We start from the raw sequence: 454,517 nt of genomic DNA, 5'->3' as shown, positions 1-454,517 counted from the left end.
GCTGCGCGAGACGGAGAAGCGGCACCAGAACGTCGGCTTCTTCTGCAACATCTCCGCCGCCACCCTGAACGACGGCACCTTCATGCGGGAATTCGTGCAGTTCATGGGCCAGCATTCCAACCTGGTGCAGAAGATCGTGTTCGAACTGAGCCAGGCCGACCTGATGCAGGGCGACGTCTTCGCCACCGGCTTCCTGGACGGGCTGCGCAGCCTGGGCTTCCGTTTCTCCATGGATCAGGTGGACCGCTTCGACGTGGACTGGGACCAGTTGGCGGCGCATGAGATCCGCTTCGTCAAGCTGGACGCCGCCCGCCTGCTGGACCCCGACGGCCGCTTCGCCAACCCGGACAAGGTGACGCTGCTGAAGCGCCAGCTGGACCGCAACAACATCGACCTGATCGTGGAGAAGATCGAGACGGACCAGCAACTGCTGGACCTGTTGGACCTCTACATCGATTTCGGCCAGGGCTATCTGTTCGGCGAACCCCGCCTGGCCCGCCGCCCCGCCCCGCAATGACGCTGCTTGAGACCCCCATGCCTATCCCGACCATCCCGCATTACCAGGGCCTGTCGCAGCTGGCCGACCGCTACGACGGCTTCATCCTGGACCTGTGGGGGGTGGTGCATGACGGCATCCAGCCCTATCCCGGCGTGCCGGAATGCCTGACGACGCTGCGTGCCGCCGGCAAGCGCGTCTGCCTGCTGTCCAACGCGCCGCGCCGGGTGGATGCCGCCGCCGCGCGCCTGGTGGAAATGGGCCTGACGCCCGATCATTACGACGCGCTGCTGACCTCGGGCGAGGCGACGCACGACGCGCTGCGCGATCCTCCGGACGCCTGGCACGCCGCCTTGGGGCCGAAACTGCTGCACATCGGGCCCGACCGCGACGCCGGCGTCTACCGAGATTTGCCCGGCCGGGTGCGGGTGGAAACGCCGAATGAGGCCGACTTCGTACTGAACACCGGCATCGTGGATTTTGATGAGACCCTGGCGGATTACGAGCCCATTCTGGCCGCCTGCGCCGCGCGCGGCCTGCCCATGCTGTGCGCCAATCCGGATCTGGTGGTGCATGTCGGCCCGCAGCTGGTGATCTGCGCCGGTGAGTTGGCCCGCCGCTATGAGGAACTGGGCGGCGACGTGCGCCAGCACGGCAAGCCCTATCCGGGCGTCTACGCCCGCTGCTTCGATCTGCTGGGTAGCATCCATCCCAGCCGCATCCTGGCGGTGGGTGACAGCCTGCGCACCGACATGGCCGGCGCCAACGCCGCCGGCATCGACGGCCTGCTGATCGCCGGCGGCATCCACCGCGAGGAATTGGGCGTGGCCGATCCGCTGACGGACATGCCCGACCTGGGCCGTCTGGCCGAATTGACCGCCCAGGCGGGCCTGCGGGTGGCGGGCGTCATGAACCGGTTGGGTTGGTAATCGCCACCAGCTCTACTGGAAGTCATGTAACGGGCGGGTTAAAAGTGTAACGGTTCGGCAAACACTGCGGACAGGACGGCTCAGGTGGCTAATAGTCGGGGGAATTCTACGATGTCGCGCAGGGTACGCCCCATGGAAACCAGTATCGCGTCGCCCCGTCCCCGCCTGACGCCCGGCATTCCGGCCGGCGGGGTCATTGCCCTTGTCATCGCCGTCGGGTCCCTGGGTTTCCTGCTGGTGGGCGGGCATATGGACCGGTCGCATTCGGTCCACATGGTCAAGGCGAAGTCCCGCATGTCGGACGCGATGCCGCCCATGCCCCCGATGCCGCCCATGCCCCCCGACGCGCCGGCGGCCCCGTCGCCCCTGGCGGAACCGTCACCGGTGAGCCCCATCAGCCGGTCCGACGCCGACCAGATTCGCCGCGACGTGGAAGAGGCGATGCGGTCGGTGGACATCGGCAAGATCAAGAGCGAGGCCATGGCCGCCGCCGAGGCCGCCCGATCGGCGGCCCGCGATGCCCGCGCCATCAGCAACGCCACGCAGGAATTCCCGGCCCAGGCGACCTTGAGCCTGTCGGGCCTCAACGGGTCCACCGTCATCCATCCGTCGACCAGCGTCACCAGCATGACGGTCACCAGCAACGGTGGTGCCGTGCGTGCGTCCGCCGACGATGGCGTGCTGCGTGTGTCGGGCGGCGGCAAGGCCGTGGACCTGTCCATCACCGTGCCCGCCAACACCAACCTGACGGTGACCGGCGTCAGCGGCGACCTGACGGTGGAAGGCCCGCTGGACGGCGACGTGACCATGGACGTGCGCAAGGCCGACATTTCGCTGAAAAAGGTCAAGTCGCTGCAGGTCAACGTCACCGAAAGCGCCGACATCAGCGTGGATGAAGTGGCCGAGACGCTGAAGTTCATCGTGGCCGGCCGTGCCGACCTGCATGTGGGCCGGGTGTCGGACGCTGAATTCCGGGTGATGGGCCAGGCCGACATCTCGCTGGGTGCCGTCAACAAGGCCCTGCGTCTGGCCGTCTATGGCAGCGGCGACATTTCCGCCGACCGGGTGGACGGCGTGGTGGAGGCGGTGATCAACGGCAAGGGCGATGTCCACATCGCCGACGGCAGCGCCAGCGCCATGAAGGTGGCGGTGCTGGGTCGGGGTGACTTCACCTTCGACGGCACCGCCAAGGACCCCAGCCTGTTCATGGGCGGCAGCGGCACCATCACCCTGGCCCACCACACCGGCACGCCGCGCATCGGCAAGTCGGGCGGGGGCGATATCGTCCTGGGCGACCAGAGCGCGCCTTAGAGCCTGGCCCATAAATAAGTGGAGTGATATCAGTCACTTGTGATTCGTTCTGTTTGCGAAGACGAGAATGGATCCCAAGATTATGTGGACTGATACCACCCGTCGTCAGTATCGGCGGGATCATCTGAAGTATGCAAGCGATCTGACGAACGAAGAATGGGACGTCCTGTGCCCGGCGCTTCCTGTCGCGTACCGGCGGGGCCGTCCGCGTGAGGTGGAGCTACGGTCGGTGGTGGAGGCGATTTTCTACGTGCTGGAGGGCGGATGCGCGTGGCGGATGCTGCCGGACAGCTTTCCGCCGCGGACAACGGTACAGCGTTACTTCTACACTTGGCGGAACGACGGGACGTGGAAGCGGGTGAACCATCTGCTGCTGATGCGTGCGCGGGAAAGGATGGGCCGCGAGGCCAGCCCCAGCGCCGGGGTGATCGACAGCCAATCGGCCAAGACCACGGAGGCCGGTGGCGTGCGTGGGTATGACGCAGGCAAGAAGGTGAAAGGCCGCAAACGCCATATCATCACGGATACCAATGGGTTACTGGTTGGTGCGGTTGTTCATGGCGCCGATATCCAGGACCGCGATGGCGCTCCTTCGGTACTGGCTTCGATCCGCGCCGCGTTCCCGTGGCTGCGGCATGTCTTCGCCGATGGCGGCTACGCGGGCGACAAGTTGGAGACCGCCCTGGCCACCATGGGTAATTGGACCCTGGAGATCATCAAGCGATCCGACACCGCCCAGGGCTTCGTCGTCCTGCCCAAGCGCTGGGTGGTGGAACGGACCTTCGCCTGGTTGGGCCGGAATCGCCGCCTCGCCAAGGACTTCGAACGGGGAACCGACACCGCAACGGCTTGGATCTTCACTGCCAGCGTCAAGCTCCTCACCAGGAGATTGGCAAGGACATAAAACTACCTATCCGATTCCGGGCCGGACTCTTAGAGCAGGATGCGATCAGGTGATTCCACCTGATCGCGTTCCGCTCTAAGTCCCCAAGCACTCCAATTGCGCACGGCCCTCGCCCGGGCCTACAGTACCCCCATCGGCGAAATGAACGGCCCACCCCCTCACCTTTCGAGGGGGCGGACCCGTGCGGCGGGGTGGGGCAAGGGTGAAGCTGGGTGCCGCGACACGGATTTGCCTGGGATACGCCCTGCTGGGCATCACCTGGATCCTGACGTCCGACTTCGTGTTGGACGTTTTCCCGCCCTTGTTCAGTGGCCATCCGGTGGGTCCCTGGGTAGGGCCGGCCAAGGGCGTGGCCTTCGTCATCGTCACGGCCCTGCTGCTGCACCGCATGCTGACGCGCACCTTCAGGGCGGACGCGGAGAAGGCCCAGGCCCTGGTTGTCAGCGAGGCGCGTTATGCCACCCTGGCGGAGATGTCGCCCGTCGGCATCTTCCAGGCCGACGGCGCCGGCACCGTCACCTTCCATAATGACAAGATGCGTGAGTTGGCCGGCGTTCCCACCCCCATGGAACGGGGATGGGTCCATGCCGAGGACCGCGACCGGGTACGGGCATGCTGGGAAGCCGCCATCGCCACCGGCGGCTTCTTTTCAGAAGAATTCAGGATGGCGCGCCCCGACGGCCGGCTGGCTTGGGTGCTGTGCCAGGCGGCCCCGATAGCCGCCGGTCCCGCCGGCTATGTCGGTGTCCTGATTGACCTGACCGACCGCCAAGTCGCCCTGGAAGAGGTGCGGCTGGGCAAGGAACGCTATGAACTGGCGGTGACCGGATCGGCGGTTGGCATCGTGGACTGGCGCCTGGCCGACGACGATCTGCACCTGTCGGATCAGGCGCGGGCGCTGCTGCGCCTGCCATTGAACGAACGCGCCACCGGCCATGCGCTGCTGCGCCTGCTACCCGCCGACGAGCGCCGGCGGGTGTTCAGCGCGACACGCGACCACCTGGACACCCGGGCGCCCTTCGACCTGGAACTGCGCCTGCGCTGCGCCGACGGCGTCACCCGCTGGTTCCACGCCCGGGGCCAGGTGGTGCAGGACGCCCAGGGCCGGCCGCGGCGCGCCCTGGGGTCCCTGGTCGATATCAGCGTGCGCAAGGAAACGGAAAGCCAGCTGGCCCGCGCCCGCCAGGACGCGGAGATGGCCAGCCTCAGCAAGACCGCCTTCCTGGCCAGCATGAGCCATGAGTTGCGCACGCCGCTGAACGCCATCATCGGCTTCAGCGAATTGATCACCCAGCAGACCTACGGCGCCGTGGGCGACCCGCGCTATGCCGAGTATGCCGAGGACATCCGGGTCAGCGGCCTGCACCTGCTGGATCTGGTGAACGACATCCTGGACGTGGCGCGCATGGAGGCCGGCCGGTTCGAGCTGGAGGACAAGGTGGTGGACATCGCGGCGGAGATCGCGATCGCCGTGCGCCAGATCCAGGCCGGCAACCTGCAGCGCCATCTGGAGGTCACCGTGGCCCCGGGGGCCGGAGGCCTGCACGCCATGGTGGACCCCACCGCCCTGCGCCAGGTGCTGCTGAACCTGCTGGGCAACGCCGCCAAGTTCACACCCGACGGCGGCCGGGTCACGGTGGCCGCCACCATCCGGGCGGACGGCCTGGCCCTGTCGGTCACCGACACCGGCCCCGGCATCTCCCGCCATGTGCTGGAGAATCTGGGCCAGCCTTTCCTGCAGGCCGAACCGTCGCTGCGCCGCCGCCACGGCGGCAGCGGCCTGGGCCTGTTCATCGTGCGCCGCCTGATGGAATTGCACGGCGGGATGCTGATGGTGGATTGCCCGCCCGGCGGCGGCACCTGCGTCACCGTGGTGTTCCCGCCCGACCGCCAAGTGCCGCCTGGACCGGCGCTGGCGATGCTTCCATGATGGGGCGCCATGACCAAACCGCCCAAACCACTGGCCCCACCGACCGCGCCCGCCGAGACGCCCCGAACCTTGGACCAGGTGCTGGCCGAAGGTGCCCGCAAGGGCGATCACGGCTACGGTCGTTTCCGCGCCCAGGCGGACAAGGCGGCGGCCGATGCCGACAAGGGCGACGACCGCGCCTACCGCCTGTTGGCCGAGGCCATCCGCGGCCTGCTGCGTGACCGCTGATCCCCCATATCCTGGCACCCATGCGGGGCCCCATGCCCCTGGGCCCTATCACCGCCGCCCCCGCCGCCCTATCTGATATCCCATGACCCAGAACGCCGCACAGCCATCCGCCGTCCCGCCCCAGCCAGAGGCGCGCCCCACCCGGCCCGAGATGGGCGAGGGCAAGGCGCTGGCCATGCTGATGCCCTATATCTGGCCCCAGGGCGACTGGGGCACGCGCGGGCGGGTGATCATCTCCATGGCTCTGCTGCTGGGGGCCAAGGCCGCCAGCGTCACCATCCCGGTGTTCTACAAGCATGCGGTCGACCAATTGGGCGCCGGCATCGCCGCCCACGCCGCCGTGATCCCGGTGCTGGCCATCCTGTCCTACGGCCTGGCGCGCGTGCTGTCGCTGGCGTTCGGCGAATTGCGCGACAGCGTGTTCGAGCGGGTGGCCCAGCGCGCCATGCGCAAGGCGGCGCTGAGCGTCTTCCGCCACCTGCACGGCCTGTCGCTGCGCTTCCACCTGGAACGGCAGACGGGTGGCCTGTCGCGGTCCATCGAGCGCGGCACCAAGGCGATCGAGACCCTGCTGTCCACCGCCCTGTTCAACATCCTGCCCACGCTGCTGGAGATCCTGCTGGTCACCGGCATCCTGTGGAAGCTGTTCAATGTCTGGTTCGCCCTGGTCACCTTCGTGGCGGTGGCGGGCTATATCGCCTTCACCATCCTGATTTCCAACTGGCGCACCCGCATCCGCCGCCAGATGGTGGAAAGCGACACCAAGGCCAGCGCGCGGGCCATCGACACCCTGCTGAACTACGAGACCGTCAAGTATTTCGGCAATGAGGAGCATGAGGCCCACCGCTACGACAAGGCGCTACAGGTCTATGAGAAGGCGGCGGTGCGCACCCAGACCTCGCTGTCCGTCCTGAATGTGGGGCAGAGCTTCATCATCGCCCTGGGCCTGGTGGTGGTGATGTGGATGGCCGCCAGCGGCATTGAGGCCGGGCGCCTGAGCCTGGGCGACTTCGTCCTGGTGAACACCTATCTGCTGCAACTGTACCAGCCGCTGAACATCTTCGGTTTCGTCTATCGCGGGGTGAAGGAAGCCCTGATCGATATGGAGAAGATGTTCGTCCTGCTGGATGTGGACCGCGAGGTGGCGGACAAGCCGGGCGCCCAGGCGCTGACCGTCAGCGGCGGCGAGGTGCGGTTCGAGAACGTGTCCTTCGGCTACGATGCCCGCCGCCCCATCCTGAAGGGCGTCAGCTTCACCGTGCCCGCCGGGCGCACCGTCGCCATCGTGGGCCCCAGCGGCGCCGGCAAGTCCACCCTGTCGCGCCTGCTGTTCCGCTTCTACGACGCCAACGACGGCCGCATCCTGATCGACGGCCAGAACATCACGGACGTGACGCAGGCCAGCCTGCGCGCCGCCATCGGCATCGTCCCGCAGGACACCGTGCTGTTCAACGACACCATCCGCTACAACGTCGCCTACGGCCGCACCGGCGCCACCCAGGAAGAGGTGCAGCACGCGGCCGTCCTGGCCCACATCGACGGCTTCGTCGCGGGCTTGCCCGATGGCTGGAAGACCACGGTGGGCGAGCGCGGGCTGAAGCTGTCGGGCGGCGAAAAGCAGCGCGTGGCCATCGCCCGCACCATCCTGAAGAACCCGCCCATCCTGATGTTCGACGAGGCGACCAGCGCGCTGGACACCCACACCGAACGCGAGATCCAGCGCAATCTGCGTGAGGTCAGCCGCGGCCGCACCACCCTGGTGATCGCCCACCGCCTGTCCACCGTGGTGGACGCCGACGAGATCATCGTGCTGGAGGAAGGCCGGGTGCGCGAACGCGGCCGCCACGCCGACCTGCTGGCCCTGGGCGGCGCCTACGCCGCCCTGTGGGCGCGCCAGCAGACGGCGGATCCGGTGGCGGAGGGCGCAGCGACATTAAGTGCTGCCCAAGTGGATGCTATCTGAGATAGCGCCGATGCGTTACACTGCACAAACCACGTAACACAAGAGGCGATTCATGACTGAAACGACCTTCACCTTTCGTGTGGACGAGGCGCTGAAGGCCGAGTTCGCCGAGGCTGCCAAGGCCAATGATCGCACGGGCGCGCAGTTACTACGCGACTATATGCGCGCTTTCGTACGGCAGCGGACCGATGCGGCCGGTTATGATGCTTGGTTTCGCGCCCAGGTTCAGATTGGTATCGATGCAGCCAATGCTGGCGATGTGATATCCGCCGAAGAAATGGAAGCGGAGGCAGCAACCTGGCGCGCTGAAACCCGCCGCAAACTGGCCGGCCAGGCGTCGTGAAACTTGTTTGGACGCGCCCGGCAAGGATCGACCGTAAGGAGATTTACGAATACATCGCGCAGGAAAATGTGATCGCCGCGCAGAATCTTGATGAGACATTCGCGAAGAAAGCGGCGTCCTTGCCCAATCATCCGGACATGGGCCGGCCTGGTCGCATCGTTGGTACGCGCGAACTGGTCGTCCACCGGAATTATGTCCTGATTTATGCCGTAACGGGCGACACCGTGGGGATATTGCGACTCTTGCACACGGCCCGCCAGTGGCCTCCAAAGCTATAGCCACCCTCGACATCGGGAATCGCCCGGACCAAAGTTCTGGGCTATGGAGCAACCATAAGGATATTCGCCTGAGGCTGGTTTCCCCCATGAACGCCGATACCCCGCTTCTTCCCGAGTCGCCCGCCGATGCCACCGGCCTGGCCGCCCCCTTGCTGGCCGGCGACCGGCGGGCCCTGGCGCGGGCCATCACCCTGGTGGAATCGACGCGCGCCGATCACCGCGCCCGGGCCGATGCCCTGCTGGCCCGGCTGCTGCCCCACAGCGGGCGGTCGGTGCGGGTGGGCATCACCGGCGTGCCGGGCGTGGGCAAGTCCACCTTCATCGAGGCCTTCGGCCTGCATGTCATCGGGCGCGGCCACAAGGTGGCGGTGCTGGCCATCGACCCGTCCAGCCAGCGCACCGGCGGGTCCATCCTGGGCGACAAGACCCGCATGGAACAGCTGTCGCGGGAGCCCGAGGCCTTCATCCGCCCCTCGCCCGCCGGCAGCACCCTGGGCGGCGTCGCCCGGCGCACGCGGGAAGCCATGCTGTTATGCGAAGCCGCCGGCTTCGATGTCATCGTGGTGGAGACGGTGGGCGTGGGGCAGTCGGAAACGGCGGTGGCCGACATGGTCGACCTGTTCCTGCTGCTGCTGCTGCCGGCCGGCGGCGATGAGCTTCAGGGCCTGAAGAAGGGCATCGTGGAACTGGCCGACCTGGTGGTGGTGAACAAGGCCGATGGCGATCTGATCGCCCAGGCCCGCCACACCGTGGCCGAATACCGGCACGCCCTGTCCCTGCTGCGGCCAAGCGTGCCCGACTGGCGCGTGCCGGTACTGAGCTGCTCCGCCCTCACCAGCCAGGGGGTGGAGGGGGTGTGGGACACCATCGGCCAGTTCCGCGACGGCCAGACGGCCACCAGCGGCGGGCTGGACCGCCGCCGGGCGGAACAGGCGCAATCCTGGATGTGGAGCGAGATTCGTGAAAGCCTGATGGCCGCCTTCATGGCCGACCCCGCCGTGCGCGCCGACCTGGCGGCGGCGGAGGCGGCGGTGACGGCCGGGACGCAAACGCCCGCCATGGCGGCGCACGCCCTGCTGGCGCGATTCCGCGGCAGCGGTTCTTGACCAACAGCGGGGGATCCTCGAGCGGAATGACGATGCGTCCCTGGCTGACAACCGCCCTGCTCCTCTCCCTCGGTATCGGGCACCCGGCTCTGGCGGAGGACTGCACGCTGGCCGGCCTGCATTGGCTGGAGGGCACGTGGCGCAACGCCACCATCGATTCGGCCGGCGAGGAACGCTGGGTCGTCCTGCCCGGTGGCAACCTGGCGGGCAGCGCCTGGGAAACCGGCAAGGAAGGCGTGCCCCATTTCATCGAGGCGTTGAGCCTGTCGACGCAGGGCGCCCAAGTCATCCTGCGCCTGCGCCATTTCGACGGCACGCTGGCCCGCGCCTGGGAGGACAAGACCACCCCCGTGGTCTTCGTGGCCACGGAGTGTGTCCTGGGACGGGTGCGCTTCACCGGCCAGGGCGCTCAGGCGGGCGAGGCCATCACCTATTCCCGCGAGAAGGACAGGCTGAGCTTCGTCGGTGACTTCATCCACAAGGGCAAGCCCCATCGCATCGACCTGGAGATGGTGCGGGCGGGGGATTGACACGTCCCTCCCTGGATGTCGCCCAGCGACAATAGCCCGATCCTTTGTTCAAGATGAGACGGGCGCCATTTGACTCGAAGGTCCGGCGCCTTCATCAATAGCGGCCCCGTCAGTCGCTTACCTGTTCTGTGCCCGATTCTACATCCGGCCATGGCAGGGATGCCGACCATTGGCCCCTGAATTCCCCCGGGGTGCCCTTGACTCTCCGCCGTCCCTTCGGTTATATCGCCGCTTCCCTCCGGAGCGATGTGCGCCGGGGTCGTTATTCTTGTTATTCCGTGAAGGTGTTCCTATGGCCCGCAAGTGCGATGTGACCGGCAAGGGTTTGCAGTTCGGCAACAACGTTAGCCATGCCAACAACAAGACCCGCCGGCGTTTCCTGCCCAACCTCCAGGAGACCTCGCTGCTGAGCGACGCGCTGGGCACCATGGTTCGTCTGCGCCTGTCCACCAAGGGCATCCGCACGATCGAGCACAAGGGCGGCCTGGACAGCGCCCTGCTGGACATGCGTGACAGCGAGCTGTCGCTGGATGCGCGCCGCGTGAAGCGCCGCATCGCCAAGGTGCTGGCCAACAAGGCCGCCGCCTAAGCACCGCACGCCTTCCGGGAATGGGGCGGCCCCAGACGGGTGCCGCCCTGATCCTCGGTCGATAGGTTCATTGACGGTGTCATTCCCTTGGGCGTTCTCGGGCCGGCCCCTTGTGCCGCCCACGCCTCATCGACATCGCCCGTGCCGGCTGCTTGACCCCGCGGGTTGGGGCCTCTGATCCATGACGCTCTCCCCCGCAGCCCTGGTCGAATTTCTGAACGGTGTCCCGCCGGCGGTTTTGCTGGTCGGTCAGATGCTGTTCTGTTTCAGCGCCATTTTGGCGCTCGCCCGGCTGTTCGGACAGTCCGGCCTCTATATCTACATCATCGTTGCCATCGTCGGCGCCAACGTCGAGGTGTTGAAGGCGGTCCAGTTCCCCTTCTATGAACACCCCGTGGCCATGGGCACGATCCTGTTCAGCTCCACCTACCTCGCGACCGACATCCTGACCGAGCATTACGGCCGGGACGCGGCCCGGCGCGGCATCTATCTCAGCTTCTCCGGCTATCTGCTGTTCACGCTGATGATGCTGATCACCCTGGGTTTCCGCCCCATGAATGCGGCGGAGGCGGGGGACGACATGGCCTGGGCGCTGTCGACCCAGGAGCATCTGGCCGCCATGTTCCTGCCGGCCCCGGCGCTGTTCGCCGCCGGCATGGGGTCTTACCTCACCAGCCAATTGTGCGATGTCTGGATTTACCAGAAGATCCGGGGGGTTACGGGCGCCAAGCACCTATGGCTGCGCAACAACGGGTCGACCATGGTCTCGGCCCTGGTGGACAATACCGTGTTCAGCGTGCTGGCCTGGCGTGTCTTCGCTGACAACCCGGTCGATTGGCATGCCCTGGTGTTCACCTACATCCTGGGCACCTACCTGATGCGGGTGGCGGCCAGCCTGCTGGACACGCCCTTCATGTATCTGTCGCGCCGCGCCCTGGCGCCGCATCTGGCGGCGAAATCTCCCGCCTGATCCTTTTTCTTTATTCCCGAGTCGCCCCCATGCCCGACGCCGCGTCCGACGCCATGCCCAGCAGCACCTATCCCGGGTTCTCGTTCGAGATCACCCACAAGGCCCCGGACAGCCGGGCGCGCCTGGGACGGCTGACGACGCCGCACGGCACCATCTCCACCCCCAATTTCATCTTCTGCGGCACCAAGGCGTCCATCAAGGGTGTCACGCCGGAGCAGATGCGGGCGGAGAAGACGGACATCATCCTGTCCAACACCTATCACCTGATGATCCAGCCGGGTGCGGACATCGTCGCCAAGATGGGCGGCCTGCACCGCTTCATGGGCTGGGACGGCCCCATGCTGACCGATTCGGGCGGTTTCCAGATTTTCTCCATGGGCCATGGTTCGGTCGCGGATGAGATCAAGGGCCGGCGCACCCAGACGCGTGAGACCACCCTGCTGAAGATCAGCGAGAAGGGCGCCACCTTCCGCAGCTACATGAACGGCGAGAAGCTGTTCCTGAGCCCCGAATCGTCCATCGACATCCAGCGCAAGCTGGGCGCCGACCTGATCGTGCAGTTCGACGAGTGCACGCCCTTCCACGTCGACCGCGCCTATACCGCCAAGTCCATGGCGCTGAGCCACCGCTGGGGCGACCGCAGCTTGAAGGAATTCGCCCGCGGCGGGGGCCTCAGCTACAACGGCCTGCCCCAGGCGCTCTACGGCATCATCCAGGGCGGCGTGTATGAGGATTTGCGCAAGGAGAGCGCGACATACACCAAGGACCGCCCCTTCTTCGGCACCGCCGTGGGCGGCAGCCTGGGCGCCAACACGGCGCAGATGGATGAGGTGGTGGCCATGACCATGCCCCACACCCATCCCGACCGGCCCGTCCACCTGCTGGGCATCGGCGGCATCCGCGACATCTTCGCCGGCGTGATCCAGGGCATCGACACCTTCGACTGCGTCAGCCCCACCCGCATCGCCCGCCACGGCTGGGCGCTCGCGCCCAAGGCGAAGGGGGAGCGGCTGAACATGCGCAACTCCCGCTTCCGCGACGATCCCGGCCCCATCGATCCGGCCTGCGACTGCTACGCCTGCCGCACCTTCAGCCGCGCCTACATCCACCATCTGCTGAAGGCGGGCGAACTGCTGGTCATGCAACTGCTGTCCATCCACAACGTCGCCACCATGAACCGCCTGCTGCGCGACGTGCGCGAGGGTATCGCCACCGGCACCCTGGCCGAGGCCCGCAAACGCTGGGTGCTGGAACCGGGCGAGGACGCGGCGGCGCAGGGCGGCAACGCCTAAACCCCGAATTGACCGGGTACCCGCCAGCGCATACGGTGCCGAGCCCCGACTCGGCATACCGTGCGGAGGCGGGCCTTTTTTCCATTCGATTTGACGTGAGTGACCGCGATGGCGACGGAACAGGAACTGGCACGCGAGGCGAAGGCTTGGCCGTTTGAGGAGGCGCGCAAACTGGTCGCGCGCTACGGCGACAAGGCCCCGCCCAAAGGCTATGTCCTGTTCGAGACCGGCTACGGCCCCTCGGGCCTGCCGCACATCGGCACCTTCGGCGAGGTCGCCCGCACCACCATGGTGCGCCAGGCCTTCCAGCGCCTGGCGCCCGGCGTGCCCACCCGCCTGTTCGCCTTTTCCGACGACATGGACGGCCTGCGCAAGGTGCCGGACAACATCCCCAACCGGGAGATGGTGGCGGAGCACCTGGGCAAGCCCCTGACCAAGGTGCCGGACCCCTTCGGCACGCATGAAAGCTTCGGCCACCACAACAACGCGCGCCTGCGCGCCTTCCTGGACGGCTTCGGCTTCGAGTACGAATTCCAGAGCAGCACCGACTGGTACACCTCCGGCCGCTTCGATCCCGCCTTGCTGGCCGTGCTGCGCCACTATGACGAGATCATGGGCGTGATGCTGCCGACCCTGGGCGAGGAGCGCCGGGCCACATACAGCCCCTTCCTGCCCGTCAGCCCCAGCAGCGGCCGCGTGCTGCAGGTGCCGATGCTGGAGATCAACCCGGATGCCGGCACCGTGGTGTTCGAGGATGAGGACGGGAAGAAGATCGAGACGCCGGTCACCGGCGGGCATGTGAAGCTGCAGTGGAAGCCCGACTGGGGCATGCGCTGGTTCGCCCTGGGCGTGGACTATGAGATGGCGGGCAAGGATCTGATCCCGTCCGTCGAACTCGCCAGCAAGATCTGCCGCATCCTGGGCGGCACCCCGCCCGAGGGCTTCAATTACGAGCTGTTCCTGGACGACAAGGGCCAGAAGATCAGCAAGTCCAAGGGCAACGGCCTGACGATGGAGGAGTGGCTGCGCTACGCCCCGCCGGAAAGCCTGGCGCTCTACATGTTCCAGAAGCCGCGCGCCGCCAAGAAGCTGTTCTTCGACGTCATCCCGCGCGCGGTCGATGATTACCTGACCTTCGTCGACAAGCTGAAGGCGGAAGACCCGGCCAAGGCGCTGGAGAACCCGGCCTGGCACATCCACAACGGCCAGGTGCCGGAGTGGGCGACGGCCGCCGACCGGCTGAAGACCAACCTGTCCTTCGGCATCCTGCTGAACCTGGCGGGTGCCGCCAATGCCGAGAACGCGGACGTGATGTGGGGCTTCATCAGCCGCTACGCCCCCGCCGCCACGCCCGCCAACAGCCCCTTCCTGGACCGGCTGGTGGGTTACGCCGTCGCCTATTACCAGGACCGGGTGAAGCCGACCAAGGTCTACCGCGCGCCCACCGACGTGGAGCGTGCCGCCCTGGTGGATTTGCGGGCCGCGCTGGACCGCCTGCCCGCCGATGCCGAGGCCCTGCAGAACGAGGTCTACGAGATCGGCAAGCGCCATCCCTTCCCCGAACTGCGCGCCTGGTTCCTGGCCCTGTACGAGGTGCTGCTGGGCCAGAGCACGGGCCCCCGCATGGGCAGCTTCATCGCCCTTTACGGCGTGGAAGAGACCAAGGCCCTGATCGACCAGGCCCTGGGCGACGGCATCAAGTAAGACGGGTAAAGCAGTCGGGCGGGAATGGACAAACGCCGTTCCCGCCCGCATATTTTCGCCATGACCCAACGCATCGACATCCAGGACAGCACCGCCGAACGCCTGGCCCAGTTGCAGACGCTGACCGGTCAGGACATCGATACGGTCCTGGACGCGGCCTTGGCAGCCCGGCTGGAACAGTTGGAGATGGAGGCGTTCCGCGCCGCCGTCAAACTCGGCGCGGACGAGGCGGACGCGGGCCTTTTCTCCACCAGGACTGTGGAAGAGATTGTGGCAAACGGCATCGCACTGGCCAAACAGCGGCAACACGGCTGATCGTTCGGGATATCTTCGCGCCGGCTCTTTTGACGCGCGGTCCGTCGCGTCCAGCAACCCGCCCGTTTATGGTAAGGATCGTTTCCCGCCCGCCGTGGGCGGAACTGACCGATCGCCTTCACCATAAGGGAACACCAATCCCCATGATCCGTTTCGACTTCCGCAGCGACACCGTCACCCGGCCCTCTCCCGCCATGCGCCAGGCCATGGCGAATGCCGAGGTGGGCGACGACGTGTTCGGCGACGATCCGACGGTGAAGAGGCTGGAAGCACGGACGGCGGACCTGCTGGGCAAGGAAGCAGGGCTTTTCCTGCCGTCGGGCACGCAATCCAACCTGGCGGCCCTGATGGCGCATTGCGGCCGGGGCGATGAATACATCGTGGGCCAGATGGCCCATTGCTATCGCTGGGAGGCGGGCGGGGCCGCCGTGCTGGGCAGCATCCAGCCGCAGCCCATCGCCCACCAGGCCGACGGCACCCTGGCGCTGGCCGACATCGATGCGGCCATCAAGCCGGACGATCCGCACTTCGCCCGCACCCGCCTGCTGGCACTGGAGAACACGCTGGGCGGCCGGGCCCTGCCCCTGTCCTACATGCGCGACGCCACCGACCTGGCCCGCCGCCGCGGCCTGGCCACCCATCTGGACGGTGCCCGTGTGTTCAACGCCGCCACCGCGCTGGGCGTGCCGGCGGCGGAGGTCGCGACCGGCTTCGACAGCGTGTCCGTCTGCCTATCCAAGGGCCTGGGCGCCCCCATCGGCAGCGTGCTGGTGGGGCCGGCCGACCTGATCCAGCGGGCCCGCCGCATCCGCAAGATGCTGGGCGGCGGCCTGCGCCAGGTGGGCATCCTGGCGGCCGCCGGCCTGTACGCGCTGGAGCATAACGTGGCCCGCCTGGCCGACGACCATGCCAACGCGCGCCGCCTGGCCGAGGGGCTGTCTGCCTTCCCCGCCCTGACCGTCACGCCGCCCGACACCAACATCCTGTTCGTCGCCGTGACGGCGGATGTGGCCGAGGCCTTCAACGCCCACCTGAAGGACAATGGCGTCGCCGTCACCAGCACCTATGGTATGCAGCGCTGGGTCACCCACCTGGACGTGGACGCCGCGGCGGTGGAGCAGGCCTTGGCCATTGTGGGCACCTTCTTCCGCTAAGTCCCCTTATCCGTTGAACGGTTGAAGCGCGGCGGCGGCCAACGCTACTCTGCCCGCCGGACCCGCGATGGGCGCGGGACCTTGAGGTGCATTAAGAAGCGGGGGCTGGCGTTGGACTTACCGTCGTTCGTGGCGTCGTGGCAGGAATACAGCAAGTTCGTCATCGCGCTGTTCGCCATCCTGACGCCCTTCGCCGCCATTCCCATCTTCCTGGGGCTGACCGAGGGCCGCAGCCAGCGCGAGCGCAACGCCATCGCGCGCCAGGCGGTGATGACGGTGGCCACCGTCCTGATCGTCTCCGCCTTGGTGGGCGACCTGGTGCTGCGCCTGCTGGGCACCAGCCTGGACAGCTTCCGCGTCGGCGGCGGCCTGGTGCTGCTGCTGATCTCCCTCTCCATGCTGAACGCCAACGTGTCGGCCATGAAACAGACGGAGGGTGAGGCCAGCGAGGCCGAGCAGCGCAGCGCCATCGGCGTGGTGCCCCTGGGCCTGCCCCTGCTGGCCGGCCCGGGCGCCATCTCCGCCGTCATCATCCAGATGCAGAAGGGCCATGGCGCCGTCCATGGCGGCCTGATCATCGCCTGTATCGTCTTCGTCTGCCTGCTGCTATGGGGCGCCCTGCACCTGGCCGTTCCCATCGGCAACCGCCTGGGCCAGATCGGCCTGAACATCATGAGCCGTCTGTTCGGCCTGCTGCTGGCCGCCGTGGCGGTGGAAACCATCACCACCGGCCTGCGCGCCCTGTTTCCGGGTTTGGCCGGGGGTATGTGAGCGTTCAAATGTCCCTCAGGCGCCGGGCGCCAGCATCCGCCGGCTTGGGGCTTCCTCGTTTTGCAGTCCACTTCGTTCCCCGCAAACTCCGGCGGCTGCGGTCGCAGCCTACAGCGGCATGAGCAGAAGTCTCATGCCGCTGGTATGAGACTTCCCCGGGGCGGATCGAATGGCGCACACTCGCGGCCAGGAGGGAGAGAACGCGCCATGATCGAGCCTGATGAGGTTCCCCGCACCGCCCGGGGCACCAACCTGTACATCGACGACATCAATCTGCAGCGCCTGCTGGAACGCCGCGCACCGGATGAGTTGGGGCGACAGGAAGACCGGCTGGCCGATTTCGGCGCCTGGGCCGGCGGGCCGCTGGACGAACAAGCGGAATACACCGACCGCCACGCCAACCCGCACTTCCTGCCCCAGCCCTACGGTCCCAACGGGCCGGAACCGGGCCGCATCGTCTTCAACCCCCGTTACCTGGATTGCCATGCGGAGGCCTATCGCCGGGGTGCGGTGGGCCTGCCCTATCAGAAGGGGTCCTCCGGTCGGCACCTGGCCTGTTTCACCATGGGCTACCTGCTGAGCCAGGCGGACGTGTCCATCCATTGCCCGGTGACCATGACCGGCGCCGTGGCGCACGTGCTGGACACCATCGCGCCGACGGCGTTGCGCGACCGCTTCCTGCCCAACCTCACCCGCATGGACGGCAAGGCCCTGTCCGGCGGCACCTGGGCCACCGAACTGCACGGCGGGTCGGACGTGGGCGCCACCACCACCCGTGCCGTCAAGACCGACGCGGCCTGGGCCCTGCACGGCCTGAAATGGTTCACCAGCAACGCCGGATCCGGCCTGGCGCTGGCCACCGCCCGCCCGGACGGTGCTGCGGAGGGAAGCAAGGGCCTTGGGTGCTATCTGGTGCCCAGCCACCTGGACGATGGCCAGGCCAACGCCTACGCCATCCGCCGCCTGAAGGAAAAGGTAGGTACCCGCGGCCTGGCCACGGCGGAACTGGACTTGAATGGTGCCCTGGCGTTCGAGGTGGCGGGGCCGGGCGACGGGCTGAAGGTGATGATGGCGGCGCTGGAATACAGCCGCATCCACAACGCCGTGGCGTCGGCCGGCCTGCTGCGCCGCGCCTTCGTGGAATCGCTGGGCTGGTCGGCCCACCGCCCCGCCTTCGGCCAGCCGGTGGTCAACTACCCCATGGTGCAGGACCAGTTGCTGGACATGCAGATGGAGGTGGAGGCGGCGGTGGCCCTGTCCTTCGAATCGGTGTTCGCCTTCGATGCCCTGGCCACCGGGGAAAGCGAGGGCGAGCAGGGCGGCGACTGGTTGCGCCTGGTCACGGCGCTCGCCAAGTACCGCACCGCCGACCAGGCCGTGCGCGCCTGCCGCACCGCCGTCGAGATGGTGGGCGGCAACGGCTATACCGAGGAATTCCCCACCGCGCGGCTGTACCGCGATTGCCTGGTGACCGCGGTGTGGGAAGGGCCGGCCAACATCCAGGCGCTGGAACTGCTGCGCCTGGTGGCGGGCAAGCGGCCGGGCGACCAGATCTTCCTGGCCCGCGTGGGGGCTGCCCTGTCCGACCTGCCGCCCCGCGCGGGCGACACCGCCGCCATCCTGGAAGGCGCCCTGGAGGAATGCCGGGCCGCCCTTTCCCATTTGCGCCGCAATCCGGAACAGGCGCCGCGCCACGGCCGCCGCCTGCTGGACCTGCTGTCCGACACCCTGGCGGCGGCGTTGCTGTGTGAGGAGGCGGTGGCCGACCTGAAGCTGGGCGACGCCCGCAAGCTGCTGGTCGCCAACCGCTTCACCCACCGCGTGCTGGCCCACCACAACCCCATCGCCACGGAGATGGAGCCGGCGCTGGCGGCGTTCGAGGATGTGATCCTGTATCAGCCCATCGACTGAACGAGAGCCTCCTCTTCCTACTCCTGCGACTTCAGCTTCTTCAGCAGGTCGCCGATGGCGTCAGACTTGCCGCTGGTGTCGGTGTTGTCGTCATCGTCGTCTTCCTTCTGCACCGCCTCGGGCTTGACCTGGCCGGTGGTGTCGACAGCGGGTACGCCAGCGGACGGGAGCGAGGGCGCACCGTCCAGGGGCACGGTTTCCACCGTGGCCATGGGCGGCACGGCCGGGCCGTCGGGCGCCTGGTTCTGCTGGACGGCCGGCTGCAGGGGGATGAGGTCGCGCGACGGGAGGCCCTGTTCCAGGTCGGTCATGATGGCCTTCCACAGCTTCGCCGGCAGGGTGCCGCCGGTGATGCGCTTCATCTCATCGCCATCGTCATTGCCCAGCCAGACGCCGGTGACGTAGTCGGCGGTGAAACCCATGAACCAGGCGTCGCGATAGTCCTGGGTCGTGCCGGTCTTGCCGGCGATGGGCCGGTCGGGCAACTGGGCCGAACGCCCGGTGCCGATCTGCACCACGCCCATCATCATCCGCACCAGGTTGGCGTCGTCGCCGGCGGCGATGGCGTAGCCGGCCCCCGTGCCCTTGCGCTGGTACAGCAGGTTCTCGTCCGCGTCGCGGATTTCGGTGATGCCATAGGGGAAGACGGCGCGGCCGCCGTTGGCGATGGCGGTGTAGGCACCCGTCAGTTCCAAGGGCGTCACCTCGCTGGTGCCCAGCGCCAGCGACAGGTCGCGGCGCAGGGGGGCGGTGATGCCCAGGCGGCGGGCCACGGCGATGGCATGGTCGATGCCGACACTTTCCAGCAAGCGGATGGTGGCGGTGTTGACGGAATGGGCCAACGCCGTGCGCAACGGGATTTCGCCCATGTAGCCGGGCTCGAAGTTCTTCGGTTCCCACTTCCCGCGCTTGTAGGGGGCGTCCAGGATGGTGTCGTCGGGCATGCGGCCCGCCTCCAGCGCCGCCAGGTAGACGAAAGGCTTGAACGACGATCCCGGCTGCCGCATGGCCTGGGTGGCGCGATTGAACTGGCTTTCGTCGTAGTCGCGGCCGCCCACCATGGCCTTCACGGCACCATCCGGCGCCATGATGACGACGGCGGCCTGATGCACGTTGGCGGCGGCACCAGGACCGTTCAGGATCTCCGCCACGTGGCTGGTGGCGGCCCGCTGCATCTTGGCATCATAGGTGGTGTGGACCACCAGGTCGCCGTGGTTGGGCCCGATGAAGGCGTTGACCTGGTCGGCCACCCAGGCGGCGAAGTAACGACTGTCGCCCTCCACGGCCGGGTTGCCGCGCGGCTGCGCCGGCTGATTCACTACCGCCTTGGCCTGTTCCACCGTGATGTAGCCGGCGTCCACCATGGTGGCCAGGACCACGGCCATGCGCTGTTCGGTGCGTTCGTTGTTGGCGCTGGGCGAGTATTTCGACGGCGCCTTCAGCAGGCCGGCGATGATCGCCGCCTCCCGCAAGTTCACGTCCGCCGCCGACTTGTTGAAATATGTCCGCGCCGCCGCGTCCACGCCGTAGGTGCCGGAGCCCAGGTACACCCGGTTCAGGTAGGCGCCCAGGATCTGGTCCTTGCTGTAGCGATGCTCCAGCATCAGGGCCAGCATGGCCTCCTGCACCTTGCGGCGCATGTTCTTGGCCGGCGACAGGAACAGGTTACGGGCCAGCTGCTGGGTGATGGTGGAGGCGCCCTGGCGCATGTGGCCGGTGCGGTAATCGGTCCAGGCCGCCCGCGCGATACCGATCGGATCGATACCGAAATGGCCGTAGAAGCGCCGATCCTCCACCGCCAGGACGGCGTGGACCAGGTCGGGCGAAACCTCAGACACCTCCAGCGTTTCGCCGCGCATGTCGCCGAAGCGCGCCAGCTTGCTGCCGTCATCAGCCAGCACGGTGACGGCGGGGCGGCGCTGGAACTGCGCCACCTGGCTGATTTCCGGCAGGTCGTAGGCGAAGTAGGCGACGAAAGCCGCCAGGAAGATCAGCCCCCAGATGGACAGGACGATCAGCGCCCGCGCCCACCACGGCAGGCGCCGCCGGGCGGCCGGGCGGCCCTTGGGCGAACGCCGCTTGGGCGGCGGCGGACGACGGCGCGGCGGCTGGCCGCCGGCATCGCCGCCATCCATGTCGTCATCCTCTTCCCGCACGCGGGGCCGGGCCGCGACCTTGGGCGGCGCCTTGACCGAAACGGGCTTGCGCTTGGGCGCCGGCTGGCTGCCCACGGGGCGGAAGGCACGCAGCGAGGTGTCGTTATCGTCGTGGCTCAACGGCGGCGGCTCGAAGTAAGGCGCGTCAAGGGCGCCGTAAGACCAAGGAAAGCGAAAAACAGGGCCTGTCTAGGCGACGGGGAACGACACCTGAAGCGCCGGCTGGTCAATCCTGCCCCCCAAGGGCCTATGACCTTCACCGGTGAGTCGAAGTCCCCGTCCATTCTTAACGTCAGCGTTAGAAGGCAAAATGGGCGTTTTCAGGGCGGCGTTTCGTCGCGCCGATTTTCTCACGTCCGCGTCCCACCCGGCCCGTCCCAGCCGGGCCATCTCACTCCGCCGCGGCCCGGCGGTCCAGCAGGTCGTACTTGCGAAGATATCCCCGGAACTGGTGGTAGTTCAGGCCCAGATCGGCGGCGGCGCGTTTCTGGTGGAACTGGTTGCGTTCCAGCGCCGCGCGCAACAGCGCCTTCTCGAAATCCGCCACATGTTCCAGGAAGTTGCAGGGACCGCTGGGCAGCGCCGGGCCCGCGGCGGGTGCCGGGGCCGGCGATGGGGCGGCGACTGCCTCCTCCCGCCCGTCATCCCCGCCGGCGGGCCCGGCCCGGCGATCCCCCGGCATGGCCGTGGGCCGGAAGGGCGACTCGAAGGGGTCGAACACCACCTCGTCAATGGCGCGCTCCGCCCCCTGGGCCCGATAGACCGCGCGCTCCACCACGTTCTTCAGTTCACGGATGTTGCCGGGCCAGGCATAGGCCAGCATCTCCGCCATCGCCCTGGGCGCGAATCCCGGAAAGAAGGGCCGGCCCAGTTCGCGCGCCATGGCGATGCCGAAATGGTCCACCAGCATGGGGATGTCATCGGTGCGCGCCCGCAGGGGCGGGATGGTCACCACGTCGAAGGACAGGCGGTCCAGCAGGTCGGCGCGGAACCTTCCGGCAGCGGCCATCCGCGGCAGGTCGGCGTTGGTGGCGCCCACCACGCGCACATCCACCGCCACCGTCTGGGTGCCGCCCACGCGTTCGAACTCCCCATACTCGATGACGCGCAGGATCTTCTCCTGCACGGCGGGAGAACTGGTGGCGATCTCATCCAGGAACAGGGTGCCGCCGTCGGCCAGTTCGAACCGGCCGACATGGCGTTTGGCCGCCCCGGTGAAGGCGCCCTGCTCATGCCCGAACAGCTCCGTCTCCAGCAGGGTTTCGGACAGGGCCGCGCAGTTCAGCTTGATGAAGGGCTTGTCCCAGCGGGCCGACAGGTAATGCAGGCGGGCCGCCACCAGTTCCTTGCCGGTGCCGCGTTCGCCGATGACCAGCGTGGGGCGGTTCAACGGGGCCGCCCGCGACACGTGTTCCATCAGATGCAGGAAGGACGCAGCCTGGCCGACCAGGGACGGCGGGGTAGCGGAAGACGCCATCGGTGATTCGCTTCATGGAAGAAAGGGGGACTGTCTGGCGGATGATCGCATCGATTGGCGAAATTCGCCACATAATCGTCGAAACGGATAACTCAACCACCATCGCCTAGTGGCGGCACAACTCATGTTTCGTTATATATCAATACCTTATATTGTTTTCCCAAACTGGCACGCCCCTTGCTGATGTAGGGACACACGATCGAATGCAAGGGCTTCATCGAAGGGGAATGCAGCGATGACCGACCACACGATCCATGACCAGTCCGGCGACGCCGGTTTTTTCGCCAGCCGGGCCCAGAGCCATCTGGCCATGTTGGCGGCGGATTTCCGCGCCGTGCCGGTGGAAGCTTGGATCATCCTTGCGGTCGCCACCGTGTTGAGCAACCTTTTCATCGCCCTCGCCTGAAGGAGACCTGACTCATGGGCATCTTTTCGCGCCTCAGCGACATCATCAATTCCAACCTGAACGCCATCCTGGATCGCGCCGAGGAGCCGGAGAAGATCATCCGCCTTGTCATCCAGGAGATGGAAGACACGCTGGTCGAGGTCCGTTCCGCCGCGGTGAAGACCGTGGCGGAGAAGAAAGAGATCGAACGCCGCCTGGTCGAGCTTCGCCGTGAGGCGGAGGAATGGCAGCGCAAGGCCGAGCTGGCCCTGTCCAAGGACCGTGAGGACCTGGCCAAGGGCGCCCTGATGGCCCGCGCCAAGATCACCGAGTCCGCCGACAGCCTGACCACCGACCTCGCCCGCCTGGACGAGGTGCTGGCCAAGACCAACGACGACGTCGGCCAGCTGCAGGCCAAGCTGCAGGACGCCAAGACCCGCGAGCGCACCATCATCGCCCGCCAGAAGACCGCCACGGCGCGTCTGAAGGTGAAGACCCAGTTGCACGACGGCCGCATCACCGACGCGTTTTCGCGTTTCGAGCAGATCGAGCGTAACCTGGATGTCCTCGAGGGCAAGTCCGAGGTCCTGGATTTGGGCCGCAAGCGCAGCCTGGCGGATGAAATCGCCGAGCTGGAGAGCAACGACAAGGTCGAATCCGAGCTGCAGGCCCTGAAGGCCAAGCTGGCGACCAAGAACCAGGGGTAATCAGTCCATGGATTTGGATGGTCTCGTCGCAGTCCCAATCATCTTCATGGTCATTGTGGCGCCTGTTTGGATCATCGCCCACTATGTGACCAAATGGCGTGTGGCCAAGACCCTGTCCGTGGATGACGAGCGCATGCTGTCGGACCTGTGGCACAGCGCCACCGAAATGGACAGCCGCATCCAGCAGCTTGAGAAGATCCTGGATGCGGAGGCCCCTGGCTGGAGGGCACGGCAATGACTGGTAGACGTCCCAACCCGCCGCCCTTCCCGGGGCGGCGGCCGGGGGAAACGGGTTCCGGCAAGCGGGACTGGTCCGGCGGCGACCGCTGGACCAATCCCACCGCCGGCGGCCCCGGCGATGGCGGCAGCCCGTTCGGCAGCCCCAACCCCCACCGACTGTTCCGCAACCCGCAGGCGGGCAAGCTGGCCGGCGTCTGCGCCGGTGTCGCGGATTACTTCAGCGTCGATGCCTGGCTGGTGCGCCTGGGCGTCATCCTGGGCCTGGTGTTCTTCTTCCCGGCCACGGTGATCGCCTACATCGTCCTGGCGTTCGTGCTGAAACCGCAACCCAACGGCCTGTACACCAGCCGCGAGGAAGAGGTGTTCTGGCGCTCCGTCACCACCCGGCCGGATCAGACCCTGGCCGGCCTACGCGCCAAGTTCCGTGACCTGGATCGCGAGATCGGCAGCATGGAGACCGCCGTCGCGTCGCGTGAATTCGACCTGCGGCGGCAGTTCAAGGATCTGGAAAAATAACTTAAGCTTGCGGGCCGCGTTCCCGTATCGATCACGCGGCCCTGACAACGGGGGCGTGCATGCAGGAAGTTATTTTGCCCATCCTGGTCTTCTCCATCCCGATAGTCTTGATCGTGATGCGGAACCTGACCAGGTGGCGGGTTCTGGACCAGGAGATCCTGCGCCAGCAGGCGGAATTCTCCCGCCGTTTCGGCGCCTTCGACCAGCTGGAGGATCGCGTCGCCCGGATGGAGCGGCACGTGACCAGCCCCGAATTCGACCTTAACCGCAAGCTCCGCCAATTGGCCGGGGAATGACCGGGAACCGAACCATGCAAGAAATCATCCTGCCCATCATGGTCTTCTCCATCCCCATCATCGCCATCGTGATGCGCAACCTCACCAAATGGCGGGAGATGCAGGCACAGTCCATGAACCTGAACGGCAGTGCCGCCGGCGACCTGCTGCACCGCGCCGACCGCCTGGAACAGCGGGTGCAGCAGCTGGAACGCCTGCTGGACGCGGAATCCCCCGGCTGGCGGGCTAGGGCTTAGTTTTACGCGCCCTCAATCGCCGGGCGCCGGCATCCGCCGGCTGGGCTTCCTCGATTTCCAGTCCACTTCGTTCCCCGGAAATCTGCGGCGGCCCCGGTCGGGACCTAGGAAATTGGCACTTCAAATAAAACGGGCCGCCCATCTTGCGAGGGGTGGCCCATTCTTTTCAGTGCTGCGTCCGGATCAGAGCCCGGGGCCGACCTTGAACTCGGCTTCGGTCTTCTGCTTGATCTCGTCCACGGTAACGCCCGGCGCCACCTCGACCAGGGTCAGGCCGGAACCGCCTTCCTTGTCGACCGCGAAGACGCCCAGGTCGGTGACGATCATGTCCACCACCTTGGTGCCGGTCAGCGGCAGGGTGCAGGCCTTCAGGATCTTCGGTTCCAGGGCGCCGGTCTTCTTGTCGACGGCGCAGTGTTCCATCACCACCACCACCTTCTTCACACCGGCCACCAGGTCCATGGCGCCGCCCATGCCCTTGACCATCTTGCCCGGGATCATCCAGTTGGCGAGATCGCCGTTGGCCGCCACCTGCATGGCGCCCAGCACGGACAGGTCGATATGGCCGCCGCGGATCATGCCGAAGCTGTCGGCGGAGCTGAAGAAGCTGCTGTCCGGCAGTTCGGTGATGGTCTGCTTGCCGGCGTTGATCAGGTCCGGATCCTCTTCCCCCTCGTAGGGGAAGGGGCCCATGCCCAGCATGCCGTTCTCGCTCTGCAGCGTCACGTGCACGCCGTCGGGGATGTAGTTGGCCACCAGGGTCGGGATGCCGATGCCCAAATTGACGTAGAAACCGTCGCGCAGCTCCTTGGCGGCGCGGGCGGCGATGTCCTCACGGGTCCAAGCCATCGTGGTGTTCTCCCTTACGCGCGCGGCCGGGTGGTGCGCTGTTCGATGCGCTTTTCGAACTTGGCGCCCTTGACGATGCGCTGGACGAAGATGCCGGGGGTGTGGATGTGATCGGGGTCGAAACTGCCCGGTTCCACCAGATCCTCGACCTCCGCCACCGTCACCTTGCCGGCGGTGGCCATCATCGGATTGAAGTTCCGCGCCGTCTTGCGATAGACGAGGTTGCCGGCGGTGTCGCCCTTCCACGCCTTGACGATGGACAGGTCGGCGACGATGCCGCGTTCCATGACGTAGGTCTCGCCATCGAACTCGCGCAGTTCCTTGCCCTCGGCCACCAGCGTGCCCACGCCCGTCTTGGTGAAGAAGGCGGGGATGCCCGCACCACCGGCGCGGATGCGTTCCGCCAGCGTGCCCTGGGGGTTGAATTCCAGCTCAAGCTCGCCCGACAGGTACTGCTGGGCGAACAGCTTGTTCTCACCCACGTAGCTGCTGACCATCTTCTTGATCTGCTTGGTTTCCAGCAGCAGGCCCAGGCCGAAGCCGTCCACGCCCGCGTTGTTGGAAACGACCGTCAGCCCGGTCACGCCTGAGAGGCGGATCGCTTCGATCAGGTTTTCCGGGATGCCGCACAGGCCGAAGCCGCCGGCCATGACGGTGATGTCGTTGCGCAACAGCCCGGCCAGGGCGGTTACCGCGTCGGGGTAGACCTTCTTGCTCATCGTGTTTCCGGACGGCCCCCTAGATGTTTTGGATTCAGGTACCCGCCGGCACTGCCTGACCGACGCACCTGTAGACTTGCTTACGGCGGCTTGGGTGACGAGTCAACGCGGCCTCCCCGCCTATGCCGGCAGGCCTGATCCCTGCCGGGTGCAGGCTTGCAGCATTCGCCCCGACGCGCTAGATGCTGGATGGTCTGCCGGTACGCCCGGTTTTCCGTCAAATGGGCGCCCGATCCCCGTGCTGGACCTTATCCTCACCACCGCCGTCGCCCTATTCGTCACCATCGATCCGGTGGGGCTGGGCCCCATGTTCGTGGGCCTGACGGCCGGCATGGACCAGCGTTTCCGCCGCCGCATGGCCATCAAGGGTGTCGCCATCGCGGCGTTGATCCTGTTCTTCTTCGCGTTTGCCGGCGACCTGCTGTTGCGGGCGCTGGGCATCGGTTTCGCCGCCTTCCGCATCGCCGGCGGCGTGCTGCTGATGCTGGTGGCCATCGATATGGTGTTCGCCCGCGAGAGCGGCGTGCGCACCGCCACGGCGGATGAGCGGGAGGAGGCGCGCCACCGTGCCGACATCTCCGTCTTTCCGCTGGCCATCCCGCTGATTAGCGGCCCCGGCACCATGACCACCATCGTGCTGTTCATGGGCCGCGCCCACGGCGACCCCGCCCAACAGGCCATCGTGCTGGGCGTGCTGGCCGGCATCCTGGCCCTGACCCTGGCCGTGCTGCTGTTCGCCGGCCAGGTCAGCCGGGTCCTGGGCGTCACCGGCATCACGGTGCTGAACCGTGTGCTGGGCATTTTGCTGTCGGCCCTGGCCTGCCAGTTCGTGATCGATGGGCTATTGGCCAGCGGAATATTCCACGGGAATTGATCACGGTTGCCCCGCTGCATGCGTTTTGTCAGAATGCATGCATTCCCAGCAAGGCGGGAGATTTACCACCATGCCTTCCATCACCGTCAGAAACGTGCCGGATGAGGTCCATCGCGCGCTGCGTGTGCGCGCGGCTCAACATGGGCGTAGCGCCGAGGCGGAAATTCGCGACATTCTGGAACGGGCCGTGAAGCCGGAGCAGCGCCTTCGGTTGGGGGACGCCCTGTCAGCGCTGGGGCGGGATGCCGGCCTGACCAACGAAGACCTGGCCGTCTTCGATGACATAAGGGAAAAGACACCGGCTGAGCCGATAACGTTCGAATGATCGTCTTGGACACAAACGTCGTTTCGGAGGCGATGAAGCCGGCCCCTGATCCAGCTGTGCTCACTTGGTTGAACAACCAGGCAGCGGAGACGCTCTACCTGAGCACCGTGACATTGGCCGAGCTATCGTTCGGCATCAAGAATCTACCAGAGGGGCGCCGGAAGGACGCGCTGGCTCACGCCGCCGACCGCCTGCTGCCCCTGTTCGACGGCAGGGTTTTACCCTTCGATGCGCAGGCAGCGCACCACTATGCGACATTGGCCGTCGTGGCCAAACAGCGCGGCCTCGGTTTCCCGATGCCGGACAGCTATATCGCCGCCATCGCGGATTCCCGCGGCTTCATCGTGGCCTCACGCGATACCCGCCCTTACGAAGCAAGCGGCGTGGCAGTGATAAATCCCTGGGCAAAGGGAAACCCTTGAACGCGTTCAGCCGCAGCCCCCGCCACCCGACCCGCAGCTGGGGCCATGGCGGTGGGCGGCCTGGTCGCGGTTGAGGCCCTGGGCCTCCAGCGCCGCCAGGTAGCCGGCCCAGCGCTCGTCATATTCCAGGCCCAGCTCGTACAGGTACTTCCAGGAGAAGATGCCGGTGTCGTGGCCGTCGTCGAAGATCAGGCGCACGGCGTAATTGCCGATGGGCTCCAGCTCCGCGATGGCGATGGTGCGCTTGCCGGGCACGGTCTGCTTCTGGTCGGGACTGTGGCCCTGGACCTCGGCGGACGGGCTTTCCACCCGCAAATATTCCGCCGGCAGGGTGGCGCGGGCACCGTCATCGAAGGTGATGACAAGATCACGCTCCGCCCGCCTGTAGCGGATTTCCGTGGGCCAGTGCCGGGTGCCGAAGGCGTCGGTGGCGAAGTTTTCCTGGGTCATGGCCTGAACCTCAATCGTCAATCATCGAGCGGCCGGGCCTCGTCCACCAGCATGATGGGGATGCCGTCGCGGATGGGATAGGCCAGGCGGGCCTGCGGGCTGACCAGTTCCTGGCGGGCGGCGTCATAGCTGAGCGGCCCCTTGGTCAGCGGGCAGACCAGGATCTCCAGCAGCTTGGGATCGACCTTGGCGGTATCGGACATGTTCGGGACCTTCGAAAACAGGAAACTCAGGGGCGCGCCCTTAGTGACGCAAGGGGCCGCCCGCCGCCGATTCATGCACCGCCATGCGGATCAGCGCCAGCAGCATCGACGCGCGGGCGGTGAAATCCTCAGCCTCCAGCAGGCCTTGCTTCTCGGCGGGCGTGAAGGGGCACAGCATGGCCAGGGTGGAGACCAGCTGTTCGTCCGGCGCGCCCTCCAGCGCCTGCCAGTTCACCTGCAGGTCGCGGCGGGCGAAATAGGGCTTCAGCCGGTCGAACAGGCCGGTGCGGTCGAAACCACCTTCCGCCGGTGCCGTGTAGTCGTCGGCGAAGGGCGACCAATCGGCCACGACGCGGCGATAGCCGCGCATGGTCGAAACCTCTTCCCGGACGCGGAAGCGGCAGAGACCGGTCAGCGTGATCAGGTAGCGGCCGTCGTCGGTCTCGGCGAAGGCGGTCAGGCGGCCACAGCAGCCGACCCCGGCCAGTGGCGGTTCCGCCGCGGCCGTGCCCGTTCCGCCGCCCTCCGCCCCCGGTTCAACCGGCTGGATCATGCCGATCAGCCGGTCGCCGCCCAGGCTGTCCTGCACCATGGCCAGGTAGCGCGGCTCAAAGATGTTGAGCGGCAGGCGGGCGCGGGGCAGCAGCAAGGCCCCCGTCAGGGGGAAGACGGGGATGCTGGTCGGCAGTTTTTCGAAGGTGGGGGCGAAGGGGTTCAAGGCCGGTCGCCGATCACGAGAACAGGATGGAGGAAAGCTTGCGGCGACCGGCCACCGCCAGCGGGTCCTTGAAGCCCAGGGCCTCGAAGAACTTCACCAGCTGCTTGCGCGCCGCCTGCTCGTTCCACTCACGATCCCGCTTCACGATGTCCAACAGATGGTCCACCGCCTTTTCCTGCTGGCCGCCGGCATAGAGCGCCAGCGCCAGGTCATAGCGCGCCTGGTGATCCTCGGGATTGGCGGCGACGGCCCGCTCCAGATCGCCCAGAGGGCCCATCTCGGCCGCCTGCTTGGCGAGATCGATCTGGGTGCGCAGGGCCACCAGTTCCGGCGCCTTGGCCAGGGCCGGCGGCGCCTGGGCCAGCATCTCCTCCGCCGTGTCCTGCTGGCCCGCCGACAGCAGGCAGCGGATCAGGCCGGCATAGGCCTGGGCGTTCTCCGGATCCTCGCCCAGCACCTCGTTATAGAGGGCGGCGGCCGTCTGGGCGTCGCCGGCGTCCAGCAGCTGGGCCGCCTCTTCCAGCACGGCGGCGATATCGGCGCCACCGGGAACGCCACCGGCCATCTGCACCAGGCGCTCGATGAACTGCTTCACCTGGCTTTCCGGCAGGGCGCCGGTGAAGCCGTCCACCGGCCGGCCCTGGAAGAAGGCGTAGACGGCCGGGATGGACTGGATGCGCAGCTGGCCGGCGATGGCCGGGTTCTGGTCGGTGTCGATCTTGACCAGCTTCACCGCCCCCTTGGCGGCCAGCACGGCCTTTTCGATGATGGGGCCCAGCGTCTTGCAGGGGCCGCACCACGGCGCCCAGAAGTCCACCAGCACCGGCACCTCGCGTGAGGCCTCGACGACGTCGGCCATGAAGGTCCGGTCGCTGCCTTCCTTGATCAGGCTGGCCTTGTCCACGGGGGTGTTGCCGCCGGCGGGGGCACTGGTCGGGAACTGCATGGGATTTCTTTCCTTCTGGACATCGACTGGCTGGACGTCGGCTGGCTGGATATCGGGGGCAATGCGGGGCCCCGGCATAGGACACTGACATGATCGCGCGGGCACCCGGCCGCAAGGGGTGGCCCTGAACCGGAACCGGCGAATGACCGGTCCCTTATAGCCGTCCCCGCGCGGGGAAAAAAGCCGCCCGATTTTTATCGGAAAAAAGCACTTGCATTCGATCGACGCCTGCATATTATCCGCGCTCACCGCCGGGGGGCACTGATCGCCACAAACGATCACGCCGAACGACGGGACGGAGCGCGGGCGTAGCTCAGGGGTAGAGCACAACCTTGCCAAGGTTGGGGTCGAGGGTTCGAATCCCTTCGCCCGCTCCAGTCTCCCAGCCGGAAGGCCGGGGGACAAGCGATGAAAAGGCCGGGCCGCCAGGTTCGGCCTTTCGCTTTTAGGTGAAGCCTTCCTTCGGGCAAGGTTTGAGAGTTTGGTACGCGGGCGTAGCTCAGGGGTAGAGCACAACCTTGCCAAGGTTGGGGTCGAGGGTTCGAATCCCTTCGCCCGCTCCAGTCTCTCAAGGAAACGGATCCTCTTAAAAAGTTGAGCACGAAAAACGGCCCCATCGGGCCGCTTTCGCCATGAGCGCAGCTCAGGCCGGCAACAGCCCGGCCGCGCGATAGCCGTCGACCAGCGCGTCGAAAACCGCGATATCCGCCCGGCTTCGGGCCAGCAGTTGCGCGCCGGCGACGGCGGCGAAGATGGCCCGGGCCCGCGCCTGGCTTTCCCCTGCGGCAACAATGTCCGCCGCCGTCAGCACCCGGGCCAGCCAGGCCACATTGACGTCGGCGAAGGCCTGCACCTCTTTCTGCACTGCCGGCGGCAGGTCGTCATATTCCGCCGACATGAAACTGCACAGGCACAGCCGGTTTCCGTTGGCCAGCGACCTGCGGAATATATCCGGGTATTGGCGCAGGCAGGCCAGGGCATCGCCCGTTTCCGCCAGCATGGCGTCAAGGGCAGCGGCCGCATCCTCCCAGTAACGCTTGGCGACGGCGGCCCCCAGGTCGGCCTTGCCGGGGAAGTGGTAATAGATGCTGGCGGCCTTGATGCCCACCTCCTCCGCCAGGTCGCGGAAATTCAGGCCGCCATAGCCACGGGCCTGCGCCGTCCGTCGCGCCGCCGCCAGGATGGCTTCCTTGGCATTGACCGTCATCACGCTTCCTCCTCACCGTCACCAACCTGCCAATTGGTAGATAAGCCTTGACGGCCGGAAATTGAAGCTTTATCTGATTGTCTACCATTTGGCAGGTAGGCAACGTGCCCCGCCGAATGGGAAACGGATTCTCCAAAGGAAGCGATGATGAAGATTTACGACTGGCCCACCGGCCCGTACCCGGCCCGCGTGCGCATCGCCCTGGCCGAAAAGGACCTGCAATCCCGCATCCGGTTCGTGACGGTCGACCTCTGGAAGGGGGAACACAAAAAGCCGGATTTCCTGGCCAAGAATTACGCCGGCACGCTGCCGGTGCTGGAACTGGACGACGGGACGCTCATCGCCGAGTGCACGGCCATCACCCAGTACCTGGACACGCTGGACGGCGCGCCGACCCTGACCGGTACGACCCCACGCGCGCAGGGCATGATCCACATGATGAACAAGCGCGCGGAACTGGAACTGCTGGACGCCCTCAGCGTCTATTTCCACCACGCCACGCCGGGCCTGGGGCCGGATGTGGAGGTCTATCAGAACGCCGAATGGGGCCTGCGCCAGCGTGATAAGGCCCTGCGCGGCATGCGTTATTTCGACGGCATCCTGAAGACCCGGCCCTTCGTCGCCGGCGACACCTTCTCCATGGCCGACATCACCGTCATCGGCGGCCTGATCTTCGCTGGCCTGGTGAACCTGCCGGTGCCGGCAGAGTGCGAGGCCCTGCTGGCCTGGCATGCCCGCGTGCGGGAACGCCCCAGCGTCCGGCACCAACTGTCGTTGTCAGCGCCAACTCCGACGTCCGCCTTAAAATAGTGACCCTGCGGTAAGGCCGGGCGCCCGGCCTTACACCTGCCCGGAATGCATATAAAACAAACCGACTAGATGGTTTGTTTTATGATGGAGGCCTGCTACAGTGCCGGCGGCAAGACACCCCAGCGCAAGGAGCAGGCCCCATGTCCCCCCAATTCATCCGTCCCCTCATCCGCCCTTTGGGCGCGGCGGCGCTGCTGGCACTGGCGGCCGGCTTGTCAGGCTGCGGCCTGGTGGCCCTGCCGGCGCGGACCGCCAGCGCCGTGGTCAAGGCGGTGCCGCTGGCCGGCCGACGTCGCGGCCAAGCCGCTGGATGCCGCCGCCGACGCCATCGACTGATGCCCGTGGCCCCAATTCCAGGCACCGAGGGCGAAGGCATGCTTCCAGCGAAAGAAACCCGGCCGGACGTTTGCGAATGCTGCGGCGTGCGGTTGTCCCCACCGGAGGCGGCATGGCGCCGGAAGGCGGCCCACCGGCACCGCTGCCCCCAGTGCGATGCGGCGATGGCGACGGTGTCCCTGGTCGACATCCTGCTGGCCACGGCGTTCGCCGCCGCCATCGTCATGATGGTCACCGCCGCCTCCTTCGGCCCCGCCGACCTGGCGATCAGGACGACGGGGGCGTTCAGAACAAGCGGCGCCAGTGCAGCACCACCAGCGACACCAGGATGGTGAAGACCATGACGCCGCAGACCCACATGAAACCGGCGTCATGGCCGCTCCACGGCAGGCCGCCCACGTTCATGCCGAAGATGCCGGTGATCAGGTTCACCGGCAGCAGGATGGTGGTGACGATGGACAGGACATAAAGGTTGCGGTTCGTCGCCTCGCTGAAGCGGTTGGACAGTTCGTCCTGCAGCAGGCGGGCGCGTTCCTGCACCAGGTCCAGATCCTGGCCGACGCCGTCCAGCCGGTCGATGCCCTGGCGCAGGCGCGCCCTTTCCTCACCCCCGCACCAGCCGGGCAGGCGGCCCAGCGCCACGTTCAGGGCGGTGCGCTGCGGCCCCAGGTGACGGCGCAGGCGGGCCGACGTGCGACGGATGCGGCCCAGGGTGCCGCCCTCATCCTCCAGCCGGTCGGCCAGCAGCGCGTCCTCCACATCGTCCACGGCATCGGCCAGTTCGCTGACCTCCGCCGCCACCGTGTCGGTCAGGTGGAACAGCAGGTGGGCCACCAGGTCGATGGCGCCGGACGGCGCCAATCCCTGGGACACCGCGCGGCGCAACTGGTCCACCGCCATCAGCGGCTGGCGCCGCGCGGTGACGACCAGGCGGGCATCCATGTACAGCCGCAATTGGCCCAGCCCACCGGCCGGGTCGTCGAAGCGGTGATGCAAATCGGCCAGCACGCCGGTCAGCCCTTCACCCGCCGGTTCCAGGCGGAAATGGCTATCCTGGCCCAGCAAGGCCTGGCGGGCGCCGCGCGGCAGGCTGGGCATGGCCTCTATCCACTGCCGCGCCCGCACGTCCACCAGATTGAAGTGCAGCCAGACCAGGCCGTCCGGTTCGGCCAGCGCGTCATTGATCCCGGGCCAGGACACGGGCATCACCGCCCCGCCCCGGATCAGGAAGCCGCAGATCAGGCCGTGTTCCTCACTGATGTCCGCCGCCGTGCGCATGTCGTCCCCCGCCAACCCATGGGGGCGACCCGCCGCCCCAGGGATTGAGATGCGGCGTCAGGGCAACGCGCGTCAATGCCTTGATATATTACGGCTTTATGACAGGTGCTGTAGGCTGCGACCGCAGCCGCCGGAGCTTTCTGGGGAGCGTAGCGGACTGGAAAGTGAGGAAGCCCAAGCCGACGGATGTCGGCGCCCGGCGACTGAGGGGCGGCAGTTGAGCGGTCACGATCAAATGCCGCACGTATTAAGACAGTTGCGCAGCAACGATCATGGGGTCGGCCTTCAACTGAACGGCGTCGCGCTTGGGCGGGGCGCCGAACAGGCGGGCATATTCGCGGCTGAACTGCGACGGGCTTTCGTAGCCCACCTGATAGGCCGCCCCGGCCACGGTCGCGGCTTCCGCCACCATCAGGCGCCGCGCCTCCAGCAGGCGCAGCTGCTTCTGGAACTGAAGCGGCGTCATGGCCGTCAGGGTCTTGAAATGCTGGTGGAAAGACGACGCGCTCATATGCGCGGCCTGCGCCAGGTCGCCGACACGGACCGGGCGCGCCAGATCATCCCGTAATAGGCGGATGGCCTGGGCGATGCGCTGGGCCGCCCCGGTGGGCAGGGCCAGGGCCGCCATGGCGCCGCCGTTGGGGCCGGTCAGCAGCCAATAGCAAATCTCCCGCGTCAGGGCCGGGTACAGCACGGGGATGGCGGCCGGCGTGTCCAACAGGCGCATCAGGCGCAGCATGCAGTCGGCCAGCGCGCCGTCGCAGGATTGGACGAACAGGCTGGGGGGACCGGCGGCGGTGGGCGGGGCGGCGGGCGGCCGGTCCAACTGCCCCATCACCGCGCGCAGGGTGGCGACGTCCAGTTCCAGCACCATGCCCATATAGGGGATCTCGGCACTGGCGCGCGACACACGCCCGCTCATGGGCAGTTCCAGGCTGACCACCAGGGCCTGCATCTCGCCGTACTCGAATATCTGGTCGCCCAGCATGGCCTGCTTGGCGCCCTGCACCGACAGGCACAGGGAAGCGCGGAAGATGCGGGAATGGGGCAGCGACTGGGTGCTGCTGCGCAGCAGGCCCAGACCGTCGATGGGGGTGCCGAAGATGCCGTCACCCGGACGCTGGGCGTCCATGTACCGGCGCAGCACGCCCTTCAGTTCCGATGACATGGGATCGGCCCCAGCTTTTGGAAATCAGGCGCCAACCATAAGCCCATAACCGTGGCCGGGCCGCCCCGAAAGCGCGGCGTTTGGAGGATCAGGCAGATAATTCGAGGCTTCCGGCATTCAAGCCCCCGCGGCCCGGCCGTAGAGTCCGGCCCGTTACCAATGCCTGGAGGGCCCGGCCATGAGCCAAGAGATCACAGACTTTTCAATGCCCAAGATCACCCTGATCACCGGCGGCAGCCGGGGCCTGGGCCGCAACACCGCCCTGAACGTGGCCCGGCGCGGCGGCGATGTCATCCTGACCTACCACACGAATAAGGCAGAGGCGGATGCGGTGGTCGCGGCCATCGGCGAGATGGGCCGCAAGGCCGTGGCCCTGCCCCTGGACTGCGGCGCCATCGCCACCTTCCCCGCCTTCGTCCAGGCGGCGCGCGAAACGCTGGCCCAGACCTGGGGCGACGGCCACATCGACGCCTTGGTCAACAACGCCGGCACCGGGCTGGTCAAGCCGATCGCGGAGATGACGGAGGCGCTGTTCGACCAGCTGTGCGACGTGCACTTCAAGGGCGTCTATTTCCTGACCCAGGCCCTGTTGCCGCTGATCCGCGACGGCGGGCGCATCGTCAACATCTCCAGCGGCCTGACCCGCGTCAGTTTCCCCGGATCGTCGGCCTATGCCGCCATGAAGGGGGCGGTGGAGGTGATGACCCGCTATATGGCGCGGGAATTCGCCGGCCGCGGCATCACCGCCAACACCGTGGCCCCGGGGGCCGTGGTGACCGACTTCAACGGCGCCCACCTGCGCAACAATGAGAACCTGCGCCAGGTGGTCGCCAGCTTCACGGCGTTGGGCCGCGTGGGCGAGCCCGACGACATCGGCCCCATGGTCGCCACCCTGCTGAGCGGCGCCAACCGCTGGGTCACCGGCCAGCGCATCGAGGCGTCGGGCGGCATGGTGCTGTAGGTTCGGGCGCCATTGAAGGCGCACCGATCAGAACGGCTTGGTGATCACCAGCGCCACGATGCCCACGGCGATCAGCACGATCAACGGCAGCAGGATGCGGGCCCGGGCGCGGGCCTTGGCCACGTCCTGCGTGCCGGCCGCCAGGCGGCGCAGGTTGGCCGATTGCATGCCGTGGATGCCCGACAGGATCAGCACCAGCACCAGCTTGGCGTGCAGCCAGCCGGCGGCGAACCAGCCGGCCGTGATGGCCAGCGTCAGCCCCAGGCCCCACACCAGGATCAGGGCCGGGCCGGTGACCCAGCGGTGCCAGCCGCGCACGGCCCGCCACAGCTTGGGGCCGGCCGTGTCCGGCCCGGCATGGGCCAGCATGATGCCCGCCGCCAGCAGGCCGATGACGAAGACCGTCGCGGCGGCGGCGTGCAGGGAGACCAGGGCGAGATAGGGCATCGGTCGATCCTTCAGGGTTCCCAGCGGGGCGGGTGGCCGATATGGGCCTTCAACGCGTCGATGAAGGCCTTCAGCTTGGCCGACGGCTGCGGCAGGGCGCGCAGCAGATGGATGCCGGCGACCCGTGTGTTCCAGAGTTCGCCCATGGGGAGCAAGCGGGTCAATTGTCCCACCCGTACATCCGGCCCCGCCACCCAGCTGGGCAACAGGGCGATGCCCAGCCCGGCCAGGGCCGCCAGACGCAGGGCCTCGAAATCATCGCACTTGAAGACATCGGCCCCGATGGCCGGTGGGTGGCCCAGCACATCGGCCCAGCCCAGCAGGTCGGCGCCGTGCAGCTTGTCCAGCAGGCGATGGTCGTGCAGGTCCTCGACACTCTCCGGCACGCCATGGCGGTCGAGATAGCCGGGGCTGGCCACCAGCAAGCGCCGCTGGTCCGCCAGACGGGTGGCGATCAGCGTGCTGTCGGCCAGGTCGCCGATGCGGATGACGGCGTCCAGCCGGTCCAGCACCGGGTCGGCCAGCCGTTCGGTCAGGTCCAGTTCCACCGTCAGGCGCGGATGCGCCGCCATCAGCCCTTCCAGGACGGGGATGACGTACCGCTTGCCGAAGGTGGGAAAGCAGGCGATGCGCAGCAGGCCCGCCACGGCGCCATCCATGGCCGAGACCTCGGCATGGGTGTCGGCCAGATCATCCAGCAGGCGTTGCGCCCGTTCGAACAGCCGTTGCCCCGCGTCGGTCAGCGACAGGGCGCGGGTGGAGCGGACCAGCAGGCGGACGCCCAGGTCGTCCTCCAGCCCGTCCACCTGCCGCACGACGGAGGATGGGGTGACGGAGCGGCGCCGGGCGGCGGCGGAAAAACTGCCCAGCCGCACCACCTCCACAAACACCGCCAGATGTTCGGCGAACTTCGGATCCCGCATCCAGCCCTCATCTTTGCATAAGGCGCACAGGCCTTTCGACCAGCCGCTTCCTTATCGGCGACCAAACTTGCCGTCATTCTTCCCTTCGACAGCCACCGGCCGCAAGGGCCGGTATGAGAAGTGGAGAAGATCGTGGCACAAGACGCAAAGATAGGGCCGATGCAGGCCATCCGGTTTCGATGATTTCGGCGATGCCGATGTCCTGTACCTGGCCGACGCGCCGGCACCGGCCCTGCGCCCCACCGACCTGCTGGTGGCGGTGAAGGCGGCGGGCGTGAACCGGGCCGACCTGACCCAGCGCCGCGGCGGCTACGGCCGGCCCGATTTCGGCGACAGTCCCGTCATGGGGCTGGAGATCGCGGGCGAGGTCATCGCCGTCGGGGCGGAAAGCCAGGGTTATGCCGTGGGTGACCGGGTGATGGGCATCGTCGGCGGCGGCGCCTATGCCACCCTGGCCCGCATCGACCACCGCATGGCCATGCCCATCCCGGCCGGCCTGGACTATGTCGAGGCCGCCGCCATCGCGGAGGTGTTCGTGACGGCGCATGAGGCCCTGGTCCACCTGGCGCAGTTGCAGCCGGGGGAAACGGCGCTGATCCACGCCGCGTCCGGCGGGGTGGGATCGGCGGCGGTGCAACTGGCCCATGCCGCCGGCGCCCGCGTTATCGCCACCACCGACCCGGCCAAGGCGGCTGGCGTGCGCGCCCTGGGCGCCGACATCACCATCGACTACAAGGCCCGCGACTTCGCCGAGGCGGTGGATGAGGCGACGCAAGGGCGGGGCGTGGATGTCATCGTCGATTTCATCGGCGCGCCCTATCTGGAGCGCAACATCCGGTCCCTGGATTACGGCGGCCGGCTGGTGCAGGTCGGCATCATGGGCGGGGCGGAGGGGGCGACCCTGCCGCTGGAGACCTTGCTGTACCGCCATCTGCGCATCATCGGCACGGTGATGAAGTCCCGCCCGCAGGCGGTGAAGCACGCCATGACCCGGCGCTTCGCCGAGCGCTGGCTGCCGGCCTTCGGCGACGGCACCCTCCGCCCGGTGATCGACAGCACCTGGCCGCTGGCCCGGGCCGCCGACGCCCATCGCCGCATGGAAAGCGGCCTGGGTTTCGGCAAGATCATCCTGACCATGGCGTGAACACGAAAACGGGGGCGGGCAACCGCCCACCCCACGCTTTCGACCGGTTTTGTTTACGCTTAGACCTGGGCCATGCCGCCGTCGGCGAACAGCTCGGCACCGGCCACGAAGCTGCTGTCGTCCGACGCCAGGAACAGCACGGCCTTGGCGATCTCATCCGGGTCGGCGACGCGGCCCAGCGGCACCTGACTGGCCAGGTAGTCCACCAGGCCCTGCTGCTGGGCGGCGTCGGGACCGGCCAGTTCCACCAGGCCGGGGGTCTTCACCGGGCCGGGGCTGATGACGTTGACGCGGATGCCGCGGTCCTTCAGGTCCAGGGTCCAGCTGCGGGCCAGGTTGCGCACCGCCGCCTTGGAAGCGCTGTAGATGCTGAACGCCGCCGTGCCCATGATGCCGGTGGTGGACCCGGTCAGGATGACGCTGGCGCCGTCCACCAGCAGGGGCAGGGCCTTCTGCACCGTGAACACCACCGCCTTCACGTTGCGGCCGAAGATGTCGTCGAACTGTTCCTCGGTGATGCTGCCCAGCGGCAGCATGTCGCCACCGCCGGCATTGGCGAACAGCACGTCGATGCGGCCGGCCTCGGCCTTCACCCGTTCGTAGAGGCGGTTCAGGTCGGCGGCCTTGGCGCTGTCGGCCTGGACGCCGGTGGCGTTGGGGCCGATGGCGGCGACGGCGGCCTCAAGCTCCGGCAGACGGCGGCCGGTGACGAACACCCGGGCGCCCTCGGCGGCGAAACGTTTGGCGGTGGCCAGACCGATGCCGCTGGTGCCACCGGTGACGACCGCGACCTTGCCTTCCAACTTGCGAGCCATTTTCTCTTCTCCATCAATCGCTTGTTTGTGATGCCCCGGTGTGGGGCGGCTGATGAAGAGAAGGTAGCGCCGGACGTTGATCACCAAAATAGCAATGACTGAAAACTATCGTTCCATATTTGACGTGCATGACTGGTGGTGAGGGTTGACGCGTGCCCACGCGTTCCGATCTTGGGGTAGGACAACGGAACGGAGGTATCCCATGATCCCGAAGGTGGATTTCCCGGTGGCCAAGGTGCGGCGCTATCTGGAGCCCGGCCCCATCGTGCTGGTGTCGTCGGCCCACAAGGGACGGACCAACATCATGACCATGGGCTGGCACACGGTGATGGAGTTCAGCCCGTCCCTGGTCGGCTGCGTCATCGCCGCCGGCAACCACAGCCACGCCCTGGTACGTGACAGCAGCGAATGCGTCATCAACCTGCCGACCACCGCCCTGACCGACACCGTGGTCGGCATCGGCAACACCAGCGGGGCGGAGATCGACAAGTTCGACCATTTCGGCCTGACGCCGGTGAAAGCGTCCCACGTGGCCGCGCCCCTGATCGCCGAATGCCACGCCAGCTTCGAATGCCGCCTGGCCGACGATGGCCTGGTCGACCGCTACGGCTTCTTCATATTCGAGGTGGTGAAGGCGCATGTGGCCACCCACCCGGAACATCCCGAAACCCTGCACTACACCGGCGACGGCGTGTTCATGGTGGCGGGCAAGACCATCAGCCGGCGCCATCTGTTCCGGCCGGGCATGCTGGATTGAAACCAGCGGCATGAAACTTCGATTCATGCCGTTGTCGGCCGCGACTGCGGCCGCCGGAGGTTTCCGGGGAGCGGCGCGGACTGGAAATCGAGGACAAGCCTAGCCGGCGGATGCCGGCGCCCGGCGCCTGAGGGGATAAGCATGTGATATCAGCCCTCGGAAAGTCGCTCTACAGACCGGCGTCGCGGGGCGTTAGGGTCCGCGCCTTCCCAACCGGACCCGCCAAATGTCGCCCCGCCTGTACCTGATGTTCCCCTTCCTGGCCGTGCTGATCTGGACCGGCAACAACCTGGTGACCAAGCTGTCGGCCGGGACGCTGCCGCCCAGCGTCATCGCCTTCGACCGCTGGCTGCTGGCCTTCGTGCTGCTGACGCCGTTCTGCCTGCGCGGTGCCTGGGCGCGCCGCGCCGTCATCCGCCAGCATGTGGGACAGATCGCCGTGCTGGGCCTGCTGGGCATGGCCATGTACCAGGGTCTGGCCTATTTCGCCGCGACCTACACCAGCGCCACCAACATCGGCATCTTCGTGGCCCTGGTCCCGCTGGTGACCATGGTGATCAGCAGCCTGTGGCTGCGCGAGGCGCCGGGGCCGATGGCCATCGCCGGCGGCCTGATCTCGCTGGCCGGCATCCTGTGCGTGCTGGCCCAGGGGGACGCCACCCGGCTGCTGTCCCAGGGCGTGGGCCGGGGCGACGCCCTGATGCTGGGCGCCTGCATCGCCTATGCCGCCTATGGCGTCTGCCTGCGGCGCTGGCCCCTGCCCCTGCCGGTGTGGACCTCGCTGTATGCCCAGGTGATGGCGGCGCTGGTCTTCCTGTTGCCGGGGTACCTGCTGGCGCCGCCCACGCCGGCCACCATGGCCGGCGCCATGCTGATCCTGTACGCGGGCATCCCGGCCTCCATCCTGGCGCCGGTGTTCTGGATGCAGGGGGTGAAGCACCTGGGCCCCGGCCGCACCGCCATCTTCATGAACCTGGTGCCGGTGATGACGGCCGCGCTGGCCGCCATCCTGCTGGGCGAGGTGATGCACCCCTATCACCTGCTGGGCGGCGGCCTGACGGTGCTGGGCATCGTGCTGACCCAGCGCCGGCCGGCACCGAAGCCGGCCGTGGCTTAGTATTTACGCTTTCCCTCAATCGCCGGGCGCGGCCATCCGGCCGCTTGGCTCATCCTCGCATTCCAGTCCGCTACGCTCCCCGGAATGCTCCGGCGGCCCCAGTCGGGGCCTACAGTGGCATGAGCCAAGTCTCACGCCACTGGTCCCAACAGTCCTTTTACCGCCCGGTATAAAGCTTGATGAGGGCGGAAACGTTCTGCGCGCCGAAGCCGTCCTCGCGGGCGCGGTTCAGGGTGGCCAGGGTGGCGTCCGCCAGGGGCGTGTCGGCGTGGGCCGCGTCCGCCTTGGCGGTGGCATAGCGCAAATCCTTGGCCATCAGGTCGATGGGGAAGCGCACCTCGAAATCGCCGGCCAGCATCTGGCGGGCGTAGTTGGCCGCGGCGGGACTGGCCACCGGCAGGGTGGCCATGATGTCCAGCGCCTGGCCCGGTTCCAGCCCGGTCTTGCCCAGGAAGCCCAGCATCTCCGCCCATACCGCCAACTGGCTGGCCAGCAGGGTGTTGACCGCCAGCTTCAGCACCGCCCCCCGTCCCACCGGGCCCAGATGGTGGACGGCGGACGCCAGGGGCGCCAGCACCGGCCGCGCCGACGCGAAGGCCGCATCCTCGCCCCCCGCCAGGATGATCAACTGGCCGCTTTGCGCCTGCGGCAGGGAGCCCACCACCGGCGCCTCCACGAAGGCCCCGCCCTTGGCGGTCACGGCGGCGGCCAGCCGGACCGCCCAGTCGGGCGACACGGTGCTGCACTCCACCGCCAGGGCGCCCGCCTTCAACCCGGCCAGGGCACCGGTTTCGGCATTCAGCCACACGGCGTCGGATGCCCGGTCGTCCGCCACCATGGCGATGACGAATTCGGCCCCGTCAGCCGCCGCGCGCGGCGTGGGGGCCGAGGCCGCACCTTGGTCCACCAGGCCCGCCACGGGGCCGGGCGACCGGTTCCACACCGTGACGGCGTGCCCGGCCTTCACCAGGTTGGCGGCCATGCGCGACCCCATGGCGCCCAGGCCCAGGAAAGCGATCTTGCTCATCTCTTCAGCTCCATAAGCACGGTCTTTAAGGCCCCCTCAAACGCCGGGCACCAGCGTCCGCTAGCTTGGCTTGTCCTCAATTTCCAGTCCGCCTGCGGCTCCCCAGAAATCTCCGGCGGCCCCAGTCGGGACCTACAGCGGCATGAGTCCACTCATGCCGCTGGCATCACCAGCGAACGGTGTTGCCCTGGTAATCCAGGTAGCGCAGGCCGGGCTTGCCCGACTGCGCGGTGATGACGTCGACCACGCGGGGAATGCTGTCGGAAACACCCAGCGACGCCTCGGGCCCGCCCATGTCGGTGCGCACCCAGCCGGGCGCGATCAGCACCAGGGCGTGGCCGCTGCCGGCGGTGCGCGCCGCGTAGGACCGCATCAGGGTGTTCACCGCCGCCTTGCTGGCGCGATAGACCTCCCACCCGCCGTATTCATTGTCGGCCACGCTACCCAGGCCGGACGACATGATGCCGATGGTGCCGCGCGGCGCCACCAGGGGGCCCAGCGCCTCGACACAGCGCATGGGCGCCAGCGCGTTGGTCAGCATGACGCGGGTGAACTCCTCCACCGTCACCTGGCCGATGGTCTCCTCCGGGTTGTTGGTGACCCCGGCGTTGACGAACAGCAGATGGAAGGTGCGGCCGGCCAGACGCTGGCGCAATGCCGCGATCTGGTCGTCATGGACGATGTCCACCGTCTCAACCGTCAGGCGGCCGTCGGAGCGTGCCGCCGCCTGGTGCAGGGCGCCGGGCTTCGAATCCGGGCGAACGGTGGCGACCACCTGCCAGCCGCGCGCCAGGTACTCCTCGGCCAAGGCCAGGCCCAATCCGCGCGAGGCGCCGATGATAAGGGCGGTGGGGGTGGTTTGCGACATGGGGGCCTCCGGCGGTGGAACCATCAAGGATGGTTAACGATGCCCCCATGCCGCCGCCGGGTCCACTGCCCCGATGTCACGGCTTATGTGAGGCCGAGGCACCATCGGCGTACTTGACGTATTTTTACCCGGGTATTATATCCGCACAATATCACCCGGATGAAAAGGACATGCCATGCAGGGCCAGGACAGGAAGGCGGCCGTCGCCGCCTATAAGGAACGCGACGGCCAGCCCGGCATCTACGCCCTGCGCTGTTCGGCCTTGCCCGGCACCGTCTGGGTGGGGCCGACGCCGACGCTGGACACCATCCGGAACCGGGTGTGGTTCAGCCTGCGCCACGGCGGCCACACCCACCGGGACCTGCAAGCCGCCTGGAACGCCCACGGGGCCGAGGCCTTCACCTTCGAGGTGCTGGAACGGCTGGAACCGGAGGAAAGCGCCTACCTGGCCCGCGCCCAGTTGAAGGAACGCGCTGCGCACTGGCGGGCGGCGCTGAAGGCGGAAGCTCTTTAGCAGGGTGCGGAAAAAGGCTTGTGCGTGGCGAGCGACGGGAAAATTCGGTCAGATTAGGAAAAGCCGAGGCGAGATAGCCGCGCTATCTAACGAGGGTTTGACGCGAGATGACCGAAAGTTTCCCGAGCGCAGCAGCACAATGATTTTTCCGCACCCTGTTAGGCGGCATGAGCCTCTCTCATGCCGCTAAGCCGCGACCGCGGCCGCCGGAGCGTTTTGGGAAGCGTCAGCGGACTGAAACACGAGGATAAGCCCAAGCCGGCGGATGCCGGCGCCCGGCGCTTGAGGGAACGACTAAACAGCCCGTTTTGGAATGTCGAGACCGCGCTGCACCGCCGGCCGCGCCAGGCCGCGTTCCAGCCAGGCGGGCACGTGCGTCAGGCTGGCGTAGTCCACCAGCTCACCGGCGCCGTAGAAACCGACGAAGTTGCGCACCCAGCCCAGCAGGGAAATGTCGGCGATGGTGTAATCCTCGCCCATGATCCATGGCCGGTCGGCCAGGCGCCCCTCCAGCACGCCCAGCAGGCGCTTTGATTCGTCCGCATAGCGCTTCAGGGGCCGCTTGTCCTCGTAATCCTTGCCGGCGAATTTGTGGAAGAAGCCCACCTGGCCGAACATGGGGCCGACGGCCGCCATCTGGAAGAACACCCACTGCAGCGTCTCATAGCGCGCGGTGGCGCCGGCCGGGATGAACTTGCCCGTCTTTTCCGCCAGATAGACCAGGATGGCGCCCGATTCGAACAGGGCGATGGGGGCGCCCTCCGGCCCGTTGGGGTCGATGATGGCCGGGATCTTGCCGTTGGGGTTCAGCGACAGGAAGTCCGGCGTCCAGGTCTCGTTCTGGCCGATGGCGATGGCGTGCGGCTCATAGGCCAGGCCGGTCTCCTCCAGCATGATGGAGGCCTTCACGCCGTTGGGCGTGGGCGCGGAATACAGCTGGATGCGGTCCGGATGCTGGGCCGGCCAGCGGGCGGTGATGGGGAAGGCGGACAGGTCGGTCATCGGGGCAGGCCCTCTCGATAAGTCGGGGCCGGGATTCAACGCGCATTCGGCCGGCACTTCAACCGCGCGACCGTTGAGAAAAGCGAAAGAAAAGGGCGGACCGTCGCCGGCCCGCCCTTCCCGTCAGTCACACCGTCGAGTGGATGCTTACTTGGCCCCCACGATCTCCACCACCTTGGCATCGGCCTCGGTCCAGCCCTTGGCGCCCGTGTGGCTGAGGCTGTGGCCGGTATCGCTCCACACCAGGTCGGTGACCTGGCCGCCGCCCTGCTCATAGGCGTAGGTGGTGCCGTCATCCTGGAACAGGGTGAAGCGGGCGTCCGCCCCCGGATAGACCTTCACCTTAGCAATGGTCTGCTTCTGGTGGGTGTTCTCGATGGGCGAGCCCAGCGGCAGGATGGAACCGGCCTTCACGAACACCGGGATCTGGTCGATGGGTGCCGCCACCGTCACGGTCTGGCCGCCGGTATAGCGCTTGTCCGTCCAGTAGTCGTACCAGTCGCTGCCGGCCGGCAGGTAGACTTGACGGCTGGTCGCCCCCTGCTCCGTCACCGGGGCCACCAGCAGGGCGGGACCGAACATGTATTCGTCCCGCATATCGGTCACGGCCGGATCATTGGGGAAGTCCAGCGGCAGGGCCCGCAGGAAGGGCGCGCCCGTCCGGTAGGTCTTGTAACCCAGGGAGTAGATATAGGGGATCAGCTGGTAACGCAGCTTGACGAACTTCTCCAGGATGGCCTGGGCATCCGGACCATAGGACCAGATTTCGTTGGCCGGGCGGCTGCCGTGGGTGCGCAGGATGGGCAGGAAGGTCGCGTACTCGAACCAGCGGGTATACAGCTCCGGGTAATCATCATAGCCGCCCACCACCGGGCGGGCCGCGGTGGGATCGATCAGCGGCGCCTTGGCCGGCACGTGCTCCTCCGGCAGGTACTGCCAGCCGCCGGTGTCGTTGCTCCAGTAGGTGATGCCGCTGGCCGCGAAGTCCAGCCCGGTGGGCACCTGGCGTTTCAGCGCGTCCCAGGTGGGGGTGATGTCGGACGACCAGACGATGGCGCCGTTGCGCTGCACGCCCAGATAGGCGTCGCGCGACAGGATGACGGCGCGCTTGCCCTTCACGTCGCGGCGGAAGCCGTCGTACAGGGCGCCGGTGTGGTACAGCGGATAGACGTTGTAGAACTTCGTGCCCGGGCCGATGTGCAGGTAGCTGCCGTTGGGCGGCAAATCCGGCTCCGTCTCATCCGCCCACAGGCTGTCGAAGCCCTGGGACAGGATGTTGTCGCGGATGGTGTTCCAGTACCACTTGGCGGCGTCGGGGTTGGTGGTGTCGATGTCCGACCCCGCCTTATCGTAGGGCAGCCCGTCGGTGGGCGTGCCATCGGCCTGGTGGATGAACCAGTTGTTCTTCTTCAGCAGGTCGTAATAACGGCCGTCGGGCGTGAAGCGCGGCCACACGCTGATCATGGTCTCAAAGCCCATGTCGTGCAGCTGCTTGTTCATGGCCTTGGGATCGGGCCACAGCGAGGGCACGAAATCGAACTGGCCCATGATGGTGTAGTAGAACCAGTCCACCACCAGCACGTCGGCCGGGATGTGGCGGTCGCGGTAGCCCTTGGCCACGTCCAGCACCTCCTGCTGTGAGCGGTAGCGCTGCTTGGACTGGATGTAGCCGTAGGCCGACTTAGGAAGCAGCGGCGTGGGGCCGGTCAGCTGGCGATAGCCCGCGTAGATCTCATCGGCATTCTTGCCGGCGATGACGAAGAAGGAGACGCGGTCGCCCACCTCGGACGTCCAGCGGGTAACCTCGTTGAAGCCGGGCTCGATCGTCGTCTTGGACGGGTTGTCCCACAGCAGGCCGTAGCCGTAGTTGGTGACCATGAAAGGCACGCAGGTGCTCTGCCCGCCCGGCGCGTTGTAGTCGTTCCAGCAGCGCACGACGTGGCCGCGATGGTCCAGGAAACCTTCCTGGTTCTGGCCCAGGCCGTAATAATGCTCATCCGCCGGCGAGGCGAAGACGCCGTTCACGGTATAGAACTGCTCATCCGTCGGCCGGCGGTCGTGCAGCAGCTGGCTGTTGCCGTCCTTGAAGTTGGGCATGCCCATGGACCAGCCGGTGAAGTCCAGGATGGTCTTGCCCGCGGCGTCCTTGAAGACCACGCGGGCGCCGTTGGTGGTGCCGCCGAAATAGCGACTGATATCCACGGCCGTCTGCTGCGGCGCCACGGCGTGCGGCGGCGGGTGCCAGCCGACGATGGTGGCCGACATCTGGCCGGAGGACAGCACGGTGTCGCCGCGGTCGTCCGTTGTCCGGGTCCAGCCGGTGGCGTTGGCGCCGGGGATGATGCCGGGGCCGGGGGCGGCCAGCGCCGCGTCCTTCTTCAGGCTGAGGGTGACGCGGATGATGTTGGGACCGTAGGGCTCCACCACCAGGGTCTGTTCCTGGGTCTTGTTGGACTGGTCGACCACCAGTGGGGTGGTGAGCGTGTCGGCGCGGGCGGCACCGGTGACGGCAAAGGTGGCGGCGACGGCCAAGGTGGTGGAAAGCAAGGCGGCGCGTAGCCCCCTCATGCGCGGCCCGGTCGGGCGCATGGCGCGCGTCTTCATGGTGATCCCCCTGGAAGTTCTTATTTAGGCAAATGATAGCGGTACCATCCGGCATGCGCCGGACGTGGTCAACCGGAATGTCCTGCCCATGGGACGATCCGTCCCGGCCCGGCCCCTATCGCCGGCGCCCGTCTTCCCTTACCTGTAAGGGCAGGACGGAAGGATAACGTACCCATGACCGCCTTGAAGACCCTGAAGCGCCTGCACCCAGCATATCGCGACGACATCGCCGACCTGGTGACGCGCCGCCCGCTGCCCGGCCCGGCCGTGCCGCAGATCAGCCCCTTCCTGTTCCTGAACCATCACGGGCCGCAGGTCTATCCGGCCCACAACCGTGGCCTGCCCTTCGGCCCCCACCCGCACCGGGGGTTCGAGACGGTGACCTTCATCCTGGAAGGCGAGTTGACCCACAAGGACAGCGCCGGCCATGAAAGCGTTATCAAGGCCGGCGGCGTGCAGTGGATGACGGCGGGGCGGGGGGTCGTGCATTCCGAGCTGTCGCCCGACGCCTTCCGCCGCAGCGGCGGCCCGCTGGAGATCCTGCAGCTGTGGGTCAACCTGCCCGCCCGCCTGAAGTTCGCGGAGCCGCGCTACACCGGTTTGCAGCGCGACCAGATCCCGGCCCTGCCCACGCCCGACGGCCGGGGCACGGTCAATCTGATCGCCGGGTCCTGGGGCGGCATCGACGGCCCCGTCCCCACCCTGACGGGCATCTTCATGTCCTGGGTCACGTTGGCGGCCGGCGGCACGGTGCGCTTTGACGACGTCGCCGGCCGCAACGTCTTCCTCTATGTGGTGCGCGGCACCGTGGCGGTGGGGGGTGGCGAGGCACCGGCCCATCACCTGATGGAACTGGACCTGGCCGGTGGCGCGGTAGAGATCACGGCCGAGACCGACGCCGTGCTGCTGTTCGGCCATGGCGATCCCATCGCCGAACCGGTGGTGGCCCACGGCCCCTTCGTCATGAACACGAAGCAGGAGATCATGGACGCCATCCGCGATTACCAGGCCGGCCTGTTCGACGGCACGCTCTGACGCCAAGCTCTTGATTCGACAAGGCCTCCGGCTCCAGAACACGAGTCGGCATGGGATAGGCGTGCCCTCCCGCCGCCGGCGGCCGGAAGCCATGCGGACAGCCGGACGCATTTGCGCTCACTTGGCGGCACATCTGAGCAAACAATGCTGTCCCTACCCCGAAGGAGGGGGGTGGCCTATTGCCCAGCCGTGCCAAAGCGCGCTAAGGAAGATTTAAGAAAAGCCGCCTAGGATCAGGCGCAAGAACCGATATGCCAGGCCCCGGCACCGCCAGAAAAAACCAAGGTGCTAGGCCGAATTTCCCCGTCAGTTTTCAGTACCACCGTCACGTTCCCTTAACGCCCCATCCAGGACCCCGCCCGGATCATGTCCCGCAACGCCGCCCCCATGACCCCAACCAGCCGCCGCGCCCTGTTGCGCGGCCTGCTGGGCGGTGCCGTGGTGGCCCTGGCGGCGACCTCTCTGCCGCACGCCGCCCTGGCCGGTGAAGGCGGCGGCGGGCAGAAGTCGGAAGACCCCGAGGTCCTGCGCAAGATCAAGATGAGCCCCATGCTGCTACCGGGGCGGGACCGTTATTCCTATGTGCGCCTGCAGGTGATGCTGGTGGTGCGCATGAGCAAGAAGCTGAATGAGGAAGTGGACACGGTCACCAACCTGAAGCCGCGCATCAACGGCGAACTGACCGAATCCTTCAGCGTCGACCGCCTGACCAACACCAACCTGGGCATCGACGACATCAAGGCCCTGAAGGGCCGCATCATGGACGTGGCCAACGAGGCCTGCGGCGGCCCCTATGTCGACGAAGTCCTGATCATGAGCCTGCTGGTCGGCTGACCCGCCCGCCCATCATTTCCCCAGGGCTGTGCAACCCCGCCAAACCTGCTATAAACCCGCCCGGCGTCTCCGTAGCTCAGCAGGATAGAGCACAGGATTCCTAATCCTGGGGCCGTGGGTTCGAATCCCGCCGGGGACACCATTCCTCGCCGAACGCTCTCCCAAATGCTTGAAAACACTGTGTTCTGAAGCCCCCCGTGTATGCTGCTCCGGCGGACACTACACAGGGACGCTACACAGTTGTCGCGGATAACAAAGCTTTCCCATATCAGCGTGGTCAACGGTCGCTTCATCTTCCGGAAACGAATCCCGGACTATCTGCGTCCGCTAACCGCCGAGATGTTCGGGGTGTGCAGGGAATTTACAGTCAGTCTCGGATCGAACCCCAAACAGGCGCAGTTGGCCTACCCGGTGGTTATGTTCACGGTCCTCGCCAAACTTCAGCGGGTGCAAATCGAACATGAGCGTCAGTCCAATGCGTCGTCCCCCCTTGAAGCCGAGACAGTAATTCCCCAATGGCTGCCCCCCAATCTCGCTTCGGGATTCCTAGCTCTCGAAAAGTGGCACACCCAGAGTGTCTTGGCTGCGTTGCCGGAACCTGCCGCTGAGAAAAACACGCCCCAACCATTACGATCCTCAAAACCACGCCCAAGCAGCAAAGCACAGTCACGGTGTGCTCACACAATCAACCAGACTGACCACGATGGCGTAAGCGAGTTGACGCCATTTTCAGGTCTTACTACGTACTATTTGACCAAGAGGAAAACGAAGTCTGAAGATGTAGAAACCGTTAAACGACGCTTCCTAGAAAGTCTCGGAGAAGATATGCCCATAGGGACAATCACCAAGAAAGATGTCGTTCGTTTTAGAAATCTTCTTGAGAAAATTCCTGCACGCGTTACTGGAAATGACCGCCATCTCTCCTTGCCGGAATTAGCAAAGAAATATGATAAACTCACCTAACAATACTCATAAATCTTCTATTCTCGCCGGAATTGAAGATAATTTCGGTGATAAATGCCCAAAACTTCAGGCCGACGCCTCTATAGAAAAACATCTGAATATCGTGAAAGCCATCTTCTCGCTCGCATTTAACGAAGATGCGATACAGACCAACCCAGCACAAAGAGTTACGGTGACGAAGCGCAATATAGGAATTGAGCGTATTCCTTGGGATCAGGCAGATATTGCCAAACTGTTTAGCTGTGACATATTTCAAGGCGCGCTATCGCCCAAAGGTACTTTCCATTTGACTGCGAATTCCGATTTTTGGATGCCGATCATCGCAATCCTCTCGGGAATGCGGTGCGAAGAAATTGGGCAAATGATACCGGACGACATACAGAGAATTGACGACATATCTGTCTTCAATGTTTCAGAAATCGATAACGCAGGACGCACCATCAAGAGAATTAAAACGAGAAATTCCCGCAGGATCGTCCCAATACATCCAATTCTTATTGAAATAGGGTTGCTGTCATATGTCGATGCCATTAACGCGGCTGGCCATTGCCGGCTTTTTCCTGATCTAAAGCCCTTCACAGCGAAGAATGGGTCAATCAAATTCACCAAATACTATAGCGGTCGGCACTTTCCGAACCTGCGTCAGCGCCTTGAATTAACTGACCCTCGCAAGCCGTTCCACGCGTTTCGACACACAATCAAAGCGGCATGGAAACGCGCGGGAGTGCCTTTGGTTATCCAACACGAGTTGCTCGGACATGCCACTGAAGGCGGAGCAGCAGCAGCCTACGCTAGGGAGGAAAGGACTTCCCTTTCAGTGAGAGCGGAAGTCATTCGTTCGACCGTAATACCCGGCCTACCACACATCCCGAAGCCGACCTCATACGGCGTGGTCGCGTTGCCACGCGACCAATTCCCTGTGTAGTGTCCGCCGGAGCAGCATACACGGGGGGCTTCAGAACACAGTGTTTTCAAGCATTTGGGAGAGCGTTCGGCGAGGAATGGTGTCCCCGGCGGGATGTGACCAGACCGGAAGAAACCCGCAGGTTTCCTCGGTTTCTGTGGGGTATGTGCTGCGTGTTTGTGTAGTGCCGACCGGACGCGATCTTGGAACGGAGAACGTCCCCACGCACTGCAAATCCAGCATTGTGGCCACGACTCGGGTGGGCTGCTGATCGGGTAAACAGCGCCACCACCAACCGTCAACCGACCGTCTGACTGACCTGTAGCCAACGATTGGGTTGGCTGGCGTCTCTGAGGACCGGGGCTGGTCTTCGACCGGCCACGCTGCTCAGCTTCGGCGCCTTCCAAAGCATCATTCTGCCCGTGTTGGTCAGTCCCATGGCGCTGTGCTGCCGTCCGGTCGAAGGATGGTTTGTGCCTGCCGGCAGAGGGACGGTCACGACCGACGGTTGTCCGGACGAGTTCCTAATATGTGTACCAACAAGGGGACGGGGACGGTACAGGACGGTCACAGACGACGATTGGGATCACGATCACCCAACCATCGACACTACGCTCAATCTGACCATTGGAACGACGTTGAGCCGACCATCATCCAAGAGAGATTGTGGGCAACCGTGTAGGCGCGCGATGTGTCATGGGGTGGCCCTACATGGGTGAACTGGTCCGTGACAGGTGATCGTCCGGTTCCATCTTCCTCATGATGGCAGACCTGTCCCACCGCATTCCTGAGGGTATTGATGGGGGAGATGCAGGCTGACCGTGATGGAACCCGTCTGGCATCGGTTCTGGGGGGCTGTGGATGGCCTGTAGGCCTTGGCCTGCGGGGGTGTTCGCCGTGAGTAGCCTACCGTCGTCTATGGCCTTCTGGCGGGGTTTTAGCAGCAGGCAATGGGCGGGATGTGTGGCGGGTTGAGGGTGCTGGTGTGGGTGACCGTAGGCTGTGATCGTTAGGGTACCGTGGGATTGGCCGTGGCGGATGGGGTGCGTTGGTCAATGGCGCAACGAAGTGGGTGGGCTGGGGATGCTTTTGATTTGCGCCCACCACTCCCCCCAGATTGTTGGCGTAACTTACTTCTTGCCGGATGACGGCTTCAACCTCGGAGAGAAAGTACCCGATCCTAAAGGATCGCACTGTGTACGAAGAAAGTGCATCAATTTTCCAGTTCATTTGAATCTATGATGATTGGAGAAAGTTCGGCACCTTCATCGTGGTAAATTTTATTACCGAACTCATCGACAATATCGATAGACAGTACTATGCCATCAGTGCTGGCTGCCATGGCCTCCACAGTAAAGCGCCCACCCAGCGGTATTTTTGCCGCCTCATCGAACCAATTCGCTATTTCATACGTAGAGTATACTTTCGACCCGCCAGATTTTGTAATTTTCAACCTGCCGCTGATATCGTTATTTCCCGCAATAAAACATGTTCTAACATTATATTCTATACTGCCCAACCTACATCTCAATATCGCAGTGTATTGTTTGCCGATCTTTTTTTCGAGCGATCTTGGCGGTTGGTTTTGACTACTTGCGCCTAATTCACTATTGTCGGGGAGTGCTTTGGTAGATCTGTTCACAGACGGTTGGCTAATTTTGTTGGGAAACTCAAAATCTGGATGATTGGCAAGATATATCGTCGCTGCGCGAATCAATATCGAAAATGATAACAGAGTAATTGCAACGATATGCCTTCTCTCATTGAAGAAATTTAAGAAAGTTTCATTATTATACCCCATCGTAGCATGCGGATTTTTGACTGGATTGGGTCCATATTTATTGTCGCCGGCGACACCGGGAAGGAATCCAAGCTCAACTGCTAGATATATTGGACCAATTATAGGCACTATACCCCATAGCAGCCACCAACCGGAGCGTCCACGATCATGTAGGCGCTTTACTGAGGCTGTAGTTAAGGCCAATTGAATAATAATGGCCCAGAAAACTGAGAAAATTCCTATTTGATTATAGGCGATAAAATCCAGTCCTGCAAAAAATAAACTAAACAAAGGCACGCACAGTCCATACTTCACCCAATATTCTTTGCGTGAAATTCGGCCATGAAACGTAAACCATTCCGTTACGTCGATGAAATACCTATCACCTTCAACGGCACCATTCTTCTCAGTCGCGATTGCCGCACTGCTTCGCAAAGCCATCGTAGGTGCAGCCGGTGGCGGCAGGGGAGGAGGAGGGGGAGGTGGTGGTACCAACAGCCTCGTAATGGGTGATTCTGACAGCTTCACCCATCCAACAGTGGCATCGTAAAATACGAATGTAGTGGGCTTCACTTTGCCAGCGGCGATTTCTTTCAGGAAATTTGACTCGGAGAACGGTCCAACTCTCTCTGAACCATCCGCATAATACCAAGTGGGGAATCCCGTAGTTGACACCATTTATCCCTCAGAATTTTCCAACCGCAATTTTTCTGCCGACAGAATATGTAAATCCTTAATTAATGTTATTCCGATTGTCTATAATGGCCTAACATATGAATATTGTACTTCTCCGCTATCATTAATAGATATGGCAATCGTAAATCCCGATTTTACCTGACGCTTGCTTATTGTGACGAGTATGTTTTCGGAGTTTTTGCCGTGATTGCACACTAAGACGGCAACACCACTGACTGTGTCAGAGTTTTTTAGAGAACAATATACTGTCGAATTCCCTATACTTATAGTTTTCTTTGATATGAGATCAATTGATGCAATAGTTCCGTCGTCTCCTCTCCAGACACCACTCACATCGTTCAGAATATCATCTGCCGAATCAAAATTTTGGAATACTGCAATAGCCAATATTATAGAAACTAGAAAAACGGAAGCAACAGATTGTGTTGGTGTTAAAATTTTAGGGAACCAATCCCAGAGATTTTCTTTATATTTTATGAATCTATAGTAATCTATATTAACATAAAAGCAACAGTACATGGGTATAACGATTAATAAAAAGTATTCAAACTTACCAGTTAAGGGAACTCCAGATATAGACTCAATAAATTGTTGGATACTTTGAATTATAATCCATATAGAAATAATAAATGCCGCTTTGTGATACATCTTTAGTTTAATGTAATAAAGAGGACCGAACATAAATCCCCAAAAAGACGCAACGCTAAAATTTTTTATATTGCTATTCCACTTTCCTTCTCTGTTAATGGTTGGTTTCCCAGCACCATCCCTTGGCATCTTTTCAACTGAATCAAATTTCTTTTTCCAATAATTGCTTATGATCGGCTCATTAATTTCATCAGACGCTTTAATATTTTCCCGATCTTCCTTGCTGGACGAAATAGGAGGTGGAGAAACTCTACTCCGAATGGTGGTAATCATAGCAGCAATTGGCGAATCGGAAAGCTTGATCCATCCCGCAGCGCCATGGTACCAGATGAGAGTCTCATCTTGTATTTTATCGTCAAGAATCTCACGAACAAAATCTGCTTCGGAGAAGGGGCCAAATCGTTCTTGACCGATGCAATAATACCATTTCGTATCAGGTTTATTTTGCACTTTAGTGCCTCACACGCAAATTTCTGGACGTTACATTTATTCTAATCTGTCGATTTCTTCATAATATAACCTCAAGCGATATTGCCGGCGCATGACATTTGTGCATGACGAGGTGAAGTTCGTCTCTTGCGTAATATTTTATACATATTGCCTCCTTTTATACCCATTATACCCATTATACCAAATGGGGCTTGATCACAACCAATTGACGGCTTCGCCACCCGGATGGCGTATACCGCGAAAATATCCGGTGTATCGGGGCGAAGCCGGTGAGATGGCCATCCGGAAGATGGTGCCGGTATGCTCATGCGGAAATTAGCAAATAAATCGCGCCCATTTAGGTATACCTCAGCGAAACTACGCCCCAACTGGTTTCATAAATCCATATTGACCATTTAAAACGAACCAATCATTATGAAACTACCAAAACGAACTGCTGGTGGCTTTTGATGCTGGTCCGACTTTACCTTCGCGCTTCCACGAACGATCAAGATGCGACCCGCGCACAGCCCCAGCTTGAAGCATTTTGCATTGAGCGCGGCTTGACCATCGCCGCCCGTTACATCGAAAATGAAAGCGGCGCCAAACTGGACCGGCCGGAATTATTCCGTTTGTTAACTGACAGCCTACCCGGCGACCTGATTCTGATAGAGGCTGCCGATAGGCTTTCCCGCCTGAACGACGGCGACTGGCGGCGCCTGCGGACGGAACTAGATGTGCGACAGGTGCGGGTAGTGGCGCTGGATCTGCCCACGTCGTGGATGTTGGCAGCCCCGGCCGATGAATTCACAGCGCGGATGTTCGCCGCCATGAATTCGATGATGCTGGACGTGCTGGCTGCCGTCGCCCGTAAAGATTATGAGGACCGCCGGCGGCGTCAAGCTCAGGGTATCGCCAAGGCGAAAGCCCACGGGAAATATCAGGGCCGACCGGAAGACACGGCTCGCAACGATGGAATCGCGGAGATGCTGAAAGCTGGAATTTCGTGGTCCAAGATTCAGGCCGCGACGGGATGCAGTCGCGCGACAATCTCGCGGGTTCGTCAGCGGGATGAAAACGCTGCATAAGACGTCGTGGAAAGGCCATGACGGGAATACCTTGAACGCATCCTGCCCCTGTATCCCGTGCAGCATCGCCGCTTTATAGCCCGGCATGCTCTTGTGTCCATTAGGTCGGATCAGGCTGCGCCGCCGACCGGGACCATCTATTGGAGACGTGGCCGGCGGCGCCGTGGCTCGCCGGCCAGTTCCCAGCATCATGCCTTAACGAGGGGATGGGCTGTCACTTTCGGCGATTGCCGAGCGAGAACCTTTGCCACTGAGAATCGCGGGACACCATCCACTGGGCCAGTTCATCGACAACAGGAGGGGGCAGCCACTCGCGTGTACCGTTTTCCGAGCTATGGTGTTGCGTGAAGCAAGCTTTCGCGGGGTATGTGGCCAACCTTCGGAGTGATCGGCGTAGTCCGGCTTCGCTCTTTGCCCTAACACAAGCAATATTGATAGCCCGTTTGTCGGTCCATCTCTTGGACAATTCAGTTTTCAGTAAATTATCTGGATATCCATCAAGATAAACGATCATATGCCAATGAAATTTCCAAGATATCTTATTAAATTCTTTATCGTAAACCGGCTGAACTTCGCGAGCGCCCCAAATCCTAATTTGGCTATCCAGTGGATTTCCATCTTCATCATAAATAAAGCATGATTTTCTGATCTTTCCGACAATATGTCTTAGAGCTTGGTGCTCTTTTTCTGCCAGTTGCCGGGCACCATCTTCTAACGATTCAGTCTCGCAAACGTTGATGGTCACCCAACGCAAAGAATCAATAGGAAGTAGATGAACCCCTTGCTTTTTGAGCGTGTCTCGAAAGTACCGCTTTCCTCTTCGCTCTGAACAATAAGGACAACAAGACAATGTACATGGTTTCTGTTTGGAGCATTTGTCAATTTTATTGCATAAATCAAAATCTGTAAGGGAGAACCTAACGATCTTTTTAATCCCCTCCTTCGTATTTGACGATGTTTCCCTCCAAATACGTTCCAAGAGGGAGGCCCTGAGTGCATACAACCTATCTGACATAAAATAATTGCCCTGATAAAATAATATTACCTATAAAACGAGCGGACAACAGATATAGATTGGCTGAACACTAAGAGATTTTAGAAGCCATATCCGTTGATTGCGTCCGAAATCGGACGTCAAGCACTTTATATCAGAAATCGATAGCCGATTGCAAAATCTACGTGCACGATCCGATCATTTTATTTTGTGGTGGCAGAACAATCCTCAGCGGTTCAGTTCCACGCGACAGTACCGCCAACTGAACGCGGGTGGAGATTGCCCATGGTTGCCGGATCAATTCCAAGCTGGGATCGGGGCAATCCCATGTTTCGGGCCAAATTTTCTTCAGGGAATCCATGACCTCAGCCCGAAGGATGTTCCGATGCTGCACGTGCAACAGGACGAACCAACCCTCCGAAGCCGGCACCAGCATGCCGGTTGCCATGACCGCCCGCCAGACCCGGCGTCGTCGCCCGGCTCGATCCCGAAGATCCCTCAATCGTCGTCGGAATATGCGCGTGGTTGCCTGAACCCCGCCGCTGGACGGTTTCAGCGGAACGATGAACACCGACACAGGGTCGCCATTCTGCCTGACCCACGATGCCAGTCCCGTATACCAGCGTGCCAATTTTGCTCTCCCGCACCATGGGCAAGCTGAGTTCCGACACGACCAATGGCGATAGTCTGATGTACGGCTAGCCCGGGCACTTGAACAACGCGCTAACCGACCAGCAACGTAGTTTTCGCCAATCAGAAGAAGGCCTTTCACCGTCTCGTCGGAAATCGTCCGCAAAAGTTGCATTTCAACGCGGGTAGTCATGGCTGACTTTCTCGCGTGGTCAATTCTTTCATCCTATCAGCGTGCCGGTGCTGCTCAGCCGATTTCTGGTTTTGGATTTTCACATCCTTCTTGGCCTTTTGTCTGGCCCGGGCGGGTGTAAGCGGGGGAATGCTCCCGCTGCTGCCGACAGGCTTGGCTTCCGTCAGGTCATCGCCTTGGATAATTTCAGCCCACCTCATCACTGCACCACCGGCGCCGGGCGCCGCTTGTAGAAGTGCTCGCCCTGCAACGCCGCGTCATTGACGATTGCCAGTCGCGTCAGCGTAAATTGATCCGCAACACGAATGGTTAGATTGCCGGTGCCAGTAACCCATTCGTATTCACCTTCTTTGCAATAGAACTTTGTCGCACGACGCATCGATCCGAAGATTTCATCAATTGTCCTAATGGTCTTCGGTGATCGCTTTGGAATTTTCACATCCAAAGCATACGGAAATTTTTCTTCATCCAACATGATACTGAACCTCTATAGCTAGATCTTACCTCCTATTTAGTAAGTTGCGGCAGGGACTTTTGAGCAGACTGGTGTCCACGGTCACCCCACTTCGTTGCGCCATTGACCAACGCACCCCATCCGCCACGGCCAATCCCACGGTACCCTAACGATCACAGCCTACGGTCACCCACACCAGCACCCTCAACCCGCCACACATCCCGCCCATTGCCTGCTGCTAAAACCCCGCCAGAAGGCCATAGACGACGGTAGGCTACTCACGGCGAACACCCCCGCAGGCCAAGGCCTACAGGCCATCCACAGCCCCCCAGAACCGATGCCAGACGGGTTCCATCACGGTCAGCCTGCATCTCCCCCATCAATACCCTCAGGAATGCGGTGGGACAGGTCTGCCATCATGAGGAAGATGGAACCGGACGATCACCTGTCACGGACCAGTTCACCCATGTAGGGCCACCCCATGACACATCGCGCGCCTACACGGTTGCCCACAATCTCTCTTGGATGATGGTCGGCTCAACGTCGTTCCAATGGTCAGATTGAGCGTAGTGTCGATGGTTGGGTGATCGTGATCCCAATCGTCGTCTGTGACCGTCCTGTACCGTCCCCGTCCCCTTGTTGGTACACATATTAGGAACTCGTCCGGACAACCGTCGGTCGTGACCGTCCCTCTGCCGGCAGGCACAAACCATCCTTCGACCGGACGGCAGCACAGCGCCATGGGACTGACCAACACGGGCAGAATGATGCTTTGGAAGGCGCCGAAGCTGAGCAGCGTGGCCGGTCGAAGACCAGCCCCGGTCCTCAGAGACGCCAGCCAACCCAATCGTTGGCTACAGGTCAGTCAGACGGTCGGTTGACGGTTGGTGGTGGCGCTGTTTACCCGATCAGCAGCCCACCCGAGTCGTGGCCACAATGCTGGATTTGCAGTGCGTGGGGACGTTCTCCGTTCCAAGATCGCGTCCGGTCGGCACTACACAAACACGCAGCACATACCCCACAGAAACCGAGGAAACCTGCGGGTTTCTTCCGGTCTGGTCACATCCCGCCGGGGACACCATTCCATTTCCTTATTCGCCGCGCGTGTTGCGCCTTTATCTAAAAGCTGAATCTTATCAAACCCTTACAGGGGGTTGATTTTTATCAGCGAATCCATTATATTAGTTGCCGGTAGGTGCGCTGGAACTACCTCTGAGTTGCCCTACGGGCGGCAGTTGCGGAAGTCGCAATGGATTAAAGAGGCCAGGCACCTACCATTTCCTACGCGCATATCCCATAAATTCAAAAATTTCTCGTTGTTGAGGCAAAAGCCCCATCTTATCGAGAGCTGGCATCGGTTTAATTCCATTTCCTATAATTACGCCCTTCTTCCCTCGATATAAGCGAGGAACAATTAGTTTTGCATGATCTGCAAAGCATCCCCTCTGTCGCTCAACCGACACAGCCTCATAAAAAGACCCCGCAACAACGTCAGCGAGTTGCAGGCCAGCTTCATTTTTGTGAGAAACAACCTTTATTTGCTCCACGTCGAATACGTCCCATTTTATATATCCTGGGATTCTTAAAGAATTTGTCCACGTTTGGATTTTTAATTTTTCCATATAATCAATTAGATTTTGATAAGACATACCACCGCGCTGCGAGAAAATTGTTTTTATTGCATATATTCTCCATAAAGTTTTATGGATTTGCTTTCGCAGAACTCTGTTACGCGCTCCATCAAAAGTCTAGTACACCACCAATATAAATAATTCTTATCTTTTTTACATTTTTCATTTCTGTATCTCTCCATGTTTTTCTTATTTGACATAACAACAAAACAACGCAGGTCAGCGCGGCCGATTTCGGAACACGCAATCTGTTTCTTTGCGTCTATCAAATCGCGATAATGAATATATTTTCTTTGGGTGTTTTTGAATTTTGATATAATTTCCCGTTGAATTTTTCCAATTTTATTTTCATTCTCTGCTCTAACTACTACGGCAGAAAGAACGAACCATTCAGATGATCCATTAGAACGATTTGGAAATACCTTATCCAAACCATCATCTCCAGATTCATCAATATAAGCAACGAAGCCATATTTTCTGCTCATCGTACCTTTCACCCATCATGCAATTTCAGAAAAATGCGATTCTCTCAATAAATTAATAATGCACCCATATGGCGTGTACACAAAAATTATGCTCCCATCTCTCTCAAAATAACCTTGATTAGAATTTAGACATCTATGCTCCTCAACCTTCCTGTCTTTTGTAGAAAACTTAACTTTAGCCCCTCACCGCAAATTTTCGATCACCACCGGCGGCAACGTGTCCGCCGGCTGGAAGCCGAAGATGCGGCCGTAGAAATACAGCTCCGCCTCCTGCGCGCGGATGATGCTGTCGGCCTTGCGGAAGCCGTGCTGTTCGCCCTCGAACTCGATATAGGCGACGGGCACGCCTTTGGCCTTCAGCGCGGCCACGATGCTGCGCGATTGTGCCGGCGGCACCACCGCGTCCTCCGACCCCTGGAAGGTGATCAGCGGGGCGGAGAAGCCGTCCAGATGGTGCAGGGGGCTGCGGGCGTCGTAGATATCCTTGCCCGCGGGATAGGGGGCCACCAGGCTGTCGAGGTAACGGCTTTCGAACTTGTGCGTGTCCTTGGCCAGCGCCTCCATGTCCGAGACGCCGTAGTAATTGGCGCCGGCCTTGAACACCTGCGTGAAGGCCAATGAGGCCAGGGTGGTGTAGCCGCCGGCACTGCCGCCCCGGATGGCAGCGCGGGTCGCGTCCGCCAGGCCGGCCCGGTCGAGATAGGCCACCACCGCCGTGGCGTCCTGCACATCAGTGACGCCCCAGTTGCCGCGCAGCCGGTTGCGGTAGGCGCGGCCGTAGCCGGTGCTGCCGCCATAGTTCACGTCCACCACGGCGAAACCCCGGCTGGTCCAGTACTGGATGCCCAGATCCAGCGCCGGCTTGGCCCCGGCGGTGGGCCCGCCGTGCACCTTGACCAGCAGGGGCGGCTTCTCCCCCGCCGGCGCCCGGAAGGCCGGGTTGGTGGGGGCGTAATAGAAGGCATGGGCGGTGCGCGCCTGGCCGTCCGGGCCCGGTGCCGTGGGGAAGTCAATGGGCCGGGCGCGGGACACCAGGGCAGCGTCCAGATCCTCCGGCGCCGGGCGGCGCAGGATGGTGTGCCGGCCACTCGCCAGGTCAACGCTGACCACCGCCGCGGTGGCGTCGGCGAAACCGGCGATCATCACTGCGTGGTTGGTGCCCGCCGAGCGCACGCCGGTGATGCTGACGAAGGGCAGGTCAAGGTCACGCGTCGTGCCGGCCTTCAGGTCCAGCACCGTCAGATGGTCCAGTCCCTGGGCGCTGTAGCGCGCCACCGCCCGGCCGTCGCCGGTCAGGGCATAGGTCGCCAGGCCCAAATTCCACAGCGGCCCGCCGAAGTCCGCCTCGCGCGGCGCCACCGGCCGCACCTGGCCGTCGCGCCAGGCATACAGGTTCCACCAATCGCCACGGTCGGAAATGAAATAGAGCGTGCCGTCGGCGTCCCATTGCGGCTCCAGCACCGATTCCTCATGCCCGCCGGCCACCGCATGGATGCCGGTCAGGCCCTGCGGCCCGACATCGGCGACATAGAGGGTGGTGGTGTCCCAGGGCATATTGGGGTGGGACCAGGCGATCCAAGCCAGGCGCCGGCCGTCCGGGCTGAGACGCGGATAGGCAACGAAATCGCTGTCGCCGAACAGCACTGTGCCGGCATCGCCAGGCTTATCCACCTCAAGCCGGACGATAGCATTTTTGGCCTCACCCGGGGCGGTATGGTCCTCCCGCACGCAATAGAGGATTCCGGCGGCGCCAGGGGCGCAGTCAGCGTAGCGGTAGCCCTGCGGCGTCAGGGCCACCGGCGCGCCACCGCCGACCGGTGCCGTGTACAGCCGCTGGTCGGCGAAGTTGCTGAAGTACAAATGGCCGCCCGCCACCAGCAGGGCGCCGCCGCCATATTCGTGCACGCGGCTGCGCACGTTGACATCCGGCCCCGTCAACTCGCGAACGCCGCCAGTGCCCACCGGCGTTACGATAGCGAAACGGCCCTTTTCCGCCGGCCGACTTTCCAGCCAATAGGGCGTGCCACCATCCACCGTCAGGTCGGCCAAGCGTACCTCGCTGCCGGCCAATCGAGCGGCGGTGATGGGCGAAGCCCAGGTGCCGTACGGAGCAGTTTGCATTTCGGTCGCGCTCACATCGGTCATGCCCGTCATCCATCCAATCAGCAGTACGGCCGCCAGGACGGCCCGTCCGTATCCCATCGGTCGCCCCCGCTGCGCCCCATCCTGCGACCACTGTGCCGCAAGGCCGGCGCCAAAGCCAACCGGCGTCGCGGGGGGCCCATGCGGGGGGATGGCTTGACGAAGGCCGCGCCAAGGCCGATCTAGGCCCCTGTCCCATCACGTTCCGCATGCCATTTCCGGGGAGGGTTCCTTGGGCAACGCCGTTCGCCAGCCTGCATCCCCCGCGATCCCGCATCCCGCCGCCGCCCGCAAGGCGCCCATCCGCACCTCTTCCGGCCTGGTGGAGGCCGGCCTGGCCCCGGCCGACGCCCTGCCGGTGCTGGAGCAAGTGGCGGCCAGCTTCGCCGTATCGGTTACCGACCAGATGGCGGGCCTGATCGACCCCACCGACCCGCACGACCCGGTGGCCCGCCAGTTCATCCCCAGCGGAGAGGAGCTGGACACCACCCCGGCCGAACTGGACGATCCCATCGGCGACGCGCCGTACAGCCCGGTGAAGGGCATCGTCCACCGCTATCACGACCGCGTGCTGCTGAAGGCCGCCAACGTCTGCCCGGTCTATTGCCGCTTCTGCTTCCGGCGCGAGATGGTGGGCCCGGGCAGCGAGGCGCTGGACGGCGCCGACCTGGACGCCGCCATCGCCTACATCGCCGCGCATGAGGAGGTGTGGGAGGTCATCCTGACCGGGGGCGACCCCCTGATCCTGTCGCCCCGCCGCCTGGCCGATATCGTGGCACGCCTGGACGCCATCCCCCATGTCGGCATCGTGCGGTTCCACACCCGCGTGCCGGTGGTCGATCCCGCGCGCATCACGCCGGAACTGGTGGCGGCGTTGAAGGGCCGGCGGGTGGCCAGCTGGCTGATGCTGCATGCCAACCACTGGCGGGAACTGGACGACACCAACCGCGCCGCCATCGCCCGGCTGGTGGATGCCGGCATCCCCCTGCTGGCGCAGACCGTGCTGCTGAAGGGTGTGAACGACGATGTCGAGACCCTGACCCGCACCTTCCGCGCCCTGGTCCAGGCACGGGTGAAACCACACTACCTGCACCAGGGGGATCTGGCCAAAGGCACCGGCCATTTCCGCACCACGGTGGACCGGGGCCGCAGCCTGATGCGCCAGCTGCGCGGCGACGTCTCCGGCCTATGCCAGCCCACTTACGTGCTGGACATCCCCGGCGGCCACGGCAAGGTGCCGCTGACCGCCGATTACCTGGAAAAGGACATGGACGGCGGCTGGACCGTCACCGACCCGCGTGGCGGGCGCCACATCTACGACGAACAGGCCAAATAAAATCTGGCCGCACTCATGCGGCTGTAGGCCGCGACTGCGGCCGCCGCAGGTTTCCGGGGAACGAAGTGTACTGGAAACCGAGGAAGCCAAGCCGGCGAAGGCCGGCGCCCGGCAACTGCGGGCACAAACAAATAATTCTCACGCCCCCTCCGGCGGCCGGCGGGGGGCCGCCCGTTCCGGCAGGGCCATCTGCACCGCCGTGCCGAAGCGGCGCACGGCGTGGAAGGCGCGGGAGTGGAAGTGGCGGCGCACCAGCACCACGATCACCAGCGCGGTGGAGGCCATGAAGGCCAGCGGGTGGACGAACCAGCCCAGGGCCGCGAACCCGAAATAATAGGCGCGCACCCCGGCGTTGAAGCTCTGCACCGCCAATGACAGCAGCGTGGCGGCGGCGTCCGCCGCCTCTTCCACGTCCACGCTGGGCGGATGATTGGTGGCGTCCGGCATGGCGCCGATCAGGGCGCAGGTGTAGTTGTACTGCCGCACCGCCCAGGTGAACTGGAAGAAGGCGTAGACCAGCACGCCCAGCAGCAGGAACAGCTTCACCTCGACCAGGGCGCCGGAGACCGTGCTGGCCACGTGCATCCTGTCCACCAGGGCCGCCAGCCGGTCGGCGTTCACCAGGGCACTCAGGTCACCGGCGATCAGCAGCACAGTGGTGGAGGCGAAGAACGACACACTTTGGATCAGGTGGCCCAGCAGTTGGCCGTCCAGCAGGCGGGTGTCGCGCGCCTGCATGTTGCGCATCCACACCTCGCGCACCGTGCGCATATGCAGGTTCAGGCTGGCCGGCGCGCCCGGCAGACGGAAGACGACGTTATAGCCGCCCCACAGCACCGCGAAGGTGACCAGGGCCAGGACGTCCAAGGGTGCGAGATCGAAGGGCATGGCCGAGGATTGCTCGAGTCAGGCTAAAACAGGCCAACGCATCATGCCTTGGCCGCGACCGTCCGGCGAGGGCAAGGTCACCTTCGGTGTGATCGTATGCGCCAGTGATCGACACCGGCTTCAACACACATTACATTCAGATTTGTAATCAAGCATGCAAGGAATCCATAAATATGAAAGTCTGGGACGGGAGATTTATCCTTATTTCGACATTTATCGCACTGGCAGGGTGCTCCGCCGGACAAGTGAATAAAGATTTCAAGTTTGATTCCGACAACAGTAAGGGCCTCATGGTTCTTGGTTGGGAAGGGCTGGATAAATACTATACGGCTCAGATAGAATTATATTTTCAAGGCGTCGATAAGGATGGGAAATTCGACGATCGTGCGATCCGTATAACCAATGGAGATACCTTCGAAAGGAAGAATCCGACAGAGTATTATGTTGTTGAAGCAAAGCCAGGTTATTATGTGATCGACTATGCGATAACGCATCCGATAATTACGAAAATTACTAGACTGTGCCTGGGAACGATTAAATTTGAAATCCTTCCAGGCAAAGTATCATACGTGGGGAATATACATTCCACGTTGAATGGGCCACCCGTCCAAGCCGCATTTCCACATCCGGACGCTGCGGCAGCCAAGTTAAGCGAGTATCCAAAAATTACGCCCCCGATGACGCTATCGCCGATTTGGAACGTCCCTTATCCCGACAAAACGCTCTGCCACTGACCAATCATGCCGGCGGCGCATCGACCTGACGGTCGGGTGCGGCGTTGGCGAAGGCCGGCAGCGCCAGCGCCACAGCGTCGATCGCCACCAGCGTGGGGCAGGCGGACAGGTCGGCGTTGAAGCGGCGGGCGTTGTACATCTGCGGCACCAGCATCAGGTCGGCCAGGCCGGGCGTGTCGCCGAAGCAGAAACGGCCGGCGTGGGGCGCCACCATCGCCTCCACCGCCGCCAGGCCGGTTTCCATCCAGTGGCGCACCCAGCGGCCGGCCTTATCCTCATCCACGCCCATCTCACCCTTCAGGTACTTCTGGACCCGCAGATTGTTGATGGGGTGGATGTCGCAGGCGATGGCCAGCGCCACGGCCCGCGCCTGCGCCCGGGCGATGGGGTCACCGGGCAGCAGCGCCGGCTGGGGATGCACCTCGTCCAGGTACTCCACGATCGCCAGCGACTGGGTCAGCAGGGCGGTGCCGTCCGCCCCCTCCACCGCCAGGGTGGGCAGTTGCCCCTGCGGGTTCAGCGCCAGGTAATCTGGCTTCAACTGCTCCCCCCCATCGCGTAGCAGATGCACCGGCACCTGTTCCGCCGTCAGGCCCTTCAGGTTCAGGGCGATGCGCACGCGATAGGCGGCGGAGGAGCGGAAGTAGGTGTAGAGCGTCAGGGACATGGGATCAGGCGGTCCTTAAAACTGGGCTGGGAAGCGGCGGCAAAGCCGCCGTAGGCCCCGACCGGGGCCGCCGGAGCTTTTCGGGGAGCCGAAGGCGGACTGGAAAGCGAGGACAAGCCATGCGGCCGGATGGCCGCGCCCGGCGTTTGAGGGAACTCAGACACCAGACACGACCTGTTCGATGGCGCCGAAGATGCTGGCGCCTTCGGCGTCCCGCATCTCAATGCGCACCGTGTCGCCATGGCGCAGAAAGGGCGTGCTGGGCTGGCCATGGCGCAGGGTTTCCACCGTGCGCACCTCCGCCAGGCAGGAGTAACCCACGCCGCCCTCGGCGATGGGCAGGCCCGGGCCGCCGTCGGGACCCCGGTTGGACACGGTGCCGGACCCGATGATGGTGCCGGCACACAGCGGCCGGGTGCGGGCGGCGTGCGCGATCAGGCGGCCGAAGTCGAAGGTCATGTCCACGCCGGCGTTGGGCCGGCCCAACGGCTGGCCGTTGATGAAGGACAGCAGGTCCAGGTGCAGCACGCCGTCGCGCCAGGCGTCGCCCAGGGCGTCAGGCGTCACCGCCACGGGGGAAAAGGCGCTGGACGGCTTGGACTGGAAGAAGCCGAAACCCTTGGCCAGTTCGTTCGGGATCAGGCCACGCAACGACACGTCATTGACCAGCATGACCAGGCGCACCAGGCCGCGCGCCTCCTCGGCCGATACCCCCATGGGCACGTCGCCGGTGACCACCGCCACCTCCGCCTCCAGATCCGCGCCCCAGGCCTCGTTGGCCACCAGGATGGGATCGCGGGGGCCCAGGAAGCTGTCGGAGCCGCCCTGGTACATCAGCGGATCGGTCCAGAAGCTGGGCGGCATGTCGGCGCCGCGCGCCTTGCGCACCAGTTCCACATGGTTGACGTAGGCCGACCCGTCCGCCCACTGGAAAGCGCGCGGCAGGGGGGAGGCGCAAGCACCCTCGTCAAACGATTCGAAGGGGGCGGTGCCGGCGTCCAGCTCGGCCGCGACCTCGGCCAGGCGGGGGCCGACCTCGACCCAATGGTCCAGCGCCTGCTGCAGGGTGGCGGCGATGCCGGGGACGACACGGCAGCGCGCCAGGTCGGCCGACACCACCACCAGGATGCCGTCGCGGCCCACCTGCGCCTGCAAGGCGCCGTCCAAGGTCTGTTCCAGGATTTTCAGCGTGGCCAATTTCATGGGAATGGGGCCCTTTCCTTATGTCCTGCCTGCCACGTCTTGCCGTGGCCGGCCAGGATCGACGGGAAAAACGGCACCCTCAAGGCGCCGGCCACACCCGGAACGGGTGGGCGGCAGCCTTGAGTTCGATTGGATAACCCAACCGGTCTCCCAGACGGAGGCCACGGAATAACGGGGCTGTTTCCTCCCAACCCGTCTTCCATCCCCTGGACGTACCCCCGAAAGGGCGGCCCGTTGACAGGATGGACAGCGGTTGGTTTTTTATCGTTTCAAATGAAACGTTGTTATGAGAGTAAGCTCTGTACGGCCGTGCTGTCAAGCGGGGCCCGTCGCCGCCCCTTTCTTGTTACAGGAAAGCCCACCCCGTGCCCCCCTCCCAGCCCCCCACGGCCGACCTGAAGCTGAACCGCTTCCTGCCCTATCGGCTGAACATCCTGTCGAAGAAGGTCAGCCTGGCGCTGGCCGCCCGCTATCAGGACCGCTTCGGCCTCAGCATTCCGGAGTGGCGGGTGTTCGCCACCCTGGGCCAGGAGCAGCCGCTGTCGTCCAACGACATCGTGGAGCGCACGGCCATGGACAAGGCCAAGGTCAGCCGGGCGGTGAACCGCCTGGTGGCGGCCGGCCTGCTGGACCGCCAGGTCCACCCCCAGGACCAGCGCCTGCTGCGCCTGTCGTTCAGTACGGCGGGCAAGGACCTTTATCGCCAGGTGGCGACGGAGGCCCTGGCGTGGGAGGAAAAGCTGCTGTCGGAGCTGAGTGCCGGCGAGCGCGACCAGTTGTGGGCGCTGATGGGCCGGCTGGAGGAACGCCTGGCGTCGGAGATTCCGCCGGAGACGCCGCTGTCGGACTCTCTTGATTAGTTCCTCAAGCGCCGGCAGGGCCATCCGGCCCTTTGGCTATCCTCGATTTTCAGTCCACTCCGTTCCCCGAAAATCTGCGGCGCCCGCGGTCGCGGGCTAGAATATTTGGGTTTCCTCAGGCGCCGGCGGGCCCATCCGGGCCCTTGGCTATCCTCGATTTTCAGTCCACTCCGTTCCCCGAAAATCTGCGGCGCCCGCGGTCGCGGGCTAGCGGCGTGAGGGGATGCCTCACGCCGCGTTGGCGCCCCGAGTCGGGATCAGTGGATCTTAAACACTAACGGAACCGGTAAACGGCAAATCGCGGACGCGTTTGCCGGTGAGCGCCGCGATGGCGTTGGCGACGGCCGGGCCCACGGGGGGCACGCCCGGTTCACCCACGCCGGTGGGCGGGTTGGCGCTGGGCATGATGTGGACCTCCACCTTCGGCATCTCATCGATACGCAGGCAGCGATAGGTGTCGAAGTTGGATTGGTCGACGACGCCGTCGGTCATGGTGATGGCACCAAACATCACGGCGCCCAGGCCGAAGCCGATGCCGCCCTCCATCTGCGCCTTGATCACGTCGGGCGTGATGGCGATGCCGCAATCCACGGCGCAGACCATGCGTTCCACCTTCACCCGGCCCTTGTCGTCCTGCGACACCTCGGCCACGTGGGCGGCGACAGAATTGAAGCTTTCCGCCACGGCGATGCCGCGCGCCCAGCCCTTGGGCAGGGGCTTGCCCCAGTCGGCCTTTTCCGCCACCAGGTTCAGCACCGCCAGGTGACGCGGGTGCTTGGTCATCAGTTTGCGGCGGAAGGCCACGGGGTCCTGGCGTGCCGCCACCGCCAATTCATCGACGAAGCTTTCCACGGCGAAGGCGGTGTGGGTGGCCCCCACCGACCGCCACCACAGCACGGGCACGCCCGTGTCGGTGCTGTGCAGATCCACCAGATGATTGGGCACGTCGTAGGGGATTTCCGCCGCCCCTTCGGTGGAGGTGCTGTCCGGCTTGCCCGGCTGGGCGAACGGGCCGCCCTTCATGATGCTCTGGCCGACGATGCGGTGCTGCCACGACAGCAGCGACCCGTCGGCGCCCAGCTTGGCCTCCACCCCATGGACATAGATGGGGCGGTAGCGGCCGCCGCGGATGTCATCCTCCCGCGACCAGATCAGCTTCACCGGGCGGGCGCCCAGCTTGCCGCCCTGGACCTTGGGATCGGACAGCGCCTTGGCGATGGTCACACCTTCGACGATGTAATCCGATTCCAGGTTGGCGCGGCGGCCGAAACTGCCACCGGCATAGACGGTGTTGATCGTCACCTGTTCCGGCTTCAGCCCCGCCGCCTTGGCGGCGTTCATCTGGTCCACCGTCTGGAACTGGTCGCCGGCCCAGATCTCGCAGGCCTCCCGGCCCAGCTTCACCACGCAGGTCAGCGGTTCCATCGGCGCGTGCGCCAGGTAGGGGAAGGTGTATTCCGCCTTCACCACCTGGGCGCCGGTCACGGCGGCGACATCACCCACCTTGGTCACCAGCTCACCCGGCTGGGACAGCAGGGACTTGTAGTCGGCGACGATGGCGTCGGTGCCGCGCTTCTCGGCCCCGGACTCGTCCCAGGTGACCTTCAGCGCGTCCCGCCCCTGATGCGCCGCCCAGTAGGAGTTGGCGACCACGGCCACGCCGCGGGGGATCTCCACCACCTCGACCACGCCCTTGATGGCCTTGGCCGCCTTGGCATCGATGGTCTGAGCCTTGGCGCCGAAGCGCGGCGGGCGCTGCACCACCGCCACCAGCATGCCCGGCTGCGCCACATCAATGGCGAAGACGGCCTTGCCGGTGCTTTTGGCCACGCTGTCCTTGCGCGGCAGGCGGGTGCCGATCAGCGTGAAGGTCTTCGGGTCCTTCAACGGGACATCGGTGGGCACCGGCAGGGTGGCTGCCTTGGCCGCCAGCTCACCGAACTTGGCGCTGTGCTTGCCGGACGAGACGACGCCCTTGGCCACCGTGATCTCCGCCACCGGCACGCCCCAGGTCTGGGACGCGGCGGCCACCAGCAGGGCGCGCGCCGTGGCGCCGGCCTGGCGCAGCTGCGTCCAGGAATTATAGACGGAGGTGGACCCGCCCGTGCCCTGGATGGGGCCGAAGGCAGTGTTGTTGTAGAGCTTGGCATTGGCGGGGGCCGCCTGCGCCGTCATCTGCGCCCAGTCGGCGTCCATCTCCTCCGCCACGATGGCGGTCAGGCCGGTGTGGACGCCCTGCCCCATCTCCAGATGCTTGATCTGCACGGTGATGGTGCTGTCGGGCGCCACCGAGACGAAGGCGTTGGGGGTGAAGGGTTTGGCCCCGGCGGCGGGGGCGGCATCCGCCCGGCGGCTGGTGCCGGCCCAGGTGAAGCCCACCATCAGGCCGACGCCGGCGCCGCCGGTGACCTGGAGGAAACGGCGGCGGGAGGTGGCGGGTACGGTCATTCCATCGGGCATGATCAGATCTCCAGCGCCTTGGCCGCCTCATGGATGGCGGCGCGGATACGGACATAGGTCGAACAGCGGCAGAGGTTGCCGCTCATGGCACTGTCGATGTCCTGGTCGGTAGGCTTGGGCGTGTCGGTCAGCAGCGCCACGGCCGACATGATCTGGCCGGACTGGCAATAGCCGCACTGGACCACGTCCAGCTTGATCCAGGCGTCCTGCACCGCCTTGGACACCTTGCCTTCCAACCCCTCGATCGTGGTGACCTTGGAGCCGGCGATCGACCCGATGGGGGTGGAGCAGGAGCGCACGGGCTGGCCGTCCACATGCATGGTGCAGGCGCCGCACTGGGCGGCACCGCAGCCGAACTTGGACCCGGTCTGGCCCGCGATCTCCCGCACCGCCCACAGCAGGGGCATGTCGGGGTCGGCATCGACCGACCAGGGCTTTCCGTTGAGGGTGAGTTTGATGGGCGGCATGGTTGTCTTCCCCGATCTGGCGAGACGTGTCGTGTGTTCGAAAGCCCTGCACCCCGTCCCCCAATCCCCGAGATGCGGTCGGGAACAGGCGACGGCCGGCGGGCCGCTGGACATGGGAAATCTGAATTCGGAATACGAATGGGCGGGCAACCCCTTACCCGCCAGAAGTTTTTGTTATCACGGCGCCTCGGGTCAAGCCAATTCAGCCGTTTGTCGGACTTGTTTGAAGGGCCAGTTCTTCCCACCCTGAGCAGGAGCGGATTATTTTATTTATCGCACTTGCACAATTTCGGCCGTTATTTCGGAAACGCTATAACCATTCGAATATAGCGCTGGTGGCTTCTTGGCGACTTCATGCCATCCCTCACATCTCATGATGCCGGCCCAGCCGACGGCCGTTCTGCACTAGGCGCCCGCGCGGCGCTTTTGTATCTTGCCCAGGGTTTGGCACTACGTTTGGCGGCCAAGCGATTGCCGGCGCATCGGTTTTTCCGCCAGACGGTCACGGGATTGGGGGCATGGGGATGCGATCGATGCTGCGGCGGTGCCGGATGGCCCGGCCCTTCCTGATGGCCGGGTTCGCGGCGTTGCTGGCGGTCGCCGGCGCGCATGCCGCCACCGCCGCCACCACCCTGGAACAGGTGCGCCAGCGCGGCACGTTGCGCTGCGGCGTCAACACCGGCCTGCCCGGCTTCGCCGCCCCCGACAGCCAGGGCGACTGGTCCGGCCTGGACGTGGACGTCTGCCGCGCCGTGGCCGCCGCCGTGCTGGGCGACGCCCACAAGGTTCAGTTCGTGCCCCTGACCGGGCGCCAGCGCTTCAACAGCCTGGCGTCGGGGGAGATCGACCTGCTGTCGCGCAACACCACCTGGACCCTGACGCGCGACACCCAGGGCATGAATTTCGCCCCGCCCGTCTATTACGACGGCCAGGCCTTCATGGTGCGCCGGTCGTTCAAGGCGCGCAGCGTGCGCGAACTGAACGGCGCCACCATCTGCGTGCAGCAGGGCACCACCACGGAATTGAACCTGGCGGACTATTTCCGGTCCACCGGCATGACCTACACGCCCCTGGCCATCGAAAGCCTGGCGGAGGTGGTGGGCGCCTTCTTCGCCGGCCGCTGCGACGCCTACACCACCGACGCCTCGGCCCTGGCCGCCGCACGGGCGGCGCAGACGGTCAGCGCCGACGATTACCTGATCCTGCCCGAACTGATCTCTAAGGAGCCGCTGGCCCCCGCCGTGCGCAAGGGCGACGAGCAATGGTTCGACATCGTCAAATGGACGGTCTTCGCCCTGATCGAGGCGGAGGAACGCGGCATCACCCGGGCCAATGTGAAGGACAATTTGGCCTCCGCAGCACCGGCCGTGCAGCGCCTGCTGGGGGTGCAGTCGGGCGCGGGCCTGGGACGCGACCTGGGCCTGGATGACCAGTGGGCGGTGCGCATCATCACCCAGGTGGGCAATTACGGCGAGGTGTTCGACCACAATGTCGGCCGGGATTCCGTGCTGCGCCTGGACCGGGGGCTGAACGCCCTGTGGAACAAGGGCGGGCTGATGTACGCCATGCCCATCCGATAAGGGCCTGTACGGTATCGGACTTAAGATTTTGACCGCCGCACCATGCCGACGTTGTCAACGAGACCGGTTTCAAGGCAAGTAGACGGTAACTGAAAATCAGGCCGCGTCCGCGCCGTCCCGTCTTGCCGGGGTGGGCGTCCCCAGGGTCGGGGGTGGCGCCGGCCAACGGGGGATAGGTTTCAATGCAGCAAAAGCGCTTCACCCTGTTCGTGCTGGGCGCCATGGCCCTGGGCATCGCGACGGGGGCGGTGGGGCACAGCCTGCCGGCGGCGGATGCCGCGTCCCTGTCCGGCACCCTGTCCATCGTCACCGACATCTTCCTGCGCCTGATCAAGATGATCATCGCCCCCCTGGTGTTTTCCACCCTGGTGGTGGGCATCGCCCACATGGAGGACGTGGCCGCCATCGGCCGGGTGGGGGTGAAGACGCTGGGCTGGTTCCTGCTGGCCGGCATCGTCTCGCTGGTCCTGGGCCTGGTGATGGTGCAGATCCTGGAACCCGGGGTGGGCATGTCCCTGCCCGACCCCACCAGCGGCGGCAAGGCGCCGGACGCCGCCGTCTTCACCCTGAAGAACTTCATCGAGCATACGGTGCCCCGCTCGGTGGTCGAGGCGATGGCCAATAACGAGATCCTGCAGATCGTCGTCTTTTCCATCTTCGCCGGCATCGCCATCGCGTCGGTGAAGGAAAAAGTGCCGGCGGTGGTGCATCTGGTGGAACAGATCGCCACCGTCATGCTGAAGATCACCAGCTACGTCATGATGTTCGCGCCGCTGGCCATCTTCGCCGCATTGGCAGCCACGGTGACGACCCAGGGGCTGGGCGTGCTGGGCAGCTATGTCAAGTTCGTCGGCGGCTTCTACCTGACCATGGCGCTGCTGTGGCTGGTGCTGCTGGCGGCGGCGGTGCCCTTCCTCGGCGGCCGGGTGCGCGAACTGGTGGCGGCCATCCGCCAGCCGGTGCTGCTGGCCTTTTCCACCGCCAGTTCGGAAGCCGCCTACCCCCGCACCCTGGAGCGCCTTCAGGCCTTTGGCGCCGCCCGCAAGATCGTCAGTTTCGTCCTGCCGCTGGGGTATTCGTTCAACCTCGACGGCTCGATGATCTACTGCACCTTCGCCACCATGTTCATCGCCCAGGCCTATGGCATCCACATCAGCATCGGCCAGCAGGTGGAGATGCTGGGCCTGCTGCTGCTGACCAGCAAGGGCATCGCCGGCGTGCCGCGCGCCTCGCTGGTGGTGATCGCGGCAGCCCTGCCCTTCTTCCACATCCCGGCGGAGGGCATGGTGCTGGTGTTGGCGGTGGATCACCTGTTGGACATGGGCCGCAGCGCCACCAACGTGGTGGGCGTTTCCGTGGCCGCCGCCGTCATCGCCAAGTGGGAAGGCGTCCTGGGCCGGGGCCACCTGGCCGATGGCGAGGAAGACATCTGACGGGTCCCGCCCCCTTGGCCACCCCGCCGGGGTGACAGAATGGCGCAGGCACGAAACGGCGGTCCCCCGGGGCCGCCGTTTTTCATTGCCGCCCACGGTCCCCTGGACGCACCGCTGGCGCAATACCCTGGCTGAAAAGGATTTTCCCGGGGACGGCTGCGGCATGTCGGCCCATCGGCCCCCCACCGGCGCCAGGGTGGGGCGGGATCCGCCGTGATACCCATACGGCAAGGGTATGCCGAATGGCGGGCGACATCGGCCGCAACAAACCCGACATCCCCCTGTCATGGGCCATCTGCCATGGTCATGGGCGTGATGACCGGCGATTTTTACGGGCCCGGGAAAAGGTCTGCGGCCGTCCGCCGCGGGGTGCGGGAAACGTTCTCCCCACCCGGAACAAATGGCATCGACCAGGCTTATCGAAGCCTTGAAGGAGGGTGATCCCACCATGGTGCACCACGAACCCCGACTGAAGGACATGCTGGAGGATCCGGTGGTCCGGCTGATGATGGAACGCGATGGCGTCTATCGCGACGACGTGCTGAAGCTCATGGGCGATATGGCCCGCAAGACGCTGCTGTCGCCGAAGGCGCGTCCGCCGGCCAAGATGCCGACGACGGCTGAAATGGCCCCGGGCCACGCCTGAGCTTCGGCCATGCCTGGGGAGCCAACGTTCCTTGGCCCTGAAGCTCCTTGAGGGGAATTCCCGGACGGGCCGCCCTTCCGCCTGACGGAAGACGCGGCCGCAGGGGCGTCCGGCCCCGACAAATCAAACACAAATAAAAAGGGCAGCCCCAAGGCCGCCCGCGAACAGGATCAAAAAAGATCAGTCTTTATCAGTCGAGATGCACACCCGAGGCCGGCGCCGCCACCTTGGCGCTGACGGTATTGGCCGCCGCCGTGGCGGTGCCGACGTCGCCCGACGACGACCAGGCGGCCAGCAAAATCAGCCCGACAGCCGTCATCGCCAGCAAAAGCCAGCGCGCGGCACTCTTGTCCGCCGCACTCTTGACCTGTGGCAGGGGCAGGGCCGCCGCCGTCTCACCCATATCACCGTTCATCTTGACCCCCGGATGCCGTTTCCTGGGTTGATCCTATGCAGGAACAATAAAGTTCCGCCCGAGGCCTATCAAACCCCTCATAAGGTATAAATAGTCTATATTTTCATTAAAGAGATTCTCTGTGTCATAGATCACACACCTCTATCGCCAAGAGCTGTCGGTAAAAATTTAAGTCAAATCGCTTATTAATGGATTAAATCGTCAAGACATCGGGCGCCATGTCCAAATTGACGCGCGACCGGCTGTCCACCTGGCGCCATCCACCCGGACCCATGAAAAAGGGGCGGAACCCGGATGGCCCGCCCCTTGGCACGTCAACGTCCAGTACCGCCGCTTACAGGATGAACTTGCTGAGGTCGGCGTTCTTGGCGAGGTCCGACACCTTCTCCCGCACATAGGCCGCGTCGATGGCGACAGCGGTGCCCGCTTGGTCGGCGGCGGTGAAGCTGATTTCCTCCAGCAGGCGTTCCAGCACGGTGTGCAGGCGGCGGGCACCGATGTTTTCCACCGTGCTGTTGATCTGCACCGCCAGGCGGGCCAACTCATCAATGGCGTCGTCGGTGAAGCTGAGGTCCACGTCCTCCGTCTTCAGCAGGGCCACGTACTGCTTGATCAGGCTGGCCTCCGGCTCCGTCAGGATGCGGCGGAAGTCTTCCTCCGTCAGGGCCTTCAGTTCCACCCGGATGGGCAGGCGGCCCTGCAACTCGGGCAGCAGGTCGGACGGCTTGGCCACGTGGAAGGCGCCGGACGCGATGAACAGGATGTGGTCGGTCTTCACCGCGCCATGCTTGGTGTTGACCGTCGTGCCCTCGATCAGAGGCAGGAGGTCGCGCTGCACGCCCTCACGGCTGACGTCGCCGCCGCCGCGATTTTCGGAACGCGCGGTGATCTTGTCGATCTCATCCAGGAAGACGATGCCGTTCTGCTCCACGGCGTGGATGGCGTCGGCCACCACCGTCTCGTTATCCAGCAGCTTGTCGGATTCCTCCGCCATCAGCACGGTGTGGCTTTCCGACACGGTCATGCGGCGCGGCTTGGTGCGGCCGGCGAAGGCCTTGCCGAAGATGTCGCCCAAGTTGACCATGCTCATGGACCCGCCGGGCATGCCGGGGATGTCGAACGCCGGTGCCGACGCGGCGTTGTCCTGCACCTGGATTTCGATCTCCTTGTCGTTCAGTTGGCCCTCGCGCAGCATCTTGCGGAACTTCTGCCGCGTTTCGGCCGAGGCGCTGTCACCCACCAGGGCGTCCAGCACCCGTTCCTCGGCGCGCAGTTCGGCCTTGGCCGCCACCTCCTTGCGCAGGCGCTGGCGGGTCAGGCCGATGGCGATTTCCACCAGGTCGCGGACGATCTGTTCCACGTCGCGGCCGACATAGCCCACTTCCGTGAACTTAGTGGCCTCCACCTTCAGGAAGGGGGCCTGGGCCAGCTTGGCCAGGCGGCGGGCGATCTCCGTCTTGCCGACGCCGGTGGGCCCGATCATGAGAATGTTCTTGGGCAGAACCTCCTCCTTCAAGGCGTCGGGCAATTGCTGGCGGCGCCAGCGGTTGCGCAGCGCTATGGCCACGGCGCGCTTGGCGTCCTTCTGGCCGACGATGTAGCGGTCGAGTTCGGAAACGATTTCGCGGGGGGAGAACGAGGTCATCGCCGATCTCACAGCTTTTCCAGGGTGACGTTGCGGTTGGTGTAGACGCAGATGTCGGCCGCGATGCCCAGGGCCTTGCGGGCGATGGCCTCGGCATCCATGTCGGGCAGGTCGATCAGGGCGCGGGCGGCGGCCAGGGCGTAGGCGCCGCCGGAGCCGATGCCGATGATGCCGTCCTCCGGCTCCAGCACGTCGCCGTTGCCGGTCAGGATCAGGCTGGCGTGCTTGTCGGCCACGGCCATCATGGCCTCAAGCCGGCGCAGGTAGCGGTCGGTGCGCCAGTCCTTGGCCAGTTCCACCGCGGCCCGGGTCAGCTGGCCCGGATACTGTTCCAGCTTGGCCTCCAGCCGTTCGAACAGGGTCATGGCGTCGGCGGTGGCACCGGCGAAGCCGGCCATGACGCTGCCGCCGGCCAGCGGGCGCACCTTGCGGGCGTTGGACTTCATCACCGTGCTGCCCACCGACACCTGGCCGTCGCCCGCCACCACCACCTGCCCGTTCTTGCGGATGGAAAGGATGGTGGTGCCGTGCCACTGGATGGGGTCGTGGGTCTTGCCGTAGTCGGACATGGGATACGGGTTCCGGTTGGGAAACGGGAATGGATTAGGGGTGCACGGTATGTGGGATGGCGATGACCAGGGTCAAGCCAGCGGGCTCAATGCGTGCAGCCTTTGATCTTGACCGATCAAAGGCCCCCTCAGGCGCCGGGCGCGGCCGTCCGGCCGCCAGGCTAATCCTCCCTTTCCAGTCCACTCCGTTCCCCGGAAAGGTCCGGCGCCCGCGGTCGCGGGCTATGCGGCATGGGCTGAACCTCACGCCGCAGGTGTAAGATGCGCGCGCACCAGCAGCGACCACCCATGCGCCAAACTGGGCCTTGCGGGCCTTTCACGGTAACAGGCTTGCTGCTAAGTAGTGTTTATGGACAGGAACGAACCATCGGGCGCCCGCAGCAGCACTGTGGAGCGCAAGACCAAGGAAACGCAGATCAGCGTGACCGTGGATCTCGACGGTACCGGGCGCTACGACGTCTCGACCGGTATCGGCTTTCTTGACCACATGCTGGAGCAGCTGTCCCGCCATTCGCTGATCGATCTGACGGTCCGCGCGGTGGGCGACCTGCACATCGATTTCCATCATACGACCGAGGATACCGGCATCGCCATCGGCGAGGCCGTGGCCAAGGCCCTGGGCGACCGGCGCGGCATCAACCGTTATGGCCACGCCTACATCCCGATGGATGAGACGCTGACCCGCGCGGCCATCGACCTGTCCAACCGGCCCTACCTGATCTGGAAGGTCCATTTCACCCGCGACAAGCTGGGCGAGATGGACACGGAACTGTTCAAGGAATGGTTCCAGGCCTTCGCCTTCGCCTCCGGCTCCACCCTGCACATGGAAAATCTGTACGGGGAGAACAACCACCACATCGTGGAGAGTTGTTACAAGGCGCTGGCCCGGGCGTTGCGCGCCGCCATCGAGATCGACCCGCGCAAGGCCGACGCCGTGCCGTCCACCAAGGGCGTGCTGGGCGGCACGCTCTGACACCATATCCCATAGGGTTGCCATCGCCATGACCGCGACGACGCCTTCCTCACCCCTCCGTGGCCCTGATCGACTACGGTTCCGGCAATTTGCGTTCCGCCGCCAAGGCGGTGGAACGGGCGGCGCATGAGGCCGGCCATGACGGCTTGCGCGTGCTGGTCACGGCCGAGCCCGAGGTGATCGCCCAGGCCGACCGCATCATCCTGCCGGGCGTGGGCGCCTTCGCCGACTGCATGGCCGGGCTGACCGCCGTGCCGGGCCTGCGCGACGCGCTGGAACAGGCGGTGATCCGCCAGGGCCGCCCCTTCCTGGGCATCTGCGTCGGCATGCAGTTGATGGCCAAAGAGGGCCGCGAACATGGCGTGCACCCGGGCCTGGGCTGGATCGATGCGGTGGTGGAACGGTTGGTTCCGGCCGACCCCGCCCTGAAGATCCCGCACATGGGCTGGAACGAGCTGGTGCTGGACCAGCCGGGCCACCCTCTGCTGGCCGGCATCGAGGCCGGATCGCACGTCTATTTCGTCCATTCCTATGGGCTGAGGGTGGGCGACCCCGCCCTGCTGAAGGCCCACGCGGACTATGCCGGCGCCATCCCGGCCCTGGTGGGCCGCGACAACCTGGCCGGCACGCAGTTCCACCCGGAAAAAAGCCAGGCCACCGGCCTGCGGCTGATCGCCAATTTCCTGGCCTGGAAGCCCTGAGTTTCCAGCGCGCCCGTTACCCCGAAGGACCGCCCCATGTCCGGTGCCCAACAGCCGGTGACCGCCCCACCCGCCGGCCAGATCAGCGTCGAGATGGTGGAACGCGTGCGCCCCGGCGACCTGGATGATCTGTGCGATGCCGCCGATCTGGCCATCCGCGACGGCGGTGGTTTCGGCTGGGTGGCGCCGCCGGCGCGCGAGGCGATGGAGCGCTACTGGAAAGGCGTGATGGTGGTGCCGGAGCGGGCGCTGTTCATCGGCCGCCTGGACGGCGTCATCGCCGGCTCCGTCCAGCTGGTGCGCCCGACCCGCAACAATGAGGCGCAAAGCTTCGCCTGCACCCTGACCACCAGCTTCGTCGCCCCCTGGGCGCGCGGTCACGGCCTGGCCCGCGCCCTGACGCTGGCGGTGGAGCAGGAGGCACGGGCGCGTGGCTTCCGCATCCTGAACCTGGACGTGCGCGCCACGCAGGTGGCGGCCATCGCCCTCTACCGCGCCATGGGCTACACCGAATGGGGCAACCATCCCCATTATGCGCGGGTGGACGGCCAGGACGTGCCCGGCCTGTTCTTCTACAAGGACCTGACCGCTGTCGGCCAGGCGCCAGAAACCCCTGGCCCGAACCCAACCGGGCCGACCGAAACCGGCCGGCAGGAAGACCGGCCCCTTAATCCCCAGGGAGTGCAGGGCGAGCCATGATTGTTTTTCCGGCCATCGACCTTAAGGACGGCGCCTGCGTGCGCCTTGTGCGCGGCGACATGGAACAGGCCACGGTGTTCAACACCGACCCGGCCGACCAGGCAGCGCGTTTCGCCGCCCAGGGTTTCGAATGGCTGCACCTGGTGGACCTGAACGGCGCCTTCGCCGGCCGGCCGGTGAACGGCGACGCCGTGGCCGCCATCCTGAAGCGGGTGAAGCTGCCGGTGCAGCTGGGCGGCGGCATCCGCGACATCGCCACCATCGAGGACTGGCTGAACCGCGGCGTGGAACGCGTGATCCTGGGCACCATCGCCGTGCGTGATCCCGAGCTGGTGAAAGAGGCCTGCCGCCTGTTCCCCGGCCGCGTGGCGGTGGGCATCGACGCCCGCGACGGCCGCGTGGCGGTGGAGGGCTGGGCCGAGGCGTCGGACCTGAAGGCCCTGGACCTGGCCCTGAAGTTCGAGGACGCGGGCGTCGCCGCCATCATCTATACCGACATCGACCGCGACGGCGCCCTGGGCGGTGTCAACGTGGACGCGACGGCGGACCTGGCCTCGCACCTGACCACGCCGGTCATCGCGTCGGGCGGCGTGTCCAGCATCGCCGACCTGGCTGCCCTGAAGCGGCAGGAGGACACCGGCATCGTCGGCGTCATCTGCGGCCGCGCGCTGTATGACGGCCGCATCGACCCGGCGGCGGCGGTCAGCCTGCTGAACAGTCCACAGGAGACCGTGTGATGCTGAAGCGCCGCATCATCCCCTGCCTGGACGTGAAGGACGGCCGCGTCGTCAAGGGCGTCAACTTCGTGGACCTGGTGGATGCCGGTGATCCGGTGGAACAGGCCCGCCTGTATGATGCGGCCGGCGCCGATGAGCTGACCTTCCTGGACATCACCGCCAGCCATGAGGGCCGGGATACCATCTTCGACGTGGTGCGGCGCACGGCGGAACAGGTGTTCATGCCCCTGACCGTGGGCGGCGGCGTGCGCACGGTGGACGATATCCGCAAGCTGCTGCTGGCTGGGGCCGACAAGGTGTCGATCAACAGCGCCGCCGTCAGCCGCCCGGAATTCGTGCGCGAGGCGGCGCAGAAGTTCGGCGCCCAGTGCGTGGTGGTGGGCGTCGATGCCAAGCGCGACGCCGCCGGCCGCTGGGGGTGTCTACACCCACGGCGGCCGCAAGGAAACCGGGCTGGACGCGGTGGAATGGGCGCAGCGCATGGCGGAATACGGCGCCGGCGAAATCCTGCTGACCTCAATGGACCGCGACGGCACCAAGAGCGGCTTCGACCTGGACCTGACCCGCGCCGTGGCCGACGCCGTGCCGGTGCCGGTGATCGCGTCGGGCGGCGTGGGCACGCTGGACCATCTGGTCGATGGCGTCACCCAGGGCCATGCCTCGGCCGTGCTGGCCGCCAGCATCTTCCATTTCGGCACCTATTCCATCGCCGAGGCCAAGGCCCACATGGCCGCCGCCGGCATTCCCATGCGGGGCGTGTGATCATGAGCGAGACCGGTACCGACATCCTGGGGGCTCTTTACGCCACCATCCTGGCACGCAAGGGCGCCGATCCCGAGACGTCCCATACCGCCCGGCTGTTCAGCCGGGGCACCGCCAAGATCGCCCAGAAGGTGGGCGAGGAGGCGGTGGAGGCGGTGATCGAGGCCATGCGCGGCGACCGCGAAAAGCTGGCCTCGGAATCCGCCGACCTGCTTTACCATCTGCTGGTGCTGTGGGCCGACGCCGGCCTGACGCCCGACGACGTCTATGCCGTGCTGGCCGGCCGGCAGGGCATCAGCGGCATCGCGGAAAAGAACAGCCGCAAGGACTGATGCTGGCGATTACCCAGGCCGGCGACCGCCGGCCCCGGAGTGAGCACCGCAGGGCGGAACGAGGATAGCCCAGGCCACGGGACGTGGCCGCCCGGCGCTTGAGGGAGAAACAACATGTCCTATGATCCCAACAACATCTTCGCCCGCATCCTGCGTGGCGAGATCCCGTGCAAGAAGGCGCATGAGGACGACCACGTCCTGGCCTTCCACGACATCCACCCCCAGGCGCCGACCCACATCCTGGTGATCCCCAAGGGCGCCTACGTCAGCGCCGCCGACTTCGCGGCCAAGGCCAGCGACGCCGAGATCGCCGCCTTCACCCGCGCCGTGGGCCGCATCGCCGCCGAGGCCGGGGTGGAAGCCACGGGCTATCGCCTGATTTCCAACCACGGTGCCGACAGCCACCAGGAAGTGCCGCACTACCACGTCCACATCCTGGGCGGCCGGCAGCTGGGCCGGCTGGTGACGCCACTGTAAAGCCGTAGGTGCCATAGAACGAAAAAAGGCCGCTGGGGGAAACCCTGGCGGCCTTTTCATTGGACACTGGAGAACCTAACGCCAGGCTTGACCACGGCGGGGGTTACCGCAACTGTTCATGAGGACCCATCGTCCAGAGGCTCACCATGTCGAAGTCCAGGGAAGCGGAGAAGACCGCGCGCCGACAGCCACCGTTGAGCGTCCATGAGGACAACGCTGCCCCAGGCCCGAACGAAACCGACTTGGACACCGCTTTCGAGTGGGGCCTTGATCGCTTTCCCCAAACCTATCGGGACTTGGCCAAGTGAGGGAACGGTAACGCCCTCACCGCTCCTCCGCCTTGATCCACTTGGTCACGGCCGGCGGCTCATACGCCCGCAGCTTGGCCAGCAGGCTGTCGGCCGTGTCGGCCGCCACCAGCATGTCGCGGTGGTTCTGCTTCATGAAGCCGGCCGCCACCACGCCGTCCAGGAAGGTCGCCAGGCCGTCGTAGAAGCCGGCGACGTTGTAGATGGCGCAGGGCTTCTGGTGGTGGCCCAGCTGGGCCCAGGTCCAGACCTCGAACAATTCCTCGAACGTGCCGATGCCGCCGGGCAGGGCGATGAAGCCGTCCGACAGTTCGGCCATCAGGGCCTTGCGTTCGTGCATGGAGGCGACGACGCGCAGGTCAGGCAGGCTTTTATGCGCCACCTCCTTCGCCACCAGCGCCTCGGGGATCACGCCGATGACGCTGCCGCCCTTTTCCAGCACGGCATCGGCCACGGCCCCCATCAGGCCGACCGAGGCGCCGCCGTAGACCAGGCCGATGCCGGCGGCAGCCAAGGCATGGCCCAAGCCGCGCGCGGCCTCAAGGAAGCGCGGATCGTAGCCGGGGCTGGAACCGCAGAAGACGCACAGACGCTGCATGATGATCCCCCAGAAAGCAAAACGCCGGCCGCGTCAGTCCCGGATGGGGGATGTCGCGACCGGCGTCCGACATATAAAGCCCCCTCAACCGCCGGGCGCCGGCATGCGCCGGCTTGGCTTCCTCGCTTTTCAGTTCGCCTACGGCTCCCCAAAAAGCTCCGGCGGCTGCAGTCGCAGCCTATAGCGGCCTGAGAAAAGATCTCATGCCGCCCGTCTCACTCCTTCAGGTCGGCCCACAACTCCTTCACCTTGGCGAAGAAGCCTTCCGACTCGGGATGGGTGCCGCCCTTTTCCTCACCGGCCTTCTCGAACTCACGCATCAGCTCCTGCTGGCGCTTGTTCAGGTTGACCGGCGTTTCCACCAGGGCCGTCACGTACATGTCGCCGCGCTGGGTGCTGCGCAGCACGCTCATGCCCTTGCCCTTCAGGCGGAACTGGTGCCCGCTCTGGGTGCCCGGCGGGATGGAGACGCGGGCGCGGCTGCCGTCGATGGTCGGCACCTCGACCGTGCCGCCCAGGGCCGCCGTGGTCATGGGAATGGGCACGCGGCATTGGATGTTGGCGCCGTCGCGCAGGAACATGGTGTGCGGGGCGATGGCCAGGAAGATGTAGAGGTCGCCCGGCGGCGCCCCCCTTGCCCCCGCCTCGCCCTCACCCGTCAGGCGGATGCGGGTGCCGTCCTCGACACCGGCGGGGATGTTGACCTGCAGGGTCTTTTCCTTGCGCACCCGGCCGGCACCACCGCAGTTGCGGCAGGGGTCCTTGATCACCCGCCCGGCACCCGAGCAGGCGGGGCAGGTGCGTTCGATGGTGAAGAAGCCCTGCTGGGCCCGCACCTTGCCGGCACCGTTACAGGTGGGGCAGGTCACGGGCTGCGTACCCGACTCGGCACCGGTGCCACTGCAAACGTCGCACGCCACCGAGGTTGGGACCCGCACGGTGGTGGAACTGCCCTTGAAGGCATCCTCCAGCGAGATTTCCAGGTTGTAGCGCAGGTCGCTGCCACGGCCGGGGCCCTGGGGGCCGCCACGGCGCCCGCCCATGAAATCACCGAACATCTCTTCGAAGATGTCGGCGAAACCGCTGCCGAAATCGAAGCCGCCGGGACCGGCGCCGGGACGCCCGCCACCGTTCTCGAAGGCGGCATGGCCGAAGCGGTCGTAGGCCGCCCGCTTCTGCTCGTCCTTCAGGACCTCATAGGCCTCGCTGACTTCCTTGAACTTCTGCTCGGCCGCCTTGTCGCCCTGATTACGATCAGGGTGATACTGCATCGCGAGCTTACGGTAGGCTTTTTTCAGGTCATCGGCGGTGGCGGTCTTCGCCACGCCCAATAGTTCGTAATAATCCTGCTTCGCCATGTCGGCCCTATGCCCCCTTAGGGAATTGCCAGAACCAGGCCGCTGATCAGCGGGGCCTGATTACCGGGGCCCTGATCGGGTTCAGGCCCGTCCCCCGGTTTCCACCGGAGAACGGGCCCGATCCCTTGGCATCAGTTGCCTGCCGGAACGTCGTTGCCCAAAGGGCGTGAACGACTTAGGCGGACTTCTTCTTGTCGTCGTCGACTTCCTCGAAGTCGGCGTCGACCACCTTTTCCGAGCCCTCACCGTGGGCGGCGCCGTGGTCTTCACCACCGGCGGCCGAGGCGTCCTGGCTGGACTTGTACAGTTCCTCGCCCAGCTTCATGGAAACCTGGGCCAGGGCTTCGGTCTTGGCCTTGATATCGGCCGCGTCCTCGCCTTCCAGCGCGGTCTTCAGTTCGGCGACGGCCTTCTCGGCCGCGGCCTTTTCCGCCGACGGCAGCTTCTCGGCGTTTTCCTTCAGCGTGCGCTCGGTCGAGTGCATCAGGCCGTCGGCCTGGTTGCGGACCTCCACCAGCTCACGACGCTTCTTGTCGTCGGCCGCGTGGCTTTCCGCTTCCTTGACCATGCGGTCGATGTCGGCGTCGGACAGGCCGCCCGAGGCCTGGATGCGGATCACCTGCTCCTTGCCGGTGGCCTTGTCCTTGGCCTGGACGTTGACGATGCCGTTGGCGTCGATGTCGAACGTGACCTCGATCTGCGGCACGCCGCGCGGGGCAGCCGGGATGCCGACCAGGTCGAACTGGCCCAGCATCTTGTTGTCCGCCGCCATTTCGCGTTCGCCCTGGAACACGCGGATGGTGACAGCCGTCTGACTGTCTTCCGCCGTCGAGAAGGTCTGGCTCTTCTTCGTCGGGATGGTGGTGTTGCGGTCGATCAGGCGGGTGAACACGCCGCCCAGGGTCTCAATGCCCAGGGACAGCGGGGTCACGTCCAGCAGCAGGACGTCCTTCACCTCACCCTTCAGCACGGCGCCCTGGATGGCGGCACCGACGGCCACCACTTCGTCCGGGTTCACGCCGCGGTGCGGCTCACGACCGAAGAACTGCTTCACCGTCTCCAGGATCTTGGGCATGCGGGTCATGCCGCCGACCAGGATCACCTCGTCGATTTCGCTGGCCTTCAGGCCGGCGTCCTTCAGGGCCGCCTTGCAGGGCTCCACCGTGCGGGCCACCAGGTCTTCGACCAGGGCTTCCAGCTTGGCGCGGGTCAGCTTGACGTTCAGGTGCTTCGGACCGGCCTGGTCCGCGGTGATGAACGGCAGGTTGACTTCGGTCTGCATGGCCGAGGACAGCTCGATCTTGGCCTTTTCGGCCGCCTCCTTCAGGCGCTGCAGGGCCAGCCGGTCCTTGCGCAGGTCGATGCCGTTCTCTTTTTTGAATTCGTCGGCCAGGTAGTCGATGATGCGGGCGTCGAAGTCCTCGCCACCCAGGAAGGTGTCGCCGTTGGTGGACTTCACCTCGAACACGCCGTCGCCGATTTCCAGCACGGACACGTCGAAGGTGCCGCCGCCCAGGTCGTAGACCGCGACGATGCCGGTGCCCTTCTTCTCCATGCCGTAGGCCAGCGCCGCGGCCGTGGGCTCATTGATGATGCGCAGCACTTCAAGACCCGCGATGCGGCCGGCGTCCTTGGTCGCCTGGCGCTGGCTGTCGTTGAAGTAGGCGGGCACGGTGATGACGGCCTGGGTCACCTTTTCGCCGAGGTAGTTCTCGGCCGTTTCCTTCATCTTCTGCAGGATGAAGGCGGACACCTGGCTGGGGCTGTACTTCTCGCCGTGGGCCTCGACCCAGGCGTCGCCGTTGTCGCCCGAAATGATGCGGTAGGGCACCAGGCCCTTGTCCTTCTGGGTCAGCGGGTCATCGTAGCGGCGGCCGATCAGGCGCTTGATCGCGAACAGGGTGTTTTCGGGGTTGGTCACCGCCTGGCGCTTCGCCGGCTGGCCGACCAGGCGTTCCCCGCCCTGGGTGAAGGCGGTCATGGACGGCGTGGTGCGCGCGCCCTCGACATTCTCGATGACCTTCGCCGACGTGCCTTCCATGACGGCCACGCAGGAGTTGGTGGTTCCCAGATCGATACCGATGACTTTGCTCATTGCTCAACCCTTCCAATACGGCAGACACGCAGCGGCCCTTCCGGCACCGGGGCGGTCCCCCTCTGTTAAACGGGACACGTCAAACACGCGATATATCGGGCGCCGGTTTCCCGGCATCCGGCGCGGCCCCCCCAAACCCAAGCGGGAGCGACCGCATCGCACCGCAGATATAGGCAGGGCCGGCGCCGCCTGCAACCGGCTTTGCATGGTCCCATCCCAGGAATCCGGGTCGCAACGCCCCTGGCCCATGCCCGGATATTCCATACCGCGTACCGGACGCGGCGGCGGACCGCTGCACCAACGCGGAACGGACAGTTCAAGCGCTAGGTGTCTATATCCGCCATCGACCACTACCGCTAGCCGTTGATGGATATGCCAGGGGCATCAAGCCGCATGCCGCCAAGTTACAATTTGTCAGAAATGACTACGTTCAAGTGAATGTCACATGAACATGCCTATCAGAATACGATACTTCAAATTAACGGCAGTTTAACGGGCTATTTACAGATCGTTATTGCGACAGTTTTATAAAATATGCTGTCGGTGCAACCACCAACCATCAGCATAGTACCGAGTACGTACTGATGGTTGCGGTTTTATTGTTCCTGTTGACTTGGGTGTCTGGATCAGTGTTTCATTTACTTCAGAGGTCGCGCGACCTCCGGGCGAGGGGTCGCCCGCACACTTGGGGCACAAAGTCATGACCGACACGCGCCGCTCTACCGCCATCGCCATCAAGCATTGCCTGGACAATCTGGCACTGGACGCCCGTCGCAATAACATGGGGGAACTGGTCCACCTGCTGGGCCTCGCCTCCCTGGCGGCGGAGGACGCCGCAACATGCGCCAGCGACGGCCGCGCCACCGCCCTGCAATCCATGCTGGACGGCAAGCCGCACGGCCGCTGCTGAGCCACCGAACCGCAGGCCGAACGCCGGCACCCGCGTCCCCGGCAAACCCGGGATGCGATACGTCCAACTCCGCCATTGGCCCTGAGGCCAGGCAGCATCACCGCTGGCGAGGCCCCATGACAGGGGCCCGCCGGCGGTATTTCATTTCATGAAGCGTCAAGGCGCTGAAAAAGCGGAAACCTGACGTCGTAAGCCGTCAGTTCTTGGCGGGGTCGGTGCCCTTGCGGCGGACCGGGCCGGTGCCATCGTCGTCCGAGTCGGGCGCGTCCGGACCGCCGTCGCCGTCGGTCTCTTCCTCGAAATCCTCGTCGTCCAGGGCGTCCTCATCCCAGGACGGACCGGCACCCCAGGCACCCATGGGCCAATCCGCCGCCAAGCCCGGCGGCAGGCCTTCGTCACCCGTGCCCGGGTCGCCGGCGCCGGCCGGCAGGGATTCATAACCGCCGATCTGGGCGCGGCGGATTTCACGTTCCAGCATGGCCACCGCCTCCTCCGCCATGGCGGAATCGTGCAGCACCTCGGGCAAGCCGTAGGAGAACAAGGCCAGGGTGGCCCGGCCGCCGACCACGGCGCCACGCAGCCACAAATGGCAGCGGCGACGGCGGCCATCCTCCACCGCCGTGGTGGTGAAGCGGGCCAGCACCTCGTCATCGGCCAGGGTGTCGACACTGCCCATGCCCATCTGGCCGTCGGGACCGTCGGCGAACTGGGCGGCGATGCGTTGCAGCAGCACGGTCGGGGGCAGGGTGTCGCCCTCCTCCGCCGTGATGGCTTCCCAGTCCAGGCCGGCGGCCAGCGCCGATTCCAGGGCCGACTCGGGTTCCATATCCTCTTGCGGGGGATAGTCGTGCACCACCACCCGCAGCACCTCGTCCGCCTCGTCGGCGTCCTGGCGGCGGAACTCGCTGGTCTCCGGCCCGCCGGCGAAATCCTCTTCCTCGTCCTCGCTGAACTGCCAATCCCAGGGCAGGCGGAAACGCAGGACATCGGCATGGACGATGTTGCGCATGGTGACGGTGTTGACCGGCCCCAGCTCATCCGCGCTGAACGCCATGCGGCCGATCTCATCGCCCAGGCGGTCCAGCAGGGCGCCCAGGCCGGGCACCCAGAATTCCTCACCCGGCACATACAGCTGCAGGGTGGCCACGCACACCCGGTCGGGCGGGCGGAAGTCCGCCATCTTCCACACGAAGATCTGGGCCTCGGGCCCCTGGGCCGGCGCATCGGGCGCGAGGCCGTCGGCCGGCCGGCGCGGGGCGGGCATGGCGGCGCAATAGGCGATCCAGCGCCGGGCGCCGGACGCCATGGCGCTGACGCCGGGCGGCAACAGCTGGTCGCGATCCAGATATTGCAGGGCGTCGTCGGCATCGACGCCGAATTCGTTGGCGTAGTTGGTCACCGACACCAGCAGGTCCAGGGGCGCGCCGCCTACCGGCCGGCCCTCGGCCGACGACCACACCACCGGCGACTGCAAGGCCAGGCCGCCGTCATCGCGGTACACCCGCCGCCAGGCCGCAGGCAGGCAAATGCGCACGGCTCCGCCGTGCACGGCCATCCATTGCCAGTCACCGCCGGCCAGATCGATATCCAAAGTGCGCTGTCCCATGGCGGGGCACTCTAGGCAAGGCGGCCTTCGGTTGCAAACCTTGAACCAGCAGGCCTGCCAATACCGCCACACCCGCTGGGCGCTTCGGTGGTCGCGGTTTCAGTGCAAACGGCATGAGACACGTCTCATGCCCAGGCCCCGACCGGGGCCGCCGGAGCTTTTCGGGGAACGAAGTGGACCGAAAGGCGAGGATAGCCCAGCCGGCGGATGCCGGCGCCCGGCGCCTGAGGACCAGCCATCAGTTCCGCAGGCGGTAGCCGCGGTGCAGCAGGGCGCCGGCGATGGCCAGCAGCACCACGTCCACGCCGGCCAGCACCGCCGCGGCCAGCAGCGGATGGGCCTGCCCATGGCCCAGGAAGCCGGTGCGCACGCCGTCGATGGCGTAGAAGATGGGGTTGGCCTGGACGATGGCGCGCAGCAGCGGCGGCATGTTGCCCACCGGGGCGAACAGGCCGGACAGGAAGATCAGCGGCGTGAAGATGAAGGTCATGGCGGCCGACAGATGATCCCACTTCACGCTGATCAGGCCGGTCAGCACCCCGAACGCCGCCATCATGGTGGAGCCCAGCACGACGAACAGCAGGGTCAGCGCCGGGTCGGCCATGGGCGCCTGCCAGAAGATCAGGAACCCCACCCAGACGCTGGCGCCGCTGGCGACACCCGCCGCCATGGCGGACAGCACATAGGCGGCCAGCATCTCCGCAGCACCCACGGGGGCCATCAGCTGGTCCAGGATGCTGCCTTCCATCTTGGAATACAGGATGGAGAAGGACGGTATCTGCACCGACTGCATCAGCAGCGACAGCATGGCCAGGCCAGGCACCAGGAAGGCCAGGATCGCCTCACCCTCCGGCGTGCCGCGCTTGTCGCCCAGACCGAAGTTGAAGACGGTGAAATAGAGGGCGGCGGACAGGGACGGCGCCACCAGGAACAGCATGGCCAGCTTGCGCAGCCGCTTGACCTCGCGACCCAGCAGGGTCAGGAAGCCGATGGTGTTGAAGCGGCCGACCCTGCGCCGGCGATCGGGGCGATAGGCCCCCGCCGGCAAGGCGGCCAATCCATCGGGGGTCGCTCGTGCCGGCACGTCCATGGGCCTTACGCCTTCAGTTTGTAGCCGGTGGACACCATGCGCAGGGCCACCAGCCACAGCACCAGGTTGATCCCCAGCAGCACCGCGATGCCGGTGCCCAGCGTGCCGTCGGTACGGCCGATGAAGCCGTAGCGGAAGCCATCGATGAAATAGAAGAAGGGGTTGGCGTGCGCCACGCGCTGGAACAGGGGCGGCGCGCTGCTCAACGCGTAGAAGGTACCGGACAGGAAGGACAGGGGCGTGATCACGAAATTGGTGACCGCCGCCATATGGTCGAACTTGTCGGCCCAGATGCCGCCGATCAGCCCCAGCAGCGACAGCAGCATGGCCGCCATCACCGCGTGGAACAGGACGAACAGGGGGGCATGCATGCCCAGCGGCACGATCAGGGAGATGACCGCCCAGGTGACCAGGCCCACCATCAGGCCGCGCGCCACGCCGCCGGTGACGAAGGCCATGACGAATTCCATGGGCGACAGCGGCGGCATCAGCACGTCGACGATGTTGCCCTGCACCTTGGACACCAGCACCGAGGAGGAGGTGTTGGCGAAGGCGTTCTGGGCGATGCCCATCATGATCAGGCCGGGGCCCAGGAAACGCAGGAAGGGCACGTCGCCCACCATGCGCACGACCCCGCCCAGCGCCAGCGCGAACACGGCGTAGAACAGCAGGGTGGTGACCACCGGTGCCGCGATGGTCTGCACCCACACCTTCAGGAAGCGCCGAATCTCACGCTTGGTCAGGGTGGCGAACCCGATCCAGTTGACGGCGCCCAGCGGACGCGGGGCCAGGGCCGGCGGGGTGGACTGCTGCAACAAGGTCATGGGGGTCGGGTGCCGAACTGTTGATCCGGGACCGTTCCCCGGAGAGTGGCCCAGACCTTAACGCCCCACCCCGCCCACGGCAATATGGCCGCCGTCACAGGCGGTGGCACAAATGCGAAGCCAGGGGGTACCATGGCGCCCATGACCGACGACCTTTTCGACACGCCATCACGCCCCGCCAGCCGTCCGGCCGCCAAGCGGAAGGAACCCCGGCGCGTCAGCGCCGCCTATCTGGAACGGGCAGCATTGCATTACCTGGAGCGGTTCGCCGCCTCCACCGCGTCGCTGCGCCGGGTGCTGATGCGCAAGGTGGAGATGTCGGCCGCCGCCCACGGCACCGACCGGGAGCAGGCGGCCCAGTGGGTGGAGGCGCTGATCACCCGGTATCAGCAGAGCGGCCTGTTGAACGACCAGGTCTATGCCGAGGGCCGGGTGGCCAGCCTGCACCGCCGCGGCGGTTCCACCCGCGCCATCCGCCAGAAGATGGCCGCCAAGGGCGTGGACGCCGACCTGGTGACGGCCGCACTGGGCAGCCTGGACGACGAAGGCAACGGCGAAACCGACATCAAGGCCGCCCACGCCTACGCCCGCCGGCGCCGCCTGGGCCCCTTCCGCCTGGCCGAGGAACGCGAGGCCAAGCGCGACAAGGATCTGGCGGCGCTGGCCCGCGCCGGCTTCGACCGCCAGACCGCCACCCGGGTGATCGACGCGGAAACACCGGATGATGTGTTTGAATAGTTCGCCCTGCGGGCGGGCCCATCCGTGCCCTTGCCATCCTCGTTTTGCAGTCCGCTTCGCTCCCCATAAAACTGCGGCGCCAGCGGTCGCGGGCTAACGGCGGGCCACGCCCGCCGCCCTGATCCCTTTATTCAAACCAGCGGCACGAGCCTCTGACTCGTGCCGCTGTAGGACGCGATCGCGTCCGCCGGAGCTTTCCGGGGAACGAAGTGGACTGGAAAGCGAGGATAGCCCAGCGGCCGGATGGCCGCGCCCGGCACCTGAGGGACGCGCTAAACAGGAAACGGTATGCCCTCGGCATCGAAGCGCAGCTTCAGGCGGCGGTTGAATTCGCGGCCCACGGGCATTTGCCGCCGGGGCCGGGTCTTGATGCGGAAGCGGATCTTCACCGCCTTCTCGGCGAATTCGCTGACGCCCAGGATTTCCAGCGGTGCCAGGATGGAGGGGCCGAACAGGCTGTCGTTCTGCAACTCCTCCCCGATCTCGGTCATCAGCTGGACGGCCCGGTTCATGTCGGTGGCGTAGGCGATGCCGAAGTCGCTGGCGAAGTAGCCGTAATCCTTCGTCAGATTGGAAATGCCGGTCACGGCGCTGAACGGCACGGTGTGGACCGCACCGTTGTCGTCGCGCAGGCGGATAGTGCGGATGGTCAGCCCCTCCACCGTGCCGGTGTAGCCGGCCAGGGTCACCTGGTCGCCGACGGAGATGGTGTCCTCAAACAGGATGAACAGGCCGGTGATCAGGTCCTTCACCAGGGACTGCGAACCGAAACCGATGGCGACGCCGATGACACCGGCGCCGGCCAGCAGCGGCCCGATGTCCACGCCGATTTCCGACAGCACGGTCAGTCCGACCAGGGTCAACAGCAAGACCAGCACCACATTGCGCACCAGGGGCAGCAGGGTGCGGATGCGGGCGCTGCGTTCGATCAGTCGGCCGTGGCGATCGGTGGTGGACAGGTAGCGTTCGATGCTGCCGCTGACCAGTTCCCAGACGATCAGCGCGAAAACGACCATGATGACGATGGTCAGCAGCGAGGCGCTGGCCCGCTGCCCGAAGGGGGAACTGAGCCAGCCGAAACTGTCCAGGCCCCAGGCCTGCAGCAGGGTCAGCAGCGCCACCAGCCAGACCACGACCTTGCCCCCCCGGTGCAGGATGGGCAGGTAGCGGTTGGCGCGGCCTTCCAGCAGGGGGTACTGCCGCTTCAGATCGTCGGGGATGGCGAAACCGCGCTGGATCAGGCGGTCGATACCCTCCATCGCCAGGCGGGCCACCACTAGGGTGATGACGCTGATCAGCGTGGCGCGCGACACGAAGCCGAAGCCGCCCTTCACCTCCAGCGCCCAGATGCCGTAGATGCCGATCAGGTAGACGATGGCCAGGATGTGCCATATCTCCGCCAGGCGGCGGCGCACCAGGTTCCAGGCCGACGGGCCCGGCGGGGTGGCGACCTCCATCGGGTTGTCGCCCGAGATCTCCGCCGCCAACTGGGCCTCCAGCGCGCCATCCTCGTGCATGTCTTCCGGTTCCGGGGGCATGCGGCCCCGAATCCACTCGGCCACGTTCTGGCGGTTCTGCAGCACCAGGATGACCAGCATGATGCCGACGACCAGGCCCACCACCTTCAGCAACGCCAGGTAAGGCCGGTAGGGCAGGCCCAGCTGATAGGCCACCTGGGCGACGAAATAGCCGTAGACGGCGGTCAGGGCGATGCGACGCACCCAGATGTAGACGTAATGCGCCGTCTCATCCCCCACGGGGACCAGGCGCAGGCTGGGTGCCCCCGGCGACAGCAGGAAGCGGCCAGCCAGCATGGCGCCCTGCACCAGCAGGCTGGACAGGATGATGCCCAGCGCCGCCATCGCCGCCGGCTTGGGCGGATGGGTCAGGGTCTGCACGCCGTAGGCCGCCAGGGCGAAGGCGATGATGGGCACGGCATCCAGCAGGGTGCGCGCCAGCAGCAGGCCCAGGCGCACCCCCCAATGGCTGATCGTCCGCCTTTCCAGCGCGCGGCGCGGCCGGGTCAGCGCCCAGAAGGCGGCGAGGCGGGCGACGTAGCCGGCGATGATCACCAGCAGCACCTCACCCACCAGCACCCCCCACTGCTGGCGTAGGTTGGGGTCGCTGACCTGGCGGTTCAGCCAGCGCCAGGCCTTGGGCGAGTCCACCAGCACCTGGCCGGCGGCCGCGATCTCCTGGCTCAATTCCTCGATCCGGTCGGAGAGGGCGTTCAGGGTCTGGGCGCCCAGGGTCTCTATTTCGGACTCCTCCTCCTGCGCCGGCGTGGCGGCGGCGGTCGCGGCGGCGGGGGCGGTTGTGGCAGCGGGCGCCGCAGGGGCGGCCGTGGCGGCAGCGGCCGGATTGGCGGCCGACAGCAGTTTCAGCTGTGCGATCAGCGCGTCGCGCCGCTGGGGATCCTGCAAGGTCTGCAACAGCGCCGCCGCTTCGGCGGAGGCCGGGGCGGGCACGGCTGCCACGGCGCCCGGGGATGTGGCCTGATGCGCCGGGGCGGCCTTCTCAGGCTCGGCAACCGGCACTGGAACCGGAACGGGCACCGCCACCGGATCCTTGGCCGGCTGGTCCTTCTGTTCCGCCTCTTTCAGCTGGGCGGGCTGGGAAAGGGATGGGGCGGCATTGGAGGGCACCGGCGCCTGATCCGCCGTGGGCGGGGAAGCCGTCTGCGCATGCGCACCGGTGGGCAGGGGGGCCAGCGTCAGGGCCAATAACAGAAGGGTGGCGGGAAAGCTTACTTTCCGGATCATCCTCAACCATCCAGTGTATGCGGCAGGTGGGCACAAACGAAAAATACATGCGGAAGAGATGCGGCGGCGCCGCACGTTAGCCTTATCGGGTAATCCTGCCAACGTTTCGGACGATGGTCCTTGCCGTAAAGCACAGGCGCCGAAGGACAGTTCGCACCCTGGCCCATAGGCAGGCGGAACGGTGGGCAGTATCGTTGAAATGTGTCGTGGGAGGGGCGACGGCCGTTCCGGCTGGCGTCGCACGGCACCGGATTCGGATTTGACACACAACCCGGTCACAGGTTTCCCCCATAGGTTGCCAACGACCGGCGCGACCGTCGAAATTTCAATGCCCTAAAAAAGGGAAGAGCCGATGGCCAGGAACATGGTGGCCGGTAGCATGGTGATGGACCGACCGACGACGCGGGAACGCCTGAACGCCCACGCCTTCGAGTTCTCACGCCTGGATGGCCGGGGCAGCATCCGCCTGTCGGCGTTCAAGGGCCGGCCGCTGCTGGTGGTCAACACCGCGTCGGCCTGCGGCTATACCCCCCAATACGCGGAACTGCAGTCGCTGTGGTCCCTGCTGCGCCACCGGGGCCTGGTGGTGCTGGCCGTGCCGTCCAACGATTTCGGCGGGCAGGAGCCGGGGGGACCGGCGGAAATCGCCCAGTTCTGCACCACTCAATACGGCGTCGACTTCCCCGTGACCGCCAAGCAGACGGTGATCGGCGCCAATGCCCATCCCTTCTTCCGCTGGGCCGTCAGCAGCGTGGGCGAGGCCGGCTGGCCGCGCTGGAACTTCCAGAAATACCTGGTGGCGCCGGATGGCCGCCTGGCCGAAATCTGGCCCTCGCCCGTCCGCCCCCTGGCCGACGGGGTGATCGAACGCATCCAGGTCCTGATCAACCAGGCGGGGTTGTAGGTTTCAGGCATGCCCTCAGACAGCGGGCGGGCGCGTCCTGTAGCCGTACCTTAAATTATACGCGCGGCATTTGAACGTGACCGCTCAAATGCCGCCCCTCAAGCGCCGGGCGCGCCCATCCGGTCGCTTGGCTTCCTCAGTTTCTGGTCCACTTTGTTCCCCAGAAACTTCCGGCGGACGCGGTCGCCGGAGCGGGCACCGAAGGGCGGAGCGAGGATAGCCCAGCGGGGCCGGATGGCCGCGCCCGGCGCTAGAGGGAATTAACTGGAAGCGGCAACCAACCCGACATCCGGCCAGACACGGTCGGCGGGCATGAGGACGCGGGCGGTGGTGCCGGCGCCGGGGGCGCTGTCGATCTCCAGCGTGCCGCCGTGCAGTTCCACCAGCGCGCGGACCAGCGGCAGGCCCAGGCCGGCGCCGCCGGCGGTACGGGTCAGGGGGTTTTCGATCTGGCGGAAAGGTTCCAGCGCCCGGCCGATATCCTCGGGCCGCATGCCGATGCCGGTATCGGTGACAGTGATGGCCAGGCGGCCCTGGTCGTCCACGACAGCGCCCAGGGTGACGCTGCCGCCCTTCAGCGTGAACTTCACCGCATTGGCCAGCAGGTTGGACAGCAGCTGCTTCAACGCCACCTCGTCCGCGCGCAGGCGGGGCAGGAAGGCGGCGTAATTGGTCTGCAGGTTGATGCCGCCACGGATGGCCCGTTCCTTCACCACCCTGAGACCCGAGGCGAAGACCCGGGGCAGGTCCACCATATGCTCGTTCAGTTCACGCTTGCCGGCCTCGATCTTCGACAGGTCCAGGATGTCATTGATCAGATCCAGCAGCATGCGGCCGCTGTCGTGGACGTCGCGGGCATATTCGGCATAGGCGGGGTTGCCGATGGCGCCCAGCGACTGGCTGCCGATGATCTCGGAAAAACCGATGATGGCGTTCAGCGGCGTACGCAGCTCATGGCTCATATTGGCCAGGAATTCGGTCTTGGAGCGGCTGGCGAATTCGGACTGTTCCTTGGCCAGGCGCAACGCCACCTCCGCCCCCCGGCGGTCGGTGACGTCGTCGGCCGTGCCCTGAAAGGCGTACGCGCGGCCGGCACTGTCCAGCAGCACGCGCGCCGACAGCGAGACCCACAGCGCGGTGCCGTCGCGGCGGCGCATTTCCGCCGTGAAGTCCTGGACGGCGCCGCGTTCCGCCACGTCGCGGGTGAAGTCGGCGCGCAAGTGCTGGTCGATGAACAGCTGGGACCAGGCGTCGGGAACGGCGACCGCCAGTTCCTCCTCCGACCCATACCCCAGCATGCGCGCCATGGCGGGGTTGGCGGACAGGAAGGCGCCACCGATGGTGACGGTGAACATGCCCTCCACCGCATTCTCATAGATGTCGCGGTACTTGCGTTCATTGGCGTGCAGGACGGCGTTGGCCTGTTCCAGGCTGGCCAGCAGGACGGTGCGGTCATGGGCGCGCCGCCGGCTGACCATCAGCACCAGGGTGATGCCCAGGGTCAGCGCCAGGCCGAACACCAGCACGGCCTCCACCTCCCACGCCTGGCGTTCCAGGCCGGCGATCAGGTCGCCCGTCATATCCAGCCACCACACGCTGTCGCCGACCGAAACCGCCCGGCTGAATTCCATGGTGACGGTGGCCTTGTGGCCGGTCTGGACGAAAACGGCCTCCCCACCCCGCGACCGCAAGCTGAGCCGGGTCCACAGCCTGGGTGTGGCCTGGCCTTCCATGCGCAGGGTCAGCAGGTCACGCAGATCAATGCGCGCCACCAGGGCGGTGTCGGCGCCGGACGTCAGATGCGCCAGCAGCAAGCTGGTGCCATCTCCGCCCAGACGCACCGCCAGGCCGTCAGCTGCCGGTGCCTGGCCACCGGTGGCGGGCAGCAGGGTGGCGAAGTCGGCGGGCGCCACCTCAGCGCCAACCGGACCGGATCGCAGAACATGGCCGCCGGCCGCCACCCAGGACAGGGCCTTGATCTCGGGCCGAAGGTCGATCAGTAGCGACACCTGGCGGTCGAACTCCGCCGGGGCCGGATTGGCGTTCAGGAAGTCGCCTTCCGCGCCCAGGGTGGCGGCGATGCGGTCCAGGCGCTGCTGGATATGGCGGGCGCGGGCGTCGGCCTCCTCCGCCAACCGGGCCTGGGCCACGCCCGACAGCATGGTATGAACATAAAAAGCCGCGAGGATCGTCAGCGCCACGCCGGACACCGCGGCCAGGATGGGGCCGCGCGTCAGGAAAAAGACGGCCGAGCGGCGCTGCCGCACGGTCTTCAACACCGCCATCCTGGTAATACCTTTCCGCTTCCCCGGTGCGGGGTCCCCCTGCGGAGCGCAGATGGCCAGAATAATCCCATTCCCCGCGCCAAGGGAACAACGGTGCGTTAACATCGGTCGCGCACCGGTCAGAATCCCGCCAGAGCCATCCTCAAGCCCATGCACGCCCCCGAAGATTACGTCGCCAGCCCCTGCACCCGCGTCTGCCGGATAGAACAGCGCACCAGCCTGTGTGTCGGCTGCCTGCGCAGCCTGGAAGAGATCACCCGCTGGGGCGGCATGACGCCGGATGAACGCAGGGCCGTTCTGGCGCTGCTGCCGGAACGGGCCCAAGCCAGTCGCAAGGCACGCCGCTGGCGCCTGACGGCACGGGACTAGGCGGGGCGGCTCTCGGCCGAAACCCAAAGGAGACGCCCCAGGAACCATCATGCTATGATTGAAGCCATGCAACCTGTCCCACCCCTGTTCACTGACGTTGACGAAGATGCCAAGCGCCGCGCCATCCGCCAGGGATTGGCCAGCGTTGAGGCCGGGCGCGTGGTTGATCACGGTGTCGTCAGCACGTGGCTCACCAAGTTGGCAAAAGGCGAACGGCCTGCCGCCCCCCGCTCAACGCGCAAGCCTTGACCCAGGTTCTCTGGTCGGACGACGCCTTGTCCGATATCGAGGTGCACGTCGCCTATATTGATCAATTCAATCCGGAAGCGGCCAATCGGCTGGCCCGCGCTTTACTGGCGGCGGGTCATAGCTTGGCGATGTTTCCACAGCGCGGCAGGCCGGGGCTGGAACCCGACACCCGGGAACTGACGGTGGCGTGGCCTTACGTCATTGTTTATCGGGTGCGTGACGACATGGTCGAGATTGCCCGTGTCTGGCACGGAGCCCAGGAGCGCTGATTATCGCCTTGCATCACGGAGCGCCGCTTCAGGGAAGTTGTGGGGCTTCCTGATCGTCGCCGCTGGCGAAATCGCAGGCGCCCCACATCAGGCGCTGCATTTCACGAATGCGGTCGCCCTGTCGGCGCAGCCGTTCGGCGTCGGCAACGTTGCCGCCCTGGGCACCCCGCTTGGGGTCATCCCCCCTGCCATTCGGATCCGCGCCAGCCATCGATCGCCTCATCGACGGGCGCCGGATGCGGCCGGACGCCCTCTGGTTCATGCAACTATCATGAACGTATCACGGCCAATCGGGCCCCGCATCCGGGAAAGCCTGCCGAACCGTTGGGATAGAGGCATAAAAATCGACAGGTGTGACCCGTTTTCAACGGATCTGGTTTTGTGCATCTCAAACGCCGGACGGCATGCCGCTGCCGCCCGGATCCGAACTGCCTTTCCAGACCCGCACCCGCCCGCAGGGAACAGGAAAAATCAGCGAGAAGCGCTGAATCTACGTTCGATGGCGTCCCACAGGGTGGCCTCGATGGCGCCGCCGTTCAGGCGGTTGATCTCCTGGATGCCGGTGGGGCTGGTGACGTTGATCTCGGTGAGGTAATCGCCGATGACGTCGATGCCCACGAACACCAGGCCCTTGTCGCGCAGCACCCCGCCGATGGCGGCGCAGATCTCGCGTTCACGCTGGGTCAGGTCGGTCTTGGCCGCACTGCCGCCGGCGTGGAAGTTGGCGCGGGCCTCACCGTCCTGGGGCAGGCGGCTGACGGCGCCCACCGGCTCGCCATCCACCAGCAGGATGCGTTTGTCGCCCTGGCGGATCTCCGGCAGGTACTTCTGCACGATGATGGGCTCGCGATACAGCAGGGTGAAGGTTTCCAGCAGCGCGCCCAGATTCTCGTCATCCGGCTTCACGTGGAAGACACCGGCGCCGCCGTTGCCGAACAGCGGCTTGACGATGATATCCTTGTATTCGCGGCGGAAGGCCAGCACCTCGTCCTTGGCGCTGGTGATCAGCGTCGGGGGCATCAGGTCGGGAAAGTGGGTGACGAACAGCTTTTCCGGCGCGTTGCGGACGGAGGCCGGGTCGTTCACCACCAGCGTCTTGGGATGGATGTGTTCCAACAGATGGGTGGCCGTGATGTAGGCCATGTCGAAGGGCGGGTCCTGGCGCATCAGCACCACATCCACGCTGGCCAGATCCAGCGTCTCGGGACTGCCGAAGGTGTGGTGGTTGCCGCGTTCGCGCCGCACCTGCAGCGGCCGGGCGGTCGCCACCAGGCGGTTGTGGCGGAAGGCCAGGTCCTGCGGCAGGTAGTGGTACAGGGTGTGCCCCCGCCGCTGCGCCTCCAGCGCCATCATGAAGGTGCTGTCGGTATCGATGTTGATGGACTGCATCGGGTCCATCTGAATGGCAACGGACAGGCTCATCCTCAATCTCCCCACCCCCGCTATCGGCGGTGCTTTAAAGTTCAATCAGTTCAGTCACAGACATGCTCTTTGATCCTAACCGATCAAAGACCATCCCTCAGGCGCCGGGCGCCGGCATCCGCCGGCTTGGGCTTCCTCAGTTTCCAGTCCACTTCGTTCCCCGGAAACTTCCGGCGGCTGCGGTCGCAGCCTACAGCGGCACGAGCCAAAGTCCCGTGCCGCTGGTATCAGTTCAGTCGATTACGCAGATGCTGCACCAGGGTTGCGGTCTGGTGCAGCAGTTGGGGCGGGGCGCCGGCGCGGGTGCCCAGATCCATGAAGGTCTCAAACGCCTGGATGGCCGTGGATATGTGGCCGAGCTGGGCCTGCAACAAGCCGGCCTCGCGCCACAACGCCATCTGGTCGGGCGCGAACAGCAGCATGGCCTCCACCGCCGCCGCCGCCTGGTCGGCCCGGTCGGCGCGCATATGCAGCATCTTCACATTGTTATGCAGGCGCAGCAGGACGTCGCGGTTGCCCACCGGGGCGTAGTGTTCGGGCAGCAGTTCGGCCGCCGCCCCGGATGTCTGCTTGATCAGGTCGCGCAGGTCCACGACGCTGAGCGTGCGGCCGGCGCCGAAGGGGTCCAGGATGGCGCGGTCGCCGCCATGATCCAGGCGGATGAGGAAATGGCCGGGGAAGGCCAGGCCCACCATGTCCCAGCCCTGGGCGCGGGCGGCGTGGATGTAGAGGATGCCCAAGGTCACCGGCAGGCCCAGGCGCCGGTCGATCACCTGCGCCAGGTTGGCATTCTGCGGGTCCTCATAGGTCGCGGTGTCGCCTTCATATCCCAGTTCGTCCACCAGGGTGCCGCGCAGGGCGTCCAGGCAATCGGCCAGGGTGAGGTCGGCGGGGGCGGCACCACCCGCGCGGCGGGCGACGGTGGCGGCCACGTCGGCCAAGTGGCGGCGATAAGGGCGCAAGGCGCCCTCAGCACCCGACAGGACCGCCAGGGCCAACGCGGCCTCCGCCAGGTCGATGCGGTCGTCCGGCATCTGGCCGATGGCGCGCAGCAGTTCCCTGGCCTGGGTATCGGCCTTGGTGTTTCGGGGACCTGGGCTGTTCACGGGGAAAACGCTCCCTCCGGCAACGGATTTTCGGGACATAGCCCATCGCCGGGCCGGGTGTCCAGAGGGGGGCGGGCAGGTTCAGGATTTCTCAAGGCTGAATCCGCCAGGCGTCCGGCAGATGGCGGGGCCAGCGGCGGGGCTGGACGATCATCAGGTCGAAGCGCACCGCGTGGCGGGCCAGGCGCGGACGGGCGGCGACGAACAGGCCGGCGGCCCGTTCCAGCCGCCGCCATTGCGCCTGCGTCACCGCCAGATGGCCCGCCATCTCGGTGGCGCGGGCCTTCACCTCGACGATGGCCAGCAGGTCGCCGCGCAATGCCACGATATCGATCTCCCCCGCCGGGGTGCGGCAGCGGCTGGCCAGCACCTGATAGCCCTTGAGCCGCAGGGCCAGCCGGCACCAGGCCTCCGCCCAGCGGCCCAGCCGTTCGCCCGATCGGCCCTTCAGCGTCTTGTCGGCCAGCCGGTCAGCCCTGGTCATCCCCCGTCCCGTCCTTGGCCCCGTCATCCTTGGAAAGCGCCAGCGCCCGCTGGTAGATTTGCTTGCGCGGGGCGCCGCTGGCCTCCGCCACCGTGGCGGCGGCGTCGCGGATGCTCAAGGTGCGCAAGGCCGTGCGCAGCAGGCCGTCGATGTCCACGGCCTCTTCCCCCGCCGCCACCGGCGGGCCGATGACCACCACCACCTCGCCCTTGGGCGGGCCGGCCTCGGCATAATGGGCGGCCAGGTCGGGCAGGGTGCCGCGCCGCACCTCCTCGAACAGTTTGGTCAGTTCGCGCGCCACCGCCACCTCGCGCCCGCCCAGCACCTGGGCGGCATCGGCCAGCAGGTCGGCCAGACGCTGGGCCGACTCGAACAGCACCAGGGTGGTGCGCACGCCGGCCACCTCCTCCAGCGCCGCACGGCGCGCACCGGCCTTGGAGGGCAGGAAACCGATGAACATGAAGCGATCGGACGGCAGGCCCGCCAGCACCAGTGCCGTCAGGGTGGCACTGGCGCCCGGCAGGTGGGTGACGAACAGGCCCTGTTCCCGGGCCTCACGCACCAGCTTGTAGCCGGGATCGGAGATCAGGGGCGTGCCGGCGTCCGACACCAGGGCGATGGCCTGGCCCGCCGCCATGCGGGCCAGCAACTGGGGCCGCATGCGCGCCGCGTTGTGTTCGTGATAAGCCAGCAGCGGCTTGCGCACCTGGTAGCGCGTCATCAGCCGGGCGGTGACGCGGGTGTCCTCACACGCGATGGCGTCCACGCCCTTCAGGGTTTCCAGCGCGCGCAGAGTGATGTCACCGGCGTTGCCGATGGGGGTGGCGACGACATGCAGCCCAGGCGGCGGTTTACGCGGCGAGGCCGTGCCGCTAGGCTCTGCCCCGTCTTGGGCTGCCTCCGGGTCGAACGGGGCGTCTTCGAACGTGTCGTCGCCGGCATCGACATCGTCGATCGGCGGATGCTGCGGATTCATGGGACCAACGGGTGGGATTGTTATGACGTATGCCAGGACATCGGGGCCGGCCAAAACCGCAGCCAAGTCCGCCACGGCGGCGCTGCTGGGCCTGTCCCTGCTGGGGGCCTGCGCCAACCAGCCCACGGTAGCGGTCCCGCCGCCGCAGGCGCAAGCGCCGCAAGCGGCCCCCGAACCCCAGGCGCAACCGGCCCAGCCCCAACCGGAGGCCGCCCCCACCCCACCGCCACCGCCCGTGCCGGCCGACGCCACGGTGCGCGTGGCATTGCTGCTGCCCCTGACCGGCAAGGCCGCCGGCCTGGGCGAGGCCATGCAGGAAGCGGCGCAGATGGCGCTGTTCGATGCGGCCGACGACCATTTCGAGCTGCTGATCCGCGACACCAAGAGCACGCCGGAAGGGTCGGTGGCGGCGGCACAGGACGCGCTGGCCGCTGGCGCCAGCCTGCTGATCGGCCCGGTCTATGGCGTGGACGCCAAGGCGGTGGCGCCGGTGGCGGGCACGGTGCCGGTGTTGAGCTTTTCCAACGACGCCACCGTGGCCGACACGCACGCGCCCACCGGCGGCACCTGGGTGCTGGGCTTCCAGCCGCAGGACCAGGTGGCGCGCGTGGTCAGCTACGCCGCCGGCCATGGCCTGACGCACCTGGCCCTGCTGGCGCCCGTGGGCCCCAACGGCGACATGGTGGAACAGGCCATGCGCGACGCGGCGTCCAAGGCGGGCGCCGACCTGGCCAAGGTGGCCCGCTACCAGCCCAATCAGAAGGACGTCAGCGACACCATCAAGCGGCTGTCCAATTTCGACCAGCGCCATGCCATGCGGGAAGCGGCGCGCGATGCGGCCAAGGCCGGTACGCCGGCCACACCCGGGGCCGGCCCGGACGACCTGCCCTTCCAGGCCATCCTGATCGCGGAGGGCGGACAGCGCCTGCGCGAGGTGGCGCCGCTGCTGCCCTTCTTCGACATCGACCCCGGCCCGGTGCGTTTCCTGGGCACCGGCCAGTGGGATGAGCCCGGCATCGGGCGGGAGCCGGCGCTGGTCGGCGGCTGGTACGCCAGCGCCGCACCCGATGCCCGCCAGGGCTTTGAGAAGCGGTTCAGCGACGTCTACGGGGAACGGCCGCAGCGCCTGGCCACCCTGGCCTATGACGCGACGGCGCTGGCCGCCGTGCTGGCCAAGGCGCACAAGGCCTATGTGCGTGAGAACCTGACCAACCCCGACGGCTTCGCCGGCATCGACGGCGTCTTCCGCCTGCTGCCCACCGGCCAGGTGGAACGCGGACTGTCGGTGCTGGAGGTGACCAAGACCGGCGTGACGGTGGTCGACCCCGCCCCAACCAGTTTCACGGCACCGGCGCAGGCGTCGGGGTCGTAAGCCGCCCTTAACGCGGCCCGCCGCGATTCATTTCCAGTTCCAGGTCCACGGGGACCTGTTCTTCGGCCAGGGATCGTCGGGTGGCGGCGGCGGCCAGTTCGAACCAAGCCAACCGGGCGACCCGGCTGGCGGCCGAGTGGTCGGTGTCGCGGCGCAGGTCCCCGGTGGGAAGCCCCTGGGTCATTTGACCCGGAACCTGCGTTTGGCCGGCCGGCGCGCCGGCAGGGGGGAACCGATCCAATCCATGCTCCATCGTCATGTCTGCCCCACATTCGTGGGGCGTCGGTTCACGCAACGTTAATTGGATTGTGACCCGAAAGACACGGCGGCGGAAGAAAAATTATCCTTAAAATTTAGTGAAACACGCGACAAAAGCTTTAAGCACCACCACCAAAGAGTGGATCAGCCCAGGGCGCGCCGGGGAAAAACCTGGGCGATCAGGAACAAGGCGGCGGCGGCCACCACCACCGCCGGCCCCGCCGGCAAATCCGCCCGGAAGGAAGCGCCCAGCCCACCGCCCACCGCCAGCACCCCAACCAGCGCCGCCAGGGCGGCCATGATTTCCGGCGTGCGCGCGAATCGGCGGGCGCAGGCGGCGGGGATGATCAGCAGGGCGGTGATCAGCAGCACGCCCACCACCTTCATCGCCAGCGCGATGGTGGCCGCCATCAGCATCATGAAGGCCACCTGGGTCGCCAGCACGGGCACGCCCTCGACCCGCGCCAGATCCTCGCTGACCGTCATGGCCAGCAGGGGCCGCCACAGCCAGGCCAGCACGGCCAGCACCACCAGGCCGCCGCCCCAGATCCAGGCGAGGTCAGCCGTGCTGACCGACAGGATGTCGCCGAACAGATAGGACATGAGGTCCACCCGCACCGTCTGCAGCAGCGCCACCACGATCAGGCCCAGGCTGAGCGTGGTGTGGCTGAGCAGGCCCAGCAGGGTGTCGGTGGCCAGCTTGCGCTGCCGCTGCATCAGCACCAGCAGGCCCGCCAGCACCAGGCCCACCAGCGCCACCGCCGCCATCAGGTTGATGCCGGCGATGAAGCCCAGGGCGATGCCCAGCAGGGCGGCGTGCGACAGGGTGTCACCGAAATAGGCCATGCGCCGCCAGACGACGAAGCAGCCCAGGGGCCCCGCCACCAGGGCGACGCCGACACCGCCGGCCAGCGCGCGCAGCAGGAAATCATCCATGGGTGGGGCCTTTATGATCATGTGCATGCTGGCAGCCGGGCGGGGTGGCGTCGGCATGGCTGTGCGGCCCGGCGGCCGCCAGCCAGGCGGGCATGGCCAGCGGGTCGATGCCGAACAGCGCCTGGAAATCAGGATGGCGGCGCACATCCTCCGGCCGGCCGGCGCAACAGACATGGCCGTTCAGGCACACCAGCCGGTCGGTGCCGGATATGGCGTAGCTGAGGTCATGGCTGACCATCAGCACGCCGCAGCCGTGGCGATAGCGGATGGCGTCGATCAGGGCGTAGAGCGTCGCCTGGCCCGCCACGTCCACCGCCTGCGCCGGTTCGTCCAGCACCAGCAGGTCGGGCCGGCGCAACAGGGCACGGGCCAGCAGCACGCGCTGAAGCTCCCCGCCCGACAGGGACTGCACGGCGGCGTCGGCCAAGGCGGCCGCCCCCACCTCCGCCAGTGTGTCGGCCACGGCCTGGGGCGTCACGGGCCCCCAGAGGGACAGCAGGCGCCGCACCGTCAGCGGCAGGGTCCAGTCCACCGTCAGGCGCTGGGGCAAATAGCCGATACGCAGGTCCGGCCGGCGCCAGACGGTGCCGCCGCTGGGCTTTTGCAGGCCCAGCACGGCGCGCAGCAGGGTGGACTTGCCGGCACCGTTGGGCCCGACCAGGGTCACGACCTCACCGGCCGACACCGACAGGTCCACCGATTGCAGCACCGCGCGCCGGCCGAACCGCACCGTCAGGCCGGCGGTCTTGATCAGAACGGGGTCCGATCGCACTTCTGGGGACTGTCCGGGCACCGGCATGGGGCCTTCCTTAGCATTGCGGCCTGCGGCACGGGTATGCGCGCCCCCCGGCTTTACGGCATCCGAACCGACTGTCGGTAGCAAATAGAGATGACCGCCGTATGTAGCACATCAATTGACCGCTCAGTTTCGGCCCTGGGTGGGGCATGCCCCACCCAGGGCGGCGTGCGTCGAGCGGTGTCACGCAACGGCCTGTGTCTGGTCCGGAAGGGGTGTCCCATCGCGTTGATAGGCCGCGAGCCGTCGGGGCCCGTGGAAGACGGCCAGGGTGCCGTCGGTGTATTCGTGGACCCTGACCTTGCATTTGACGTAGTGGTTGCGGTGCCGATCCTGGGGGATCTGGAGAATACGCCCGCCGTAGCGGACGGTGTTGTCGTTACCCACGGTGCGCTCCTCCTGGACGCAGAGGATATCCGCCAGGTTCACGCCGCCGCAGGGGACGAAGGCGGAACCCAATTCGGCCGGTGGCGTCCTGAAGCGCCGATTATGGGCCGGCAGGAATATTTCGGCCAGGAAGCGGTTGGCGGCCTCCATGTCGGTGATGCCAGCCAGGCGCAGTTCCTGGGGCAAACGACCCTGAAGGGTGGAGAACATCCGCTCCGAACGCCCCCGGGCCTCGGGCGAGTAGGCCGCGATCAACTCGATGCCGAGTTGGTCCGGTCCAACGCCCGCTTCACCTGGGTGGGGTTGTCCTTGTCCACCTTGCCGGCCGTCGTCGTCACCCAGTAGTGCGAGCCCCGGTCGGCGTAGAGCGAGCAGAACAGCCCATGCCGCTCGATGACCTCCCGGATGCCGCGCAGGCTGCTCACCGTGCCTTCCTCCGCCACGAAGAAGGCCGAATACGTCTCGCTGCTGGCGTCATCCAGGGTCACGATCAAATCCCACCACTGTCCCGGCACCCACTCATGCCGGGAGCCGTCCTGGTGCAGCATCATCCCCACCATCGCCTTGCGCGGACGCCGGCGACGATGCGCCCCGCGCTTCCTGGCTCGCGCCACATGGCCGGCCTCCTGCAGCCGAGCCTTCGTCCAGCTGTAGCTACGGGAAATCCCGTGCCCAGCCAGTTGCTCGTGGAAATGCTGGACCGTGAAGTCGAAGTACCGCGTCTCGAACAACTCAAGAACACGCATCACCTCGTCCACCGGAGCGCGTCGCGCCGACACCCGGCCCAACCGGCCGTCCGCAAGCCCTTCAATCCCGCCGGCCTCGTAACGCCGACGCCATCGGTAAAACGTGCTCGCCGATATCCCAAGAACGTCCGCCGCCTCTTCACAAGACAAACGGCCAGCCGTAAGCCGGCCCATAACCTCGTCGAACCGCATCGCGCGGACCTCCGATAGCACTCTGGCCCGACCCATCAAAACCTCACTTCGAAGGCTTCTAAGATCGGTCAGATCATGTGCTACTCGGATCGGTCAGATCATCTGTCACCGACAACGGCATCCGAACCGACTTGACAAATGTTATAGTATAACATTGCATGGGGTGGCGACTTGGCCAGACCCGGCTTTTCCTTCGCTGTTGGTACCCATTCCCATGTCCCTTCTACGCCTGTTTTCGGTCGCCGCCCTGCTGTGGCTTAGCCTCGCCGTCCCGTCGCGGGCGGATGCGCCCCATGTGGTGGCCAGCGTGAAGCCGGTGCATTCCCTGGTGGCGGCGCTGATGCAGGGGGTGGGGCAGCCGCGCCTGCTGGTGGACGGCACGGCCAGCCCGCACAGCTTCAGCCTGAAGCCGTCGGACGCCGACGCCCTGTCCCACGCCGACATCGTGTTCTGGATGGGCCCGACCCTGGAGCCCTTCCTGGTGAAGCCGTTGCAGACCCTGGCCAAGGGCGCCCACGTCGTCACCTTGATCCAGGCGCCGGGCCTGCGCCCCCTGGCCCTGCGCACCGCCGGCGTGTGGGCGGACGATGACCATGCCCATCTGACGGCGGCGGCGGCCGGCACGCCCGACACCCAGATCGACGGCCACGCCTGGCTGGACCCCAGCAACGCCAAGGCCATGGCGGTGGCGATGGCCGACGCCCTGATCGCCCAAGACCCTGCCGATGCCACCCGTTACCGCGACAACCTGGCAGCCTTGCTGCGTAGCCTGGACGCGCTGGACGCGGAGATCGGCGCCCTGCTGGCGCCGGTGGCGGGCAAGCCCTTCGTCGTCTTCCACGATGCCTTCCATTACCTGGAGGCGCGTTATCAATTGGACGGTGTCGGCGCCATCACCCTGAACCCGGAGGTGCGGCCGGGGGCGGCGCGCCTGAGCCAGCTGCGCGCCCGCGTCCAGGCCTCCGGTGCGGCCTGCGTCTTCGCCGAGCCGCAGTTCGAGTCGTCGCTGGTCGCCGTCCTGGTGGACGGGACCCGGGCCAAGCGCGGCGTGCTGGATCCGGAGGGCGCCCTGTTGCCCGCCGGCCCTGAGCTTTACGCCACCTTGATGCGCGGCAACGCGCGGGCTTTGGCGGGCTGCCTGGGCGGCTGAGCTGTGCTAAGACCGCCCTCACCGGAATTTGGCAGGTGAGGGCGGGGACATGCGGATCGGGATCGTGGGCTGCGGCGGCCGGATGGGCCGCATGCTGATGCGGGAGGTGCTGGGCACGCCGGGCGCCACGCTGTCGGGCGGCACGGTGCGGCCGGGCAACCCGCATTTGGGCGCCGACCTGGGCGTCCTGGCCGGGCTGGACCCCGCCGGCGTCACCGCCACCGACGATGCCGAGGCCCTGTTCGCCGCCAGCGACGCCATCATCGACTTCACCACCCCCGCCGCCACCCCCCTGCATGCCGACCTGGCGGCCCGCCACGGCACCGCCCTGGTGATCGGCACCACCGGCCTGACGGCAGAGCAACAGGCCGCCATCGACACGGCGGCCGCCAAGGCGGCCCTGGTGCAGGCGCCCAACATGAGCCTGGGCGTCAACCTGCTGCTGGCCCTGGTGGAGGATGTGTCCCGCACCCTGGGCCCCGACGTCTGGGATATCGAGATCGTGGAGATGCACCACCGCCACAAGGTGGATGCCCCCTCCGGCACCGCCCTGGGCCTGGGCCGCGCCGCAGCCTCCGGCCGGGGCGTGGATCTGGCCGCCGTGTCCGACCGGGTGCGCGACGGCCACACCGGTGCCCGCGAGACGGGGCACATCGGTTTCGCCACCCTGCGCGGCGGCGACGTGGTGGGCGACCACACCGTCATCTTCGCGGCCGAGGGCGAGCGCATAGAGCTGACCCACAAGGCCGGCAGCCGCGCCATCTTCGCCCGGGGGGCGGTGCGCGCCGCCGTCTGGGCGGGCGCCAGGCAGCCTGGCCTCTACAGCATGCGCGACGTGCTGGGCCTGTAAGCACCGTGAGCGACGCCGCCGAGATCGCCGCCCTGACCCACCGCACCCACCCCGCCCTGCGCGGGGCGCTGTGGGGCCTGCTGGCGGTGGTGGTGTGGGCGGGGTCCTTCGTCATGACCCGCATGGGCGTGAAGGCCGGCCTGAACGCCTATGACCTGGTGGCGCTGCGCTATCTGACGGCCGGCGCGCTGATGGTGCCGGTGCTGGTCCGTCGTGGCCTGGCCTTCGACCGGTTGGGCTGGGGCGGCCTGGTCCTGCTGGTGGCGGGGTCGGGGGCGCCCTACGCCCTGATGCTGGCGGCCGGCGCGCGCTACGCCCCGGCATCCCATGCCGCGGCACTGACCCCCGGCCCCATGGCGGCCATGACCGCGATCTTGAGCGCCCTTTTCCTGCGTGAGCGCCTGCCGAAAGCCGGCTGGGCGGGCATCGGGCTGATCCTGGGCGGCAGCCTGCTGATCGGCGGGCCCAGCCTGTTCGCCGGTGCTGGCGAGGGCGCCGCATTGGGCCACGCGCTGTTCCTGGGCGGGGCCTTCCTGTGGGCGGTCTATGTCATCGTCCTGCGGCGCAGCGGGGTGGGGCCGCTGCACGCCACCGCCATCGTCGCGGTGGGTTCGGCCGTAATCTACCTGCCGCTGTACCTGCTGGCCCTGCCGCAGAATGTCAGTCACGTGTCCTGGCACCAGGTGGCCTTGCAGGCCTTCTACCAGGGCTGTTTCACCACCCTGGTGGGCCTGGCGGCCTTCAACCGCGCCGTGGTGCTGCTGGGCGCCACCGGGGCCGCCGCCCTGCCGGCCCTGATCCCGGTGGCGACCCTGGGCCTGGGTACCGTGATGCTGGGGGAGGTGCCCACCATGGCGGAGATCGCGGCCACGCTGCTGATCGGCGGCGGCGTGCTGGTCACCACCATCGCCCGCAACCGGGCCGCGCGACCGAAGACCTAAGCCATTGACCCCGCCCCATTCCCGGCGCCACAGTCGGGGTGGGAGCAATCAAGGCCGCCGCCCGTGAAAGAAAAAGAACTACGCATCGCGTTGGTCTGCTACGGCGGGGTGTCGCTGGCCGTCTACATGCACGGCGTCACCAAGGAACTGCTGAAACTCGCCCGCGCATCCCGCGTGTTCCACGGCACCCATGATGCCCAACTGCGCGCCGGCGGCAGCTATCAGGCGCTGCAGGACGATCTGGCCCGGCGCATCGGCTACAGCAGCGGCGCCGGCCTGGACGCCGGCCACACCGTGGACACCGAAGAGGTCTACGTCACCCTGCTGCAGGAGGTGGGCGCCCATATCGATTTGCGTTTCGTCATCGACGTCATCGCCGGATCATCGGCCGGTGGCATCAACGGCGTGCTGCTGGCCCGCGCGCTGGCCCATGACCTGGATTTGGACGCCCTGACCGACCTGTGGCTGGAGGGGGCGGACGTCACCAACCTGATGGTGGAGGACGGCCGGGCGACCAAGTGGAGCAAGTGGTTTCTGAAGCCTTTCCTGGCCTATGGCCTGGGCAAGCTGATGCGCCTGGCACCGGATGACGAGATGCGCTGGAAGCTGTCGATGTTCGTGCGCTCGCGCTGGTTCAAGCCGCCGTTCGACGGCTTGCGCCTGATGGAGATGCTGCTGGACGCCGGCACCGCCATGGGCCGGCCGGTCAGCCCCTACGCCTCATTGCTGCCGGCGGGGCAGTCGCTGTCCCTGTTCGTCACCGTCACCGACTTCCACGGTTTCCTGCAGCACATCCCCGCCCACGACCCGCCGGTGGTGGAGGAGCGCGAACACCGCCACGTCCTGCAATTCGGCTATCGCCGCTGGCCCAATGGCCAGGTGGACACGGATTTCGGGGAGGGGGCGGTCCCCGGCCTGGTGTTCGCCGCCCGTGCCACCTCATCCTTCCCCGGCGCCTTTCCGGCCGCACATTTGCGGGCGCTGGACGGCCTGCTGGCCCGGCGGGGGCAGACGTGGCCGGAACGGGAACGGTTCCTGAACCGCAACTTCGGCCGCTATCTGTCGGCCGGCGTGGACCCGGCGCGCATCAGCTTCATCGACGGCAGCGTGCTGAACAACAAGCCCTTCGCCGAGGCCCTGCGCGCCATTTCCGGCCGGCCGGCCTATCGCGAGGTCGATCGGCGCCTGATCTACATCGACCCCGACCCGGCGCACCTGAAGCGCGTGGCCCGGGCGGAAACGCCGGGCTTTTTCCGCACCCTGAAAGGCGCCCTGTCCGACATCCCCCGCAATGAGCCGATACGCGACGAACTGGTGGCCATCGACCGCAACAACGCGCGGGTGCGCCAGCTGCGGTCCGTCATCGACGCCGCCCGGCCCGGCATCACCCGCCTGGTGCATGAGGTGGTGGGGGGCGAGCCGCCGCCGGAACTGACCTACGCCCAGATCCACGACTGGCGGGAAATCGCCAACGGCCGCGCCGCGGCGGAGGCGGGATTCGCCTATGAGGCGTATGTGCGCCTGAAGCTCACCTCCGTCCTGGACGCCATGGGGCGGCTGGTGTCGGTGGGTTGTGGTTACCAGCCGGGCACGGCGGCCTGCCGCCAGGCGACGGAGGCCGTGCACGCCTGGGCGCGGTCCACCGATGTCACGCCGGACCAGGTGACCAACTGGACCCTGGAGAACCGGGGCCATGGCGAGGCCCCCGAACCTGCCCCCTCCTGGGTGCGCTTCCTGCTGGCCTTCGATGTCGGATTCCGTGGCCGGCGCCTGCGGTTCGTCATCCGCGCCCTGAATGAGCTGTATTCCCGGCTGGAGGAACCGGCGTTCGCCGGCGTGTCCGCCCGCGACCTGGATGAGATCAAGGCCACCCTGTACGACTGCCTGGACCGGCTGCGTGTCTATGAGACCGGCGCCTTCCTGAGTGCCGATGAGCGCGAGGCCATCGCCATCCCCTTCGTGGAACCGCTGGCCATGGGCCGGGCGCCGGACCCGGCGGTGGTGGACCGGGTGATGTGGGACCTGGCGCGGCGCATGGACCTGGACGCCGTCAACCGGCAGGTGGATGAGATCTTCGCCCTGATGGGCCTGAACATGCTGGGCATCGCCGCGCGGCGGGAACTGTTCGTCGCCTATGTCGGCTTCGCCTTCTGGGACGTGCTGACCTTTTCCATCAGCGGCTGGCGCGAACTGGACGACCTGGATGAGGTGCGGGTGGACCGCATCAGCCCGGACGACGCCCGCTATTGCCAGGCCATGGGCGGCGCCATCCCCCTGAAGGGGCGGGAGATCAACCATTTCGGCGCCTTTTTCAGCCGCAGCCACCGCGAGAGCGACTATCTGATGGGCCGGCTGCACGCCGCCGACCGGCTGGTGGACCTGGTGCTGGACGCCGCCGGCCATCCGCCGGGCGTGGACGGCGCCCGCCTGAAGCGCCGCCTGTTCGCCGCCATCGCCCGCACGGAAAGCCAACGGCAGGGCGAACGATCGCCCGCCCTGCGCTGGCTGGAAAGCCTGATGGGAGACGGCAGCTAAGCCGGTGCCGCGTCGGCGATCAGCCCCCGCAGGAATACCAGGATCATGCGGCCGGCGGGGTGCGGACCACCCCCGGGGTTGTGCAGCGCCAGGCCCTGGGCCAGCGCCATGAAGGCGGCCGCCAGATCATCGGGCGGTGCCGGGGGAACGCGACCCAGGCGAACGAACAGCTGGCCGATCAGACGCCCCAGGGCCGCGCGATGGCCGTCGCACACCGCCGCGTAGTCCGCCGCGAAGGCGGGGCTGCGGCGGGCGTTGAGTTGCAGTTCGATGGCCAGCATCGACCAGTCCGCATCCGCGTTCAGGGTTTCGGACCAGCGCCGGATACCGGCCAGGGGATCGTCCGTCCCGCCATCATCCCCCCCATTGCCCGCCGGGTCGAGGGCGGCGGTCAGGTGTGCCACCTCTTCCCCCATATGGCGGCGCAGCAGTTCCAGCAGCACCGCCTCCTTGCTGGCGAAGTTCGAATAGAAGGCGCCCTGGGAATAACCGGCCTCCTGCGCGATGTCGCGGATGGAGGCGCCGCCGTAACCCTGGCGCGCGAACAAACGGCGGGCCGCCTGCACCAGACGCTCACGCGTCTGCGCCTGGCTTTCCTCGCGGGTCAATCGCGGGTGGGGACGTTCCTGCGTCATGCGGTTAGAGATATCAGTTGAAATTTGAAATTCAACATCCATATTCCAAAATTCAATTGATATCTGAATTACCAATGAGCTTTCGACCATGATCCTGCGAACCGCCTTCGTCACCGGCGCCACCGGCCTTCTGGGCAACAATCTGGTACGGGCGCTGCTGGCGCGCGGGGTGCGGGTCCGGGCCCTGGTCCGCTCCGCCGACAAGGCCGCGCGCCAATTCGCCGACCTGCCGGATAAGGAAACGGTGGAGGTCGTGGTGGGCGACCTGGGCGATATCGCCGCCTGGGCACCGGCGTTGACCGGCTGCGACGTCGTCTTCCACACCGCGGCGTTTTTCCGCGACAGCTATAAGGGTGGTCGTCATTGGCCGGAACTGAAGCGCGTCAACGTCGACGGCACCGCCGCCCTGGTCACCGCCGCCTATGCCGCCGGTGTCCGCCGTTTCGTCCAGACCTCATCCATCGCGGCGCTGAACGGGCCGCCGGGCGCCCTGATCGATGAGGGGGCGGAACGTGACCCGGCGGACGCCGACGATTATTACCGCAGCAAAATCCTGGCCGACCAGGCGGTGCGCGCCTTCGCGGACCGCCATCCCGACCTGTGCGCCACCTTCGTCCTGCCGGGGTGGATGTGGGGACCGGGCGACATCGGCCCCACGTCGGCGGGCCAGGTGGCCCTGGACACGGTGCGCGGCAAACTGCCCGGCCTGGTGCCCGGCAGCTTTTCCGTCGTCGATGCCCGCGACGTGGCGGCGGCGCATATCGCGGCGGCGCAACGGGGCCGGCGGGGGGAACGCTATCTGGCCGCCGGCCGTCACATGACCATGGCGACGCTGATCCCGTTGATCGGCCGCCTGGCAAACGTCGTCACGCCAACGCGGGCCCTGCCCATGCCCGTCCTGTACCTGCTGGCGGGGTTGCAGGAGGTGTACGCCCGGCTGACCGGCAAACCCGTGCTGCTGAGCCTGGCGACGGTGCGCCTGATGGCGCGGGAGGCCGACCGCACCCGCTTCGACCCGACCAAGAGCGAGCGGGAACTGGGCCTGACCTTGCGACCGGTGGAGGAGACGATCACCGATACCATCGCCTGGTACCGGTTCCATGGCTGGCTGCCTACTTAAAGCGGCCCGAGCCGGCGCTGGCGGGCGAGCGCATCGCTGAGTGTGTGGGCCACCTGCACCCTTTCCTCCATGGGCAGGAAACTGCCCACCGTCAGCCGCTTGCCATGGCTGCTCAACACCACCTGGCTGTCGTGTTGCGCCGGCTCATCCATATGGACGCGTAACCAGTAGGGGATGAAGGACCAGGTGCGCGACGGGCGGCGGGGTTCCACCCGCTCCACCGTCAGGGCGTCGTCGGTCAGTTCCACCCGTTCATACAGGCGGGCGGAACGGTAGCTGGCGCGGAAGAACAGATAAACCACCAGCACGTCGATGCCGCAAAAGCCGATGACCGGCCAGGCGCCGCGCAGGAAAAAGACCGTGCCCACCGTCAGGCTGACCGCCGCCACCCCGATCATGAGGATGCGGAATCCCCGCCGCGACAGGCTGCGGTGGGGCCGCAGGATGACGCTGAGCAACACATGCCGCAGCTGGGTCTGATCATCGATCATGGACAAAACAGTAGGGCGGCCCAACCATCCGGTAAAGGCCGCCCTACTGTTTTGTGCGTTGCCTCAATCGCCGGCAGGGCATCCGCCCTTTGGCTATCCTCACGGCACCCCGCAGTGCTCGTTCCGGCGTCCCCGGTCGGGGCCTACAACGGCATGGGCCACTGACCCATGCCGTTTATGTCGCGCTCAGCTGCGGGTGATGGAGATGCCGCCATCCACCAGATGCGCGGTGCCGGTGACGAAGCTGGCGTCGTCGGAGGCCAGGTAGAGGACCGAGCGGGCCAGTTCATCCGGCTGGCCGGCGCGGCGTAGGGCGTGGGCGTTGTTCAGCCAGGCCTGCTTCTCCGCCGTGTCGTTGGCGGCGCGGTACATGTCGGTCTCAACAGCACCCGGCAGCACGGCGTTGACCCGCACGCCCTGGGGCCCGAACTCGGCGGCCAGCGCCTGGGTCAGGCCGATCAGGCCGGACTTGCTGGCGGCATAGGCGGCGACGCCGGGAAAGGCGAAGGTGTGGCCGACGAAGGTGGAGGTGAAGATGATGGAACCGCCGCCGTCCTTCACCATCTGGGCCACCTGGTGCTTGGCACCCAGGAAGGCGCCGGTGAGGTTGATGGCCAGGGTGTCGGTCCAGCCATCCGCGCTGACGCCGGTGCTGGGACCGGCCTCACCCAGGGTGCCGGCATTGTTGAAGGCGATATCCAGCCGGCCGAAACGTTCCACCGCCAGCGCCACCAGCGCCTGGTTGTAATCCTCATGCCGGACATCGCCGGCCAATGCCACGGCCTGGCCGCCGGCGGCGGTGATCTCCGCCACCAGCTTGTCCAACTCCGTCTGGCGGCGGGCGCCGACCACCACCTTGGCACCTTCCGCCGCGAACAGCTTGGCGGTGGCATGGCCGATGCCCGAGCTGGCGCCGGTGATGATCGCGACCTTGTCCTGTAAACGAGCCATTTTGATCTCCTGTCTTTCGCTTTGAACCGGCGCGCCGTCCGCGCTGGTGACAAGGAAAGGTTTATCCGCCGGCCCGTCTTGTATCGATGGGGTGGAAATGGTTTGCTCATTCAGTTTTTGTGAACGATCAATGGTTTCCTCATGGATAAGCTGCGCGCATTCGAGGTGTTCGCCACGGTGGTGGCGCGGGGCGGCTTCGCCAAGGCGGCCGACGCGCTGAACACCTCACCCGCCAACGTCACCCGTTATGTCGGTGAGCTTGAGGCCCATCTGGGCAGCCGCCTGCTGAACCGCACCTCGCGCCGGCTGTCGCTGACCGAGGCCGGGCAGGCGCTGTTCGAACGGGCGCAGACCATCCTGGAAGAGGTGGCGGAGGCAGAGGCCATGGCGTCGGCCACCGCCCTGAAGCCGCGCGGGCGGCTGCGGGTCAACGCACCGCTCAGCTTCGGCATCCTGCACCTGGCGCCCCTGTGGCCACGCTTCATGGCGCTGTATCCCGACGTGGCGCTGGACGTGTCCCTGACCGACCGGGTGGTGGACCTGGTGGAGGAGGGGTTCGACCTGGGCATCCGCATATCGCGCGGCGGATCACCCACCTATGCCGCGCGCAAGCTGGCGACATCGCGCAACGTGCTGTGCGCGTCGCCCGACTATATCGCGCGGCACGGCATGCCCCGGGTGCCGGCGGACATGGCCGACCATGTCCGCGTCGCCTACAGCTACAGCGGCGTGCCGGACGACTGGGTGCTGCTGGACGGGAACGGCCGGCCCGCAACGGTGCGCATCCCCATCCGCCTGGTCACCAACAACGGCGACACGGCGCGGGCGGCCGCCTTGGCGGGGCAGGGCATCATCTGGCAGCCCACCTTCCTGATCGGCCAGGATTTGCGCGCAGGCCGGCTGGTGCCGGTGATGACGGACTATCGCGTGCCCGACATCGACATCCTGGCGGTCTACCCCAGCCGCCGGCACGTCAGCGCCAAGGTGCGGGTGCTGATCGATTTCCTGGCCGAGGCCTTCCACGGCCAACCACCCTGGGATGCCGCTTGATCCTCATGCATCCCCACCCGTAGATTTGCCCGCCCAAGCGTGGCCGCAATCCACGCCAGCAAAAGCACCCCTAGGCCGTGACCGCGGCCGCCGGAGTTTTGTGGGGAGCCGAAGGCGGACTGCAAAACGAGGATAGCCAAAGGGCCGGACGGCCCTGCCGGCGCCTGAGGAACACGACACATGAAACGCGCCGATATCGAGGAATTCTTCCGCCGCCTTCAGGCGCGGGATCCGGAGCCCAAGACGGAACTGGAATACGTCAACGCCTACACCCTGCTGGTGGCGGTGGTGCTGTCGGCGCAGGCGACGGACGTGGGCGTCAACAAGGCGACCAAAGCGCTGTTCCAAATCGCGGACAACCCGGCCGCCATGGTGGCGCTGGGCGAGCCCACGGTGCGTGACCATGTGAAGACCATCGGCCTGTACAAGACCAAGGCCGCCAACGTCATCAAGCTGTCGGAAATCCTGCTGGCCAAGCACGGTGGCGAGGTACCGCGCCGACGCGAGGAGCTGGAGGAGTTGCCGGGCGTGGGGCGCAAGACCGCCAACGTGGTGCTGAACGTGGCGTTTGGTGAGCCCACCATCGCCGTCGATACCCATATCTTCCGCGTGTCCAACCGCACCGGCCTGGCGCCGGGCAAGACGGTGGAGGCGGTGGAGGACAGGTTGGTGAAGGTGGTGCCCAAGGCCTATCGCCTGCACGCCCACCACTGGCTGATCCTGCACGGCCGCTATATCTGCAAGGCGCGCAAGCCCGACTGCGCCGTGTGCAGCGTCATCGACCTGTGCGCCTATGAGGCCAAGACCACGGTCGCCTGATGCGTGCGGCCTTTGATCTTGACCGATCAAAGGCCCCCTCAAACGCCGGGCGCTGACATCCGTCAGCTTGGCTGGTCCTCGGTTTCCAGTCCACTCCGCTCCCCGGAAACCTGCGGCGGACGCCGTCGCGTCCTACAGCGGCACGAGTCAAAGTCTCATGCCGCTGGTACGGCTTTTTTTAGTCCCTAGGCCCCGACCGGGGCCGCCGGAAGTTTTCGGGGAGCATAGCGGACTGAAAACTGAGGACAGCCAAAGGCGCGGATGCGCCTGCCGGCGCCTGAGGAACAAATAAGAAGGCCGATCCCGCGAGGGACCGGCCCTTTTTTAATCAAGCCTCGACAACCGCGTCGACTTCCTTCACCGGACGGGAGGTGAAGTCGCCGCCGTTCAGGGTCTGGATGTTGCCGACCAGCAGGCCGCCCTGTTCCACTTCCAGCACGCCGTAGCGGATGTTGCCCTCGATACGGCCGGTGGAGCGGACGCGCAGGGTGCCGCGCACGGAGATGTCGCCCTCGAACCGGCCGCCGATGTCGGCCTCGTCGATCTCGACCGAGCCCTTGAACAGGCCGCTGTCCGTCACTTCGATGGCCCGGCCCTCGCGCAGCTTGGCCTCAACCGTGCCTTCCACCACCAGGATGTCGCAGGCGGCGATTTCACCGGACAGGGAAATCTCACGGCCGACGATCAGTTTGCGCATGTCGTTGGTGGGCAAGGCGGTGTTTCCTTCGGTACCGGTGGGGGCCACACGCCGCGGCGGCGTGCCCGGAATTTCCACGACGCGACGGGGAATGTCACTACGAAAACCGCCGGCGGCGGTGCCCGGTGCGGCCGGAATGGCGGGGGCCGTCGGCGCGGCGCTGCCGCCCAGGGTGGAATTGCCCAGCCCGCCCGAAGCCAAGCCCAGCGAGGGCTGACCCGGCGTCGGTGCCGGCGTGGATCCGGACGTCGGCGTCTTGAACTGCATGTCGATCCCCTTGTCTGAGGGGCCCTTGTCTAAGGGCTCCGGTACGGTAGGCTCCGCAGGTGTCGGCGGTGTGGGTTCCACCACCGGAGCGAGCGTGCGCATGTCGGCCGGTTTGGCCGGGTCGCCGCCAACGGGGCCCAGGTTCGGTCGGTTGCGTCGGAACATTGGCGTTGTCCCCAAATCTTCGTGTCGCGCGGCCAGTAAAGGCCGGTCGTTAAAGGGTATTATTCTTATGGGTTCGCGCAGGCGGCATCGGCTGCGGCATTCCGGCACCACCCGCCGGCAGGAAACCGCCGAATAGGTGGAGCATGAAGACCGTCGCCAGGACCGGCGCGAACAGATTCACAACAGGCAGCAAGGAAATAAAGGCAATAATGAGGCCGGCGCAAAAAATTCGGCCTTTATATCGCGCACGGAGTATCCGGGCCTGATCGGGCGGCAAACGGCGCGCCGCCACCTGGTCGAAATACTGCCGGCCCAAGAGAAAACCGTTCACCAAGGGATAGACGACGGCCCCCACCGGCGGGATAAGCCACAGGGGCAGCACGGCGGTATCGACCAGGACCAGCAGCGCCAGGAATCGGGCGGACGTGCCCACCTCTTCCCTGACGCCGACGTCGCGCGGCGGCGGCAGGGCCGGGTACCAGCGCCGCTCCACCACGCGCGCCACGCTTTCCAGCAGCATGCCGGCCACGGCGGCCACCACCACCAGGAAAAAGTACCAGGCCAGCGCCACCACGCCCAAGGCGCCGGCCACGGTGACCAGGGGATCGATCCAGCGGTTGCCGGTGGGATGCAGGCGGTCCAGCCCCCAGGAGACGCCGACGCCCAGCATCACGAACAGCAGCAGGGTCAGCACGAAGGAACGCGCCAGCACCCGCAGCAGGGCGGGATCAGTGGCTTGGGCAAGGGTGCGGAACAGGGCGCGGATCATCAGCATCGTAGGTAGTATGCCCCCGCGCTTGCCGCAAGCGCGCCCATCCTTATACTGCGCCCAACTTTTCTTTGCCGACCCGGAGGTTTTGAGTGACGGCGCAATTGGATGTGGTGGGGATCGGCAACGCGATCGTCGACGTGATCACGCAGACGACGGATGCTTTCCTGGGCGAGAACCGCCTGGACAAGAACAGCATGCGGCTGATCGACACCGATGAGGCCGAGGCCCTGTACGCCAAGATGGGTGCCGGCATGGAGATGTCGGGCGGTTCGGCCGGCAACACCATGTCGGGCATTGCCATGCTGGGCGGCCGGGGCGCCTTCATCGGCAAGGTCGCCGACGACCAGTTGGGCCGGGTCTACCGCCATGATATCGAGGCCGTGGGTTCGCGCTTCGTCACCACGGCGCTGACCGACGGCACCTCCACCGGTCGCTGCCTGATCCTGGTGACGCCGGATGCGGCGCGCACCATGAACACCTATCTGGGTGCCGCTGTGAAGCTGACGCCCGAGGACATCGATGAGGCCCTGATCGCCAGCGCCCAGGTGACCTACATGGAAGGCTATCTGTGGGACCCGCCGGCCGCCAAGCAGGCCTTCCTGAAGGCGGCATCGGCCGCCCATGCCGCCGGGCGCCAAGTGTCGCTGTCATTGTCGGACGCCTTCTGCGTCAACCGCCACCTGGACAGCTTCCGCGATCTGGTGGCCGGTCATGTCGACGTGCTGTTCGCCAATGAGGCGGAGATCACGGCCCTGTACGGCACCGACTTCGACCAGGCGGTGCAGGCGGTGCGCGGCCAGGTGGCCGTGGCGGCCCTGACCCGCAGCGAGAAGGGTGCGGTCATCGTGATGCAGGACCAGGTGGTGACCGTCCCGGCCGCCCCGGTGGCCAAGGTGGTGGACACCACCGGTGCGGGCGACCTGTTCGCCTCGGGCTTCCTGCACGGCTACACCACCGGCCGCGACCTGGCGGCCTGCGGCGCCATGGGCGCCCTCTGTGCCGCTGAGATCATCAGCCATTTCGGCGCCCGGTCGCAGGCCGACCTGCGCCAGCTGGTGGCGAACGTCTGACGAGGGCAAGGGTCGGCGGCGCCAAAACGCATGGGGCCGCTGATCCTTTGCCGACTTTTTTTCGCAGGTGCACTCGCATAGACTGCGCCCGCGCCGGGGCCTGCACGCCATGGCCCCGAAACCCATTTTCCCATTGTCGCGACAAAGGCAATTTCCATGGACATGAGCAAGATCCCGGTCGGCAAGAACGCCCCGTGGGACATCAACGTCGTCATCGAGATCCCGCAGGGCGGCCAGCCGGTGAAGTACGAGGTGGACAAGGATTCGGGCGCCATCTACGTCGACCGCTTCCTGCACACCGCCATGTACTACCCGGCCAACTACGGCTTCGTGCCCCACACCCTGTCCGGCGACGGTGATCCGGCCGACGTGCTGGTGGTCAGCAATATCCCGGTGGTGCCGGGCGTGGTGCTGCGCTCGCGCCCCATCGGCGTGCTGCTGATGGAGGACGAGGCCGGCATGGATGAGAAAATCCTGGCCGTGCCGGTGGACAAGCTGCACAGCTTCTACACCAACGTCAGCAGCTACAAGGACCTGCCGGAGATCCTGGTGGAGCAGATCGCCCACTTCTTCGAGCACTACAAGGACCTGGAAAAGGGCAAGTGGGTGCGCATCGTCCGCTGGGGCGACGCCGACGAAGCCGCCAAGATGATCAGCGAAGCCATGGCGCGCCACGACGCCGAGAAGGCCAAGGGCTGATCCCCTTGCCGTCCCGTTGAAAGCGAGCCGCCGGAAGCAATTCCGGCGGCTTTGTTTTTGTGGGACACGGGCGGTGTCGGAACACCACCCGCCGCAAGGGGTACCGCCCCGGCCTTGGTCTGGCCCGCCGATACGGCTACCCTTGGGAAAAGCTTGAGACATGTCATGGTGGTGCCGCCTGGTGCTGCTATCGTCCGCAGGCCGCAGAACGGCTGAGGACAGAGGGAGGGCCTAAGTGACCATCCGCAACCTGAACCACCTGTTCAAGCCGTCGTCCATCGCCCTGATCGGGGCCAGCCGCCGGCCGCAATCGGTGGGGGCGGTGCTGGCCCGCAACCTGTTCAGCGGCGGCTTCGACGGGCCCATCATGCCGGTCAACCCGCACGAGCGGTCGATCGAGGGCGTGCTGACATACCCGGACGTGGCGGCCCTGCCGGTGGTGCCCGACCTGGCGGTCATCTGCGCCCCGCCGGCCACCGTGCCCGACCTGATCCGCCAGTTGGGCGAGCGCGGCACCAAGGCCGCCGTCGTCATCACCTCCGGCTTCGCGGAGATGGGGGAGGCCGGCCGGGCCCTGCAGCAGCAGGTGCTGGACGCCGCCAAGCCCCACCTGCTGCGCGTGGTGGGCCCCAACTGCCTGGGCGTGATGGTGCCGGGCAACGGGCTGAACGCCAGTTTCGTCCACGTCGCACCCCTGAAGGGCGATATCGCCCTGCTGGCGCAGAGCAGCGCCGTCGTCACCTCGGTGGTTGATTGGGCGACGCCGCGCGGCATCGGCTTTTCCCACCTGGTGTCGCTGGGCGGCATGGCCGACGTGGATTTCGGCGACCTGCTGGACTTCATGGCCCAGGACGCGCACACCCGCGCCATCCTGCTGTATGTCGAGACCATCGCGCATGCCCGCAAGTTCATGTCGGCGGCGCGCGCTGCGGCGCGGTCCAAGCCGGTGATCGTCATCAAGGCCGGCCGGTCGGACGAGGCGGCGCGGGCGGCATCGTCGCACACCGGGGCGCTGGTCGGGGCGGACGCCATCTATGACGCCGCCTTCCGCCGCGCCGGCATGCTGCGCGTGGGCGAACTGAGCGAACTGTTCGACGCGGTGGAGACGCTGGCCACCGGCGTGCAGATCCGGGGCGACCGCCTGGCCATCCTGACCAACGGCGGCGGCATGGGCGTGCTGGCCACCGACAGCCTGATCGAGCAGGGCGGCCGCCTGGCCCAGCTGTCGCCGGAGACCATCGCCAAGCTGGACGCCGTGCTGCCCGCGACCTGGAGCCACGGCAACCCCATCGACATCCTGGGCGACGCGCCGGGCAAACGCTACGCCGACGCCCTGGCCGTGCTGATCGAGGAACAGGGCTGCGACGCCGTGCTGGTGATGAACTGCCCCACCGCCGTGGCCGACAGCGGCGAGGCGGCGCGCGCCGTCATCGAAACCCTGCGCGGCAAGCGTTTCCCCGTGCTGGCCAACTGGCTGGGGGAGGGGGCGGCGGTGGAGGCGCGGCGCCTGTTCGCCGCCAACCGCATCCCCAGCTACCAGACCCCGGACGAGGCCATCCGCGCCTTCATGCACCTGGTGCGTTATCGCCGCAACCAGGACCAGTTGATGGAGGTGCCGTCCACCGTGCCCGACCAGTTCGTCTATGACGGTGCCGCGGCGCGGGGGCCCATCGACCAGGCGCTGGCCGACGGCCGTGCATGGCTGTCGGAGTATGAGGCCAAGAAGGTGCTGCGCGCCTATGGCATCCCGGTGGTGGAAACCGTCATCGCCGCCACGCCGGAAGAGGCGGAGGAGGCGGCACGGCGCGTGGCCGGACCGGTGGGGGCCACCGGCCGGCGGGCCGGCACCGCCGGCCGTGTCGCGCTGAAGATCCTGTCGCACGACATCACCCACAAATCCGACCTGGGCGGCGTCGCCCTGAACCTGGCGCCCGATGAGGTGCGGCTGGAGGCGGAGGCCATGCTGGCCCGCATCCGCACCGCCGCCCCCGGCGCCCGCATCGACGGCTTCACCGTGCAGCAGATGGCCTATATGCCGGACGCGGTGGAATTGATCGTAGGCATGACCGACGACCCGCTGTTCGGGCCCGTGCTGCTGTTCGGCCAGGGCGGCACGGACGTGGAGGTGCTGGAGGACCAGGCCCTGGCCCTGCCGCCGCTGAACATGAACCTGGCGCGCGACGTGATGGCCCGCACCCGCGTCCACAAGCTGCTGCGCGGCTATCGCCACCGGCCGCCCGCCGATCTGACGGCCATCGCCCTGACCCTGAACAAGGTGTCGCAGCTGGTCATCGATTTCCCGGAAATCGCCGAGCTGGACATCAACCCGCTGTACGCGGGGCCGGGCGGGGTGATGGCGCTGGACGCCCGTATCCGGGTGGTGCCGGCGCCGGAACCGGGGGCGGCGCGCCTGGCCATCCGGGCGTACCCGAAGCGGCTGGAGCAGCACGTCACCATCCACGACGGGCGCGATTTCCTGATCCGGCCCATCCGGCCGGAGGATGAGCCGCTGATCCACGACATGATCGCGCGCACCGCCATTGAGGACATCCGCCTGCGTTTCTTCGCGCCCATGCGCCGCCTGTCGCGCGCCATGGCCGCCCGCCTGACCCAGATCGACTATGACCGCGAGATGGCGCTGGTCGCCATCGCCCCCGACCCCAACCCGCCGCCGGCCGAGGGGTCGAACCTGCATCCGGGGGATGAGGCCATTTTCGGCACGGTGCGCATCACCGCCGATCCGGACAACGAGAAGGCGGAATACGCCGTGCTGGTGCGCAGCGACATGAAGGGCAAGGGCCTGGGCTACCTCCTGATGACCCGCATCCTGGACTATGCCCGCAGCCGCGGCATCCGCGAGGTTTATGGCGAGGTGCTGCGCGAGAACGTCACCATGCTGCAGATGTGCCGCGATTTGGGCTTCACCCAGACCGACTATCCCGAGGATCCGGGCATCGTCGAGGTGCACTACACCTTCGGCTGAGCACCAATAGGGCGCCGGGGGCCACGAACCGCATTCCGGTGCGGCAGGTCGAAATGGGAAAGGTTGCACTATTGTTGGCCTGGGGACCCCTATAATAATTCCTGGCCATACATCGGATTCACTATCGAATACTTAAGTATTTAAATCTAAAATTATCGTTAATTTCTTCATTTCATAACCGGCCGCGAACATGACTGCCGGGCCTTACTATAATTCTCATTAATGCCACGATCATGCACCGCTCCAAATCGTCGCAGAGCCGCGACCTAGTCCATCGGAGCGATTGACTTATCCACAGGTGCGGGTCTTTATTACTCGCATGATTGTCCCGCCCTATCAGGCCCAGGCCGTACCGACCCAGGTGCAGGCCCCCCAGCCGACGCCCACCCAGAGCGCGTCGTTCCTGGCGGCTGTGGCCGGGGCGCAGGCGACGGCCAAGCCGGTGGCGACCCAGACGAGCATGGCGGCCCAGCCGGCCGGCAAGTCGGAAGAGGGCCGCAACAATTCAAGTGGAAGCGGCACCGGGCAATACACCAGCAGCGGCACCACTGGTACCACCGGTGCGCGATCCAGCAGCAGCACCGCCCCCTGGCGCGGCCAGACGCTGGACATCACTGTCTAAGGCCTGCCAGCCCTCATAAATCCAGATCGATTATCACCGGCACATGGTCCGACGGCTTCGGCCCCCAGCCGCGCGCCTCGCGCAGCACGGTGTAGCCCAGCAGGTGCGGCACCAGCGGCGGCGTGACCCAGATGTGGTCCAGGCGCCGGCCCCGGTCGGACAGGCCCCAGTCGGCGCTGCGGTAGGACCACCAGGTGTAGAGCTTCTCCGAGGGCGGCAGGAAATGGCGCACGGCGTCCACCCAGTCGCCGGCGCGCCGCATCGCCTCCATCTTCTCCACCTCGATGGGGGTGTGGGAGATGACGTTGAGCAGCTGGCGGTGCGACCACACGTCGTTTTCCAGCGGCGCGATGTTGAGGTCGCCCAGGAGGATGCGGGGCTTCCGCCGATCCTCCAGCCCCTCGCCCCAGGCGGCCAGTTCGTCCAGGAAGCGCAGCTTGTGCCGGAACTTGTCGTTCAGGTCGGGATCGGGGATGTCGCCACCGGCCGGGATGTAGAAGTTGTGCAGTTCGATCCCGCCGGGCAATTCCGCCTGGACGTGGCGGCAGTCCTGACGCTCGCACCACAGGGTGCCACCCGTGCCGCTGAGCGGCAGGCGCGAGAGGATGGCGACACCGTTATAGCTTTTCATGCCCCGGACATGGGCATGGACATAGCCGCGTTCCGCCAGCGCCTTCAGCGGGAAGGCGTCGTCGATCACCTTGGTTTCCTGCAGGCACAGCACGTCGGGGCCATAGTCATCGACCAGGCGCAGGACCATGTCCAGACGCAGCCGTACCGAATTGATGTTCCAGGTGACGATACGCATGCAGGCTCCCGCAACAAGGCCGCTTCATCACCGCCTGCATACGGCGCGGCAGCGCGATGGTCAAACCATCCGAAGGGTGGTTACCGGCCGCAGATGCATTGTGCACAATGAAATACCGGCCTAACCTGCCGACCTCATCAAACCAGGGATGGAAACGACGCCATGAGCCTTTACGACATTCCCCTGACCCGCCTGGAAGGGCAGCCGGCCAGCTTGGGCGACTATCAGGGCCAGGTGCTGCTGATCGTCAACGTCGCGTCCAAGTGCGGGCTGACGCCGCAATACGCCGGCCTGACCGCACTGTACGACCAGTATGAGGGCCAGGGCCTGCAGGTCCTGGCCTTCCCCTGCAACGACTTCGCAGGCCAGGAGCCGGGCACGCCGGAGGAGATCGAGGAGTTCTGCCAGCGCAACTACGGCGTCCGCTTCTCCGTGTTCTCCAAGGTGCACGCCAATGGCGACGAGCGGCACGACCTGTACAAGGCGCTGATCGCGGCCCAGCCCAAGGCCCAGCCCAAGGAAGGTGGCCAGTTGCTGGCCAAACTGGCGCAGCACGGCCTGGCGCCCAAGAATGACAGCGACGTGGCCTGGAATTTCGAGAAGTTCCTGGTGGGCCGCGATGGCACCGTCATCGGCCGCTTCGCCCCTGACGTGACGCCGGACGACCCGGCCCTGGTCGGCGCCATCGAGAAGGCGCTGGGCTGATCTCACACCGGCGGCCTCGCCATGTCCTGATCCCATAGGGTGATCGGAGCGAAGCGACAAGGCCCCGACCGGGGCCGCCGGACTTTTCCGGGTAGCCGAAGGCGGACCGGAAAAGGAGGAAAGCCAAGGGCCGGATGGCCCGCCGGCGCCTGAGGCTACCGACCCCGGTTTTTCGCCCGATGCCGCACCGCATCGCCAAACGCCTTGAACAAGGCGACGCCGGCGGGGTCTTCCCAAAAGCGCCATTCGGGATGCCACTGCGCCGCCAGGGCGAAGGTGGCACCCTCCACCCACACAGCCTCAATCAGGCCATCCGGCGCGGTGGCCTCCACCGCCAGGCCCGGCGCCAGGCGGTCGATCCCTTGCTGGTGCAGGGAGTTGACCGTCAGCCGCTCACGCCCGGTGATGCGGGCCATCAGGCCCCCGGGCGTCAGGTCGACGGCATGGGCGGCGCCATACTGCACCTCCACCGGCTGGCTCTCATCATCGCGGTGGTCCATGAAGCCCGCCACGTCCTGCACCTTCTGGTGCAGGGTGCCGCCCAGCGCGACGTTCAGTTCCTGCAAGCCGCGGCAGATGGCGAAGATCGGCACATCGGCGTCCAACGCCGCGCGGAACAGGGGCAGGGTGGTGGCGTCGCGCCGCAGGTCGTGCAGCGTGCCCTCTTCCGAGGCCGGGCCCCGGTAGCGGTCGGGATGGACGTTGCTGGGGCTGCCGGTGAACAGCAGGCCGTCCAGGCCCGCCACCACCATGGCCGGATCAAATTGGTCACCCAGCGCCGGCAGCAGCACGGGCACGGCGCCGGTGCCGTCCGCCACGGCGCGCACATACTTGTCACCCACCACATGGAAGGGATGGCGGCCCAGCACGCGGAAATCGGCGCACAGGCCGACGATAGGTAGGCTCTTCATGGCGCGGGCCCTCCTTTTGCGCGCGGCATTTGAAATGCCGCCCCTCAATCGCCGGGCGCCAGCATCCGCTGGCTTGGGCTTCCTCGATTTCCAGTCCGCTCCGCTCCCCGGAAATCTCCGGCGACCCCAGTCGGGGCCTACAGTGGCATGAGGTTCTCCTCATGCCACTGATCCTTATTGGTCCGGATCAGTCCCGTTCCTTGCGGCGGCTGGGATCGCGGAAATAGAACTGGTCGTCGGCCAGGCTGACGCCGGTCTGGGGGTCCAGCAACGCCACCTCGGTATTGGCGCCCTGGGCGTCCAGCACCCGCCATTTCTTCAGGCCGAAGGGCTGTTCTTGGAACACCAGGGTCAAGCGGCCGAGGCCGGGATCCTTGGTCTGCACCAAGGTCACCTCCAGCACGCCGGCGCTGTCGTCCATCGAGGTGACGGTGACGTCGCCCGACAGCTTCAGATCCGGCCGCAGGATGAAGTCGGCCATGGTGCTGCCGATGGGGGCGTTGGACTGTTCCTTGGACTCGGCATCCCAGAAATAGACGAAGTGACCGTCGGCCACGATGAAGTTCTTGTTGGGCGGGTCGTAGTCGATGCGCATCTTGCCCGGCCGCTTCAGCTGGAAGGTGCCGCGCACCAGGCCGCCATCGGGGTTCACCTGCTGGAAGGTGGACTTCAGCGTCTGGATGCCGTTCAGGTAGGTCTCCACCTGATGCAGCTTGGCCTTGTCCTCATCGGTGAACTGGGTGGGCGGCTTGGCCGACGCGATGCCGGACAGGGCCAGCGGGGCAGCGGTCAGAACCAGGGCGGCGAACAGGGGGGCGAGGCGGCGGGTCATGGTGCCTTGGAGTTTCACCGCCCTTTAAGGCGGAATTGCGGTGCCGATACAAATGGTTGTGAAAGCGCGCCAAGGAAGGGGAGGGGGTGTATGTGGGTTTGTACGTCCGCCCCACCCCGTACGCGACGGCGATCAGCTTTCCCGGTCGTCGATGTTGCGGGCCAGCACCTCGCGCTTGCCGACATGGTTGGCGCGGCTGACCACGCCCTCCTGCTCCATGCGTTCGATCAGGCGGGCCGCACTGTTATAGCCGATGCGCAGGTGGCGCTGGATGAAGCTGGTGCTGGCCTTGCCCTCGCGGCAGACCACGGCCACCGCCTGGTCGTACAGCTCGTCACCCGAACTGCCGTTGCCGCCCGAACCACCGCCCCCGCCGTTGGGATCGTCGTCGAACGGGCTGGCCTCGTCCTCCTCCGTCACCGCGTCGACGTAGTTGGGTTCGCCCTGGGCCTTCAGGAACTTCACCACCTCCTCCACCTCCTGGTCACGGACGAAGGGGCCGTGGACGCGGGTGATGCGGCCGCCGCCGGCCATGTAGAGCATGTCACCCTGGCCCAGCAGCTGTTCGGCCCCCTGTTCGCCCAGGATGGTGCGGCTGTCGATCTTGGAGGTGACCTGGAAGCTGATGCGGGTGGGGAAGTTGGCCTTGATGGTGCCGGTGATGACGTCGACCGAGGGGCGCTGGGTCGCCATGATGATGTGGATGCCGGCGGCGCGCGCCATCTGGGCCAGGCGCTGGATGGCGGCCTCGATATCCTTGCCGGCCACCAGCATCAGGTCCGCCATCTCATCCACGATGACGACGATGTAGGGCAGTTCCGTCAGGTCGATGGGCTGGTCCTCGAACACCGGCTTGCCGGTGTCGGGGTCGAAACCCGTCTGGATGCGGCGGGTCAGCGTCTCGCCATTCTGGCGCGCCTCGCGCAGGCGCATGTTGTAGCCATCGATGTTGCGCACGCCCAGCTTGGACATGGCGCGGTAGCGGTCCTCCATCTCCCGCACCGTCCACTTCAGGGCCACCACCGCCTTCTTCGGGTCGGTCACCACCGGCGCCAGCAGGTGGGGGATGCCCTCATAGATGGACAGTTCCAGCATCTTGGGATCCACCATGATGAAGCGGCACTTTTCCGGCGGCAGCCGGTAGAGCAGCGACAGGATCATGGTGTTGATGGCGACCGACTTGCCCGAACCGGTGGTGCCGGCCACCAGCAGGTGGGGCATGCGGGCGAGATCGGCGATGATGGGCTGGCCGCCGATGTCCTTGCCCAGCACCAGGGCCAGCTTGTGCTGCGCCCGGTCGTAGCCGTCGGCCTCCAGCAATTCGCGCAAATAGACGGTCTCACGCTTGGCGTTGGGCAGTTCCACGCCGATGACGTTGCGGCCCGGCACCACGGCCACGCGCACGGAAACGGCGCTCATGGACCGGGCGATGTCGTCGGCCAGACCGATGACGCGGGACGACTTGGTGCCCGGCGCCGGTTCCAGTTCATAGAGGGTGACGACGGGGCCGGGATGGACCTTGCCGATTTCGCCCTTCACACCGAAATCGTCCAGCACGCCTTCCAGTAGCTGGGCGTTCTGGCGCAGCGCCTCTTCATTCACCGACGGGTTGCGGGCGGCGGGGTCGGGCAACTGCAGCAGTTCCACCGGCGGCAACTCATATTCACTGGGGCCGTCGGGTTCCAGATCCAGGCTGGGCTGCATGGCGGCCGGCGCCTTGCGGGCGATTTCCACCGGCTTGGCCTTGGGCGCCACCACGGTGGCCAGCGGGCGGCGGGGGGCGGCCTCACCCTCCACATTCAGTTCGCCATCGCGGGAGCCATCGCGATCATCGCCGGCGCTCAGGCCCGGGCGGTCCATCGGCGGGATGGACAGGCTGGGTTCGCGGCGGATGCCGTCACCGAAGCCAGGCTCGCGCCGCGCAGGCGGCGCCTCACGCTTCGGCGCGGACAGGCCGCTCAACTTGTCGGCCAAGCCGCCGGTGAGGTTGCCGATGCCATCCTTCAGGCCACCCAGCTTGCCTGCCAGGCCGCCCTCCAAGGCCGAACCGGCGGCGGCACGCAGGCGCCCCGCCAAGCCGGAGGGCGCATCTTCCAGCACCTCGTCCTCGGCTTCGTACTCCGGCTCATATTTGGGTTCGGGACGGGCGGAGCGGCCGCCGGCGCGGACGGCGGCCGGCTTGGGCTTGCCCACCGGGCGCCACTGGCTGGCGCGGCGAAGGGTGGAATAGGTGGCGCCGATGGCGGCGAAGGCCTGATAGAAGGGCACGCCCAGGGCCACGACGATCAGCGCCATGGTGGCCAGCGCCGTCACCAGGCCCAGCAACACCGGGCTGCTGAAGCCTAGATGGCTGTGGATGAACTGATCGACCAGGGTGACGATGACACGGCCGACATTGCCGCCCGCCCCGCCATCGAAGGGATGGGAGATGCCGCCCAGCGTGACGGCGGCCAGGGTGACGGCGAACAGGCCGGCGGCCAGGCGCCCGGCCCAGAAACCCGGCGGATCATGCCGCAGCACGCGCACGCCCCAGCCGGCGATGATGACCGCCATGATGTAGGACGCCAGGCCGAAGCATTGCACCAGCACGTCGGCGACGTAGGACCCCGGCGCCCCCGCCACGTTGTGGACGGCGCCGTGCGGCCCGGCCGTGTTCAGCGACGGGTCGTTGGGGTTGTAGCTGAACAGGATGGCGGCCAGCGCCAGCGCCAGCAGAATGATGCACAGCCCCCCCACCTCCGTCACCCGTCGCACCAGGAACTGCGACGCGCCATCGGGCAGCAGGCCGCCGCGCCGGCGCTTGGGCCCGCCGCCGGTGGGACCGTTGGACATGGGGTCGCGGGAACCCCGCGAACCGGGGGAGGGGGCAAGGCGGGTCGTCATGGGCCGTCGCTCGTCCTTGGAACTAAAAATGAAACGCCGAAACCGGCTTTGAGGCTTTAAAGGCAGTGTCAGGCAACTTTATGACAGGCACGCCACACCCCCGGTTGGGGGCGCCTTCAGCCGAGCACCCGGGCCAGGGTCTCACACGCCCGGCCCACCGTCTCGGCATCGTGCACCAGGGCCACCCGGATGTAGGACTTGCCGATGTTGACACCGTCGACCACGGACCGGGTGAAGTAGGCGCCGGGGATGACACGCAAGCCCGCCTCCGCCCACAGGGCGCGGGTGGCGGCCTCACCATCCCCCACCTCCAGCCACAGGAAGAAGCCGCCGGCCGGCCGGTAGAAGCCATAGCGGCCGGACAGTGCGGCTTCCGCCGCGTCGATCTTCTGGCGGTAGAGGCGCCGGTTCTCCGCCACATGCGCGTCGTCGGACCACAGGGCGATGGCCGCCGCCTGCGCCGGCAGGGGGTTGCCGGCCAGGGTGTAGTTGCGCAGGCGGGTGAAGGCCTGGATCAGCGCCGGGTCGCCGGCGATGAAGCCGGAGCGCAAACCCGCGGCGCTGGACCGCTTGGACAAGGAGTTGAAGACCAGCAGGTTGGCGGTACCCTGGCCCAAGGCAAGGGCGGCCTCGAACGCGCCGGGCGGCGGGGCCTTGTCCCAGATCTCGGCATAACATTCGTCCAGCGCCAGGACGAAACCGTGGGTCCGGGCCAGCCCGATGGCCTTCTTCAGATAAGCCAGGTCCGCCACCGCCCCTTGCGGGTTGGACGGCGTGCACAGGTACATCAGCGCCGTGCGCGCCAGCACGTCGGCCGGCAGCGCGTCCAGGTCGGGTAGGAAACCCGTCTCGCGCGTCGTGGGCATGAACACCGGTTCCGCCCCCGCCAGCACCGCCGCCCCTTCATAGACGGCATAGAACGGGTCGGGGATCAGCACCACCGGCCGGGCGCCCGCCTTCATCTGCGGCACGGCCAGCAAGGGCACCTGGAACAGGGCCTCGCGCGTGCCGGTGGCGGGCAGGATGCCCCGGTCCATATCCACAAAGCCGGCCGGCAGGCCGTAGCGGCGGCACAGCCAGCCATGGATGGCGGCGCGGAACGCCGGTGTGCCGGTGGGCAGGGGATATTTGCCCCAGTCGGCCAGGGGCGCCGACGCCAACGCCTGGGCCAGCAGGGCCGGCGGTTCGTGCTGCGGCTCACCGATGGACAGCATCAGGGGCGTGGTGTTGCTGCGCGGCGTCAGGTCAGCCAGCAGGGCCGTCAGACGGGGGAAGGGATATTCCGACAGTTCCCCCAGACGGCCGTTCAGGGCCGGGGCGGTGATAAGGGGGGCAGCCGCCAAATCCATGGGCAAGAATCACGTCCGCACGTATCGGGAAGAAGGCCCGATATTAGACGCCGCCCCCTGCCCGCACAAGCGTTCCAGCGCCGTACACCGGCTGACGGCCGGCCGGAAAGCGCCTTTGAATCCGCGCGCTTGCCCCTAAATACTTAGAAATACGGTGAAATGTGGCGCTGACGCGGAACGGTGCCAAACAAAGCGCTTTTAAATAGGCCCCGACCGGGGCTGCCGGAGTTTTGCGGGAAGCCGAAGGCGGACCGCAAAACGAGGAGCAGGCAAGCGGCCGGATGGCCGCGCCCGCCGCCTGAGGGAACACTTCAGAGTGCCACGCCACCGCGCTCGCCGGTGCGGATGCGCACCGCCTCGGCGATGTTCATCACGAAGATCTTGCCGTCGCCGATGCGGCCGGTGTTGGCGGTGGCCTGGATGGCCTCCACCACACTTTCCATCTGGTCGTCGGCCACCGCCACCTCGATCTTTACCTTGGGCAGGAAGTTCATGGCGTATTCGGCACCGCGATAAATCTCCGTCTGGCCGTTCTGCCGACCACAGCCGCGCACCTCGCTGACCGTGACCCCCAGATGCCCCATGCCGGCCAACGCCTCACGCACCTCATCCAACTTGAACGGCTTCACCACCGCCACCACGAGCTTCATCGGCTTTCCTCGAACCAGGGACTTGGGCGCCCCAACGGCCATCGTCCTTAACACCCCCGCTTGCCCCCTGTTGCGGGGGCCGCCCCTGCCAGGACGATGACGACGGCGGTGTTTAGGCGCCTCACGTCTTCAAGAAGCGTGCCGCGTGATAGCGACCGCGACGCTTACCCCCAAAGATCAAGGCCGACCCATGGCCACGGCGGCCCAGTGCTGCCGCTTTTTGCGGCTTTCAGCCCGCGAACCGCGCCGTCGTGCCTGTGTCATATTTTTGACCAGGCTCAAAAACCACTCTACTGCATAAATTATAGGCATATCCGGTCCCAGGAACGATCATGTGCGCGGCGCTGGACAAGCGGGCGGCCCGCCGCGATGCTGCGCCTCTGTTCCGCCGCCGCCCGTTGCGGTCCCGATGCCAAGGCTTGTCCAATGTCCACCGACGCCCCGACGCCCCCCAGCGCCCCTGACATGGTTTTCGATGTCGCCATCGTGGGCGGCGGCCTGGCCGGCCTGTCGCTGGCGGCGGCCCTGGGCACGGCCGGTGTGCCCACCGTCTGTATCGACCGCGACAGCCCGACCCGCCAGCTGGAAGACACCTTCGACGGCCGCACCACCGCCATCTCCCACGGCAGCATGAAGATCCTGGCCGGGGCGGGGGTGTGGGCCCACCTGAACGGTGATGCCGGCCCCATCCTGGACATCCGCGTCACCGACCAGAACCGGCCGACCTTCCTGCACTACGACCACCGCGAGGTGGGCGACGCCCCCTTCGGCTATATCGTGGAGAACATCGTGCTGCGCCGGGCGCAGTTCGCCCGCCTGGCCGACCTGCCATCCGTCACCCATCTGGCGCCGGTGGAGGTGACGGCGCTGGACCGCGGCGCCAACGCCGCCACCATCACCCTGGCCGACGGCCGCACCATCCGCGCCCGCCTGGTGGTGGGTGCGGACGGCCGGGGCAGCCTGTGCCGCAAGGACGCCGGCATCAAGCTGTCGGGCTGGAAGTACGACCAGACCGCCATCGCCGTGACGGTGGAACATGAGTTCCCCCATCATGGCGTGGCGGTGGAGATGTTCCTGCCCAGCGGGCCGTTCGCCATGCTGCCGCTGACCGGCAACCGCACCTCCATCGTCTGGTCGGACAAGAGTGCCGCCGTGCCGCATTACATGGCACTGGACGACGCGGCGTTCACCGCCGAGCTTCAGGCCCGCGTCGGCGACTGGCTGGGGGCCGTGCGCCCCATCGGCGGGCGCTACGCCTATCCCCTATCGCTGCAGCACGCCGAACGCTACATCGACCGCCGTCTGGCCCTGGTCAGCGAGACCATCCACGCCATGCACCCCATCGCCGGGCAGGGCCTGAACATGGGCCTGCGCGACCTGGCGGCATTGGCGGAGGTGATCGTGGATTCCTGGCGCCTGGGCCTGGACGTGGGCGGCGCGGCCACGCTGGAGCGCTATCAGCGCTGGCGCCGGTTCGACAATGTCAGCCTGCTGGGCGTGACCGACGGCCTGACGCGCCTGTTCTCCAACGACATCGGGCCGCTGAAGCTGGCGCGCGGCCTGGGCCTGGCCGCCGTCAACGCCCCGCCCCTGATGCCGCTGAAGAAGCTGTTCATGCGCCACGCCATGGGCATCGTCGGCGAACTGCCGCGCTTGGTGCGTGGCGAGCCGCTGTAAGCGCCATGCCGTCCGACACGAAACCGGGCCAGGTGGATTTGTCGGGGGAGGGCATCCACCAATCCCCCGACCTCAGCTATGGCGCCTATCTGGGCCTGGACCAGTTGTTGGCGGCGCAGCACCCGCGATCCGACCAGCATGACGAGTTGCTGTTCATCGTCATCCACCAGGCGTCCGAATTGTGGATGAAGCTGAGCCTGCATGAGTTGCGCGCGGCCCTGCGCCAGATCCGGGCCGACGATCTGGGCCCGGCCCTGAAGATGATCGCGCGGGTCAGCCGTATCCAGGCGCAGTTGATCCAGTCCTGGGACGTGCTGGCCACCATGACGCCGGCCGACTACAGCCTGATCCGCCCGCATCTGGGGCAGAGCAGCGGTTTCCAGTCCTACCAGTACCGCCAACTGGAATTCCTGCTGGGCAACAAGAACGCCGGCATGATCCCAGTGCACCAGGGCGATCCTGAGACGCACGCCGCCCTGGTGGCCGCCCACGCCCAGCCCAGCCTGTATGACGAGACCCTGCGCCTGCTGGCCCGCCGGGGCTTCGCCATCCCGGCCGACCTGCTGGACCGCGACTGGACCCAGCCGCACAGCAGCCACCCGGCGGTGGAGGCCGCCTGGCTGGCCGTCTACCGCGAGCCTGGCCGGCACTGGGACCTGTACGACCTGGCGGAAAAGCTGGTGGATCTGGAATACCGCTTCCAGCAATGGCGCTTCAGCCACATGAAGACGGTGGAACGCATCATCGGCTTCAAGCCCGGCACCGGTGGCACCGGTGGAGTGAGTTATCTGGTGAAGGCGCTGGACCTGAAGTTCTTTCCGGAGCTTTTCAGCGTGCGGACGTCTTTATGAGAAGCATTCCACAATAAGGCTTTCTACCAGATGGCTAGTTGCCCTCAGGTTTAATCCCCTTAATTGATCTGCGGCTGGTCCTGACCGGCCTACGGGTGAATTGGAGGGAGTGTGAGATGGCCGATATCGTCACGCTGAATCACCGCTGGCTTCAAGATGACGCGATGGGCCTGTTGCTGAATGAGGCCATGTGCGACTTCGCCCTTCTCAACCAGACGCCATCCCCACAAAGCGCCCGCGCCCTTGTCGCGGGATTATGTTTGATCCGGATGAGTGACAGTTTCCGATTCGCGTTCGAGAAAGAACTGGATGCCCTGACATAAACCGGGCTGGGGGCCTTTCTATTCCTGGGTGATCATGACCAAGTTTCAGGTGACGGAGAATCCAGATGAATATCCCTTCGCCCTGACTGACCGTGAATTTGCCTATTACGCCACCAAGAACTTCGGCGGGAAAATTGCGGACGTTCAAGGAATATATAAACCGCCCAGCTTTTACTCAGCTTTGGCAAACGATGTTTTATACCAAAGAGCGTTAATTACGACCCATGTGCCCACTGCCTGCGTCCAATGGACATGATGCGGTAAGGCTGTTCGACGAGTTTGTTCCAGGCGTGGCAGCAGTGCTCGACGATGTCGTCATAGTTCTGGAAGATGCGATTTGAGAGCCAGTTGTCGCGCATGAACTGCCAGAGGTTTTCGACGGGGTTGAGTTCCGGGCAGCGGGGCGGCAAGGGCATGAGCGTGATGTTGGCTGGCACAATGAGTTCGGCCGAGCTATGCCAACCGGCCTGATCAAGGATGAGGACGGCGTGCGCGCCCGGCGCGACGTGGACGGCGATTTCCTGGAGATGGCTGTTCATCGCGGCGGTGTTGCAGCGGGGCATGACGATGCCGGCCCCTTTGCCCTCGGCGGGGCAGATGGCGCCGAAGATCCAGGCCGAGGTCCGGCGCTGATCCTTCGGTGCTGACGGCCTGGTACCAATCCTGGCCCAACGCCGGGTGAACTCGGTCTGCTGGCCGATCCGCGCCTCGTCCTGCCACCACAACTCTATGGGCGTTCCCGGCGGGAGGTGGTGCCGGATGCCCGCCAGGCGGGTTGCGAAGGTTTTTTAAAATCGGTGATGTCCTCGGGCTTCTGGCCGCGATGGCGCGGCCGGGCCGAGAGCTTGCGATAGCCCAGCGCGCGCAATTCGCGGCCAAGGGTGAAGCGCGTCACCGACACACCAAACTCATCCCACAGCAACTGGGCCAGATCGACAAGCCGCCAGCGCACGACGCCATGCACGGCCGGGATCGGCCCGGCTTCGACGGCCGCGGCCAGGCGCGCGCGCTGTGTATCGTTCAGCAACGGCACTTTGCCGGGCGCCTTGCGTGTAGCCAGGCCGTCCGGGCCATCCGCGTTGAAACGAAGAACCCAATCCCGCACGATCTGCAGCGTCACACCAGCCGTCCTGGCCGCTTCACCCCGGCTCCGGCCGTCGAGGATCTGCGCCAGGGCCAACAACCGCCGAACCTGGTCAGCATCGCCGCATCGGCGCGCGAATTGGCGCAAAGCCGCCGCTGAATAATCCGAACGAACCTCAACTGCCGAACCCATCGCAAGCCTCCTCTTTGCCTGCTCTGGTGAATCAGAAAATCAGCCCGAAGGGAATCCCCTTAGCGAGAGTCGCCATCAGCGCTCGTTGGTATTAGTCGTTATAGCTGGTGTTGCCGCGAGCATATTCGTTGCCGCCGCGATACCGGAGGTGGCTGGGGCCGCCGCCATCAGCGGCGCCGCGTTTGGAACGGCGTCGGCACGCGCCGTCGTGTCAACCACGGTAGGGGCCGTGACCAGCCATCTCTTGCCCGGCGGATCCTGGGAGGCCGCACGCCTGAACCGGCTGTTGCCTCGTTATGTGACGGAATACAGCCGCCGGATGATGCAATGACGCTGCGGGCTTTTAGAGGGTGGATGGTACGCGGCAGCGGATGGTGGGGCCTGGCGGGCTGCGTTTTCACGCTTCTGACCCAGGCGGACCGCAGATATGATTACGCCACCCTAGGCATGGCCGTCGCTGCCATGGGCGCCTGGGGATTGGTGTCGCAGGCGAAAATTCCGGGCAACCGCTTTGAGCGGCGGCTTCCGGTTTTCAAGTTCCTGCTCTGTCTGTGCCTTGCCGGGACCGGTCTGGCGGCCGTGATGTTCTTCGTCAACCAGCAATGACGCCGCAGACTTTTAAAGAGTGGATAGTACACCACAGCCGATGGTGGGCCCTGGCGGGCTGCGTGTTCGCGTTTCTGGCCCAGGGGGATCGCAGATACGATTACGCCACCCTGGGCATGGCCGTCGCCGCCATGGGCGCTTGGGGATTGGTGTCACAGGCGAAAATTCCGGGCAACCGCTTTGAACGGCGGCTTCCGGTTTTCAAGTTCCTGCTCTGTCTGTGCCTTGGCATGACCGGTCTGGGGGCCGTGCTGATCTTCGTCAATCAGCCGTGAAACCGGTCCGTCCGCCTAGTCACGTCACCGCCGCCCGCGCGTGGAAGCGCGCTTCTTTCCACACGCCCGTTTCCATGATGTCCACCAGGTGCGCCACCGCGTCCCACACGTCCACATACCGGATATAGAGCGGGGCGAAGCCGAAGCGCAGGACGTCGGGGGCGCGGAAGTCGCCGATGACGCCGCGCTCGATCAGCGCCTGGACGATGGCGTAGCCGTGTTCATGCCCTAGGCTGATCTGGCTGCCGCGCCCGGCACTGTCACGCGGGCAGAGGATTTGGAAGCCGTGGGCGCCCAGGCGCTGGTCCACCAGGTCCAGGAACAGGTCGCCCAGGCGGCGGGACTTGGCGAAGAGGGCGGTCCGGTCCACGCCGGCCAGGATCTTCACCCCCTCCTCCAGCGCCGACAGGCCCAGGATGGCCGGCGTGCCGCAGAGGTGGCGGGTGATGCCGGATGCCGGGCGGTAATCGTCGCCGAACTGGAAGGGGGCGGCGTGGCCCATCCAGCCGGACAGGGGCGGGCGGATCGCATCCTGGTGGCGCGCGGCCACGAACAGGAAGGCCGGGGCGCCGGGGCCGCCGTTCAGATATTTATAGCCGCAGCCCACCGCCAGGTCGGCATCGCAGCCATTGAGGTCCACCGCCAGCGCGCCGGCGCTGTGCGACAGGTCCCACAGGGTCAAGGCACCCACGGCGTGCGCCTGGGCGGTCAGGGCCGCCATGTCGTGCACCCGGCCCGTCTTGTAATGCACGTGGGTCAGCAGCAGCAGGGCGACGTCCTCAGTCAACGCCTCGGCCAGGCCATCGGGCGGGACGGTGCGCACCTCCACCCCGTCGCCCAGCAATTCGGCCAAGCCCTGCATGACGTAGAGGTCGGTGGGGAAATTGCCGGGTTCCGACAGGATGACCCGCCGGCCGGGCCGCAGTTTCAAGGCGCCCGCCGCCATTTTGAACAAATTGACCGACGTGCTGTCGGCGGCGATGACCTCACCCTTCGCCGCCCCCACCAGCGGGGCGATCAGGTCGCCGACGCGGGCCGGCAGGGTGATCCAGTCGGCGCTGTTCCAGCTGCGGATCAGGTCGCGGCCCCATTCCTGGTCCACCACCCGGGCCAGGCGGGCCCGTGTCGCCTTGGGCAGGGCGCCCAGGGAATTGCCGTCCAGGTAGATGAGGCCGGGGGGCAGGTCGAACGCGTCGCGGCAGGCGGCCACCGGGTCCTGGGCGTCCAGCGCCGCCGAGTCGTCACGCGTCCAGGCCATGGCCGGCGTCCCCCATGCTTATTCGTCCGCGCTGACCATAACCACCGTGCCCCCCCGGATCCATCCCTGCGATTTGTTGCCAGAGGCCAACACATTGGTTGAGAATGCGCCGGCATCAGGAACGGCGCCCCATGAACCGGGCCCGAGGCATGGGGACAGGAATGGCAACGACGACCGACCGCCGCACCGGGCGCCGGGTTCTGGTATGGCTGGGCGGCATCGCCGGGGTGGGCGTCGTGGGCCTGGTCGGCGCGTTCGGCTTCGGGGCGTGGAGCCTGCGGGCCAGCCTGCCGCAGCTGGAGGGCACGGCCAGCATCCCCGGCATGAACGCCGCCGTGACGGTGGAACGGGATGAGGCGGGCGTGCCCACCCTGACCGGTCCCGACCGCACCAGCCTGGTTTATGCCCTGGGTTTCCTGCACGCCCAGGAACGCTTCTTCCAGATGGATTTGATGCGCCGCACGGGCGCCGGCGAACTGGCTGACCTGTTCGGGCCGGACGCCGTGCGGTTTGACAATCCCCACCGCCTGCACCGTTTCCGCGCCCGCGCGCAAGCCGCGGTGGAACGCGCCAGCCCGGAGGAGCACGCCCTGCTGGCCGCCTATGCCGCGGGCGTGAACGCCGGCCTGGACGCCCTGGGCCATGAACCGTTCGAATACGCGATGCTGCGCCAGCATCCCAAGCCCTGGCGGCTGGAAGACGCGCTGCTGGTCATCGACGCCATGTATTTCGACCTGCAATCCAGCGACGGGTGGGATGAACGCCGCCTGGCGCTGGCGACCGACACGCTGGGCGCGCCCATGGCCGGCTTCCTCTACCCCAAGGGGACGGAACTGGACGCGGCGGTGGACGGCAGCTTCCTGCCCGAGCCGCCCATGCCGGACAGCTACACCCCCGTCATCAACCCGGCGCGCACCGGCCAGGCGGACCCGGCGCCGGCGCAAAACGAACCGTTAGCCCGGGGCAGCAACAACTGGGCGGTGGGCGGGGCCCTGACCGCCACCGGCGCCGCCATGGTGGCCAACGACATGCACCTGGGCCTGCGTGAGCCCAACACCTGGTACCGCGCCCGCCTGGTGGTGAAGCCGGCCGGCGCCGACGCGCCCAGCCTGGACCTGATCGGCGTCACCCTGCCGGGCAACCCCTTGATGGTGGTGGGCAGCAACAAGCACGTCGCCTGGGGCTACACCGATGCCTATGCCGATACCGGCGACGTGGTCATCCTGGAACCGGTGGACGGCGACCCCGACCGCTACAAGACGCCGGACGGCCCCCGCACCCTGGTCAAGCATATGGAGCCGCTGTGCCCCACCACCTGCCCCAGCCTGATGGTGGAGGACAGCATCTGGGGCCCCGTGGTCGGCACCGACGCCCAGGGGCGCAAGCTGGCCTATCGCTGGGTGGCGCACGACATGGGGGCGGAGGTGATGACCGCCGGCGTGGCCCTGGAACAGGCGGGGTCGATGGATGAGGCGGTGGCCATCGCCCACCGCCTGCCCATCCCCAATGAAAACATGATGATCGCCGACACCAAGGGCAACATCGCCTGGACGGTGGTGGGCCTGGTGCCGCGCCGCTTCGGCCATGACGGCACGCTACCGGCATCGTGGGCCGACGGCAAGGCCGGCTGGGCCGGCTATCTGTCGCCGGCGGAGGTGCCGGTGGTCTCCAACCCCGAAAAAAGCCGCCTGTGGACCGCCAACACCCGGGTGGTCGGCGGCGACGCCCTGGCCAAGCTGGGCTTCGGCACCTATGCCCTGGGGGCCCGCGCCGGCCAGATCCGCGACGATCTGCTGGCCAAGGACAAGTTCGCCGAACAGGATCTGATGGCCATCCAGCTGGACGACCGCGCGCCCATGCTGGATTACTGGCAGCGCCTGATGCTGCAGGCCCTGGGCGAACGGGTCAGCGACCCGACGCTGGCCAACCTGGTGGCGCCGGTGGAAAGCTGGGGCGGCCGCGCCGCCATCCCGTCCGTGGGCTATCGCCTGGTGCGCACCTTCCGCGCCGCCCTGATCGACCGGCTGTACCAGGCCTACACCGCCCCGCTGGCCGGGGCGGCGGGCGAGCATGGGGGCGACCTGGTCAGCCCGCAGGCGGAAGGCCCGGCCCGGCGCCTGCTGACCGCCAAGCCCGCCGGCCTGGTGCCACCCGGCTACAAGACCTGGGACGCCCTGGTGGACGCCGCCCTGAAGGACGTGCGCGACCGCATTGAGCAGAACGCCGGCGGCGACATCGCCCGCTTCACCTGGGGCGACCGCAACCGCCTGGCCATCCACCACCCGCTGTCCAGCATCGTGCCGTCGCTGTCGCCTTATCTGGACCCGCCGGTGGAACCCGTCGCCGGCGATGTGTACCAGCCGCGCGTGACCGCCCCCAGCTTCGGCGCGTCGGAACGCCTGGTGGTGTCGCCGGGGCATGAGGACACCGGCCTGTTCCACATGCCCACGGGGCAGAGCGGCCACCCCATGTCGCCCTATTACAACAAGGGGCATGAGGACTGGGTGCAGGGCAAACCCACCCCGCTGCTGCCCGGCCCGACACGCTGGCGCCTGCTGCTGGCGCCGGCGCCGGAAGGCACGCCAGCCAAGCCCTGACGGGAAAAGGCTGCCGCGAACCCGGCAGGTTTTTCCCGGCGGAAACGGTTGGATGTTTGCTTATAGTGCACTAATGCATTGATTCTTATGCGATCAATGTGTGGCCCATCTCCTGCTTGGTACCCCCCGGTTCAATCTTCGGGGTGCGTGCATCATGGATGGCGGCGTTGTCACCGGTCTGGCCTCAACCGGGGCGGAATCCGAGGCCCCCAGCGGTTCCTTCGCCCGGGCGTACCAGGAGGCGCACGCCGCCGCCGGCATCCAGCGCCTGGCGGTGACGCCGGTGCTGGACCTGATGGACGAGACCGGCGATCCGGACGCGCTGGACGCCTATCTGGCCCAGGCCCATGCCGACCTGACGTTCAGCCGCGACAATGTCGACCGGTTGAAAGGCAACATGCACCTGGTCTTCCTGTTCCGCGATTTCCGCCACCGCCTGGCCTCCGCCATGGAGCGGATGAAGGACACCGGTGCCGGTCCCTTCGCCGCCCTGCCCAGCTGGATGGACGCGCACCAGCGCTTCGGCCTGTTGCGCACCGCCGGCTGCCTGGGCCTGAACCGGGAACTGGATCTATGGATAGCCGACCTGGACGCCCGGGGCGGGCGCGACGAGACGCCCATCGCCTGCCCCTTCGGCCGCATGGCCCGCGCCGCCCGCCGTTTCTTCGCGGCATCGCCCCTGTACCGCCGCGCCGACCATTCGGTGCTGAGCATCGCCAAGACCGGCAGCAACACCGCCCTGCACGTGTGCTGGAGCCTGGTGGAGGCCGCGTATTACCTGGGCGTGGACCTGCCGGCGGACGAGTGGCGCGCCCTGCTGTGGCGGTCGCGCAAGGAGATCGCCACCCTGGCGTCCGGCAGCCTGGGCATGATCGTCGCCTTCCTGGAGGCCGCCCACCTGCACCCCCACGGCGACTCGGCCGTCAACCCCACGACGCAGGAGGGATCGCCCTTCCGCCTGGTGGGGACGGGAGCGGACCGCCGCCTGGACCTGCGGCTGGACGGCATCGCCCCGGTGACCACCGGCCACGACCGGCTGTTCACCGGCTGCCCCGCCTTCCATGTCGGCGGCATGATCGACACCTATCTCGGCTGGGTGCTGGACATCGCCCTGCACCATGGCCTGAACCGCCAGCCGGTGCGGGCCGCGGTACCATCGCCTTTCGCCGCCCTGGTCGCACCCCTGGGCGCCGGCCGCCCGGCGATGCAGCATGTGGCGGCCGGTGCCGCACGCGACCCCTGATCCTCACGGGGACTGGACGGCAGGGTGTGGGCGGGGGTAAGGACCTGTCCCATGCCCCGCCCCAAAGCCGCCCCCGCCAGACCAGCTCCGCCCAAGCCCACCGGCCCCCGCAGCATGACGCCGGCGGAGATGGAGGCGCGCGTGCTGTACCGCGACGCGCTGATGCTGATCATCGACAAGCCGGCGGGCCTGCCCGTGCACGCCGGCCCCGGCGGCGGCGACAATCTGGAACGCTATTTCGACGCGCTGCGCTTCGGCCTGCCCCGGGCGCCCACCCTGGCCCACCGCCTGGACCGCGACACCAGCGGCTGCCTGGTGCTGGGCCGCCACCCCAAGGCGCTGCGCAAGCTGGGCAAACTGTTCCAGGACGGCCGCGTGGCCAAGACCTACTGGGCGGTGGTGGCGGGGTCGCCCCCGGCCAAGGAGGGCCATATCGAGGCCAGCCTGTTCAAGCGCACCAACAAGAACGGCTGGCGCATGGAGGTGGTGCCCGACGGCACGCCCGACGCGCAGGCCAGCGTCACCGACTACAGGGTGCGCGGCCGGGCGGACACGCCGGACGGCCCCCTGACCTGGGTGGAACTGTACCCCCACACCGGCCGCACCCACCAGATCCGGGTGCACATGGCCCATGTCGGCTGCCCCCTGCTGGGCGATCCGGCCTATGGCGGGCCCAAGCAGGCGCTGGGGGCGGAACAGCCGCTGCACCTGCATTCCCGCGGCATCATCCTGCCGCTGTATCCCAGCCGCGACCCGGTGGGCGCCGAAGCCCCCGTGCCCGCCCACCTGCGGGCAGCGCTGAAGCGCTGCGGCTGGGCGGGGGATTGACGGCCGCGTCAGAAGCCGAGCACGTCCAGCGGAAAGCGGGTGCGGACCAGCGTGCCCTCCGCCTGGGCATCCATCCACGCCTTCCAGGCCCGGAAATGGGGGGTGGCGTAATGGGCGTCCAGCGCCGCCTGGTCGGCAAACACCTCCCACAGGAAATAGACGCCGGGTTCATCCTTGGCGGCGGCGAAATCGAAACGGCGACAGCCGGGCTCCGCCCGGCTTTCACGTACATTGACCTCCTGCAGCGCCAGGACCTTTTCCCGGGCACCCTCGGCCACTTCCAGGCGGATCAGTTGGGCGATCATGGGCATTCCTTATAGTGAGGGCTTGGTCACCATCAGCCAGATGATGCCCAGCACGGCGGCGAAGGCGGGAAAACCGAAAGCGAACCATACCCGGAACAGGCGGAAATAGGCCGGCGGCAGGGGCTGGCCCGTACGCATGGCCGTACGCGCCAGATCACGCAGGCGGATCTGCATCCACACCACCGGCAGCCAGAAGACGCCGGTGACCAGATAGAGGACAAGGCTGAGGCCGATCCAGTCGCCGAACAGCGGATACCCCGCCAGGTGGGCCAAGGTGGCGCCGGTGATGGGCTGCACCACCACGGCGCTGGCGGTGAACAAGGTGTCGGCCACCACCACGACGTGGGCGGTGTGGGCGATCAGGGCCGCGTCCCGGCTGCGGTGGGCCATCACCATAAAAAAGGCAATGCCCGCACCAGTGCCGAACAGGACGGCGGCGCCGATGATGTGGGCCACCTTGACCAGGTCATAAAGGTCCATCAGCGCTCATCCAGCAAAGCCAGGGCGACCAGGGCCAACATGGCGGCCGGCAAAGTCTTCAGGAACGGACCCATGGGGTCCAGCCACAAATCCGGCCGCCACAGCGTACCGCCCGCCATGTACGCCACCGACAACAGGACCATGCCCCGCAAGGCGGTCGCCGCCCACCGGCGAAAGGCGACACCCACGCCCAGAGCCACGTCGATCACCGATCCCGCCACCACCGCCAGGGTGGCAAGACCGGGCGCCATGCCGGCTGTGGTCAGCACGGCGGCAGCGGCCGGCACGCGCAGCAGGCCGACCAGACCGGAGACGGTCCAGAAAAATGATAGCATCGCCAGCATTGCCGGCTTCAGGAAATAAATTTTGGCGAACCAACGTTCCTGAACCCCGGCCGGCCCGGCGGCCAGCATCTGGTCCAGGCCCAGGGGCACAAGGTCGAGGTCACGCGCCATGGCCCCACCGTCGCCGGAAATGCCGCCGCGCAACTGCTCCAGCGTGGCGGTGCGCAAGGGGCTGCGCCAGCCCGCCCAAGCCAACGCGTCGGCCGCCCGCGCCGCCAGCCGCGCCCATCGTGGGGGCAGGGGCAACAGGCGCGCCGCCGGCAAACCCAGCCAGCGGCGCAGCCTGGTCACCAAGTCTGCCAGGGTGATCACTTCAGCATGGACCAGATCGATGGTGCGGCGGGCGGACGTCTCCGGCAGCACGGCGCGGGCCACGGCCAGCGCCACATCGGTCGCCGCCACCACCTGGACCTGGGATTCCGCGTGCACCACGGGCAGCACGATGGGGAAGGCGGCCAGCCCGCGCAGCAAGGCGCTGCCGCCATAGGCGGCCGGCGCCAGCACCAGGCCGGGGCGCAGGATGATCCAGTCCAGCGTGCTGTCGCGCAGCAGCGTTTCGGTGGCGAGTTTGCTGTCGTTGAAGGCATCGCCCCGCGTGCCCAGCCCCCGCCCAGGCGCCACGCCGGCGGCGGAAATGTGGACCAGGCGCCGTACGCCCGCCTGCATGCAGGCCGCGACCAGCCGCGCCACGCCGTCGACATGTACCGCCCGCAGATCGTCGCGGGGACTATCCTGCAAGGCGCCGGCGCAATTGACCACGGCGTCCACGCCGGTCAGCAAGGGGGCCCAGTCCGCCTCATCGGCGGTGGCAAGGTCGATGGCCACCCAGCTCATATCCGGCTGGCACCGGACGGCGATGGCAACGCTGCGCCCCGCGCCCACCACCGTGTGGCCATCGCCGCGCAGGCGCGCCACGACGCAGGTGCCGATCAGGCCATAGGCGCCGATGACCAGGATGCGCATGCCCGCCCCTCATATCCCTAGGCGATGAACCGGTCGCGTTCGTCCGGGGTGGGAAGGTAGCAGACCTCGCGTTTGCCGAACCAGCGCAGGCGGTTGCGTGCGACAATGCTGTAGAGGGCGTCGCGTACGCCCACGGGCAGGACGCGCCCCACCGCCATCAGCGACCAGGGCAAGCCCAGCGCCTCGAACACAGCCATGGAGCCGTCGGACTTCAGCCGCAGCACGCCGTCCTCCAGCACCAGGTTGCTCTGGTAATCCACTGGATCCAGCCCGTAATGGCGGTAAAGCGCCGTGCCCAGCGGCGTCTGCGCCGCCAGCAAGCGGAAACGCCGCCGCCGGTCGTGCCGCAGGACGAACCGGGCGAAGCCGGAACACATCACGCAATGCCCATCGAAGACGAGGACGGGCCGGTCATCAGGGAAGGACGGCACCGCCGGGTCGGCGCGATAGCTGTAGGGGGACATGATTTCACCGGAGCGGCGATAAGGATCGGAGGTGGTTGATTAAAGACTAACTCCCTATCGTCCCGCATTCTTTTCCAGTGCTCAACTCAGTATGTATATACATGGATTGACGCGTTTATGGACCGAGCATATCGTGAGGCTTTCGGATATCCGGAGTCTGTCATGGCCCTCACGCGCGTTTTCAAATCAGGAAACAGTCAGGCTGTGCGTATCCCGGCTGAAATGGCGTTCGCCGACCTGGGCATCGAATTGCATATCGCGCGCGTCGGCGACGTGATCACCATTTTCCCAGCCCGCCAGAACCTGAAGGAAGCAGTGGAAGCCCTGCGCGCCATGCCCAAACCCCCGACGGTCGAGGTGCGGGAAGCGCCGGACGTGCCGGACAGGGAGTGATCCTTGGCTTATCTGATCGATACCAATATCGCCATCCATGCCCGTGACGGGACGGATGCGGTACTGGAGAAACTGGCCCAGCATTCCGGCGCCGTCCTGTTGTCGGCCTTGAGCCTCGCTGAATTGCAGAGGGGGCTTTACAAAGATCCCGCCCATACAGGACTACGCCAGCAGCGGTTGGCTATCTTGCTGCCTCACCTACCCATCCTGCCGTTCGATGGGGCGGCTGCGGCGGCCTACGGACGGATCATCGCCCAATGCGGATGGGTCAAGGGCCGGGACTATGATCGCATGATCGCCGCGCACGCCATCAGCACAGGTTCCATCCTGGTGACGAACAACCGTGCTGACTTTCAGGATATCCCCGGCCTGACGCTGGAAGACTGGACGATCCCCTAAACTCCCAGCCAGCACCCCGACGTGACGTTCGGCGCCGTCGCGGCTGAAAACCAGATCCTCCGCCATGGGTCTAATTCAGCGCCTGTTCCAGTTCGGCGATATGGTTGCCGTAGGAACCCAAGGTCGCCGGGTCACAGGGCGCCTGTCGCGAACTCATGTCCGCCGGCAGGGCGGCCGGAAAAAAGCGGTCGCCGTATGTATCGACCAGCCGCGCCCGGGCATCATCGAAGCGCCGGTTGAAAAGGTCGAACCGGGCCTGATCCATGTCCCGGCAGCCGCGTGTCGTCACCAGCATGCGGAAATAGTTCGCCTTGCTGTACAGCATGACGAACATCCCCTGGCGCCCTGGTTCCGATATTGAGCCTTGCGCCGCCGCCGGCCCAAGGGTGACGCCCGCTTGCAAAAGCAGGGCAATCATCACCGCCCCCACCGTCCGCGCCCCCATGTTCCCTCCATCCGGTCATCTCGAAACCCCAATGGGGCAAGAGCTAGCCACCGGCACGGGCCAAGCGCAAGAGGGTGCCGTTGTGGTCCTCGGTGATCAAAACGCTGCCGTCGGGCAGGCGGGCCAGCACCACCGGTGCGCCCTGGGGATGGTCGTCCTTGGCCACGTCCCAGCCCCAGACCACGTCATGCAGGGGCCCGGTGGGGCGCCCCTGGGCATCCACCGGCAGGGCCACGATGCGATGGCCGGTGTCGCGATAACCGTGCAGGCCGATCAGCACCTGGCCGGCCAGGCCCGGCAAGGACCCATCCATATAGGGCAGCAGGCCCAGGGGGGCCGAATGCGGCGGCAACAGCAGGGTGGGGGCCTGGCGGGCCTGGCAATCCGGCCCGCCACCGGCCGACTTGGCGTACTCCGGGCTGGGCAGGCCGTTGTCATAACAATAGGGCCAGCCGTAATCGGCGCCGGGCCGCACCGCCAGGTACAAATCGTGGGGCACGTCGTCATCCGACAGCGCCGGGTCGGCAGCGGAGATGTCGTCGCGCGCGTTGGCGGCGGCGACCAGTTGCCCGCCCGGCATCAGGCCCAGGGCCATGGCGTTGCGCAGGCCCCGGGCATAGGGCGCCATCCCCCGCACGTCCACCGGCGGCGCGCCGGGTTTAAGGTCCGGCGTCAGGTGCAGCAGCACACCGCGCGGTGCCGGCCCCACGGTTTCGGGGCAGGGCACGGCGGGGTCGGGCGGGGTGTCGTCGCCCTTGCCTTTGCCCGGGCCCTCGCAATGGTCGGTGCCGGATCCCACGTTGACGAACAGCGACCCGTCCGGGGCCAGCACCACCGCCGCCAGCGGATGCCGCCCCTCACGCGGCAGGCCCACCACCACGTCGCGCAGACTGGCCTTCACGTCGGCGGCATTGGGATCCAGGGTGACCAGCCGGCCCACCACGCTCATGTACAGGCGGCCGTCCGGCGCCGGTGCCAGTACGTTGGGTTCGTCCAACCCGGTCAACAACACCTCTGGTGCTGCACGGCCATCGTCGCGCAAGCGCAGCAGCCGGCCATGCCCCAGGCGCCAGCCGCCACCCAGATCGACGACATAGATGTCATGCCCCATCACCGCCACGCCGCGGGCGAAGCCCAGCTTGGCCGCCACCAGGCCCACGCACAGGCCCGGCGCCGCCTTCAGATGCACGGCGGGGAAGCCATCACATTGGGCGGCATCCGTGGCATAGCCGATGCGCACCCTGGCCACGGCCGGCGACGCCAACAGCAGCAGGGCGGCAGCCAGGCAAAGACGGCGCAAAGTGGTCATGATAACTTCCCCTCAAGGATCCAGACGGTCCCGTAACAGGCATGTGGAGGAAGGTAAGGCGGGCATCATCCGCCGGCCAGCCTGAATGAGCGGCACGCGCACCGGCGGCGCGGACGATCCGTTGATCGTCCGCGTCCGTGGTCGCCAGAATTTTCATGCTGGGCCGCCCATGGCGGCGTTACGCCCTGTTCGGCGTAAATGGCGGAGGGGATGGGATTCGAACCCACGATACGGTTTTGGCCGTATACCCGCTTTCCAGGCGAGCGCCTTCAACCACTCGGCCACCCCTCCGTCCGGAATGGGGCGGGACCATATAGAGACATCGCCCATCCGGCAAGTGCCTTTTCGCGAGGTCCCGCACGTCCCCGTTTTTCTCAGGATTCGCCCGGGGTTCCGGCCGGCTCCGCCGCGTGGGACGCGCGTTCGCCGAACAGCGCCGTGCCCACGCGGACGTGGGTGGCACCCATACGCACGGCCAGATCGTAATCGCCGCTCATGCCCATCGAGACCTCCGCCACCCCGGCCCGGCGGGCCAGGTCGGACAGCAGGGCGAAGTGCATGGCCGGCTCCTCCTCCGCCGGCGGGATGGCCATCAGGCCGGATATCACCAACCCGTGAACGTCGCGGCAGGCGGCCAGGAAGCCCGGCAAATCGGCGGGGGCGATGCCGGCCTTCTGCGGTTCCTCACCCGTGTTGACCTCAACCAGCAGGCGGGGCAGGCGGCCCTGGCGCTTGCCCTCAGCGGCCAGCGCCTCGGCCAGGCGGGGACGATCCACGGTCTGGATGACGTCGAACAGGGTGACCGCGTCCTTCACCTTGTTGGTCTGCAACGGGCCGATCAGGTGCAGTTCAACGTCCGGGTATTCGGCCTTCAGGTCCGTCCACTTGGCCTTGGCCTCCTGCACCCGGTTCTCACCGAACACCCGCTGGCCGGCGGCCAGGGCCTGGCGGATCTTTTCCACCGGCTGCACCTTGGACACCGCCACCAGCGTGACGGCGGCGGGATCGCGGCCCACGGCCCGGGCGGCGTCGGCGATGACACGACGCACGGTTTCCAGCCGGGTGGGCACATCGGCGTCGGCGGCGGGGGCGGGCGGGGCGGGTGGCTTGCTGCTGCGGGTCATGATCGATTTGCTATGCTGCGGTTGTGCGCCGGCCCCATTCACGGTAAAGGGGCGCCAGGGCCATGGCACGGGGACGGTAGCGACTTTCCTACCGCCCGCAGGGCCAAGGCAAGGCTGCCGTTTCAACAATCGCCGCCTATATCGTTTCATTCCCGCACAACGACAGGCCTGCCATGACCCGCCGTCCCATCCCCCGTGCGCTTATCCTCAGCGTTCCGTTCTGCGCCGCCGTCGGCCTGGCGGCCCCGGCGCGGGCGCAGACCGACTATCACCTGTCGGGCGTGGTCCAGGGCGGCGTGGTGGGCACCGACGGGGCGGCGGCGGGCAACGCCCATTGGGACCCGTTCGGCGCCTATGCCGTCACCGGCAAGGTGGAAACGGTGACCGACAGCGGCGCCACCTATGGCGCGGAGTTGCGCATCGGGTCCGGCAACACCGGGCGCAGCACGGACCGGCCGGGCAACGCCGACAAGATCGGCATCGACCAGGCCTATGTCTACGCCGCCGGCAGCTGGGGCAAGGTGCGCCTGGGCCAGGATTGGGGTGCTGCGGAACGGGCGACCGACCTGCTGCCCCTGCTGGTGGGCGGGGAGATGGACGGTTTCTGGACGCAAAGCGCCCGCGTGCGCCCGCCCGGCATGGCGCTTGGCCGCGCCTATGCGGGCCGCGACAGCGACGACGCCGACAAGGTGGATTATGAGACGCCGCGCCTGTTCGGCCTGAAGGCCGGTTTCTCCTACGCGCCCGAACGCCGCGCCTTCGGCGAGGACATCGTGGCGCCTTACGCCATCGCGGCGGAGGATAATTTCTGGGAAGGGGCGGTGAACTACCGCGGCGACTGGGGCCCGGTGGAATATGAGCTGGGCCTGGCCTACAACCATGCCGACGCCGCCCACGACTGGCTGAATGACACCCAGACCGTCACCCTGGCCGGCGGCCTGACCTATGGCGGCTTCACCGTCGGCACCATCCTGTTCGACGATGGCGACAGCGGCCTGTTGCGGAACCGGCCGGCCAACGCCCCCGGCGACACCAAGGGCATGACCGTCCAGGGCACGTACGAGAACGGCCCCTACGGCCTGACCCTGTTCTGGCATGGCAGCGAGACCGAACACCTGACGACGTACCGCGCCTATGGCCTGGGCCTGTCGTGGAAAGTGCGCACCGACACCACCCTGGGCCTGGATCTCATCCGCTGGACCGCCGACCTGGATGCCGACAACCAGAGCGTGATCACACATGAGTCGGGGTCGCACCCGACAGGGAACGTTGCGACCGGCGTGATAGAATTCCGTTTCTGATTGTTCGCGTCCAGCAACCCTTCTTCCGTCTGCCTTGCCTTCTCCTGCCGCCCAACCCCGCCGCGCAGGTCCCGCGACGCCGCCCCGCTGGCCGGCCTTGCGTCCCAGCGGCTTTTTTGATCTAAGGAACCGTTCTCGTGACCCTGGGTGACAATCACATGCCGTCGCGCTCCGCTTTCCTAATTGGCCGCTCCCTCCTGGTTGCCGGACTTCTGCTTTCCACGTCCGCTTGCTCCTGGCTGGGCTGGGGCGATGACGACGACGACGCGAAGGCCCCGCCCAAGCCGGTTTCCATCCTGGCCCGTCAGAACACGTCGGGTCCGGTCGGCACCGCCAACACCGCCGTCCAGGCCGTGGGCCCGACGGTCAACGCCTTCCTGTGGCGCGCGTCGCTGGACACCATCGGCTTCCTGCCGCTGGCCTCGGCCGACCCCTACACCGGCGTGATCATCACCGACTGGTACAGCCCGCCGACCACCCCGGGCGAGCGGTTCAAGATCAACCTGTACGTCCTGGACGCCACCCTGCGCGCCGATGGCGTGCGCGTGACCGTGTTCCGCCAGGTCGACCAGAACGGCCAGTGGCGCGATGCCACCGTGGCCGCCGAAACCAATTCCCAGCTTGAGGACACCGTCCTCACCCGGGCGCGCCAGCTGCGCATCGCACAGCAGCCCCCGAAGTAAGCTGACCCATCGCCGGCGGGCGACTGTCTCCTCTTTCAATCCCCCGGCCTCATCGCCGGGAGGGGGTGACGCCCCGGCCATTTCAGGCTGATGGCCGGCGCGACACCCGAGAGAAGGCGGTTTTTCCATGTCCCGGTACAATGTCAGGGAAAACGAGGCGAAGTGGCAGTCGGCATGGGCCGACCGGAACAGCTTCGCCGTTTCCGCGGACCCTGCCCGGCCGAAATATTTCGTCCTGGAGATGTTCCCCTATCCGTCGGGGCGCATCCACATGGGGCATGTCCGCAATTACGCCATCGGCGATGTGATCGCCCGGTACAAGCGGGCCAAGGGTTTCAACGTCCTGCACCCCATGGGCTGGGACGCCTTCGGCCTGCCGGCGGAAAACGCGGCGCTGGAACGGGGCGTCCACCCCGGCAAGTGGACGTACGAGAACATCGCCACCATGCGTGGCCAGTTGCAGTCCATGGGCCTGGCCATCGACTGGAACCGGGAGATCGCGACCTGCCGGCCGGAATACTACCGGCATGAGCAGAAGATGTTCCTGGACTTCCTGAAGGCCGGCCTGGCCTACCGCAAGGAAAGCTGGGTCAACTGGGACCCGGTGGACAACACCGTGCTGGCCAATGAGCAGGTGGTCGACGGTCGCGGCTGGCGCACCGGCGCGCTGGTCGAAAAGCGCAAGCTGTCGCAGTGGTTCCTGAAGATCACGCATTTCGCCGACGAGTTGCTGTCGGCCCTGTCCACCCTGGACCGCTGGCCTGAGAAGGTGCGGACCATGCAGGGCAACTGGATCGGCAAGTCCACCGGCCTGCGCTTCCGCTTCCCGCTGACGGCCCCGGCCGGCGTGCCCCTGACGGAACCTGAGGTCGAGGTGTTCACCACCCGGCCCGACACCCTGTTCGGCGCCAGCTTCGTCGGCATTTCCCCCAACCATCCCATAGCGCAAGCGCTGGCGGAGAAGAACCCGGCCGTGGCCGAGTTCATCGCCGACTGCAACCGCGTCGGCACCTCGGAAGAGGCGATCGAGACGGCGGAGAAGAAGGGCTTCGACACCGGCATCACCGCCGAGCATCCGTTCGTGCCCGGCTGGCACCTGCCGGTCTACATCGCCAACTTCGTGCTGATGGAATACGGCACCGGCGCCATCTTCGGCTGCCCGGCGCATGACCAGCGCGACCTGGATTTCGCGGCCAAGTACGGCCTGAAGGTCACCCCCGTGGTGGTGCCCGAGGGTGAGGATCCGGCCACATTCGACGTCGGGACCGAGGCTTATACCGGCGCAGGATTGCTGCGCAATTCCCAGTTCCTGGACGGCATGGACGTGGAGGCCGCCAAGCAGGCGGCGGGTGAGAAGGTCGAGGCCATGGGCCGTGGCCAGCGCACCACCATCTATCGCCTGCGCGACTGGGGCGTGTCGCGCCAGCGCTATTGGGGCTGCCCCATCCCGGTCATCCACTGCCCCAGCTGCGGCGTGGTGCCGGTACCGGAAGACCAGCTGCCCATCACCCTGCCGGACGACGTGACCTTCGACCAGCCGGGCAACCCGCTGGCCCGTCATCCCACCTGGAAGCACGTCACCTGCCCGACCTGCGGCACGGCGGCGCAGCGGGAGACCGACACGTTCGACACCTTCATCGAGTCGAGCTGGTATTTCCTGCGCTTCGCCAGCCCACGGGTGGAGGACCAGGCCTTCAACCGGGAGGAGGCGGCCTATTGGCTGCCGGTGGACCAGTACATCGGCGGCATCGAGCATGCGGTGCTGCACCTGCTGTACGCGCGTTTCTGGACGCGCGCCCTGTCCCAGGTCGGCTACACCGACATCAAGGAACCGTTCGAGGGCCTGTTCACCCAGGGCATGGTGACCCATGCCACGTTCCAGGACGCGGACGGCAAGTGGCTGTTGCCCTCGGACGTGGACAATGCGGACGGCAAGGCCGTTCAGCGTGAGGGCGGCGGGCCGGTGACGGTCGGCCCCATCATCAAGATGTCCAAGTCGAAGAAGAACGTGGTGGACCCGGCGCACATCATCGACAGCTATGGCGCCGACGCCGCCCGGCTGTTCATGCTGTCCGACAGCCCGCCCGACCGCGACCTGGAATGGACCGAGGCCGGCATCGACGGCGCCTGGCGCTTCATCAACCGCCTGTGGCGCCTGGTGACGGAGCCGTCGGTGGCCCTGCCGGCCGCCGGCACGCCCATCCCGGCCGAGCTGTCGCCCCTGGCCACCGAGGCGCGGCGCACAGTGCACAAGACCGTCGCCGCCATCGGCGAGGACCTGGAGCGCTTCCGCTTCAACAAGGCGGTGGCCCGCATCCGCGAGCTGTTCAACGCGCTGGAGAAGCTGGACGGCAAGGCGGGCGCCGAGGCCGGTGACGCCGCCGTGCTGCGCGAAGGGCTGGAGGTGCTGGTGCGCCTGATCGGCCCGATGATGCCGCACCTGGCGGAGGAGTTGTGGTCGGTGCTGGGCCATGACACCCTGCTGGTGGATTCGGCCTGGCCGGTGGCGGACGCCGCGCTGGCGACCGAGGACACCGCCACCGTCGCGGTTCAGGTCAACGGCAAACTGCGCGCCACCCTGCACCTGGCCAAGGACATCGCCAAGGAGGAGGCCGAGGCCCTGGCCCTGGCGGAGCCCAACGTGCAGCGCGCCCTGGAGGGAAAACCCGTGCGCAAAGTCATCGTCGTGCCCAACCGGGTGATCAATGTCGTCATCTAACGGCATCCCCACGGCATCCGCCCGCCGCCTGGCGGCCCGGGCGGCCACCGGCCTGCTGCTGCTGGCGGGGCCGCTGGCCCTGTCCGCCTGCGGCTTCCACACCGTCTATGGCAGCCATACCGCCCAGGACGGCAAGCCGACGACCGAGGCCCAGCTGTCGACGGTGTCGATCGACATCATCCCCGACCGGGTCGGGCAGATGCTGCGCAACAACCTGATCGACCGGTTCTATCGCGACACCGGCCGGCCGGCGAAACCCGTCTATCGCCTGAGCGTGGCGTTGCGCTCCACCAAGGAAAACCTGGGCATCCAGAAGGACGCCACGGCCACCCGCGCGCGCCTGCACGTCATGGCCGACTACCAACTGATCGACGTCAAGACGTCGAAGACGCTGTACCGCACCTCCAGCCGGTCCATCATCAGCTACGACATCTCTGAAGCGCAGTACTCCACCATGGTGGCGGAACAGGACGCCTATGACCGCGCCCTGACCGAAGTGGCCGAGGAAATCACCGCCCGCCTGGCATTGTATTTCGATCGTGGGCCGGAAAAGCCCGCGGACAAACCGGGCGAAAAGCCGGTCGTACTGCCCCCCGCCCAGTAAGCCTCTAATTTCCTATGCCGGGTTTCCGCCAGGAGGCCCGGCATTCCTTATCCGGGAGGCGTCCTTGAAGGTTCAGCCCCGCAACGCCGACGGCTTCTGCAAGCGCCCCGATGCCGGCATCGTCGCCGTGCTGGTCTATGGCCCCGACAGCGGCCTGGTGCGGGAACGCGCCCAGATGCTGTGCCGCGCCGTGGTGGAGGATTTGCAGGACCCCTTCCGCGTCAGCGACCTGAAGGCCGACCAGATCAGCGGCGACGGCGCCCGCCTGAACGATGAGATGGCGGCCATGGCGCTGACCGGCGGCCGCCGGCTGGTGCGCGTGCGCGATGCCGACGAGTCGGTTACCGTCGCCTTCCAGGCCCTGCTGAAGGACGCGCCCGCCGGCGACACCCTGGCGGTGGTGGAGGGCGGCGACCTTTCCAAATCCTCCAAGCTGCGCGCCTTGTTCGAGAACTCGGACAAGGCGGCGGCCATCGCCTGTTATGTCGAGGAGGAGGGGGAACTGGCGGGGACCATCACCCGCATCCTGGCCGAACACCGCCTGGCCATCGACCCCGACGCCCGCGACTGGCTGGCCGCCAACCTGGTGGGCGACCGCGCCGTGGCGCGGGGCGAAGTGGACAAGCTGGCCATCTACATGATGGGCGGCACCCGCGTGACGCTGGAGGATGTGCGCGCCGTGGTGGGCGACAGTGCCGCCCTGGACATGGATGAGCCGGCCCTGGCCGCCGCCGATGGCGACCTTGCCGTCATCGACCGCGCGCTGGGCCGCCTGTTCGGGGAGGGGACCAGCCCCGTGCCCATCCTGCGGTCCGCCCAGCGCCACTTTCAGCGCCTGCAGATGGCCGTCTACCACACCACCCGGGGCCAGACGGCGCAGCAGGCGGTGAAGACCCTGCGCCCGCCGGTGTTCTTCAAGATGGAAGCGCAGATCACCAACCAGGTGCGGCGCTGGAACCTGCCCAACCTGGCGCTGGCGCTGGACCGGCTGATGGACGCCGAGGCCGACTGCAAGCGCACCAACATGCCGGATGAGACCCTGTGCGCCCGCGCCTTTTTCCAGGTGGCGCAGCTGGCCCGGCGCTCTGGCGCATAAAAAAAGCGCCATCAGTGCTGTCACTGACGGCGCTTTTTGGGATCTCAGAACCTCAATACCGGCGCAGCTTGGCCAGCAGGCCGTCCAGCTGGTCCAGGTTGGTGTAGTGCACCGTCAGGCTGCCGGTCTGGCCCTTGGCCTTCAGCGCCACCTTCAGGCCCAGCTCGGCCGCCAGTTCCTGTTCCAGGGCCAGGGTGTCGGCCGTCTTCGGCGCCGGAGCGGGGCGGGTGGCCGGGTTGGCGGCGTCCTTCACCAGCTGTTCCGTCTGCCGCACGTTCAGGCCGCGCTTCACCACCTCACGCGCCAGGGCCAGCGGGTCGGCCGCCGTCAGCAGGGCGCGGGCGTGGCCCATGCTGAGGGTGCCGTCCTGCACCAGCGCCTTGACGGCATCCGGCAGACCCAGCAGGCGCAGCATGTTGGCGACGTGGCTGCGGCTTTTGCCCACGGCGCGGGCCAAATCTTCCTGGGTGTGCTGGAATTCCTCCATCAGGCGCTGGAAGCCTTCGGCCTCTTCCAACGGCGTCAGGTCCTGGCGCTGGATATTCTCCACCAGCGCGATTTCCAGGGCCTCGCGGTCGGTCAGCGACCGCACCACCACCGGCACCTCGTGCAGGCCGGCCAGCTGCGCCGCCCGCCAGCGGCGTTCGCCGGCGATAATCTCATACCGGGCGTTGCCGCCGGCCGTGCCCTCTTCGACCTTGCGCACCAGGATGGGCTGCAGCACGCCGCGCTCGCGCACACTGTCCACCAGGCTACGGATCGCCTCTTCATCGAAGTGGCGGCGCGGCTGGTACCGGCCGGGGTGCAGCAGCTCGATGGGCAGGGTGCGCGGCGGGCGGCCCTTTTCCACCGGCTCCTGCTCGTCGGCCACCTCCGCGAACAGCGCGGACAGGCCCCGCCCCAGATTGCTGCGCTTCTTCATCTCATCCATGGACTGACTGCCGATTACGCTCACGCTTCAGAACCTCACCCGCCAAATGAATATAGGCCTGCGCCCCCGCCGACTTCAGGTCGTACAAAAGCACCGGCTTGCCGTGGCTGGGCGCCTCGGAGACGCGCACATTGCGCGGTATGACCGTCTCATACACCTTCTCGCCGAAGAAGCCGCGCACATCGGCGGCCACCATGTCGGACAGGTTGTTGCGGCGGTCGAACATGGTCAGCACCACGCCCTGGATTTCCAGCGCCGGGTTGAAGCTGCGCTTCACCCGCTCGATGGTGCGGATCAGCTGCGACAGCCCCTCCAAGGCGTAGAACTCACACTGCAGGGGCACCAGCACGGCATCGGCCGCGGCCAGCGCGTTCAGGGTCAGCAAACCCAGGGCAGGGGGGCAGTCGATCAAGATATAGTCGTATTGGGTGGCAGCAAGCCCCAAGGCATCGCGCAAGCGGAATTCCCGCCGCTCCAGCTCCACCAACTCCAGCTCCGCCCCCGACAGGTCGGCCGACGCGGTCAGCACGAACAGCTTGGGCACGCTGGTGGGCCGGACCGAGGCCTCCACCGTCGTCTCGCCAAACAGCAGTTCATAGGTGCCGGTGCCGCGTTCCGTGCGGCCGATGCCCAGGCCGGTGGAGGCGTTGCCCTGGGGATCGTTGTCCACGATCAGCACGCGCTTGCCGGTGGCGGCCAGGGCGGTGCCTAAGTTGATGGTGGTCGTGGTCTTGCCCACGCCGCCCTTCTGGTTGGCAAGGGCCAGGATGCGCGCCCGCTTGGGCGCGGCGGTGGGGGAGACGTCAGCGGGCACGAGCGATCTCACCGAGGATAAGGATGGTCCCCGACGGGTCCGTCATGCTGGGGACTTGGGAGACGGTCATTGTCCAGGATTCGGCCGCCAGGGTCAATTCATCGGGCGCCGTCCTGCCCTTCAGGAAGAGGCATTTGCCGCCCGGCTTCAGGAAGCGATAGCCCCAGTCCAGCAATTCCGGCAGGGCCGCCAGCGCGCGGGCCGAGACAACGTCAGCCTCGATCAATGGCGCCTGTTCGATCCGCTGGGCATGCACCGTCACCTGCGTGCCGGTGGCCCGCGCCACCTCCCGCAGGAACATCGCCTTGCGTGTATCGCTCTCGATCAGATGTACATCTGGCACGCCCAGGATGGCCATCACCAGGCCCGGGAAACCGGCGCCACTGCCCATGTCCACCTGGGTGTGGGTACCCGGCGGCAGCAGGGCATACAACTGGGCGCTGTCGGCCAGGTGGCGTTCCCAGACATCGGCCACGGTGGACTTGGCCACCAGGTTGATGGCGGGGTTCCACTTAGCCAGCAGCTGGGCATAGGTGGTGAGGCGGTCCAATGTTTCACGTGAAACACCGAACCGCTGGGCGAAATCAGCAGGGGTCATACGGCACTCGTGGTGTCGTCGGAAAGGACGGTATCGGCGGCACGGGCCGGACGCTTCTTCACGTGGCGCAGCAGCGCGGTGAGGGCGGCCGGCGTCATGCCGGGGATACGGGCGGCGGCACCCAGGGTGGCGGGACGCACCTGGCGCAGCTTGGCCCGGATCTCGGCGGATAGGGAGGCGATGGCGTCCACATCCAGATCGGCCGGCAGGGCCAGGGCCTCATCCCGGCGGAAGGCGCGGATGTCGGCCTCCTGCCGGTCGAGATAACCGGCGTAGCGGCCATCAATCTCCACCTGCTCAGCGATTTCCGGCGACAGGCCGTTCAGCTCCGGCCAGATGGTCCCCAGACGGGCCAGGTCGATGTCGGGATACCGCAGCAGATCGGCCACGCTGCGGCGCACGCCGTCCTGGTTGATGGTCAGGCCGTGCTTGGCCAATTCATTGGGCGTGGCGGCCAGGGTACCGGCCAGATGGCGGGCATGATCCAGCGCCGCCAGCTTGGCACCGAACGCCGCCGCGCGCACCTCCCCCACGCAGCCCAGCGACAGGCCACGCGGCGTCAGGCGCTGATCGGCATTGTCGGCCCGCAGCAGCAGGCGATATTCCGCCCGGCTGGTGAACATGCGGTAGGGTTCGGTCGTGCCACGGGTGATCAGATCATCGATCATCACCCCAATATAGGATTCCGCCCGGTCCAGCACGAAGGGTGCCGAACCCGACACCGCCAGGGCGGCGTTCAGGCCGGCCACCAGGCCCTGGGCCGCCGCCTCTTCATACCCCGTGGTGCCGCTGATCTGCCCGGCCAGGAACAGACGGGGCAGGCGGCGCGTCTCCAGCGTGGGCCCAAGCTCCCGCGGGTCAACGTAATCATATTCGATGGCATAACCGGGCCGCAGCATGACGACATGCTCCAGCCCCGGAATGGCCTTCAGAATCTCCGCCTGCACGTCGCGGGGCAGGGAGGTGGAGATGCCGTTGGGATAGATGGTGTCGTCGTCCAGGCCTTCAGGTTCCAGGAAAATCTGGTGCCGTTCCTTGTCGGCAAACCGGACGATCTTGTCCTCCACCGAGGGGCAATAACGCGGGCCGATGCCCTCGATCTGGCCGGAATACATGGGCGCGCGGTGCAGATTGGCGCGGATCACCTCATGCACGCGCGCACTGGTCCAGGTGATGTGGCAGGGCACCTGCGGCGTGGTGATCTTGTCCGTCAGGTAGGAGAAGGGCGGGGGCGGATCATCGCCCGGCTGCACCTCAAGGCCGGCCCAATCGATGGTGCGGCCATCCAGGCGCGGCGGCGTGCCGGTCTTCAGGCGCCCCAGGGGAAAGCCTGCGCGCATCAGCGTGTCGGACAGGCCCAGGGCCGGCGCCTCCCCCACCCGGCCGGCGGGGATTTTCTCCTCCCCGATGTGGATCAGGCCGCGCAGGAAGGTGCCGGTGGTCAGCAGCCACGGCCCCCGCCATCACGGTCTCACCGGCCGCCGTCACCACGCCGGCGACATGACCGGCGGCGTCGATCACCAAATCCTCAATCGCCGCCGCCACCAGGGTCAGGTTTTCCTGGTCGCCCAGGATGGCCTGCATGGCCTGGCGGTACAGCTTACGGTCCGCCTGGGCGCGGGGGCCGCGCACGGCGGGGCCCTTGGATTTGTTCAGGACGCGGAACTGGATGCCGGCGCGGTCGGTCACCCGACCCATGACGCCATCCAGGGCATCGATTTCCCGGACAAGGTGACCCTTGCCCAGGCCGCCGATGGCCGGGTTGCAGCTCATCTCCCCAACCGTGTCGAGGCGATGGGTGAACAGGGCGGTGCGGACGCCCAGCCGCGCGGCGGCGGCGGCGGCTTCGCAACCGGCATGGCCGGCGCCAACCACGATGACATCATAGGTCTGCATGGGGCCGGACTTTACGGATGCGGCCCCTGTGAGTCAAAGGCGGGAAGGGGATGCCGGCCATGATTTGGACCCCGATGTTTCACGTGAAACATCGGGTGGAAACGAGCCCTCATTTCCCGATACAGAAATCGCGGAAAATCACGTCCAACAGATCCTCAACATCAACACGGCCGGTGATGCGTCCCAACGCGCGGGCCGCAAGACGCGCGTCTTCCGCCGCCAGTTCCGGCAGGTCGGCCGCCAGCGCCCGGCGCAAGCTCAGCTGGCATTCCTCCAACGCCTGGCGATGCCGGGCACGGGTGAGGGAGGGCGCGGCCCCCGGCGCCAAACGCTGCTCCACCGCCGCCTGCAAGGCTGCCACCAATTCCGCCAGACCATCGCCGGTGGCGGCCGACACGGCCAACGCGGGGTGACCGCCAACCGCCTCCGGCACCGCGCCGCACAGATCGCGCTTGTTCAACACCACCAGCGCGTCACCGTCGGCCAGGGCCAGCGTGCCGGCCGCCGCATCGCCGATGTTCCACGTGGAACAATCCAGCACCAGCAGTTTCAGGTCGGCCTTTTCCGCCCGGGCCAACGCCCGGCGAATACCCTCACGCTCAATCTCGTCGGCGGCGTCGCGCAGGCCGGCGGTATCGGCCAGGATGACGGGGAAGCCCCCCAAATCCAGGTGCACCTCGATCACGTCGCGGGTCGTGCCGGCGGTGGAGGAAACGATGGCCGCCTCCCGCCGCGCCAGGGCGTTCAGCAGGCTGGACTTGCCGGCGTTGGGGGCGCCCAGGATAGCGATGGAGAAACCGTCCCGCAGGCGCTCGCCGCGATGACCATCGGCCAGATGGGCGCCGATCTCATCGATCAGGCCAGTCAGGACGGGCACCACCGCCGGGGCGACGCCCTGGGGCAGGTCCTCATCGGGGAAGTCGATATCGGCCTCAAGGTGCGCCAGCGCCCGCACCAGGCGATGGCGCCAGCCCTCGTACAATGCGCCCAGGGCGCCATCCATCTGGCGCAAGGCCTGGCGCCGCTGCGCCGCCGTCTCGGCATCCACCAGGTCGGCGATGGCCTCGGCTTCCGTCAGGTCCAGCTTGCCGGCCTCAAACGCGCGGCGGCTGAATTCTCCTGGCTCCGCCACCCGCAAACCCAGCGCCGTCAGCGCCTCGCTGGCAGCGGCCAGGACGGCGCGGCCGCCATGCAGATGCAGTTCGGCCACGTCCTCGCCGGTGAAACTGCCGGGGGCGGGGAACCACAACACCAGCGCCTGGTCGAACACCTCGCTGGCGCCATTGCGCAGGCGGGCCAGCGCGGCCCGGCGCGGGCTGGGCAGGGGCTTGCCCATCAGGGCGGACAGGGCAGGGCCGGCGCCGGGGCCGGAAATGCGGATGACCTGGACACCACCCCGCCCGGGGGCGGACGCCAGGGCGAAGATGGTGTCCAGGGCGAACAGGGATGAAATGGACATGGGATTTTCTGTAAGGGGCTCAATCGGGCGCGGCGGCCTTGCGGGCACGGTGGGCCGGCACCTTCTCATCAGGGTGCAGCATCAGGCGGTCGACCCGCCCGCCTTCCACCAGATGCTTCTGCACGATCTCATCCACATCGGCCTCGGTGGGGCAGGTGTACCAGACGCCCTCCGGATAGATCACCAGCGTCGGCCCCAGTTCACAGCGGTCCAGGCAGCCGGCGGAATTGACCCGCACCTTTTTGCCCAGGCCGGCCTCCTTGGCCCCCGACTTCATGCGGTCGCGCAAAGCCTCCGCCCCCTTGGCCTTGCAGCAGCCACGGGGGTGGCCGTCCGGCCGCTCATTGGTGCAAAAGAAGACGTGACGGTCGAAATACAGCGCGGGATCAGTCACTTGGCATCCTTGCCCCCGCCCATGGCGGAGGTCATCTGGTTCCACATCATTTTCTGCAGCTGCTCAAACCCCTGGATGCCCACAGGCAGCCAGGTCTTCAGCAGGGCGTCCGGATCCATGGCGGATAGGTTGGCGCTGATGCGGTCCTGCATCTGCTGCATCAAGGCGTCCTGCATGGGCTTCACATCGGGCAGGCCCAGGAAAGCACGGGCTTCCTCAGGCGTGCAATCAATGTCGACGGTGATCTTCATGGGCGGCCAGCCTTCCTGTTCCGTTTTGTGCCTAACAGGGCGCCCCGGCGCGCTAACAGGTGTATACGCCCGGAATAACGCCTCTTTTTTCTGACCTTCACTGTAGCGGAGGCTACAGTGGGGGCAAAGTGGCACCCGAAGTTTCAATGAGATGGGCGTGGATTATGGTGGCATCGGCATCCGGTTCCGACAACGCGGCGGAAAACCAGCTGGGAAATGAGACCAGCCCCTACCTGCTGCAGCACAAGGACAACCCGGTGCACTGGCGCGCCTGGGGGCCGGAGGCGTTCGCCGAAGCCGACGCGGCGGACAAGCCCGTCCTGCTGTCCGTGGGCTACGCCGCCTGCCACTGGTGCCACGTCATGGCGCATGAGAGTTTCGAGAACCCCGAGATCGCCGGGCTGATGAACGACCTGTTCGTCAACATCAAGGTGGATCGGGAGGAACGGCCCGACGTGGACCAGGTCTACCAGCAGGCCCTGTCCCTGCTGGGGCAACAGGGCGGCTGGCCGCTGACCATGTTCCTGACGCCCAAGGGCGACCCCTTCTGGGGCGGCACCTATTTCCCGCCAAGCACCCGCTATGGCCGGCCGGGTTTCCCCGACGTGCTGCGCGGCGTGGCCGAGACCTATGCCCAGGACCCCGCCAAGGTGGGCCGCAACGTCAAGGCCCTGGGCGATGCCCTGGCCCGCCTGTCGGAAGGCAAGCCGGGGGGTGCGGTCACCCTTCCAGCACTGGACGCCGTGGCCGACCGGCTGGTGCGCGAGGTCGATCCCTTCCTGGGCGGCATTAATGGCGCGCCCAAGTTTCCCCAGCCCAGCATTTTCGACCTGCTGTGGCGGGCCTGGCTGCGCACCGGCCAGACCGACCACCGCGACGCCGTGATCACCACCCTGACCCATATGGCCAATGGCGGCATCTACGACCATCTGGCCGGCGGCTTCGCCCGCTATTCCACCGACGAACAGTGGCTGGTCCCGCATTTCGAGAAGATGCTGTACGACAACGCCCAGCTGCTGGCGTTGATGACCCAGGTCTGGCAGGGCACCCACGACCCCCTGCTGGAAGTCCGCGTGCGCGAAACCGTGGGCTGGCTGCTGACGGAGATGAAGGTGCCCGGCGGCGCCTTCGGCGCCACCCTGGATGCCGACAGCGAGGGGGAGGAGGGTCGCTTCTACGTCTGGACCAAGGCGGAGGTGGAACGCCTGCTGGGCGACGACGCCGACCTGTTCTGCGCCCACTATGACGTGACCGACCTGGGCAACTGGGAAGGCCACACCATCCTGAACCGGCGCACGCCCCTGAAGCTGGACACGGCCGACGGTGTGGCGGAGGAAGGGCGGCTGGCCCATGCCCGCGCCCGCCTGCTGCGCGCCCGCGCACTGCGCATCCGGCCCGCCTGGGACGACAAGGTGCTGGCCGACTGGAATGGCCTGATGATCGCGGCGCTGGCCCGCGCCGGTTTCGTCTTCGAACAGCCCACCTGGATCGAGGCGGCGATCGACGCCTTCGGCATGATCGTCACCAGCTTGAGGACCACCGGGGCCGATGGCCTGGACCGGCTGTTCCACAGCGGGCGGGGCGGCCGCGCCCGCCATGCCGGCCTGCTGGAAGACTATGCCAACATGGCCAAGGCCGCCCTGACCCTGCATGAGATCACCGGGGATGCTGCCTTCCTGGACCAGGCCGTCCGGTGGAGCGCGACGCTGGACCACCATTTCTGGGACCAGGTCGACGGTGGCTATTTCATCACCGCCGACGATATCGGCGACCTGCCCATCCGCCCGCGCCACGCCCATGACAACGCCGTGCCCGCCGGCAACGGCACCCAGCTGGGCAACCTGACCCGCCTGTGGCTGCTGACGGGGCAGGACCGCTATCGCGCGCAAGCCGACACGCTGATGTCCGCCTTCTCCGGCGAACTGGGCCGCAACTTCTTCCCGCTGGCGACATACCTCAACATGGCGGAACTGCTGCTGGCCGGCGTGCACGTCGTGCTGGTGGGCGAGGGGGATGACCTGGAGCCCTTCAACGCCGTCATCCGCGCCCACGCCCGGCCCGTACTGGTGGTCAGCCGCCTGGCGCCGGGCCAGAACCTGCCCGAACCGCATCCCGCCGCGGGCAAAACCATGGTGGATGGCCGCGCCACCGCTTATGTCTGTCAGCAGATGCGGTGTTCCCTGCCGGTGACCACGCCGGAAGCCCTAGCCGACCTGCTGGCGCCTAACCCTTCCGCCCAGTGACGCTCGTCACCGTGACAGGGGCGACCCTAAAGGTTAATGTGGGGGGGACGGGTTAATAGACTACGATGCGTTTTTTAACCAAAAGCATTCCACAACCAAATCAAAGGGGTAGCGCCATGACCACCGTGACGATTGCAGCCACCGACGGCGGCAGCTTTGACGCCTACCTGGCCGTTCCGCCCAGTGGCAAGGGCCCGGGCCTGGTGCTGATCCAGGAGATTTTCGGCGTCAACGCCAACATGCGCGCGCTGTGCGACCATTACGCCGCCCTGGGCTACACCGCGCTGTGCCCCGATCTGTTCTGGCGCCAGGAACCGGGCGTGCAACTGACCGACAAGACCGAGGCCGAATGGCAGCGCGCCTTCCAGCTGTACAACGGCTTCAGCGAGGCCAGCGGCGTGGAGGATCTGATCGCGTCGGTCGAATTCCTGCGGGAGCATGAGGCCACCGGCCGCAAGGTCGGCACACTGGGTTATTGCCTGGGCGGCAAGCTGGCCTTCCTGATGGCCACCCGGTCGGACGCCGACGCCAACGTCAGCTATTACGGCGTCGGCCTGGACAACAGCGCCAGCGAAGTCACCGCCATCACCAAGCCGCTGCTGCTGCACACCGCCGGCCAGGACAAGTTCTCCTCCGACGAGGTGCGGGCCAAGGTGAACGCCGCTGTGGAAGGCAACCACCTGGTCACCCAATACCTGTACGCCGACCAGGACCACGCCTTCGCCCGCGTGGGTGGTGATCATTACGACGCCAAGGCGGCCGACCTGGCCAACCAGCGGACGGCGACCTTCCTGAAAGAGACTCTGTCTTAAACGCGTTCCCTCAGGCGCCGGGCGGAGTTGTTTTTGTTTTCCCTCAGGCGCCGGGCGCCGGCATCCGCCGGCTTGGCTTCCTCAGTTTCCAGTCCGCTTCGCTCCCCGGAAACTTCCGGCGGACGCGGTCGCGTCCTACAGCGGAATGGCCTGGAGCCATTCCGCTGATTGTGAACCCCACCTGTTATTTAGGAGCCCTGACCATGGTCCACGCCATCCGCATCCACCAGACCGGCGGTCCGGAAGTGATGAAGTGGGAAGAGGTGACGGTGGGTGAGCCCGGCCCTGGCCAGGTGCGCTTGCGCCAGACGGCCGTGGGGCTGAACTACATCGACGTGTACGTGCGTACGGGCCTGTACAAGAACCCGCTGCCCCTCATCCCGGGGATGGAGGCGGCCGGCGTGGTCGAGGCGGTCGGACCGGACGTTGTCGACTTCAAGCCCGGCGACCGGGTCGGCTATTGCACCGGCGGCACCGGCGGTTATGCCGAGGCCCGGCTGTTCCCGGCCGACCGCCTGATCCGCATTCCCGACGGCATCGACGACCAGACGGCCGCCGCCATGCTGCTGCAGGGCCTGACCGCCCATTACCTGCTGCACCGCACCTTCCCGGTGAAGCCGGGGCAGACCATCCTGTTCCATGCTGCCGCCGGCGGGGTGGGGCTGATCGCCTGCCAATGGGCCAAGGCCATGGGCGCCACCGTCATCGGCACGGTGGGATCGGATGAGAAGGCGGAACTGGCCCGCGCCAACGGCTGCGACCACACCATCATCTACACGCGTGAAGACTTCGTCGCCCGGGTGAAGGAGATCACCGACGGCCAGGGCGTGCCGGTGGTCTATGACAGCATCGGCAAGGATACCTTCTACAAAAGCCTGGACTGCCTGCAGCGTCTGGGCACCATGGTCACCTTCGGCAACGCCTCCGGCCCCGTGGGCCCGGTGGACGTCAGCGTCCTGAACACCAAGGGTTCGCTGTTCCTGACCCGGCCGTCGCTGGGCGCCTACGTCGCCACCACCAAGGAACTGCGCGACAGCGCCAACCAGCTGTTCGCCGCCGTCCTGTCCGGCAAGGTCAAGATCGACGTGCGCCAGACCTTCGCCCTGAAGGACGCGGCGCAGGCCCACATCGCCCTGGAAGCCCGACGTACGACGGGGTCCACGGTCTTGCTGCCGTAAGGCTGTACGGGCTCAGGCAAGCGTTTATAATGATGTCCGTTCCCCGACCGGAATCCGGAGGCAGGACCATGCCTGACACCCGACACTCCCTCTACGACCAGGACTTCTATGCCTGGGCGAATGAGCAGGCGGCCTTGCTGCGCGCGGGCAAGCTGGCGGACGCCGACGTGGCCCATATCGCGGAGGAGATCGAGAGCATGGGCCGGACGGAGAAGCGCGAACTCATCAGCCGCCTCACCGTCCTGCTGCTGCATTTGCTGAAGTGGCAATTCCAGCCCACCCATCGCGGGGCATCCTGGCGGCTGTCCATCGCCAACGCGCGTGACGACCTGACTGATCACCTGGCCGACAACCCCAGCCTCAAATCCCATTTGGAAGAGGCCGTCACCGCGGCCTACCGCCGCGCGCGCCGTCAGGCGTCGGCCGAAACCGGACACCCGGAAACAATCTTCCCCAACCCGTGCCCCTGGACGTTCAATCAAGCCCTGGCGGAAGATTTCTGGCCGGAAGGCTGAGCACCGGTCAGGCGCCAGCCGCCGCCGGTTCATCGCCCGCCAGCCATAGCGGCGACTTGATCTGCTTCATGAAGGCGGCGTGGGCCTCCAGTTCTTCGGCACTGGCGGCGTGGGGGCGGGGGGCGCGGTGGACGCGCGCCTCATCAACCACCACCAGGCCGGTGTCCGTCACCTTGGGTGCGGCACCCAGCACCAGGTCAGGCTGCCGGCCGCCCAGCAGTTCCAGGTAGACCTCAGCCAGCAATTCGGCGTCCAGCAGCGCGCCGTGGTAGGTGCGGCCGGAATTATCGACGCCGAAGCGGCGGCAAAGGGCATCCAGGCTGGCCGGGGCGCCGGGGAAACGCTTGCGCGCCATGACCACCGTATCGACCGACCGGGACATGGGCATGGTCTTCATGCCCAGGCGCGTGAACTCCGCGTTCAGGAAGGCCATGTCGAAGCTGGCGTTGTGGATGATCAGCGGACTGTCCTGGATGAAATCCAGGAAGTCGCCGGCCACCGCCGCGAACACCGGCTTGTCCGCCAGGAAGGCCGCCGACAGGCCGTGCACCGCCTCCGCCTCCGCCGGCATGTCGCGCTCCGGGTTCAGATAGGCGTGCCAGCTGTTGCCGGTGGCCACGTGGTTCAGCAGTTCCACGCAGCCGATTTCCACCACCCGGTCGCCGCCCAGCGCATGGACGCCGGTGGTTTCGGTATCGAGGACGATTTCGCGCATGGCAACCTGCTTACCTGAACTTCGTGCGGGGTAGGGGACGACGCCCCCGTATCTGGGGGCCGGCGGGCGGCCACACCCGGCCGCGCTGACCCGCCATCACTGTGACGATACCAGCCAGCCGCCGCAAGGTCACAGCACGGCCGAGCCCGGTGGGCACGACGAAATCCGCCCGGCGGCGCTTCTCCCCATCCGGCATCTGGCGGCTGAGGATGGCGGCCAGCTTGCCCGGGTTCATATCCGGCCGCGCCAGCACCCGGGCGCGTTGCAGGCCGGCCGGGGCGGACACCACCGCCACCCGGTCGCAGAACACCTGGCCGCCGGTCTCGAACAGCAGCGGCACGTCCAGCACCGCCACCTTGGCGCCGGATGCCGCCGCCCGGCGCAGGAACCGGTCACGGGCCCGGGCCACCAGGGGATGGACAATGGCCTCCAGCCGCCGCAGCGCCGGGGTATTGCCCACCACCTCGGCCGACAGCAGGCGCCGGTCCACGGCACCGTCCCGCACCACGCCGGGGAAGGCCTGGGCGATGCCCGCCACCGCCGCCCCGCCCTTGGCGTACAGGCGGTGCACGGTGGCATCGCTGTCGTGCACCGGGCAGCCCAGGCGGCGCAGCATGGCCGCCGCCGTGGACTTGCCCATGCCAATGGACCCGGTGAGACCCAGCACCATCATGGGACGGCCCTCAGTCCTCGAACACGGCGCGGTACAGCGCCTCGGTCACCTGTGGCGCCCGGCCGAACCAGGCCTCGAACCCCGGCCGGCCCTGGTGCAGCAGCATGCCGCGCCCATCCACCGTGACAAGGCCGCGCGCCGCGCCGTCCACCAGCAACGGCGTCTGCACCGGCGCATAAACGATGTCCGTCACCACCGCCGCCGGCGCCAGGCGGTCCAGGTGTAAATCCAATGGCGAATGGCCGGTCATGCCCTGGGTGGTGGCGTTGGCCAGCAGGCCGGCGTCGGCCAGGGCATCGTGTCTATCCTCCCATGCCACCGCCACCAGGGGGCAGGGCAGGCCCTCGGCCAGATCGGCCACCAATTCCCGCGCCCGGGTGTGCGTGCGGTTGACCAGGCGCACTTCCGGCACGCCCGCATCGGCCAGGGCCACCACCAATGAACGGGCGGCCCCACCGGCGCCCACCACCACCGCCGGACCTGAGGCCGCCACCCAGCCGGGCGCACCGGCCTTCAGATTCTCGATGAAGCCGAAGCCGTCGGTATTGCGGCCTTCCAGCGATCCGTCGGCATGGACGATCACGGTGTTGACCGCCCCCATGCGTTGCGCCGTCGCGTCCACCCGATCCACGGTGCGGAACGCCGCCTCCTTATGCGGGACGGTGACGTTGCAGCCCACCAGGCCCAAGGCGGGCAGGGCGCGCAAGGCCTCCTCGATGCGCTCCGGCGGCACGGCCAGGGGCACATAGGCGCCGTCGATGCCGTACTCCGCCAGCCAGTGCCCGTGCAGGCGCGGGCTGCGGCTGTGGCCCACCGGCCAGCCCATGACCCCGGCGACGCGGGCTTTACCTGTTAGTTTTTTCATGTTCCCTCAGGCGCCGGGCGGGTGCATCCGCGCCCTTGGCTTATCCTCGCATTCCAGTCCGCTACGCTCCCCAGAATGCTCCGGCGGCCGCGATCGCGGCCTAGAAAATTTGGCGCGCTGCTTATGTGGACAGCACGCCACGCACGCGCAGGAAACCCAGCAGGGGCAGCAGGGGCAGGCCCAGGATGGTGAAGTGGTCACCGGCCACGCGGGCGAACAGCTGGGCGCCCAGGCCTTCCAGCTGGTATCCGCCGACGGAGGTCAGCACGGCATCGCCGGCGGCGTCCAGGTAACGCTCGATGAAGTCATCACTCAAGGGCCGCATGGTCAGCTTGGCCTGGTCGGTCTGGTGCCAGACGCGGGCGTTGTTGTGGAACAGCACGGCGGTGGTCACCAGACGGTGGGTGCGGCCGGACAAGGCCCGCAGTTGGGCGGCGGCACCGGCGCGGTCCTCCGGCTTGTCGAACCAGGCGCCCTCGCACTCCAGCATCTGGTCGGCACCCAGGACGTAGTTGCCCGGCACCTTGGACGCGACCCGGGACGCCTTCAGTTCGGCCAGGGCCTCGGCCGTCTCCTCCACCGTCAGGCCGCCGGCCTTGCACGACAGCTTGACCTCATCCTCATCCACGCCGGGGCGGTGGGCCACCACCTCCAGGCCGGCCTGGCGCAGCATGGCCAACCGGGTCTGGCTGCCGGATGCCAGCACCAGGGGCTGGGACGACAGGATTGGCGTCAACACTTCAGACGACATTCTTCAGGCCGCTCACATTCCGGAATGGGGGGGGTGGGGGGACAGGCGCGGGCCTTCGACCGGCTCGCCCACCGGGTTGATGGGCTCGGCCCCCGCCGGGCGGCGGCGGGCCAGCAGCATCAGGATTTCAGCCGCCGTCTCTTCGATCGACCGGCGGGTGACATCGATGACGGCCCAGCCCTTGCGGCTGTACAGGCGGCGCGCCTCCGCCAGTTCCGACCGCACCTGCTCGGGATCGACGTAGCTGGTCTCATCCCCCTGGTTCAGCAGCTTCAGGCGGTTGCGGCGAATTTGGATCAGGCGCTCGGGGTCCTTGGTCAGGCCCACCACCAGGGGGCGGGACACCTGGTCCAGCTCCGGCGGCAGGGGACAGCCGGGCACGAAGGGGATGTTGGCCGCCTTGATGCCGCGGTTGGCCAGGTAGATGCAGGTCGGCGTCTTGGACGTGCGCGACACGCCCACCAGGATGACGTCGGCCTGGTGCAGTTCCCAGGCGGTCTGGCCGTCGTCATGGGCCAGGGCGAAGTCCATGGCGTCGATGCGGCTGAAGTACTCCGCGTCCAGGGCGTGCTGCCGGCCGGGCTGGCTTTGCGATTCCAGGCCCAGGAAGGCGGCCAGCGAATTGATCAGATGGTCCAGCACCGGCACGCAGGGGATGCCGATCTCGCGGCAGGTTTCCTGCAAACGGCGGCGCAGCCGCTCGTTCACCAGGGTGAACATCACCAGGCCGGGATTATCGCGGATGCCATCGATGACCATGTCCAGCTGCCGCTCGGTCCGCACCAGGTTCCAGAAATGCTCGATCGGTTCGACATGGTCGAACTGCGACACGCAGGCCCGGGCGACGGAGTTGATGGTCTCACCCGTGGCGTCGGACACCAGGTGCAGGTGGAATTCCTTGTCTTTGGCTGTCTGGGGCACGGGCCTCGCGTCCTCCGGCGCTGAAAATGTGAATTTAATCTGGGGAAAACCATAGGAAAACCCGGGAAAAGTCCCCCGAAATCGGGCGCTCAGTCAAACGATACAGGCTTGCCGGGATCCCATGCGACCAGTCACGCGGATCTGGACAAAAGGCCGGCACCCCTTCGGACAACCAGGGCGACGTCCTTCGCCACCCACTTATCCCCAGGATCCACCAACCCGTGAATTCCTATAGCACCTGCGCGCCGGCGCCCAAAACCCCACAGCGTCATTCACATCCAAAAGCACCACGCGGGATCCCGCGAAAGGCTGTGGACGGAATCTGGATGAAATGGAATTACCGTTATCCACAGGCCCAACCACCACCACCATTCCTTTTCTAAGTAAGGTCAGAGTAGAAAGAGGGTCTGTGGGAAAACCCGATCGGCCACCGGATCCCGTGGCCCCCGCCTTCTGGAGACCGTCCTTGCCTCAGACCCAGCCGGACCGCCTGCTGCTGCGCGCCTTGAACCGTGAGGCGCTGGACCGTCCGCCCTTCTGGCTGATGCGCCAGGCCGGCCGCTACCTGCCGGAATACCGGGAGGTGAGGGCCCAGGCCGGTGGTTTCCTGGATCTGTGCCTGAACCCGGAACTGGCGACCGAGGTGACCTTGCAGCCCATCCGCCGCTACGGCATGGATGCGGCCATCCTGTTCTCCGACATCCTGATCCTGCCTTATGCCCTGGGCCAAAAGGTGTGGTTCGCGGAAGGCGAGGGACCGCGCCTGGATCCCATCCGCGACCAGGCGGGACTGGACCGCTTGGTCGTCGCGAACCTGCTGGATCGCGCACAGCCGGTGTATGAGGCGGTGAAACGCATCCGGGGGGCGCTGCCGGATCCGGTGACGCTCATCGGCTTCGCCGGCAGCCCCTGGACGGTCGCCACCTACATGGTGGAGGGGGCGGGCTCCAAGGAGTTCCTGCACGCCAAGGGCTGGGCCTACCGGGATCCGGCGGGTTTTCAGCGCCTGATCGACCTGCTGGTCGATACCACCGTCACCCACCTGTCCGCCCAGATCGACGCCGGGGCGGAAGTCATCCAGCTGTTCGACAGCTGGGCCGGCGCCCTGGCGCCATCGGAGTTCGCCCGCTGGTCCATCGCCCCCACCCGGGCCATCGTGCGGGCCCTGAAGGACAGGCATCCGGGGGTCCCCGTCATCGGCTTCCCGCGCGGGGCGGGCATCAATATCCTGGCTTATGCGGAGCAGACGGGTGTCGATGCCGTCAGCCTAGACACCTCCGTCCCGCTGGACTGGGCGGCATCCAGCCTGCAAAGCCGCCTGCCGGTGCAGGGCAACCTGGATCCCCTGGCCCTGGTGGCCGGGGGCGAGGCGCTGGATCGCGCCGCGACCGACATCCTGCGCGCGCTGGGTAAGGGGCCCTTCATCTTCAACCTGGGCCACGGCATCGTGCAGCAGACCCCCCCTGAGCACGTGGCGCAGCTGGCCGGCTTGATCCGCGGCTGGCCGTCCTTAAATCAGGGCTGATCCATCCGGCCGCCGGTTCCGTATCCGGCGAACCTGAACCTTCCCGACATCGGACCGACATGAGCCCGCTGCCCTTGGAACCGCTGCCCCCCGTTGGCCCGATCGCCCGCAAGGGGGCACGTCGCGTCGCCGTCGTGCTGTTCAACCTGGGCGGCCCGGACAGCCTGGAGGCGGTGCGGCCCTTCCTCTACAACCTGTTCCGCGACCCGGCCATCATCCGCCTGCCCACGCCGTTCCGCCAGCTGGTGGCCCGCCTGATCTCCGGCCGGCGGGACAAGGTGGCGCAGGGCATCTATCGCATCCTGGGCGGCGGTTCCCCCCTGTTGCCCAACACATTGGCCCAGGCCCACGCTTTGGAACAGCAGCTGTGGGACGCCGGCACCGTGCGAGTCTTCGTCTCCATGCGCTATTGGCATCCGTTCAGCGACGCGGTGGCGCACGACGTGAAGGATTGGGAACCGGACGAGGTCGTGCTGCTGCCCCTCTATCCCCAGTTCTCCACCACCACCACCGCGTCCAGCTTCAAGGACTGGCACCAGGCGGCCAAGGCGGCCGGGTTGAGGGCGGCCACCCGCGCCATCTGCTGCTACCCGGAGGAACCCGGTTTCGTGGCGGCCACGGCCAAGCTGATCCGCTGGGGCGTGGCGGAGGCCGCCGGCCATGGCAAGCCGCGCGTCCTGTTTTCCGCCCATGGCCTGCCGGAAAAGGTGGTCAAGGACGGCGACCCCTATCAAACGCAGTGTGAGCGCACGGCCCGGGCCGTGGTCCAGGCCCTGCGGATCGAGGGGCTGGATTGGGCCTGCTGTTACCAAAGCCGCGTCGGCCCCATGAAGTGGATCGGCCCCTCGACGGATGAGGAGATCCGGCGGGCGGGCCGCGACGGCGTGCCGGTGGTGGTGGTGCCCATCGCCTTCGTCTCCGAACATTCCGAAACCCTGGTGGAGATCGAGCACGAGTATCGCCACCTGGCGGGCCAGGTCGGGGTGCCCTATTTCGTGCGCGTGCCGGCCGTGGGGGTGGAACCGTCCTTCATCCAGGGCCTGGCCGGCCTGGTGCGCACGGCGCTGGCGGGCGGCCCCATGACCTGTGCCAGCAATGCCAAGTGCCTTGCCGACCAAGGTGGTTGACGGGCATAAGGGTGCCAATCACTGAACAGGGCGGGGCCCGCATCCCATGTACCTCTGGATCAAGGCGGTCCACGTCATCGCCGTCATCTCATGGATGAGCGGCTTGCTCTACCTGCCGCGCCTGTTCGTCTACCATTGCGACGCGCCCAAGGGATCCGCCCAGTCCGAGACGTTCAAGGTCATGGAACGGCGCCTGCTGCGCGTCATCATGAACCCGGCCATGATCCTGGCCTGGGCCTGCGGCATCACCATGATCAGCCTGGATCCGGGCCTGCTGAAGGGTGCTGGCTGGCTGCACGCCAAGCTGACGCTGGTGGTGCTGATGACGGTGGCGCACATGGCCATGGCCCGCTGGCGCCGTGCCTTCGCCGAGGATCGCAACACCCATGGCGCGCGCTTCTTCCGTATCGCCAATGAGGTGCCGGCCCTGATGATGATCCTGATCGTCATCCTGGTCATCACCCGCCCATTCTGACGGGGCCGGATAAAGTTCCACGGGTCAGGGCCATCCCAGGGCGGTTCTTCCGGCCTAGGTCAAAATCGCCGCGGGGGCCTTGGGTTTTTTGCTTTGACTTGGCCTTGCCATCTGTACTAATCCTGAACAGGTCAAGGCCCATAACGCCGGGATGATCCCGAGCCGCATCCGTTACCGGGTGATCCGCTCGTGAGGCATCCCCGCCCTCCCTCCCCGGGATGGGTGGCCATTTTCCCCAATTTCCTCCTTAGTACTTCGGCATCGTCGTCTTTTTACCCCGGCGGTGTCATCCCCCACCCACAGACCCTTTTCCATAGGGCCGGGCCCCAACTTTCCAGGGGACGACCGAGGCGGTCGTCCACATCGACCGATAGGCCGGCCCCCGACAGGACCAAGATGAATCTCCAAGAGTTGAAGGCTAAGTCGCCTGCCGAATTGCTGGCGTTCGCGGAAGAGCTGCAGATCGAAAACGCGGGCACCCTGCGCAAGCAGGACATGATGTTCGCCATCCTGAAGCAGTTGGCCGAAAACGACGTGCCGATCTACGGCGAGGGCGTGCTGGAGGTTCTGCAGGACGGCTTCGGCTTCCTGCGCTCGCCCGAATCCAACTACCTGCCCGGCCCCGACGACATCTATGTCAGCCCCAGCCAGGTGCGCCGCTTCGGCCTGCGCACCGGCGACACGGTGGAAGGCCAGATCCGGTCGCCCAAGGACGGTGAGCGCTATTTCGCGCTGCTCAAGGTCAATTCCATCAACTTCGACCATCCGGAAAAGGTGCGTCACCGCATCAACTTCGACAACCTGACCCCGCTCTATCCTGAGGAGCGGTTGAAGCTGGAGATCGAGGATCCGGTCCGCAACAAGAAGGACATGACCACCCGGGTCATCGACCTGGTGGCCCCCCTGGGCAAGGGCCAGCGCGCCCTGATCGTGGCGCCGCCGCGCACCGGCAAGACGGTGATGCTGCAGAACATCGCCCATTCCATCGCCACCAACCATCCCGAGGTCTACCTCATCGTCCTGCTGATCGATGAGCGTCCGGAAGAAGTGACGGACATGGCCCGCTCGGTGCGGGGCGAGGTCATCAGCTCCACCTTCGACGAACCGGCGACCCGCCACGTCCAGGTGACGGAGATGGTGCTGGAAAAGGCCAAGCGCCTGGTAGAGCACAAGCGCGACGTGGTCATCCTGCTGGACAGCATCACCCGCCTGGCGCGCGCCTACAACACGGTTGTGCCGTCTTCGGGCAAGGTGCTGACCGGTGGTGTGGACGCCAACGCCCTGCAGCGTCCCAAGCGTTTCTTCGGTGCCGCCCGCAACATTGAGGAAGGTGGCAGCCTGACCATCATCGCCACCGCGCTGATCGATACCGGTTCGCGCATGGACGAGGTGATCTTCGAAGAGTTCAAGGGCACCGGCAACTCGGAAATCATCCTGGATCGCAAGCTGTCCGATAAGCGTGTCTTCCCGTCGATCGATATCCAGAAGTCCGGCACCCGTAAGGAAGAATTGCTGGTCGAAAAGGGTACTATGGCCAAGATGTGGATCCTGCGCCGCATCCTGAACCCCATGGGCGCCACCGACGCCGTCGAGTTCCTGATCGACAAGCTGAAGCAGAGCAAACAGAATTCGGAATTCTTCGAGAGCATGAACCAGTAAGAGTCCATACAGCCGTAGTTTGGTGGGCGCCGTTGCTACGCGACGGCGCCCAAACTTCTTCCAATAAAAAAATCAGTTCGATGGTGAATGCGATTTCACCCACAATCATACCGCGTTGTGGGTGTGATCATTTTTCCTAATAATTGGTTCCCGATAACTGCACCTATCATCAAAATTCCGCTTGGCAAGCCCTTGTCGAAGCAGAAAAAAGATTCAAATAGCAGGGCTTATTGGTCTATCCTTTTGGATAGAGCAACCGCGGGGGGTCGCCTCACATGCGCTTACTGATTGCCGACGATCATGGTCTGGTCCGCGACGCGTTGTCCTCTCACATTGAGAGGCAGGCGCCGGGTGCGGTCGTCGTAGGGGCCGCCAGCGTGGATGAAGCCGTGACCGGCCTGCGCCAGGACAAGGGGATCGACCTGCTGATCCTGGACCTGCGCATGCCGGGAATGAACGGCCTGGACGGCCTTCAGCGGGTACGCCAGGAATTTCCCGCCCTCAAGGTGGCGCTGATGTCGGGCCTGGCCCGGCCGGATGAGATCCGGGGCGCCTTCGCCCGGGGGGCGGTGGGTTTCCTGCCCAAGACCCTGAGCGCCACGGACCTGCTGTCCGCCATCCAGACCATGCTGTCCGGCGAACGTTTCGTTCCGGCCGACCTCAACACCGGCGACACGGCCGACGGCGCCAGCTTCACCCGGCGTGAGCGCGAGGTGCTGGACTATCTGCTCCAGGGCCGTTCCAACAAGGAAATCGCCCGCTCGCTGGAGTTGGAAGAGGTGACGGTGAAGCTGCATGTGCGGGGTATCTGCCGCAAGCTGGGGGCCAAGAACCGCACCCAGGCGGTGATGCGCGCGGTGGAGATGGGCATCGCCAGCTGATGGCCGGGCCTGCCGACGGGCGCGTCGTTCCTCCGACCTTCCTGCACGACCTGAACAACCTGCTGACCGCCATCCACGGCTATTCCACCATGCTGGCCGGCGATCTGCCCGAAGGCGGGACAGAGCGGGAATTCGCATCCCGCATCCTGGCCGCGGCGGAAGAGGCGCGGCAACTGGTGGCCAGCGTGCCCCGCGCCAAGTCCCGGTCGGATGAGATCCGGGTGCTGCTGGTGGGCGGGGCGACCGCCCGCCTGGCTGGTGCGCTGGAGACATTGGGTCTGGAGGTGACCCTGGCCGCCACCCCGCGTGAGGCGCAGGCCGCCCTGAAGTCCAATGATGCCGCCTGGCAGGTGGTGGCAGCCCCCGCTGAGACGCTGGACAAGCTGGAAACCGTTCTGCCGCGTGTCGCCATTCCGGCCGGCGCCGATGCCGTCACCGTCGATGGCCTGATCCGGGCTGCCGCCGCCGGCTGATCGCCGGATCTCTACCAAAATCCGAAAAGAAAACCGCCCGGAGCAGGTGCGCCGGGCGGTGATTTCTTCTGCCCGGTTACGACCTAGGCCCCGACTGGGGCCGCCGGAAGTTTCTGGGGAGCGTAGCGGACTGGAAACTGAGGACAGCCAAGCAACTGTCTTCATGAGGCGTGAGCCGGATCGTATTCGCGCTGTTGCCTGAGGATTGAGTTTGCGAGGACGATGATTTTCCGCATGAGTGCGGTGAGAGCGACCTTGGGCTTTTTGCCGGCGGCGATGAGCTTTTTGTAGAAGGCGGCCAGGGGTGGGTTGTGGCGGCTGGCGACGACGGCGGCCATGTAGAGAACGTTACGGACGGCGGGTCTTCCGCCGTAGATGCTCCGGGGCCCGTCGCGTTTTCCGCTTTGATTGTCCATGGGTGCGACGCCGGCGAGGGCGGCAGCCTGTTGGCGTGTAAGGGCGCCCAGTTCGGGCATATGGGCCAGCGCGGTACTTGCGAAGACAGGGCCTATGGCGGGGATGGAGCGGAGGAATTTGTTCTTGGTCTTCAAGACCTCCGAGGCGGCGATGTGGCTGGCGATGCGCTTATCGACCAGGACGATCTGAAGGGCGATGGATTTCAATCGTCGCTTGGCCATGTCGGCGCAGTTCGGCGTTCTCCAGCCGTCTGGCCTGGTTGGTGATCGTGGTCCGATCCTCAAGCAATTGGCGGCGGTATGTTGTCAGCTCAGCCAACGCTTCCCGGTCTTTGTCCGGCTTGTGGTCTTCCCCTTTGATCGCCTTGGCATAGGCTGCGATCATGCGGGCGTCGAGCCGATCATTCTTGGCCCAACGACCGGAAGCTTTGGCGTAGTAGCGAACCTTGCGGGGGTCGACGATCCGAACTGGGATCTCGGCCTTCACCATGGTCTGAGCGACGGGCCGTTCATAGCCACCGCTGGCCTCCATGACGATCTGCACGGTGCGTTTCCGGCAGCGTTGCCGCAAAGCCACGTAGCCAGCCGGGGAATTCTCAATTTGGAAGACATCCCCGGTTTCATCGTCGAAGCCGTCGAGACGGTCCTTGCTGACATCCAGGGCGATGATAGAGTCGTTCTGCGCCATCTTCATACTCCCAGCCTTGCGCATGCGGGGCGGCGACCCCGTGCAACTGTTCGGGCTAATGAAGGGGCCGACCGGAGAGCCTTGCTTGGCTACGGAGCCGGAACTTCCCGCCGTTGGAACGGTCTTCCGGTCGGATCACGGGCTGGGGCATGCCCCAGCCCGTGACGGCGCTACTTTACGCAGATTGGGAAGATACAAGCCGCCGGATGGCGGCACCGGCGCCTGAGGACATGGCATCAAGCCTGCGCCATGTTTTCCGGGTTCTCGGCGGCCAGCACCTGGCGGCGGTACAGGTCGACGAAGTCCAGCGGCTGCAGCATCAGCGGCGGGAAGCCGCCGTCGCGCACGGCGTCGGACACGATGGAACGGGCGAAGGGGAACAGCAGGCGCGGCGCTTCGATCAGCAGGACGGCGCGGGTCTGGTCCAGCGGCATCGGCGGCATGGAGAAGATGCCGGCATAGGACAGTTCCACGATGAAGGCGGTGCGGCCCTCATGGCTGGCCTCGGCGCGGATGTTCAGCGCCACCTCATGCACGTTCTCGCCCACATTGCGGGCCTGGACGTCGACCTGCAGGTCCACCTTGGGCTGCTGGGCGTTCATCAGGCTGGCGGGGGCGTTCGGGTTCTCGAACGACAGGTCCCGGACGTACTGGGCATTGACCACCAGCGGAAGCATGCCGCCCTGGCTGGGTTCGGCGCCATTGCCGGCAGCGCCGGTACCGTTCAGGCTGGTCTCGTCGGACATTGGTCTGGGACTCCCGGTAAAAGCAAATCAGCTATTCCGCGATGGCGGATGTGACGCGCGCGGGACTAGCACGGAAGCGGGCGGGCGGCAACCGGGCATTACGGCCCAGGGGCCATGGCCGGCGCTGAAACCAAGGCAAAGCGCCATCCGGAGCATGCCGCCCGGCATTGTCGCCATGACAATGGGTGGTGTTGACGCTGGCCCTCGGCCGGGCCTAAAACCGGTGCCGTGACCCCGTGGTGATTTGCTGACCGGCTTGCAGACCACGTTAAACAAGCTGCTAAAAGGTCGGGCCGTACATAAGGTACACCGACCATGCCGCCGCCCTTCGCCGGTCGCGGTTGCCTTATGATCGGAGTGACGGCCATGGGCCAGACGCCTGAAAACCCTTCCAGCAAGTCCTTCCGCCCCCGCACCCAACTGGTGCACGGCGGCACCCGCCGCAGCGGGTTCGAGGAAACGTCCGAGGCCCTGTTCCTGACCTCCGGCTTCATCTACGGCAGTGCGGAGGAGGCGGAGGCCGCTTTCGTCAACGACGGATCGCGTTTCGTCTACTCCCGTTTCCGCAACCCCACCGTCGCCATGTTCGAGGAACGGCTGGCCGGGTATGAGGGCTTTCCCCGCTGTATCGCCACGGCCAGCGGCATGGCCGCCGTCAACCTGGCGGTGATGGGCCTGCTGAAGGCCGGCGACCGGGTGGTGGCGCCGCACGCGCTGTTCGGCTCCTGCCTTTATATCGTCAAGGATCTGGCGCCGCGCTACGGCATCCAATGCACCCTGGTGGATGGCACCGACCTGAAGCAGTGGGAAGAGGCCCTGTCCACGCCGGCGGCGGTCGTCTTCCTGGAAAGCCCCAGCAACCCCACCATGCAGGTGGTGGACGTGGCCGCCGTGGCGGAACTGGCGCACAAGGCCGGCGCCCGCGTGGTGGTGGACAATGTCTTCGCCACCCCGGTGCTGCAGCGGCCCAAGGAGATGGGCGCCGACCTCGTCGTCTATTCCGCGACCAAGCACATCGATGGCCAGGGCCGTTGCCTGGGCGGTGCTGTGCTGTGTGATGACGAGGTGGCGGCCCTGATCGCCCCCGTGCTGCGCCATACCGGCCCGGCCATGAGCCCCTTCAACGCCTGGGTGCTGCTGAAGGGCCTGGAAACGCTGGAACTGCGCGTCGCGACACAGTCGGCTTCGGCCCAGATCCTGGCGGAATTCCTGGAATCCCATGCGGCGGTGGACCGCGTGCTGTACCCCGGCCTGCGCAGCCATCCGCAGCATGAGCTGGCCATGCGGCAGATGAGCGCCGGCGGCACCACCATCACCCTGGATGTGAAGGGTGGCAAGGCCGCCGCCTTCCGCCTGCTGAACGCCCTGAAGATCATCAAGATCTCCAACAACCTGGGCGATGCCAAAAGCCTGATCACCCACAACGCCACCACCACCCACCAGCGCCTGAACGACGAGGAAAAGGCCGCCGTGGGCATTGGCCCCGGCACCCTGCGCCTGTCGGTGGGGCTGGAGGATGCGGACGATCTGCGCGACGACCTGGCGGCCGGCCTGGCCGCCGCAATGGGCTGACCTTCCTGCCGCCGGCCTTGCCCTCGTGGGTGGGGGCCGGCGGCGCTTGCGCCTTTCGATCGAGGCTCGGCGGCGACTTCGCCGGTGGACGCCCGGGACCGTTTCCCATAATGTTGCATCGCACAATCGCGGTGCAACATAAGGGAGCGTTAACAATTGCCCCACCGGCATGTCCCTTACCCGCCCGCCCGGCGGCCTGTGAAGCGGTCCGGAAAGGGCCGCATCGGCATGGTCATCCCGGGCACGCCACCCGGCGCGACCGACGCCATGGATCTGAAGCGGGCCCAGGTGGAACTGGATCGCGTGGCCGCCCGCGTGCACGAGATGGCCTTCGCCTCCGCCCACACCATCAACGCGCGGCTGGGCCTGCTGGCCCAGACCGGTGGCGATCCGGTGGCGCTGGGCACCAATCCCGAATTCGAACGCATGGGCCGTGAGAAGGTCGAGGCCTTCGCGGATTCAGCCTTGGCCCTGGTCGGCGGCCTGCGTGCCTTCCAGGACGCCTGGTGGCGCTGGCGCGACAACCAGGTGGACGCGCTGGGTGAATTCGCCCGCGCCGCCTGGTCATCCTGGCATCCCGGCGACTGGGTGAAGGCCGAACGCCGGCTGGCCGCCAGCACGCTGCGCGCCGCCACCGGCGCCTTCACCCGCTTCACCCGCGCCACCAACCGCCTGGGCGGCCTGGGCCTGGAACCCATTCACCGCACCGCGTCGGCCAACGCCCGGCGTCTGTCGCTGCTGCCCCGCGTGCGCGGCCTGGTGCCGCAAGGGGCGGGGGATCCGGCGGGCGATTAGGGGGAACCCCGGCCGGGCAGCCGGGGGATCCGTTCAGCGTAAGGCCTGGGAGATAGGAACAAAAACATCCGGGGGGCGGCCATGGGACATATCGGCGGGCATTCGGGGGGAAAACGGTTAGGGCGGCTGCCGGCGCGCGCTTGGATTGATGCGTGGGACAAAGTTTGTGCCATACTCCCGGTCCGTCAGGGGGGCCGCGGTGCCGGTGCCCCGACGTCGCCTCTTGCCCTGGATGTTGCCCACCCGGACGGTTCGCCGGCCCGGGCCTTGCCAGAGACCCGTCGCGCCATGTCCGTCATCACCCGTTCCAAGTCGTCCACCCCGGCCGGTCAATCAATGCCTGAGGAAGCTGCCGCCTTGCTTGAGACCCTGCCGACGGCGGACATGCTGACCACCCGCCTGGCGAATTTGGCTGATGGTGATTTGCGGCCCGAGGCGCTGCGCACCGGTATCCTGGCCCTGCTGCGTGAGACGCTGGACCAGGGCCGCGCCCTGATCCGCCGGCGGCTGGAAAATGGCGGCCGGGGTGAGGTCTGCCTGCGTGAGGCCACGGCCCTGACCGACGCCATCGTCGTCTCGCTGGCCGACTTCGCCCTCCACCGCGTCTTCCCCACCGCCGGCCTGACCCGGGGCGACCAGTTCGCCGTGGTCGCCACCGGTGGCTATGGCCGCAAGGAAATGGCGCCCTTTTCCGACGTCGACCTGCTGTTCCTGCTGCCCTACAAGCGCACGCCGCGCATCGAGCAGGTGGTGGAATACGTCCTCTACATCCTGTGGGATCTGGGGCTGAAGGTCGGCCACGCCGTACGCTCGGTGGATGAGTGCGTGCGCCAGGCCCTGGCCGACATCACCATCCGCACCAGCCTGCTGGAGGCGCGCTTCCTTTATGGCGATGCCAAGCTGTTCACCGAATTCCGCAAACGCTTCGCCAAGGACGTGGTGGCCAACACCGGCCCCGCCTTCATTGAGGCCAAGCTGGCCGAACGCGACAGCCGCCACCTGAAGTTCTGCGACAGCCGCTATGTGCTGGAACCCAACGTGAAGGAGGGAAAGGGCGGCCTGCGCGACCTGCAGACCCTGTTCTGGATCGCCAAGTACGTCTACCAGGTCGATAAGGTGAAGGATCTGGTGGCCAACGGCGTGCTGCTGGCGGAAGAGGCGCAGCGCTTCGCCAAGGCGCAGAACTTCCTGTGGACCTGCCGCTGCCACCTGCACTACCTGACCGGCCGGGGCGAAGACCGCCTGACCTTCGACGTGCAGGGTGAGATGGCCCGCCGCTTGGGCTACACCGACCATGCCGGGACCAGCGACGTCGAACGCTTCATGAAGCATTACTTCCTGATGGCCAAGGACGTGGGCGACCTGACCCGCATCATCTGCGCCACCCTGGAACAGGAAAGCCAGCGGCCGCCCCGCTTCGCCTTCCTGCGGCGCCTGAAGCCCAGTGAGTTGGAAGGCTTCGTCATCGACAACGGCCGCCTCAGCATCCGCGACGACCGCCATTTCCGGGATCAGCCGGTGGACATGGTGCGCCTGTTCCGCGTGGCGCAGTGGCACAATCTGGACATCCATCCCAAGGCCTTGCGGGCGTTGGCGCGCTCGCTGTCGTCGCTGGGCGCCAAGGTGCGCAACGATCCCGAGGCCAACCGGCTGTTCCTGGAAATCCTGGGCTCGCGCAAGGATCCCGAGGTCACGTTGCGCCGCATGAATGAGGCCGGGGTGCTGGGCCGGTTCCTGCCCGACTTCGGCCGGGTCGTGGCCCAGATGCAGTACGACATGTACCATATGTTCACGGTGGACGAGCACACGCTGTTCGCCATGGGCATCCTGCACGACATCGACAAAGGCACCCTGAAGGACGAGGTGCCGCTGGCGTGCGAGGTCATCCACACCATCAGTTCCAAACGCGCGCTGTCGGTGGCCCTGCTGCTGCACGACGTGGCCAAGGGCCGGGGCGGTGACCATTCCACCCTGGGCGCCAAGGTGGCGGAGAAGCTGTGCCCCCGCCTGGGCATGACGGAGGAAGAGACGGAAACGGTGGCCTGGCTGGTGCGCGAACACCTGACCATGTCCATCGTCGCCTTCAAGCGCGATCTGGATGACGAGAAGACCATCCGCGACTTCATCGACGTGGTGAAGTCGCCCGAACGGCTGAAGCTGCTGCTGGTCCTCACCGTGGCCGACATCCGCGCCGTCGGCCCCGGCCGCTGGAACAATTGGAAGGCCACGCTGCTGCGGCAATTGTATTGGCGGTCGGAAGAGATGATGTCCGGCGGCGTCGTCGGCTCCGACGGGCGCGAACGGCGCATCGCCAATGCCCAGGCCGCCGTGCGCGCGCAGTTGCCGGACTGGACGGACGCCGACCTGGATCACCATCTGGCGCTGGGTTACCCTAACTACTGGCTGGCCTTCGATCCGCCCACCCTGGCGCAGCACGCCCGCCTGATCCATGACGCGGAGGCGCGCCAGGCGCCGCTGACCATCGACACCCGTTTCGACACCGGCCGGTCGGTGACGGAGGTGACGATCTACACCGCCGACCATGCCGGCCTGTTCTCCCGCCTGGCGGGCGCCATGGCGCTGGCCGGTGCCGACATCGTCGATGCCCGCATCACCACCATGACCAACGGCATGGCGCTGGACGTGTTCTCCCTGCAAGGGGCCGGTCCCGCCGGCGGCCGGTTCGATGCCGGCGACCGGCTGTCACGGCTGAAGGCGTCGGTGGAAAAGGCGCTGGCGGGTGATGTCAAGCTGGCGCCGGAACTGGCCAAGCGCACCTCGCCGCTGCCGTCGCGCACCCGGGTGTTCCGGGTGCCGCCGCGCGTGCTGGTCGATAACAAGGCCAGCGCCGGCTACACGGTGATCGAGGTCAACGGCCGCGACCGGCCGGGCCTGCTGTACGATTTGACCCGGGCGCTGACGGCCCTGAACCTGCAGATCGCCTCGGCCAAGATCTCCACCTACGGCAACGCCGCCGTCGACGTGTTCTATGTGAAGGACATCTTCGGCCTGAAGGTGGCGCATGAGGCCAAGCTGACCCAGATCCGCAAGGAACTGCTGGCCGTGCTGGCCGACCCGTCGAACGATCCGGCGGGCGATGCCTTGCCGGTGGAGCCCAAGGCCAAGCCGGTGCGCCGCCGCTCCACCGCCGCCGCGGCCGAGTGAGGTGGTCGCTGCCGGTGGAATGCGCCTGACATGGTGACAAAGTGGCGCCCCGCCTATCGGGGCTGGCGTGGTTCCGCATTTTCCGATAATGCGCTGGCCCTATGAGCTTCGCGCGCGCTACCGCCACCGTGGGCGGCCTCACCCTCATCTCCCGTGTCGGCGGCTTCGTCCGCGATCTGCTGACCGCCTGGGTGCTGGGTGCCGGCGTGGCGGCGGACATCTTCATCGTCGCCCAGCGGCTGCCCAACTACTTCCGCTCCATGTTCGCGGAAGGGGCGTTCACCGTCAGTTTCGTGCCCATGTACGCCGCCGACCTGAAGGCGCGGGGACGGGGGCCGGCCGATGAATTCGCCGACCAGGCCTTGTCCTTCATGGTCATGGTGCTGCTGCCCATCACCGCCCTGGTGATGATCGCCATGCCCTGGGTGATGCTGGGCCTGGCCAGTGGTTACGCCGACCGGCCCACAGAATTCGGCCGGCTGGTGGAACTGGGCCGCATCACCTTTCCCTACCTGGTCTTCATTTCCATCACGGCGCTTCAGACCGGCGTGCTGAATGCGCTGGGCCGCTTCGGCCCGGGGGCGGCCGCCCCCATCGCCTTCAACATCTGCATGATCGCGGCGCTGGGCTGTACCGCCTGGCTGCGGCTGGAGGCCAATCTGGGCCAGGCCTGGGGCCTGACGATTTCCGGCATGGTGCAGATGGTCTGGCTGGCCTATTCCTGCCACCGGGCGGGGGTGCATCTGCGCATCACCTGGCCGCGCCTGACGCCGGATCTGCGCCGCCTGTTCCGCCAGATGGTGCCGGGCGCCATCAGCGCCAGCGTCATCCAGATCAACCTGATCATCGGCACGCATGTGGCCTCGCTGCTGCCGTCGGGGTCCATCTCCTACCTTTATTATGCCGACCGCCTGAACCAGCTGCCGCTGGGGGTGATCGGCATCGCCATCGGCACAGCCCTGCTGCCCACCCTGTCGCGCCATGTTCAGGCCGGGGAACGGGACGCCATCGACCACCATGTCAGCCGCGGCATCGAATTCGGCCTGATCCTGGCGCTGCCCGCGGCCTTCGCCCTGGGCCTGGTGCCGGAACCGATCTACAAGGCGCTGTTCCACGGCGGTCGGTTTGGTCTGGCGGAGGCGCACCAGACCGCGCTGGCCCTGGCGGTCTACGCGCCGGGCATCCCGGCCTATGTGGCGTCCAAGGTGCTGACCGCCATCTATTTCGCCCACCAGGACACGCGCACGCCCATGCGCATCGCCATCGCCACGCTGGTGGGCAACATGGCGCTGGCCACGGTGCTGGCGCTCTACACCCCGCTGGGCCATGTCGGCATCGCGCTGGCCAGCACCATCACCGCCTGGGGCAACATCACCCTGCTGTCCCTCTCGCTCGCTCGCCGGGGCTGGCTGCGGCTGGACCGCCAGCTGATGGTCCGGGCACCTCGCATCCTGCTGGCCAGCGTGATCATGGCCGCCTGCCTGCTGCCCCTGGCCCATGTCCTGGACCCCTATTTCGAGGGGGCGGTCTGGGTGCGGGTGCCGGCGCTGGCGGGCCTGGTCGCGGCCGGCCTGGCGGCCTACGGCGTGGCGGTGGTGGCTGTGCGCGGCGTGGTGGTGACCGACTTCCTGGCCCGGATCCGCCGCCGGCGCAAATAAGGGTCACCGTCGGGCCGGCTTGACCGGGGCGGGGCGGGGGCCCTACCTTCGCATCCCGGTTTTACATTCCCTTTCCCAAGGCTACCCTCATGAACCGCATCTTTTCCGGCATGCAGCCGACCCGCCTGCTTCATCTTGGCAACTACCTGGGCGCGTTACGGAATTGGGTGGCCTTGCAGGAACAGTATGAGTGCATCTTCTGCGTCGTGGACCTGCACGCCCTGACCCTGCCGCAGGATGCGCCGACGCTGAAGAAGAACATCCGCGCCGTGGCCGCGGCCTACATCGCCGCCGGCGTCGATCCGGAACGCAACCTGATCTACAACCAGTCCGCCGTGTCCGGCCATGCCGAGCTGTCGTGGATTTTCTCCTGCCACACCCCCATGGGCTGGCTGAACCGGATGACCCAGTTCAAGGAGAAGGCGGGCAAGCACAAGGACAACGCGGTGCTGGGCCTCTACGCCTATCCCGTGCTGATGGCGGCCGACATCCTGCTGTACAAGGCGACCCACGTGCCGGTGGGCGAGGACCAGAAGCAGCATCTGGAACTGGCCCGCGATATCGGCGGCGCCTTCAATCGCTTCTACGACCAGGAATACTTCCCCCTGCCGGAACCCATGATCCTGGGTGAGGCGACACGGGTGATGAGCTTGCGCGACGGCACCAAGAAGATGAGCAAGTCGGACGAGTCCGACTACAGCCGCATCAACCTGACCGATGACGCCGACGCCATCGCCCTGAAGATCCGCAAGGCCAAGACCGATCCGGAGCCCCTGCCGGACACCGCCGAGGAACTGGCCAAGCGGCCCGAGGCCGACAACCTGGTGACGATCTACGCGGCGCTGGAAAACATCAGCAAGCAGGACGCCCTGTCCCGCCACGCCGGCGCCAACTTCTCCGCCTTCAAAGCCGATTTGTGCGACCTGGCGGTGGCCAAGCTGTCGCCCATGACCGAAAAGATGAACCAGTTGTTGGCCGAGCCCACGGAACTGGACCGCATCCTGCGTAACGGCGCCGACAAGGCCAACGAGATCGCGGCCAAGACCATGGCCGAGGTCAAGGACATCGTCGGCCTGCTGCGGCCTTGATGCGCTTCCAAATCGGCGGCATGAGTCCCCTCTCATGCCGCCGTAGGCCCCGACCGGGGCCGCCGCAGATTTCCGGGGAGCCGAAGGCGGACTGGAAATCGAGGAAGCCAAGGGCGCGGATGCGCCCGCCCGGCGTTTGAGGGAACACTTAAAAAGAGATAGGATATCGGGACACGCCTTAAGGGTCCCCATGCAGATCTACCTGCCGATCGCCGAAATGTCGGTCAACGTCTTCTGGGTCCTGGGCCTGGGGGCCATGGTGGGGTTCCTGTCGGGCCTGTTTGGCGTGGGCGGCGGTTTCCTGATGACGCCGCTGCTGATCTTCATCGGCGTGCCGCCGGCGGTGGCGGTGGGCACCCAGGCCAACCAGCTGGTGGGGGCCGGCGTCTCCGGCGTCATGTATCATTGGCGCAAGCGCAACGTGGATGTGAAGCTGGGCTTGGTGATGCAGGCCGGCGGCCTGGTGGGCACCGTGCTGGGCGTCATGCTGTTCGGCATGCTGCAGCGCCTGGGCCATATCGACCTGGTCATCTCCCTCACCTACGTCATCTTCCTGGGTGGCATCAGCGGCCTGATGCTGCTGGAAAGTGTGCGGGCCCTGTTCCGCGGCCGGCGCAAGGGCGCGGTCAGCCGGGGCAAGCTGCACCACCACAACTGGCTGCACGGCCTGCCGTTCAAGATGCGGTTTCCCCGCTCGCGCCTGTACATCAGCGTGCTGCTGCCGGTGGGCATCGGTTTCATCGGCGGGGTGCTGGTCGCCATCATGGGCATCGGCGGCGGCTTCCTGCTGGTGCCGGCCATGATCTACATCCTGGGCATGCCCACCACCCTGGTGGCTGGCACCTCACTTCTCCAGATCATCCTCACCACCGGCGTCGCCGCCATTTTGCAGGCCGCCACCAACCACACGGTCGATATCCTGCTGGCCCTCATGCTGCTGGTGGGCGGCGTCATCGGGGCGCAGTTCGGCTCGCGCGCCAGCGGCCACCTCAAGGGCGAACAGGCCCGCGCCCTGCTGGCGCTGACTGTGCTGGGCGTGGCGGTCAAGCTGGCGGTCGACCTGGTGCTGACGCCGGACGACCTTTATTCCATCGCCGTGACCGCCCTGAAATGAGATCCCGGCATCTCTTTTCGATGGTGTTGCTGGCAATGCTGGCGCTTTGGTCCCCGGCCCAGGCGCAGACGCTGGTGGCCGACCTGTCCAGCCACCTGATCGCCATCACCACCGGCTTCACCGGCACCGACGTGGTGCTGTTCGGCGCCATCGACCAGCCGGGCGACGTGGCGGTGGTGATCGAGGGGCCGGAGACGGCGCTGGCCGTGCGGCGCAAGGACCGGATGGCCGGCATCTGGATGAACAATGAGACGCTGAAATTCTCCCACGTCCCGGGCTTTTATGAGGTGGCGGCCAGCAAGCCGCTGGACACGCTGTTGCCGCCAGCGGTTGCCCAGCGCCACGAAATCGGGCTTGATCATGTGCGCATGCTGCCGCGCGTGGACGCCGATGCCGCCACGGTGGCGGAATTCCGCTCGGCCCTGATCCGCAACAAGCAACGCGAGGGCCTGTACGGCACCGAGGTGGGCGAGGTGGCGTTCCTGGGCCAGCGGCTGTTCCGCACCTCCATCTATTTTCCGGCCAATGTGCCGACCGGGCTTTACACCGTCAGCGTCTTCCTCATCCGCGACCAGGATGTGGTGGGGGCCCAGACCACGCCCCTGGCGGTCAGCAAGATCGGCTTTTCCGCCGACATCTATGATTTCGCCCAGCGCGATGGCCTGGTCTACGGCCTGCTGGGCGTGTTGTTGGCGGTGGGCGCCGGCTGGCTGGCCGGTACGCTGTTCCGCAAGAACTGAGCCGGCCCACGGGGGCCCGGCCCGACGGAGAGGGGTGCATGCCATGTCCGATGCCGATCACGACGCCCCCCCGCAAGACCCCGCCGCCGGGGGGGACGCGGGCCACGAGCGCATCTTCCTGGTGGTGGTGGACGAGACGGAGGAGATGGCCGTCGCGCTGCATTACGCCGCGCGCCGCGCACGCCGCACCGGCGGCCGCGTCGCCCTGCTGCACACCATAGAGCCGGGCGATTTCCAGCACTGGGCGGCGGTGGAGGACCTGATGCGCCAGGAACGGCGGGAGGAGGCGGAGCAGTTGTTGCAGCGCCTGGCCCGCGACGTGGTGGATATCTGCGGCTCCCCCCCGGCGATCTACCTGCGCGAAGGCGACACGCGGGATGAACTGCTGGCCCTGATCGCGGAGGAACCGTCCATCTCCATCCTGGTGCTGGCGGCCGGCACGGACACCGCCGGCCCCGGCCCCCTGATCACCTATATCGTGGGCAGGATGTCGGGCACGTTGCGCATTCCCATCACCATCGTGCCAGGCTCCCTGAACGACCTGCAATTGGACGCTATCACTTAATACATATCCCTTAAGCGCCAGCGGTAACGCCGCATGGTTCTCGCGACGTGGGTGTGTCGAAAATCACAGTCACGCCGCCGCTTTTTCAGGCTTTTGGACGCTGGTGCCAGTTGCGGCGCGTGGTCGCGCAGGTCGGCCCTGTCCGTTACTGCCTTGATATTGGCGATGCGCCGCCGCATTTTAGCTTAAATGCCGATGCACACAGGGCGCGCTGCCGTATTTTGCATCCGTATTTTCGTGTGATCTTTCAGGGTTTTCGTAAATGTTCATCCAGACCGAAGACACCCCGAACCCGGCCACGTTGAAGTTCATTCCGGGTCGTGAGGTGTTGGCGCGGGGAACGGCGGACTTCGCCGACAAGGGGGCCGCCGAACGGTCGCCCCTGGCGCAGGCGCTGTTCGACGTCGATGGGGTGGAGCGGGTGTTCCTGGGTGGTGATTTCGTCACCATCACCAAGGGTGGTAACCAGGATTGGTTCACGCTGAAGCCCCAGATCCTGGGGCGGATCATGGAACATTTCGCCGCAGAACGCCCCGTCCTGCTGGATGAGGCCGAGGACGGCCATAGTGCAGGTGAGGGCGAGGATGCAGAGATCGTCGCCCAGATCAAAGAATTGCTGGACACCCGCGTGCGTCCGGCCGTGGCACAGGATGGTGGCGACATCACCTTCCACGGTTTTGAAAAGGGCGTGGTCTATCTGCACATGAAGGGTTCCTGTGCCGGTTGCCCCAGTTCCACGGCCACGTTGAAGTCCGGTATTGAAAACATGCTTCGGTATTACATTCCCGAGGTTGTCGAAGTCCGCGCGGCCCGTTAGTATCCCGGTCGCCCGCCCCCCATAAAAACGGGGGAGGATGTTTTGGTGGGCGACACCTACCCCGCTTGGGACCGACAGCAATATGTCCTCCCACCGGTGTAACCCAAGTATTCCAGATGCCATGCCGGCCTGGAGAATGGCCCACATAGTGGCGGGCCCATTGGGCATGGCTGAACGGATTATCCCGGATTTGACTTCCGGCAGCACAGACGTCCCATGGACGCTTACCCCGGTCGCCCTATGTCCCTGACGGGACGCGACCGAAGGGCACGGCGTCTGGACGTACCTCGGTAACTGTTCGGAGCATTCATTAATGGCGAAGGTCGACACTGCGGGGTTTCCCGCGCAGCGCTGGCTGGCTATTGGTACCGTGCTCGTGATGGTTTTTGCGGTTATCCCGTTGACCCTCGCTGAGCTGGCATCCGGAGGCGGAACGCTTCTGGCCCCGACCGCCTATCTCATTCCCGTGAAGCGCCCGGTCCCGCAGGCCGTGGCCCAGGTCCAGACCCCCGCAGCCCCCCAGCCCAAGCTGGACGCGCAAAGCCTGCTGGCCCTGTTCAAGGAAAAGAATTTCACCCTGGACGACGTGCGTTCCGGCGAACGCGCCGTCCCCCGCATCGTGCTGGCCGGCCTGCCCCGCGACCTGGGCGCCATGGACAGCGTGGATGACCGCAAGCAGGTCTTCGTCAACACCATGCTGCCCCTGGTGCTGCTGGTGAATGAGGAGATCGAGCGCGACCGCGCCCGGCTGGTGGCGCTGCGCGACAGTGTGAAGGGCCATGCGGCACCCGTTCCGGCCGCCCCCCCGGCCGATGACGCCGCCCGGGCCACGCTGGCGAAGGCGGACGGCGTGAAGGCCGGCGCCATCGTGCCCGCCGCCCTGATCGTGTCCCCGGCCAAGGCGGTCACGTCCGGTTCCGAAGTGAAACCCGCTCTGGCGCCGGAAGGTTCCACCGCCCCCGATGCCCAGGCCGCCGTGCCGCCGCAGGCGGGGGCCGCCCTGTCGCCGCTGGACCAGGTCTGGCTGGCCCGGCTGGCTGGCCGCTACGGCATGGACCCCACCCGCAAGATCGACATGGATGCGCTGCTGCGCCGCGTGGACGCGGTGCCGGTGTCCATGGCGCTGGCCCAGGCGGCCGAGGAAAGTGGCTGGGGCACCTCGCGTTTCGCCCTGCACGGCAACGCCCTGTTCGGCCAGCTGACCTGGTCGGAAGAGGAGAAGGAGGGCATCACCCCCCGCAACCGCCATCCGGGCGACACCTCCCGCTTCCGCAAGTTCGAGGATCTGCTGGAATGCGTGCGGGTCTACATGCAGAACCTGAACACCCACGACGCCTACGCCCAGTTCCGCGCCACCCGCGCCAGCCTGCGCAAGCAGGGCAAGCCGCTGGACACCATGCTGCTGCTGACGACGCTGGACCGTTATTCCGAACTGGGCCCGGTCTATGTGAAGTCGCTGAAGTCGCTGATCCGCAGCAACAGCCTGCGCGACTTCGACCAGGCGGTCCTGCATGACGAGCCGGAACAGGTGGTGGTGCAGGTGAAGCGCGCCAGCTGATCCTGTCAGGGCCCCATCAGCGGCGGCCCCAGCGCCCCATCGTCCACCAGCGGGTAGCGATGGGCGTCGGGCAACTGGTAATGCCACCATTCCGCTTCGTAATGCCGCCAGCCCGCCGCGGCCATCAGGCCCAGCAGCAGGGCGCGGTTACGCTGGGCTGCCGCCGGCACGGTGAGGTCGGCATGGTAGGCTTGGGGCGACATGTCGTCGAAGCCCGTGCCCATGTCCAACTCCAGACCGCTCCCATCCATCAGCGTCAGGTCGACGGCCACGCCCCGGGTGTGATTGGACCCCAGCCGGGGGTCGGCGATGAACACCGGGTCGGGCAGGGTGCGCCACAGCAATGCCTGGGCCTGGGGTGGACGATAGGCGTCGAACACCTTCAGGCGTAGGCCCAGCATTCGGGCGCGATCCACCGCCCGGCGCAGGCAGCTCGCCGCCTGCGGATGCAGCAGGCATGTCGGCCGGGCGTACAGGGGGCTTCCCGTCAGATTGTCCGCCGTGGCATAGCGAAGGTCGAGATCGACATCGAAGCCGGTTTCGGGCGCGATAGTCACGAAACGGCCGCTCAGGTCGGGCCCGGGATGGTCTGGTGACATGGGTCTCCGCGCTGCTTCTTCCAGGGACACCGAAGGATCGTCATGTCTAACACGGGCAACAGCGGGACGGGTCGTATCGTCGCCCTGGGCATCGACACGGCCACCAGTGTCTGCGCCGTGGCCCTATGGGCGGTGGAACCCGATGGCCGGTCATCGTCCCTGGCCTTCCGGGGGGAGGCGCTGGCCCGCGGCCAGGCTGAACGCCTGCTGCCCCTGGTGGCGGAGGTGCTGGCCGAGGCCGGGGTGGACTATGACGCCATCGACCGCTACGGCGTCACCATCGGCCCCGGCGCCTTCACCGGCTTGCGTGTGGGCCTGGCGGCGGCGCGTGGGCTGGCGCTGGCCTCATCCCGGCCGTTGCTGGGCGTCACCGGCCTGACCGCCTTCGCCCACGCCGCCGTGCATGGGCTGGGTCAGGGCACGGCGGTACCGGCCGGGCGTCCCCTCCTGGTCGCCATCGACAGCCGGCGTGAGGATTTCTACCTGCAGGCCTTCGACGCTGCCGGCCGTCCCCTGTCCGAACCGGCGGCGGTGCTGCCGGCCGACCTGGCCGCCCATGCCGGTCGCCTGGCGCCGGCCCCGCTGGTGCTGGGCGATGCCGCCCTGGCCGCCGGGGCCGTGCTGGTCGCCGCCGGCTGTGATCATGCTGTGACCGGGATCGACCCCGCCGGCCCGGCGCTGGCCGTGGCGCGCCTGGCGGCGCTGGCCACGCCGGCGGATTTCGATGCCAATGCCGCCAACCCCCTCTACATCCGGGCACCCGACGTGACGGTGGCGCCGGCCGCGGCCGTCAGCCAAGGCACGCCATGACCCCGCGCATCCGGCCGGCGACGCCCTTCGAGGTCGAGGTGCTGGCGGCGGTGCATGCCCTGTGCTTCGCCGACCCCAACCTGGCCGGACCCGCCTGGTCGGCCCAGGCCATCGCCGACCTCATGGCGCTCAGCGGCGTGGCCGCCCTCATCGCCCTGGCCGGGGATGAACCGGACGGTGAGGGACGGCCCCTGGGCATGGCCCTGATCCGCACGGTGGTGGACGAGGCGGAAATCCTTACCATCGGCACCTTGCCGGCGGCGCGGGGGCAGGGGGTGGGTGCTGCCCTGGTGGCGGCCTGTGCCGCCGCCTCGGCCCAGGCCGGTGCCGAGGCGCTTTATTTGGAAGTGGCGGAGACGAACACGCCGGCCCGCCGTCTATACGCGGCCACGGGCTTCGAACCCGTGGGCCGGCGGGCGAATTACTATCATCTGGGCGGACAGCCGGTGGCCGCCTTGCTGCTGCGCCGGACCCTGGGCGCCGCCGCTTCGGTCTGACGGGCCGCTATCCGGACAGATTCCGATTTTTGTGCACGGATTCTAGCGGGTTACACGTATACGATGTACGCCTTCCGGCATATCCGCGTGCTCCGGCCCGCACAGCGCCACTGTATAACCATGCTCCCGCAGTGATCTCGGCACGTTCTCAAGCGGCTCACCGCTGTTGAGGCGAATTTCCAGCGTTTCCCCCGGCTTCAGCTTTTCAACGGCCAGCTTCGATCGAACAAAGGTAATAGGGCAAACATGGGCCGTTATATCCAAAAGATTGGTTGTGACCGCTTCGGTTATCAATCAGACCTCACACGATGAACTTGAACGTTATTGCCATGCCTGTGGTTTAGACTTATACAAGTTCGGTACTGCATCCTTGGAGTAAGGAAAATGACCGGTCCGACCGTCGCAAGTGAGTTGTTGTCCCTAACCACTGAAATTGTTTCGGCCCACGTCTCCAATAATACAGTGCCACCGGCCGACCTGACGGCGCTGATCGAACAGGTATACAAGACCCTGACCAACATCGGCCAGGAACAGCCTCCGGTTGCGGAGAAATTGCAACCCGCCGTGCCGATCAAGCGCTCGGTCACGCCTGAATACATTGTGTGCCTTGAGGATGGAAAAAAGCTGAAAATGCTGAAGCGCCATCTGAAGACGGCCTACAACATGACGCCGGAGGAATACCGCGAGAAGTGGTCCCTGCCGACCGACTATCCCATGGTGGCGCCGAACTACGCCAAGCAGCGGTCCCGCCTGGCCAAGGAAATCGGTCTGGGTACGCGCGCCCGCAGCGACGCTTGATCCCCTTCCAGGGTAACTCTTCAGCTTAGGGGCGGTCCATCATGTGGGCCCCCACATCATGATGTCGGGTGGCGGCCGCCGGTCAGGCACGCCGCCCGGTATCATTCATAGCCGGCTTTGACCTCGGCCGGCTTTTCGCCAGTCCCGCGCGGGACGGCGTGACGAACTGGGGTCCAACCCGTACCAAAAGCCGCCAAAAGGCTGCGTTTTCAAAGAGCTTCACAGCTTTGACGAAACGATTCCGGGTATTTCTTCCCGGAAGGGTACGTGAATGTTTCATGACCCGGCGGCCCCGCTTTGCAGGACTTGGTTGACCGCCCCGCGTCGCTTTGTGGTATGCCAATGACGGAAGCGTGTTTTCCGGGGGGTCGTTTCCCCACCGCTGCGGCCCCTGAGGTTGCGGCCAAGGGTTGCGAACGGAAAGCCGCATCACGCAAATCGCGCCTGCCGATGGCGACGCTGAAGGACCGCGAACGAGAGCATGGCTGACATCACGATCGACGCTCTGACCTCTGGCGATCTTCGTATGGGGAGCCTGGAGGTCCGCCTCGCCGAAACCAAGGCAGAGGTCGAGGCCGCGCAGGCCATCCGCTACCGTGTCTTCTATGAAGAGATGGAAGCCTCCCCGACGCCGGAGATGCTGCGCCTGCGCCGCGACTTCGATGAATTCGACGGGCTGTGCGACCATCTCCTGGTCATCGATCATGCCCGGGGATCCGGTGCCGCCGGTGTGGTGGGCACCTATCGCCTGATCCGCCGCTGCGCCGCTGCCCGAGCCGGCACCTTCTACTCCAGCGACGAATACGACATCTCGCGGCTGGAGGCTTACCGGGGCGAGATCCTGGAACTGGGCCGGTCCTGCGTGGACGCCGCCTATCGGTCCCGCAACGCCATGCAACTGCTGTGGCGCGGCATCGCCGCCTACACCGCAGTGTACGACATCAAGATCCTGTTCGGTTGCGCCAGCCTGCCGGGGACCGATCCCGAGGCGCTGGCCCTGCCGCTGTCCTACCTCTACTACAACCATCTGGCCCCGGCGATCGTGCGCCCCACGGCGCTGCCGCATCGCTATGTCGACATGCGCATGCTGCCGGAACATGAGGTGGATCCCCGCCGCGCCCTGGCCCAGGTGGCGCCGCTGGTGAAGGGCTACCTGCGCGCCGGCGGCTTCGTCGGCGATGGCGCCGTGGTCGATCACCAGTTCAACACCACGGACGTGTCCATCGTGGTGAAGACCGACCTGATGACCGACAAGTATCTTCGCCATTACGAACGGCGCGGGACGCCGATGGCTTGACCACGGTGTCCGCGGTGGCAGGAGGGGTTTCCATGGCGATGGGCTCGACCCGCACGGGCTTCCTGCGCCTGGCGCTGTACCTGGCATGGACGCTGGTCTGCATTCCCATCCAGGCGACCCTGCTGGGGTTGAACCTGCCGGCCCGTGAGCGCTTTCCCCGTTTCTATCATCGTGTCTGCTGCCGGCTGATGCTGTGCCTGGATGCGGAGGTGGTGGGCCGGCCGTCGCTGGACCGCCCGACGCTGTTCGTCTCCAACCATTCCTCCTACCTCGACATTCCGGTCCTGGGCTCCCTCATCGACTGCTCCTTCGTGGCGAAGTCCGAGGTGGGCTTGTGGCCGTTCTTCGGTTTGCTGGCCAAGCTGCAGCGCACGGTGTTCGTCAACCGCGCCAACCGGCGCGAGGCCGGCAAGCAGCGCGACGACCTGGCCGGACGCCTGGTGGCGGGCGACAGCCTGGTGCTGTTCCCCGAAGGCACCAGCAGCGACGGCAACCGCGTCCTGCCGTTCAAGACGGCATTGTTCAGCGTGGCCAACACCCAGGTGGATGGCCAGCCGGTGGCGGTGCAGCCCATCAGCGTGGTGTGCACCCACCTGGACGGCCTGCCGCTGGGCCATGAGTTGCGGCCGCTGTACGCCTGGTACGGCGACATGGATCTGCCGCCCCACCTGTGGCAGATGATCGGCACCGGCCGCCTGCGCATCCGGGTGGAATTCCACCCGGTGGTGTCGCTGGCGGATTTCAGTTCACGCAAGGCCTTGGCCGACCATTGCTGGCAGACGGTCGCCGCCGGCGTCGATCGCGCCGTGTCCGGTCGCTGGTCACGCGCGGCGCCAACCGCCCGGCCGGCTCTGCAGGCCTCGGCCCAGACCGCCCAGGCGGCGGGGGCGGCCTGATCACGTTCCGATTCCCCCGACCTTGACTATGCCCCGTAGCCGCCTAATGTTACGGGCCTGCGCGCCAGCCTTGGGCCGGCGCGCCTTTTGTGTTCGCGCATGCCCCCCGGAGGGGCCTGCGCGTTTTCCAGACGGTGTTTGGGGCCATCCCGGGCCCCGCCAAGGAGTTGGGTGTGGCGACCGCGCGTAAGAAGCTGTTCATCAAGACCTATGGCTGCCAGATGAACGTCTATGACAGCGGCCGCATGGCCGACGTCCTGGCGCCGCTGGGCTATGAACCGGCGGAAGAGGCGGAGGGGGCCGACATGGTCATCCTCAACACCTGCCACATCCGCGAAAAGGCGTCGGAAAAGGTCTATTCCGAACTGGGCCGCCTACGCCTGCAGCAGCAGGAAAAGGCGTCGCAGGGCGAGCGCATGATCATTGCGGTGGCCGGGTGCGTCGCCCAGGCCGAGGGGGCGGAGATCATGGCCCGCGCCCCGCACGTGGACATGGTGTTCGGGCCCCAGACCTATCACCAGCTGCCGGAGATGGTGACCCGGGCCGTGCGCGGCGCCGGCGGCGTCATCAACACCGACTTCCCGGTCGAAAGCAAATTCGACCTGCTGCCGGGCGAAGGCGCCACGCCGCAGGGCGCCTCGGCCTTCGTCTCGGTGCAGGAAGGCTGCGACAAGTTCTGCACCTTCTGCGTCGTGCCCTATACGCGGGGGTCCGAATATTCCCGTTCCGCCGGCCAAATCCTGGATGAGGTCCGGCGCATGATTGCCAACGGCACGGTGGAAATCACCCTGCTGGGCCAGAACGTCAACGCCTACCATGGCGACGGACCCGACGGCCGCACCTGGGGCCTGGGCCGGCTGATCCGCGAACTGGCGGAAATCGACGGCTTGTCCCGCATCCGCTACACTACCTCGCACCCGCGCGACATGGATGACGACCTGATCGCCGCCCACGGTGACGTGCCGCAGCTGATGCCCTTCGTCCATTTGCCGGTGCAAAGCGGGTCCGACCGCATCCTGGCGGCCATGAACCGCCGGCACACGGCCGACGACTACCGCCGCATCGTCGACCGGCTGCGCGCCGCCCGGCCGGGCCTGGCGCTCAGCAGCGATTTCATCGTCGGTTTCCCCGGTGAGACGGCGGAGGATTTCGCCGCCACCCTGCGCCTGATCACCGACGTGGGGTTTGCCAGTGCCTATTCCTTCAAGTACAGCGCCCGCCCCGGCACGCCGGCGGCCACCATGGCGGAAGGCCGCCTGACCGAGGACGACAAGTCGGGGCGGCTGGAGATGGTGCAGAGCCTGCTGGCCGAACAGCAGCAGGCCTTCAACACCGCTGCCCTGGGCACGGTGCAGGAGGTGCTGTTCGACCGGCGCGGCAAGCTGCCGGGCCAACTGCTGGGCCGTGGCCCCCAGATGCAGCCGGTCCACGCCCAGGCGCCCGACCGGTTGCTGGGCCAGGTGGTGCCGGTGCGCATCACCACGGCGTCCGCCAGCAGCCTGGGCGGCGCGGTGGTGACCACCGAGACGGATATACTGCCGGGCGGCGCCTTGGGTGCCATCGCCGCCGACATGCAATCCAACCTGAGGGAGGTGCCGGCGTGACGACAACGTCCGGATCGGACCAGCGCATCGACCTGCAATTCGATGATAACCGCCTGCTGCCCCTGCTGTTCGGCGAACATGAACAGTATCTCAGCCGGGTTGAACGCCAGCTGGGCGTCAGCCTGATCAGCCGCGGCAACTGCCTGACCATCACTGGTCCGGACGATGCCACCAGTGCCGCCCGCGCCGCCCTGGACGCCCTGTGGGAACGGTTGAAGCGCGGCATGCCGGTGGGCCCGGCCGAGGTGGACGCCGCCATGCGCATCGCCACCGGTGTCGATGCCGACAGCCGGGGCCGGGCCTTGGCCTCCATCACCCGGCCCGAGGCCATGCTGAAGACCCGCCGCCGCGACATCAGCCCCCGCTCCCCCACGCAGGCCACCTACTTGAAGGCGCTGGCGGAACATGAGCTGGTGTTCGGCCTGGGCCCCGCCGGCACGGGCAAGACCTATCTGGCCATGGCGCAGGCCGTGTCCCTGCTGATCACCGGCCGGGTGGACCGCATCGTCCTGTCGCGGCCGGCGGTGGAGGCGGGCGAACGGCTGGGCTTCCTGCCCGGCGACATGCGGGAAAAGGTCGATCCCTACCTGCGCCCGCTGTACGACGCGCTGTACGACATGCTGCCGGCCGAACAGGTGGCCAAGCGCCTGGCGTCCGGCGAGATCGAGGTGGCGCCGCTGGCCTTCATGCGCGGCCGCACCCTGGCCAACGCCTTCGTCATCCTGGATGAGGCGCAGAACACCACCGCCATGCAGATGAAGATGTTCCTGACCCGCCTGGGCGAGGGCAGCCGCATGGCCATCACTGGCGACCTCAGCCAGATCGATCTGCCGGGCGGCGTGAAGTCCGGCCTGCGTGAGGCGGTGGAGGTGCTGGACGGCGTCGACGGGGCCGCCTTCATCCATTTCACCGCCGCCGACGTGGTGCGCCATCCCTTGGTGGGCCGCATCGTCGAGGCTTACGACCGCGCCGATTCTCGCCGCCGGATGCCGGACCAGGGCTGAAACCAATACCAGCGGCATGGGCGGTCCAGCTCATGCCGCTGTAGGCTGCGACCGCAGCCGCCGGAAGTTTCCGGGGAACGAAGTGGACTGGAAACTGAGGAAGCCCAGCCGGCGGACGCCGGCGCCCGGCGCTTGAGGGAACATTTGAATGACAACCGCCTTGGACATCATTGTCGAGGTTGAGGCCGGGGATTGGGAGGACGCCATCCCCGGTGTCGAGGAACTGGTGACCCGGGCAGCGCGGCAAGCGCTGGCCCAGGCGCTGGCCGTGGATGCCGACGCCCTGCCGGAAGGCGAGGGCGAGATGTCCGTGCTGCTGTCCGACAACGCCGCCGTCCAGGTGCTGAACAACCAGTACCGGGGCAAGGACAAGCCCACCAACGTCCTGTCCTTCCCCATGCTGGATGAGGGGGATGACGAGGATGAGGGCGACGATTTCGACCTGCCGGAGGGCATGGAACGCCCGCCCTATCTGCTGGGCGACATCATCCTGGCGTATGAAACCTTGGTGACGGAGGCCGCCGAACAGGCCAAACCCATCGCCAACCACTTGACCCACCTCGTGATCCATGGCGTGCTTCACTTGTTGGGTTATGATCACATCGAGGATGCCGAGGCCGAAACCATGGAACGGCTTGAAACGGTGATCCTTGCCGACATGGGCATCGCCGATCCCTACCGGGACGGCGCCGGCCCCACCCGCGATGACCAGAGCGAAGAGAACGCGCACTAAACAATGGCCGACCTTTCCGACAGTCGAACGCCCCGTGAAGACGGGGCGGAAGATCACGGGTCATTGACCCAGCAATTCCGGGGCTGGCTGCGTGCCGCCCTGGGCGGGCGCGTGGACCCCACGCTGCGCGACACCATCGAAGAATTGATCGAGGAAACCAGCGCGGATGAAACCTCGGTCGGCGGCAACGAACGCGTGCTACTGGCCAACATCCTGAAGCTGCGCGGCCGCGCGGTGGTGGACATCATGGTCCCCCGCGCCGACATCCTGGGTATCGAGATCTCGATCAGCCTGAACGACCTGATCCGCCGTTTTTCGGAGGATGCGCACTCCCGCATGCCGGTCTACCGGGAAACCCTGGATGACGTGATCGGCATGGTGCACATCAAGGACGTGCTGGCGGTGGTGGCCGACCAGCGCCCCTTCGACCTGGCCGCCATCGTGCGCGAGGTGCAGATCGTGGCGCCCAGCATGCCCATCCTGGACCTGCTGCTGCACATGCGCCAGGCGCACCAGCACATGGCCCTGGTGGTGGATGAATTCGGCGGCATCGACGGCCTGGTCACCATTGAGGATCTGGTGGAGGAGATCGTCGGCGAGATCGAGGACGAACATGATGAGGCGGTGCAGCCGCGCATCATCGAACGTCCCGACGGCACGCTGATCGTCGACGCCCGCCTGCCGCTGGAGGAATTCGAGGCCCGCGTCGGCCCCGTCCTGGATGATGAGGAACGCGAAGAGGTCGATACCTTGGGTGGCCTGGTGTTCTCGCTGGCCGGCCGCATTCCCCGCCGGGGTGAGACGCTGGTCCATCCCTCGGGCATCGAGTTCGAGGTGGTGGACGCCGACCCCCGCCACATCAAGCGGCTGCGGGTGCGCAACCTGCCGGCCAGAACCGGCCTGGACGCGTCGCTGGCGACCGGATCCTGAGCCGCCTTTCCGAAGCGGAGATTCCCCCTATCGTGAGCCTGCCTGATCGCCTGGCCCGCCTCGCCACCCGCATGCGCGGGGCCGGCCGATGGCGGCGCCTGGGCCTGGCCGCCCTGCTGGGCGGGCTGGCCACCCTGGCCATGCCGCCCATCAACGCCGTGCCGGTGCTGTGGCTGGCCTTTCCCGGGCTGATCTGGCTGCTGGACGGGGTGGAGCGGCCGGCCCAGGCCTTCTGGACCGGCCTGGCCTTCGCCTTCGGTCATTTCGTGCTGGGCCTCTATTGGGTGGGGGCGGCACTGCTGGTCTTCCCCCGCTTCTGGGCCATGCTGCCCTTCGCCGTGGCCGGGCTGCCCTTCCTGCTGGGCTTGTTCGTAGGCACCGGCACGCTGGCCTGGTGGGCGCTGGTGCGGCATTTCCGCCTGGGCGGCGTCGCGCGCTGCCTGCTGTTCGCCGTGCTGTGGACGGTGGTGGAATATGCGCGCGGCCACGCCTTCACCGGTTTTCCCTGGAACCTGATGGGTTATGCCTGGGTCGGCCTGCCGGGCCCGGCGCAGATGGGTGCCCTGGTGGGCGTCTACGGCCTGTCCCTGTTGACGGTGCTGCCGGCCAGCCTGGCGGCCGTGCTGGCGGATGGCGGGCGCCGGCCTTGGGGGGCGCCGGCGGCGGGCCTGGCCCTGGTGATGGCGATGGCCGTCTACGGCATTATCCGCGTGCCGGCGGGCGAGGCCCCGCTGGTGCCGGGTATCACGCTGCGCCTGGTGCAGCCCAACATCGCGCAGAGCGACAAGTGGAACGCGGACACGGAACTGGACCATGTCCGCCTGCTGCTGGCCCTGTCGCGCCAGCCGCAGCCGCCGGGGGCCGCACCCGTCACCACCCTGGTCTGGCCGGAAACGGCCGTGCCCTACCTGCTGGAGGATGAGCCTGAACTGCTGAAGGCCGTCGCCCAGGTGACGCCGCCCGGCGGCCTGACCCTGACCGGCAGCCTGCGCCTGACGCCCGCCGGGTCGCCCGGGGCGCAGGACAATACCGACACCTATTGGAACAGCCTGGTGGTGGTGAACGACCAGGGCCGGGCGCTGGACCATTACGACAAGGCCCACCTGGTGCCCTTCGGCGAATACACGCCCTTCCGCCATTGGCTGCCCCTGCGCGCGGTGGCGCTGGTGGCGCCGTCGAACTCCATCCTGGGGGCGGGGGCCGGCCCGCGCACCCTGGACCTGCCGGGCCTGCCGCCGGTCAGCCCCCTGATCTGTTACGAGGTCATCTTCCCCGGCGCCGTCACGGCGCAGGAGGCGGGGACGAAGGATGCCCAGCGCCCGCAATGGCTGCTGAACGTCACCAACGACGCCTGGTACGGCCAGACGGCGGGGCCGCACCAGCACCTGGCCATCGCCACCATGCGCGCCATCGAGGAAGGCCTGCCCCTGGTGCGCGCCGCCAACACGGGTATTTCGGCCGTGGTAGATCCCTATGGGCGCGTATTGGGTCATTTGGCGCTAGGGACCCAGGGAGTCCTCGACCTTCCGTTACCGCAGTCTATACCGGCGCCTACACCTTATGCCCGATGGGGTGATGCCCCCTTGGCGGCTTTACTCTTGGCTGTATTGGGCGTTATCTATTTTTTCACGCTTCGGATGTATCAAGGCAGGCAGGGCCTTTGAGGCGAAGTGGTCGGTGGCTTGGGGGCCATGCATATCCCGGGTTGTGATCCATGAACCGGGATGGGTTCCGCCGCCGTACCATGAGGCCAAGTTCCGCGACGTTGGGGGCTGCCCCCAGGGGAAGGGAACGCACCGAAACAAGGGCCAGGAAGCGGGACGGTGGGATGCAGGCCGGCACCTTGACCACCCCGCAACGCCTGTCTTAGGGTCGTAATCGATCCGTAACGTAAGGATTTGGATCATGGAGACTGAAGTAGAGGTCCGCCGCTCCACCGGTGGGCGACCGCGGATCGGAAAGCCCAACCCGATCGACGTTCATGTCGGCAGCCGCGTGCGCTTGCGCCGCACCCTGCTGGGCATGAGCCAGGAGAAGCTGGGCGAGGCCATCGGCCTGACCTTCCAGCAGGTGCAGAAGTATGAGCGCGGCGCCAACCGCATCGGCGCGTCACGCCTGTTCGACCTGTCGCGCGTGCTGGACGTCCCCGTCTCCTTCTTCTTCGACGACATGGCGGGCGACAACCCCGCTGACATCGTGGACGAGGCGCTGCCCGACATGGGCTTCGACGCCGACCCGATGGCCAAGCGCGAAACCCTTGAATTGGTTCGCGCTTATTACCGCATCGCCGATCCCGCCGTGCGCAAGCGCCTGTTCGAACTGACCAAGGCGGTTGCCAATTCCGGTGTGGAATCTGTGGCAGATGTGGCGTGATAGGGGCTGCCCCTTGACCGCTCTGTAGAAGCCTGCGAAAAAACGCCGCTTGGCCGTTGCACGCCAAGCGGCGTTTTTTGTCCATATCACATGCCGTTTTCCGTAAATAGCCGTCGTAAATAAGCCGAGGCGATCCCGTGGCCCAATCCAATTACGTCTTCACCAGCGAGTCCGTTTCCGAAGGTCATCCGGATAAGGTCTGCGATCAAATCTCGGATGGCGTGGTCGATCTGTTCCTGGCTCAGGATCCCTACGCCCGTGTCGCCTGCGAAACGCTGGCCACCACCAACCGCATCGTCATCGCCGGTGAAGTGCGCGGGCCCGAGGGCCTGCTGCGCGAGGTCGAGGGTGTCGCCCGTCAGACCGTCAAGGCCATCGGCTACGAGCAGGATGGTTTCCACTGGAACACGGCGGAAATCGAAATCCTGCTGCACGCCCAGTCGGCCGACATCGCCGTGGGCGTGGACGCCGCCGGCAACAAGGACGAGGGGGCCGGCGACCAGGGCATCATGTTCGGTTACGCCTGCCGCGAGACCGACGATCTGATGCCGGCGCCCATCCACTATTCCCACCGCATCCTGAAGTCGCTGGCCGACGCCCGCCACGGCGGTGTCAAGGAACTGGCGCCCGACGCCAAGAGCCAGGTCAGCCTGCAGTACGTGGACGGCAAGCCGGTGCGCGCCACCTCCGTCGTCGTGTCCACCCAGCATGCCGAGGGCCTGGACCAGGACGCCGTGCGCGAGATCGTGCGCCCGCACGTGCTGAAGGTGCTGCCGGAAGGCTGGATGTGCGATGAGGCGCACTTCTACGTCAACCCGACCGGCCGCTTCGTCATCGGCGGCCCGGACGGCGACGCCGGCCTGACCGGTCGCAAGATCATCGTCGACACCTACGGCGGTGCCGCCCCGCACGGCGGCGGCGCCTTCTCCGGCAAGGACCCGACGAAGGTGGACCGCTCGGCCGCCTACGCCGCGCGCTACCTGGCCAAGAACGTGGTCGGCGCCGGCCTGGCCGACCGCTGCACCATCCAGCTCAGCTACGCCATCGGCGTGTCGCACCCGCTGTCGGTCTACATCGACACCGCCGGCACCGGCCGGGTGGATGAGGAAAAGCTGGCCGGTGTGCTGCGTGAGCTGATGAACCTCAGCCCCCGCGGCATCCGGGAGCATCTGAAGCTGAACCGTCCCATCTACGCCCGCACGGCGGCCTACGGCCATTTCGGCCGCACGCCCGACGCCGACGGCGGCTTCTCGTGGGAGAAGCTGGATCTGGTGGACGAGCTGAAGCGCGCGTTCTAAGGGTTCGCCCGTTCTGATGCCGGGGCCTTGGCCGATCACCTGATCGCCAAGGCCCTTGGCTTTTCTGTGGCCGCACATCCCGATCCCATCATGACCGATGACAGTTCCGCCCAGCACCGCACCCTGCTGTACGGCCGCCGCCGGGGCCGGCCCCTGCGCCAGCACCGGACCTCGCTGATCGAGGACCTGCTGCCCCGGTTGCAGCTGGATCCCCCCGCCGATGGCGGCCCGTTGGACCCAAGCACCCTGTTCGCCACGCCTAAGCGCGACCTGTGGTTCGAGGTCGGGTTCGGCGGTGGCGAGCATCTGGCCGAACAGGCGGCCAGCAATCCCGACATCGGCTTCATCGGGTGTGAGCCGTTCATCAACGGCGTCGCCGGCCTGCTGCAGCATGTCGAGGCGCGCGACCTGACGGCCAACCTGCGCATCTGCCCCGATGACGCCCGCCCCATCCTGGACGCCCTGCCCGAGGCCAGCGTGGGCCGCCTGTTCGTGCTGTTCGCCGACCCCTGGCCCAAGCTGCGTCATGCCGAACGCCGTTTCGTCGGCCCGGCCAACCTGCCGCGCATCGCCCGCGTGTTGAAGGACGGGGCGGAACTGCGCCTGGCGACCGACGATCCCCAGCTGTGCCGCTGGATGCTGGAACATGCCTGGCGCTGGCCGGAGCTGGAATGGCTGGCGACATCCGCCGCCGACTGGCGCGTGCCGCCGGCCGACTGGGTCCAGACCCGCTACGAACAGAAGGCGCTGGAGGCCGGCCGCGTGCCGGTGTACCTGCGCTTTCGCAGGCGCAAGCGTTAGTTCGCGTTCCCTCAGACGGCGGGCGGGCCCATCCGGGCCCTTGCCTTGTCCTCGATTTTCAGTCCGCCTTCGGCTCCCCAAAAATCTCCGGTGCCCGCAGTCGCGGGCTATAACGGCGCGAACTGAATTTCGTGGCGCCTCATGTCCGTGGTGCCGCACCCAGCAGGGCGTCGGCGAACTGGTCCATGGTTTTCTGCGACAGGCCGGTGTTGTTCAGGATGACCACCGTCCGCTTGCCGTCCAGGCGATGCCCCAGGACGGAACGATAGCCGGCCGTCCGGCCCGTCTCCCACCCGGCGGGCACTGTCTTGCCGTCGATGGACAGGGTCCGCACCCTGCCGCCCAGGGCGTAGGATTCGCTCGGAACCTCCACCGTCGTCAGCTGGCGGCGCGACGCGGGCGTCAGGAAGCCCGTGTCGAAGATCAGGTGGGCCGCGCGCATCAGGTCGGGGGCCGTGCTGAAGTAACCGCCGGCCGCCGCCATATAGGCCTGGCGGTCATTGGGCCAGCGTTCCGGCGGCGTCACCGTGCGGTATGAGGCGGCGGCCGCGGCGAACGCCGCGTCGGTGGCCGATGTCGCGGCCAGGCCCAACGGTTCCAGGGTGATGGACCGCACCGCCGCCTGGAAGGGCAGGCCGGTCACCCGCTCCACCATGGCCACCACCAGGATCCAGTTGGTCAGGGCGTAGTCGAACCTGGTCCCGGGCTCGAACGCCAGGTCGCCCAGACAGAACTTTGATACCGCCTCCGCCGTCGTCAGCGGGGTGCGGAACAGGGCGGGATCGGCCTTGATGGCGGACGTGAACAGGTTGGGCACGCCGCTGGCGTTGCACAGCAGGCGGCGCAGGCTGACCTTGGCGCCGGTGTCGGCGCGATAGTCCGGCAGCGCCTTGGTGATGGGGGCGTCCAGATCCAGCAGCCCCCGTTCCACCAGCTTCAGCACCGTCACGCTGGTCAGCCATTTGGAGATGGAGGCGATGCCGTAGAGCGTATCGGCCTTGGCCGGCACCCCCGCCTCGATATCCGCGAAGCCGATGACCCGGGTGTAGTCGGCATGTCCGTTGCGACCCAGCATGACCACACCCTGGAAGCCGGTGTCCCGGACATAGGCGTCGATGATGGCGTCGGGGTTGCCCTTGGCGACCGCCGGAAAGGACGCGGCCAGGGGCAGGGCGGCACCGGCCAGCAGCAGATGGCGGCGGTTCAGCATGGCGTGGTCTCCAGCAACGCGCCCACCGTGGCGGCGATCAGGTCCAAATCCTGGGGGCGGGACAGGCGGTGGTCACCGTCCTTCACCAGGGTGACGCGCACGTCGTCGTGCGACAGGGTGGCCGCCAAATCCAGGCTGGTTCGCCACGGCACGTCCGCGTCGCGCTGGCCGTGGATCAGGCGCACGGGCACCGGCAATTCCAGTGGGCTGTCCAGCAGCAGGTGGCGCCGGCCATCCTCGATCAGCGTGCGGGTGATGGGGTAACCCGCATCGTCGTACAGCGAGGGCTGGCGCCATTCACCGTCGCGCACCAGGGCGGCGCGCGCTTCCGGATCCATGCGCGCCCACATCAGGCGTTCGGTGAAGTCAGGTGCCGGGGCGATGCCCACCAGGGCGTGCACGCGGCCCAGCCGTGCCCTGGCGGCTAGCAGCATGATCCAGCCGCCCATGCTGGACCCCACCAGGATTTGCGGCCCCTCGGTCACCGTGTCCAGCACGGCGATCGCGTCTTCGGCCCAGGTGCCGATGGTGCCGTCGCGGAAGTCGCCGCTGGACGCCCCGTGGCCCTGGTAGTCGAAACGGACGAAGGCATGCCCCCGGGCCTGGGCGTAGGCCTCCAGGGTGGTGGCTTTGGCTCCCGTCATGTCGGACTTCAGCCCACCCAGGAAGACAATTCCGGGGCCACGGCCGAGCGTGCGTCGATAGGCTATGGTGGCGGCCCCCCGCTGTACGCTATGTATCGACGTATCCGCCATGCTTGCCTTCCCCAGATGACGCTCCCCCACACATCCGGCACCCTAACGGCCTCAATCGACACCGGCAATGCCGGGACCCCGCCCGACGGGTCCATTCCCGATGGTGCCACGACGGCAGCGGCGGGGTGGTTCGGCGGCGGGCGGCCCGTGGTGCTGCAGGTCATCCCCAGCCTGGTGACCGGCGGGGCGGAGCGGGGTTGCGTCGACATGGCGGCGGCCCTCATGCGCGCCGGCGGCACGGCCCTGGTGGCGTCAGGCGGCGGGCCCATGGCGCGCGAACTGGAACGCTACAAGGCGGAACACATCACCCTGCCGCTGGCGTCCAAGAACCCCTTCACCATCTGGCGCAACGCCGCCAAGCTGGAAGAGATCATCCGCACGCGCGGCGTGGACATCATCCATGCCCGCTCGCGCGCGCCGGCGTGGAGCGCCTGGATCGCGGCACGCCGCACCGGCATCCCCTTCGTCACCACCTTCCACGCGCCGTACGGTTTCAAGGGCAAGCTGAAGCGCCGCTACAACAGCGTCATGGGCCGGGGCGACCGGGTCATCGCCGTGTCGCGCTTCGTGGCCGACCATGTGGCCGCCAACTACGGCGTGGGGCCAGACCGCCTGCGCACCATCCCGCGCGGCGTCGACACCCTGAACCTGGACCCCGACCGGGTCAGCCAGGAACGCCTGATCAAGCTGGCGCGCGACTGGCGCCTGCCGGAAGACCAGCGTATCGTCCTGCTGCCCGGCCGCCTGACCCGCTGGAAGGGCCAGTTGGACCTGATCGAGGCCATCGCCCTGCTGAAGCGCGACGACGTGCGCGCCGTGCTGGTGGGGTCGGACCAGGGCCGCACCGAATACCGCGCCGAACTGGTCGCCCGCATCCGGGCTCTGGGCCTGGAAGGCCAGGTGACCATCGCCGACCATTGCAACGACATGGCGGCCGCCTACCTGCTGTCCGATGTGGTGGTCAGCGCGTCGTCCCGGCCCGAGGCCTTCGGCCGCGTGATCGTGGAGGCCCAGGCCATGGGCAAGCCGGTCATCGTCACCAACCATGGCGCGGTTGAGGAAACCGTGGTGGATGGTGAAACCGGCCTGGTGGTGCCCCCAAACGACCCCGCCACCATGGCCGCCGCCATCGGTGAGGCGCTGAACCTGGACGCCTTGCAGCGCCGCGCCCTGGCCGCCGACGCCCGCCGCTTCGTGCTGGCCAACTACACCCGCGAACGCATGTGCGACAGCACGCTGGCGGTTTATGCCGAGCTGCTGCACCTGCGCGCCACCACCGGCATGGCCGCCTATCGCAAGGCGCGTTCGTGACGGCGCAGGGCGGCCGCGTCCTGGTCATCCGCCTGGGTGCCCTGGGCGACCTGGTGCAGTGCTTCGACGCCTTCCAGTCCATCCGCCACCGGCATCCCGACGCTTCCATCACCCTGTTGACCGGCACCGCCTTCACCGGCTTCGGCCGGGCCATGCCCTGGTTCGATGAGGTGTGGGACGATGCGCGCAGCGCGTCGCCGCTGGCCTACCTGCGCATGCGGGCCCGCTTGCGCCGGGCGGGTTTCGACCACATCTATGATTTGCAGAACAAGCCGCGCACGGCGCGCTATTTCTGGCTGATGGGCCCGGGGAAACGCCCCCTGTGGTCCGGTGCCGCCAAGGGGGCCGCCTTTCCGCTGCCCCCGGTGGCGGGTCTGCACAACCACGACCGTTACCGCCTTCAGCTGGATGCCGCCGGCGTGGCGGACACCGGGCCGGCCGATCTGGGCTGGCTGGACGGCGATGTTTCAGCATTGGCGCCCGAGGGGCCGTTCGTCCTGTTGGTGCCGGGATGCTCCCCCCATCTGCCGCACAAGCGCTGGCCGGCGGAACGCTACGCCGCCCTGGGCCGCCGCCTCACTGATCGCGGCCTGGTGCCGGTGGTGGTGGGCACGGACGCCGACGGCGATGCCGCCCGCGCCATCGTCAAGGATTGTCCGTGGGCGGTGGACCTGGTGGGCCGCACCAGCCTGGGCCAGTTGGGCGGGCTGGCGCGTCTGGCGCGGGGTGCCGTCGGCAACGACACCGGCCCCATCTTCCTGACGGCGGCCCTGGGCTGCCCGACCCTGATGCTGATGTCGCATCACACCGATCCCGCCCGCTCCGCCCCCTGGGGGCCGGACGCGGCCTGGATCAAAAGCCTGGACCTGGGCGATCTGGACGTGGACGCGGTGGAAAGCGCCCTGCGCCTGCGCGCTACGCCGGACGTGGCCCCCGGCGACACGGCCCTGGAGGACGCGCCCGAAGGCGGCGGCATGCTGTTCTGAAGGTGTTTTGTTCCAATGTTGCGTACCGCTGTGCCCTGAGGGACACAGCCATGCGGCCCCACAGCCTCACCAGCCGGCTTACCCCCGGGCCCGGGCCTTGACAGTTCCGCCCCCGCTACCCAAAGTCGCCCTTCCTCAATTTGGACAAACCCTGAACGCCATGACGACCGCTGAAAACCTTGACCAGCCCCAGATCGCGATCACGTTGCCCGATGGCAACGTGCGAACTTACGCGGTGGGCGTCACTGGCTTGGAAATCGCGCAGTCGATCTCCAAGAGCCTGGCGAAGGCCGCCCTGGCCGTGACGGTGGACGGGGCGGAATGGGATCTGACGCGTCCCATCCTGGCCGACGCCAAGGTCGCGATCCTGACGCGCGACGCGCCCTACGCCCTGGAACTGATCCGCCACGACAGCGCCCACATCCTGGCCGAGGCGGTGCAGCAGCTGTACCCCGGCACCCAGGTGACCATCGGCCCGTCCATCGCCACCGGCTTCTACTACGACTTCGCGCGCGCCGAGCCGTTCACGCCCGACGATCTGGTGAAGATCGAGAAGCGCATGCACGAGATCGTGGACGCCGACCGCCCCTTCACCCGTGAGGAATGGGACCGGGACGAGGCCATCGCCCACTTCAAGTCGATCGGTGAGCATTACAAGGCCGAGATCATCGGCGACATCCCGGCGGGCGAGAAGATCACCATCTATCGCCAGGGCGACTGGTACGACCTCTGCCGCGGCCCCCACCTGCCGTCCACCTCCAAGGTCGGCCACGCCTTCAAGCTGATGAAGGTGGCGGGCGCCTATTGGCGCGGCGACAGCCGCAACCCCATGCTCCAGCGCATCTACGGCACCGCCTGGCGGACGGAGAAGGAGCTGGCGGAACACCTGCACCAGATCGAGGAAGCGGAAAAGCGCGACCATCGCAAGCTGGGCCGCGAGATGGACCTGTTCCATCTGCAGGAAGAGGCGGCGGGCAGCGTCTTCTGGCACGCCAAGGGCTGGACCCTGTACCGCACGCTGGAAAACTACATCCGGGCCAAGCTGCGCGCCGCCGACTATGTCGAGGTGCGCACGCCGCAGCTGTACGACAGCAGCCTGTTCAAGGCGTCGGGCCACTGGGACATGTATGGCGACAACATGTTCAAGATCCGGGAGTCGGTGGATGCCGAGGGGCATGAGAAGTTCTTAGGGGTGAAGCCCATGAACTGCCCGGCCCACGCCCAGATCTTCCGCCAGGGCCTGAAAAGCTACCGCGACCTGCCGCTGCGCATGGCGGAATTCGGCGCCTGCCACCGCAACGAGCCCTCGGGCGCGCTGCACGGCATCCTGCGCGTCCGCGCCTTCACCCAGGACGACGCCCACATCTTCTGCACGCCCGAACAGGCGGCGTCGGAAGCGGCCGAGTATTTCAAGCTGCAGCTGGGCGTGTACCAGGAACTGGGCTTTGAGAAGATCGACGTGAAGCTGGCGCTGCGTCCGCCGGTCCGCGCCGGTTCCGACGAGACCTGGGACATGGCCGAGACGGCGCTGCGCGACGCGCTGAACGCCGCCGGCCTGCCGTTCGAGGAACTGCCGGAGGAGGGGGCCTTCTACGGCCCCAAGGTGGAATTCCACCTGACCGACGCCATCGGCCGCACCTGGCAGTGCGGCACGCTTCAGTATGATGCTGTCCTGCCGGAACGGCTGGACATCTCCTACATCGGGGCGGACAGCCAGCGGCACCGGCCGGTGATGCTGCACCGGGCCATCCTGGGCTCGCTGGAGCGTTTCATCGGCATGCTGATCGAGCATTACGCCGGCAAGTTCCCGCTGTGGCTGGCGCCGGTGCAGGCGGTGGTGGCCACCATCGTTTCGGATGCCGACGACTATGCCAAGGAAGTGGCGGCCACGTTGCGCCGGGCCGGCCTGCGGGTCGAAACCGACATCCGCAATGAGAAGATCAACCTGAAGGTCCGCGAGCATTCGCTGGCCAAGGTGCCGGTCATGGTGGTGGTCGGCGGGCGCGAGGCGGAGAACCGCACCGTGGCCCTACGTCGCCTGGGCGGCAAGGACCAGGAACTGATGTCGCTGGACGACGCCGTGGCGGCGCTTAGCCAGGAAGCGCAAGCCCCTGTCCCTTCGGGGGGAGTGACGGACACCGCGTTCTGAGGATAATTATGGTCTGACCAGCGTTGGACGGGGCCGGTAAGCCAAATCCGCAGTTGCGCCGCCCCGTCTTTTCTTACAAGTACTCTTCTACGTCTTTTTCGAACCGGTGATGCCGCCCGCCCCGACCGGGGCCCGAACCATCCGGCGGCCACTGTAAACCAGGGAGAAGGTTCCATAGCCAGGCCCACCCAAGAATCGGCCCCCACCCGTGAGGGCCCCCGCGTCAATCGGGAGATCAACGCTCGTTCCGTCCGCCTCATCGACGCCGAAGGCGAGATGGTTGGTGTCGTTACACTGCGCGATGCGCTGATCGCCGCCGAAGAGGCCGGCCTCGACTTGGTCGAGGTTTCGCCGAACGCCGAGCCGCCCGTCTGCAAAATCCTCGACTACGGCAAGTTCAAGTACGAGGCGCAGAAGAAGGCCGCCGAGGCGCGGAAGAAGCAGAAGATCATCGAAGTCAAAGAGATCAAGCTGCGTCCGAACATCGACGACAACGACTACGATGTGAAGATGCGTGCCGCCCGCCGCTTCCTTGAGGAAGGCGACAAGGTGAAGGTCACCATGCGCTTCCGCGGCCGTGAAATGGCGCACCAGGATCTCGGCATGAACGTGCTTGTGCGCGTGAAGGACCTCTTGGACGATCTGGCCAAGGTGGAACAGATGCCCAAGCTGGAAGGCAAGCAGATGATCATGATCCTGGCGCCGCGGTAAACGCGCCGGGTCGGTCATCCAGTCGACTTCGTCAAAGGCCCTCGGAACCCCGGTTCCGGGGGCCTTGTCGTTTGCGCGTCATGTCGCCAGGATGGTCAAGTTCAACGACATGAAGCTGTGCTTCATGTCGTTGAAGCCCGCGACTGCGGGCGCCGGAAGTTTCCGGGAAGCGTAGCGGACTGGAAACTGAGGAAGCCCAAGCGGGCGGATGTCCGCGCCCGGCGCCTGAGGGACAACAAAAAAGGGAGCGACACCGATGAAAGTGGCGGGCAAGGCCATGCGCACCATCTGGGACGCGGGCGACGGCGACGTCGGCATCATCGACCAGACGCGGCTGCCCTTCCGGTTCGAGACGCGCATCCTGTCCGACCTGGCGGCCATGGCTGACGCCATCACCAGCATGCAGGTTCGCGGCGCCCCGCTGATCGGGGCGGCGGCGGCCTACGGCATGGCGCTGGCCATGCGGGCCGGCGTGACGGACGGCGATGTGGAACGGGCTTATGCCCGGCTGCTGGCCACCCGGCCCACCGCCGTCAATCTGCGCTGGGCCCTGGACCATATGCGCGAGGTGCTGCTGCCCACCCCGCCGGCCGACCGGCGGGCCCGTGCGTACGCGGCGGCGGCAAGCATCGCGGATGAGGACGTGGACATCTGCCGCGCCATCGGCGGTCACGGCCTGCCCCTGATCCAGGCCATCCACGCCCGCCATCCCGACCGGCCGGTGCGGGTGCTGACCCACTGCAACGCCGGCTGGCTGGCCACGGTGGACTGGGGCACGGCGACGGCCCCCCTCTACCTGGCGCATGAGGCCGGCATTCCCCTGCATGTCTGGGTGGATGAGACGCGGCCCCGCAACCAGGGCGCCTTCCTGACCGCCTGGGAACTGGGCCAGCACGGGGTGCCCCACGCCGTCATCCCCGACAACACCGGCGGCCACCTGATGCAGCACGGCCTGGTGGATCTGGTCATCGTCGGCACCGACCGCACCACGGCCACGGGCGACGTCGCCAACAAGATCGGCACCTACCTGAAGGCCCTGGCCGCCAAGGACAACGCCGTGCCCTTCTATGTGGCGCTGCCGTCCAGCACCATCGATTGGGCCCTGGACGACGGCGTCACCGGCATCCCCATCGAGCAACGGTCGGGCGATGAGGTGGCGCACATCACCGGCCTGGCCGGCCATGGCGAATTGGAAACCGTGCGCCTGGTGCCGGAAGGCAGCCCGGTGGTGAACTACGCCTTCGACGTCACCCCCGCCCGCCTGGTGACCGGCCTGATCACCGAACGCGGCGTGTGCGCACCGGATGGCCTGGCCGGGCTGTTCCCGGAACACCAGGTGCGGCGATCAAAGGACAGGGCGGCGAATGATGAATGATGAGCCTGAAATAGAAAAACCAGCGGCCGACCATGACCGCTGGTTTCGGGCGAAGGTGCGGGCGTCCATGGATGATCCGGCACCCAGTATCCCGCATGCCGAGGCGATGGCGCGTGTTGAGGCGCTTCTCCTTGCGCTGGAAAAGGCTCAGTTTGGAATGTCACGCAGGAACTGAATATGCGCCTGTACGGGGGTTGGGGCCACGGGCGTCGGGACTTGGATGAACGTATCCGCACGTGCCTTCAAGGTGCAGGTGATGTCGAAAGAATATTCCATCGGCTGGGGTGGCACGCCTTGCACCAATGAGGTGCCCGGGGGCACGGTCACGCGTAGACGGAGATCGATGTGGCCGGGCGATTTCGACGGCGTATAGCTGCCATCGTATTTCCCGCCACCCACGTCGTAACCATAGGCAAGCCCATTGTTCACAACGAGGACGCCTTGCCCAGTTCCGTCAACGCCTGCGAAGGCGACACCGTACATTCCCTCAGGCGCCATTTGATCCTCCTTCAATCGTGACAACTCCAGCGTCCGCATGCTTTGAGGCAGGGACACCAGGAGGCGCAAATAGGAAGCAGCTGGACCGGGGATCTCCCTCTGTCCCGTGATCCACAGGTTTACTGCCCGGGGCGTCACGTCGATGAGGTGTGCGAGATCGACCTGACTAAGGCCAATTTCATTCAGGAGCGATCGAAGGTCATCTGCGTTCATGGGCATCATCGTAGAACAGATTGTTCTATCTTAGAAGAACATTGTTCTATTTTGTGCAAATGCTGGCACCCGCTATGTGCTACATCGCGTCCAGCCCCAACCCCCGCTTATCCACCGGCCCCACCGTGGTGATGGTCCGGCGCACGTGGCGGGCGGCCTCCGTCACCGCCTTGATGGTGGGGTAGCGGCCGGTTTCCACCATCAGCGACCGGGCCAGGACCAGGCAGCGGGTCTCAGACAGGGCGCGTATGTCCGGGTCGGCGATCCATTCCAGATCGATGTTGTGGGCCAAGCCCAGGATGCGGCGGGTGATCTTGGCGCCGGCGTAGCCCAGGGCGTCGGCGAACAGCCGGTCCAGATAGGCGCGGCGCTCCGTTTCCAGGCAGGCGGTGCCTTCGGGCCCGGCGAACAATGCAGCGGGATAGGCGTCGCCCTCACCGCTGGTGCGCCACAGGTGCAGGAACTTGGCGCGGAACAGGGTCCACAACTCCTCCACCGTTTCCAGCACCCAGTCCTGGTAGGCGTCGCGCGGATGCTCCTCCGTGGCGTGCCCGTCCTGGGCCAGGTAGTTCAGCAGCAGATTGCCGATCATGGCGCCGACATCGAAGCCCATAGGGCCGAAGAAGGCGAATTCCGGATCGATCACCCGCGTGTCCGTCTCCGTCACCATGATGGATCCGGTGTGCAGGTCGCCGTGGATCAGCGCTTCGGGCGCCGCCATGAACTTCAGCTTCAGCCGGCTGGCCGCCAGCTTCCAGTCGGCGTCGGCCCGCACCGCCTTGGCCGTGGTGTCCAGCTGCGGGCTGGTCCAGCGGTTGTGGGGGTGGGTCATGTAGGGCTGGGTGAAGATCACGTCCTCCGTCAGGCGGCAGAGGGCGTCGTTGGCGGCGAAAGATGCCACCAGCGGGCGTTTGCGGGTAGCGGGCAGGGCCAGGTCGCTGGTGGCGTACAGGGTACCGGCCAGGTAATCGCTGACATGATCGGCCAGGCGGGGATAGCGGATGCCCTGCACCATGCCCCGCCGCAGGATGATGTGGGGGCTCAGGCGCTCCATCACGATGGTGTACAGCGTGGGGTCGTAGTGCAGCAGCACCGGCGCCCGGCCAGACGCGCCGGCGGCATGCAGGGCCATGGCCCGCTGCTCGAACCAGGCGCGGTTCAGGTCCAGCGGCCAGCCCTCGCCCACCAGGCGCAGATAGGGCAGGGACTGCTTGACGCACAGGCCCGCGGGCCGGCCGTCGGCGCCCGGCCCCTCAACCAGGAACACCTGGTTCAGATTGCCGTCGCCCACTTCCCGTACCGTCCAGTCGGCGGGGCTGCCGCCCAGGCGGGCGGCCAGGGCCGGCACGGTGGCCAGGAATCCGGGCAGGGTGGTCTCATTCAGCGGGGCATAGCCCGGCGGCGTTTCCAGCGACGTCTTGTCCGACCTGTTCTCGGTCATCGGTGGCGCACTCCCAGTTGTTTTGTCGCCGCCTCAGGGGGCAGCGCTGGGTGCCACTGTGATCCCGATGCCAGCGCCCGTCCAGGCGCGCATCGGTTGAATTTCCCCCGGTCCGGCGGCGTGAGTTCTTGCTCATGCCGCTGTAGCCCGCGACTGCGGGCGCCCGGCGACTGAGGGAACTCGAGGGGGCCATCAGTCGAGTTTGGGTGGGAACTCCAGGGCCTGCGGCGTGCCGGGCGCCAAGTCCTTGGGCTGGCGGCCGTAGGTGGCGAAGCGGCGCATTACTTCCGCCATCTCCCCCTCATCCAGGATGACGGGCGTGCCCATCATGCGGGCGTGCCAGTACTGGCGGGCCAGCGTCTCCACCTCCACCGCCAGGTCCAGGGCGCGGCGCAGGTCGGCGCCGAAGGCGATCATGCCGTGGTTGGCCAGCAGGCAGGCGCGGCGGGGACCCAGCGCCGCCATCATGGCGTCCGACAGGGCCTGCGTGCCGAAGGTGGCGTAGTCCGCCACCTCGATGCTGGTGCCACCGGCCACGGCCACCATGTAGTGGAAGGCCGGGATGCGCTCCCGCAGGCAGGCCAGGGTGGTGCAGAAGGTGGAATGGGTGTGCACCACCGCACCCGCCTGGGGCCGTTCCTGATAGATGGACAGGTGCATGCGCCATTCGCTGGACGGTACCATAGTACCGCGATAACGGCCTTCCAGGTCCATGAAGACGATGCTGTCCGGCACCAGCGCGTCATAAGGCACGCCCGAGGGTGTGACCAGGAAGCCGCCCTGGCAACGGGCGCTGACGTTGCCGGCCTTGCCCTGGTTGATGCCCACCGTGTTCATGGCCCGGGCGGTGTCGATCACCGCCTGGCGCAGGGCCGCGTCATCCGCCGGGGGCAGGGCATCGCTCATTCGCCGACAGTCTCCTTGGGGTAGACGCCCCATATCTCGTCCCGTTGCAGCCAGCCGCGGAAACCGCCGACGTCCACCTGGCACCAGCTGTCCTTGCACTTGCGCAGCTTGGCGATGACGCCAGGGTCCAGCTGGGCCACCGCCTCGGATGTGGAGGAGGCGTCGCGGCGCAGGGTGCGTGCCAGCTGGCCGGTGACGACGATGCCGCGCCGGCCGGACAGGGTGCTCTGGTGCACCCAGCCTTGCGTGCCCTCCACATCGCGGATGCGGCGCCAGGTGTCGAACTCCGCCGTGATCTCCACCGGCATGGCCGCCTTCACGAACACCCATTCCACCGGATAGCGCACGCCGGGGCCGGTGCGCACGTTGACCTCGTTGGACCGGAGCGTGACGAAGCGCGGCACGGGCAGGCCGCTGCGCACGATGGCGTCGGGGTGGGCGGCGTCGGTCTGGGGGTCGGCCTCCTGCGGGTCGCCGTCGTTACCCGTGATGGGGCCGGTGGTGGGGCTGGGTTTCGCCGGACCGGCCTCCGCCCATGCCGTCAGCGGGCCGGCGGATAGGGCCAGGACCATGGCGCTGAGCGGCAAAAGGCGCCGGATGACCCCGACCATAGGCGACCGTTCCAAAGGCTGTCCCCGCTTCGATACGAAAAGGTGTTGGGTGAAAAAGCTGATAATTCGGTCCCCATATAAGGATCGGGCGCGCATCGGGGTCAAGCGTCCCCCCGGGTAGGCCCGGGGTCGGCTTTCTGAAACGGCTGTGCGGACGGGCCCCCCTGGACAGGCGCCGCCCCCCCTGCTATGGCAGGAACGCCATCGCGGGAGGAACCAATGTCCGAGCGGAAAAAACCCCTCGTCATCGTGACGCGCAAGCTGCCCGACGTCATCGAGACGCGGATGATGGAGCTGTTCGACACCCGGCTTTCCGCCGACGACCACGCCATGCCCCCCGCCGAACTGGCGGAGGCGTTCCGGGTCGCCACCGTCGTCGTCCCCACCGTCACCGACCGCATCGACGCCGCCGTCCTGGCCCACGCCGGACCGCAGTTGAAGCTGATCGCCAATTTCGGCAACGGCGTCGACCACATCGACCTGAAGGCGGCGCGTGAGCGCGGCATCATGGTCACCAACACGCCGGGCGTCCTGACCGAGGACACGGCCGACATGACCATGGCCCTGATCCTGGCCACCGCGCGGCGCGTGGGCGAGGGCGAGCGCCTGATCCGCGCCGGCCAGTGGACGGGCTGGGGCCCCACCCAGATGCTGGGCACCCGCATCTGGGGCAAGCGCCTGGGCATCGTCGGCATGGGCCGCATCGGCCAGGCGCTGGCCCGCCGCGCCCGCGGCTTCGGCCTGTCGGTCCACTATCACAACCGGCACCGCGTCCATCCCGAGATCGAGCAGGAACTGGAGGCGACCTACTGGGAAAGCCTGGACCAGATGCTGGCGCGGATGGACGTCATCTCCATCAACTGCCCGCACACGCCGGCGACGTACCATCTGCTGTCCGCCCGGCGCCTGAACCTGCTGCGCCCCAACAGCATCATCGTCAACACCGCGCGCGGCGAGGTGATCGACGAGAACGAGTTGACGCGCAAGCTGGCGAAGGGTGAGATCGGCGCCGCCGGCCTGGACGTGTTCGAACAGGAACCGGCCGTCAATCCCAAGCTGCTGGCGCTGAACAACGTGGTGCTTTTGCCGCACATGGGGTCCGCCACCATCGAGGGGCGGCAGGATATGGGCGAAAAGGTCATCGTCAATATCAAGACCTTCGTCGATGGTCACAAGCCGCCCGACCGCGTGATCGAATCCATGTTTTAAATTTGCCCTCAGGCGGCGGGCGGCCCCATCCGGGGCCTTGCCTTGTCCTCGATTTTCAGTCCGCCTTCGGCTCCCCGAAAATCTCCGGCGACCGCGGTCGCGGTCTACAGCGCCATGAAATAAGCTTTCATGCCGCCGGTTTGGGGGCTTGATACCTCTTGTCAAAGGGGCGACCGAACACCATATGGGGTCTCGGTGGTTCTTATTGGCACCAATACTGGTGGGTTGTGGGACAACCGGCGGTGACGCTGGCCTGCACCTCCCCAGGGACATGGCGGATGGCGCATGAAAACCCTTTGCGCAAAACGCCGTGGCGACTATGATCCGCCGCAGCAATCCTCATAACGATCCGGCCATCGACGATCTGGTGGCTGGCTGGAACGCTTTGCGGGTGGGCCATTGGCCCACTTTTTTTATTATCTGGGGTCGGCGATGTCAGGCGGGCGTGTTTCGCCCCATATCCGTCCCCAAGCCAAGGGCGGGGGCGGGCGGATCGCGCGCACCCCGGAAGAGATTGATGGACGTTCACGACCGCATCACCGGCATCATCGGCCCCACGGTTGAATCCATGGGGTACGATTTGGTGCGCGTGCAGTTGACGGGCAACGCCCGCCCCACGCTGCAGGTGATGGCCGAGCGCCTGGACGGTGCGGCCATGACGGTGGACGATTGCGCGGAGATCAGCCGCGCGGTGTCGGCGCTCATGGACGTGGAAGACCCCATCGAGGTCGCCTACACGCTGGAGGTCAGCAGCCCCGGTATCGACCGGCCGCTGACCCGCATCAAGGATTTCGAGCGCTACGCGGGCTTCGAAGTGCGGGTGGAAACGTCGCAGGCCGTGGATGAACGGCGCCGTTTCATCGGCATGCTGAAGGGGGTAGAGGACGGCAAGGTGCTGGTGGAGATGCCCACGGGCCCCGCCGCCGTGCCCTTCGACCTGATCCTGCGCGCCAAGCTGGTCATGAACGACGCGCTGCTGAAGGCGGCGGCTGAAGGTCGTCACCAGCACTGAGTTTTGGTTTGTTTTTTCGTACCCGTTCTTACTGATGTAACAGAAGGCAAGGTTCGCTTCGATGGAACTGCTTCAAGTCGCTGACGCCGTCGCCCGCGAGAAGAACATCGACAAAGAGCATGTGCTCGAGGCGATGGAAGAGGCCATTAAGAAGGCGGGCCGTTCAAAGTACGGCCACGAGCACGACATTCGCGCCCGCATTGACCGCAAGAGCGGCGACATCCACCTGATGCGCTATCTCGAGGTCGTGGACGCGGTCGAGGACGAGGCGACTCAGGTCACCGTGTCCCAGGCCAAGCGCAAGCGCCCGGATGCCAAGGTCGGCGATTTCCTGATCGACCCGCTGCCGCCCATCGATTTCGGCCGCATCGCCGCGCAGACGGCCAAGCAGGTCATCGTGCAGAAGGTGCGCGAGGCCGAGCGCGACCGCCAGTTCGACGAGTACAAGGACCGTATGGGCGATATCGTCAACGGCCTGGTGAAGCGTGTGGAATACGGCAACGTGACGGTCGATCTGGGCCGCGCCGAGGCCGTGCTGCGCCGCGACGAATGCCTGCCGCGCGAGCATTTCAAGAACGGCGACCGCGTGCGCGCCTTCATCTACGACGTGCGGCGTGAGCCGCGTGGCCCGCAGATTTTCCTGTCGCGCACCCATCCCAGCTTCATGGCCGGCCTGTTCAAGCAGGAAGTGCCGGAAATCTATGACGGCATCATCGAGATCAAGGCCGTGGCCCGCGACCCGGGCAGCCGCGCCAAGATCGCCGTCATCAGCAACGACAGCGCCATCGACCCCGTGGGCGCCTGCGTCGGCATGCGCGGCAGCCGCGTCCAGGCCGTGGTGGGCGAGTTGCAGGGGGAGAAGATCGACATCATCCCCTGGAGCCGCGACCCCGCCACCTTCGTGGTGAACGCGCTGGCCCCGGCCGAAGTGGCCAAGGTGGTGCTGGACGAAGAGACCAAGCGCATCGAGGTGGTGGTGCCCGACGACCAGCTGTCGCTGGCCATCGGCCGTCGTGGCCAGAACGTCCGCCTGGCGTCCATGCTGACCGGTTGGGACATCGACATCATGACGGAGCAGGAGGAATCCGACCGTCGCACCGAGGAATTCAAGACCCGGTCGCAGATGTTCATCGAGGCCCTGGACGTTGACGATGTCATCGCCCATCTGTTGGTTGCGGAAGGCTTCACCTCGGTCGAGGAAATCGCCTACGTCGAAACCGATGAGCTGACCTCCATCGACGCCTTCGACGAGGACGTGGCCGAGGAACTGCGGGAACGTGCCCGCAACTTCCTGGAAGAACAGAACAGCCGCCTGGAAAACCGTCGCCAGGAACTGGGTGTCACCGACGAGGTGGCGGCCATTGAAGCCCTGACCACGCCCATGCTGGTGAAGCTGGGTGAGAAGGGCGTCAAGACCCTGGACGACTTCGCCGACCTGGCGGGTGACGAGCTGATCGAAATCCTGGGCAAGGACGCCTTCAGCGAGGAAGAGGCCAACAACCTCATCATGGCGGCGCGTGCCCATTGGTTCGCGGATGAAGAGGCTGGGGCCTGATCCGATGGTGCCCGCCGCGGCGATGATACCGGACACCGACGAGTCCCTGCTGCCGGAAGGCGAGGCGGAGGCGGTCGGTGGGGCCAAAAGCCCCTTGCGCCGGTGCATCGCCAGCGGCGTGGTCGGCCCCAAGGACGGGATGATCCGTTTTGTCGTCGGTCCCGACGGCACGGTCGTCCCCGACGTGGAGGAAACCCTGCCCGGACGTGGGCTGTGGTTGACGGCGGACCCCGCCTTGGTTGAAAAGGCGGTCGCGAAGGGTTTGTTCGCCAAGGCGGCGCGCCGGTCGGTGCGGGCCTCGGTTGAGTTGAGGCCCCAGGTGATGGGCCTGTTGCGTCGCCGCTGTCTGGACATGGTCGGGCTTTCCCGGCGTGGTGGCCAGGCGGTGGCGGGGTTTGAGAAGGTGGCCGCTGCGCTACGCGCCAGGGCCATTGGTACGCGGTCGGGCATAGGGCTCAGGCTGGAGGCGTCCGATGGGGCTGCCGACGGCCGGTCCAAGCTGGACGCGCTGTCCCCCGGCATCCCGGTGGTCGACTTGTTCGACCGGGGGGAGTTGGGCATGGCGCTGGGCCGCGATGATGCGGTGCATGCGGTGGTGGGATCGGGGCCCTTGGCCCTGCGCCTGCTGCGGGAGGTGGACAGGCTGCGCGCCCTGACAAAGGGTGCCGTGGCCTCGAAGCCGGGGCCCAGTGCTGGGTAAGGGATGGCCCCGGGGTATCGGCCCCAGGGCGACAACGATGAAACAGTCGGATATCGGATGACTGATACGAGCGACCAGGACCGCAAGAAGTTGAGCCTTACCGGTCGAGGCAAGCTGGAGCTGAAGAAGACGGTGGACGCGGGATCCGTGCGCCAGAGCTTCTCGCACGGCCGCACCAAGACCGTTGCGGTTGAGGTCAAGCGCAAGCGAACCTTTGAGCAGGGCGCCCGTCCGGGCGTCGCTGATGGCGGTGCTGCCGCACGCGCCGCCGCCGAGGGCCGTCCGGCCCAGGGTGGCGGTCGCCAGCCGCCCCGGGGTGGGGCGCCCCGCCAGCTGACCGATGGTGAGCGTGAAGCCCGCCTGCGGGCCCTGCGCGCGCTGGGTGAGGCCGCGGCCCACGACGACCAGATCAGCGATGAGCTGCTGGACGAGGTGGTCGAGGACGAGGGTTACGTGGTCGAAGAGGCCGCGGCACCCGAAGCCGGCGCGCCGGAACCGGTGGTTGAGGAAGCCATCCCCGATGGCCCCCTGGATGACGAGACCCTGCGTCGCCGTGAACTGGAAGAGCTGCGGCTGATCCAGGAGGACGAGCGTCGCGTCGCCGCCGAGGCGGAGAAGCGTCGCCAGGACGAAGAGAACAAGCGCAAGGAAGCCGAAGCCGCCCGCAAGGCGGAAGAGGCCCCGCGCCCGGCGGCCCGTACGGCCGGCGGCGGCGCCACGACGACCACCGAGACGGCCGCCCCGCGCGGCCCGGTGGCGCCGCGTGCAGTCGATGACGAGGATGACGACAGCGGTCGCCGCAAGTCCGGCGGCCCCGGTGGCCCGGCCAAGACCGCCAAGGCCCCGGCTCCGGCCCCGGCCAAGGCCCCCAAGGGTGGGGAGCGGCGTCGCAATGCCGGCAAGCTCACCATCTCCCAGGCGCTCAGCGATGAGGGCGGTGGACAGCGTGGCCGCAGCATGGCGGCGCTGCGTCGTGCCCGTGAACGTGAGAAGCAGCGCCTGAGCGGGCGTCAGGATACACAAAAAGTGACCCGCGACGTCATCATCCCCGAAGTCATTACCGTGCAGGAATTGGCCAACCGTATGGCCGAGCGTGCGGCGGACGTGATCAAGGCGCTGATGCGCATGGGCGTGATGGCCACCATCACCCAGAACATCGACACCGACACCGCCGAACTGGTGGTGAGCGAGTTCGGCCACCGTCCGCACCGCGTGTCGGAAGCCGACGTCGAAGTGGGCGTGAAGGGTGACGAGGACCGGAACGAGGACCTGCTGCCCCGTCCGCCCGTGGTCACCGTCATGGGCCACGTCGACCACGGCAAGACCTCGCTGCTGGACGCCCTGCGCCACACCGACGTCGCCAGCCGCGAGGCCGGCGGCATCACCCAGCACATCGGTGCCTATCAGGTGCAGCTGGCGTCGGGTTCGCGCATCACCTTCATCGACACCCCCGGCCACGCCGCCTTCACCGAGATGCGCGCCCGTGGCGCCAACGTCACGGACGTGGTGGTGCTGGTGGTGGCGGCCGACGACGGCGTCATGCCCCAGACGGTGGAAGCCATCCAGCACGCCAAGGCGGCTGAGGTTCCCATCATCATCGCCATCAACAAGTGCGACCTGCCGGGTGCCAAGCCCGACCGGGTGCGGCAGGAACTGCTGCAGCACGGCCTGGTGGTCGAGGCCATGGGCGGCGACGTCCTGGACGTGGAAGTGTCGGCCAAGACCGGTCTGGGCCTGGACAAGCTGGAGGAGAACATCCTCCTGCAGGCCGAAATCCTGGAACTGAAGGCCAACCCCAACCGTTCCGCCGAAGGCGTGGTCGTCGAGGCCAAGCTGGAACGCGGCCGTGGTTCCGTCGCCACCATGCTGGTGCAGCGCGGCACGCTGAAGGTGGGCGACATCGTCGTCGCCGGCAGCGAATGGGGTCGTGTCCGTGCCCTGGTCAATGATCGTGGCCAGAACGTGGACAGCGCCAGCCCCGCCACCCCGGTGGAAGTGCTGGGCCTGAACGCCACGCCCTTGGCCGGTGACGAGTTCTCGGTGGTCGAGAACGAGGCCCGCGCCCGCGAAATCACCGAGTTCCGTCAGCGCAAGAAGCGGGAGACCCAGGTCGCCCAGTCGGCGCGCGGATCGCTGGAACAGATGTTCAAGCAGATCCAGGCGGGCGAAGTGAAGGAACTGCCCCTGGTCATCAAGGGCGACGTGCAGGGTTCCATCGAGGCCATCTCCGGCACGCTGGAAAAGCTGTCCGGCAACAATGTCGAGGTCAAGGTGCGCGTCCTGCACTCCGGTGTGGGCGCCATCAACGAAAGCGACGTCACGCTGGCCAACGCGTCCCGTGGCATCATCATCGGCTTCAACGTCCGCGCCAATCCGCAGGCCCGTGAAATGGCCAAGCGCGACAACGCGGAAATCCGGTACTACTCGGTCATCTACGACATCATCGACGATGTCCGGGCCCTGTTGACCGGCATGCTGAAGCCGACGCTGCGCGAACGCTTCCTGGGCAACGCCCAGATCCTGGAGGTGTTCAACATCACCAAGGTCGGCAAGGTCGGCGGTTGCCGCGTGTCGGAAGGCATCGTCAAGCGTGGTGCCGGCGTCCGCCTGCTGCGCGACAACGTCGTCATCCACGAAGGCACGCTCAAGACCCTCAAGCGCTTCAAGGACGAGGTCAAGGAAGTGCGCGAAGGGTACGAATGCGGCATGGCGTTCGAGAACTACGACAACATCCAGCCGGGCGACGTCATCGAAGCCTACGAGATGGAGGAAGTGGCCCGCGTCCTGTAACAGGGCCGCCGGTTCCTTCCCCACTGGATTTAGTACCTGCCTGACATCCGGCCGTCCGGTCCAACCCCGGACGGCCGTTTTGGCCCCTGAAAAGGGGCTGTTACGGCCGCCGTTTCCCGTCCGTCCGACGGACGCAACCGCCGCCGCCCGGCCGCACCGTTTCCTGGAAGACAGGGCCGGGCACCCGGGCCCATCCTAGGATTATGACCCATGAGCCGACATGGCGACGGCGACACGCGCGCCGGCAAGACCCCCTCTCAACGTCAACTGCGGGTGGGTGAGGAACTGCGCCACGCGCTGGCCGATGTCCTGCGCCGGGCCGACTTCCGCGACCCGGCCCTGCTGGACCTGAACGTGACGGTCAGCGAGGTGCGCATCAGCCCCGACCTGAAGAACGCCACGGCTTTCGTGATGCCGCTGGGCGGCGGCCATCTGGAACAGGTGGCGGGGCTGAACCGCGTTTCGGCCTACCTGCGCAGCCAGGTGGCCAAGGCCATGCGCCTGCAGCACGTGCCGCGCCTCAGCTTCCAGGTCGATGTCTCGTTCGACTATGCCCAGCGCATCGACCAGTTGCTGCACCGCCCCGACGTGCAGCGCGACCTTGAGGCCGAACGCGCCGCCAAGGCGGCGGATGAGGCTGACGAGGACGAGGCCGGCGAAGATGGGGCGGCGCCCCATGATGGCCCCCACGATGGCCCGTAAGCGCAAGGGCCTGCCGCTGCACGGCTGGCTGGTGCTGGACAAGCCGTCGGGCATCACCTCCACCCAGGCGATGGCCAAGACCCGCTGGCTGATGCAGGCGCAGAAGGCCGGCCACGCCGGCACGCTGGACCCCATCGCCACCGGCATCCTGCCCATCGCCTTCGGCGAGGCGACCAAGACCGTGTCCTACGCCATGGACTGCGGCAAGACCTACCGCTTCACCCTGAAGTTCGGTGAGTCTCGGACGACCGACGACCTGGCCGGCCAGGTGACGGCCACCCATGATCACCGTCCCAGCGATGAGGCCATCGAGGCCGCCCTGGAGAATTTCCAGGGTGAGATCAGCCAGGTGCCGCCCCAGTTCTCCGCCATCAAGGTGGCTGGCGAGCGCGCCTATGACCTGGCGCGCGAGGGTGAGCGGGTGGACCTGGCGCCGCGCATCGTGCGGGTGGACAGCTTCCTGCTGACCGGCCGGCCCGACGCCGACCATGCCGAGTTCGAGGTGGAGTGCGGCAAGGGCACCTATATGCGCTCGCTGGCCCGCGACCTGGCGCTGGCGCTGGGCACGGTCGGCCATGTCGCCGTCCTGCGCCGGCTGCGGGTCGGCCGCTTCACCATGGATCAGGCGATTTCGCTTGACGAATTGGAGCGGGTGGCGCAGACACCTGCGGTCGAAAGACTTCTGCAACCGATCGAGACCGCGCTGGACGACATCCCGGCACTGGCCCTGGCGGAAGCGGAAGCGCACCGACTGAGACACGGACAAACGGTGGCGCTGCTGCGCCGTCAGGACCTGGAACGGCTTGAAGCCATTCAGGGTCGCATGACGGGCGGGGAGCCCATCGCGCTTGCCGTTTCGGGTGGTAAGCCCGTTGCGCTGGTCCATGTCGAGGGGGCGGAGGTTCGTCCGGTGCGCGTGTTGAACCTTTAAGCATGGAGACGACGATGTCGATCACTGCTGAGCGCAAGCAGGCGCTTATCGCCGAGTACAAGACCAACGAAACCGACACGGGTTCGCCCGAGGTCCAGGTCGCGATCCTGACGGAACGCATCGTCAACCTGACCGACCACATGAAGTCCCACTCCAAGGACTTCCACTCCCGCCGTGGCCTGCTGGTCATGGTCAGCCAGCGTCGCAGCCTGCTGGACTATCTGAAGTCCAAGAACCAGGCCCGCTACACCACGCTGATCCAGCGTCTGGGCCTGCGTCGCTAAGTGCGGCTCCGGACGACGTCCTTGGCGCGCCTGTTCCCAGCGACCGGTGGCACCTGCCATCCGCCTTCCGGCGGATCGGGTGTCCCGACGCCGGTGCGCGGCGCCCGGACTCCCGCCCGGATCGTCCAAAAGCGTGCGGTACATGGTTATTGAGTAGTGCAGATGGCCAGCCGGGGTGGACCCGGCTGGCCATTCTGTCATCTAAAGAGCTTCTAACGCGGGTGCTGCCGATAGGGCCCCGGCTCGGCCGTCCAATCCGGGACGTGTCCTCCGAGTATCGGATGGAAGGAATAGAGATATGTTCAAGGTTTTCCGCAAAGAGCTGAACTGGGGCGGCCGCAAGCTGACCCTGGAGACCGGCAAAGTCGCCCGCCAGGCTGACGGCGCGGTCATCGCCACCTACGGCGACACGGTGGTCCTCTGCACCGCCGTTGGCGCCAAGTCGCCCAAGCCGGGCATCGACTTCTTCCCGCTAACCGTCAACTACCAGGAAAAGGCGTTCGCCGCCGGCAAGATCCCGGGTGGTTTCTTCAAGCGTGAGGGCCGTCCGACCGAGAAGGAGGTCCTGACCTCCCGCCTGATCGACCGCCCCATCCGCCCCCTGTTCGTGGACGGCTTCCGCAATGAGACCCAGGTGGTCTGCACCGTGCTGAGCCACGATCTGGAGAACGATCCCGACATCGTCGCCCTGATCGGCGCCTCCGCCGCGCTGACCCTGTCCGGCCTGCCCTTCCTGGGCCCCATCGGCGGCGCCCGCGTCGGCTACAAGGATGGCGAATTCATCCTGAACCCGACGCTGGAGCAGGTCGAGACGACGGACCTGGACCTGGTGGTCGCCGGCACGCAGGAAGGCGTGCTGATGGTGGAATCGGAAGCCAAGGAGCTGTCCGAGGAAGTCATGCTGGGCGCCGTCATGTTCGGCCACAGCCACTTCCAGCCGGTGATCCAGATGATCATCGACCTGGCCGAGCAGGCCGCCAAGGACCCGTGGGACCTGCCGGCGCCGGCCTATGACAAGGCCGCCCTGAAGGGCAAGCTGAGCGACCTGGTGGGTGCGGACATCCGCGCCGCCTACACCAAGACCGTGAAGCAGGAGCGTTACGAGGCTGTCGGCGCCGCCAAGAAGAAGGCGGTCGAGGCCCTGACCGCCGACGGCGCCAACGCCGTCGAGGCCGTGACCACCACCTTCAAGGAACTGGAAGCCGACGTGCTGCGCGGCACCGTCCTGGAGACGGGCAAGCGCATCGACGGCCGGTCGACCAGCGACATCCGCCCGATCGTGGCCGAGGTCGGCGTCCTGCCCCGCGCCCACGGCTCCTCGCTGTTCACCCGCGGCGAGACCCAGGCCCTGGTGGTCGCCACCCTGGGCACCGCCCAGGACGAGCAGATCGTGGACGCGCTGGAAGGCGAATACCGCGAAAACTTCATGCTGCACTACAACTTCCCCCCGTACTCCGTGGGTGAAGCCGGCCGCATGGGCAGCCCGGGCCGCCGCGAAATCGGCCACGGCAAGCTGGCGTGGCGCGCCATCCACCCGCTGCTGCCGGCCAAGGAGCAGTTCCCCTACACCCTGCGCCTGGTGTCCGAGATCACCGAGTCCAACGGCTCGTCCTCCATGGCCACCGTCTGCGGCACCTCGCTGTCGCTGATGGACGCCGGTGTGCCGCTGCCGCGCCCCGTGGCCGGCATCGCCATGGGCCTGATCAAGGAAGACACCGGCGTCGCCGTGCTGTCCGACATCCTGGGTGACGAAGATCACCTGGGCGACATGGACTTCAAGGTGGCCGGCACGGAAGCCGGCGTCACCGCCCTGCAGATGGACATCAAGATCACCTCGATCACCGAGGACATCATGAAGGTCGCCCTGGCGCAGGCCAAGGACGGCCGTCTGCACATCCTGGGCGAGATGGCCCGGGCCATCGGCGGCGCCCGTGAGGCGGTGAATCAGAACGCCCCGCGCATCACCGTGATCAACATCCCGAAGGAGAAGATCCGCGACGTGATCGGCTCCGGCGGCAAGGTGATCCGCGAGATCGTGGAGCAGACCGGCGCCAAGATCGACATCGAGGACGACGGCACCGTCAAGGTGGCGGCCGTGGACAGCAAGGCGTCCGACGCCGCCATCAAGTGGATCAAGGGCATCGTCGCCGAACCCGAACTGGGTGAGATCTACATCGGCAAGGTCGTCAAGGTCATGGACTTCGGCGCCTTCGTGAACTTCCTGGGTGCCCGTGACGGCCTGGTCCACATCTCCGAACTGTCCGCGCAGCGCGTGGCCAAGGTGACGGACGTGGTCAACCAGGGTGACGAGGTCAAGGTGAAGGTCCTGGGCTTCGACGATCGCGGCAAGGTGAAGCTGTCGATGAAGGTCGTGGACCAGGCCACCGGTGAGGACCTGTCCAAGAAGGAAAAGACCGAGGAGGCCTGATCGGCCATACCCCACCCTTCCCGGCCAGGCCCTTTGATCCCCTAGGATTTAAGGCCGGCCGGCGGGGCGGGCGTCGGCCCCGGCCGATGACCTTGGGTCAAGGAATAAGCCGCTCGGAGTAATCCGGGCGGCTTATTTCATGGCCATAACGGCCCGTTAACGCGGACTTTGTGGCGAACCTGGGGCAGTAATCCGGTTTGGACATGAAATAAGACCCGAGTACTGATTTCCATCCATGCGTCAGCCACATGGAAAGTGTGATGGCGCTCACAGGTAATCAAACCTTCACAGGCGTACTGAATCGGGTGTCCATCAGTAGTTACCCGCAATAGTAACGCGATGGACTTGAAGGCGATGACGATACATCGCCAAGACACGCCTAAGTTTTATTGCTTGCAGCAATGAGATAATGGCGGATTTAGGGACCTAAAAGGAGAATTACCATGTCGCATATGCGGACTCTTGTCTTGGCCGCGTCGGCTCTGGTCGCCCTCGCTGCGACCCCGGCTCTGGCGCAGAGCACGTTCGATGGCGGCTATGTTGGTGCCAATGCCGGCTACGACTGGTTCGGCGCGCACCCCCGCGCCAAGGTCGCCGGCCAGCAGAGCACCCCGGACAACCAGGCCCAGGGTTTCAACGGCGGCGTCTTCGCCGGTTACGGCCAGACCGTCTACGACAACATCTATGTCGGCGCCGAAAGCGAAGTGAACTTCTACACCGCCGACCGCACCTTCGGTGACAGCCTGGGCAACTACCGTACCCAGCCCGATTACGGCTTCGGCGTCAGCGCCCGCGTCGGTTACGTGGTGCAGCCCGATCTGCTGCTGTTCGCCCGCGTCGGTTGGCAGCACACCATGGTCGACTACGACACCATCCAGCCCGGCACCAACGGCGCCATCCAGCAGTACAGCCACGAATACAATGGCGTGCGCTACGGCGTGGGTGGCGACTACGCCATCGACGAGCACCTGTTCACGCGTCTCGAGTACGACTACACCGACTACTCGCACGACAGCAAGAACCTGGCGGCCGGCGAAGTCCGCACCACGCCGAACGAGAGCACCGTTCGTGTCGGCCTGGGCCTGCGGTTCTAAAAAGTCGGGTTAATGCCCGCCGTTTGACGCATGAGAAGGCCCGGGCGCTTGCTTGCCCGGGCCTTTTTCATGGCCGGTTCATCAGCGGCTGGAATTGGAATATGTGGCCCAGGTACGCACCGGGCCGGTGTCCACGTGGGTGTGGCCGCTGCCGTCGTAGAAGGCGGCGCCGCCGCGCTGCATGGTCTTGGCGATCTCGGTGATGGCGTCGCCCTTCAGCGCGGGGATGCGGATGTCGGCGGCCCGGCCCTGCATGTGAAAGCTTTCACGGGCGGCGTTGCGGTTGACCTTGACCAGGGCGGCGTTGGTCTCGGGCGAGCGGTAACCGGAGAGGATGTCCACCTGCGTGCTGGGCGGCAGGCTGGACCGCAGGATGACGCCGCTGATGAAATCCATCAGCGCCGGGTCGATGTCGTGCGTCTCACCGGTATGGCGGTCGCGCATGATGTGGGCGACCTCCGCCATGGCATGGGCGTCATAGGCGCCGTCGTGCCAGTAGATGACGTCCACCTTCTCCTTGCTGGGCGGGTGCACCAGCACGATGCGGCGGATGGCCAGCGTATTGGCTGGTGGCAGGTCGGCGTCCGCAGCCGGAACGTCGAAGGGCTTGGGCGTTTTTCCGCCGCTGCAGGCCGCCAGGCCCAGCATCAGGGCGGCCGCCGCCGCGCGCACCATCGTCTTCATCATGGTATCAGCCGGTATCCGCCGGGTTCGGTCACCAGCAGGGTGGCATTGGCCGGGTCCCGTTCCATCTTCTGCCGCAGGCGGTAGACGTGGGTTTCCAGGGTGTGGGTGGTGACCCCCTCGTTATAGTTCCACACCTGGTCCAGCAGCTGTTCGCGGCTGACCACGGCGCCTTCGGCACGGTGCAGGTACGCCAGGATTTGGGCCTCCTTGTCGGTCAGGCGGGTCTCGGCGCCGGTCCCGTCCCGCAGGGTGCGGGCGTCGGCGCGGAACTCATAGGGGCCGATGCGCGGGGGCGGATCCTCCGCCGGGCCCTGGCGCACATGCAGGCGCAGCCGGGCTAGCAGGGTACCGATGCGGAAGGGCTTGGCCAGGTGCTCGCTGGCCCCCACGGTATCGGGCGGCACTTCCCCCTCCGGCATCATCAGCAGGATGGGACAGGACACGCCGGCCTGGCGCAGGCGGGCGCAGATGGTGGCGCCGTCCAGGTCGGGCAGGCTGTGGTCCAGCAGGATGGCCTCGAACGGGCCGCTGTCCAGGGCGGCCAGCGCGTCCGCGCCGGTGGCCGCCAGGCACACGTCGAATTCCTCCAGTGCCGTCAACTGCTCGGCCAGCAGGTGGCGCAGGGTTTCGTCATCCTCCACCAACAGAAGTTTCTTGGCACCGGGGGTCGTCATGAGGCCTGGCTATGGGGAACGGCTAGGAGGGGGCAACGGTTCAGGGCGTGCCAGCCGCCTTCTTACCATGGGGCCGGCCCGGACGCATCGCCGACAGGCGATATAGGCGCCATCGGGGAAGCGCCACGGGATCTCAGCGACGCGCCAGGATGTCGGCCTGGCCGATGACCAATTCAACCCGCATCACGGCGGCCCGCCGCCGTTCGCGCCAGGCGGCGATGCGGTCGGCCATGGACGGGTCCCGCGCTTCGGCCGTGGCCGCCAGCGTGTCCACCAGGTCCAGGTGCGCCTGGCGCGACCGCAGGCCCGACAACCGCCAGTCCGACCGGCCACCGTCCAGCCGATAGCCGACGCCTTCCAGCTTGGCGATCAGCCGGGCGGCGGCCTGGTCGCCCAAGGGGGCCCCGAAGCCGTAGTCCCGGGCCGCGGCCGCCGTGGTCGCCAGGTCCACCACCATGCCATCGTCCGGATCCTCCGGCCGCCATTCCAGCCGACCATCCTGCAGGCTGGTGGCCAGCACCGGCGGCCGGCCGCTGGCAATCAATTCGGATACGAAATCATCAAGCCATTCCGCTGAAACACGGTCAAAGAAGGCGTTGCCGGCCACGCCGTCGTGGCGCTGGATGCCGACATCGTGCAGGTCGGTGGACATGTCCTGGCACAGCAGGGTCAGGCGGCTGCGCATGTCGTCGCCAAACAGGATCAATTCACCCTGGGTGCCCTCGACGGCGTTGCGCGCCACGCCCCAGCCCAGCTCATGCGCCCAGCGCTGCATGCGTTCCGCCACCCCGTCCAGGGCGGCGGCATCGGCATCCATCAGGGTCCAGTCCTGGATCATGCGGCCCAGCCGCGGCAGCAGGTGGCGGACATTGGCGCCGACACCGGCGCCCAGGTCCAGGATGTGGGGGCGCGACGGCACCATGCGGGCGAATTCCCAGGCCAGTTCGATGGCCCGGGCCTTGTCGTCCAGCGGCTCACGCAACGCCAGCCAGGCGACGTCGATGTCCGACGGCTGGATCATGGCGGCACCCCCGCCGCCCCGCCCCGGCACATCCGTATGGGGTGCTGCGGAAGGGCCAAGTGAGATTTCAATGAAACCAGGATGTTAAATCGCATCGGGCAACGGCATCATCCATCGTACGCCCGAAACCCGGCGCGGGAAATCCATCCATACTCTGGTATCATCGGTTGGGAAAAGCCATGGTTCGATGGGTCATATAAGGCCGCGGTGCCAAGGGTGGTTTGCAGCCGCGGTGGGTGCCGGCGGGCCGTCCGGTCTAGGTCCCATGCAACCCTGGCGCTTTCGCGGGCACCCCGGGCCCCGATACGGTACCCTCCCCGGGGTGAAAGCCGGGGCGAACCGTTGTGGACGGGGTGCCGCATCCCCATCTGCCAGCCGTGGCCGTCCGCCTCCTGCCGTCTCTTGTCCGCTTTTGGATTAGCCTGCCATGCCGCTTGCCGCCGCACCGATCCAGCCGCTTCCCCGTGCCGTCAGCCGGTCCGTGCAGCGGGCGTTCGCCGAACTGCGCCGGGGCGACCTGGTGATGCTGAACGGGTCGGACGGGCGCTGCCTGCTGGTGCGCGCGGCGGAGATGGCGGACGCCGCCGCCGTCGCCCTGGTGCGCCAGGCGGCGGGGTCGGAACCGGCCCTGGTGGTGACTGACAAGCGTGCCGTGGCCGCCGGCCTGCTGGCGGCGGCGGTTCCCGCGCACGCCGCCGATCCCATCGGCGCCGGCACGGTGGTGGTGGCACCCTTGGGGGGGCTGACCTGCGATCTGGTCCGTCATCTGGCCGACCCCACGCGCCCGGGGCCCGCACGCACCGATGATGCGGCGTTGCCCGTGACCGTGCGTCCGTTTCCGTCCGCCGAGGGTGAGGCGCTGCTGCTGGTGAAGCTGGCGCGCCTGCTGCCGGCGGTCATCGTGGCCGAGGTGCCGGCCGACCGCGCCGGCGTGATCACCGGCCGCGACGATGTGCTGTCGGTGGACGGCGCCGCCATCCAATCCTACCAGCGCGCGGGCGAGGCCTCGCTGCATGCGGTGGTGGAGGCGGCGGTGCCGCTGCTGGATGCAGAGAATACTCGTTTGGTGGCCTTCCGTTCCCCCGATGGCGGGGTGGAACACCTGGCCATCGTGATCGGCGATCCCGATCCCACCCAGCCGGTGCTGGCGCGCCTGCATTCCGAATGCTTCACCGGCGACCTGCTGGGCTCCCTGCGGTGCGACTGCGGCGCCCAGCTGCGCGGCGCCATCCGTGAGATCGCGGAACAGGGCAGCGGCGTGGTGCTGTACCTGGCGCAGGAAGGCCGCAACATCGGCCTGATGAACAAGCTGCGCGCCTATCGCCTGCAGGACACCGGCGTCGATACCGTGGATGCCAACCTGGCCCTGGGGTTCGAGGCGGACGAGCGCACCTATCTGCCGGCCGCCACCATGCTGAAGGCCCTGGGTTATACCCGTGTCCGGCTGATGACCAACAACCCGGACAAGCTGGCGCAGCTGGCCCGCTGGGGCGTGCAGGTGGAAGACCGCGTGCCCCACATCTTCCCGGCCAACGGCCATAACGTCGCCTATCTGCGGACCAAGGCTGAGAAGTCCGGGCATCTGTTCTGACAGCGGCATGAGACTTCCGCTCATGCCGCTGTAGGCCGCGACGGCGGCCGCCGCAGTGTTTTGGGGGAGCATAGCGGACCAAAACGCGAGGATCAGCCAAGCCGGCGGATGCTGGCGCCCGGCGCTTGAGGGTGCATTTGAGCGTTCACGATCAAATGCAGGTGTAAGGGACGCGCGCTGCCGGGCTGAATCTGCCGGGGGGCGTCTTCCGCCCAGCGATGTCTTATATTAAGCGCTTGATATAGAACAAAATATAAGCTGGCATATCGCTTGCTTAAGGACGTGGGTGCAGGAGAAAGCCCCATGACCTCTAGCGTCCAGTCTGCCCTGTCTTCACCCCGTCCAGACCCCTCCATGATGGCGGGGGCCGCCAACGCGTCCGCCAATCCGCAGGCGGGCCAGGTGTCGGGCGTCCAGGGTGGGCAGGATCAGGGCTTTCAAGACCAGGTGGAACAGGCCCAGGCCGGCACCACCGCCGGGCAATTGCCGGCCCAGGCCGGCACTGCGACGGCGGCGGCAGTGGGCGCGCATGCCAAGGCCGACAACCACATGTCCTTCTGGGACTTCGTGGATGTCATCAACCCGCTGCAACACATTCCCGTCGTCAGCACCATCTATCGTGAGATCACCGGCGACACCATCAAGACGCCGGCCAAGATCCTGGGCGGCATGCTGTATGGCGGCCCCATCGGCTTCGCGCTGGCCACCGGCGACGCCATCATCCAGCAGGAGACCGGGGACGACGTCGAAGGCCACATCATGTCGGCCCTGGGCATCGAACACCATCATCAGGTGGGCGAGGTCACGCCCGACCCCGATGGCGACGGTGGCGGCAAGCGTCGTGGCGGCCAGGGCGCGTCCGACCAGGAAGAAACACCCGACCAATCCCCTACGGCCGGCCGCGCCCCTGTGGCGGCGGTTGAAACGACGACGCTGGGGCCGCAGAAGGAAGTCGCCGCCGCTGCGGCACCTGTCACGGCGCCCGCTGCTGCTGTCGCTGATGCGATGCGGAACGCGGTTGCCACGAAGAGCGGCCCGGTGCCCGGCGTGGCCTCGGCGCTGAAGCCCGAGGACATCAACAGGCGTTTCCCCAACATGGCGGCCGTGCCGGCCATGGCCGTGGGCCCGACCGTCTCCGCCAGCAGCCAGACGGTCAACCCGACCCAGGCGATGGCGGAACAGGCGTCGCAGATCACCAACGCCACCCAGGCCATGCAGCAGGCGGCCAACGCCACAGCCAACGTCGGCGTGGGCACCCAGTCCATGCCCCAGGCGGCCGCCCCGCAGCTGAGCCCCGCCCAGGCCGCCGGCATGGCCGGTGCCGGCAACCATCCCGCCGCCGCGGGGCAGAAGCGTGATGCCGCGCACGGCATGACCCTGTCCAATTACCGTGCCCAGGCCGGCGTCGCCGTCGATACTGTCAGCAGCAAGACGCTGGTGGCCCCCGGCTATATGCAGAACATCAAGGCCGCCGCCGGCCAGTCCACCGTCCTTTCCGCTGCGGGCACCCGTCCCACCGGGCAGGTCGCGGCGGCGGGGGCCGGCAAGGCGCCGGCCAACACCCTGTACACCGCGAAGACCGCCCCCACGGCTATTTCTACTGCCGCGCCCGCCCCCACGGCCGCCCCCACCGGCACCGCCCATCCGGCCATGGTGCAGGTGATGAACGGCGGCACGGCCGCGCCCGGCGCGCCGGCCCAGCAGGGGGCGACGCTGCCCCGGGCCATCCAGGCCTACAACAACGCCATGGGCCAGGATACGGCCACCCTGCTGGCGCAGGCGACCGCCGCCTCGGCCAGCGCCAACGGCACGCCGGCCGGTCCTTCCGCTCCCACGCCCTCGGCTGGAACCCTGTCCGCCAGTGCCACCCCGGCGGGCGCTAATGGCGTCGCCGCCAACACCGGTGCCGCCGCCATGGAGGCCACCAACGGCGGGCCGCCCCCGGTGCCCAAGCAGTTCATCGCCGATGTCATGATGGCCAACCTGGCCAAGTATCAGGCGATGAAGGACGCGCAGGGGCCCGCCCACTGATCCAGCGCCCCTGGTCCCTTTGCCGCCGGGGCTGATATAGAAGGGGGATGGACATCGACCTCATCCCCGCTCCCAACCTCGATATCTCGGCACCCTTGCCCCCGGGCGCCGGTTACCGCCTGCGCTGGCGGGCGCCCGACGGCACGGTGAACCAGGCGCCGTGCGTCATCGGCCGGGGCGGCGTCATCGCCGACAAGCGGGAAGGGGACGGCGGCACGCCGGTCGGCTGTTTTCCCCTGCGCCGGGTGCTGTACCGGCCGGACCGCGGCGGCGCCCCCGTGACCGGATTGCCGGTGGCGGCCCTGTCGCCGGACGACGGCTGGTGCGACGATCCCGACGATCCCGACTACAACCGCCCGGTGACTTTGCCGTTTCCCGCCAGCCATGAGGTGATGTGGCGGCAGGATCACGTTTATGACCTGATGGTGGTGCTGGGCCATAACGACGATCCGCCGGTGCCCGGGCTGGGCAGCGCCATCTTCATGCACCTGACCCGCCCCGACCGCGCCGCCACGGCCGGCTGCACCGCGCTGGACCGGCCTGATCTGCTATGGCTGCTGTCCCATTGCCGGCCGGGCGACCGGCTGTGCGTGCCGGCGCCTGACAAGGACCTCTCATGACCCATCTTCCCCTGGGGCCGCTGCCCCGCCTGATCGGCCATCGCGGTGCCGCCCGCCACGCGCCGGAGAACACCCTGTCCGGCATCCGCATGGCCGCCGCCCAGGGCGCCCGGTGGGTGGAAGTGGATGTCAAGCTGACAGCCGACAACGTGCCGGTGCTGCTGCACGACGACACCCTGGACCGCACCACCGACGGCGAGGGGCCGGCCAAGGACCTGACGCTGGACGCCCTGCGCCAACTGGATGCCGGCGCCTGGTTCTCGCCCGCCTTCCGGGGCGAAAAGGTGCCGACCCTGGTGGAGGTGATCCAGCTGGTGCTGGCCCTCAACCTGGGCATCAACCTGGAGATCAAGCCCTGCCCAGGGCGGGAGGAGGAAACGGCCGGCGTGGCGCTGACCCTGGCCTATTCCCTGTGGCCGGAGGATAGGCCGCCACCGCTGGTCTCCTCCTTCGCCGACGCGTCGCTGGACATGGCGCGCCAGGTGGTGCCGCGCTGGCCGCTGGGCTATCTGATTGACCGGCGCCCGGCCAACTGGCGCCAGCGGGTGGCGGCGCTGAATGCCGCGACCATAAACATTAATGCCCGGAGGGAGGACGCGAGCAGCGTTCGGGAGTATAAGTCCACCGGGCTGCCCGTCCTGGCCTACACCGTCAACACCGTGCCCATGGCACGTGAGGTGCTGGGCTGGGGCGTGTCGGCGGTATTCACCGACACGCCGTCGGGATTGGCGGAAATCAACGCCTGACGGGCGGTACCTGAAGGGCTGGACAGGGACGCCGCGGAAAGAAAAAAGACGGGAATCGCGAAATGCAGTCCGCGTCAGGCGGACGAGGGCTCTTTCGCCCGCCCCGGTTTTCCTATATCCAGCCTGCGGCATGTTAGCGGCCGGTCGCCGCGACCCTATATAGTAAGGGGACCGAACCATCCCGAGTGAACCTGTCGCCATCCCCGGCGGTTGGTTCATGGGTCCGGTCCGAAGCACCCGGTTTTCAGGAGATGTGAGTTGAAGGCGCTGCGGCCCTTGGTGATGTCCGGTAAGGAAGTGCTGCCCGTGGTCGAAGGCGGCAAAGGCATCGCCGTGTCCAACGGCGAAAGCTCCGGCGCGTGGGCGTCGACCGGCGGTATCGGCACCTTTTCGGGCGTCAACGCCGATGCCTATGACGACGAAGGCCGGCTGATCCCCCAGACCTATCTCACCAAGACCCGTCGCGAACGCCATCATGAGTTGATCCAGCACTCCATCCGCGGCGGCATCTACCAGGCCCGGGTGGCGCATGAGACGGCGGGCGGCCAGGGCCGCGTCCACATGAACGTGCTGTGGGAAATGGCGGCGGCCGAGGAAATCCTGCACGGCGTGCTGGAGGGGGCCCCCGGCCTGATCGACGGCATCACCTGTGGTGCGGGCATGCCCTACCGCGTGGCCGAGATCGCGGTGAAGTACGGCGTCCACTATTATCCCATCGTCTCCTCCGCCCGCGCCTTCCGCGCGCTGTGGCTGCGCGCCTACAACAAGTTCCGCGATTTCCTGGGCGGCGTCGTCTATGAGGATCCGTGGCTGGCCGGCGGCCACAACGGCCTGTCCAACAGCGAGGATCCGCTGAAGCCCGAGGACCCGTATCCCCGGGTCAAGGCGCTGCGCGACATGATGAACAGCTTCGGCCTGCATGAGACGCCCATCATCATGGCGGGCGGCGTGTGGTGGCTGTCGGAATGGGAAGACTGGCTGGACAATCCCGAGATCGGGCCCATCGCCTTCCAGTTCGGGACCCGGCCGCTGCTGACCCAGGAAAGCCCCATTTCCGACGCGTGGAAGCAGCGCCTGCTGACCCTGAAGAAGGGCGACGTCTATCTCAACCACTTCTCCCCCACCGGCTTCTATTCCTCGGCCGTCAGCAACCCCTTCCTGGAAGAGTTGAAGGGCCGGGCGGAACGCCAGGTGGCCTTCTCGGTGGAACCGGTGGGCGATCTGACGGCGGAGTTCATGGTGGGGCCGCGCGGCCGCCCGATCTATCTGACCGAACACGACCGCGAACGGGCCCAGGGCTGGGTGGGTGCCGGTTTCAGCACGGCGCTGAAGACCCCGGACACCACGCTGATCTTCGTGACCCCGCAGGAGTCCGATGTCATCCGCCAGGACCAGATCGACTGCATGGGTTGCCTGTCGGCCTGCAACTTCTCCAACTGGGCGCAGAACGAGGAAGGCACCACCGGTCGCCGGGCCGACCCCCGGTCCTTCTGCATTCAGAAGACCCTGCAGAACATCAGCCACTCCGAGGATGTGGAACACCAGCTGATGTTCGCCGGCCACAACGCCTACCGTTTCGCCAGCGACCCCTGGTACAAGGACGGCTTCGTGCCGACGGTGAAGCAGCTGGTGGAACGCATCGCCAGCGGTTACTGAGCGGGGTTTTAGCAGGGGGCCGGTTTCGGCCCCCTTCGCTTATCCGGATACCGACGTCCTGCAGCCCAGGCCGGCGCCTTTAAATCTGGATTCATTCCAAATTTCATGGCTGAATAGCGGGAACGCTGAGGATCGGGGCTTTTCCCGGTTCGAAACCCTGCCCATATGTCAGATATGACCGCTCATCACACCCACCCCCACGACACCGGCATCCAGGCCACCGATCGCCTGGCGCGTGCCGGTCTGCGCCCCACCCGCCAGCGCGTGGCCCTGGCCCGGCTGCTGTTCGACGGGCTCGACCGCCACGTGACGGCGGAACAGTTGCATGGTGAGGCGTCCGGCGCCGACATGCGGGTGTCGCTGGCCACCGTCTACAACACCCTGCACCAGTTCACCGAGGCGGGCCTGCTGCGCGAGGTGGTGGTGGAGGCCGGGCGGTCCTATTTCGACACCAACGTGTCCGATCACCATCACTTCTTCTTCGAAGGCAACGGCCACCTGATCGACATCCCGGGTGACGCCTTGGCGGTCAGTGGCCTGCCCGAGGCGCCGGCCGGTACCCGCGTCGCCCGCGTGGACGTCATCATCCGCCTCAGCGGCGAGTGACCATGTAAGGTGGGGCCCCCGCCGCGCGCGGGCCTGCCATCCCCAGCTTCCGCTTTGGCGCCGTCGCCTGAACGGTTCTTATGACCGGCCGAAGGCACCGGCTGGGAGCTGTCCATGTTTTCCGCCGGCGCCGTTGCAAACCAGATGTTGGAGCACGGGCCCCATGCCGCTCAAGGGCAGCAAGACCGAAAGCAACCTGAAGGCGGCGTTCTCGGCCGAAAGCCAGGCCAACCGCCGCTATCTCTATTTCGCCCGCAAGGCCGACGATGAGGGCTACCACGACGTGGCCGGCGTCTTCCGCTCCACCGCGGAAGGGGAGACGGGGCATGCCCACGGCCATCTGGAATTCCTGGAGGAAGTGGGCGATCCTGTCACCGGCGCCCCCATCGGCGATACGCAAGCCAACCTGAAGGCCGCCATCGCGGGTGAGACCTTTGAGTCCACGGACATGTATCCGGGCATGGCGCGCACCGCCCGGGATGAAGGTTTTGACGAGATCGCCGACTGGTTCGAAACCCTGGCCAAGGCGGAAAGAACCCACGCCGGCCGTTTCCAGAAGGCGTTGGACCGGCTCTGATCTCTCCTTGAAGGGAACCCGCTCCCGTGACCCAGGATCGTCACCAGATCGGCCGCGACGACATCATGCCCATGGCGGATTACGCCCGGGTGCGGGCGGAGCGGCGCCGCGCCCTGGTGGCGATGAAGCGCCATCGCCGCCTGGCCGTCGGCCCCAACGCCACCGTCCATTTTGAGAATTATGAGACGATGTGGGCCCAGGTGCATGAGATGCTGTTCATCGAGGGCGGTGGCGATGCGCAGGTCGATGATGAGTTGCGTGCCTTCAATCCCCTGATTCCCCAGGGCCGCGAGTTGGTGGCCACCCTGATGTTCGAGATCGACGACCCCGCGCGCCGCGCTGCCCTGCTGGGCCGCCTGGGCGGGGTGGGCAATACGCTGTGGCTGGAATTCGCCGACCAAAAGGTGGCCGGTGCGCCGGCGGACGCCCCGGACCGCGACGGCCGGGCGTCGGCCGTGCAGTTCATCCATTTCCCGTTCGCCGACGCGCAGGCGGATTTGTTCCGCCGGCCCGGGATGCGGGTCGTGCTGGGCATCAGCCACCCGCAATACCCGCACATGACCATGGTGCCGGAGATGGTGCGCGCCGCCCTGGCCGCGGACTTCGACTGATCCACGCTGGTGCCCGGGGGGATGCCGGACGTCAGCCCGGATGGCTGAACGGGTGGGCCGTTTCCACCGGGAAGGTGGTGGAACGGGCCGATGCCTCCACCGGACGCGGGATCGCGCGGGTGGCGGCGGGCAGGGGCCCTCGCGGCGGCGCTTGGGCGACGTTCGGGGGCGCCATCCTGTCGCCTGCCTTGCGCAGACGCACCTGCAGGATGGCGTACAGCGCGGCCAGGCCCATCAGGGGCCCCATCAGGGTAAGGCCGACGCCCCAGGCCAGCAGGGTGGCATCGACGCCCAGGTCCAGCAGGGGCAGGGTCTGAACCAGCACGGCATAGACCGCCAGCTCAGCACCGCCCAGCACAGCCGCCAGACCCAATGGACCGAAGGCCGGCGCATCGACGCCCAGGGCATTCGCCATGGAGGACGCCACGACACCCGGCCCAACGGCCGGCCCGGTCATCGCCTCACCCACGATTTGAACGCCCTCACGCATCGGAACCCGCACCTCCAGATTGGATAATTAATACACATTTCCCTGGCGGAACACGACTATTAAGGGTGGGCGTTACAACCGGTGGGCGTCCTGATGGGGTAGGATGGTGGTGCCGCCGTAGGCGCGGTGGTGGCAGGCGGCCAACGAAAAAGGCCGGCACAAACGCGCCGGCCTTTTGACTTTGGGATTGCCCGGATAGCGGAGGGGACGCTGTCCCGTCACATCGCTTCCAGGGGCCGTCTTTCCCTTTCGGGCGGCGCCTTCTGCAGGGCGGGATAGGGGCTGTCCAGGTCGAACAGTCCGATGGTGTCGGGATCATAGGGGAACCAGTTCGGCCGACGCCCTTGGGGCGGCGTGCCGTCCGGCTTGCCATCCGATCCGGGCCGGCTTGGCGGCACAGGCGCCAGGCCGAAGCCCGACGGTTTGCCCGGCCGGTGGCCGGTGGCCGCCTGGTGCAGCCCATACATCGCCGCCAGGCCCAGGCTGGGCCCCAGCAACATGAGGCTGGCGCCCCAGGCCAGGATGGCCACGTCTATCTTAAGGTCCAGGGTGGGGATCAAGACATTGGCGCCGGCATACACGGCCAGTTCGGACAAACCGAAAACCAGCCCAAGGCCGACAGCGTTGAAAGCAGGCACATCCTGAAGGATCTGATTGTCCTTTTTCATCGTAGCCTCCCGATTTATTACAGGAATGATGCGCCCACTTTTCGAATTGCGCCACTACCCTTATGGACGCCAGTGCACGGGACGGCGGGGGGACGCCGGGCTTGGCGGGGCGATCCCGCCAGCGCCCGTGAGCCCCTGCCTCTTCCCTTAACGCCCAGGTTCCGTGTTAAGGTCCCGGCGATTTGCGGTTCCGGACTTGGGGTTTCGGGGCCAGGGATTGAAGGGACGGCAGGGGTCATGGAACAGGCGTCGGGTTTGCGGGTGCTGCTGGCGGGTGGAACCGGTCTGGTGGGTGGATACGCCCTGTCCATGCTGCTGGACTCGCCCACCGTGGCGCAGGTGTTCAGCCTGGTGCGCCGCCCCACCGGACGCCAGCACCCCAAGCTGACGGAACTGGTGGTGGACTTCGCCACCCTGGGCGACCTGCCGCCGGAGGTGAAGGTGGACGCCGTGCTGTCCGCGCTGGGCACCACCCGGAAGGAGGCCGGCAGCGATGCCGCCTTCCAGGACGTGGACTTCAAGTATGTGGTGGCCGTGGGCCGGGCCGGCCGGCGGGCGGGCGCCACCTATTTCGGCGCCGTCTCCTCCGTCGGTGCCGATTCCACCTCGCGGCACCTGTACCTGAAGACCAAGGGCATGATGGAGGATTACGTGGGCTCGCTGGGCTTCACCTCCCAGCATTACCTGCGCCCCTCGCTGCTGCTGGGCCAGCGTAGGCAGGATCGGCCGCTGGAACGCTACGCCCAGATGCTGGCGCCGGTGATCGGCCCCTTCCTCAGCGGCCGGCTGGAGAAGTACCGCCCCATCCCGGCCAAGGTGGTGGCCGCCGCCCTGGTGAAGACGGCCAGCCAGCCCGCCATCGGCGGCATCCGCACCCACGAATACAGCGCTATCCGCTCGCTGGCCGGGAAGTAATCGCCCGTCAGCCCACCAACTCACCCGCCTCCAGCCAGTGGATGCGGCCGAAGCCCGCCACCAGGTGGGCGCGGGCGATGTCCAGCCGCCAGAAGCGGAAGTCGGGGAAGTCGGCGTAGAGGGCGGCCGAGGGGTGGCGTTCCAGGTAGGCGGCCCGCGCCGCCTCGGCCTCCGCCCCCGCCAGCTGGACCATCTGGCCCAGCACCGACAGGCGCGGGCCGGTCAGCGGGTTTTCCAGGCCCTGCGTCTCCTCGAACAGCAGGGCGGCGCGGCCGTCCTGGCGCAGGTCGCGGGTGTGCAGCGCCAGTTCCGACAGCAGCAGCAGGGGTCGGCCCAACCCGTCCGTCGCCACCATGACCAGCGAGGGGTAGGGCCAGCCGGTCAGGGGGCCGGCATCCTCCGCCGTGGCCGCCACCAGGGTGGCCAGGGTCGCCTGCGGCCGGCCACGCAGCAGGGCGCGGGCGGTATCCACCGCCTCAGGCGGCGCTGAAGGGCCGGGAATGTCGTCCTGGGGTTCGGTTTGGTCGTCGCCGGGCATTGCCACTTGGCCGTCTCCACCCATTTCTTTGGGAAATCAGCCCTACCCTCTGCGGAATATTTCCTTGGGGGCAGGGCGGCTGCATATTCCGCCGTAATCATGCCATAGTGCGCGGCATTCTGGTGGAATGGGGTTCCTGGTCGGCGTCCTTGGGGGCTACCGCCGGGGTTGGTTAGAGAAGAGGGGAAAACTCCGTGGTTCAGACCATCGCGCTGGTTGACGACGATCGCAACATCCTGACATCCGTCTCCATCGCCCTGGAGGCGGAGGGGTACGAGGTCCGCACCTATTCCGACGGGGATGAGGCGCACCGGGCCCTCAGCGCGCGGCCGGTGGATTTGGCCGTGCTGGACATCAAGATGCCGCGCATGGACGGCATGGAACTGTTGCAGCGCATCCGCCAGAACTCCGCCATGCCGGTCATTTTCCTGACCTCCAAGGATGATGAGATCGATGAGTTGCAGGGCCTGCGCATGGGGGCCGACGACTACATCAAGAAGCCCTTCTCCCAGCGCCTGCTGATCGAACGCATCAAGGCCCTGCTGCGGCGCGAGGCGTTGAACGCGGGCGGCGGCAAGGGCGGCCCGGTGGACCCCAGCACCGTCATGGTGCGTGGGGAGCTGGTGCTGGACAACGCCCGCCATTCCTGCACCTGGAAGGGGCAGGAGATCGACCTGACCGTCACGGAATTCCTGCTGGTCAAGGCGCTGGCGCAGCGGCCGGGCCACGTGAAAAGCCGCGACCAGCTGATGGACGCGGCCTATGGCGAGCACATCTATGTCGACGACCGCACCATCGACAGCCACGTGAAGCGCCTGCGCAAGAAGTTCAAGGTGGCCGACACCGACTTCGCCCAGATCGAGACGCTGTACGGCGTTGGCTACAAGTACCGCGACGCCTGAGGGAACACTGTTAGGTAAAGCCATGCTGAAGGACATGCTGGCCTGGCGCGGGGCCGCTGGCGGCGGCGACGCCTCGGCCGAGGGACCGATCCCGGCCCAGGCCCGCAGCCCGGGCCGGGGGACCGCGAAAGCGGGCGCCGCCGACCCGGAAGGCAGGACGGTGGCGCCCCGGCGTCGGCGTCGGTCCTATGGCGTCATCTCGCCCCTGACGCGCCACATCCTGACCGTCAACCTGCTGGCGCTGGCCCTGCTGCTGTCCGGCCTGCTGTATCTTGAGCGCTATCAGGACTGGCTGGTGCAGCGCCAGCTGGACATCCTGACGACCGAGGCGCGCATCTTCGCCGGCGCCCTGGGCGAAGGGGCGATGGAGCCCAGCGCGGATGAGTTCAACGAACCGGCGGGCACCCTGTCCTGGACCTTGGCGGCCCAGATGGTGCGTCGCCTGGGCGACACCACCGACACCCGCTTCCGCCTGTTCGACCCCAAGGGCGTCCTGCAGGCCGACAGCCGGGTGCTGAGCCTGGCCAAGGGCACCCGCGTCCAGATCGAGGAGCTGGCGCCCCTGCCCGACGGCAACCAGCTGACCCAGTTCGGCATCGACCTGTACAACGCCATCGTCCGCGCCTTGCCGACCCGCGACCATCTGCCGGTCTATCCGGAGAACCGGATGGGCGACGGGACCCATTTCCCCGATGTGCAGAAGGCGCTGAACGGCGAACCCGCCACCCACGTCTGGCGCGTGGCGGGTGACGCCGGGCGGCAGGACATGGTGCTGACGGTGGCGGTACCCATCCAGCGCTACAAGCAGGTGCTGGGCGCGGTACTGATCAGCCGGGGCGGGTCGGAAATCGATACCGAGGTGCGGGAATTTCGCGTCAATATCCTGAAGGTGTTCGGCGGCGTCATCGTGCTGACCGTGCTGATGTCGATCTACCTGGCCAGCACCATCGTGCGTCCCATCCGCCGGCTGGCGGCGGCGGCGGACGAGGTGCGGTACGGCCACGGCCGCCAGGCGGTGCTGCCCGACTTCTCCGGCCGGCATGATGAGATCGGCGACCTGTCGCAGTCCCTGCGCGCCATGACGTCCGCCCTGTGGGACCGCATGGATGCCATCGAACGGTTCGCCGCCGACGTGGCGCATGAGATCAAGAACCCCCTGACCTCCATGCGCAGTGCGGTGGAGACGGTGCAACTGGTGAAGGATGAGACACGGCTGCGCAAGCTGCTGGCCATCATCGCCGACGATGTCGGCCGCCTGGATCGCCTGATCAGCGACATCTCCAACGCCAGCCGGCTGGACGCGGAACTCAGCCGGGCGGAGGCCAACTCCGTCGATCTGCGGCGCATGCTGACCATGCTGCACGACATCCACGACGCCACCCTGGGCCAGGACGTCGAGGATGGGGCGCCCGCGCCGGTGAAGGTGGAGGTGCAATTGCCGCCGGCCAACCGCAACCTGGTGGTGCCGGGCATCGAGGGCCGCCTGACCCAGGTGTTCCAGAACCTGATCTCCAACGCCCTGTCCTTCTCGCCGCCCGGCGGCAAGGTGGTGCTGGCGGCCAAGGTGGCGGGCGACAGGGTGGAGATCACCTGCACCGACGACGGCCCCGGCATCCCCGCCGGCAAGACGGAGGCGATCTTCGACCGCTTCTATACCGAACGGCCGGCGGGCGAGAAGTTCGGGACCCATTCCGGCCTGGGCCTGTCCATCTCCAAACAGATCGTCGATGCCCATAACGGCAAGATCTTCGCTGTCAACCGCACGGACGCCAACGGCAAGGTGCTGGGGGCGGTGTTCACGGTTCAGTTGCCGCGGGCCTGATCCGAGCAATTAAATTTCACCGGTGGCACCGTGTACGCATGGCGGGCATCCGGACGTCCGCGCGCGTGCCGGCCTTGAATTCGCCGCCAGGGCCGTTATCGTCGGCGGCCTGCGGCACCTCGAGTCCAACCAGGTGCCGCCCAGACGATGACGTGAGAGCGCCCCCATGAGCTTGAACACCTACCGCGCCGGTCCAGACGAGCACGGACATTTCGGAATCTTCGGGGGGCGCTTCGTCGCCGAAACCCTGATGCCGCTGATCCTGGACTTGGAAAAGGCGTATGACGCCGCCAAGGACGATCCGGCCTTCAAGGCGGAATTCGACTACTACCTGGCCCAGTATGTCGGCCGGCCCAGCCCGCTGTACTTCGCGGAACGGCTGACGGCCCAACTGGGCGGCGCCAAGATCTACCTGAAGCGCGAGGAGCTGAACCACACCGGCGCGCACAAGATCAACAACTGCGTCGGCCAGATCCTGCTGGCCAAGCGCATGGGCAAGACCCGCATCATCGCGGAAACCGGCGCCGGCCAGCATGGCGTGGCCACCGCCACCGTCTGCGCCCTGTTCGGCCTGCCCTGCACCATCTACATGGGCGAGGTCGACATCGCCCGCCAGCAGCCCAACGTCTTCCGCATGAAGCTGCTGGGGGCGGAGGTGAAGTCCGTCACCTCCGGCTCGCGCACGCTGAAGGACGCGATGAACGAGGCGCTGCGCGACTGGGTCACCAACGTCACCGACACCTTCTACATCATCGGCACCACCGCCGGCCCGCACCCCTATCCCGCATTGGTGCGCGACTTCCAGTCCATCATCGGGCGCGAGACGCGCGAGCAGATGCTGGCGGCGGAAGGCCGCCTGCCCGACACCCTGGTGGCATGCATCGGCGGCGGGTCCAACGCGCTGGGCCTGTTCCACCCCTTCCTGGATGACCTAAGCGTCGCCATGACGGCGGTGGAGGCCGCGGGCCACGGTATCGAGACGGGGGCGCACGCCGCCTCCCTCACCGGCGGGCGTCCCGGCGTGCTGCACGGCAACCGCACCTATCTGTTGCAGGATGAAGACGGGCAGATCCTGGAAGGCCACTCCATCTCCGCCGGGCTGGACTATCCCGGCATCGGGCCGGAGCATTCGTGGCTGCACGACGTGGGCCGCGTGACCTACGTCAGCGCCACGGATCAGGAGGCGCTGGCCGCCTTCCAGCGCCTGTCGCGGGTGGAGGGCATCATCCCCGCCCTGGAATCCTCCCACGCTCTCGCTGAAGTCATTCGCAGCGCGCCCAGCCTGCCCAAGGATCACCTGATGGTCGTCAACCTCAGCGGCCGGGGCGACAAGGACATTTTCACCGTCGCCGCCGAACTGGGGGTCAGCCTGTGAGCGCCACTTCTTCTCGTATCGACCGCCGTTTCGCCGCCTTGAAGGCTGAGGGCCGCGCCGGCCTGGTCGCCTTCATCACCGCCGGCGACCCGGACCATGAGACCTGCCTGGCCCTGCTGAAGGGGCTGCCGGCCGCCGGTGCCGACCTGATCGAGTTGGGCATGCCCTTCACCGATCCCATGGCGGACGGCCCGGCCATCCAGGCCTCCACCCTGCGGGCGCTGGCCGCCGGCGCCCGCATGACCCGGACGCTGGACTTGGTACGGGCGTTCCGGGAGACGGACGCCGACACGCCCATCATCCTCATGGGCTATTACAACCCCGTCTACGCCTATGGCGTGGACCGCTTCCTGGTGGACGCCAAGGTGGCCGGGGTGGACGGCCTGATCGTCGTCGACCTGCCGCCGGAAGAGGATGGCGAGTTGTGCCTGCCGGCCCAGGCCGCCGGATTGAACTTCATCCGCCTGGCGACGCCGACCACGGACAAGGCGCGCCTGCCGGCGGTGTTGGCCAACACTTCGGGCTTCATCTACTACGTCTCCATCGCCGGCATCACCGGTGCGGGTTCCGCCACCAGCGACGCCATCGCCACGGCGGTGGCGCATCTGCGGTCCGGCACGCCGCTGCCGGTGGCCGTGGGCTTCGGCATCACCACGCCGGAAGGGGCGGCCGACGTGGCCCGCGTGGCCGACGCTGCCGTGGTGGGCAGCGCCATCGTCCGCCGCCTGGAAGCCAACCTGGATGGCGAGGGCCGGCCACAGCCGGGCCTGGTGCCCGACGTGCTGGGTTTCGTGGGACAGTTGGCGGCCGGGGTGCGCGGCGCGCGGAAATAGGCTACAAGATCGGCTTTCGCCTATCGGGGGCGCACCGCATGGTGCCGCCCCCGCTGGTGTTTGTCAGCGCCGGTCCCGGTCCGGCGAATGTCTTTCCAAGGTTAAGCACATGAACTGGCTCACTAATTTCGTCCGCCCCAAGCTTCAGGCCCTGGTGTCCAAGAAAGAGGTGCCGGACAACCTCTGGCACAAGTGCCCGTCCTGCGGCGCGATGATCTTCCACCGCGACCTGGAAGAGAACCTGCACGTCTGCCAGCATTGCGGCTTCCACATGCGCCTGGACCCGATGCAGCGCCTGCGCATGACCCTGGACCCCGGCTTCCAGACCATTGAGCTGCCCAAGCCGGTGGTGGATCCGCTGAAGTTCCGCGACCAGAAGCGCTATACCGACCGCCTGAAGGACGCGCAGTCCAAGACCGGCCGGCCGGACGCCATCGTCGTGGCGCATGGCCGCATCGACGGGCGCGCCGCCGTGGTTGCCGCCTTCGACTTCACCTTCATGGGCGGTTCCATGGGCATGGCGGTGGGCGAGGGCCTGCTGGCCGCCGCCAAGCTGGCCGTGCTGCAGCAGGCGCCGCTGATCGTGGTGCCGGCCTCCGGTGGGGCGCGCATGCAGGAAGGCATCCTGTCGCTGATGCAGATGCCGCGCACCATCATCGCGGCCGAGATGGTGAAAGAGGCGGGCCTGCCCTATCTGGTCATCCTGACCGACCCGACCACGGGTGGCGTGACCGCCAGTTTCGCCATGCTGGGCGACATCCACCTGGCCGAACCCGGCGCCCAGATCGGCTTCGCCGGCGCCCGCGTGATCGAAAGCACCATCCGCGAGACCCTGCCGGAAGGCTTCCAGCGGTCGGAATACCTGCTGGAACACGGCATGGTGGACATGGTGGTGCACCGTCGTGAGATGCGCGGCATGCTGGCCCGCCTGATCGACCTGCTGCGCAGCCCCGGCCCCGGCGCCGACGTGGTGCGTATCCCCACCGAAGGCCGCCCGCGTCCCGTGGCCGTCGGTAAAAACCGTTAAGACCTAAAACAAAACCAGCGGCATGAGACTTTGACTCATGCCGCTTAGGCTGCGACCGCAGCCGCCGGAGTGAGCACCGCAGGGCGCAACGAGGACAAGCCAAGCCGGCGGATGCCGGCGCCCGGCGATTGAGGGGGCCTTAGATCGGTCACGATCAAAGGCCGCGCGTATTAGGCCACGACCGGCGATTGAGGGGGAAATGGTAAGCGATCTGGACCAGGTGTTGGCCCGGTTGGGCCAATTGCATCCCAAGGTCATCGACCTGTCGCTACAGCGGGTACAGCGGCTGCTGGACCGGCTGGGGCGGCCGCAGGATCATCTGCCCCCCGTGGTGCACGTCGCCGGCACCAACGGCAAGGGCAGCACCATCGCCTTCCTGCGCGCCATGCTGGAGGCGGCGGGCCACAAGGTCCACGTCTACACCAGTCCCCACCTGGTGCGCTTCAATGAGCGTGTCCGCCTGGCGGGAAAGCTGGTGGACGATGCCCAGCTGATCGACCTGCTGGAACGGTGCGAGGCCGCCAACCAGGGCGAACCCATCACCATCTTCGAGATCATCACCGTCGCCGCCTTCCTGGCGTATTCCGAGGTGCCGGCCGACGTGCTGCTGCTGGAAACCGGCCTGGGCGGGCGGCTGGACGCCACCAACCTGGTGGACGCGCCGGCCGTGTCGGTGGTCACCCGCATCTCCTTCGACCACACCCAGTTCCTGGGCGAGACCCTGTTTGAGATCGCGGGCGAGAAGGCCGGCATCTTCAAGGCCGGCCGGCCGGCGGTGGTGGGCCCGCAGGCGCCCGACGTGCCGCTGTCCGTCTTCCGTGAGCGTGCTGCCGTGCTGGGGGCGTCGCTGTTCCTGGCCGGCGCCGAATGGTCGGCCCTGCCCACGGCCGTGGGTTTCCGTTTCGAAGGTTATGGCCGGGTGCTGGATCTGCCCATGCCCGGCCTGTTGGGCGCCCACCAGATCGGCAACGCCGGCACCGCTATCGCCGCATTGCACCACGTGCCGTTGACGGTGCAGGACGCCGACATCGTCAGGGGCCTGGCCACGGTGGAATGGCCGGGCCGGTTGCAGCGTCTGACCCAGGGGCCCTTGGCCGCCCTGCTGCCGTCCACCGAGCTGTGGCTGGACGGCGGCCATAACGACTCGGCGGGTGAGGTGCTGGGCCACCAGGCCGCCAGCTGGACCGAAGGCGACCAATCGCTGGACCTGGTGGTCGGCATGATAACCAGCAAGGTGCCGGCCGACTTCCTGGCGCCCATCGCCCCCCATGTCCGCCGCCTGGTGGCCATTGCCATCCCGGGGGAGGAGGCGACACGCCCCGCTGCCGACATCGCCGAGGCCGCCCGCACCGTGGGCATCGGCCAGGTGAGCGAGGCCGCCAGCCCGGCCGACGCCGTGGCCCAGTTGGCCCAGGACGCGGCGACCCGCACGCTGATCTGCGGGTCGCTGTACCTGGCGGGCGCCATCCTGGCCGACAACGGTTAGCCCACCCCTCAGTCGCCGGGCGCCACCATCCGGCGGCTTGGCTATCCTCGTTTTGCAGTCCGCCTTCGGCTCCCCACAAAACTCCGGTGGCCGCAGTCGCGGCCTAGAGCATTTTGAAATAAGGCTGAATCGGTAAGGGGGATTCCCATTTATTTGGGCCTCTGATTCACTGCGTCTGTCTTGAGATGGAGGCAGTGGCGATGGGTCGTCCGTATTCAATGGATCTTCGTGAACGGGTAGTGGCCGCAGTTCAGGGGGGCCTGTCGCGGCGTCAGGCGGCGGCTCGGTTCGGTGTGAGCGACAGCGCGGCGATCAGGTGGATGAAGCGCCTGAACGAGACGGGTGACGTCGCCCCTGGTCAGATGGGCGGTCACAAGCCCAAGAAGATATCCGGTGACCATCACACCTGGCTTGTTGCGCGCTGCCAGGAGCGGCCCTTCACCCTGGCCGTCCTGATCGCGGAACTGGGGGAACGCGGCCTGAAGGTCGACTACCGTTCGGTCTGGGAGTTCGTCCGTGGCCAGGGGCTGACTTATAAAAAAAGACGCTGGTCGCCAGCGAGCAGGACCGCCCCGACGTTGCCCACCGACGAGCGCAATGGGTGAAGCACCGGGCGTCGGTCGATCCGTCCCGCCTGGTGTTCATCGACGAAACCTGGACCAAAACCAACATGGCGCCACTCCGAGGATGGGGGCCGCGCAGTGAGCGCCTTGTCGGCAAGGCGCCCTTTGGCCATTGGAACACCATGACCTTCCTGGCCGCCCTGCGCCATGACCGCATCGAGGCTCCTTGGCTCTTGAACAAGCCCGTCAACGGCCAGCGCTTCCAGGTCTATGTCGAGGAGGTTCTCGCTCCGACCTTGAGCAAGGGCGATGTCGTCATCATGGACAACCTTCCCTCCCACAAGGCCAAGCCCGTTCGCAAGGCCATCCGCGACGCCGGCGCTAAGTTAATCTTCTTACCAAAATACTCCCCGGACATGAACCCCATCGAGAAGTTCTTCTCCAAGCTCAAGCATTCTTTGCGTGAGGCCCAGCCACGATCTATCGAGGCCCTCTGCAAGAGCATCGTAAAGACCATGGATACTGTTACGCCAGCGGAATGCTCAAACTACTTCAAAAGTTGCGGGTATGGACCAACCTAAAATCATAATGCTCTAGAGCAAGATGCGATCACGTGTGATCGCATCTTGCTCTTAAGCTGTTCATGATAGAGCGGATTTACACGATCAGGTGATTCCACCTGATCGCGTTCCGCTCTAGGGGCATGAGTCAAATCTCATGCCCCGGGGCATGCTTTACCAGTGCACCTCCAGCGTGCCGCCGATGGTGCGCGGGGCGCCCAGGATGGCGCGGTTCTGGGCGGCGTAGACGTACTGCTCGTACTTCTCGTCCAGCAGGTTGGCGACGAACAGATAGGCGCCCCAATGGTCGGTCTCGTACCCGACGCGGGTGTTGACCACCGTGCGCGCGTCCACCCGGTACTGTGACTGGTTGGTGCCGACGGAGGTGTAGACGGCGTCGCGCCAGTTGGCGTTCAGGTTGCCGACGAAGCCGCCGCCGAAATGCAGGTTCACGCCGCCGGCCAGGGTCCAGTGCGGGGCGTAGGGGAATTCCGACCCCGCCAGGCTGACGGTGGTGGTGGACCCCGCCGGCAGGTTCAGCTCATCGAACTTGGTGCGCACGTAACCGGCGGAGGCGTACCAGTCCACCACCGGGCTGATCTTGTGCGTGGCCTCCAGCTCGAACCCGTACAGGTGCGACTTGCCGGCGTTGACGGTGTTGTAGTCGTAGGTGTTGTCGCTGAGGAAGACGGTGACCTGCTGGTCGCTCCAGTCCGTGTAGAAGGCGTTGGCGTTCAGGCCCAGCGTGCCGTCCAGCCAGCTTGAGCGGATCGATCCCTCATAGTTCCAGCTGTATTCCGGATCGTAGGGCACCAGGGTGGCGTGGGCCGCGTTCTGGCTGGACCCGCCGGAACGATAGCCGCGCTGCACCGTGAAGGCGGTGGTCAGGTCCGGCGTCCATTCCATGGAAACGCCCAGCTTGGGCAGGAAGGCGTCGAAGGTCCGCTCATTGGACCCGGCGGCCGACGCGGCTTGCGCCACGATGCCGGCGACACCGCTGTTGATGGCCCGGATGGCGCTGTTCAGCGCCGTGCCGGCGGCGCCGAAGGCGGCGGGGTCGGGATAGGTGCCGGTGAAGCGGGTGGTGGTGCCGGCGCCATAGCGGTTCTGCTCATGGTCATAACGGAAGCCCGCCAGCAGCGACAGCTGGTCGGTCAGGCGATAGCGGCCGTCGGCGAACAGGGCGGCGGTCTGCACGCTTTCCGGCTGCTGGGACTGGTAGGCCACGGGGATGACCGGCAAGGCCGCGGCATAGCTGGCGGTGATGGCGTTGGCCGTGGCGGTGGGAAAACCGGCGGAGCGCAGCAGGCTGGCGATGGTGGCGGTGGGCGTGGTGACGTTGATCTGGTTGGCGGCGTCCAGCGTCAGGTCGCGGTTGTAGTACCAGCCGCCGATCAGGCCGCTCAGCCGTTCGCCTTGGTAATTCAGGCGCAATTCCTCGGTATAGGTGGTCGCCTTGGTGCGGTTGTCGATGTACTGGGAATCCACCGCCGTGCCGTCGCCGTCCTGGCTGGCGCGCTGCTTCAACTGGTTCCACGACGCGACGTTGGTCAGCGTCAGGGTGTCGGACAGCTTGTAGGATAGGTTCAGGGTGGCGATGTCGGTATCGACGTCGCCGATGTTGGGCCGGTTGGAGGCCGAGGTGCGGTTGTCGTAGAAGTCCGGCACGTCGGTGCGGACATATTCGTACAGGTAACCGCCGTCACGCCGGGTGCGGTTGTAGCTCAACACCGCCGTCAGGTCGGGGATGGCCTTGGGCGTCCATTTCAGCTTGCCGCGCAGATCGGTGGATTGCAGCGCGTCGTCATAGCCGCCCAGCGTCGTGTTTTTGATCAGGCCCTGGTCGTCGCGCCGTTCGGCCGACAGGCGGAAGGCCAGCTCATCCTGGATCAGCGGGCCGCCGACGGCGGCGGAGAAGGTGCGTTCGTCCTGGTCGGTCCATTTGATGCGGGCGTCGGCGGTCCAATGGTCGGTGGGCTCGCGCGTCGTGATGACCACCGACCCGGCCATGGCGTTCAGGCCCTGGATGGTGGACTGCGGGCCGCGCAGCACCTCCACCTGGGCGACGTCCCACATGTCGGTGGGGCCGCCGAACAGGGCGGCGCTGGGGATGGGCGCGCCATCGATGTAGACGGTGGCCGCGTCCGCCTTGCCCGCCCCCGACACGCCGGCGTTGCCGATGCCGCGGATGGTGAAGCCGGCGGCGCCATAGGTCTGTGAGACGTTGGCCGTCCGGTCATAGATGTCCTGGATGGACTGGATGTTCTCCTGCTCGATCCGGGCGGGCGTGGTGACCGCGACGCTGGTGGTGGTTTCCTTCAGGGTGCGGCCGGCCTTCTCACCGGTGATGATGATTTCCTCGATCGGCGCCTCCGCCGGCGCCGCGTTCGACGCGTCCGCCGCCAGGGCCGCTCCGGCCGGCGCCAGCAGGGTCGCCACCATCAAGGCCAGGTATGAAATCTCTGATTTTGTTATCATTTTTTATCTTCCCCTTCATCAAGCGGGGAAAATTAACGAAAAAGTTAATGCGAATCAATATTAGTCGCAAAGTTAGGTTGGAATTCCGGGCCGCGTCCTTTCGTGACACGGGCGCAAGAAAAAGGCGGGCTGCCACCGGGGGCGCCCGCCTTTTCCTTCAAACACCGCAGACGTCACCGCCCGCGGATCATCTTTCATACCAGCGGCACGAGGTCCCACCTTGTGCCGCCGTAGGCTGCGACCGCAGCCGCCGGACCTTTCCGGGGAGCCGTAGGCGGACCGGAAAGGGAGGATAAGCCCAGCCAGCGGATGCTGGCGCCCGGCGCCTGAGGGGGGCGTTTGATCGTGGCCGATCAAACGCCGCGCGGTATCAGAGAACCGACTTGATCCAATCGGCCAGGGCCTGCTTGGGCAGGGCGCCGACCTTGGTGGCCGCGACCTGGCCGTCCTTGAACAGCATCAGGGTGGGCACGCCGCGCACGCCGTACTTGCCGGGGGTGTTGGGGTTGCTGTCGATGTCCAGCTTGGCCACGGTCACCTGGCCGCTCAGCTCACCGGCGATGGCGTCCAGCGACGGGGCGATCATCTTGCAGGGGCCGCACCATTCCGCCCAGAAATCCACCAGCACCGGGCCCGGGGCCTTCAGCACGTCGGTGTCAAAGCTGGTGTCCGTCACCTTCACCGTATTCTCGCTCATCACTTCTATCCTTCTATAGGGCCCCGTTGGGTGGGCACCCTGTTCCCGTGGCCCTACCCTGGTACCGGTAGGTGGACGTGGGGGGCCCACGTCCGTCGTCCCGCTAAATGTAGGGGGGCAGGGTCGGTACGGTCAAGGCGGGCCCAAGCGGGGGTCTGGGGATGGGCTGGCCCCTCTTGAATTCCGGTCAACATTTCCTTCGCCCGCTGTTGGCCCCGGCCTATAGTCGAAACGGGGCGGATCCGTGGCACGGGTCCGGTCCCGGGCGGGACGAAACGGTGCGCGGGAGCCGGGATGAGTCAGGCGAGAAAGCTGGATACGGCGCCAGGCACCTTCGTGGACCGCGGCATCGCGATCCCCTTCACCACCCCGATGCTCAGCCAGGCGCGCATGCGGCCGACGCGGCAGGGCGACCCGGAATTCCTGGTCCAGGGTTTCAAGGGCGGCCGCGAACTCTACATCATGCCCTGGCGCTCGCTGCCGGCGGTCATGACCGTCACCCTGCACGACCGCCTGCTGTACGACGCGCTGCTGGCCGTGGATCGCCACACGCCGGAAGCGGTGCGCGGCGCGGTACTGATGGTGCAGTCCACCGGCGTCGCCGGCGGCGACGCGTCGACCGCGGCGGAACGGGCCCTGGCGCTGGACCAGGGTTACCAGGCGCTGACCCAGTTCACCCTGGTGACGGAACTGCTGCGCCTGGCGCGCATGGATCCGGGTGATTTGCTGGCCACCGGCATGACGGGGTCGGAAAGTCGCCGGCTGGTGCGCGCCGCCCTGACCCAGCTGGCGCAGCGCGTCGGCCTGCCGCCGGATGAGATGGTGACGCGGGTGGATGCGCTCAGCACCGTCGCAGCACCCCTGGGCCTGCCGCAATGCGGGCAGTTGGGCCGCCTGCGTGTGCAGGTGACGGAGTTGGAGACCCTGGTCAAAGTATTGGCACAGTGGGCCCGGTCCGACCTGTCCGAAGTGGCGCGTCTGGCGGAATTCGTCGGCACCGCCGCCCAGGCCACGCTGGCGCTGGCGCGCGACCGCGTGGCGCGGGCGGATACGCGCTGCCGCGACCTGGCCGCCATCGCCCGGGACTTCCCCGCCATGCGCGCCGCCGTGGCGGAGGAGGTGGAGCGCCTGGCTTGGCTGCTGGATGGCTGGCCCTTCCTGGGCCGCCTGTGGGACAGCGTGTCCGACCGCCCGCAGGAAGCCCAGCAATCCACCATGGGGGAGATGTTCCGCCTGGTTCCCCTGGTGCCCAAGGGTGAAGGCGGGCGGGAGCCGTCGTTCGCCGAGATGGACGCCTTGGCCAAGATCCAGGCCCGTTGGCATCGACCGGGCGACGACGCCCGGGGGGGCGGGCTGGACATGAACGCCGTGATGCGGATCGAGGCGCTTAAGGCGGTGATGACATGAGTGATCCCGCCGCCGTGGCGCAGTGGGAAAACCTGGCCCGCGACGCCACGAAACTCAGCGACGTCAAGTTCCTGCAAATCTACACCCTGCTGGAACAGCTGGGCGACAAGCCCGGCATCGCCGGCGCGTTCGAGGCCATGCGCCCCCGCCTGACGCAGCTGCGCCCGCCCCGGCGGCCCACGGTGTCGCGCCTGTTCTTTCGCCCGGCGGAGGATCTGTTCGATGATCCCATGGCCTACAGCCGCCGGCTGCAACGGGTGTCGCGCAGCACGCTGGCACCCTGCTGGAACGTGGTCGTCACCCGGCTGGATCCCGCCCTGGTGGCGGATGCGGGCCAGGCCATCCTCAAGACCGATCCCCGCGATCCCCGCGCGCTCAGCCGCATCGCCACCCCCTTGTGGGAGGCCGGGTCCCAGGCCATGGTGGACATCGTGGCCGAGGCGGAGGCCAATCTGCGCTTCATGGCCGAGCATTTCGGCCGCGACGACGACGTGCTGCGCCAGCTGCAAATCCTGCGCGACGTCCTGAAGCTGGGTGCGGAGATCGAGGAACTGAAGCTGCGTCTGCCGGAACGGCCCATCGGCGACCTGGCGGAATTCCATGTCGAGGCCATCCGCGGCGTGCTGGCCCGCCTGGGCACGGAAAGCCCCAAGGCGGCCGCCCCGGTGCTGCTGGTGCTGACGGCGCGCATGCTGCGGCCCGGCGTGGCGCTGAAGATGCTGGCCGACCTGCGGGTCAGCGGCGCCGGCGTGGTGGAACGCGACCAGCTGACCCGCGACCTGTCGGGCGTGGTGGTGGGCAACCTGCTGCGCCAGACCGGCGTCGTCAGCAACCCGCCGCCGACGGACCCGGGGCTGGCACCACCTGACCCGGTACAGAAGCTGGGCAGCCTGGCGGTGGCGGCCGAACGGCTGACCGACGGCCTCACCTCCATCAACGACACGGTCGCCCTGCTGCGCGACAAGAAGATCACCGACCGCGTGGCGGCGGCACGGGGGGAGATCGGCGGCTTCGTGCTGACCACCGTGCTGGGCGACGTGGGCCAGACCCTGAACGACCTGATGTTCCCGGCCGAAGGCGGCATCACCACCGCACCCGACAGTCTGAAGCGGGCCGAATCCACCGCGCTGGCCCTGAAGCGCACCGCCAAGCTGGCCGGCAGCCTGGGCATCCAGCGCGAGGTCGGCACCAAGATCACCGACATCCGGCGCGAGATCGACCGCCAGACCGACCGCATGCTGTCGGCCCCGGACTCCCGCACCAACCCCGAGGTCAAGCGCCAGATGTTCAACAATCTGCGCCTGATCGAAATCCTGGTGGGGCCGGACGAGGCGGAACGGCTGTACCGCGAATGGAACCGGCGGTTGAGTTAGAGCCTGTTGCGTTTAATCGGAAACGTAACAGGCTCTAAGCCTTTGTTTGGCGAGCAGATTCACGCTTCAAGGCGATTCCGCCTTTACGCGATCTGCTCCAGCGTGGGTCAGGTGTTGGCGACCTTCTTCAGCGATTTCTCGATCTGCCCGGCGCAATAGCTGTCGCCATAGAGCCTGACGGATTCCCTGTCCCAGGCGGCCAGGGCCGGTGTCGTCCAGACGCGGCGGCTAAGGTTCGCCACCAGCGGTGCCTCGGCGTCCAGCAGCGTGCCGGTGCCGGGCAACACGCGGCGCAGGGTGGACCACAGGGTGGCCGTGATGATGTCGGCCACGCCGATGGCGCCGCCGTCCAGCAGGAAGCCGCCATCCTTGGTCACGCCGTGCGCCAGGGCGCCGGCTTCCCAGATGGCCATCCAGCGTTTCAGCCGGGGCTGGAACTTGGCCCAGCTTTCCGGCGTCCACATCTCCCGCCCGCCATCCAGGGTGATCTCATCGATCACGTCGTTGGCGTCGGCCGTGATCTTCACGGTCATGGCCCGGCCCTCCGCCGTGTCCGGCACCAGGCTCAGCGTCTCGCCCAGGTACAGGGCGATGGCCGGCATCTCCGACACGGTGAAGCCGTTGGCCCGGTCGACCAGCACCGGCGGTCCCATGAAGGGCACCGGCTGGTCGGTGGGTGCGGCCTCCATCGCCTGGGTCAGGGCGTCCACGTCGGGTTCGTCCCAGCGTTTCCCGGCGTGGGCCAGGATGGCGCGGATGAATTCGCCGCGGAACGGCACGGGCCAGTAATACAGGGTGTAGTCGGACATCCTCGTCATCTCCCGTCGGTTGACAGGGCAATCAACCCGGCGACGGCCGAGAGGTTGCATCAATTCAGCGCGATGGCGTCCATGCGGGCGGGATCGACCTCGGTGGTGTGGGGACCGTCCGTCCACAGCAGCAGGCAGCGGATCTCCAGGCCGGGATAGATCTGGCGCAGGGCCGCGCGGTAGGCCGCCATCTGCTGCACGTACAGCGTCGGGATCTCGTCCGGGGTCAGGGGCGGCGGGCGGTTGGTCTTGAAATCGACGATCCGTACTTCCGTGTCCGTCACCACCAGCCGGTCGATCTGGGCGGCCAGGGGCCGCGTGCCCACCGTGCCCACCAGCGGCACTTCCGCCCGGCTGGCAGGCCCGAACAGGTCGGCGAACAGCGGGTCGGTCAGCACGCGCAGGGTTTCGGCCAGGATCTCCGCGCGGTCCGCCGGGGCCAGGCCGTGGCCGGGCCGGGCCAGCCAGCGCCTTGCCGCGTGCGCCCGCCCTTCCACCGGCATTTCGGGCAGCAGCTGCAACAGCTTGTGGATCAGAGTGCCGCGCTTGAAGCGCCGCGCCTCCCGCGCCTCGCCCTGGCCCAGGGGGGATCGCACCGCCGGCTCCTCCGCGTCGGGCCGCGACGGCGCCAGGGGGCGCGACGGCGTGGGCTCGGCCGGGGGTGGGGCCGACAGCCAGGTGGGGGGTGGCGGTGTGTCCTCCGTCCCCTCCCGCGTCGCCGCCCTGGTGACCGGTGGCCTGGTCTGCGGCTGCGACAGCACGCGGCCATCGCCGCTCCACCCCTGGCGCGACACCAGGGTCAGGTCGAAGGGCTGGCTGGGCGCCACCGTGGCCAGGGCCTTTTCCGTCAGGCGGAACCAGGTGTCGTCGCCCGTGGCGGTCTTGCCCTCGTAACCGCAGACGTGCAGGCGGTCCTCCGCCCGGGTCAGGGCCACGTACAGCAGGCGGCGGTATTCCTGGTCGCGCCGGCGGTCTGCGTCCGCCCGGGCTATCCGGCTGGCCTTGTCCTCCTGTTCCCGCCTCGGGGCGTAGAGCGGCACGCCGCCGTCCTGTCCTTGCGGCCACAGGATGCGGGGGCTGGCCACCGGCTTGCGCGTGGTGTCGGGCAGGATGACCACGGGGGCCTGCAGGCCCTTGGATCCGTGCACCGTCATGATGCGTACCTGGCCGCCCGGCGGCCCGCCCTGCTTGGCGCCCACGTCCAGCTCGCGCTTCACCTCCGTCTGCCCGGCCGCCAGCCAGTGCAGGAAGGTCTGCAGCGACGGCGGATGGGTGCGGTCGAAGGCCAGGCTGAGGCTCAGGAACTCATCCACCGGGTCGATCGCCTCCGCCCCCAACCGGCCCAGCAGGGCGCGGCGCCCACTGGCCCCATCCGCCGGGCAGGCCCGGGTCAGCAATCCGGCGAACAGCTCATAGGGCGCGGTGTAGTCCACGGCCCCCAGCAGGCCGCGCAGCCACAGATAGGCGGGGCGAAAGCGGTCGTCCGTCTCCGCCCGCTTGACCAGCGCCGGCCACAGATGGCCGCGCCGGCCGTGGGCGATGGTGAACAGGTCGTCCTCACCCAGGCCGACGAAGGGCCCCTTCAGCACGGTGGCCAGGGTCAAATCATCCTCGGGCATCAGCAGGAACTGGCCCACCGCCATCAGATCCATCACCGCCAGCTGTTCGGTCAGCACCATGCGGTCCACACCGGCCACCGGCACGCCCCGGTCCTTCAGCGCGCGCACCAACTGCTGCACGAAGGCGTTGCGGCGGCGGACCAGCACCAGGATGTCGCCGGCGGTCAGCGGCCGGCCGCGCGCCTCCAGCACCTCCCCCTTCGCCAGCCAGTGGGCGATCTGGTCGGCGATGACGGTGGCCAGGCGGGCTGCGGGCTTGTCCTCCGGCTCATGGTGCAGGGGCGGGGCCCAGGCCGGGCTTTCCAGGCTGTCGCCCGGCCGCACCAGGGGCCACAGCTCCACCTTGCCCGCCATGCCCTGGCGGAAGGGGCGGTGCAGGATGTCGCCGCCGGACACGCCATCACGCGCCTCGCGTTGCGCGAACACCGTGTCCACCGCCTGTAATACCGCACCCACCGACCGGAACGAGGTTTCCAGGTCCACCGTGGCCCAAGGCTGTTCCGCCGCCTCCACCCGCGCCTGGAAGGTGCGGCGCATGTGGGCGAATTCGGCCGGGTCGGCGCCCTGGAAACTGAAGATAGACTGCTTCTCGTCGCCCACCACGAACAGGGTGCGGTTGGTTTCCGCCTGGCCCTGGCCGGCGAAGAATTCCTCCGCCAGGGCGCTGACCACGCGCCATTGCTCCGGGTTGGTGTCCTGCGCCTCATCGATCAGGATATGGTCCAGGCCGCCGTCCAGCTTGTACAGCACCCAGGCGCAGGCCTGGGCGTCGCCGGTCAGCAGGGCGCTGGCCGCCAGGATCAGGTCGTCGAAGTCCAGCAGGGCGCGCCCCGCCTTCCAGCGCTGGTACCCCTCCAGCATGCTTTCCGCCAGGGTCAGCAGGGCGGATGTGGAATGGGCCACGGTGACGGCGCGCAGCTTTTCCTGCAAGTCGATCAGGCGCTGACCCTCGGCCGCCAGGATGTCCGGCGCGCGGGCGTTGGCGGCCGTGGCGTCCTTGCCGGCCAGTTTGGCCCGCACCGTGCCTTCCGCCGTCAGGAACAGGCGGCGGTAGGCGTCCAGGTCGGCGACGCGCCGGTCGATCTGGTCCAGCCACAGCTGGATGCCGATGCCCCGCTCCACATCCGTCTTGGTGCCCTCGGCCAGGGCGGCGCAGGCGGCGCGCAGGCCCGCCACGTCCAGCACGTCGTCGCGGCAGCCGGCGGCCAGCACGCCCCCCTCGCTCTCCCCCGGTGCCACGCCCAAATGGCGGAACAGGGCCGCGATGGTGGCGTCCAGGCCACCATGGCTTTCCAGGATGCGGCGGATGCGGCCGCGCTGGGCTACCAGGTCGCCCAAAAGGTCGCCGAAGCTCTCCTCATTCAGGGCGCCGGCCAGGCGGGCCAGCGCCCGGCCCAGGGCCGTGTCCGGGCGTTCCTGGGCCGAGGCCAGCATGTGGGCCTGCGCCTCCGCCAGGGCTTCGGCCGCCGTGCGGTCGTCCATCACCTCGAAATTCGGTGGCAGCCGGGCTTCCAGGGGGAAGCGGCGCAGCAGCGATTGGCAGAAGGCGTGGATGGTCTGGATCTTCATGCCGCCGGCGGTGTCCAGAACCCGGGCGAACAGGCGGCGGGCGGTCAGCACCTCATCCCGTGTCGGCGGCCGGCCGTTCAGCTCATCCAGCGCCAGGGTCAGGTCGCCGTCCGGCATCACCGCCCAGCCGGCCAGGCGCTCGGCGATGCGGTTGGCCATTTCCGCCGCCGCCGCCTTGGTGAAGGTCAGGCACAACACGCGGCCGGGCAGGGTGCCGGCCAGCATCAGCCGCACCACCCGGTCGGTCAGCACCTTGGTCTTGCCGGTTCCCGCCGATGCCCCCACCCAGACGGACGTCCGGGGGTCCGACGCCTGGCGCTGCTTCACCGTCGGGTCGATCGGGCGCTCGCGCACATCGTTCATGCCTCACCCCCATCACCCACCGACCATTCCGCCACCCGCGCCAGGTGCAGGTAATCGGAATAGCGCGGCGCCATGCCCGGCCGGGGCTGCGATCGGTAGGGGGTGGATGGCTGGTCGAACAGGTCGATCAACTGGCGCAAGCCCTCCACCGCTTCGGCCGCCAACTGGCCGGGGTCCAGCTTCAACGCCACCACCTGGCCGGCGGGTTCCCCGCCCGTCAGGCGCCAGAACGCCAGTTGCTCCACCGCCTCGGCGCGGAAACCGAAACCGCTGCCCAGGGCGATGGCGGTTTCCAGCGGCAATTGCGGGGCAAAACCCAGCTCCACTTCTTTCGCACGCGGCGGCATGCCGGTCTTGTAGTCGATCAGGGCGATGGATCCGTCGGGCAGGCGGTCGATGCGGTCGGCCTTGGCGATGACCTCGAACGGCTTGTACGCCGCCTCCACCATCAGGCTGCCCCGCGCCTCGGTCGCCAGGGGTTGGATGCCGCCGGCCCGGCGGTCGCGCTCCAGGGCGATGAACCAGGCGGCGATGCGCTCGAACCGGGGCCACCAGAAGGTTTCCAGGGTGGGCTGGCCGCTGTACTTCGCGAAGAACTGGCGGCCGAAGCGGGTCAGCTGCGCCAGCGCGTCCTCCGGCAGCAGTGTGCCGGGATAGGCCTTCACGAAAGCGTCCAGGGCATCGTGGATCAGGGTGCCGCGCTCGGCCGCGCCCGGATCGGCGTCCAGCGGTTCCAGCGCGTCCAGCTTCAGGACATGGCGGGCGTATAGCGCGTACGGGTCACGCATCCAGGTCTCCACCTGGGTGACCGACAGGCGGCGGGGGCGCGCCTCCACCGGCGGGCGCGGTTCGGGGGCAGCACAGGGACGCACGGCGGCGGGCGTGTCCATGCCGTCGGCCCAGGCGGTCCAGCGACCCATGCCGGCGTTGAGCGCGCGGGGGCGGCCCAGCGCCTTCAGCACCGTGTCCAGCCGCAACAGCCAGCGCGACGGCACGGTGGGCGTGCCCTCCACCCGTTCCGACCGGGTCAGGATGACGGTGGGGGCGCCGGCGGCCTGGGCGAAGTCGTGCGCCGTCTGGCCCAGATGGCGTTCCGGGGTGGGCAGGCCGAAACGCTCCCGCATGGGACGGGACAGCCAGGGGTCGGCCTTGGCCTGGGGCGGCCAGGTGCCCTCGTTCAGTCCCCCCAGGATCATGACGTCGAACTGCTGTAGCCGCGCCTCCAGCAGGCCCAGGATGTACAGGCGCGGGTGCAGGCCATAGCGCGGGCGCACGGCGCGGCCCACCATCAGGGCGCTGATCACGCCGGCATAGTCGGGGCCGCCCAATTCGGGGAAGTCGTGGCCGGCGTCCATCACCTCATCCACGAAAGCGGCGGCCGCCTCACCATCGTCCTGGCGCCACAGGCGGTCGGCGCCCTTGACCTCATCGCTGGCGGCCAGGGCCTCGGCCGTGCGCATGTGCAGGTCCAGCCAGTCGGTCAGGGGACGGGCGGCTCCCATCATGGCGGCCAGCAGGGGACGCAGCAGCCCTTCCAGATGGTCCACGAACTGCGTCAGGCGGGCGCGATGGGAATCCGGATCGCCATAGGCGTCGAAGCGCCGGGGCTCGGCCTGCGACAAGGCCAGGCGCAGGCCGTCGAAGCCGTCGGCCGGCCGGGGGCCACGCAGCACGGCGCGTTCCAGGTCGCGCACCTGGGTGCGGAAGTGGATGGCGTTCTGCCTGCCGGCCGCCAGCGGGTGCTTCAGCAGGGCCAGCAGGGCCAGCGGCGTGGCGTCGGCCGCCCAGTCGGCCAGCAGGCGCAGATAGCTGCCCACCGGGCTTTGCGTCAGCGGCCGGCCGGCGCTGTCGTTGACCGCGATGTCCCAGCGCTTCAGGGCTAGGGCCACGCGGCGGGCCAGGTCGCGGTCGGCCGTCACCAGCGCCGCCGTGCGCCCGTCGGTCTCCAGCACCTCCCGCATCATCAGGGCGATGGCGGACGCTTCCTCCTGCGGGGTGGCGGCGTCCAGGCGGGACAGGCCGGCCAGGGCCTCGGTCGCCTGGGTGGCCAGGGGACCACCAGGCAGATCCTGCCAGGCCTCGGTGGTGCCGGCGGGGCGCAGGGCCTCGGCGATCAGGCGGGCGCGGGCGGGGTGGCTGCGCCGCCCCGCGTCCAGCGAGGCCGGCAATTCGGCGGGCAGGGGCCAGGGGCGCACATCGGCCCGCTCCACCTTCAGCCGGTCCAGCAGTCGCTTCAGTCCGGATTGCGGATGGGCCTCGTCCAGTTCCTGCCAGGTGGCGGCGTCGCACTCCAGGTCCAGGCCGGGCAGGACCACTGCGCCCTGGGGCAGGCGGGCCACCACGGCCAGCAGGTCGGCGGTGGCGGGGATGCTGCCGGTGGAACCGGCAGCGATGACGGGGCCGGGGGGCGGCTTGGCCGTCCAGGTCTCGGCCAGGGCCTTCAGGCGCTGTTCCCGTTCCCGCGCCGGGTCCACGCCGCCCTCGTCGGCCAGCAGGGCCGGCCAATGCTGGGTGATGATCTCCAGGAACTTCAGCGTCACCTGCCAGTGCTGGGCATAGTCGTCCGGCACCAGGCGGGCCAGATCGCCGAAGGAACACCCCTCCGTCTGCACCTCGTCCAGCAGGCTGGCCAGTTCGGCCGCCAGGCGCGTGGCCTGGGCCGCCGTGGCCGCCAGGTCGGGGGCCCGCATCACCAGGCGGGCCAGCAGCAATTGCCGGCGCAGCGCCGGCACCGCCTGGTCCAGATCGGCGCCGCCTTGCGTGAACACCACCTCATCCGTGTCCACGTCACCCAGCGGCGACAGGCGGGGCAGCAGGATGGACCGGCCGCGCGACAGGCGCAGGAACGCCTCGCGCAGCGCCCGCACGGCGCGCACCGTGGGCAGCAGTACCGTCACCCGTGACAGGGCCAGCGGATCCTCGCCCACCTGGGCCAGGATGCCGGCCGCCAGCGCGTCCACGAAGGGCAGGCCCGGGGCGATGGTGTAGACGGTGCCGCTGGCAGCACTCATGGGCTCAGGGCTCCGCCTTGCGCGGCTGGCTCAGCTTGGCGTCGTGCAGGATGGGATGGCCCAGCAGGGTGTCGACCTCCTCCACCGCCTCGGGCGTGCCGACGTGGAACCACACGCCGTCATGGCGCATGCCGTACAGGCGTCCCGCTTCCTCCGCCTGCTGCCAGAGCTTCAGGTTGGAAAAACGGTTCTCGGTGATGGCGTGGTACAGGTCCGGCTTCACGATGTGGACGCCGGCGAAGACGAAGGGCGCCAGTTCGCCCTCGGCCCGATAATGCAGGCGGCCGTCGGCGTCCATGTGATAGTCGCCGGCGCCGTCATAGCCCACGGCGGCCACCGTCGGCATCATCAGCAACAGCACGTCCATGATGGCCGGGTCCCAGGTGGCGGCCAGGCGCTTCAGCGCCGGAATGGGGCCGTCCAGCCACAGGATGTCGGCGTTCACCACATAGATGGGGTCACTGCCCAGATGGGGCAGGGCGTGGCGCACGCCGCCGCCGGTTTCCAGCAGGTCGGCCTCGGGCGACAGGGTGATGGCGGGCGCCTGCCGGTCGGACAGGTGGCTTTCGATCATGGCGCCCAGGTGATGGGTGTTGACCACCGCACGGGCCACGCCGCTTTCCGCCAGCCGGTCCAGCGCGTGGTCCAGCAGGGGGGCGCCGCCCACCGACACCAGGGGCTTGGGCCGCGTCAGGGTCAGGGGCCGCATGCGCAGGCCTAGGCCGGCGGCCAGCACCATGGCGGTATGGGGTACGGAATAGGCGGGGGCGGTCATCGCGTCAGAAACTCCGGACGATGGTGTCGGTGATCAGATCGGAAGGCGGCAGGTGGATTTCCACCCAATGGGCGACAGGCGCCAGTGCCGGGTGGCGGATGGCGTCGGCGAACTGCCTCCAGACCCGGGGCAGGAAGGACAGTTGCGGCGCGCCGGCCGTGGCCTGGGCCAATTGCGCCACCCGGCCCAGGATACGGGCGTGGCGCTGGGCCGCCAGGATGGACGCCGATGCCGCGAAGGCTTGGGCATCAATGCCGGGGAAGGCCGCCAGGTAGCGCGCCGTCATCGCGGCGGCGATGTCCGCCGGCACATCGCGCCGCGCGTCCTGCAACAGGGACACCAGGTCATAGGCGCGCGGGCCAAGGCCGCCGTCCTGGAAATCCAGCAGGCCGCAGGCATTGACGCCGTCGCGGCCGGCCAGGCGCATCAGGTTGCCGGGATGGTAGTCGCGCAGCAACAGGGTATCCGGCAGGCTGAGTGCCGCCGGCAATACTTCGTCCCACGCTGCCGCCAGCTCATCCCAGGCGCTGGTGGGCAGCGCGCCACCGCGCACGGCTGGGGCGAAGGCGTCGGCGAACAGCATCACCTGGTCGCGGAACAGGCGGGCGTCATAGCGCGGCACATCGGGCGCCGTGGCGGGGTCGAAACGCCGGTGCAGGGTGATCAGCACATCGGTCGCGGCCTCATACAGCGGCAGCCAGGGCTCGACACCGGCATCCAGCAGGCGGGCGTAGTCCTCGCCCCCGAAATCCTCGATCAGCAGCAGGCCATGCCCCGGCTCACCGGCCAGGATGGCGGGTGCCGACAGGTCGGCATCCCGCAGCAGTTTGGCGATGCGCACGAAGGGCGGTACCTGGGCCGCGGCGGCAGGGTCCGCGCAGTCCATCAGGATGGCGCTGTCGCCGTCCCGGGAGAGCCGTTCATAGCGGCGGGCGGACCAATCGGCGCCCATGGGCCGGCGGGTGGCGTCGGCCCAGCCGGCCTTTTCCAGGAAGGCGATGATCAGCGCGTCCCGCATCACAGGTCCTTCAGGCGCAGGGCCCAGCCGCTATGGCCGGTCAGGGTGGCGCGGCGGCTGTCGGGTCCGGTGACGGCCAATTCCACGTCCAGCCGCTCGGTGGGCAGCAGATATCCCAGGCGCACCGGCCATTCCACCAGGGCCACGCCCCCGTGCCGCACCTCCTCCCATCCCAGTTCCAGCACCTCGTCCGGTTCGGTCAGGCGATACAGGTCGAAGTGCCACAGGGGAAAGCCGGGCAGGTCATAGGTCTGCACCAGGGTGAAGGTGGGGCTGGGGACCTCTTCATCCGCGTCGCCCAGGCTGCGGATCAGGAAACGGGCGAAGGCGGACTTGCCGGCACCCAGATCGCCGCCCAGCGCCACCACGTCGCCCGGCGCCAGCAGGTGGCCCAGGCGGGCGGCCAGGGCGGCTGTCGCCGCCTCGTCATCCAGGGTGAAGATCAGGGGCTGGGACATCGGTATCCTGGCGAAGGTCGGTGCGGGATTCTGCTTCGCCGGACGGGCGCCGGGCAAGCATCGTCGGGCGGCGTCTGCGAATTGGGCTGTTGATTAGCGCATCAAATCGCGTGATGAAAGCAACCCGAAACGGCCATCGGCCCCGCGTTCAGGAGTTCGCACCCATCATGTCCACCGCTTCGCAGTCCATCGCCCCCGGCGGCACCCACCGCACCGACGTCTGCATCATCGGCGCCGGCCCCGTGGGTCTGTTCGCCATCTTCGAATGCGGCATGCTGAAGCTGGACTGCCACGTGGTGGACGCCCTGGACATGGTGGGCGGCCAGTGCACGGCGCTGTACCCGGAAAAGCCCATCTACGACATCCCCGGCTATCCCGCGATCGAGGCCGCCACCCTGATCGACCGGCTGGCCGAACAGGCCGCCCCCTTCAACCCCAACTATCACCTGGGCCAGCAGGTCACCACCCTGACCCAGAGTGACGATGGGCGCTGGCTGGTGGGCACATCCAAGGGCACCACCATCGATGCCCGCGCCGTCATCGTGGCCGCCGGCTGTGGCGCCTTCGGCCCCAACAAGCCGCCGCTGGACGGGCTTGAGGACTATGAGGGCAAGTCGGTGCACTACCTAGTGCGCCGCCGCCAGGATTTCGCCGGCAAGCGCGTGGTCATCGCCGGCGGTGGCGACAGCGCCGTCGATTGGGCCATCTCCCTGGCCGAGGTGGCGGCCCGGGTGCAGGTGGTGCACCGCCGCGCCAAGTTCCGCGCCGCCCCCGAAAGTGCCGCCCGCCTGGACCAACTGGCCAAGGACGGCGCCATCGACATGGTCGTGCCCTACCAGCTGGCGGGGCTTGAGGGCGCCGACGGCCAGTTGACCGGCGTGAAGGTCGCGACCCTGGACGGCGTGGAAAAGACCCTGCCGGCCGACGCTTTGCTGGCCTTCTTCGGCCTGGCGATGGACCTCGGCCCCATCGCCGAATGGGGCCTGAACGTGGAACACCACCACGTGGCGGTGACCCCCGCCACCATGGCCACCAACGTGCCCGGCATCTTCGCCATCGGCGATATCGCCACGTACCCGGGTAAAGTGAAGCTGATCCTGTGCGGCTTCGCCGAGGCCGCCATGGCCGTGCACGCCATCCACCCCCTGGTCCACCCGGGCGAAGCGCTGCACTTCGAATACTCCACCAGCCGCGGCGTGCCGGGGGCGTAGGGGAACGTCGGCGCTGGCCTCACTTCACCTTGAGTGAGGCCAGCATCTCCCGCCGCAGGATGGCGTTGATGCGGGACTGGTACCCTTTGCCTTCCGACCGCAGCCAAGCCAGCACATCGGAATCGATGCGCACGGTCGTCGATGTCTTGGTCGGCTTGTAGAAGCGGCCCCGCACGGCGTTCTTCCAGAACGCTTCCGTCAATTCAGGGATGTCGCTGAAATCGATCTCGCTGTCCGGCCGCTCCGCCAGGGCTTTGAGCTGGGCCTTTTCCTCCTCGGTTAACGGGGGAAGGTTTTCCAAATCGATATCCATCCTAACGAGCTTCGTATTCATAGCGACGCCTTTCCTTGGGGGTGGCGGATCGGGCCGAAATGACGCGGATGATTTCTATCGTCTCGCCATTTTCATCAATGTCCCGGATGGTGTGCACCACCATCAGCAGCAGATGATCTCTAACCACGCCTAGGCTCTGCCAGCGTTGTTCACCGCCTTCGATACGGTCCTGAATGGTGAGTACGAATGGTCAGCGAACACACGCAGAGCGAAGCTGAAGGCGACGCCATGCTTGCGGACATTGCTGGTCGCCTTATCCGGATCCCATTCGAACCGCATTCTCATACGGAAATGTTACTACAATTCCGTATGGCGCAAAAGCCTCACTCCTCCCGCAGCAACGGTGCGGCCGGCTGGCCCAGGGCGCGCCAGGTGGCGACCAGGCCCAGGGCCAGGGTGATGGCGGTGCTGATCAATGAGGTCAGCACCAGGGTTTCCGGCAGGAACACCCACTTCATGTGCATCACCTGGGTCAGGACGGCCCAGGCGGTCAGGGTGCCCAGGGCGCCGGCGATCAGGGCGGTGACCAGGCCCAGGGCGCCGTATTCCACCAGGAAGGTGCGCAGGATGGTGGACCGGGTGGCGCCCAGCACCTTCAGCACCACGGCGTCATAGACACGGCGGCGGTGGCCGGCGGCGATGGCCCCGGCCAGCACCAGGGTGCCCGCCACCAGCGACACGGCCGCCACCACCCGCACCGCCATGCCGATGTTGGCGATGATGACGGCGACGGTGGACAGCGCCTCCTTCACCCGGATGGCGGTGACGTTGGGGAAGGCCTTGACGACGGCGCGCTGGATGGTGGCCTCGGATGCCGCCGGCGCCCGCACGGTGGCCAAGTAGGTCTGCGGCGCGTGTTCCAGCACGCCGGGGCTCAGCACCAGGGTGAAGTTGATGCCCAGGGTGGTGAAGTCCAGGTCGCGGACCACCGCCACCTCGGCCTCGATCTCCCGCCCCAGGATGGACAGGGTGATGTGGGCGCCGGGGCCGATGCCGAAGGCCTGCGCCACATCCTTGGAAATGGCCAGCTTCGGCGGACCGCTGTAGTCGGCTGGCCACCAGGCGCCGGCCATCACCTTGTCGCCGGCGGGGGCGACCGCCTGGTAGGTGACGCCGCGGTCGCCGTTCACCACCCATTTCTTGTCGGGGTCGTGCACCATGTCCTGCGCCGGCTTGCCGTCCACCCGCACGACGGTGCCGCGCAAGGACGGGGTGGTTTCCAGGTCGCTGGCGCCCGGCACCGCCATCACCGTCTGGCGGAAGGCGTCCAGCTGGTCGGGCTGGATATCGACGAAGAAGAAGCTGGGGGCGTTGGCGGGCAGGGACTCACCCACCTCGCGGCGGAAGTTGCCCTCGATCAGGGCCACGGCCACCAGCACGGTGAGCCCCAAGCCCAGGGACAGCACCACCATGCCCGACAAATTGCCCGGCCGGTGCAGGTTGGTCAGCGCCAGGCGCAGCGCCGGCCGGCGCGGGCGGGGCAGCAGGCGGGCCAGCCGCGTCAGGCCGGTGCCCGCACCCAGGAACAACAGCAGGGTGGCCGCGGCACCCACCACGAAGAACGCCGCCAGCTTCTGGTCGACGGAGGTCAACACCGCCAAGGCACCCAGGGCCAATGCCAGCCACACCAGGAAGGCCAGCAGGAAGGCGGGGGGGCGGCCCCGACGCCCGGCCGACCCCTCCCGGAACAGGCGGGCGGCCGGCACGCCCTGCGCCTGGCCCAAGGGCCAGAGCGAGAACAGCAGCGCCGTCATCAGGCCGAACAGGCCGGCCAGCGCCAGCCGGCCGGGGTAGACCCCGATCTCCGCCGTGATGGGCAGCAGGCCGGCCAGCAGATGCCCCGCCGTCAGCGGCAGCACGGTGCCCAGCACCAGCCCGGCCACGATGCCCAGGCCCGCCAGCGCCAGGATTTGCAGCAGGTACAGCTGGAAGATCAGGCGGGCGGGGGCGCCCAAACACTTCAGCGTGGCGATGGAGGCGGTGCTGGCGTCCATGTGGCTGCGCACGGCGTTGCCCACGCCCACCCCGCCCACCAGCAGGGCGGTCAGCCCCACCAACGTCAGGAACTGCGCCAGCCGGTCGATGAAACGGGTCAGCTGCGGGGCGGCGTTATGGAAGTCGCGCACCCGCCAGCCGGCGTCGGGGAAGGCCTTGTCCGCCGTCTTGACCCAGGCGGTCGAGTCCGTGTCCGGCGGCAGGCGCAGCTGGTAGGACCAGTTGATCAGGCTGCCCGGCCGCACCAGGCCGCTGGCCGGCAGGGCGTCCAGCGATACCATCAGGCGCGGGCCGATGGCGAAGCCGCCGGAACCGGCCTTGTCCGGTTCATGATCGATGATGCCGCGTACCTCCGCCGCGATGTCGCCCACCGCCACCCGGTCGCCCGGCTTCAAGGACAGGCGGGCGGCCAGCGTGTCGTCGATCAGGGCGCCATAGACGCCGTCACGCGGCGCCAGGCGGGCTTGCCCGTTGGTGGCGCCGTCGGTCAGGGTCAATTGGCCGTACAGGGGATAACGCCCGTCCACCGCCTTCAATTCCACCAGGCCGGAGGCGCCCAGGTCGGCGTCGGCATTGGCCGCGTCGCCGGAGACCTTGTGCGTCATGGCGCGCATGTCGGCCGTCACCGCCACCGTACCCTGGCCGTCCAGCCACTGCCGCTGTTCCGGCGTCGCTTCCCGGTACAGCACACGGACGGAGGCGTCGCCGCCCAGGATGGCGCGGCCGTCCTGGGTCAGGGACCGCTGGATGCCGCCCGCCACCGACTGCACGGTGGCGATGGCGCCCACGCCCAGGGCCAGGCACAGCAGGAAGATGCGAAAGCCCCGGATGCCGCCGCGCAGTTCGCGCCGCGCCAGCCGCGCCGCCAGTTTCAGGTCGTCGATCATGGTCATCGCCCGCGGCCTCAATCGGCGCTGTTCAACGCGTCGGGCACGCCACGCGCCACCGTGTCCTCCACCACCCGGCCGTCGGCCAGGCGGATGGTGCGGTCGCAGCGGGCGGCCAGGCTGGGGTCGTGGGTCACCAGGATCAGGGTGGTGCCGTGGCGGCGCGACTGGTCGAACATCAGGCGGATGATCTGCTCACCCGTTTCCTGGTCCAGATTGCCGGTGGGCTCATCCGCCAGCACCAGGCGCGGCCGGGGGGCGAAGGCGCGGGCCAGGGCCACGCGCTGCTGTTCGCCGCCCGACAACTGGCCGGGATAATGGTCCAGGCGATGGGCCAGGCCCACGGCGGCCAGGCCGTCGCGGGCACGGTCGAAGGCATCCTCCTCCCCCGCCAGTTCCAGGGGCAGGGCCACATTCTCCAGCGCCGTCATCGCCCCCATGAGGTGGAAGGATTGGAAGACGATCCCCACATGATCCCGGCGGAAGCGGGCCAACGCATCCTCCGACAGGGTGTTCAGCGTGCGGCCCGCCACCGTGACCGTGCCGCCGGTGGGCCGTTCCAGCCCGCCGATCACCATCATCAGCGATGACTTGCCCGACCCGCTGGGGCCCACGATGCTGATCCGCTCACCGGCGCCGATGGAAAGGTCGATGCCTTTCAGGATGTTGACGCGCCCGGCCGTGCTTCCCAATGTCAGGGTCAGGCCGTCCAGCGTCAGCGCGGGTTCCGAATTGGGCATGGGGGCGAAACTTTCCGGCGGCTACAGGTCTTCACGCGATATGGCCCGGCCCCCCGGGTTTTCAACAGGCGGCAGGTGAGCGGCATGCGACTTTATCTATCCCGCGTTTTCAAGCCTTTGGCGGCGGTGATGTTCCTGGTGTTCGCGGTCGGGTCCGGTGCGGCACAGGCGCGCACCTTGACGGTGGCGGTGCTGGGCGACAGCCTGTCGGCCGGCTACAACCTGCCGCCGGGCCAGGGCCTGACCCGCCAGCTTGAGGCGGCGCTGCGCCAGGACGGGCTGGACGCGAAGGTGGCGGACACGGCCGTTTCCGGCCAGACCTCGGCCGGCGGCCTGGCCGGGCTGGACTGGTTCCTGGGCGACAAGCCGGATCTGGTGGTGGTGGAACTGGGCGCCAACGACATGCTGCGCGGCATCGACCCCAAATCCACCCGCGCCAATTTGGACAAGATTCTGGCCACGCTGAAGGACCGGCACATCCCCGCCATCCTGGCCGGTATGAGGGCCCAGCCCAATTTGGGTGCGGACTACGTCGCCGCCTTCGACCGGATCTATCCCGACCTGGCGGCACAGTACGCCGTACCCTTCTATCCCTTCATCCTGGACGGGGTGGCGCTGGACCCGAAGCTGACCATTGCTGACCGCATGCACCCCAACGCCGATGGCGTCGCCGTCATGGTGAAGGGGCTGAAACCCCTGGTGGCCAAGGCCTTGGCCGGCCTCAATGCAGGGGCGACCGCGGCCAAATAAGCCCCTGTTCCCCGTCCGTCCGTCCCGCTATGACGGACCATCCCGCAAGTTATGCAAGTGAGCCTTCCCATGGAATACCGCCGTCTCGGCCGTACCGACGTCACCGTCAGCGCCATCTGCCTGGGCACCATGACCTGGGGCCGCCAGAATACCGAGGCCGAGGGCCACGCCCAGATGGACCACGCCTTTGACCGGGGCGTGACCTTCTTCGACACCGCCGAAATGTACGCCATCCCGCCGACGGCAGAGACCTATGGCCGCACGGAAGAGATCATCGGCACCTGGTTCAAGGCCAGCGGCCGGCGCGACCGGGTGTTCCTGGCCAGCAAGGTCATCGGCCCCACGCCGGCCCCCTGGGTGCGTGACGGCCGGCATCGGCTGGACCGCGCCAACATCCAGGCCGCGGTGGATGCCAGCCTGAAGCGTTTGCAGACCGACTACCTCGACCTGTACCAGGTGCACTGGCCGCAGCGCCCGCTCGCCCTGTTCGGCCGCCCCGCCCCGACCGACCAGCCCATCGACGGCGGCGTGCCCATCGAGGAAACGTTGGCGGCCCTGGGTGAACTGGTCACGGCCGGCAAGGTCCGCCACATCGGCGTTTCCAATGAGACGGCCTGGGGCGTCATGGCCTATCTGCGGGCGGCGGAACAACAGGGCCTGCCGCGCATCGCCAGCATCCAGAACGTCTACAACCTGCTGTCCCGTGAGTTCGATGGTGATCTGGCGGAGGTGGCGGTGCGCGAGGATGTGGGCCTGCTGGCCTATTCGCCGCTGGGGGCCGGCACCTTGAGCGGCAAGTACCTGGACGGCGCCATGCCGGCGGGCAGCCGCCGGTCCATCGACGGGCGTGGCTCGCGCTACGACCGGCCGGGGGCGGATGCCGCCACGGCGGCCTATCTGGACATTGCCCGCCGCCACGGCCTGGATCCGGCGCAGATGGCCATCGCCTACGTCCACCGCCGGCCGTTCGTCACCTCCACCATCATCGGCGCCACCAGCATGGCCAACCTTGAAAGCAACTTGGCCGCCTTTGATCTGACGCTGGGGGATGAGGTGGTGGCCGCCATCGAGGCCGTGCACCGTCTCAACCCCACGCCCTGTCCCTGAGGGATGGTCGGGAGGGCCGCCGCCATGATCCGCCTGTTCGTGGGCCTGGAAATGCCGGAAGGGGTGCGTGATGCCCTCGCGCGCCTGTCCGGCGGCCTGCCCGGCGCCCGCTGGGTGGCGCCGGAGAACCACCACCTCACCCTGCGTTTCATCGGTGAGGTGGACGAGGGGGTGGCCCAGGATGTGGATGAGGCGCTGGATCTGGTGGTGGCCCCCGCCTTCACCCTGGCGCTGGACGGGCTGGGCCAGTTCGGTGCCGGCGACAAGGCGCGCGCCGTGTGGGCCGGCGTGCGCCCCGAACCGGCCCTGGACCACCTGCGGGCCAAGGTGGAAAGTGCGGTGGTGCGGGCGGGGCTGGCCGCCGAGCCGCGCAAGTTCACCCCCCACGTGACCCTGGCCTGGCTGTCCGGCCGCGAGACGCCGGCGTCCAGGCTGGGCCGCTTCCTGGAGGATTACGGGCTGTTCCAGGCGGGGCCGTTCCCGGTGGATCGCTTCGTCCTTTATGAAAGCGTGCTGGGCCGGCAGGGCAGCACCTACCACGCCCTGCGGCATTACCCCCTGGGTGGATGGCGGCCGGACGCTGATGGGGCCTGATGCGCGGGGCCCCCCGCCCATAAATGCGCATGCGTGGTGGCGATAAATCCCGTATTTCCTCTAAAAACCCCCTTTAAATAGCCGGAGCAGCCTTCCGCCATGATCCCGCCCGCCCGCCGCACCTTCGTCGCCCTGGATATGCCCGAGCCGCCGGCCGCCCGCGCCTTGGCGCAGCGTCTGGCCGGCCATGTCGGCGGCGTGAAGCTGGGGCTGGAGTTCTTCTGCGCCACGGGGCCGGACGGCGTGCGCGCCGTGACCGAGGGGCTGGACCTGCCGCTGTTCCTGGACCTGAAACTGCACGACATCCCCAACACGGTGGCGGGCGCCATCCGGTCCGTCATGCCCCTGGCACCAGCCTTCATCACCCTGCACACCTTGGGCGGGGCCGCAATGATGCGGGCGGCGGCCGATGCCGCCAACGACGCGGCGGCCAAGCTGGGGGTGCCGCGCCCGGCCCTGCTGGGCGTCACCGTGCTGACCAGCATGAGCCTGCTGGACCTGGCGTCGGTGGGCGTGGACCGGCCGGTGGCCGACCAGGTGGCCCTGCTGGCTGACCTGGCCCATGTCTCCGGACTGGACGGCATCGTCTGTTCGCCCAACGAATGCCCGGTGCTGCGTCGGCAGATGGGCCCGAACTTCACCCTGATGGTGCCGGGTATCCGCCCCGTCTGGGCGTCGGCCAACGACCAGAAGCGCATCATGACCCCGTCGGCGGCGGTCGCGGCCGGCGCCACCTATTTGGTCATCGGCCGGCCCATCACCGATGCCGCCGACCCCGTCCAGGCCGCCCAGCGCATCGTCACCGAACTGGCCGCCTGAGGAACACGGACCATGCCCGTCAAGGCGAAGATCTGCGGCATCACCCACCCTGAGGCGCTGGACGCCGCCGTGACCGGTGGCGCGCGCTACATCGGGCTGGTGTTCTTCGCCAAGTCGCCGCGCAACATCAGCCCGCCCATGGCGGCGGAACTGGCGCGCATGGTGCCGACCGGCGTGCGCACCGTGGGCCTGTTCGTCGATCCGGATGATGCCTTCCTGGACCACGTGCTGGGCCAGGTGCCCTTGGACATGGTGCAGTTGCATGGGAATGAGACGCCGGAACGGGTGGCCGCCATCCGCGCCCGCCATGGCCTGCCGGTCATCAAGGCGCTGAAGGTGGAAACGGCGACCGACCTGGACGCTGCTGCGGCTTATGAGCCGGTGGTGGACATGCTGTTGTTCGATGCCAAGCCGCCCAGGGATTCCGTGCTGCCGGGCGGCAACGGTGTCGCCTTCGACTGGACCCTGCTGACCGGCCGGTCCTGGGCCAAGCCCTGGATGCTGTCCGGCGGCCTGACGCCCGACACGGTGGCCGAGGCCGTCCGTATCAGCGGTGCCACGGCGGTGGACGTGTCCTCCGGCGTGGAGGACAGGCCGGGCCACAAGGACCCGGCCCTCATCCGCGCCTTCCTGGATGCCGTGCGTAACGCCTGATCATTTCCGCCCTCAAGCGCCGGGCGGGCGCATCCGCGCCCTTGGCTTGTCCTCGCTTTTCAGTCCGCTGACGCTCCCCAAAAAGCTCCGGCGCCCGCCGTCGCGGGCTACGGCGGCATGGGACTTCCCATGCCGCCGATATACCCCTACCCAACTAAAACCGATCCAACTCCATGGTCTTGGCCCAGGCGGCCACGAAGTCCCGCACGAACTTCTCCTTGGCGTCGTCGCTGGCGTAGACCTCCGCCACCGCCCGCAGTTCCGAGTTGGAGCCGAAGATCAGGTCGACGGGCGAGGCGGTCCATTTCAGGGCGCCGCTGGCCCGGTCGTGCCCTTCATAAAGGCCCTGGCCCTTGGCGGACGGCGTCCAGGTCGTGCCCATGTCCAGCAGGTTGACGAAGAAGGCGTTGTCCAGCGTGCCGGGATGGCTGGTCAGGACGCCCGTGGCCGACTGCCCCTCATTGGCGTTCAGGGCGCGCAAGCCCCCCACCAGCACCGTCATCTCCGGCACCGTCAGAGTCAGGGTGTTGGCCTTGTCCACCAGCATCTCCGCCGGGGACAGGCGGCTGCCCTTGCCGTAGTAGTTGCGGAAGCCGTCGGCCGCCGGTTCCAGATAGGCGAAGGAGGCGGTGTCGGTCTGCGCCTGGGTGGCATCGGTGCGGCCCGGCTTGAACGGCACCTCGACGGTGTAACCCGCCTGTTTGGCCGCCTGCTCCACGCCCACGCCGCCGGCCAGCACGACCAGGTCGGCCAGCGACACCTTTTTGCCGCCCTTCTGGGCGCGGTTGAAATCGGCCTGGATGCCCTCCAGCTTGGCCAGCACCTTCTTCAGTTCCGCCGGGTCGTTGACGGCCCAGTCCTTCTCCGGCGCCAGGCGGATGCGGCCGCCGTTGGCACCACCACGCATGTCGGTACCGCGGAAGCTGGACGCCGCCGCCCAGGCGGTGCGCACCAGTTCGGGTACGCTCAACCCCGATGCCTGGACCTTGCCCTTCAATGACGCCACGTCCTGGGCGTCGATCACGGCGTAGTCGGCCGCCGGCACCGGGTCCTGCCAGGAGAACACCTCCTTCGGCACCTCATTGCCCAGATAGCGGGCGCGCGGGCCCATGTCGCGGTGGGTCAGCTTGAACCAGGCGCGGGCGAAGGCGGCGGCGAATTCATCCGGGTTCTTCTGGAAGCGCAAGGCGATGGCGCGGAACGCCGGATCCATCTTCACCGACAGATCGGTCGTGAACATCATGGGCGGGTGATGCTTGTTCGGGTCGTGCGCGTCGGGCACCAGTTCGCCCGCGTTCTTGTCGCTGGGCTCCCACTGGATGGCGCCGGCGGGGCTCCGGGTCTGGACCCAGTCGAAGCCGAACAGATTGTCCAGGTACTGGGTGGTGAAGGCGATGGGGTTGGCGGACCAGGCGCCCTCCAGCCCGCTGCCCACGGTGTCGGCGCCGTTGCCGGTGCCGCACTTGTTCTCCCAGCCCAGGCCCTGCTTCTCCACGCTGGAACTGGCGGGATCGCCGCCTAAGCACTTGGCCTCATGCGCGCCGTGGGCCTTGCCGAAGGTGTGGCCGCCGGCGATCAGGGCCACCGTCTCCTCATCATCCATGGCCATGCGGCCGAAGGCCTGGCGGATGTCCTTGGCGGCGGCGATGGGGTCGGGGTTGCCGTTCGGCCCTTCCGGGTTCACGTAGATCAGGCCCATCTGTGTGGCGGCCAGGGGGCCCTTCAGCTGGTGCTGGGCGTCGAAGCGCTGCTCATCCCCCAGCCACTTCTTCTCCGGCCCCCAGAACACCAGGTCCGGCTCCCATTCATCGACGCGGCCGCCGGCGAAGCCCAGGGTCTTGAAGCCCATGTTCTCCAAGGCGACGTTGCCGGCCAGGACCATCAGGTCGCCCCAGGAAATCTTGCGCCCATATTTCTGCTTGATGGGCCACAGCAGGCGCCGCGCCTTGTCCAGGTTCACGTTGTCCGGCCAGCTGTTCAGCGGTTCGAACCGCTGCTCGCCGCCGCCGGAACCACCACGCCCGTCACCCACGCGATAGGTACCGGCGCTGTGCCAGGCCATGCGGATGAAGAAGGGGCCGTAATTGCCGTAGTCCGCCGGCCACCACGCCTGGGGTGTGGTCAGGGCCTTATCGATGTCCTTCTTCACCGCCTGAAGGTCCAGGGTCTTGAACTCGGCCGCATAGTCGAACTTGTCGCCATAGGGATTGGATGCCGCCTCGTTCTGGCGCAGCGGGCTGAGGTCCAGCCGGTTGGGCCACCAATCCTGGCTGGACATGGGCTTGTCTTCGGTGGCGCCGGTGGCGGCCAGGGCCAGCGGCGACAGGGTGGCCGACAGCAGCAGGGCGAATGATAGGGCGCGCTTGTGCATCGAAGTTTCTCCCTTTCTGGGAAAATCGCAACTCAGGATGCGTCAGCAGCTATCACGCTGAAAAAAAGGGAACAAACTAATTAAACCTATGATCGTCATAGGGAAAATCTATAGTATTAATATTTGTGCGGCACATCTCAGATAATTGGCTTGCGGTTGTCGCATCAACATTTAGTGTGCCAATTAATTTGTTTGGTGAACAGGCATTATCGCGCTGATATCCGTCATATTTATTAATGTCCGGCTTCACGAATAGCCTGGGCCAGACGTCCATAGGTGTCGGTCAGCGCGGCACCACTGCGCCAGGCCAGCACGATGCGGCGCTTGGCGTCCGGGTCCGGCAGGGCCCGTGTTTCCACATGCAGGCCGTTCAGGATGCCGGCCCGCACCGCCATTTCCGGCAGCAGGGTGACACCCAGGCGGTTGTCCACCAGATGCACCAGGGTTTGCAGGGTGGAGGCCGCCATGGCCTGGCGCTGCAGGTCCGCGCGGCCGCACAGCGACAGGGTGTGGTCGCGCAGGCAATGCCCGTCCGGCAGCAGCAGCAGGCGTTCCGTCCAATCCTCCTCAGTCAGGATCGGTTGCCGGCCCACCGGGTCCTCCTGGTGGAAGGCCAGCATCAGCGGGTCATCGAACAGCGCGTCATAGTTCAGCGTGGCGCAGGGATAGGGCAGGGCCAGGATGGCGCAGTCCAGGTCGCCCCGGCCCAGGGCGGTGCACAGGCCGGCGCTGAACTCCTCCCGCACGTGAAGCTCCAGCATGGGATAGCAGCTGGCGAACTTGGGCAGCAGGCGGGGCAGCAGGAAAGGGCCGATGGTGGGGATGATGCCCAGCCGCAGGACGCCTGTCAGCGGCCCCTCGGCATGGCCGATGTTGCCCAGATCCTGCGCCACCCGCAGCATTTCCCGGGCCTTCTCCACCACCTGCTCACCGACCTTGGTGAAGGCCACCATGCGGCGTGTCCGATCCACCAGGCGCAGACGCAACAACGCCTCCAGTTCCTGGATGCTGGACGACAGGGCGGCCTGGGTGACGTTGCACGCCTCGGCCGCCCGGCTGAAGTTCCGGTGCTCATGCAGGTGCACCAGATAGCGGAGTTGCTTGAGGCTGGGGAGGGTCATCGGGGCGGCGGCGTCTTCGAGGGGACGGTGACGCCGCCATCCTAGACCCAAACCGGTTCAATTGGAATTATTCTAATTACAAAAGTTGCCCAAACGTGTGGCGCCGGAATGACCCGTTGCCGGGGCTTCTCAAGTGGCGCAGCGAATGCCGTCCGGAAACGTCAGAGAAGCACGTCCAGGAACATGCCCCGGCGATAACGCAGGGGCAGGGTCAGGATGCCGTTGACCATCAGGCTGGCCAGCTCACGCGCGCTGGGCCAGCGGTTGCCCGGCTTGGCCTTCTGCACGGCCCGCACGGGGGCGGGTGGCGGCACCACGATGGATTGCCGGTCCGAACCGTCAGGGATCAATCCGCCGAGGCGGGACGTGGTGGGGCGTGTCTCGACCATGGTTCCATCATATAGCCGGCCAGGCCCGCAGGCCAAGGGGCCTTATGGGTGCCTCATGAGGCTAAACGGTCACGGGCGAAGCCCCTAGGCCGCGACCGCGGCCGCCGGAGTTTTGTGGGGAGCCGAAGGCGGACTGCAAAACGAGGATAGCCCCAAGCGGCCGGATGACTGCGCCCGGCGCTTGAGGGCCATCAAAAAACCGCCCGGCGCCTGGGGGACGCCTCACAAATAATCCCGCACAATGTCGATGCTGGTCTCCACGCCGACCTTGTCGAAGTTGGCGGCCAGCCAGCAGTCCGCCGTCTCCCGCCCCTTGGCGAACAGGTATTGCAGGAACTCCGGCTCGGCGTTCAGCTTGCTGGAGGCGTGCATGTCGGACAGTGCCTCGTCGTTCTCGATGACGTGCATGCGCAGGGCCTTGTAATGGTCGGACTTCAGTTCCCCGGATTCGATCATGCGCGAGACGAAGCGGATGGACCGCATCTCACGCATCAGCGAGGCGTTGAAGGTGATCTCGTTCACCCGGTCGGCGATTTCATACGGGGTCTTGGGCACACCCTTGCGCATCAGCGGGTTGATCTGGATGACGATGATGTCGTGGCTTTCGTTCTCATAGGCGATGGGCCACAGCGACGGGTTGCCCATGAAGCCGCCGTCCCAGTAATGCTCGCCATCGATCTCCACCGCCTGGAACATCTGCGGCAGGCAGGCCGACGCCAGCACGGCGTCCACCGTGATGTCGCGGTTGCGGAAGATCTTGACCTTGCCGGTTTCCACATTCGTGGCCGACAGGTACAGGTCGATGCCGGCGGCGTAGCGCACCTGGTCGAAATCGATGAGGTCCTCCAGGATGCCGCGCAGGGGGTTGATGCCCATCGGATTGCTCTGATAGGGCGAGACCAGCATGTTCATGAAATTGATCCAGGCGTAGCCTGGGCTGTCATCCACCCGCCAGCTGCCCCGCAGCCGCGACAGCCAGCTGCGTTGCAGCGGCGATCCGCGCCCCGCCTGTCCCACCCGGGTCCAGAAGTCGCGCAACGCCTTGCGGGCGCCGTCGCGCCCATCCTTGCCATAGCCATCGGCCAGGACCACCGCGTTCATGGCCCCGGCGCTGGTGCCGGAGATGGCCTCCACCTCCAGCCGTCCGTCCTCCAGCAGGCGGTCCAGCACGCCCCAGGTGAAGGCGCCGTGCGATCCGCCGCCTTGAAGGCCGAAGTTCACGCGCTTGTGCGGCTGGCCGGGCCGGCGGCTCTGGGTCGGCGGGTTGATGGGGGACGTGGCGTCGGGCATCGGGATACCTTGTTCGCTGTCTTGGGGGGATATCGTCTCGGGCGGCCCTGCTGGCGCGCTGGCGTCGCTGTTCCATGCGGCGGCGCACCAAAGTGGCGGTCCGTGGCGGTGAAAAGATAGGGGTATGTGGGCCTGGGGCCAAGGGTGGTGCGTCATCCGCTTATCTGTTGCGTTGCCGAAGGAACGGTTGTCCCCGGCTTTGCGCCACCCGCCGCATCTGCTAAAACTGCCGCGGGAGAGTGGATTCCGTATCCGTCATCGGGGGATGAAGGGATGGGAAGCCCGCGGACCTGAAGGCGGTCCGGTTGAAATCAAGGGGGGATGATGGGAATGGGGGCCGGGTCCGGGGGGACCCCGCATGCGCTGCACGGCATTGACAGGGGGGGCCATCGGTCGCACCTTCGCTCGACCATGATCCGCGTCCATGCCACTTGCGTCAGTGTTAGCGGTGCCGGCCTCCTGTTGCGGGGACCGTCGGGGTCGGGCAAGTCCGACCTGGCCTTGCGCCTGATCGATGCGGGTGCCCGGCTGGTGGCGGACGACCAAGTTATGCTGCAATCCGCTGACGGGGTGCTGACGGCCATGGCACCACAACGACTGGCCGGCCTGATTGAGGTGCGCGGCCTGGGCATCCTGCCCGCCCCCGCCGTGGACAGCGCGCCCTTGCGCCTGGTGGTCGATCTGATGGCTGATCCCGCCTCCGTGCCCCGCCTGCCCGAACCCGCCGCCGTCGTTCTGGAAGGGGTCACCCTGCCGCGCGTGGCCTTGTGGTCCTTCGCGCCTTCCGCCCCCGCCGCCTTGCGCCTGGCGCTGTCGGCACTTTTGGCCGGCCGGCCGCTGGTGCCGGCGGATTTCGAACAGGTGGCGGCATGAGCACCGAGTTGCCCCCCGTCGTCGTCGTCACCGGCCTGTCCGGCGGTGGCCTGTCCACGGCGCTGAAGGCGCTGGAGGATCTGGGGTATGAGGCGGTGGACAATCTGCGCCTCACCCTGCTGACCCATCTGGTGGAGCAGGCGCGCGACCGGCCGCTGGCCATCGGTATCGACAGCCGCACCCGCGATTTTTCCGCCGACGCCGTGCTGGCCGAACTGGACCGCCTGCGCCAGGCGGCCGGCCGCTCCGTCAGCCTGCTGTTCATGGAGGCCTCGGACGAGGTGCTGCAGCGGCGCTATACGGAAACGCGGCGGCCCCATCCGCTGGCCATCGACCGGCCGGTGGCGGACGGCATCGCGCGGGAACGCACCCTGCTGTGGTCCTTGCGTGACAATGCCGACGTGGTCATCGACACCACCCAGCTTTCCATCCACGATGTCCGTCGTTTGCTGGGCGGGCACTTCCGGTTGGACACGGCGCCGTCGCTGCATGTCTTCGTGACCAGCTTCTCGTTCCGCCACGGCGTCCCGCGTGAGGCCGATCTGGTGTTCGACGTCCGTTTCCTCGACAACCCCCATTGGAATGCCGACCTGCGTCCCCTGACGGGCAATGACGCGGCGGTGGGCGCCTTCATCGAGAAGGATGGGGATTACGCGGGCTTCTTCGACAATCTGACCCGGCTTCTGGCCCCCCTGCTGCCCCGCTACAGCGGCGAGGGCAAACGTTACCTCACCATCGCGGTGGGGTGCACGGGCGGGCGGCATCGTTCCGTTTTCGTCGCCAACCGGCTGGCGGCGTGGTTGCAAACCCAGGGCTTCCGGGTGGGTGTCACCCACCGGGAATTGGACCGGTCCGGCGTGTCCCCGGAGCCCGCAATCGTCACCAATAGGGAGATACGATGATCGGCATGGTCCTCGTGACCCACGGCCGCCTGGCCGAGGAGTTCATTCTGGCCCTCCAGCACGTCGTGGGGGAATTGCCGCAGGTGCGCGCCGTCTGCATCGGGCCCGAAGACGACATGGAGGAACGGCGGGAGGATATCCTGGCCAAGGTCGCGGAATGCGACAGTGGTGACGGGGTGGTCGTCCTGACCGACATGTTCGGCGGCACGCCGTCTAACCTGGCGATCAGCACCATGGACCGCGCCAAGGTCGAGGTCATCGCCGGCGTCAACCTGCCCCTGCTGATCAAGCTGGCCAGCGTGCGCAAGACCGACACGCTGGAAAGTGCGGTCCAGGCCGCGCGCGACGCTGGCCGCAAGTACATCAACGTCGCGTCGTCGCTGCTGGCGGATGGTGGCTGAGATCATGACCGGGGACGGGACGGGGGATGCGGGCCCCTTCGGGCCTGCGCGCACGGCGCTGATCCAGAACCGCCGGGGGCTGCATGCCCGCGCGGCGGCCAAGTTCGTGAAGCTGGCGGCGGAGTTCGACGCCGAGGTGGAGGTCGAGCGGGGCGACACCCAGGTCAACGGGCAATCGATCATGGGCCTGATGATGCTGGCGGCCGCCATCGGCACCTCCATCACCCTGCGGGCGCGGGGGCCGCAGGGGGAACAGGCGTTGGACGCCCTGGTTGCCCTGGTCGACCGCAAGTTCGATGAAGACTGACCGTTCCATGGCTGAACGTCCGGCGGGCCGGGCGCGCCCGGGCAAGGCGGTGGGGGGCCGCCTGCTGCGTGGCGTCGGCGTGTCGTCCGGCATCGCCATCGGTCCGGCCCACGTGGTCGACGCCGGCGCCTTGCAGGCCCCGGAGTACCTGGTGCCCGAGGACGGGGTGGAGGCCGAGGTCCAGCGCTTCGCCGGTGCCGCCGACAAGGCGCGCCGCCAGGTGCGCAAGCTGAAGGCCAAGGCCGCGGCGCTGCCCGACTCGGCAGCGGAGGAGGTCGGCTTCCTGCTGGATGCCCACTTCGCCATGCTGTCCGGCTCCCGCCTCATCCGCGGGGTGGAACGGCGCGTGCGCCAGGATCGCCTGAACGCCGAGGCGGCGGTGCAGGCGGAAATCACCAGCATCGCCCAGACCTTCGCGGATATGGAGGACGCCTACCTGGCGGCCCGCGTCGCCGACGTGCGCGAGGTGGGGCAGCGCCTGCTGCGCAACCTGATGCAGCACAAGTACCAGGCCTTCTCCTTCCTGCCCGAAGGCTGCATCGTCCTGGCGGAGGAGTTGAGCCCCGCCGACACCGCCCTGATGGATCCGCGCCGCATCGCCGGCTTCGCCACCATGCTGGGCGGGGCGGAAGGCCATACCGCCATCATGGCGCGCTCCCTGGGCCTGCCGGCGGTGCTGGGCACGCTGGGCCTGCTGCAGGGGGTGCACAATGGCGACACCGTGGTGGTGGATGGCATCGCCGGCCAGGTTTGCGTCAACCCCAGTCCCGAGGTGCTGGCCGAATACCGCCGCCGCCGCGCGGAACTGCTGGCGGAACGCGCGCAGCTGAAAAGCCTGCGCAAGCTGCCCAGCGTCACCCGCGACGGCACGGCCGTGACGCTGAACGCCAACCTGGAACTGCCGCGCGAGTTGGATGGTGCCATCGACGTGGGGGCGGCCGGCATCGGCCTGCTGCGCACCGAATTCCTGTTCATGAACCGGGACGACCTGCCCGATGAGGATGAACAGACCGAGGTGATGACCCGCATCGTGGAAAGCATGGACGGCAAGCCCGTCACCGCCCGCACCCTGGACATCGGGGGCGAGAAGATCGCCACCGCCCTGCGCGGCTATTTCAGCGAACCCACCAACCCCGCCCTGGGCCTGCGCGCCATCCGCCTGTCGCTGAAGGAGCCCAAGCTGCTGGAAACCCAGCTGGCGGCCATGCTGCGGGCCGGCGCCCATGGCAACCTGCGCATCCTGCTGCCCATGATCAGTTCGGTGGCGGAGGTGCGGCGGGTGCGCGAGATCATGGCCAACGTGGTGCGCCGCCTGCGTCGCCGGGGGGTGAAGATCGCCAACCCCCTGCCCAAGCTGGGCATCATGATCGAAATCCCGGGGGCCGCCCTGTCGGCCGACGGGCTGGCGCCGTTCTGCGATTTCTTCGCCATTGGCACCAACGACCTGATCCAGTACACCCTGGCCATCGACCGGGGTGACGAGCAGGTGGCGGACCTCTATGACCCGCTGCACCCGGCCGTGCTGCGCCTGGTGCAGTTCACCACCGAGGCGGCGTTGCGCGCCCGCATCCCCGTGTCCATCTGTGGCGAGATGGCGGGTGATCCCCGCTACACCGCCCTGCTGCTGGGCCTGGGCATCCGTGAGCTGTCCATGGCGCCCAACAACCTGCTGCTGGTGAAGCGCCGCCTGCGCGGCCTGGATTTGGTGGAGGCAACGCGCCGCGCCCGCACCATCATGGACCAGACCGACCAGGGCCGCATCGCGGCGCTGCTGGACGATTTCAACGACGCCGCGGCTTGATGCGCCCTCAAACGCCGGGCGCCGGCATCCGCCGGCTTGGCTTCCTCGGTTTCCAGTCCGCCTTTGGCTCCCCAGAAACCTGCGGCGGACGCGGTCGCGTCCTACAGGGGCATGAAGGATGCTTTCATGGCCCTGACAGACGGGTGAAACCCACCGCTTGACGGGATTCGGGGGCTATCGCACCTTGGGGCGGCTGCCAGCACTGCTGGCATTGCCGGGAGAATGCCTATGCCCACCGCCTTGACCGTTCGTGGCCTGGATGAGGAACTGGTGCGCCGCCTGAAGCTGCGCGCCGCCCGCCACGGCCGATCCATGGAGGCCGAGTGCCGCGACATCCTGCGCCAGGCGCTGGCCAACGAGCCGCAGGATTTTCGCGCCCTGGCGTCCTCGCTGCGCCAATCCCTGGCCGACCGGCCCCATCGTCCCGCCGGCGACGTCCTGGCCGGCGTCCGCACCGAAACCTGGGCGGCCCTGCCGGAGAGCGTGCTGCCGGAAACGGGGGACGGGGAATGAGCCTGCAATTCGTCATCGACGCCTCCGTCGCCCTGCAATGGGTGGTGCCGGAAGCGACCAGCGCGGTGGCCCAGACCTGCTGCTGGGCCACCGCCTGATGGCGCCTGACGTGCTGATGGGCGATCTGGCCCAGGTGCTGGGCGCCAAGGTGGCCCTGGGCGACCTGACGGCGACGGAGGCCGCCACCGCCGCCATGGCCTTGCAGGGGGCGGAGGTGGAACTGATGCCCTCGCGTCCGCTGTTGGCCGACGCCGTGCGCCTGGCGGCCCAACTGACCCATCCGGCGCAGGATTGCCTGTACCTGGCCCTGGCCCAGGGCATGCAACTGGTCTACGTCACCGCCAACGCGAACCTGGTCCGGGCGGTGCGCGGCCCCCTGGGCGGGCGCCTGGCCGGCCGGGTGGTGCTGGTGCACGAGGTGGAGCGGTTCCTGAAGTAAGGTTTTTTTGCCCTCAATCGTCGGGTGCGGCCATCCGGTCGCAGTCGCGGCCTAACATTCGTCCCTTGGGGCTGGTCGGTGCAAACGGCTATCCCACCAACAAATGCACACATAAAGATATCTTTATGCTTGCTGGCGAGCGGACCCACTGATACACCCAGCCATCATCCAGCCTGGGAAGGCCGGGGCGGCATCGTCTGCGCCATCGGCTGCTTCCATGGGCGTTAGAGGAGCATTGATCCCCATGACCGCCTTCACCGACTACAAAGTCCAGGACATCGGCCTTGCCGGCTGGGGTCGCAAGGAAATCACCATCGCCGAGACCGAGATGCCGGGCCTGATGGCCCTGCGCACGGAATACGCGGGCAAGAAGCCGCTGGACGGCGCCCGCATCATCGGCTGCCTGCACATGACCATCCAGACCGCCGTGCTGATTGAGACGCTGGTGGACCTGGGCGCCACCGTGCGCTGGTCCTCGTGCAACATCTTCTCGACCCAGGACCACGCCGCCGCGGCCATCGCCGCCGCCAACATCCCGGTTTTCGCCTGGAAGGGCGAGACGGAGGAGGAGTTCTGGTGGTGCATTGAGCAGACGCTGCGCGGCCCGGCCGAGGGTCCCAATGCCGGCTGGGCCCCGAACATGATCCTGGACGACGGCGGCGACGTCACCCAGATCCTGCATGACAAGTACCCCGAGATTCTGGCCGGCATCCGCGGCCTGTCGGAAGAGACCACCACGGGCGTGCATCGCCTGTATGAGATGATGAAGAAGGGCACGCTGAAGGTTCCGGCCATCAACGTGAACGACAGCGTCACCAAGTCGAAGTTCGACAACCTCTATGGCTGCCGCGAAAGCCTGGTGGACGGCATCAAGCGCGCCACCGACGTGATGATGGCCGGCAAGGTCGCCGTGGTCTGCGGCTACGGCGACGTGGGCAAGGGCTCCGCCGCCTCGCTGCGCAGCCAGGGCGCCCGCGTCCTGGTGACCGAGATCGATCCCATCAACGCCCTGCAGGCCGCCATGGAAGGCTACCAGGTCGTCACGATGGAGCAGGCCGCCGCCCAGGGCGACATTTTCGTCACCGCCACCGGCAATGTCGACGTCATCACGCTGGACCACATGCGGGAGATGAAGGACCGGGCCATCGTCTGCAACATCGGCCACTTCGACAGCGAAATCCAGATCGACGCCCTGCGCAACTACGTGTGGGAAGAAGTGAAGCCGCAGGTGGACGAAGTGGTGTTCCCTGACGGCAAGCGCCTGATCGTCCTGGCCCAGGGCCGCCTGGTGAACCTGGGCTGCGCCACCGGCCACCCCAGCTTCGTCATGTCCGCCAGCTTCACCAACCAGGTGCTGGCCCAGATCGAGCTGTGGAACAACCACGGCAAGTACGAGCGTAAGGTCTATGTGCTGCCCAAGCACCTGGACGAGAAGGTGGCCCGCCTGCACCTGGACAAGGTCGGCGCCACCCTGACCACCCTGTCGCAGAAGCAGGCTGACTACATCGCCGTAAGCCCGCAGGGCCCGTTCAAGCCGGACCACTATCGCTACTAATAAAGGACCATCGTCCCGATCAGGCTTTCCCGGCCGGGACGATGGTGGTAAGCGGTTTTTCTAGCACAGTCGTAAAGGCCGGGCGTCACTGCCCGGCCTTTATTCATTTGTTCGGCGAACTATTTGCCATGAAAACGTAGCCTTCCGTTCGCTTGGCACCCGGGGCGTCATTAACTAAGATTTCCAACGTCATGCCGAGAAACGCCGCCTTCCTGCCCATAACGTTGATGATCGCCGCCCTGGCGGTGTCGGGCGTCCCTTGCCTGCGCCTGGCTTTCCCCGCTCTGCCGTGGCCGGTGGTGGTGGTGGGCATGGTGGTCAGCCTGGTGGCGGCGGGGATATGCCTGGCCCGCCTGACCCGTGTGCATAACCGCGCCGATGCGGAAAAGACCCAGCTACAGGCGCTGCTGGCCGGTTGCCCCGACGATTGGATCGCCTGGGCTGGCCCCCGCGTGCTGTCGGCGTCCGCCGGTGCCGGCACTTGCCTTGGGCTGGCCGGCGGGCTGATCGGTGGCCGGCCGGAGGATGTGGTCGCCGCTTTCGCCCCCGGTGATGCCGCCCAGCTGCGCCAGGCCATCCAGGATCTGGATGCCCGCGACATCGTCTTCACCCGATCCTTCCTGTGCCGCGACGATGGCCGCGTCCTGTCCGTCACCGGACGCCGCGTGGTGCCGCCGGTGGCGCCCGGCGATGGCGCCGATGCGCCCGGGCCGCTCAGCATCCTGTGGCTGCGCGACATCAGCGACATGGCGGAGGAACGCCGTGACCTGACCGACCGGGGTGCGGCGGCTGAGGCCGGTTTGGCCCGCTATCGCGCCGCCCTGGACCTGCTGCCGTTTCCCCTGTGGGTGCGCCGGGCCGATTACAGCCTGCTGTGGTGCAACGCCGCCTACGCCCGGGCGGTGGGGGCCACGGTGGAGGACGCGGTGTCCGGCGGCATCGAACTGGTCACCGGACCCGGCACCGGCCAGTCGCTGGCCGCCCGCGCCCTGGCCGCCCGGGCACCCGCTTCGGAAAGCCGCCACGTGGTGGTGGGGGGGGAGCGCCGGCTGCTGCACCTGACGGAAACGCCCTTGGCGAGCGTGATCTCGGGCGATGCTTCGGGCGTGGGTCCCGGCTGGGATGCCGTCCTGATGGGCCATGCCCTGGACATCACGCGCGAACATGACCTGGCGGGGGAACTGCAACGCCACATCGCCGGCCACGCCGACGTGCTGGAACATCTGGGCTCCGCCATCGCCATCTACGGCGCCGATACCAAGCTGAAGTTCCACAACCGCTCCTACGCCCGCCTGTGGGGGCTGGAAGAGGCGTGGCTGGCGACGGAACCCACCTATGGCGAGGTGCTGGAGGATTTGCGCACCCGCCGGCGCCTGCAGGAGGAGGCGGACTTCCCCCGGTGGAAACGCGGCCTGATGGCGCAGTTCACCAACCTGACGGAACCGCGCGAGGACCTGACCCACCTGCCGGACGGTACCACTCTGCGCAACATCACCGTGCCCCACCCCTTCGGCGGCCTGATGTTCGTGCTGGAGGACGTGACCAACACCCTGGCGCTGGAATCCTCATACAACACGCTGATGGCGGTGCAGCAGGAGACGCTGGACAATCTGGCGGAGGGGGTGGCTGTTTTCGGCGGCGATGGCCGGTTGAAGCTGTGGAACCCGTCCTTCGCCCGCATCTGGCGTCTGAAGCCCGCCGACCTGAACGGTGAGCCGCACATCACCCAGGTGATCGATCGGCTGCAGCCCCTGCTGGACCATGACGGCGACTGGCCAGCCCGCCGCCGCACCATGATCGCCGATCTGCTGGAACGCTCCATCTACGCCGGCCGGATGGAACGCACGGACCGCAGCATTGTCAACGTCTCCAACGTGCCGCTGCCCGATGGCGCCGTGCTGATCAGCGTGCTGGACATCACCGACAGCGTGCGGGTGGAAGAGGCCTTGCGCGCCAGCAATGAGGCGCTGGCCACCGCCGACCGGCTGAAGTCGGAATTCATCGCCAACGTGTCCTATCAGCTGCGCACGCCGCTGAACGCCATCATGGGCTTCGCGGAGATCCTGAATAATCAGTATTTCGGCGCGCTGAACGAACGCCAGGCCGACTACACCAAGGGTGTGCTGGAGGCCAGCCGGCGGCTGCTGGCGCTGATCAACGACATCCTGGATCTGGCCACCATCGAAGCCGGGTTCATGACGCTGGACTGCTCCCCCGTCGACATCGCCCAGATGCTGGACGGCGTTTCCAACCTGACGCTGGATTGGGCCCGCAAGCAGGAGGTGACGCTGGTGGTGCAGCACAGCCCCGACATCGGCGTGGTCGAGGCGGACGAGCGGCGGCTGAAGCAGGCGCTCTACAATCTGGTCAGCAATGCCGTGAAGTTCACCCCGCCCGGCGGCCAGGTGACCCTGGCGGCCCAGCGCCAGATGGCGGAGGGCGGGCCGGAGATGGTGCTGTCGGTCAGCGACACCGGCATCGGCATCCCCGCCGCCGACCGCCAGCGCGTGTTCAACAAGTTCGAACGCGGCGACGTGCAGAACCACCCCGCCGGCGCCGGCCTGGGCCTGTCGCTGGTCAAGAGCTTCATGGAACTGCACGGCGGCTGGGTGGAGATCAGCGACAGCGACCACGGCACGCTGATCCAGTGCCATCTGCCATTACGGCAGAATGCGGTGATGGTGGTTTAGTCTAGTTCCTGTTCCTCAGGCGCCGGCAGGGCCATCCGGCCCTTTGGCTTGTCCTCAGTTTCCAGTCCACTTCGTTCCCCGGAAACTTCCGGCGCCCGCGGTCGCGGGCTCGTCGCTTCGCTCCATGGGAGTGTGAGGCGCATTGGAGCGAAGCGACTAGGCCACGACTGTGGCCGCCGGAGCGTTTTGGGGAGCGCAGCGGACTAAAACGTGAGGAAGCCAAGCCGACGGATGTCGGCGCCCGGCGCCTGAGGCGGGCTTTGATCGGTCACGATCAAAGCCCGCGCGTACTACGCGCTGGTATCGACCTTGGTGTTGTTGGGGCCGGCCTTGGCGACGCAGACCATGGCCTCGCGCAGCAGGCGGCCCTGGATGGTGTAGCCGGGCTGCAGGATGGTGACGACGGTGCCGGCGGGCTTGTCGGTGCCATCGACCTCGGCCACCACCTGGTGGAAGTTGGGATCGAAGGGCTGGCCCAACGGGTCCAGCTTCACGATGCCGGCGCGGTCGAAGGCGGCGTTCAGCTGGCGCTCGGTCGCCTCGACGCCGGTCAGCAGGTTGTTCACCTGGTCGTTACCGGAACGGGCGTCCTCCGGCACGGCCTCGATGGCGCGGCGCAGGTTGTCGGCCACGGACACCAGCTCCTTGGCGAAGCCGGACACTGCGTACTTGGCGGTGTCCTCACGCTCTTTCTGGGCGCGGCGGCGGACGTTCTCCACCTCGGCCATGGCGCGCAGCAGCTGGTCCTTCAGGGACGCGACTTCGGCTTCCAGCGCGGCGGTGCCTTCCTTGGCGGCCGGCGCTTCCTGCGTCACGGCGGCGTCGATGTCGGGGGCGGTCGTCTCGTTGCTATCGGTCATGTCGCTCGGTCTCAAAAGAAGGGCAAATGGAACGCACGGAAGATAGGCATGGCCGGGCCGCGGCGCCAGAGGGGATGCGGCCCATACCGGGCAATAATACCACCGGCATGGCATTGGACCGGTTGCGCACCCCCAATAGACCCCGACCGGGGCCGCCGGACTTTTCCGGGTAGCCGAAGGCGGACTGGAAAAGGAGGACAGCCAAGGGCTGTATGGCCTGCCGGCGCCTGAGGAACACGAAAACTATCCAATCATGCGGCTGATGACCTTGGCGGTGTAGTCCACCATGGGAATGATGCGGGCATAGTTGATGCGGGTGGGGCCGATCACGCCGATGGCGCCCACGATCTGGTCCTTGCCGTTGGTGTAGGGCGAGACGATCAGGGAACAGCCGGTATGGCTGAACAGATTGTTCTCCGCCCCGATGAAGATTTGCACGCCGTCGGCGGTGCCCGCCGCCTCCAGCAGGCGCATCATGGCGTCGCGGGTTTCCAGCGCCTCGAACAGGGTGCGGATGCGTTCCAGGTCCGACAGGGCGCTGACGTCGTCCAGCAGCTTGGCCTGGCCGCGCACGATCAGCACGCCGTTGTTGCGGCTGCCGGCCCAGGTCGCCATGCCGGTGTCCACCACCCGGCGGGTCAGTTCGTCCAGCTGGGTGCGCTGCTCGTCCGCCTCCACCTGCAAACGGCCCCGCGCCTCCGCCAGGGTGCTGCCCACCACCCGGGCGTTCAGATAGTTGCTGGCCATCTGCAGGACGGAGGCGGGGATGCCCACCGGCACGTCCACCACCCGGTTCTCCACCAGGCCATCCTCCGTCACCAGCACCACCAGGGCGCGGCCGGGCGACAGGTTCACGAACTCGATATGCTTCAACGGCCGGTCGGTCTTGGGCGCCAGCACCAGCCCGGCGCAGGACGACAGGCCCGACAGCATGGTCGTCGCCTCCTCCAGCGCCTCGGGCAGGGATCGGCCGGAGGCGGCGCACTGCGCGTCGATGCTGACCCGCTCATCCTCCGACAGGTCGCCCACCTCCAGCAGGCCGTTGACGAACAGGCGCAGGCCCACCTCGGTCGGGATGCGCCCGGCGGAGGTGTGGGGCGCCTTCAGCAGGCCCAGTTCCTCCAGATCCGCCATGACGTTGCGGATGGTGGCCGGCGACAGGGTGATGCCCAGGCGGCGCGACAGGGTGCGGCTGCCCACCGGTTCCCCGGTTTCGACATAGGCTTCCACGATCTGACGGAAGATGTCGCGGGAACGCTGGTTCAGCTCTGTGATCATGCGGGGGCGGGTCATCCAAGCGGGACGGCGCGGGGCGCGCATCCCTTCACCCGGAAATCTAATGGTGACAGCGGCACTTATCAATCACCCGGGGGGTGGCGCCCAAGACGGTGCCCACTGGGACGGATCCGCCACACCCGCCGCCTCGCGGATCGCACCCCGGCCATGCCGGGCATATCCAGGGTGGACAGGGCGGGTCATCCATCGCTAGGTAAGGCCCATCCTCCAATACAGCAACGGGACCGCCCCGCCATGACCCGCCCTTCCGGCCGTGCCTTCGATCAGCTTCGCGCCGTCTCGCTTGAGACCGGCTTCGCCAAATATGCCGAGGGCTCCTGCCTGGTGCGGTTCGGCGACACCCATGTGCTGTGCACCGCCAGTGTCGAGGAAAAGGTGCCGCCCTTCCTGCGCAACCAGGGCCTGGGCTGGGTGACGGCCGAATACGGCATGCTGCCCCGCTCCACCCACACCCGCACGGATCGTGAGGCCGCGAAAGGCAAGCAGTCGGGCCGCACCCAGGAAATCCAGCGCCTGATCGGCCGCGCGCTGCGCGCCATCACCGACCGCAAGGCCATGGGCGAGATCCAGGTGAAGGTGGACTGCGATGTCATCCAGGCCGACGGCGGCACCCGCACCGCCGCCATCACCGGCAGCTATGTCGCCCTGCACCAGGCGTTCAGCCACCTGATGCGCATCGGCGCGTGCAAGCAGATGCCCCTGATCGACAGCGTGGCCGCCGTTTCTTGCGGCATCTACAACGGCCAGCCGGTGCTGGACCTGGACTATGCCGAGGACAGCAACGCCCAGGCCGATGCCAACTTCGTGCTGACCGGCGCCGGCGGCATCGTGGAAATCCAGGGCACGGCCGAGGAACGCCCGTTCGACGAGAGCCAGTTCAACGAACTGCTGCGCCTGGCCCGCCACGGCATCACCCAGCTGACCGACCTGCAGAAGGCGGCCCTGGCCGTTTGAGCAGGCGCGCCCATATTCAGGGCGACGATGATAGGCGCCACGGGGCTTGGGCAAACCCAAGCCCCTAGCCCGCGACTGCGGGCGCCGGAGATTTCCGGGGAGCGTCAGCGGACTGGAAGTCGAGGATAAGCCAAGCCGACGGATGTCGGCGCCCGGCGCCTGAGGGAACTGAACATGACCACTCCCAGACAATTCACCGGCGACACCCTGATCATCGCCACCCACAACAAGGGCAAGGTGAAGGAGATCGCCGCCTTGCTGGGCGATCATGTCGCCAACTTCCCCACGGCGGGCGAACTGGGCTTGCCGGAACCGGAAGAGACCGGCCTGACCTTCGTGGCGAACGCGGAGCTGAAGGCCCTGGCGGCGGCCAAGGCGGCGGGCATCCCGGCGCTGGCGGACGACAGCGGCATGGCGGTGAAGGCGCTGGACGGCGCGCCGGGCATCTATTCCGCCCGCTGGGCCGGGCCGGAGAAGGATTTCAAGGCCGCCATGGCGCGGGTGGAGCGGGAATTGCCGGCCGGCGCCGACCGGGACGCCAGCTTCATCTGCGCCCTGACCATCGCCTGGCCCGACGGCCATGTGGAAACGGTGCAGGGTGAGGTGCGCGGGGCACTGGTCAACCCGCCGCGCGGCGACAAGGGCTTCGGCTACGACCCCATCTTCGTCCAGGACGGTTACGACCGCACCTATGGTGAGATGGCGCCGGATGAGAAGCACGCCATCAGCCACCGGGCCGACGCCTTCCGCCAGCTGGTGGAGCGATGCTTCCGTTGACGGACAACACGGCCGCGGCCGTCCCCGGCGGCTTCGGCCTGTACGTCCACTGGCCGTTCTGCGCCAGCAAGTGCCCCTATTGCGACTTCAACAGCCATGTGCGCGAAGGCGTGGACCAGGCCCGCTGGCGGGCGGCCATGCTGTGCGAACTGGACACCATGGCCGCCCGCCTGGCCGAGGCACCACCCCGCCGGCTGGACAGCGTGTTCTTCGGCGGCGGCACGCCCTCCTTGATGCCGCCGGAAACGGTGGCGGCCATCCTGGAACGCGCCGACCACCATTGGGGCATCGGCGCCGGTGTCGAGGTGACGCTGGAGGCCAACCCGACCTCATCGGAAGCCGCGCGCTTCACCGGCTTCCGCGCCGCCGGCGTCAACCGCCTGTCCATGGGCATCCAGGCGCTGAACGACGCCGATCTCAAGACACTGGGCCGCAAGCATTCCGCCTCCGAAGCGATGGCCGCCATCGCCATGGCCAAGGGCGTGTTTGATCGTTTCAGTTTCGATCTGATCTATGCCCGCCCGGATCAGACGGTGGCCGCCTGGCAGGATGAACTCTCCCGCGCCCTGGACATGGCGGTGGGCCACCTGTCGCTCTACCAGCTGACCATCGAGGAAGGCACCCAGTTCCACACCCTGCACCAGCGCGGCGCCCTGGTGGTGCCGGATGAGGAGGTGGCGGGCGATCTGTATGAGGCGACGCAAGCGCTGCTTAACCAGGCCGGCATGCCGGCGTATGAGGTGTCGAACCACGCCCGCCCGGGACAGGAAAGCCGGCACAACCTGGTCTATTGGCGCTATGGCGACTATGTCGGCATCGGCCCCGGCGCCCACGGCCGCCTGACCCTGGCCGACGGCGCCAAGATCGCCACCCGCACCCACCGCGCGCCCGAAATCTGGCTGGACCGGGTGGAACAGGGCGGCACCGGCGCCCACGCCGATGAGGTGGTGACCCCCGACCACCGCGCCCGCGAGGCCCTGATGATGGGTCTGCGCCTGGCCGAGGGCGTCAGCCTGTCGCGCCTGGCGGCCGAGGGCGGCGGCGTGTCGCCGGTGAATGCCGCCGCCGTGGAACGCCTGACCCGCCACGGCTTCGTCACCCAGGATGGCGACCGCCTGGCCGCGACGGCGGGGGGGCGCCAGCGCCTGAACGGCGTGCTGGCGGCGCTGCTGGACTGATCAGGCCAGGGCGCTCAACACCGCCTCCGTCGTTGCCACGGTTGCGTACTCGCCCGCCATGTTGGCCAGCGACAGGGCGTGCACATCTTCCGCCTTCCACACCCGCCCCCGGCCGTCCCGCTTGGCGAAGGTGAAAGTGGCGTCGCTGACCACAGTGGTGGCGTAGCCCAGGTTGCCGGCCATGCGCACCGTGGCCTCCACCGAATTGTTGGTGATGACGCCCACCACCACCAGGGCGGTGATGCCCTGTCCCCGCAGCAGATCATCCAGGCCCGTGCCGATGAAGGCACTGTTGGTGCGCTTGGCCACCACCGTTTCGCCGGGCAGGGGCGTGGCCTCTTCCTTGAAGGCGTGGTCCGGCTGGCCGGGGCGGTAGGTGGAATTGGGCTCTACGGAATCGTGGCGCACGTGAATGATGGGCCATCCCACTTCGCGCCAGGCGGCCAGCAATCGCGCCACGTTGGCTTCGGCATGCGGATTGTTGCGCGGTCCCTCTGCTGTCCAGCGCGGATCGTCGATGGCGCGTTGCAGGTCGATGAGGAGTAGGGCCGCGATCAAGGATGTCAGGCGGCGTTGGGGGCTGGATGGCTCATGTCGCCCCGGCCTTCCAGCAGGCCGGCGACGGAAATGTCCTCATCCAACGCGTCCCAATGCAGGCCCCGGCCGCTGGCGCTGATGCGATAGGCCTGGCGCTGCTCCGGCGTGGCGCGCAGCAGGCGCGGGAACCAGGCCAGGGGAACGCCGATGGTTCGGCCGTCATCCAGGTCCACCCAGAGTGTATGGTCATCAAAGCGCAGTGCCTTAGCGGAAGTGCCCATTCCATGCCCTCTCGATCTCTTGGCGCCGTGCTTCCACAATCCGCAGCAATTCGGCCTGGGCTGATCGGTTGAACCCAATGCAGTCCGCGATGCGAACGTCGGGATACAGCCAGAATTTGGCTTCGCCGCCGTCGCGCTCGACGTGGATATGGACCGGCTCGCGCGGGTTGCCCTCGTTGGAAAAGAAAAAGAACCGATAGCCGTTCCAACGAAAAACGGTCGGCATAGGATCAAGCCTCCAACGCCCTGTTGGAAGGAAAGCCTATCATAGGAGCGGCGGCCAGAGTTTCCCTCACCGCACCGCCACCCGACGATAACTTAGCGCCTCGGCGATGTGCACGCGGCGCACGGTGTCGGCCGCTTCCATGTCGGCCAGGGTGCGGGCCACGCGCAGGACGCGGTGATATCCCCGCGCCGACAGGCGCAGGCGGTCGGCGGCTTCGGTCAGCAGGGCGCGGCCGGCGGTGTCGGGGGCGGCCACCTTTTCCAGCAGTTCGCCATCGGCCTCGGCATTGGTGCGGATGGTCGGTTGGCCGGGCTTGGAAAGGGCGGCGTAGCGCGCCGCCTGGATGCCCCGGGCCAGGGCCACGCGGGCGGCCACGGTGGCGCTGGTCTCGCGTGGCGGGGGCAGGGACAGGTCGGCGGCGCTGACGGCTGGCACGTCCACGTGCAGGTCGATGCGGTCGAACAGCGGGCCGGAGATTTTGGACTGATAGTCGGCAGCACACTTGGGCGCCCGGCCGCAGGCTTGCGCCTCATCCCCCAGATGGCCGCAGCGGCAGGGGTTCATGGCTGCCACCAATTGCACCCGCGCGGGATAGGTGACATGGCCGTTGGCCCGCGCCACCGTGGCCCGGCCGGTCTCCAGCGGCTGGCGCAGGGCCTCCAGCGTGGCGCGGGCGAATTCCGGCAATTCATCCAGGAACAGCACGCCCTGGTGGGCCAGGCTGATCTCCCCCGGCTTGGCCTTCATGCCCCCACCCACCAGGGCCGGCAGGCTGGCGCTGTGGTGAGGATCCCTGAACGGTCGGCGACGCATCAGGCGCCCGCCGTCCAGCTTGCCCGCCACGGAATGGATCATGGACAGGTCCAGCGCCTCCGCCGGTTCCAGCGGGGGCAGTAATCCCGCCAGGCGCGCCGCCAGCATGGACTTGCCCGATCCCGGCGGCCCCACCATCAGCAGATGGTGGGCGCCACAGGCGGCAATCTCGATTGCCCGCTTTGCCGTCTCCTGGCCTTTAATATCCGCCATATCAAGGACTTGGCCGCCATCGTCCTCTTCCATCCTGGGCTCGGGCCGCGACAGCAGCTGGGTGCCCTTGAAATGGTTGATCAGCTCCAGCAGGGTGCGGGGCGCCAGCACCTCCAGCTCCCCGGCCCAGGCGGCCTCACCCCCACAGGCCGCCGGGCAGATCAGGCCCCGGTCGGTGGCGACGGCATGGATGGCGGCGGGCAGGGTGCCGGCCACGGCCGTCAGGGCGCCATCCAGTGCCAATTCGCCCAGGGCGCAGAATTCGCGGATGTCCTCATCGGGCAGGATGCCCATGACGGTCAGCAGGGCAATGGCGATGGGCAGGTCGTAATGCGACCCTTCCTTCTGCACATCGGCCGGCGCCAGGTTCACGGTGATGCGCTTGGGCGGCAGGGCCAGGCCCAGGGCGTGCAGCGCCGCCCGCACCCGCTCCCGGCTTTCGGCCACCGCCTTGTCCGGCAGGCCGACGATGGTGAACGCCACCTGCCCACCCGACATCTGCACCTGGACGTCGATGTCCAAGACGTCCACGCCTTGGAAGGCCACCGTCGAGACCCGCGCTACCACCCGCCCCACCCATCATATTGTGCACGTGGGGGTAGTGTATGGGCGGGTGGATGAATGCGCCAGGGGAGACGTCAGGCGATCAACGCCGCTTCGCGCTTGGCGATGGGCGGGCGCGAAGGGTGCAGGACGATGCCGTCGTCGGCGATTTCCACCTTCGCTTCCGGGTAGACGGCGGTGGCCAGGGCCAGCGCGTCCAGGAACACGGGCTTGAAGTGGCTGAGCTTGGCGTAATGCTCGCCGAACTGGCGGCGGAGCGCCGCCCAGCGCACCGGCGTGGTCTGGTTCAGCACGTGCAGGCGATAGGCCAGCCAGATGTAGACGTCGATGGCGGTGCTGCTGGCGCTGATGTGGCGCAAGGCCGCCTCCGACACCGGCACGGCGTGCTGCTTCAGGCTGTCGTAGAAGCTTTCGTTCAACTCGATCACGTCCTGGAACAGGGCCACGTGGCGCTGGTCGGGGCTGGCCTTGAACAGGATGGAGTTGTTGACGAAGCCGGCGTTCTGCCGGGTGACCGACGCGTCCGTCTCCCACAGGAATTGCAGGCTGCAGGCGGTGATGCGCTGCGCCTGTTCCATGACCAGGCGATAGGTCTTGCCGCCGGGGCTTTCGCCCATGGCCTTCAGCCAGGAATGCCAGCTCTTGCCCAGTTCCACTTGGCGGGAATTGGTCTTCAAGGCCTCGGTCTGCAGATACAGCAGGATCATGCGCGCCTTGGCGCCATAGGGCACGCCCACCAGGCTGCCGTCGGCGTGCCGGCCGCTCTGCACGATCAGGGTGCAGCGACCGGTTTCCTTACGGTGGTATTCCGGCTCCGCCGCCTTGTCGATGGACCGGTGGGGCAGGCTGGTCAGGGCGAAGCCGGCATGGGTGATGCCCATGCTGTCCTCTTCCTGGGCCAGCATGGCGGCGGCCACGTCCACCAGGTTGCGCCCGCTCTTGCTGGTCGCCATCTCACGCGCCCGGTCCACGCCGTGTTCCAGGATCAAACGATGAATGTCGGCCATAGCCCGTGCCCTCCGCCGGTTCGGTTCGTCTTTTCGATGGGGCGGAGTGTTCCAAAGCCAATCCACTAAATCTAGGTCGGACTTTACCGGCCGCCGCTATTTGTGGGGTATTTGGAGTCTGTTATTTGATGTGCCGGTCAGGTCCGGGAAATAAAGCCGAGTCGGGCCGGTAGAGTCCGGATCAGGGCCGGTAAAATCCGTGGGACAAGTCGTCTTTGTATGCGCCGGTGTGGCGTCCCCTCATTTCATGGCCGGTAGAGTCCGTGGGGAAACCGGCCCCGCTTGTGGGTAAGTCGACTGTGGCCGGTAAAGTCCGTGCCGAATCGTGACGAATCGACTCTTGCGGGATCCCGCCGGCGACTCCACGGGACTCGAAACCGGGCTCGACTCGCGGATCGGGCACGGACTTTACCGGCCCTGGCACGACAAAGCCGGACTTTCCCGGCCTTCGGTTCGCCCGGCGGCCTGATCGATGGGCGCGCTGGTGGGTGTCGGCGCGGCCCAGATTGGGGCGGGGCGGATCCACACGGACTTTACCGGCCCTGCCGTGGACGGGGGGCTGTCCCGCCGGCCGACTTTTTCCTGGACTCGGACTTTACCGGCCTTGGATCAGGCCGCCCCCGCGATGCCAGGAAAACCGGGGCATCGGTGATGCCGGCACCGGCGACTCGAAAGGGTTGCATGAGAGTGGGCCGGAACGGGACTCGGACTTTACCGGCCTTGCCCGCGGCCTTCCTTGGAAGCACCAAACGAAACGGGCGCCCTTCCGTCCCAGGAAAGGGCGCCCGTCCCACGGAAGGTGCCGCCGATGATGATGGGAGAACCGGCGGCACCCTCTTTTGAAGGCGATGGATCAGTGCCAGCAGGCCGCCGGCACTGCCTTGCGCACCAGGGCGGCGAAATCCGCCACCGTGCAGCGGTCGCCGCCGCAGGCGGGCAAGGACAGGACCACCTTACCCGCCGGGTGGTCCGGCGTCAGGGCGGCCCCTTGCCGCAGGTCGTCCAGCGTCTGGTAATAGAGGACGACCTGGACATAGCGTTTGCCCGTGGCGGGCTCACGGCTGACCTCGAACGCCAGGGTGGTGTCGGGGGCGGTCTTGTCCGGCTGGTTGGGGAGGGTCCAGTCCACGCCCAGGATGCCGGCCACATTGGACAGGTTGGTGTCGTGCCCCAGGATGGAGACCAGCTTGGCCGCTGCCGGCACCGGTGCCAAATGGCTGTCCGTGGGCGTCTGCCCCGTCACCGCCGCCACGATCTGCCGGGCCAGCAGGGCGCCATTGTGGCTGGCGATGTAGGGCGTGCGGCGGGTCAGGTCAGCCTGGTAGTCGTGCACCGGCATGATGGCGGCCAGGACCGACGGCGTCGCCGCCCGGCCCCAGCCCACCTGGGATGCCGGGAAGCCCTGGACGTATTCCAGGAACAGGCTTTCGGCCAGCATGGCGCCGCGCGCCAGGGGGCCGTCCATCTTCACCTCACCACCCTTGTCCACCACCTTGGCGGGGCCGGCGGCGAAGCAGGGGCCGGACGCACCGGGCTTGCAGGCCTCCGGCGCCACCACCTGGACCAGGGCGGCCAGGGCCGCGGCCACGGCGGCGGGGATGGCGCTGATGTCGCCGCCGTTGGCCGCCGCCAGGGCGCGGGTGGCCTCCGCCCCGTCCATGGGGCAGGCGCCGCTGCTGGCCGCGTCGAACAACGGGTCCTTGGCATCCGGCGTCCGGCCCTGGGCCATCAGGCCGCAGTCCGGCACCAGGCCGTCCAGCAGGGCCTGGGCGCTGGCGCGGGTGCGCTGGTCGCCGCTGTCACCCCAGGCGAAGACGGCGCCAGTGGCCGGGCAGCGGTCACCGCCCAGCAGGCCGCGCCGGCGGTAGGCATCGCCCAGATAGGTGCCCAACTGACGGATGGTGTCGGCGCCATGGGGGGTGAGGATGCCCCGCCCCACCGGCCAGGTCGGCCAATCCTGGTCGGACAGGCGGCGCAGTTCCGCCGGTCCCTTGGTGGGGGACCGCACGCCGTGGCGGGTCAGCATAACCACCCGCTCCAGAACCGGTTTGTCGGGATTGGCGGACATGGCGGCCCCGGCGGTACCGGCCATCAGGCCGGCCGCCAGGGCCAGGATCAAGGCGGCCCGCCCCATCACCACACCGAAACCGACAGGTTGAAGAACACGCTGCGGCCCGGCGTCGTCCAGTACAGCCCGGCGCCGTCGGCGTTGGTGCCGGCGAAGCCGTTGACGCGATGGCTGTCGAAGATGTTGCCGATCTTGATGCTGGGGGTGACGTCGGTCAGGTGATAGCCCAGGTCCTTCAGGCGCCAACCCATCGACACGTCGGCGGTGAAGGCCGAATGGATGCGGAAATCATTGGCGAAGTCCGGCTTGCCGGTGGTGGCGTCGGTGGTGTTGTCCTGGCCCCAGAACGGGCCCACCACCTTGCCGATGGCGGAGAAGTAGAGGCCGTTGGCGCTGTCGTACATGACGCCGCCGGTGGCCATCCATTGCGGGGTGTCCGCCACCTCCACGCTGGTGTTCTTGTAGGCGGCGCGGTTGGCGCTGGCGTTGGCATACAGCGACAGCGACGGGGTCAGGGCGTACTGCGCCTCGATCTCCACACCCTTGTAGATGGCGCCGGAGCCGTTGATGTAGGTGCTGTCGGTCGTGCCCGGCACCTGGCTGGTGGAGATGTAGTTGGAGAAGTCGATGTAATAGGCGTCGGCGCCCACCATCCAGTGGCCGCGCTGGAAGGACGTGCCGACCTGGTAGTTCCAGGTCTCTTCCGGCTTGATGCTGGCGATGGTGGTGACCTGGAAGACATCGATGGGCGGCGCCAGGAAGCCCTTGGCCACCTGGGCATAGGCGGTCCAGCCCTCATCCAGGGTGTAGTGGGCGGCGATGGAGGGCTGGGTGGCGGTGTAGCTTTCGCTGTAGTCCAGCGGCGCCGGCGGCTTGGTCTTGTTGTACAGGGCGTCCACGTCGCGGGTGAAGGACGTGAACTTGACGCCCGGCATCACGGTCAGGTCGGGCGTGACCTTCCAGTCGAACTCGGCATAGGGCTGCCAGGTGGTGTTCAGGTCGCGGTATTTATAGCTGTAGATCGTGCCGTACTTGCCGGTGACGACGGTGTCCTGGGTCCAGTCGTAGGATTCGGAATGGCGGTTGTCCAACTGCCGATCGTACCAGACGCCGGCCTTGATCTCGCCGAAGGGCAGGTCCTGGTCCAGGCGGAAGGTGTCGCCGAAGGTGCGGTAGTTGGCGTTGACCTGCTTGCCCGGGATGTCGTTGGCGTAAGTCTTCACCTTCTTGCCGGCGGAATTATAGAAGGTGACGCCGTTGTCCGCCGGGTCGCTGTCGGTGGCGTCCGACGACTCCTCGTAATGATGACCGAAGGAATTGGTGTAGGCGGTGTTGTCCAGCTTCAGGCTGTCGGTCAGTTCCGACTTCACGTTGATGTATTCGAAGTCAGAGCTGTAGCGGCTGGGCTGGTACTTGTAATAGGACTGGACGTTGGGGTTGGTGCCCAGGCCGTAGTTGGCGCCGTACTTGGCGATGTCGGCCAGGGTGGCGCCCTGCGTCGTGTACTCGAACGCGTGGTTCTTGCTGGCGGCCAGGGTCACCACCGTGCGCTCGCCGATATCCAGCACGTCCTTGAAGAAATAGTTGGTGCGCTCTTCCGAGGCGTTGGTCAGGTAGCCGTCGGACGATTCATGCTGCACGTCGAAGAACATGCTGCCCAGCACGGTCCGGCCGGTGTCCAGCTCACCACCGATGGCCTTGGTGTTCCAACTGCCGTAGGTGCCGTAGGCGGTGACGGACGGGTCGTCCGACGGGGTCCGGGACCGGAAGCCCATGGTGCCGCCGAAGGTGGCCTTGCCCATGGTGGACGCCGTACCCGGGCCGCGGTCGATCTCGGCCTCCGCCATGTCGTGGGCGATGAACAGGGCGGAACTGGTGTGGCCCATGTCGGTGGCGTCGCCGAAGGGGATGCCGTCGAAGGTGACGTTGTACTGCCCGTCCTGGAAGCCGCGCAGGGCCACCGTCTCCGCCTTGCCCAGGCCGGGGCCGTTGGGGCTTTGCGCGAAGACGCTGGGCTGGAACTTCACCATGTCGTCATAGCTGGACAGCGGCACGATGTTGTCGCGCAGGAAACCTTCCGGAACGATGGAGGTGGGCTGGGCGGCGTCCAGCGGCACGTTGGACGGCGACACGCGCATGGCCGGGGCGATGACGTCGACCTCGGTGATGTCGCCGCCGGTGGTGGCGGCATCGGCCGGCGCTTCAGCGGCGCGGGCGGGGGCGAAGGCGCCCAGGGCCAGGGCGGCCGCGGCCACCCCCATCATCAACCGTGTGCGCGTCATGTCCTGCTTCGTCGTCATCATCGTCCCCCTTCGCTGCTGGCGGTGCAGCACCTTGTCCGGCGCTGGCGCTTTGCAAATTCGCTCACCGCGCTGGTACAGTCGGGACGGGATGCGGATCTTGACGGCAGCCTGACGGGAATTTCAGGTATTGCCGATCAGGCGGCCGCCATAAGGCCTTAAGGTCCACCGCTTTTCTTGTGAATTTCATTTGACTGATACATGACGGGACGATGACAGGCCGCCTTGCCCTGACCGCGATCGATTGGGATGCGGCCGATTTGTCCCAGGCTTTGACCGTGATGGGTTGGGACCTGTCCGCCGAGGCGGCGCCCGACGTGCGGCTGCTGGCCGCCGCCGATGGTCGCGTGCTGGTGGCGCTGCTGGCCGACGGGGATGTTCCCACCCTGTGCCTGGCCAACGTGGATGCCGTGGACGAGGGGGCGTTGCTGCGCGCCGGCGCCCACCTGGTGCTGCCCCTGGCCACGGCGCCGGAAGATTTGGGCACGGCGCTGGCGACCCTGCTGCGTCTGGCTGACCCGGCTTCCCGCGCCTTGCGCGTGGGCGATCTGGCGCTGCATGTGGACCGGCGCGTGGCCCTGTGCCGGGGCCGGCCGCTGGCCTTGCCGCCGCTGGAATTCGACCTGCTGCTGATGTTGGCCAGCCGGGCGGGACAGGTGGTGCCGGCGGCGGAACTGCGCGCCCGGCTGTGGCCCGACGCGGTGGATGCCGCCGATAGGCTGGCGGCCCACATCCACCGCCTGCGCCGCGCCCTGGGCGCCGCCGTGCCGCTGCACACACGGGGGCATCGCGGCTATGTGCTGGGCGGCAGTAGGTAGAATCCCGGATATCGGCGCTGACGGTGTTCCGCCTAGGGTGGCCAACATGGTTCCACCACCCACGGGTGCCCCATGCGTGCCCTTCTGATCGGCAAGGCTTTCCCGGCGGCGGCGCGGCTGTCGCGGGTGTTGCGTGAGCGCGGCTGGCAGGTGGATGCCCTGGCGGCCCTGCCCGGTGTGCCGCGATCCGTCGACGTGGTGGTGCTGCCGGCCGAGGGCCGCACCTTGCGGGACCGCGTGGTCCAGGCACGGGCGCTTTTGCCGGGCACCCTGGTGGTGACCCTGGCCGCTGAAGGTGCCGCCGACCGGGTCGGCGCCATGGCGCTGGGTGCCGACGACCAGGTGGATGCCGGCCTGGCCGGGGACCTGGTGGCGGACCGGCTGCTGGCCCTGCTGCGGCTGAAGCGGCAGGGGCCGCGCCTGGCTTATGCCCTGGATGACATGGCGGTGGATGTGCGCCAGCGTCGCGTGCGGCGGGCGGGGCGTGACGTCCTGCTGTCGGCGCGTGAATTCCAGCTACTGGTCCTGCTGTTGCAGGCCGACGGGGCGGTGGTGCCGCGCAGCGCCATTCTGGAACGGCTGTGGGCCGGCGATCTTGAGGTGGCGGACAATGCCGTGGATGCCCTGGCCTCACGCCTGCGCCGCCGGCTGGACGGGGCGGGCCAGTCCCGGCTGCTGCACACCCTGCGGGGCGTGGGCTACCGCCTGGCCTCGGCCGAGCCCGAGACGGCCATGGCGGCCTGAGGCGGCGGAACGCCAGCCTCCATTTCAAGCGCCAGGTGGATCAGGGCGCTGACATTGTCGCAGCCGGTCTTTTCCATGACCTTGGCGCGGTGGTTTTCCACCGTGCGGGCGCTGATGCCCAGCTTCCAGGCGATGACCTTGTTGGGGTGGCCGGCCACCAGCAGGGCCATGACCTCACGTTCACGGGCGCTCAGCTGTTCCACCCGGCCATGCGCGGCCTCGGTCGCGGCCTGATGGCGCAGGGTGTGGCCGCTGCGGTCCATGGCCGTCTCCACCGCGCGCACCAGGGCGTCCACGGCGAAGGGCTTTTCGATGAAGTCCACCGCCCCGGCCTTCAGGGCGGCCACCGCCTTGGGCACGTCGCCCTGGCCGGTCAGGATGATCATGGGCAGGGCGCAGCCGCGCCGGGCCAGTTCCGCCTGCAATTCCAGGCCGGTCATGCCCGGCATGTGGATGTCGGCGACGACGCAGCCGGGCACCGCGTCGGCCCCCGCCGCCAGGAATTCCAGGGCGGAGGCGTAGCTGGCCACCGGATACCCCTCCGCCTGGAACAGGGCGCCCAGGGCGTCGCGCACGGCCTCGTCATCATCGACGATGGCCAGGGTCAGGCCGTCAGGCGGCGGCATGGGGCAATTCCTCCTGTGGCGTGGCATCCGCCTGGGCCAGCGGCAAGGTGAAACGGAAGACGGCGCCGTGCAGGGGCGCCTCCGCCGGCAGGGCCTGCAAACGGCCGCCGTGCGCCTCGACGATGCCGCGGCTGATGGTCAGGCCCAGACCCATGCCGCTGCGCCGGGTGGTGGTGAAGGGGGCGAACAGGCGGGGTGCGACCTCCGCCGCGATGCCGGGGCCGGTGTCGGCCACACGGATGTCGGCATGGGCACCATCGTCGGTGGCGCGCGCCTGGATCAGGACGCGGCGGTCGCCGGCCGGACGGTCGGCCAGGGCATCCAGGGCGTTGCGCACCAGGTTGATCAGCACCTGTTCCACCTGCAGCCGGTCGGCCGACAGCATCAAGTCCGGCGCCACGTCCAAATCCAGCCGGGCGGCGGCGCTGGCCACCTCATCCGCCAGCAGGCGGGCGACACCCGCCGCCAGATCCTGGGCCGGCACGGGGCCTGCGTCCACCTGGCCGGTGCGGAAGAATTCGCGCATGTGGCGGATGATGGCGCCGGCCCGTTCCGCCTGTGCGGCCGCCTTGGCCATCAGTTCCAGCGCCTTGGCGGGCGCGTCGGCGCCGTCCAGGACGCGCTGGCAGGCGCCGGTGTAGCTGACGATGGCCGACAGCGGCTGGTTCAGCTCATGCGCCAGGGCCGCCGCCAGTTCCCCCGACAGATGGCTGCGGCCGGCCTGCTCCACCGCCGCGCGGTGCTGGCCCAGCGCCACGGCGGCGCGCTTGCGGGCGCTGATGTCGCGGATGGTCAGCACGCCGGTGCGTCCGCCTGCCTCATCCACCAGCGACAGCGACGATTCCACCGGCAGCGGGGCGCCGTCGGCCGCCACCAGCCATTCATCCGAAACCTCGCGCCGCAGCAGGCTGTCCAGTGGCTGGCCGCGCAAGCTGTCGGCCGGGCGGCCGGTCAGGTCGGCCACCAGGCGGTTCACCTGGTCCACCCGGCCCTGGGCGTCCAGGATGACGATGCCGTCGGGCGCCAGCTCGATCAGGGTTTTCAGCCGCGCCTCACCCTTGGCCGCCGCCGCCCGCACGCGTTCGCGTTCCGTGATGACGGCCCCCAGCAGCAGGCCGGTCATGGCCAGCGACAGCATCAGGATTTGCAGCTTCAGCGCCTGGTAGGGCTGGATGTCGAACAAGGCACCCCCCAGGCTGAGACTGGCTTCCAGCGCCGCCAGCGCCAGCACGACGCCCGGCAGGCCGCTGCGCGCCGCCACCCAAACCAGGGGAATGAACACGGGATAGAAACGCGACCCCACCACCCGGGGGAAGATCACGGCCACGGATAACGCCATGCCCGCTACCTGGGCCAGTACCTCGACCCGCAGCAGGCGTCCGGGCCGAAGGTGGCGCACCAGCCTGGGGGCCACCAGCGCCAGGGACGTGGCGACGGCGATGCCGGCCATGTCGCTGATCCAGTGCTGCAGGGCCATGGTCACCGGATCGGCCGCGATGGCCCGTCCATCCCAACCGGTCAGCATGCCCCCCGCCAGCGGCCAAGCCGGCAGGCCCCAGGCCAGGGCCCGCAGCAGGGCGCTTTGCGCCAGCGCGCCGCCCATGGCCAGGACCAACAGGCGCATCACACCCTCCGCATCCTCCAGCACGAAGGCGGCGCCATCGCGGGGCAGGCGGCGGGCCAGCAGCACGGCCGGCAGGGCGAAGACCAAGGGTTCGGCCAGGGTGGGGAGGACGATGGACGGCACCCACACCGTGCCGGGGAACAACAGCCCGCGCAAGGCCAGCCCCGCCACGGCTGCCGCCATCAGCAGGGGCAGGCGGCGGGGGCCCCACAGCATCACCAGGGCCAGGCCGATGCCGGCGCGGACATTCCACGGGGCCCAGCCGGGCACGGCCGAAACCAGGGTGGAATCCAGCAATCCCGCCAGCGGGTACAGCGCCAGCAGCATCCAGGGCCAACGGCCCCTATCGGTCGTAGGTGCGGACAGCAAAAGGCCCCATCACGGATGAGACGAAGGCGGTGCCTTCATTCCCCCTGTGATAGGGCCCTTGCGTTACGGTCTTGTGACGACGGCCGGCGTGCCGGCGCGACGCTGTTTTGTCTTATCGATATGCCATCAATCGCCGGGCGGGCGCATCCGCGCCCTGGGCTTCCTCGGTACCCGCCCTGCGGTGCTCACTCCGGGGCCGGCCGTCGCCGGCCTCCAAGGGCGCGAACGCCCGTGCCCCTTGGTTTATCGCGAGGCGGTTTTCGACGGCGGGGCCCACTTGGCCAGCCAATCGACCACGGCCTGCGGTTCCATGTGGCGGGCGTCGGTCAGGTCGAAACTGGCGTCGCCGTTCACCAGTTTGCCGTCGGCCTCCACCACCAGCACGGTGGGCACGCCCTTGAACTTGGGCACGCCGAAGCGGGCGGGCACGTCCATGTTCTTGGTGTAGCGGCCCACGTCCACCGTCACCATGACGTAGTTCTTGTCCAGGAAGGCGTGAACCTCGGGCAATTCCACCAGGCCGGCCAGCACGCGGCAATCACCGCACCAGTTGCCGCCGAAATCCAGCAGCACCCGCTTGTGTTCCTTCTTCGCCTTGGCCAGGGCCGCGTCCACCTGGGCGTTGACCGCCTGGTTGTCGATGGCCTCATCATAGGGGTAGGGCAGGGGCTGCTTCAGTTCCACATTGCCCACCTGCGGGGCGGCGACCTGGGCATGGGCGCCGGCGGAAACGGCCAGCAGGGCGGTGACGCCCAGGGCGGAAAGCGTGGTGCGAACGGTCATCGGGCAACTCCCGGCCAAAGGGTCATGTCGCGTTTTTGCAAGCGCGGATGGGATCATTATGCCTGATATGGGGGTTAGGGAAAGCCCTGGCAGCAGGCATTTCCCAACGAAGAACACATGGCGGAACGGCATTTGCCGAATAATACAGAAAACGCGGGGATGATTTCACGAATGGACGACGTGAATAATAAGGTCATGTCCCGGGCGGCGTTGAACCGGGCCCTGCTGGCGCGCCAGATGTTGCTGTCCCGCCATGCCGCCACCCCGGTCGCGGCGGTGGAGGCCGTGGCCGGTTTGCAGGCCCAGGAACCCCGCCCGCCCTTCGTGGGGCTGTGGTCACGCCTGCTGGGCTTCCGGCGCGCGGACCTGCTGGCCCCGCTGCACGACCGGCACCTGGTGCGGGGGACCCTGCTGCGCGGGACCCAACATCTGGTCAGCGCCCGCGACTACGCCGCCTGGCGACCCCTGCTGCAACCGGTGTTGAGCGCGGGATTCTTGGGGCTTGGCGACCGCACCCGCCACATCGATCCCCACCCTATCGCCGCCGCCGCCCGGCTGCACATGGCCAGCCCCCGCACCTTCACCGATCTGCGCGCCCATTTGGCCGCGGCTTTTCCGGACCAGCCGGACGACCGCGCCATGGGCCATGCCGTGCGTTGCCATCTGCCGCTGGTGACGGTGCCGGACGACAGCATCTGGGGCATCGCCAACGACCCCCTCTACATCGCCGCCGACAACTGGCTGTCCACGCCGGTGGGGGAGGGCGCGGACATCAAGGACATGGTGCGCCGCTACCTGGCCGCCTTCGGGCCCGCGACCGCCGCCGACATGCAGGTCTGGTGCGGGCTGAAGGGGTTGAAGCCCGTGCTGGACGGCATGGCGCCTGACCTGGTGGTGCTGCGCGATGAAAAGGGCCGGGCCCTGTATGACCTGCCCGATGGCCCGCGCCCGCCGCCGGAAACGCCGGCGCCGGTGCGTTATGTCCCCGCCTTCGACAATTTGATCCTGGCCCATGCCGACCGGACCCGCATCGTGGATGAGGCCTGGCGCCCCCGCATCGTGTCCAAGAATTTGCAGGTGGCCGCCACCTTCCTGGTGGACGGCTTCGTCGCCGGTATCTGGAAAACCACCCGCAAGGCCAAACTGGCTACCCTGACGCTGGAACCGTTCATCCCCCTGGCCAAGGCGGATGAGGACGCCCTGCGGCAGGAGGGGGAGGCGCTGTTGCGCTTCCTGGAACCGGACGCGCCGGCCCTGGCGGTGATCGTCCAGCCGTCTTAGGACCATGGTGCGTGTTGCGCCCTTCGGATCATGGGCGGACGCTGGTTGGCTTCCGATGACACGGGAGGCCCGATGGAGTTCACCCTGGCGCTCGCCGATCTGGCGGGATGCGTGGCCCTGCTGCTGTGGGGCGTGCACATGGTGCAGACGGGCGTGCAGCGCGCGTTCGGTGCCCGGTTGCGTGCCGTTCTGGGCCGGGCGCTGGCCAACCGGGCGCAGTCCTTCCTGGTGGGCATGGGCGTCACCGCCCTGTTGCAGAGCAGCACGGCCACCGGCCTGATGGTCTCCGGCTTCGTCGCCGGCGGGCTGGTGGATCTGGTGCCGGCCCTGGCCGTCATGCTGGGCGCCAATGTCGGCACCACCCTGATCGTCCAGGCCCTGTCCTTCAACGTGGCGGCCATCGCCCCGGTGCTGATCCTGACCGGCTTCATCCTGTTCCGCCGGGGCGTGTCGCCCTCGCGCGACGTGGGCCGGGGCTTCATCGGCCTGGGCCTGATGCTGATGGCGCTGCACCAGTTGCTGGCCATCATCACCCCTTATGAGGACGCGCCCAGCCTGCGGATGCTGCTGGGCGCCATCGCCACCGAACCGGTGGTGGACGTCATCCTGGCGGCGGTGCTGACCTGGGCGGCGCATTCCAGCGTGGCGGTGGTGCTGCTGGTCATGTCGCTGGCGACGCAAAGTGCCGTGCCGCCCCAGGCCGCCTTCGCCCTGGTGCTGGGGGCGAACCTGGGCACCGCCATCAATCCGTTGCTGGAGGGGGCGGCCGGCGACGATCCCGTGGCCCGGCGCCTGCCGCTGGGCAATTTGCTGAACCGGGCGGTGGCGGTGCTGCTGGGCCTGGTGCTGATCCGGCAGATCGGGCCACTGATGGTGCGGTTGGAACCGGACGTCACCCGCGCCGTGGCGGATTTCCACACCCTGTTCAACGTGGCGGTGGGGGTGTTGTGTTTCCCCTTGCTGCCGGCCTACGCCCGGCTGCTGACGCGGATGCTGCCGGCACGGGTGGATGCGTCCGATCCCGGGCGGCCGCTGTACCTGGACGCGTCGGCCCAGGGCACGCCGGTGGTGGCGCTGGGCAACGCCGCGCGCGAGGCCCTGCGCCTGATCGATGTGCTGGAGGGCATGATGCAGGGCCTGCGCGACGCGCTGGACGATGGCGACCGCCGCCGCATGGCCGAGACCAAACGCATGGACGACGTGCTGGACCGGCTGAACGCCGCCATCAAGGCCTATCTCTCCGCCCTGGACACTGACGCCCTGTCGGACGGGGACCAGCGGCGCGCGCTGGAAATCCTGACCTTCGCCATGAACATGGAACATGCGGGCGACGTGGTGGACCGCAACCTGATGGGCCTGGCGCGCAAGCGGTTGAAGCGCGGCCTGGCTTTTTCCGCCGAAGGACGGCGGGACCTGCTGGATTTGGTCGACACCCTGATCGTCAATCTGCACACGGCCGGGTCGTTGTTCATGACCGGTGACGCCCGCGCCGCCCGCCTGCTGGCCCGCGAGAAGGAGGTGTTCCGCCGTCGCGAGAACGCGGCCACCATCGCCCACTTCGCCCGCCTCAGCACCGGCCGGGTGGAATCGGCCGAGACCAGCGCCCTGCATCTGGATCTGCTGCGCGACCTGAAGCGGGTGAACACCCATTTGGTGGAGGCCGCGGCCTATCCGGTGCTGGAACGCTCCGGCGACCTGCTGCCCAGCCGCCTCAGGGGTGAGGCGGTGGGCGTCACCGACGACGAGGAGTAAAGCCACCACCGTAGGTTGCGACCGCAGCCGCCGGAAGTTTTTGGGGAGCGTAGCGGACTGAAAACTGAGGAAGCCCAAGCCGGCGGATGTCGGCGCCCGGCGATTGAGGGCGTTGGAACAAACCTACCGGTCCAGTTCGCGGATGACCGCCAGCCACAGGGCCAGGGTTTCCGAACGCGGCGTGGTCAGCGGCTGGTTGTCGGTCTTGACCGAGGTCTGGACCATGACCAGCCTGGTCTTGGGATCGACGAAGATGTATTGCCCCTCCGCCCCCAGCAGGGCGAACAGGCGCCGCCCGTCCGGGCTGGCCTTGGGCGGCATCACCCAGACCTGATAGCCGTAGCCGTAGAAGTGCGCCGCCGTGCCTGGTGCCACCTGGGCATCGGCCGGGTCCAGGGTGGTCATGGCCAGCAGCCAGTCCTTGGGCAGCAACTGCTTGCCGTCCCAGTCGCCGTCACGGGCCAGCAGGCGGCCCAGCCGGCCGTAATCCCGCAGGGTGGCGTTGAAGCCGGAACAGCCGATCTCCTGCCCGCTGGCGTCCACCTCCCACCGCGCCTCGGCCTCCGCCCCCATGGGTTGCCACACCGTGGCGGCCAGGTCGTCGGACAGGGACCGGCCGGTGGCGTGGTGCACCACGGTGGCCAGTGTCTCACTGTCGCCGCAGGAATAGCGGAACTTGGCGCCGGCCGCCTCGGTGCGCTGGGTGTACTTGGCCAGGGCCGTGCCGGCGTCCACGCCGCTGTGGAGGTCGTGGAACAGGTCGTGGGGGGCTTCCTCGAACGCCACGCCGGACGACATCTGCAACAGGGCCTTCAGCGGCGTCTGGCCATAGGGGCTGCCCTTCAGGGTGGGCACGTAGGTTTCCGCCGTGTCGCCGATGCCCTTGACCCGGCCGTCGGCGATGGCCTGCCCCAGCAATAGGCTGACCAGGGTCTTGGCCATGGATTGCGACAGGAAACGGTCCTTGTCGGTGCGGCCATACTGGTAGCGCTCCACCAGGATGGTGTCGTCCTTCAGGATCAGCAGGCCGGTGGCCGGCACCCGCGCCATGTAGTCGTCCAGGCCCAGCACCGGCCCGTCCTTCACATGCAGGATGTCGGGGACGTAGTGGACCACCGGCTCCGCCGCCCGCTTGAAGGTCCAGGGCCGGGCCGCCGCCGGCAGGGTGCGGGTCTTGGCCACGCTGTCATAATGGCTGTAGCCCCAGACCATGTGGCCCTTCTCAAACCAATTGTCGCCGGTACCGGCGGGATAGCCCTCCGCCTGGCCATAGGCCGCGGCGTCGGGGCCGCCGGGGTTGAAGCTCTGGGCCCCGGCGGGCATGCCGGTGGCGAGTATCAGGGCGGCGGTTGCCGCCGCCAGGGTGTCGCGGCGCATCATTCGTCCTGTTCCTCGCTTGGGGGCGTGTCGGATGTCAGCAGGGGGGCGTCGGCCAGGCGGTCCATCAGCCGGGCGGCCAGGCGCAGCAAATCGCGCTCCGTCGGCGTCAGCGTAGCGACCATGGCGCGGGCCAGGGCGGTGCGGCGGTCCTGCACGTCGCCGATCAGCAGGCGGTTGCCGGCGTCGGTGATCTCGATCCGTACCTGGCGGCGGTCCACCGCGTCCGGGCGCCGGAGGATCAGGTCCTGGCTTTCCAGGTCCGCCAGCAGGCGGGTCAGCGATTGCGGCTGGATGCGCAGATACGCCGCCAGCGCCGTGGCCGTGGCCGGCCCCTCCCGGTACAGCCGGCCCAGCACGCCCAGCTTGGTGGTGCTCAGGCCTTCCGCCGGCCGTGCCGTCAGCAGACGCCGCGACAGGGCGGTGGTGCTGCGGTGCAGGTGGCGCGCCGTCTCCAGCGCCGCCTCGAATATGTCGCCGTGTGTCTCCATATAAGAAGCTATGACTTATCATTTATGGAGAGTCAACGGCCGTATTCACCGTTATATGGGGTATTATAATAAGATATGCGTATTAATTATCGCGGGCGAAGCCCAATTCCTCCTGCCGGCGGCGCTTCAGTTGCTTCAGCCAGCGCCCGCGCAGGGCGATCGGCTGTTCGGGATAACGCTCGTCCAGGAAATCGGCGGCCACCACCCGGTCGGTGCGGAAATGGCGGAAGTCCTGGCGCAACTCGCACCAGCCCGCCAGCAGGCGCGCGGTGTGGAAATAGGCGATGGTGACGGGCCAGATGACGCGGCGGCTGTCCCGCCCGCCCTCATCGGTGTAGCGCAGCGCGATCTTGCGGCCGGCGTGGATCCAGGCGCGGGTGCGGGCCAGGTCCAGGGCATGTGCCGGCGTCTCGCGCGGGTTCTGGCCCGGTAAAGCCATGGGCACGCGCACGGCCGGCTCCAGCACATAGGGGCGCAGGCGATCCGGCACGGTGGCCGCGATCTTGGCGATCAAGTCCTGGGCGGCGCGGGCCAGGGCCGGGTCGCCCCGTTCCGCCACCCATTGGGCGCCCAGCACCGCGGCCTCGATCTCATCGGGCGTCAGCATCAGGGGCGGCAGGTCGTAGCCGTCCTCCAGCACATAGCCGATGCCCGCCTCCCCCCGGATGGGCACGCGCTGGGCCATCAGGTCGGCGACATCGCGATAGACGGTGCGTTTCGATGTCTCCAGTTCCGCCGCCAGGGCGTCGGCCGTCAGGGGGAAGCGCGTGCGGCGCAGGATCTGGATGATCTGGAACAGGCGGTCGGCGCGTCTCATGGGGCCATCCTGGATGTCTGCTGCTGACAGCATGTTGGCAGCAGGATGGCAGTAGACAGGGGCCATCGCCAACTGTCCTCAGAGAGACGCCGCCATGAACGCCCCCACAGCCCTTCCCCCCGGCCTTCCCCCCGGCCTTCCCGCCCAGCCCATCACCCTGTTCGGCGGCGGCAGCCTGTTCGGCCTGCCCGACGCCAGCCCCTTCGCCATCAAGGCGGAGGTGCAGCTGAAGATGGCGGGCCTGCCCTATGTGAAGGCCCAGGCCATGCCCGACCAGGGCCCCAAGGGCCAGTTGCCCTTCATCGATGACGATGGCCAGCGGGTGGGCGACACCACCTTCATCCGCGCGCATCTGGAGGGGACCTACGGCATCGACCTGGATGCCGGGCTGACGCCTGAACAGCGGGCGCAGTCCTGGGCACTGGAACGGCTGCTGGAAAACCAGCTCTACTGGTGCGTGGTCTACGGCCGTTGGCTGATCCCGGAGAATTTCGCCAAGGGCCCCGCCCAGTTCTTCGACCGGGTGCCGGAGGCGGCGCGGGACGGTGTCCGCCAGGCGGCGCGGGACCGGGTCGCGCAGAACGTGCGCGCCGCCGGGCCCGCGCGGCACACGGCGGCGGAGGTGGCGGCCCTGTGTGACCGCTCCCTCTCCGCGCTGTCGCTGCTGCTGGGCGACCGACCCTATTTCATGGGGGATAAGGCCAGTGCCGTGGATGCCACCGCCCTGGGCGTGCTGGCCGGCCTGCTGACGCCGTTCTTCGACAGCGGCGTGCGGCGCCAGGCCTTGGGGTATCCCAACCTGCTGGCTTACACCGACCGCCTGATGGCGGAATTCTACCCGGATTTTCCTTGGGTGCCGGTCGCCGGCTGAAGAAGAAACGTCGCCCACCGTCCCGGCCGACCCCATGCGGGCGATAAAGCCGGGATGGTACGGCGAAAACATACGCGGGAAATCATATGACCCAGCGTGGGGGTAACTAATCGACGATGTGCTGTCTGGGGGATTGGGCCGGATTACTCAACGGCCTGAAACTTCATTCGCTGACGACTTGGTGCGAATGGCGCGCCCGGAAGGACTCGAACCTCCAACCCCCAGATTCGTAGTCTGGTGCTCTATCCAATTGAGCTACGGGCGCTTTTTCGTCTCACCGGCGTCAACCGGTGAGGTGGGTGCTTCTAAAGGACGATCGGGGGGAATGCAATAGCTTTTTTTCATCGGTGTGACGTTTGATGTTTTTTGCCCGAAGGGACCCCCGACCCCGGCGGGGCCGCCGTACCGGGAATGCGCACGGGACGCATTGTCCAGGCCCGGGGGATGGGCTATCTACGGTTTCTTCCACATTGATGTGAATATTCGACCCGTTTTGCGGAGCGCCGCCCCCATGTCCCAGCACGCCGATACCGCCAAGAACTTTCCCGTGACCTGGGAAGAACTGCATCGTCACGCCAAGGCGCTGGCCTGGCGCCTCAGCGACCGTGGGCCGTGGAAGGGCATCGTCGCCATCACCCGCGGCGGCCTGGTACCGGCCGCCATCCTGGCGCGTGAGCTGAACATCCGCCTGATCGATACCCTCTGCATCTCCAGCTACGACCATCAGAACCAGCGCACGGCGCAGCAGCTGAAGATGCCGGTGGCGGTCGAGGACGAGGGCGAGGGCTGGCTGATGATCGACGACCTGGTGGACACCGGCAAGACGGCCGCCATCGTGCGCAAGCTGCTGCCCAAGGCGCATTTCGCCACCATCTATGCCAAGCCGGCCGGCCGCCCCCTGGTGGACACCTTCATCACGGAAGTGTCGCAGGACACCTGGATCCATTTCCCCTGGGACCTGAACCCCATCGCCTTCATGCAGATCCGGAACGACTGATCTTTCGAATCCGCCCTCAGGCGGCGGGCGGGCGCGTCCGCGCCCTTGCCTGATCCTCGGTTTCCAGTCCGCCTACGGCTTCCCGGAAACCTCCGGCGGCCCCGGTCGGGGCCTATACCGGCATGAGGCCAGATACGCGAAACGAGACGGCCCCCGATCCGGTGTCATCCGGGCGGGGGCCGTTTTCGTTACCACTGTGCTGATCGGGTCAGCGCGTATCCGGGTCCAGCACCTGCTGCAGGTGCGGGGTGTCCGGGTCGTTGATGATGGCGCGCAGGGCCGAGCGGTCCTGCGGCATCTTGCCGTTGGGCACGTCCATCAGGGTCTCTGCCCGGACGTTCAGGGTGTTGGGCTTCTGGAACATCAGGCTCAACCGCTCATACTCCGCCCGGTGGAAGGCGTCGTTCTCTTCAAAGCTGGGGTAGGAGCGGGGGGTGATGATCACCTCCTCCTGCCGGGTCGTGGGGCCGCGCGGGCCCTGGGTGGTGATCGTCTGCGTCTCGGTGGTGGCCGCGGGCTGGGCCGTGGTGGTCTGGGCCCAACCGGGCACGGCGACGCCCAGCCCCAGGGCAAGGCCCAGGACCGGCAGCGCCGCATGGAGGCGGGTGTAGGGGCGGTGGATCGGCATGGCATCGGTCTCCTGCGATTGCCGACGCCATGGCGCCGGACGTTGAAGGAATCCGCGACCGCGATGGACGGTGCCCCGGGGCCCGCGCTTCGGGCGCGTGGGCCGGGACGGTGGTGGGCGGTGGCGGGCAAAGGCCCTGTCCAAATTAAGATAGGCAAGTCCGTGGGTTATTCCCAGGCCCGCCCGCCACTATTCTTGCCAGTCGCCCAGCAGGGGGCGCATGCGCTTGCTGTCCACGTTGCGGACCTTCTGCCGGCCATGGACATGGGTGGGCGCCGGGCCCGCCGGGCCGCCGACACGCACCGGACGCTCAGCAAAACGGCCAAGCGAGATCATGCGGTCGTACATGACGATGGCGGCGGCCACGGCCACGTTGACGCAGAACTTGGTGGGGATTTTGATGATGTGGTCGCAGCGCGCCTGCATGGCCGGCGACAAACTGCCGCGCTCCGGCCCCAGCACATAGGCCGCCCGCAGGGGGTGGCGGAAGCTGGGCAGATCCACCGCGTCGTCCGTCAGTTCCACACCCACCAGGGTGCAGCCCTCGGGCAGCGCCATCGCCGCGACGTTGGGGTAGGTGTAGAGGGGGACATGGTCCTGGCCGCCGGATGTGTCCACCCGGTTGACCTCATCCAGGTCCAGCGCCGCGTTCACGGTGAACACGAAGCTCGCCCCGAACGCATGGCCGGAGCGCATGATGGTCCCGATATTGCCCGACTTGCTGATCCCCTCGGCGCCCAGGGCGAAATATCCACGCATGTCGCGCACCTTGCACAAGCCAAGCCGCTTGGGCAAGGTTCCAGCCCCCCGGGAATCAGGATTGCAGTCATGCCCCGCCCGGGGGAGAACGCAGGCGATCTGAAACCCCTTTCACATTCCCCTGAAGGCGAAGCGGCCGGCCATGCACGACCACACCGACGATCATTCCCACGACGGCCATGACCACCAGGATGGCTGCTGCGGCGGCCATGGTGCTGAACCGGCGCCCACCGTGCGCCAGGTGGACATTCCCGACCGGTCGGACGCGCCCATCCTGGTGGAGGTGACGCGCGGTTCCATGGTGGAATCCCGCCATCGCGGCCGGGTGGTGGTGGTCGATGCCGACGCCCGGGTAGTGGCGCATTGGGGCGACATGGACGGGCTGGTCTACCCCCGCTCCTCCAACAAGGCCTTGCAGGCCATCCCCCTGATCGAAAGCGGGGCGGCCGACGCCTTCGCCGTCACGGATGAGGAACTGGCGCTGGCCTGCGCCTCCCACCAGGGGGAGGCGATGCACACCACCCGCGTGGCCGCCTGGCTGGACCGGCTGGGCCTATCGGTGGCCGATCTGGAATGTGGTTCCCACCTGCCCACGCATGAGCCCACCGCCGCCGCCCTGCTGGCGACGGGGGAAAAGCCCACGGCCCTGCACAACAACTGTTCCGGCAAGCACACCGGTTTCCTGGCGGTGGCCAAGCACAAGGGCGAGAAGCTGGTGGGTTATGTCCGCTACCAGCACCCGGTGCAGCAGCGCATCCTGGGCGTCATCGAACAGGTGACGGGCCAGGATCTCAGTCGCGCGCCCTGGGGCGTGGACGGCTGTTCCATCCCCACCATCGGCCTGCCGCTGGGGGCCTTGGCCCTGGGCATGGCCCGCCTGGCCGATCCCGATTGCCTGCCCGACCGCCGGGCGGAGGCTGTGACGCGCCTGCGCCGGGCTTGGGGAGCCCACCCCGAACTGGTGGGCGGCACCGGCAACTTCGACACCGACTTCATGCGCGCGGCGGAATCCCGCGTGCTGCTGAAGTCGGGGGCGGAGGGCGTGTGTTGCGCCGTGCTGCCGGAACACGGCCTGGGCATCGCCCTGAAGATCGAGGACGGGGCGCCGCGCGCCTCCGGTCCCGCCATGGCGGCGGTGCTGAAGCGCCTGGGCGTCCTGCCCGACACGGTGTGGGACGGTGTCGGCCATCTGGCCGTGGCCCCGATCACCAGCCGGCGCGGCGACACCGTCGGCGAAATCCGCCCGACCGCGGTGGCGGTGGGGTAAGGGGGCTGGCCGGCGGTTTGTGGAATGCCCAGATGATGGTATCCTGAGGTCGTCAGGAAGGATTTCCATGATGAGCAAGATCCCATCCCGCCGCTCCGACCCGCCTCATCCTGAGCAGGATGAGGAATTCCGCCGCCAGGCCGAAGAACTGGCGGCGTCGCTGGATGCCGCCGAGGCGGAACTTGAACGCGATGGTCCGGTTCCGCCCGCCCAGTTCGCCGCCATGTTGCGGGAACTGGCCCGGGAATGGGGGCTGGAAGACGATCTGGCTGAAGAAGGGCCGACGCCTGGCCCGTGATGCGCCTATCCGACCTACTGGCTGACCTGCCTGACAATCTATCCAGCCGCGCGGCCCAGGATCTTATCCGGATCTTGGGAAACAGTTGGGCCGAGTGGGGCGCTCAAACGGCTTTTCAGACGCGTAACCGTCTATTCTCAAGATGTCATTCAGTCGCGGATGGAACGGCCTTGGGGCATAGCCGCCACGACGTGACATCCCGCCGCTTGAGGCTTTTCCTGAACGAGGCCCCGTTCGTGGTTGTCTACAACCCGAGCACGCGACAGGTACTGCGCGTGCTTCATGGGGCGCGGGACTTCCCCCGGCTCATCCGGTGACCAGGCAATAAAAAGGCCGGCATCCGCTGGGGACGCCGGCCCTTTGCGTTAAGCGACCATCCTCAGTGGATGGACTCGCCGTGCAGGGCGATGTCCAGGCCGTCGCGCTCGATGTCCTCGTCCACGCGCAGGCCGATCACCAGGTCGATGATCTTCAGCAGCACGAAGGTGATGACGGCGCACCAGACGACGGTGAAGGCCACGCCCTCGATCTGGGTCAGCACCTGGTGGACGTTGCCCTCGATCAGGCCCAGCTTGGTGGTCGGGTCGTCCTTCAGGGCGCTGGCGAAGGCGCCTTCGCTGTTGGCGATGCCGATCTTGGCGAAGACGCCGGTCAGGAGGGCGCCGACGATGCCGCCGATGCCGTGCACGCCGAAGGCGTCCAGGCTGTCGTCATATCCGAAGGCGCGCTTCATCGAGGTGGCGGTGAAGAAGCAGATGATGCCGGCCGCGATGCCGATGGCGAAGGCGCCCACGGTATCGACGAAGCCGGCCGCCGGGGTGATGGCCACCAGGCCGGCGACGGCGCCGGAAATGATGCCCAGCACCGACGGCTTGCCCTTCAGGGCCCATTCCACGAACACCCAGGCCAGGGCGGCCGCACCGGTGGCGACCTGCGTGACCGTCATCGCCATGCCGGCGCGCGGGCCGGCGGTCAGGGCGGAACCGGCGTTGAAGCCGAACCAGCCCACCCACAGCAAGGAGGCGCCGATCAGGCTCAGCACCAGGTTGTGCGGGCTGAAATCGGCGTTGGGATAGCCCTTGCGCTTGCCGATGACCAGGCAGGCCACCAGGCCGGCGACACCGGCGTTGATGTGCACCACGGTGCCGCCGGCGAAGTCCAGCACGCCCAGCTTGGCCATGAAGCCGTTGGGGTGCCACACGGTGTGGGCGATGGGGGCGTAGACCAGCAGCGACCACAGGGTGATGAACACCAGCATGGACGAGAACTTCATGCGATCGGCGAAGGCGCCGGTGATCAGCGCCGGCGTGATGATCGCGAAGGTCATCTGGTACATCATGAACACCGGCTCCGGGATCGTCGGGGCCAGGGCGTGCGTGCCGGCCGGGTCCATGCCGGCCAGCAGGATGCGGCTGAAGCCGCCGATGAATTCCTTGGCGTCGGCCGCGTCGCTGGCCGCCGTGAAGGCCAGGCTATAGCCGATCAGGGCCCACAGCACGGTGATCAGGCAGGTGATGGTGAAGCTCTGCATCACCATGGCCAGCACGTTGAACTTGCGCACCATGCCGCCGTAGAACAGCGCCAGGCCGGGGATGGTCATCATCAGGACCAGGGCGGTGGACATCAGCATCCAGGCGGTGTCGCCGCCGCTGATCGTCGGCGCCGCGGCGGCCGGTGCGGCCGCGTCCTGCGCGAAGGCCAGCGCGGGCATCAGCCCCGCCGCCATGCCCAGCGCCCCCATCCCCAACGCGCCCATTCGGCGCTTCCCAAACAAACGGTTCATGCCGCTCCCCATTCCCAGTCATCCCAGCCCAGGCCCAGGCACCCCCCGAAAACAAGGAAACCAGCCCCCGGCAAACCCGCCGCCTCTTCAAAATCCATGCCGTCCGGTACGCGGGCAGGCGTTCCGGTGTTCCCGGCATCCACGCCTTCGTCAGGGCTTGCCCAAATTTTGATCTGATTGCGCAGGATTCTTGTTCAGAGATTCGAGGGATGCTGAAAATATAAGCAGCAGATGGATCGGTTTGTCGTCGCGATCTTAATATTTTCAAGGCTATATCGGAAATGATTGGATGGAACCGGCGCGTTTGTCGGCAATGATCCGCGCATTTGCTTATTTTATATGCGCAAAAGAAGAATTAAGCTGCTAGGGGTGCCCCTAAGGGGCAGGCGTCTTCCGCCAAAAACAAAGGCCGCCGGCAAGCGCTCCTGCCCCGGTCCCAAGGTCGCCCCCGGGATCGGGTCGGACGGTGCCGACGGCCCCTGTGGATTCAAGCCGCGTCCTGACGGACAACGGACGCGCTTACTCTTCTTCTTCGTCGGCGTCCTGCTCGATCTGGGCGGCCAGGTCGTGCAGCATGTCGACCACGTCCTGGTGGGTGGTCTCTTCCACGGCCTGGTTGACGGCAACCTCGATCATGGCGACCGACACGTAGGCGGCCAGGGGGCCGGCCTCCTTCAGCGCCGCCTCAAGGTGCTTTTCCGCGATGGACAGGGCCTTCTCGAAAAGGGCTTCCGCGGTGGAGTTGTTGGTGTCGCTCATGGCAGACCTTTTTAGTGCTAAAGGGATTGATATAGGGCTGATGCGGGGCAGCTATAGCATCCTTCCTGGGCGCCAGTCACGCCGCCCGGCTTGCCAAAGGGGCCCCACACCCCCTAATCCCTGGGGCAAGCCGCATCCCGTCACAGGAACTTAACGCCCGTGTCCGTCCCTTCCCCGTTTCCGCCGCCGGCCGCCGCCCCGGATGGCGAACCGCCTTTCGACTTGGCCGCCCCCGCCAGTTACCGCTTCTGGGCGGATGAGCATGTGCGTTTCAATGACCTGGACCCGGTGGGCCACGTCAACAACAACGCCTTCGGGGTCTATTTCGAATCGGGTCGCGTGGCTCTGCACCGCGACTTGCGCCAGGCCACATCCTTCCCCGGCTATGCCGTGGTGATGCGCAAGATCACCATCGACTATCTGGCGGAGATCACCTACCCCAACGACGTGCGGGTGGGCACCCGCCTGATCCGGTTGGGCCGCACCTCCTGGACCACCGGGGCTGCCCTGTTCGTGGGCGACCGCTGCCACGCCACCAGCCATTGCGTCTCGGTCCTGATGGACGTCGCCACCCGCCGGCCGGCGCCACTGCCGGACAATTTGCGCACCGCGCTGGAGGGCTGGCTGTGAACCGTCGTCCCCCCAACAAGCCCGGCGCCGGCCGCCCCGGCAGTGCCGGTCGCCACCAGACCAAGCGCCCGCCGGCGCGGCCCTACCAGCCGCCGGTGGAACCACCCACCAGCGGCCCGGTCGAGATCGAGGTGGAAAGCGTGGGCGCGTTGGGCGACGGCGTCGCCCATTGGCAGGGCCATCGCCTGTTCGTGCCCCAGACCCTGGCCGGCGACCGGCTGATGGTCCGCCTGACCCAGCCGCGCGGCGAGGGTTGGCTGACCGAGCCCGTGTCCCTGCTGGCCGAGGGGCCGGGCCGGGCCGACCCGGCCTGCCGCCATTTCGGCCTGTGCGGCGGCTGCACCCTGCAACATCTGGACGCCGACACCTACGGCGCCTGGAAGGTGGAACAATTGCGTTACGCCCTGTCGCGCGCCGGCATCACCGACGTGCCCATGGCCCCGCTGGCCCGCACGCCGGCACATGCCCGCCGCCGCGCCGTGCTGGCCGGCGCCCGCCGGGGCCGGCGCATGTGGCTGGGCTTCAATGAACGCGCCAGCCACCGGCTGGTGGACATCGCCGAATGCGCCGTGCTGGCCCCCCGGCTGATGGACCTGGTGGCGCCCTTGCGCGCCCTGCTGCTGGACCTGCTGCCGGATGAGCACACGCTGGACGTGGCGCTGACCCTGCTGGACGACGGGCCGGACGTGGTGCTGATGGGGCTGCCCCAGCCCGATTTCGCCGCCCTGGAAAAGCTGGGCGCCTTCGCCCAGGAACACGACCTGGCCCGCCTGACCTGGTCCAAGCGGCCGGGCGCGCCGGTGGAACCCATTGCCCTGACCCGCACCGGCGTGGTGCGTTTCGGCCCCGTGGCCGTGTCGCCGGCCCCGGGCTCTTTCCTGCAAGCCAGTGCCGAGGGTGAGGCGGCGTTGGTGGCGGAGGCGCTGGCGGGTGCTGAAGGGGCGGCCCGTATCGCCGACCTGTTCGCCGGCAGCGGCACCCTGACCTTCCCGCTGTCCACCCTGGCGCCGGTGCACGCGGTGGAAAGCGACGGTGTGGCCATCACCGCGCTGGAGGCGGCGGCCCGGCTGCCCTCCGGTGCCCATCCCGTCACCGTGGAACGCCGCGACCTGTTCAAGGAACCGCTGTCGCCGGCCGAGCTGTCGGCCTACCAGGCGGTGGTGTTCGATCCGCCGCGCGCCGGGGCCATCTCGCAGGCGACGGCGCTGGCGGCGTCTTCCGTGCCGGTGGTGGTCGCCATCTCCTGCAACCCGGTCAGTTTCGCCCGTGACGCCGCCCTTTTGCTGGGCGGCGGCTATGTCCTGGAACGGGTGGTGCCGGTGGACCAGTTCCTGTGGTCACCCCATCTGGAGGTCGCGGCGCGTTTCCGTCGCCCTTGAGGCCAGGGCGGGTGTCGGTGCGGCACGGGGCGTGTTATAACCACGCCCCGTTGCACAATTCATAAGCGAGTCCGGCAGTCCCATGAGCAAGGCGCTTGAGATCCTGAAGTCCTACGCCCCGGCCACGGTGGCGGAGGAGAACGTGCTGAACGACATCCTGGACCGGCTGGGCCGCCGGACGCTGGACGCCGACACCGCCATCGAACAGATCATCGACCGCCTGGACTGGCCGCTGGACCGGGCGGCGGCGGAAGTGGATGCTTATTTAGAGTAGTTCCCTCAGACGGCGGGCGCGGCCATCCGGCCGCTTGCCTTGTCCTCAGTTTCCAGTCCGCTCCGCTCCCCGGAAACTTCCGGCGGACGCGGTCGCGTCCTAGTCGCTGCGCTCCGGAAGCATTATCTGGCACGGGTTTGGATAAAGGCGCTCATGAGGCTCAGTTCCGCCTGGAACTGGGCTAGGCCGCGACCGCGGCCGCCGGACCTTTTCGGGGAGCGGAGCGGACTGAAAAGGGAGGATAGCCAAGCCGGCGGATGCCGGCGCCCGGCGATTGAGGGCGCGCGCATCACTCAGTAATCCGAATAGTCGGCAAACCCACACCGGCGGCGGCGCGTTCGCGCAGGATTTCGCGGCGGAAGCGGTAGAGTTCGGCGGGGCGGCCGCCGGTGCGCACTTCCAGGGCGCCGGTCGCCTCCACCAGGCCGCCGGCGATCAGCAAGCGGCGGAAGTTCTGCTTGTGCAGGCGTATGCCCGACAGCGCCTCCACCAGGCGCTGCAACTGGAACAGGGTGAACTGCGGCGGCAGCAGGTCGAACACCACCGGCCGGTATTTCAGCTTGCCCCGCACCCGGCCGAACGCCGCCGCCAGGATGCGGCGGTTGTCCTGCGCCATGGGGATGCCGGTGGCGGCCTGCGCCTCGGGCTGCACCGGGCCGGACCACAGGACCGCCACGTCGGGCGGCAGCTTGCCGTTCTGCGCCAGCCGGGCCAGCACGGCGCGGTCGCGCGGCGCCTCCGCCACCAGACCCGCCTCATACAGCAACTCGTAACGTTCCAGCACGCGCTCGTAATCCCAGGCGTCGTCATCGGGGGCGAAGGTGGTGTGCACCCGGTCGCGCCGTTCCGCCGCCAGGTCCGGGTCATGCGTGGCCCAGCGTTCCAGCGCCGGCAGCAGGGTACGGGCGATCATCGGTGGCCGGCCGTCGCGCCAATCCTCCCACGGGAAATAGCTGTACCAGTCGTGCCATTCGGCGGCACCGGAGCCCGACAGCGGTGCCTCGCGCGTCAACGCGATATAGCCCACCGACACCACGCGGGCGTCGCCATCGACCTCGCGCAGGTCACGGTAACGGTCGCCGAAGGTGTACAGCTGTTCCACATAGCCCAGCGGCAGGCCCGTCAGTTCCGTCACCCAGCGGCGCAGGCCCTGTTCCAGGGTGCGGTGGCGTTCGGGCGCGAAGGGGCCGAAGGGCAGGGCGTCCCAGTCGCCGCTGGCCTGCTGCTGCGGTGTCGCCAGGTCGTGGGTCAGCCGGCGCACCACCAGCACGCGCGGCACCTCGCGCGTCACCGCCACGATGACGGCGGTCAGGCCGATCGACGCGCGTTCGGCCGGGGCTGGCGCGTCGGCGGCGAATGGGGTGCTGGGCTGCCGGTCGCTGGTCACGAGTCTCCCGCCAAATCTGTTTTAAAGGCACGTTTTCCGGGGGATGGCCGAAGGGCTGTCCCGGGGCGCGACAGAATGTGTTGTCCGGGACGCTTTTGACAGCAAGAGAAAGTTCACCGACCCCTGTTAAAAGACGACAATCTTCTTATTGTCTTGGGCGGCGGGATGCCCCTTCGCCACCACGGGCCTTCCGCCTATGGTATGCCCCGCGAATTAACGGGCCGCCCGTTCCCGTGAGACGGTCCGACTTCGGGAGAAGTGACCCATGGCGCTCAAATCTGAACAGCGCAAATCCGAACTGACCGAACAGATCGCCGCCAAGGTGCGCGACCGCCTTTCCCGCGAAAAGGCCGGCCCCGCCGAGCGCTTCGTACGGCAGTTCTACGCCAACGTACCCCCCGACGACATCCTGCGCAGCAGCAGCGACGAGCTGTATGGCGCCGCATTGGCCATGTGGCAGTTCGGCGCCAGCCGCAAGCATGGCGCCGCCCAGGTCCGTGTCTGCAACCCGAAGGTGGAACAGGACGGCTGGCATGCCCCCCACACCGTGGTGCAGATCGTCAACGACGACATGCCCTTCCTGGTGGACAGCGTCTCGGCGGAACTGAACCGCCACGGCCTGACCGTGCATCTGGTGATCCACCCGGTGGTGAAGGTCCGGCGCGACGCCGACGGCCGCCTGCTGGAGCTGTATGAGCCGCACGCCGCCCCGGCCGATGCCAAGGCCGAAAGCTTCATGCATGTCGAGGTCGACCAGCAGACGGCCCCCGAACTGGTGGAAAAGGTGCGCGCCGGCCTGGCCCATGTGCTGGCCGACGTACGCGCCGCGGTGGACGATTTCACCGACATGCGCCGCCGTGTGGCCGACACCATCGATGAGGCGCAGACGTCCGCCGAACCCCTGCCGGCCGAAGAGGTGGCGGAGGGCGTGGACTTCCTGCGCTGGATGGACGACGACCATTTCATCTTCCTGGGCGTGCGAGAGTACCGCTTCGGCAAGGAGGACGGGCAGGACACGCTGGACATCCTGGCCGGCGCCGGCCTGGGCATCCTGCGCGACGACGACGTTTCGGTGTTCGACGGCCTGCGCTATTTCTCCCAGCTGCCGCCCGACGTGCGCGCCTTCGTGCGCCAGCCGCGCGCCATCATGGTGACCAAGGCCAACAAGGACAGCACCGTCCACCGTCCGGCGCCGCTGGACGCCGTGATGGTGAAGCTGTTCGACGACAAGGGGGTGGAGATCGGCGAGCGGCTGTTCGTCGGCCTGTTCACCTCCGTCGCCTATAACCGCACCGCCCGCGAAATCCCCTACCTGCGGCAGAAGGTGAACCGGGCGCTGGAACGCGCCGGTTTCGACAAGTCCAGCCACGACGGCAAGGCCCTGCTGCACATCCTGGAAAGCTATCCGCGCGATGAGCTGTTCCAGACCGGCGATGATGAGCTGTTCGACATCGCCATGGGCGTGCTGCATTTGCAGGACCGCCAGCGTGTGGCCCTGTTCGTGCGCAAGGACCCGTTCGAACGTTTCGTCAGCGCGCTGATCTATGTGCCGCGCGACCGCTACGACACCGACCTGCGCCTGAAGCTGCAAGGCATCCTGGAGGGCGCGTTCGAAGGCCGGACGACGCAGTACCACGTCATGCTGTCGGAAAGCGCGCTGGCCCGCGCCCATGTCATCATCCAGACCACGCCCGGCAAGGTGCCCGACGTCGATGTCCGCGACGTCGAGGAGTCGCTGATCGAGGCGTCGCGCGGCTGGGGCGAGCGCCTGCAGCAGGCCCTGATCGACGCGAAGGGGGAGGAGGCCGGCCTGCGCCTGGCCCGCCGCTACCGCAAGGGCACGCTGGCCGAAGGCTATCGTGAGACCTACAGCCCCGAAACGGCGGTGATGGACATCGAACGGCTAGAGGCGGTGGCCGCCACCGGCCGGATCGCGCTGAACCTGCACCGCCCGGTGGAGGCCGAACCGCATGAGCTGTTCTTCAAGGCCTATCATGACGGCACGCCGGTGCAGCTTTCGCAGGCCCTGCCCATGCTGGAGGATCTGGGCCTGAAGATCCTGGCCGAGGGCGGCCCGTATGAGGTGCGGCTGCCCGGCCGTGACAAGTCCATCTGGATCCAGGACTTCGAGATGGAGATGGCCAACGGCCAGGCCGTCGAACTGGACACCGTGAAGGGGGCGTTCGAGGACGCCTTCATGCGGGTGTGGACGGGCGAGGCGCAGACCGACGGCTTCAACAAGCTGGTGCTGGGCGCCGGCCTGGCCTGGCGCGACGTCACCATGGTGCGCGCCTACGCCAAGTACCTGCGCCAGGCGCGGTTTGACTTCTCGCAATCCTATATCGAGGACACGCTGGCGGCCCATGTGGGCATCACCAAGCTGCTGGTCCGCCTGTTCCACCTGGCCCACGATCCGGCCGTGCTGGAAAAGCTGGGCCGGGAAAAGGTGGACAGCCAGCGCGCGGGCCTGGTGATCGAAATCGACCACGCCTTGGACCAGGTCACCAACCTGGATGAGGACCGCATCCTGCGCCGGATGCTGAACCTGATCCGCGTCACCCTGCGCACCAACTTCTTCCAGAAGGGCGCGGACGGCCACCCGAAGCCCTACCTGTCGTTCAAGCTGGACAGCCGGGCCATTGACGACCTGCCGCTGCCCCGGCCCCTGGTGGAAATCTGGGTCTACAGCCCGCGGGTGGAGGCGGTGCATCTGCGTGGCGGCAAGGTGGCACGCGGCGGCATCCGCTGGTCCGACCGCAAGGAGGATTTCCGCACGGAAATCCTGGGCCTGATCAAGGCGCAGATGGTGAAGAACGCCGTCATCGTGCCCATGGGCTCCAAGGGCGGCTTCGTGGTCAAGAACCCGCCGCCGGCCTCGGCCGGGCGTGAGGCGGCGCTGGCCGAAGGCATCGAATGCTACAAGACCATGATGCGCGGCCTGCTGGACATCACCGACAATCTGGTGAAGGGCCAGGTGGTGCATCCCGCCGATGTGGTGCGCCTGGATGGGGATGACCCCTATCTGGTGGTGGCGGCCGACAAGGGCACGGCCAGCTTCTCCGACATCGCCAACGGCGTCAGCCGCGACTACGGCTTCTGGCTGGACGATGCCTTCGCGTCGGGCGGGTCGGCCGGTTATGACCACAAGAAGATGGGCATCACGGCGCGCGGCGCCTGGGAGTCGGTGAAGCGCCATTTCCGCGAACTGGGCCGCAACTGCCAGGCCGAAGACTTCACCGTCGTGGGCGTGGGCGACATGTCGGGCGACGTGTTCGGCAACGGCATGCTGTTGTCCAAACACATCCGCCTGCTGGCCGCCTTCGACCACCGCCACATCTTCCTGGATCCCAACCCCGATCCGGCGGCCAGCTGGCAGGAACGCCAGCGCATCTTCGACCTGCCGCGTTCCTCCTGGGCGGATTATGACGTGTCCAAGCTGTCCAAGGGCGGCGGCATCTTCGAGCGTGGGGCCAAGTCGGTGCCGCTGAGCGAAGAGGTGCGCACGGCCCTGGGCGTGACGGCGGAACGCATGACCCCGGCCGACCTGATGCAGGCCATCCTGAAGGCGGAGGTCGACCTGCTGTGGCTGGGCGGCATCGGCACCTATGTGAAGGCCGATGACGAGAGCAACGCCGAGGTGGGCGACAAGGCCAACGACGCCCTGCGCATCGACGGCCGCCAGGTCCGCGCCAAGGTGGTGGGCGAGGGCGCCAACCTGGGCTTCACCCAGCGCGGCCGTATCGAGGCGGCGTCGGCCGGCGTGCGGCTCAACACCGACGCCATCGACAATTCCGCCGGCGTCGACACCTCGGACCATGAGGTCAACATCAAGATCCTGCTGCGCGACGTGATGGACAAGGGCAGCATGACCCTGCCCCAGCGCGACGCCCTGCTGGCCACCATGACCGACGACGTGGCCGATTTGGTGCTGGCCGACAACTACCAGCAGACCCAGGCGCTTTCGATCGATGAGGCGGTGGCGTCCGACACGCTGGACGATCTGGCGCGTTTCATCCGCCTGATGGAAAAGGCGGGCAAGCTGAACCGGACTATCGAATTCCTGCCGACGGATGAGGAAATCTCATTACGTGGCCATGCCCGCAAAGGCCTGACCCGGCCGGAGACGGCGGTGCTGCTGGCCTATTCCAAGATCGATCTGTACGACAAGCTGCTGGGATCGGACCTGCCGGACGACGCCAAGATGGCGGCCGACCTGGTCGATTATTTCCCCGCCGCCCTTCAGCAACACTACCCGCAGGCGGTGGCCGGCCATCAGCTGCGGCGTGAGATCATCGCCACCGTGGCCACCAACAGCATGGTGAACCGTGTCGGCCCCAGCTTCGTGGCCGAGATGGTGGAACAGACCGGCCTGGGCGAGGCGGACGTCGCCCGCGCCTATCACATCGTGCGCGACGCCTATGGCCTGCCGGACGTGTGGAAGGCCATCGACGGCCTGGACAACCAGGTGCCGGCGGCGACCCAGACGACCATGGGCCTGGCCACCCGCGCCCTGCTGCGCCGGGCGGTACCCTGGATCCTGCTGAACAGCGCCCATCCCCTGGACATGGCGGCCGGCATCGCCCGGCTGGCGCCGGCGGTGAAGGTGCTGTCGCGGGCGCTGGCCGACATCCTGTCGTCGGAGGCCGCCGCCGACCTGGCCGCCAAGAAGGACGAGCTGATCCAGGCCGGCGTGCCGGCGGAACTGGCCCATCACGTGGCGGCCTTGCCGGCCCTGGCGGCCGCCACCGACGTCAGCCAGATCGCGGTGGAGGCCAACCGGGCGGTGGAAAAGGTCGCGGCCGTGCACTTCGCGCTGGGCGAACGGCTGGGCTTCGACTGGCTGCGCGGTCGGGCGGCGGCGGTGAAGACCACCACCCACTGGCAGCGCCAGGCCCTGGGCGCCATCGTCGATGATCTCTACAGCCTGCAAGGCCGTCTGGCGGCCCGCGTGCTGGCGGGCGAGGGCGAGGATACCGCCGCCCTGATCGACGCCTGGCTGGCGTCCAAGGCCGGCCCGGTGGAGCGTATCCAGTCGCTGCTGGCCGAACTGCGCGGCGTGGCCCACCTGGACGTGGCCATGCTGGCTGTGGCCGCTCGCCAGTTGCGCGGCCTGACAGCAGGCTGAGGTTTTAAGGATCCTCAAGCATCCCGGCGTGCTGTCTTCACGGGCAGCCGCCGGGATCGTTCGCCCGTAAATTTCAACCCTGAATTTCCAAGGTCGGCGGTGTGGCTGCCGAGGGCGAACTGTCGCTTGCGCAATCCGGGGCGAGCCCATATTTATTGATTTCACACCGCACCATGGTGCTTTCCCGGGCATGGCGGATTCGCAGAATCTGCTAAATGCCGGGATGGGGCTGGGGCGGCGGGTTTTCCCCGGGTGACAGGTGCCCCCTTGACCGATTTCCACCCCGCCCAGACGGACTTCAGCGCCCTTGCCGGCAAGCGGGTGCTGCTGATCATTTCCGGCGGCATCGCGGCCTACAAATGCCTGGAACTGATCCGGCGTTTGAAGGAGCGGGGAACCCGCGTGCGTACCGTGCTGACGGCGGCGGGGGCGCAGTTCGTCACACCACTGGCGGTCCAGGCCCTGTCGGAGGACAAGGTCTACACCGACCTGTTCTCCCTGACCGACGAGTCGGAGATGGGGCACATCCGCCTGTCGCGTGAGGCCGACCTGGTGGTGGTGGCCCCCGCCAGCGCCGACATCCTGGCCCGCATGGCCGCCGGCATGGCCAACGATCTGGCGACCACCGCCCTGCTGGCTACCGACAAGCCGGTGATGGTGGTGCCGGCCATGAACGTGATGATGTGGACCAATCCCGCCACACAGGCCAACGTGCGCACGCTGGAAGGCCGGGGCATCCGCCGCCTGGGGCCCGCCGCCGGCGACATGGCCTGTGGCGAGGTCGGGTCGGGCCGCATGGTGGAACCGGCCGACATCCTGGCCGCCATCGCCGGCTTTTTCGCCGAACAGGCGGGGCCGAAGCCTTTGGCGGGCCGCCGCGCCGTGGTGACCAGCGGCCCGACGCATGAACCCATCGACCCGGTGCGCTACATCGCCAACCGCTCCTCCGGCAAGCAGGGCCACGCCGTGGCGGCGGCCCTGGCGGCCCTGGGCGCCGATGTGACCCTGGTCAGCGGCCCCGTCACCCTGGCCGACCCAATGGGCGTGCGTGTGGTGCGGGTGGAGACGGCGGAACAGATGCTGGCGGCAAGCCAAGCGGCACTTCCCGCCGACATCGCCGTCTGCGCCGCCGCCGTGGCCGACTGGCGGGTGGCCAACGCCGCCGGCGACAAGGTGAAGAAGGGCGCCGATGGTCCGCCCACCCTGGCGCTGGCCGAAAACCCCGACATCCTGGCCACCCTGTCCCGGCCGGGTCCCGATCGCCCGCGCCTGGTGGTGGGTTTCGCCGCCGAGACGCGCGACGTGCTGGCCTATGCAGCGTCCAAGCTGGACCGCAAAGGCTGCGACTGGATCGTGGCCAATGACGTGGCCACGGGCAGCGGCACCTTTGGCGGCGACGACAACCAGGTGCACCTGTTGCGCCGGGGGGCTGAGGCCGAGACATGGCCGCGTTTGAGCAAGATTGCGGTGGCCCAGCGCCTGGCGCAGGCCATCGCCGATATTTTCACATCTGATCCGAAAGCTGTTTGATGACCGAACCCGTTACCGTCGCCGTCACCCGCCTGGCCCACGCCCAGGACTTGGACCTGCCCGCCTATGCCACCGCCCAGGCCGCCGGCCTGGACTTGCAGGCGGCGGTGTCGGCCCCGGTGGTGATCCCGCCCCTGGGCCGCGCCCTGGTGCCCACGGGCCTGGCCATTTCCCTGCCGGTGGGGTTCGAGGCGCAGGTGCGCCCGCGGTCCGGCCTGGCGCTGAAAAGCGGCGTCACGGTGCTGAACGCGCCCGGCACCATCGATGCCGACTATCGCGGTGAGGTGGGCGTGATCCTGGTGAACTTCGGCGACCAGCCCTTCACGGTGGAGCGCGGCATGCGCATCGCCCAGATGGTGGTGGCCCGTCATGAGCGGGTGCAGTGGAACGAAGTGACCAGCCTGGATGAGACCGCGCGTGGCGCCGGCGGGTTCGGCTCCACCGGCGTCGCCGCCAGCAAGGTGTGAAGAAAATGGGGGAAGGGATGCTGCGGATTTCCAAGAAGCTGATGTTCGCCATCGAGGTGGTGCTGGACATCGCCTACAACGCGGGTTCCGAACCTGTGCAGTCGGGGGAGATCACGGGCCGCCAGGGCATCCCCAAACGGTACCTGGAACAGGTGCTGCAGGCGCTGGTGCGCGCGGGCATCCTGGCCGGCGTGCGCGGGCCGCGCGGCGGCTATCGCCTGGCGCGTGAACGCCGCCGCATCACGGTGGGGGAGATCGTGCGCATCGTCCGCGCCCTGGAGCAGGCGACCGACCCCATGGAAGAGGCGGTGGGGGCCGAGCTGGGCCGCCAGGTGGTGCGCCCGCTGTGGGCCGAGTTGCAGGACGACTGCATGCGCCGCCTGGACCAGACCACCATTGAGGATCTGTGCCTGCGCGCCCATCGTGCCGGCATCGAAAGCGAAGCGACCCATAAGCTGGACTTCAGCATCTGATACGCGCGGTGTTTGAACGCCGCGTTCAAACACCGCCCCTCAATCGCCGGGCGCCGGCATTTGCCGGCTTGGCTGGTCCTCAGTTTCCAGTCCACTACGTTCCCCGGAAACTTCCGGCGGCCCCGGTCGGGGCCTACAGCGGCCCGAGTTGGAATCTCGTGCCGCTGGTATAATCAGGGCATCTCATCAGGAAGGAAGCCAACCATGGCCGAGACCACCACCACCGGCGCGGCCTTCCGCGGCCGTGTCTATGACAGCATCCTGGAAACCGTCGGTGCCACCCCGCTGGTGCGCCTGAAGCGCCTGGCGGCCGCCCACGGCGTGAAGGCCGACATCATCGGCAAGTGTGAGTTCTTCAACCCGCTGTCCAGCGTGAAGGACCGCATCGGCCTGGCCATGATCGAGGAGGCGGAGGCCGCCGGCCGCATCAGCCCCGACCGCACCCTGCTGATCGAGCCGACCTCCGGCAACACCGGCATCGCGCTGGCCTTCGTGGCGGCGGCAAAGGGGCTATCGCCTGATCCTGACCATGCCGGAAAGCATGTCGGTGGAACGCCGCCGCATGCTGAAGCTGCTGGGTGCGGAAATCGTGCTGACCCCGCCGGCCCAGGGCATGAAGGGCGCCATCGCCAAGGCCGAGGAACTGGCGGCCGAGGCCGGTGACGCCTACATCCTGCAGCAGTTCAAGAACCCGGCCAACCCGGCCATCCACCGCGCCACCACGGCCGAGGAAATCTGGGTCGATACCGCCGGCGGCGTGGACTTCCTGATTTCCGGCGTGGGCACCGGCGGCACCCTGACCGGTGTGGCCAGCGTGCTGAAGGAGCGCAAGCCCAGCTTCCAGGCGGTGGCGGTGGAGCCTGAAGACAGCCCGGTGCTGTCCGGCGGCCTGCCCGGCCCACACAAGATCCAGGGCATCGGCGCCGGTTTCGTGCCCGACATCCTGGACACGCACCTGATCGACGAGGTGCTGCGTATCTCCAACCAGCGCGCGTTCGAGACGGCGCGTGAGGTGGCCCGGCTGGAAGGTGTGGCGGTCGGCATCAGTTCCGGTGCCGCCCTGGCCGCGGCGCTGGAATTGGGTGCCCGCCCCGGCAACGAGGGCAAGCAGATCGTCGTGATCCTGCCCAGCTTCGCCGAACGCTACCTGTCCACCGGCCTGTTCGACGGCCTGGATTGATGATGTGCCGGGGCCGGCCACAAGCGCGCCGGCCCCTTTCTTCTCCAAATCTAACCTAGGACGCGACCGTGTCCGCCGGAGCGAGCACCGCAGGGCGCAGCGAGGACAAGCCAAGGGCGCGGATGCGCCCGCCCGGCGCCTGAGGGCACCTGAAAATGGACTTTAATGACTCCCAGATCGAACGCTACTCCCGCCACATCATCCTGAAGGAGGTGGGCGGTGAGGGGCAGGCGCGGCTGCTGGCCGGGTCTGTCCTGGTGGTGGGGGCCGGCGGCCTGGGCGCGCCCTTGCTGCTGTACCTGGCCGCCGCTGGGGTGGGGCGCATCGGCATCGTCGATGACGACACGGTGGATCTGTCCAACCTGCAGCGCCAGGTGGTGCACGACATGGCCTCATTGGGTGTGGCCAAGGTCGACAGCGCCGCCGCCCGCCTGCGCGCCATCAACCCCGACGTGACGGTGGAGGTGCACCGCACCCGCCTGGGACCGCACAATGTGCGCGACCTGGTCGCGGCCTACGACATCGTGGCCGACGGGTCGGACAATTTCGCCACCCGTTTCCTGCTGAACGACGCCTGTTATTTTGAGCGCCGCACCCTGGTGTCGGCCGCCATGCTGCGTTTCGACGGCCAGATCTCCACCTTCAAGGCCCATCTGGGGCATCCCCACCCCTGTTACCGCTGCGTCTTCCCCGAACCGCCGCCGCCGGGCCTGGTGCCCAGCTGTTCGGAGGCGGGGGTGCTGGGCGCGCTGGCGGGCACGGTGGGGTCCTTGCAGGCGCTGGAGGTGCTTAAGGAACTGCTGGGCATCGGCGACAGCCTGTCGGGCCGGCTTCTGCTGTACGACGCGCTGGGGGCCAGCTTCCGCACCGTGCGGGTGAAGCCGGACCCGGACTGCCCGCTATGCGGCACCCACCCCACCATCACCGCCCTGCCGGGGGAGGTGGAGGCATGAGTGCACCCGGCCTCTCCATCGTCCTGCAATCGGCGGGTTTCGACCGCGTGCATTACGCCCTGGTCATGGCGACGGCCGCGGCGGCCATCGGCCGGCCCACCCTGCTGTTCGTCACCGGCGGCGCCCTGCGTTTCCTGCTGGCCGGCGATGGCTGGACGGGGCTGGGCGCGGCGGACGACGGCACGCCGGCGGTGGAACGGGAACGCCGCTACGCCGAGACCAACGTGGCCACCCTGGCGGAACTCACCGAGTCGCTGACGCCCCTGGGCGTGCGCGTCATCGCGTGTGAGATGGGCTGGCGCGTCCTGGGCCTGGAAAATCCCACCTTGCGTGACGATGTGACGGTCGAGACGGCCGGCGTGGTCACCCTGTTGCAGGCGACACCCGCCGGCGCCCATCTTATCCACCTGTGATCCCCTGAAAGCCCCCGCCCATGCCTGAATTGCCCGAGGTCGAGACCGTGGCCCGGGGCCTGGCCCTGAAAATGGAGGGCCGCACCCTGGTGCGGGTGGCCCAGCACCGTCCCAACCTGCGCACGCCCTTTCCCGCCGGTTTCGTGCAGCGCCTGACCGGCCGCCGCGTGGCCAGCATCGGGCGGCGCGCCAAGTACGTGCTGGTGCGCCTGGACGACGACCAGACCCTGCTGATCCATCTGGGCATGTCGGGCAGCATGGTGGTCAGCCGCGGGCCGGCGGGTCTGCCCGGCGCCCACGACCATGTGGTCATGGAAACGGACGACGGTTCCGTCGTCACCTTCAACGATCCGCGCCGCTTCGGCCTGATGGATCTGGTGGCGGAGGCGGAGCTTGAGGCCCACCCCATGTTGGCCAAGCTGGGTCCGGAGCCACTGGGCAATGGCTTCGATGCCGGCATTCTCTCATCCCGCCTGGCCGGCAAGATGACGCCCATCAAGTCGGCCCTGCTGGACCAGCGCGTGGTCGCCGGCCTGGGCAACATCTATGTGTGCGAGGCGCTGTTCCGCTCCAACATCCATCCGGAACGTTCGGCGGCCAGCGTGGCGGGCAAGGATGCGCAACGCCTGGTGCCGGCCATCCGCGATGTCCTGACGGAGGCTATCGCCGCCGGCGGCAGTTCCTTGCGCGACTACGTCCAGTCGGATGGCGAACTGGGTTATTTCCAGCATTCCTTCGCCGTGTACGGGCGCGAGGGCGAGGGCTGCCCCGGCTGTGACTGCGACATCGCGCGCACCGGTGGCGTGCAGCGGCTGGTGCAGGCCGGCCGGTCCAGCTTTTTCTGTGGCCGCCGGCAGCGCTGACCCCCGCCCGCGCTTGGGCGTTGATAGGGCGGCGTTGTTGGGCCAACTTAAGCGCCGGTCGCACAGGGGCGACATCATGGGCTTTCAGGAATCATCAATGCGCCTTGCCCTTACCGCCGTCGTCTCCGTCTGTTTGTTGCTGGCCCCGGGCCTTGGGCGCGCCGGCCCGGCGGAGCCCGGCTTCGTGCCGGGGGTGGAGGATCTGCCCCTGATGCCGGGCCTGACGGTCCCGACCAATGGCGCCATCGTCTTTGACCAGCCGGAGGGGCGCATCGTCGAGTCGTCGGCCCAGGGCGACGTGGCCGCCGACGCCATCAACGCCTTCTACACCCAGACCCTGCCGCAACTGGGCTGGCATGCCGCCGGAAGCGGCCGCTGGGCCCGCGACGGTGAGCGGCTGGAGATCACGGCGACTCGGGACGGGGCCGGCAGCCGGGCAGAAACCCTGGTGCGTTTCATCCTGCGGCCGCAGTAGTTTTTTTGCGCCCTCAAGCGCCGGGCGCCGGCGTCCGCCGGCTGGGCTCACGGGACCTTGCGGTCCGGGGCCGGCGGTCGCCGGCCTTGTGTCGCCCCGGCGGCCCGCGTGCCCGACTGCAACGAACGATAAAGAGAGGAACACCATGGCCGAGTTCGTGTACGAGAACATCCTGGTGGAGGTGCGGGGCCCCGTGGGCCTGATCCGCCTCAACCGTCCCAAGGCGCTGAACGCCCTGTCCGACGGGCTGGTGACGGACCTTGAGGATGCGCTGAACCGGCTGGAGGAAGACGCCGCCATCGGCGCCATCGTGGTGACGGGCAGCGAGAAGGCCTTCGCCGCCGGTGCCGACATCAAGGAGATGCAGTCCAAGACCTATATGGACGCCTACCTGGCCGACTTCATCACCAAGAAGTGGGGGCGCCTGGCCACCTGCCGCAAGCCCACCATCGCGGCGGTGGCGGGGTATGCGCTGGGCGGTGGCTGTGAACTGGCCATGATGGCCGACATCCTGCTGGCCGCCGACACCGCCAAGTTCGGCCAGCCCGAGATTACCATCGGCACCATCCCGGGTGCCGGCGGCACGCAGCGCCTGACCCGTGCCATCGGCAAGGCCAAGGCCATGGAACTGGTGCTGACCGGCCGCCTGATGGACGCGGCCGAGGCGGAACGGGCAGGCCTGGTGGCGCGCATCGTGCCCGCGGCCGACCTGGTGGATGAGGCGGTCCGGGTGGCGGAAAAGATCGCCTCCTTCTCCCGCCCCGCCGTGATGATGGCGAAGGAGGCGGTGGACCGCGCCTTCGAGGTGACGTTGGCCGAGGGCCTGCGGTTCGAACGGCGGCTGTTCCATTCCACCTTCGCCCTGGAAGACCAGAAGGAAGGCATGAGCGCCTTCGCCGAAAAGCGCCCACCCCAGTTCAAGGGGCGATAGTTTCTAGGGAGGGTATGAAGCTCAAGTAAAAGACGCATCATCTTGGGGATCGGAAGCGTGATCACCGATTCCTGGTTTTTGATTCGTTGAATCCGGGGGGCGGGAATGTCCTGCGCAAAGGGCATTCCACCCCCTTTCCACCGGCTTTCCGCCGGATATTAAGGTCCGTGCCGCTTGACGGTTCCGTGGGGAGGCGGTATAAGCCCGGCCTTCCACGGCAAGGGTCGTGTTCGAAAAGGGTTTGTCATGGCTAATCATAAGTCCGCTGAAAAGCGTATCCGTCAGACGGAAGTCCGTACCGAAGTCAACCGGGCCCGCGTGTCCCGTATCCGCACCTTCGTGAAGAAGGTCGAGCTGGCTCTGGAAGCCGGCGACAAGAGCGCCGCCGCCGAGGCCTTCAAGCTGGCCCAGCCGGAAATGATGCGTGGCGTCTCCAAGGGCGTGCTGCACCGCAACACGGTGTCGCGCAAGATTTCCCGTCTGTCCATCCGCATCAACGCTCTGGGCTGATAAGCCGGCCACCGCCGGGCGACGGGAAAATTCAGTTTTCCCCCAAGTCGCGCAACGGGGTGGTCCAGCCTTTGACCGTGGAATAGGAAGGGCCGCGTCCTGCCGGACATTGGCGGGGCCGCGGCCCTTTCGTTTTGCGCTGTCCGTTACTGCCTTTGCGCCACCCTATTCTTCCAGAATAGCCCGAAGGGTGGGTTCAAAAGAGAGCGGTGGGAGCATCAATCCGTCTTTTTTGTCTGTTCCCTTTTCGAACCTATTGCGAGTCCCGGGCGGCCCGACTAGCATCATCGGATGTGCGGGGTCGTTCTCCACGATGAAGTAATCAAGCGGCGGAAACGCCCGCATGAACCGGTGGCAGATGTATAAGGATGGGAACGCATTGCGCTTCACATCGTTCTGGCGGCGGTAGATTTCTGAATCTTTGAAGAAGATCATGCGTCTGTGGGGGATTCTTTAAAGTGAATCCCGCATGGCACGTGGTTCTGTTTGCGTCTCTAGGTTTTGGTCTGCCTGTTATTTCAGCGGAATGGCGCCATACGGGGCAGGGGCGATGCCCCGGAACCGGTGCCGGAAAACGTTCCGATGGGAGGATGAGGCGGTCACGGAGCCGGTGGGAACAGGGCCGACGACAGGGGCTGACGAAGCGGGGTTAGGGCGGATCGGATCGGGCGGGACCCCCAGGGGCCCTGTCGCATTTCCTTGGCCGTCGCGCCGGTCGTGTCCGGCCATCCACCGCTTTCATCGCCCCGGGCGTCGCCCGGATCAGCCCAGGGGAGTTCCCGACCTATTCGGAAGGGAGTATCCGGAAATGGGCGCGTTCCCGTATCAAGGTTCCGGTCCGATTTGACCCGGCGTCTGGCCGGCTGTCGTTGGCCGGTTGGTGTTCTTTTTCAGTGTCCGGGGTCCGGAAGGCGTTGGGGCAGGAGCAAAGCGGGAATGTCGGTTCAGGCATCTCTGGATCAGCAATGGGCGCGTGTCAGCGGTCGCCTGAAGGACGAGGTGGGCGAAACCGCGTATCGCAGCTGGCTGAAGCCGCTGACCGTTGAGGATTTCATCGGTGGGCAGGTGCGCATCGTCGTGCCCACACGCTTCATGCGCGACTGGATACGCACCCACTACGCCGATCGCATCCGTGCCCTATGGACGGGGGAAAACCCCGGCGTCCAATCCGTGGAGATCGTGGTCGCCCCCCCGCGTGGTGATGGCGCCATCGCCGGCGCCCCCGTGCGCGACGCGGCCAACACCGCCGCCCCCGCCTTCAGCGCCAGCCCGTTCGCGTCCGGCCCCTATACCCCCGCCGGGGACCTGTCGTCCGATCGCCTGCCGCATGAGCGCCTGGGCCCCGATACCGCCGCGGCCGAGGTGCCGGCCCTGCCGGCCTTCATCAGCGGCAACCCCCTGGGGGAGGAGCGCGACGACGTCTCGGCCCTGCTGGACCCGCGTTTCACCTTCGAGAACTTCGTGGTGGGCAAGCCCAACGAGCTGGCCTTCGCCGCCGCCCGTCGTGTGGCCGATGCCAACGCCGTCACCTTCAACCCGCTGTTCCTGTACGGCGGCGTCGGCCTGGGCAAGACCCACCTGATGCACGCCATCGCCTGGCACATCCGCAAGAAGGACCCCGCCCGCCGGGTGATCTACCTGTCGGCGGAAAAGTTCATGTACCAGTTCATCCGGGCGCTTCGGTACAAGGACACCATGGCGTTCAAGGAACAGTTCCGTTCCGTCGACGTGCTGATGATCGACGACGTGCAGTTCATCAGCGGCAAGGACAGCACCCAGGAAGAATTCTTCCACACCTTCAACGCCCTGGTGGACCAGAACCGCCAGGTCATCATCTCCGCCGACAAGAGCCCGTCCGACCTGGAAGGCATGGAGGAGCGGCTGCGCTCCCGCCTCGGCTGGGGGCTGGTGGCCGACATCCACCCCACCACCTATGAGCTGCGCCTGGGCATCCTGCAGTCCAAGGGCGAGCAGATGCGGGTGCAGATCCCGCTGAAGGTCCTGGAGTTCCTGGCCCACAAGATCACGTCCAACGTGCGTGAGTTGGAAGGCGCCCTGAACCGCATCGTGGCGCATGCCGAGCTGGTGGGCCGCGCCATCACCTTGGAAAGCAGCCAGGAGGTCCTGCACGACCTGCTGCGCGCCAGCAACCGCCGGGTGACGATAGAAGAAATCCAGAAAAAGGTGGCGGAGCACTACAACATCCGCCTGGCTGACATGAGTTCCGCCCGCCGGGCCCGCGCCGTGGCCCGCCCCCGCCAGGTGGCCATGTACCTGGCCAAGCAGCTGACCGCCCGCTCCCTGCCCGAGATCGGGCGCAAGTTCGGCGACCGCGACCACACCACCGTGATGCACGCCGTGCGCAAGGTGGAGGAGCTGTGCGCCACCGACCCCACCTTCTCCGAAGACGTGGAACTGCTGCGCCGCATGCTGGAGGGCTGATGCCCCCCTGGGGCGAGGTGGCTGCTTAAGGTCCCTCCCAGCGGCATGAGGATTTAACTCATGCCGCTGTAGGACGCGACCGCGTCCGCCGGAGCCTTTTGGGGAGCGAAGCGGACTGAAAGGCGAGGAAGCCCAAGTCGCCGGATGGCGACGCCCGGCGCGTGAGGGAGCATTTGATCGGTTATGATCAAATGCCGCGCGTATCCCGTCTTTCCCCCTCTTTCGGCTAGGTCGCGACTCGGCCTTCCGGCACCCCCGAAAATCGGTCAAAAACGCTGTCCCGACGCGGGGCTTGTGCTATGGTGAGCACCCCTTTTTCCGGGCCCTGTGGGGGGGCTTTGGGGAACTCTAAGGCAAACAATCAGCCGCGCCTCTCCGGGGCGACGGGTCAGCACAAGCGGAACGGCATGAAGATCACCATCGAACGCGCGGCTTTGCTCCGGTCTCTCGGCCATGTTCAGAGCGTGGTGGAGCGTCGGAACACCATTCCGATCCTGTCCAATGTCCTGCTGAAGGCCGAGAACGGCGAACTGGCGCTGACCGCCACCGACATGGACCTGGAGATCGTGGAGTCCGTGCCGGCCGACATCGCCCGCCCCGGTTCCGCCACGGCGCCCGCCCACACCCTGTACGACATCGCCCGCAAGCTGCCGGACGGCAGCCAGGTGGAGCTGGACTTCACCGCCGACACGCTGACCCTGCGGTCCGGCCGGTCGCAGTTTCGCCTGGGCGCCTTGCCGGTGGAAGACTTCCCGGCGATGAGCGGCGGCGACACCGGCCATGGCTTCAGCCTGTCGGCCGCCGACCTGAAGATGCTGGTGGACCGCACCAAGTTCGCCATCTCCACCGAAGAGACGCGCTATTACCTGAACGGCATCTACCTGCACGCTTCCAAGGCGAAGAACGGTACGGCCGAACTGCCGGTGCTGCGCGCCGTGGCCACCGACGGCCACCGCCTGGCGCGGGTGGAGATGCCCCTGCCGGAGGGGGCCAGCGGCATCCCCGGCGTCATCATCCCGCGCAAGACGGTGCTGGAAGTGCGCAAGCTGCTGGATGAGGCGGCGGACCGCATTGAGGTGCAGCTGTCCGACACCAAGGTGCGCTTCGCCTTCGACAGCATCGTGCTGACCAGCAAGCTGATCGACGGCACCTTCCCGGACTATGAGCGCGTCATCCCCACCGGCAACGACAAGGTGATGGAGGTCAACGCCGGCCAGTTCGCCGCCGCCGTCGACCGTGTCGCCACCATCTCCACCGAGAAGAGCCGGGCGGTGAAACTCAGCCTGGACCGGGGCATCCTGACCCTGTCCGCATCCAGCCCCGAGGCCGGCTCCGCGACGGAAGAGATCGAGGTCAGCTACGACAACACCGCGCTGGAGATCGGCTTCAACAGCCGCTACCTGCTGGACATCACCCAGCAGATCGAAGGCGACGGCGTGCGCTTCACCCTGGCCGATGCCGGCTCCCCCACCGTCGTGCGCGACGTGGCCGACGGCTCGGCCCTTTACGTGCTGATGCCGATGCGCGTTTGAGGTTGGGTTTGACCTCAAGCCAGCGGCGGTAGCGGCTCCGTGCATATGGGCGCCATGTCCACAGAACAGCCGCCCCCCGCCGGGGGGCCGGAAGAGGTCGGCTTGCCGACCGGTGCTGTTGTGGCGCCGGGGGCCGTGTTGGCTGTCACCCGCCTGACGGTCACGCGTTTCCGTTCCTACAATCAGGCCCGCCTGTTCCTGGACCGGCGGCCGGTGGCGCTGACGGGCCCCAACGGGGCCGGCAAGACCAATTTGCTGGAAGCCGTCAGCTTCCTCAGCCCCGGCCGTGGCCTGCGCCGCGCCAAATTGGCGGAGGTGGAACGGCTGCAGGCCCCGGGTGAGGTGTGGGAAACGCCCGGCTGGGCGGTGGCCGCCCAGGTGGAAACGGCCTTGGGCCCGGTGGAGATCGGCACCGGCCGCGATCCGGGCGAGGGGGCGGAACGCCGCCTGGTCCATATCGATGGCCGGCCGGCCAAAAGCCAGATGGCACTGGCGCAATATGTATCCTGTGTCTGGCTGACGCCGCAGATGGACCGCCTGTTCGTGGAGGGGGCGTCCGGCCGCCGCCGTTTCCTGGACCGGCTGGTGTTCGGCTTCGATCCCGACCATGCCAGCCGGCTCAGCCGGTTCGAACAGTCCTCGCGGGAACGCGCCCGGCTGCTGCGTGAGGGCGGCGACCCGTCCTGGCTGACGGTGCTGGAGGATCAGATGGCTACCAGCGGCATCGCCGTGGCCGCCGCCCGGCGTGAGGTGGTGGCTCGCCTGGCCGCCGCCTGCCGCCGGGGCGTGGGGCCGTTCCCGGCGCCTGGCCTGGTGCTCACCGGCAAGGTCGACGACTGGCTGGCCGACCGGCCGGCGCTGGAGGCCGAGGACGCGCTGCGCCAGGCCCTGGCAGGCGCGCGGCGGATCGACGCGCAGGCGGGCATCACCACCATCGGGCCGCACCGCAGCGACCTGGCGGTGACCTACCTGGCCAAGGACATGCCGGCGGAGCTGGGTTCCACCGGTGAGCAGAAGGCCCTGCTGATCGCCATCGTGCTGGCCAACGCCCGGCTGATGGCGGCGGACGGCGGGGCGCCGCCCCTGCTGCTGCTGGACGAGGTGGCGGCCCATCTGGACGCCGAACGGCGCACCGCCCTGTTCCAGGAGGTGCTGGCCACCGGGTCCCAGGCGTGGATGACCGGCACCGATGCCGCCACCTTCGCCGAGCTGGGCGACCTCGCCACCCATGTGCGGGTGGCGGACGGCGGTGCCGTGGCGGGCGCCGGTTGAATCACCCTGGCGGGGGGCAGTCTTCCCCCAAAGTTATGACGGTTTTGCCCCTGGGCGACGCGATATCTGGTAGAGTGAATTCATGGCAAACGAAGCTCTGACGACCCCCGACTCCGCCGCCGACGAATATGGCGCCAGCTCCATCAAGGTGCTGAAAGGCCTCGACGCGGTGCGTAAGCGCCCCGGCATGTATATCGGCGATACCGACGATGGTTCCGGCCTGCACCACATGGTGTACGAGGTCGTGGACAACGCCATCGACGAGGCGTTGGCCGGGTACTGTACGCGCGTGGACGTGATCCTGAATCCCGACGGTTCGTGCACCGTGCGCGACGACGGGCGCGGCATCCCGGTGGACATGCACGTGGAAGAGGGCGTGTCGGCGGCCGAGGTCATCATGACCCAGTTGCATGCCGGCGGTAAGTTTGACCAGAACAGCTACAAGGTCTCCGGCGGCCTGCACGGCGTGGGCGTGTCGGTGGTGAACGCGCTGTCGGAAATCCTGGATCTGCGCATCTGGCGCCAGGGCCGCGTCTGGGAAATGCGCTTCAGCCATGGCGAGGCGCAGGCCCCCCTGGCCAATGTCGGCGTGGCGCCGCTGAAGGCCGACGGCCGTCCCCTGTCGGGGACGGAGGTGACCTTCCTGCCGTCCAAGGGCACCTTCACCAAGACGGAATTCGATTACCAGACGCTGGAACACCGCCTGCGCGAACTGGCGTTCCTGAATTCCGGCGTCACCCTGTACCTGACCGACGCGCGCGGTGTGGAATCCAAGTCCTGCGAACTGCATTACGAAGGTGGGCTTGAGGCCTTCGTGCAGTGGCTGGACCGCTCCAAGACGGCGGTGCACAAGCCGGCCATCGCCTTGCGCGCCGAACGGGCGAGCGACCTGGGCGGCACCATCGGCGTGGAAGTGGCGCTGCAGTGGAACGACAGCTATCACGAGAGCACGCTGTGCTTCACCAACAACATCCCGCAGCGTGACGGCGGCACCCATCTGGCGGGTTTCCGCGGCGCGCTGACGCGCACGCTGAACAACTACGCCAATGAGAGCGGCATCGCGAAAAAGGAAAAGGTGGCGCTGTCGGGCGACGACATGCGCGAAGGCCTGACCTGCGTGCTGTCGGTGAAGGTTCCGGATCCGAAATTTTCCAGCCAGACCAAGGATAAGCTGGTCTCGTCCGAGGTCCGGCCGGTGGTCGAGGCCGTGGTGGCCGAGGCGCTGGCCACCTGGCTGGAGGAACATCCCGCCGATGCCAAGCGCATCATCGGCAAGGTGGTCGAGGCCGCCGCCGCCCGCGAGGCTGCGCGCAAGGCGCGTGAGCTGACGCGGCGCAAGGGTGCGCTCGACATCGCCTCGCTGCCCGGCAAGCTGGCCGACTGCCAGGAACGGGACCCGGCCTTGAGCGAACTGTTCCTGGTGGAGGGCGACAGCGCCGGCGGGTCCGCCAAGCAGGGCCGCTCGCGCCAGTTCCAGGCCATCCTGCCCCTGCGCGGCAAGATCCTGAACGTGGAGCGCGCGCGCTTCGACAAGATGCTGTCCTCCGCCGAGATCGGCACCCTGATTGCCGCCTTGGGCACCGGCATCGGGCGGGAAGAGTTCAACGCGGAAAAGGCGCGCTACCACAAGGTCATCATCATGACCGACGCCGACGTGGACGGCGCGCACATCCGGACATTGCTGCTGACCTTCTTCTATCGCCAGATGCCTGAGCTGATCGACCGCGGCTACCTCTACATCGCCCAGCCGCCGCTCTACCGCGTGAAGCGCGGCACGGCCAAGGAACGCTACCTGAAGGACGACCGGGCGCTGGACGATTACCTGATCGGCCAGGGGCTGGAGGACGTGGCCCTGGTGGCGGCCGACGGCGGCCAGCGCACCAGTGAGGAATTGCGCGGCGTGGTGGAGCAGGCGCGTGCCGCCCGCCACCAGCTGCAGGCCCTGACCCGCAAAGTGGGCAATGCGGCGGTGGTGGAACAGGCGGCCGTGGCCGGCGGGCTGTCCATGACCCTGCTGGCCGATGAGGCCCGCTGTGACGAACTGGCCCGGCTGGTGGCCGACCGCCTGAACCGCATCGAGGCCCAGGCCAACGGCATCGAGGGTGCCGCCGTCGGCATCGGCGCCTGGCAGGGCGAGCGGGCGCGTGAGGGCGGCCTGATGCTGTTCCGCACCAGCCGTGGCGTCACCCACCGCCACATCCTGGACGCCGACGTGCTGAAGAGTGTCGAGGCCCGGCGCCTGGACGCGATGGCCGACTTCCTGAAGGCCGTGTTCACCGAGCCCTCCACCCTGACCTATCGCGGCCGCACCAACCGCCCCATCGTCGGCCCCACCGGCCTGATGGAAGCGGTGCTGGAACAGGGCCGCCAGGGCCTGTCCATCCAGCGCTACAAGGGCCTGGGCGAGATGAATCCGGACCAGCTGTGGGAAACCACGCTGGACCCCAAGATCCGCTCGCTGCTGCAGGTCAAGGTCAACCACGTGGACGAGGCGGAGGAGGTATTCTCCACCCTCATGGGCGACATCGTCGAACCCCGCCGCGACTTCATCCAGGAAAACGCACTGAAGGTGGCGAACCTGGACGTCTGATGCGTCGGCGTTTGTGCGCTGACCCATGACGTGAAAAATCAGTCGTCTGAGAAGAATGGACCTGATCGGCCCGGGTGGAGCTGATCAGGTCCATTTTACTTTTGGTTGTGCGGTTTGGGCGAGGGCACGTCCTTTTGCGCAGCTTTACAAGGAAAGGTCATCTACGTAAGGTTGCTCTTCTGGGCGACGCACATTTATGGTGCGACGCGACGATGGGAATAGAACGATATCGTTGAGGAAGATGGGCCGGGTGCTGAAAGCCACCGGTTCGGCGCTGATTTCGCATGCCTGGCACCGCCCCCGCGGTGCGACCGAAGGAGGCGAGACTGACCCGCATTCCATTCAAGTCGACCGACGGCTTTGATTGCAGCGTCGTGCATTTCAGTGAAAAGGCCGGAACCTTGGGACCGCTGGTGCTGGTGCACGGCGCGGGGGTCCGCGCCAACATCTTTCTACCGCCGACGCGCCCCACCGTCGCGGCGTACCTGGATGCGGCGGGCTACGATGTCTGGCTGATCAATTGGCGCGGCAGCATCGACGTCAAGCCCAACCCTTGGACCCTCGCCGAAGCGGCGGTGAAGGACTATCGCCCCGGCACCGATCTCATCCTGAAGGAAACCGGCGCGCAATCGCTGAAGGCGGTCATCCATTGCCAGGGCTCGACCAGCTTCATGATGGCGATCACGGCGGGCCTGTTGCCGGAATACACGCACGTGGTCAGCAATGCCGTGTCGCTGCATCCGATCGTGCCCGCACTGGCGCGCCTGAAGTCGCAGATCACGCTGCCGACCCTTGGCAAGTTCATCGACTATCTCAATCCGCAATGGGGCATCTCCGCCCCGGCCGGCTGGCCGAAGGTGATCGACTGGTATGTCCGGGCGATGCACCACGAATGCAACAACGCGGTCTGCAAGCATTCGAGCTTCACCTTCGGCGCCGGGTTCCCGACGCTGTGGCAGCACGAGAATCTCGACGACCCAACCCATGAATGGCTGAAAGGCGAGTTTGCCAACGTCCCGGTGACCTTCTTCCAGGAGATGGGCCGCTGCATGGCGGCCGGCCACCTGGTGAGCGACGGCACCTATCCCGAACTGCCGCGCGACTTCACCGCGCAGAAGCCCAGGACCAACGCGCGGTTCGCCTTTCTCGCCGGTACGCTCAACCACTGCTTCAAGGCGGAGAGCCAGCGCAAGACATGCGACTTCCTCAACTCGTTTGAGCCGCGCCGCCACGCCTACCACGCGTTTCCGGGCTACGGCCATCTCGACATTTTCATCGGAAAGAATGCGGCACGGGACGTCTTCCCAACCATCCTCGCCGAACTCGACCAGAGCTGAAGGGGGCCGTCCCGTGTCCGTTCCCAGCCGACAGAACCGCCTTGCAGGACGTTTCGCCTTCGTGGACGGCATTCATTTCACCATGCCGGTGGATTCGACGGAGTCTTCCGCCGTGATTGCCGCCTTCCCGATCGACTGGGAGGCGGCGCGGCGGCTGATTCCGCCGGGCGACGTTCATCCGTTCCGCCTCTGGCGCAAGGGCCTGCTGGTGGTGACGGTGGTGGACTACCGCAAGACCGACATCGGCGCCTATATCGAGTACAGCATCGCCATCGCCTGCACCAAGGGCGCGCGCCCCGGGCCGCCGCTCCTGCCCGCCGTGTTCCAGGGTATCTACGGCACCGGTCAGTACGTCCATGACCTGCCGGTTTCGTCGGAAGTCTCGGTCAAGGGCGGCAAGGGCATCTGGGGCATGCCGAAGCACCAGGCCAGCCTCGATTTCGTCACCGGCAGGAAGTGGGTTTCCAGCCAGTACGATCTCGACGGCCGGATGGTCTCCCGCTTCGATGTGCGCATGCCGACGCGCTTCTGGTTCCCCATGGACATGGGGGCGGCCAACTACTGCACCTTTCGCGGCATGATGATGAAGTCGCTGATCTATTTCAAAGGCAAGGCCGGGATCCATCTTTTCAACCCGTCGGCGGCGCGCTTCGTCCTCGGCGACCATCCGCGCGCCGATGTCTTGCGTTCCCTGTCGCCCAGCCCGCACCCGATCTTCGCCGCCTATGTCCCGAACGTGCGCGGCGTGCTCGACGACTATTTCGAGAGCTGGTTCGTGACCGAGGAGACCGAGCCGCAGAAGCCGCTTTCGGAAGGGTTGGAGACGACCTACGGCCTCGGCATCACCCAGACGTGGCTTGCCCCGCCGAACCGCGATCCGAACTTCGATCTCGACAAGGATTGAACCATGCCCAGGCTGCTGCTGCTTAACAACTGCACGCTATTCCTGTTCTGTTCGATCTATCTCGGGACCGGCGTGTCGCTGGTGTTCTTCCAGTTCCCACTGGAACCTAAGTTAACCATCGACAACTATTACATGCCGTTTGTCGAACCCGTCACGCTGGCGACGAAATTCTTTACCTATATGACGGTGCTGATGCTGATCACGGCCGCGATCATGCTGATCACCGAATGGTTCACCGGCCTGAAATGGCCGCCGCTGATCGTGCTCGCCGGGGTCATCGCCGCGACCTTGCTCACCACGCAGTTCATCCTGCCGCTGAATGATCGGCTTGCCGCCGGGATCACGAACAGCGCCGACCTGAAGTCGATCTTCCACGAATGGGCCAACCTCAACCGGGTCCGGGTCGCGCTCTGGGCGGTGCAGTGGCTTGCGATGATGTATTATTTCTATGCCCTGGTCCTCACGGCGAGGGCTGACCGATGAGCGAAAGCACACTCCGCCTCCTGCTGCTCGCGATCGCGGCCATAACCTTCCTCAGCGGACTCACCCAGTGGGTCGCGCCGGGCTTTGTGCTTTCGGTGGTCGCGGCCGATACCAGCGCGCTGTCGCGGCAATTGTTCGCCACCGTCGGCATGTTCATGCTGATCACCGGCGGGATGTTCTTCCAGAGCCTCCGCGCCAACTCCCCCGAGCCGGCGATTCCGTTCTGGATCGCGGCGCAGAAGAGCTTCGCGGCGGCGCTGGTCGCCTATGCCGTCTTTGAGGGCATCTTCCTGCCGATATCCCTGGGTGTCGCCGCCCTGGACGCCCTGAGCGGCGTTCTCGCCTTCCTGTACTGGCGGCGGGTGCGATGAGCCAGACGATCCGGCTGCTCGCCAGCCTCTTCCAACTCGGCTACAGCCTGATGTTCCTGTTCGTCGGGCTGGCCGGCATTTTCGCCGCGCGCTGGGAACTCGTCACGGTGTTCGGCCTGCCGGATCCCGGCACACTGCCGGAGCATGGCGGCACCTTCCTGGCGCAATACCGCTTCCTGAAGAGCATAGAGCTCTGCAGCGGCATCTTCTGTCTTTCCTGCCGTGGGCCGATCCTCGCCGGCAAGCCGCCCGCCCTGCTGTTCCTGGCCATCGTCGGCGCGGGCGTCGTGGCGCGGGCCATCGCCTGGTTTGCCGACGGGCCGCCGAACCTCACCTTCGCGACCTTCCTGGTGCTGGAAGCGATGACCTTCGTGCTGGTCGCACTGAGCTTGTGGAGCCGCCATGCCGGGCCCCGATGACGTCCCGATCGCTGCGTCGCCGCCCAACCGGCGCGCGCTGATCCTTCCCGGCGGCGGCATGCGCGTCGCTTATCAGGCTGGTGCGGTCAAGGCGCTGCACGACCACGGACTGCGCTATTCCTTCGCCGACGCCGCTTCCGGCGGTACGATGAACCTGGCGGCCCTGCTCTCGGGCGTTTCGCCCAATGATCTCTGCCGGCGCTGGCGCACGCTCGATCCGCGGGGCTTTGTCTCGCTGGCGCCGCTCGGCTCGTACCTGCGCTTTCCCAACATCGCGGCCTTCGGCGGCTTCCGCGGCCTGACCGACCGCGTTTTCCCGCATCTGGGCATCAACATCACGCGGATGCGGGCCGCCGCCGCGCCGCGCGCCACCTTCAACGTCTGCCGGTTCGACGACAAGATCGTGACGCCGATGCCGCATTCCGCCATGGAACTGCCGCTGTTGCTGGCCGGGGTGTCGTTGCCGCTGATGACGCCGGCGGTCCGGCACGCAGGACACACCTATACCGATGCCGTCTGGATCCGCGACTGCAACCTCATGGAGCCGGTGAAGGCCGGCGCCAATGAGCTTTGGATCGTCTGGTGCATCGGCAACACGCCGGTGTTCCATGACGGCGCGCTCAACCAGTATGTCCACATGATCGAGATGAGCGCGCTGGGGGCGTTGAACGACGACTTCGCCCGGATTGACGCGCTTAACCGGCAGATCGCCGAGGGCGAACGGCCTTACGGCCATGACCGGCCGATCACCGTGCACCTCATCCGGCCGGATACGCCGATTCCGTTGGACCCGGATTACGTGCTTGGCCGGGTCGATGGCGACACCCTGGTCGATTGCGGCTATCGCGACGCCGCCCGCTATTTGGCGTCGGTGCCGCAGGGTGGGATCGCGCTCGACCCGGGCGCGACCAGGATGCGGGAACCGGGCCAGGGTCTTTCCTTCCGCGAAGCCATGACCGGGCGCATTACCTTTGGCGAGACCGACCCGGCGACCGGTGCGCACAATCGGAACGGCGTGCCGGTCGTGCTGCATGGCGCGATCGATATCCGCGACATGGCGGGGTTCATCGCCGATCGGACGCATTCCGGCGAGATGGTCGGCCACATCTACAGCCCGCGGCTCGGCGGGGTGCTGCCGGCGACCGGCGCGGTGTTCCGCCTGTTCTCACCGAGCGGCGACCCGGCCATGACCGAGATGGTCTATGAGATGGGATTCCGGGGCGAGGGCCTCCGGCAATACTGGCTTGCCGGCCGCAAGACGGTCCGCATCGGATCGCCGCTCAACCTGTGGCGCGATACCACGACCCTGTTTGTGACCCTGCACGAAGGTGGTGACCGTTCCGGCCCGGTGGTCGCGGCTGGCGTGCTTTCGCTTGGCGTGTTCGATCTTTTTCGGCTGCTGGCGACCGTACAGGCCAAGGGCTGTGGGGGGCTGTGGCAGAAATTCACGGTGATCGCCAGGTTCAGTCGATTCTTCGCAGGCCAACTCTGGCGCACCTACGTCCGCGCCAGGCCGGTGGCATAGGGCGGCTGCGGAAAGACGGGGCACGGAATGGAGTGGCGCGCATGACCGGGTTGGATTTCGAAACGGTGGTGATCGGCACCGGCTTCGGCGGCGCCATCGCGGCCTGTCGCGCCGCCCGGAAATGGCCGGGCAAGGTATTGGTGCTGGAACGCGGAAAACGCTATCCGATGGGCGCCTTTCCCAGGACGCCCAAGGGCATCGCCGAGAATTTCTGGAACCTGCCCAACGAAGATCGCGGCCGGCCGGCCAAGGTGCCGAAACGCCAGATGCACGGCATGTTCGACGTCAGGACCTATAACGGGCTCGACGCCGTGCTCTGCGCCGGGGTCGGCGGCGGCTCGCTGATCTACGCCAACGTGTTCCTGGAGCCGCCTGACGCCGTGTTCGCGCAGGGCTGGCCGGCGGGATTGGATCGCGCCGCGCTGGCGCCCTATTACGCGGTCGCGAAATCGGTGCTCGGCGCGCGGCCCATCCCCGACATGGCGGAGCCCCGGCGGCGCATCACCCGCACCGAGATGTTCCAGCGCGTGGCCCGCGAGCAGAAGCGTGAGACCGCGCTTGCGGACATCAACGTCTTCTTCGGCAACGACTACGACACGCCGTTGCCGATCGGCGAGCAGGCGCGGAACCGCTATGGGGCATTGCAGACCTCCTGCACCTATTGCGGCGAATGCGACGTCGGCTGCAACACGCATTCCAAGAACACCGTCGATCTCAATTACCTCCATGTCGCGGAGCATCGCTACGGCGCGAAGGTCCTGACCGAGACCCTGGGCACGGAGATCGTCCCCCTCGACGCCGCCGGTGCGGAGGACCGGGCGGCGGCGGGCGAGCACGGCTATCGCGTCAGCTATCTTGATCTGGCGAGGGGCACGCGCCAGACGGTGACCGCCGCCCGCGTCGCGGTCAGCGGCGGCGCGCAGGGGACGACCGAACTGCTGCTACGCTGCCGCGATCTGGCCCGTACCCTGCCCGGGATCTCCGCCGAGGTCGGCCGGCGGTTTTCCGGCAACGGCGACTTCCTGTCCTTCGTGCTTGCCAGGAAGGGCCAGGCCGATCCCAACTACGGCCCGGTGATCACCCAGTACACCGACTACAACCTTCTGGAAAACTTCAACCGCACCCACGCCTTCATCCTGGAGGACGCGGCATTTCCGGCGTTCGCCTCCTGGTACCTCGAAGGCGCGCGGCCGGCCTTCACGCTTTTTCCGGCGATCCATGGCGCGCTGCGGCATCTCTATTCCCGCTGGGTCAAGGGCGCTTCGCTGGGCCGCCTGGGCTTCTTCTTCAGCGATCTCCTGAAGCACGACATCGCATCACGGGCGAGCGTGCTGCTTTTCATGGGCCTGGACACGGGCGAGGGCACCATGACGCTGAACGCGAACGGCTATCTCGACATCGACTGGCCGGTTGCCAACAGCATGCCGCTCTACCAGGCGATCGACGCGGCGACCAAGGCCTTCGGGGAACGGATCGACGCGGAAGCGGCCTTCACGCTGCCGACCTGGTGGTGGCCATTGCGGCGGAACATCACCGTGCATTCGCTGGGCGGGTGCCGGCTCGCGGACGATCCCGCCCAGGGCGTCACCAATGCCGCGCGCGACCGGTTTGGCGAGGTTTTCGGCTATCGCAACCTCTATGTCGCCGACGGCGCGCTCATTCCGACCGCCGTGGGCGCCAATCCGGTGGCGACCATTTCGGCGCTTTCCGAGATGGTCGGCGAGGCGATGACCGGCCTGAAACCCGACAGTGATCTCTAACGCGTCAGACGTGGCCCGAATCCAGGCTGGGAGGAAAGCAATGTTCAAGCCCGCAAGCATGACCCGCTGGTATCATCCGCCACGCCTGCTGGGGATTGCCTTGCGTGCACTGGTTTCCGGCCTGTTCGGCGAGTTCGCGGACCGCCGCGAAGCGATGGCCGCATCGCGAAGGATCAGCCCCACGGCGCTTGATCCCACATATCGCTACCAGGTCGCCGATGGCGAATCCTTCTGGTTCGACTTCATGGCCGACACCGGTGACGGCTGGAACTCGACCTATGCGATCGCCCGACTGCTGGCCGATCCCGATCTCAGGCCGGCGCCGCTTTCGGGGGCGCCGGTGCCGGAACCGCTGCCGATCGGCCGGCTGTTGGTGATGGGCGGCGACCAGGTCTATCCGACCGCCTCGCGCGACGACTACCGGCGCAAGCTGATCGAACCGCTTGAGGCCGCGGCGAAGGCCGTGCCCGGTGCCCTGTCGCCCACGACCCATGACCTCTATGCCATCCCGGGCAACCACGACTGGTACGACGGCCTGACCTCCTTCCTCGGCGTGTTCTGCGCCCGCCGCCTGCCGGGCGCGTTCAACCAGCCGCACAAGGGGCGCGACATCGGCGGCCGCCGCACCCAGCAGACCCGGAGCTATTTTGCGCTCGAACTGCCGCATGGCTGGTGGCTCTGGGGGATCGACATCCAGCTCAGCGGCTATGTCGACCAGCCGCAGGTCGATTTCTTCGACCATGTGGCCCGCAAATGGATGCCGCAAGGCTCCAAGCTGATCATCTGCACCGGCCAGCCGGAATGGGCCTATGTCGGGGCCGACCCCGAGCATTGGAAGACCTTCCGCAACTTCAGCTACCTTGAAAGCCTGGCGACGCTGGCCGGCCGCGACCATCAGGTGCGCCTGGTGCTGAGTGGCGACAGCCATCACTATGCCCGCTATAGCGAAGGCGACCGGCACTACATCGTCGCCGGCGGCGGCGGCGCGTTCCTGCATCCGACCCACCAGCTCCGGGAAAAGAACATCTTCAACTACGCGTTCCCGCCGCCCGGCGTGACGGCGACGCCCGGCGCCCGATACCAGCGGGCCTTTCAGCTCAACAAGACATTTCCAAGCCAGGCGGAGTCCAGGTGCATCGCCTGGAAAAACCTGTTCTTCGCGCTCTATAACCCGGACTACTGGGCGACGCTGGGCGGTGCCTGCGCCCTGTTCGCCTGGCTGCTGAACGCCAACGCCATTGCGCAGGGCACCGATCTGGTCTCGGCCCTGCGGGGTGCTGGACCGGGCAACTGGGGTGCCGCCTGCTGGGCGTATTTCAAGCTGGTCTTCGCCTCGCCCTGGCCGTCGCTGCTGGGCTTGGCGGCGGCCGGCGGGTATTGCGCCTTCGCCAAGCCTTACGGCCAGTTCGGCGGCCTGGTGCGTGGGTTGGCGGGCTTCCTGCATGCCTTGGTCGAACTCATCATCGTCATCATCGCCACCATCCTGCTGGCCTGGTATCTGCCCGGCGGGCAGTGGGTCCCATGGATGATCCTCGCCATCGGCATCGTGGGCGGCCTGCTGGCGGCGACGGTCATGGGGATCTACCTGCTGATCAGCCTGAACGGCTTCAAGCTGCATTGGAACGAGGCGTTCTCGTCGATGCGGATCGAGGGCTACAAGAATTTCCTGCGCCTGAAAATCGATCCAAAGGGGGACCTGACGGTCTACCCGATCGGTCTTGTGCGCACGCCGGCGGATGACGGCAGGACACCGCGCAACCCGCCGCTGGCGCCCAGGCTCATTGAAGATCCGTTCAAGATCTGACCGCCGGCGCGCGGGCGATGGTGGCGCCCCATAAGGCGGGCCGCCCGATGCCCAAATAATCCTGGACCGCCGCTGCCACCGTCACCACCTCAAGGTGCGTGGGCGCGTTCAAGGACGGGAAGGGAACGGGGCATGATGGCGGATGACGGCTTGATGAACCGCGCCGGGAAGGAAACGGCGGCGGATCAGGCGGATGCCGGCCATGAGGCCTCCCCCACGGGACCCCACAAGGTCTCCGACATCCTGCTGGATCTCGCGGCCGACACGGGGCGTGAGCGCATCGCCATCACCGATTTGCTGACGGCGCTCAGCGACCGGGCGGTGGGCGCGCTGATCTTCGTGTTCGCCGTGCCCAACGTCCTGCCGACACCGCCCGGCACCTCGGCCGTACTGGGCCTGCCGCTGGTGTTCCTGACGGCGCAGCTGGCCCTGGGCCGCCGGCCCTGGCTGCCGCGCTTCATCGCGGGGCGGTCGCTGGCGCGCAAGGATTTCGCGGCGCTGATGGGCAAGGTGGCGCCCTGGCTGGCCAAGGCGGAACGGCTGTTGCGGCCGCGCCTGGGCGTGTTGGCCCGCCCGCCGCTGGAACGGGTGGCGGGTGCCGTCTGCTTTCTGCTGGCGCTGATCCTGTTCCTGCCCATCCCGTTGGGCAATATGCTGCCGGCGCTCGCCATCTGCCTGGTGGCCTTGGGCGTGCTGGAACGCGATGGTGTGTGGGTGTTGTTGGGCCTGGGCACCGCCGTCACGGCCGTCGCCGTGGTCTGGGGCGTGTTACTGGCCCTGATCAAGAGCGGGCTGTTCCTGCTGGAAAACGCGCTCGGTCTGTAACCCGGGAAATTAAGCTCAGTAGGTCAGAGTGACGGTCACGGTGTCGGTATAGGCGCCGGGGGCGACATACTGGCTGGCGGGGATGCGGCCATAGACGTTCAGGGTCTGCAGGCTGCCGTTGCCGGTGCCGGCCGTGGTGTTGGTGCCGACGGTGTTGCCCCAGACGGTGGCGCGCGAGGTGTCCTTATAAAGCGAGTAACCCAGCGTGTTGCTGCCGCTGCCGGCCATCAGGCGGGTGGCCGTGGTGGCGCCGGAGGTGGTGCCGTTGTCCAGGGCCACGGTGTAGGTGGTGCCGTTGGTGCAGGTGACACCCACGCTGGTGCTGCCGTCCAGTACGGCGTTGGAACTGTAGTTGCCGAAGGCCAGGGCCGAGGCTGAGACGGTGCACAGCGACAGCACGGTGGCCGACACGGCGATGGTGGCGCTGGCGGTGGTGGCCTGGGCCTGATGGGGGCCGATACCGGCGGCCAGGAGTGAGAGAACGGCAACGGCGCCCAGCAAGGCCTTCACAGGGCGCTTAGCGATTATCTGGTGCGGTCGCATGTTTTTCTCCATCGGTTCTGGTGAGGCTCACCTTGACCGACGGAGGTTTTTAAATATTTAAAACAAAGGGGTACGAGCGAATTACCACCAAAGGGTTGTATTCGCGGTCTATGTCGTTCGGAATAGAGATGGATCAGTAGGTTAGGACGATCACCGTACCCGCGGCGGGGTTGGTGGCATCGGCGGCCGTGGCCACGATCCTATCCGTCGGGTTAGAGGCGGCATTAACCGTAACCGTGCCGCCGTCCCGCCGCACGATGGCCCCGCCCTGCACCGACACCTGGTAGGGCGTGGCCAGGTCACAGCTGACGCCGACATCGGTGCGCACATCGGTGCCCGTGTCATGCGGACTGGCCTGGTGGGTGGAGGTGACCGTGCAGGTGGACACCACCGTGGCACTGACCAGCAGGCTGCCCTTGGCCATGGTCGCGGCGTGGCCCATCGCCGGCAGGGCGGCGATCATCAGCAGCGACAGAAATGCCAGGGCGCGGAGCATCGGTTCGGAACGATCGGTTCGGGGTCCGCCGCAAAGGCGTATGCCTTATGGCGAGTTGTTAATTAACGTGTTTACGTTGGGTGCCATTCCAAGTCAACGGCATGAAAACAAGGCCTGACATGCAGTACGGTGGAGGCATCGTTTAAATCAATTAACCCTGAATAAGGTTAACATGAATTAATGCTTAACGTCTTCAATTTGATCATTCGCGCTTGCTGCAAAGTGAAACGGCCCATGGTCGCGATCTTTCGCCCTATGCTTTAGGCGTGGTTATTGGCGCGCACGCAAAACGCCGCGATCGCGGCCGCCCGATGAGCGATCGCGATAATATCAATGAAATCATGCCGCAGGGGGGAATGGCCTCAATAGGCCAGGGTTATGGTGATGGTGTCGGTATAGCTGCCCGGCACGCTATTCTGGCGGGCGGTAATGCGGCCATAGGCGAAGTAGCTGCGGTTCACAGCGGTTAACACGGCCAGCAGATAACCGTCGGTGACGGTGCTGGTACCGCCCGTCCCGTCCCCCCAGGCCTTGGTGTAAAGCTGGTCGGTATAGATTTGATAACTCATGGCATTGGTGCCGGAAACCAGCGTCCGGGCCGTCTGCACCCCCGATAGGCCCGGCGACAGGGTGACGGTGTAGGCGACCAGCAATTGCACCGCCCCCTGGCAACTGACGGAGACGGAGGCGCTGGTGGTGTTGGCCGTGGCCACCGTGGGGTCATAGGTGCCGAAGGCCAGGCCGGTGGCCGAGGCCGTGCAGGTCTGCGCCCCGGCGCCGCCCGGCGTCAGCCATAAGCAGAGTGCCAGCAGCAGGAACGGCCATGGCGGTCGGCCGGCGATCATGGCGCCCCCCCTTGGGCGCCGTCGGCGTGGCAGACCAGGGCGCCCAAATCCGGTATTTCACCCGGCACGGGAGCGAAGGTCAGGCTGGCATGGCAACGGCCGGTGGGCGTGCGCACGGCCAGTTCCTCCCGCCCCTCATGAAGGTCGGACAGGAACACCGCCCCTTCATACCCCACGGGGAATTGCCGCCCGGTGCGGGCCAGGGTGACGGCGGTGCCGACGGGCAGGTCCGCGCCGGCCTCGTCCACCAGCCGGGCGGTGGCGTTCTGGCCCCGGGCGATGGAAAAGACGGTGGTGCCGCCCATGCGGGCCTTGGGCCGGACGATGTGCACCAGGCTTTCGGCGTCCACGTCGGCCGGCAGGTCGGCCGGGTCGATGGCGACACGGTTGGCCTGGTACGACGGCAGGGACGGCAACAGCAGATAGCCTTGCCCGTCGGTCTTGCCCACCGGCCGGTTTTCCTGCAGCACGGTGATGTCGGCCAGGCCATGGGTGTCCACCACGGTGAAGGCGTCGTCGATGGTGCGCGAGGCGAACATGCCCTCGGGCAGCACCACCAGGGCGCCGCGCATGCCCAGGCGGCCGCCGGTATCGTCCGCCAGATGGTCCACGGCGCCCGACAGGTCGGCCCAGGACGTCAGATAGTTGGCCTGCACCATCTGGCGGGAGATCTGGTTTTCGGTGACATAGGCCTGCCAGCCCAGATCGCCCGTCCGGGTGGCGCCTTCGCCGGCCTGCGCCTGCAGGCCCCAGCGGTGGTTGCTGCTTTGCGCCGACACGCTGCCCGACCCGGCGGTGCCCAGCCGGATGGTCAGGCCCAGCAGGGCGCTGAAGGAGCCGGTGCCGGCGAAGTCCTGGTTGGCGGAGGCGTAGAAGCTGATGTCCGGTCCCAGTTGGCGGGTGTATGTCGCGGACAGCACCCGGGCGTCGCCCACCACCTGCGCCGCCGTGTCGGGCAGGACGCCGGCGAAGGACACGGCGTTGCCCGACAGGGTGCCCGAGGGCGTGACGGCCAGCAGCGTCTGGCGGATGTCGGCATAGGCGACGTGGAACGATCCCCAGGCGCCCAGCGACAGGCCACCGCCCAGGCGGATTTCCCGCTTGGGCACGGGGTCGTTGGCGGTGGACGGCACGTCGGCGTACCGCGCGATGGTCTGGGTCAGCGATGCCGAAAAGCTGAAGCGATGGTCGTTATGCTCCACCGCCACGCCGAACTGGCTCCCGCCACCCCTCATGCTTCCGCCGAAACCCTGGCTGCCGGACAATGAGGCGGTGATCAGCGCGAAACCGCCCACGGTGGTGGCCACCCCCACGCCCGCCAGGCCCACGGTGGGGGCGGCCTCCGCGTGGGCCTCCAGCGTCAGGGTGGCGGTCAGGCCGTGCCGGACGGAGGCTACGCCCGCCCAATCGCGATAGGCGTCGCCCGACAGGCCGTAGTTCTGGCGCAGCCAGCCCGTCTCCAGCGAATAGTCGGTCAGGCCGGGTTTCAGCAGGTTGGGGCTGACGTAGAAGTTCTGGGACTGCACCGTCTCGCGACCCTGGGCGTCGCGCACCACCACCTGGATGTTGTCGACGCCGGTGATGATGGGTGGGTCACGCAGTTCGAACGGGCCGGGTTCCACCGCCTGGCTGATCTGGCGCACGTTGTTGACGAACACGTCCAGGGTGGACGGCACCGCGGCGCGGCCCGACAGGTCGGGCAGGGGGAAGGTCACCAGGTCCGGGCGGGTGGAGAAATCCGACCCCCAATGGAAACCACCCATGCGGAAGGGCCGCGACCAGGAGGGCCCGTTGGTGATGAGGTCGCCCACGCTCCAACCGCTGCGGTCGGCGTCATCGCTGTGGCGGAACACCGTCTCCAGCCGGTTCACGCGGCTGTCACCCGCCCCCGCCTGGGCCGACAGTCCGGAGGACAGGATGCCGTAGGGGGTGAAGATGCGGCTATCCAACAGGCCGCTGGCCGCCGTCTCGCCATTGGCGGTGACGCCCAGCAGATCGTAGTTCACCACCGCGCCATAGGCGTCGCCGTCATCGCTTGTGGTCGCCCCTCGCTCCCCGCCGCCGCCCACCAGATTGGGGCGCAGGGCGCTGTCGGTGGCGGTGATGCGCAGCACCTGGGCCTGGCGGTCGATGTCCAGGCTGACGCCCGGCAGCTTGGACAGCGGCACCAGCAGGGCGGTGTCGCCGGCCGTACCGGAGGGCGCTTCCCTCAGGCCGAACTGGCGGATGTCCTCCGGTTGCACCAGGATGTCGCCGCCGCGCTCCACCGCGTCCACCACCAGATCCAGCGGCCGGCCGTTCAGGATCACGTCCAGGATCAGGTGCTGGTCTTCGGAAGCGGCGCCTGGGGCGGGGGGTGGATCCGTCCGGGGGATGTCCTGCGCGCCGGCCAGGCCGGGATTGCCGATCGCCGCCGCCGTCATGGCGGCCACCAGGCAGCACGTGACTGTGCGCCGGCCATTACGGCGCGCCGGCAATGCGGATGACCTCACGCACCGGCCCGCTGTCGCTGTCGGCCGTCAGCGTGGCCGTCTGTCCGGCCTTGAAGATGGGCGCCTTCTGGCCCTCGGCCGGGGGCCCCAGGGTCCAATGCCGCTCCGCATCCGGCAGGACATAGGGATTGGCTGGCGGCTCGGCCTTGGCGCTGGCCCCATCAGGCAGGCTCACCACGGCGTTGACCAGGCGCACGCGCCGTCCGCCGGTGTTGCCGATCACCAGGCTGGCGTTCCCTTCGGCGTCCAGGGCGATGTGGAAATCGGGCTTGGCCGGCACCGGCGTGGGCGGGCTGGCGAAAATGGGGACGGAGATGCGCAGGGCGAAGCGCACCGCCTGGCCATCCGACGCCGGTGGCAGTTCGTCCAGGATCAGGCGGTAGCTGGTTTCCCGGTCCTTGGGCGGCTGGCGCAGCAGGATGCGGATGGTCTGCGACCCGCCGGCCGGTATCTGGAAGATGGACGGGCTGACGGTCAGCGCGTCGGTCTTGTCCAGCTTGTCCTCATTGCCGGTCTGCGACCAGGCGAAGCCCCGGATCTGCACGGCGGCCAGGTCATTGCCCCGGTTGGTGACGGTCAGCACCGTGGTGGCCGCCCCCGCCATCTCCACGATCACCGGCGCGATCTCCAGCGTGGCGGCGTGGGCAGGGGCGCGCATCCCGAACAGAAAGAGGCCCAGGGCCAGTAAAGATGCCGCCAGGCGCCCTAAACGACGCCCATCCGCAGTTTCAAGCTCAGTCACGCCCAATGCTGAAGGCATCATCTACCATTGTGCTGATGCAACAAGGTCTATGGTCGCGGGGAACGGCGGTAATGACGGGGTGCGGCGGCCCGCCCCCGTTTCTCAAATCCGCTGAAGGCGGGGGGCGGATCACGGAAAGACAGGCCGGTAAGGGACTGATATCCCGAAAGACTAGTGCCCGGGTTTTTTGGTTGTCAACGGCAATCGCTTAACCCTTAAGGGTTGCCGCGCGATCAGCGCGTCAGTGCGTGCCGGCTGCCGACTTCTCGATGCGGTTGATGTGGTCCAGCCCGGGCAGGATCTCCGACCGCACGAACTCCACCCGCTTCATGGGGCCGCCGCCGCCATGGGGGAAACGGCCCTTCCACAGCGCCATCTTGACCGCCAGACCGCACAGCACGCCGCCGATGGTGACGTGGTGTGCCGATATCTGGGCGCGGACGGACCGGAAGCTGTCGGCGTTGATGTCGTTCCAGAAATCCTTGCTGCGCCGGTCGAACGCCTCGAACCGCCCGGTGATCGAGGTGGTGATGCCGGTCAGCATGCGCATGACCTCGCTGATCATCTTCATCATCAGGCGGTCGCGGCTGACCATCTCGCTCTTGGTCGCTTCGCTGACCCAGGCCATGAACTTCTCGACCTCGGGCACCAGGCCGTCCAGGCAACTGCGGAAAAAGGCCAGCGACAGGAACACGTCGCCGTATTCCTCCAGGAAGTTGGGGATGTCCTGCAGCTGGACGTTCAGCTTCTGCGACAGCAGGGTCAGGTTGCGCAGCGCCTCTTCCCGGTCGGGATTGGCCAGGAGGGAAAACAGGTCGGCGATGTCGTTGATCGGCCGCTGCTCCGACCCATAGACCTGCTGGATCAGGGGCAGGGTGAAGTCACGCATGTAGCTGGTCAGTTCCAGCCGCTTGCCGCCCGACAGGCGCAAATAGTTGACGTCCTCGATGGGGATGCCCAGGCGGCGCAGTTCGATGCGCAGGCTGTAGACGTCATAGCTGTTCAGTTGGGTCAGGCGGTGGATCTGCGCCATGTCGGTGCGCATCTCCCGGGCGTGTGACGGGTACATGGCCGCCAGATGTTCCGGGTTCACCTGGCCGCTGCCGGCGGACCGGTCCTGGAACACTTCCACCACCGTTTCCAGGCGCGCGTTCTTGATCAGGCGGGCGCGTTTCAGGCCCGGCGTCTGGATGGGGATCATGCCCAGCGGCAGGATATGCAGGGCGTCGCGGTCACCGTCGTCGAACAGGCCCTCATCCGCGTCCGTCGCCACGACGACACCACCCGGCGGATCGTCGGGGGAGGGCACGTTCACGTCGGACGGGGCGGATGACATTGATTTTAAAGCCTTGGGGGCGATTTGGGGACGGCGGGCAGGGGGGACGCGGGGGCCCGCCCGCGACCCTGCGTCAGGTATAGACGGCGGGGAGTGTGGTCAAGGGCGGCGGCAGGGAATTAAACGACAGCCCATCTGTGGTGGCAACCCACCCCAGCCCCTTGGATATTTGCACGCGAACGACCCGGTCGCATAGAGTGACACACATGTACAAGGTGTAGGCCTTGGGAGTGTTCTCGCCAATGGGCTGCCAATGGGCCGCGTGCCGTTAAGGTGCTTGTGGGAATGCCGCCCTGAGGGGCGGTGGATGGGCGGTGGGTCATGCGCCGGTCGGTGACGGTCGCCCTTCTGGCCCTGGCCGCCATGCAGGTTGCCCTGTCGGGCCTCGACATGCGCGCGGCCTGGATGCGGGCCGATGACGCCCGCGCGGCCGGTGCCGTGGCGGCGGTTGCCCGTACCCTGCTGGCGGCGCAGGACGCGCAGTCGGCGCAATGGACGGCCATGGTCCGGGCCCTGAGGCATGCGGCACCGGCGGATGCCTCGGCGGCTGAGGATTTGGACCAGGCGCGGCAACGGGCGGATCAGGCGCTGGACCGGGGGTTGGAGGCGTTGTCCGCCCTTCCGGCCGGCTCCGGATATCACACCTCTGTTTCTGATGGCGGGGACTGGGCGGCCGCCGTGCAGCGGGTGGTGGGCGCCCGCCAGGAACTGGCCGGGTTGCGCCGGGCCGTGGATCAGGCACTGCACCAGCCGGTGGCCGGCCGTGATCCGCCAATGCTGAACAATTGGTTGGCGGGCGAACGCGCGCTCAGCGTGGCGGAGGGGCGCCTGATCCGGCAACTGACGGTCGCGGCCGGCCCTGCCGCCATGCAGGCGGCGGACGCGCTGGCCCTGCGCCGCGATGCCGAGACCGCCTGGGTGGCCGCGCTGGCGCCGGCCGCGGCGGATGGTGCGGCGAGTGGCCGGGCGGTGGCGGTACATCTGTTTCAGGATTCCGGCCCAACCGTGCCGACTTCCGATGAGTTGTCCATCGCCGCGGCGCGATTCGCCACCGCGTTGGCCGGGCCTGATACGGTTGCCGGGGACCAGGCCGGCATCGCCGCCTTGGCCGGCATCAGCGCCGTGGCCGATGGCATCCTGCGCCGCTGGGCCGAGGCGCCGGTGCCGGGTCCGAAATGGGCGGCGCTGAAGGCCGGGGGGCCGCTGCTGCTGGCGGCGGGGCTGACCCTTGCCATCCTGCTGGCCCTGCGCCGGGGGGTGTTCGATGCCGTGGCCCGCACCGCGCGCCTGATGCGCGACCTGGCCGAGGGGCAGGTGACGCAGGCCCCCACGCTGGCGCCCCGGCTGGGTGGCGACCAGGCGGTGGCGGAACTGCACGCGGCCCTGGCGCTCTACTGGTCCCACGCCCGCCGGATCGAGCGTGAGACGCAGCGGCGGGAACGGGCGGAACGCCTGCTGACGGTGGAGCGCAAGGTGCTGGGCATGACGGCCGGCCGCGCGCCCCTGTCCTCCGTCCTGGCCGCACTCTGCTCAGGCATGGAGGCGGAGCTTGAGGGCGGCCTCTGTTCCATCATGCTGGTGGATGCCGATGGCGGCCGCATCTACACCGGTGCCGCACCCAGCCTGCCGCAGGCCTATGTCCGCGCCATCGACGGCCTGGTGCTGACGGGGGAGCGCGGGTCCTGCGGCACGGCCATCGTCCGGCGTGAGCCGGTGATCGTCACCGACATCGCCCATGACCCGCTGTGGGCGGAGTTCCGCGAGGTGACCGCCGCTGCCGGCCTGGCCGCCTGCTGGTCCCTGCCCATCATGGCGGGCGACGGCCAGCCCCTGGGCGCCTTCGCCGTCTATTTCCGCACCCCGCGCTCGCCCGAGGGCTGGATGCTGGATCTGGCCCGGCGTGCCAGCCGCCTGGCTACCGTCGCCATCTCCGCCGAGCGCGCGGCGGACGAGGTGGAACGGGCCAAAGGCCGCCGCCGAACTGGGCAACCGCACCAAAACGGAGTTCCTGGCCAACATGAGCCATGAACTGCGCACGCCCCTGAACGCCATCATCGGCTTCGCCGAGGTGCTGGAGAACGACTTGCGCCTGGTGCCCAACCAAGCGACCAACACGGGCTACGCCGGCGATATCGTGGCCAGCGGCCGCCACCTGCTGGCCATCATCAACGACATCCTGGACGTCTCGAAGATGGAGGCGGGCAAGGTCGAACTGCGGGAACGGGTGTGCGACCTGGGCGCCCTGGTGGCGGGGTGCGAACGCATCGCCCGCGCCCGCGCCATGGAAAAGCGCATCGACCTGGCCATCGCCCTGGCGCCCGGCCTGCCGCCCCTGCTGGCCGACGATGTGAAGGTGAAGCAGATCCTGCTCAACCTGCTCTCCAACGCGGTGAAGTTCACCGACAGCGGCGGCACCGTTACCCTGACGGTCACCATCAATCCTGAGGCGCAACTGGTCATCGCCGTCACCGACACCGGCATCGGCATCGCGGCGGAGGATTTGCCCAAGGTCTTCGTGCCCTTCCAGCAGATCGACAACGTCTATGCCCGCACGACGCAAGGCACGGGCCTGGGCCTGTCCCTGTCCAAGGGGCTGGCGGAATTGCACGGCGGCCGGCTGGAGATCGCGTCCACCCTGGGGCGGGGAACCACCGTGTCGCTGATCCTGCCCAGCCAGCGCCTGCTGACCGGCGGCATGGGGGATGAGGCTCGCCCTAACGCCCTGCCGCCCGGCGTGCTGGCCGCTGCCTTGGGGCGCGCTGAAAAGGCGGGGAACTGATACGCGCGGCATTTGATCGTGACCGATAAAATGCCCCTCAGTCGCCGGGCGCGACCATCCGGTCGCTTGGCTTCCTCGCTTTCCAGTCCGCTACGCTCCCCGGAAATCTGCGGCGGCTGCGGTCGGGGCCTACAGCGGCACGAGTCAAAATTTCGTGCCGCTGGTATGAAAAAAGCCCGAGGGCGGCGCCCCCGGGCTTTTTTTGTGCGGAACCAATCCGGCGACGGATCAGATGTAGTAGGAGGCCAGCGGTGAGAAGCCGTTGAAGTTCACCGCCGAATAGGTGGTGGTGTAGGCCCCGGTCGCCAGGATGTCGATCTTGTCGCCGATGCGCAGGTCCACCGGCAGGGGGTAGTCGGTCTTCTCATACAGCACGTCGGCGCTGTCGCAGGTCGGGCCGGCCAGGATGACGGGCTCGGCCGGGCCGCCGTCGTGGGGGGTCTGGATCTTGTACTTGATGGCCTCGTCCATGGTCTCGGCCAGGCCGCCGAACTTGCCGATGTCCAGGTAGACCCAGCGGCGGTCGTCGCGGTGCGACTTGCGCGAGATCAGCACCACTTCCGACCGGATCACGCCGGCGTTGCCCACCATGCTGCGGCCCGGCTCGATGATGGTCTCGGGCAGGCGGTTGCCGAAGTGCTTGCGCAGCGAGTCCTCGATGGCGTTGCCGTATTCGCTCTCGCTGGGGATGTCCTTCAGGTAGCGGGTGGCGAAACCACCGCCCATGTTGACCATGCGCAGCATCACGCCCTTTTCTTCCAGGTCGCGGAAGATCTGGGCGGTCTGCGCCAGGGCGAAGTCCCACTGGGTCAGGTCGCGCTGCTGCGAACCGACGTGGAAGGACACGCCGTAGGGCACGACGTTCATGGATGCGGCGGCCAGCAGCAGCTCCGTCGCCATTTCCGGCTCGCAACCGAACTTGCGCGACAGGGGCCAGTCGGCACCCTCGCCCGAGGTCAGGATGCGGCAGAAGACGCGGGCGCCGGGGGCATGCTCGGCGATCTTCTCCAGCTCTTCCATGCTGTCGAAGGCGAACAGGCCGATGCCCAGCGCGTGGGCGCGGGCGATGTCCGACGCCTTCTTGATGGTGTTGCCGAAGCTGACGCGGTCCGGCGTGGCGCCGGCCTGGAGGCAATACTGGATTTCGGGAATGCTGGCGGTGTCGAAGCAGGACCCCTGCTCGACCAGCAGCTTCAGGATCTCGGGCGCCGGATTGGCCTTCACGGCGTAGAAGATGCGCGCCTCGGGCAGCGCTTCGTGCAGCTTGTCGTAGTTGTTCGCGACCACGTCCAGATCGACCACCAGGCAAGGGGTGGCGGGGGTGTTCTCAGCGAAAAAACGGGCGATCTTCTCGGTCATCTGCGACTCCGAGGCCAAACGGCGTATCAGGGGATGGAATGGGAATGGGGGTTTAACCGGGCAATGGCCCGGGTCCGTTCAAGCGTGCCAGTAAAGCGGCCGGCCCAAACGGGTCAGATACTGAAACTATCCCCTGGCGGCGCCAGCTGCGCGCAAGCTTCCGGACCGGTCTGCTGGCAGACGGTCTGATCATGGGCCGTCAAACCGTTGTTCACGGTGCGACCGAAGGATCGAGGAAAGGCGGGCGCATGCCCACCAACAACAACATCAACCATCGTAGCCTCCAATTCGCCGCCTTGCTTAAGGGACGGACGAGGATACGCGTTACGTCGTTGCATAACCCGTCGGCGGACCATTCCGCCTGGGGCCATAGGCACGTGCGCTGCGACTAAGCGCTATATAAAATGGAACGGCGGGGTTGAATAGCGATTTTTTGCGGGTCGGCGCCCCTCTGCGGCGACATGGCCGATTCATCGCAACGGCATGGCTTCCGCCATAATTCGGCAAGGCCGGGGGGATGGCCGGCATTCGACACAAATCTCAATTTCGCCACTTTTGAGGCCCAGTTTGGCCATGTCGCGATGGCCTTATGCGCATAGAGGACGACGCGACATTGACCCCCTGCCGGGGTTGGCTAGCACTCCCGCCCGGTCTCCCCCGACCGGCCTACCGGAGGTGTCCTCTCCAGCCTGCCCCGGCTGGTACCCCAAACGGCCACCGCACCTGCCCCCCGCGGTGGCCGTTTTCTTTTGTGCCGCGCCGTTCCCTCAAATGCCGGGCGCCAGCATCCGCTGGCGTGGCTGTCCTCCCGTTTCGGTCCGCTTCGCTCCCCAAAACGGTCCGGCGGTCGCAGTCGCGACCTACAACGGCATGAGAAAAAGCCTCATGCCGTTGATTTGCGGGATTGATCCAGCGCTTTGTCGCGGCAGGGCCAGCGGCCTATAGTCCATGCCTCCGCATATATGAGGCGCCCCCCTACCCATGACCCCGCCCCCGCAGCATCCCACCGGCGCCTTCACCGGCCGCGACCTGCTGTGCGTGCGCGGCGGGCGGATGGTGTTCCAGGATCTGGACTTCGCGCTGGATGCCGGTGGCTGCCTGACCCTGCTCGGCCCCAACGGCAGCGGCAAGTCCAGCCTGCTGCGCCTGATGGCCGGGCTGCTGAAACCGCTTTCCGGCACGCTGGCGTGGGAGGGCGCGTCCCTGCGGGAGGATCCGGAGGCGCACCGCGCCCGCCTGCACTATGTCGGCCACCTGGACGCGGTGAAGGCCAGCGTCACCTGCCGCGAATCGCTGGCCTTCTGGTCGGGCCTGCGTGGGCCGGCGGATACGGGCCACGGTGGATGCCGCCCTGGCGGCCTTCGCCATTGATGCCATCGCCGACGTGCCCGGCCGTTTCCTGTCGGCGGGCCAGCGGCGGCGCCTGTCGCTGGCCCGGCTGGTGGCGGCCCCGGCGGCGCTGTGGCTGCTGGACGAGCCCACGGTGGGCCTGGACCGGGCGTCGGTCGCTTTGCTGGAGGGCGCCATCGCCCGCCATCGCGCCGCCGGCGGCCGGGTGGTGCTGTCCACCCATATCGACCTGGCGGCGCCGGGTGGCGCCGTCCTGGACCTGGGCGACTTCGCCCCCGCCGGCGATGACGAGCTGGATGATGAGGACGCCGCCTGATGGTCCGCCTGATCCTGCGCGACCTGCGCCTGGTGCTGCGCCAAGGCAGCGATGCCACCGCCGCCCTGATGTTTTTCGTCCTCTGTGTGGTGCTGTTCCCCTTCGGCGTGGGGCCGGAACCCAATGTCCTGGCCCGTATCGCCCCCGGCGTGCTGCTGATCGCCGCCCTGCTGGCGGCCTTGCTGTCGATGGAGCGCCTGTTCCAGGGGGATTTCGAGGACGGCAGCCTGGAACTGCTGCTGCTGTCGCCCCTGCCGGCGGAACTGGTGGCGGTGGCCAAGGTGGTGGCCCACTGGCTGGTCACCGGCCTGCCGCTGATGATCGTGGCACCCTTGCTGGCCCTGCTGCTGCGCATGCCGGCGGGATCGCTGGGCCTGCTGGCGGGCGTGCTGGCCCTGGCCACGCCCCTGCTCAGCCTGATCGGTGCCGTGGGGGCGGCGCTGACCCTGGGTGCCCGGCGCAGCGGCGTGCTGCTGCCCCTGCTGGTGCTGCCGCTCTATATCCCCGTGCTGATCTTCGCCGCCGCCGGCCTGGACGCCGGCCTCAGCGGCCTGTCACCCCGGCCGCACCTGCTGCTGCTGGGCGGCATGCTGTGCGGCGCCCTGGTCTTGGCCCCCCTGGCCATCGCTGCGGCGTTGCGGGCGGCGCATGAATGATCAGCAGCAGGCAGGCCTGCCGCTGTAGGACGCGACTGCGTCCGCCGGAGATTTTCGGGGAACCGAAGGTGGACTGGAAATCGAGGAAGCCCAGCCGGCGGATGCCGGCGCCCGGCGATTGAGGGGGGAATGACAAACATTCGCCCAGTACATCATTAGGCCTGATCCACATCAATTCATGGTGTGGGGCGGTGGCAAAGGGCGGGGGAAGTGGTACATAACGGGGCATGCATCGCTTCGCCAACCCCGCCCGCTTCCTGAAGATCGCCAACGCCGTGCTGCCCTGGGCCGCGGGCCTGTCGGCGGTCTGCTTCGTGGCGGGGTTGTATCTGGCGCTGGTGGCCTCGCCGCCCGACTATCAGCAGAAGGACACGGTGCGCATCATGTACATCCACGTGCCCGCCGCGTGGATGAGCATGTTCACCTACACCACCATGGCCGTGGCCGCCGCCGCGGCCCTGGTGTGGAAGCATCCGCTGGCCGAGGTCTACGCCAAGGCCGCCGCCCCGCTGGGCGCCGGTTTCACCGCCCTCTGCCTGCTGACCGGGTCGCTGTGGGGTGCCCCGATGTGGGGCACCTGGTGGGTGTGGGACGCCCGCCTGACCAGCGTGCTGGTGCTGTTCTTCCTGTACCTGGGCTACATGGCCCTGGTGGACGCCTTCGACGACCCGGCGCGGGGTGCCAAGGCCGGCAACATCCTGCTGCTGGTGGGGGCGGTGAACGTGCCCATCATCAAGTTCTCGGTGGAATGGTGGAACACCCTGCACCAGCCGGCCAGCGTCTTCCGCCTGGGCGGTCCCACCATCGCCGCCAGCATGCTGTGGCCGCTGCTGATCCTGGCGGTGGCGTTCCAGAGCTATTTCGTGGCCGTGGTCATCCTGCGGGTGCGGGCCGGTTTGCTGGCCCGGCGGGTGCAGACCCTGAGGCTGGGACAAGTTGGCTGACGGCCCCGGGACGGTGGCCGTGATAGCCTTGCATTTCTGTGATTGGCGGTTGCCGCTGTTTTCGAGAGTGTGATGGACGGGTTCCTGTCGATGGGCGGATACGCCGCCTATGTCTGGTCATCCTACGGGGCTGCCGCCTTGGTCCTGGTGGGCCTGTTGGCGCTCAGCCTCACGGGGCTGCGCCGCGTGGAACGCACGCTGGCGGCACTGGAACAGGCCCAGCCCCGCCGCCGGCGCGGCAAGGCCGCCGCGCCCACCGTCACGCCCGCCACGGAAGGTTCATCCGGGGGGGCGGCATGACCCGCAAGCGCCGCCGCCTGATGATCCTGGTGCTGGCCCTGCTGTGCCTGGGCACCGCCACCGCGCTTACCCTGTCGGCCTTCCGCGACAACATCGTCTTCTTCTACAGCCCGTCCGACCTGGCGGCCCGGCCGCCGGGGGCGCGCACCGTGCGCATCGGCGGCCTGGTGGAGGCCGGCAGCCTGAAGCATGACGCCGGCATGACCGTCACCTTCCAGGTGACCGATACCGCCCGGTCGCTGCCCGTCACCTACACCGGCATCCTGCCCGACCTGTTCCGTGAGGGGCAGGGCGTGGTGGCGGAGGGCAAGCTGGGTGCGGACGGTACCTTCGTCGCCACCGAACTGCTGGCCAAGCATGATGAGAAGTACATGCCGCCCGACGTGGCCGACGCGCTGAAGCGGGCGGGGCACCCCGGCAAGCCGGGCGAGAACGCCCCCGTCGCCGCGGGGGAGGAACACCAGACCTCCACCCTGCGCACCAATCCCTGATCCTTCGGCCGCCCGGATAAACCCATGATCCCCGAGCTTGGACATTACGCGCTGGTGCTGGCGCTCAGCCTGGCCCTGATCCAGTCGGTCGTGCCCCTGTGGGGGGCGGCGCGCGGCAAGATGGCGTTGATGGAGGTGGGACGCACGGCGGCCTACTGCCAGTTCGCGGCCTTGGCGCTGGCGTTCGGCGCCCTGGAATACGCCCACATCGTCTCGGACTTCAGCGTCCTGAACGTCGTGCAGAACAGCCACACCGACAAGCCCATGCTCTATAAAGTGGCCGGCGTCTGGGGCAACCACGAGGGCTCGCTGGTCCTGTGGGTGCTGATCCTGGCGCTGTTCGGCGCCCTGGTCGCCGCCTTCGGTCGCAACCTGCCGGCATCCCTGCGCGCCCGCGTCCTGGCGGTGCAGGGCATGATCGGCGTCGGTTTCCTGCTGTTCATGGTGGAAACCAGCAACCCCTTCACCCGGGTGGATCCGGCACCCCTGAACGGTCATGACCTGAACCCGCTGCTGCAGGACCCGGGCCTGGCCTTCCATCCGCCCTTCCTCTACCTGGGTTATGTCGGCTTCTCCCTCTGCTTCTCCTTCGCTGCCGGCGCGCTGCTGGAGGGGCGGGTGGACGCCGCCTGGGCGCGCTGGGTGCGGCCCTGGACCCTGATCGCCTGGTCGTCGCTGACCCTGGGCATCGCCATGGGGTCGTGGTGGTCCTACTACACCCTGGGCTGGGGCGGCTGGTGGTTCTGGGACCCGGTGGAAAACGCCAGCCTGATGCCCTGGCTGGCTGGCACGGCGCTGCTGCATTCCGCCATCGTGGTGGAAAAGCGCGACACGCTGAAAAGCTGGACCATCCTGCTGGCCATCATCACCTTCGCCTTGTCGCTGATGGGCACCTTCCTGGTGCGCTCCGGCGTGCTGACGTCGGTCCACGCCTTCGCGTCCGACCCGGCGCGCGGCGTCTTCATCCTGGCCCTGCTGGTGGTGGCCACCGGCGGCGCCCTGCTGCTCTATGCCGTGCGGGCGCCGGTGCTGAAGGCCGGCGGCCTGTTTTCCCCCATCAGCCGCGAGGGTGGGCTGGTGCTGAACAATCTGCTGCTGTCCACCGCCTGCGCCACCGTCTTTCTGGGCACGCTCTACCCCCTGTTCATGGACGCGGTCGGTGGCGGCAAAATCTCCATCGGCCCGCCCTTCTTCAACGCCACCTTCCTGCCGCTGATGGTGCCGCTGATCGCCGTCATGGCGTTGGGCCCGATGCTGTCGTGGAAGCGGGCGGACCTGGCCGGTGTGCTGGGCCGCCTGTGGATCGCCGGTGTGGTCGGCGTGGTCGCGGCCCTGGCCGGCCTGTGGCTGGCGGGCACCAAGCCGGTGCTGGCGCTGCTGGCCCTGGGCCTGGCCGGCTGGGTGGTCATGGGATCGATGGTTGAGGTGGTGGAGCGTATCCGCCTGTTCCGCATCCCGCTGGCCGACAGCCTGCATCGCGCCCGCCACCTGCCGCGCGGCGTCTGGGGCACGGCCCTGGCCCATGCCGGCATGGGCGTGGCGGTGGCCGGCATGGTCGGCACGTCGGCCTGGACGGCGGAGGCCATCCAGGTGCTGCACATCGGGCAGTCGGTGGACTTGGCCGGCTACAGTTTCCGCCTGGATGACGTGGTCGAGGCGCCGGGGCCCAACTACACCGCCCGGCGCGCCCAGCTGACCGTCACCCGCCACGGCGATTTCGTGGCCAAGCTGGCGCCGGAGCAGCGCTTCTACCCCGTCACCCGCATGACGACGACTGGGGCTGCCATCCACACCAATTTCTTCAGCGACCTTTACGCTGTGGTGGGTGAACCGGCGCCGGACGGCACCGGCTACAACACCCGTTTCTACCGCCACCCGCTGGTGCCGTGGATCTGGGTGGGCGCCATCCTGATGATGGCCGGCGGCCTGGTCAGCCTGTCCGATCGCCGCCTGCGCGTGGGCGTGCCGCAAAAGCGCGCCGCCGTTCCGGCCGCCGTCGCCCCCGCCGAATAAGGGCCCCCGCATGCGTCGCCTGATGTTCCTGATTCCCCTGGTGCTGTTCCTGGGTCTGGCCGGCTGGTTCGGCGTGCGCCTGAAACAGATGGACCGGGGCGACACGCCCGACATCCTGCCGTCGGTCATGATCGACAAGCCGGTCCCGGACTTCGACCTGCCGCCCCTGGTGGACGGCCAGCCGGGTGTCGCCTCCACCGGTCTGGGCAACGGCAAGGTCCAGCTGGTCAACTTCTGGGCCAGCTGGTGCGCGCCCTGCCGGGTGGAACATCCCCTGCTGCTGAACATGGCGGGGCAGGGCATCGACATCCGCGGCATCGACTACAAGGACAAGGCGGCCGACGGCCAGGCCTGGCTGGCGCGCGAGGGCAACCCGTTCAGCGCCGTCGCCATGGACTATGACGGCCGCACCGCCATCGATTTCGGCGTCTACGGCGTGCCGGAGACCTACGTCATCGACCGCCAGGGCCGCATCCGCTATCGCCAGGTCGGCCCCATCACCCCGCAGGATCTGCAGAACCGCATCCTGCCCCTGATCAAAGAGCTGTCGAAATGAGGTGGGGGCCAATGACACGCGCGGTGTTTGATCGTGACCGCTCAAACACCGCCCCTCAAACGCCGGGCGCCCGCATCCGCGGGCTTGGCTTCCTCAGTTCAAGGGCGGCGTCGCGCCCTAAAACTTCCGGCGGCCCCGGTCGGAGCCTACAGCGGCACGAGTCGAAATCTCGTGCCGCTGGTGTGAGACGGGGACTTTCCGCTCTGGCCCTGTCGGCCGTCCTGCTGTCGGCCAACGCCTGGGCCGTCCAGCCGGATGAGATGCTGTCCGACCCGGCGATGGAGGCGCGGGCGCGCGCCATCTCCAAGGATTTGCGCTGCCTGGTCTGCCAGAACCAGTCCATCGACGACAGTGACGCGCCCCTGGCGCGCGACCTGCGCCTGCTGCTGCGTGAGCGGTTGGTGAAGGGGGACACCGACACGCAGGCGGTGGCTTTCCTGACCGACCGTTACGGCGACTACGTCCTGCTGCGTCCGCCGGTGAAACCGGCGACCTATCTGCTGTGGTTCGGGCCCTTCGCCCTGCTGTTGGGCGGTGGCCTGGTGCTGGTGCTGAAAGGCCGGCGGCGGGCGGAGGCGGTGGCCCCGCCGCTGTCGGCGGAGGAAAAGGCGCAACTGGCCGTGCTGATGCGTGAAGACGATGAGGGGAAGGGCCCGGCATGATCGCGTTCTGGATCGCGGCGGCCCTGCTGACCGCCGGCGTGCTGCTGGCCCTGCTGCGCCCGCTGATGGTGCCGCCCAAGACGGTGGATGCCGGCACGCCCGAGGTCGACATCTACAAGGATCAGATGGCGGAGGTTGAGCGCGATGTGGCGCGCGGCCTGCTGACCGACGACCAGGCGACGGCCGCGCGGGCGGAGGTCGGGCGCCGGCTGCTGGCGGCCTCGAGCCGGGCCAAGGCGGCTGCACCGTCGGCGTCGGCGGCGCCCAAGCCGGCGCGCAAGCTGGCCACCGCGCTGATGGTGGCCGTGCCGCTGCTGACCATGGGCATCTACCTGCGTCTGGGCAGTCCCGACCTGCCGGCCCAGCCGGCGGCGGCCCGCACCGACCAGGGGCCCGCCCAGCAGGCCCAGGCGGTGCTGAAGACGTTGCAGGATCGGGTGGCGGCGAACCCGAAAGACCTTGAGGCATGGAAGGCGCTGGCCACCACCCAGGGCATGCTGAACCAGAACGACCAGGCGGCCACCTCCTGGGCCCAGGCCGTGGCCCCTGGCGCCGGATGACGCCAATCTTCAAGCCTCCATGGCTGAGGCGCTGGTGCTGGCGGCCGACGGCGTGGTCGGGCCGGAGGCCAAGGCCGCCCTGGCCAAGGCGCTGGCCCTGAACCCCAAGGAACCGCGGGCGCGTTATTACGATGGCTTGGCCACCCGCCAGGCGGGCGACCTGAAGGGCGCCGTCAGCCGCTGGGCCGCCCTGCTGGCCGAAAGCCCGGCCGATGCGTCCTGGGTCCCCTTCCTGCGGGGGCAGTTGGGCGAGGCCGCCAGCGAGGCCGGCATGGACCCGGCGGCGGTGACGCCGCAACCCCTCCCGCCCGTCAACCCGCCGCCGGTCACCGCGGCGCCCGGGCCGACATCGGATGACATGGCGGCGGCGTCCGGCATGTCGACCGGCGACCGGTCCGCCATGATCCGCGGCATGGTCGATCGCCTGGCCGCCCGCCTGAAGGACAAACCCGACGACGGTGAAGGCTGGAGCCGCCTGGCCCGCGCCTACCGCGTGCTGGGCGAAAACGACAAGGCGGTGGAGGCCGAGGCCAACGCCAAGCGCTACGGCGCCACGGTGTCCCAAGCGGCACCCACGGTGCCGCCCGGCCTGCCCGACCCGTCCACCATGACGCCGGAGCAGAAAAGCGCCACGGTGAAGTCGCTGCTGGCCCAGCTTCAGGCGGCGGCGGAGAAGGAACCGGCCAAGCCCGAGGGCTGGCGTCACCTGGCCCAGGCGTACGAGGTGACGGGCGATGTGGCCAAGGCGCGTGAGGCCTGGGCCAAGGCCGTGGCGGCCGCCCCCGATGACGTGGACACCAACCTGGCCTATGCCCGCGTGCTGCTGCCGGCCGATGGCGGCCACCCGCCGTCGGCCTTCTTCACGGCTCTGCGCGTGGTGCTGAAGGCCGTGCCCGACAATCCCCAGGCGTTGTGGTACCTGGGCCTGGACGCGGCCGACGCGGGCCGCAAGGACGAGGCCAAGGCCCTGTGGGGCCGCCTGCTGCCCCTGTTGCCCGAGGGGTCGGACGACCGCAAGGAACTGGAAGGCCGGCTGAAGGCCCTGAACGGTTGAGTAGCCAAAAGGCGCATGCGGGTGGCACGAGACCTTGGCTCGCGTCGCTCAAGGCCGGCGACTGCCGGCCCTGCAGTGAGCACCGCAGGGCTTCACTGAGGAAGCCAAGGTGGACGGATGTCCGCCGCCCGGCGACTGAGGGGGCATTTGATCGGTGTCGATCAAATGCCATCGCCATGATGCCTGCACCCAAGGGAAACCACCTATCCCAAGGGGTGGGGCCAAGGCCGATGCAAACCCTGAGGGAATGACCTAAAGTACGGGCATCGCCATTGTTTGCCGGCGGCAGCGCCCAATACCTGCGCTTGTCCAACGGTGCCATCAGGGACATTTTCCCCCAATGAACGAGTCCCCCCTTCCATCGGCCGCCGGTCTGGCCGGCGTGGTGGATGAGCATCTTCGGTGGATCGGCCTGTGGCATCGCGCGGCGTTCTTCAACCAGGGTGACGGCAGCGTCGTGCCCGCGCCTGTGGCCTTCCCCGCCTGGGTGCGCGGCGCCTCGGGCAGTGAGCTGGCGGACCAGCCCGCCATCGACCGCCTGATCGCCCTGCATGACCAGATGCACCGCATGGCCCGCCTGGTGCAGATGCGCGCGGCCGAAGGGCAGCCGCCCTCGCTGCCGGCATATGAGGCGGTGATCGAGAAGTTTGACGAGTTCATGCAGCTGCTGCGCCGGATCGAGCGGGCGTTCAGCATCGCCGGCAGTGGCATCGATCCCCTGACCGGCCTGCGCAACCGCACCGGCCTGCGGGAGGAGATGGAGCGTGAGGTCAACCGCTTCCGCCGCACCGGCCGGCCCTTCTGCATCGCGCTGTGCGATCTCGACAAGTTCAAGACGGTCAACGACACCTATGGGCACGAGGCTGGCGACCGCGTGCTGATGGCCGCCGCCGGCGCCGTCAACCAGGGCATCCGCAGCTTTGATGAGGCCTTCCGCCTGGGTGGCGAGGAGATCCTGATCCTGCTGAAGGACGCCAACCTGACCGATGGCTACGCCGTGGTGGAACGCCTGCGCCAGGATATGGAGGCGATGGCCGTCGCCATCGGCGGCGGGCGCAGCATCCGCTTCACCGCCAGCTTCGGCCTGGCCGAGGCGCGGTCCGATTGCGACCCCGAGGATCTGGTGGCCGAGGCCGATACCGCACTTTACGCCGCCAAGCGCCAGGGCCGTAATCAGGTCGTTCGGGCGGGCTGACCAGCCGGTCAGGATCGCATCCCTTTGTTGCAGCTTCGCGACGGTGGCGCTTGGTCGCACGGTCCGCTAGCTTGAGGCTCATTTCCCTTCCGATTCTGGTCATCGCCCCCATGCGCACCGTCCCCGATTTCCCCAACCTGTTCGTCGCCGACCACCCGCTGATCCAGCACAAGCTGTCGCATATGCGGGACAAGCGGCGTTCCACCATGGGTTTCCGCCAGCTGCTGCGCGAGATCGCGCTGCTGATGGGGTATGAGTTGACCCGCGACCTGCCCCTGACGACGGAGCGGATCGAGACGCCGCTGGTGGAAATGGACGCGCCGGTGATCGAGGGCAAGAAGGTGGCGGTGGTGCCCATCCTGCGCGCCGGCCTGGTGATGGCCGAAGGCCTGCTGGAACTGATGCCCGGTGCCCGCGAGGGGCACATCGGCCTCTACCGTGACCATGAGACCAAGCAGCCGGTGGAATACCTGGTGAAGCTGCCGGCTGCGGCCGGGCGCACCTTCATCCTGGTCGATCCCATGCTGGCCACCGGCAATTCCGCCGTGCACGCCGTGGACGTGCTGAACCGTCACGGCGTGACGGACGACCAGATCCGCTTCATGGCCCTGGTCTCTGCCCCTGAAGGCGTGCGCGTCTTCCACGACGCCCATCCGGCGGTGAAGGTCTACACCGCCGCCCTGGACAGCCACCTGACCGACGACGCTTATATCGTCCCGGGACTGGGCGATGCCGGCGACCGGCTGTTCGGGACCAAGTAGTTTTTGTTTTCCTCAGGCGCCGGGGTTTTTGGTTTTCCTCAAACGCCGGCAGGGCCATCCCGCCCTTTGGCTTGTCCTCACGTTTCAGTCCGCTGACGCTCCCCAAAACGTTCCGGCGGCCGCAGTCGCGGCCTAGCCGACTGACGTCGGCATCCTTGAGTCCGCTAACCGTTTGAAGCACCAGGGGACGGCGGCGCCCCGCCGGCCCTAGCCCGCGACTGCGGGCGCCGGAGTTTTGTGGGGAGCGTCAGCGGACCGCAAAACGAGGATGAGGCAAGCGGGCGGACGCCCGCGCCCGCCGCCTGAGGGAACACTTATTCCGCCGGCGGCGTCACCAGGATCTTGTCGATGCGGCGGCCGTCCATGTCCACCACCTCGAAGCGATAGCCGGCGTGGGTGATGCCTTCGCCCACGCGGGGCAGGTGGCCCAGCTTGAACAGCAGGAAACCCGCCAGGGTCAGGTAGTCGCCGCCGTCGCGCAGACCCGGCAGGTCCAGGACGTTGCTGGCCTCGTCGATGTCCATGCGGCCGTCGATCAGCATGGACCCGTCCTCGCGCCGCACGAATTCGTCCTCATCGACGTCGTGGGCCTCGGGCAGGTCGCCGGCGATGGATTCCAGGATGTCGGTCAGGGTGACGATGCCCTCGGCACTGCCGTATTCGTCCACCACCAGGGCCATCTGCTGGCCGGATGACCGGAACAGTTCCAGCAGGCGCATGACCTGCGTGCCGTCGTGGACGATCAGGGCGGGGTTGGCCAGCGTGGCCAGGTCCGGCGTTTCGCCCGCCAGAACGGCGTCCAGCACCGCCTTGGCGTGCAGCACGCCCACCACCTCATCCAGGCTGCCGCGGCAGACGGGAAAGCGGCTGTGGTGGCTTTCCTGGATTTCGGCCGTCAACTGGGCGACGTCGTCGTTCAGGTCCAGCCACATCACCTCCAGCCTGGGGGTCATGATGGCGCGGGCGGGGCGGTCCGACAGCCCCAGCACGCCCTCGATCATGCGCTTTTCCTCCGGCTCGAACACGCCGGCGGCCGTACCCTCCGCGATCAGGCTCTTGACCTCTTCTTCCGTCACGCCGTTCTCGCGCTTGCCGGCGGCCCCCAGCAGCTTCAGCACCACCTCCGTGGCGGCGCCCAGCAGCCAGGCGACCGGGGCGGCGACGCGTGATAGCGCCTGCAGGAAGGGGGCGGTCACCAGGGCGATGCGCTCACTGGCGTGCAGGGCCAGGCGCTTGGGCACCAGTTCGCCGATGATCAGCGACAGCAGGGTGATGCACAGCACCACCAGGGCGACGGCGATGCTTTCGGCATGCTCCGCCAGGGCCGGCACCTGGGCCAGCCATTCGGCCAGCGGTCCGGACAGGGTGGCGCTGCCGAACGCCCCCTCCACGATGGCGATCATGGTGATGCCGATCTGCACCGTGGACAGGAAGTGCGACGGGTTCTCCTGCAGGGCCAGGGCCGTGCGGGCGCCACGGTGGCCCTTCTCCGCCAGGGTGGTCAAACGGCCGCGCCGGGCGGAAAGCACCGCCAGTTCGGACATGGCGAAAAAGCCGTTCAGCAGGATAAGCAGGACCAGGATGGCGACTTGCAGGTAAAGCATCAGGGGCGGGGGCTTCGGTGCCTGTCTCGGGAAGGGTGCACGCGGCACGATAGCATGGACGGACACTCTGTCGCGTCCCCGCCGTCACAGGGCCGCCTAGATTTACGGCGTATGCCCTTGAAACAAGGCGTGGGATGGGGCGATCGCCCCCGTGAAGTTTCCGCGACCGGCCGCGACCTGGACGTGAGCGCCCTTGATTCAAATCCGGACTCGTATTATCTCCGCTAGCACTCACTGGGGTCGAGTGCTAACAGCGGGCTCGCCCCCCTTATCGCCTTATTGTAGGCCTTTTGCCTTTTCAGGGAGAGATTCCATGAAGTTCCGTCCGTTGCACGACCGGGTGGTGGTGCGCCGCGTTGAGAGTGAACAGAAGACCGCCGGCGGCATCATCATCCCCGACACCGTCAAGGAAAAGCCCCAGGAGGGCGAGGTCGTGGCCGTCGGCCCCGGCGCCCGTGACGAGCAGGGCAAGCTGAACGCGCTGGACGTGAAGGCCGGTGATCGCGTGCTGTTCGGCAAGTGGTCGGGCACCGAGGTCAAGATCGATGGGGCCGATTTCCTCATCATGAAGGAATCCGACATCCTGGGCGTGATCGCCTGATTGGGATGGGCCGGCCGACCCTGACGGGTCGCCGCCCTTCGGTATTCCCCTCATCGCCACATGGGGTGGGCCGGCTTCGGCCCACCGGAATTCAAGGAATAGAGATATGGCTGCCAAAGAAGTGAAGTTTGGCGTCGATGCCCGCAACCGCATGCTGCGCGGCGTGGACATCCTGGCTGACGCCGTGAAGGTGACCCTGGGCCCCAAGGGCCGCAACGTCGTCATCGACAAGAGCTTCGGCGCGCCGCGCATCACCAAGGACGGCGTCAGCGTCGCCAAGGAGATCGAGCTGGCCGACAAGTTCGAGAACATGGGCGCCCAGATGGTGCGCGAAGTGGCCTCGAAGACCAACGACGCCGCCGGTGACGGCACCACCACCGCCACCGTGCTGGCCCAGGCCATCGTGCGCGAAGGCGCCAAGGCCGTGGCCGCCGGCCTGAACCCGATGGACGTGAAGCGCGGCATCGACGTCGCCGTCTCCACCGTCATCGCGGACATCAAGAGCCGTTCCAAGAAGATCTCCACCTCGGCCGAGATCGCCCAGGTCGGCACCATCTCTGCCAACGGCGAGACCGAGATTGGCGAGATGATCGCCAAGGCGATGGACAAGGTCGGCAAGGAAGGCGTCATCACGGTTGAAGAGGCCAAGGGCTTCGACACCGAGCTGGAAGTCGTCGAGGGCATGCAGTTCGACCGCGGCTACCTGTCGCCGTACTTCGTGACCAACGCCGACAAGATGACGGTCGAGTTGGACAGCCCCTTCATCCTGCTGCACGAGAAGAAGCTGTCGGGCCTGCAGGCCCTGCTGCCGGTGCTGGAAGCCGTGGTGCAGTCCAGCCGCCCGCTGCTGATCGTGTCGGAAGACGTGGAAGGCGAGGCGCTGGCCACGCTGGTGGTGAACAAGCTGCGCGGCGGCCTGAAGATCGCCGCCGTGAAGGCCCCGGGCTTCGGTGATCGCCGCAAGGCGATGCTGGAAGACATGGCCATCCTGACGGGCGGCCAGGTCATCTCTGAAGACCTGGGCATCAAGCTTGAGAACGTGTCGCTGGACATGCTGGGCACCGCCAAGAAGGTGGTGATCACGAAGGACGCGACCACGATCGTGGACGGTATCGGCGCCAAGGCCGACATCGAGGCGCGCATCGGCCAGATCAAGTCGCAGATCGAGGAGACTTCCTCCGACTACGACCGTGAGAAGCTGCAGGAGCGTCTGGCGAAGCTGGCGGGCGGCGTTGCCGTCATCCGCGTCGGCGGCGCCACCGAGGTCGAGGTGAAGGAACGCAAGGACCGCGTTGACGACGCCATGCACGCCACCCGCGCCGCGGTGGAAGAGGGCGTGGTCGCCGGCGGCGGCACCGCCCTGCTGTACGCCACCAAGGCCCTGGCTGGCCTGACCCCGGTCAACGACGAGCAGCGCGTGGGCATCGACATCGTCCGCAAGGCCCTGCAGTCGCCGGTGCGTCAGATCGCCTTCAACGCCGGTGTCGATGGTTCCATCGTCGTCGGCAAGCTGCTGGACCAGGCCAGCGCCGATTTCGGCTACAACGCCCAGACCGGTGAGTTCGGCGACATGTTCGCGTTCGGCGTCATCGACCCCACGAAGGTCGTGCGCACTGCCCTGCAGGATGCCGCTTCCGTCGCCGGCCTGCTGATCACCACCGAAGCCATGGTGGCCGAGAAGCCCGAGAAGAAGGGCCCGCCAGCCGGTGGCCAAGGCATGGGCGACATGGACTTCTAAGGTCCGCTCATCTGAGCGACCCTAGCGGTTAAGCGAAGGGCCGGTTCCAGCGATGGGACCGGCCCTTTTGCTGCGCGCCGTGTCTCAGCCTATGAAAAAGCGCCCGTGGCTTTTGCCACGAGCGCTTCCATTTTTTGTCCCTAGGCCGCGACCGCGGCCGCCGGACCTTTCCGGGGAGCGTCAGCGGACCAGAAAAGGAGGACAGCCAAGCCCCCGGATGGGGGCGCCGGCGCCTGAGGAACGGGTATCAGTGCACCCGCTGCGGGTCCATGTCGTGCTGGCGGACGGAGGCCAGCGCCACTTCGGACGAGGCGGCGACAGCCAGCGGGGTGCCGTCGGCGGCGTGGATGGCGTACCCCAGCACACCTTGCGTCACCACCGGCTTCACATAGGCCAGGACGTTGACGCCGAAGGTGGCGAAATCCTGGGTGGACAGGTGGCGCAGCGCCTCGGTGCTCAGGGCGGGGATGTCGGTGTCGAAGCTGTCGGTCATGATGTCACTCGCTTTTCGCAACGTGAGGAAGACAGGCTCTTTGGAAGCCCTGTCAGGGTGAAGGCGGAAAATGGCCTGATCTGGGACCGGTTGGGGTTTTTGTGGGGCGGGATGGTCAGGGGGCGGAATGCTTGTCCGGCGACACGTCGATGGTCTGCGGCTGTGCCGCGCCCTCGCCGGCGCCGTTGATCTTGATGGTGCGGACCTTGGGCTCGGGGATGGGCCGGCGCAGGTCGATGTGCAGCAGGCCGTTATCCAGGCTGGCGCCCAGCACCTCGATCCCGTCGGCCAGGACGAAGCTGCGCTGGAATTGCCGCGCGGCGATGCCACGGTGCAGGTAGATGCGCGACTTGTCGTCGTGCTGGCGGCCGCGGATGATCAGCTGGTTGTCTTCGGTCTGGACCTGCAGGTCGTCGAAGGTGAACCCCGCCACGGCCAGCGAGATGCGCAGGCCGTCCTCACCGATCTGTTCGATGTTGTAGGGGGGATAGCCCTCGGCGGCGGATTTGGAAATCCGGTCCAGGGTACGCTCGAACTGGTCGAAGCCCAGCAGGAACGGGCTGTTCAGGAACGAGACTCGGGTATTCATGATAACGGCAACCTCCTCCATGGAGCGAGTGTGCGGGGGCGGCCCCTGGCGTCCCGTACCGCGTTCCCGGGCGCGGATGCGCCCGTGATGCCGTATGTGGTGCCGTTGAGGCCACTGCTCGGCGGCCCGGAACGGCACCGCCTCACGTCATACATGGGTACCCCCTCCCACGGTTCAAGACAAGCGCCGGCGCGCGGGCTGGGCCTCAGGCGTCCTCCGGGCAATCCCCCCTGCGCGACTGTGCCGGACGAATATCGGCGCGGCCGCTCCTATGTCTTGCGATGCACGTCACGGCGCTCCAAATGAGTCTCATGGCGGGGAAGGACCTGCCTTTCGGCCAGGGCGCGAGGCCCGCGCCGGCTGTCCCCAGAATCTGTGGATAACTCTGTGAATCGATGTGCCCGGCACCAGGAGTCCCGGGCCTTCGGCGTGTTTGCCTACTTTCTGGGCAAATTATCTAAACAATTGAAAACAAATGATATTAATGAAGAAGGCTACGCTTTCACCGGGTATGTATCCTACCACTAAGGCCCCATGCGGCACCGTGATTCGCCCTTGACTCGACTGTGGACCGCGCGCAGCCCGATGGCATCTTCGGTGCCGCCCGGATTCCTTGAGGCTAGGCCCTCCGGAAGGGGGCCGATTCGCTGGAGGGGCCCCGTCCACCGCCATTGGTAGGAGGTTATCCCGGTGTCGCGCTTGAACAGTCGCCGGGGGCGTGACACAAGCATTGCCATGTTCAATTCCGGCTTCTTGCTTTGTCCTGAGGTGATCCCATGCGCCGTCTGTTCTTAGCCCTCGTGCTTGGTTTGTTGGCGATGGGGCCGATGGCATCCCGTTCCGCTATGGCGCAATCGGGTGGTTTCGGCTTCGCCGATGAGACCCCGATCACCCTGAACGTGGCCGAGATCGAGGTGGTGAACGACTACGTCTCGCCCATGAAGCCGCCCAACATCGAATACCAGCTGCAGTTGACCCCGGCGGAAGTGGTGCGCCTGTGGGTGCAGGACCGCCTGAAGGCGGCTGGTTCCAGCGGCAAGGCGCGGGTGATCATCCGCAACGCCAGCATCGTGGAGGTGAACCTGCCCCGCACCAGCGGCGTGAAGGGTTGGTTCACCACCGACCAGTCGCAGCGTTACGATGGCCGGCTGGAGGTGGAAATCCAGGTCGACATGCCGGCCAAAAGCTACGCCGGCAGCACCTCGGTGGTGGTGACGTCCAGCCAGTCGGTGGCGGAGGATGTGACCCTGAACCAGCGGGAAAAGACCTGGGCCCAACTGGTGCGCGACATGTCCCACGACATGGACGCGCAACTGGCCAAGGGCATCCGCGACAACCTGTTCGCGGCTTTGATTTTGTGAGTTCCTCAGGCGCCGGCAGGGCCGTCCGGCCCTTTGGCTATCCTCGCGTTTCAGTCCGCTTCGCTCCCCAAAACGCTCCGGCGGACGCGGTCGCGTCCTAGGGAAAAGGGCGGCTGGCGGCAATGGGAAACAAAAAGGCCGGTGGCGATGTCGAGTCGCCGCCGGCCTTTTTGCTGGTGCGGCGGCGCTCTTAAAACATCGCGCCGCTGTTGCTGGGGCTGCCGATCATGGCCAGGAATTCGCGCCGGGTGCTGGGGTCGGTGCGGAAGGCGCCCAGCATGCGGCTGGTGACCATGGACACGCCGGGCTTGTGCACGCCGCGGGTGGTCATGCACTGGTGCGCCGCCTCGATCACCACGGCCACGCCCAGGGGCTGCAGCACCTCTTCGATGGTGTTGGCGATCTGCGCCGTCATCTTCTCCTGGATCTGCAGGCGCTTGGCGTAGACCTCCACCACCCGGGCCAGCTTGGAAATGCCGACCACGCGGGACCGCGGCAGGTAGGCCACGTGGGCGACGCCGATGATGGGCACCATGTGGTGCTCGCAATAACTCTCGAACCGGATGTCGCGCAGCACGACCATCTCGTCGTAGCCGTCGGTTTCCTCAAACGTGCGGGCCAGCAGTTCCATCGGATCCGACGCATAGCCGGCGAAGAACTCCTCATAGCTGCGCACCACGCGGTCCGGCGTGCCCAGCAGGCCTTCACGGGTGGGGTCGTCGCCGGCCCAGCGCAGCAGGGTGCGCACAGCCGCCTCGGCCTCCTCGCGGGTAGGGCGCCCGGCCGGGGCGACGACGGTACGCCGCTGGTGGACCGGGCCGGCCACGATCTTCTCGGCCTTCTCGGCGTTCTTCTTCTTGGCTTGGGGCACGGGGTTTCTTCCTTCGTTTCGGCTCTGGCGGTCCAGATCAGGCGTTCAATCGTGTGGGGGGCAGTTTCCCCCGGGTGGCTTTCCCCAGGTGGCGTCGCCGAAGGCTCAGTTCAACGGGCCGCGACCGTGCGGGCTGTCCAGGGAAAAGGCGGGGATGCGCACGTCGAAGCGGCTGCCGTCGCTGCGTTCCATCTGATAGCTGCCGACCATGATGCCGGACGACGTGCTCAGCGGGGTGCCGCTGGTGTATTCGAAGGACTGGCCGGGGCTCAGCACCGGCTGTTCCCCCACCACGCCGGCGCCCCGCACCTCCTGCACCCGGCCCAGGGCGTCGGTGATGTGCCAGTGGCGGGCGCGTAGCTGCACCACCTCGCCCCCGGTGTTCTCGATTCGCACGGTATAGGCCCAGACATAATGGTTCTCGGCCGGGGAGGACTGGTCATCCAGGAACTGCGGGCGCACGCTGACGCGGATGGCGTGGGTGGTTTCACTGTACATGGGGCATGTCTTTCCGGAGGGCATGTCTTTCCGGCCGGGGCCACGGCGGGGGGCGCTCGGGGGCACCCGCGCCGGATCGGCCCATGCGGCCCAATCTCCTGCTCCGTCCTTCTTAGGCCCGTTCGCCGGCGATCTCCAAATGTTTAGGGCCGGATGGCCGCTGAGGTCGCCGCCGCGAAGGGGGCTTGTGAAATGATTTGGTCAGCATATCACAGACGAATGGCCGCCCAGCGTTGCGGGGGGCGGGATGCCGATCCCAGCGGAACGATGGGTCGAGGGCAAAAACGCGCTTGCGCCAGGGGGGGCTTGGCCTCATATAGGCCCTCAGGTGCAACTACCGACGGCGCGTTATATGTACGCCAGCCTCCTCCTTCGACGACGATCCTCCGGTCGCCTGCCTTGCGGGCGACAGGGTCGTATCACGGCCGGATGCTGAAGCGTCGCCCCTTTCTCGGCGACGCCCCTCGGTTCCGGTCTCTAGGCGCCCCAGGCGCCCATGTTTTAGAGAACCGGGACACCCCAATCGTATGATCCTGACGACTGAGCTGCCGGCGCACGCTGGCGCCATCGAACACCTGCTCGACACCGCCTTCGGACCGAAGCGCAAAGCCAAGACCGTATACCGCCTGCGCCGGGGCATCGCCCCCGTGGCCGACCTTTGCATGGTGGCCCTGGATGAAGAAGCGCCGGGCTATTCCGTTGCCCAGCCGCGGCTGGTGGCCTCCATCCGCTATTGGCCGGTAATGGCTGCCGACGGCACCGTTACCCTGATGCTGGGCCCCATCGCCGTGGCCGATGACTACCGGTCCGCCGGCCTGGGTGGCCAGCTGATCCGCGCCAGCCTGGCGCGGGCCGAGGCGCTGGGCTACGCCAGTGTCCTGCTGGTGGGCGACGCCCCGTACTACAGCCGTTTCGGCTTCAGCCGTGAACCGGTGCTGGGCCTGAAGCTGCCGGGCCCGGTGGAGCTGGACCGCTTCCTGGGCCTGGAATTCGTGCCCGGATCGCTGGCCAAGGCCCAGGGCATGCTGGGCCGCGTCCCGGCCCGTCTGGCCCCGGTCGCCGCCATGGCGACTGCCGGCACGCCCGCCGAAGTCCCCGCCGCCAAGGTCGCCCGCCCACGCCGGAGGGCGGTTCGCTGAACCGGCTCCGCCCCCGGCCAACCTGAACGACCCCGCCTGAGGGCGGCCATTTTGGTGATTTATCCCGGGCCCCAAGCCCACAGCCGCTTGAACGCGCCCCCGGAAAGCCCTATAAGCTCCTTCCCGGCGCGGGTGTAGCTCAATGGTAGAGCAGAAGCTTCCCAAGCTTACGACGAGGGTTCGATTCCCTTCACCCGCTCCAAATCGTCTGCCCGTTTGATGCGCTTTTGCGTCCGGCCAGCCGACGGCACGGTTCCACGCCTCAGTTCCGTCACCGTTCATCCCCACATTACAAGTGTGTAACCCCGGTCCCGCCGCTGCGCTTTACCGTTGAATCGTGGGACGGGTGGGACAATATGGAAGCTGCGGCCCATGGGGGGCGCGTGAAGCATTCCTGGAGCATCGAGGAACGTCATGGCTATCGGACCCTATAATCGTTATGCGTCGAGCACGGGCGCTTACGACCGGGCCCTGTTCGATGAGGGCCTGCGTCAGCACATGCTGCGCGTTTTCAACTATATGACTGTCGGCCTGATCGTCACCGGCCTTGTCGCTTTCTTCGGGGCCCAGTCCCAGGCCCTGGTGGCGGCCATCTTCGGCACGCCCCTGCGCTGGGTGGTGATCTTCGCCCCGCTGGCCTTCGTGTTCGCCTTGTCGGCCGGCTTCAACCGCATGTCGTCCAGCACGCTGCGTGCCGTCTTCTTTGCCTACTGCGCGGTCATGGGCCTGTCGCTCATGAGCATCTTCCTGGTCTATACCGGGGCCAGCGTGGCGCGGGTGTTCTTCATCTCCGCCGCCACCTTCGCCGGCGCGTCGCTCTATGGCTACACCGCCAAGCGCGACCTGACGCAGTTCGGTTCCTTCCTGATCATGGGTGTGATCGGCATCGTCATCGCCAGCCTGGTCAACATCTTCCTGGCCTCCAGCGCGCTGCAGTTCGCGGTGTCGGTGCTGGCCGTGCTGATCTTCACGGGCCTCACCGCCTATGACAGCCAGCGCATCAAGGAGATGTACGCCTCTTCCTGGGGCGTGGAAGCCAACACCAAGCTGGCCGTCATGGGCGCGCTCAGCCTGTACCTGAACTTCATCAACATCTTCATGTCGCTGCTGCAGCTGATGGGCGACCGTCGCAACTAAGCCGTCAGCGTCTGACGCCTTGCTGAGGAAGGGCCGTCCGGGAAACCGGGCGGCCTTTTCTTTATTTGGCCACAAGGGATCGGCATGATGGGGAAATGTTCCCTGCCAAGCGCCGATCCCGAGGTCCGCGCCCATGATCTTCCTCTACACCGATTTCGGCTGGTCCGGTCCCTATGTCGGGCAGATGCGGGCGGTGCTGGCGGCCCGCGCGCCGGCGGGCACGGCCACCGTCGACCTGATGCACGACGCCCCCGCCTTCGATCCCCTGGCCGCCGGCCGGCTGCTGGCGGCCATCCTGCCGGCCACGCTGGCGCCGTTACCGGCTGCTGCCGGGCCCCCTGTCTTCCTGGCCGTCATCGACCCCGGCGTGGGCACGCAGCGCCGGCCCCTGGCCGTGCGGCTGAGCGGCGGGCCGCCCGGTCGCCCGGTCTGGCTGGTGGGGGCCGGACAACGGCCTGTTCCAGCCCGTAATCGCCGACACCCTTGCCGCCGGCGGCATGGTCGAGGCGTGGGAGATCAGGTGGCGGCCCGACGCCCTGTCCGTCTCTTTCCATGGCCGCGACCTGTTCGCGCCGGTGGCGGCCCTGCTGGCCGGGAAGCAGCATTTGGGGGATTGGGGACAGCCGCTGGCGCCGGGCGACCTGGTGGGGGCCGCCCTGGACGGCGATGCCGCCGATCATGGCCGCATCCTCTACATCGACAGCTATGGCAATGGCTGGACGGGCTTGCGCCCTCTTGGTACTGCGGACGGCAGTGTGGCGCCGGACGCGCGCCTCTGGGTTCGCGGTGCCAATGGCGGCCAGGCGGTGGAGCCGGCCCGGACCTTCGGCGCCGTGCCCAAGGGCACGCCCTTCTGGTACGTGAACTCCAGCGGGCTGGTGGAGATCGCGGTCAACCAGGACCGGGCGGACCGGGTGCTAGGCCTCACCCTGGGGACGCCGATCGGCGTGCGGGCGCCCTACATCAAGCTGTAGGCCGGTAGTATAGCCCATCCTAGGCTGCGACCGCAGCCGCCGGAGATTTCCGGGAAGCCGAAGGCGGACGGGGAATCGAGGAAGCCCAGCGGCCGGACGGCCGCGCCCGGCGCCTGAGGGCTTGGATATCAGTGCGCCGTGGGCACCACCGTCGCCTCATCCATCAGCGCCAGGAAGGGCAGGTCGCTGGGCTGGTTGCCATAGCCCCAGCGCTGGCCGTAGGGGCCTGTCTGCGCCATCCACAAATCCAGGCGGCGGGCCTTTTCCGCGCGCACGCAATTGCCGGCCACCATCTCGCCCGTCAGCAGGCCACCGCCGTCCACCGCCATCTCCGTCCCCAGCAGGTCGTGCACCGGCAGGTCGGCCAGAAGGGCCGGCATGTAGAGGGTCAGGGCACCGGTGGCGACCAGCACCCGGTGCCCCTGGTCGGCATGGCGCAGCAGGGTGTCGCGCAAAGGGTTGTGCCAACGCACCCATCCCGCCATGTCGTGGGCGGCCTCGCGGGCACGCTCCGCCGGTACGCCGGCCAGGCAGCGGCGCAGCAGCCGGCGCTTGAACGCCGTCTTGAAATCATCGTCCGCGTCCTCCGGCCGGCCGCCTTTCACCACCGTGCGGCGGGCCGCGGCCCCGGCCATGCTGCGGGCCAGCTGGCGGCGCAGGGTTTCCCGCCCGACCGCCCGCGCCAGGAACGGCAGCAGGCTGTCGCCGCGCACCAGGGTGCCGTCGAAATCGAACACGGCCAGGCCCGGCAGGCCGCCGGTCTGGGCCAGGTCGCCGGTCTGGAGTTGCGCAGGGAAAGGGGACATGGGAACCGACGCTCGAATGGTGAGGGGCGAGATGGCGCGTGCGCCTATCTTAAGGGGTATATGGGCTTTAGAGGTAGATGGAATGGTCATAATAAGACGGGTCCGGCCGCTTCCTCTCAAGTGGTTTTCGCGCTAAGTGTCGCCTTTCCGCTCATCGAGCCGGCTGCCGGCGATCGCCCAGGCGCCGCGTTTTAGAGAATTTGTCCCCATGATCACGACGCCCACCGCCCTGATGGCCGCCTCCGCTGAGGCGGCCAAGCCGTACAAGATCATCATCGACACCGATCCCGGCCAGGACGACGCCGTGGCCATCCTGCTGGCGCTGGCCAGCCCGGAGGATGTGGAGGTGCTGGGCATCACGGCGGTCGCCGGCAACGCGCCCCTGCCCTGGACCGAGAAGAACGCCCGGCGGGTGTGCGAGCTGGCGGGCCGGCCCGACGTGAAGGTCTTCGCCGGCTGTGACCGGCCCATGGTGCGCCTGCTGCACACGGCACCCGAGGTGCACGGCGATACCGGCCTGGACGGGCCCATCCTGCCGGAACCCACCATGCCGCTGCAGGACCAGCATGGCGTCGACTTCATCATCGAGACGGTGATGCGGGAGGATCCGGGCACCGTCACCCTGTGCCCGCTGGGCCCGCTGACCAACGTGGCCCGCGCCCTGGTCAAGGAACCGGCCATCGCGCCGCGCCTGCGCCAGATCGTGCTGATGGGCGGCGCGCAGATGGAAGGGGGCAATTCCAGCCCCTGTGCCGAGTTCAACATCTATGTCGACCCGCACGCCGCCGACATCGTCTTCAAGTCCGGCGTGCCCATCGTCATGTTCCCGCTGGACGTCACCCACCAGGTGCTCACATCCCGCCGCCACATGGACCGCATCCAGGCCGTGGGCAACCGCGTGGCCCAGGCGACCTATGAGATGCTGGACTTCTACCAGCGGTATGACGAGGCCAAGTACGGCACCGACGGCGGCCCCCTGCACGACCCCTGCGTCATCGCCTGGTTGATCCGGCCGGAGATTTTCCAGGGCAAGACCGTGAATGTGGAGATCGAGACGGGCAGCCCGCTGACCACCGGCCAGACGGTCATCGACCGCTGGAACACCACCGGCCGCCCACGCAACGCCACCGTCATGCTGCAGGCCGACAGCGATGCCTTCTTCGACCTGCTGGTGGAACGGCTGAAGCGCTTCGGCGTCTGACCCGATGTACGACACATCGGCAATTGTTGCCGATGTGTCGGAATCTTTTGCCCGCATCTTGGCGGACATGGTGCCGTTTGCCGGGTGTAAAGCGGCTGAAACCCTGGGCTTCTTGGGAACTTCGGTCCGGCCCGGGCCTTGCTTGGAAAGACATCGTCAACCATCCCCCACATGGGCGGGTGGCGTTCGGACGCTTCCAAGAGGGCCATGGCGATGTCGTTCCTGAACACCAGCAACCAGACCCAGTCGGCGGGGGCGTCCAGCCTACTGGGGACACAGGGCGCCGGCACCTCCGCCGGCGCATCTTCCACCAGCAGCAACCTGTCGACGGCGCAGACCGACAGCGCCTTCGCCGACATGCTGAAGGGGGACGACGATCCCCAGTCCATCTTGAAGGACATGACCAGCGGCGGCATGCAAGGCTACTGGTCGTACCAGATCAAGCAGATGAAGCAGAAGGTGGCCGAGGACACCCTGCAGTCCAAGGGCCTGACCGAGGCGGACGTGGCCAACATGCCGCCGGACCAGCGCGCCGACCTTGAGCGCACCATCATGCGCGAGGTGGAGCAGAAGGTCCGCCAGATGACCAATGCCGACAAGAACGGCAAGACCGGCCTGCTGGACAGTGGCGGCCAGGGTGCCGCCACCACCGGCCAGGCGGCCTATGGCGCTCAGGCGGCCAACGCCAACAACCAGACCGGCGCCCACAGCGGCGTTCCCATCGCCGGTGGCGACACCCTGCAAGGCATCCTGTCCACCCAGGAAATGCAGAACTAGAGCAGATCGCGTAAAGGCGGAATCGCCTTGAAGCGTGGATCTGCGCGCGAACAGGCTCGACTAGAGCCGGCTGTGGTTCCGATTAGAGCGGAACGCGATCAGGTGGAATCACCTGATCGTGTAAATCCGCTCTATCATGAACAGCTTAAGAGCAAGATGCGATCATGCCTGATCGCATCTTGCTCTAAACGCAGCCGGCTCTAAGTCAGCGGGATGGGCGGCCCGCCATTCGGGGAACCCCAGCGCAGGGTGGTGACCAGGCGGCCCGCCGTGCCGTCCTCCAGCGTGATGCGTTCCCATCGCATGCGGCTGCGGCGGATCAGCAGGTCGGCACGGCCGTTGGTTTCGGTCTCCAGATCCAGCACGCTGTCCGGCCGTTCGTACCAGCCGGCGTCGGCCAGGCCGGCCTCCGCCGCCAGGATCTGTGGCGTGGCGTAGGGTAACAGCGGCACGCCCAGCATGGTGCTGGCCGCCATTGTCCATTCCGCCTCCCGCGAGGGTGAGGCCGCCAGCAGCCGGTGGCTGCGGTCGCAGATCAGGTGCACGGGCAGGGTGGAGTGGCGCACCAGGCGCTTCAACGCGCCGTCGTGCCCCGGTTGGGCCTGGGCCAGCGCCTGGTCCAGCAGGCGATGGATGCGGTCGGCATGGTCCGCGTCCGGCGCGGTCTGGCCCCGTTCCCAGCGCGACACCGTCGCCTGGGTCACCCCCAGCAGGTCGGCCACGTGGCCTTGTTTCAGGCCGCGCACCCGGCGCAGGCGCCGCAGGTCGGCGACTAAGCTTCGGCCATCCGTCATCTTCGCCCCCTGAAAAGCGAAAGGGCGGCCCGCTGGACCGCCCCTCACCTTACCCCCTAAAGGCGCCATTCGGCACCCCGGCCAAGCGTCAGTGCGCGGCGGCGGGGCCGCTCTGGATGGTGCCGGAGATGGAACCGCCGTCGGCGATGCTGATGCGGCCGTAGCGGATGGTGCCGTCGACCTGGCCCGTTTCCCCGATGGACAGGGTGCCCGTCACCTCGATGGTGCCGGTGGCGCGGCCGGAAACCTTCATGCTTTCCACCACGGCGGTGCCTTCGAAATGGCCCCCCTCGGCCACTTCCAGGACCTTCACTTCCTTCAACTGCACGTCGACCAGGCGGCCGGCCACATGCAAGGTATGGCAGTGGGAAATCTTGGCGCCTTCGATCCGGGCTTCCGGCGAAATGGTGGTCACGCCACCCGGCAGGTCGGCCGCCGCTTCCGCCTGCGGGCCGCCGTTCAGGCCTGGCCGCAGGAAGCTGCGCGGATCGAGGATGTCACTGGCCATCGGTCCCCCTCATTGTCCGGCGTGGCCGGCACCTAAAATCCCCATGACGCATCTTCGCCCCCGCCGAAACGGGCCGGACGCTTTGAAACTCTTAAGCGTTCCTGGGGTTTTTCGCAACATCTCCCACGGGATCTTACAAGATCCCGCCCGGTCCCCGTGTCGCCGTGCATGGCAGGGGGGAGGCGGAATCGGGCTGGATACGATTGACGGGGGCCCGCGCGCGCACAATAGTCGGCGGTTCCAAAACCCCGGTACGGGCGCCGTGGGCTTCCCCGGCCGGCTATAGATTTGCAATACCTTGTTTAAAACAAAGGAGTGTCTGGCCGTGATTCCTGTCGTGATGCCGACCTATTCCCGTATCGACGTTGTGTTCGATCGGGGTGAGGGCTGCTTCCTTTACGACACCACCGGCCGACGATTCCTGGATTTCACCAGCGGCATCGCGGTGAACGCCCTGGGGCACGCCCACCCCTATCTGGTGGAGAAGCTGACCGAGCAGGCGCATAAGCTGTGGCATACCTCCAACCTGTTCCGCGTGGCGGGGCAGGAGAAGCTGGCCACCCGCCTGACGGAGCTGACCTTCGCCGACACCGTGTTCTTCACCAATTCCGGTGTCGAGGCGTGGGAATGCGGCATCAAGACGATCCGCAAATACCATTATGAGACCGGCCATCCGGAGAAGAGCCGCTTCATCGTCGCCGGCGGCAATTTCCATGGCCGTACCATGACGGCCATCGCCGCCAGCGGCCAGGACAAGATGGTGAAGGGCTTCGGCCCCCTACTCGACAGCTTCGACCGGGTCGCCTACGACAACCTGAACGAACTGCGCGCCGCCATCACGCCGGAGACGGGCGCCATCCTGGTGGAACCCATCCTGGGCGAGGGCGGCATGCGTCCGGCCAGCCTGGACTATCTGCGGGCCCTGCGTGCCGTCTGTGACGAGTTCGGCCTGTTGCTGTACTTCGACGAGATCCAGTCCGGCATGGGCCGCAGCGGCAAGCTGTTCGCCCATGAATGGGCCGGCATCACGCCGGACGTGATGTGCATCGCCAAGGGCATCGGCGGCGGCTTCCCGCTGGGCGCTTGCCTCGCCACCGAGAAGGCGGCCCAGGGCATGGTGGCCGGTACCCACGGCAGCACCTTCGGCGGCAACCCGCTGGCGACCGCCGTGGGCAACGCCGTGCTGGACGTGATGTTGCAGCCGGGATTCCTGGACAACGTCATCGCCAAGGGCGCGTTGCTGCAGGGCAAGCTGGAGGCGCTGGTGACGCGCCATCCCAAGGTGCTGGACAGCGTGCGCGGCAAGGGCCTGATCCTGGGCGTGAAGTGCGTCCTCCCGGCGGGTACGCTGGTTGATGCGCTGCGCGACAACGGCATGCTGGTGGTGTCCGCCGCCGAGAACGTTATCCGCATCCTGCCGCCGCTGATCGTGGGCGAGGCGGAGATCGATGAGGCCATCGCCATCCTGGACCGCACCTGTGCGGCCTTGGCGGTTTGACCAAGGGACCCTGAGACATGACAGATCATGCCAAGAAGGTCCGGCATTTCCTGGACATCAGCGACTTCGACGCGGCCACGCTGCGCGACATCCTGAACCGGGGCCTGGCTCTGAAGAAGACCGTCGGCACGCCGGCCCATCCGCAGCCGCTGAAGGGCCTGACGCTGGCCACCATCTTCGAGAAGCCGTCCACCCGCACCCGCGTCTCGTTCGAGGTGGGGATGCGCCAGCTGGGCGGTGAGGTCATCACCCTGACGGGCCGAGAGATCCAGCTGGGCCATGGCGAGACCATCGCCGATACCGGCCGGGTGCTGTCGCGCTTCGTCAACGTCATCATGATCCGCACGGATCATGAGGCCAAGGTGCAGGAGATGGCGGGTGCCGCCACCATCCCCGTCATCAACGGCCTGACCGACACCTCCCACCCCTGCCAGATCATGGCGGACATCATGACGTTCGAGGAGAAGCGCGGGCCGATCGAGGGCCGCGTCGTCTGCTGGAGCGGCGATGCCAACAATGTTTGCCAGAGCTGGATCCACGCCGCCGCCCGCCTGGGCTTCGAGGTTCGCGTGGCCGCACCCAAGAGCCTTCAGCCGACGGACGGGACCATCGCCTGGGCGGCGGCCGAGGGTGCCCGCCTGACGGTGACCGAGGACCCGCGCGCCGCGGCCGAGGGGGCGGACATCGTGGTGACCGACACCTGGGTGTCCATGCACCACAAGGACGCGCCTGCGCGCATGGCATTGCTGGCCCCCTTCCAGGTCAATGACGGGCTGATGAAACTGGCGTCCCCCGACGCCATATTCATGCATTGCCTGCCGGCCCATCGGGAGGAGGAGGTGACCGCCTCCGTCATCGACGGGCCGCAGTCCGTGGTCTGGGATGAGGCGGAGAATCGCCTGCACGCCCAGAAGGGCATCCTGTCCTGGTGCCTGAACGTCTAAGCGTTCGGGTTGCTGGACTGGGTGTCCGGCCCGAATGTTCTACATGGCCCCGATCGGCGTGCCCGCCGGTCGGGTGCCTTTGTTTTGGGGTACGCGATCATGACCACCGCCGCTGTTTCCACCGCCACTCTCACCCCCGAATTCGACAAGGTGCAGCCCTTCCAGCTGGACCGGTCCAACCTGCGCGGCCGCATGGTGCGCCTCGGGCCCGTGCTGGACGAGATCCTGGGCCGGCACGCCTATCCGGGCCCCGTCGCCCAGATGCTGGCGGAGACCATCACCCTGGCCACCACGCTGGCGGCGGCGCTGAAGTATGAGGGCGTGTTCACCCTGCAGACCAAGGGCGACGGCCCCATCCGCCTGATGGTGGCCGACGTCACCAGCGCCGGCGCCGTGCGCGGCTACGCCCAGTTCGACGAGGACGCGCTGAAGACCGCCCTGGAGGCCCCTGGTGACAAGGCCCCCGTGCCCACCCTGCTGGGCAAGGGCTACCTCGCCTTCACCGTCGATCAGGGGGAGCACACCCAACGCTACCAGGGCATCGTCGGGCTGGAGGGGGAGCGCATGGACGATTGCGTGCGCCACTACTTCACCCAGTCGGAACAGCTGGCCACGGGCATCGTCGTTCACGCCGGCCTCTCCGACGCCGGCAAGTGGGCCGGCGGCACCATCATGCTGCAGGCCCTGCCCGATGAGGACGCCGGCGGTGTCGTGTCGGACGCCAAGCCCAGCGACCTGGAGGACGATTGGCGGCGGGCCATGGCCCTGCTGTCCACCGTCACCCCGGGTGAGATGCTGGACCCGGCGCTGCCGGTGAACGACGTGCTGTTCCGCCTGTTCCATGAGGAAGAGGTGCGGGTCTACGATGCCCACGATTTGGCCGCACAGTGCCGCTGCTCGCGTGAGCGGGTGGAAACGGTGCTGAAGTCCCTGCCGCGGGATGAGGTGGCCGAACTGAAGGTGGACGGCGTGGTGGAGGTCGCGTGCGAGTTCTGCAGCATGGCCTACCGCTTTGACGACGCCCAGTTGGCCGCTGTCTACGGCGCGGAGTTCTGACAAAGGTTCCCTCAATCGCCGGGCGCCTGCGTCCGCTGGCTTGGGCTTCCTCGGTTTCCAGTCCACTGACGTTTCCCGGAAACCTGCGGCGGACGCGGTCGCGTCCTACCACGACCTGGGGCGTTGCCTCAGGTCGTGGGCGCGGTATCAACCCCTGGCCGGTTTCGTCCGGGCATGACGCCCACGGCGATGCCGGCCAGCACCCCCACCAAGCCCAGGGCATGGGCCAATGCCGGCCGCTCCCCCAGCAGGAACAGTGACGGCACCAGCACGGTGACCGGCAGCAGGCCGGTGAAAAGACCCGCCTTGCTGGCCGGCACCCGCGCCGCACCCTTCAGCCACAGCACCACCGCCACCAGGCCGTTGCCCAGCGAGGCCGCGGCGTAGAGCGCCCATAGGCCGGGCGGCAGGGCCGCCCACAGCGCCATCAGGCCCATCCCGTGCGATGTGGCGACGGCGAAGGGCAGGGACAGCAGTGCTGCCGCCAGGTTGGCCAGGAAGGTGGCGGCCAGGGGCGATACGCCGGCCAGGCGCCGGGCGAAGACGTTGTACAGCCCCTCCGACACCACCGCCCCCATCACCAGGGCGTTGCCCCCTACCGAATCGGCGGTACCACCGCCATGCGCCCCGGACGCCAGGTTAAGCGCGGCGATGCCGGCGATGGCGAGGGCGATGGCCAGCGTGCCCTGGGCCGTCAGCCGTTCGCGCAGGATCACGGCGGCGCACAGCGCGGTGGCGGCGGGGATGGTGCTGGTCAGGATGCCGGCGGTGGTGGCGCTGGTGCCGCGCAGGCCGTACATCAGGAAGACGTTGAACAGCACCATGCCGAACAGCGACAGCCAGGCCAGGCTGGCCCAGTCGCCGCGGCCGGTCGGCAGGGCGGCCCGCCCGCGCAGCAGCATCCACGGTGCCAGCGCCACCGCCACCAGCGCGAATCGCACGTCGGCCGCCACCAGGGGCGGCACGGTCGCCACCGCCATCTTGGTGACGGGAACCGACAAGCCCACCAGGATCATGGCGGCGGTGAGGTGTAGATAGGCCAAGCGCATGGGCGCCACTGTAGCCCGGCATTCCCCGACCTCAACATCCCTGTTGAAGCCAGGGTCGCCAGCGCTTACTTGCAGGACCTGACTTTTGCTTTCTCCCAAGGAAAACGACGATGACGACCGAAACTGCGACCGTGGCCGGCGGCTGCTTCTGGGGCATGGAAGATTTGATCCGCAAGGTGCCGGGCGTGGTCGACACCCGCGTGGGCTATACCGGCGGCAAGCTGGAGCACCCGACCTACAAGGAAGTGAAGACCGGCACCACCGGCCACGCCGAGGCGATCGAGATCACCTTCGATCCGTCCAAGCTGGCCTTCCGTCGGTTGATCGAGTTCTTCTTCCAGATCCACGATCCGACGACCACCGACCGTCAGGGCAACGACATCGGCAGCCAGTACCGCAGCGCCATCTTCTACGCCTCGCCCGAACAGAAGGCGACGGCCGAGGAAGTGACGGCGGAGGTCGAGGCGTCCGGCCGTTGGCCGGGCAAGGTCGTCACCCAGATCGTGCCCCTGGGCGCCTTCTGGGAGGGTGAGGATTACCACCAGGACTATCTGGAAAAGAACATCGGCGGCTACACCTGCCACTGGGTGCGCCCCGACTGGGTGCTGACCGGCAAGTAAGCCTGCGTCCCCACGTTTGAAAAGGCCGTCCGTCAGCGGGGCGGCCTTTTCCGTGGGGGATGCCGGCCCGCGATCTTCAGCGGAATGCGACCCGGGAACGGCGCTTCAGCCTTGGGTCCAGTTCAAGCCATTCACGGACCGAATCTGGATCTGCTGTCGGCCGGTCTTGATCGAGCCCTGCCGGCTCAGTGTGATCAGGGACCGGCTGACCACTTCACGGCTGGTGCCCAGCATCGTCGCCAACTCGGCATGGGTCGGGGCCGGGCGGATGATCCCGCCATCATGCAATTGGTTGGATTCCCGGGCCAGTTCCTCAATGGCGCGGCGCAGGCGCGCATCCAGCTTCATGGTGGCGATCTCGAAGCTGAGATTGGCCAGGCGGTCGATGCGGGTGGTCAGCTCCTCAATCAGGCGCCGGGTGATGGCGGGAAAGCGCTCCATCAGCGTGCGGAAATCGGCAGGGCGGAAAGTGACCAGGGTGGCCGGTGTGGTCGCCACAACCTCCACCTCACTGGGGTGGTTGGCGATGAGCGCGCCCTCGCCAAAAAAGTCGCCGGGCTTGATCCGCCCCACCGCGAACACCAGGCCATTGGGCGCCACCTTGCGCTGGGTAAGGCAGCCTGATGCCACCACGTAAAAACCGCGACAGGCCTCCCCTTGGTCAATCAGCACCTGCCCTTTGCTGACCGCGATTGACCGGCCTATCGATTGCACGATAGGCAATTCATTCTCGCTCAAATCCGCGAACAGCGGCACTAGGGCGACGGGCAGGGCGAAGCCGGCCGCCGCCTTGCCGCCCGGGAGCAGATCGATGTCATCAACCGTCTTCATCCCTGATCCTTTTTTTGCTGACGTCGGCGCCTCGACGCCCCGCGATGCCGGCTAGCGAAAATTTACGCGCTGGATACTTGGAGCGACATTGCAGGCGGCCATCAGTTGGCCCGAGATGCGATAGCGCGCCGCGGTCGCATCATTGGACAGGCCCACTTTCGGATCCTGCTCACCCGCATTCGGCACGGCGATGGAACGAATCGGGATGGTTGTGTCCAAAGCATAAGTCACGTTAACGTTATTGGGCAGATAGTCGTTTATGTAGGTCGGTGCGGACACCATATATCTTGTACCTTGCGTCGACTTTTCATCGCGAAAGGCATCGATTTCTCGATAGTTGACAGCGGAATCTATGTCGTAATAGGCAGTTTTATAGATATTTGCGGTCTTTTCTAATTTATAGAATGAATTCCATAAATTAACCGGGGCGTTGTTTATCGATTCTATATAACCGTCATTTGTAGATTCGATGACTCCTTCGCACATGTAACAAGGAAGAAGAGAACTAAATAGAACAAATTCTCCATTTTTTTCTGTGCACTCAAAAATATTTTTCGCCAAACTGCTCACACTGTTTCTGTCTTTCCATTTTGTTGGGAACATTGCAAATGATTCTACTTTATCAACGCCAATAACATTAACAGCGCTCAGAAAATCCAAGACTATGGACATGCGTACTTCTGCGTGTGCGGCTCTATTGACTCCTTTAATGTTCAATGATCGCATCATGGTGTAGTGCCTGTCGTATTTGTATTCTTTGGAGAATTTTCTTAAGAAGACTGCTGCGCCAATATTAAAGTCACCGTTGTTCTTTGTCTTTGGCATTGAAGTCCAGCGATCTGCGATGTCAATCAGAACTTGACCGAATCCACCACCCTGACTCTGAGAAAATGCGTCACCAACAACGTCTGATATTCCTTCATAAATCATATCAAACATATTTCTACCATTTATATAACCATCTTTAATAAATTCATTATTGTATTTATTTATCATTTCTTTTATAAAATCATCGCTGATTTCGACAACGTGATTTGTAGAAACATTTATATTCAGAATGTTATTTATTGCTCCTGTTATGCTGAAATTTCCATTTTGTCTATCCAATTGAATATTTGACGTGTGTGTGAAGATTTCATTTTGGCCCGATCTTCCGTCGTGCTGATATATCGAAATGCCTCTGCCATTCTGGTTATCACGTGAGGCATTCAATCCAATTTCATTATTGCATATGTAAATAAACGGAAGTGTCGCGTAGCTTATATAATTATCTATTTTTTTTCCATCTTCAATGTTAATGACCACGCCAATAAGATCTGCTGATGCAATATTAGCAGGAATGTCAATTCTATTGCTTCCTACTTGAAATTTGTTTTTTAGGGATATTAATAGTAACTGGGCATAGTTACTGAATATACCAAGAGAGAAATCTTGGGTTTTTGGATCTTTCATTTTTGAGTCTTTGCAATAAATGACATAAGTTCCGCTATCTGTCCCATCGCTGAATGTTATATTTGCAACAACACCAAAGCTTCCATCATTTTTTTCCATATTAACCTCCTCTGTATGTGTTGGACGGGGAGTAACGGGCATTTTTTCGCCCGGCTGTGCTAGGGAATGACGGCGCCTAGGGTTTAAGGGAGGGCCAAGCCGCATTATCCGATCTCCAGGTGGGGCAGACGTGCCTTCTGACGTCCGGCAGGATTTCGACGCGATCTGGGCGCGCGCGTCCGGCCCGTCAGAGCCAAAAGCGCTTAAGGGGGGACCCAAGAAAAGGGACCCGCGTGAACGGGCCCCTTATCCTCGTCAGCCACCGGTGGCCGCGTTGGCCGACAGCATCTGGGCGATGGCGATGGCGTCGGCGATGGTGTCCAGGCTGTAGATCTGCATGACGCCCTGGGTGGTGGCGGCTTGGCCCAGGATGTTCTGGTTGTTCTGGGTGGTCACGGCGTTCTCGAACATCAGGCCCGTCGAATGCGACGCCACCTGGTAGAGCGAGCTCATCGCCATGGCGGGGGATTCAGCCACGACCTTGACATTGGCCTGGGTCACGGCATCGGTGATCTGGGGGGAAACGGTGGTCATTAGACTCTCCTCGGTTTGTCTTTGTAGGTGTTTCTTCGGCGATTACTTTGGTAAGTAACCGCCGAAGTGGATTACTGACCATTGTCAGCTAACTATTTTTTCCGAATATATTTTTGAATATTATTTCTGCGTGTGTTTATTCTCTCGGTGATGCGATTTTGAAGATCCGCCAAGCGCGCTGCGGCCTGCAACTGCATTCCTTGGGCAGCAAGCTGCGGTTGATCCGATGGAGCCTTCTGGCTAGCCGCCAGATCTGCGAGTTGCTGAAGGAGAGGTCGGACTTCGACCATGATCGCCTCAAGCACTTCGGCTTTGATCTGTTCAACAATTCCACTGTTGCCGCGAATTTCATTCTGCTCATGGCTTCCGTCGCCCATATTGACCTCACGCGGGTTTGGTTGTGCTGGCCAGGCCCGGCGGGCGTGATGCCCGTCAGATGTTGGCGAAGCTGTTGGCGATGACCGCTGTGCTGGTGGCGAAGGTGGTTGTGGCCGTCTGCGAGGCGGTGATGTCCGCCAGCAGGAGCGTGCCAGCCGCCTGCTTCGCCGGATCCTGACTGGCTACCATCGCCAGCGCTTTGGCGGTGGCGGTGATGTAGATCTGTTCCATGCTTTGCATGAAGGTGCGGGTATCTTCGCCGATCATGGCTGCCACTTGACCGGCCGCCGCCATGGTGAAGCTGCCGATCACATCGCTGCCCAGGCCGTTCGGATCGGCGTCCACTGTCGTCAGGGCGGTGATCGGTAGAGCAAAGGCCTCCGCTTTACTTTCTGAGGCGCCGTCTGGCGGCGTTTCCTTCCCGTTGTCCCGGTTGCCGAAGAATGGAAAGGCCATCTTGCGATCCTCCGCTCATGCGTTTGCCATTTGAGCTCAAGCTCGTGAGAGCTTAAGCGCCGCTCAGGACCTTCAGGGCGTTGGCCACGATGGATGGATTGAGCGCGTTCAAGTTTTGTTGGTTGGAGGACGCGTTCTGCATGGTCAGCGAGAAAGCCTGTCCGGCAGCCTGGTAAAACATGCCCAATGCGACGTTGGGGCCCGCCGCGATGACGCTGGTGGCCGATGTGGCTACGCTGTCGACGATCTGGGGGTTCACTGAATCTGACATATCGCCACCCGATGATTTTCTTGGGGACTGCGCGTTGCCTGCCACCAGGCGGGCTTGCAGGGATTCAGGTAACAAATCGTGCATGGGCGGTAAGTGACTTTTGTTTCATAGGGTGTATTTCTTACGTATTTACTCGTTTTTCGTGTTTGCGTGGAATGGGTGGCGGCATCCCGTGTCCAGGCAAGGCAGGGATGGCGCAAGAGATGGAAGGGATTGGGGGAGGCTGTGGGGACGCTGTAGCGGGCGCCGAAGCCTATGGCCAAGCGGAACGGGGCAATCCTGTCCACCGCCCGTAGGCTTATTGCCATGATCACGTTCCATGGCGTGGCGGAGGAACGCATCCGACGGGTCAGCCCTTTCAAGCCGACTACGCCGGCCTCCTGGCCCGATCTGGTGGGGGGAGTATAGCGGTTCTTCGGTGGTGTTTTGTCACCACACCACAGCCCTGACCGAGGGTGACCACGGTGATCGACCCGATGATGGCGCGGCGTTCCACCGGTTGATGGAACTGAAAGTCCGGGACTTGATCGGCGCCGGCCACGGCGAGCGGCCGGCCGGGCTGGTTCAGCGCAATGTCTACCGTGACCGCGATTGACACACCCGCGCCGGCACGGTGGAACTGCGCATCCCCAAGCTGTGCAGGCAGGCTACTTCCCGGGCTTCCTGGAACGCCGCGGGCAGCCGTGCGCCGGAAAATACAAAGGCCCGGCTGACGGATCAGCCGGGCCTTTGTATTTGGTGGAGCTAAGCGGGATCGAACCGCTGACCTCTACAATGCCATTGTAGCGCTCTCCCAGCTGAGCTATAGCCCCGAACCTTTGAATTCGGTCCCCGCCATCTGGGCAACGGCGGTGAGGCCGGGAATATGCGCAGATGCGGGATGGAGATCAAGTGCGCAGTTGTGGCGGGACCCTGGCATGTGCGCGCTGCAAGGAAATGGCGCCACAAGGGGGCGTTCGCGCAAGAATAGATGATGTCGGCGCAAATTCTGAAAGGCTGAAAACACAAAAGGCCGGCTGAGTCGTCAGCCGGCCTTTTGGATTTGGTGGAGCTAAGCGGGATCGAACCGCTGACCTCTACAATGCCATTGTAGCGCTCTCCCAGCTGAGCTATAGCCCCAAACCATTTTAACTCTGTACCGCGCCGCCTGGGGGCTGGCGTGGTGTGGGCGGGAATATGCTCAGATGCGTCGGCCGGATCAAGAGAAAAATTCGGAATTCCGAGCTTTTTTTTCGAAACGGCCAACGCCCTGATTTCAAAGGCCTATTAGCGGTCTTCGTCGCCTTCGACGTCGACCACTTCACCCATGTCATCCTCGTCGCCCAGTTCCTCGGCGTCTTCCAGCAGCACGTCCTCGTCATCATCGCCGGGAACGTCTTCAGCCGCCGCGTCCGCGGCCAGGTCATCGACCTCCAGGTCGACCTCGGCCTCCTCGAGGACCTCTTCCTTTTCCTCGTCCTCGGTGTCCAGCGGCGACTCGTCGTCGTCCGACGACGGCACCACCTTCTTCGGCTCATCCGCCAGGATGGGGCGGGCGCGACGGGACTTCAGCAGGGCCTCGGGATCGAACACGGTCGAGCACGAGGGGCAGGTCGGCGGATTCTTCCGCATGTCGTAATAGCGGGTGCCGCAGTTCGGGCAAATCCGCTTCGTGCCCCATTCCGGTTTCGCCACGGCAATCCTCCGTAAAAGCACACGCGACGAACGACCCGGGCAGACCGTTTCGGCGCACATATAAAAAGGTACAGACGCGGGCGTTTGCCATGAAGCCCGCCCCCTGTCAAACGTGAATCCGTGAAAGGCCCCAGAAGGTGCCGCTTTAGCGCAGGCAAGCTATCCATGAAGGGGGGCTTGCCGCCTTGCCAGGCGGGGGCGGCCGGGCCCATGCTGAACCTTCCCCCGTCATCCCGTCCGGCTCAGGACCGCCCCCTTTCGTGCCCATGATCCAGTCTCTCCCGGCCGCCGCGCCCCCCATTTCCTGGACATCGACCCCGGTGTCGGGCCTGACCGGCACGGCATTGGTACCGGGCGATGCCGCCATCGCCACCCGTGCCCTGGTGCTGGCGGCGCTGGCGGTGGGGGAAAGCGTGGTGACCGGCGTGCCCGAGGGCCTGGCGCCCCTGGCTGATGTCCTATGCATGCTGGGCGCCCAGGTCGCGCCGAGGGAGGCCGGCGTCTGGCGGGTGCATGGCGTGGGTGTCGGGGGCCTGCGCGCGCCGGTGGGCCTGGTCGACGTTGGCGACAACGCCCTGGCCTTCGCCTTGCTGGCCGGCCTGCTGTCCACGCAAGGGCGCGACGCCTTCCTGGTGGGCGGCGGGCCTGGCAGTGCCGCCTTCCTCAAGACGGCCCTGGCGCCGCTGGGGCGCATGGGGGCCGCGTTCATCAGCAATGGCGGCGGCCCGCTTCTGGTGCGGGGGACCGGCGGCCCCGTGCCCATCGACTTCCGTCCCCGGACGCCGGTGCCGTGCGATGTAAAGTCCGCCCTGGTGCTGGCGGCGCTGAACACCGCCGGCCGCACCACGGTGGTGGAGGACAAGCCCACCGCCGATCATACCGAGCGCCTGTTGCGCCATTTCGGCGCGGCGATCGCCGTCCAATCCCAGGCGGACGATGTCCGCAGCGTCAGCGTGACGGGGGAGCATGAACTGAAGCCCGCGCGTGTGGATGTCGCGGGCGATGTCACGCTGGCCGCCGCCGCCCTGGTCGCCGCCACGCTGGCCGTTGCCATTGGGCGCCCCGGCGGGGCCGACCTGGTCCTGAGGGGGGCCGGCATGAACGACCACCGGGCCGCCCCCTTGCGCCTGCTGCGCGACATGGGGCTGGACCTGGCGGCGGAGGGCATCCGGGAACAGGCGGGGGAACCGGTGGCCGACCTGCGCCTGCGCCCGGCCGCTACCCCCTTGCGCGGCATCGCGACGGTGGGGGCGCAATTGGGCGCCGGCGAGTTGGCGCTGCTGGCGGTGGCGGCGCTGGGGGCCGACGGTGTCACGTCCGTGCGCGGGTTGTCCTCCGGACTGGCCGGCACGCTGGCGGCGGCGCTGTCCGCGTGTGGCGGTGCTGTCGAGGGCGGTTTGGACTTCCTGACGGTGACGGGGGGCCGGCCCGTGCCCGGTGGGGCGACGGTGCGCGTGCCGGCGGCGATGGCGCCCGCTTTCCTGGCGCTGGGCACGGCGACGGCGGCGCCGGTGACGGTGGTCGTGAGCGATGGCCGCTTTCCGGTGGAGGCCGCCCGCCTGCTGAACGCCCTGGGCGGCGCTTGCCAGCCGGGGCCGGGCGGTGTAGGCCACGGTCCCGATTCCACCCGCTAGGCGCAGGCACTTCCATGACCGCATCCTTCGTTGTCGCCATCGACGGCCCCGCCGCCAGCGGCAAGGGCACCCTGGCCCGCCGCCTGGCGGCGACGCTGGGCTTCGCCCACCTGGACACGGGCGCGCTTTACCGCGCTGTGGGGTTGACGGTGCTGCGGGCCGGCCATGCGCCGGACGACGTTCCGGCCGCCATCACCGCCGCCCGGGGCCTGGACGCGGCCACCGTGCTGCCCCTGATGAACGACCCGGCCTTGCGGCAGGACGCCGTGGCCACCGCCGCCTCCAAGGTTTCGGTGGTGCCGGAAGTGCGGGCCGCGCTGTTGGATTTCCAGCGCAATTTCGCCAGCCATCCCCCGGCGGGCGCCAAGGGGGCGGTGCTGGACGGGCGCGACGTCGGCACGGTGGTCTGTCCCGGGGCGCCGGCCAAGCTGTACGTGACCGCCGACGTTGAGGTCCGCGCCCGTCGCCGTTTGTCGGAGTTGCGCAATACTGGCGCTGAGGCTATATACGAGGCCGTCCTGGAGGACATGAAAGTCCGTGATGCGCGTGACAGTCAACGGGCGGTGGCACCGCTGAAGCCCGCTGTCGACGCGTTTTTGCTTGATACGTCCATGATGGATGCCGAACAGGCCTTCATCGCCGCCATGGATTTCATCCGCTCCAGACCCGCGTTTCCCGACTTCCTTTAAAACGGACGGTTTGGCCGCGCGGCCCCCAACTCAACCCAAGTCGCCGGGCATGGTGTCCGACGCCATGGGCCAAGTTAACCCACCGTCGGCCGGGCGTCCGCCGGAGGGTTGGAACGGGCTTATGCTGGATCCACTCAAGGAGTTTAAATGGCCCAGGTTTCCGCCGCCAAGTCCCCCGACCGTGGGATGAAGGAAAGTTTCGCCGCCCTTCTGGAAGAGTCGCTCGGCACGAGCGAGAGCCTCGAAGGCACGGTGGTTAAGGGTACCGTTCTCAACATCGAGAACGACATGGTGCTCATCGACGTTGGCCTGAAGTCCGAAGGCCGCGTCGCCCTGAAGGAATTCGCCGTCCCCGGTCAGCCGGTCGAGCTGAAGGTGGGCGACACGGTCGAGGTCTACCTCGAGCGCATGGAAGACAAGCACGGCGAAGCCATGCTGTCGCGCGAGAAGGCCAAGCGCGAAGAGGCCTGGACGCAGCTTGAGCGCGCGTTCACCGAGCAGCAGCGCGTCACCGGCATCATCTTCGGCCGCGTCAAGGGCGGCTTCACGGTCGACCTGTCGGGCGCCGTGGCCTTCCTGCCGGGCAGCCAGGTGGACATCCGCCCGGTGCGCGACATCTCCCCGCTGATGGGCACCCCGCAGCCCTTCCAGATCCTGAAGATGGACCGCTCGCGCGGCAACATCGTCGTGTCGCGTCGCGCCGTTCTGGAAGAGAGCCGCGCCGAGGCCCGTTCGGAGCTGGTGGCCAACCTCAAGGAAGGCCAGGTTCTGCAGGGTGTGGTCAAGAACATCACCGACTACGGCGCGTTCGTGGATCTGGGTGGTGTCGACGGCCTGCTGCACGTCACCGACATCGCCTGGCGCCGCATCAACCACCCGTCGGAAGCCCTGCAGATCGGCCAGACCGTCACGGTCCAGGTCGTCCGCTTCAACTCCGAAACCCAGCGCATCAGCCTGGGCATGAAGCAGCTTGAGGCTGATCCGTGGGAAGGCGTGGAAGCCAAGTACCCGGTCGGCGCCAAGTTCAAGGGCCGCGTCACCAACATCACCGACTACGGCGCCTTCGTGGAGCTGGAGCCCGGCATCGAAGGTCTGGTGCACGTCTCCGAGATGTCCTGGACCAAGAAGAACGTCCACCCCGGCAAGATCGTCTCCACCTCTCAGGAGGTCGAGGTCATGGTGCTGGACGTGGATCCGCAGAAGCGCCGCATCTCCCTGGGCCTCAAGCAGTGCCTGGACAACCCGTGGGAGACGTTCGTCGACAAGTTCCCGGCCGGCACCGAGCTGGAAGGCGAGGTCAAGAACATCACCGAATTCGGTCTGTTCGTTGGTCTGCCGGGCGACATCGACGGCATGGTCCACATGTCCGACCTCGACTGGAACAAGTCGGGTGAAGAAGCCATCCAGGACTTCAAGAAGGGCGATCACGTCCGCGTGAAGGTTCTGGACGTCGACGTGGAAAAGGAACGCATCAGCCTGGGCATCAAGCAGCTGGCCAGCGATCCGTTCGAAGCCACCGTCGCCGGCGTCAAGAAGAACGACGTCGTCACCTGCACCGTCACCGCCATCACCGAGGGCGGCATCGAGGTGTCGGTGGTCGACGGCTTCACCGGCTTCATCCGCAAGTCCGACCTGTCGCGTGAGCGTTCCGAGCAGCGCCCGGACCGTTTCGCCGTCGGTGAGAAGGTCGACGCCAAGGTCACGCAGATCGATCGCGCCAGCCGCAAGATCGGTCTGTCGATCAAGGCGAAGGAAGTCGAGGAAGAGAAGGCCGCGATGGCCGAGTTCGGTTCGTCCGACTCGGGCGCTTCGCTGGGCGACATCCTGGGCGCCGCGCTGAAGCGCGCCCAGAAGGACAAGGACGAGGTCTGATCCTGACCAGCCCTCTCGGGGGCTGACAGGACCAGGAATCATCCGGTTCCGATGTTGAGGAAGGGCCGTTCCCGGGAAACCGGGGGCGGCCCTTTCTTTTTTCGTAATGTTCCCTCAAGCGCCGGGCGCGGCCATCCGGTCGCTTGGGGCTTCCTCGGTTTCCAGTCCGCTACGCTCCCCGGAAACCTGCGGCGGCGCCGGTGGGCGCCTACGGCGGCACGAGATGGCATCTCGTACCACCGTTTACCGGGCTGGCGGCTATGGGGCGGCGCCTCCTCCGAAAGAGGGCCCCGGCCGAAAGGCCGAGCCCGGACGGCTAGGCCGCCGGCTTGCCGAAAACGGTGATAATGCAAGAGTATGAAGACCTTACCCTTGCGCGGACGGGTCGGCTCCGGCACAGTTGGGGTGGGACGGGTGGCGACCGGCCGGTGTTTGCCGACCTTGGGACGCCCCCAGTGGAAACTGGGGCACCAAGGGAAGCGGTGCCTGGTGCCGGGACCCGCTAGGCGTGGGATGGATGTGATCCCCGCCGCGTCCTGCCGGGAGGCACCAACGACACGAAAAGATAGCGGCCCAACCTGCATTCGGGCCGTTTGCCCAAGGGGGAATTGCCGATGACCAAATCGGAACTCATCATGCGGCTGGCGGAACTCAATCCGCACCTCTATCAGCGCGATGTGGAAAAGATCGTCACCACCATCTTTGACGAAATCACCGAGGCCCTGGCGCGGGGTGACCGGGTGGAGTTGCGCGGCTTCGGTGCCTTCTCCGTCAAGCGCCGTGACGCCCGCACCGGCCGCAATCCGCGCACCGGCCAGTCGGTGGACGTGGAAGAGAAGTTCATTCCCTTCTTCAAGACCGGCAAGCAGCTGCGCGAACAGTTGAACACGGACTGATCGGCCCCATCTGTGGGGTCCGGCCCTGGTGATGCCAGGGCCCTTCTGAAGGCCGCCTGTGCGGCCGCCCCCGGTCTCATGGGGCGGTCCGGGGCGGCCGTTGGCAGTGGAGCGACGTGTTGCGTTACCTTTCCTGGATCGTATCCATCCCCCTGTCCCTGGTGGCCATCGTCTTCGCGATTTCCAATCGCGACGGCGTGACCCTGGGGTTATGGCCGCTGGTCGATACGATCACCGTGCCGGCGTTCGCGCTGGTGCTGGTGTCGCTGGTGGTGGGTTTCGCCATCGGTGGGGTGGTGTCCTGGCTGTCGGCCGGCCGGCACCGCCGCGCGGCACGCAAGGAAAAGGCCCGCGCCGACCAGGTGCAGCGCGACCTGGATGCCGCCCGCCTGCACGCCGCCGACCTGGAAAAGCGCCTGGTCGCGGCCGAACGCGCCGCCCCGGCCCCGGTGTCGGGCGAGGCCAAGGTCATGTCCCTGCGCTAATCCTTAGCGTGCCGCCTTTTCTTCCTCATCCAGCTTCTTGTTCAGCCGGGCGGTGACGGTGTCGGCATGGCGTCGGCAGGCGCTCGCGTCAACCAGCGGCTCCGTGGCATTGGGGCCCAGCCGTGACCATAGCCGGGCGGCGTCGGGGTGCGGCGTCAGCAGGATGTCGCAGGGCAGGGCCGCCACGGCGGCGATGGCCTGGCGGAAGGCCGCCACCACGCCGGGGTGTGCCGCCTCATCCCCATACCGGTAAACCGCGTCGCTGTAGGCCGACAGGCTGTCGGCGTAGATGACATGCAGGCAGCGCGCCTGTTCACAGCTGTCCCAGGTCCAGGTGGTGGCGCCCGGCGTGTGCCCGGGGGTGGCGTGCGCCGTCAGCTTCAGCTGCCCCAGGGTCACGACCTCACCGTCCTGGATGCGGTGCACGTCGCTGACCGGGGGGAAGGGATCGATGCTGAGGTACTGCGGGTCGCCCCGGTCGCCCTTGCCGCGTTCCAGGGCCGCGGCCGCGGCCGGCAGGGCCAGCACCGTGGCGCCGGTGTCGCGCTGCAACTGGGCGATGCCGCCGGCATGGTCCAGGTGTTCGTGCGAATTCAGGATGTAGCGCACGTCCTGCAATTCATAGCCCAGGGCCTTGATGTTGGCCTCGATCATCGGCGCCGCCTTTTCCGTGGCGCCGTCGATCAGGATATGCCCCTGGGCCGAGGTGATCAGGATGGCGCTGAGGCCGCAGGTGCCGACGTACCAGGTATCGCCGAAGATGTGCTGGGGAGCGGCCGGCGTGTTCCAGTCCGCCCCTTCCTTGCAGGCCGCCGGTGCCGCCGCCGGCTGCGCCCGGGCCGTGGCCGTTGCCGCCAGGGGGGCCGCTGTCAGGGTGAAAGCGGCCAGAAGCAGGCGGCGCGCAACGGTCATCAGCATTTCCCCGCGACTATTTCTTTGGTTGGTTCACTTGGCCGCTGGGCGGCGTCCCCGCCGACGCCAGTCGGGCTTGGCGCCCGGCTTGGCCCCCGGCTTGCCGGCCCCGGGTTTGGGCGGCCGGTTGCCGCGCACGGCGCGGTAGCGTTCCACCAGGGCGATGAAGGGGGCCCGCAGGCGGGGCACCAGGGTGTCGTCCCCCTCCAGCTTGGCCAGGGCGAACGCCGCGGCCTCCAGCGTCGCCACGCTTTCCCGCCGGGGCTCGCGCCGCAGGTTGCCATAGGCCGAGACGAAGTCCGGATGGATGACCAGGCGGCGCAGCTTCAGCAGCCAGGCGTTGCGCCACCACAGGGCCTTGGCCTGCGACCATGACCCGTCCAGCAGGATGATGCCCTCCAGGTCGGCCAGGGCTGTGGGGTCGTCCACCGTCTGCCCCTTCTTGTCCACCAGGCGCAGGGTGCCGGCCCCGGTGCTGGTGGCGTCGTCGCCGGAGCCCATGTACAGCACGGCCCAGCGCCGGGCATCGGGCTCGCGCCCATCGGGGCGGGGCCCCAGGGCCTTGGCCAGGTTGGGCCAGGACAGCCCCACCTTCAGCCGACCGCGCGTCAGCGCCAGGGTCAGCAGCCGGGCCGTGCCCAACTCCACGTCCTGTTCCTGCGGATGCTGCAGCACCAGCACCTCCAGCCGCGTGTCGATGGGGGCCAACCCCTCGCACACGCACAGGTCCAGCGGCTTGTCGCAGCGCGGGCAGGCGGTGGGGGCGGGTGCCGCGGCGCCGGCGGAATCGGCCGGCGGGGTGTCGGTGTCGTTGGCGGTTTCGTCGGTCATCGGTTTGATTTCAATAAGGGGGGCTTGGAACAACCCCCCGGGAAGGCCATGTCACTACGGCTGCGACGGTAGGTCCACCGGACGAGGCTTGACGGCGGGTGCCGGCCGGCGTTGACCTGGACCCGACGGGACCGTCCCGTCAAGACCATAGCATAGCCTTGAGCGGTAAATATCCCATGGCCACCGTCACCGTCCTTCCCCGCCGCTTCACCTCGCCCCCCACGCTGGAGGAGATCGAGCGTCTGGCGAATGATGCCATCACCGCCATCCCGCCCGAACTGCGCGTCCACATCGGTAATGTGGTGGTCCGGGTGGAGGAGTTCCCGGATGAGGAGACGGAGCGGGAGATGGGCCTGGAAACGCCCTTCGACATCTTGGGCCTTTATCGCGGCGTGTCGTTGCCCCAGCGCGGGGTCAACGACGCCAATCATGGGCCGGACATGATCTTCATCTACCGCCGTCCGCTGCTGGACTATTGGTGCGAAACCGGTGAAGAACTGGGCGACCTGGTCCTGCACGTCATGATCCACGAGATCGGCCACCATTTCGGCTTCAGCGATGACGACATGTTCGGTATCGAAGCCAACGATCCGTGAGTGAGCGGCGCGGGGGCGCCGTTCTTTATTTTAGTTCAGTCACCAGGCCTGCGACCGCAGGCCCCGCAGTTTTGCGGGGAGCGGAGTGGACCGCAAAACGAGGATGAGGCAAGTCGGCGGGACGCCGGCGCCCGCCGCCTGAGGGGGAAAAAGATATGTCCGCGTTCGTCTGGACGGCCCTGGTCACGGTGCTGTCGCTGTTCGTCTATTTCTGGACCATGGGCCAGGTCGGCCGGGCGCGGAAGGCGCATGGGATCGAGGCGCCGTTCACCGATGGGCCGCCCGCCTTCCTGCGGGTGATGCGGGTGCAGGCCAACACGGTCGAACAGCTGGTGATGTTCCTGCCGTCGCTGTGGCTGTTCGCCCTGATCTGGGGCGACCGGCTGGCCGCCATCATCGGCGTGCTGTGGCCCATCGGCCGCGTGCTGTACGCCGTGGGTTATTATGCCGAGGCGAAGAAGCGCAGCGCCGGCTTCGGCCTGGCCATCTTCGCCACCATGGTGCTGCTGGTCGGCAGCCTGATCGGCCTGATCCGCACGCTGATCGGGGTTTAAGGGGATTGAAGTCTAATACCAGCGGCACGAAACTTTGATTCGTGCCGCTGGAGGCCGGCGACCGCCGGCCCCGGAGTGAGCACCGTAGGGCGGAACGAGGAAGCCCAAGCCGGCGGAGGCCGGCGCCCGGCGATTGAGGGGACCTTAATTAAGACGCCGGCTGCTGCGTGGCGTCGCCCAGGCGGTAGTACAGGCCGTTGTCGTCGTCGCCCACCATGTGCAGCGTGCCCGTCAGGGTGATGGGCTCATTGGTCATGGCGATGGGGGTGCTGGTCTTCACCTCCATCAAGTCGGCGGGGCCGGGCGGCGGGCAGAAGGGGCAGCTGGGCGCCATGGCGCTCAGCAGGAAATGGCCGGACTTCTCTTTCTGCTCCAGCGGGATGATGAAGCCGGCGATGGTCAGCGGCTTGCCTTCCAGGGCCTGGACCTGGGGGCCGAAGGCGGCGCGCACGCGCAGCAGGCCGTTGTCCATGCTGTGCACTTCCTTGACGTCGGCCAGCTTGTCCCAGCCCAGCGTGGCCTTGGGGACGTTGGCCTGCACCGCGGCGGCCGGTGCCCGGCGCTGGCGTGGTGGCGGGGCTCTTCCCGGCCGCCAGCGCGGGACCGCCGGCAACCATCGCCGCCAGAGCCAAGGCCGTTGTGAGGCGGCGCTTCATCCCGAACGTCATGGCGAAATCCTTTCTCTAAAAACTCTCTCGATCCTTATACGACCGACAGGGATGATCCCTGATCGTGACCGATTAAGGGCAGGCGGCGCTCACCCCCGCGACAGCACCGCCGACACGTCGGTGCGATAGGCCTGGATGGCCGGCACCAGGGCCGCCAGGATGGAAAGCCCGGCCGCCAGGACCAGTAGATAAGGTTCCGTGGCCGGAAACAGGAGTCCCGTGACGCCCATGTCGCGGGCCTGCGGCACTAATCGCCCCGCCAGCTCCACCGCGCCATGGCCCAGGACCAGGCCCAGGGCGGTGCCGGCGGTGCCGATGGCCAACGCCTCGGCCAGCAGCAGGCTGGCGACCCGTGTGCGCGTGGCGCCCAGCGCCCGCATCACCGCCAGGTCGTAGCGCCGCGCCTGGGTGGCGTTGTACAGCGCCACGAAGATGCTGAGCGCGGATGACGCCACCAGCAACAGGCCGAAGCCGCGCACCGTGTCGGTGCCCACGCCCACCAGCGACAGCAGGCGCAGCATCTCCGCCGCCGGCGAGGCCGTCTGCAACCCCGGTTCGGCGTTCAGTTTGCGGGGCAGGCGGGCGGCCGCGATGGGGGAACGATAGCGGACCAGGACGGCCGTCACCTCGCGTTCCGGCGCCTGCCCCTCGGGCATGGCCATGCCCTCCTCATGATGGTGATGGGCCTCGTGCACCGCCCAGACGCTGTCGAGCGGGGTCAGGACCAGGCGATCCACGATACCGCCGGTGGGGGCCAGGATGCCGACCACGGTGTAGGGCGTGCCCTCATGCTCCGCCCCGCCGGCCGACAGGCCGTGGGTGCCGTTGAACTGATCGCCCACCTTCAACCCGCTGGCCCGTGCCACCTGGGTGCCCAGGGTCGCCTCCATCGGCGCCTGCCACAGCCGGCCCTCGGCCACGCGCGCCTGGCGCAGCGCCACGAAGGACGGGTCGGTGCCGACGATGCGGTAGCCCCGGAAGCTGTCGCCCATGGACACCGGCACGGCCTGGGCCACCATCGGGTCGGCGGCCAGCGCCTGCGCCTGCGACAGGGGGATGTTCCCGGTGGGGATGTCGATCTGGTACAGCGCCGACAGGATCAGTTGCAGCGGGCTGCCCTTGGCGCCCACCACCAGGTCCACGCCAGCGGCGTCCTTGGCCAGCCGGTCCTGCAACTGCGTGCCCACCAGGATCAGCACCACGATGGTGCCGGTGCCCAGGGCCAGCAGCGCCACGTTCAGGCAGGTCGTCAGGGCCGACCGCTTCAGGTAGGCCCAGGCCAGGCCGAGGATGTTCATGCGGCGTGGCCTTTCGTATCGGCGCTGAGCTTGGGCAGGTCCAGGCGGTCGGATATGCGGGCGCGCGTGCGCTCGTCATGGGTGGCGATCAGCAGGGTGGCACCGCAGGCGTCCGCCTGTTCCAGCAGCAGGTCCAGCACGCGGGCGCAATTCTCATCATCCAGGGCGGATGTGGGCTCATCCGCCAGGATCAGCTTGGGCGCCGTCACCACCGCACGGGCGATGGCCACGCGCTGCTTCTCACCCTGGCTCAGGGCTTCCGGCTTGGCCGACAGCCGGTCACCCAGGCCCACACGGGCAAGGGCGCCGGCCACGGCCGCCGTGTCGCGCGGCAGGCCCGCCAGCCAGCGCGCCAGGTGCAGGTTGCCGGCCACGTCCAGGGCCGGAACCAGGTGCAGGGTCTGGAAGACGATGCCGATCAGCCGGCCGCGCAGGGCGTCGCGCCCGGCGGGGGACAGGTCCCACACCGACTGGCCGTCCAGGCGGATGGTGCCGGCCTCCGGCCGCTTCAGCCCCGCCAGCGCGTGGATCAGGGTGGTCTTGCCGCTGCCGCTGGGGCCCAGCAACAGGTGGTGGCGCCCGGCCTCCACCGTCCAATGGGGGATGTCCAGCACCGCCCGCCCGGCCACGGCGTGGCGCAGACCGGTGACATCGATCAGGGGCATGCGATTCGCTTTCCCGTAACAACCATCGCCCCGGCGGCTGCCACCGGCGGGGACGCGAAGGGCGCATCTTGGGGGGATGGCGGCGTCGCCGCAACAGCCAAGGTCCGCGTGGCAGCGTCGCAGCCCATCCCCCCAACCGCGCGTCCCATTAGCCAACCTCTCCCTTGGATGGTTGGCGGACGGCGGGCTGGCCTGTTATCGTCGCCGCCGACCTGGTCCCGGAATTGCCCCCATCATGAAGGCATGGCCATGAGCGACCCCCAGATTTCCCTGCTGTTCGTCTGCACCGGCAACATCTGCCGTTCCCCCACCGCCGAGGGCGTGATGCGCCGCCGCCTGGCCCTGGACGGCCTGGGCGACCGTGTTCGGGTCGCCAGTGCCGGCACACACGGCTATCACGTGGGCGAGGCGCCGGACATCCGGGCGGTGGAGGCCGCGCGCCATCGCGGCGTGGACCTGTCGTCCCTGCGCGCCCGCCGGGTGGATGCCGGCGATTTCGACCGCTTCGACCTGGTGCTGGCCATGGACCGCGACCATCTGGACTTCCTGCGCCGCCTGGCGCCGCCGGCCAAGCGTGACCGGGTGCGCCTGTTCCTGGACTTCGCGCCCGACCACCAGGGCCACGACGTGCCCGACCCCTATTACGGGTCGGAAGATCAGTTCGACACCGTGCTGGACCTGATCGAGGCGGCGGCCGACGGCCTGCTGGATGAGGTGCACCGGCGGCTGGCACGCTGACTCCGGCTTGGCCCCCGGGGCCCGTCGGCGCTATACCTGTGGGACCCCATCGCCCCGCCCTACTGGATTTAGCGCCCGTGCCCGACACCAACGACATCTCGTCCTCGGCCCCCGTCAACCAGTCCGTTACGCCCATGATGGCGCAATACCTGGAGATCAAGGCCCAGCATCCGGGCGCCCTGCTGTTCTACCGCATGGGCGATTTCTACGAGATGTTCTTCGACGACGCGGTGGCGGCGGCCCGCGCGCTGGACATCACCCTGACCAAGCGCGGCCTGCATTTGGGGGAGGAAATCCCCATGTGTGGCGTGCCGGTCCACTCGCACGAGAACTACCTGTCCCGCCTGATCCGCCTGGGCTTCCGCGTCGCCATCTGTGAGCAGACGGAGGACCCGGCGGAGGCGCGCAAACGCGGCGGCAAGTCCGTGGTGCGGCGTGAGGTGGTGCGGGTGGTGACCCCCGGCACCATCACCGAGGACGGGTTGCTGGATGCCCGGTCCAACAATTACCTGGCCGCCTTGGCCGATGTGGGCGGCGCCCTGGGCCTGGCCTGGCTGGACCTGTCGACGGGTGAGCTGACCTTGCAGCCGGTGGATCGCCCGGCCCTGCCGGCCGCCCTGGCGCGGCTCAGCCCCGGCGAACTGCTGCTGTCGGAACGCCTGACGCAGCAGCCCGACCTGTTCGAGCTGTGGGCCGAATGGCGCGACCAGCTGACGGTGCAGCCCAACGCCCGATTCGATAGTGAAAACGGCCGCCAGCGCCTGCTGGACCTCTACGGCGTCGGCACCCTGGACGCCTTCGGCAATTTCAGCCGGGCGGAGGTGGCGGCCGCCGGTTCCCTGGTCGACTATGTGGAACTGACCCAGAAGGGCCGGGTGCCGCGCCTGGACCATCCGCGCCGCCTGGCACTGGGGGCGGTGCTGGAGATCGACCCGGCGTCGCGCCGCAACCTGGAACTTTCGCGCACCCTGACGGGGGAAAAGCGCGGCAGCCTGCTGGGCGCCATCGACCGCACGGTCACCGGGGCCGGCGCCCGCCTGCTGTCGGTGCACCTGGCCAGCCCCCTGACCGATCCGGCCGCCATCGGCCGCCGGCTGGACACCGTGGGCTATTTTGTCGAACAGGGCGCCTTGCGCGCCGACATCCGCGCCTATCTGGGTCGGGCGACGGACATCGAGCGTGCGCTGTCGCGCATCAGCCTGGGGCGGGGCAGCCCGCGCGATCTGGCCGGCATCCGCGACGGCCTGATTCGTGCGCGTGAGATCTGCGGCACCTTCCCGGCGGACGCCTTGCGCAACGCCCTGGAACCGCCGCTGCCGCCCGGATTGCTGGATGCCCTGCGCGCCATCAAGGTGCCGGCCGACCTGGTGGGCACCCTGGCCGGGGCCCTGGGCCCCGACCTGCCGCTGAACGCGCGCGACGGTGGTTTCATCGCCCAGGGGTATTCCGCCCCCCTGGATGAGCTGAAGGAATTGCGCGACGATTCGCGCCGGCTGATCGCCAACCTTCAGGCCCGCTACGCCGGCGACACCGGCATCAACACCCTGAAGATCCGGCACAACAACGTGCTGGGGTATTACATCGAGGTCACGGCCCAGCACGGCGACAAGCTGATGGCGGCCGAACAGCGCGGCACCTACATCCACCGCCAGACGCTGGCCAACGCCATGCGTTTCACCACGGTGGAACTGTCCGACCTGGAACGCCGCGTGGCGGAGGCGGGCGACAAGGCCCTTGCCCTGGAACTGGCGCTGTTCGAGGAACTGACCCAGGCGGTGGTGGCCAAGGCCGACGACATCGCCAGCACCGCCCAGGCGCTGGCCCAGTTGGACGTCGCGACATCCTTGGCCGACATCGCGGTGGAATGCCGCTGGTGCCGCCCGGTGGTGGACGACAGCCGTGAATTCACCATCGTTCGCGGCCGCCACCCGGTGGTGGAGGCGGCCTTGGTCGCCAATGCCGGCGTGGCCTTCGTGGCCAACGACTGCGACCTGTCGGACGCCAACCGCCTGTGGCTGCTGACCGGTCCCAACATGGCCGGTAAGTCCACCTTCCTGCGCCAGAACGCCCTGGTGGCGGTGCTGGCGCAGATGGGCAGCTTCGTGCCCGCCGACACCGCCCACATCGGCGCCGTCGACCGGCTGTTCAGCCGCGTGGGGGCGGCCGACGACCTGGCGCGCGGCCGCTCCACCTTCATGGTGGAAATGGTGGAGACGGCGGCCATCCTGAACCAGGCCAGCCCGCGCAGCCTGGTCATCCTGGATGAGATCGGACGCGGTACCGCCACCTTCGACGGCCTGTCCATCGCCTGGGCGGCGGTGGAGCACCTGCATGAGGTGACGCGCTGCCGCGCCCTGTTCGCCACCCATTACCATGAACTGACGACGCTGGCGTCCAAGCTGCCGTCGCTGTCCTGCCACACCATGCGCATCAAGGAATGGCAGGGCGACGTCGTCTTCCTGCATGAGGTGGCGGCAGGTGCGGCCGACCGCAGCTACGGCATCCACGTCGCCCGCCTGGCGGGCTTGCCGGCCACGGTGATCACCCGCGCGGAAGAGGTGCTGGCCATCCTGGAGGCGGGGGACCAGGGCAGTGCCGTGACCCGACTGGCCGACGACCTGCCCCTGTTCAGCGCGCCGGTGCGCCGGGCACCGGAACCATCCGCCCCCCCGGCACCGGTGTCACCGGCGCTGGCGGCCCTCAAGGACGTGAGCCCGGATGAACTGACGCCCCGCCAGGCGCTGGAGGAACTGTATCGGCTGAAGGGGTTGTTGTAAGCGCCCTGGAGCGAAGCGACTAGGACGCGACGGCGTCCGCCGGAGCTTTTCGGGAAGCGGCAGCAGACTGGAAAGCGAGGATAGCCAAGGGGCCGGATGGCCCTGCCGGCGCCTGAGGGAAAACGTAAAGACTCATTCCCGGGGCAGGTGGCCCGCAGGCGGTTCAGGCTTGGTCACATCCACGAAATCGCCATCGATGACGGTGGTGGGCTGCCGGGGGGTGAAGCCGTCTCCACCGGTGCGCACCGTGAAGCGCACGCCCGACAGGCGCTGGGCCTGGGCCAGCAGCACGCGGCGCACCGGCGGCAGCAGCAGGGCCACGGCCAGGGCGTCGCTGACGAAACCGGGCACGGCGAACAGCACGCCGGCCGTGGCCAGGCACAAACCGTCCCAGGCCTCCACCACCGGGGCCTGGCCGGGAGCGAGGCCCGCCGCCTTGCGCAGGGCGTCCAGGCCCTGGCGCTGCACCAGCCACAGGCCGACCACGGTGGACAGCACCACCAGCGCCACCGTGCCCAGCACGCCCACCTTCTCGCCCACCCAGGCGAAGGCGGCGATTTCCAGCAGCAGATAGACGACGATCAGGACGGGAAGGCGCATAAGCTTGCTCTTTCAGCGGGTGCCCCCTATCTACAAGCGATAGGGTTGGGGCATCCAGGGTGGTGTTCCGAACCTTAACATGGTGGGGCCGTGTCCGCGTATCCAGGGATGGGCGGCCGGCCGATTTTGGGGCGCGGGAAAGCGCCGGAGGTTGGGTGAGCCATGGGTGACAACTCCTACTTCGTCGAAATCATCATCTTCGCGATGATCGCCGTGTTCCTGGGCTATCAGCTGTACAAGGCGCTGGGCCGCAAGACGGGGGATGAACGTGAACGCCCCAACCCCTTCACCGTGGTGCCGCCCCCGCCGCCCACGGCACAACGCCCGGGACCGGGCGCCGTTCCGCCCGCCTTCCAGCAGCCCGGCCAGCCCTATCCGGCGCCGGGCGCTGTCATCGAGGGCACGGCGCGTGACGTGACCCCGCCGGAGTATGACGGCCCGCTGTCGCTGGATGCCGGGCTGGCCCGCATCCGCCAGGCCGACCCCAGCTTTGACGAGCGCAATTTCCTGAAGGGGGCGGAGGCCGCCTTTTCCATCATCGTCGACGCCTTCGCCCGTGGCGACACCGCCGCCCTGCGGCCCCTGCTGGCCGACGTCGTCTACACCGACTTCGCCAAGGCCATCGAGGCCCGCAACCAGGCGGGGGAGACCTTGGAGGCCCACATCCAGGAATTCGACACGGTGGACCTGGTGCAGGCCCGCCTGCTGGAAGGCCAGGCCCTGTGCACGGTGAAGTTCGTCACCCACCAGACCAACGTCACCCGCGACGCCCACGGCGCCGTGGTGGATGGCGACGCCCAGCATTCGGCCGAGGTGGTGGACATCTGGACGTTCGCCCGCGATACGAAATCGACGGACCCCAACTGGCGTCTGGTCGAAACCCGCGTTCCGCATTAAGGTCCCAGGCCAGTGCCTCGGGGGATGCACCCCCGTTCCTGAGGTCCCTGGCCCGCCTTCGTGAGGATACGTCGCCCATGCCGTGTCGGCCCGTTCTTGACCGCGCGACGCATGTTGTTGCCGGCGCCCTGCTGCTGCTGACCACCGCCTGTTCCTGGCTGGGGTTGGGGGAGGCGCCGGCGCCTCCGCCCGTATCGCCCCAGGGGCAGAAACTGGTCCTGCAACCCGCCGCCTTCACCGACCTGCCCGGCTGGCAGGACGACCGTGTGGCCGAGGCGCAGCTGCCCCTGCTGAAATCGTGCGAGAAGATGGGGCGGCAGACCACGGGCGTGGCCGGCCGGCCGATGGATTGGGACGCGCCCTGTGCGGCGTTGAAGAACGTGCCCCTGGGCAATGACGCCGCCCTGCGCGCCACGCTGGAGCGCTGGTTCCAGCCCTGGCACGCTACCGACAACGGCAACGCCGATGGCCTGTTCACCGGCTATTACGAGGCGGAACTGCGCGGCAGCCGCACCCGCCATGCCCGATTCGCCACACCCCTCTACCGTCGCCCGGCCGATCTGGTGATGGTGGATCTGGGCGATTTCCGCGACAGCCTGAAGGGCCAGCGCATCGCCGGCCGCGTCAGTGACGGCCGCCTCAAGCCCTATGACGACCGCCGCCGCATCGATGCCGGCTCACTGGCCGGCAAGGGGCTGGAACTGGTGTGGCTGGACGATCCGGTCGACGCCTTCTTCCTGCAAATCCAGGGCTCCGGCCGTGTCCTGCTGGACGACGGGTCGGTGATGCGGGTCGGTTATGACGGCCAGAACGGCTGGCCCTATGCCGCCATCGGCCGGCAGATGGCGGCGACCGGCAAGCTGGACAGCGATGGCATCACCATGCAGTCCATCCGCGCCTGGCTGGCGGCACAACCCGGCCCAGGCCCAGGCGACGATGGAGGGCAACCCGTCCTACGTCTTCTTCAAGGCGATGGACGGCGACGGGCCACTGGGCGCGCAAGGGGTGGCCCTGACCGCCGGCCGGTCGCTGGCGGTGGACCATACCTTCATCCCCTACGGCGTGCCCGTCTGGCTGGACGTCACCGATCCGCAGGATGATGACAAGCGTCTGTCCCGCCTGATGGTCAGCCAGGACACCGGCGGCGCCATCCAGGGCCCCGTGCGCGGCGACGTCTTCTGGGGCTATGGCGCCCAGGCGGAACAGCGCGCCGGCGTGATGAAAAGCCGGGGCGGCTATTGGCTGCTGCTGCCGCGTACCGTCAACCCGGCCGCCGTGGCCCCGGCGGCGTCGAGCGGCCCGTCCACCTGAGGTTCTGTTGCGACTTCTGTCCCGTGCGGCCTATCCTGGCCGCCATCACCCATGGGGCAGCTGTAGGGATATCGAGGCGCCGCGATCATGAGCAGACAGCGACGGGCGCCCACGTCCGAGGAAATACGCCTGTGGCGTGAGGTGATGCGCGACGCGGCACCCATCCGCAAATCGGGCCAGCCCTTGCCGCCCGCCCCACCGGCGCCGACACCCCAGGCGGTGGTCGCGGCCCCCGCGCCGGCGGTGGCGTCAGCGCCCGTTCGCCCGGCACCGCCCGTGGCGCCGCTGACCCATCCGCCGCTGGTGTTCGGCGCCCGCGCCGGCCTGGACCGCCGCACCGACGACCGCCTGCGCCGGGGGCAATTGGCCATCGACGGCCGCCTGGACCTGCACGGCATGACCCAGGCGGAGGCGCATGGCGCGCTCAACAGCTTCGTGGCCCGGGCTCATCGCGAGGGGCGGCGCACCCTGCTGATCATCACCGGCAAGGGGTCCGGCGGCACCCCCCTGGGCCCCGACCGGGAGAAGGGTGTGCTGCGCGGTGCCGTGCCCCGCTGGTTGGGGGAGGCGCCGCTGCGTCCCCTGGTCCTGGCCATCCGCCAGGCCCAGCCGCAGCACGGCGGCGGCGGCGCCCTCTATATCCTGCTGAAACGCCAGCGGTCATGACCCCCTTCGGCCAGCGGATGCGGGACCTGCGCGAACAGCATGGCCTGGCCCTGAAGGACATGGCGGCGGCCCTGCACATCTCGTCGGCCTACCTGTCGGCCCTGGAACATGGGCGCAAGGGCACGCCGTCCCCCATGCTGGTACGCCAGATCTGCGGTTATTTCGGCATCATCTGGGACGAGGCGGAGGAGATGGAGCGTCTGGCCAGGATGTCCGACCCACGCGTGGTGGTGGACACCAGCGGCCTGTCACCTAAGGCGACCCTGGCCGCCAACCGCCTGGCCCAGCGCATCGGCCGCATGAGCGATGCCGACCTGGAGCGCCTGCTGGAGATGATCGGGACGGGCTGACACCACTTTTCATGCCGGCCGATTCATGCGACCAAACGGCGGCAGCCTTGCTGCGATTTCCGCTCGCCCCGGCGGGGGTGTCCAGTTTAGAATACTTATAGTTTCCTGTCCGCACAGCGGATGGGGCATACTTCGCGCCACCCGCGCCATCCATGCTTTTTCGGAGCCTCGCCATGCCATCGCGTCTTGAACAGCTTTGCATCCAGAAGGGCCTCAAGATGACGGAGCAGCGGCGGGTGATCAGCCGCGTGCTGTCCGAGGCCGTGGACCACCCGGACGTGGAACAGGTCTACCGCCGCGCGGTCGAGATCGACCCCAACATCTCCATCGCCACCGTCTACCGCACCATGCGCCTGTTTGAGGAAGCCAACGTCATCGAACGGCTGGACTTCGGCGATGGCCGCGCGCGGTATGAGGAAATCCGCGATGAGCACCACCACCACCTGATCGACCTGCAGTCGGGCGAGGTGATCGAGTTCCGCAGCGAGGAACTGGAGCGCCTGAAGGAAAAGGTGGCGGCCGAGCTGGGGTATGAGCTGATCGGCCACCGGCTGGAACTGTACGGTGTGCCGCTGAACCGCAAGCGCTCCTGAGCGGCGGGGAGGGGACCGGGCCCATGAGCTGCGGTGGCGACCAATCCGACTGTTGCCGTCCCGCCGTGGTGCGGGCGTACCAGGGGATGCGCGACGGCGGCCAGCCCGAGAAGTTCTGCCTGGAGGCGGCGATCGCCGTCTATCGCTACCACCACCCCACCCCTGACGATTTGCCGGCCGAGGTCATGGCCATGGTCACCGGCTGGGTGCATGCGGGGTTGAGGCATTAGTCAGGATGCCCTCAGGCGGCGGGCGGCCCCATCCGGGGCCTTGCCTTGTCCTCGCTTTTCGGTTCGCTGACGCTCCCCAAAAAGCTCCGGCGGCCGCGGTCGCGGCCTAGGAAGGAGACAGGGGGATCAGCGGCAGGTGGGGCAGGGCCTTTGTGGCGGGCTCGCACGCTGCCCTTGCGCCCCTTGCACTGGTCAAGGGGCGTTGCCGCCCGTATGGTCCGGCGCCATCAGTCCTGGCTGAAACGTCAGCCCTTGAGCAGAGGCGCCGCCCCATGATTCCGCGCTATAGCCGCCCCCAGATGGTCAAGATTTGGGAACCGGAAAACCGGTTCCGCATCTGGTTCGAGATCGAGGCCCACGCCTGCGACGCGCAGGCCGAGCTGGGCGTCATCCCCAAGGAAGCGGCCGCGGCCGTCTGGGAACGCGCCAAGTGGGACGTCGCCCGCATCGATGAGATCGAGCGCGAGACCAAGCACGACGTCATCGCCTTCCTGACCAACCTGGCGGAACATGTCGGCCCCGAGGCCCGCTTCGTCCACCAGGGCATGACCTCCAGCGACGTGCTGGACACCTGCCTGGCGGTGCAGCTGAAAGAGGCGACCGACCTGCTGCTGGAGGACATGGACGCCCTGCTGGCGGCCCTGAAGCGCCGGGCGCTGGAACACAAGTACACCGCCACCATCGGCCGCAGCCACGGCATCCATGCCGAGCCGGTGACCTTCGGCCTGAAGCTGGCCGGCCACTACGCCGCCTTCCAGCGCAACCGCGACCGCCTGGTGCAGGCCCGCGCCGAGATCGCCACCTGCGCCATCTCCGGTGCTGTCGGCACCTTCGCCAACATCGACCCCCAGGTCGAGGAACATGTGGCGGCCAAGCTGGGCCTGTCGGTCGAGCCGATGTCCACCCAGGTCATCCCGCGTGATCGCCACGCCATGTATTTCGGCGTGCTGGCCGTCATCGCCGCCAGCATCGACAACCTGGCGACGGAAATCCGCCACCTGCAGCGCAGCGAAGTGCGCGAGGCGGAGGAATATTTCAGCCCGGGCCAGAAGGGCTCGTCCGCCATGCCGCACAAGCGCAACCCGGTGCTGTCGGAAAACCTGTCGGGCCTGTCCCGCCTGATCCGCAGCCACGTGGTGCCGGCGCTGGAGAACGTCACCCTGTGGCATGAGCGCGACATCAGCCATTCGTCGGTGGAACGCGTCATCGCCCCCGATGCCACCGTCGCCCTGGACTTCGCCCTGTCGCGCCTGACCGGCATGATCGACAAGCTGGTGGTCTATCCCGAAGGCATGCAGCGCAACCTGGACATGCTGGGCGGCCTGCACAACAGCCAGCGCATCCTGCTGGCCCTGACCCAGGCCGGCATGAGCCGCGAGGACGCCTACCGCGCCGTCCAGCGCAACGCCATGCCGGTGTGGCTGGAGGGCAAGGACTTCCGCACCCTGCTGAAGGCCGACGCCGAGGTGGTGAAGCACATGAGCGTGGACCAGATCGACGGCGTGTTCGACCTGGAATACCACACCAAGCATGTGGACACGGTGTTCAAGCGGGTGTTCGGCGAGTAAGCACCAGACGCTTTCGCCAAAGGAAAAGGGGCGGCCCCACGCGGGACCGCCCCCTTTTTTATTCTGTGATCTGGCCTGGCTGGCACAGCGGTATGAGGCGTCCTCATGCCGCTGTAGGCTGCGACCGCAGCCGCCGGACCTTTCCGGGGAGCCGCAGGCGGACCGGAAAGGGAGGACAAGCCAAGGGCGCGGATGCGCCCGCCCGGCGACTGAGGGAAAACGAACTAAGCGCTCATGATCTGCTGGCGGGCCACTTCCAGCGTGTGCTCGATTTCCTTCTCGATGCGGTGGGCGGAGATGTCCACGCCCTTGGCGCTGAAATCGGCCTCGATGCGGACCAGGATGTCCTTGTGGCCGGGTTCCTTCAGGTCTTCCGACACCATTTCCCGGGCGTAGGCGTCGGCCGCCTCGCCTTCCAGGCCCAGATGCTCGGCGGCCCACTGGCCGACCAGGCGGGCGCGGCGGGCATAGATGCGGAACAGCAGTTCCTCGTCATGCTTGAACTTGGCCTCGAAAGCCTGTTCGCGATCATCAAAGGTCGTCATCGCTATTCCTCAAGAAACGCCGGTTGGGTTGTTTGGTTTTCTCCCGGGAGACTTATATATCGGGCGGACGGCGGCGGGTCTACACCCCCCCGGGGCATTCCGCCGCTGTTTACCGCCTTATACCCACCGATCGGCCTTTCCCCATGTGCAGCGTCATCATTCTTCGCCGTCCGGGCCATGCCTGGCCCCTGATCGTGGCCGCCAACCGGGATGAGATGAACACCCGGCCCTGGACGCCGCCCGGCCGACACTGGCCCGACCGGCCCGAGGTGGTGGCCGGCCGCGACGACCTGGCCGACGGCAGCTGGCTGGGCCTGAACGACACCGGCGTGCTGGCCGCCGTGCTGAACCGCGAGGGCACGTTGGGCCCGGCCGACGGCATGCGGTCGCGCGGGGAACTGGTGCTGGAGGCGCTGGACCACGCCGATGCGCCGCTGGAGGCCTTGTCCGACCTGGACACCCGCGCCTACCGCCCCTTCAACCTGCTGATCGCCGACAACCGCGATGCCTGGCTGCTGGAACACACCGGGGCGCCGGGCCGCAACCGCGTGACGGTGACGCCCATTCCCGAAGGCGTCTCCATGATTACCGGGCATGGCCTCAACGCCGCCACCTGTCCGCGCACCCGCCGCTATCGCCCGCTGTTCGCCGCCGCCCCGGCGCCGGATCCGGAAAAGGAGGGCGCCTGGGGGGCGGAGTGGGAAATGCTGCTGGCCAGCCGGGTCAGCGGTGCCGATGGCGACCCGCGCGAGGCCCTGTGCATCGTGACGGAACAGGGGTTCCAGACCACCAGCGGTTCGCTGATCGCCCTGCCGGCCATGGACCGTGCGGGCGTCAAGCCGCGCTGGCGCTTTGCCGCCGGCCGGCCGGACCAGGCGCCATTCCAGGATATCGATCTGGGGTGAATGCCCACACCGGATGGGCGCCCGGCGTGGGGCGAGGGGTGGCCGACATTGTACAGGGGGCCATTGCTTGCTATATCCTCGCCATCAGGGCCGTCCCTCGGGGGCGGGCGCTCCGCTATGCGCCGCTCCCGGATGCCGCCCGCATCCGTTCGTTCGAAAGAAGTGATCCCATGTCTCGACGCCGGCGGATCTATGAAGGCAAGGCCAAAGACCTGTTTGAGGGGCCTGAGCCCGGCACGCTGGTTCAGTACTTCAAGGATGATACGACCCATGAGCAGAAAAAGGGCGTCATCACCGGCAAGGGTGTGCTGAACAATCGCATCTCCGAATATCTGATGACCCGCCTGGGTGAGATGGGTGTGCCCACCCATTTCGTGCGCCGCCTCAACATGCGTGAGCAACTGGTGCGTGAGGTGGAGATCATCCCGGTGGAGGTGGTGGTCCGCAACGTGGCCGCGGGCTCGCTCAGCAAGCGCTTCGGCATTCCCGAAGGCACGCAGCTGCCCCGGTCGATCATCGAGTTCTATTACAAGTCCGATGAGCTGGGCAGCCCGATGGTGTCGGAAGAACACATCACCGCCTTCGGCTGGGCCGGCCCGCAGGATCTGGACGACATGCTGTCGCTCAGCCTGCGCATCAACGACTACCTGTCCGGCCTGTTCCTGGGTACGGGCCTGAAGCTGGTGGACTTCAAGGTGGAGTTCGGCCGGCTGTGGGAAAACGATGAGATGCGCATCATCCTGGCCGATGAGATCAGCCCGGACAATTGCCGCCTCTGGGATCTCAAGACCAACGAGAAGCTGGACAAGGACCGTTTCCGCCAGGACCTGGGCAAGGTTGAGGAAGCCTACCAGGAAGTGGCGCGCCGCCTGGGCATCCTGCCCGAGGGCGGCCCCGGCGACGTCAAGGCGCCCAAGTTGATGCAGTGATCACCCGGGGGCGTTTCGCCCCCGGACTTTTAGGCACACCCCGCACAGCAAAGCAGGAAGACAATCGCTATGAAGGCCAAGGTTACCGTCACGCTGAAGCACGGCGTCCTCGATCCCCAGGGCAAGGCCATCGGCCACGCCCTGCAGAACCTGGGCTTCGACGGCGTGGGCGAAGTCCGCCAGGGCAAGCTGATCGAACTGGACCTGGATGAGACCGACCCCGCCAAGGCCAAGGCCGCGGTGGAGGCCATGTGCCAGCGCCTGCTGGCCAACACGGTGATCGAGAACTACGCCATCGAATTGGTGTGAGTCCGGGACCGGGGCGGCTTTCCTTCGCCGCCCCGGCCCTTTTTTGCCCTCAAGTGCCGGGCGCCGGCATCCGCCGGCTTGGGCTTCCTCCCTTTCCAGTCCACTTCGTTCCCCGGAAAGGTCCGGCGGCCCAGTCGGGGCCTAGCGGCATGAAACAACTTTCATGCCGCGATGAGGATCCTCAGGCTTCTCGGCCTGCCGCCGCCGGCGTCAGTCCGGCGATGAAATAGCCCAGCGCGCGGTCGAACGCGACGTCCGGGCTGTCCCCCAGGATGCCGGCCAGCGCCTCCGCCATCAGTGGCGCCTCGGGCCCCAGCTCCGGCATGATGTCGCCGGTGCGGTCAGGCGCATCCGTCGCGCGGGCCTGTTCTTCCAAAACCCACCCCACGATGAAGCGCGACATCGCCACCATGATGGACAGCGCGTCCGCCGGCGTGAAGCCGTGCGCGCACAGCAGGCGCAACTGCGCCTCCGCCAGGGGTATTTGCTCCTTGGCCGGGCCCGTGCCGGCATGCACCCGGGCGCCGTCGCGATAGGCCAGCAGGGCCGCGCGAAAGCCGCGGGCGTTGATCGCCAGCCAGCCCCGCCAATCCACCTCGTCCTTGGCCGGCATGGGGTGCGTGTGTTTCGCCAGCATGGCCACGGCCATGGCGTCCAGCAGCGCCCGCTTGTTGCGGAAATGCCAGTAGAGGCTGGGGGACCGCACCTGCAGGCGCTCAGCCAGCAGCCGCGTGGTCAGGCCGTCCATGCCCACCTCGTTCAGCAGATCCAATGCCGCCCGCACCACCGTTTCGCGGGTCAGCGAGTCGCGTTTCGCGCCGCGTGCCGTCATGCGCCATTTCCCTCTCTCGATCCATTGGCGCTTGACTCTCTATCAACGATAGGGATTATGCAACCCTATCGTTGATAGGGAAGTGCGTGGCGGGTGTGGGATGGCATCGGAAATGACCAAGGGGACAGGGCGCGGGCTGTACGTGGTGTTCGCGGCGATGACGCTGGACGCCATGGGGATCGGCATCGTCATGCCCATCCTGCCGGGACTGCTGCGTGAGTTGGGTGGGGTGGCGGATGTCGCGGCCACATACGGCCTGCTGCTGGCGGCCTACGCGCTGATGCAGTTCTTCTTCGCCCCCGTCCTGGGCGCGCTCAGCGACCGGTTCGGGCGGCGGCCGGTGTTGCTGCTGTCCCTGGCCGGTGGGGCGCTGGACTACCTGGCCATGGGGTGGTCGCCCAACGTATGGGTGGTGGTGGCCGGGCGCATCCTGGCCGGCGTGACCGCGGCCAACATGGCGGTGCTCACGGCCTACATCACCGACACCACCGACGAATCGGGCCGTGCCAAGCAATACGGCCGGATGAGCGCCTGTTTCGGCATCGGCTTCATCGCCGGCCCGGCCCTGGGCGGTCTGCTGGGCATGGTGTCGCTGCGAGCGCCCTTCCTGCTGGCGGCGGGCCTGAACGCCCTGAACTTCCTGCTGGCGCTGGTGCTGCTGCCGGAATCGCGGCATGCCGGGGAACGGCAGCTCTTGCGCCTGGGAGCCTTGAACGCCTTCACCTCGCTGCGCTGGGTTGTCGGCATGCCGACCTTGGCGCGTGTGGTGATGGTCTTCGTGCTGACGACGGTGGCCGGGCAGATTTCCAGTTCCCTTTGGGTGCTGAACGGTGAGGACCGGTTCGCCTGGAACGCCGCCCAGGTGGGCTGGTCGCTGGCGGGTTTCGGCGTGCTGCACGCCTTGTCCCAGGCACTGGTGACCGAACCGCTGACCCGCCGGCTGGGCGAACGCGGTGCCTTTATCCTGGCGGCGGTGGCGGACAGTCTGGCCTATGCGGGGATGGCCTTCGCCACCGGCGGCCTGGCGGTGGTCTTCATCATGCCCCTGCTGGCCCTGGGCGGCATCGTGGGGCCCTCGCTGCAGGGCCTGGTGACCACGCGCGTCGGCCCCGACCGGCAGGGCGAATTGCAGGGGACGCTGGCGGCGCTGACCAGCCTGGTGGGCATCGTCGGGCCCCTGCTTTTCACCACCCTCTACAGTGCCGGCCGCGACCTATGGCCGGGGGCGGTGTGGATGGTGGGGGTGCTGGTCTATGCCGTCGCCATCCCCCTGCTGCCCAGCGCCAAGACCCTGGCCACGCCGCGGGCCTGAATCACGTCTCCCCGTCACCGGCGCCTTTGCCCGTGTGGGCCAGCAGGTTGTCGCGCAGGCGGCTGACCATCTTCTGCACCGTGCGGAATTCCTCCGGCGTCAGGCCGCTGGCCTTCACCAGGTTCTTCTGTCCGCCCTTTTCGCGCAGTTGCCGGCCGGCTTCCGTCAGGCTGACGCGCACCTGGCGTTCGTCCTTCGGGTCGCGCCGGCGGTTCAGATACCCCAGGGCCTCCAGCTTTTTCAGGATGGGGGTCAGGGTGTTCGATTCCAGGAACAGCTTCTCCCCCAGTCCGCTGACCGTCTGGTCGTCCTGTTCCCACAACGCGACGATGGTGATCCACTGCGTATAGGTGACGCCCAACTCATCCAGGATGGGCTTGTAGGCGCGGCCATAGGCCAGGTTGGCGGAATAGACCGCGAAACAGAGGAAATCGGCCAGTTTGGGGGCGGCCGGGTCCTTGGGGTCCAAAGGCATGTGGGGGTATGGTCCTGACGGCCAAGGGTGGTGTTGCGTTGGCTCCTATATAGCACGCATACGATTAAATCGGAATTGACTCGTAAGCGCGGCCAGCTTATATGAATCGCATACGATGCAAACGGATGCGTTCTTTGGCCACGCCCCTGGTTGGGAATAAGGCCGGACAACAAACGCAACGATAAACATCGTATACGATAAAAGCTTATGCGATGGAGATGCCGATGTCTGTGCGCCTCATTCCTTCCCTGGTGATCCTGCTGTCTCTGGCGCCCGGCCTGGCCCAGGCCCAATCCGCGGCCGATGTGCTGGGCCCGGCGGGTGTCGTGCCCCTGACGGAACCGCAGCCGCCCGCCCGCCTGATCGTCGATCCGCCGCTGCCCGGCCCCCTGGCCGAGGGCAAGGTCTTCATCCAGTACCGCGCGGAAAACCTGCGGATCGAGCCGGTGTTCGGGCCTGCGGCGCTGAAGGTCACGCCCCGCATCGGCCACGTCCACGTCGTTGTCGACCACGCCCCCTGGCACTGGGCCGACGCCAGCGGCGAACCGCTGATCCTGGTGGGCATGCCGGCCGGCCACCACACGGTGGAAATCATCCTGGCCAACGCCAACCACCAGCCGCTGGACCGCACCACCGTCGCCTTCGACGTGCCCGAGAGCCATGGCGGCCATACGGGCCATTGACGGCCATCCATCCATTGAAAGGGGAGGCCCCGATGGCCCTCTTGCTGCTGTCCTACCTGGCGGGCGTGCTGACCATCGCCACCCCCTGCATCCTGCCCGTCCTGCCCCTGGTGGCCGCCGGTTGGGGAAACGCCCCCTGGCGCCGGGGGACACCCCTGCTGCTGGGCCTGGCGCTGTCCTTCGCCGTCACGGCCAGCCTGGCGGCCGTGGCGGGGGAGGGGGTGGTGGTGGCCACGCGGGACGGCCGGCTGGTCGCCCTGGCCCTCCTGGCGCTGTTCGGCTTGTCGCTGTTGTGGCCGGTCCTCGCCCGCCGGCTCACGACTCCGCTGGGTGCCGCGGGCGGCGTGCTGGCCGCCTGGGCGGAGCGGCGGGGTGGCGTGGCCGCATCGCTGCTGCTGGGCGTGGCCATCGGCCTGATCTGGGCGCCTTGCACCGGGCCGGTGCTGGGCGTGGTGCTGACCGCCGCCGCCCTGAACGGGCCAGGGATCGGGACCACCCTGGCGCTGGCCGCCTATGGTCTGGGGGCGGCCACGGCACTGGCCATCGGCATGGCCGGGGGTGGACGCCTGCTGGCCGTCCTGAAGCGCACCACCCGCTTCGATGGCAGCATTCGGCGTGCCCTGGGCGTGGCCGTGCTGGCCGGTGTGGCCTTGGCCGCCTGGCCGCAGGTGGGGGCCCGCCTGCCGTCGCTGCCGACCGATGCGCTGGAAAGCCGGCTGCTGGCGGTGTTCGGTGGCACGGCCCATGCCGCCGCCCTTGAGCCCATCCTGTCCGGTCCCCTGGCGGCATTGCCGGTGGCACCATCGTGGATCAACACCCCGCCCCTGACGGCGGCCGACCTGAAGGGCAAGGTGGTCCTGGTCAACTTCTGGACCTATTCGTGCATCAACTGCCTGCGGGTTCTGCCCCATGTCCGCACCTGGGCGGCGCAATACCGTGACCAGGGCCTGGTGGTCGTGGGCATCCACACGCCGGAATTCGCCTTCGAGAAGGACCGGGCCAACGTCACCCAGGCGGCATCGACCCTGGCCGTCACCTACCCGGTGGTGCAGGACAACGATTTCCGTCTGTGGCGCGCCTTCGACAACAACGCCTGGCCCGCCCTGTACCTGATCGACGCCCAGGGCCGCATCCGCTACCGCGCGGTGGGTGAGGGCGCCTATGCCCGGACGGAACAGGCCATCCGCCAGGTGTTGGCCGAGACGCCCGTTGCCACGGCCCCCGCCGGCGATCCGATGTCCGTGACTATCGCCGGCACCCAGGTGGCGGCCGATGAGGCCGACCTGGCCAGCCCGGAAACCTATGTCGGTTACGCCGAAGGCGCGCGTTACGCCGGCCCCGACGCCATCGTCCATGATGCCGTCGTCCCGTATCGGCCGGCCCCGGCCCTGTCGCTGAACCACTGGGGCCTGGCGGGCAACTGGGCCGTGGGGGCGGAGTACGCGACCCTGGACCAGCCGTCCGGCCGCATCGCCTTCCGCTTCCATGCCCGTGACCTGCACCTGGTGCTGGCGCCGGGCGCCGATGGTCGCCCCATCCGCTTCCGCATCCGTGTCGATGGTGCCGCCCCCGGTGCCGGTCATGGCGCCGACGTGGACGCCGAGGGCCTGGGCACCGTGCGTGACGCCCGCCTGTACCAGCTGGTGCGCCAGGCGGGCCCGGTCGCCGACCACACCTTTGAGATCGAATTCCTGGACGCGGGCGTCCGCGCCTACGCCTTCACCTTCGGCTGAAACCAGCCTTACCCGCGGGAGACCCGACATGTCCTTTGTTGATTTCAGCCGCCGCCGCTTCATCGGCGCCACCGCCCTGACGCTGGCCGCCGCCAGCCTGCCCGCCGCCATCTCCAAGGTCGCCGCCGCCGCGACGACCGCGCCCGCCTTCGGCCCCGTGCGGCAGGTGAAGGCCGGCGTGCTGGACATCGGTTATGTCGAGGCCGGGCCCGCCCAGGGGCCCGTCGTCCTGCTGCTGCACGGCTGGCCCTACGACATCCACGCCTTCGCCGAGGTGGTGCCCACCCTGGTGGCGGCCGGCCATCGGGTGATCGTCCCCCACCTGCGTGGCTACGGCACGACCCGCATCCTGTCGCCCGATACGCCGCGCAACGGCCAGCAGGCGGCGCTGGCCGTCGACGTCATCGCGCTGATGGACGCGCTGTCGATCCCGAAGGCCCTGATCGCCGGTTTCGACTGGGGGGCCCGCACCGCCGATATCGTCGCCGCCCTGTGGCCGGAACGCTGCCAGGCGCTGGTGTCGGTCAGCGGCTATCTCATCGGCAACCAGGAGGCCGGGCGCCAGCCCCTGCCGCCCAAGGCGGAACTGTCCTGGTGGTACCAGTTCTATTTCGCGACGGAGCGCGGCCGGGCGGGGTATGAGGCCAACCGGCACGATTTCGCCAAGCTGATCTGGCAGCTGGCCTCGCCCAAATGGGCCTTTGACGACGCCACCTTCGACCGCTCGGCCTTGGCGTTCGACAACCCGGACCATGTCGATATCGTCATCCATAACTACCGCTGGCGCCTGGGCCTGGCGGCGGGCGAGACGCGCTTCGATGACCTGGAACGGCGCCTGGCCGCTGGCCCCACTGTGTCCATCCCCACCATCACTCTGGAGGGCGACGCCAACGGCGCCCCTCACCCGGACCCCGCCGCCTACGCCCACAAGTTCACCGGCGCTTACGCCCACCGCCTGATCACCGGCGGCATCGGCCACAACCTGCCGCAGGAAGCGCCGCAAGCCTTCGCCCAGGCGGTGCTGGACGTGGCGCGGATGTGAACACTCATAACAAGCCCTGGGCGCGGAAGCTGAAGTGGCGGCCGCGGCCGATCACCAGATGGTCGTGTACGGCGATTTCCAGCGCCTTGGCGGCATCGGCGATGGCCTTGGTCATCTGGATGTCGGCGCGGCTGGGGCTGGGGTCGCCGCTGGGGTGGTTGTGCACCAGGATCACGGCGCTGGCGCCCAGTTCCAAGGCGCGCTTCAGCACCTCGCGCGGGTAGGCGGCGGTCTGGTTCACCGTGCCGCGCTGTTGCACCTCATCCCGGATTAGGGTGTGGCGGCCGTCCAGGAACAGGACGCGGAACTGTTCCACCTGTTCATGCGCCAGCGCGCCGGTGCAGTAATCCAGCAGCATCTGCCAGGACGACAGCACCGGCCGTTCCAGCAACTCGCGGCGCGCCATGCGCAAGGCCGCGGCCGCCACCACCTTGATGGCGCCGATGGCGGCGTCGCTCAGCTTGAACTCATCACGCAGGGTGGGCACCGGCGCCGACACCAGGCCCCAGAACGATCCGAAGCGGGCCAGCAGATCCTTGGCCAGGGGCTTCACATCGCGCCTGGGAATGGCCTGGAACAGCAGCAGTTCCACCAGTTCGTAATCCTGCAGCGCCTCCGCCCCCTGGTTCAGGAAGCGCTCGCGCAGGCGGTCGCGGTGGCCATGGTAATGGGGCGGCGGTTCCTTGGCGTCCTGGCCGCCGTCATGGGGGGCCGGCAGGTCCAGCCCGGCCTGTAGCTCTTCCATGCCCCGCTTCCCTTCCCCATGGCCCTTGGCTCGCATGCCCCATCCCCGTTCCTACCCGTGCAGGCAGTATAGGTCCGGGGCCATTCACGAACCAGGGGTGGGAACCATGTGATCCCGTATCGGCAAAACCTGCCCGCGATCCCGATGGTTAGGGGAAATGATTCCCGGCCTTTACCGGGGGTGTTTGCCGGCGTGGCGGTGCGACTCGTGAAGAATCCTGGGCGCCCTATTCGTAAGCCTAGCTGGCATGCCTATTGCTTTAGAGGTAATTCGACCGATTAGATTTTGGAGTGCCCGTCCAATGCCCCCCACCATCCCTTTGCCGTCCAAGACCTTGCGCGCCGAGACGACCGTGGCCGGTGGCGGGGGCAATGCGGGGGATCATGGCCTGGAGCCGCTGCCCGGCATCCCGGTGGTGGAGGAGGAACGGGTGCGGCGCTACGCCCTGTCGCTGGGTGACCGCACCCTGGCCGACATCCTGGCGCTGTACGCCGAATGTCTGGTCGATGTGGGGGCGGCCCTGGACTTGGCCCTGCAGAAGGGCGCCGTCGAGGGCGTGCGCCATTACGCCTATCTGCTGACCGGCACGGCGGCGGAAATGGGTTCCCCCCGCCTGGCCCATGTCAGTCGTTTCCTGGCCCGCCGCGCGGGTCAGGGGGTGGCGGAGGCCGGCGCCCTGGGCAGCCTGCGCCAGGCGCTGGCCCTGACCCAGGCGGCCGTCAGCGACCTGCTGGAACGGCATGTCGAGGCCGGCCAGGTGTCGGCGCGGGCCATGCCCGCCTGAGGTTTTTCGCCTGGAATCAAAAAGCCCCGCCACGGCATGACCGGGCGGGGCTTTTTCGTGCCGATCACAATCAGGCGATCTTGTAGGGCGGGTGGTGGAAACCGGCCGGCGATGTCGTGAAGATCTCACAACCGTCCTTGGTCACGCCGATGGTGTGTTCGAACTGGGCGGACAGGCTCTTGTCCTTGGTCACGGCGGTCCAGCCGTCGGACAGGATCTTCACATCGTAGCGGCCGATATTGATCATCGGCTCGATGGTGAAGATCATGCCTTCCTTCAGTTCGGTGCCCTGGCCGGGCTTGCCGAAGTGCAGCACCGACGGGGCGGTGTGGAACACCCGGCCCACGCCGTGGCCGCAGAAGTCGCGCACGACGGAGAAGCGCTGGCCTTCGGCAAAGCTTTGGATGGCGTGGCCGATGTCGCCCAGGGTGGCGCCGGGGCGTACCACCGCGATGCCGCGCATCATGGCCTCGTACGTCACGTCGACCAGCTTGCGCGCCTTGATGGCGATGTTGTCGCCCACCAGGAACATGCGGCTGCTGTCGCCGTACCAGCCGTCGACGATGACGGTGACGTCGATGTTGGCGATGTCGCCGTCATGCAGGCGCTTGTCGCTGGGGATGCCGTGGCAGACCACGTGGTTGATGGAGATGCAGCAGGACTTCGGATATCCCCGATAGCCCAGGGTGGCGGAGATGAAGCCCTGGGCCTGGGTCCATTCCTCGCACAGCCGGTCGATCTCTTCCGTCGCCACGCCGGGCACGACGAAGGGGGTCAGGTAGTCCAGCAGCTCGGCGGCCGCACGGCCGGCGCGGCGCATGCCGGCGAAACCTTCCTCGCCATGGATGACGATGCCGTGGTCGTCCAGGTCGTATTCCTCATCCGCGGCGGCGGCCGCTTCGCCTCTGTTCATGCTTCAAATCCACTGTCGTCGGGGTGGGGGCGCCGGATTTCCCGGGTAGCACCCATCCATAAATCACCATCCGGCGCCAGCGGCCGGACCCACGCCTGGAACTTAGGCGCGCACAGGCGTCACGGCAAGGCATACCGGGGCAATGCCGGCCGGCGAATCGGTGGGACCACGCTATGGCGACGGCGTCATGCCACGGCTTGGCGGCGGGGGATTTCATCCTATAATCCCGGCCCCAATCCACCGGAAGCCGCCCCATGACCGCCGTGCCCACCGCCTGCCTCATCATCATCGGCAATGAGATCCTGTCCGGCCGCACCCAGGACGTGAACCTGAACCATCTGGCCAAGGTGCTGGCGGAACTGGGCGTGCGCCTGAAGGAGGCGCGGGTGGTGGCGGATGACGAGGCCGCGATCGTGGAGGCGGTGAACCAGACCCGCGCCCGCTACACCTATGTCTTCACCACCGGTGGCATTGGCCCCACCCATGACGACATCACGGCCGCCTGCATCGCCAAGGCCTTCGGCGTGCCGCTGCTGCGCAACGCGGAGGCCGTGTCCCGGCTGGCGGCGCACTACGCCAACAGCGGGCGGGAGCTGAACGAGGCGCGGCTGCGCATGGCCAACGTGCCGGAAGGCGGCATCCTGATCGACAACCCGGTGTCGACGGCACCCGGCTTCCAGATCGGCAACGTCTTCGTCATGGCGGGCGTGCCGTCCATCATGCAGGCCATGCTGGCCGGCCTGACCAACCGCCTGGTGGGCGGCCCCGTGGTGCTGGCCCGCACCGTGCGCTGCCTGGTGGGGGAAGGGGAATTGGCGACGGGCCTGGGCGCCGTTCAGGACCGCTACCCGGACGTGGACATCGGCAGCTATCCGACGTATCGCGAGGGCCGCTTCGCCACCAGCCTGGTGCTGCGCAGCACCGACGCCCCGCTGCTGGCTGTCGCCGCCGACGCGGTGGCCGCCCTGGTGCGCGACCATGGCGGCGAGCCCGAGGTTGTGGAGGGGGCGGCCTGACGCTTGCCCTTTCGGCCCCTCCTCCGCTAGGGTCGCTTCCGCTTCACCTCCGTGCCCGCTTGGCGGAACAGGTAGACGCAAGGGACTTAAAATCCCTCGCCCTCACGGGCGTGCCGGTTCGATCCCGGCAGCGGGCACCAGGGGTGGGCGATTTCTCGTTAATTGAGTACTGGCTTTACTCCGCCGCCAGCGCGCGGGCGGTGGTCAGGGGCTCTTTCTCAATGACCTTAAGGTAGGCGAGAGCGGCCGCATCCGGTTCACGGCGCCCCTGTTCCCATTCCTGCAGGGTTCGCAGTGGAATGTGATAGCGGATCGAGAAATCCTCCTGGGAAAGCCCGAGGCTACGGCGGATGCGCTTCGCCGCTGCTGGAGGACGCATCCGCTGAAGCTGTTCGTCAGTAAAAGCGGCGTCGTTGGTCATGGCATTCCTCCGTGGCTGAAATAGGCAGCTTGTTCCCGCTTATCGGCCGCCCTGACAGAGATGATGCGAATGCTGTTGGGCCGTTCCGTATAGACCACGGCGTAAACGACGGCGGTGACGAACCCCAGCGCCAGGAACCTGTTCTCGCCATAGTCCATGGATTCATCCAGAAACTCGATCAAGGCCGGGTCGGCCAGCACCTGGCCTCCAAAGCTCAGATCGAGTCCGTGCTTACGCCGGTTGATCTCATTCTTAGCGGGATCGAACTCGACTTCCATGGCGCACTCTACGTCATTGACGGAGTTTTTGCCAGGGGCGGGATTTTGCCCGCCCCCACATTTCCGGTCTTACTGGTCCCGGTCTTCCGCCATGTCTTCGGCCAGTTCGCTGGCCAGATCGATGAACAGGCCGGGATCGACCGTCAGGCCCTGGGCCTCGTTGATGCGCACGAAGATGCGCCAGGCATGCAGGATGGCGACGTCCAGGATGGTGTCGTCGGCCTCTTCCGAATGCTTGTCGGTGATCCCCCGTTCCTCCAGGGCCGCCTTGATATCCAGGTCGGCGGCTTCCAGCACGGCTTCCATGGCGCGCTTGTGGGGGGTGGACATGGTGGCAACTCCTTGAATAACAATCGTGTGCTGATGGCTTGGTTCTGCCGGGGCGGCAAGGTACGCACCCCAACGTTCAGCGCATCATAGCGGATGCGCCGGGGGCGAAGCCATGCGCGGGTTTGCGCCCGGGTTCAAGACGAAAGATTCGCATAAGGGGGCGGTGGCGGATGGTGGGTGCCTTGCGTTTCCTGGCGGGACCGGTGGCCATGGCCCGCCTGCGGCGGGACGGCGTGTCGGACGCCGCGTTCGGTACCATCGCCGGCGCGTCGGGCGGGCCGAAATGGCTGGCGCTGACCCGGCTGGACCGGGCCATCCTGTCGCGCTGGTTCAAGGGCCGTACCCATCCCCTGGCCCTGGTGGGCAGTTCCATCGGCAGTTGGCGCTTCGCCGCCATGGCCCGGAAGGACCCGGCCGCCGTGCTGAAGCGGTTCGAGGACGCCTATCTGGCCTATGTGCCGACCGACGCCACCGTGCCGACGCTGACCCGCGAAAGCCGCGCCTTCCTGGACGTGATCCTGGGCTCCGGCCATCGGGGGGCGCAGGAGGTGCTGGACCATCCCTTCATGCGCCTGTCCATCCTGGCGGTGCGGGGGCGGGGGCCGCTCAGCGCCCGCCACCCGGCCCCGCTGGCCGCCGGCATCGGTGCCGCGGGCCTGGCCAATTTGGCCAGCCGGCGCAGCCTGCCGCTGTTCTTCCAGCGCACCCTGTTCGCCGATCCGCGCGCGGCCGATCCCTTCGATCTGGATGCGGGCTTCCCCACGCGGCGCGTGACCCTGACGGCCGCCAATCTGGGGGACGCCCTGATGGCGTCGGGCGCCATCCCCTTCGTGCTGGACCTGGTGCGCGACATCGGCGGCGCGCCCGCCGGCGCCTATATGGACGGCGGCATCATGGACTATCACCTGGACATCCCGTTCGCGGGCGACGACCTGGTGCTGTTCCCCCATTTCGGGGCCAAGGTGGTGCCGGGCTGGTTCGACAAGGCGCTGCGTTGGCGCCGGCCGGGTGCGGCGTCACTCGCCCGCACCCTGCTGCTGTGCCCGTCGGATGACTTCCTGGCAGGATTGCCCCACGGCAAGATTCCCGACCGGCGGGATTTCACCGCGATGCCGCCGGCGGACCGCCAGCGTTATTGGCGCCAGGTGGTGGCGGAGACCGACCGCCTGGCCGACGACTTCCTGGACGCCGTGGACCGCGACCGCATTCCCGACCTGCTGGAACCGCTGCGGCGTTAGGCGCCCGCCTTAATACCTAACCCCCAGGCTGTCGGCCGGCACGATGGCCTTGCCGATGGGGGCCAGGGCCAGGCCGGCGAACTTCAGGTGCTGGATGCCGAAGGGGATGCCGATGATGGTGATGAACCACAGGATGCCGGCGACCAGATGATACAGCGCCAGCCACCAGCCGGCGAAAACGAACCACACCACGTTGCCCAGGAAACCCACCGGGCTGGTGCCCAGATCCTCCCGCCCCGTCAGCAGGCGGCGGTCCACCGCCACCTGGCCGAAGGGCCACAGCACGAACAGCCCCATGTTGAAGGCGGCGCGCGCCCACGGGATGCCGACGATGCTGACCACCATCAGCAGGGCGGCGAAGAACCAGGCGAGGGCGCCGGTGAAACCGAACAGGACGATCCAAAGGACGTTCATTATCAGGCTGATCATGGCCCAGGCCTCCACTTAACAATTCACCCGCATCATCCCGCAAACCTGGCCATTCCGTCCAGGACCACCGGGGGACGGGCGCTTGGGACCACCCTCCGCGGCATTCCGGCATAGCCCCCAGTTGCGATCTTGCGAACATGGTTAAAGTCACCGACAGTGACAACGCTATCAGCCCAACAGCCTACCCCGAGCGAGCACATGCGCCGTAGCAGCCTTGCCGTCATCTCCGCCCTTGGCCTCAGCCTGGCGACCGCCCTGACGCCTGTCCTGGGCCCCGCCTGGGCCGCCACGCAGACCGACAATCCGGAACAGAAGGTGGGCCAGCGCTTCCAGGTGCGCGCCGCCGACCTGCCGGCCCCCTACGCCACCGACGGCGTGGGCAACAGCTCCGAAGAGGTGCCGAAGCCTGAGGGCGCGCACCTGACCGTGCCCAAGGGCTTCACCGTTGGCGTCTTCGCCACCGGCCTCAGCCATGCGCGCAACCTGGCGGTGGCGCCCAACGGCGACGTCTTCCTGGCCCGCCAGGAAAAGCCGGGGGAGATCACCCTGCTACGCGATGCCAAAGGCACCGGCACGGCTGACCAGCCGGTCACCTTCATCGGCGGCTTCCTGGAACCCTACGGCATCGAATTCCATGACGGCTATTTGTGGGTGGCCGACATGAAGGCCGTCTGGAAGATCCCTTACAAGGATGGCGACACCAAGCCGGCCGGCGACCGCATCCAGGTGACGCCGGATGGCGCCTTGGGTGAGCCCAAGGGCCACCGCACCCGCACCCTGGAATTCGCCCCCGACGGCAAGAGCTTCTTCGTCGGCATCGGGTCGCAGAGCAATATCGGCGAGGATCCCCAGCCCAAGGCGGCGGTGACCGAGTTCAACATGGACGGCACGGTCAAGCGCACCTACGCGTCGGGCACCCGCAACCCGGTGGGCCTGCAATTCTACCCCGGCACCGACGACCTCTACGCCGTGGTGAACGAGCGTGACGGCCTGGGCGACGGTCTGGTGCCCGATTACTTCACCCGTTTGCAGCCGGAGGGTTTCTACGGCTGGCCCTATTCCTACATCGGCAACCATCCGCAGCCGGACTTCGCGGAAAAGCGGCCGGACCTGGTGGCTAAGGCCATCGCCCCGGACCTGCTGTTCGAGGCGCACTCCGCCCCGCTGGGCCTGCTGTTCTATACCGGGCACGAGTTCCCGGCCGACTACCAGGGCGGCGCCTTCGTCACCCTGCACGGCTCCTGGAACCGGGCCAAGCCCACCGGCTACAAGATCGTCTTCGTGCCCTTCACCCATGGCCGGCCCACCGGCCATTACGTGAACTTCGCCACCGGCTTCTGGATCCCCGGCACCAATCCGGCCCAGGTCTGGGGCCGGCCGGTGGGCCTGGCCCTGGCGCATGACGGCGCCCTGCTGGTGGCCGACGATGTCGGCGGCACCGTGTGGCGCATCAGTTATCATGCAAAAGGCAAGGAGTGACCGTTGGACTCTGCAATGGTCGTTGCCTAAGGCAAGTCTAGCCTAAGGGATGGGGTGGTTTATCTGGGCAGAATCTGCCGCCCCCGCCCTTGTCCACCGGTCCCGATGGGCGTATATGAAGGGCGAGGTCAAGAGGAGGCCATTGCCATGTCTGTTGGCGGCATCGACTTTTACAGCACCGGTTACAGCAGCACCTTCCAGTCGCCCAACGCCGGTACCACCGACGCCACGGGCAACGGCAGCCAGGTGCGTCCTGTTCCCCCGGTGAAGACCCAGGGCACGTCCGATGGCAACACGGACGCGGCCAATACCGACAACACGTCTTCCGCAAACACCAACGCCACGCTGAACCTCAGCCCGACGGCGGATCAGGTGAAGTCGGCATCGGACACTGGCCGCACCCGCGGCGCCTTCGTGGACCTGACGGTCTAAGACAGGCATCCCGGGACGGTTGTAACAAGGGTCGACAGCGCAGGCTGCCGGCCCTTTTTGTTGCCTGGAAAAAGGGGATATCAGCGGAGGTCCTGCCTCACACTGCTATTGGGATGCGACCGCATCCGCCGGAGTTTTGTGGGGAGCCCAAGGCGGACTGCAAAACGAGGACAAGCCGAGCCGGCGGATGCCGGCGCCCGGCGCCTGAGGGTGAACGTTAAGCCGCTACCCAGCGGCGGACCTCGTGCAGGTCGGCGGCCACGCGGCACAGCGCCTCGATCTCCGCTGTCGGCGACAGCAGGTCCGGCACCATCACCGCCATCATGCCGGCGGCGTGCGCGGCACGGATGCCGTTGTGGCTGTCCTCCAGCGCCAGGCAATGGCTGGGATCGATGTCCAACGCGGCGGCGGCCTTCAGGTAGGGTTCCGGATGGGGCTTGCCCTGGGTGACGTCATCGCCGCCGATGATGGCGCGGAAGCGGTGCGCGATGCCGGCCTGGGTCAGATGGTGCAGGGCGCGTTCGCGCTGGGTGCTGGTGGCGACCGCCATGGGGATGCCGGCGGCGTCCAGATCGTCCAGCAGTTCCACCACGCCCGTCATCAGGGCGATGCCGGCCTCGAAATGCGCCTGGATGGCGCCGCGGTACAGGGTGGTGAAGCGTTCGAACAGCGCCTCGCCCCCGAAATGATCCACCAGCATCTGGCGTACCGCCGGATAGGGGCGGCCGATCAGCGTGCTGTAGAACGCCTCCGTCAGCGGGCGCTCCACCGTCACGGCGGCGGCCAGCATGGCGCCGCGCAGGGGCCGTTCGCTGTCGATCAGCAGGCCGTCCATGTCGAAGATGACGGCGTGGATGGCATGGGGAAACGGCATGTCCGGTCTTTCAGGGCCAGGGGCGGCAGTGTGTGGGGCGCTTTCTGGGATACCCTGGCCGCCCTGTCGCCGCCAGTGCCGGCCGGGCATGGCAGCGTACCGTCGCGCAAGTCATGGGTGATGGCTCAACCCATGCGCGATCAGCGGAGCCGCGCTGGGGCATGGCACCCACCCGCTCAGGCCCGCTTGCGCATTGTGGGGAGCCCTCCATATCGTTGCGATCCATTTTCAATGCCAGCAACGGTGCCGTCGCCCATGTCAGCCTCCGAGACGCCTTTCCGCCAGTCCGCGTTTCCGCAGCCGCCCGTCGCCCGGGTCTGGTCGGTGGAGAAGACCGCCCATGGCGAGGTGCGGGTCGACCCCTATGACTGGCTGCGCGATCCCGCCTTCCCGGAGGTCAAGGACCCCGACATCCTGGCCTGCCTGAACGCGGAGAACGCCTATATCGAGCAGGTGCTGGGCGGCGAGGGCGATCTGCGCCCCGCCCTGGTGGCGGAACTGCGCGCCCGCATCAAGGAGGACGACACCGGCGTTCCCTACCGCCGCGACGGCTATTTCTACCAGTCGCGCTTCGCCGCCGGGCAGAACTACCCCGTGTTCGTGCGCTGGCCGGCCGGCAGCGCGCCGTCGGCGCCGTCGGATGAGGAGGTGGTGCTGGACGTCAACGTCCTGGCCGCCCAGCACGAATTCATGCGCGTCGCGGATTTTGAGACGACGCGTGACGGCCGCCACCTGGCCTATACCGCCGACACCGACGGCTCCGAACGCTACGGCGTGCGGGTCAAGGATCTGGAGACGGGCGAATTGGTGCTGGAGGGGGTGGCGGACGCCGCCCCGGGTGTCGTGTGGTCCGCCGACGGCCGCCACCTGTTCTACATCCGCCAGGACGAATTCCAGCGGCCCAAGACCGTGTGGCGGCACCGGCTGGGCACCGCCGTCACCGACGACGTTCTGGTCTATGAGGAGGCGGACGCCGCCTGGATGGTCAGCCTGGACCTGACCCTGTCCGGCCGCTTCATCCGCATTGTCGGCCACAACAACGTCTCGACCGAGGTGCGGCTGCTGGACGCCGCCCAGCCGGAGGCGGCCCCCCGCCTGGTCCTGTCCCGCCGCCAAGGGCACGAGTACAATATCGAGGATCAGGGCGACACCGCCTGGATCATCACCAACGACACCCACCGCAATTTCCGCCTGGTGAAGGCCCCCCTGGCCGATACGGCGGAGAAGAACTGGGTGGAGGTCATCGCCCCCGCCGACCGCACCTATCTCACCGGTCACATGGCCTTCCGCGACTGGCTGGTGGTGTACGCCCGGGTGGACGGCGCCCAGGTGGTGCGGGTACTGGACAAGGCCGGCGGGGCCCATGACATCGCCTTCCCCGATGCCGCGTTCGAGGTCGGACCCGGTGCCAACTTCGGTTATGATCAGGGCATACTGCGCCTGCGCTACCAGTCGCTGGTGACGCCGCCCACGGTCTACGACTACGATTTGAAGGACCGCACCCTGGCCATCCGCAAGGTCCAGGAAATCCCCAGCGGCTACGACGCCGACCTGTATGTCAGCGCCCGCCTGCTGGCGCCCGCCCGCGACGGCACCCTGGTGCCGGTGTCCATCGTCCATCGCCGCGATTTCCCCCGGGATGGCTCGGGCGCCCTGCACCTCTACGCCTATGGCGCCTACGGCCATGGCATGGACCCTTATTTCTCCGCCAGCCGCTTAGGGTTGCTGGATCGGGGTTTCGCCTTCGCCATCGCCCACATCCGCGGCGGGGATGAGTTGGGCCGCGGCTGGTATGAGGACGGCAAGCTGGAGAAGAAGATCAACAGCTTCACCGACTTCATCGACGTGGCACAGTTCCTGGTCGCCCAGGGGTATGCCAAGGCCGGCAGCATCTCGGCCGAGGGCGGCAGCGCCGGCGGCCTGCTGATGGGCGGCGTCGCCAACATGGCACCGGAAGGCCTGTTCCGTGCCGTGGTGGCGCAGGTGCCCTTCGTCGACGTGGTCAACACCATGCTGGACGACAGCCTGCCGCTGACGGTCATCGAATATGATGAGTGGGGCAATCCCAACGAGCCGGACGTCTATCAGCGGCTGAAGTCCTACAGCCCCTATGACAACGTGGCGGCCAAGGCCTATCCCCACCTGCTGATCACCGCCGGCCTCAGCGACCCGCGCGTCACCTACTGGGAACCGGCCAAGTGGGCGGCCAAGCTACGCACGCTGAAGACCGACGACCACGTCCTGCTGTCGCGTACCGAGATGGGCGCCGGTCACGCCGGCGCCGCCGGCCGCTTCGACAAGCTGAAGGAAATCGCCCTGACCCAGGCCTTCCTGCTGCGGGCGTTCGGGAAAGGTTTGTAAGGTCGCGCCGGGCAATTTGTCCGGCCACCGATGTTTGTATGGGGGCTGGGGTGGGCTTATAGTCCGCCCCAGCCCTTTTTCTTTTCAAAAGGCCCGAAGCCCCGTGACCGTCACGCCTTTCCCCGCCGCCCGCGCCCGTTCCGCCGCGGCGCCCTATCGTGCCATCGGCATCTGGCTGCTGGTCTGCGCCGCCATGGTGTTCGCCATGGCCGTCATCGGCGCCATCACCCGGTTGACGGAAAGCGGCCTGTCCATCACGGAATGGAAGCCGGTGGCGGGCGCCTTGCCGCCCCTGGGGCAGGCCGCCTGGGCGGAGGAATTCGCCAAGTACCAGGCCACACCGGAATACGCCCTGAAGCACAGCGGCATGGACCTGGCGCAGTTTAAGGGCATCTTCTTCTGGGAATGGTTCCACCGCCTGGTGGGTCGGCTGATCGGCGTCGTCTTCCTGCTGCCCTTCCTGTTCTTCGCCTTCACCCGCCGCGTGCCGCGCAGCCTGGTGCCGCGCCTGATCGTCCTGTTCATCCTGGGCGGGCTGCAGGGGGCCTTGGGCTGGTACATGGTGAAAAGCGGCCTGGTGAACCGGCCGGACGTCAGCCACTACCGTCTGGCGGCGCATCTGTCGCTGGCGGTGCTGATCTACGTCGCCATGCTGGCCACCGCCGTGCCGCTGCTGTTTCCGCAGGCGTCGGCCACCTTGCACGCCAAGCGCGCCACCCTGCGCCGTCACGCCGGCATCGCCATGGCGCTGGTTGCCACCACCATGGTGTGGGGCGCCTTCACCGCCGGCCTGGATGCCGGCATGGCCTACAACACCTGGCCGCTGATGAACGGCACCCTGGCGCCGGAAGAGATGTGGAACCTCAGCCCCGCCTGGCTGAACTTCCTGGAGAACACGGCGGCCGTGCAGTTCACCCACCGCTGGCTGGCCATCCTGACCGGCCTGGTGGTGTGGTCCTACGCCATCCGGGCGCTCTCGGCCGGGGTGCAGGGCCGCGTGCGGTCGCTGGCCATCGCCGTCGCCGCCATGGTGCTGGTGCAGATCGGCCTGGGCATCACCACCCTGCTGCTGTTCGTACCGGTGCACGTGGCTGCCACCCACCAGGCCGGCGCCCTGGTCCTGCTGGGCCTGTTCACCTGGACCGTGATGGAATATCGGCGGGGTTGAGCGGGACCCGGAAAGTCACATAGGACGCGACGGCGTCCGCCGGAGTTTTGTGGGGAGCGTCAGCGGACTGCAAAACGAGGATAGCCAAAGGTTCGGATGGACCTGCCGGCGCCTGAGGGCAAAGAAAAAGGGCGCGAAGCCGGTGCTTCGCGCCCTTTTTCTTCAATCAAAACCAGCCTTACGCGGCAGCGGCGGCCTTTTCCAGGGCAGCCTGGCGGCGGTGCTCGATGGCTTCGCCGAAGACGCGCAGCATGGTCTCGATGAACTCCGGCACCACTTCTTCCGGACCACGGGCGGTCAGCAGGAAGCGGTCGATGTTCATGTTCTGGCCTTCCTCGGCCACCCAGGTGGCGCCCTGGGCCTCGGCGGCCTCGCGCACGGCTTCATGGCCGGTCACGGTGCGGCCCTTCAGGCGCTGGGCGACGGCCAGCAGCTGGACGCCGTGGTTGATGGCGGCGATGCCCTTGCCGGCATCCATGAAGCTGCCGACGATGCGGCGGGTGTGCGGGTTGGAGGCCAGCTTGGTCACGCTGCGCTCGCCACCCGGCAGGACCAGCAGGTCGAAGTCGGCGGCTAACACTTCGCCGACCTGCTTGTCGGTGGGGAAGTAGTGGCCCCAGGAGGTGCCGTGCCAGCCGTTCACCAGGCCCTGCTCGGGGGAGATGATCTTGGGCGCGGCGCCCGCGCGCAGCAGGGCGCGCTGGGCTTCGGTCATTTCAACTTCTTCAAAGCCATTGGCGATCAGAATGGCGACGGACTTCCCGGCGATCGACAGCTCGGTCAAACTAGCTCTCCTATGTTGTTTCGGCGGCGTGCGACCGACACCTTCCCGTCGCCGTTCCCAGGGGGGCGGCGCCGATGGCAGGGCGAGGGTTGTGCTGCCTCGTGAAAATGGCCACCCAGGAATGGGCGGCCATGGCAAAGCGTCAGGCGTGGGCGGCTGTCGTGATGCATGCCGGGCCGATGGGATGACGCTCTATTCGCATGGCATGGTAGTTGGCCTTTCGGGCGCCGAAGGTCAATCGTCTTCAGCCCCGAATCGGGGGTGCGGCGCATCATGGCTGGGTTGCGATGCGGCAGCCACCCTTTGGCACGCCGCCGCCCGTCCTGTCCTAACCTTATGGGTGGGGTGGCGGGTGCTTGAGGCTAGCTGATGGCCGACAGCGCCTCTTCCAGTTCGTTGAAGTCGGGCATGTATTCGGTCGGCACCTTTTTTCGCGCCGCCTCGATGGAAACCTGCGGGGCGTAGCCCGCCAGGTGGGCCGTGATGGCCGCCCGGATGACGTGATAGAACTGGTTTTCTTCCTCCGAGATGCCCTTCAGGCGCGACGCGATCGGCGCCAGCAGGCAATAGGACATGAAAATGCCCATGAAGGTGCCGACCAGCGCGCCGCCGATCAGCTTGCCCAGCACTTCCGGCGGCTCGGTGATGGATGCCATGGTCTTGATGACGCCCAGCACGGCGGCGACGATACCCAGCGCCGGCATGGCGTCGGCCATGTTCTGGAAGGCGTGGCTGGAGTGCAGGTCCTCATGCTTGCTCTTCTCGATCTCCTGCTCCATCAGCGCTTCCAGTTCGTGGGGGTTATCCACGCCGATGGAAAACATGCGCAGGTAATCGGAAATGAACTTGACCGTGAAGGGGTCCTTCATGATCGCCGGGTAGGCATTGAAGATGTTGCTTTCCATCGGCTTTTCGATGTGCTGTTCAATCGCCAGCACGCCTTTGGTCTTCATCGTCTTCAGGATTTGATAGAGCAGCGATAGCAGCTCCATATAATCCTTCTTGTGGAACTTGGCGCCGGGGAAGATGCGCTTCACGTCCTTCAGCGATTGCTTGATGACGTGGGAGCTGTTGGAAACGATGAAGCCGCAGATGGCGGCCCCGCCGATGGTCATGAACTCACCCGGCAAGGCCTCGATGATGATGCCGATCTTGCCGCCGAAGATCACGAACGACCCGAACACGCAGATGAACACACCGAGCAGGCCGATGGCGGCAAACATGAGCTGACCTTGATAGCTGTACTCCAGTGTTTGCAGAGTCCAGACAATCACCGTGCTTGTCAAACCTCCGATGGGGCAGGTCGCCGCTCACAGGGCATGGCGGCGTGAGGCGGACGCATGTCCAAGACCCTTGAATAAGGCAGCCGGGTCGGCCATGGTCGCGGTCATCGACTGGGGTGCCGCACCTGACTGACCAGGCAACGCGGCTGAGATCACACCCATGGAACCTGCTCCGGATCATGCCGGCGAAGGGAGATCGCGTTGCCCAAGACCCTTATTCCATTTCCGCAAAACGGTTCCGGCGCCAAGCCGTCGTTGGCCCCAGTGGTGGCCATCATCGGTGCCGGCTGCATCGGCCTGTCGCTCGCCTGGCGGCTGGCCGCCGCCGGCTGCGCCGTCGATGTCTTTGACCAGGGAAGCAGCGGCCGGGGGGCCACCCATGCCGCCGCCGGCATGCTGGCCGCCGCCGTGGAGACGGAACCGGGTGAGGAGGCGTTGCTGCCCCTGACCCTGGACAGCCAGCGGCGCTGGCCCGCCTTCGCGGCTGAGCTTGAGGCCTATAGCGGTGTCGCGGTGGATCTGCGCGCCGAGGGGACGATGCAGGTGGCGCTGACCCGCGACGATGTCGAGGTGCTGCGTAGCGGATACGAGTTCCAGCGGGCCTTGGGCCTCAATGTCGCCTGGCTGACCGGTGCCCAGGTGAAGGAACGTGAACCTTGGCTGAACCCCCGTGCCGCCGCCGGCGTGCTGGGCGCCGATGACGGCCAGGTGGACAACCGCAAGCTGGCGGTGGCCCTACGCGTGGCCGCCCTCAAGGCGGGCGCCCGCCTGCATGAGGATACAAGCGTCGAGGCGCTGTCGGCGACGGCCGGCCGCGCGGACGGCGTCGTGGTGGCGGGCGTGGTGCGCCCGGCCGACATCGTGGTGCTGGCGGCCGGCGCCTGGTCGCGCCAGTTGGCGGGCCTGCCCGAGGGGGCGGTGCCGCCGGTGCGGCCGGTGAAGGGCCAGATGCTGTCCCTGCGCATGGACCCCGGCCAGCCGCTGCTGCGCCATGTGGTGTGGCCGCCCAAATGCTATCTGGTGCCCCGGCTGGACGGCCGCCTGATCGTGGGCGCCACGACGGAGGAAAAGGGCTGGGACGACCGGTTGACCGCCGGCGGCGTGCTGGCCCTGCTGGAGGCGGCGTGGCGCGCCCTGCCGGGGGTGGAGGAACTGCCGATCGAGGAGATGTGGACGGGCTTCCGCCCCGGCAGCCGGGACGACGCACCCATCCTGGGGCCGGTGCCGGGGGTGGGCGGCCTGGTCATGGCCACCGGCCACCACCGCAACGGCATCCTGCTGACCCCCGGCACGGCCGACCTGCTGGCCGACCACATTCTCACCGGCCGCGTCGATCCGCTGCTGGCGCCCTTCGGCATCGGGCGCTTTGAGGACCGGGCGGCGTTGAAGGGGGCCGCGGGCATGATCACCGTCAACGGCAAGATCCGCGACCATATCGCCGACCTGTTCCTTCCGGCCCTGCTGGATGAGGCCGGCGTGGCTTTAGGCGCCCGCGGCATCGCCGTGGCCGTCAACGGTACCGTGGTGCCCCGCGCCCGCTGGGCCGAGCGCGCCGTCGCCGACGGCGACGCCATCGAAATCGTGAAGGTGCTGCAAGGTGGCTGAAGACCTGTTCCGCATCGCCGGCAAGGCGTTCACCTCCCGCCTGTTCCTCGGGACCGCGGGGTATCCCAACCAGCAGGTCTTCCTGGACAGCCTGGCGGCCTCGAAGGCTGAGGTCGTCACCGTCTCCATCCGGCGGGTGGACATGGCGGGCGGGGCCGAGGGCATCCTGGACCTGGTACGGGACCGCGCCTGGCTGCTGCCCAACACGGCGGGATGCGCCACGGTTAAGGACGCCGTGCTGACCGCCCAATTGGCGCGTGAGGCGCTGGACACCAGCTGGATCAAGCTGGAACTGATCGGCGACCGCGAAACGCTGTATCCGGATGTGGAACAGCTGGTGACGGCGGCGGCGCAGTTGGTGGAGGATGGCTTCACCGTCCTGCCCTATTGCACCGACGATCCCATCGTCTGCCGTCGCCTGGCCGACGTCGGCTGTGCCGCCGTCATGCCGCTGGGGGCGCCCATCGGTACGGGCCTGGGCATCCTGAATCCTTACAATATCGAAACGATCTGCGCGCGCAGCACGGTACCGGTCATCCTGGATGCCGGCATCGGCACGGCATCGGACGCGGCCCTGGCGATGGAACTGGGTTGTGACGCCGTGCTGCTGAACACGGCGGTGTCCAAAAGCACCGATCCCGTGCGCATGGCCGCCGCCATGGGGCATGCCGTGGCCGGGGGGCGCCTGGCCCGCCTGGCCGGCCGCATCCCGAAGCGCCTGCGGGCGGAGGCGTCCAGTCCCGAACTGGGCCTGATCGGCGGCTGATGCGGCCGCGCCCCCCTTTCGCCCTGCCGGACCCGCCGCTGCTGGTGATCACCGACCGGTCCCAGGCGGTGTTGCCCCTGCCCACGTTGCTGGACCGGGTGTTCGCCGCCGGCTGCCGCTGGGCCAGTGTGCGCGAGAAGGATCTGGCCCCGGCCGAGCGGCTGGACCTGGTGCAACGCCTGCGCCCTATTGCCCGGCATTACGGTGCCACGCTGACGGTGCACGGCGACCTGGCGGCGGCGGCCTTGTGTGACGGTGTGCACCTCGGTGCCGACGGCGACGTACGCGCCGCCCGCGCCCGCTTAGGCGCTCGCGCCCTGGTAGGGTTGTCGCGCCACCATCCGGACGAGGGGCTGGGCGGTGCCGACTACGCCACCCTCAGCCCCATTTATGAGACGCCGTCCAAACCCGGCTACGGCCCGGCCCTGGGTCCCCAGGCGCTGCCCCATCTGCCGGGAGCCCTGGCCCTGGGCGGCATCACCCCCGCCAACGCCGCCGAGGTGCGCGCCGCCGGGGCGGCCGGCCTGGCGGTCATGGGCACAATCATGCGCGCGGACGATCCGGGCACTGTCGTCCGTGACCTGCTGGCGGCGTGGGGTTAAGGCGCCAAGTGCCGGCCGGCTTCTTCTTTTTCCAGGACGCGACCGCGTCCGGCGGAGATTTCCGGGGAGCGCAGCGGACGGAAATCGAGGACAAGCCAAAGGCGCGGACGGGCCTGCCGGCGCCTGAGGCGGACGCCTAGTGCGCCTCGCCCCAACTCCGCCCCGTGCCGGCCTCGGCCACCAGGGGCACGCTCAGGCTTGCCGCCCCCTCCATCACCGCGCGCACCACGGGGATGGTCGCGTCCACCTCGGCCACCGGCACCTCGAACAGCAGTTCGTCGTGCACCTGCAACAGCATGCGGGCCTTCAGGCCGGCCCCCGTCAGTGCCGCCGGGATGCGGGCCATGGCGCGGCGGATGATGTCGGCGGCGGTACCCTGGATGGGGGCGTTGATGGCCTGGCGCTCGGCGAAGGCGCGGCGGGCGGCGTTGCTTTCCTTGATGCCCTGGATCCAGCACTGGCGACCGAACAGGGTGGTGACGTAGCCCTTCTCCTTGGCCTCGGCCTTGGTCCGCTCGAAATATCCCGCCAGTTCGGGGAAGCGTTCGAAATACTGCTTGATGAAGGCCCCGGCCTCACCGGGGCCGATGCCCAACTGGCGGCCCAGGCCGAAGCCGGAGATGCCGTAGATGATGCCGAAGTTGATGGCCTTGGCCTTGCGCCGAATCTCGCCCGTCATCTGGTCCAGCGGCACGCCGAACACCTGGCTCGCCGTCATGGCGTGAATGTCGATGCCTTCGGTGAAGGCCCGCTTCAAGGCCGGCACGTCGGCGATCTCCGCCACCAGGCGCAGTTCGATCTGGCTGTAGTCCACCGACAGCAGCACATGGCCCTCGGGTGCGATGAAGGCGCGGCGAATCTTGCGCCCCTCCTCCGTGCGGATGGGGATGTTCTGCAGGTTGGGGTCGGTGGAACTGAGGCGCCCGGTGGCGGTGGCGGCCAGGGCGAAGCTGGTGTGGACGCGGCCGGTGACCGGGTCGATCTGCTGTTGCAGCGCGTCGGTGTAGGTGGATTTCAGCTTGGCCAGCTGCCGGTGGTCCAGCACGCGCTGCGCCACCTCCACCCCCTGTTCGGCCAGGGGCTCCAGCACGCCACTGTCGGTGGAATAGGCGCCGGTCTTGCCCTTCTTGCCGCCGGGCAGGCCCATCTCATCGAACAGCACCTCGCCCAGTTGCTTGGGGCTGGCGACGTTGAAGGGGTGGCCCACCAGCAGGTGGATATCCTCCTCCAGCTTGGCCAGGCGGCCGGCGAAGTCGCGCGACAGTTCGGCCAGCATGGCCCGGTCCACCAGGATGCCGGCATCCTCCATGGTCGCCACCACCGGCGTCAGGGGGCGGTCCAGCGTCTCATACACCGTCACCAGGTGGCGGCGCAGCACGTCGGCCTTCAGCACCTGGTGCAGGCGCAGGGTGATGTCCGCGTCCTCCGCCGCGTAGGCGCAGGCGCGGTCCAGGGGCACGCGGTCGAAGGTGATACGGTTCTTGCCGGTGCCCGTCACCTCATCGAAGGTGATGCAGGTGTGGCCCAGGTGGCGCTGCGCCAGCTCATCCATGCCGTGGCCGTGGGCACCCGCACCCAGGGCGTAGGACAGCAGCATGGTGTCGTCCACCGGCGCGATGGCGGCCGCGTTCTCGGCGAAGCCGTGGCGGGCCAGGACGCGCAGGTCGAACTTGAGGTTTTGCCCGACCTTCAGCACCGACGGATCGGCCAGCAGGGGCGCCAGCAGGGCGCGCGCGTCTTCCAGCGCGATCTGTTCCGGCGGGGGCGGGGCCTCGCCGAAATCGAAGCCGCCGGCCTGTTCCTTGGGCGCGTCGGGATTGATGTGCCCCACCGGCACATAACAGGCGCGGCCCGGCGTGTGGGACAGGGAAAAGCCCACCAGCTTGGCGGTGTTGGGCGACAGGCCGTCGGTCTCGGTATCGACCGCCACGGTGCCGGCCAGTGTGGCCGCGTCCACCCAGCGCTTCAGTGCTGCCGCATCCCGCACCAGTTCGTAGCTGACCTCGGCGGGGGCGGGGATGGTGGGCTCGCCGATGGGGGCGACCTCGGTGCTGTAGAAGCGGCTGTTGAAGGCGGCGCGCACGGCGTCGGTGCGCTGCTCGCCGCCCGCCTTGGCGGCGGCCGGCGTCGCTTCCAGCGTCAGGGCCGGGGCGGCGGGCGTGCCGCCATCGCGCAGGAACTCACCCTCCACCTTCTGGATGGCGGAACGGAAGCCTTGTTCGCGCAGCCAGGCCACCAGCTTGTCATGGTCGGGCGCCCGCGCCTTCAACGCTTCCAGGGGTTCCGGCACGGGGGCGTGGGCGTCCAGGCGCACCAGCTGGCGCGAGATGCGCGCCATCTCGGCGTGCAGGGTCAGGGCCTCGCGCCGCTTGGGCTGCTTGATCTCATGCGCGCGGGCCAGCAGGCCGTCCAGGTCGCCGTATTCGGTGATCAGCTGGGCCGCGGTCTTGACGCCGATGCCGGGCACGCCCGGCACGTTATCGACGCTGTCGCCGGCCAGGGCCTGCACGTCCACCACCCGGTCGGGGGCGACGCCGAACTTCTCCATCACCTCATCGGCGCCGATGCTCTTGTTCTTCATCGGGTCCAGCAGGCCGACGCCGTCGGTGATCAGCTGCATCAGATCCTTGTCGGAGGAGACGATGACGCAGTCGCGGCCGGCCTCACGCGCCAGGCGGGCGTACGTGGCGATCAGGTCGTCGGCCTCATACCCCTCCAGCGCCAGGCAGGGCAGGTTGAAGGCGTCCACCGCCTCGCGGATCAGCGCGAACTGCGGCACCAGATCTTCCGGCGGCGGCGGCCGGTGGGCCTTGTACTCGGCATAGATGGCGTTGCGGAAATTCTCGCGCTTGCTGTCGAAGA

At 67.1% G+C, this 454,517-nt stretch carries 439 protein-coding genes, 9 tRNA genes, 7 pseudogenes and 2 riboswitches (2 of these 457 cut by a window edge); of the genes and pseudogenes, 272 read left to right on the top strand and 183 right to left on the bottom strand.

Going from position 1 to position 454,517, the window contains the following annotated elements:
- The 19 genes from PW843_21720 to PW843_21630 form a co-directional block, all read left to right on the top strand.
- Window positions 1–517, top strand: partial view of an EAL domain-containing protein gene (locus PW843_21720; GenBank protein MDE1149191.1) — the final stretch only. Its footprint begins 740 nt before the window's first position; only the last 517 of its 1,257 coding nucleotides appear in the window; its start codon lies beyond the left edge, outside the window; its stop codon occupies window positions 515–517.
- Between the two features lie 17 nt (window positions 518–534).
- A complete protein-coding gene (locus tag PW843_21715; GenBank protein ID MDE1149190.1) occupies window positions 535–1,425 on the top strand; it encodes a TIGR01459 family HAD-type hydrolase in 891 nt (296 codons plus the stop codon).
- A gap of 132 nt (window positions 1,426–1,557) precedes the next feature.
- Complete coding sequence (locus PW843_21710) at window positions 1,558–2,736, top strand: DUF2807 domain-containing protein (GenBank protein ID MDE1149189.1); 1,179 nt, start codon at window positions 1,558–1,560, stop codon at window positions 2,734–2,736.
- An 82-nt stretch (window positions 2,737–2,818) separates the two neighbouring features.
- Window positions 2,819–3,640, top strand: a complete 822-nt coding sequence (locus tag PW843_21705; GenBank protein MDE1149188.1) for an IS5 family transposase — start codon at window positions 2,819–2,821, stop codon at window positions 3,638–3,640.
- 202 nt (window positions 3,641–3,842) lie between these two features.
- On the top strand, window positions 3,843–5,570 hold the full coding sequence (locus PW843_21700; protein ID MDE1149187.1) for a PAS domain-containing sensor histidine kinase: 1,728 nt from the start codon (window positions 3,843–3,845) through the stop codon (window positions 5,568–5,570).
- A gap of 9 nt (window positions 5,571–5,579) precedes the next feature.
- Entirely contained in the window at window positions 5,580–5,798 is a 219-nt protein-coding gene (locus PW843_21695) for a hypothetical protein (protein ID MDE1149186.1), read from the top strand.
- Between the two features lie 151 nt (window positions 5,799–5,949).
- Window positions 5,950–7,761 (top strand): ABC transporter ATP-binding protein/permease, encoded by a 1,812-nt coding sequence (locus PW843_21690; GenBank protein ID MDE1149185.1) that lies wholly within the window; start codon window positions 5,950–5,952, stop codon window positions 7,759–7,761.
- A gap of 52 nt (window positions 7,762–7,813) precedes the next feature.
- Window positions 7,814–8,104 carry a hypothetical protein gene (locus PW843_21685; protein MDE1149184.1) on the top strand — a complete coding sequence of 97 codons (291 nt, stop codon included), beginning with the start codon at window positions 7,814–7,816 and terminating at the stop codon, window positions 8,102–8,104.
- Entirely contained in the window at window positions 8,101–8,382 is a 282-nt protein-coding gene (locus PW843_21680) for a type II toxin-antitoxin system RelE/ParE family toxin (GenBank protein ID MDE1149183.1), read from the top strand. Before PW843_21685 ends, PW843_21680 begins: the two co-directional genes overlap by 4 nt.
- A gap of 86 nt (window positions 8,383–8,468) precedes the next feature.
- The gene (gene meaB / locus PW843_21675) at window positions 8,469–9,488 is read left to right on the top strand and encodes a methylmalonyl Co-A mutase-associated GTPase MeaB (GenBank protein MDE1149182.1); all 1,020 of its coding nucleotides are present in this window, start codon (window positions 8,469–8,471) and stop codon (window positions 9,486–9,488) included.
- Window positions 9,489–9,514: 26 nt separating this feature from the next.
- Complete coding sequence (locus PW843_21670; protein ID MDE1149181.1) at window positions 9,515–10,018, top strand: DUF6265 family protein; 504 nt, start codon at window positions 9,515–9,517, stop codon at window positions 10,016–10,018.
- A gap of 292 nt (window positions 10,019–10,310) precedes the next feature.
- On the top strand, window positions 10,311–10,607 hold the full coding sequence (gene rpmB, locus PW843_21665) for a 50S ribosomal protein L28 (protein MDE1149180.1): 297 nt from the start codon (window positions 10,311–10,313) through the stop codon (window positions 10,605–10,607).
- A 181-nt stretch (window positions 10,608–10,788) separates the two neighbouring features.
- Entirely contained in the window at window positions 10,789–11,577 is a 789-nt protein-coding gene (locus tag PW843_21660) for a queuosine precursor transporter (protein ID MDE1149179.1), read from the top strand.
- 29 nt (window positions 11,578–11,606) lie between these two features.
- Complete coding sequence (tgt, locus tag PW843_21655; protein MDE1149178.1) at window positions 11,607–12,869, top strand: tRNA guanosine(34) transglycosylase Tgt; 1,263 nt, start codon at window positions 11,607–11,609, stop codon at window positions 12,867–12,869.
- A gap of 108 nt (window positions 12,870–12,977) precedes the next feature.
- Entirely contained in the window at window positions 12,978–14,573 is a 1,596-nt protein-coding gene (locus tag PW843_21650; protein ID MDE1149177.1) for a lysine--tRNA ligase, read from the top strand.
- A 24-nt stretch (window positions 14,574–14,597) separates the two neighbouring features.
- On the top strand, window positions 14,598–14,888 hold the full coding sequence (locus PW843_21645) for a hypothetical protein (protein ID MDE1149176.1): 291 nt from the start codon (window positions 14,598–14,600) through the stop codon (window positions 14,886–14,888).
- Between the two features lie 143 nt (window positions 14,889–15,031).
- Complete coding sequence (ltaE, locus tag PW843_21640) at window positions 15,032–16,042, top strand: low-specificity L-threonine aldolase (GenBank protein MDE1149175.1); 1,011 nt, start codon at window positions 15,032–15,034, stop codon at window positions 16,040–16,042.
- Between the two features lie 111 nt (window positions 16,043–16,153).
- The gene (locus tag PW843_21635) at window positions 16,154–16,813 is read left to right on the top strand and encodes an NAAT family transporter (protein MDE1149174.1); all 660 of its coding nucleotides are present in this window, start codon (window positions 16,154–16,156) and stop codon (window positions 16,811–16,813) included.
- Between the two features lie 207 nt (window positions 16,814–17,020).
- Window positions 17,021–18,724 (top strand): acyl-CoA dehydrogenase family protein, encoded by a 1,704-nt coding sequence (locus PW843_21630; protein MDE1149173.1) that lies wholly within the window; start codon window positions 17,021–17,023, stop codon window positions 18,722–18,724.
- Window positions 18,725–18,741: 17 nt separating this feature from the next.
- Here the strand turns inward: PW843_21630 and PW843_21625 are convergent, their stop codons facing one another.
- A complete protein-coding gene (locus PW843_21625; GenBank protein MDE1149172.1) occupies window positions 18,742–21,000 on the bottom strand; it encodes a PBP1A family penicillin-binding protein in 2,259 nt (752 codons plus the stop codon).
- Window positions 21,001–21,271: 271 nt separating this feature from the next.
- Entirely contained in the window at window positions 21,272–22,357 is a 1,086-nt protein-coding gene (pspF, locus tag PW843_21620) for a phage shock protein operon transcriptional activator (GenBank protein ID MDE1149171.1), read from the bottom strand.
- A 235-nt stretch (window positions 22,358–22,592) separates the two neighbouring features.
- Here pspF and PW843_21615 point away from each other — a divergent pair, with 235 nt between their 5' ends.
- From PW843_21615 to PW843_21590, 6 genes are read left to right on the top strand one after another with little or no spacing between them, the layout of a single operon-like run.
- On the top strand, window positions 22,593–22,763 hold the full coding sequence (locus tag PW843_21615) for a hypothetical protein (protein ID MDE1149170.1): 171 nt from the start codon (window positions 22,593–22,595) through the stop codon (window positions 22,761–22,763).
- 14 nt (window positions 22,764–22,777) lie between these two features.
- Window positions 22,778–23,449: a phage shock protein PspA gene (pspA, locus tag PW843_21610; GenBank protein MDE1149169.1), complete on the top strand. Its 672-nt coding sequence runs from the start codon at window positions 22,778–22,780 to the stop codon at window positions 23,447–23,449.
- 7 nt (window positions 23,450–23,456) lie between these two features.
- Window positions 23,457–23,687 (top strand): envelope stress response membrane protein PspB, encoded by a 231-nt coding sequence (gene pspB / locus PW843_21605; GenBank protein MDE1149168.1) that lies wholly within the window; start codon window positions 23,457–23,459, stop codon window positions 23,685–23,687.
- Complete coding sequence (gene pspC, locus PW843_21600) at window positions 23,684–24,205, top strand: envelope stress response membrane protein PspC (GenBank protein ID MDE1149167.1); 522 nt, start codon at window positions 23,684–23,686, stop codon at window positions 24,203–24,205. The genes pspB and pspC overlap by 4 nt, the downstream gene beginning before the upstream one ends.
- 59 nt (window positions 24,206–24,264) lie before the next feature.
- Window positions 24,265–24,501: a hypothetical protein gene (locus PW843_21595; GenBank protein ID MDE1149166.1), complete on the top strand. Its 237-nt coding sequence runs from the start codon at window positions 24,265–24,267 to the stop codon at window positions 24,499–24,501.
- A gap of 14 nt (window positions 24,502–24,515) precedes the next feature.
- Window positions 24,516–24,737: an envelope stress response membrane protein PspB gene (locus PW843_21590; protein ID MDE1149165.1), complete on the top strand. Its 222-nt coding sequence runs from the start codon at window positions 24,516–24,518 to the stop codon at window positions 24,735–24,737.
- 183 nt (window positions 24,738–24,920) lie between these two features.
- On the opposite strand, the gene PW843_21585 is transcribed toward PW843_21590, so the two are convergent.
- Both PW843_21585 and PW843_21580 read right to left on the bottom strand, forming a co-directional pair.
- Window positions 24,921–25,586, bottom strand: coding sequence for a 3-oxoacid CoA-transferase subunit B (locus PW843_21585; protein MDE1149164.1), 666 nt, complete (start codon window positions 25,584–25,586; stop codon window positions 24,921–24,923).
- 14 nt (window positions 25,587–25,600) lie between these two features.
- The gene (locus tag PW843_21580) at window positions 25,601–26,305 is read right to left on the bottom strand and encodes a CoA transferase subunit A (GenBank protein MDE1149163.1); all 705 of its coding nucleotides are present in this window, start codon (window positions 26,303–26,305) and stop codon (window positions 25,601–25,603) included.
- Between the two features lie 238 nt (window positions 26,306–26,543).
- On the opposite strand from PW843_21580, the gene PW843_21575 reads away from it, so the two are divergent.
- The 3 genes from PW843_21575 to PW843_21565 all read left to right on the top strand — a co-directional run bounded on the left by PW843_21575 (window position 26,544) and on the right by PW843_21565 (window position 27,926).
- Window positions 26,544–27,179 carry a MarC family protein gene (locus tag PW843_21575; GenBank protein MDE1149162.1) on the top strand — a complete coding sequence of 212 codons (636 nt, stop codon included), beginning with the start codon at window positions 26,544–26,546 and terminating at the stop codon, window positions 27,177–27,179.
- A gap of 70 nt (window positions 27,180–27,249) precedes the next feature.
- Window positions 27,250–27,504 carry an Arc family DNA-binding protein gene (locus PW843_21570; GenBank protein MDE1149161.1) on the top strand — a complete coding sequence of 85 codons (255 nt, stop codon included), beginning with the start codon at window positions 27,250–27,252 and terminating at the stop codon, window positions 27,502–27,504.
- On the top strand, window positions 27,501–27,926 hold the full coding sequence (locus PW843_21565) for a type II toxin-antitoxin system VapC family toxin (GenBank protein MDE1149160.1): 426 nt from the start codon (window positions 27,501–27,503) through the stop codon (window positions 27,924–27,926). Before PW843_21570 ends, PW843_21565 begins: the two co-directional genes overlap by 4 nt.
- 6 nt (window positions 27,927–27,932) lie before the next feature.
- Here the strand turns inward: PW843_21565 and PW843_21560 are convergent, their stop codons facing one another.
- The 4 genes from PW843_21560 to PW843_21545 are packed head-to-tail and all read right to left on the bottom strand — an operon-like array spanning window position 27,933 to window position 30,243.
- Window positions 27,933–28,376: a DUF971 domain-containing protein gene (locus tag PW843_21560; protein MDE1149159.1), complete on the bottom strand. Its 444-nt coding sequence runs from the start codon at window positions 28,374–28,376 to the stop codon at window positions 27,933–27,935.
- Between the two features lie 17 nt (window positions 28,377–28,393).
- Window positions 28,394–28,579, bottom strand: coding sequence for a Trm112 family protein (locus tag PW843_21555; GenBank protein MDE1149158.1), 186 nt, complete (start codon window positions 28,577–28,579; stop codon window positions 28,394–28,396).
- Between the two features lie 40 nt (window positions 28,580–28,619).
- Window positions 28,620–29,297: an LON peptidase substrate-binding domain-containing protein gene (locus PW843_21550; protein ID MDE1149157.1), complete on the bottom strand. Its 678-nt coding sequence runs from the start codon at window positions 29,295–29,297 to the stop codon at window positions 28,620–28,622.
- A gap of 13 nt (window positions 29,298–29,310) precedes the next feature.
- The gene (locus PW843_21545) at window positions 29,311–30,243 is read right to left on the bottom strand and encodes a co-chaperone YbbN (GenBank protein ID MDE1149156.1); all 933 of its coding nucleotides are present in this window, start codon (window positions 30,241–30,243) and stop codon (window positions 29,311–29,313) included.
- A gap of 302 nt (window positions 30,244–30,545) precedes the next feature.
- Between PW843_21545 and PW843_21540 the strand changes: the two genes are divergently transcribed.
- Both PW843_21540 and PW843_21535 read left to right on the top strand, forming a co-directional pair.
- A tRNA-Gly gene (locus PW843_21540) sits at window positions 30,546–30,620 on the top strand.
- Window positions 30,621–30,731: 111 nt separating this feature from the next.
- Window positions 30,732–30,806: transfer RNA gene (locus PW843_21535), tRNA-Gly, on the top strand.
- Window positions 30,807–30,886: 80 nt separating this feature from the next.
- Here PW843_21535 and PW843_21530 read toward each other — a convergent pair.
- Window positions 30,887–31,450, bottom strand: coding sequence for a TetR/AcrR family transcriptional regulator (locus PW843_21530; GenBank protein ID MDE1149155.1), 564 nt, complete (start codon window positions 31,448–31,450; stop codon window positions 30,887–30,889).
- A gap of 144 nt (window positions 31,451–31,594) precedes the next feature.
- Here PW843_21530 and PW843_21525 point away from each other — a divergent pair, with 144 nt between their 5' ends.
- Window positions 31,595–32,260, top strand: a complete 666-nt coding sequence (locus PW843_21525; protein ID MDE1149154.1) for a glutathione S-transferase — start codon at window positions 31,595–31,597, stop codon at window positions 32,258–32,260.
- Between the two features lie 140 nt (window positions 32,261–32,400).
- On the top strand, window positions 32,401–32,931 hold the full coding sequence (locus PW843_21520; GenBank protein ID MDE1149153.1) for a hypothetical protein: 531 nt from the start codon (window positions 32,401–32,403) through the stop codon (window positions 32,929–32,931).
- Here the strand turns inward: PW843_21520 and PW843_21515 are convergent.
- Together PW843_21515 and PW843_21510 are read right to left on the bottom strand one after the other, a co-directional pair.
- On the bottom strand, window positions 32,882–33,874 hold the full coding sequence (locus PW843_21515; protein ID MDE1149152.1) for a transporter: 993 nt from the start codon (window positions 33,872–33,874) through the stop codon (window positions 32,882–32,884). The two genes, PW843_21520 and PW843_21515, sit on opposite strands and share 50 nt — an antisense overlap.
- Before the next feature lie 247 nt (window positions 33,875–34,121).
- Window positions 34,122–35,042: an AraC family transcriptional regulator gene (locus tag PW843_21510; protein MDE1149151.1), complete on the bottom strand. Its 921-nt coding sequence runs from the start codon at window positions 35,040–35,042 to the stop codon at window positions 34,122–34,124.
- A 205-nt stretch (window positions 35,043–35,247) separates the two neighbouring features.
- Between PW843_21510 and PW843_21505 the strand changes: the two genes are divergently transcribed.
- Window positions 35,248–36,003 (top strand): SDR family oxidoreductase, encoded by a 756-nt coding sequence (locus PW843_21505; GenBank protein MDE1149150.1) that lies wholly within the window; start codon window positions 35,248–35,250, stop codon window positions 36,001–36,003.
- Window positions 36,004–36,030: 27 nt separating this feature from the next.
- On the opposite strand, the gene PW843_21500 is transcribed toward PW843_21505, so the two are convergent.
- Window positions 36,031–36,450 carry a CopD family protein gene (locus PW843_21500; protein ID MDE1149149.1) on the bottom strand — a complete coding sequence of 140 codons (420 nt, stop codon included), beginning with the start codon at window positions 36,448–36,450 and terminating at the stop codon, window positions 36,031–36,033.
- A gap of 11 nt (window positions 36,451–36,461) precedes the next feature.
- Window positions 36,462–37,373: a LysR family transcriptional regulator gene (locus PW843_21495; protein MDE1149148.1), complete on the bottom strand. Its 912-nt coding sequence runs from the start codon at window positions 37,371–37,373 to the stop codon at window positions 36,462–36,464.
- A gap of 193 nt (window positions 37,374–37,566) precedes the next feature.
- On the opposite strand from PW843_21495, the pseudogene PW843_21490 reads away from it, so the two are divergent.
- Window positions 37,567–38,517, top strand: a pseudogene (locus PW843_21490) (NAD(P)H-quinone oxidoreductase).
- Window positions 38,518–38,576: 59 nt separating this feature from the next.
- Here the strand turns inward: PW843_21490 and PW843_21485 are convergent.
- A complete protein-coding gene (locus PW843_21485) occupies window positions 38,577–39,332 on the bottom strand; it encodes an SDR family oxidoreductase (GenBank protein ID MDE1149147.1) in 756 nt (251 codons plus the stop codon).
- Between the two features lie 202 nt (window positions 39,333–39,534).
- Between PW843_21485 and PW843_21480 the strand changes: the two genes are divergently transcribed.
- Together PW843_21480 and PW843_21475 are read left to right on the top strand one after the other, a co-directional pair.
- The gene (locus PW843_21480) at window positions 39,535–40,089 is read left to right on the top strand and encodes a flavin reductase family protein (protein MDE1149146.1); all 555 of its coding nucleotides are present in this window, start codon (window positions 39,535–39,537) and stop codon (window positions 40,087–40,089) included.
- A gap of 226 nt (window positions 40,090–40,315) precedes the next feature.
- Window positions 40,316–41,206, top strand: a complete 891-nt coding sequence (locus PW843_21475; GenBank protein MDE1149145.1) for a DMT family transporter — start codon at window positions 40,316–40,318, stop codon at window positions 41,204–41,206.
- 157 nt (window positions 41,207–41,363) lie between these two features.
- On the opposite strand, the gene PW843_21470 is transcribed toward PW843_21475, so the two are convergent.
- Together PW843_21470 and PW843_21465 are read right to left on the bottom strand one after the other, a co-directional pair.
- The gene (locus tag PW843_21470; protein MDE1149144.1) at window positions 41,364–42,233 is read right to left on the bottom strand and encodes an NAD(P)-dependent oxidoreductase; all 870 of its coding nucleotides are present in this window, start codon (window positions 42,231–42,233) and stop codon (window positions 41,364–41,366) included.
- Between the two features lie 166 nt (window positions 42,234–42,399).
- On the bottom strand, window positions 42,400–43,101 hold the full coding sequence (locus PW843_21465; protein ID MDE1149143.1) for an SDR family NAD(P)-dependent oxidoreductase: 702 nt from the start codon (window positions 43,099–43,101) through the stop codon (window positions 42,400–42,402).
- Between the two features lie 175 nt (window positions 43,102–43,276).
- On the opposite strand from PW843_21465, the gene PW843_21460 reads away from it, so the two are divergent.
- Window positions 43,277–43,615: a GIY-YIG nuclease family protein gene (locus tag PW843_21460; GenBank protein MDE1149142.1), complete on the top strand. Its 339-nt coding sequence runs from the start codon at window positions 43,277–43,279 to the stop codon at window positions 43,613–43,615.
- A 294-nt stretch (window positions 43,616–43,909) separates the two neighbouring features.
- On the opposite strand, the gene PW843_21455 is transcribed toward PW843_21460, so the two are convergent.
- The gene (locus PW843_21455) at window positions 43,910–44,617 is read right to left on the bottom strand and encodes a glutathione S-transferase N-terminal domain-containing protein (protein MDE1149141.1); all 708 of its coding nucleotides are present in this window, start codon (window positions 44,615–44,617) and stop codon (window positions 43,910–43,912) included.
- Window positions 44,618–44,764: 147 nt separating this feature from the next.
- Window positions 44,765–47,221, bottom strand: a complete 2,457-nt coding sequence (locus tag PW843_21450; GenBank protein ID MDE1149140.1) for a glycoside hydrolase family 31 protein — start codon at window positions 47,219–47,221, stop codon at window positions 44,765–44,767.
- A gap of 174 nt (window positions 47,222–47,395) precedes the next feature.
- Here PW843_21450 and PW843_21445 point away from each other — a divergent pair, with 174 nt between their 5' ends.
- From PW843_21445 to PW843_21425, 5 genes are all read left to right on the top strand, one after another.
- Window positions 47,396–48,256: a pirin family protein gene (locus PW843_21445; protein MDE1149139.1), complete on the top strand. Its 861-nt coding sequence runs from the start codon at window positions 47,396–47,398 to the stop codon at window positions 48,254–48,256.
- A gap of 366 nt (window positions 48,257–48,622) precedes the next feature.
- On the top strand, window positions 48,623–49,090 hold the full coding sequence (locus PW843_21440; protein MDE1149138.1) for a hypothetical protein: 468 nt from the start codon (window positions 48,623–48,625) through the stop codon (window positions 49,088–49,090).
- A gap of 65 nt (window positions 49,091–49,155) precedes the next feature.
- A tRNA-Arg gene (locus PW843_21435) sits at window positions 49,156–49,232 on the top strand.
- 98 nt (window positions 49,233–49,330) lie between these two features.
- Window positions 49,331–50,053, top strand: a complete 723-nt coding sequence (locus tag PW843_21430) for a hypothetical protein (protein MDE1149137.1) — start codon at window positions 49,331–49,333, stop codon at window positions 50,051–50,053.
- Window positions 50,037–50,978: a site-specific integrase gene (locus PW843_21425; protein ID MDE1149136.1), complete on the top strand. Its 942-nt coding sequence runs from the start codon at window positions 50,037–50,039 to the stop codon at window positions 50,976–50,978. Before PW843_21430 ends, PW843_21425 begins: the two co-directional genes overlap by 17 nt.
- A gap of 1,192 nt (window positions 50,979–52,170) precedes the next feature.
- Here the strand turns inward: PW843_21425 and PW843_21420 are convergent.
- Both PW843_21420 and PW843_21415 read right to left on the bottom strand, forming a co-directional pair.
- Entirely contained in the window at window positions 52,171–53,415 is a 1,245-nt protein-coding gene (locus PW843_21420; protein MDE1149135.1) for a DUF805 domain-containing protein, read from the bottom strand.
- 78 nt (window positions 53,416–53,493) lie between these two features.
- Window positions 53,494–54,531, bottom strand: coding sequence for a DUF4339 domain-containing protein (locus PW843_21415; protein ID MDE1149134.1), 1,038 nt, complete (start codon window positions 54,529–54,531; stop codon window positions 53,494–53,496).
- Between the two features lie 449 nt (window positions 54,532–54,980).
- Here PW843_21415 and PW843_21410 point away from each other — a divergent pair, with 449 nt between their 5' ends.
- A complete protein-coding gene (locus PW843_21410) occupies window positions 54,981–55,598 on the top strand; it encodes a recombinase family protein (protein MDE1149133.1) in 618 nt (205 codons plus the stop codon).
- A 214-nt stretch (window positions 55,599–55,812) separates the two neighbouring features.
- Here PW843_21410 and PW843_21405 read toward each other — a convergent pair whose 3' ends face one another.
- The 5 genes from PW843_21405 to PW843_21385 form a co-directional block, all read right to left on the bottom strand.
- Window positions 55,813–56,343, bottom strand: a complete 531-nt coding sequence (locus tag PW843_21405) for a hypothetical protein (GenBank protein ID MDE1149132.1) — start codon at window positions 56,341–56,343, stop codon at window positions 55,813–55,815.
- 1,271 nt (window positions 56,344–57,614) lie between these two features.
- Window positions 57,615–57,890 (bottom strand): hypothetical protein, encoded by a 276-nt coding sequence (locus PW843_21400; protein MDE1149131.1) that lies wholly within the window; start codon window positions 57,888–57,890, stop codon window positions 57,615–57,617.
- A 1,250-nt stretch (window positions 57,891–59,140) separates the two neighbouring features.
- Window positions 59,141–59,518 carry a DUF3800 domain-containing protein gene (locus PW843_21395; GenBank protein ID MDE1149130.1) on the bottom strand — a complete coding sequence of 126 codons (378 nt, stop codon included), beginning with the start codon at window positions 59,516–59,518 and terminating at the stop codon, window positions 59,141–59,143.
- 26 nt (window positions 59,519–59,544) lie between these two features.
- A complete protein-coding gene (locus PW843_21390; GenBank protein ID MDE1149129.1) occupies window positions 59,545–59,985 on the bottom strand; it encodes a DUF3800 domain-containing protein in 441 nt (146 codons plus the stop codon).
- A gap of 183 nt (window positions 59,986–60,168) precedes the next feature.
- On the bottom strand, window positions 60,169–62,106 hold the full coding sequence (locus PW843_21385; GenBank protein MDE1149128.1) for a prolyl oligopeptidase family serine peptidase: 1,938 nt from the start codon (window positions 62,104–62,106) through the stop codon (window positions 60,169–60,171).
- A 253-nt stretch (window positions 62,107–62,359) separates the two neighbouring features.
- Between PW843_21385 and PW843_21380 the strand changes: the two genes are divergently transcribed.
- A complete protein-coding gene (locus PW843_21380; protein MDE1149127.1) occupies window positions 62,360–63,463 on the top strand; it encodes a lysine-2,3-aminomutase-like protein in 1,104 nt (367 codons plus the stop codon).
- 138 nt (window positions 63,464–63,601) lie between these two features.
- On the opposite strand, the gene PW843_21375 is transcribed toward PW843_21380, so the two are convergent.
- Complete coding sequence (locus PW843_21375; protein ID MDE1149126.1) at window positions 63,602–64,351, bottom strand: DUF599 domain-containing protein; 750 nt, start codon at window positions 64,349–64,351, stop codon at window positions 63,602–63,604.
- A gap of 173 nt (window positions 64,352–64,524) precedes the next feature.
- Between PW843_21375 and PW843_21370 the strand changes: the two genes are divergently transcribed.
- Window positions 64,525–65,085 (top strand): hypothetical protein, encoded by a 561-nt coding sequence (locus tag PW843_21370; GenBank protein MDE1149125.1) that lies wholly within the window; start codon window positions 64,525–64,527, stop codon window positions 65,083–65,085.
- A gap of 4 nt (window positions 65,086–65,089) precedes the next feature.
- On the opposite strand, the gene maiA is transcribed toward PW843_21370, so the two are convergent.
- Both maiA and PW843_21360 read right to left on the bottom strand, forming a co-directional pair.
- Window positions 65,090–65,746 carry a maleylacetoacetate isomerase gene (gene maiA, locus PW843_21365; GenBank protein ID MDE1149124.1) on the bottom strand — a complete coding sequence of 219 codons (657 nt, stop codon included), beginning with the start codon at window positions 65,744–65,746 and terminating at the stop codon, window positions 65,090–65,092.
- Window positions 65,747–65,908: 162 nt separating this feature from the next.
- Window positions 65,909–66,955, bottom strand: a complete 1,047-nt coding sequence (locus tag PW843_21360; protein MDE1149123.1) for a fumarylacetoacetate hydrolase family protein — start codon at window positions 66,953–66,955, stop codon at window positions 65,909–65,911.
- A 365-nt stretch (window positions 66,956–67,320) separates the two neighbouring features.
- Here PW843_21360 and PW843_21355 point away from each other — a divergent pair, with 365 nt between their 5' ends.
- The gene (locus PW843_21355; GenBank protein ID MDE1149122.1) at window positions 67,321–67,815 is read left to right on the top strand and encodes a MarR family transcriptional regulator; all 495 of its coding nucleotides are present in this window, start codon (window positions 67,321–67,323) and stop codon (window positions 67,813–67,815) included.
- Window positions 67,816–68,082: 267 nt separating this feature from the next.
- Here PW843_21355 and PW843_21350 read toward each other — a convergent pair whose 3' ends face one another.
- Together PW843_21350 and PW843_21345 are read right to left on the bottom strand one after the other, a co-directional pair.
- Complete coding sequence (locus tag PW843_21350; protein ID MDE1149121.1) at window positions 68,083–70,275, bottom strand: xanthine dehydrogenase family protein molybdopterin-binding subunit; 2,193 nt, start codon at window positions 70,273–70,275, stop codon at window positions 68,083–68,085.
- 2 nt (window positions 70,276–70,277) lie between these two features.
- A complete protein-coding gene (locus PW843_21345; GenBank protein ID MDE1149120.1) occupies window positions 70,278–70,742 on the bottom strand; it encodes a (2Fe-2S)-binding protein in 465 nt (154 codons plus the stop codon).
- Between the two features lie 569 nt (window positions 70,743–71,311).
- On the opposite strand from PW843_21345, the gene PW843_21340 reads away from it, so the two are divergent.
- The 3 genes from PW843_21340 to PW843_21330 all read left to right on the top strand — a co-directional run bounded on the left by PW843_21340 (window position 71,312) and on the right by PW843_21330 (window position 74,401).
- The gene (locus PW843_21340; GenBank protein ID MDE1149119.1) at window positions 71,312–72,322 is read left to right on the top strand and encodes an amino acid ABC transporter substrate-binding protein; all 1,011 of its coding nucleotides are present in this window, start codon (window positions 71,312–71,314) and stop codon (window positions 72,320–72,322) included.
- Between the two features lie 182 nt (window positions 72,323–72,504).
- Window positions 72,505–73,755, top strand: a complete 1,251-nt coding sequence (locus PW843_21335; GenBank protein ID MDE1149118.1) for a dicarboxylate/amino acid:cation symporter — start codon at window positions 72,505–72,507, stop codon at window positions 73,753–73,755.
- A 400-nt stretch (window positions 73,756–74,155) separates the two neighbouring features.
- The gene (locus PW843_21330) at window positions 74,156–74,401 is read left to right on the top strand and encodes a hypothetical protein (GenBank protein MDE1149117.1); all 246 of its coding nucleotides are present in this window, start codon (window positions 74,156–74,158) and stop codon (window positions 74,399–74,401) included.
- 190 nt (window positions 74,402–74,591) lie between these two features.
- Here the strand turns inward: PW843_21330 and PW843_21325 are convergent, their stop codons facing one another.
- The 3 genes from PW843_21325 to hslV form a co-directional block, all read right to left on the bottom strand.
- Window positions 74,592–74,816: a hypothetical protein gene (locus PW843_21325; GenBank protein ID MDE1149116.1), complete on the bottom strand. Its 225-nt coding sequence runs from the start codon at window positions 74,814–74,816 to the stop codon at window positions 74,592–74,594.
- Window positions 74,817–75,150: 334 nt separating this feature from the next.
- Window positions 75,151–76,461, bottom strand: coding sequence for an ATP-dependent protease ATPase subunit HslU (hslU, locus tag PW843_21320; GenBank protein ID MDE1149115.1), 1,311 nt, complete (start codon window positions 76,459–76,461; stop codon window positions 75,151–75,153).
- An 8-nt stretch (window positions 76,462–76,469) separates the two neighbouring features.
- On the bottom strand, window positions 76,470–77,030 hold the full coding sequence (gene hslV, locus PW843_21315) for an ATP-dependent protease subunit HslV (GenBank protein MDE1149114.1): 561 nt from the start codon (window positions 77,028–77,030) through the stop codon (window positions 76,470–76,472).
- Window positions 77,031–77,379: 349 nt separating this feature from the next.
- Here hslV and hisB point away from each other — a divergent pair, with 349 nt between their 5' ends.
- The 7 genes and pseudogenes from hisB to PW843_21280 all read left to right on the top strand — a co-directional run bounded on the left by hisB (window position 77,380) and on the right by PW843_21280 (window position 81,711).
- Window positions 77,380–78,003 (top strand): imidazoleglycerol-phosphate dehydratase HisB, encoded by a 624-nt coding sequence (gene hisB / locus PW843_21310; protein ID MDE1149113.1) that lies wholly within the window; start codon window positions 77,380–77,382, stop codon window positions 78,001–78,003.
- A gap of 59 nt (window positions 78,004–78,062) precedes the next feature.
- Window positions 78,063–78,704 carry an imidazole glycerol phosphate synthase subunit HisH gene (gene hisH / locus PW843_21305; GenBank protein MDE1149112.1) on the top strand — a complete coding sequence of 214 codons (642 nt, stop codon included), beginning with the start codon at window positions 78,063–78,065 and terminating at the stop codon, window positions 78,702–78,704.
- Window positions 78,705–78,740: 36 nt separating this feature from the next.
- Window positions 78,741–79,403 (top strand): GNAT family N-acetyltransferase, encoded by a 663-nt coding sequence (locus tag PW843_21300; GenBank protein MDE1149111.1) that lies wholly within the window; start codon window positions 78,741–78,743, stop codon window positions 79,401–79,403.
- On the top strand, window positions 79,400–80,140 hold the full coding sequence (gene hisA, locus PW843_21295; GenBank protein MDE1149110.1) for a 1-(5-phosphoribosyl)-5-[(5-phosphoribosylamino)methylideneamino]imidazole-4-carboxamide isomerase: 741 nt from the start codon (window positions 79,400–79,402) through the stop codon (window positions 80,138–80,140). Before PW843_21300 ends, hisA begins: the two co-directional genes overlap by 4 nt.
- Window positions 80,140–80,902, top strand: a pseudogene (gene hisF / locus PW843_21290) (imidazole glycerol phosphate synthase subunit HisF). Before hisA ends, hisF begins: the two are co-directional and overlap by 1 nt.
- Before the next feature lie 2 nt (window positions 80,903–80,904).
- Window positions 80,905–81,234 carry a phosphoribosyl-ATP diphosphatase gene (locus PW843_21285; GenBank protein ID MDE1149109.1) on the top strand — a complete coding sequence of 110 codons (330 nt, stop codon included), beginning with the start codon at window positions 80,905–80,907 and terminating at the stop codon, window positions 81,232–81,234.
- 114 nt (window positions 81,235–81,348) lie between these two features.
- Window positions 81,349–81,711 (top strand): histidine triad nucleotide-binding protein, encoded by a 363-nt coding sequence (locus tag PW843_21280; GenBank protein ID MDE1149108.1) that lies wholly within the window; start codon window positions 81,349–81,351, stop codon window positions 81,709–81,711.
- Window positions 81,712–82,035: 324 nt separating this feature from the next.
- Here the strand turns inward: PW843_21280 and PW843_21275 are convergent, their stop codons facing one another.
- The 3 genes from PW843_21275 to dnaK form a co-directional block, all read right to left on the bottom strand.
- Complete coding sequence (locus PW843_21275) at window positions 82,036–82,617, bottom strand: TIGR00730 family Rossman fold protein (protein MDE1149107.1); 582 nt, start codon at window positions 82,615–82,617, stop codon at window positions 82,036–82,038.
- A gap of 215 nt (window positions 82,618–82,832) precedes the next feature.
- Window positions 82,833–83,975 (bottom strand): molecular chaperone DnaJ, encoded by a 1,143-nt coding sequence (dnaJ, locus tag PW843_21270; protein ID MDE1149106.1) that lies wholly within the window; start codon window positions 83,973–83,975, stop codon window positions 82,833–82,835.
- 175 nt (window positions 83,976–84,150) lie between these two features.
- A complete protein-coding gene (gene dnaK / locus PW843_21265; protein MDE1149105.1) occupies window positions 84,151–86,070 on the bottom strand; it encodes a molecular chaperone DnaK in 1,920 nt (639 codons plus the stop codon).
- 700 nt (window positions 86,071–86,770) lie between these two features.
- Between dnaK and PW843_21260 the strand changes: the two genes are divergently transcribed.
- Window positions 86,771–86,980: a hypothetical protein gene (locus PW843_21260; GenBank protein ID MDE1149104.1), complete on the top strand. Its 210-nt coding sequence runs from the start codon at window positions 86,771–86,773 to the stop codon at window positions 86,978–86,980.
- A 196-nt stretch (window positions 86,981–87,176) separates the two neighbouring features.
- Here PW843_21260 and PW843_21255 read toward each other — a convergent pair whose 3' ends face one another.
- The 3 genes from PW843_21255 to PW843_21245 form a co-directional block, all read right to left on the bottom strand.
- Window positions 87,177–88,586, bottom strand: coding sequence for a hypothetical protein (locus tag PW843_21255; protein MDE1149103.1), 1,410 nt, complete (start codon window positions 88,584–88,586; stop codon window positions 87,177–87,179).
- 238 nt (window positions 88,587–88,824) lie between these two features.
- Window positions 88,825–89,676 (bottom strand): ABC transporter permease, encoded by an 852-nt coding sequence (locus tag PW843_21250; protein MDE1149102.1) that lies wholly within the window; start codon window positions 89,674–89,676, stop codon window positions 88,825–88,827.
- Window positions 89,677–89,681: 5 nt separating this feature from the next.
- Window positions 89,682–90,500 carry an ABC transporter permease gene (locus tag PW843_21245; protein MDE1149101.1) on the bottom strand — a complete coding sequence of 273 codons (819 nt, stop codon included), beginning with the start codon at window positions 90,498–90,500 and terminating at the stop codon, window positions 89,682–89,684.
- A gap of 141 nt (window positions 90,501–90,641) precedes the next feature.
- Here PW843_21245 and PW843_21240 point away from each other — a divergent pair, with 141 nt between their 5' ends.
- Entirely contained in the window at window positions 90,642–91,238 is a 597-nt protein-coding gene (locus PW843_21240) for a RecX family transcriptional regulator (protein ID MDE1149100.1), read from the top strand.
- Between the two features lie 272 nt (window positions 91,239–91,510).
- Here the strand turns inward: PW843_21240 and PW843_21235 are convergent, their stop codons facing one another.
- Entirely contained in the window at window positions 91,511–94,000 is a 2,490-nt protein-coding gene (locus PW843_21235; GenBank protein MDE1149099.1) for a mechanosensitive ion channel, read from the bottom strand.
- 352 nt (window positions 94,001–94,352) lie between these two features.
- Between PW843_21235 and PW843_21230 the strand changes: the two genes are divergently transcribed.
- Window positions 94,353–94,904: a glutathione peroxidase gene (locus PW843_21230; GenBank protein MDE1149098.1), complete on the top strand. Its 552-nt coding sequence runs from the start codon at window positions 94,353–94,355 to the stop codon at window positions 94,902–94,904.
- A 260-nt stretch (window positions 94,905–95,164) separates the two neighbouring features.
- Here PW843_21230 and PW843_21225 read toward each other — a convergent pair whose 3' ends face one another.
- Entirely contained in the window at window positions 95,165–97,189 is a 2,025-nt protein-coding gene (locus PW843_21225) for an ATP-binding protein (protein ID MDE1149097.1), read from the bottom strand.
- Between the two features lie 150 nt (window positions 97,190–97,339).
- Between PW843_21225 and PW843_21220 the strand changes: the two genes are divergently transcribed.
- The 3 genes from PW843_21220 to PW843_21210 are packed head-to-tail and all read left to right on the top strand — an operon-like array spanning window position 97,340 to window position 98,076.
- Window positions 97,340–97,558, top strand: a complete 219-nt coding sequence (locus tag PW843_21220; GenBank protein ID MDE1149096.1) for a DUF1289 domain-containing protein — start codon at window positions 97,340–97,342, stop codon at window positions 97,556–97,558.
- Between the two features lie 54 nt (window positions 97,559–97,612).
- Window positions 97,613–97,807 (top strand): hypothetical protein, encoded by a 195-nt coding sequence (locus PW843_21215; protein MDE1149095.1) that lies wholly within the window; start codon window positions 97,613–97,615, stop codon window positions 97,805–97,807.
- Window positions 97,804–98,076, top strand: coding sequence for a type II toxin-antitoxin system RelE/ParE family toxin (locus tag PW843_21210; GenBank protein MDE1149094.1), 273 nt, complete (start codon window positions 97,804–97,806; stop codon window positions 98,074–98,076). Before PW843_21215 ends, PW843_21210 begins: the two co-directional genes overlap by 4 nt.
- 28 nt (window positions 98,077–98,104) lie before the next feature.
- Here the strand turns inward: PW843_21210 and PW843_21205 are convergent, their stop codons facing one another.
- The 5 genes from PW843_21205 to rsmI form a co-directional block, all read right to left on the bottom strand.
- Window positions 98,105–98,287 (bottom strand): hypothetical protein, encoded by a 183-nt coding sequence (locus PW843_21205; GenBank protein ID MDE1149093.1) that lies wholly within the window; start codon window positions 98,285–98,287, stop codon window positions 98,105–98,107.
- 260 nt (window positions 98,288–98,547) lie between these two features.
- Entirely contained in the window at window positions 98,548–99,498 is a 951-nt protein-coding gene (gshB, locus tag PW843_21200) for a glutathione synthase (protein MDE1149092.1), read from the bottom strand.
- Window positions 99,499–99,725: 227 nt separating this feature from the next.
- Window positions 99,726–100,604 carry a transglutaminase-like domain-containing protein gene (locus tag PW843_21195; GenBank protein ID MDE1149091.1) on the bottom strand — a complete coding sequence of 293 codons (879 nt, stop codon included), beginning with the start codon at window positions 100,602–100,604 and terminating at the stop codon, window positions 99,726–99,728.
- A gap of 91 nt (window positions 100,605–100,695) precedes the next feature.
- The gene (locus PW843_21190; GenBank protein ID MDE1149090.1) at window positions 100,696–101,088 is read right to left on the bottom strand and encodes a YraN family protein; all 393 of its coding nucleotides are present in this window, start codon (window positions 101,086–101,088) and stop codon (window positions 100,696–100,698) included.
- The gene (gene rsmI, locus PW843_21185; protein ID MDE1149089.1) at window positions 101,075–102,064 is read right to left on the bottom strand and encodes a 16S rRNA (cytidine(1402)-2'-O)-methyltransferase; all 990 of its coding nucleotides are present in this window, start codon (window positions 102,062–102,064) and stop codon (window positions 101,075–101,077) included. Before rsmI ends, PW843_21190 begins: the two co-directional genes overlap by 14 nt.
- Window positions 102,065–102,086: 22 nt before the next feature.
- Here rsmI and PW843_21180 point away from each other — a divergent pair, with 22 nt between their 5' ends.
- Window positions 102,087–103,436 (top strand): penicillin-binding protein activator, encoded by a 1,350-nt coding sequence (locus PW843_21180; GenBank protein ID MDE1149088.1) that lies wholly within the window; start codon window positions 102,087–102,089, stop codon window positions 103,434–103,436.
- 7 nt (window positions 103,437–103,443) lie between these two features.
- On the opposite strand, the gene PW843_21175 is transcribed toward PW843_21180, so the two are convergent.
- The 5 genes from PW843_21175 to PW843_21155 all read right to left on the bottom strand — a co-directional run bounded on the left by PW843_21175 (window position 103,444) and on the right by PW843_21155 (window position 106,559).
- Window positions 103,444–103,620, bottom strand: coding sequence for a hypothetical protein (locus PW843_21175; protein ID MDE1149087.1), 177 nt, complete (start codon window positions 103,618–103,620; stop codon window positions 103,444–103,446).
- Window positions 103,621–103,838: 218 nt separating this feature from the next.
- Complete coding sequence (gene znuB / locus PW843_21170; GenBank protein ID MDE1149086.1) at window positions 103,839–104,630, bottom strand: zinc ABC transporter permease subunit ZnuB; 792 nt, start codon at window positions 104,628–104,630, stop codon at window positions 103,839–103,841.
- Window positions 104,623–105,429 (bottom strand): metal ABC transporter ATP-binding protein, encoded by an 807-nt coding sequence (locus tag PW843_21165; protein MDE1149085.1) that lies wholly within the window; start codon window positions 105,427–105,429, stop codon window positions 104,623–104,625. Before PW843_21165 ends, znuB begins: the two co-directional genes overlap by 8 nt.
- A gap of 180 nt (window positions 105,430–105,609) precedes the next feature.
- Entirely contained in the window at window positions 105,610–106,023 is a 414-nt protein-coding gene (locus PW843_21160) for a hypothetical protein (GenBank protein MDE1149084.1), read from the bottom strand.
- Between the two features lie 41 nt (window positions 106,024–106,064).
- Window positions 106,065–106,559 (bottom strand): hypothetical protein, encoded by a 495-nt coding sequence (locus PW843_21155; GenBank protein ID MDE1149083.1) that lies wholly within the window; start codon window positions 106,557–106,559, stop codon window positions 106,065–106,067.
- A gap of 406 nt (window positions 106,560–106,965) precedes the next feature.
- Here PW843_21155 and PW843_21150 point away from each other — a divergent pair, with 406 nt between their 5' ends.
- From PW843_21150 to PW843_21135, 4 genes are all read left to right on the top strand, one after another.
- Window positions 106,966–107,901: a zinc ABC transporter substrate-binding protein gene (locus PW843_21150; protein MDE1149082.1), complete on the top strand. Its 936-nt coding sequence runs from the start codon at window positions 106,966–106,968 to the stop codon at window positions 107,899–107,901.
- Window positions 107,902–107,950: 49 nt separating this feature from the next.
- Window positions 107,951–108,751 (top strand): 4-hydroxy-tetrahydrodipicolinate reductase, encoded by an 801-nt coding sequence (gene dapB / locus PW843_21145; GenBank protein ID MDE1149081.1) that lies wholly within the window; start codon window positions 107,951–107,953, stop codon window positions 108,749–108,751.
- Window positions 108,752–108,756: 5 nt separating this feature from the next.
- Entirely contained in the window at window positions 108,757–109,692 is a 936-nt protein-coding gene (locus tag PW843_21140; GenBank protein MDE1149080.1) for a DMT family transporter, read from the top strand.
- Between the two features lie 63 nt (window positions 109,693–109,755).
- Window positions 109,756–112,227 (top strand): patatin-like protein, encoded by a 2,472-nt coding sequence (locus PW843_21135; protein ID MDE1149079.1) that lies wholly within the window; start codon window positions 109,756–109,758, stop codon window positions 112,225–112,227.
- Here PW843_21135 and PW843_21130 read toward each other — a convergent pair.
- The gene (locus tag PW843_21130) at window positions 112,224–112,862 is read right to left on the bottom strand and encodes a helix-turn-helix domain containing protein (protein MDE1149078.1); all 639 of its coding nucleotides are present in this window, start codon (window positions 112,860–112,862) and stop codon (window positions 112,224–112,226) included. The genes PW843_21135 and PW843_21130 overlap by 4 nt on opposite strands.
- Before the next feature lie 88 nt (window positions 112,863–112,950).
- Between PW843_21130 and PW843_21125 the strand changes: the two genes are divergently transcribed.
- Window positions 112,951–113,982 (top strand): SDR family oxidoreductase, encoded by a 1,032-nt coding sequence (locus tag PW843_21125; protein MDE1149077.1) that lies wholly within the window; start codon window positions 112,951–112,953, stop codon window positions 113,980–113,982.
- On the opposite strand, the gene PW843_21120 is transcribed toward PW843_21125, so the two are convergent.
- Both PW843_21120 and PW843_21115 read right to left on the bottom strand, forming a co-directional pair.
- A complete protein-coding gene (locus PW843_21120; protein ID MDE1149076.1) occupies window positions 113,979–114,473 on the bottom strand; it encodes a DUF2244 domain-containing protein in 495 nt (164 codons plus the stop codon). The genes PW843_21125 and PW843_21120 overlap by 4 nt on opposite strands.
- A gap of 186 nt (window positions 114,474–114,659) precedes the next feature.
- Window positions 114,660–115,424 carry an SDR family oxidoreductase gene (locus PW843_21115; protein MDE1149075.1) on the bottom strand — a complete coding sequence of 255 codons (765 nt, stop codon included), beginning with the start codon at window positions 115,422–115,424 and terminating at the stop codon, window positions 114,660–114,662.
- Window positions 115,425–115,565: 141 nt separating this feature from the next.
- Here PW843_21115 and PW843_21110 point away from each other — a divergent pair, with 141 nt between their 5' ends.
- Window positions 115,566–116,474, top strand: a complete 909-nt coding sequence (locus PW843_21110) for a LysR family transcriptional regulator (protein ID MDE1149074.1) — start codon at window positions 115,566–115,568, stop codon at window positions 116,472–116,474.
- A 180-nt stretch (window positions 116,475–116,654) separates the two neighbouring features.
- A complete protein-coding gene (gene nth / locus PW843_21105; protein MDE1149073.1) occupies window positions 116,655–117,293 on the top strand; it encodes an endonuclease III in 639 nt (212 codons plus the stop codon).
- A 328-nt stretch (window positions 117,294–117,621) separates the two neighbouring features.
- On the opposite strand, the gene PW843_21100 is transcribed toward nth, so the two are convergent.
- Together PW843_21100 and PW843_21095 are read right to left on the bottom strand one after the other, a co-directional pair.
- Window positions 117,622–118,257, bottom strand: coding sequence for a polymer-forming cytoskeletal protein (locus tag PW843_21100; GenBank protein MDE1149072.1), 636 nt, complete (start codon window positions 118,255–118,257; stop codon window positions 117,622–117,624).
- Between the two features lie 214 nt (window positions 118,258–118,471).
- Entirely contained in the window at window positions 118,472–119,197 is a 726-nt protein-coding gene (locus PW843_21095) for an EI24 domain-containing protein (GenBank protein ID MDE1149071.1), read from the bottom strand.
- An 86-nt stretch (window positions 119,198–119,283) separates the two neighbouring features.
- Here PW843_21095 and PW843_21090 point away from each other — a divergent pair, with 86 nt between their 5' ends.
- The 4 genes from PW843_21090 to PW843_21075 all read left to right on the top strand — a co-directional run bounded on the left by PW843_21090 (window position 119,284) and on the right by PW843_21075 (window position 124,568).
- On the top strand, window positions 119,284–120,264 hold the full coding sequence (locus PW843_21090) for an adenosine kinase (protein ID MDE1149070.1): 981 nt from the start codon (window positions 119,284–119,286) through the stop codon (window positions 120,262–120,264).
- A gap of 156 nt (window positions 120,265–120,420) precedes the next feature.
- Window positions 120,421–120,963: an inorganic diphosphatase gene (ppa, locus tag PW843_21085; GenBank protein MDE1149069.1), complete on the top strand. Its 543-nt coding sequence runs from the start codon at window positions 120,421–120,423 to the stop codon at window positions 120,961–120,963.
- Between the two features lie 235 nt (window positions 120,964–121,198).
- Window positions 121,199–123,946 (top strand): bifunctional acetate--CoA ligase family protein/GNAT family N-acetyltransferase, encoded by a 2,748-nt coding sequence (locus tag PW843_21080; protein ID MDE1149068.1) that lies wholly within the window; start codon window positions 121,199–121,201, stop codon window positions 123,944–123,946.
- 319 nt (window positions 123,947–124,265) lie between these two features.
- On the top strand, window positions 124,266–124,568 hold the full coding sequence (locus PW843_21075) for a hypothetical protein (GenBank protein ID MDE1149067.1): 303 nt from the start codon (window positions 124,266–124,268) through the stop codon (window positions 124,566–124,568).
- Window positions 124,569–124,581: 13 nt separating this feature from the next.
- On the opposite strand, the gene PW843_21070 is transcribed toward PW843_21075, so the two are convergent.
- Window positions 124,582–125,376: an exodeoxyribonuclease III gene (locus tag PW843_21070; protein ID MDE1149066.1), complete on the bottom strand. Its 795-nt coding sequence runs from the start codon at window positions 125,374–125,376 to the stop codon at window positions 124,582–124,584.
- 162 nt (window positions 125,377–125,538) lie between these two features.
- On the opposite strand from PW843_21070, the gene PW843_21065 reads away from it, so the two are divergent.
- On the top strand, window positions 125,539–126,081 hold the full coding sequence (locus PW843_21065) for a glutathione peroxidase (GenBank protein ID MDE1149065.1): 543 nt from the start codon (window positions 125,539–125,541) through the stop codon (window positions 126,079–126,081).
- A gap of 155 nt (window positions 126,082–126,236) precedes the next feature.
- Here PW843_21065 and PW843_21060 read toward each other — a convergent pair whose 3' ends face one another.
- The 5 genes from PW843_21060 to PW843_21040 form a co-directional block, all read right to left on the bottom strand.
- On the bottom strand, window positions 126,237–126,992 hold the full coding sequence (locus tag PW843_21060; GenBank protein MDE1149064.1) for a gamma-glutamyl-gamma-aminobutyrate hydrolase family protein: 756 nt from the start codon (window positions 126,990–126,992) through the stop codon (window positions 126,237–126,239).
- 187 nt (window positions 126,993–127,179) lie between these two features.
- On the bottom strand, window positions 127,180–127,824 hold the full coding sequence (locus tag PW843_21055; protein ID MDE1149063.1) for an outer membrane lipoprotein carrier protein LolA: 645 nt from the start codon (window positions 127,822–127,824) through the stop codon (window positions 127,180–127,182).
- A 132-nt stretch (window positions 127,825–127,956) separates the two neighbouring features.
- Complete coding sequence (locus tag PW843_21050) at window positions 127,957–130,707, bottom strand: DNA translocase FtsK (GenBank protein ID MDE1149062.1); 2,751 nt, start codon at window positions 130,705–130,707, stop codon at window positions 127,957–127,959.
- 116 nt (window positions 130,708–130,823) lie between these two features.
- Complete coding sequence (locus PW843_21045) at window positions 130,824–132,056, bottom strand: aminotransferase class I/II-fold pyridoxal phosphate-dependent enzyme (GenBank protein ID MDE1149061.1); 1,233 nt, start codon at window positions 132,054–132,056, stop codon at window positions 130,824–130,826.
- A gap of 311 nt (window positions 132,057–132,367) precedes the next feature.
- Window positions 132,368–132,706 carry a P-II family nitrogen regulator gene (locus tag PW843_21040; GenBank protein MDE1149060.1) on the bottom strand — a complete coding sequence of 113 codons (339 nt, stop codon included), beginning with the start codon at window positions 132,704–132,706 and terminating at the stop codon, window positions 132,368–132,370.
- 426 nt (window positions 132,707–133,132) lie between these two features.
- Between PW843_21040 and PW843_21035 the strand changes: the two genes are divergently transcribed.
- The 3 genes from PW843_21035 (at window position 133,133) to PW843_21025 (ending at window position 135,557) form a co-directional block, all read left to right on the top strand.
- Window positions 133,133–134,383 carry a UbiH/UbiF/VisC/COQ6 family ubiquinone biosynthesis hydroxylase gene (locus tag PW843_21035; protein ID MDE1149059.1) on the top strand — a complete coding sequence of 417 codons (1,251 nt, stop codon included), beginning with the start codon at window positions 133,133–133,135 and terminating at the stop codon, window positions 134,381–134,383.
- 5 nt (window positions 134,384–134,388) lie between these two features.
- Window positions 134,389–135,234 carry a tryptophan 2,3-dioxygenase gene (gene kynA, locus PW843_21030; protein MDE1149058.1) on the top strand — a complete coding sequence of 282 codons (846 nt, stop codon included), beginning with the start codon at window positions 134,389–134,391 and terminating at the stop codon, window positions 135,232–135,234.
- A gap of 116 nt (window positions 135,235–135,350) precedes the next feature.
- The gene (locus PW843_21025) at window positions 135,351–135,557 is read left to right on the top strand and encodes a hypothetical protein (protein MDE1149057.1); all 207 of its coding nucleotides are present in this window, start codon (window positions 135,351–135,353) and stop codon (window positions 135,555–135,557) included.
- 215 nt (window positions 135,558–135,772) lie between these two features.
- Here the strand turns inward: PW843_21025 and PW843_21020 are convergent.
- A protein-coding gene (locus tag PW843_21020; GenBank protein MDE1149056.1) for an IS630 family transposase occupies window positions 135,773–136,833 on the bottom strand; the annotation gives its coding sequence in 2 pieces (ribosomal slippage) (window positions 135,773–136,341 and window positions 136,341–136,833; 1,062 coding nt in all).
- Window positions 136,834–137,160: 327 nt separating this feature from the next.
- Here PW843_21020 and PW843_21015 point away from each other — a divergent pair.
- Window positions 137,161–137,439: a hypothetical protein gene (locus PW843_21015; protein ID MDE1149055.1), complete on the top strand. Its 279-nt coding sequence runs from the start codon at window positions 137,161–137,163 to the stop codon at window positions 137,437–137,439.
- Entirely contained in the window at window positions 137,436–137,714 is a 279-nt protein-coding gene (locus tag PW843_21010) for a hypothetical protein (protein MDE1149054.1), read from the top strand. Before PW843_21015 ends, PW843_21010 begins: the two co-directional genes overlap by 4 nt.
- A 19-nt stretch (window positions 137,715–137,733) precedes the next feature.
- Here PW843_21010 and kynU read toward each other — a convergent pair whose 3' ends face one another.
- Window positions 137,734–138,972: a kynureninase gene (gene kynU / locus PW843_21005; protein ID MDE1149053.1), complete on the bottom strand. Its 1,239-nt coding sequence runs from the start codon at window positions 138,970–138,972 to the stop codon at window positions 137,734–137,736.
- Between the two features lie 161 nt (window positions 138,973–139,133).
- Here kynU and PW843_21000 point away from each other — a divergent pair, with 161 nt between their 5' ends.
- The 3 genes from PW843_21000 to PW843_20990 all read left to right on the top strand — a co-directional run bounded on the left by PW843_21000 (window position 139,134) and on the right by PW843_20990 (window position 143,640).
- A complete protein-coding gene (locus tag PW843_21000) occupies window positions 139,134–141,569 on the top strand; it encodes a penicillin acylase family protein (GenBank protein ID MDE1149052.1) in 2,436 nt (811 codons plus the stop codon).
- Between the two features lie 154 nt (window positions 141,570–141,723).
- The gene (locus PW843_20995; protein MDE1149051.1) at window positions 141,724–142,812 is read left to right on the top strand and encodes a hypothetical protein; all 1,089 of its coding nucleotides are present in this window, start codon (window positions 141,724–141,726) and stop codon (window positions 142,810–142,812) included.
- A 114-nt stretch (window positions 142,813–142,926) separates the two neighbouring features.
- Complete coding sequence (locus PW843_20990; protein ID MDE1149050.1) at window positions 142,927–143,640, top strand: RNA pseudouridine synthase; 714 nt, start codon at window positions 142,927–142,929, stop codon at window positions 143,638–143,640.
- Window positions 143,641–143,648: 8 nt separating this feature from the next.
- On the opposite strand, the gene PW843_20985 is transcribed toward PW843_20990, so the two are convergent.
- The 4 genes from PW843_20985 to PW843_20970 are packed head-to-tail and all read right to left on the bottom strand — an operon-like array spanning window position 143,649 to window position 146,196.
- Window positions 143,649–143,945: a putative quinol monooxygenase gene (locus PW843_20985; protein MDE1149049.1), complete on the bottom strand. Its 297-nt coding sequence runs from the start codon at window positions 143,943–143,945 to the stop codon at window positions 143,649–143,651.
- A 9-nt stretch (window positions 143,946–143,954) separates the two neighbouring features.
- Window positions 143,955–144,425 (bottom strand): DUF2269 domain-containing protein, encoded by a 471-nt coding sequence (locus tag PW843_20980; protein MDE1149048.1) that lies wholly within the window; start codon window positions 144,423–144,425, stop codon window positions 143,955–143,957.
- A complete protein-coding gene (locus PW843_20975) occupies window positions 144,425–145,732 on the bottom strand; it encodes an SDR family oxidoreductase (protein MDE1149047.1) in 1,308 nt (435 codons plus the stop codon). The genes PW843_20980 and PW843_20975 overlap by 1 nt, the downstream gene beginning before the upstream one ends.
- Before the next feature lie 17 nt (window positions 145,733–145,749).
- Window positions 145,750–146,196 (bottom strand): DCC1-like thiol-disulfide oxidoreductase family protein, encoded by a 447-nt coding sequence (locus tag PW843_20970; GenBank protein ID MDE1149046.1) that lies wholly within the window; start codon window positions 146,194–146,196, stop codon window positions 145,750–145,752.
- Between the two features lie 162 nt (window positions 146,197–146,358).
- Between PW843_20970 and PW843_20965 the strand changes: the two genes are divergently transcribed.
- Both PW843_20965 and PW843_20960 read left to right on the top strand, forming a co-directional pair.
- Entirely contained in the window at window positions 146,359–146,589 is a 231-nt protein-coding gene (locus PW843_20965; GenBank protein MDE1149045.1) for an AbrB/MazE/SpoVT family DNA-binding domain-containing protein, read from the top strand.
- A gap of 3 nt (window positions 146,590–146,592) precedes the next feature.
- A complete protein-coding gene (locus PW843_20960; protein ID MDE1149044.1) occupies window positions 146,593–146,988 on the top strand; it encodes a type II toxin-antitoxin system VapC family toxin in 396 nt (131 codons plus the stop codon).
- A gap of 70 nt (window positions 146,989–147,058) precedes the next feature.
- On the opposite strand, the gene PW843_20955 is transcribed toward PW843_20960, so the two are convergent.
- The 4 genes from PW843_20955 to PW843_20940 all read right to left on the bottom strand — a co-directional run bounded on the left by PW843_20955 (window position 147,059) and on the right by PW843_20940 (window position 149,866).
- The gene (locus tag PW843_20955) at window positions 147,059–147,406 is read right to left on the bottom strand and encodes a hypothetical protein (GenBank protein ID MDE1149043.1); all 348 of its coding nucleotides are present in this window, start codon (window positions 147,404–147,406) and stop codon (window positions 147,059–147,061) included.
- Window positions 147,407–147,476: 70 nt separating this feature from the next.
- Entirely contained in the window at window positions 147,477–148,742 is a 1,266-nt protein-coding gene (locus PW843_20950; protein ID MDE1149042.1) for a glucose dehydrogenase, read from the bottom strand.
- A 199-nt stretch (window positions 148,743–148,941) separates the two neighbouring features.
- A tRNA-Ser gene (locus PW843_20945) sits at window positions 148,942–149,033 on the bottom strand.
- An 83-nt stretch (window positions 149,034–149,116) separates the two neighbouring features.
- Complete coding sequence (locus PW843_20940) at window positions 149,117–149,866, bottom strand: YggS family pyridoxal phosphate-dependent enzyme (GenBank protein MDE1149041.1); 750 nt, start codon at window positions 149,864–149,866, stop codon at window positions 149,117–149,119.
- A 173-nt stretch (window positions 149,867–150,039) separates the two neighbouring features.
- On the opposite strand from PW843_20940, the gene PW843_20935 reads away from it, so the two are divergent.
- The 5 genes from PW843_20935 to holA all read left to right on the top strand — a co-directional run bounded on the left by PW843_20935 (window position 150,040) and on the right by holA (window position 156,269).
- Window positions 150,040–151,167, top strand: coding sequence for a porin (locus PW843_20935; protein ID MDE1149040.1), 1,128 nt, complete (start codon window positions 150,040–150,042; stop codon window positions 151,165–151,167).
- A 137-nt stretch (window positions 151,168–151,304) separates the two neighbouring features.
- Window positions 151,305–151,850 carry a DUF3576 domain-containing protein gene (locus PW843_20930; GenBank protein MDE1149039.1) on the top strand — a complete coding sequence of 182 codons (546 nt, stop codon included), beginning with the start codon at window positions 151,305–151,307 and terminating at the stop codon, window positions 151,848–151,850.
- A 127-nt stretch (window positions 151,851–151,977) separates the two neighbouring features.
- Window positions 151,978–154,569, top strand: coding sequence for a leucine--tRNA ligase (gene leuS, locus PW843_20925; protein MDE1149038.1), 2,592 nt, complete (start codon window positions 151,978–151,980; stop codon window positions 154,567–154,569).
- Window positions 154,556–155,173, top strand: a complete 618-nt coding sequence (lptE, locus tag PW843_20920) for an LPS assembly lipoprotein LptE (GenBank protein MDE1149037.1) — start codon at window positions 154,556–154,558, stop codon at window positions 155,171–155,173. The genes leuS and lptE overlap by 14 nt, the downstream gene beginning before the upstream one ends.
- Window positions 155,174–155,237: 64 nt before the next feature.
- Entirely contained in the window at window positions 155,238–156,269 is a 1,032-nt protein-coding gene (gene holA, locus PW843_20915; GenBank protein ID MDE1149036.1) for a DNA polymerase III subunit delta, read from the top strand.
- 52 nt (window positions 156,270–156,321) lie between these two features.
- On the opposite strand, the gene PW843_20910 is transcribed toward holA, so the two are convergent.
- The 7 genes and pseudogenes from PW843_20910 to PW843_20880 all read right to left on the bottom strand — a co-directional run bounded on the left by PW843_20910 (window position 156,322) and on the right by PW843_20880 (window position 162,612).
- A complete protein-coding gene (locus PW843_20910; GenBank protein MDE1149035.1) occupies window positions 156,322–157,200 on the bottom strand; it encodes a ParB/RepB/Spo0J family partition protein in 879 nt (292 codons plus the stop codon).
- A complete protein-coding gene (locus PW843_20905) occupies window positions 157,193–158,014 on the bottom strand; it encodes a ParA family protein (GenBank protein MDE1149034.1) in 822 nt (273 codons plus the stop codon). Before PW843_20905 ends, PW843_20910 begins: the two co-directional genes overlap by 8 nt.
- The gene (gene rsmG, locus PW843_20900; GenBank protein ID MDE1149033.1) at window positions 158,004–158,612 is read right to left on the bottom strand and encodes a 16S rRNA (guanine(527)-N(7))-methyltransferase RsmG; all 609 of its coding nucleotides are present in this window, start codon (window positions 158,610–158,612) and stop codon (window positions 158,004–158,006) included. Before rsmG ends, PW843_20905 begins: the two co-directional genes overlap by 11 nt.
- Window positions 158,609–160,508: pseudogene (mnmG, locus tag PW843_20895) on the bottom strand (tRNA uridine-5-carboxymethylaminomethyl(34) synthesis enzyme MnmG). The gene rsmG and the pseudogene mnmG overlap by 4 nt, the downstream one beginning before the upstream one ends.
- Window positions 160,509–160,617: 109 nt before the next feature.
- Window positions 160,618–161,967, bottom strand: a complete 1,350-nt coding sequence (gene mnmE, locus PW843_20890; GenBank protein MDE1149032.1) for a tRNA uridine-5-carboxymethylaminomethyl(34) synthesis GTPase MnmE — start codon at window positions 161,965–161,967, stop codon at window positions 160,618–160,620.
- A 19-nt stretch (window positions 161,968–161,986) separates the two neighbouring features.
- Entirely contained in the window at window positions 161,987–162,361 is a 375-nt protein-coding gene (locus tag PW843_20885; protein MDE1149031.1) for a (2Fe-2S) ferredoxin domain-containing protein, read from the bottom strand.
- Entirely contained in the window at window positions 162,358–162,612 is a 255-nt protein-coding gene (locus PW843_20880; protein ID MDE1149030.1) for a DUF6489 family protein, read from the bottom strand. Before PW843_20880 ends, PW843_20885 begins: the two co-directional genes overlap by 4 nt.
- Window positions 162,613–162,776: 164 nt before the next feature.
- Here PW843_20880 and PW843_20875 point away from each other — a divergent pair, with 164 nt between their 5' ends.
- The 4 genes from PW843_20875 to PW843_20860 all read left to right on the top strand — a co-directional run bounded on the left by PW843_20875 (window position 162,777) and on the right by PW843_20860 (window position 167,360).
- Entirely contained in the window at window positions 162,777–164,855 is a 2,079-nt protein-coding gene (locus PW843_20875) for a thioredoxin domain-containing protein (protein MDE1149029.1), read from the top strand.
- A gap of 116 nt (window positions 164,856–164,971) precedes the next feature.
- Window positions 164,972–165,667, top strand: a complete 696-nt coding sequence (locus PW843_20870) for a dienelactone hydrolase family protein (protein ID MDE1149028.1) — start codon at window positions 164,972–164,974, stop codon at window positions 165,665–165,667.
- 203 nt (window positions 165,668–165,870) lie between these two features.
- On the top strand, window positions 165,871–166,845 hold the full coding sequence (locus PW843_20865; GenBank protein MDE1149027.1) for a quinone oxidoreductase: 975 nt from the start codon (window positions 165,871–165,873) through the stop codon (window positions 166,843–166,845).
- A 68-nt stretch (window positions 166,846–166,913) separates the two neighbouring features.
- A complete protein-coding gene (locus PW843_20860; protein MDE1149026.1) occupies window positions 166,914–167,360 on the top strand; it encodes a DUF29 domain-containing protein in 447 nt (148 codons plus the stop codon).
- Between the two features lie 7 nt (window positions 167,361–167,367).
- Here the strand turns inward: PW843_20860 and dnaQ are convergent, their stop codons facing one another.
- The 5 genes from dnaQ to PW843_20835 form a co-directional block, all read right to left on the bottom strand.
- Window positions 167,368–168,075: a DNA polymerase III subunit epsilon gene (gene dnaQ / locus PW843_20855; protein ID MDE1149025.1), complete on the bottom strand. Its 708-nt coding sequence runs from the start codon at window positions 168,073–168,075 to the stop codon at window positions 167,368–167,370.
- A gap of 10 nt (window positions 168,076–168,085) precedes the next feature.
- Entirely contained in the window at window positions 168,086–168,748 is a 663-nt protein-coding gene (gene coaE / locus PW843_20850) for a dephospho-CoA kinase (GenBank protein MDE1149024.1), read from the bottom strand.
- 10 nt (window positions 168,749–168,758) lie between these two features.
- Complete coding sequence (locus PW843_20845; protein ID MDE1149023.1) at window positions 168,759–169,613, bottom strand: shikimate dehydrogenase; 855 nt, start codon at window positions 169,611–169,613, stop codon at window positions 168,759–168,761.
- Between the two features lie 121 nt (window positions 169,614–169,734).
- Window positions 169,735–170,349, bottom strand: coding sequence for a Maf family protein (locus PW843_20840; GenBank protein ID MDE1149022.1), 615 nt, complete (start codon window positions 170,347–170,349; stop codon window positions 169,735–169,737).
- A gap of 27 nt (window positions 170,350–170,376) precedes the next feature.
- A complete protein-coding gene (locus PW843_20835) occupies window positions 170,377–171,285 on the bottom strand; it encodes a kinase/pyrophosphorylase (GenBank protein MDE1149021.1) in 909 nt (302 codons plus the stop codon).
- Between the two features lie 466 nt (window positions 171,286–171,751).
- Between PW843_20835 and hemE the strand changes: the two genes are divergently transcribed.
- The 6 genes from hemE (at window position 171,752) to PW843_20805 (ending at window position 177,425) form a co-directional block, all read left to right on the top strand.
- Window positions 171,752–172,810 (top strand): uroporphyrinogen decarboxylase, encoded by a 1,059-nt coding sequence (gene hemE, locus PW843_20830; GenBank protein ID MDE1149020.1) that lies wholly within the window; start codon window positions 171,752–171,754, stop codon window positions 172,808–172,810.
- A 74-nt stretch (window positions 172,811–172,884) separates the two neighbouring features.
- Window positions 172,885–173,937 carry a ferrochelatase gene (gene hemH, locus PW843_20825; GenBank protein ID MDE1149019.1) on the top strand — a complete coding sequence of 351 codons (1,053 nt, stop codon included), beginning with the start codon at window positions 172,885–172,887 and terminating at the stop codon, window positions 173,935–173,937.
- A gap of 46 nt (window positions 173,938–173,983) precedes the next feature.
- A complete protein-coding gene (gene hemJ / locus PW843_20820; GenBank protein MDE1149018.1) occupies window positions 173,984–174,412 on the top strand; it encodes a protoporphyrinogen oxidase HemJ in 429 nt (142 codons plus the stop codon).
- 396 nt (window positions 174,413–174,808) lie between these two features.
- Window positions 174,809–176,071 carry a transcription termination factor Rho gene (gene rho / locus PW843_20815; GenBank protein MDE1149017.1) on the top strand — a complete coding sequence of 421 codons (1,263 nt, stop codon included), beginning with the start codon at window positions 174,809–174,811 and terminating at the stop codon, window positions 176,069–176,071.
- 275 nt (window positions 176,072–176,346) lie between these two features.
- Window positions 176,347–176,952: a response regulator transcription factor gene (locus PW843_20810; GenBank protein ID MDE1149016.1), complete on the top strand. Its 606-nt coding sequence runs from the start codon at window positions 176,347–176,349 to the stop codon at window positions 176,950–176,952.
- On the top strand, window positions 176,952–177,425 hold the full coding sequence (locus PW843_20805; GenBank protein MDE1149015.1) for a hypothetical protein: 474 nt from the start codon (window positions 176,952–176,954) through the stop codon (window positions 177,423–177,425). Before PW843_20810 ends, PW843_20805 begins: the two co-directional genes overlap by 1 nt.
- A gap of 161 nt (window positions 177,426–177,586) precedes the next feature.
- Here the strand turns inward: PW843_20805 and PW843_20800 are convergent, their stop codons facing one another.
- The 3 genes from PW843_20800 to secB form a co-directional block, all read right to left on the bottom strand.
- Window positions 177,587–178,048, bottom strand: a complete 462-nt coding sequence (locus PW843_20800; GenBank protein ID MDE1149014.1) for a transposase — start codon at window positions 178,046–178,048, stop codon at window positions 177,587–177,589.
- Window positions 178,011–178,529: a transposase gene (locus PW843_20795; GenBank protein ID MDE1149013.1), complete on the bottom strand. Its 519-nt coding sequence runs from the start codon at window positions 178,527–178,529 to the stop codon at window positions 178,011–178,013. Before PW843_20795 ends, PW843_20800 begins: the two co-directional genes overlap by 38 nt.
- A gap of 236 nt (window positions 178,530–178,765) precedes the next feature.
- Window positions 178,766–179,206: a protein-export chaperone SecB gene (gene secB, locus PW843_20790; GenBank protein ID MDE1149012.1), complete on the bottom strand. Its 441-nt coding sequence runs from the start codon at window positions 179,204–179,206 to the stop codon at window positions 178,766–178,768.
- A gap of 295 nt (window positions 179,207–179,501) precedes the next feature.
- Window positions 179,502–179,579: riboswitch (SAM riboswitch) on the top strand.
- A gap of 62 nt (window positions 179,580–179,641) precedes the next feature.
- On the opposite strand from secB, the gene metZ reads away from it, so the two are divergent.
- The 10 genes from metZ to PW843_20740 all read left to right on the top strand — a co-directional run bounded on the left by metZ (window position 179,642) and on the right by PW843_20740 (window position 192,347).
- A complete protein-coding gene (gene metZ, locus PW843_20785) occupies window positions 179,642–180,847 on the top strand; it encodes an O-succinylhomoserine sulfhydrylase (GenBank protein MDE1149011.1) in 1,206 nt (401 codons plus the stop codon).
- Window positions 180,848–181,045: 198 nt separating this feature from the next.
- Window positions 181,046–181,642, top strand: a complete 597-nt coding sequence (locus PW843_20780; GenBank protein MDE1149010.1) for a hypothetical protein — start codon at window positions 181,046–181,048, stop codon at window positions 181,640–181,642.
- A gap of 288 nt (window positions 181,643–181,930) precedes the next feature.
- Window positions 181,931–184,807, top strand: a complete 2,877-nt coding sequence (locus PW843_20775; protein MDE1149009.1) for a [protein-PII] uridylyltransferase — start codon at window positions 181,931–181,933, stop codon at window positions 184,805–184,807.
- Between the two features lie 101 nt (window positions 184,808–184,908).
- Window positions 184,909–186,465, top strand: a complete 1,557-nt coding sequence (gene murJ, locus PW843_20770) for a murein biosynthesis integral membrane protein MurJ (protein MDE1149008.1) — start codon at window positions 184,909–184,911, stop codon at window positions 186,463–186,465.
- An 89-nt stretch (window positions 186,466–186,554) separates the two neighbouring features.
- Window positions 186,555–187,553 (top strand): tryptophan--tRNA ligase, encoded by a 999-nt coding sequence (trpS, locus tag PW843_20765; GenBank protein ID MDE1149007.1) that lies wholly within the window; start codon window positions 186,555–186,557, stop codon window positions 187,551–187,553.
- Window positions 187,554–187,743: 190 nt separating this feature from the next.
- Entirely contained in the window at window positions 187,744–188,667 is a 924-nt protein-coding gene (locus tag PW843_20760; protein MDE1149006.1) for a sulfite exporter TauE/SafE family protein, read from the top strand.
- Between the two features lie 20 nt (window positions 188,668–188,687).
- The gene (locus tag PW843_20755; GenBank protein MDE1149005.1) at window positions 188,688–189,407 is read left to right on the top strand and encodes a TIGR02186 family protein; all 720 of its coding nucleotides are present in this window, start codon (window positions 188,688–188,690) and stop codon (window positions 189,405–189,407) included.
- A 43-nt stretch (window positions 189,408–189,450) separates the two neighbouring features.
- Window positions 189,451–189,972, top strand: coding sequence for a universal stress protein (locus PW843_20750; GenBank protein MDE1149004.1), 522 nt, complete (start codon window positions 189,451–189,453; stop codon window positions 189,970–189,972).
- Between the two features lie 262 nt (window positions 189,973–190,234).
- Entirely contained in the window at window positions 190,235–190,789 is a 555-nt protein-coding gene (locus PW843_20745; protein MDE1149003.1) for a NifU family protein, read from the top strand.
- A 400-nt stretch (window positions 190,790–191,189) separates the two neighbouring features.
- On the top strand, window positions 191,190–192,347 hold the full coding sequence (locus tag PW843_20740; protein ID MDE1149002.1) for a glucosaminidase domain-containing protein: 1,158 nt from the start codon (window positions 191,190–191,192) through the stop codon (window positions 192,345–192,347).
- A gap of 5 nt (window positions 192,348–192,352) precedes the next feature.
- Here the strand turns inward: PW843_20740 and ddpX are convergent, their stop codons facing one another.
- Window positions 192,353–192,904 (bottom strand): D-alanyl-D-alanine dipeptidase, encoded by a 552-nt coding sequence (gene ddpX, locus PW843_20735; protein ID MDE1149001.1) that lies wholly within the window; start codon window positions 192,902–192,904, stop codon window positions 192,353–192,355.
- An 84-nt stretch (window positions 192,905–192,988) separates the two neighbouring features.
- Here ddpX and tsaB point away from each other — a divergent pair, with 84 nt between their 5' ends.
- Together tsaB and PW843_20725 are read left to right on the top strand one after the other, a co-directional pair.
- Entirely contained in the window at window positions 192,989–193,756 is a 768-nt protein-coding gene (tsaB, locus tag PW843_20730) for a tRNA (adenosine(37)-N6)-threonylcarbamoyltransferase complex dimerization subunit type 1 TsaB (GenBank protein ID MDE1149000.1), read from the top strand.
- On the top strand, window positions 193,753–194,253 hold the full coding sequence (locus PW843_20725) for a GNAT family N-acetyltransferase (GenBank protein MDE1148999.1): 501 nt from the start codon (window positions 193,753–193,755) through the stop codon (window positions 194,251–194,253). Before tsaB ends, PW843_20725 begins: the two co-directional genes overlap by 4 nt.
- Before the next feature lie 42 nt (window positions 194,254–194,295).
- On the opposite strand, the gene PW843_20720 is transcribed toward PW843_20725, so the two are convergent.
- The gene (locus PW843_20720; protein ID MDE1148998.1) at window positions 194,296–194,517 is read right to left on the bottom strand and encodes a sulfurtransferase TusA family protein; all 222 of its coding nucleotides are present in this window, start codon (window positions 194,515–194,517) and stop codon (window positions 194,296–194,298) included.
- Between the two features lie 120 nt (window positions 194,518–194,637).
- Between PW843_20720 and PW843_20715 the strand changes: the two genes are divergently transcribed.
- The 11 genes from PW843_20715 (at window position 194,638) to PW843_20665 (ending at window position 205,987) form a co-directional block, all read left to right on the top strand.
- A complete protein-coding gene (locus PW843_20715; GenBank protein MDE1148997.1) occupies window positions 194,638–195,051 on the top strand; it encodes a MucR family transcriptional regulator in 414 nt (137 codons plus the stop codon).
- Window positions 195,052–195,532: 481 nt separating this feature from the next.
- On the top strand, window positions 195,533–196,348 hold the full coding sequence (locus PW843_20710) for a GNAT family N-acetyltransferase (protein ID MDE1148996.1): 816 nt from the start codon (window positions 195,533–195,535) through the stop codon (window positions 196,346–196,348).
- A gap of 32 nt (window positions 196,349–196,380) precedes the next feature.
- Window positions 196,381–197,244 carry a lysophospholipid acyltransferase family protein gene (locus PW843_20705; protein MDE1148995.1) on the top strand — a complete coding sequence of 288 codons (864 nt, stop codon included), beginning with the start codon at window positions 196,381–196,383 and terminating at the stop codon, window positions 197,242–197,244.
- A 173-nt stretch (window positions 197,245–197,417) separates the two neighbouring features.
- Window positions 197,418–198,848 carry a tRNA (N6-isopentenyl adenosine(37)-C2)-methylthiotransferase MiaB gene (miaB, locus tag PW843_20700; protein ID MDE1148994.1) on the top strand — a complete coding sequence of 477 codons (1,431 nt, stop codon included), beginning with the start codon at window positions 197,418–197,420 and terminating at the stop codon, window positions 198,846–198,848.
- Entirely contained in the window at window positions 198,845–199,852 is a 1,008-nt protein-coding gene (locus tag PW843_20695; GenBank protein ID MDE1148993.1) for a PhoH family protein, read from the top strand. The genes miaB and PW843_20695 overlap by 4 nt, the downstream gene beginning before the upstream one ends.
- Before the next feature lie 148 nt (window positions 199,853–200,000).
- Window positions 200,001–200,585, top strand: coding sequence for an rRNA maturation RNase YbeY (gene ybeY / locus PW843_20690; GenBank protein MDE1148992.1), 585 nt, complete (start codon window positions 200,001–200,003; stop codon window positions 200,583–200,585).
- Window positions 200,586–200,588: 3 nt separating this feature from the next.
- Entirely contained in the window at window positions 200,589–201,515 is a 927-nt protein-coding gene (locus PW843_20685; GenBank protein MDE1148991.1) for a hemolysin family protein, read from the top strand.
- Window positions 201,516–201,547: 32 nt separating this feature from the next.
- The gene (gene lnt, locus PW843_20680) at window positions 201,548–203,179 is read left to right on the top strand and encodes an apolipoprotein N-acyltransferase (protein MDE1148990.1); all 1,632 of its coding nucleotides are present in this window, start codon (window positions 201,548–201,550) and stop codon (window positions 203,177–203,179) included.
- A 241-nt stretch (window positions 203,180–203,420) separates the two neighbouring features.
- Window positions 203,421–203,888 carry a helix-turn-helix transcriptional regulator gene (locus PW843_20675; GenBank protein ID MDE1148989.1) on the top strand — a complete coding sequence of 156 codons (468 nt, stop codon included), beginning with the start codon at window positions 203,421–203,423 and terminating at the stop codon, window positions 203,886–203,888.
- A gap of 137 nt (window positions 203,889–204,025) precedes the next feature.
- Window positions 204,026–205,186, top strand: a complete 1,161-nt coding sequence (metK, locus tag PW843_20670) for a methionine adenosyltransferase (GenBank protein MDE1148988.1) — start codon at window positions 204,026–204,028, stop codon at window positions 205,184–205,186.
- Window positions 205,187–205,276: 90 nt separating this feature from the next.
- On the top strand, window positions 205,277–205,987 hold the full coding sequence (locus PW843_20665; GenBank protein ID MDE1148987.1) for a tRNA (guanine(46)-N(7))-methyltransferase TrmB: 711 nt from the start codon (window positions 205,277–205,279) through the stop codon (window positions 205,985–205,987).
- Window positions 205,988–206,126: 139 nt separating this feature from the next.
- Here PW843_20665 and PW843_20660 read toward each other — a convergent pair whose 3' ends face one another.
- Window positions 206,127–207,197, bottom strand: a complete 1,071-nt coding sequence (locus PW843_20660; protein ID MDE1148986.1) for a serine hydrolase — start codon at window positions 207,195–207,197, stop codon at window positions 206,127–206,129.
- Window positions 207,191–207,841: an alpha/beta fold hydrolase gene (locus tag PW843_20655; GenBank protein ID MDE1148985.1), complete on the bottom strand. Its 651-nt coding sequence runs from the start codon at window positions 207,839–207,841 to the stop codon at window positions 207,191–207,193. Before PW843_20655 ends, PW843_20660 begins: the two co-directional genes overlap by 7 nt.
- A 126-nt stretch (window positions 207,842–207,967) precedes the next feature.
- Here PW843_20655 and PW843_20650 point away from each other — a divergent pair, with 126 nt between their 5' ends.
- The 6 genes from PW843_20650 to PW843_20625 all read left to right on the top strand — a co-directional run bounded on the left by PW843_20650 (window position 207,968) and on the right by PW843_20625 (window position 214,659).
- On the top strand, window positions 207,968–209,263 hold the full coding sequence (locus PW843_20650; protein MDE1148984.1) for a glycosyltransferase family 4 protein: 1,296 nt from the start codon (window positions 207,968–207,970) through the stop codon (window positions 209,261–209,263).
- Window positions 209,260–210,249, top strand: coding sequence for a glycosyltransferase family 9 protein (locus PW843_20645; protein MDE1148983.1), 990 nt, complete (start codon window positions 209,260–209,262; stop codon window positions 210,247–210,249). Before PW843_20650 ends, PW843_20645 begins: the two co-directional genes overlap by 4 nt.
- 160 nt (window positions 210,250–210,409) lie before the next feature.
- Window positions 210,410–212,398, top strand: coding sequence for a threonine--tRNA ligase (gene thrS, locus PW843_20640; protein MDE1148982.1), 1,989 nt, complete (start codon window positions 210,410–210,412; stop codon window positions 212,396–212,398).
- Between the two features lie 174 nt (window positions 212,399–212,572).
- On the top strand, window positions 212,573–213,109 hold the full coding sequence (gene infC / locus PW843_20635; protein ID MDE1148981.1) for a translation initiation factor IF-3: 537 nt from the start codon (window positions 212,573–212,575) through the stop codon (window positions 213,107–213,109).
- Window positions 213,110–213,365: 256 nt separating this feature from the next.
- Entirely contained in the window at window positions 213,366–214,484 is a 1,119-nt protein-coding gene (gene mtnA, locus PW843_20630; GenBank protein MDE1148980.1) for an S-methyl-5-thioribose-1-phosphate isomerase, read from the top strand.
- Window positions 214,474–214,659 (top strand): antitoxin, encoded by a 186-nt coding sequence (locus tag PW843_20625; GenBank protein MDE1148979.1) that lies wholly within the window; start codon window positions 214,474–214,476, stop codon window positions 214,657–214,659. Before mtnA ends, PW843_20625 begins: the two co-directional genes overlap by 11 nt.
- On the opposite strand, the gene PW843_20620 is transcribed toward PW843_20625, so the two are convergent.
- The 4 genes from PW843_20620 to PW843_20605 form a co-directional block, all read right to left on the bottom strand.
- The gene (locus PW843_20620) at window positions 214,632–215,195 is read right to left on the bottom strand and encodes a helix-turn-helix transcriptional regulator (protein MDE1148978.1); all 564 of its coding nucleotides are present in this window, start codon (window positions 215,193–215,195) and stop codon (window positions 214,632–214,634) included. The two genes, PW843_20625 and PW843_20620, sit on opposite strands and share 28 nt — an antisense overlap.
- Before the next feature lie 79 nt (window positions 215,196–215,274).
- A complete protein-coding gene (mtnK, locus tag PW843_20615; GenBank protein ID MDE1148977.1) occupies window positions 215,275–216,636 on the bottom strand; it encodes an S-methyl-5-thioribose kinase in 1,362 nt (453 codons plus the stop codon).
- A 192-nt stretch (window positions 216,637–216,828) separates the two neighbouring features.
- Entirely contained in the window at window positions 216,829–217,542 is a 714-nt protein-coding gene (locus PW843_20610; GenBank protein ID MDE1148976.1) for a class II aldolase/adducin family protein, read from the bottom strand.
- A complete protein-coding gene (locus PW843_20605) occupies window positions 217,539–218,153 on the bottom strand; it encodes an SH3 domain-containing protein (GenBank protein ID MDE1148975.1) in 615 nt (204 codons plus the stop codon). Before PW843_20605 ends, PW843_20610 begins: the two co-directional genes overlap by 4 nt.
- A gap of 219 nt (window positions 218,154–218,372) precedes the next feature.
- Here PW843_20605 and PW843_20600 point away from each other — a divergent pair, with 219 nt between their 5' ends.
- From PW843_20600 to PW843_20555, 10 genes are all read left to right on the top strand, one after another.
- Window positions 218,373–219,362, top strand: a complete 990-nt coding sequence (locus tag PW843_20600) for a D-glycerate dehydrogenase (protein MDE1148974.1) — start codon at window positions 218,373–218,375, stop codon at window positions 219,360–219,362.
- 517 nt (window positions 219,363–219,879) lie between these two features.
- On the top strand, window positions 219,880–220,374 hold the full coding sequence (gene rimP, locus PW843_20595) for a ribosome maturation factor RimP (GenBank protein ID MDE1148973.1): 495 nt from the start codon (window positions 219,880–219,882) through the stop codon (window positions 220,372–220,374).
- A 61-nt stretch (window positions 220,375–220,435) separates the two neighbouring features.
- Window positions 220,436–221,929, top strand: coding sequence for a transcription termination factor NusA (gene nusA / locus PW843_20590; GenBank protein MDE1148972.1), 1,494 nt, complete (start codon window positions 220,436–220,438; stop codon window positions 221,927–221,929).
- 4 nt (window positions 221,930–221,933) lie between these two features.
- Complete coding sequence (locus PW843_20585) at window positions 221,934–222,629, top strand: RNA-binding protein (protein MDE1148971.1); 696 nt, start codon at window positions 221,934–221,936, stop codon at window positions 222,627–222,629.
- A 57-nt stretch (window positions 222,630–222,686) separates the two neighbouring features.
- Window positions 222,687–225,419: a translation initiation factor IF-2 gene (gene infB, locus PW843_20580; protein ID MDE1148970.1), complete on the top strand. Its 2,733-nt coding sequence runs from the start codon at window positions 222,687–222,689 to the stop codon at window positions 225,417–225,419.
- A gap of 210 nt (window positions 225,420–225,629) precedes the next feature.
- On the top strand, window positions 225,630–226,121 hold the full coding sequence (rbfA, locus tag PW843_20575; GenBank protein ID MDE1148969.1) for a 30S ribosome-binding factor RbfA: 492 nt from the start codon (window positions 225,630–225,632) through the stop codon (window positions 226,119–226,121).
- Window positions 226,111–227,052, top strand: coding sequence for a tRNA pseudouridine(55) synthase TruB (gene truB, locus PW843_20570; GenBank protein ID MDE1148968.1), 942 nt, complete (start codon window positions 226,111–226,113; stop codon window positions 227,050–227,052). The genes rbfA and truB overlap by 11 nt, the downstream gene beginning before the upstream one ends.
- A 14-nt stretch (window positions 227,053–227,066) precedes the next feature.
- On the top strand, window positions 227,067–227,336 hold the full coding sequence (gene rpsO / locus PW843_20565; GenBank protein ID MDE1148967.1) for a 30S ribosomal protein S15: 270 nt from the start codon (window positions 227,067–227,069) through the stop codon (window positions 227,334–227,336).
- 298 nt (window positions 227,337–227,634) lie between these two features.
- Entirely contained in the window at window positions 227,635–229,764 is a 2,130-nt protein-coding gene (gene pnp, locus PW843_20560; protein ID MDE1148966.1) for a polyribonucleotide nucleotidyltransferase, read from the top strand.
- A gap of 443 nt (window positions 229,765–230,207) precedes the next feature.
- Window positions 230,208–230,858, top strand: coding sequence for a porin family protein (locus PW843_20555; GenBank protein MDE1148965.1), 651 nt, complete (start codon window positions 230,208–230,210; stop codon window positions 230,856–230,858).
- 81 nt (window positions 230,859–230,939) lie between these two features.
- On the opposite strand, the gene PW843_20550 is transcribed toward PW843_20555, so the two are convergent.
- The 3 genes from PW843_20550 to PW843_20540 form a co-directional block, all read right to left on the bottom strand.
- Complete coding sequence (locus tag PW843_20550) at window positions 230,940–231,545, bottom strand: DUF882 domain-containing protein (protein MDE1148964.1); 606 nt, start codon at window positions 231,543–231,545, stop codon at window positions 230,940–230,942.
- The gene (locus PW843_20545; GenBank protein MDE1148963.1) at window positions 231,542–232,219 is read right to left on the bottom strand and encodes a response regulator transcription factor; all 678 of its coding nucleotides are present in this window, start codon (window positions 232,217–232,219) and stop codon (window positions 231,542–231,544) included. Before PW843_20545 ends, PW843_20550 begins: the two co-directional genes overlap by 4 nt.
- 133 nt (window positions 232,220–232,352) lie before the next feature.
- Window positions 232,353–233,240 (bottom strand): hypothetical protein, encoded by an 888-nt coding sequence (locus PW843_20540; GenBank protein MDE1148962.1) that lies wholly within the window; start codon window positions 233,238–233,240, stop codon window positions 232,353–232,355.
- A 427-nt stretch (window positions 233,241–233,667) separates the two neighbouring features.
- Here PW843_20540 and ribA point away from each other — a divergent pair, with 427 nt between their 5' ends.
- The 8 genes from ribA (at window position 233,668) to PW843_20500 (ending at window position 241,678) form a co-directional block, all read left to right on the top strand.
- Window positions 233,668–234,831 (top strand): GTP cyclohydrolase II, encoded by a 1,164-nt coding sequence (ribA, locus tag PW843_20535; protein MDE1148961.1) that lies wholly within the window; start codon window positions 233,668–233,670, stop codon window positions 234,829–234,831.
- A gap of 303 nt (window positions 234,832–235,134) precedes the next feature.
- A complete protein-coding gene (locus PW843_20530; GenBank protein ID MDE1148960.1) occupies window positions 235,135–236,862 on the top strand; it encodes a hypothetical protein in 1,728 nt (575 codons plus the stop codon).
- A gap of 47 nt (window positions 236,863–236,909) precedes the next feature.
- Window positions 236,910–237,482 (top strand): L,D-transpeptidase family protein, encoded by a 573-nt coding sequence (locus tag PW843_20525; GenBank protein MDE1148959.1) that lies wholly within the window; start codon window positions 236,910–236,912, stop codon window positions 237,480–237,482.
- Window positions 237,479–238,228 (top strand): glycerophosphodiester phosphodiesterase, encoded by a 750-nt coding sequence (ugpQ, locus tag PW843_20520; GenBank protein MDE1148958.1) that lies wholly within the window; start codon window positions 237,479–237,481, stop codon window positions 238,226–238,228. Before PW843_20525 ends, ugpQ begins: the two co-directional genes overlap by 4 nt.
- A gap of 258 nt (window positions 238,229–238,486) precedes the next feature.
- Window positions 238,487–239,884 carry a nitronate monooxygenase gene (locus PW843_20515; GenBank protein MDE1148957.1) on the top strand — a complete coding sequence of 466 codons (1,398 nt, stop codon included), beginning with the start codon at window positions 238,487–238,489 and terminating at the stop codon, window positions 239,882–239,884.
- Between the two features lie 165 nt (window positions 239,885–240,049).
- Complete coding sequence (locus PW843_20510; protein ID MDE1148956.1) at window positions 240,050–240,490, top strand: Fur family transcriptional regulator; 441 nt, start codon at window positions 240,050–240,052, stop codon at window positions 240,488–240,490.
- Between the two features lie 163 nt (window positions 240,491–240,653).
- Complete coding sequence (locus PW843_20505; GenBank protein MDE1148955.1) at window positions 240,654–241,067, top strand: rubrerythrin family protein; 414 nt, start codon at window positions 240,654–240,656, stop codon at window positions 241,065–241,067.
- 26 nt (window positions 241,068–241,093) lie between these two features.
- Window positions 241,094–241,678, top strand: a complete 585-nt coding sequence (locus PW843_20500; GenBank protein MDE1148954.1) for a DUF3501 family protein — start codon at window positions 241,094–241,096, stop codon at window positions 241,676–241,678.
- A gap of 31 nt (window positions 241,679–241,709) precedes the next feature.
- Here the strand turns inward: PW843_20500 and PW843_20495 are convergent, their stop codons facing one another.
- Window positions 241,710–242,168: a hypothetical protein gene (locus PW843_20495; protein ID MDE1148953.1), complete on the bottom strand. Its 459-nt coding sequence runs from the start codon at window positions 242,166–242,168 to the stop codon at window positions 241,710–241,712.
- A gap of 218 nt (window positions 242,169–242,386) precedes the next feature.
- On the bottom strand, window positions 242,387–242,836 hold the full coding sequence (locus tag PW843_20490) for a hypothetical protein (GenBank protein ID MDE1148952.1): 450 nt from the start codon (window positions 242,834–242,836) through the stop codon (window positions 242,387–242,389).
- Window positions 242,837–243,073: 237 nt separating this feature from the next.
- Between PW843_20490 and PW843_20485 the strand changes: the two genes are divergently transcribed.
- Window positions 243,074–243,751, top strand: a complete 678-nt coding sequence (locus PW843_20485) for a hypothetical protein (GenBank protein ID MDE1148951.1) — start codon at window positions 243,074–243,076, stop codon at window positions 243,749–243,751.
- A gap of 7 nt (window positions 243,752–243,758) precedes the next feature.
- Here the strand turns inward: PW843_20485 and PW843_20480 are convergent, their stop codons facing one another.
- Entirely contained in the window at window positions 243,759–244,289 is a 531-nt protein-coding gene (locus PW843_20480; GenBank protein MDE1148950.1) for a pyridoxamine 5'-phosphate oxidase family protein, read from the bottom strand.
- Window positions 244,290–244,483: 194 nt separating this feature from the next.
- Here PW843_20480 and PW843_20475 point away from each other — a divergent pair, with 194 nt between their 5' ends.
- The 7 genes from PW843_20475 (at window position 244,484) to PW843_20445 (ending at window position 252,878) form a co-directional block, all read left to right on the top strand.
- Window positions 244,484–245,191: a response regulator transcription factor gene (locus tag PW843_20475; GenBank protein MDE1148949.1), complete on the top strand. Its 708-nt coding sequence runs from the start codon at window positions 244,484–244,486 to the stop codon at window positions 245,189–245,191.
- Between the two features lie 22 nt (window positions 245,192–245,213).
- Entirely contained in the window at window positions 245,214–247,013 is a 1,800-nt protein-coding gene (locus PW843_20470; protein ID MDE1148948.1) for a stimulus-sensing domain-containing protein, read from the top strand.
- 166 nt (window positions 247,014–247,179) lie between these two features.
- Window positions 247,180–248,388, top strand: coding sequence for a tryptophan synthase subunit beta (gene trpB, locus PW843_20465; GenBank protein MDE1148947.1), 1,209 nt, complete (start codon window positions 247,180–247,182; stop codon window positions 248,386–248,388).
- Window positions 248,385–249,221 carry a tryptophan synthase subunit alpha gene (trpA, locus tag PW843_20460; GenBank protein MDE1148946.1) on the top strand — a complete coding sequence of 279 codons (837 nt, stop codon included), beginning with the start codon at window positions 248,385–248,387 and terminating at the stop codon, window positions 249,219–249,221. The genes trpB and trpA overlap by 4 nt, the downstream gene beginning before the upstream one ends.
- Before the next feature lie 109 nt (window positions 249,222–249,330).
- The gene (gene accD / locus PW843_20455) at window positions 249,331–250,248 is read left to right on the top strand and encodes an acetyl-CoA carboxylase, carboxyltransferase subunit beta (GenBank protein MDE1148945.1); all 918 of its coding nucleotides are present in this window, start codon (window positions 249,331–249,333) and stop codon (window positions 250,246–250,248) included.
- A gap of 199 nt (window positions 250,249–250,447) precedes the next feature.
- A complete protein-coding gene (locus PW843_20450; protein ID MDE1148944.1) occupies window positions 250,448–251,734 on the top strand; it encodes a bifunctional folylpolyglutamate synthase/dihydrofolate synthase in 1,287 nt (428 codons plus the stop codon).
- Between the two features lie 200 nt (window positions 251,735–251,934).
- A protein-coding gene (locus PW843_20445) for an IS630 family transposase (protein MDE1148943.1) occupies window positions 251,935–252,878 on the top strand; the annotation gives its coding sequence in 2 pieces (ribosomal slippage) (window positions 251,935–252,270 and window positions 252,273–252,878; 942 coding nt in all).
- 153 nt (window positions 252,879–253,031) lie between these two features.
- On the opposite strand, the gene PW843_20440 is transcribed toward PW843_20445, so the two are convergent.
- Window positions 253,032–255,335 (bottom strand): TonB-dependent receptor, encoded by a 2,304-nt coding sequence (locus PW843_20440; protein ID MDE1148942.1) that lies wholly within the window; start codon window positions 255,333–255,335, stop codon window positions 253,032–253,034.
- 370 nt (window positions 255,336–255,705) lie between these two features.
- Window positions 255,706–256,032 (bottom strand): thioredoxin TrxA, encoded by a 327-nt coding sequence (gene trxA, locus PW843_20435; GenBank protein MDE1148941.1) that lies wholly within the window; start codon window positions 256,030–256,032, stop codon window positions 255,706–255,708.
- Between the two features lie 294 nt (window positions 256,033–256,326).
- Here trxA and PW843_20430 point away from each other — a divergent pair, with 294 nt between their 5' ends.
- Together PW843_20430 and PW843_20425 are read left to right on the top strand one after the other, a co-directional pair.
- Window positions 256,327–257,439, top strand: coding sequence for a hypothetical protein (locus tag PW843_20430; protein MDE1148940.1), 1,113 nt, complete (start codon window positions 256,327–256,329; stop codon window positions 257,437–257,439).
- Window positions 257,436–258,812 (top strand): hypothetical protein, encoded by a 1,377-nt coding sequence (locus PW843_20425; protein ID MDE1148939.1) that lies wholly within the window; start codon window positions 257,436–257,438, stop codon window positions 258,810–258,812. Before PW843_20430 ends, PW843_20425 begins: the two co-directional genes overlap by 4 nt.
- A 107-nt stretch (window positions 258,813–258,919) precedes the next feature.
- On the opposite strand, the gene PW843_20420 is transcribed toward PW843_20425, so the two are convergent.
- The 6 genes from PW843_20420 to tsaE are packed head-to-tail and all read right to left on the bottom strand — an operon-like array spanning window position 258,920 to window position 268,434.
- Window positions 258,920–259,621, bottom strand: a complete 702-nt coding sequence (locus PW843_20420) for a glutathione S-transferase (protein ID MDE1148938.1) — start codon at window positions 259,619–259,621, stop codon at window positions 258,920–258,922.
- 59 nt (window positions 259,622–259,680) lie between these two features.
- On the bottom strand, window positions 259,681–263,172 hold the full coding sequence (gene addA / locus PW843_20415) for a double-strand break repair helicase AddA (protein ID MDE1148937.1): 3,492 nt from the start codon (window positions 263,170–263,172) through the stop codon (window positions 259,681–259,683).
- On the bottom strand, window positions 263,169–266,183 hold the full coding sequence (gene addB / locus PW843_20410; GenBank protein MDE1148936.1) for a double-strand break repair protein AddB: 3,015 nt from the start codon (window positions 266,181–266,183) through the stop codon (window positions 263,169–263,171). Before addB ends, addA begins: the two co-directional genes overlap by 4 nt.
- A 4-nt stretch (window positions 266,184–266,187) precedes the next feature.
- Window positions 266,188–266,958: a nucleotidyltransferase family protein gene (locus PW843_20405; protein ID MDE1148935.1), complete on the bottom strand. Its 771-nt coding sequence runs from the start codon at window positions 266,956–266,958 to the stop codon at window positions 266,188–266,190.
- Window positions 266,959–266,962: 4 nt separating this feature from the next.
- Complete coding sequence (locus PW843_20400) at window positions 266,963–267,976, bottom strand: phosphotransferase (protein MDE1148934.1); 1,014 nt, start codon at window positions 267,974–267,976, stop codon at window positions 266,963–266,965.
- The gene (gene tsaE / locus PW843_20395; protein MDE1148933.1) at window positions 267,976–268,434 is read right to left on the bottom strand and encodes a tRNA (adenosine(37)-N6)-threonylcarbamoyltransferase complex ATPase subunit type 1 TsaE; all 459 of its coding nucleotides are present in this window, start codon (window positions 268,432–268,434) and stop codon (window positions 267,976–267,978) included. The genes PW843_20400 and tsaE overlap by 1 nt, the downstream gene beginning before the upstream one ends.
- 167 nt (window positions 268,435–268,601) lie before the next feature.
- Here tsaE and PW843_20390 point away from each other — a divergent pair, with 167 nt between their 5' ends.
- Window positions 268,602–269,645, top strand: a complete 1,044-nt coding sequence (locus PW843_20390) for an NAD(P)/FAD-dependent oxidoreductase (protein ID MDE1148932.1) — start codon at window positions 268,602–268,604, stop codon at window positions 269,643–269,645.
- Between the two features lie 19 nt (window positions 269,646–269,664).
- Here the strand turns inward: PW843_20390 and PW843_20385 are convergent, their stop codons facing one another.
- The 4 genes from PW843_20385 to PW843_20370 form a co-directional block, all read right to left on the bottom strand.
- Entirely contained in the window at window positions 269,665–269,946 is a 282-nt protein-coding gene (locus PW843_20385; protein MDE1148931.1) for a BrnA antitoxin family protein, read from the bottom strand.
- Between the two features lie 13 nt (window positions 269,947–269,959).
- A complete protein-coding gene (locus PW843_20380; GenBank protein ID MDE1148930.1) occupies window positions 269,960–270,106 on the bottom strand; it encodes a hypothetical protein in 147 nt (48 codons plus the stop codon).
- 196 nt (window positions 270,107–270,302) lie between these two features.
- Window positions 270,303–272,867 (bottom strand): ABC transporter permease, encoded by a 2,565-nt coding sequence (locus PW843_20375; protein MDE1148929.1) that lies wholly within the window; start codon window positions 272,865–272,867, stop codon window positions 270,303–270,305.
- An 11-nt stretch (window positions 272,868–272,878) separates the two neighbouring features.
- Window positions 272,879–273,601: an ABC transporter ATP-binding protein gene (locus PW843_20370; protein MDE1148928.1), complete on the bottom strand. Its 723-nt coding sequence runs from the start codon at window positions 273,599–273,601 to the stop codon at window positions 272,879–272,881.
- Between the two features lie 129 nt (window positions 273,602–273,730).
- Here PW843_20370 and PW843_20365 point away from each other — a divergent pair, with 129 nt between their 5' ends.
- The 5 genes from PW843_20365 to PW843_20345 all read left to right on the top strand — a co-directional run bounded on the left by PW843_20365 (window position 273,731) and on the right by PW843_20345 (window position 277,525).
- Window positions 273,731–274,351: an arylesterase gene (locus PW843_20365; protein MDE1148927.1), complete on the top strand. Its 621-nt coding sequence runs from the start codon at window positions 273,731–273,733 to the stop codon at window positions 274,349–274,351.
- 69 nt (window positions 274,352–274,420) lie between these two features.
- Window positions 274,421–275,458, top strand: coding sequence for an NADP(H)-dependent aldo-keto reductase (locus PW843_20360; protein MDE1148926.1), 1,038 nt, complete (start codon window positions 274,421–274,423; stop codon window positions 275,456–275,458).
- A 24-nt stretch (window positions 275,459–275,482) separates the two neighbouring features.
- Window positions 275,483–276,052: an RNA 2',3'-cyclic phosphodiesterase gene (thpR, locus tag PW843_20355; GenBank protein ID MDE1148925.1), complete on the top strand. Its 570-nt coding sequence runs from the start codon at window positions 275,483–275,485 to the stop codon at window positions 276,050–276,052.
- A 99-nt stretch (window positions 276,053–276,151) separates the two neighbouring features.
- The gene (pyrF, locus tag PW843_20350) at window positions 276,152–276,871 is read left to right on the top strand and encodes an orotidine-5'-phosphate decarboxylase (protein MDE1148924.1); all 720 of its coding nucleotides are present in this window, start codon (window positions 276,152–276,154) and stop codon (window positions 276,869–276,871) included.
- A gap of 12 nt (window positions 276,872–276,883) precedes the next feature.
- Window positions 276,884–277,525, top strand: a complete 642-nt coding sequence (locus tag PW843_20345; protein ID MDE1148923.1) for a phosphoribosylanthranilate isomerase — start codon at window positions 276,884–276,886, stop codon at window positions 277,523–277,525.
- 154 nt (window positions 277,526–277,679) lie between these two features.
- Here PW843_20345 and katG read toward each other — a convergent pair whose 3' ends face one another.
- The 4 genes from katG to PW843_20325 form a co-directional block, all read right to left on the bottom strand.
- Window positions 277,680–279,896: a catalase/peroxidase HPI gene (gene katG / locus PW843_20340; GenBank protein ID MDE1148922.1), complete on the bottom strand. Its 2,217-nt coding sequence runs from the start codon at window positions 279,894–279,896 to the stop codon at window positions 277,680–277,682.
- Between the two features lie 233 nt (window positions 279,897–280,129).
- Window positions 280,130–281,017 carry a hydrogen peroxide-inducible genes activator gene (locus tag PW843_20335; protein MDE1148921.1) on the bottom strand — a complete coding sequence of 296 codons (888 nt, stop codon included), beginning with the start codon at window positions 281,015–281,017 and terminating at the stop codon, window positions 280,130–280,132.
- Between the two features lie 161 nt (window positions 281,018–281,178).
- Window positions 281,179–281,406, bottom strand: coding sequence for a hypothetical protein (locus PW843_20330; protein ID MDE1148920.1), 228 nt, complete (start codon window positions 281,404–281,406; stop codon window positions 281,179–281,181).
- A gap of 222 nt (window positions 281,407–281,628) precedes the next feature.
- Window positions 281,629–282,696, bottom strand: coding sequence for a patatin-like phospholipase family protein (locus PW843_20325; GenBank protein ID MDE1148919.1), 1,068 nt, complete (start codon window positions 282,694–282,696; stop codon window positions 281,629–281,631).
- Between the two features lie 411 nt (window positions 282,697–283,107).
- Between PW843_20325 and PW843_20320 the strand changes: the two genes are divergently transcribed.
- The 9 genes from PW843_20320 (at window position 283,108) to PW843_20280 (ending at window position 292,177) form a co-directional block, all read left to right on the top strand.
- Complete coding sequence (locus PW843_20320) at window positions 283,108–283,569, top strand: HPr kinase/phosphatase C-terminal domain-containing protein (protein ID MDE1148918.1); 462 nt, start codon at window positions 283,108–283,110, stop codon at window positions 283,567–283,569.
- Window positions 283,566–284,471 (top strand): RNase adapter RapZ, encoded by a 906-nt coding sequence (gene rapZ / locus PW843_20315; GenBank protein MDE1148917.1) that lies wholly within the window; start codon window positions 283,566–283,568, stop codon window positions 284,469–284,471. The genes PW843_20320 and rapZ overlap by 4 nt, the downstream gene beginning before the upstream one ends.
- The gene (locus tag PW843_20310) at window positions 284,468–284,872 is read left to right on the top strand and encodes a PTS sugar transporter subunit IIA (GenBank protein ID MDE1148916.1); all 405 of its coding nucleotides are present in this window, start codon (window positions 284,468–284,470) and stop codon (window positions 284,870–284,872) included. The genes rapZ and PW843_20310 overlap by 4 nt, the downstream gene beginning before the upstream one ends.
- Window positions 284,873–284,876: 4 nt before the next feature.
- A complete protein-coding gene (locus PW843_20305; GenBank protein ID MDE1148915.1) occupies window positions 284,877–285,179 on the top strand; it encodes an HPr family phosphocarrier protein in 303 nt (100 codons plus the stop codon).
- A 7-nt stretch (window positions 285,180–285,186) separates the two neighbouring features.
- Entirely contained in the window at window positions 285,187–286,980 is a 1,794-nt protein-coding gene (ptsP, locus tag PW843_20300) for a phosphoenolpyruvate--protein phosphotransferase (GenBank protein MDE1148914.1), read from the top strand.
- A gap of 228 nt (window positions 286,981–287,208) precedes the next feature.
- Entirely contained in the window at window positions 287,209–287,493 is a 285-nt protein-coding gene (locus tag PW843_20295; protein ID MDE1148913.1) for a hypothetical protein, read from the top strand.
- Between the two features lie 97 nt (window positions 287,494–287,590).
- A complete protein-coding gene (locus PW843_20290; protein ID MDE1148912.1) occupies window positions 287,591–287,932 on the top strand; it encodes a type II toxin-antitoxin system VapC family toxin in 342 nt (113 codons plus the stop codon).
- 244 nt (window positions 287,933–288,176) lie between these two features.
- The gene (ahcY, locus tag PW843_20285; GenBank protein MDE1148911.1) at window positions 288,177–289,487 is read left to right on the top strand and encodes an adenosylhomocysteinase; all 1,311 of its coding nucleotides are present in this window, start codon (window positions 288,177–288,179) and stop codon (window positions 289,485–289,487) included.
- A gap of 191 nt (window positions 289,488–289,678) precedes the next feature.
- Window positions 289,679–292,177 (top strand): ATP-binding protein, encoded by a 2,499-nt coding sequence (locus PW843_20280; GenBank protein MDE1148910.1) that lies wholly within the window; start codon window positions 289,679–289,681, stop codon window positions 292,175–292,177.
- Between the two features lie 290 nt (window positions 292,178–292,467).
- Here the strand turns inward: PW843_20280 and grpE are convergent, their stop codons facing one another.
- Both grpE and hrcA read right to left on the bottom strand, forming a co-directional pair.
- On the bottom strand, window positions 292,468–293,037 hold the full coding sequence (grpE, locus tag PW843_20275) for a nucleotide exchange factor GrpE (protein MDE1148909.1): 570 nt from the start codon (window positions 293,035–293,037) through the stop codon (window positions 292,468–292,470).
- A 243-nt stretch (window positions 293,038–293,280) separates the two neighbouring features.
- Entirely contained in the window at window positions 293,281–294,315 is a 1,035-nt protein-coding gene (gene hrcA / locus PW843_20270; GenBank protein ID MDE1148908.1) for a heat-inducible transcriptional repressor HrcA, read from the bottom strand.
- Window positions 294,316–294,567: 252 nt separating this feature from the next.
- On the opposite strand from hrcA, the gene rph reads away from it, so the two are divergent.
- From rph to hemW, 3 genes are all read left to right on the top strand, one after another.
- Entirely contained in the window at window positions 294,568–295,287 is a 720-nt protein-coding gene (gene rph / locus PW843_20265; GenBank protein MDE1148907.1) for a ribonuclease PH, read from the top strand.
- Between the two features lie 174 nt (window positions 295,288–295,461).
- Window positions 295,462–296,064 carry an RdgB/HAM1 family non-canonical purine NTP pyrophosphatase gene (gene rdgB / locus PW843_20260; GenBank protein ID MDE1148906.1) on the top strand — a complete coding sequence of 201 codons (603 nt, stop codon included), beginning with the start codon at window positions 295,462–295,464 and terminating at the stop codon, window positions 296,062–296,064.
- Window positions 296,052–297,242 (top strand): radical SAM family heme chaperone HemW, encoded by a 1,191-nt coding sequence (gene hemW, locus PW843_20255; GenBank protein ID MDE1148905.1) that lies wholly within the window; start codon window positions 296,052–296,054, stop codon window positions 297,240–297,242. The genes rdgB and hemW overlap by 13 nt, the downstream gene beginning before the upstream one ends.
- Here hemW and PW843_20250 read toward each other — a convergent pair whose 3' ends face one another.
- The 7 genes from PW843_20250 to PW843_20220 all read right to left on the bottom strand — a co-directional run bounded on the left by PW843_20250 (window position 297,243) and on the right by PW843_20220 (window position 305,254).
- Entirely contained in the window at window positions 297,243–297,800 is a 558-nt protein-coding gene (locus tag PW843_20250; protein ID MDE1148904.1) for a cysteine hydrolase family protein, read from the bottom strand. It abuts the gene before it with no gap.
- Between the two features lie 5 nt (window positions 297,801–297,805).
- Window positions 297,806–298,060: a DUF2442 domain-containing protein gene (locus PW843_20245; GenBank protein MDE1148903.1), complete on the bottom strand. Its 255-nt coding sequence runs from the start codon at window positions 298,058–298,060 to the stop codon at window positions 297,806–297,808.
- A complete protein-coding gene (locus PW843_20240) occupies window positions 298,044–298,286 on the bottom strand; it encodes a DUF4160 domain-containing protein (GenBank protein ID MDE1148902.1) in 243 nt (80 codons plus the stop codon). The genes PW843_20245 and PW843_20240 overlap by 17 nt, the downstream gene beginning before the upstream one ends.
- A 66-nt stretch (window positions 298,287–298,352) precedes the next feature.
- Complete coding sequence (locus PW843_20235) at window positions 298,353–299,879, bottom strand: YifB family Mg chelatase-like AAA ATPase (GenBank protein ID MDE1148901.1); 1,527 nt, start codon at window positions 299,877–299,879, stop codon at window positions 298,353–298,355.
- A gap of 71 nt (window positions 299,880–299,950) precedes the next feature.
- Complete coding sequence (locus PW843_20230; GenBank protein ID MDE1148900.1) at window positions 299,951–300,883, bottom strand: replication protein RepA; 933 nt, start codon at window positions 300,881–300,883, stop codon at window positions 299,951–299,953.
- Between the two features lie 853 nt (window positions 300,884–301,736).
- Complete coding sequence (locus tag PW843_20225; protein MDE1148899.1) at window positions 301,737–303,017, bottom strand: histidine-type phosphatase; 1,281 nt, start codon at window positions 303,015–303,017, stop codon at window positions 301,737–301,739.
- A complete protein-coding gene (locus tag PW843_20220) occupies window positions 303,017–305,254 on the bottom strand; it encodes a TonB-dependent receptor (GenBank protein ID MDE1148898.1) in 2,238 nt (745 codons plus the stop codon). Before PW843_20220 ends, PW843_20225 begins: the two co-directional genes overlap by 1 nt.
- 209 nt (window positions 305,255–305,463) lie before the next feature.
- On the opposite strand from PW843_20220, the gene PW843_20215 reads away from it, so the two are divergent.
- Together PW843_20215 and PW843_20210 are read left to right on the top strand one after the other, a co-directional pair.
- Window positions 305,464–306,069 carry a winged helix-turn-helix domain-containing protein gene (locus tag PW843_20215; GenBank protein MDE1148897.1) on the top strand — a complete coding sequence of 202 codons (606 nt, stop codon included), beginning with the start codon at window positions 305,464–305,466 and terminating at the stop codon, window positions 306,067–306,069.
- A gap of 72 nt (window positions 306,070–306,141) precedes the next feature.
- Complete coding sequence (locus PW843_20210; protein MDE1148896.1) at window positions 306,142–306,813, top strand: winged helix-turn-helix domain-containing protein; 672 nt, start codon at window positions 306,142–306,144, stop codon at window positions 306,811–306,813.
- Here the strand turns inward: PW843_20210 and PW843_20205 are convergent.
- The 3 genes from PW843_20205 to PW843_20195 form a co-directional block, all read right to left on the bottom strand.
- Window positions 306,768–307,439: a response regulator gene (locus tag PW843_20205; GenBank protein ID MDE1148895.1), complete on the bottom strand. Its 672-nt coding sequence runs from the start codon at window positions 307,437–307,439 to the stop codon at window positions 306,768–306,770. The genes PW843_20210 and PW843_20205 overlap by 46 nt on opposite strands.
- On the bottom strand, window positions 307,426–309,390 hold the full coding sequence (locus PW843_20200) for an ATP-binding protein (GenBank protein ID MDE1148894.1): 1,965 nt from the start codon (window positions 309,388–309,390) through the stop codon (window positions 307,426–307,428). The genes PW843_20205 and PW843_20200 overlap by 14 nt, the downstream gene beginning before the upstream one ends.
- 285 nt (window positions 309,391–309,675) lie before the next feature.
- Entirely contained in the window at window positions 309,676–310,215 is a 540-nt protein-coding gene (locus PW843_20195) for a thioredoxin family protein (protein MDE1148893.1), read from the bottom strand.
- 171 nt (window positions 310,216–310,386) lie between these two features.
- Here PW843_20195 and PW843_20190 point away from each other — a divergent pair, with 171 nt between their 5' ends.
- Complete coding sequence (locus tag PW843_20190) at window positions 310,387–311,496, top strand: winged helix DNA-binding domain-containing protein (GenBank protein ID MDE1148892.1); 1,110 nt, start codon at window positions 310,387–310,389, stop codon at window positions 311,494–311,496.
- Between the two features lie 72 nt (window positions 311,497–311,568).
- Entirely contained in the window at window positions 311,569–313,248 is a 1,680-nt protein-coding gene (locus tag PW843_20185; protein ID MDE1148891.1) for a Na/Pi cotransporter family protein, read from the top strand.
- 123 nt (window positions 313,249–313,371) lie between these two features.
- On the opposite strand, the gene PW843_20180 is transcribed toward PW843_20185, so the two are convergent.
- From PW843_20180 to PW843_20170, 3 genes are all read right to left on the bottom strand, one after another.
- Window positions 313,372–314,628 (bottom strand): serine hydrolase, encoded by a 1,257-nt coding sequence (locus PW843_20180; GenBank protein MDE1148890.1) that lies wholly within the window; start codon window positions 314,626–314,628, stop codon window positions 313,372–313,374.
- Window positions 314,625–315,116, bottom strand: a complete 492-nt coding sequence (locus PW843_20175; protein ID MDE1148889.1) for a MarR family transcriptional regulator — start codon at window positions 315,114–315,116, stop codon at window positions 314,625–314,627. Before PW843_20175 ends, PW843_20180 begins: the two co-directional genes overlap by 4 nt.
- 82 nt (window positions 315,117–315,198) lie before the next feature.
- Window positions 315,199–315,933: a YafY family protein gene (locus PW843_20170; GenBank protein ID MDE1148888.1), complete on the bottom strand. Its 735-nt coding sequence runs from the start codon at window positions 315,931–315,933 to the stop codon at window positions 315,199–315,201.
- 94 nt (window positions 315,934–316,027) lie between these two features.
- Here PW843_20170 and PW843_20165 point away from each other — a divergent pair, with 94 nt between their 5' ends.
- A complete protein-coding gene (locus tag PW843_20165; GenBank protein ID MDE1148887.1) occupies window positions 316,028–316,804 on the top strand; it encodes a glutathione S-transferase family protein in 777 nt (258 codons plus the stop codon).
- Between the two features lie 188 nt (window positions 316,805–316,992).
- On the opposite strand, the gene PW843_20160 is transcribed toward PW843_20165, so the two are convergent.
- Window positions 316,993–317,069 (bottom strand) — tRNA-Arg (locus PW843_20160).
- Window positions 317,070–317,315: 246 nt separating this feature from the next.
- Here PW843_20160 and gpt point away from each other — a divergent pair.
- The gene (gpt, locus tag PW843_20155) at window positions 317,316–317,801 is read left to right on the top strand and encodes a xanthine phosphoribosyltransferase (protein ID MDE1148886.1); all 486 of its coding nucleotides are present in this window, start codon (window positions 317,316–317,318) and stop codon (window positions 317,799–317,801) included.
- Between the two features lie 208 nt (window positions 317,802–318,009).
- Here gpt and PW843_20150 read toward each other — a convergent pair whose 3' ends face one another.
- Together PW843_20150 and PW843_20145 are read right to left on the bottom strand one after the other, a co-directional pair.
- Window positions 318,010–318,429 carry a hypothetical protein gene (locus PW843_20150; GenBank protein ID MDE1148885.1) on the bottom strand — a complete coding sequence of 140 codons (420 nt, stop codon included), beginning with the start codon at window positions 318,427–318,429 and terminating at the stop codon, window positions 318,010–318,012.
- Between the two features lie 189 nt (window positions 318,430–318,618).
- Window positions 318,619–319,188 carry a TrmH family RNA methyltransferase gene (locus tag PW843_20145; GenBank protein MDE1148884.1) on the bottom strand — a complete coding sequence of 190 codons (570 nt, stop codon included), beginning with the start codon at window positions 319,186–319,188 and terminating at the stop codon, window positions 318,619–318,621.
- 142 nt (window positions 319,189–319,330) lie between these two features.
- Here PW843_20145 and PW843_20140 point away from each other — a divergent pair, with 142 nt between their 5' ends.
- A complete protein-coding gene (locus PW843_20140; GenBank protein ID MDE1148883.1) occupies window positions 319,331–320,455 on the top strand; it encodes an asparaginase in 1,125 nt (374 codons plus the stop codon).
- 67 nt (window positions 320,456–320,522) lie between these two features.
- Window positions 320,523–320,753, top strand: coding sequence for a hypothetical protein (locus PW843_20135; protein MDE1148882.1), 231 nt, complete (start codon window positions 320,523–320,525; stop codon window positions 320,751–320,753).
- Window positions 320,754–321,132: 379 nt separating this feature from the next.
- Here PW843_20135 and PW843_20130 read toward each other — a convergent pair whose 3' ends face one another.
- Both PW843_20130 and PW843_20125 read right to left on the bottom strand, forming a co-directional pair.
- Entirely contained in the window at window positions 321,133–322,509 is a 1,377-nt protein-coding gene (locus tag PW843_20130; protein ID MDE1148881.1) for an ammonium transporter, read from the bottom strand.
- A gap of 546 nt (window positions 322,510–323,055) precedes the next feature.
- Window positions 323,056–323,295, bottom strand: coding sequence for a hypothetical protein (locus PW843_20125; GenBank protein MDE1148880.1), 240 nt, complete (start codon window positions 323,293–323,295; stop codon window positions 323,056–323,058).
- Between the two features lie 159 nt (window positions 323,296–323,454).
- Between PW843_20125 and PW843_20120 the strand changes: the two genes are divergently transcribed.
- The 3 genes from PW843_20120 (at window position 323,455) to PW843_20110 (ending at window position 325,578) form a co-directional block, all read left to right on the top strand.
- Complete coding sequence (locus tag PW843_20120; GenBank protein ID MDE1148879.1) at window positions 323,455–323,925, top strand: thioesterase family protein; 471 nt, start codon at window positions 323,455–323,457, stop codon at window positions 323,923–323,925.
- A complete protein-coding gene (locus PW843_20115; protein ID MDE1148878.1) occupies window positions 323,922–325,304 on the top strand; it encodes a class I SAM-dependent RNA methyltransferase in 1,383 nt (460 codons plus the stop codon). The genes PW843_20120 and PW843_20115 overlap by 4 nt, the downstream gene beginning before the upstream one ends.
- An 82-nt stretch (window positions 325,305–325,386) precedes the next feature.
- Entirely contained in the window at window positions 325,387–325,578 is a 192-nt protein-coding gene (locus PW843_20110) for a hypothetical protein (GenBank protein MDE1148877.1), read from the top strand.
- 289 nt (window positions 325,579–325,867) lie between these two features.
- Here PW843_20110 and PW843_20105 read toward each other — a convergent pair whose 3' ends face one another.
- Entirely contained in the window at window positions 325,868–326,896 is a 1,029-nt protein-coding gene (locus tag PW843_20105; GenBank protein ID MDE1148876.1) for a hypothetical protein, read from the bottom strand.
- A 334-nt stretch (window positions 326,897–327,230) separates the two neighbouring features.
- Here PW843_20105 and PW843_20100 point away from each other — a divergent pair, with 334 nt between their 5' ends.
- The 11 genes and pseudogenes from PW843_20100 (at window position 327,231) to rpsT (ending at window position 339,885) form a co-directional block, all read left to right on the top strand.
- Window positions 327,231–332,090 (top strand): NAD-glutamate dehydrogenase, encoded by a 4,860-nt coding sequence (locus PW843_20100; protein ID MDE1148875.1) that lies wholly within the window; start codon window positions 327,231–327,233, stop codon window positions 332,088–332,090.
- A 267-nt stretch (window positions 332,091–332,357) separates the two neighbouring features.
- The gene (gene coaBC / locus PW843_20095; GenBank protein MDE1148874.1) at window positions 332,358–333,620 is read left to right on the top strand and encodes a bifunctional phosphopantothenoylcysteine decarboxylase/phosphopantothenate--cysteine ligase CoaBC; all 1,263 of its coding nucleotides are present in this window, start codon (window positions 332,358–332,360) and stop codon (window positions 333,618–333,620) included.
- Window positions 333,620–334,087 carry a dUTP diphosphatase gene (dut, locus tag PW843_20090; protein MDE1148873.1) on the top strand — a complete coding sequence of 156 codons (468 nt, stop codon included), beginning with the start codon at window positions 333,620–333,622 and terminating at the stop codon, window positions 334,085–334,087. Before coaBC ends, dut begins: the two co-directional genes overlap by 1 nt.
- Before the next feature lie 17 nt (window positions 334,088–334,104).
- Window positions 334,105–334,560: an Rrf2 family transcriptional regulator gene (locus tag PW843_20085; protein MDE1148872.1), complete on the top strand. Its 456-nt coding sequence runs from the start codon at window positions 334,105–334,107 to the stop codon at window positions 334,558–334,560.
- 204 nt (window positions 334,561–334,764) lie between these two features.
- A pseudogene (gene cysK, locus PW843_20080) lies at window positions 334,765–335,740 on the top strand (cysteine synthase A).
- Between the two features lie 155 nt (window positions 335,741–335,895).
- Window positions 335,896–336,693 carry a molybdopterin-synthase adenylyltransferase MoeB gene (gene moeB / locus PW843_20075; protein MDE1148871.1) on the top strand — a complete coding sequence of 266 codons (798 nt, stop codon included), beginning with the start codon at window positions 335,896–335,898 and terminating at the stop codon, window positions 336,691–336,693.
- Window positions 336,690–337,106, top strand: coding sequence for a DsrE family protein (locus PW843_20070; GenBank protein MDE1148870.1), 417 nt, complete (start codon window positions 336,690–336,692; stop codon window positions 337,104–337,106). Before moeB ends, PW843_20070 begins: the two co-directional genes overlap by 4 nt.
- Before the next feature lie 20 nt (window positions 337,107–337,126).
- Window positions 337,127–337,969 carry a bifunctional DNA-formamidopyrimidine glycosylase/DNA-(apurinic or apyrimidinic site) lyase gene (gene mutM / locus PW843_20065; GenBank protein ID MDE1148869.1) on the top strand — a complete coding sequence of 281 codons (843 nt, stop codon included), beginning with the start codon at window positions 337,127–337,129 and terminating at the stop codon, window positions 337,967–337,969.
- 97 nt (window positions 337,970–338,066) lie between these two features.
- Entirely contained in the window at window positions 338,067–338,444 is a 378-nt protein-coding gene (locus PW843_20060) for a hypothetical protein (GenBank protein ID MDE1148868.1), read from the top strand.
- A 145-nt stretch (window positions 338,445–338,589) separates the two neighbouring features.
- Window positions 338,590–339,375 (top strand): enoyl-CoA hydratase, encoded by a 786-nt coding sequence (locus tag PW843_20055; GenBank protein ID MDE1148867.1) that lies wholly within the window; start codon window positions 338,590–338,592, stop codon window positions 339,373–339,375.
- 246 nt (window positions 339,376–339,621) lie between these two features.
- The gene (gene rpsT, locus PW843_20050; GenBank protein MDE1148866.1) at window positions 339,622–339,885 is read left to right on the top strand and encodes a 30S ribosomal protein S20; all 264 of its coding nucleotides are present in this window, start codon (window positions 339,622–339,624) and stop codon (window positions 339,883–339,885) included.
- A 165-nt stretch (window positions 339,886–340,050) separates the two neighbouring features.
- On the opposite strand, the gene PW843_20045 is transcribed toward rpsT, so the two are convergent.
- On the bottom strand, window positions 340,051–340,320 hold the full coding sequence (locus PW843_20045; protein ID MDE1148865.1) for a hypothetical protein: 270 nt from the start codon (window positions 340,318–340,320) through the stop codon (window positions 340,051–340,053).
- Window positions 340,321–340,821: 501 nt separating this feature from the next.
- Here PW843_20045 and dnaA point away from each other — a divergent pair.
- From dnaA to PW843_19980, 13 genes are all read left to right on the top strand, one after another.
- Entirely contained in the window at window positions 340,822–342,327 is a 1,506-nt protein-coding gene (gene dnaA, locus PW843_20040; protein ID MDE1148864.1) for a chromosomal replication initiator protein DnaA, read from the top strand.
- A 407-nt stretch (window positions 342,328–342,734) separates the two neighbouring features.
- Entirely contained in the window at window positions 342,735–343,859 is a 1,125-nt protein-coding gene (gene dnaN / locus PW843_20035; protein MDE1148863.1) for a DNA polymerase III subunit beta, read from the top strand.
- Window positions 343,860–343,913: 54 nt separating this feature from the next.
- Entirely contained in the window at window positions 343,914–345,131 is a 1,218-nt protein-coding gene (gene recF, locus PW843_20030; protein ID MDE1148862.1) for a DNA replication/repair protein RecF, read from the top strand.
- An 82-nt stretch (window positions 345,132–345,213) separates the two neighbouring features.
- Entirely contained in the window at window positions 345,214–347,721 is a 2,508-nt protein-coding gene (gyrB, locus tag PW843_20025; GenBank protein MDE1148861.1) for a DNA topoisomerase (ATP-hydrolyzing) subunit B, read from the top strand.
- Between the two features lie 284 nt (window positions 347,722–348,005).
- Window positions 348,006–349,058, top strand: coding sequence for a hypothetical protein (locus PW843_20020; GenBank protein ID MDE1148860.1), 1,053 nt, complete (start codon window positions 348,006–348,008; stop codon window positions 349,056–349,058).
- Between the two features lie 13 nt (window positions 349,059–349,071).
- Window positions 349,072–349,962 carry an acetoacetate decarboxylase family protein gene (locus PW843_20015; protein MDE1148859.1) on the top strand — a complete coding sequence of 297 codons (891 nt, stop codon included), beginning with the start codon at window positions 349,072–349,074 and terminating at the stop codon, window positions 349,960–349,962.
- A gap of 3 nt (window positions 349,963–349,965) precedes the next feature.
- Window positions 349,966–350,445 carry a hypothetical protein gene (locus tag PW843_20010; GenBank protein ID MDE1148858.1) on the top strand — a complete coding sequence of 160 codons (480 nt, stop codon included), beginning with the start codon at window positions 349,966–349,968 and terminating at the stop codon, window positions 350,443–350,445.
- Window positions 350,442–350,816 carry a hypothetical protein gene (locus PW843_20005; GenBank protein ID MDE1148857.1) on the top strand — a complete coding sequence of 125 codons (375 nt, stop codon included), beginning with the start codon at window positions 350,442–350,444 and terminating at the stop codon, window positions 350,814–350,816. The genes PW843_20010 and PW843_20005 overlap by 4 nt, the downstream gene beginning before the upstream one ends.
- Complete coding sequence (locus PW843_20000; GenBank protein MDE1148856.1) at window positions 350,813–351,235, top strand: hypothetical protein; 423 nt, start codon at window positions 350,813–350,815, stop codon at window positions 351,233–351,235. Before PW843_20005 ends, PW843_20000 begins: the two co-directional genes overlap by 4 nt.
- Window positions 351,219–352,760, top strand: a complete 1,542-nt coding sequence (locus PW843_19995) for a hypothetical protein (protein ID MDE1148855.1) — start codon at window positions 351,219–351,221, stop codon at window positions 352,758–352,760. The genes PW843_20000 and PW843_19995 overlap by 17 nt, the downstream gene beginning before the upstream one ends.
- A gap of 41 nt (window positions 352,761–352,801) precedes the next feature.
- On the top strand, window positions 352,802–354,520 hold the full coding sequence (locus tag PW843_19990; protein MDE1148854.1) for a GMC oxidoreductase: 1,719 nt from the start codon (window positions 352,802–352,804) through the stop codon (window positions 354,518–354,520).
- 40 nt (window positions 354,521–354,560) lie between these two features.
- Entirely contained in the window at window positions 354,561–356,324 is a 1,764-nt protein-coding gene (locus PW843_19985; GenBank protein MDE1148853.1) for a hypothetical protein, read from the top strand.
- A 132-nt stretch (window positions 356,325–356,456) separates the two neighbouring features.
- Complete coding sequence (locus PW843_19980) at window positions 356,457–357,149, top strand: exopolysaccharide biosynthesis protein (protein MDE1148852.1); 693 nt, start codon at window positions 356,457–356,459, stop codon at window positions 357,147–357,149.
- A 15-nt stretch (window positions 357,150–357,164) separates the two neighbouring features.
- Here the strand turns inward: PW843_19980 and PW843_19975 are convergent, their stop codons facing one another.
- The 6 genes from PW843_19975 to PW843_19950 form a co-directional block, all read right to left on the bottom strand.
- Window positions 357,165–357,692 (bottom strand): spore coat U domain-containing protein, encoded by a 528-nt coding sequence (locus PW843_19975; protein ID MDE1148851.1) that lies wholly within the window; start codon window positions 357,690–357,692, stop codon window positions 357,165–357,167.
- Window positions 357,693–357,825: 133 nt separating this feature from the next.
- Window positions 357,826–358,188 carry a hypothetical protein gene (locus tag PW843_19970; GenBank protein MDE1148850.1) on the bottom strand — a complete coding sequence of 121 codons (363 nt, stop codon included), beginning with the start codon at window positions 358,186–358,188 and terminating at the stop codon, window positions 357,826–357,828.
- A gap of 362 nt (window positions 358,189–358,550) precedes the next feature.
- Window positions 358,551–359,033 (bottom strand): spore coat U domain-containing protein, encoded by a 483-nt coding sequence (locus PW843_19965; GenBank protein MDE1148849.1) that lies wholly within the window; start codon window positions 359,031–359,033, stop codon window positions 358,551–358,553.
- Window positions 359,030–361,456 carry a fimbria/pilus outer membrane usher protein gene (locus PW843_19960; protein MDE1148848.1) on the bottom strand — a complete coding sequence of 809 codons (2,427 nt, stop codon included), beginning with the start codon at window positions 361,454–361,456 and terminating at the stop codon, window positions 359,030–359,032. The genes PW843_19965 and PW843_19960 overlap by 4 nt, the downstream gene beginning before the upstream one ends.
- 37 nt (window positions 361,457–361,493) lie before the next feature.
- Window positions 361,494–362,183, bottom strand: coding sequence for a fimbria/pilus periplasmic chaperone (locus PW843_19955; protein ID MDE1148847.1), 690 nt, complete (start codon window positions 362,181–362,183; stop codon window positions 361,494–361,496).
- Window positions 362,184–362,508: 325 nt separating this feature from the next.
- Window positions 362,509–363,603: a hypothetical protein gene (locus PW843_19950; GenBank protein ID MDE1148846.1), complete on the bottom strand. Its 1,095-nt coding sequence runs from the start codon at window positions 363,601–363,603 to the stop codon at window positions 362,509–362,511.
- Window positions 363,604–363,936: 333 nt separating this feature from the next.
- Between PW843_19950 and PW843_19945 the strand changes: the two genes are divergently transcribed.
- Window positions 363,937–365,631 carry a GAF domain-containing protein gene (locus PW843_19945; GenBank protein MDE1148845.1) on the top strand — a complete coding sequence of 565 codons (1,695 nt, stop codon included), beginning with the start codon at window positions 363,937–363,939 and terminating at the stop codon, window positions 365,629–365,631.
- Window positions 365,621–366,382, top strand: coding sequence for an ATP-binding protein (locus PW843_19940; protein ID MDE1148844.1), 762 nt, complete (start codon window positions 365,621–365,623; stop codon window positions 366,380–366,382). Before PW843_19945 ends, PW843_19940 begins: the two co-directional genes overlap by 11 nt.
- A gap of 228 nt (window positions 366,383–366,610) precedes the next feature.
- On the opposite strand, the gene PW843_19935 is transcribed toward PW843_19940, so the two are convergent.
- Entirely contained in the window at window positions 366,611–367,741 is a 1,131-nt protein-coding gene (locus PW843_19935) for a type III PLP-dependent enzyme (protein ID MDE1148843.1), read from the bottom strand.
- Window positions 367,742–368,722: 981 nt separating this feature from the next.
- Here PW843_19935 and ccmA point away from each other — a divergent pair.
- The 12 genes and pseudogenes from ccmA (at window position 368,723) to upp (ending at window position 378,599) form a co-directional block, all read left to right on the top strand.
- Window positions 368,723–369,407, top strand: a pseudogene (gene ccmA / locus PW843_19930) (heme ABC exporter ATP-binding protein CcmA).
- Complete coding sequence (gene ccmB / locus PW843_19925) at window positions 369,407–370,063, top strand: heme exporter protein CcmB (GenBank protein ID MDE1148842.1); 657 nt, start codon at window positions 369,407–369,409, stop codon at window positions 370,061–370,063. Before ccmA ends, ccmB begins: the two are co-directional and overlap by 1 nt.
- Before the next feature lie 227 nt (window positions 370,064–370,290).
- On the top strand, window positions 370,291–371,007 hold the full coding sequence (locus tag PW843_19920; protein MDE1148841.1) for a heme ABC transporter permease: 717 nt from the start codon (window positions 370,291–370,293) through the stop codon (window positions 371,005–371,007).
- 72 nt (window positions 371,008–371,079) lie between these two features.
- Entirely contained in the window at window positions 371,080–371,307 is a 228-nt protein-coding gene (gene ccmD / locus PW843_19915) for a heme exporter protein CcmD (GenBank protein ID MDE1148840.1), read from the top strand.
- Entirely contained in the window at window positions 371,304–371,798 is a 495-nt protein-coding gene (ccmE, locus tag PW843_19910; GenBank protein MDE1148839.1) for a cytochrome c maturation protein CcmE, read from the top strand. Before ccmD ends, ccmE begins: the two co-directional genes overlap by 4 nt.
- 24 nt (window positions 371,799–371,822) lie before the next feature.
- Window positions 371,823–373,811, top strand: coding sequence for a heme lyase CcmF/NrfE family subunit (locus tag PW843_19905; protein ID MDE1148838.1), 1,989 nt, complete (start codon window positions 371,823–371,825; stop codon window positions 373,809–373,811).
- 10 nt (window positions 373,812–373,821) lie between these two features.
- Window positions 373,822–374,367: a DsbE family thiol:disulfide interchange protein gene (locus tag PW843_19900; protein MDE1148837.1), complete on the top strand. Its 546-nt coding sequence runs from the start codon at window positions 373,822–373,824 to the stop codon at window positions 374,365–374,367.
- Between the two features lie 182 nt (window positions 374,368–374,549).
- Window positions 374,550–375,029 carry a cytochrome c-type biogenesis protein CcmH gene (locus PW843_19895; GenBank protein MDE1148836.1) on the top strand — a complete coding sequence of 160 codons (480 nt, stop codon included), beginning with the start codon at window positions 374,550–374,552 and terminating at the stop codon, window positions 375,027–375,029.
- Complete coding sequence (ccmI, locus tag PW843_19890; protein MDE1148835.1) at window positions 375,026–375,589, top strand: c-type cytochrome biogenesis protein CcmI; 564 nt, start codon at window positions 375,026–375,028, stop codon at window positions 375,587–375,589. Before PW843_19895 ends, ccmI begins: the two co-directional genes overlap by 4 nt.
- 19 nt (window positions 375,590–375,608) lie before the next feature.
- Entirely contained in the window at window positions 375,609–376,643 is a 1,035-nt protein-coding gene (locus tag PW843_19885; GenBank protein ID MDE1148834.1) for a tetratricopeptide repeat protein, read from the top strand.
- Window positions 376,644–376,983: 340 nt separating this feature from the next.
- Entirely contained in the window at window positions 376,984–377,838 is an 855-nt protein-coding gene (locus tag PW843_19880; protein MDE1148833.1) for a diguanylate cyclase, read from the top strand.
- Window positions 377,839–377,948: 110 nt separating this feature from the next.
- Entirely contained in the window at window positions 377,949–378,599 is a 651-nt protein-coding gene (upp, locus tag PW843_19875; protein MDE1148832.1) for a uracil phosphoribosyltransferase, read from the top strand.
- A gap of 314 nt (window positions 378,600–378,913) precedes the next feature.
- On the opposite strand, the gene PW843_19870 is transcribed toward upp, so the two are convergent.
- On the bottom strand, window positions 378,914–380,203 hold the full coding sequence (locus tag PW843_19870; GenBank protein MDE1148831.1) for a hemolysin family protein: 1,290 nt from the start codon (window positions 380,201–380,203) through the stop codon (window positions 378,914–378,916).
- 313 nt (window positions 380,204–380,516) lie between these two features.
- On the opposite strand from PW843_19870, the gene groES reads away from it, so the two are divergent.
- Together groES and groL are read left to right on the top strand one after the other, a co-directional pair.
- Window positions 380,517–380,804, top strand: a complete 288-nt coding sequence (groES, locus tag PW843_19865; GenBank protein MDE1148830.1) for a co-chaperone GroES — start codon at window positions 380,517–380,519, stop codon at window positions 380,802–380,804.
- A gap of 106 nt (window positions 380,805–380,910) precedes the next feature.
- Window positions 380,911–382,542: a chaperonin GroEL gene (groL, locus tag PW843_19860; GenBank protein ID MDE1148829.1), complete on the top strand. Its 1,632-nt coding sequence runs from the start codon at window positions 380,911–380,913 to the stop codon at window positions 382,540–382,542.
- 247 nt (window positions 382,543–382,789) lie between these two features.
- Here the strand turns inward: groL and PW843_19855 are convergent, their stop codons facing one another.
- Window positions 382,790–383,035: a DUF1150 family protein gene (locus tag PW843_19855; protein MDE1148828.1), complete on the bottom strand. Its 246-nt coding sequence runs from the start codon at window positions 383,033–383,035 to the stop codon at window positions 382,790–382,792.
- A gap of 115 nt (window positions 383,036–383,150) precedes the next feature.
- Window positions 383,151–383,624: an Hsp20 family protein gene (locus PW843_19850; GenBank protein MDE1148827.1), complete on the bottom strand. Its 474-nt coding sequence runs from the start codon at window positions 383,622–383,624 to the stop codon at window positions 383,151–383,153.
- 827 nt (window positions 383,625–384,451) lie between these two features.
- Between PW843_19850 and PW843_19845 the strand changes: the two genes are divergently transcribed.
- Entirely contained in the window at window positions 384,452–384,985 is a 534-nt protein-coding gene (locus PW843_19845) for a hypothetical protein (protein ID MDE1148826.1), read from the top strand.
- A 190-nt stretch (window positions 384,986–385,175) separates the two neighbouring features.
- Here the strand turns inward: PW843_19845 and folE are convergent, their stop codons facing one another.
- The gene (folE, locus tag PW843_19840) at window positions 385,176–385,814 is read right to left on the bottom strand and encodes a GTP cyclohydrolase I FolE (GenBank protein MDE1148825.1); all 639 of its coding nucleotides are present in this window, start codon (window positions 385,812–385,814) and stop codon (window positions 385,176–385,178) included.
- A gap of 147 nt (window positions 385,815–385,961) precedes the next feature.
- Window positions 385,962–386,354: a Co2+/Mg2+ efflux protein ApaG gene (gene apaG / locus PW843_19835; GenBank protein ID MDE1148824.1), complete on the bottom strand. Its 393-nt coding sequence runs from the start codon at window positions 386,352–386,354 to the stop codon at window positions 385,962–385,964.
- Window positions 386,355–386,881: 527 nt separating this feature from the next.
- Between apaG and PW843_19830 the strand changes: the two genes are divergently transcribed.
- The 5 genes and pseudogenes from PW843_19830 to PW843_19810 all read left to right on the top strand — a co-directional run bounded on the left by PW843_19830 (window position 386,882) and on the right by PW843_19810 (window position 389,604).
- Window positions 386,882–387,493 (top strand): N-acetyltransferase, encoded by a 612-nt coding sequence (locus PW843_19830; GenBank protein ID MDE1148823.1) that lies wholly within the window; start codon window positions 386,882–386,884, stop codon window positions 387,491–387,493.
- 128 nt (window positions 387,494–387,621) lie between these two features.
- Window positions 387,622–387,695 (top strand) — tRNA-Gly (locus PW843_19825).
- 212 nt (window positions 387,696–387,907) lie between these two features.
- Window positions 387,908–388,630, top strand: a complete 723-nt coding sequence (locus PW843_19820; protein MDE1148822.1) for a Bax inhibitor-1/YccA family protein — start codon at window positions 387,908–387,910, stop codon at window positions 388,628–388,630.
- A 184-nt stretch (window positions 388,631–388,814) separates the two neighbouring features.
- A pseudogene (locus tag PW843_19815) lies at window positions 388,815–388,979 on the top strand (hypothetical protein).
- A gap of 148 nt (window positions 388,980–389,127) precedes the next feature.
- A complete protein-coding gene (locus PW843_19810; protein ID MDE1148821.1) occupies window positions 389,128–389,604 on the top strand; it encodes an SAM-dependent chlorinase/fluorinase in 477 nt (158 codons plus the stop codon).
- Between the two features lie 128 nt (window positions 389,605–389,732).
- Here the strand turns inward: PW843_19810 and PW843_19805 are convergent, their stop codons facing one another.
- Entirely contained in the window at window positions 389,733–390,410 is a 678-nt protein-coding gene (locus tag PW843_19805; protein MDE1148820.1) for an HAD-IB family phosphatase, read from the bottom strand.
- Between the two features lie 208 nt (window positions 390,411–390,618).
- On the opposite strand from PW843_19805, the gene PW843_19800 reads away from it, so the two are divergent.
- Both PW843_19800 and PW843_19795 read left to right on the top strand, forming a co-directional pair.
- Window positions 390,619–391,611, top strand: a complete 993-nt coding sequence (locus tag PW843_19800) for a nucleoside hydrolase (GenBank protein MDE1148819.1) — start codon at window positions 390,619–390,621, stop codon at window positions 391,609–391,611.
- A gap of 207 nt (window positions 391,612–391,818) precedes the next feature.
- Entirely contained in the window at window positions 391,819–392,388 is a 570-nt protein-coding gene (locus tag PW843_19795) for a hypothetical protein (protein MDE1148818.1), read from the top strand.
- Between the two features lie 200 nt (window positions 392,389–392,588).
- On the opposite strand, the gene PW843_19790 is transcribed toward PW843_19795, so the two are convergent.
- Both PW843_19790 and PW843_19785 read right to left on the bottom strand, forming a co-directional pair.
- On the bottom strand, window positions 392,589–393,182 hold the full coding sequence (locus PW843_19790; GenBank protein MDE1148817.1) for a helix-turn-helix transcriptional regulator: 594 nt from the start codon (window positions 393,180–393,182) through the stop codon (window positions 392,589–392,591).
- A gap of 88 nt (window positions 393,183–393,270) precedes the next feature.
- Window positions 393,271–393,690, bottom strand: coding sequence for a polymer-forming cytoskeletal protein (locus tag PW843_19785; GenBank protein MDE1148816.1), 420 nt, complete (start codon window positions 393,688–393,690; stop codon window positions 393,271–393,273).
- A 325-nt stretch (window positions 393,691–394,015) separates the two neighbouring features.
- Here PW843_19785 and PW843_19780 point away from each other — a divergent pair, with 325 nt between their 5' ends.
- From PW843_19780 to PW843_19770, 3 genes are all read left to right on the top strand, one after another.
- Window positions 394,016–395,188, top strand: coding sequence for an aspartate aminotransferase family protein (locus PW843_19780; protein MDE1148815.1), 1,173 nt, complete (start codon window positions 394,016–394,018; stop codon window positions 395,186–395,188).
- A 17-nt stretch (window positions 395,189–395,205) separates the two neighbouring features.
- Window positions 395,206–396,132, top strand: coding sequence for an ornithine carbamoyltransferase (gene argF / locus PW843_19775; GenBank protein MDE1148814.1), 927 nt, complete (start codon window positions 395,206–395,208; stop codon window positions 396,130–396,132).
- Between the two features lie 99 nt (window positions 396,133–396,231).
- On the top strand, window positions 396,232–397,188 hold the full coding sequence (locus PW843_19770; protein ID MDE1148813.1) for an Hsp33 family molecular chaperone HslO: 957 nt from the start codon (window positions 396,232–396,234) through the stop codon (window positions 397,186–397,188).
- Between the two features lie 128 nt (window positions 397,189–397,316).
- Here the strand turns inward: PW843_19770 and PW843_19765 are convergent, their stop codons facing one another.
- Entirely contained in the window at window positions 397,317–398,237 is a 921-nt protein-coding gene (locus tag PW843_19765; GenBank protein MDE1148812.1) for a DMT family transporter, read from the bottom strand.
- Window positions 398,238–398,347: 110 nt separating this feature from the next.
- On the opposite strand from PW843_19765, the gene msrA reads away from it, so the two are divergent.
- Complete coding sequence (gene msrA / locus PW843_19760; protein ID MDE1148811.1) at window positions 398,348–398,857, top strand: peptide-methionine (S)-S-oxide reductase MsrA; 510 nt, start codon at window positions 398,348–398,350, stop codon at window positions 398,855–398,857.
- A gap of 105 nt (window positions 398,858–398,962) precedes the next feature.
- On the opposite strand, the gene PW843_19755 is transcribed toward msrA, so the two are convergent.
- The 9 genes from PW843_19755 to PW843_19715 all read right to left on the bottom strand — a co-directional run bounded on the left by PW843_19755 (window position 398,963) and on the right by PW843_19715 (window position 404,552).
- Window positions 398,963–399,688 carry a Crp/Fnr family transcriptional regulator gene (locus PW843_19755; protein MDE1148810.1) on the bottom strand — a complete coding sequence of 242 codons (726 nt, stop codon included), beginning with the start codon at window positions 399,686–399,688 and terminating at the stop codon, window positions 398,963–398,965.
- A 51-nt stretch (window positions 399,689–399,739) separates the two neighbouring features.
- Window positions 399,740–401,239: a hypothetical protein gene (locus tag PW843_19750; GenBank protein ID MDE1148809.1), complete on the bottom strand. Its 1,500-nt coding sequence runs from the start codon at window positions 401,237–401,239 to the stop codon at window positions 399,740–399,742.
- A 255-nt stretch (window positions 401,240–401,494) separates the two neighbouring features.
- The gene (locus PW843_19745; GenBank protein MDE1148808.1) at window positions 401,495–401,773 is read right to left on the bottom strand and encodes a RebB family R body protein; all 279 of its coding nucleotides are present in this window, start codon (window positions 401,771–401,773) and stop codon (window positions 401,495–401,497) included.
- Window positions 401,774–401,865: 92 nt separating this feature from the next.
- Window positions 401,866–402,150: a hypothetical protein gene (locus tag PW843_19740; protein MDE1148807.1), complete on the bottom strand. Its 285-nt coding sequence runs from the start codon at window positions 402,148–402,150 to the stop codon at window positions 401,866–401,868.
- Window positions 402,151–402,205: 55 nt separating this feature from the next.
- Window positions 402,206–402,607 carry a hypothetical protein gene (locus PW843_19735; protein ID MDE1148806.1) on the bottom strand — a complete coding sequence of 134 codons (402 nt, stop codon included), beginning with the start codon at window positions 402,605–402,607 and terminating at the stop codon, window positions 402,206–402,208.
- 52 nt (window positions 402,608–402,659) lie between these two features.
- Window positions 402,660–402,962 (bottom strand): RebB family R body protein, encoded by a 303-nt coding sequence (locus tag PW843_19730; GenBank protein ID MDE1148805.1) that lies wholly within the window; start codon window positions 402,960–402,962, stop codon window positions 402,660–402,662.
- Window positions 402,963–403,614: 652 nt separating this feature from the next.
- Window positions 403,615–403,690 (bottom strand) — tRNA-Ala (locus PW843_19725).
- Between the two features lie 231 nt (window positions 403,691–403,921).
- Window positions 403,922–403,997 (bottom strand) — tRNA-Ala (locus tag PW843_19720).
- Between the two features lie 147 nt (window positions 403,998–404,144).
- Window positions 404,145–404,552: a TIGR02300 family protein gene (locus tag PW843_19715; protein MDE1148804.1), complete on the bottom strand. Its 408-nt coding sequence runs from the start codon at window positions 404,550–404,552 to the stop codon at window positions 404,145–404,147.
- 266 nt (window positions 404,553–404,818) lie between these two features.
- On the opposite strand from PW843_19715, the gene PW843_19710 reads away from it, so the two are divergent.
- From PW843_19710 to PW843_19690, 5 genes are all read left to right on the top strand, one after another.
- Window positions 404,819–406,186, top strand: coding sequence for a 3-phosphoshikimate 1-carboxyvinyltransferase (locus PW843_19710; protein MDE1148803.1), 1,368 nt, complete (start codon window positions 404,819–404,821; stop codon window positions 406,184–406,186).
- Window positions 406,187–406,200: 14 nt separating this feature from the next.
- On the top strand, window positions 406,201–406,875 hold the full coding sequence (gene cmk / locus PW843_19705; GenBank protein MDE1148802.1) for a (d)CMP kinase: 675 nt from the start codon (window positions 406,201–406,203) through the stop codon (window positions 406,873–406,875).
- A 147-nt stretch (window positions 406,876–407,022) separates the two neighbouring features.
- Entirely contained in the window at window positions 407,023–408,747 is a 1,725-nt protein-coding gene (gene rpsA / locus PW843_19700) for a 30S ribosomal protein S1 (protein MDE1148801.1), read from the top strand.
- Window positions 408,748–409,361: 614 nt separating this feature from the next.
- Window positions 409,362–409,643 carry an integration host factor subunit beta gene (ihfB, locus tag PW843_19695; protein ID MDE1148800.1) on the top strand — a complete coding sequence of 94 codons (282 nt, stop codon included), beginning with the start codon at window positions 409,362–409,364 and terminating at the stop codon, window positions 409,641–409,643.
- 119 nt (window positions 409,644–409,762) lie between these two features.
- Window positions 409,763–410,128: a LapA family protein gene (locus PW843_19690; protein ID MDE1148799.1), complete on the top strand. Its 366-nt coding sequence runs from the start codon at window positions 409,763–409,765 to the stop codon at window positions 410,126–410,128.
- 3 nt (window positions 410,129–410,131) lie between these two features.
- Here the strand turns inward: PW843_19690 and bla are convergent, their stop codons facing one another.
- Window positions 410,132–411,040: a subclass B3 metallo-beta-lactamase gene (gene bla / locus PW843_19685; GenBank protein ID MDE1148798.1), complete on the bottom strand. Its 909-nt coding sequence runs from the start codon at window positions 411,038–411,040 to the stop codon at window positions 410,132–410,134.
- A gap of 33 nt (window positions 411,041–411,073) precedes the next feature.
- Window positions 411,074–411,871, bottom strand: a complete 798-nt coding sequence (locus PW843_19680; protein ID MDE1148797.1) for a DTW domain-containing protein — start codon at window positions 411,869–411,871, stop codon at window positions 411,074–411,076.
- Between the two features lie 176 nt (window positions 411,872–412,047).
- Between PW843_19680 and PW843_19675 the strand changes: the two genes are divergently transcribed.
- Both PW843_19675 and PW843_19670 read left to right on the top strand, forming a co-directional pair.
- Window positions 412,048–412,467: a metallopeptidase family protein gene (locus tag PW843_19675; protein ID MDE1148796.1), complete on the top strand. Its 420-nt coding sequence runs from the start codon at window positions 412,048–412,050 to the stop codon at window positions 412,465–412,467.
- Window positions 412,468–412,622: 155 nt separating this feature from the next.
- On the top strand, window positions 412,623–413,021 hold the full coding sequence (locus PW843_19670) for an MAPEG family protein (GenBank protein ID MDE1148795.1): 399 nt from the start codon (window positions 412,623–412,625) through the stop codon (window positions 413,019–413,021).
- Window positions 413,022–413,169: 148 nt separating this feature from the next.
- Here the strand turns inward: PW843_19670 and PW843_19665 are convergent, their stop codons facing one another.
- The 3 genes from PW843_19665 to PW843_19655 form a co-directional block, all read right to left on the bottom strand.
- Complete coding sequence (locus PW843_19665; protein MDE1148794.1) at window positions 413,170–413,634, bottom strand: DUF3299 domain-containing protein; 465 nt, start codon at window positions 413,632–413,634, stop codon at window positions 413,170–413,172.
- Between the two features lie 144 nt (window positions 413,635–413,778).
- The gene (locus PW843_19660; GenBank protein ID MDE1148793.1) at window positions 413,779–414,987 is read right to left on the bottom strand and encodes an ABC transporter permease; all 1,209 of its coding nucleotides are present in this window, start codon (window positions 414,985–414,987) and stop codon (window positions 413,779–413,781) included.
- Window positions 414,984–415,652, bottom strand: coding sequence for an ATP-binding cassette domain-containing protein (locus tag PW843_19655; GenBank protein MDE1148792.1), 669 nt, complete (start codon window positions 415,650–415,652; stop codon window positions 414,984–414,986). Before PW843_19655 ends, PW843_19660 begins: the two co-directional genes overlap by 4 nt.
- Before the next feature lie 249 nt (window positions 415,653–415,901).
- On the opposite strand from PW843_19655, the gene PW843_19650 reads away from it, so the two are divergent.
- Both PW843_19650 and mutS read left to right on the top strand, forming a co-directional pair.
- Window positions 415,902–416,390, top strand: a complete 489-nt coding sequence (locus tag PW843_19650) for a low molecular weight phosphotyrosine protein phosphatase (GenBank protein MDE1148791.1) — start codon at window positions 415,902–415,904, stop codon at window positions 416,388–416,390.
- Window positions 416,391–416,524: 134 nt separating this feature from the next.
- The gene (mutS, locus tag PW843_19645; protein MDE1148790.1) at window positions 416,525–419,167 is read left to right on the top strand and encodes a DNA mismatch repair protein MutS; all 2,643 of its coding nucleotides are present in this window, start codon (window positions 416,525–416,527) and stop codon (window positions 419,165–419,167) included.
- A 132-nt stretch (window positions 419,168–419,299) separates the two neighbouring features.
- Here mutS and PW843_19640 read toward each other — a convergent pair whose 3' ends face one another.
- Window positions 419,300–419,767 carry an FxsA family protein gene (locus PW843_19640; GenBank protein MDE1148789.1) on the bottom strand — a complete coding sequence of 156 codons (468 nt, stop codon included), beginning with the start codon at window positions 419,765–419,767 and terminating at the stop codon, window positions 419,300–419,302.
- 162 nt (window positions 419,768–419,929) lie between these two features.
- Here PW843_19640 and PW843_19635 point away from each other — a divergent pair, with 162 nt between their 5' ends.
- The 7 genes and pseudogenes from PW843_19635 (at window position 419,930) to purB (ending at window position 425,382) form a co-directional block, all read left to right on the top strand.
- Window positions 419,930–420,664 (top strand): Tim44/TimA family putative adaptor protein, encoded by a 735-nt coding sequence (locus PW843_19635; GenBank protein MDE1148788.1) that lies wholly within the window; start codon window positions 419,930–419,932, stop codon window positions 420,662–420,664.
- 77 nt (window positions 420,665–420,741) lie between these two features.
- Window positions 420,742–421,975: pseudogene (locus tag PW843_19630) on the top strand (murein transglycosylase A).
- Between the two features lie 87 nt (window positions 421,976–422,062).
- Window positions 422,063–422,641 (top strand): Smr/MutS family protein, encoded by a 579-nt coding sequence (locus tag PW843_19625; GenBank protein ID MDE1148787.1) that lies wholly within the window; start codon window positions 422,063–422,065, stop codon window positions 422,639–422,641.
- Window positions 422,638–422,991, top strand: coding sequence for a helix-turn-helix domain-containing protein (locus tag PW843_19620; protein MDE1148786.1), 354 nt, complete (start codon window positions 422,638–422,640; stop codon window positions 422,989–422,991). The genes PW843_19625 and PW843_19620 overlap by 4 nt, the downstream gene beginning before the upstream one ends.
- 173 nt (window positions 422,992–423,164) lie before the next feature.
- Window positions 423,165–423,584, top strand: a complete 420-nt coding sequence (locus tag PW843_19615; GenBank protein MDE1148785.1) for a Fur family transcriptional regulator — start codon at window positions 423,165–423,167, stop codon at window positions 423,582–423,584.
- Between the two features lie 23 nt (window positions 423,585–423,607).
- A complete protein-coding gene (locus PW843_19610; protein ID MDE1148784.1) occupies window positions 423,608–423,814 on the top strand; it encodes a hypothetical protein in 207 nt (68 codons plus the stop codon).
- A gap of 272 nt (window positions 423,815–424,086) precedes the next feature.
- Window positions 424,087–425,382 (top strand): adenylosuccinate lyase, encoded by a 1,296-nt coding sequence (purB, locus tag PW843_19605; protein MDE1148783.1) that lies wholly within the window; start codon window positions 424,087–424,089, stop codon window positions 425,380–425,382.
- A 224-nt stretch (window positions 425,383–425,606) separates the two neighbouring features.
- On the opposite strand, the gene PW843_19600 is transcribed toward purB, so the two are convergent.
- Window positions 425,607–425,927, bottom strand: coding sequence for a DUF1476 domain-containing protein (locus PW843_19600; protein MDE1148782.1), 321 nt, complete (start codon window positions 425,925–425,927; stop codon window positions 425,607–425,609).
- 143 nt (window positions 425,928–426,070) lie between these two features.
- Here PW843_19600 and PW843_19595 point away from each other — a divergent pair, with 143 nt between their 5' ends.
- The 3 genes from PW843_19595 to purS all read left to right on the top strand — a co-directional run bounded on the left by PW843_19595 (window position 426,071) and on the right by purS (window position 428,070).
- Window positions 426,071–426,832, top strand: coding sequence for an NRDE family protein (locus tag PW843_19595; protein ID MDE1148781.1), 762 nt, complete (start codon window positions 426,071–426,073; stop codon window positions 426,830–426,832).
- A gap of 170 nt (window positions 426,833–427,002) precedes the next feature.
- A complete protein-coding gene (locus PW843_19590) occupies window positions 427,003–427,761 on the top strand; it encodes a phosphoribosylaminoimidazolesuccinocarboxamide synthase (GenBank protein MDE1148780.1) in 759 nt (252 codons plus the stop codon).
- A gap of 69 nt (window positions 427,762–427,830) precedes the next feature.
- The gene (gene purS / locus PW843_19585) at window positions 427,831–428,070 is read left to right on the top strand and encodes a phosphoribosylformylglycinamidine synthase subunit PurS (GenBank protein MDE1148779.1); all 240 of its coding nucleotides are present in this window, start codon (window positions 427,831–427,833) and stop codon (window positions 428,068–428,070) included.
- A gap of 181 nt (window positions 428,071–428,251) precedes the next feature.
- Here the strand turns inward: purS and PW843_19580 are convergent, their stop codons facing one another.
- Entirely contained in the window at window positions 428,252–428,902 is a 651-nt protein-coding gene (locus tag PW843_19580) for a TetR/AcrR family transcriptional regulator C-terminal domain-containing protein (protein MDE1148778.1), read from the bottom strand.
- A 112-nt stretch (window positions 428,903–429,014) separates the two neighbouring features.
- Between PW843_19580 and PW843_19575 the strand changes: the two genes are divergently transcribed.
- On the top strand, window positions 429,015–430,214 hold the full coding sequence (locus PW843_19575) for a TCR/Tet family MFS transporter (GenBank protein ID MDE1148777.1): 1,200 nt from the start codon (window positions 429,015–429,017) through the stop codon (window positions 430,212–430,214).
- Window position 430,215: 1 nt separating this feature from the next.
- Here the strand turns inward: PW843_19575 and PW843_19570 are convergent, their stop codons facing one another.
- Window positions 430,216–430,689 carry a MarR family transcriptional regulator gene (locus PW843_19570; protein MDE1148776.1) on the bottom strand — a complete coding sequence of 158 codons (474 nt, stop codon included), beginning with the start codon at window positions 430,687–430,689 and terminating at the stop codon, window positions 430,216–430,218.
- 224 nt (window positions 430,690–430,913) lie between these two features.
- On the opposite strand from PW843_19570, the gene PW843_19565 reads away from it, so the two are divergent.
- From PW843_19565 to PW843_19555, 3 genes are read left to right on the top strand one after another with little or no spacing between them, the layout of a single operon-like run.
- Window positions 430,914–431,372 (top strand): DUF6130 family protein, encoded by a 459-nt coding sequence (locus PW843_19565; protein MDE1148775.1) that lies wholly within the window; start codon window positions 430,914–430,916, stop codon window positions 431,370–431,372.
- A 32-nt stretch (window positions 431,373–431,404) separates the two neighbouring features.
- Entirely contained in the window at window positions 431,405–433,105 is a 1,701-nt protein-coding gene (locus PW843_19560) for a redoxin domain-containing protein (GenBank protein ID MDE1148774.1), read from the top strand.
- A 28-nt stretch (window positions 433,106–433,133) separates the two neighbouring features.
- Window positions 433,134–434,147: an alpha/beta hydrolase gene (locus tag PW843_19555; GenBank protein ID MDE1148773.1), complete on the top strand. Its 1,014-nt coding sequence runs from the start codon at window positions 433,134–433,136 to the stop codon at window positions 434,145–434,147.
- A 4-nt stretch (window positions 434,148–434,151) separates the two neighbouring features.
- On the opposite strand, the gene radC is transcribed toward PW843_19555, so the two are convergent.
- Complete coding sequence (radC, locus tag PW843_19550; protein MDE1148772.1) at window positions 434,152–434,892, bottom strand: DNA repair protein RadC; 741 nt, start codon at window positions 434,890–434,892, stop codon at window positions 434,152–434,154.
- 301 nt (window positions 434,893–435,193) lie between these two features.
- Between radC and PW843_19545 the strand changes: the two genes are divergently transcribed.
- Complete coding sequence (locus PW843_19545) at window positions 435,194–435,676, top strand: hypothetical protein (GenBank protein ID MDE1148771.1); 483 nt, start codon at window positions 435,194–435,196, stop codon at window positions 435,674–435,676.
- Between the two features lie 70 nt (window positions 435,677–435,746).
- On the opposite strand, the gene map is transcribed toward PW843_19545, so the two are convergent.
- Window positions 435,747–436,589: a type I methionyl aminopeptidase gene (gene map / locus PW843_19540; protein MDE1148770.1), complete on the bottom strand. Its 843-nt coding sequence runs from the start codon at window positions 436,587–436,589 to the stop codon at window positions 435,747–435,749.
- Between the two features lie 254 nt (window positions 436,590–436,843).
- On the opposite strand from map, the gene PW843_19535 reads away from it, so the two are divergent.
- Window positions 436,844–437,605 (top strand): molybdopterin-binding protein, encoded by a 762-nt coding sequence (locus PW843_19535; protein ID MDE1148769.1) that lies wholly within the window; start codon window positions 436,844–436,846, stop codon window positions 437,603–437,605.
- A 53-nt stretch (window positions 437,606–437,658) separates the two neighbouring features.
- Window positions 437,659–437,745 (top strand) — tRNA-Leu (locus PW843_19530).
- A 35-nt stretch (window positions 437,746–437,780) separates the two neighbouring features.
- Here PW843_19530 and PW843_19525 read toward each other — a convergent pair.
- The 3 genes from PW843_19525 to PW843_19515 form a co-directional block, all read right to left on the bottom strand.
- Window positions 437,781–438,026: a helix-turn-helix domain-containing protein gene (locus tag PW843_19525; protein ID MDE1148768.1), complete on the bottom strand. Its 246-nt coding sequence runs from the start codon at window positions 438,024–438,026 to the stop codon at window positions 437,781–437,783.
- Window positions 438,023–438,304, bottom strand: a complete 282-nt coding sequence (locus tag PW843_19520; protein MDE1148767.1) for a BrnT family toxin — start codon at window positions 438,302–438,304, stop codon at window positions 438,023–438,025. Before PW843_19520 ends, PW843_19525 begins: the two co-directional genes overlap by 4 nt.
- A gap of 69 nt (window positions 438,305–438,373) precedes the next feature.
- Entirely contained in the window at window positions 438,374–438,634 is a 261-nt protein-coding gene (locus tag PW843_19515; GenBank protein ID MDE1148766.1) for a hypothetical protein, read from the bottom strand.
- A gap of 170 nt (window positions 438,635–438,804) precedes the next feature.
- Between PW843_19515 and PW843_19510 the strand changes: the two genes are divergently transcribed.
- Window positions 438,805–439,872 carry a hypothetical protein gene (locus PW843_19510; GenBank protein ID MDE1148765.1) on the top strand — a complete coding sequence of 356 codons (1,068 nt, stop codon included), beginning with the start codon at window positions 438,805–438,807 and terminating at the stop codon, window positions 439,870–439,872.
- Window positions 439,873–439,881: 9 nt separating this feature from the next.
- Here the strand turns inward: PW843_19510 and PW843_19505 are convergent, their stop codons facing one another.
- Window positions 439,882–440,301: a YccF domain-containing protein gene (locus PW843_19505; protein ID MDE1148764.1), complete on the bottom strand. Its 420-nt coding sequence runs from the start codon at window positions 440,299–440,301 to the stop codon at window positions 439,882–439,884.
- 198 nt (window positions 440,302–440,499) lie between these two features.
- Between PW843_19505 and PW843_19500 the strand changes: the two genes are divergently transcribed.
- Window positions 440,500–441,780, top strand: coding sequence for a PQQ-dependent sugar dehydrogenase (locus tag PW843_19500; GenBank protein MDE1148763.1), 1,281 nt, complete (start codon window positions 440,500–440,502; stop codon window positions 441,778–441,780).
- 147 nt (window positions 441,781–441,927) lie between these two features.
- On the top strand, window positions 441,928–442,212 hold the full coding sequence (locus tag PW843_19495) for a hypothetical protein (GenBank protein ID MDE1148762.1): 285 nt from the start codon (window positions 441,928–441,930) through the stop codon (window positions 442,210–442,212).
- A gap of 217 nt (window positions 442,213–442,429) precedes the next feature.
- On the opposite strand, the gene PW843_19490 is transcribed toward PW843_19495, so the two are convergent.
- Window positions 442,430–443,086 (bottom strand): HAD family phosphatase, encoded by a 657-nt coding sequence (locus PW843_19490; GenBank protein MDE1148761.1) that lies wholly within the window; start codon window positions 443,084–443,086, stop codon window positions 442,430–442,432.
- Between the two features lie 255 nt (window positions 443,087–443,341).
- Between PW843_19490 and PW843_19485 the strand changes: the two genes are divergently transcribed.
- Entirely contained in the window at window positions 443,342–445,447 is a 2,106-nt protein-coding gene (locus PW843_19485; protein MDE1148760.1) for a S9 family peptidase, read from the top strand.
- A gap of 103 nt (window positions 445,448–445,550) precedes the next feature.
- Entirely contained in the window at window positions 445,551–446,615 is a 1,065-nt protein-coding gene (locus PW843_19480; GenBank protein MDE1148759.1) for a COX15/CtaA family protein, read from the top strand.
- A 178-nt stretch (window positions 446,616–446,793) separates the two neighbouring features.
- Here PW843_19480 and PW843_19475 read toward each other — a convergent pair whose 3' ends face one another.
- Together PW843_19475 and motA are read right to left on the bottom strand one after the other, a co-directional pair.
- Complete coding sequence (locus PW843_19475) at window positions 446,794–447,399, bottom strand: DJ-1/PfpI family protein (GenBank protein MDE1148758.1); 606 nt, start codon at window positions 447,397–447,399, stop codon at window positions 446,794–446,796.
- A 362-nt stretch (window positions 447,400–447,761) separates the two neighbouring features.
- Window positions 447,762–448,622, bottom strand: a complete 861-nt coding sequence (gene motA / locus PW843_19470) for a flagellar motor stator protein MotA (GenBank protein ID MDE1148757.1) — start codon at window positions 448,620–448,622, stop codon at window positions 447,762–447,764.
- A gap of 162 nt (window positions 448,623–448,784) precedes the next feature.
- Window positions 448,785–448,894: riboswitch (TPP riboswitch) on the top strand.
- Here motA and thiO point away from each other — a divergent pair.
- From thiO to PW843_19455, 3 genes are all read left to right on the top strand, one after another.
- Complete coding sequence (thiO, locus tag PW843_19465; GenBank protein ID MDE1148756.1) at window positions 448,884–450,287, top strand: glycine oxidase ThiO; 1,404 nt, start codon at window positions 448,884–448,886, stop codon at window positions 450,285–450,287. Its footprint overlaps the riboswitch before it by 11 nt.
- Window positions 450,280–451,053: a thiazole synthase gene (locus tag PW843_19460; protein MDE1148755.1), complete on the top strand. Its 774-nt coding sequence runs from the start codon at window positions 450,280–450,282 to the stop codon at window positions 451,051–451,053. The genes thiO and PW843_19460 overlap by 8 nt, the downstream gene beginning before the upstream one ends.
- Window positions 451,053–451,655, top strand: a complete 603-nt coding sequence (locus PW843_19455) for a thiamine phosphate synthase (GenBank protein ID MDE1148754.1) — start codon at window positions 451,053–451,055, stop codon at window positions 451,653–451,655. Before PW843_19460 ends, PW843_19455 begins: the two co-directional genes overlap by 1 nt.
- A gap of 136 nt (window positions 451,656–451,791) precedes the next feature.
- Here the strand turns inward: PW843_19455 and polA are convergent, their stop codons facing one another.
- Window positions 451,792–454,517, bottom strand: partial view of a DNA polymerase I gene (gene polA / locus PW843_19450; protein ID MDE1148753.1) — the 3' portion only. The gene runs 178 nt beyond the window's last position; the window shows 2,726 of its 2,904 coding nt (coding positions 179–2,904); its start codon lies beyond the right edge, outside the window; it ends in the stop codon at window positions 451,792–451,794.

The sequence above is a fragment of the Azospirillaceae bacterium genome (assembly GCA_028283825.1).
Lineage (GTDB): Bacteria > Pseudomonadota > Alphaproteobacteria > Azospirillales > Azospirillaceae > Nitrospirillum.
Note: the sequence above shows the minus strand (reverse complement) of the source record. Positions and strands in the feature narration are given on the sequence as shown.

Coding starts and splice junctions, on each gene's coding strand:
- rpsA (MDE1148801.1), top strand. CDS start 407,023: ATGGCCCAGGTTTCCGCCGCCAAGTCCCCCGACCGTGGGATGAAGGAA.
- PW843_20405 (MDE1148935.1), bottom strand. CDS start 266,958: ATGACCGCCCCCGCCTATTCCGTACCCCATACCGCCATGGTGCTGGCC.
- PW843_20865 (MDE1149027.1), top strand. CDS start 165,871: ATGGTCCACGCCATCCGCATCCACCAGACCGGCGGTCCGGAAGTGATG.
- PW843_20685 (MDE1148991.1), top strand. CDS start 200,589: ATGGCCGACCTTTCCGACAGTCGAACGCCCCGTGAAGACGGGGCGGAA.
- PW843_20660 (MDE1148986.1), bottom strand. CDS start 207,197: ATGCTGAACCGCCGCCATCTGCTGCTGGCCGGTGCCGCCCTGCCCCTG.
- PW843_19870 (MDE1148831.1), bottom strand. CDS start 380,203: ATGCTTTACCTGCAAGTCGCCATCCTGGTCCTGCTTATCCTGCTGAAC.
- PW843_21475 (MDE1149145.1), top strand. CDS start 40,316: ATGTCGCCCCGCCTGTACCTGATGTTCCCCTTCCTGGCCGTGCTGATC.
- pnp (MDE1148966.1), top strand. CDS start 227,635: ATGTTCAAGGTTTTCCGCAAAGAGCTGAACTGGGGCGGCCGCAAGCTG.
- infB (MDE1148970.1), top strand. CDS start 222,687: ATGACTGATACGAGCGACCAGGACCGCAAGAAGTTGAGCCTTACCGGT.
- PW843_20150 (MDE1148885.1), bottom strand. CDS start 318,429: ATGCCGATCCACCGCCCCTACACCCGCCTCCATGCGGCGCTGCCGGTC.
- PW843_20130 (MDE1148881.1), bottom strand. CDS start 322,509: ATGGGCGCGTTGGGGATGGGGGCGCTGGGCATGGCGGCGGGGCTGATG.
- PW843_20110 (MDE1148877.1), top strand. CDS start 325,387: ATGAGCAAGGCGCTTGAGATCCTGAAGTCCTACGCCCCGGCCACGGTG.
- PW843_19765 (MDE1148812.1), bottom strand. CDS start 398,237: ATGCGCTTGGCCTATCTACACCTCACCGCCGCCATGATCCTGGTGGGC.
- katG (MDE1148922.1), bottom strand. CDS start 279,896: ATGCACAAGCGCGCCCTATCATTCGCCCTGCTGCTGTCGGCCACCCTG.
- PW843_20370 (MDE1148928.1), bottom strand. CDS start 273,601: ATGCCCAATTCGGAACCCGCGCTGACGCTGGACGGCCTGACCCTGACA.
- PW843_21470 (MDE1149144.1), bottom strand. CDS start 42,233: ATGAGCAAGATCGCTTTCCTGGGCCTGGGCGCCATGGGGTCGCGCATG.
- moeB (MDE1148871.1), top strand. CDS start 335,896: ATGGACTTTAATGACTCCCAGATCGAACGCTACTCCCGCCACATCATC.
- addB (MDE1148936.1), bottom strand. CDS start 266,183: ATGAGTGCTGCCAGCGGCACCGTCTACACCATCGCCCCGGGCCTGCCC.
- PW843_21060 (MDE1149064.1), bottom strand. CDS start 126,992: ATGAAGAGCCTACCTATCGTCGGCCTGTGCGCCGATTTCCGCGTGCTG.
- PW843_20450 (MDE1148944.1), top strand. CDS start 250,448: ATGGTAAGCGATCTGGACCAGGTGTTGGCCCGGTTGGGCCAATTGCAT.
- ppa (MDE1149069.1), top strand. CDS start 120,421: ATGGACATGAGCAAGATCCCGGTCGGCAAGAACGCCCCGTGGGACATC.
- ugpQ (MDE1148958.1), top strand. CDS start 237,479: ATGACCCATCTTCCCCTGGGGCCGCTGCCCCGCCTGATCGGCCATCGC.
- PW843_21580 (MDE1149163.1), bottom strand. CDS start 26,305: ATGAGCAAGAAGGTCTACCCCGACGCGGTAACCGCCCTGGCCGGGCTG.
- PW843_19985 (MDE1148853.1), top strand. CDS start 354,561: ATGTTCAAGCCCGCAAGCATGACCCGCTGGTATCATCCGCCACGCCTG.
- PW843_19950 (MDE1148846.1), bottom strand. CDS start 363,603: ATGTCATCCGCCCCGTCCGACGTGAACGTGCCCTCCCCCGACGATCCG.
- PW843_21095 (MDE1149071.1), bottom strand. CDS start 119,197: ATGCTGATGATCCGCGCCCTGTTCCGCACCCTTGCCCAAGCCACTGAT.
- hslV (MDE1149114.1), bottom strand. CDS start 77,030: ATGTCCGACTACGGCAAGACCCACGACCCCATCCAGTGGCACGGCACC.
- PW843_19970 (MDE1148850.1), bottom strand. CDS start 358,188: ATGCTCCGCGCCCTGGCATTTCTGTCGCTGCTGATGATCGCCGCCCTG.
- PW843_21025 (MDE1149057.1), top strand. CDS start 135,351: ATGGCCGATATCGTCACGCTGAATCACCGCTGGCTTCAAGATGACGCG.
- rpsO (MDE1148967.1), top strand. CDS start 227,067: ATGTCGATCACTGCTGAGCGCAAGCAGGCGCTTATCGCCGAGTACAAG.
- groL (MDE1148829.1), top strand. CDS start 380,911: ATGGCTGCCAAAGAAGTGAAGTTTGGCGTCGATGCCCGCAACCGCATG.
- PW843_21630 (MDE1149173.1), top strand. CDS start 17,021: ATGATCGAGCCTGATGAGGTTCCCCGCACCGCCCGGGGCACCAACCTG.
- rph (MDE1148907.1), top strand. CDS start 294,568: ATGACCCGCCCTTCCGGCCGTGCCTTCGATCAGCTTCGCGCCGTCTCG.
- hemW (MDE1148905.1), top strand. CDS start 296,052: ATGCTTCCGTTGACGGACAACACGGCCGCGGCCGTCCCCGGCGGCTTC.
- map (MDE1148770.1), bottom strand. CDS start 436,589: ATGAACAGAGGCGAAGCGGCCGCCGCCGCGGATGAGGAATACGACCTG.
- truB (MDE1148968.1), top strand. CDS start 226,111: ATGGCCCGTAAGCGCAAGGGCCTGCCGCTGCACGGCTGGCTGGTGCTG.
- PW843_20995 (MDE1149051.1), top strand. CDS start 141,724: ATGGATGGCGGCGTTGTCACCGGTCTGGCCTCAACCGGGGCGGAATCC.
- PW843_21050 (MDE1149062.1), bottom strand. CDS start 130,707: ATGACGACCCGCCTTGCCCCCTCCCCCGGTTCGCGGGGTTCCCGCGAC.
- PW843_21230 (MDE1149098.1), top strand. CDS start 94,353: ATGGCCAGGAACATGGTGGCCGGTAGCATGGTGATGGACCGACCGACG.
- PW843_20705 (MDE1148995.1), top strand. CDS start 196,381: ATGGCGATGGGCTCGACCCGCACGGGCTTCCTGCGCCTGGCGCTGTAC.
- PW843_21650 (MDE1149177.1), top strand. CDS start 12,978: ATGGCGACGGAACAGGAACTGGCACGCGAGGCGAAGGCTTGGCCGTTT.
- PW843_21225 (MDE1149097.1), bottom strand. CDS start 97,189: ATGGCGGTGTTGAAGACCGTGCGGCAGCGCCGCTCGGCCGTCTTTTTC.
- PW843_19505 (MDE1148764.1), bottom strand. CDS start 440,301: ATGATCAGCCTGATAATGAACGTCCTTTGGATCGTCCTGTTCGGTTTC.
- PW843_20610 (MDE1148976.1), bottom strand. CDS start 217,542: ATGAGCGATGCCCTGCCCCCGGCGGATGACGCGGCCCTGCGCCAGGCG.
- PW843_21595 (MDE1149166.1), top strand. CDS start 24,265: ATGCAGGAAGTTATTTTGCCCATCCTGGTCTTCTCCATCCCGATAGTC.
- PW843_21685 (MDE1149184.1), top strand. CDS start 7,814: ATGACTGAAACGACCTTCACCTTTCGTGTGGACGAGGCGCTGAAGGCC.
- PW843_19490 (MDE1148761.1), bottom strand. CDS start 443,086: ATGCCGTTTCCCCATGCCATCCACGCCGTCATCTTCGACATGGACGGC.
- PW843_20425 (MDE1148939.1), top strand. CDS start 257,436: ATGAGTGATCCCGCCGCCGTGGCGCAGTGGGAAAACCTGGCCCGCGAC.
- PW843_21495 (MDE1149148.1), bottom strand. CDS start 37,373: ATGCGGGATCCGAAGTTCGCCGAACATCTGGCGGTGTTTGTGGAGGTG.
- kynU (MDE1149053.1), bottom strand. CDS start 138,972: ATGGCCTGGACGCGTGACGACTCGGCGGCGCTGGACGCCCAGGACCCG.
- PW843_21385 (MDE1149128.1), bottom strand. CDS start 62,106: ATGCAAACTGCTCCGTACGGCACCTGGGCTTCGCCCATCACCGCCGCT.
- PW843_20980 (MDE1149048.1), bottom strand. CDS start 144,425: ATGGACCTTTATGACCTGGTCAAGGTGGCCCACATCATCGGCGCCGCC.
- PW843_20220 (MDE1148898.1), bottom strand. CDS start 305,254: ATGATGACGACGAAGCAGGACATGACGCGCACACGGTTGATGATGGGG.
- PW843_21300 (MDE1149111.1), top strand. CDS start 78,741: ATGTCCGGTGCCCAACAGCCGGTGACCGCCCCACCCGCCGGCCAGATC.
- PW843_21705 (MDE1149188.1), top strand. CDS start 2,819: ATGTGGACTGATACCACCCGTCGTCAGTATCGGCGGGATCATCTGAAG.
- PW843_21455 (MDE1149141.1), bottom strand. CDS start 44,617: ATGACCGACCTGTCCGCCTTCCCCATCACCGCCCGCTGGCCGGCCCAG.
- PW843_19635 (MDE1148788.1), top strand. CDS start 419,930: ATGGGTGACAACTCCTACTTCGTCGAAATCATCATCTTCGCGATGATC.
- PW843_19770 (MDE1148813.1), top strand. CDS start 396,232: ATGACCACCGCCGCTGTTTCCACCGCCACTCTCACCCCCGAATTCGAC.
- PW843_21335 (MDE1149118.1), top strand. CDS start 72,505: ATGCAGCAAAAGCGCTTCACCCTGTTCGTGCTGGGCGCCATGGCCCTG.
- ribA (MDE1148961.1), top strand. CDS start 233,668: ATGCCGCTTGCCGCCGCACCGATCCAGCCGCTTCCCCGTGCCGTCAGC.
- dut (MDE1148873.1), top strand. CDS start 333,620: ATGACCGAACCCGTTACCGTCGCCGTCACCCGCCTGGCCCACGCCCAG.
- PW843_20605 (MDE1148975.1), bottom strand. CDS start 218,153: ATGGTCGGGGTCATCCGGCGCCTTTTGCCGCTCAGCGCCATGGTCCTG.
- PW843_19900 (MDE1148837.1), top strand. CDS start 373,822: ATGCGTCGCCTGATGTTCCTGATTCCCCTGGTGCTGTTCCTGGGTCTG.
- hrcA (MDE1148908.1), bottom strand. CDS start 294,315: ATGATCACAGAGCTGAACCAGCGTTCCCGCGACATCTTCCGTCAGATC.
- PW843_21410 (MDE1149133.1), top strand. CDS start 54,981: ATGCTGGTCCGACTTTACCTTCGCGCTTCCACGAACGATCAAGATGCG.
- PW843_20145 (MDE1148884.1), bottom strand. CDS start 319,188: ATGCGTGGATATTTCGCCCTGGGCGCCGAGGGGATCAGCAAGTCGGGC.
- gshB (MDE1149092.1), bottom strand. CDS start 99,498: ATGAGCCTGTCCGTTGCCATTCAGATGGACCCGATGCAGTCCATCAAC.
- PW843_19855 (MDE1148828.1), bottom strand. CDS start 383,035: ATGACCGACAGCTTCGACACCGACATCCCCGCCCTGAGCACCGAGGCG.
- PW843_21330 (MDE1149117.1), top strand. CDS start 74,156: ATGGCATCGACCAGGCTTATCGAAGCCTTGAAGGAGGGTGATCCCACC.
- PW843_20860 (MDE1149026.1), top strand. CDS start 166,914: ATGCCTGACACCCGACACTCCCTCTACGACCAGGACTTCTATGCCTGG.
- PW843_20010 (MDE1148858.1), top strand. CDS start 349,966: ATGCCCAGGCTGCTGCTGCTTAACAACTGCACGCTATTCCTGTTCTGT.
- PW843_21165 (MDE1149085.1), bottom strand. CDS start 105,429: ATGCCGGTGCCCGGACAGTCCCCAGAAGTGCGATCGGACCCCGTTCTG.
- PW843_20710 (MDE1148996.1), top strand. CDS start 195,533: ATGGCTGACATCACGATCGACGCTCTGACCTCTGGCGATCTTCGTATG.
- PW843_20955 (MDE1149043.1), bottom strand. CDS start 147,406: ATGATTGCCCTGCTTTTGCAAGCGGGCGTCACCCTTGGGCCGGCGGCG.
- PW843_20135 (MDE1148882.1), top strand. CDS start 320,523: ATGATGAGCAAGATCCCATCCCGCCGCTCCGACCCGCCTCATCCTGAG.
- PW843_21345 (MDE1149120.1), bottom strand. CDS start 70,742: ATGCCGCCCATCAAACTCACCCTCAACGGAAAGCCCTGGTCGGTCGAT.
- PW843_19625 (MDE1148787.1), top strand. CDS start 422,063: ATGAGCAGACAGCGACGGGCGCCCACGTCCGAGGAAATACGCCTGTGG.
- PW843_21445 (MDE1149139.1), top strand. CDS start 47,396: ATGACCGCCTTGAAGACCCTGAAGCGCCTGCACCCAGCATATCGCGAC.
- PW843_21285 (MDE1149109.1), top strand. CDS start 80,905: ATGAGCGAGACCGGTACCGACATCCTGGGGGCTCTTTACGCCACCATC.
- PW843_21055 (MDE1149063.1), bottom strand. CDS start 127,824: ATGACCCGCCGCCTCGCCCCCCTGTTCGCCGCCCTGGTTCTGACCGCT.
- PW843_21130 (MDE1149078.1), bottom strand. CDS start 112,862: ATGACGCAGGAACGTCCCCACCCGCGATTGACCCGCGAGGAAAGCCAG.
- PW843_20845 (MDE1149023.1), bottom strand. CDS start 169,613: ATGAAAAAACTAACAGGTAAAGCCCGCGTCGCCGGGGTCATGGGCTGG.
- PW843_20045 (MDE1148865.1), bottom strand. CDS start 340,320: ATGATCTTCTTCAAAGATTCAGAAATCTACCGCCGCCAGAACGATGTG.
- PW843_21505 (MDE1149150.1), top strand. CDS start 35,248: ATGCCCAAGATCACCCTGATCACCGGCGGCAGCCGGGGCCTGGGCCGC.
- PW843_19525 (MDE1148768.1), bottom strand. CDS start 438,026: ATGACCAACGACGCCGCTTTTACTGACGAACAGCTTCAGCGGATGCGT.
- PW843_20100 (MDE1148875.1), top strand. CDS start 327,231: ATGGCGCTCAAATCTGAACAGCGCAAATCCGAACTGACCGAACAGATC.
- PW843_20940 (MDE1149041.1), bottom strand. CDS start 149,866: ATGACCCGCAGCAGCAAGCCACCCGCCCCGCCCGCCCCCGCCGCCGAC.
- tsaB (MDE1149000.1), top strand. CDS start 192,989: ATGTCTAACACGGGCAACAGCGGGACGGGTCGTATCGTCGCCCTGGGC.
- PW843_20505 (MDE1148955.1), top strand. CDS start 240,654: ATGCCGCTCAAGGGCAGCAAGACCGAAAGCAACCTGAAGGCGGCGTTC.
- rpmB (MDE1149180.1), top strand. CDS start 10,311: ATGGCCCGCAAGTGCGATGTGACCGGCAAGGGTTTGCAGTTCGGCAAC.
- PW843_21215 (MDE1149095.1), top strand. CDS start 97,613: ATGATTGAAGCCATGCAACCTGTCCCACCCCTGTTCACTGACGTTGAC.
- PW843_21160 (MDE1149084.1), bottom strand. CDS start 106,023: ATGTTCTCCACCCTTCAGGGTCGTTTGCCCCAGGAACTGCGCCTGGCT.
- PW843_21340 (MDE1149119.1), top strand. CDS start 71,312: ATGGCCGGGTTCGCGGCGTTGCTGGCGGTCGCCGGCGCGCATGCCGCC.
- PW843_19995 (MDE1148855.1), top strand. CDS start 351,219: ATGCCGGGCCCCGATGACGTCCCGATCGCTGCGTCGCCGCCCAACCGG.
- PW843_19640 (MDE1148789.1), bottom strand. CDS start 419,767: ATGCGCCTTCCCGTCCTGATCGTCGTCTATCTGCTGCTGGAAATCGCC.
- PW843_21250 (MDE1149102.1), bottom strand. CDS start 89,676: ATGGACGTGCCGGCACGAGCGACCCCCGATGGATTGGCCGCCTTGCCG.
- PW843_20180 (MDE1148890.1), bottom strand. CDS start 314,628: ATGATGCGCCGCGACACCCTGGCGGCGGCAACCGCCGCCCTGATACTC.
- dnaA (MDE1148864.1), top strand. CDS start 340,822: ATGTCGGTTCAGGCATCTCTGGATCAGCAATGGGCGCGTGTCAGCGGT.
- PW843_21425 (MDE1149136.1), top strand. CDS start 50,037: ATGATAAACTCACCTAACAATACTCATAAATCTTCTATTCTCGCCGGA.
- PW843_21350 (MDE1149121.1), bottom strand. CDS start 70,275: ATGCCCGATGGAATGACCGTACCCGCCACCTCCCGCCGCCGTTTCCTC.
- PW843_20870 (MDE1149028.1), top strand. CDS start 164,972: ATGACCACCGTGACGATTGCAGCCACCGACGGCGGCAGCTTTGACGCC.
- apaG (MDE1148824.1), bottom strand. CDS start 386,354: ATGTACAGTGAAACCACCCACGCCATCCGCGTCAGCGTGCGCCCGCAG.
- PW843_19565 (MDE1148775.1), top strand. CDS start 430,914: ATGTCTGTGCGCCTCATTCCTTCCCTGGTGATCCTGCTGTCTCTGGCG.
- PW843_20295 (MDE1148913.1), top strand. CDS start 287,209: ATGCCCACCGCCTTGACCGTTCGTGGCCTGGATGAGGAACTGGTGCGC.
- msrA (MDE1148811.1), top strand. CDS start 398,348: ATGACGACCGAAACTGCGACCGTGGCCGGCGGCTGCTTCTGGGGCATG.
- PW843_19600 (MDE1148782.1), bottom strand. CDS start 425,927: ATGACGACCTTTGATGATCGCGAACAGGCTTTCGAGGCCAAGTTCAAG.
- PW843_20975 (MDE1149047.1), bottom strand. CDS start 145,732: ATGCGCATCCTGGTCATCGGCGCCTATGGCCTGATCGGCACCTGCGTC.
- PW843_21390 (MDE1149129.1), bottom strand. CDS start 59,985: ATGAGCAGAAAATATGGCTTCGTTGCTTATATTGATGAATCTGGAGAT.
- PW843_21560 (MDE1149159.1), bottom strand. CDS start 28,376: ATGACCCAGGAAAACTTCGCCACCGACGCCTTCGGCACCCGGCACTGG.
- PW843_20200 (MDE1148894.1), bottom strand. CDS start 309,390: ATGCTGCTGGCGCTGTACCCGCTGGCGGGATTGCTGGATTCCACCCTG.
- PW843_21670 (MDE1149181.1), top strand. CDS start 9,515: ATGACGATGCGTCCCTGGCTGACAACCGCCCTGCTCCTCTCCCTCGGT.
- PW843_21530 (MDE1149155.1), bottom strand. CDS start 31,450: ATGACGGTCAATGCCAAGGAAGCCATCCTGGCGGCGGCGCGACGGACG.
- PW843_19885 (MDE1148834.1), top strand. CDS start 375,609: ATGGCTGAGGCGCTGGTGCTGGCGGCCGACGGCGTGGTCGGGCCGGAG.
- PW843_19535 (MDE1148769.1), top strand. CDS start 436,844: ATGACCGCCGTGCCCACCGCCTGCCTCATCATCATCGGCAATGAGATC.
- PW843_20280 (MDE1148910.1), top strand. CDS start 289,679: ATGCCGAGAAACGCCGCCTTCCTGCCCATAACGTTGATGATCGCCGCC.
- PW843_19520 (MDE1148767.1), bottom strand. CDS start 438,304: ATGGAAGTCGAGTTCGATCCCGCTAAGAATGAGATCAACCGGCGTAAG.
- leuS (MDE1149038.1), top strand. CDS start 151,978: ATGTCCCGGTACAATGTCAGGGAAAACGAGGCGAAGTGGCAGTCGGCA.
- PW843_20240 (MDE1148902.1), bottom strand. CDS start 298,286: ATGCCGACCGTTTTTCGTTGGAACGGCTATCGGTTCTTTTTCTTTTCC.
- PW843_19750 (MDE1148809.1), bottom strand. CDS start 401,239: ATGGAAAAAAATGATGGAAGCTTTGGTGTTGTTGCAAATATAACATTC.
- PW843_20000 (MDE1148856.1), top strand. CDS start 350,813: ATGAGCCAGACGATCCGGCTGCTCGCCAGCCTCTTCCAACTCGGCTAC.
- PW843_20185 (MDE1148891.1), top strand. CDS start 311,569: ATGGAGTTCACCCTGGCGCTCGCCGATCTGGCGGGATGCGTGGCCCTG.
- rapZ (MDE1148917.1), top strand. CDS start 283,566: ATGAGCACCGAGTTGCCCCCCGTCGTCGTCGTCACCGGCCTGTCCGGC.
- rpsT (MDE1148866.1), top strand. CDS start 339,622: ATGGCTAATCATAAGTCCGCTGAAAAGCGTATCCGTCAGACGGAAGTC.
- PW843_19545 (MDE1148771.1), top strand. CDS start 435,194: ATGCCCCCCACCATCCCTTTGCCGTCCAAGACCTTGCGCGCCGAGACG.
- PW843_21500 (MDE1149149.1), bottom strand. CDS start 36,450: ATGCCCTATCTCGCCCTGGTCTCCCTGCACGCCGCCGCCGCGACGGTC.
- rdgB (MDE1148906.1), top strand. CDS start 295,462: ATGACCACTCCCAGACAATTCACCGGCGACACCCTGATCATCGCCACC.
- PW843_19560 (MDE1148774.1), top strand. CDS start 431,405: ATGGCCCTCTTGCTGCTGTCCTACCTGGCGGGCGTGCTGACCATCGCC.
- PW843_19920 (MDE1148841.1), top strand. CDS start 370,291: ATGCATCGCTTCGCCAACCCCGCCCGCTTCCTGAAGATCGCCAACGCC.
- gyrB (MDE1148861.1), top strand. CDS start 345,214: ATGGCAAACGAAGCTCTGACGACCCCCGACTCCGCCGCCGACGAATAT.
- PW843_21240 (MDE1149100.1), top strand. CDS start 90,642: ATGACCGACGACCTTTTCGACACGCCATCACGCCCCGCCAGCCGTCCG.
- ccmE (MDE1148839.1), top strand. CDS start 371,304: ATGACCCGCAAGCGCCGCCGCCTGATGATCCTGGTGCTGGCCCTGCTG.
- accD (MDE1148945.1), top strand. CDS start 249,331: ATGAACTGGCTCACTAATTTCGTCCGCCCCAAGCTTCAGGCCCTGGTG.
- PW843_19805 (MDE1148820.1), bottom strand. CDS start 390,410: ATGTCCCCTTTCCCTGCGCAACTCCAGACCGGCGACCTGGCCCAGACC.
- rsmG (MDE1149033.1), bottom strand. CDS start 158,612: ATGACCCCTGCTGATTTCGCCCAGCGGTTCGGTGTTTCACGTGAAACA.
- dnaJ (MDE1149106.1), bottom strand. CDS start 83,975: ATGGCGAAGCAGGATTATTACGAACTATTGGGCGTGGCGAAGACCGCC.
- PW843_21120 (MDE1149076.1), bottom strand. CDS start 114,473: ATGATCGATGATCAGACCCAGCTGCGGCATGTGTTGCTCAGCGTCATC.
- PW843_20165 (MDE1148887.1), top strand. CDS start 316,028: ATGAACGCCCCCACAGCCCTTCCCCCCGGCCTTCCCCCCGGCCTTCCC.
- PW843_19710 (MDE1148803.1), top strand. CDS start 404,819: ATGATCCAGTCTCTCCCGGCCGCCGCGCCCCCCATTTCCTGGACATCG.
- PW843_20215 (MDE1148897.1), top strand. CDS start 305,464: ATGACAGGCCGCCTTGCCCTGACCGCGATCGATTGGGATGCGGCCGAT.
- PW843_20245 (MDE1148903.1), bottom strand. CDS start 298,060: ATGGGCACTTCCGCTAAGGCACTGCGCTTTGATGACCATACACTCTGG.
- PW843_20225 (MDE1148899.1), bottom strand. CDS start 303,017: ATGGGGCGGGCCGCCTTGATCCTGGCCCTGGCGGCCGGCCTGATGGCC.
- PW843_19610 (MDE1148784.1), top strand. CDS start 423,608: ATGAGCTGCGGTGGCGACCAATCCGACTGTTGCCGTCCCGCCGTGGTG.
- dnaK (MDE1149105.1), bottom strand. CDS start 86,070: ATGAGCAAAGTCATCGGTATCGATCTGGGAACCACCAACTCCTGCGTG.
- PW843_20760 (MDE1149006.1), top strand. CDS start 187,744: ATGCAGATCTACCTGCCGATCGCCGAAATGTCGGTCAACGTCTTCTGG.
- PW843_20430 (MDE1148940.1), top strand. CDS start 256,327: ATGAGTCAGGCGAGAAAGCTGGATACGGCGCCAGGCACCTTCGTGGAC.
- PW843_21125 (MDE1149077.1), top strand. CDS start 112,951: ATGATCCTGCGAACCGCCTTCGTCACCGGCGCCACCGGCCTTCTGGGC.
- mutS (MDE1148790.1), top strand. CDS start 416,525: ATGATGGCGCAATACCTGGAGATCAAGGCCCAGCATCCGGGCGCCCTG.
- PW843_19575 (MDE1148777.1), top strand. CDS start 429,015: ATGACCAAGGGGACAGGGCGCGGGCTGTACGTGGTGTTCGCGGCGATG.
- mtnK (MDE1148977.1), bottom strand. CDS start 216,636: ATGACCGAGAACAGGTCGGACAAGACGTCGCTGGAAACGCCGCCGGGC.
- PW843_20470 (MDE1148948.1), top strand. CDS start 245,214: ATGCTGAAGGACATGCTGGCCTGGCGCGGGGCCGCTGGCGGCGGCGAC.
- PW843_21180 (MDE1149088.1), top strand. CDS start 102,087: ATGACGTATGCCAGGACATCGGGGCCGGCCAAAACCGCAGCCAAGTCC.
- PW843_21235 (MDE1149099.1), bottom strand. CDS start 94,000: ATGATCCGGAAAGTAAGCTTTCCCGCCACCCTTCTGTTATTGGCCCTG.
- PW843_21440 (MDE1149138.1), top strand. CDS start 48,623: ATGTCCCGCAACGCCGCCCCCATGACCCCAACCAGCCGCCGCGCCCTG.
- PW843_20935 (MDE1149040.1), top strand. CDS start 150,040: ATGACCCGCCGTCCCATCCCCCGTGCGCTTATCCTCAGCGTTCCGTTC.
- PW843_21010 (MDE1149054.1), top strand. CDS start 137,436: ATGACGCCGCAGACTTTTAAAGAGTGGATAGTACACCACAGCCGATGG.
- PW843_21590 (MDE1149165.1), top strand. CDS start 24,516: ATGCAAGAAATCATCCTGCCCATCATGGTCTTCTCCATCCCCATCATC.
- hisA (MDE1149110.1), top strand. CDS start 79,400: ATGATTGTTTTTCCGGCCATCGACCTTAAGGACGGCGCCTGCGTGCGC.
- coaE (MDE1149024.1), bottom strand. CDS start 168,748: ATGATGGTGCTGGGTCTCACCGGGTCCATTGGCATGGGCAAGTCCACG.
- PW843_20540 (MDE1148962.1), bottom strand. CDS start 233,240: ATGATCCAGCCGTCGGACATCGACGTCGCCTGGCTGGCGTTGCGTGAG.
- PW843_20485 (MDE1148951.1), top strand. CDS start 243,074: ATGGAACAGGCGTCGGGTTTGCGGGTGCTGCTGGCGGGTGGAACCGGT.
- kynA (MDE1149058.1), top strand. CDS start 134,389: ATGCCGTCCGACACGAAACCGGGCCAGGTGGATTTGTCGGGGGAGGGC.
- ybeY (MDE1148992.1), top strand. CDS start 200,001: ATGACAACCGCCTTGGACATCATTGTCGAGGTTGAGGCCGGGGATTGG.
- purB (MDE1148783.1), top strand. CDS start 424,087: ATGATTCCGCGCTATAGCCGCCCCCAGATGGTCAAGATTTGGGAACCG.
- PW843_21260 (MDE1149104.1), top strand. CDS start 86,771: ATGACCGACACGCGCCGCTCTACCGCCATCGCCATCAAGCATTGCCTG.
- PW843_20665 (MDE1148987.1), top strand. CDS start 205,277: ATGACCGATGACAGTTCCGCCCAGCACCGCACCCTGCTGTACGGCCGC.
- PW843_19935 (MDE1148843.1), bottom strand. CDS start 367,741: ATGACCGAGAAGATCGCCCGTTTTTTCGCTGAGAACACCCCCGCCACC.
- lptE (MDE1149037.1), top strand. CDS start 154,556: ATGTCGTCATCTAACGGCATCCCCACGGCATCCGCCCGCCGCCTGGCG.
- thpR (MDE1148925.1), top strand. CDS start 275,483: ATGATCCGCCTGTTCGTGGGCCTGGAAATGCCGGAAGGGGTGCGTGAT.
- radC (MDE1148772.1), bottom strand. CDS start 434,892: ATGGAAGAGCTACAGGCCGGGCTGGACCTGCCGGCCCCCCATGACGGC.
- ccmB (MDE1148842.1), top strand. CDS start 369,407: ATGGTCCGCCTGATCCTGCGCGACCTGCGCCTGGTGCTGCGCCAAGGC.
- PW843_21585 (MDE1149164.1), bottom strand. CDS start 25,586: ATGGCTTGGACCCGTGAGGACATCGCCGCCCGCGCCGCCAAGGAGCTG.
- PW843_21275 (MDE1149107.1), bottom strand. CDS start 82,617: ATGCAGCGTCTGTGCGTCTTCTGCGGTTCCAGCCCCGGCTACGATCCG.
- PW843_20795 (MDE1149013.1), bottom strand. CDS start 178,529: ATGGCGCAGAACGACTCTATCATCGCCCTGGATGTCAGCAAGGACCGT.
- PW843_21070 (MDE1149066.1), bottom strand. CDS start 125,376: ATGCGTATCGTCACCTGGAACATCAATTCGGTACGGCTGCGTCTGGAC.
- ptsP (MDE1148914.1), top strand. CDS start 285,187: ATGGCTGAACGTCCGGCGGGCCGGGCGCGCCCGGGCAAGGCGGTGGGG.
- PW843_19800 (MDE1148819.1), top strand. CDS start 390,619: ATGATCACGACGCCCACCGCCCTGATGGCCGCCTCCGCTGAGGCGGCC.
- PW843_20190 (MDE1148892.1), top strand. CDS start 310,387: ATGGACGACGTGAATAATAAGGTCATGTCCCGGGCGGCGTTGAACCGG.
- PW843_21045 (MDE1149061.1), bottom strand. CDS start 132,056: ATGGATTTGGCGGCTGCCCCCCTTATCACCGCCCCGGCCCTGAACGGC.
- PW843_21565 (MDE1149160.1), top strand. CDS start 27,501: ATGATCGTCTTGGACACAAACGTCGTTTCGGAGGCGATGAAGCCGGCC.
- PW843_19500 (MDE1148763.1), top strand. CDS start 440,500: ATGCGCCGTAGCAGCCTTGCCGTCATCTCCGCCCTTGGCCTCAGCCTG.
- ltaE (MDE1149175.1), top strand. CDS start 15,032: ATGATCCGTTTCGACTTCCGCAGCGACACCGTCACCCGGCCCTCTCCC.
- mutM (MDE1148869.1), top strand. CDS start 337,127: ATGCCTGAATTGCCCGAGGTCGAGACCGTGGCCCGGGGCCTGGCCCTG.
- murJ (MDE1149008.1), top strand. CDS start 184,909: ATGAGCTTCGCGCGCGCTACCGCCACCGTGGGCGGCCTCACCCTCATC.
- PW843_19965 (MDE1148849.1), bottom strand. CDS start 359,033: ATGATCGCCGGCCGACCGCCATGGCCGTTCCTGCTGCTGGCACTCTGC.
- PW843_19555 (MDE1148773.1), top strand. CDS start 433,134: ATGTCCTTTGTTGATTTCAGCCGCCGCCGCTTCATCGGCGCCACCGCC.
- PW843_20205 (MDE1148895.1), bottom strand. CDS start 307,439: ATGCCGCCGCCTGACGGCCTGACCCTGGCCATCGTCGATGATGACGAG.
- PW843_20210 (MDE1148896.1), top strand. CDS start 306,142: ATGCGTGCCCTTCTGATCGGCAAGGCTTTCCCGGCGGCGGCGCGGCTG.
- PW843_21015 (MDE1149055.1), top strand. CDS start 137,161: ATGACGCTGCGGGCTTTTAGAGGGTGGATGGTACGCGGCAGCGGATGG.
- PW843_21075 (MDE1149067.1), top strand. CDS start 124,266: ATGATTGTCCCGCCCTATCAGGCCCAGGCCGTACCGACCCAGGTGCAG.
- nth (MDE1149073.1), top strand. CDS start 116,655: ATGAAACGCGCCGATATCGAGGAATTCTTCCGCCGCCTTCAGGCGCGG.
- trpS (MDE1149007.1), top strand. CDS start 186,555: ATGAACCGCATCTTTTCCGGCATGCAGCCGACCCGCCTGCTTCATCTT.
- PW843_19905 (MDE1148838.1), top strand. CDS start 371,823: ATGATCCCCGAGCTTGGACATTACGCGCTGGTGCTGGCGCTCAGCCTG.
- PW843_20140 (MDE1148883.1), top strand. CDS start 319,331: ATGCACGACCACACCGACGATCATTCCCACGACGGCCATGACCACCAG.
- PW843_21150 (MDE1149082.1), top strand. CDS start 106,966: ATGTCCCTTCTACGCCTGTTTTCGGTCGCCGCCCTGCTGTGGCTTAGC.
- PW843_19850 (MDE1148827.1), bottom strand. CDS start 383,624: ATGAATACCCGAGTCTCGTTCCTGAACAGCCCGTTCCTGCTGGGCTTC.
- PW843_20060 (MDE1148868.1), top strand. CDS start 338,067: ATGCGCCTTGCCCTTACCGCCGTCGTCTCCGTCTGTTTGTTGCTGGCC.
- PW843_19795 (MDE1148818.1), top strand. CDS start 391,819: ATGGCGATGTCGTTCCTGAACACCAGCAACCAGACCCAGTCGGCGGGG.
- PW843_19955 (MDE1148847.1), bottom strand. CDS start 362,183: ATGCGCGCCCCTGCCCACGCCGCCACGCTGGAGATCGCGCCGGTGATC.
- PW843_19615 (MDE1148785.1), top strand. CDS start 423,165: ATGCCATCGCGTCTTGAACAGCTTTGCATCCAGAAGGGCCTCAAGATG.
- PW843_20360 (MDE1148926.1), top strand. CDS start 274,421: ATGGAATACCGCCGTCTCGGCCGTACCGACGTCACCGTCAGCGCCATC.
- upp (MDE1148832.1), top strand. CDS start 377,949: ATGCGCACCGTCCCCGATTTCCCCAACCTGTTCGTCGCCGACCACCCG.
- PW843_20005 (MDE1148857.1), top strand. CDS start 350,442: ATGAGCGAAAGCACACTCCGCCTCCTGCTGCTCGCGATCGCGGCCATA.
- PW843_20725 (MDE1148999.1), top strand. CDS start 193,753: ATGACCCCGCGCATCCGGCCGGCGACGCCCTTCGAGGTCGAGGTGCTG.
- PW843_19515 (MDE1148766.1), bottom strand. CDS start 438,634: ATGTCCACCCCCCACAAGCGCGCCATGGAAGCCGTGCTGGAAGCCGCC.
- PW843_21325 (MDE1149116.1), bottom strand. CDS start 74,816: ATGAACGGTGATATGGGTGAGACGGCGGCGGCCCTGCCCCTGCCACAG.
- PW843_20390 (MDE1148932.1), top strand. CDS start 268,602: ATGTCCACCGCTTCGCAGTCCATCGCCCCCGGCGGCACCCACCGCACC.
- PW843_19785 (MDE1148816.1), bottom strand. CDS start 393,690: ATGGCCAGTGACATCCTCGATCCGCGCAGCTTCCTGCGGCCAGGCCTG.
- PW843_21715 (MDE1149190.1), top strand. CDS start 535: ATGCCTATCCCGACCATCCCGCATTACCAGGGCCTGTCGCAGCTGGCC.
- PW843_20510 (MDE1148956.1), top strand. CDS start 240,050: ATGTCAGATATGACCGCTCATCACACCCACCCCCACGACACCGGCATC.
- PW843_21205 (MDE1149093.1), bottom strand. CDS start 98,287: ATGGCTGGCGCGGATCCGAATGGCAGGGGGGATGACCCCAAGCGGGGT.
- mnmE (MDE1149032.1), bottom strand. CDS start 161,967: ATGTCCATTTCATCCCTGTTCGCCCTGGACACCATCTTCGCCCTGGCG.
- mtnA (MDE1148980.1), top strand. CDS start 213,366: ATGAAAGTGGCGGGCAAGGCCATGCGCACCATCTGGGACGCGGGCGAC.
- PW843_21220 (MDE1149096.1), top strand. CDS start 97,340: ATGCACGCCCCCGAAGATTACGTCGCCAGCCCCTGCACCCGCGTCTGC.
- PW843_21695 (MDE1149186.1), top strand. CDS start 5,580: ATGACCAAACCGCCCAAACCACTGGCCCCACCGACCGCGCCCGCCGAG.
- argF (MDE1148814.1), top strand. CDS start 395,206: ATGACAGATCATGCCAAGAAGGTCCGGCATTTCCTGGACATCAGCGAC.
- PW843_21155 (MDE1149083.1), bottom strand. CDS start 106,559: ATGCGTGTTCTTGAGTTGTTCGAGACGCGGTACTTCGACTTCACGGTC.
- PW843_21065 (MDE1149065.1), top strand. CDS start 125,539: ATGAGCCTTTACGACATTCCCCTGACCCGCCTGGAAGGGCAGCCGGCC.
- pspA (MDE1149169.1), top strand. CDS start 22,778: ATGGGCATCTTTTCGCGCCTCAGCGACATCATCAATTCCAACCTGAAC.
- cmk (MDE1148802.1), top strand. CDS start 406,201: ATGACCGCATCCTTCGTTGTCGCCATCGACGGCCCCGCCGCCAGCGGC.
- trpB (MDE1148947.1), top strand. CDS start 247,180: ATGAGCTTGAACACCTACCGCGCCGGTCCAGACGAGCACGGACATTTC.
- PW843_20880 (MDE1149030.1), bottom strand. CDS start 162,612: ATGAAGATCACCGTCGACATTGATTGCACGCCTGAGGAAGCCCGTGCT.
- PW843_19745 (MDE1148808.1), bottom strand. CDS start 401,773: ATGACCACCGTTTCCCCCCAGATCACCGATGCCGTGACCCAGGCCAAT.
- tgt (MDE1149178.1), top strand. CDS start 11,607: ATGCCCGACGCCGCGTCCGACGCCATGCCCAGCAGCACCTATCCCGGG.
- PW843_21175 (MDE1149087.1), bottom strand. CDS start 103,620: ATGACCCAGGGGCTTCCCACCGGGGACCTGCGCCGCGACACCGACCAC.
- PW843_19620 (MDE1148786.1), top strand. CDS start 422,638: ATGACCCCCTTCGGCCAGCGGATGCGGGACCTGCGCGAACAGCATGGC.
- addA (MDE1148937.1), bottom strand. CDS start 263,172: ATGAACGATGTGCGCGAGCGCCCGATCGACCCGACGGTGAAGCAGCGC.
- PW843_21035 (MDE1149059.1), top strand. CDS start 133,133: ATGTCCACCGACGCCCCGACGCCCCCCAGCGCCCCTGACATGGTTTTC.
- PW843_20555 (MDE1148965.1), top strand. CDS start 230,208: ATGTCGCATATGCGGACTCTTGTCTTGGCCGCGTCGGCTCTGGTCGCC.
- bla (MDE1148798.1), bottom strand. CDS start 411,040: ATGACCGTTGCGCGCCGCCTGCTTCTGGCCGCTTTCACCCTGACAGCG.
- dapB (MDE1149081.1), top strand. CDS start 107,951: ATGCGGATCGGGATCGTGGGCTGCGGCGGCCGGATGGGCCGCATGCTG.
- PW843_20495 (MDE1148953.1), bottom strand. CDS start 242,168: ATGCGTGAGGGCGTTCAAATCGTGGGTGAGGCGATGACCGGGCCGGCC.
- PW843_20625 (MDE1148979.1), top strand. CDS start 214,474: ATGATGAATGATGAGCCTGAAATAGAAAAACCAGCGGCCGACCATGAC.
- tsaE (MDE1148933.1), bottom strand. CDS start 268,434: ATGTCCCAGCCCCTGATCTTCACCCTGGATGACGAGGCGGCGACAGCC.
- PW843_21110 (MDE1149074.1), top strand. CDS start 115,566: ATGGATAAGCTGCGCGCATTCGAGGTGTTCGCCACGGTGGTGGCGCGG.
- PW843_21255 (MDE1149103.1), bottom strand. CDS start 88,586: ATGGGACAGCGCACTTTGGATATCGATCTGGCCGGCGGTGACTGGCAA.
- PW843_19485 (MDE1148760.1), top strand. CDS start 443,342: ATGTCAGCCTCCGAGACGCCTTTCCGCCAGTCCGCGTTTCCGCAGCCG.
- gpt (MDE1148886.1), top strand. CDS start 317,316: ATGTCCCAGCACGCCGATACCGCCAAGAACTTTCCCGTGACCTGGGAA.
- PW843_21690 (MDE1149185.1), top strand. CDS start 5,950: ATGGGCGAGGGCAAGGCGCTGGCCATGCTGATGCCCTATATCTGGCCC.
- PW843_21375 (MDE1149126.1), bottom strand. CDS start 64,351: ATGCCCTTCGATCTCGCACCCTTGGACGTCCTGGCCCTGGTCACCTTC.
- PW843_19510 (MDE1148765.1), top strand. CDS start 438,805: ATGGTGGGTGCCTTGCGTTTCCTGGCGGGACCGGTGGCCATGGCCCGC.
- PW843_19680 (MDE1148797.1), bottom strand. CDS start 411,871: ATGACCGACGAAACCGCCAACGACACCGACACCCCGCCGGCCGATTCC.
- PW843_21100 (MDE1149072.1), bottom strand. CDS start 118,257: ATGCAGTTCAAGACGCCGACGTCCGGATCCACGCCGGCACCGACGCCG.
- PW843_20125 (MDE1148880.1), bottom strand. CDS start 323,295: ATGAGCGACACCAACAACTCCACCGCGGAAGCCCTTTTCGAGAAGGCC.
- PW843_19655 (MDE1148792.1), bottom strand. CDS start 415,652: ATGCCCCTGATCGATGTCACCGGTCTGCGCCACGCCGTGGCCGGGCGG.
- meaB (MDE1149182.1), top strand. CDS start 8,469: ATGAACGCCGATACCCCGCTTCTTCCCGAGTCGCCCGCCGATGCCACC.
- PW843_20545 (MDE1148963.1), bottom strand. CDS start 232,219: ATGACGACCCCCGGTGCCAAGAAACTTCTGTTGGTGGAGGATGACGAA.
- znuB (MDE1149086.1), bottom strand. CDS start 104,630: ATGGATGATTTCCTGCTGCGCGCGCTGGCCGGCGGTGTCGGCGTCGCC.
- PW843_19790 (MDE1148817.1), bottom strand. CDS start 393,182: ATGACGGATGGCCGAAGCTTAGTCGCCGACCTGCGGCGCCTGCGCCGG.
- PW843_21660 (MDE1149179.1), top strand. CDS start 10,789: ATGACGCTCTCCCCCGCAGCCCTGGTCGAATTTCTGAACGGTGTCCCG.
- PW843_21615 (MDE1149170.1), top strand. CDS start 22,593: ATGACCGACCACACGATCCATGACCAGTCCGGCGACGCCGGTTTTTTC.
- rho (MDE1149017.1), top strand. CDS start 174,809: ATGAATCTCCAAGAGTTGAAGGCTAAGTCGCCTGCCGAATTGCTGGCG.
- PW843_21465 (MDE1149143.1), bottom strand. CDS start 43,101: ATGTCGCAAACCACCCCCACCGCCCTTATCATCGGCGCCTCGCGCGGA.
- PW843_20345 (MDE1148923.1), top strand. CDS start 276,884: ATGCCCGTCAAGGCGAAGATCTGCGGCATCACCCACCCTGAGGCGCTG.
- PW843_20375 (MDE1148929.1), bottom strand. CDS start 272,867: ATGACCATGATCGACGACCTGAAACTGGCGGCGCGGCTGGCGCGGCGC.
- PW843_20305 (MDE1148915.1), top strand. CDS start 284,877: ATGACCGGGGACGGGACGGGGGATGCGGGCCCCTTCGGGCCTGCGCGC.
- PW843_19580 (MDE1148778.1), bottom strand. CDS start 428,902: ATGACGGCACGCGGCGCGAAACGCGACTCGCTGACCCGCGAAACGGTG.
- PW843_20620 (MDE1148978.1), bottom strand. CDS start 215,195: ATGAACGCAGATGACCTTCGATCGCTCCTGAATGAAATTGGCCTTAGT.
- PW843_20365 (MDE1148927.1), top strand. CDS start 273,731: ATGTTCCTGGTGTTCGCGGTCGGGTCCGGTGCGGCACAGGCGCGCACC.
- pspF (MDE1149171.1), bottom strand. CDS start 22,357: ATGGCGTCTTCCGCTACCCCGCCGTCCCTGGTCGGCCAGGCTGCGTCC.
- hemJ (MDE1149018.1), top strand. CDS start 173,984: ATGTACCTCTGGATCAAGGCGGTCCACGTCATCGCCGTCATCTCATGG.
- PW843_19940 (MDE1148844.1), top strand. CDS start 365,621: ATGAGCCATGAACTGCGCACGCCCCTGAACGCCATCATCGGCTTCGCC.
- PW843_19740 (MDE1148807.1), bottom strand. CDS start 402,150: ATGGGCGACGGAAGCCATGAGCAGAATGAAATTCGCGGCAACAGTGGA.
- PW843_20070 (MDE1148870.1), top strand. CDS start 336,690: ATGAGTGCACCCGGCCTCTCCATCGTCCTGCAATCGGCGGGTTTCGAC.
- PW843_19650 (MDE1148791.1), top strand. CDS start 415,902: ATGAGCGACCCCCAGATTTCCCTGCTGTTCGTCTGCACCGGCAACATC.
- pyrF (MDE1148924.1), top strand. CDS start 276,152: ATGATCCCGCCCGCCCGCCGCACCTTCGTCGCCCTGGATATGCCCGAG.
- PW843_21245 (MDE1149101.1), bottom strand. CDS start 90,500: ATGACCTTGTTGCAGCAGTCCACCCCGCCGGCCCTGGCCCCGCGTCCG.
- PW843_21515 (MDE1149152.1), bottom strand. CDS start 33,874: ATGCGCACGGCGGCGGACATCAGTGAGGAACACGGCCTGATCTGCGGC.
- PW843_20530 (MDE1148960.1), top strand. CDS start 235,135: ATGACCTCTAGCGTCCAGTCTGCCCTGTCTTCACCCCGTCCAGACCCC.
- PW843_20420 (MDE1148938.1), bottom strand. CDS start 259,621: ATGTCCGACTACACCCTGTATTACTGGCCCGTGCCGTTCCGCGGCGAA.
- PW843_21480 (MDE1149146.1), top strand. CDS start 39,535: ATGATCCCGAAGGTGGATTTCCCGGTGGCCAAGGTGCGGCGCTATCTG.
- PW843_21485 (MDE1149147.1), bottom strand. CDS start 39,332: ATGGCTCGCAAGTTGGAAGGCAAGGTCGCGGTCGTCACCGGTGGCACC.
- PW843_19730 (MDE1148805.1), bottom strand. CDS start 402,962: ATGCACGATTTGTTACCTGAATCCCTGCAAGCCCGCCTGGTGGCAGGC.
- PW843_21555 (MDE1149158.1), bottom strand. CDS start 28,579: ATGTCCGATACCGCCAAGGTCGATCCCAAGCTGCTGGAGATCCTGGTC.
- hslU (MDE1149115.1), bottom strand. CDS start 76,461: ATGACCTCGTTCTCCCCCCGCGAAATCGTTTCCGAACTCGACCGCTAC.
- PW843_20650 (MDE1148984.1), top strand. CDS start 207,968: ATGACGCTCCCCCACACATCCGGCACCCTAACGGCCTCAATCGACACC.
- grpE (MDE1148909.1), bottom strand. CDS start 293,037: ATGACCGATAGCAACGAGACGACCGCCCCCGACATCGACGCCGCCGTG.
- nusA (MDE1148972.1), top strand. CDS start 220,436: ATGGAACTGCTTCAAGTCGCTGACGCCGTCGCCCGCGAGAAGAACATC.
- PW843_20755 (MDE1149005.1), top strand. CDS start 188,688: ATGGTGTTGCTGGCAATGCTGGCGCTTTGGTCCCCGGCCCAGGCGCAG.
- groES (MDE1148830.1), top strand. CDS start 380,517: ATGAAGTTCCGTCCGTTGCACGACCGGGTGGTGGTGCGCCGCGTTGAG.
- PW843_19960 (MDE1148848.1), bottom strand. CDS start 361,456: ATGACGGCGGCGGCGATCGGCAATCCCGGCCTGGCCGGCGCGCAGGAC.
- PW843_20525 (MDE1148959.1), top strand. CDS start 236,910: ATGGACATCGACCTCATCCCCGCTCCCAACCTCGATATCTCGGCACCC.
- PW843_19570 (MDE1148776.1), bottom strand. CDS start 430,689: ATGCCTTTGGACCCCAAGGACCCGGCCGCCCCCAAACTGGCCGATTTC.
- PW843_19980 (MDE1148852.1), top strand. CDS start 356,457: ATGATGGCGGATGACGGCTTGATGAACCGCGCCGGGAAGGAAACGGCG.
- ahcY (MDE1148911.1), top strand. CDS start 288,177: ATGACCGCCTTCACCGACTACAAAGTCCAGGACATCGGCCTTGCCGGC.
- PW843_21115 (MDE1149075.1), bottom strand. CDS start 115,424: ATGGCTCGTTTACAGGACAAGGTCGCGATCATCACCGGCGCCAGCTCG.
- PW843_20480 (MDE1148950.1), bottom strand. CDS start 244,289: ATGCCCGGCGACGACCAAACCGAACCCCAGGACGACATTCCCGGCCCT.
- recF (MDE1148862.1), top strand. CDS start 343,914: ATGTCCACAGAACAGCCGCCCCCCGCCGGGGGGCCGGAAGAGGTCGGC.
- PW843_21510 (MDE1149151.1), bottom strand. CDS start 35,042: ATGTCATCGGAACTGAAGGGCGTGCTGCGCCGGTACATGGACGCCCAG.
- dnaQ (MDE1149025.1), bottom strand. CDS start 168,075: ATGCGCGAAATCGTCCTCGATACCGAAACCACCGGCGTCCATGCGCTG.
- hisB (MDE1149113.1), top strand. CDS start 77,380: ATGGACAGGAACGAACCATCGGGCGCCCGCAGCAGCACTGTGGAGCGC.
- PW843_21360 (MDE1149123.1), bottom strand. CDS start 66,955: ATGAAATTGGCCACGCTGAAAATCCTGGAACAGACCTTGGACGGCGCC.
- PW843_20985 (MDE1149049.1), bottom strand. CDS start 143,945: ATGATCGCCCAACTGATCCGCCTGGAAGTGGCCGAGGGTGCCCGGGAA.
- PW843_20400 (MDE1148934.1), bottom strand. CDS start 267,976: ATGCGGGACGCGCTGATCATCGCCTTCCTGGAAAAGGCCGGCTGGGCC.
- PW843_21710 (MDE1149189.1), top strand. CDS start 1,558: ATGGAAACCAGTATCGCGTCGCCCCGTCCCCGCCTGACGCCCGGCATT.
- PW843_20810 (MDE1149016.1), top strand. CDS start 176,347: ATGCGCTTACTGATTGCCGACGATCATGGTCTGGTCCGCGACGCGTTG.
- PW843_20195 (MDE1148893.1), bottom strand. CDS start 310,215: ATGACCGTTCGCACCACGCTTTCCGCCCTGGGCGTCACCGCCCTGCTG.
- PW843_20910 (MDE1149035.1), bottom strand. CDS start 157,200: ATGGATGAGATGAAGAAGCGCAGCAATCTGGGGCGGGGCCTGTCCGCG.
- pspB (MDE1149168.1), top strand. CDS start 23,457: ATGGATTTGGATGGTCTCGTCGCAGTCCCAATCATCTTCATGGTCATT.
- PW843_20335 (MDE1148921.1), bottom strand. CDS start 281,017: ATGACCCTCCCCAGCCTCAAGCAACTCCGCTATCTGGTGCACCTGCAT.
- PW843_19880 (MDE1148833.1), top strand. CDS start 376,984: ATGAACGAGTCCCCCCTTCCATCGGCCGCCGGTCTGGCCGGCGTGGTG.
- PW843_20440 (MDE1148942.1), bottom strand. CDS start 255,335: ATGATAACAAAATCAGAGATTTCATACCTGGCCTTGATGGTGGCGACC.
- PW843_20675 (MDE1148989.1), top strand. CDS start 203,421: ATGGAGACTGAAGTAGAGGTCCGCCGCTCCACCGGTGGGCGACCGCGG.
- PW843_20655 (MDE1148985.1), bottom strand. CDS start 207,841: ATGACGGGAGCCAAAGCCACCACCCTGGAGGCCTACGCCCAGGCCCGG.
- PW843_20965 (MDE1149045.1), top strand. CDS start 146,359: ATGGCCCTCACGCGCGTTTTCAAATCAGGAAACAGTCAGGCTGTGCGT.
- PW843_21525 (MDE1149154.1), top strand. CDS start 31,595: ATGATGAAGATTTACGACTGGCCCACCGGCCCGTACCCGGCCCGCGTG.
- PW843_20775 (MDE1149009.1), top strand. CDS start 181,931: ATGTCCGTCATCACCCGTTCCAAGTCGTCCACCCCGGCCGGTCAATCA.
- rimP (MDE1148973.1), top strand. CDS start 219,880: ATGGACGTTCACGACCGCATCACCGGCATCATCGGCCCCACGGTTGAA.
- secB (MDE1149012.1), bottom strand. CDS start 179,206: ATGCTTCCGCTGGTGGTCAATGCCCAGTACGTCCGGGACCTGTCGTTC.
- PW843_21000 (MDE1149052.1), top strand. CDS start 139,134: ATGGCAACGACGACCGACCGCCGCACCGGGCGCCGGGTTCTGGTATGG.
- rbfA (MDE1148969.1), top strand. CDS start 225,630: ATGAGCCGACATGGCGACGGCGACACGCGCGCCGGCAAGACCCCCTCT.
- dnaN (MDE1148863.1), top strand. CDS start 342,735: ATGAAGATCACCATCGAACGCGCGGCTTTGCTCCGGTCTCTCGGCCAT.
- PW843_21190 (MDE1149090.1), bottom strand. CDS start 101,088: ATGACCAGGGCTGACCGGCTGGCCGACAAGACGCTGAAGGGCCGATCG.
- PW843_20805 (MDE1149015.1), top strand. CDS start 176,952: ATGGCCGGGCCTGCCGACGGGCGCGTCGTTCCTCCGACCTTCCTGCAC.
- PW843_19590 (MDE1148780.1), top strand. CDS start 427,003: ATGTCTCGACGCCGGCGGATCTATGAAGGCAAGGCCAAAGACCTGTTT.
- PW843_20055 (MDE1148867.1), top strand. CDS start 338,590: ATGGCCGAGTTCGTGTACGAGAACATCCTGGTGGAGGTGCGGGGCCCC.
- PW843_19845 (MDE1148826.1), top strand. CDS start 384,452: ATGGCATCCCGTTCCGCTATGGCGCAATCGGGTGGTTTCGGCTTCGCC.
- purS (MDE1148779.1), top strand. CDS start 427,831: ATGAAGGCCAAGGTTACCGTCACGCTGAAGCACGGCGTCCTCGATCCC.
- PW843_20750 (MDE1149004.1), top strand. CDS start 189,451: ATGTCCGATGCCGATCACGACGCCCCCCCGCAAGACCCCGCCGCCGGG.
- PW843_21420 (MDE1149135.1), bottom strand. CDS start 53,415: ATGGTGTCAACTACGGGATTCCCCACTTGGTATTATGCGGATGGTTCA.
- PW843_21570 (MDE1149161.1), top strand. CDS start 27,250: ATGCCTTCCATCACCGTCAGAAACGTGCCGGATGAGGTCCATCGCGCG.
- PW843_21460 (MDE1149142.1), top strand. CDS start 43,277: ATGCAGGGCCAGGACAGGAAGGCGGCCGTCGCCGCCTATAAGGAACGC.
- PW843_21645 (MDE1149176.1), top strand. CDS start 14,598: ATGGACAAACGCCGTTCCCGCCCGCATATTTTCGCCATGACCCAACGC.
- PW843_21370 (MDE1149125.1), top strand. CDS start 64,525: ATGAAAGTCTGGGACGGGAGATTTATCCTTATTTCGACATTTATCGCA.
- PW843_20970 (MDE1149046.1), bottom strand. CDS start 146,196: ATGTCCCCCTACAGCTATCGCGCCGACCCGGCGGTGCCGTCCTTCCCT.
- PW843_19810 (MDE1148821.1), top strand. CDS start 389,128: ATGGTCGAGGCGTGGGAGATCAGGTGGCGGCCCGACGCCCTGTCCGTC.
- PW843_19990 (MDE1148854.1), top strand. CDS start 352,802: ATGACCGGGTTGGATTTCGAAACGGTGGTGATCGGCACCGGCTTCGGC.
- PW843_20490 (MDE1148952.1), bottom strand. CDS start 242,836: ATGAAAAAGGACAATCAGATCCTTCAGGATGTGCCTGCTTTCAACGCT.
- PW843_20745 (MDE1149003.1), top strand. CDS start 190,235: ATGTTCATCCAGACCGAAGACACCCCGAACCCGGCCACGTTGAAGTTC.
- PW843_21400 (MDE1149131.1), bottom strand. CDS start 57,890: ATGTTGGATGAAGAAAAATTTCCGTATGCTTTGGATGTGAAAATTCCA.
- ccmI (MDE1148835.1), top strand. CDS start 375,026: ATGATCGCGTTCTGGATCGCGGCGGCCCTGCTGACCGCCGGCGTGCTG.
- motA (MDE1148757.1), bottom strand. CDS start 448,622: ATGTTTGCCGCCATCGGCCTGCTCGGTGTGTTCATCTGCGTGTTCGGG.
- PW843_19675 (MDE1148796.1), top strand. CDS start 412,048: ATGGCCACCGTCACCGTCCTTCCCCGCCGCTTCACCTCGCCCCCCACG.
- PW843_20550 (MDE1148964.1), bottom strand. CDS start 231,545: ATGATGAAGACGATGGTGCGCGCGGCGGCGGCCGCCCTGATGCTGGGC.
- PW843_20230 (MDE1148900.1), bottom strand. CDS start 300,883: ATGGCCGACATTCATCGTTTGATCCTGGAACACGGCGTGGACCGGGCG.
- PW843_20990 (MDE1149050.1), top strand. CDS start 142,927: ATGACGCCGGCGGAGATGGAGGCGCGCGTGCTGTACCGCGACGCGCTG.
- PW843_19660 (MDE1148793.1), bottom strand. CDS start 414,987: ATGAACATCCTCGGCCTGGCCTGGGCCTACCTGAAGCGGTCGGCCCTG.
- trxA (MDE1148941.1), bottom strand. CDS start 256,032: ATGAGCGAGAATACGGTGAAGGTGACGGACACCAGCTTTGACACCGAC.
- PW843_19975 (MDE1148851.1), bottom strand. CDS start 357,692: ATGCGACCGCACCAGATAATCGCTAAGCGCCCTGTGAAGGCCTTGCTG.
- PW843_20175 (MDE1148889.1), bottom strand. CDS start 315,116: ATGGAGACACACGGCGACATATTCGAGGCGGCGCTGGAGACGGCGCGC.
- PW843_21545 (MDE1149156.1), bottom strand. CDS start 30,243: ATGCAGTTCCCGACCAGTGCCCCCGCCGGCGGCAACACCCCCGTGGAC.
- PW843_20320 (MDE1148918.1), top strand. CDS start 283,108: ATGATCCGCGTCCATGCCACTTGCGTCAGTGTTAGCGGTGCCGGCCTC.
- PW843_19735 (MDE1148806.1), bottom strand. CDS start 402,607: ATGGCCTTTCCATTCTTCGGCAACCGGGACAACGGGAAGGAAACGCCG.
- PW843_20085 (MDE1148872.1), top strand. CDS start 334,105: ATGCTGCGGATTTCCAAGAAGCTGATGTTCGCCATCGAGGTGGTGCTG.
- PW843_19670 (MDE1148795.1), top strand. CDS start 412,623: ATGTCCGCGTTCGTCTGGACGGCCCTGGTCACGGTGCTGTCGCTGTTC.
- thrS (MDE1148982.1), top strand. CDS start 210,410: ATGACGACCGCTGAAAACCTTGACCAGCCCCAGATCGCGATCACGTTG.
- PW843_20290 (MDE1148912.1), top strand. CDS start 287,591: ATGGCGCCTGACGTGCTGATGGGCGATCTGGCCCAGGTGCTGGGCGCC.
- PW843_20600 (MDE1148974.1), top strand. CDS start 218,373: ATGTCCGAGCGGAAAAAACCCCTCGTCATCGTGACGCGCAAGCTGCCC.
- pspC (MDE1149167.1), top strand. CDS start 23,684: ATGACTGGTAGACGTCCCAACCCGCCGCCCTTCCCGGGGCGGCGGCCG.
- PW843_20330 (MDE1148920.1), bottom strand. CDS start 281,406: ATGGTCGAGACACGCCCCACCACGTCCCGCCTCGGCGGATTGATCCCT.
- PW843_20020 (MDE1148860.1), top strand. CDS start 348,006: ATGCCTGGCACCGCCCCCGCGGTGCGACCGAAGGAGGCGAGACTGACC.
- PW843_20585 (MDE1148971.1), top strand. CDS start 221,934: ATGGTGCCCGCCGCGGCGATGATACCGGACACCGACGAGTCCCTGCTG.
- PW843_20950 (MDE1149042.1), bottom strand. CDS start 148,742: ATGACCACTTTGCGCCGTCTTTGCCTGGCTGCCGCCCTGCTGCTGTTG.
- PW843_19495 (MDE1148762.1), top strand. CDS start 441,928: ATGTCTGTTGGCGGCATCGACTTTTACAGCACCGGTTACAGCAGCACC.
- ihfB (MDE1148800.1), top strand. CDS start 409,362: ATGACCAAATCGGAACTCATCATGCGGCTGGCGGAACTCAATCCGCAC.
- PW843_19455 (MDE1148754.1), top strand. CDS start 451,053: ATGCGGCCGCGCCCCCCTTTCGCCCTGCCGGACCCGCCGCTGCTGGTG.
- PW843_19755 (MDE1148810.1), bottom strand. CDS start 399,688: ATGAAGACGGTTGATGACATCGATCTGCTCCCGGGCGGCAAGGCGGCG.
- PW843_19830 (MDE1148823.1), top strand. CDS start 386,882: ATGATCCTGACGACTGAGCTGCCGGCGCACGCTGGCGCCATCGAACAC.
- PW843_20170 (MDE1148888.1), bottom strand. CDS start 315,933: ATGAGACGCGCCGACCGCCTGTTCCAGATCATCCAGATCCTGCGCCGC.
- PW843_20310 (MDE1148916.1), top strand. CDS start 284,468: ATGATCGGCATGGTCCTCGTGACCCACGGCCGCCTGGCCGAGGAGTTC.
- PW843_21395 (MDE1149130.1), bottom strand. CDS start 59,518: ATGTCTTATCAAAATCTAATTGATTATATGGAAAAATTAAAAATCCAA.
- PW843_21040 (MDE1149060.1), bottom strand. CDS start 132,706: ATGAAGCTCGTGGTGGCGGTGGTGAAGCCGTTCAAGTTGGATGAGGTG.
- PW843_19595 (MDE1148781.1), top strand. CDS start 426,071: ATGTGCAGCGTCATCATTCTTCGCCGTCCGGGCCATGCCTGGCCCCTG.
- rsmI (MDE1149089.1), bottom strand. CDS start 102,064: ATGAATCCGCAGCATCCGCCGATCGACGATGTCGATGCCGGCGACGAC.
- PW843_20715 (MDE1148997.1), top strand. CDS start 194,638: ATGACCGGTCCGACCGTCGCAAGTGAGTTGTTGTCCCTAACCACTGAA.
- PW843_21450 (MDE1149140.1), bottom strand. CDS start 47,221: ATGAAGACGCGCGCCATGCGCCCGACCGGGCCGCGCATGAGGGGGCTA.
- PW843_19820 (MDE1148822.1), top strand. CDS start 387,908: ATGGCTATCGGACCCTATAATCGTTATGCGTCGAGCACGGGCGCTTAC.
- PW843_21520 (MDE1149153.1), top strand. CDS start 32,401: ATGTCCCCCCAATTCATCCGTCCCCTCATCCGCCCTTTGGGCGCGGCG.
- metZ (MDE1149011.1), top strand. CDS start 179,642: ATGGGCCAGACGCCTGAAAACCCTTCCAGCAAGTCCTTCCGCCCCCGC.
- PW843_20875 (MDE1149029.1), top strand. CDS start 162,777: ATGGTGGCATCGGCATCCGGTTCCGACAACGCGGCGGAAAACCAGCTG.
- ccmD (MDE1148840.1), top strand. CDS start 371,080: ATGGACGGGTTCCTGTCGATGGGCGGATACGCCGCCTATGTCTGGTCA.
- PW843_21280 (MDE1149108.1), top strand. CDS start 81,349: ATGTCCTATGATCCCAACAACATCTTCGCCCGCATCCTGCGTGGCGAG.
- PW843_20325 (MDE1148919.1), bottom strand. CDS start 282,696: ATGCCCGACGCCACGTCCCCCATCAACCCGCCGACCCAGAGCCGCCGG.